Here is a 394,097-nt window from a genome sequence, read left to right as displayed (position 1 = left end):
TGCTTGGAGTCCTATACAGCGTTCACGTTTGTTATCGGTCTCTCGATAGAGGAGCCAGCAATCAATCGAACTGCTATATAGAAAGCTTTAGTTGCAGCTAAAGCCTGGGTCTCACTTTACCCTGAAGTTGGTTTTATTATCCATACAAAGCCATCAAGGTGATGCGTTACATCGGCGGTTTTGGTACGGAGTTCAGTGTGTTTTGCTGGTTCAGTGGGGCACACCTTATGGCAGGCGTTAGGCAAAAAGGATAGTTAGAATGAAAATTGAAGTATTGGAAGATCCTTATTATGAAGGGTCTATATCACATGAAACTGGGCCATTTAAAAAGTGGCTTAAAGTTAAGCACCCAGAAGTAGAATTAGTCGTACCTGAAAACAAATCTAAGTTTGACCTTCATGACTATACGCTAGTGATGCCGCTAGTTAACCTTGCAACAGACATGAGTCTAGTCAATTATCTTACGTTGGTATTGGTGTATACAAACTACTGTTTCAAAGGAAGCTTAAAATCTGACAGTAATGAAGTGTCGATCAATGTCAGATACGAAAATGAAAATACAGGTGAGAAAAAAGAGTTTAACTTTAAAGGCAGCGAGACGGCCCTTAAAGAAAGCATAAAAAAGTTTGATGTTAATAAGTTTATGGAAAACGCTTAATGTTTGGGTTGGAATTGCTAAATGGTTACGTAGCCGAAAATGATGATAAAACCATCGAAATATTAACGCTGATAGATAGTAGACGTTATGACGAAGCCTTTCGTATATCAAAGAGCTACAAACTACAAATTGAAAGTTTAAAAGATAGTTTAAGTGACAGTGACAAAAAAAATGAAGCGTACATATTAACTGCTTTTTATAATCTTCTTGGTCATGTCCCGTTGTTCTGGAGTAAGTTAGAGAAGGGTAATTATTACGACTCATGGTGGAAGCTACAAGACGCTCTCGATGCAATTAGAACTTTGAAAAAGTTCCATGAATTAGAAAATACGGTAATAAAATTCTTTGAAGAACAACTTTTAGCTATAGAGTCGCTATACCCGTATACACTTTATTCTAGCCCTGGGTTCATTGTTGAAAGGTTTGAATGCAGTATTTGCGGAAATGACATGGATGGTGATGACTGTTTGCACTTAAAGGGGGAGCTCTATTCTGGTGAAATGGCAATAGCCATAGCGAAAGACCTAAAAGACATAGATCATTTTGCCTTTGTCACTAACCCTAAAAATAAGCGGCTAGCGATTGGAAGCGATGATAACCCACAATTCGGTCTGTTTCGTGAGTTGACCGAACACTTTGATAAAAATAATTACAGCCCGTTGGGTTTCTCTAATGTTAAGAAGGTGGAATTTATGCGACCTGATGAAAGGTGGCAGAAGTTACCTCGAAATGAAAAGTGTTATTGTTCTAGTGGAAAAAAGTTTAAGCATTGCTGTATAAATAACAGAGAGATTCGGCATGTACATGTCGACTTTGTTGGAGCGCATATTTTTGCTAACAAGGCCAACAAGTGTGACACCTTACACTCGGCAGTTTTGGTTTGACGTTAAGTTGGCTTGGTGAGTTCGGTGGGGCGCATCTTATGGCTGGTGTTATGAGGGAAGGCTTTTTGTTTATTAAAACAGCGGTGCCGGATTTCAGCAATACATAGGACCTAAACGTCGTTAGGCCCTGATTAGAGATGCTAGTTAGTATTAAAAACTACTTAGCAATAAAAGGCTTCAACAGTTCCTTTTAGTGTTATCAGAAGAGGTTGTCCGCGACGGTCCAACGCTTTAGGTGATGGGATCTTTACCCAACCTTCACTGATACAATATTCTTCGACATCAAAACGCTCTTTGCCGTTAAGTCTAATACCGATGTTGTGCTCGAAACATTCAGCCACATGATGTGGGCTACGAGGATTACCTGAAAGGTGATCTGGTAAAGCTGGTTGCGATTTAGTGTCGTTCATGTTTGTGGCTTACTATAAATAAAAAGTGCGCTATTGTAGTCAATAAGGGCCTAACGCATCAAGAGATACAGGTATAAATCTTGTTGATACATATGTTAATCTGACATTCTGCTTTAAAAACAATAACTCACACCTTGCATATGATATTGGCAGTTTCGTAAATCTACTTGCTAACTAACATCTTGGGCACTGGTTTTACGGTAAACGCGTAGTAATTTTCGTGGTTATCGTTTTGAATTTGCTTGAGGCTTCTTATTGCAGGGGGTATGTATTACAAAAAGCTCTCTGTTTTCTCATTATTCAGTGGCTTGTTGCTTATTATTGGTGACTAGGGATAATGACCTTCTTTGCCATACTTATAATGTTGTCTGCAATGCGCCTTGATAAATTTGTTTGTAAAAGTACCGATCTGACGAAAAATGAAGCAATCCAGTTGATAAATGCTGGGGAATTGAGAGTTAATGGTGACGTTATTGTAAATGAAGCAACTCAGGTCCATGAAAACAACAAAATAACTATCAATGGTGAAAGGCTGAAACCTCGCAGCTTTCGCTACATTCTGATGCATAAACCAGCTGGTACCATTTGCTCAAACATTGATGAGGTTTATCCATCTTTATTCAACTATATAGACGTTGAGAAAGCCTCTGAGCTTCATATAGCAGGGCGTTTGGATGCAGACACAACTGGTTTGGTTCTGATAACTGATGATGGACGTTGGTCGTTCAATATAACTACGCCTACTAGGCAATGTGAAAAAGTTTATCGTGTTGGTTTATATCGCCCCCTTGCAGATGATGTTGCTTTCAAATTTGAAAATGGCGTTAAATTACAGGGTGAACAGAAATTGACTATGCCAGCAGTATTAGACGTTATTAGTCCAAAAGAGGTACTCTTAACTATAACTGAGGGCAAGTTTCATCAAGTTAAGCGCATGTTTACTGCTGTTGGTAATCGTGTTGTTTCGTTACATCGAGAGAATATCGGTAAAATATCTCTAGATGTTGGGGTTGGGCAATGGCGCTATTTAACTGCAGATGAAGTACAGTCATTTCTCAATTAATCTTTTTTGCAATTGTGTGTGACAAAGGTCTCGGCTTAATTGTTCGTGATTTAGCCGAGTTCGGGAAGATTGCTAATGATTGATGCCGTAGCGATTTATCCGATGCTGTTAAGTTGCTACAAGCGTAACATTTTTAGATGAAATGATTAGGCTCTTTTGGAAAGAAGGAATGCTCCGGTCTAGTCTGGTATTTACCAATAGAAATGAAGGAGGTATGTTAAACTCGGAAGCATCCGTGGTTTAGTACGTGAGTGATTATTATGGCAAAAGTTAATTTTACGCTTAAGGCGTCACTTTTATCTGTTTTGTTTTGGATAATGGAATCTTTAATTCATAAGTTGTTTTTTTTAGACAATTTTGAAATTATTCCTGTTGAAGCAAATGAGCTTTGGATGAGAGTCGTAATCGTCATATTGGTAATTTGTTTTGGTCTTTATGCTGACTTTCAAACGAAAATACTGTTGGAAAAGGAAGAAGAAAAGCGGTTAATATTTAAGGCAACGGTTTGTTCCTCGCAGCATATTGTTAACAATCTATTGAATCAAATGCAATTCTTCAGAATGAAAGCAGATGAACATAATGCATTCAATAGTGAAGTAATTGAATTATATGACCAATCTCTACAGGAAGGTGAAGATTTGATGGCGTTATTAAGCAATGTGGACGAGATTACAGAGAAAAATATCCGGATGTCTGTGTCACCTAAATGATTAAATACTGCATAAAAGTTGTATGTTTTAGTCGTGATAATAAAACATTATATGCGAAGTTTTCTATCATTTCGGGGACACTAGCTGAATAGGGTAAATTGTTAATATCAATAGGTGATTATGAAACTTACAGCTTTAGTTGATAATAAGCGGTTAGACAATAGGACGGACCTTGTGGTTGAAAGAGGATTGTCTCTGCATGTAAGTTCAATGGGGCGGCAGATATTATTTGATGCCGGCAGTAGTAAAGCTTTTTGCGATAATGCCATCTTGCTAAACATTAGAATCCAAGATGTAGATGCTGTGGTTATTTCTCATCGTCACCATGATCATTGTAACGGTGTCAGTCATTTTCTCGACAGTAACTCAAAAGCTCAGATATATTTTCGAGAATGTGAGAAAACAGATTATTGTTTTAAGGCTTTTGGCTTTAAAAGTAACGTAGGCATTGATAAAGCTCTATTAGACAAGGTTAAAGATCGGTCTAGTTTTGTCCGCCAGACGACAGAGATATTTCCTAATATTTTTGTTATTACAAATTTAAGCGGCAAGTATGAACAGCCGAAAGGTAACAAATACCTTTTTACAAACTCTGGACAAGGTTGCAAGCCTGATACATTTGATCATGAGTTACTAATGGTAATCAAAGAAAGCGATGGGCTTATAATCTTTACTGGCTGTGCTCATAGTGGTGTTCTCAATATGGTAGAGACTGCTGTTGAGCTTTTTCCAAATACCAGAATTAAGGCAGTTGTTGGTGGGTTTCATTTAGTAGGGGTACCACTGTTTAACAGTATTGGTGGCACCAAGGAAGATATTGAGGCTATCGGGCAAGCGCTACTAAGTTATCCAATCGATAAGTTATACACTGGGCATTGTACAGGTATGAAGGCATATGGGTTACTTAAAGGTGTGCTTGGTGATCGTCTTGAATACTTTCCAACAGGGCGTAGCGTAGTTATTTAGCTTCGATGCGCATACAAGGTAACGCCTTGTGACTATAAGGTGTAGTGCTCCAAATGAGTATCGTGATACTGGTCGATTTAGAGTACTATGTCGGCAATTGAGTATACTGTAGTTATCTATGACCATTGAAGTTAAAAATCTGCTAGAGCCTGAAGTTACATGTGCCAACTGCCAAGCTTGCTGTTGCCGTTTAGAAGTTATGATTATTTCTGATACAGGTGTACCAGAGGAACATATTGCAACTGATGCGTGGGGTGGGGAAGTCATGGCACGTTTAGATGATGGTTGGTGTTCAGCCTTAGACCGCGATACCTTGATGTGTACAATCTACGAAAATCGGCCATGGATTTGTCGAGAATTTGAAATGGCTTCGTATGAGTGTATCAATGAACGTAACGAAAATATGTAACAGTTTCACTTAGCGCCAATTGGCAGATGATTTCTTCTTATTTGCAGTCGTCTCAGGTGTGCTTTGCAAGTGTCGCAGAACACACCGATTTTTAATTGCCGTATGCGTTTATAGAGGTAGAGGTAAAGAGCCTCTGCATACAGAGCAAACATGCCGTCTAGTTTTCGCTGCGGCTTAGGCGTCGAATAATCTCATCATGCTGAGGATATACCTCCAGAAGGGTTTCTTGACTAAATAGCTCAAAATCTTCAAAAGTAAAACCTGGCGATACCATACATCCAACTAAAGAGAATCCCGGTTTATTCATCGCTGAACCAAATATGCACCCTTTGGGCACGAGAAATTGAGGCCGTTCTCCTGCCGCAAGATCAAGGCCTAGCTGGGCTGTCGTCAATTCACCTTGTTCTGAGATCATATAGATAGTGAGTGACTCTCCCGCGTGGAAGTACCACATCTCATCGGCAGTTAAGCGATGAAAGTGTGAAACTTCGCCAGTACGCAGCAGAAAATAAATACTGCTCCATAGCGAGCGAGTTTGGTCAAAATTGCTCTCGGAATTATATGAGGAACGATAGTATCCACCTTCGATATGCTGTTCCAGATCTAGATGTTGGATGAATTCTTCGGCTGTTTTCAAAAGTAATACCTATTTTTTAAAAAAGACCATTTGGCGAGAAGTAACATGCTGTAAATGAAGCGTTTAGACCACCATTTATTTAGGTATGTGAATGTAGCAAAGCAATGAAGCTGAAGCAATGATAGGCGACATTGGAGTGTCGCTAAAACGGCTACCTTCCTACTCATCACTTCTGCCTTTTTAGTTAATTAAATCAATTGTCTGTTTCAGCTGTCGGCGTACACTTTTAATTATAATTGCAATCATTGGGTGGTCACTGCTATGAGAAGAATTTTTCAGGTTTTATTGCTAGTGTTTGTCGTGACGGCGTGTTCAGAACAAGTAGCTAAAGAAGCGTTAGGAATACTGGAGCGTGACAGGGTCATATTGACAGCAACATCAAGTGAGATAGTTCGCCAACAGCCGATCAAAGAAGGCGAGTTGGTAAAAAAAGGTGATGTTTTGGTGCAGCTAGATACCAAACAACAGGTTGCTATCTTTACACGCGTTAAAGCCGAAGAAGCGAAAGCTGCTGCTTACCTCTTAAAATTGACCAATGGTGAGCGCCCTGAAGATATTGCGGCCGCGCAGGCCAGTGTTGAGCGTGCGGAAGCAACCCTGAGAGAGGCAGATAATACCCATCGCCGAGTCTCAAAGTTGGTCGCGCAAAAACTCGCGAGTTATTCGGAACGGGACAAAGCAAGAGCCGAACGCGATGCTGCTCAGGCGGATTACCATTCTGCAACAGAAAACCTCTCCAAGCTTACCAGCGGTGAACGTCCCGAAAATATTACCCAAGCTCAGGCTTCTCTCGAAGCTGCAAGCGCTGAAGTTGCACTCCAGCAACAAATTCTTGATGACCTGACAATCATTGCGACCAGGGATGGGGTGCTAGATAGCCTGCCATACAATGTTGGTGAGCGTGTATCAATGAGCAGCATTGTTGCAGCTATTCAGGCTGATACCGTACCCTATGCGCGAGTCTATGTTCCGGAGCCATACCGAGTAAAGCTTAAAGTAGGCGACAAGCTCACTGTACATGTCGACGGTCTAGTAGAAAGCTATATCGGTACTTTACGGTGGATTGCGACAGAACCATCGTTTACACCTTACTACGGCTTGAATGAACAGGATCGCGCTCGTTTGGTTTATCTCGCTGAAGTTGATATGCCGGAGGAAGCCATGGAGCTTCCGGCAGGCATTCCCGCCCAGGTGGAGATGCCCCATGAGTGATAATGCGATTGTGGCAAGGCAGCTTACTCGGCGCTTTGGTCGTTTTACCGCAGTTGACGGGCTTGATCTTGTTGTTCCTGCTGGCAGTATTTATGGGTTTCTGGGTCCGAATGGGTGCGGAAAATCGACAACCATACGGATGCTGACGGGGTTGTTAAGCCCAACTACGGGAACTGTGGAAGCTCTAGGTTTGGCTATTCCAAAGCAGGCTGAACAGTTACGTTTGCGTATCGGATACATGACACAAAAGTTCTCGTTGTACGAAGATTTAACCGTCAGAGAAAATCTACAGTTTATTGGCCAGATTTTTGGTATGTCGACGAAGTCATTAAAGTTGCGCATCAGTGAGCAGTTATCTACCTATGGCTTAGATCGGCTTGTTAGTCAGCGTGCCGGAAGTATGAGTGGAGGCCAGAAGCAGCGTTTAGGGCTTGCGGCGGCAACAATGCATCGACCCAGTTTGTTATTTTTAGATGAACCGACTTCGGCAGTTGATCCGGAAAATCGACGAGATTTTTGGGAGCAGTTATTTGATCTCAGTGATCAGGGTACGACGATATTGGTTACCAGTCACTATATGGATGAAGCAGAGCGCTGTCATGGGCTAGCTATCATGGAGTCGGGTGTTGTCAGAGCTGATGGCTCCCCTGAAGATCTAATGCAAAATATGGGTGTGACCGTTGTCGAGGTACAAGCCGCAAACCTTCGCCAGTTGAAAACAGAGTTATTGAAACGAAAAGAGATACGGTCTGCAGCTCAATTGGGGATCCGTCTGAGAGTGTTGGTCGATCAGCACGTCGCTGAACCTATTACATGGCTTAGAGAGCAATTTCCATATTTAGTGAAGGCAGAAATGACCGTGGCGCGCCCAAGCCTTGAAGATGTGTTCGTGACTTGTACCGGGGAGGGAAGGCAATGAACAGTCTCTTTCGCATGAGGGCGATAATGGTGAAAGAGTTTCGTCAGCTTTCACGTGACCGTATTACCTTCGGCATGGTTGTAATGATACCGCTTATACAGTTGCTGCTCTTTGGTTATGCGATCAACACGGATGTCAGAAATATTCCTGTTGCTGTTGTTGATCAAAGCCATTCGGCCGTCGGGCGACTTATTACCGAATCGGTGAAAGCAACGCAGGTTGTTGTGGTAACTGAAGCTTATTCAACGGCAGCAGAAGCAGAGCAGGCAATAACCAACGGCACGGTAAGGGCTGCTTTGGTGTTACCTTCGGATCTGGCTCAACGGATTGTACAGCGGCGTACCGTCGGTCAGTGGCTGGTGGATGGGTCGGATACGATGATTAGCTCGGCGTTGCTACAGTTACAAACGATGCCATTAAAGGAGCTGGTGAATTATCAACCGCCCGGTGAAACAACTTTCGACGTCGCTTTGTATTTTAATCCCTCAAGGCGTTCAGCAGTGAATATTGTGCCGGGTTTACTTGGCGTTATTTTGACGATGACAATGATATTGTTCACTTCGGCAGCTATTGTGCGCGAACGTGAACGGGGCAATTTGGAACTCTTGATTACAACGCCGGTTCGATCTCTTGAGCTGATGATCGCAAAAATCATTCCCTACATTTTTGTCGGGCTGATTCAGGTAGGCATCATTCTTGGCCTTGGGCATTTCATATTTTCCGTGCCGATTAATGGCGATTTGTCACAGCTGTTGTTCGGCACGTTGTTATTTATCTCGGCCAGCTTGACGCTGGGGTTAGTGATATCGACCATTGCGCAGACTCAGCTTCAGGCAATGCAGATGACCGTGTTTATATTACTTCCGTCTATTTTGCTGTCGGGTTTTATCTTTCCTTACGAAGCGATGCCTGTAGCTGCCCAGTGGATATCCGAGATACTGCCAGCGACGCATTTTATGCGGTTGATACGGGGAATTGTATTACGAGGTGCGGATCTGCTCGATTTGTGGCGAGATGCTATTTGGTTGGTAGGGTTTACTCTTCTCGGACTGCTAGTTGCGTCAATGCGATTTAAGAAAAGTCTTGATTAATAGGATGTTATAGTCACAAAGATCGGCAGTGTTCTCAGTTTGCAAGAAAGAGATGGTAGCCAGCATTCACTCAGGAGATTCACAATTGAATGGGGGTAAAATAGTGCTGCTCTTGTACTGGCTACCATCATAATCAGATTGAATTTTTGTATACGTTGAATTTTACGTTAAAATAGGAAGTGAAAAACAGAACAAATAAATCACAAAGGTTCCTCTTTTATGAGCAGTCAAAGGCTAAAAATCCAGTTTCAACGTCTCTATAGTCATTTTTCAGGTGAGGACTGCGAAACCAATCTACAGGATATTGCTGAAGTGCTGTTCTGCACCCGACGTAATGTGCGTATGGTAATCAACAAAATGGTTGATAAGGGCTGGATAGACTGGCAGCCTGCCGTAGGCCGGGGGAAGCAGTCGACACTTGTTTTTCATAGTTCTGACAGTGAATTACAGTATATGCACGCCAGAAAGCTGGTGGCAGAAGGAAAGTTGGAACCGGCACTTGAAGTCTTGGAAAATAATGCTGATAAGCTCGTACAGCTTATCCAGGAACAGCTTGGTCATACAACTGCACAAGGTAAGCAGATTGTACGTTTGCCGTATTATCGAGCCTTCAGCAACTTGAATCCGTTGTGTCCTTTACGCCGCTCGGAACAACATTTAGTCAGGCAAATTTTTAATGGACTAACCCGAATAAATGAGGAAAAAGAGGAAGTCGAAGGCGATTTGGCCCACCATTGGGAAGCACTATCCCCCCGACACTGGCGTTTTTATATCCGTCCAGCAGTCAGGTTTCATGATGGTAAGCTACTCGACAGTGAAGATATTGTTGTGACTCTTGAGCAGGTTAAAAAACAACGTTTGTTCAAGCATATACAAAGAGTCGATTCACCTTACCCCAATACCGTAGATATCTACCTCAAAAGTGATGACTGCCGATTGCCTGAGTTAATGAGCAATGTCCTTGCTGTCATTCAGAAAGCAGATGCTGAACATGATAAGGACAATGAATTATTTCCTGTCGGGACGGGTCCTTACCGTGTAATTCAGAATGACAAGCAGCGCTTTAAGCTAGAAGCTTTTGACCAGTATTTTGGGCTGAGAGCACTAATCGATGTTGTTGATATTTGGATGTTGTCAGAGGTGGCTTCTTGTTACCTACAGCCAGCAGCTGACGGCAGCCAGTTGAGTGGGGTGAGTGTTTCTACTCGTTTGAAATTAGATGAAGGGTGTAATTACCTCCTATTTAATCGCACGACAGGGTTAGCGAACAATGATGAATGGCTGAGCTATTTACGAAGCAAGTTAACTCCTCTGAATATATTACCCTTGCTCGACAAAGACGAGATCGGTGATTTCCGCCTTACTAATGCTTATGGCATTCTCCCTGGTTGGGCTCACGTTCCGCTTAGTGCCGAAAACACGTCAGTGCCCGCTAAACGAAATGTTACCCTGGCATTTCCGCATCAACATCCTGTCTATCCCCATGTTGCAGCAGCGATGCGGAAACTATTGGCAGATGATGGCCTAAAGCTGAAAGTATTGGAGCTGTCAACGATGGAAATTTTATCAGGCAAGCATGCTGAAAAAATAGATATTTGGTTGGGGGGGATGAGTCTAAGTAATTATCGAGATGATGCAATTTTGTCCTGGTTCTATAATTTTGACCATATTGCCAGAGCAATGCCTAAGAATGAGTTTGATGAACTTGAGTATGACGTTGCACAGTGGCGTGCGGATCAAGCAGTAGAATCACCTTGCCAGAACATCGGGGCGAAGCTTGTTCAAAGCGGGCAGATCTTACCGTTATTTCATAATTGGCTAGGAGTTGATAACACTGGCTCGATTCAAGGTATGCAATCTAACTCGATGGGGTGGTTTGACTTTAAATCAGTGTGGATGAAGCCGGATCACTGATACTCAGAAAGATTCTCGTCTTCATTGGGGCTGAATGGATAAAAAAGAACAGGTCTTTTGGCCTGTTCTTTTTTATATTGGACCAAAGACGTTTATATGGTTTAAGGACTTTCCGGCTCCCAATCTTGGCTGGTAAACCACTGGCCGATTGGGCGCCATACCACATCTATCATGGATTTGTACCAAGGGGCTTTGTTAGCACTTTCTGCCGCCAGAATAGGTTGTTCGGTTAGCAGTTCGTCATTGAGGTACCATTCTATTTTACCGACTTGTGCGCCTTTCTCTACAGGTGCTTCAAGCTCATTGTTGTAGAAAATCTTGTGTTCAATATTTTTCCGTTGGCGCCTAGGTACAGTGATTGTACCGCCATCGGCGACTTCAAGCGCAATTGTAGAAGGTGAGCCGTACCAGATTTTGAGAGGGGGTAATTCTTTGTCACTGAACTGCGGGGTAATATCCTGAAAGAATCGGAAGCCCCAGGTGAGTAGTTTTTTGCTTTCAGTCCTGCGTGTATTTACATTCTCAGTCCCCATCACGACGGCAATAAGCCGCTGGCCATTTTGCTCTGCTGATGAAACTAAGCTGTATCCGGCTTGTTTGGTGTAACCTGTCTTCACTCCATCGACATTCAAGGAAGTATCCCATAATAGGGCATTGCGATTTCCTTGTTTTATCTTTTGGAAAGTGAATGATTTTTCTTTAAAAAAAGGATAAATCTCAGGGAGTTCGTTGATCAGGGCACGGGTTAGTAACGCGATATCATACGCTGTTGTATATTGATCTTCAGAATCAAGGCCGTGAGGGTTGGCAAAATAGCTGTTCATCATGCCTAATTTTTCGGCTGTATTGTTCATCATATCGATAAAGGCGGGTTGATGACCGGCAACATGCTCTGCCAGTGCGACAGTGGCATCATTTCCAGACGATATAATTACCCCTCGATTAAGATCGTTGACCGAGACCTCATCACCGACATTAAGAAACATCTTGGAGGAGCCGGGGAATTTTTTTCCCCATGCATTCTCACTGATAGTTACTCTGTCATCAGCGGTGATATGACCTGCCTTCAGCTCTTTTCCGACGACATAGGTAGTCATAATTTTAGTCAGGCTTGCAGGAGCTAAGTGCGTTTGCTCATTCTCGCTGGCAATGATTTGTCCGGATTGATAGCTCATAAGCACCCAAGCCTTGGCTGCGATATCTGGGGGGCTGGGCATAGGCTCTGCTCGAATTGAAAAGGCAAAGCTGGTGGTACAGAGAACAGATACTAAAAAGAGGTGTTTGCTAATTTTCTTTAATGTCATAGCTCTAAGACCTTCAATAGCTTGCTAACAGCGCTATATTTAGCTTAGTAAAAACTTGCCAAGAGCAGGATAAATTTTACACCAGCCCTCCGCAGTAAGGCTGGTTATGTTTTTAGTGGTCAGATGATGTAATAGAATGGCTTGCTCATTGCTATAGCTGGTAGTACTTCACTGCATCTGCCAATCATTGTCGTTTGCGTTTGATGTAAAATGAATAAATAGAGAAAGTGATGAAGGCGACATAAATTTACTAATTGTTTCATTAGTTGCGTACTTGATTACTCACTTTGCTCTATAACTGGCATTTGTTAAGGGGATGTTGCTTGTTTTGGTTGGCTTATCGGGATGCTTCACGTTAATCGTTGATGGCTATGTGTAAACTTACAGGTAGGTCTTTTTTCTCAAGGAGCAGAGATACAGGATGAAAGTTCAATCGCTTGTATTTACTTTAGCTGGATTACTGGCAGCGACACCGGCAATGGCCGCGAGCTCTGGCGTTGATTTAACTCAATCTACCGTTGGATATGTGGCCTTGTTGGTTTTTGGTTTGGCGTATTGTCTGGTGATGGGGGAGGAGTATTTACAGCTTCGTAAGTCTAAGCCCGTTTTGCTTGCCGCAGGTATTATCTGGTTGATGATCGGGGTAGTCTTTAAAGAGCAAGGCCAAATCGAAGTCGCAAAGAGTGCGCTGGAACATAACTTACTAGAATATGCAGAGTTGTTACTGTTTCTGTTGGTAGCCATGACTTACATCAGCGCGATGGAAGAGCGCCGCTTATTTGATGCGTTGCAATCTTGGATGGTGAGCAAAGGTTTTAATTTTAGAACCTTGTTCTGGCTAACTGGTATTTTGTCATTTTTCATATCACCGATTGCCGACAACCTGACAACAGCATTGTTGATGTGCGCCGTGGTGATGAAAGTAGGCGGCAGTAATATTCGCTTCATCAATCTAGCCTGTATTAATATTGTTGTTGCAGCCAATGCTGGGGGCGCGTTCAGCCCATTTGGCGATATTACGACGTTAATGGTATGGCAGGCGGGTTTGGTATCGTTCATGGAATTTACCGATCTGTTTATTCCGTCTTTGGTGAATTACTTGGTTCCTGCGTTGATTATGTCGCTGTTTGTGCCGAAGGCTCAGCCAAATACTACAGGTGAATATGTTGAGCTGAAACGTGGGGCCCGTCGAATTGTCGCCTTATTTATCCTGACTATCGCTACTGCTGTTGCTTTCCATGGCTTGGTCCATTTCCCGCCGGTGATCGGCATGATGATGGGATTAGGCTATCTGCAGTTTTTTGGCTTTTATCTCAGAAAAACACTTCCTCGTTCGTTGGCTAAGAAAAAAGCAACAGCGCTGGCCAATAATGATGAGGCGGCATTGAAGCGTCTTGGTTCTGTGGTTCCGTTTGATGTTTTCAAGCGTGTATCACACGCTGAGTGGGACACCTTGCTGTTTTTTTATGGCGTTGTAATGTGTGTAGGCGGACTTAGTTTGTTGGGCTACTTAGGATTGGTTTCTGATGTTCTGTACAGCCAATGGAACCCTGTCTGGGCGAATATCATGGTGGGGGTACTTTCTGCTATTGTCGACAATATTCCAGTGATGTTTGCAGTTCTAACGATGCAACCGGATTTGACCTTGGGAAACTGGTTACTTGTTACTCTTACAGCAGGGGTCGGTGGTAGTCTATTGTCGATAGGCTCAGCTGCCGGAGTTGCATTGATGGGCGCAGCACATGGTAAGTATACATTTTTCGGTCATCTAAAATGGATGCCAGTTATTGCGTTAGGGTATGCGGCAAGTATTTTGTGTCATCTGCTGCTGAACCATCAGCTATTTTAAGTCCGATTATGATGACAATGTGAAAGTCAGGCATGCATTGTCAACGTTGAGTTTTGGCTATCGGTTTAGATAAAAAGGCGCTTTAGAGCGCCTTTTTATCTAAGCTTTAAGCTTAGTTACTCAACGGCTTTCTTTAATGCCGCAATAAATACATCGATATCATCGCGGCTGATATCTAAATGTGTCACTAAGCGCATCGGGTTACCTGCGCTTATCAATATTTCTTCCCCTTTTAGTTCCTTTACAATCTGGAGCTGATCAATAGCAGAGTCAACGTTGGCAAAGAGCATGTTGGTTGTGACATGCTCGATGTTGACATTAAAGCCCTCGATATTTGTTAGCTTCTGAGCGAGGTACTTTGCATTTGCATGATCGTGACGAAGGCGATCGACATTTTCGGTCAGTGCAATTTTACCTGCCGCGGCTAAAATGCCTGCCTGGCGCATACCGCCCCCTAATACCTTACGCCAACGACGTGCTTTTCGAATCAATGTGCTGTCACCGAGTACGAGTGAGCCAATCGGCGCCCCAAGACCTTTTGACAGACAGATAGTCATTGAATCAAAATGCTGGGTAATCTCAGTAATATCAACGTCTAATGCGACGGATGCGTTATAGACTCGAGCACCGTCAAGGTGGAGTTTGAGATCATGCTGATCCACAAATCCTCGTGCTTTTTGTAAATAGGCGAGCGGTAATACCTTGCCATTAATTGTATTTTCAATGCTCAACAGCTTGGTACGGGCAAAATGCGGATCGTCTGGTTTGATGGCTGCGGCTAGTTTTTTAAAACATAAAGTGCCATCTTTTTCATTTTCAATCGGCTGGGGCTGTATAGATCCAAGCACCGCCGCACCGCCTCCTTCGAATTGGTAATTATGGGCTTGTTGACCACAAAGATATTCATCTCCACGCTCACAATGTGACATCAGTGCAAGCAGGTTCGCCTGCGTTCCAGAACTACAAAACATCGCGGCTTCAAAGCCGTGTCGCTCTGCTGCCCATAGCTCCAACTCATTAACTGTTGGATCATCTCCGTAAACATCATCACCAACCATTGCTTCCGAGATGGCTTTGCGCATAGCTAAAGATGGCTGTGTGACGGTATCAGAGCGAAAATCTATCATTACTGCTTCCTCGGGACTTTGCTTATTATCGTATATGTATATCAATACCGTATTTTGACGAATGATTCGTCTTATTGTGACTGTTAGCTGAGATAGTGTGATCGAAATCAACCTTAATGGTGAATGATTGTGTTGTTTTTGTGAATCTTTATCGAGGTCTCGATATCTTGGCTAAAATATAATCAGGTTGGGGTCACAATGGAGGCCGAGAAAATGTTAGCTGAATATCGGCAGTTTGTTCTGCCAAGGCAGAGAGGATTACATGCTGAAATAATAATTATTCCGACTGGAGAGTTAAAGGTTAATATCAAGGAGAAAAATAATAGCCTAAAAGCTGAGTTTGATGAGCTATATTTTCATTCAGCAGGAAAGGAAACTGAATTGGTCTGTCGTGACCAATTAGGTACAGAATCAGTTCGCTGGCATTTGCATTTAGCTAACGATGATGCGAGAGAGTTGGCAATGTTGATTGAATCTGCAGAAGAAGAATTTGAAGCCTTGATGCGTGATCTGTAACAAACTGTTCTGTTTTAATTGTATTTCTAGTTTTATTGGTCAAAGCCTTGCCTATAGCAAGGCTTTGTATTTTATAACATTTATTTAAGAAGCTGATGTATTTGGTGGATGAAGTATTCATACCGTTTTGGAAGTGGACGATGCTTTTTCCTGATCAGATATAGCTTCTCATAGACAGACTTATTTAGCGAAACAATATGTATGTCTGATTGTTCGGGAAAGCTATTCACTGCTTTTTCCGGTAATACGGTATAACCTAATCCTAGAGATACTGGTAAGAGTATTTGGCTAAGCTGGTTTATATAACCAGCAACATTCAATGTTTCAATACTATTAAACTTACTATCAAAATTAGCCTGAATTACCTGGCTGACATAATGCTCGCCATCAGGATGGTTGATAAATCCAAGATGGTTAAGCTGATCCATATTCATTTCACTAGTTTTCATTCCAGCAGGAACGACTAGGCATAAAAGATCGATACCAACGGCTTCTTGCTCTAATTCTGCTGACGATACCTTTTGCGTAATTATGCCAAGTTCTATTTGGTTGGTATTGAGGCTCTCAATAATACGTTTATTCGGTGCGGCTTCAAGTTGGATAGTAAGATCGGGGTGTGCCAGTTGATGTTGTAAAAAATGTGGATATAGGTATGTGGCCAATGCTCCGGAACAGGCTAGTCGGCATTCTCCAGCGAAAGGGTCATCGTTTTGTAACTCTTGGTATAACGCTGACTCTTCGTCACGACGGCGGCAGCCATAGCGATAGAGGGTTTCGCCGGCTGGGGTGAGTTCAAACCGCTTGCCGAATCGCTGCAGTAAAGGCGTACCGGTTTGCTGTTCCAATTTCTTAATATGCTGGCTGACGCCGGGTTGAGTCATGAACAATTTTTCAGCCGTTTGGGTGAAATGTCCCACTTCGACCAACATGATGAAGGTTTGGAGCCATTGGGTGTTTATCATGATTACAGTTGATAACAAAAAATTATTAAAATAAGAATATTTGATAGTATATATTTTTCAAGGAAAAACTTGATGCTAAGCACAGTTGAGAGAGCAGTGATGAAGGCAAGAGGAATCAATTTATGTCGATGCCTTATCCTCGTACATTCTCTCATATTGGCATTTCAGCCCCGACCTTAAAGCGACCATGACTATTTATCCGGCCAGTACCATGGTGGTTCGTCGAGCATGCCCTGACCGCGAATAGTGGTTTGTCCCAGCTCTTTATCCAGTTCGACAGCATGACAGTCTGGGTGTTCGTTTAAAGCGGCTATAAGCCGACTCGCGTGGGAAACAACCCATACCTGAGAGTTTTCCGATGCGTGAATGATTAACTTGGCTAAAGCTGGCAATAGATCTGGATGTAAGCTAGTTTCAGGCTCATTTAGTACCATCAGGCTTGGAGGGCGAGGTGTAAGCAATGCGGCGATCAATAACAGGTAACGGAGTGTTCCGTCGGAGAGCTCGCCGCCAGTGAGAGGACGTAATAAACCTTCTTGATAGAATCCTAATGAGAATCGTCCATCTTCGTGTTGGACGATATTAATACGTGCACCGGGAAAAGCATCGTTAATGGCTTTGTCGAGTGCAGTTTTATCACCAATTTCGCGGATGGTCTGCAGAGCGGCGGCTAAATCTCTACCGTCATGATGGAGAACAGGAGTGCGTGTTCCCAGTTGTGGCTGTCGGGCAGGCGCTTCTTTATCAGTACGGAAGTGGTCATAAAATCGCCAGCTGCGAATTCGTTCTCGCATATGGAAGACTTCAGGCGCGGCAGCAGGATCTGCGATCTGATCAAACATACTATTGAAATGGCTGATATGCTGAGAAGCAATCTGCCAGCTTCTTTTCTCTCTAATTCTGATCAGCGGGCCTTGACGAGCCACCAATTGGCTTGCCGGGCGAAAGAATGGCCCGCTCCAGATGCTTTCCTGTTTTATTTCAGGGTCAAGTCCAAAAGCAGATTGGGAGGGCTCGGGTAGGCCGAGAGAAATAGAATAACCGAACTCTTCTGTAGAAAAACCGAGTCGAAGTCGTCTTACTTCTTGTCGCACGACACTTTGAATCGGCACATCACCGCGTCGCATTGAAGCTGAAATGTTTTCCGGTCCGGCCCAGAAAGTAGAATCAAGCCCACCTTCAGATGCCAACGAATTCACTACGCCACCTTGTGCTGTTTCTGCCAACAGCCTAAGAGCACGATACAAGTTTGATTTACCGCTTCCATTGGTGCCTGTAATAACATTAAGCGGGCCAAGTGGCATAGTCAGCTGGAGTATAGAACGATAGTTACTGATAGATAGTGTAGTGATCATTACGTGATCTGTATAAATAAACAGTGCCGGTGATATTAGCAGCAATAATAATAGGAGAGCAATATCCTTTCTGGATGTAGATAACATTTTTGTTCATGCTTGATTCATTTTCATTCAGCTAGACTACACAGCATAGAAATGAAGATGACTAGAGAGAAAGAGGCAGAATATGAAGAATTTTGTTGCTGGAGTAATCGCGCTTATTGTTGGTTTCTTTACTGTGACACTGGCAGCGATCATGGGGTTGTTCATAGGTATTGCTGCACTGATTGCCCGTCCATTTATCAAGAAGAAAGTGGCTGCTGCGTATGCAGAAGCGGTAAAACAGCAAAGCCAGAGCGGTGCTCACGAGAATAACTCGACAGTGATTGATGGCGAGTTTGATGATATTACTGACAAGCCTCAAGGCTCAAACCGCAGCCAAGCTCAAACAAGTGCTGGTCAATTTAATCAATTGCCTCAGTCGTCATAACACAAAAACACAGAGTGCCGGGGCTGTGCCCCGACACGAAAAAAACGCCAGCGAAACTTCTCGCTGGCGTTTTTGTTTTTATAGGCTGTTGTAACAGACTTGTGGCGTGTTATCAGATCCTAAATTTGCTAACTTCCGTATTCAGGTGTTGAGCGATGTCATTGAGCTCCTCAGACAGCTTCTGTGCATCTTGTGCTTCTGTTGAAAGCTGATCAGATACATCGTTGACGGCCTGGGTATTTCTGCTTATTTCATCAGTAACGGCACGTTGCTCTTCGGCGGCGCTAGAAATCTGAGTCGCCATGTCTGAAATATGCTGAATAGACTCAGTAATACGTTCGAGCGCATTGGTTGCATTATTGGCATCATCGACACTGCTTGTTGCTAGTGACTGGCTCTGCTGCATGGTATCAACGGCATTGTGAGTATTACGCTGCAGCGTCTCAATCATGCCACGAATTTCTTCAGTCGAACTATGCGTACGCTGTGACAATACGCGGACTTCATCAGCAACAACGGCAAAGCCACGTCCTTGATCACCAGCACGCGCGGCTTCAATTGCGGCATTTAGAGCAAGTAAGTTTGTTTGTTCGGCAATATCTTGAATAGTCGACAAAATGGCATTGATACCTTGAGCGTTGTTCTCTAGCTCTTTGATAATGCTTGCTGCATCTTCTACATGGTTAGCAAGGTGGGTGATTGATTCCTGATTACGGCTGATCACCTGTTTGCCTTCGTTGCAGCTATCCTGAGAAGCGACAGCGGCCCCCGCTGTTTGTTCAGCATGACTGGCAACCTCTTGAGCTGTTGCAGACATTTCATGAATTGCTGTCGCAATCTGTGAAATTTCATTTAATTGCACGCTCAAGGCTTCACTGGTCTGTAATGCCAGATCATGGCTGTCTTTAGCTTGCTGAGAAAGGTGTTCAGAAGAGCCTGAAATACCCGTTATAGAAACATGCAGTTTTTCGATGAATGCATTAACGTGTTTGCCAAGGCGACCGATTTCGTCATCTTGATCAAAGCTAATACGACGAGTTAGATCACCGTTACCTTGCGAGAGGTCTTCCATTGCCTCTGATAGCGTATCGAGTGGCTTTAACGCGCGCGAAATAAGGAACGTTGCTACGCCTAGCACCAAAATAAGTTGGACGATGACACTGATTATGGCATCGACTAATGCTTCACTGACGTGGGCATAAGCAACAGATTTGTCGAGAATTAAAGAGAAGTACCAGTCAGTTCCCGGAATTTGTCGGATACTAACTAAACTTTCAGTACCTGAAACATTAAGTGTGACAAGGTCACTTTGGGAAGCCACCTTTCTGATTAAGCTAGTATTAAATGCAGGATTCATCTCTGAGGTTGGTTTTAGTGTCAGAGATTGGTTGGGGTGAGCGATAATCGTACCGTCACCACTGAAGAGGGTTGCGAATACACCTTCTTGGTTGATTGCCAAGATGTCCTCGACGAGTGCATCAATAGAGACGTCGCCGGCAATTACACCACTATTCATTTTAGCGTTAAACGGTTTCGCTATAGTAATTACGAGCTTGCCAGAAGCTGCGTCAGTATACGGAGTGGTAACGACAAGCCCATTTGCCGCGGTTGCATCTTTATACCATGGGCGTTGACGCGGATCATAACCAGCCGGGAAAGTAACTGCTTTGCCGGTGAGCATTTCACCTTGCTGGGTACCTGCGTAAACCAAATCAAAATCACCGGAAGAGATTGCTTGTGCCAGAGAGGCTGTTGGTTCAGCTTGCTGGTTAAATCCGTCAATAGATGCTTGGACGATTTTCGTTTTACTTTCAAGCCATTGGCTAATAGTACTGATGTTTGACTGTGTGAGTGAGCTTGCTAATTGTTGGGTTGAACGATTTGCCTCGTCTGTAAGTCGTTCGCTGGTGAGCCATGTTTGCACAGCAGCGATAAGCAGGATAATTCCAGCAAATGTTAGGGAAAGCTTGTTTTTTATAGAAAGGTTCAAACTACCGTTCCTCTCGGTTTTAGGTACTTATGTACTGCATTAAAGTGTTATCCATTCATCAATAAATGGCTTTCAGTTGTTTTTAATATGTTGCAATGATGTTTGTTGTCAAATGTTTTCGTAAAGCCATTGTTCCTGATATTTTGTCACATTTTTGACTGTTATTGGGCTTTTTAAATGTGGAATTTTTACTCTATTAAGAATATTTAACTTTAAAAGTTTATTTATATGTTATTTAAGTTGTGAGAGTGATATTGAGGTTGGGTGTTGTTTTTAGCCTGTTCGGATGTGATGTGGCCGGATGCTTGATTCGGTCGCTTGTTTTGTAATGGCGCAGTAAAAAGTATGTAGTGAAAAATACGCGGTGTAAGTGGCGTTGGTGATGCTACTGGATGAGTATTGGTTTCAACTTAATGAATCAGGCAGTGTCAAAAAAATGGTGTTAATTACTTGTTGGCGCTTCTTTGGTGTTGCTTGAGGCACCTGAGAAAATCATTAAGGTCTTTGTTCTTTGCCGTGAAGTGGTAGCGCTTGTTCGAAGCTCGAAGTTCAAGGTGTCCGTTGTCTTGTTTTATTAGTTGTGTAAATACATCAAAGGCTTGTCTATCACTGGTCCCTCCGAGCATGACTAGTCGCGTAATACTGTACTTGTTACTGTTTTTACGCCAATTAGCAGTGAAAACCTCAACGGGGTGACCTGAGCGATAATAGCCGATATTTTCAAACCCTTGAGGATGGTTAATGTCGGCTTTTATCGCAATATAACGTTGCCTGTGGATGTTGTCAGTGATCATCGCTAATTGAAGATTGCTTTCAAACTGCTTTTGTTCATTCTTTTTCAGGTGATACAAATCCATGCGGCAGCTTTTTTCATTAAGTTGGGTAGTGCTGGTCGGGAGTAATTCTGCTTGTACTTGTAAAGAGAGAAGGCACAGAAAGAGAAAAGATTTAGTGGACCAACGTGTGAAAATACAACAACTCATATAACTTAACCCCAGCCGAATATTAAGATAAAGCTTAGTAATAGCTCCCGTTTGCATATGTCTCATTTTGAAAACAAATTGCAAAAATGCGAGTGTTTAGGGGTTATAGATTTTAGCTTTGACCATTCGACGGTATTGGCTAGGTGTAATACTAAATTGTTGCTGAAAACGGGTTGAGAAGTGGTAGGAGTCTTTATAGCCTACTTGCTCGGCAACATCTTGAACCGACATGCCAAAATCTCGTAAGAGCTGTTGCGCAGCCTCCATTCTTATTTTTTGTAGATACTGGTGCGGTGATTCTCCTACCTGGTCTTTAAACTTGCGGTTAAAACTTCGAAGCGGTAAACCACAATGGTCAGCAACATTTTGCGCCGTAATGGTTTTGGACAAATGTCGTTTCATCCAATCTTGAGCAAGGGCTATAGATTCATCAAACTGCAATTGGCCGCCAATTTGGTAAAAAGGTTGCTGGGTTGACTTTGATATTTCGTGGCCAAAATGCGTCTCGATAATGCCTGCTATCTTCTGACCGAAGTTTTCGGCAATCAGATAAAGGATCATTTCTGACTGGGAGTTAATGCTGCCAGTACAAAACAAACCACTGGCCCCTGTAATGGAAGCCTGTCGATTTAGGGTGATTTTAGGGTAACGGGCAGCAAATTTTTCGTAATAGTACCAGTGAGTTGTTGCTACTTGATTATTCAGTAAGCCGGTCTCTGCCAGCCAGGTGACACCAGTACCTGTTGCAACGAGTTGGGCACCTTGTTGATATTGGTGTTTAAGCCAAGGAATGATCTCTGGAGTCTGACGAACCGAGGAGAGTGGGTTTCCCCACATTGGCGGTAAAATGATAATGTCGAAAGTGTTCTTATCATCAAAGGTAGTGTCAGGCTGTAGTTTGAGCCCTGCCGATACATTAGGCGGTGTGAGTGAAGGTGCGACGATTTTGATTTCAAATGGCTTTTCGCGTTGCTGGTGGCGAGAACGTAAACTGGCGGCGCTGCTTAACATTTCTGCCGCTAGTGAGACGCCAGTGATTAGTGCTCGTGGGTATAAGACAAATCCAACATTCATTTTTGCATACCTCTGTTGTATACATTGGCTTGATCGTTGGTGATTTTGGCACATATGTGGGATGAATGAACAGTGTAAATTGGTAATCTATGGCCAACTGAATAAAAAGATATAGGCTTAGGATGACAAAGTTACCTCTAATTGTCGGGTTTGGCGGAATAAATGCTGCGGGGCGTAGCTCCGGCTTCCACAGTTACAAGCGCATGATCGCTGATGTATTATCCGATGACGAGATGCAGACCACCTGGAAGGATCTTGCTTTCCGAATGGGGCTTGCAGACAGTGAAGTGCTTGATTCTGAGCTTGTTGATGCTATTAAGGCTGGGACGTTAGTGCGTCGTATCGATTCATTCGACCCTGATAACCTGCTTTACCAATATAAAGCCTCTCTAAGCAGTGAAAGTGAGCAGATTTCATTTACCCTGCGTAAATCAAAATTACCCAATAAAATCCCTGACAACTGGGTGCTGGAAGACCTGGGTAATAAAGTAAAGATCACTGTGAACGGAGATCTGGGTGCTTTGCTTGAGGATCGTGTTTCTTTTCCGGTTAGCAGCGGCGGTAATATTCCGGCCGGCTTTGACCCGGGCAAACTCTACAATTCACGCTTTCATCCTCGAGGCTTAAAACTGACGGTTTACGGTGCATCTGATGCATTGAATTCCATGGGCGTGGATTGGGAAGAGGTACTGACTCACGTTAAACCTGATGAAGTTTCCGTTTATGCTGGAAGTGGTTTGTCACAAATTGACGATCACTCTTTGGCTGGCATGCTGGCTGCGCCACTAACGGGTGGTCGGGTGAGTACTAAAATGATGGCATTATCGTTTGCCGAAATGCCGGCAGATTTTATTAATAGCTATGTGATTAACAGTGTTGGTACTACCGGTACGAATATGGGGGCTTGTGCTACGTTCCTGTATAACCTGCGTCAGGGTATGTATGACATTCAACACGGTAAGTCTAAAGTTGTGATTGTCGGTAATGCGGAAGCACCGGTTGTTGCCGAGATCATGGAAGGCTTCCGTGTGATGGGAGCTCTGGCTGAAGATGAGCAATTAAAAACTCTTGATGACAGTGACAGCGTTGATAACTGTCGTGCATGTCGTCCGTTTTCATCGAATGCTGGTTTTACGATGGCAGAATCAGCGCAGTTTGTTGTTCTGATGGATGACGAATTGGCATTAGAGCTGGGGGCTACCATTTATGGCTCCGTTGCCGATGTGTTTATTAATGCAGACGCCAACAAAAAATCCATTTCCGCGCCAGGGGTTGGCAATTATGTCACAGTGGCAAAAGCGACGGCACTGGCAAAAGCTATTTTGGGTGAAGAGGGCGTCAAGCAAACTTTTGTCCAGGCTCACGGGACAGGTACCCCGCAAAATCGCGTGACAGAAAGCCATATCCTAAATGAAGTTGCGAAGACATTTGCGATTGACAGTTGGCCTGTTACCGCGATTAAGTCTTATGTTGGTCATTCAATGAGTGTCGCGGCAGGCGATCAGCTCATTGCCTCATTGGGTGTTTGGCGGTACGGCTGGATCCCGGGTATCTCGACTATCGACCATATTGCAGACGATGTGCATACATCGAACCTCGATATACTTACCGAACATGCCTTTGCTGGTGAACATGGCGAAGATTACAAAGCGGTGCTCCTTAATGCCAAAGGTTTTGGTGGCAACAATGCGACGGGGTTGGTACTGTCACCGGCACAAACACTGGCAATGCTTGGCAATAAGTACGGTGATAAGGCTCTGCTGGCTTATCACGAGAAAAATATACCGGTGAAGCGTATCGCTGACGAAAATGACAAGGCGGCTTGCACTGGCACTGAAACAATACGTTACCACTTTGGTGAACGTGTAATGGATGAAACATCAGTGTCAATGACGCAAGAGAGCATGAAGCTATCGGAGTTCGATCAGGAAATTGTGTTGCCTCAATTAAATCCATATGCTGATTACAGTTAGCTGAAGTATTATTAAAAGCGTGAAGTCGATAGTTATTATCGGCTTCACGCTTTTTTATTGGGCGAAGGAAATTCTTACTAATCCGTTAATTAAGCAACTATAAATAATATAATAATGATTATTCAGCTCGTGTTTGAGTTGGTTTGGGAGAATTTAATTGGCCAATATAATGCTGATCGCAAACCTTAACTGCGATCGTGTGATGCAGCTAGATAGGCCGCTGACGACGGGGGGACGCCATCACTATTTAGATGGCGGTCGACGCCTGGGCGGTGGCGGGGCGAATACCGGATTGGGTTTGGTGTGGGCCGGTCACAATGTTGCGTTAGTTAGTCAGGTAGGCAAGGATGAAACTGCAGACTGGCTATTGGCAGAAGCCAGTTTGAGTGGCTTGAACTGTGCATTGTTACATCGTAACGATGTAATGACGTCAGAGTTACTGCTAATTATGACACCTGATGGTGAGCGAACTATTATTCGCCCGCAGCGGCCTCGATTTATATTGGGTACGCCACCGGCTTTCTCTCGTTGGGATGCGCTATATATTAACTCTTCGGCTGAAGGTGCTGAGGTTTGGGCCCAAGCGGCATTAGAGCATTCACTGGTTATCGCGCAGCTCGCGAAAGATGAGCGTTTACGGCCATGCCACGTATTAATTACCTCGGAATCGGATCTGGAAGGACGGACAAATCTGCCAGTATGGCAATATGGCCAGAGCATTGCTGGCGAATTTCTGCGTTATTTCGTTATCACCGATGGTGAAAATGGAGCAAGGGCCTATACAGCAGAGGAAACCTTTTATGTGCCAGCTTTAGCTTCACAGGTGGTTGATACTACTGGGGCGGGAGATGCTTTTGCTTCTGGCTTGATCAATGGGCTTGTTAACCAGAATTCAATTATTGATGCGATGGCAGAAGGGGCAAAGTGGGCATCATTTGCTGTTGAAACCCAAAGTTCCATTCCCGGTGAAGAGTTGAAACAGTATTTATCCCAATCTACATAAGTATTTGATTACTATTGCTAGTTAAAAACGCTGATAGGTTGATACCTGTCAGCGTTTTTATTATCTAGAATCTAGACGATCGTCGTTATTTTTTCAGCTTAGTGATCTTTGACTTGTTAAGCACTGCGCGACGAAGACGAGCTCGGCGTTCTGCATCAGATTGATCCGTTGGATTGTTGGTGCGTCCACTGCGATCTTTGAATGCAGATTTAGTGTGCATTTTTTGTAGTAGGGCATCACGGTTCGCAGGCTCGTAGCCAGCAAGTTGAATTCGGCGGATACGTTGCTTGATCAGCTTTTCAACCTGGAGCAACGTCAGTTCTTCTTCACGGCTAACAAATGAGACTGCATGGCCTTCTTGTCCGGCACGGCCTGTACGGCCAATACGGTGAACGTAGTCTTCGGCCAAAAATGGCATATCGTAGTTCACCACATGCGGTAGTCCCTGAATATCCAGGCCACGGGCAGCGACTTCAGTAGCTACCATCACACGTGCTTTACCTTCCTTGAACTCGTCTAGAGCACGACGGCGTGCACTCTGTGCTTTGTCGCCATGGCAAAGAACAGCTTTAATGCCGTCAAGCTTGAGTTCTTTGACGAGCTCGTTAGCGGTTTCTTTATAGTTAACAAAAACCAAAACCTGCTTCCAGTTTTTCTTGCCGATAAGCTCAGAAAGAAGCTCGCGCTTGCGATCTTCATCGACAGGGTAAACAACGTGAGCCACTGTCTCGGCTGTCGCATTTTCCGGACTAACAGAAATACGTTTTGGTTTGCGCAGGAGCTCATTTGACAGCTTGTTCATCTGGCTAGAGAAGGTTGCCGAAAACAGCATTGTTTGAGGCTGGGTACGGATATCACTCATGATCATGCGGATATCGGAAATAAAGCCCATATCCAACATACGGTCAGCTTCGTCGAAAACTAAGAACTCAAGGTTAGCTAACGATACGTTATTGAGCTCCATATGCTCAAGCAGGCGGCCCGGAGTCGCTACAAGAATATCAAGCCCCTGCTCAAGCTTTTTCTCTTGAGAGGACATTTTGGTACCGCCATAAATAGCAGCCACATTTAGCGATACATATTTGGTGTAATCCTCGATATTTTTGGCGATCTGTGCCGCGAGTTCACGGGTAGGTGCAAGAATCAAAGCTCGAACATTAAAGCGGTTGCGCTGTTTTGGGTTGTCACAGATCTGCTGAATGATTGGCAAAGAGAAGGCAGCTGTTTTACCGGTCCCCGTTTGTGCGTTAGCAAGAATATCCTGCCCGCGACGAGCATGTGGAATCGCCTGTTGCTGTATTGGCGTTAATTTCTCGTATCCACACTCGGTAAGTGCGCGCACAATTTCCGGAGAAAAGCTTTGTGATGAAAATGACATTCTTTGTTCCTAAAGCAGACGGCTGAGCCTGACCAAAATACGGTCGCCGATTATAGATGAATTATGCTTGTCTGTGGCGACTAATTTAACGTGATTGATTGATATTTGCTCGTATTTTAACATTTGAACGGTTCATTTGCTTGGCTGGACGTTTTTATAGCCAATTGAAACGCCAGATCTTCCTTCCGCTTTGTGTAAATAATAGTTGGCTTGTTCAATATTTTGCTTTAGCAGTTGGCTAAGATGACGAACTACATCCCATTTGGGTGGGTTACCAGTGTTGGCGACGGCAGCAATGTAGGTAGCCAGAGCCTTGATAGATGACAACTTATAGTCAATGGCGATTTGCCTAATGTTACCTGCGCTCATGGCGAGTTGTTGGTAGCTATTTGATTGATAGAGTACAGGCAGCGATTCATGTTCTGTTCGCATTGAAGTAATGAAGTGCTGAATTAGTTGCATTGCTTTTCGCTCATTGCCGTTGCACTGGTGAAGTAAATCTTTATAGCTGATGAGTTCTCGCGGGGATAATTGAGAGGCAGGTTGTTTGCCTAATCTATGGTTAAATTGGCTAAGGTTATCTCGGAAGCTGGCTTCAAGTATCGGTTTGGAGAGAATTGCATCGGCGCCAGCTTTGATAAATTCGTTACGATTATCTTCAAGTACATCGGCCGTACAGGCAAAGATAACGGTACTTAGCCCCAATTGCTGACGAATGATTCTGGTTGCAGATAATCCATCCATATTCGGCATATGGTTATCCATTAATATTAAATCGAAGCTTTCTTGTCGGAGGATGCTGATTGCTTGGTATCCGTCTTTAGCTAGAGTAACGTTGTATCCCATTCGCTGACAAAAAGACTGTGCGACCAGTGCATTGATATTATTATCTTCGACAACTAATACTTTAAGCTTTTGTGGAAGTGGAGCTGATGTTGGTATATCCCGTGTTGCTGTTGCTGTTGCTGTTGCTGTTGCTGTTGCTGTTGCTTGCTCTTTGCTTGCAATATCAATGATGTCAACTTGCATGGTTAGTGTAAACGTTGTTCCTTTTCCGATGGTACTTTCAACTTTTGCGCTACCGCTCATCAGTCCTGTTAACTGTTTGACAATTGCGAGCCCCAGTCCGGTTCCACCATAACAGCGAGTTGTGCTTGATTCAGCCTGCGTGAATGGTTCAAAAATATGCTTTAACCGCTCTTTTCTGATGCCTATACCAGAGTCTGATATAGTAACGATCAGTAAAGATTCTGCGCATGTATCACAATGCTCTGTGCTTATGGTTAACGTGATCTCACCAGTTTCAGTAAACTTGACCGCATTACTCAAAATATTGTAAATCACTTGGCGAATTCTGGACTTGTCGCTTCTTAGTACCGTATTTAGCGGTAGCCTTGTATCAAGGTGAAGATCTAAGTTCTTCTTCTTACAAATAGGTCCGTAAGTTGCCTCTATCGGTTCGATGAGTTCAGAAAGTGGGAAAGTCTGTACCTCTAGTTCCAGCTTGCTTTGTTCGATTTTTGAAAAGTCGAGAATGTCATTTAGCAAAGAGAGTAAGTGTTGGCCTGATTCCAGCAAAATGCCGAGCTGTTTATGTTGTTCTGGCTGTTGCTCCGACGATGCCATTATTTGGGCCATTCCAAGCATACCATTGAGCGGTGTGCGTAATTCGTGGCTCATGACTGCAAGGAATTGAGATTTGGCTTTATTTGCAGAGGTAGCTTGTTGGGTCGCGATTTCAAGTTCTCTTGTGCGAGCTTTTACCTTGTTGTCTAACCGGTTTTGCTCTTTTTTAAGCGACTGTAACGATGCGTTCAGTTTGGATGACATCTTATTGAACGTTTTACTTAAGTGACTGATGTCGTCGCTCCCGTGTTCCGGTAACTTGTCGAAGCAGGTATCCTCACTGTCCGCAACGGTATCCATTGCCGCGATGCAGGCAGTGAGCCGATTTTGTACAATTATTCGATAGGTTATTAGAAGAGTAAATGTAATAGAGAGTAGGCCAATAAGCAGCGCTAAGATGATATGGCGGCTGATCAAGATGCCATTTGTTATCGGCTGGGTAATATCGGTCTCAACTTCTAAAATGCCACGCAAGTCACCAACTTTCCATTGGGAACCACTCGGATCTGAATTCTTATTATGGCAATCGACACAGGTTTGGTTGCTGAGAACATCGCTAACAGCAACTCGAAGATATGACTTGCCATCGGAATGAAACTCTTTGAAATAGGTACTTGTTGGATCAGAGGAAAGCGCCAGCCAGGCAGCGTGGCTGAATTCATCCAGCTCTCGATCCTTGCGGTTTGGAAACGGGTAGGGGCTATAGAGTCGTATTTGTGTTCCCTTGTCTTGGAGTTTTCGACTTATTTCCTGAACTAAAGAGGCTGGTAAAGGAACAATACCGTTGTTGTTTTGAAAATCAGAACTGACTATTAGGTCACTGTGCGCAATAACTTCTGACAACACGGCCTTCGAATAGACATCACGAAGTATCTTAAATTGGGTGACGGTGTTCTCTGAGGAGGCGATAGCCTGGCGAATTGTGTTAGCAGCAATGATCTGGGGGATATATGAATAAAGAAAGCCAAGGATCATCAGAAAAATAACAACAATGGGAAAGAGAAGTTTTTGGAAAGTGTTCACCTGTGCACCTTTCTATGAATAACGTATATATACGGCTTAATTCATATTGATAACACTATAAAGTTAGTCGAGATGTGAGGGGTTTTCCTGTATTTGTAATAAATTTGCTCAAGAATATGAATTATTTTATGAAGTGCTGAGGCATTGAGTGTCGATTGATAATGAGAGTGCTTTTCATTATCTGGCGGGCCGTTACAGTAAACTGTAAAAAGATAAAGGCCACAACAGCGGCCTTTATCTTAGTGTTGCTTGTGTTATTGAGCGATTGCTCGAGAACCAATTTTAACAAAGAAAGAATTATTACATTCAGCACATTTATATTTCTGGTACTGTCTATGAGTGACTGTTTTTTCCAGAAAATTTCTCTTTATACGATAAACGTTTGTGCCAACTTTACAGCATTCGCACATATAAAAACCTCAGCCAATTGAGTGCAGCGAGTGTACAGACTCTGTGCTACAAATGTCTGTGACATAGATCACCTATTGGCCGTGTTGAGTACAAAATATTGCATTCAACCAGTTGATTATGATTGGAGTTTCATTGGGTTTGTATGTGTTTTTTCGCGTACTGGGTTTGAAAGCGGGCCGTTTGGGTATAGTTGTTGCCGTTATCTTACTACGAATATTGAACTTCTTCTCAACAGGCGATGAAAAGAGGGTACATACTGTTATATACTATTCGTTGGACAACTTATCTGCCGATGGACAGCATTGGGCAAATGTGAAGTTGTGATAGTGTATTTTAAGGTAACAGCATGAATTTAAAGCAAGAGCTTCAGCAAATGAATAACCGTTTAGACAAGTTACGTCGTAAACTTGCTGGAGCAAAAGAGCGTGGTGATAAGGCAATTGCTGGCCAGGCAACACAAGAGATCGACACGATCACCAAAAAAATTAATAAAGTAAAATCACAGCAGAAGCGTCAGATGAGCCAACAAGGCTCCGACGTTAAGTCTCTGCCATTCAATCGTGTGCTGACCAAAGCGGAACAGGCCGACATGGGCAAGCTGAAGAAATCTGTGAAAGGTCTGGTTGTTGTTCATCCGATGACGGCACTTGGCCGTGAAATGGGTGTTAAGGAAGTGACAGGCTTTGCTCCAAAAGCGTTTTAAGCACCCCATTAGCTATTAAGATCAGTGCCCGTAGTTTTGCTATCGGCACTGATTTTTTATTATCGTATTCCCTCTATTCGTTTTAGTAAAAGGTACTGTTGAATGAAGCTTGCCGTTCTGGATCAAACATTATTTGACCATCTCTACCATGATATCCATGAATTCCGTACAACGTTTGACCTGGATATTGAAACCCCGTCGACATTAAATGAAAAAATGGACACCCTTCATACTTCATTGGCTGTCGAGGAGTTAACAGAGCTGGCAGAAGCTGATTCCTTGGTTGAGCAGGCTGATGCGATCGTTGACTCTGTATATGTACTTATGGGACGTCTTGTCCATCTTGGTGATAAGCAAGTTGATGCTAATATTGGTATTAGTTATATCATTGACTTGTTACTACAGGTTGCTGAGCGTTTGAATATTGATTTTGTATCATGCTGGAATGAAGTCCATTCAAGCAATATGAGCAAAGTCTGCCGTAATGAGCAGGAATTTACAGATACTGAATCCCATTACGCAAACCAAGGCGTGGAAATCGTTGGTAGCCAGAAAGGTGAGTACATTATTGCCAAATGTGCAAAAGATGTTGATCTAGAAGGTAAAATTATCCGCCAAGGTAAAGTACTTAAGTCAGTGTACTATCGTCCGGCTGATTTGGTGAAGATCGTTACGTTGTAATAGCTACTTTTTGGAAATAGCCGTGCTAGTGGTACACTAGACGGCTTGATTACCATTATCGTAGTGTTTCATGAGCTCTCATATTTCGACTCAATCCCAATCTGATTATCCCGATTTAGGTCGCCAACTATTTAGCATGACATGGCCGATGTTATTTGGTGTCTTGTCGCTGATGAGCTTTCAACTTGTCGATAGTGCATTTATTGGCCAGCTAGGAGTATTGCCTCTGGCTGCACAGGGCTTCACTCTACCTATGCAAATGGTCATTATCGGTTTGCAGGTTGGTTTGGGTATTGCGACAACCTCGCTGATTTCAAGGGTATTGGGTGCCGATGAGACGCTTCGGGCCAAACAGCTCGGTGGTCTGGTGGTACTTACAGGTGCTCTAAGTGTTTTTTGTATTTGTGTCTTAATTTGGTTTCTGCGTAGCCCTATTCTATCTTTGCTGAGCGCTCCCGTTGATGTTTATCCCGTTATTGATGCCTATTGGCCAGTCTGGTTAGCAAGCTCTTGGACGGGGGCGATGTTATATTTTGCGTATAGTTTATGTCGCGCAAATGGCAATACCATGTTACCGGGGATCATGATGATGGTAACCAGCATACTGAATATGGTACTGGATCCGTTGTTTATCTTCTCACTTGATATGGGCTTGGTTGGTGCTGCCTGGGCAACCATTGCGGCCTTTGGTATTGGTTTAGTCGTTGTTTATCCGCTTGTGTTAAAACGTCATTGGATGAGTCTTAATTGGCAAGGGCTGGATGTGTTCGCATCTATTAAGGAGCTGGTGAATACTATGGCACCAGCGATGTTAAGCCAGTTGTTACCGCCAATGTCTTCGATGCTGGCAACCAAGTTAGTTGCAGGTTTTGGTGCGGCCACTGTCGCTGCCTGGGCCTTGGGATCACGTTTGGAATTTTTTTCAATTGTAGTGGTTTTGGCGCTAACCATGTCGATGCCGCCGATGGTCGGCAGGATGCTTGGTGCGGGTGAGATCAACAAGATAAAAGCTTTGATTAAACTTGCTGTTAAGTTCGTCTTGATATGGCAGTTTGTGATTGCCGCTGCGTTGTTCCTTGGCTCATCTGTATTGAGTAGTTTACTGACCAGTGAGTCGACGGTGAGTGAGATACTATCTCTGCATTTAGTCTGGGTGCCGTTGAGTTTGGGGCCTCTTGGTGTGTGTATGCTGATGGTTTCTATTTGCAATGCACTTGCGCTGCCGATGCGAGCGTTACTGATTTCTGGCCTACGTTTGTTTATTTGCTTTCTGCCCGCTATTTGGCTTGGAACGAAGATTGCCGGATTGGAAGGGTTATTTATTGGCGCAATGTTGGGCAACATTGCTGCGGGGATTGTTGCCTGGGTATTCTATCAGCAAGGAATGAAGCTAGTTATTGCCAAATATGGCTAATAGTTAAACACTTCGTGATTTTTTATTTATGCGCCCGGTTGATGCTGGGCGTATTTGTATCTGCAGATCGTGTAGTTATTTCATTAACTTGGTATTATCTTGCGCGAACACTATTTGGGAAAAGGAACCGGAATTAATGAGTACGTTTACTATAGATAACAAGACCATGCACTTTCTTGATAAGGGCGAAGGTCCGGTACTCGTTTTAGGCCACAGTTATTTGTGGGATAGCGCAATGTGGGCACCTCAAGTGGATGCATTGAGCCAGCATTATCGTTGTATTGTTCCGGATTTATGGAGCCATGGTCAATCAGACTCTGCACCAGAAAAAACACGCTCATTACGTGATTACGCTGATGATGTTCTGGCATTGCTTGACCATTTAAACATTGACAAATTTTCTGTTATTGGCCTATCTGTCGGGGGAATGTGGGGCGCTGAGTTGGCACTGAAAGCACCTGCACGAATGCAGTCACTGGTGTTAATGGATACGTTTATCGGTTATGAGCCTGAAGTCTCGCATGCTAAATACTTTGCCATGTTAGATACTATTGCAGAGCTGCAGGTTGTGCCGGCTCCTATGGTCGATGTGATCGCACCAATGTTCTTTGCCCGAAATGCTGAAGAAAATAACCCGGAACTTGTCGCACAATTCCGTAGCCACCTTGCCAGCATGCAGGGGCCACAAGCTCTGGAGATTACTCGTATCGGTCGGATGATATTTGGCCGTCGTGACACCTTTGAAGATGTGGAAAAGCTGACGTTGCCGACGTTGGTTATGGTTGGTGCTGAAGACTCGCCACGCCCACCGCTTGAAGCGCAGTTAATGCATGATGCAATTGATGGCAGCAAATACGTTATCATTCCGGCTGCAGGTCATATCAGTAACCTTGAGCAGCCTGAGTTTGTTACCAAGCAGTTGGTTGAATTCTTGGCTGAAGTTATCGCGTAGCCAAGATGTTATAGAAGCCAGGATGTTATAGAAGCATAGCGGCTTCTGACAGACGAGTAGAACAAACCTCGGCTATCAAATTGATGCCGAGGTTTGTCCTTTTTTAATGGAAATATTGGTTCTAAAGAAAGAACCGCTGCTCATCCTCGGTTAGGGAGTTCGATGTTTCTGTATAAATGCAATGGAATGATGGTTAAATTCATCCGGTCGTTCAACATTGCAGACATGGCCACAGTTATCGAATTCAGTCAGGTAACTATATTTATGTCTATTAACCATCTCTTTCACCGGTTTGATGAACATATAGTCTTTTTCTCCCATTAGATACAGCGTAGGGATCGACAGCTCTTTCTCTTTGAAGTACTTCATTATCGGATTTACATCGGCCGCCAATTTGAACCAGCGTTTAAATTCTTGCTGGCAAAGTTTTTTTGCCTCATTGACAAACAGCAGGCGGGATTCTTTCTGAGTCTTTTGCGGCATCACTATGTAGGCAAATAAACCATACAGCCACATGTAAGGAATAATGTTCTTGCACAGGTTCCCGGCTTTAACCAATGCCTGCGAACGGGCGTCCAATCGAGTGACAGCACCGCCGAGTACCATGGTTTTAACTCTGTCTGGTGCCAGCTCTGCTAAATTACGAATGATGATTGTGCCGAGTGAGATCCCGACGAAATGAGCAGATTGGATCTTTAGATGGTTGAGTACCTGGAGAATATCGGTGGTTACTGCTTTGAAAGTATAAGGGTTTTTTATCATGTTCTTAAACATGGAGTTTGACTTGCCATGGCCGCGCAGATCAAGCAGTAGCAAGTTGAAATGTTGCTTGTAGGCTTTTATTTGTTTGAACCAGATAGACGAGCTGCCTCCGGCACCATGGACAAACACGACCCAGTCTTTGCTGGTAGGGTGAATAAACGTTTTATGAAATAGCAGTGTATCTGACATTATGACCTCTATATCTACACTGCAAAATTATCACAAATTGCAGCAGAAACGGAGTTTATCACGTCTTTTCAATGAATAAGACCGAAACTGTGAACAGATATGTCAGGTAGTTTGGGTATACAGAAGGAAAAAAGCCCCCAGCAGGTAGGGGGCAAAAGAAAAGGTCGTTTGGGATTAGTTATAGAATTTGCAGACGGTCGACTTCAATTTCAGGGGTGTTACCACCTTCGTACTCACCGAACAGCCTTACTTGTGTTGTCGCATCGATAGTCTGTGGTAGACGAATATCATCATCGAGCTCAACTTGAATTTCTTTGGTGCCGTCACTGAAAATGAAGGTTTCGGCATTGATCTGCTTGATTAGCTTACCTTCTACGACGGCGTTTCGTTCCGTCAGCATTCCGGTATCTTCTAGCAGCTCAGCAACGGTTACTGTGTCTACCGGCCCTGAGTATGAAATTGCGGCACCTTTGTTGTGGTCTCCAGCTAGAGCCATTGTTGGTGTCATAACAGCGATTGTAGCGATAGCGATAATGGTCTTCTTAATCATGATTCTGTCTCCTCGTCGTTGATGGTTCTATTAAACAACAAGTGATCTGAATTAGTGATGAGTTGAATATTCAGTTTCCGTTCATTTTCAACAAAGTATGGCTAGTGGGATTAACTGACAGAAGCTGCAAGCGGGTAGGTAAAGAAGATCAGGTGAATAAGATTAAACCCAAAATGTACACTTATCGCCATACTCAATCGTCCGGTCCAATAATAGGTCAGGCCATAGAGAGCACCGGCACACCCAGCAATCAAAATGAACAGTGGGCCACCAGCAAAATGAGCAAGACCAAAAAGGATGCTGGCAATCATTATTCCTATCCAATGATTGAATCGCTGAGTCAGTAATTTTTGAATATAGCCTCGAAATAACGCCTCTTCTGCCACGCAGGTAAATAGCAAATTATTAAGTGCGAATACCCAAAGCCATTCAGGCAGTGAAAGCTCAGGTCTGACAAGCGTCAGCATAGTTGCCAAAGCAGGTAGCAAAACGAACAAGCTAACTAAGACAATCAGTTTGAACAGAGTGATTTTTCGTGGTTGTTCAAGCTCTTTTGGTGTGAGCATGGTTGGTACAAGCAATAGCAAGCCAAAGATAACCATCGGCTTATCAAGATTCAGATACATCGTAAACGGAATACTATCAGGGCCGGTAATAACATTATCGAGTATCTGTAGATTGTCGAACCCAGGTATAAGGTGAAGTACAAGGGCTGTAACCCATACCAATACTGCACAATGGGCTGTTACCAACCATTTCCCGGTTAGCTTGTTTGAAAAGGCTGCTACCCCGAGGCCAATAACAATGGCTAGCACGCCAATCAGGGTTAATCTCTCTAGCAGGAAGGCAGACGTTAGAGTTATAGATAGGGCGTAAGGCCAATATTTGGGATTGATGAATATGCTGATAACACTGCATGCTAGCAGCAACCAGATGATCCCATCGGGAATTAACAATGAAACATCGAACATAAGTAACAGCCGGTTGTAAAAGTACAGTCGTTATAAAAGTACTGAAAGTTGTAATGTACTGAAATAGTAACGATTTAGCGTGTTGTTTTCATCTAACGTTTACTGAAGCAAATAAAATAAGCCTAACTTGTTTATAGAACAGCCAACCAACTAGTTATTGTTTAAGTTATCGGTAAGTTCTTGGTTGGTTAAGAGGAGTGACTCCAATAGAATGGTTACAATTGTTGATTGTTAAGTGGTTTGTAAGTGGCAGTGGTAGCAGGATTTATCGGAACAGAACTTATACTTGGTGGCGCCAGATCGGGCAAAAGTAACTTAGCAGAGACCTTGGCGATTGAATCCGGTATGGATGTGGTTTATGTTGCGACGGCAACGGCAGGTGATGCTGAAATGGCAGCCCGCATTGCCCGCCATAAAATGCAGCGACCACAGCACTGGCAACTGGTCGAAGAACCACTTGAGCTGGCTGCCGTGATTCGGTCACACAATGAACCCAATCATTGCCTGCTTATTGATTGTCTAACATTGTGGTTAACTAATTGCCTATTTGGTCCAAGTGCCACATCACAATCTTGGCTTGAGCAGAAACAGGATCTCCTTCAGGCATTGTCGGAAGCGAAAGGGCGAATCATCTTGGTTAGTAACGAAGTCGGGCAGGGTGTCGTACCGATGGGAGAGATCACTCGACAGTTTGTCGATGAAAGTGGCTGGCTGCATCAGGCCATCGCCAAACAGGCAGAGCGGGTCGTTTTTGTGACTGCAGGCATTCCTCAGGTCTTAAAAGGACCCGCATTATAAGTAAGCGTAATGGAGCGAGCTTCAATTGAATTAAACTTCAAGAGCTCCTAAATCAATGACAGGTATTTTAATGACAGAGACTTCCACGACTCGTATAGATATTCTGCGTCACGGTTTACCTGAAGGCGATGGCTGTTTACGGGGACACACTGATTTTCCAATTACAGCGGAAGGCTTGCAGCAGATGCATGCCGCGGTTAATGGGCTGCTTGATGTTGAGCAGGTTATCTCTTCCCCTTTACAGCGATGTCATGATTTTGCCAAACAGTTTGCCAGCCAGTGCTCATTGCCTATTGAACAATGTCCGGATTGGAAAGAGATGAACTTTGGCCGCTGGGATGGCCAAAGTCGTGATAGCCTTTGGCAGACAGAACGCGAGCTACTAAGCAGCTATTGGAAAAAACCGTGGCAATCCCCCCCGCATGGCGGCGAGTCATTACACGAATTTGACCGTCGTGTTCATCGTGCCTGGCAAGAGATGCTGGTCCGTTATCAGGGTAAACGTATACTACTCGTAACGCATGGTGGCGTAATGAAGCAACTGTTACGTATTTTGCTTGATATGCCTGAAACGGCCAACTATCTACAACGAATCGACCTACCATATGCGGCGCGTTACCGTGTCACCGTATATCGCGATGAACATGGTGAATATTGGCCGCAAGTTCAATGGCCAGTACAACAGCAATTTTAGTGAGAAAAGAATGCAATTAACCACTCAGGCACTTATGGTGCAGGGAACGACATCAGATGCAGGCAAAAGCGTGGTGGCTGCTGGACTTTGCCGAGTATTAGCGAGAAAAGGTATCAAGGTGGCTCCCTTTAAGTCACAGAATATGGCGCTTAATAGTGCAGTTACCAAAGATGGTGGTGAAATCGGCCGGGCGCAGGCTGTTCAGGCTCAGGCCTGCGGCATTGAGCCCAGCGTACATATGAACCCGGTGCTGTTAAAGCCGAATACGGATATCGGCGCGCAAGTCATTGTTCAGGGAAAAGCACTAGCCGATATGGATGCGGTCGGTTACCACGGTTATAAGAAAGTGGTGATGGGGCCGGTGATGGAGTCATTTTGCCTGCTGCAGTCTGAGTTTGAAACCGTGATTGTCGAAGGTGCCGGAAGCCCTGCAGAGATCAACCTGCGTGAAAATGATGTTGCAAATATGGGGTTTGCCGAAAAGGCAGATATCCCAGTGATAATCGTTGCCGATATTGACCGTGGTGGGGTATTTGCTCATTTGTATGGTACGTTGGCGTTGCTTTCTGAATCGGAGCAGGCGCGCGTGAAAGGGTTTGTGATCAACCGTTTCCGTGGTGATATCAAACTATTGGAATCAGGACTGGACTGGCTGGAAGAGAAAACGGGCAAACCGGTTTTCGGCGTCTTACCTTATCTGCATGGATTGATGCTTGAAGCTGAGGATGCGATTAATGTGCAGCAAGTTGAAGCGGCAGAGCAGCAGCTGAACGTTGTCGTTCCTGTTCTGACCCGGGTGAGCAACCATACAGACTTCGACCCACTTCGCATGCATCCTCAGGTTAATCTGCAGTTTGTCAGGAAAGGTGAGCCAATGCCTCCTGCTGATCTTGTTATTCTTCCTGGTACCAAGAGTGTCCGTAGTGATCTGGCGTTTCTGCGCGAACAGGGCTGGGATAAGAAAATTGCCCGTCATGTCCGCTTTGGCGGGAAACTGATGGGTATCTGTGGCGGTTATCAGATGCTTGGTGAACATATTGCCGACCCTGATGGTATTGAAGGAAAAGCTGGCGAAAGCCAAGCTCTGGGGTACCTACAAACCACAACAGTACTGGCACCAGAGAAGCAGCTTAAGCAAACAACTGGCCAGTTACAGCTTCCTGAGCAAGAAGCGGTTGCTGTTCGAGGGTATGAGATCCATGCCGGTGTTACGCAGGGTGTCAGGGCTGATGCCCCGTTACAGCTTGTTGATGGGCCAGATGGCCAGCTAGGTATCGACAATCAGGTGTTTGGTACCTATCTGCATGGTATTTTTGAGCAGAAAGGAGCCTGTGATGCGATTCTTCGTTGGGCCGGACTTGAGGCAACCCAGACCCCCGATTTTGATCAGATCCGTGAACAAGGGATAGACCGCGTTGCAGATACGCTTGAAGAGTATATGGATCTTGCGAAGTTGTGGCCTGAATGGGCCGAGAAGTTTGCAAAGTCCGAATAACGTATAAGCCTTTAAAAAATATAGGAAAAGCCCTTACTGAGACTGGTCGGCAAGGGCTTTTTTAATATGGAAGCCGACTAGCGCTGTTTGTGTTTTAGCGTATACGATTCCAGTTTACTAAACAGTAATGATAAGCCTAGGCAAAGGAATAGATAACCTACACCGACCAAAAGCCAAATTTCAAAAATAAGGCCAGATGAGTTAGCCATTTCGCTACCGACAAAGGTGAGCTCCTGAATTGAGATCAGAGAGATAATGGATGAGTCTTTGACCAGAGAGATAAACTGCCCGGCCAGCGGCGGAACGATACCTGATAGCGCTTGCGGAAAAATGATATCACGAAAGCGATACCAACGAGAAAGCCCGAGTGAGTCGGCGGCTTCCCACTGTCCTTTGGCGATGGCATCGATACCGGAGCGGACAATCTCTGCGATATAGGCTGCTGAGATCAACCCGACACAGAGCACCCCGGAGAACAGGTTTTCCCATAACTTGGCAGGGCCCAAGAGAAACTGTTGCAAACCGTTTATATCGCTACTTTGATGACGCAGTACCTCTTCAAGGCCAAGAGCCGGTACCAGTTGGCTGGAAACGAAGAAGTAAAAGATAAACACAAAGACGAGAGGCGGAATGTTGCGCACCAGTTGAATATAAGCCTGGGCTGGTAAGCGTAAGACCATCAAGGGTGAACGACGGGCCAAACCAAGCATAAGGCCGAGAATGCCAGCAAAAAGCATTCCCCAAAGGCTTAGTCGTATCGTGGCAATGAAGCCTTGGAAAAAGTAGGGGAGATCGCCGCTTTTTCCGCTGGAGGAAATGAGCCTGAAGGCCTTCTCCCAATTCCACTGATAGTGAATACCAGCCGAGGACCGATACCATAGCCAGCTGATAAAACCGCCGACGATAACTATTAGCAGTAGATCAAGCGTATTAAAACGAGAAAATGTCGGAAGTGATCCTCCCGACAATTTGTTTGCTTTACTCTGAGACAAGCGTTATTGCCCTTCTACAATTTGGTTCTGCCAATCAAGCGTTGTAAACCAGTAGTCATGACGCTCTTTAAGCCAACCATCTTCGGTACGAAGCAAGATCCAGTTGTTGAAGAAATTTAGCAAATCAAATTCACCGTGGCGAATTGCAAATGCCTCGGAACCTCTGCTCAGGCGATCCGTGAGTGGAATATACAGCTTTTCATTGTATTGAATGGACATTTGCTCAGGTTTTGGAGAAGACGCCAGTACGGCATGAGCATTACCGTTTAGTACTTCTTGGAATGCCTGTGCGTCATCGTCAAATTGGCGTAGTTTTGCTTTAGGAAAGTACTTCTTAGCCGTTTGAACCGTGAAGGCCCCGCGACGTACAGCGAGGGTAACGCTGCGTTTGTTGTAGTCGTTGATTGCTGTTTTGCCTGCCGCTTTTTCTTTGTGCGCAGCAAGCTGTACACCAGAATGGGCATAGGGTGAGGTGAATAGTACACTCATGTTACGGGCTGGTGTAATAGACATTCCACCGATAATAACGTCGAATTTACCGGCAAGCAGTGCCGGGATTATACCGTCCCACGCAGTCGGAATGAATTCAACTTTCAATCCGGCATCTTCAGCCAGCCGGCGGGCAACATCGACTTCGAATCCAATCAACTCTCCTTGCTTATCCCGCATTGCCCAGGGAACAAATGTAGATAAACCGACTCGCAGCGTACCGCGCTCTTTGATTTCAGTGAGGGTACTTTTATCTGCAGCGAGTGCGGATGATCCCATCAGTAATAAAAATACAGCAAGACATGCTGTGAACAGACGTTTCATGCTTCCTTTCTCCAATTGTTGTTATAAATGTTGTAGCAGTCGATAGCTGTGCAGTATTAGTGCACCGGCACATTGAGCCTGTGTTCAAGCCAGGCAGCAAACCCGGATAGTACTAGGGTGACGCATAAATATATTCCCGCAACGGAAAACCAGACTTCAAATGGCATGGCTGTATCGGCAACGATATTTCGTCCTTCCGTTGTCAGATCGAAGATCGCCATCACACTGACAATAGACGAATTCTTTACCAGCGATACGGCCTCGTTGGTCAGTGGCGGCAGGATCCTTCGGATTACCTGCGGGAGAATGACAAATCGATAGCTATCGGTACGAGACAGTCCAAGACTCTGACCTGCCTCAAACTGACCTTTGGCAATACTGTTAAGGCCCGCGCGAAAAATCTCAGCGGTATAGGCTCCCTGAAAGAGTGAGAGTGCCAGTACTGCCGTCGTAAAACGTTCAAGCCCGAGTACCGGACCAAACACAAAATACAGCAGATAGATTTGCACAAGGAGCGGGGTATTACGTATTAGCTCAATATAGCTTCTCGCCAGCCCCCGGCCGATGATTGAATCAGACATCCTCAGCAGAGCCGTTGTCAATCCGATGACCAGTGTGCATATGAGGCCGACGGCTGAGATTTGTAGTGTCACGAGCAAGCCTTCAAGCAGCTCCGCAGGAAACCACTCTCCATCCTCAACAAACCATAAATACTGGGGAATGCGGTACCACTGCCATTGATAGTTCATTGCCTCGGCGCCGCTGTTAAGCAGCCAATACAGACCAAAGCTAACAAGAGCTACCTGAAGAAGGCCGGAAATAACCGGCTTCAGGATCTTATACCTGTTGATTAATGGTGCCGTCGGGGGATTTCGTTTCAACATCAAGGATTAGTAACTCAGTATTTGTTCAAGGAATTGTTGTGTGCGCGCATGACTAGGGGTATCAAATAGCTGGGCGGGCGGAGCAACTTCAACAATCTCCCCCTCATCCATAAACACAACCCGATCCGCCACTTGTCTTGCAAAGCCCATTTCATGAGTGACACACACCATCGTCATTCCCTCATTGGCAAGCTCTTTCATAACATCAAGTACTTCTCTGATCATTTCAGGGTCAAGGGCTGAAGTCGGTTCATCAAACAGTAAAATATCGGGCTTCATACACAGCGAACGAGCAATGGCTACACGTTGCTGCTGTCCGCCTGAAAGCTGTGCCGGGTATTTGTCTGCCTGATGGCCGATATGGACACGAGCGAGGTATTCACGAGCCAGTTTGTCCGCTTCTGCTTTGGACATTTTCAGTGTTCGTCGGGGAGCGAGCGTCAGGTTGTCAAGCACGGTCATATGCGGGAAAAGGTTGAAATGCTGGAAAACCATGCCTACTTGGCCGCGAATGGTTTTTAAATGCTTATTATTAAGAGGTTGCCCTGCAACATGCAGCTGGCCTGAATTGTACTTTTCGAGCCCGTTGATACAGCGGATTAATGTGGATTTACCTGAACCAGAGGGACCGCAGATCACCAGGCGCTCACCACGTTGAATCGTCAGGTTAATATTCTTGAGGGCATGGAATTCACCATACCATTTATCGACGTTTCGAAATGAAACGACTGTATTGTCAGGCACCGGAGCGACCTCGAAAATCATTAATTTGTTGTTCTTATGTTATTGCTTTTAAGTGCTTTTTTCAAAGGGGTAGCGTTCAAAAGGTGAAATAGATAGTTTTGCTGCCATGCTTTTTTCCAAATAAATAGGAGATCTGCTCGCTGATGAAAAGTTGGATGACGAAGATTTCGCGGCATATTTGTGCTAACTAACCGCTGTCGAGCAAAAAATGTGTAATTTAATTTCAAATAGCGTTTGCACATGAGCGTTTAAGGCGATAAGTTAAAGTCAATGGAATGTGAGATTTACTGTCAACGATCTCTGTACATTTTGGTTTACATGTTGACAGGTGATAGTAATACGGGAAGTAATGAGCATGCATAAAACAGATGACGTACGCATTCGCGAGATCAAAGAACTTTTACCACCAGTTGCAGTATTAGAACGTTTTCCAGCAACTGAAAATGCCTCTGAAACTGTGTTTCAGTCACGTCAGTCAATTCACAACATCTTAAATGATGAAGATGACCGTTTGCTTGTCATCGTCGGTCCTTGTTCGATCCATGATACTGAAGCCGCCCTTGAATATGGTAAGAAGCTTAAGTCTCTTCGTGAGGAGCTTAAGGGTGAGCTGGAAGTTGTAATGCGTGTGTATTTTGAAAAACCGCGTACAACTGTCGGCTGGAAAGGCCTGATTAATGACCCGTATATGGACGGGAGTTTTCAATTAAACGATGGCCTGCGGATCGGACGTAAATTACTGCTTGATCTGACTGATATGGGGGTTCCAACAGCCGGTGAATTCCTTGATATGATCACTCCACAGTATATGGGCGATCTGATCAGCTGGGGAGCCATCGGTGCGCGTACAACCGAATCTCAGGTTCACCGTGAACTAGCATCTGGCTTGTCATGTCCGGTTGGATTCAAAAACGGTACTGACGGTAACATTAAAATTGCAACCGACGCGATTGGTTCATCAAGCGCGCCTCACCACTTCTTGTCGGTGACCAAATATGGTCACTCTGCGATTGTGTCAACGGCAGGCAACGAAGATTGTCATATTATTCTTCGTGGTGGCAAAGAGCCGAATTACAGTGCAGAGCATGTTAACGGTATTACCGCTCAGCTTGAAAAAGCAGGCCTGCGTCAGAAAGTAATGATTGATTTCAGTCACGCGAATAGCCTGAAACAGTTCCAGCGTCAGGTTGTGGTTTCTGAAGATGTCGGCAATCAGATTGCTGAAGGAAACGATGCGATTTTCGGGGTGATGATTGAAAGCCATCTGGTTGAAGGGCGACAGGATATCGTTGATGGTAAAGTTGCCACGTACGGTCAGAGTATCACTGATGCGTGCATCGGCTGGTCGGATACCGAGAAAGTGCTTCGTCAGCTGGCAAGTGATGTGAGCAAGCGTCGTCAGAAGTAATTAGCGGACGCATAGACAATGACTCTAAAGGCCTGATAGACAATCAGGCCTTTTGTTTTAAGGATAAATGAAAGGGATAAATGTCTATTGAGGCGGGTAGTTTTTAAACATCTCAAATACTTGCTCATCAATAAATTCTTCTCTTGATTTAGGTGTCATCGTTTCGGTTAGTTTGCGCTGTGATATTGAACGCCAGACGATTTTGTTGTTGTCATTATCGATCAGCTCGACAACAAGCTTGCCATACTTATATTCGCGATAACGAGACGGACTGCTGTAGGCCACGCCGACATTACGGTAACCGTAACCAAACCCGATGCTGGTCCCGTAAGACTGAAAGTCAGATTGTTGTTGGATGTAGTGCCTGACGGTGAGATCGGCCGTATTGACTTCAGAAGTAAGCCCCTTGTTATCTAGTTGGGTTGTTATTGCACTTTCTACGCGGGTGGAATCTAAACTTATAATGTTGTTATCTGGAGAAGACGCAAATTGGTAGGTTTTGAATTGGTAGTAGTTAACTTGGGCATCATAATCGGTGGCGACATCAGCGCTACAACCAGCCAGAGCGGCGCCTATCAGGATAGTACGAGATAAACAAAACATCAGAAGCACTCTTAGTTAACACTACGATACCTTGAGTATAATCAACTATAGCAGAGCCGATTTTACCAATTGTTTGTATGATTCTCGTAGAAATTTGTTGACAGAAACTCAAGGTATTACCTATTATCGTTATTCGACGATGAACGAAGGTGTGGTAAATGGCCTGTATCACTGTATTAGATGATATTGAAATCGATGAAGCGAAAGAGCTAGCTTTGGCAAGTTTAGCTAAAGCGTTATCGCATCCCGCCAGAATTCGAATTCTACGGATCCTGACGAGACAGCAGGGCTGTCTTAATAGTGATCTGGTTGGCGAGCTAGGTTTGGCCCAGTCAACAGTTTCTGAGCATCTGCGTATTTTGAAGACTGCTGGTTTGGTGATAGCGGAGCCAAAACCACCCAGAACCTGTTTTACGGTGAACCAAGAAAAGCTGGAAGAGTATCGAGGGTTATTATCATATTTGTAGTGATCTTGTTGGGTATATAAATAAAAGTTGAGGCCATTTTTGATGGCCTTTTTTCAAAAAACACCAATCGTTAATCGACGATTGACTATTATCAAGGCAAAACCATGGGAATTTTTGAACGTTTTCTAAGTATATGGGTCGGGCTGGGCATGGTGACAGGCTTGGTTTGTGGTTCTTTGTTTCCTGAGGTATTTACTTATCTGGGAGGCTTGCAGTACGCCCAGATCAATATGGTGATAGCTGTTCTTATCTGGTTAATGATCTATCCGATGATGATGCAGGTCGACTTCAAAGCCGTTCGCGATATTCATCGTAGACCCAAGGGGCTGATCATCACGATTGCCGTTAACTGGTTGATTAAGCCGTTCACAATGGCGCTGCTGGCGATGGTGTTTATGCGCTATGTCTTTGGCGACTGGATCTCGCCTTCACTGGGTGAAGAGTATATTGCCGGTATGATCTTGTTGGGGGTTGCTCCTTGTACCGCCATGGTTTTTGTCTGGAGCCAGCTAACGAAAGGGGATGCGAACTATACTGTTGCGCAAGTAGCAATTAATGATCTGATCATGGTGGTTGCTTTTGCTCCTATTGCAGCTTTCTTGCTGGGTGTAACTGATGTCACTGTGCCTTGGGATACATTGTTGTTATCCGTGAGCTTGTTTGTTGTGATCCCTCTAATAGCTGGTGCGCTTACTCGCCAGTTAGTACGCAACAAAGTGAAAATTGATAAGCTGTCAGCAACTATGAAGCCGCTTTCGATTATGGGCCTTGTTGGCACGGTGATCCTTTTGTTTGGTTTTCAGGCGCAGACTATTCTAGATAATCCTGTCGATATTGTTCTGATTGCGATTCCGCTGCTGATCCAAACCTACCTTATCTTCGCTGTTACGTATGTTTGGATGAAAAAGTGGAAACAGCCACATTGTGTTGCTGCGCCGGGAAGCATGATAGGTGCATCTAACTTTTTCGAACTGGCGGTTGCGGTTGCTATTAGTTTGTTTGGAATTCACTCAGGAGCGGCGTTGGCGACAGTTGTCGGGGTGCTTGTTGAAGTGCCAGTTATGTTATCGCTGGTTGCTTATGCAAACAGAACGAAAAGCCAGTTTGTGTCTGAAGGGGAACGACCTAAAGAAGTGAGCTGATCTATTTTCTCTGTAACCTGAAACCATCGTTAAACTCAATGGATCGTACTTCTCTGATCCGGATATCGTAAATTACTTTATGGCTATGTGGAAATTGGCAATAAATCGCGAACTCTTTATGTAATCCGTTATCAACGAAGGCATCCAAAATATCTTTAGTATCCGCGATCAGTAACTTGTCTTCCATTTACTCAGCTCAGTTGTGTTATTTAGACTTAGTTTAGGGGAGCCGAAGTAAAAAGAGCTGTATTACCTTTGAGACACTTAGTGTTATATGGAAGGAATAATTGTTTGCGAATATTAGCGGTGGATAGTTTCTCTCAACAAGGTGGCAGGATGTCATGCCACCTTGTTATATAGTTAACAATTATGCGCTTAATACTACCTTACCTACAGCCTGGCCTGACTCGAGGTGTTGATGTGCTTGCGATACTTCCCAAATAGAAAAGCAGGATTCATCGATTAGAGGCGTGATCTTTCCACTGTCGACTAGAATGGCAATTTGAGTCAGGATCTCTCCGTGTTTACAGCGATTTAGTCCGTGTACCAGCGGAATTAGCATCAGCACGCTGTGAAAACTCAGGCTTTTGAGAGCGACCTGCAATACATCATTGATTGGTAAGGTGGTTGCAACTGAGCCATTAAAGCGTGCTGCTTCAAAGCTACGTTGAATATTATCACCAGCAATCGTGTCGAAAATAGCATCAAATCCATAGCCCTCAGTGTACTGATTGACATAGCTCTGAACGTCTTGTTCGGCGGCATTTACCAAGTTGTCGGCACCGAGTGTTAATGCCGTTTCTAGGTTGTGGGGAAGTGTTGTGGCCGTGACACTTGCGCCAAGGTGCTTGGCAAGCTGAACGGCAATATGACCGACACCGCCAGTTGCGCCATGGATCAATACATTATGATTAGGCTGTACTTTTAATTTATCGACTAACGCTTCCCAGGCAGTAATCGACACCAGTGGAAGTGCTGCGGCTTCACGCATGCTGAGGGATTTGGGTTTTAATGCCATCAAGTCTGCATCGACCAGCATGAACTCCGCAAGGGCACCGTCTGTCCCCGCAATTCCGCCCGCACAGCCATAGACCTCATCTCCTACGTTGAATTTTGTTACGCCGTCACCAACACTGGTGACGATACCAGCCACATCTCCATGAAGGATTTCCGGTAAATTTGCCGACCACGGCGTTTCGGCCGATCGAAGCATTGTGTCGAGTGGGTTCACGCTAGTTGCCTTAACCGCAACAATCATGTGTCCAGTCCTGACTTGTGGCTTTTCTCGCTCAACAAGTTGAAATACGTCGCTGTTTCCGAGTGAATTAATGATCATTGCTTTCATTGTAGGTTTCTCTGTAATGCTTGTGTGAATATGCCGCCATTATAATTATTGCTCTACTAGCATCAAGATAGCGAATGGCAAGATACTTTTGCTTTTTAGACAATACTGAATTAGTGTTGTGCTAAAGCTTGAGACTTAAGGAATGTGATGATTACGCGATTGCAATATTTTAACTGTGTAGTGGAAACAGGCAGTATTTCTGAGGCCAGTCGAGTTTTTGATGTGCAGCCATCCTCGATATCACGGCAAATTGCGGCGCTCGAAAAAGATCTCGGGGTGAGGTTGCTAAACCGTACGACTCGTAACCTAGGGCTCACTGAAGCGGGTCAGCGTTACTATGCTTATTCGCAACGGATAGTTTCTGAGGTTGATGAGGCCAAGCGTGCGGTCAATGATCTACAGCAGCGTCCTAAAGGAAAGCTGAGGGTTAGCATGACGGTAGGGTTTGGTGAGTCAGTAATATTACCCCTGATCCCCGGTTTCTTTGAACAGTACCCTGATATTGATGTTGAACTGGAATTAACTGAGCGAGTTGTTGATTTAGTTGAAGAAAATATTGATGTTGCGATTCGTAGCGGACGTTTGCCAGATTCAACCATGATTGCAAAAAAACTGCTAGCCAATAATTTTTTGCTCTGTGCTAGCCCTGAATATCTGGCTAGTAAAGGTATGCCTGAATCGCCTCAGGTACTCAGCAACCATCTGTGTATTCGTTATGGCTATGCGGGTTGGCGTGAGTGGTATTTGATGGATGACGCGGTAAAACGGCTTGATATTGCAAGTGGTATTACTGTCAATACCGTGAACGGACAGAAGCAATTGTTGCTTAATCATGCCGGTCTTGCCTTAATGCCTCTATGGGCGGTTCAAAAAGAATTGCAAAGTGGTGAGTTGATTCATGTTATGCCTCAGCGTACTTTTAGCCCTTATGAAGTGATGAGCTCGACTTATGCTATTTATTTAAAACGAGAGCTTGTTTCTCCCAAGATACGAGTCTTTCTCGATTATCTGAATCGTTATATGCGAGATTATTCCGAATTCGGCATCTAGCAGTCGTTTGGGTATATGCTTACTAGCATGCCAGAGTAAACGTCATATTGATGGGTTACCGCGGCTAACAGGTAGGGGCATAGCCAGATATGAAGAGACCCAGGCTCTTTTTAGTTTTTGTATGTGCATTAATAGCATCGTGTATCAGCGATCTTTATTCAAAACCAATACCCAATGCATCTGATGATATATCGACGTTATCTGAACGGTATGTCAAAGCCACTCGGGGGGGAGTGTTGGATGTCACAGCAGTCATTCCCGGGAAGGTGTATCACCCGCGTGACGGTTATATCAGTTATGAGCGCTTTTGGTGTATCGATGAAAAAAGAGGTTCGCCAGAAGAATATCTCGCGCTAATGGCAGAAGTCTGTAAGTTAAAAGACGGGGCGTTCAAGGGGGAGTGGTGCGTCTCTCTAAATCATCATTTACCTTTATTTAGCGTGACAATTGAGCAAAATGGCACAACATGCACTGGCGGCGATCTAACTACCATTATTCATAGCATGGAACCGATATCTTCTCCTACCGTCAGCGAATGGTTAATTACCGCAGAAGCGTTCGGCTTCAGCAAAATGCCGATAAGTAACCTCGAAGCTAAATAGCCCAACGTTGTTCTAGCTTTTCACTAAGCGCATCGATTAGTGAATGAGTGTTTAGTGATAGGTTTGTACTCTCCGAGCTAATGATATGAGGGAGTGGACTGCGTTTAGTTATTTTGAAGTTAAGGAACTGACTGCCATCGGTGAAATTGAAGATCACACTTTTGGCTTTAGTTTGATTTGGAATAGAGAAATACCCTGATGGCGATACCGTAAAGGAGAGCTCGTACGGATACTGGCTCAAGACTTTCTCGGCATATGCATGGGTAAAGCGATTTTTTATACCGGTTGAATTGTAGAGATCGGCATAAGGGTGTACTGGTGATTCTGTTTGGTTCAGCAGGTTAATGAATGCATCTGATCTTGTATCAATACGCAAGTTCTGATCGAGAAAGCGTTTACTCAGAGTGTCGTCTTGTTGCTGCCGGGTATAAGCTAATTCTTGCTGATACCGATGAAGCAGAAGTGCTGATTTATTTTCATTGATGTATTTCTTTTCTCTTAGAGCCTGACGTGTCTGCGCGAGTTGGTATTTGAGGTTATCTGGAAAGTATTGTTTGTTCTTTGTTGTGTCGAAATAGCCATTGAGTCTTGTCATCGAGCGCCATATTGCAGGTGCATAACTATCAATAAGATCCGATGCACGTCCCTTTAGAAAGGAGGGAAAAGGAGACAATAGTTGATCACGATTAATGTATACACAGTTTTGGGAGATAGTTGTTAATAGCTCTGACATACCATTGTATTGCCGACATATAGCGTGAGGCTGATCATCGTAACTGAATGTGAGTTCATTAATAAGCTGGATATTAGGGGCGTGTTTATTGAGGAGTTGTTGTAAAGACTGGCGAAGTACATCGTTGATTTGATGATATTGACGGGACTGGAGTTTAATATTTAGCTCAAGCGTTCGAACTCTTTCATGATAAACATTTTCAGACGTTTGAAGAAAAAGAATTTTCGTCTCTAGCTCTGCTATTGATGTTTTGTAATCATCAAGATCTTTATCGATCTCTCGTTGCAGTCCCTTCGCTTTCAAATCAATATTATTGAGAGAGTTGATATAGTGATTCTTGGTTTGTTCTAAGGCTGCAATAAAAGAGCCGGCCTCAGGGAGGCGGGTGTTTTTGAACAATGCCTTTAGTTCAGCAAGATCGCCAAGAAAATTAGGATGCTGCAGCCAGTGTTGCCCAAGAAGCTGAGATGAAAGTGTATGAATTTGAACGTACTCTTCAGGAACAGAAAGTGGACTGCTTTGCTCTGTTATGACAAAGCCGGAAATCTCTAAATTTTGATTGTGATGATTGATACTCAATGAATCGAGATCAAGCTGACTTTCTGTTTTGCACGCGACCAAACCACATATGGTAGATAATAAACACAACTTACTGATAACATTCATATCTGTTGTAACCTAGCCAAGCTTCATTTCTTATTGGACGAGTGTACCGTGAAAACACCAATATGCAACTTGTTTATACTGTTGTTTTAAATGGATGTGTAACAAAGCAGTACTATGGTTCAATCTCGGTGATACTTGAGTAAAGTCTGATAATTCCCGCTAATGCCTTGATTGAAAATTAGCCTTTTGTTGTTTATGTGTTAAGTTTAACTGGACAGACCAGATAAGGATATTATTCATGACTTGGAATAAACTGGAAGTGACAGAAGAGCGGGGAATAGTGACGGTTGCTCTTAATCGGCCTGATAAACTGAATGCTCTGGATATGGAAATGTTTCGTGAATTGGATGCGGTCAGTAAACAGCTAAGAAAACGAAAAGACATTCGTGCGGTAATCCTAACCGGGAATGGAGGGACATTTAGCAGCGGGTTAGACATAAAAAGTGTAGCGACATCAAAAAATAAAGCCCTGCGTTTGCTGGCAAAAGTTCTGCCAGGCAATGCCAACTTAGCGCAACGAGTATCTCGTAATTGGCGATTGATCCCTGTACCTGTGATTGCCGTTATTCAAGGACGTTGTTACGGAGGCGGGTTGCAGATAGTGATGGGGGCAGATTTTAGGTTCGTGACGCCAGATAGTGAGCTTTCTATTATGGAAGTTCGCTGGGGGCTTGTTCCAGATATGGCTGGGTTATTGTCATTAAGAGAAGTTGTGACTAAAGATGTGGCGATGAAGCTAACCATGACCGGTGAGATTTTGTCGGGGGAAGAAGCGCGAAAAATATCACTGGTGACAGATGTAAGTGACGACCCGATGGCTGCGGCTAAAGCGTTCTGCCGCCAGATTTCGCAAGCTTCACCGGATGCTTTGGCTGCAATCAAACATACAACCAACCGATGCTGGACGGGCAGTGAGCGAAACTTGTTAGCCCGAGAGACGTTTAGTCAAATACGCTTGCTACTTGGCCGTAATTTTTTTATTGCCGGTAAGCGCCAGCGTTCAAAAACAGATATTGACTATCAGCATCGCCAGTCATTCTGGTAAGTCGTAAAGTAGTTTTGGTATACTGTAAAGGTGCCGGCTAGGCACCTTTACACCTATCTTGAAGCCATTCGGTTGTAGCTCTTGATCACTGTAGTGTCTGATAATTCACTGAATCAGATATAAAAACGCCTTATACTAAAATAAATGAAATAACTGAGGGCGAGCAATTGAGACAGAGCGATAAAGACGCATTGAAAGTTATTGGCTTTATTTGTTTGTTTACCTTAGTGATACATATTGCCAATGTGTTTTTCAGAGGCCAGCTTAATGATTATGGACTATTACCCCGGCATTTTAGCCATTTCACAGGTATTGTCGCTTATCCTTTTTTACATGGGTCATGGGCTCATCTCCTCAGCAATTTAGTTTCGTTCTCGGTCTTAGGCTATTTAGTCTCTAGCTCTGGCTTATCTCGCTTTATCGCCGTGTTTATGATTAGCTGGGTAGGGAGCGGCATTGGCGTTTGGGTATTTGGTCGGATGCATTACCATGTTGGGTTAAGTGGTATTATTTACGGCTTATGGGCCTATTTACTGGTCTACGCGATTATGTATCGTAGCCTCAAGTCAATTGCTATTGCGGTTATTGTGATGTTCTTATACGGCTCTATGGTGTGGGGATTTATTCCGGCGCATAGCTGGGTTAGTTATGAAAGTCATTTCTTTGGTGCCTTGGCCGGTGTGTTGGCGGGTTATTTCTTTTCTCGACGAGATAAGCAACGAGAACCAGTAACATAGGCTATATATGTTGATTAGCTGATAGGCTTTTTTGGTAGATATCCGGTGTAATAGATGGTGGAGTTGAAATGTTAGTTACTTTTAGTTGCAAGGTGAGCGGCAACATTGTCATGTTTGGTGATGTGGCAAAGCAAATGCTAAAAATGATGGGGTATTGTGAAAATATTCCTGGTGCTATTGATGCGGAGAATATCCCTATGGCGCTTTCCAACTTGAAGAAGGCAACCACGAGTATTCATCAGTTAGAAGTGGATGCGAGAGAGCAAGGGCAAACTCAAGGCGCAGATATCGATGATAGCGATGAACAGGATGTCGAGCCTGTAGTTAGCCTTAATACCCGAGCACTGCCTTTAATCGAGATGCTGAAAGCGGCAGAAAAAGAGCAGTGTTACATCATGTGGGAATGATCTTACTTCTCTCCAGCATTGCGTGAGCGACTGGACTGTTGAGTTATGAGACAACATGCAACGGCGCAAAAGGGTCATCACTGGGGTCATTAACCCAGATATACTCTGCCTCAATGGCTGTTTTACGGGCGGTTTCCTCATCGAGCAGTTGGGCGATCACTGCCAGAGATAAGTCGATACCAGCCGAAACTCCTGATGACGTGAAAATCCTGCCGTCTTTTACCCAGCGGGCAACGGGATACCAGTTAATATCGGTGCCAATACCTGTTACCCAGCGATAACGTTTTTTGTTTGTTGTAGCGGCTTTATCTTTTAATACACCGGCCTGTGCCAGCAGTGCGGCACCTGTACCGACAGAGCAGATGTAATTGGCGCTATTGCTTTGCTGCTGTAACCAATCAATTAACAAGGTGTTGGTAATAGCCTGTTCAACACCGGCACCGCCAGGAACCAGCAAAATGTCGCTCTTATGGGAGTTATAAATACTGAAATCGGCAACCAGTTTAGGGCCTTGCATGCTGGCTACGGGTCGTCCAAGCTGAGATACGAATTGGATGTTGAAGTGTTCGGGCAGTATTCCAAACATCTCTAAAGGACCTGATACCTCCAGTAAGTCGAATTGATCAAAGAGCAATGCGGTTACTGTAAATTGCTGTATTGTTGGTGCAGATTGGCTTTCTGGCATAGTTATCCATTGATAATTTAAGTTTTGGTAGTTAATAAAGCATAGAGGAAGATGAATATCATTCGAATTATTACGACTCACTCCCAACTCAAGTCAATTGGGTTGGGAGTGATTAGTTAACGCGAGGTGAGGTTAGATATAAACGTTTATCAACAAGGTAGCGGCCGCCATGGCGACGAGAATACCAAGTAACGGCATAACAAACCTAAGCCATTTGTCGAAGGTAACATTGACCATGGCAAGAGAGGCAAGCACCAGGCCGGTAGGTGTAATAAATGCCATCAATCCCATACCGAATTGATAAGAACTTACAATGTTGTCTCGTGGAATACCTATCACATCAGCTAATGGTGCCATGATAGGCATAGACAGAACAGCCAAACCAGATGAAGACGGAACAAAGAATGATACGCCTGCAAATAAGAACATCATTACAACAATAAATAGCCCTTTATCCATTCCCTCGACCATTGTTGCGCTGGCATGAAGAATAGAATCACTGATCATCCCGCCATCCATCAATACTGTCACACCACGTGCAATAGCAATAATGAGCGCAACGCCAAGAAGATCATTGGCTCCTTGGATAAATTCTCTAACAAATTCTTTTTCGGGGATCCGGTCAACCAACGCAATGACGATTGCAGAAACGAAGAACAGCGTGGTCATCTCTTCAAACCACCAGCCAAGGCTTGATACGCCGTACACCATAATAAAGAAGGTACTGGCGAACAGAGTAAGAATAATCGAATGTCTCTTTTCAAGCTTGGTTGATGAGGCGTTAGGATCGATGTTCTTTAGGAAGCGTGCTTCAATCTCTTTTTTCTGACTATAAATGAGTGATTGTGTTGGATCATTTTTAACTCGCTGCGCATAACGAATGATATACAGCATGCATACAACCGTACCGGCAATCAGCATTGCCATCCGAGAGCCTAGACCAAGCGTCCAGTTAATACCCGCAGCATTCGAGGCAATAATGGTACTGAATGGGTTAACCGTCGAACACATTGTCCCAATTGAGGAGCCTAGATAAATCGCGGCGAGGGCGACAATAGCGTCATAGCCGGCAGCAATGAAAATGGGAACCAGAATAGGATAGAAAGCAATAGTCTCTTCAGCCATACCAAAGCTTGTACCGCCAAGGGCTATCAAGGCTGTGACAATAACGATGAGCCACTTTTCCCGACCTGTCATCACCTGTGATAATCGATTGATGCCTGAGCCAAACGCACCGGAATGATTGACGATGCCAATAAAGCCACCAATCACAAGTACGAAAAACACCACATCAATTGATTGATACATACCTTGAATAGGGGCCTGGAAGAGATCCATTATCCCCTGCGGATTGGGATCAACCGTAGTATAGGAATTTGGAATACCAACTGGCTTATAGATATCGCCATTGACGAACTTTTCTAAGTCGGCCTTTATGCCTACCTTGTCTAATGTTTCTTGTGTTGCGGGAAGTGTTTCTGTACTGCCGTCAGCAAAGGTGATCATGAAACTTTCACCTTCATAGGACAGCTTATTGTAAACCCCTGCATCCACAAACCAAGTTAGCATTGCTACCAGAGCGGCAACACAAAATAGAACCGTGTATGCGGAAGGAAAGCTGAGCTTCTTTTTTGTTGGTGTGTCGACTGTAGTTCCATCGGTACTCATAACAACCCCTTTGTTAATCAGACTAGGATATTTGAATCTTCAACCTAGTTTCTTGTGTGGATTAATGGATAAATTCTGGATAGTTAAACTGCTTTATTGGTCTATGTGCGGGATTTTATTGTAATCAGATGCTTAAAAACGGCTGAATATCACAATTGGATTATTTGGCGTGCGAAGAGCTGCAAATTTGAGACTGCGAGCAAATTTTAAACACTAGGTAAGATGTTGGTTTGTTAGAAGTAATGATGGTAGTCGATAGCTTATTTCCGAGTGTGAGCAGAACGAAAAAAGCCTCCGGATTTAACGGAGGCTTTAATATATCTGTTTAGTTTACTTAAGCTTTATTCAGTGCCTTGGCAATAATGATCTCACGTTCAATTTGCGTTTTGACTGCATCATCAGTGGCATTAGTTAGTTTTTGTTCCATCTTTGCAACGAATTGTTTTAATTCATCCTTGGTTGCAAAAATTTTATCTTTTACGTTAATGGACGCAACGTTGGTATAACGACCGTCCTTACTGCTTGGAACGGTAATTTTACCTTCATTGATAAGTGCTTTCACAATGCTACGCTCGTTTTCGTAGCCTTCTAGTCCACTTAGCCCCCAGCGGCGCATCTCTTTGCCTTCGTACTTGCCGTTTTTAACTTCGGTAAGGTAGCGGATAGTCAGGTTTCGTATTGTGCCTGGATCCTCGCCGTATTCGGCTTCGGTATCGAAGAGTACTGGGAATTCGCGTCCTTCAAGAACACCGCCAGCTTTGGTGAGGTGGCCCATACGGTAGCTGTTCATACCAATACGGATTGGGGTAGTATCGGTGATCATGTTGCCATCGGCAAATTGCAATGACTTAATGCGCTGACCAGCAGGTTCTGTCAGGTCAATGGTATAGGTAACACCGGCAAAGAAGTCATTGGTAGAATATTTCGATGAACGACGTTCAGGATTAAAGCTATAGGTAACATCACCTTCTCTAACGCTGTTGAAATAACCGGCAGCCCATTCCATGTAGGTTCTAAGTTCTTTGCCTGTCATTTCATACACGGTAATTTCGCCACCGGCATACTGATAGTTGTAGGCAATATCTTTTGCTTTGATTTTACCCACATCCAGCTCGGCTTTATCATTGTCGATTTGAAGCGCAATCACATTTGCCATTGGTGCATAGTGCATGCTGGCTTCTTGGAATAGCGTGCTGATGCCTGTGTCTTGAATGTGAACTTGAGGGATGCCTTTGATCTCGTTTTCAGGCACCAGATCGATACCGGAAAGATCGGCAATAACACGGTTGGCATTTTCGCGTAGGCGCTTATGGTAAGGGGCATAAAGCTCTTCCATTTTTGAATCAGACGCCGTGCCTTTTATTTTGTAGGTATAGCTATCTTTGTTCACCAGGGTGAATTGACCGTTTTTCTCCTCGAATTGTAGATCGACACGAGATAGGGCGCGACCATACTTATCGGGTTCAGTGATGATAACGCCGTTAATTGTCGCTTTGTTTACTAAGGTATGCATATGACCGGCAACGATAGCATCAAGCTCAGGGTTGTCATTGGCAATGTCACGTACACCCGTTGCTTCAATATTATTTTCGTTGTCGATACCCATGTGCGCTACAAGTACAATGGCATCTACTTTGTCATCGATTTTCTTAATGACTTTTTTGACTTCAAGTGACGGGTTAGTAAATGTCATTCCTTGAAGGCGGTTTGTGCCTTCGGCAAACACCTGTGTCATTGGCGTATCCATACCAATTACGCCGATTTTTACACCTTGCTTCTCAATAATTTTGTAGGAAGGTAGGAACGGGTTACCGTCGGCCCGCTTGATGTTGCCACCAAGAGAAGTCCCTTTGAACTGGGTTAGTGAACGGTTTAGAACATTAAGACCGAAGTCGAACTCATGGTTACCTAATACCCAAATGTCATAGTCCATTTCGTTGAAGCCTAACATCATAGGAGAAACAGGCTCTTCCTTGAATGTTTCGACAAAGTTGCCTTGAATGGTATCGCCGGCATCAACCAAGATGACATTTTGTTGGTCGTCACGAATTGTTTTTACTTTGGTGGCAATCTGGCTCAGGCTTCCGCGCATATTGAGCTTGTCACTGGCATAATCCCATGGCATGAAATGCCCATGAATGTCTGAAGTACCAAGAATAGTGACATCAATCATATCACCATCTGCTGCAACGGCTTGGCCAGCAAGTGTAAGGCAAATCGCTGACGCTAAAATATGTTTTCTCATAATCAACTTGTTGTATTAATCAAAATTTAGAGCGACGATTCTAAATCTAATGTTGAGGTGCGTGAATGATAGAGATCTCTAAAGTTATGCAATAAATGTCGCTATTTTATAAAGTTGTGAGCACTCTCGCACATCACCTGATTGAATAGTGATTGATTTGTCATTAAGCGCTGAATCTGAAGATAGTGGTCATTGATGTATGGAAAATATTCATGAAAGGTGTGAATAGATAGAAAGGGACGGATTGCTAAAAAGACAACTCGTTTCACTAGTAAATGAGTTGTCCAGATCTTGTTCGGTTAGGCTAGTTTGGGTGTATCGTAGTTGCTTGGCTCGTCGGAATAAATGCAGACATTCCATTTTTCAGCCGCGCCGGTCTTGGCTTCGCAGTGCTGAGCAAAAAAGCCCTGAATCTCTGCACGCTGACAATGTACCTCAAAGGCTGCCATATCGGCCCAAATTTCATTGAACGCTATCGGGAATGATTCGCCGGGTGCGAAAGAACTTGGAATTTGACGTGTGACAATATACTGAACACAACCATCTTCACGAAGAGTATTGGGTTCCAGTGCTTGTAATGCACTGAAGAGTTCTTGCTCTCGTCCAGCCTTTGGTTGAAATTGCGCTATGCAATAGACTTTTTTTGACATCGTTGATTTCCTTATCACTTTATAGAAAATGGTGCTTAGGCAATAATAGACTTAAAATGGGTAACGTACTGAGAAAGCAAGCGTCTGATCATTAATGCCTTTGATTCGCCATTCAGCTCCCATGGAAAATGCGTCCCCTGTATGGAGGCGTGCATAGAGACTGAATTTTGTAATATCTTCCTCTGCGGAAATGACACCGACTTGTCCGCCAGTTTCAAGCTGAGGAAGTATCCACGCAGATAGGCCGAAGTTTAGTTCAGAGGCTATTCGCCCCATCGAACTATTATTTTCTTCATTCTTGAAAGACAATAACTTGATCTGTCCGGTTATGTCGGTGAATTGGTTGACGGATGAATTGAATCCGATCCCTGCGCCAATAATCCAGTCATTTTCAAAATGGCTTTCGGCCTCGGCCATAATATGAGCGTTTGGATGAATCTGCTGGCTCCCGGCAATACCTAATCCCCCTGGGCTTAATGGCACCCGAACCTCAAAATAATCATAGGGAAAGTTGGCGGCACTCACTGTGGTACTCAGGCTAGATGCAGCAAATAATACTGCGCTACATAGCAGTTTGGTAGGGAATAAGGCTTTCATGGATCAGTGTCGAACTCTTTCCGTATTGAGATATCTGATTATGCCAAAACAAGCAAGTACTTAGCTAATACAAATTTTCTATAACATGCTAATAATCATAATGTTGAGTATGTTTTGGATAGATAAAGTAGAGCAATATCACTTTCTTCTCAGAACCGAACAGAAAAAAGAAACAAGTTTCGACCTAAACTAATAACTCAACATCTTGCTATAGAAGGATTTTATTTTAGTCATACCATTTGGAGGCGGCCGGCCTTGTAGGTGTTGCCGGTTGCTTGAAGTTCCTATGACGATATGGCGAGTATACAGATGACTGAATCGATAGGTAAGCATGTAAACATTCAAGTAATTGGAGACCCGGTGGCGGACTTGCCTACCTGCGTTGACCGGATCGAAGAATGGAATGTGGATGCATACCCCTCCGTATTAATTAATGTCGAACCTGCACGCCAAGATGAGATGTTACTCAAGATTCGAAGTGATGAGTTACGTCACCTACAACCTGTTTTTTGTGTCGATCGAAGTAAAATGTCAGATGTGTTATCGGATGGCTACCTCAAAGAAATGAGGCAAAGAATACCGCCAATCCTTGAAAGACTTGCGCTGTTACATATTACCCCCCATCCCGAACCCCTCGATTTATTGGCATGGTACTGTTGGCCTCGTTCTCATTTTCACCTGACGCCTGTTTGGTCGGGAATTTACCAAAAAGGTTATCGCTATCCGTTATTGGATTGTTTGGTCGGTGTCGAGTCAAATTTGGCTTTGATGCGGGCTGTCGAACATCATTTGCTGGTGCCCGGTAAGCTTGTCGACAGAATTCGGTTATGCCGTAATTGTCAGAGTGGCAGGCTTAACTATGTCGATGTATGCCCTGAATGCAATAGTATCGATATTCATCTTAAGCCTGGGGTCCATTGTTTTGTTTGCGGTTACGTTGATGATCAAGATGTCTTTATACAGTCCGGTGTTATGCAGTGCCCTAAATGTTCGACCAAACTTCGCCATATCGGTGTCGATTATGATAGGCCCTTGGAACGTTACAGCTGCTATTCCTGTTATATCCGCTTTATCGAAGCCATAGTAAAAGTGCGCTGTCATGATTGCGGTGAGGTACAGACCCCTGATGATCTGATCGTGGCCCCAATAACTGAATTTCAGGTGGGTAAACTGGCCCGTCAAATTGCCCTTGAAGGCTCGCATCTGCTCCATCTTCCTCTGACCTGGGGATCTGCCATAACGGTGGACCACCTACCATGGCTGTTACAGTGGATCAGTTCTAACCAAATCCGCTACGGCGGTGACAACACAATTATGGTGATTTGGCTGTCGAACCTGTCTGAAGTAAAAATTGACCTCGGGCTACTCAAGGTCCAGGAGAGGCTCAAGGAGCTGGTTAAACGGATGCAGGGGATTTTCAGGGAGACAGATGTAGTTTGTCAGTATTCAGACGATATTCTCATTCTTTTGTTGCCGCATACCAGCGAACATGTCTGGGAGGCGATAAGAGACAGGATCTCGGTTTTAAGTGAAGTTGAAGGGCTGGATAAATTGGAGCTTGTAATACAGGTTAAGGCACTGCCTGTACCTGAGGATCAGAAAGCAGAAGACTGGATCAAGGAGTGGTTATCGTCGGTGACACATTATGAGTGAGTGGTGGTTTACTGTTCGATATATCTTGACTGATTTTGCCGGCAATATTGCGAATACACCGTTGGTGATGGCGATGTTGCTGCCGATGTTACTTGCGTTTGAGATCCCTTTGATGATCCTGACGCTAAGCGGCGTTTTGAAGTGGTTTTCAAGGCAGTATAAGGCGGAGGGAATACAGCGTACGGGGCAGTTGCCCAAAGTGTCATGCATTATTACCTGTTATTCGGAAGGTGAGGCGATTCGAGTGACGGTTGATACGTTGCGCGAGCAACTTTACCCAGGGCAGCTCGAAATTATCGCCGTTATCGATGGGGCTCAGCAAAATGCCCATACTTATCAGGTAGCTCGTGCTTGCAAGTATGATTTTATCGGATTCAAAAGTCGGCAATTGGTACTGTTGCCCAAGTGGCAGCGTGGTGGACGGGTATCGACTCTTAATTCTGGGTTGGCGGTTGCGACAGGGGAGATCATTATTAATGTCGATGGTGATACGTCATTTGATAACAATATGGTTGATGAAATTGTTCACTGTTTTGATGACCCGGATGTGCCTGCAGTCGGTGGCGCACTTCGGGTTCGCAATACTTACGATAGCCTGGTGACCAGGATGCAGTCGATTGAATATATGATATCGATGCATGGGGGGAAAACTGGGTTAAGTGAATGGAACCTAATCAATAATATCTCCGGAGCTTTTGGTGCCTTCCGTAAAGACTTCCTGCGTAATATCGGTGGTTGGGATACCCATACGGCAGAGGATTTGGACCTTACTGTTAGAATTAAGCACTACCTTCAGCGTCACCCCGGAATGAAGATTGCCTTCGCTCCTAAAGCGATTGGCCATACTGATGCTCCCAATACAGTTCGGACGCTTGGTCAACAGCGCCTTCGCTGGGATGGTGATTTACTGTTTCTGTATCTGCGCAAACACATTTATTCGTTAACACCAAGGATTCTTGGCTGGAAAACATTTATCTATACGCTGGTTTTCGGGATCGGACAGAATATTGTCTTACCTTTGCTGGTCACAATTTATATGTGGTGGTTAGTATTTGCCTATCCCTCTCAGTTTGTAGCCGCGATACTCATTGGTCTGTACCTGATCTATTGGTTGTTTTCTGTGATTAATTTTCTGGTCTTTGTTGTCGCGGTTTCCGAACGGCCGCTGAAAGACTTGAAAATAGCCCCCTGGCTTGTCCTGTTTCCTATTTATACTTTCGTTGTCAGAATGTGGGCCGCTGTTGCTCTGCTAAATGAGATTTTTCGAAGCTCACATGAAGAAAGTGGCATGGCTCCATGGTGGGTGTTGAAACGGGGGCATCGTTTTCGCTGGTGGCAGAGTGGTAAGGACAAGAGGTCTCAATGAAGGTCACGTTTAATTCCCCCAAACAGCAGGATGCATCGAAAGAAGAAGGGATAAGGGTTCCCTATGCACCCGCTAAGCGGGTGGCGTTTAATCTCCGTTGGTATTTTATCTTGGTCCTAACATTCAGCCCTGTCGCTTTTTTGCTTTGGTATGTGGGACGAGACTGGGTGATCACGACCGCCCCAGGTATTGTAACAACTGAGCCTCAGCTTGTTGTTGCCAGTGGTGAAGGGCAAGTTGATGAGGTATTTGCCGTTATTGGGGAAGAGGTCGAGCCGGGTACACCTTTGATGAGGGTGACATCACCATTGCTACGAGCTGGTATTGCCGAGCGCCGGTATCAGCTCTTGCAACTTAAGTTTGATTGGCGGCGTTACAACCAGGCAAAAATGGCCGCGCTAGATGAAGAAATTCGCATTGCCAAGGAAGGGGCAAAAAATCAGGAATCGGTGTTTCAGGAGTACGCCAAGTACAAGAAGCAAAACTTGGTATCGAGTGCAGATTTTGCTGCAGTATTGCAAATTCGCACCCAGTCTCAGCTTATCTACCAGCAGGCACTGCAACGAAAAGTGGATGAAATGAGAAAGATACAGGAGTTGGTCTCTGCTGGTTCACAATCAATGGCAATGAATGAACTGAGGCGGGATTTGGCGGAGATGGAAAGCCGGTTAACCCAGTTACAGCCTGTCGCATTCAGTGGCGGGCGAGTGGTTGATGTACTGGTAAAACCCGGTGACTGGGTGTTTGAAGAGACGCCTTTGCTTTTGCTGGCTAGTGCCTATCAGTATCAGGTAAATGCTTACGTGCTACCTAAGTACATTGAAGAAGTACAGCAGGGTGAGAAGGCGGTGATTCAGTTTTCGAGTGGGGAAGAGATCAAAGCCAGAGTCGGGCGTGAAGTTGAACTCGCCGACAAAATCCCACCTCAGCTAGCAGGGCCTTTTGAAGGCCATAAAAGCATGCTGAAGGTAAAGTTGATCCTTGAAGAGACCATTCCCGACAAACTGAAAATAGAAGGTTTGCCGGTTATGGTGAAATTCAACTAGATAGCTTTGACCATTTTCTGAAGCAGTTTGATTAACATTTTCTGCTCGTCTTCATCAAGTGAAGACAACACTGCTTCATTGACTGCAATGGGGATTGGTAGCAAGACCTCTTTTAGTGCTCTTCCCTTGTCAGTGAGATAGATCCGGAAAGAGCGGCGGCTATTTGGGTCTTCGTGTCGCTCAACGAGCTCAAGCTTTACTAGCTTGTCCAACGTGCGTGTTGTTGTTGAACTCTCTACTTTGGATTTTAGTGCAATATCACGCTGGGTTATCCCTTCCTCTTCCCATAAGCACATTAGGGTCGGCCAGAGCGCAATAGACAGTCCGTGCTTTTTTAACTCGTTATCAAAGCTTTTTCCTGCGTTATTGGCAACAACATTTACCAGCCAGCCAAAGCTTTCTTTTCGATCAAAGGTTGTACTCATGGTGATCTTTCAATTAATTCAATCGTTTTGAGTACTATAAGGGAAGTACATACGCTTTTTCAATGCGTATGTTCCTATCATCTTGATCCCTGCAGCCTATTTTCTCGCGTCATGGTCGGCAAACGGTCAGTTTGATCTGATTTACTGGCTAGTACAGATTGTCGAGCTTATTGCTGGGTTTTCCAATGAAGTATTTGTGGGGCTAAACATCCGTGACGGTATTCGTTTAGGAAAAAAGCGAGCCACTATGAGAGCAATGTAAGGCTTATCATGACAACTGCATGATCGGTGCTTTGGCTGTCCTGCTCGTAAATGGGATTTATCAGGTGCCGATCATAGGTATGGTAGCAACTAACCTCTGCCAGACTTTCTTGATACTCAGTATCAAATTCGCAAGACAGCAGAATGTAATCAAGTACTGAGCCCTTGCTGCCGAAATAGTGGCTGTAAGCGCGCTGTTTGGGAGGTATTCCGTCATTATCCTGGTTTTGAGTAGCCGCTTGATATAATGCCCAGCTGTCCTTAAGACGGTAAGGAGCTAACAGCTGGTTAATGCCTCCTTGCGAGCGGTTACGCACTGTTTGGATCAAAAGGTGCTGCAATACACCATCGTGTAAGTTGTCGTTGAAATCACCCATTAGCAATATCGGGTTGCCTGATTGTGCTCTTCGCTCGATGATGGCAGTCAGCAACAGAGCAGCTTCGGAACCTCGCTGTATTGATGATGCCCAGCCCCCCGAGATCTCTGCAGTAAAGGCTTTGATGACACTCTCATCAGTATCTGTGTTGTCCTTGTCAGCCGTCTTTGTTTCATTAACGGTTGGATCTGTTGGGCGTTTGGATTTGAAATGTACAACATAGCAATCACACAGCCCGAAATGAGGAACATCAATTGTTGCGCGAAGCGGTTGCCGACTAAATTGAAAGTTATCGTATAGCCCCATTGCTGTTGCCAGTTCAGCATTCGCTTGCACTGGTGAAGTAGCTTTAATGGGGTAACGGGAAGCAATGGCTACCACCGGGCTTTGATAAATGTAATCGTCGACTAGTTTCGCTTCGTCAATCACTGCAAAATAGGGGAATCCTTGACTCTTCACTAACTGTTGAAGTGATTCGGGGCTAAAGACTTCCTGAAAGCCGATCACATCCGGCTGATGCTCACTCAGGTAGTTGATTATCCAGTTCTGTTTTTTCTGCCATTGCTCTGCACTGTAGATATTTTCAAAGTCATAGAAAGCGTAAGGCGGCTCAAGATAATTACATAAATTGAAGGTGGCCACTTTGATGGTGTCAGGTTGTTTGACAGTCGTGCAGTTCTCTTGCGACAAAATATAACATCTCTGCTTGGTGTTAACTGGGGGTATTATAACAGAGTGAATATAACAGGCTTGTATACGTTTAACGCTGACTATAGATACAATTATGTGGCAGCTACAGAACCATAGCTGCCACATTGTAGAAATTAAGGCGCTAGAGCTATCGACTTTGAGATAAAAGGACTAAGCACTCAACGCCTGCTCAAGATCGGCCAAGATATCATCGATATGCTCGATACCCACTGAAAGCCGGATCATTTCCGGGCTAACTCCGGCCTGATGCTGTTCTTCTTCGCTTAGCTGACGGTGTGTTGTTGATGCCGGGTGGCACGCGAGTGATTTGGCATCACCGATATTGACCAAACGCTTGAAGATTTTGAGGCTGTCATAGAAGCGAACACCTGCCTCGTAACCATCTTTCAGGCCGAAAGATAAAATGGCCGATGGCTTACCAGCCATGTATTTTTCTGCGAGTGGGTAATAAGGGGAGTCTGGCAGGCCTGCATAGCTAACCCAACTCACTTGGTCGTGTTTTTTCAGGTACTCGGCGACTTTAAGCGCATTCTCAGTATGACGCTCCATGCGTAATGGCAGAGTTTCAAGGCCCTGTATGAGCATAAATGCGTTCATGGGTGATAGGGCCGAACCGGTATTGCGCAGTGGAACGGTACGTGCTCGACCGATAAAGGCGGCGTCACCAAACGCTTCGGTGTAGACCACACCATGATATGACGGCTCTGGTTGGTTAAACACAGGGAAACGGTCTTTATGCTGTGCCCATGGGAATTTACCTGAATCGACAATAACACCGCCGAGAGTTGTTCCGTGCCCCCCGACATACTTGGTGAGAGAGTGAACAACAATGTCGGCACCGAACTGGATAGGTTTGCATAAAACAGGAGTGGCTACAGTGTTGTCGACAATAACTGGAACACCCTGAGCGTGGGCGAGATCGGCAATGCGCTCAATATCGACGATGTTGCCGGCCGGGTTACCGATACTTTCGCAGTAGACCGCTTTCGTCTTTTCATCGATAAGTTCTGCCAGGCTCTCGGGACTGTCGTCTTTGGCAAAACGTACTTCAATACCTTGTTTCGGGAGCATATGGGCGAACAGGGTGTAACTGCCGCCATATAACTGTGGAGTTGAAATAATGTTATCGCCAGCCTCTGCCAAGGTCAGGATCGCATAATTGATAGCGGCACTTCCCGCGCTCACCACAAGGCCAGCAATCCCGCCTTCTAGGGCCGCCATGCGTTGCTCAAGTACATCGTTGGTCGGATTCATAATACGGGTATAGATATTACCCGGCACTTCTAGGTTAAACAGATCCGCTCCATGCTGGGCATTATCAAATTCATAGGCCACGGTTTGATAAATCGGGGTAGCCACAGATTTGGTAGTCGGATCTGTTTCGTATCCGTAGTGTATCGATAGTGTTTCGTCTTTCATTCTTCTTCCTTGATTGAAACTGGAGGAAATACCCGTCGGTATTATTATCACTAACCAGTATGTCAAAGGAAGTTATTAAAAACTATAGCGATGATTCAGCATGAGGCTGTTCAACGTAATATGCGTATTAAACTATTTTAGTTAGCACATCATTTTTAGGTTGGTCGAAATACTGGTGTTTTAGTGCCAATTTTACCTTCTTTTTTCATAAGGTTTGTGCAGACAAAGGGACATAATAATTCCGAAGCACACCCCTTGAGTGATCATTGCTGTTCCGCCGTAGCTAAAGAAAGGTAGCGGGCTGCCCATAACGGGTAATCCGCCACTGACCATTCCTACATTGATAAACGCGTAGAGGAAGAAGCTTAATGCGAGTGCACCGCTTACCAGGCGTGAAAATGGTGATTCACATTGGCTGGCTAACCAGATCACTCTGCCTGTAATAAACAAGTAGAGCCCGATTAGCAATAGGCTGCCTAAAAATCCCCATTCTTCGGCGTAGGTCGAAAAGATAAAGTCAGTGTGACTTTCAGGAATGAAGCCCAAGTGGCCTTGAGTGGCGTTTGTCCAGCCTTTCCCCTTGATCCCACCAGAGCCAATGGCAATGAGTGACTGAATAATTTGGTATCCTGCGCCGAGAGGATCAGACTCGGGATTTAAGAACTGGGTAACTCGCTTTTTCTGATAGGCCGCCATTACAAAAAACCAGAGTACCGGGATTGTAGTGGCAATGATGGCAAGAAAAGAGGAAATGATTTTCCAGCTCATACCGGCAAAATAAAGTACAAACAATGCATAGATCACTGTGAAAATAGCACCATCAAGATCGGGTTGAATGAAAATCAAACCGGCAGGGATTGCGGTGACTATCAAGCAAAGGATGATCTTTTTGAGATCTGGCCGGCCGGGATCGACAACCAGCATCCATGCAATCATCATGGGGATGGCGACTTTCACCAGTTCTGAAGGCTGGAAGCGAACAGGGCCCAGTGCAAGCCAGCGCTGTGAGCCATTAGTACTGTCGCCCATTACTATGACGCCGAACAGCAACATAATGGCCAGGCCATATAGGTAGGGGGCGGCATGCTGGTATTTTATTGGTGGAATAGTCGACATAATAACTAAAGCCGTAAGGGATATTAAGGCTCTGGTAAGGTGCCGCTCTAGCATGGGTTCACTGAAGCCACTGGCGCTCCATACGGTGAGAGAGCCAAGTAGAATTAGCAAAGAAATAGCAAGAAGTAACGGTAGATCAATACGAGGTCGAAAGTTAAGCATAGTCTGAATACTATTGAAATTGCACAAGGCGAGGCATCTGCTTTAAGTCATTTGAAAAGTGAAGAAAATCAAAGATGGCTGTGTGACGTCTGCTATGTGGACTCATCAAGAAGGTGCATAAAGTAGCGGTTTTTAGATAATAATCAATTGAAAGATAGCCTCCCGGCTCACTGATGCCTGCAAAACAACCAATCAATCGATTGTGTGAATAGAAAGGCTCATAGATCCTATACTTATGGCATTGAAATGGTGATTATGTCTGGTAGGTGATGATGTGAAGATTTTCTACTCTATTGTACTGATGTTTTCTATATTTGGTTTTACAGGATGCTCTAATAATCCTTACGGAGACTCATACGGTGTTGCTGATACACGGACAATTCAGCAGGTACGCTATGGAACCATTATGAAAACTGAGCCGGTTAGTATTGAAGGTGAAGGGCAAGTCGTCGGTGCTATAGCGGGGGCCGCTGTTGGTGGTATTCTCGGTTCGAAAATCGGCGGAGGTTCGGGATCTGATATCGCGGCAATCGGTGGTGGTGTACTTGGTGGTGTGGCAGGTAGCAAGGCGGCTGAAGGTGTCACAAGACGAGACGGTGTGAACCTGACAATCAAAATGGATAGCGGAGAAACTATAGCGATAGTACAGGAAGTGAATCCAAGCACGATTTTTCAGGTTGGACAAAGAGTTAGGGTGAACATCGACGGTCAAACCGCTCGGGTAGTGCCGGAATAGTTTGCAATGTCTGCGTTTCAAAATGGCGAGGCATAGAAAAGCCACTGTAGTTCGGTCAGTGGCTTTCTGTTTGTGTCATATTGAAACGCAGACATCCGATGAGGGTGGTAAATATGTTTGTATTCGGTGTATGGTGAAAGATCCTAACTATCAGACAGATTAAACATGATTTATTTACCGTGTGTTGAAGTAGAGCCAAGTGTTGAACCGACGGCTACTGTGATTTGGCTCCATGGCCTAGGCTCTAATGGTCATGATTTTGAGGCTATTCTGCCTGAACTGAATTTATCGCAGGATGCGCCAGTTCGCTTTATTTTCCCTCATTCACCTTCGATTGCCGTTACCATCAATGGTGGTGTAGTGATGCCTGCATGGTATGACATTCTGGAAATGGGGGCAGAGCGCAAACTCAATACCGATCAGCTTCTTGATTCGGCCAAGCAAGTTACCGATTTAATTGAACGTGAAATTGAGCGTGGTATTGATAGCCAACGTATCATTGTTGCCGGTTTTTCGCAGGGTGGTGCAGTCGCTTATCATGCCGCGCTTAGCTATCAGCACAGGCTGGCAGGGTTGCTTGCTCTTTCTACGTACTTTCCAACATCAGACATTGTTACGGTTAGTGAAATTAACAGGTCAATACCACTAGAAGTTATGCATGGCACTTATGATCCGGTTGTATTGCCAACAATGGGTGAAGATGCCGTCAGTGATTTGTTGGCTGCTGGCTGTAAACCAAACTGGCGGACTTATCCGATGGAGCATCAGGTCTGTATGCCACAGATACGGGATATTTCAGCTTGGTTAAAAGATATTTTGAAACTGTAAGCTACAAATAATCAGTATATGCATTAAGAGAAAAGCCACGTATATCGTGGCTTTAAAATTGGGCTGAGGTGTTTCTAGCAATGATGATTTAGCTAATTACCAGCAGCATATTTATAATCTACTTACCCGCAATTTTGGCCGCTAGTAGTCCTTGCATAGCGTAGACATTTGTTTTTCCATTAAATTCCAACGCGATAGGCTCAGACTGGCCAGAAATCCACAGTTTAAGCTCTGCATCCAAATCGAAATGACCTGTCGTTTCAACGGTATACATAGTGATAGATTTATAAGGTACAGAGCGGTATTCTACTTTTTTACCGGTCATACCTTGTTTATCAATCAAGATTAAGCGGCGGTCGGTCAGAACAATCATGTCTCGAATTAGCTTGTAGGCCAGTTCAATTTGTTCATCGACACCGAGTATTGTGGCGAGCTCTTCAGTGGCTTCCTCGTTACTCATTTCGCCGGCATTACCTAATAGTGCGTCGAATAGTCCCATTGTTTTTCCTTATTAATTTTTATCACATGAATGTATCTATTAGCTGGCTTGCTTCTTTAAATAAGTAGGTACCGATGCCTTGGCGGTACGTGAGAGTTTCTGCATCACCGAAAAGTTTGGCATCGTGAGCTGATAATCTGCTCTTAAATCGTCCAGCATTAATAGCCACAGATTGGCAGTCATTTCGGAATCAGCCAAGGCACGGTGGAATACACCGTCATTATCGATATCTTTGTACTTAACCAAGGAGCCAAGTTTGTGATTGGGGGCTTGTTGGTATAAACGACGGGCAATCAGCATTGAACAGGCGAACTGTCCTTGGTAATCACGGCCGATATTTTCCAGTTCGGCATCGAGAAAACGCTGATCAAACGAAGCGTTATGAGCAACAAGGTTATACCCGGCAATAAAATCGGCAAACTGATCCATAACCTCGTCACAGGCTGGGGCATTTTGCAGCATTTGGTTGGTAATACCGGTATAGCCTGCGATAAAACTGCTCACCCTGAATCCTGGGTTCATGAGTTGCTGGAAACGATCGACAACAATGCCGTTGTCAATTTTCACGGCACCTATTTCAATGGCACGATCGCCCATATTCGGTGAAAGTCCGGTTGTTTCGAAGTCGAGGACGATAACGGTGTTGGCTGCGTGAGAAGTAATCACGAAATAAACCTGTAATTAGGGCGGAAATAGTGGTGTTTATTGTAACTGCGCGGCGTAAGGATGCCAACATGGCTGCCAAACATCCTGCGTGCGGATGAATTATAGTGCTCAGTGTGAGGTCAATGGTCTCAGTCAATTGTTTGCATATACAGGTTTAATTGGTTTCTATATAAATTGTAAGTTTAGTCTTATCTGTTGTTTTATTAAAAATAATCATATGTTTCAGGTGGTTGATAATTGTATGATAATAAATTGATTGAATATGCAGATTTGAGTATTAGTGTATGGGAATAAAAAGATTGGTTAGGCTCTGGGGAACAATATTAACCATATTGTTGTTGGTGGCTTGCCAGCGTTTGCCAGAACCACATCCCTTAAAGGCCGATAGCCAATGGCTGCAAGGGCAACTGGATAATGGAATGCAGTATCATTTGCGGCCTGTTAGCGGGGAGCCTGTTTCACTCCGTCTGCTAGTCCATGCTGGCGCAGTAGATGAAACCGCTGAGCAGGCGGGGTATGCGCACTTCCTCGAGCATATGGCTTTTCTTGGTAGTTCCGGTTTCGATGCCAAGAAAGTTGAGTCCTTGTTTGCCGACGCGGGCGTTTCGTTTGGGCATGATCTGAATGCATTTACGACGCATGATATAACGAGTTATCAAATCGATCTTCCGAATAATAAACGATTGGATAGTGCGATTACCTGGTTTAGTGATATTGCCACCGGAAAGCTGACTTTGGACCCTAGCCTTATTGAGAACGAAAAAGGTGCGGTATTCGGAGAGTTTCGGGCTGCCCAACGTGGTGACAAACCTGCAGAGCTTAAAGTCTTCGAGGCATTACTGGAAAACAGTCGCTATGAAGGTAGAGATGTGCTCGGAACTCAAGAGAGCATCCATCGCCTGAACCGTGATGGTTTGATGGCATTTTATCGTGCCCATTATTTACCTCAACAAACAGAACTGATTATTACCGGAGATATTAACAGCAAGCAGTTAGAGCTAATGATTTCCCGCTATTTTGGCGAGGCAGATTTGGGTGTGACAGAAGCCTTGGTTGATCAGCCCGTTACAACAGAATCCGAAAGAGAAGGGATTGCAGGGTTAACTTCCGAGCCTTTGTTTATTTCTGGCGCAGCAGGACAACAGGCTGGAATTGGTTTGTTGTTGGAGTTTAGTGACAGTCAGGTGACAACTGATACTGAATATCAGGCTGTGCTTCTTGAGAATGCGGTATTACAGGCTATCGGACAGCGGTTGAAAGATCGGCATATAGAAGCTCAGTCGCCACTGCTTAACTCATTTAGTGGCACAAGCCTTATCATTAATCGTTATATCGGTGAGATAGTCGTTGAATTTTCAGAATCTGAACGGCTGGCGGCTCAGCAATTCTTTGCAGAAGAATTAGCCAGTTTACGTGACTATGGTATTGGTGATGCTGAATTAGCTACGATTAAAGAAACGTGGCGAAATGATATCAAAAGCTTAGATACACAGTGGTTACATAAAAAAGCAGTAGATTTTTCTGAAGATCGCCTTAATGCCCTTATGGTAGGAAAAACACAACAGCCGAAGGAAGCGGTTCGCAGCCAGTTGAAGCAGTTTGTGGCTCAATTGGATCAAGAAAGCCTGAATAAAGCGATCAAAAAGTACCTTGGTGCAGCAAACAATAAGTTGGTTTTACTGCTCACAAGGGAAGAGAATGCCGAGAAAGCCAAAGCGACGCTTGCTCTGTTCCAAAAGCAGCTATCTGCTGAGGGGAAGGAGTTGCTGATGGCTTCATCTTCAGCAACTTTCCCGTTGCCAGAAAAAGGTGGAGAGATCACTTCTTATGAGGCGATTGAGCCAACGACACATCGCTGGACATTGGAAAATGGCATCGATGTCTGGTTAAGGCAGATGCCTAAAGCTGGGGGTGATGTTCATCTGTATCTGATGTCATCCGGTGGTATGGCGGCATTGCCGCCAGAGTTATACCATGCGGCTAAAATGGTCGGGCCGGTCTTTGCTCGTAGCGGATTGGCAGGATTTACCGCGTCGGAATTTGACAAGTTGCTGCTTCGCCATAACACGTATCTTGAACCGGTTATTTGGGAAACCTCTCATGGCTTATATAGTGTAACGGGCAAGCAGGAGCTACCGTTTGCCCTCTCGGTGTTGAACCAGGCAATGACTTCAGCAACAGTGAACGAACAGCAATTCACCGCAGTACAACATGAATTAGCTATCGAGCAGGATAACTGGCTGTCATCTCCATTCGGTAGCTTTGTCAGTCAGGTTGTTGGGACGCTTTATCCTTCCGAAAGCCCGATGCAGACCGTAACTGGGGATGATTTTGAACAAGCAACACCGAAGCAGGTACAGGCTGTTATTGATACCCTGATGCGGAAAAAACGCAATTTTACTTTAGTGGTCAGTGCTGATATCGAGGTAGGAGAATTCAACAGGATGCTTAGGCGCTATGTGGCTGGTATTTCTTTTGAAGCCGAGTCTGACACTGGGGCTGAGATTACGCCAGTAATAACAGATTACCGAACGGGTCCCAAGGTATCCACTGCATCGAAAAAAGTAATGGAAGCGGTAGATAATACTGTTAATTATGAAGTTAACCTGTTTTCTCAGGGGGAGCCGAAAACAACCCGAGATCGATTTACGTCTGATTTATTCTATCGCTTATTGGATAAGAGATATCGCGATGAGCTGCGCAACGCACAGGGACTAAGTTATGACCCCTATGTCCAGCTTACCTGGTTTGATGGAAGTGGTGAGGCGCTGGTGGCTTTTGTTGTTAATGCCGCACCCGATAAGCTAAACGCTGTGCGAATAAGCACTCAACGGGTACTGGAAAAGGCAAGGATGGGCTTTACTGCGGATGAGTTTGCTGCGGCTAAGTCACAGTTGGCTGCAGATATGAAATCGAGGCTGACTAACCCGCAGGAACAAGCGTTAATGCTCAGCAGTTACCTGTTGTTTGGCGCAGATCCTCAAGCGGCAATTCATCCTGAGAAGATTATGTCGAAATTGACACTGGATGAGGTTAACGCGTTGTCGGTACGCTTGATCGGCAAGGATACTCAACAGATGGAAGCGATGCTAACCCCAAGAGAGGGGAGTTCATAAGCCTAACCGTATGCAATTGAATATTTACAAAGCCCCGAGTTAATCGGGGCTTTATTTTTTGTTGCTTTCATCACTAAAGTGAAAATTACCACTAGTACTATCGAGGTAATTGAATGTAGAAATTGACCTAAATCATATTTTGAATACGCGTTACATAATATGTTGTTACTACGTTAAGTGAAATAATGGATTGTAAAATGAAATTAAAGCAAGACCCCAAATGTTATACAGATGTATGTATTAACGGTAAGTGGTTTCATCACGATCACTGTACAACCACAGCCTATATGCTAAGAGGCGGTGCTTCTTGCAGCATAGAATTAGCAAAAATGCCAATAACGGAAAATGAACTCGTGGAATTACTTAATCAGGTTCTATGAATCCAAGAATCATAACACCATGTTTTTCAAAGAATTTGATAAACAGTTTTGGATGATTGCGAGTACGCGTGGTAGGTATCACCATGCTCGTTTTTGATAAAAGAAATTATTATTAGAGAGCTTTATAGCTCGAACAGCTTAAAACCCTCTGCGCTTCCAGAATTCGGCTTCGTCACGGGCATAAACATTGAAGGTTTTCTCGGCGATCACCTTACCGCGAATTTCGATTGTCATTCGCCAATTTCCAATCTTATTTGAGATTGGCTCCCAAATAGTATCGCCAAGATAAAAATCCCAGTCGTTGGTACGAACATGCAGTTCACCATCAAATGGATCCATGACTTCTCCGGAGTCGTCGGTAATATTCGGATGGTAGATACAGTAGCGGATCTTCTCGCCACGAGCTTTCTTGATATTGACGGTAAAGCCAAACTCAATATCAATTTCTACGGGAATATCAGTAGTAAAACTTTTGATTTTCGGAAGATGTTTTGATTCTGCATCCCAAGTCGTGTGAATACCATAGGTTTCAATACTGACAACAGGTTTTGTTTTAGCCATAGGAGTGGTTTCAATGGGTTCGTTCGATGTATACGGCATGATACCGTAGACTGGAATTTATTTTAACGTTAAACACTTAAAAAGAAGGCCGATTATATAACCGGCCAAAGTAACAGTGTAACAATTTTGAGGTGACGATAACTTATTTAACTTCAATCTTTGTACTGCTTGGCTGGGATGGTTCGACTTTAGGTACCTCCACCCTCAGCACGCCGTCAGTGAATGAAGCACTAATGGTTTCTTGTTTTAGGTTATGGCCAAGATAGAAGCTTCGCATCAATTTGCCTTCGTATCTTTCCTTTCTTATCACCTTATCGCCTTCCTTTTGCTCTTCGTCTCGCGATGTTGTCGCCTCGATTGTGAGGTTGCCACTATTTATTTGAACGGAGATGTCTTCCTTTCGGACTCCGGGTAAATCGGCTGTGATCTCAAAGCTTTCATCTTTCTCAACTATGTCAATTCTTGGAGAGAATGATTCCACATCAAATTTATGTCTTAGGGTAGGTAAAGCGTGATCAAACATTTGATTGAAATCGAACCATGAATCGCGTGGAACTAAGCTCATAATTGCCTCCTGTTAGTCATATTTAGTGTAGTCAACTCTGCAGGTTCTTCCGGTGAAAGTCCTGGCCGGATTGATATAAGTCAAACCTTGTCTTATGCAAAATATTGCGAATCAGTGAGATGAGTTGTTTTTCGACTGAAAGCGTTGCGTTGCACTACAGTTATTGGGTAGTTGGTGCATACGCAGATGGAGAAGAATAATGAGTGCGCATCTCAGTGGTACAGTGAAGCCTATAGTTGTTGCTATCGGTCTGTTGACAACTATTTCATCCTTCGCTGCTAATACATTAATTAGCTCTAAAACTGACCAACCCGTTGAGTTAGATGGTGTGGAAGAAAGTGTCTGGCTGAAGGCGGCTCCCTTGACTCTGGTTCTAGACAACACGCCTTATGAGCCGGCCCAATATGAAGGAATTCGTGAAACGAATTATTCGATTCAATCGCTTTATGATGATGAGTTCGTCTATTTCTTTGTTCAGTGGGATGATCCTACTAAAAGCCTTGATCGGTTCCCATGGGAGAAGCAGCAAGATAATACATGGAAGCGGTTAATGAACAAAGATAAGACGGGGCATGAGAATACTTACTATGAGGATAAAGCCAGTATTTATTGGAACATAAACGCCAGAGGGTTTGAGAAAAAAGGGTGTGCTATCGCCTGTCACATGGCAGATGCAGGAGGTGTCGTTGCTGATGTCCAACAGACGTCTCCGGGTAGGAAGTTTACCCCTAGGCAAGGAGAAACGATTGATATGTGGCACTGGAAAGCGGTTCGTACCGGCTTGACCGGACAGTTCGATGATCAGTTCGTTGATGCGACTATTGATCCTGTGGTCAATAAAAACTGGGGAAGAAAAAGCGATCATAAAACAGGTGGTGGATACAAGGACAATATAACGGATGATCAGCTTGCACCTGCGATGGGAACGAAGATGTGGAATGATACCGACAGTTATGCAATAGGCCCTGATGACCAAGTGCTATTTTTTGATACCTTTAAGCCCGGTCATCGTTTGGCATCGATTTTAGTTAGTCCATTTACTGGATCTCGCGGTGATATCAGTGCAAAAGCCGTATGGGAAGAGGGCAAATGGATGCTGGAGTTTAAACGTAAGCGTGTAACTACTGGTGAGAAGGCCAACGAACAAGATGTCCAGTTTTCTGATCCGTCAAAAACTTATTATTTTGGCGTGTCAGTTTTCGATAATTCACAAATAAATCACCTGTTCAGCCATCGAGTTTTAAAAATGAAGTTTGAACAGTAGGTTATTAAGCTCCGGCAGATTGCCGGAGCTTGATTGGTTGCTTTTGCAGTAACTGCACTCACATGGCTCTCGTAGTTATAGCTTGTCCGCTTCAACTGTCTTAATGGTGCTCCAGTTGGTATTGGCAGTATTGATATAACCAGGAATATCCTCTAGCCAACGCTTTTGTACACTCTTGTCCAAGTTCAGGTATAGCTTGTTGTTGACAACTTTCCATGCATTCGGGTCTGTTTCAAACTTCTTGCCCATCGCAACACCAAAAGCACAGTAGCCACCGTATTGCGGTGCATATTTTTCGGGATCAGCTTTGAAAGCATCACGGTTGCCTGCAGTACTGAAGTGGTAGATTGCATTTTTGTGGGCAGCGGAGAATGCTTGGTCGCCTTTGACCGCTTTGCTATCGGTGAAATAGGCGACAGGATCATACCCTTTAATCGCGACATCGTTGCTATCGGTACTTATGTCGATGTCGGCACTGAATGCAGCTGTGGAAAGGCTCATAACAGCCGTAACCGCGACGAGGCGCAGGAATTTGATGAACATGTTCATGGTGAATCTCCGTTTTCGAATTATTGGTTGGCAATAACTATAATCTATACCTAAGTTCCGAACTTTTGAGATACTATGGTTCAGTTTTTTATACCAATCGTACGGAGATGAGCATGGATCCGCTATCAGAGGTACTGAACAGGTTTTCAGTATCAGCCGGTGTGTTTTATTCGGGACAGCTATGTGGGGTGTCGCAGTTTGAGCAAGCTCAAGATGCTGTAGGCCATTTACACCTGCTTAAGGCTGGAAGGCTCACTGTCGTTAAAAACGGTAGTGAGAAAATTCAGTTAACTGAACCTAGCTTGCTACTGTTCCCGCAACCTATTCCTCACCGTTTGTTAGCTGATCAAGACGATCGGGCTGAAGTGGTTTGCGCAGAAATTAGCTATGGGGCAGGGAGACATAACCCGATAGCCAACACGCTGCCAGAAATGGTGCTGCTTCCATTAGCCCGTTGTCCGGGGTTAATCGAGGTTGTGAGTAGCTTGTTTGAAGAGGTACATAGCTGTAAGAACGGGAGAACATTGGTGATGGATAGATTAACCGAAGTATTGGTAGTGATGCTGGTGCGCGAGTTGGTCTCACAAGGGGTCGTTAAGCAAGGGATGTTGGCAGGAATGAGCCACCCTAAACTTGCGCCAGTGTTGTTATCAATTCACCGTAATCCCGGATTGTCAGATTCTATTACTGAACTGGCTCAGCAGGGGGCAATGTCCCGTACGACCTTCATTGAAACTTTTCGCAGGGTATTGGGGGTTCCGCCCGGAGACTATATTCTTGGATGGAAGATTAGCGTTGCACAAAGCTTGCTAAAAAAAGGGTTGCCAATTAGCCATGTTGCCGACGAGGTTGGCTATAGCAATACGTCCGGCTTTGCTCGGGCGTTTCGAAAGAAAACGGGGTTGTCCCCTAAGGAGTGGCAGGTGTCTTTTTCTGACGAAGATGCTTGATGATATGTCTGAAGTGGCCATTAGAAACTGAAGCCAGAAGTTAAAATGAGACGTTGGACAGGGGAGTCGAACTGGTTCGATTGTATCTGGTCGACTCCCGTGCTTATTGAGTGACGATGTCACGTTATTGCTCTGTGTCATTGTCTGAAGAGGAACCTCGGGCAATATTCTCCTGCTTGTTTTTGTCACGTAGTTCTTGGTCATCTGTTTGTTTCTCTACCAGATTGTCATCTGTTGTGTCTGGCTTCTGAGAAAAGATGTTTTTTAGCCAATCGAGCATAGTCCAACCTTAGTGTTGTTTGTGCAGTGTTTAACACCCTATAAGCTTAGTCGTTTACTATTTTCTTACCGTGTATTGTGCAACGACGATGACTGGTTGATTTTAAGGCGAGCTGCTCTATGATGCGGTGACAAGGATTTAGTTTGGCATAACAAGATTAAGAGCTGAGTGAAATGGACTACTTACAACGGTTAACCCCAGTGATTCGCTATTTGGAACAGCATTACGCAGAATCTGTGAATCTGCAGCAGGTTGCCGCGATAGCAAACCTTTCTCCTCATCATTTTCATCGAATCTTTAAGGCTGTAACAGGGGAGACTCTGGCAAACCATATCAAACGACTGAAATTGCAGAATGCGGCCCAGCATTTGTTTTTTAAGAAAAGCAGCGTTACAGAAGTCGCTCTTGACCATGGATTTTCTAGCTCACAAAGTCTGGCAAAAGCGTTTCGGCTTTATTTTGGTGTGACACCTACCGAGATCCGAAACTGCAGTACGCTTGAGGAATACTCGCAGTTGCTGAGAAATAGCAAGATTGGACACACTCTTCGCAAGATTAGACACGAAACATCTCACTCGGAAGATTATAGTGTTGGATATCAACCACAAAGGAGTGAGAACATGAAAACTGAATTACTAGAAGAGCGTTGGTTAGCGTATGTCCGTGTCACCGGACCTTATGGCGAGAATTATGAGCCAGCTTTAGGGAAGTTGTATCAATGGGCTGGAGCCAAAGGGGTGCAAGACGGTCTGTGTCTGCTTATTTACCATGATAATCCGGAAGCGACGCCTGCGGATAAATGCCGTACAGATATTTGCTTGACTGTGCCGGAAGGGACAGAAGGCGGACAAGGTATTGAAGTGAAGAAACTGCCGGCAGGTAGCTATGCATCAATTCGCGAAACGGTGAATGAAAAGAGTCAGTATGGTACGTTTTGGGAAAGTCTTATGGAAGAGATTGTTGCGTCTGGTCTGGAAGTGGATGACAGGGCATGCTTTGAACTGTACCACAGTTATGATCTAAACACTGGTGTTGCTGATGTCAGCTTCTGCGAGCCGATTAAAGTATAATTAGCAATACAGAACAGCAGAGAAAGCGTGAGCTTTCTCTGTTGCCATTCCTCCTTTAGTTAACTATCCATTCAAAGAGCAAATCAAGAGTACGCACTTGTTCGTATTTGTTGGAGCTGGTTGTTGTGTAATTGATGATAATTGTGAATGATAAGGCATCTTTAAATATACTATCGTCACGCATGGTTATTGGGTACGAAGTGTTCCGCCGCTTGCAGCTAGAGAATATTTAAATCCTTTTACACGCTGCTCGTGTTGTCGGGGAACAGGTTGTGGAGCTTTGTGAAGATAGCCTAATGATATGTTGCTCTTACAATAAAACTTGTTATTATCCTGCATATAGTCGGGGGGCCATAAGGCTGAGATCGCATTTTGCGAGACCCGTTGAACCTGATTCAGCTAACACTGGCGTAGGGAACTATCAGTCTTGCTATTGGTGATTTGACTTTCACTCTTCTTAAATCTTTGGCTCGATATAGTTTCTGTGCGTCAGCACTAGGAGCTTTAATGCCAAATCTTACCGCAATTGAAAATACAGAATGTATTAACACACGTATCCAACCTATTGTTACAGCCCTAGATGCAGTACGGCAGCAAAAGCCACTGGTGGTGAATATCACAAACTATGTCGTGATGAATAATACGGCCAACGCTTTGCTGGCTATTGGCGCGTCTCCAATCATGGCGCATTCGCGTGAAGAAATGATGGAAATGATGTCTTTTTCTGGTGCTTTGGTGATTAATATTGGCACTTTGGATAGCGTGTGGGCACCTCGTATGGTGTTTGCCGTAGAACAGGCGAATATCAATAACAAGTTTGTTGTGCTTGATCCGGTTGGATGCGGCGCAAGTACGTTGCGAACGGAAATTTCACGTCAAATTGCCCAAGCAGCCAATAAATTAATCATCCGAGGTAATGCTTCTGAAATTATTGCTTTAGCCGGAAAAAAAGGACAGAACAAAGGCGTTGATGCGCTTGATGATAGTGAAGCTGCAGTTAGTGCAGCGCTATATTTAGTTGAAGCTTATCAGTGCAGTGTGGTCATTTCTGGAGCTACAGACTTTGTTGTGACTTCAAAAGGACAAACCCAGTTGCGTAATGGACACTCAATGATGCCATATGTAACGGGGATGGGATGTACTTTGTCAGCCATCACAGGGGCTTTTGCCGCTGTAGGCGAAGAGACAGGGTTAGCGGCTACGGCGATTTTAGGTGTGGCTGGTGAAATCGCAGCAGAGCAGTCGAAAGGTCCCGGTAGTTTACAGCTTAACCTTTTGGATGCCTTGTACCAGTTGGATGAAGAAACTCTCATTCAACGGATGAAACTATCGTAAAGAGAGCGAATCATGACATATGCGGTTATCTTTGACATGGATGGGTTACTGATCGAATCAGAGCCTTTATGGAAGGAAGCTGAAAGGCAGGTTTTTTCATCCGTGGGGGTGCAAGTTACAGATAGTTTAGCCGAGCAGACAGCGGCTATGACGACTCGTGCGGTGACTGAGTTTTGGTTTTCGCGAAATCCATGGGTAGGGAAGAGCTTGGATGAGGTTGAAGATGCAGAGGCAAGGCGCTGTGTTTCTCATTCGGGTTTAATTGCGGCAAAGCGTGCAAACATTCAAGCTGTCGCTGTGCCTCACCCTGATGAGTATCATAATGAGAAATTTACTGTTGCTGACTTGAAGCTTAAAAGCCTTAGTGACTTTAACGATGAGCATCTAATGCAACTATTGAGATAATCCCTGATTACTAGATAGCAATAACAGCATCGTTGCCAATGATATTAGCAATCGCAGGTTTAAACGTTATTGATAATATAGCTTTGTCAGTAAAAAAGAAGCCGGAGACATAACCCCGGCTTCTATATAGATCTCGCGTAATTGCTTACTTAGTTAAGTAGGTATAGATAAACTCAGTAATACCGACCATGTCGGTGATCTTGATGTATTCTTCTGTGGTGTGAACTTTCGCCATACCTGTTGAAAGGTTAACCGTCTTAAGGCCTTTACCATTGAAGATATTGGCATCACTACCGCCACCGGTTGACTGTGTTTTCGGCTCAACCCCATTTGCTGTGAATGCTGCTTTGATAGCGGCAATATGCGGGTCATTGTCGTCAATACGGTAGGCGTTGTATGCACGTGTAGATTCGATGCTAATTTCGGCACCGTGCTTTTCGGCTGATGCGTTAAACGTGCTCACCATATGTTCAACTTGGGCTGCAAGTTTGTCATCATCCAGAGAGCGGGCTTCAGCTTCCAGGTATAGTTCAGGCATGACAATGTTCGTCGCCTGACCGCCTTTGACTACGCCAATGTTAGCTGTGGTTTCGCTGTCGATACGGGACAGTTTCATCTGACAGATAGCGTCGGCGGCAACGGTAAGTGCATTGATGCCTTCTTCCGGTGCCAAGCCAGCATGTGCAGGCTTGCCTGTGATGTTGATCTTAAGGTTTTGCTGGCCAGGCGCTACTGTAATAATGGTGCCAATAGCGCCGCCTGAATCAAGTACAATAGCCTGCTCTGATTCGACGAAAGACATGTCGAAGTTTTTCGAACCGTGCAAACCACCTTCTTCGTATACCGTAAAGGCAAGTTCGATAGTTTTGTGTGGAACGTCTTGAGCCTGAATGCAGCGAACGGCTTCCATGATGGCAGCAATACCAGACTTGTCATCACCACCAAGAATAGTGTCACCTTTCGAGCTGATCACACCGTCAACAATTACCGGCTCGATATCATTACCCGGTGTAACGGTATCCATGTGGCAGCTTAGCAATATGCTTCCATCGAGTTTTCCCGGAAGTTTTGCGTAGATGTTGAAGCCATTAGAAATATCAGCGGGCACAGGAAGTTTGCTAACCTGGAAACCGATTTGACCTAGCTGTTCTGCAAGGGTCTCGGAAATGGCTTTTTCATTTCGTGATTCACTGTTGATCTTCACAAGATCAATGAAGTGTTGGATCAATCTATCTTGGTTGATTGTTGTCATCAGAGTCTTTCCTATCGGAACGAAGAAAGACTACTTTAAACAAAATGGACAAAATTTTTGGTAGGTAGATCAATAATATTACAGATTTTCCCGTTGAGTAAGGATTTCTGTTGGAGAGAAATAGCGTCAGCGTCTATGAGGCTCGATATTTATACAGTCTTTTGTCATCGAAAGGCTCATTTGATCTAACATATCGAGTACAAGGAGAGATAAACAAGGCTTTATAGCAAATTAACAACTACGATTAGCAACAACGGTCGGTATGACGTTGAGCGATATGCGGTCATGGAGTTCTTGTTATGAAGAAAGCCAGTTTTGAAGATTTAACTCGGGCGCATGACCCTGCTGTTATTAGGAAACGCTTGCAGCAGGCGCCAAAGCCTCAAAATATATCCGATGCGGTACTCGGGGGCATTGATGGCTGCGTTACGACATTTGCTGTCGTTTCAGCTGCGGTTGGTGCCGGTTTTCCTCCGTCGGTAGCGTTGATATTGGGGTTCGCGAATCTTATTGCCGATGGTTTTAGCATGGCTGTCAGTACGTATGAGTCAAATAAAGCCAAGCAGGAATATGCCCAAAGTCTCCGTGACATGGAAGAAGAGCACATTGATATTATCCCTGAAGGAGAACGAGAAGAGATACGTCAGATCTTTGCGAACAAAGGTTTCAAAGACGATGTTCTCGAAAAAATTGTCAGCATCATTTGTGAGGATCGTAAGCTTTGGGTCGACACAATGCTGATTGAGGAGCATGGTATTCATCATCAGGCCGATCCGAATCCTTTCGGGGCCGCATGGGCAACGTTTGTTGCATTTATTCTTATTGGTACGATGCCTCTATTACCATTTTTAGCAACGTCATTGCCGATGAACCAGCAGTTTGCCATCAGTACGGTTCTGGCGGCGATTATGTTCTTTCTTATCGGTATGCTTAAAAGCCTGCTGTTTGATCAACCCTATATTTTTTCTGGCATACGTACGTTATTGAATGGGGGAACAGCCGCAGCTTTGGCTTTCTTTACCGGGTATCTGCTACGTGAGGTATTTGGTGTTGCTGGCATATAGTCTTTGTTTTTCTATCTATAACCCGAAAGATTTGATACAACACCTGCTCGTGTAAAACTAAGCAATTTAGGTTATTGATGCAATTATTTAAACAAGATGCTGTGGAATGGTTATCCACGCTGCCAGACGGAAGCGTTGACTTATTGATTACCGATCCACCGTATGAGTCGTTGGAGAAACACCGTGCCGTAGGAACAACGACGCGTTTAAAAAAGAGCAAAGGGTCAAGCAACCAATGGTTTTCAATTTTCCCCAATCAAAGGTTTGAAGCCTTTTTTGAGCAGGTATATAGAGTCCTAAAGAAAAATAGTCATTTCTATCTGTTCTGTGATCAGGAAACCATGTTTTACATCAAACCAATAGCGGAGCAGGTGGGCTTTAAGTTTTGGAAGCCAATTGTCTGGGATAAAGTCGCAATAGGGATGGGTTACCATTACAGGGCGAGATATGAGTTTATTTTGTTCTTTGAGAAGGGAAAGAGGAAGCTCAATAACCTTGGTATTCCTGATGTTTTGGAAGAAAAACGCGTATACCGAGGCTATCCGACTGAGAAGCCTGTCGCTTTGATTGAAACTTTGATTGAGCAAAGTAGTTCCGAGGGCGATATTGTCGTTGATCCATTTTTTGGTTCTGGGTCGACGATGGTAGCGGCCAGTAATTTGAACCGTGTGCCTTGTGGTAGTGATATTTCCAGCCATGCCCATGAGTACCTGATGCAGCGTATTGGCATGTCCCCTGATAGTTGTTCGCCATCTAATTATCAATCTGAAGCTCGGTTTTGATTAGATGCAGTACGGCTAAATCATGTCCTACTGCGAAGGTTAAGTTCCAGACATTAGTCAACTTTTGGACAGGTGTCGGGGCTTGATCTTCAAGCCCTATCAATACCTTCTCCGCATCAATTAACGGAAAACCGTCTATAGAGCACACATCCAGTTCTTCAGACCATGAGTTTAGTACTGCTTTTTCGTTACTGGCTTCTACCTGCGACATGTAAGTCGCACCATCGTATTCCAGAATCAGTGTGTAGACAGACATAGAGAGCCCTTGGATTATGGGCTGCAAGCCCTTAAAGGTCGGGAGTTGCAGCCACAGATTTCAATCGTCTTTAATCATTGACTGGGTGTACCAGCATGTTAAGTCCTTATCTGTGTTTACAAGGTTCACGACAATTTCGCCATGGAGTCTCCAGCCCTGTTCGAGAAGAAAGTTTATTTTATTTTCAAACTCAAACTCGTGCTTATCGCAGACTATTTTGTACTTCATACTTTTCCTCCGGCAGGTCAGACGTGAAATCAATAAGCAAGCTGAATTTGAGATGACAGCGTTGCTGGTTAGGATCTCAAGCCGATGTTCATGACAAGAATCAAACGATTGACACCTTAAATAATAGTTAGAAATAGTTTAGCTGTGTTTTCAATCCGAATGTTTACGCTGTTTGTAAGGTTAAGTTGTTCATCCAACGGCGTTGCAGGTAGCGGTGAAAGCAAAGTGCCAACTTAATGAACTCTTCGCTGAGCATTGTCAGATAAACCCAGCCAAACCCCCATTCACCGATAAATGCACCATAGGTAGTGATTGGAATACCTATCATCCACATGGCAATAAAATCCATCCTCAGACAGAACAAGTTCTCACCACCGGATCGCAAAATGCCATTAATGATGATCATATTGAGCATTTTTACCCATATGGCAAAGCTCATCACAGAGATGGCCGGTAGTGCGTATGGTCGTAAGTTCTCCGTATCCAGGCTAAGCCAATCCAGGATAATATCCCGTTGCAGAAACAGCATAAGGCCAAGTATGGCACCAAGAGCAATGACAAATTTCAGAAAGAATTTAGTCATGGTATGTGCCGTTTCAAATTCGTTGCGTCCGAGTGACTGTCCCAGCAGTACTGAGCAGGCAACCGATATACCAAAGAACATTGAATAACAGAGGGACTCAAAGGGAGCTAGCATACTGAATACCGCTAGCTCGGTGGTACCCATGTGGCCAAAGATCATCTGATAGCTCAGGGTTCCCATAGCCCAAAGCAGCGTATTTACTGAATTGGGGATAGCCAGCTTTTTGTAAGTCATCCAAAGCGTTTGGTGTTTGGGAATCGCACGGCTGGTGAATAGCCAATGCTGACGGTATCTCAAAACGGCCCATATCATCAGTACCTGGGCAAAACGTGCAATAGTCGTTGCCAGTGCAGCGCCGGCGACACCCATTGCAGGCACGCCCAGCCCGCCTTTAATCAAGATCATGTTGAGTGCAATGTTGAGTGTAATTGTGATAGCACCAAGGATCAGCGGTAACATGGCATCGCCACTCGATCGCAGGCTAGATTCTGCGGTGATAACAACATGTGTCAGGAGCAGCACAGGGAAGCTATACCAGAGGTATTCCACTCCTTGGCTAATAACCAGCATGTCATTAGTTTGCAATCGCATGATTTGTTGTGCAAATATCGTAATCACGAGTGTAACAGGTACCATAATTGCGGCACCGAATTTCAACGATTGGAGTGTGACCGTTTTGGCATGGACCCTGTCGTTGCGGCCCCAGTATTGTGATACGAGCACGCCATTTGCGGTGGCAAGTCCAGCCATAATCATAATGGCAACAAAATGCCATTTCGATGCGATGCCGACAGCGGCTGTGGCTTCCTGACCGAAACCGCTGACCATCAATACGTCAGCAAGTGCCAAAATCGCTACAAGAGCGCTTTGGACCGCTACCGGAAAAGCCAGTTTTGCCACGCGGGAAAGCAGGGTTTTAGGTAGTGATGATTGAGTTGATAAATGTGTAGTCATAAGCTTGTCCTCAAAATACGAGGCAAATATATAAGAGCATTGCAGTGAGCGACATGTTAGAAAAACCAGAAAACCTGTGCGAATCTGTCATTCCTTTACCACGACCTAAATCTACTTGGCTGGATGAGGTGTATTTGGCCGACGCTTGCAAAGAGCGTTTTTTAACCCAGTCTGATCTTCCCGAGCTGAGCGAGAATGAATTCTTCATGGCGGGTATGGCTGAATTATCCGAAGGCTATCATGTGGAACGAGTAGGGGCGTCGATACATACTCTGCTGTTTACTCTTGAAGGCCGCGGACGATTGACCACTGAAACCTCGGTCGTAGAGATAGAAGCGAATACCCTGACTATTTTGCCTGCGCATTTACCATTTCGTTTTGAGTTGGCTGATCCCAGCCAAAACTGGAAAATGGCATGGGTGTTATTGCAAAGCTCAGGGAAGTGGCAACCTTTGGTAAAAAGTGGGCAGAGAGTTGAGCCGTCGTATCTTTGCGAACAGATATGGTCAGTATTGAATTTGTATCATAGTGAGATTGGCGGCCGTTCCAGTTATCGGAAGTTATTTGCCAGTGAATTATCTAGATTGCTATTGGGTTCGGTCTCCAATGCGCCTTCAAACTCAGTACTGAGAGTGCAAAGTGTTTTCAACGAGGTTGAATCCCAGCTTCATCACCCGTGGACGGTTAAGGGGATTGCCAAGCAGAGTTATATCAGTGTCGAGCAGTTGAATCGGATTTGTAAGCAGCTCTACGGATGTTCGACGCAGCAAAAGCTTATTGCTTTTCGAATGGAAAAGGCGAAGGATTTACTTCATTACGAAACATGGTCGATAGGGATGATTGCACAGCGTTTAGGCTATCCAGATCCCTACAATTTTACCCACCGATTTCGTCAATATCATGGTTGTTCACCAAGGGAATATCGCAAGAGGGTATCGGAGAGCTAGACGGGAAACTTGGGTATAAAGGCCAGATGTGTTGATCTGACCTTCAGTATGTTATCAGTGAGTATTACTCTGCAGCTTTCACTCGAACTTTGCTTTTGGCGATTTTTGTGCCATTTAGTGCGGTAATTGCAGCAGTAGCTTCGTCAGCATCTGGCATTTCAACAAAAGCAAAACCTTTGGACTTACCTGTTTCCTGATCTAACACTAAGTTGCAAGACTCTACTACGCCGTGTGCTTCAAATAACGCTTTAAGTTCATCTTCAGTTGTTGTGCGAGCAAGGTTTCTTACTAGTAGTTTCATGGGGAGCCATTTGAAAGATTGATGAGGTTGAATTATCACAGATTAAGTTGGCTAAACCAAGAAGAGGTCGTTATGGTGTAGTTTTATGCTTATAAAATATGCGCTTTTATGAACCGCGGGAACCTCGTATGAAGTCCAAACCCTATAGTTTGCACGTTTTGAGATTTTGGATTCATTTTTAATCGAGAGTAATGGTTGAAAAACTTAAATAAAAAGCCAGTGATAAACCGACTTTTTACAAAAGTAGAGAAGAGGGCGTTATTTTCTCTTCGGCTGCTGATAGGTACGACCGGCTGCCTGATAAACGTCTTTCTGTTTGATATCGAACATATCATAGAAGAACCAAGCGACAAATTTAATCACATCATCGCCTTCATTCATGATCCATTCGGCGTACTCTTGCTCTTCGCCGTCATCGTTTTCTTGCATCGAGACATGGTAGATACGTTTTTCACCCTCGATCTCAGCAAGCTTGAACTGACCAGCTAGGGATGCTGCAACCTCGGCAATTTCTTGCTCTTCATGAGTTTTTAATGCGTCGAGTACCTGAGGTAGGTTGTCTTTTTCGCACAGTGCTTTTACTAAGGTTTCAAATTGATCTTGTTGCATTTTTCTCTGCCAATAATTTTAACTGAGTTATTGTAGCAGTGTGTGGCATGTTAGTTAAAACAGCTTTTTGATGTATTTGTTATTGAATGCGATTTCAGTGACATTGAGTTTTGTACCGAGACTCGGTTATATGGAATTTCAGCACTATGGCGATTAAATATATTAAGAACTACCGAAACTGCAGTGCCGGTAGTTCTTATGGAATCTGGTAAGCCAGTAAGTTTCTCTGCTTCTTTTGTTTATTGCGAGCACGACCCACAGCAGAAGCCGGGTTCACCGTGTTTGCCTTTCTTTTCTTTATCCTGGTTCTCTGGCTGAGCCTGTTCTGCGGTTTGTTCTTTGCCCACTTTAGTTTGCTCGTCATCTGATTTTTTGAAAAACTTCTTGAATGAAATGGTCATGCTACCGTCTCCGACTATTAATCTTTGGCTATTAAGTTGTATTTCTAATGCATGTTATTATTCCTGACTGTTTTAGTCAACTACGGAGGTGGAGATTATGATGTGATACGTCACACACTGACTGAGCAAGGTGACAGTGCCGACTTTTCAATGGTATATATTTTGACTTTGGTATGAGTTTACCTAAGGAGCGCGCTATGTCTGGGATTACCGATCTCGATGTTCTATTGCAAAATATGGAGCCTCAAATTCGTGAGGGCGAGTTTGTCTTTTGCACGGTTGAATCAAAAGACTATGAGCTTGTCGCCAGGCTGAAACCTATTGCCAGTTTCTTGGAAGACGAAGGCATGACATTGGTGTTGGATGAGCAAATTGCCAAACAGCATGGATACTCTTACGATTCCATATTTAAAGCAATAACACTGACTGTTCATTCGAGCCTTGATGCCGTTGGCCTGACTGCGGCTGTGGCGAACAAGTTAGCCGATAAGGGGATCAGTGCAAATGTGATTGCAGCGTATTATCATGACCATGTTTTTGTACAGTCGGATAAAGCAGAGCTCGCCGTTGCGGCCCTGAAAGAGTTTCATATAAGGAAAAGCAGTTAAATGGATATGCATACGATTCTACTTTTTGCCATCGCGTCATTAACACTGAATCTAATCCCCGGTCCTGATGTTATATATATCGTATCAAATACAATGAAGGGTAAGGCTTCTGCCGGTACTCAAGCGGCTTTAGGGTTGGGTGTTGGCTATATGTTCCATACCTTTGCTGCCGTGTTTGGCTTATCGGCCCTGATTTTGAGCTCGGCGTATGCATTTCTTGTGGTGAAATTCCTCGGCGCGGCTTACTTGCTGTATCTTGGGTTTTCATCGCTTAGAAACTTCGTGAAAGGGGAGTCGAAGCTGACACTGACAGAGCAGGGGAACGAACCTGCGAATGTGTTTAAGCAGGGAGTTATTGTAAGTGTATTGAACCCGAAAGTGGCAATGTTCTTTTTATCATTTTTACCCCAGTTTATTGATACGTCACTAGCTTCGTCAGCAACCTACCAGCTGTTAGTACTCGGTTTGCTATTTTGTGGTTTGGCGACCTTGTGCAATGCCTCTTATGCAATGCTCGGTACCTGGATTGTGAATAGTGCCAAAGCATCACGTTTCAGCCGTATTATTGAAGGCGTGTCAGGGCTGTTATTAATCGGACTAGCAGCCAAAATTGCATTTAGCAACAGTCGTGCGTAATGAAAAAAACTTCAGTATTTAGCTTCAAAGTTTACATTAAGTTAGTTCTTGATAATTATATTATCTAAATGTGGCGGCTATCACGGATAGCCGTTTCGCGTTTTTTTGATAGTATATATCTGATCTAGTTAACATATTGTTCATTGGTTAAATGCTAGTGAGGATAGTGAAAGTATGTTCTGGTTCTCATTTTTTTTGCTTCCTTAATTGTATTTGTGCCTATTCGGCACCCGGTATCATTATTTGTATCTACTCCCCCTTATCTACGCCGCTTAAAAGCCCTTTAGGGATGGTCTCAGGAAATTGCGATTAACTGATAATCGCAATGTACCTTATAAATATAATCAAGGAGACCATTGTGATAACAAGGAACATGAAATCTTGCCTTGCGCTGGCTGTTGCTGCGACACTTTCTGCGTGCGGTAGTTCCAGCTCTTTACCTGCGTCTGAGACATCCATTTATGCTTGTGATGCGACAACAACAGCTAAGGCTGATGATTTGCGCATTTATCAGGTGATGGTCGAGAGTTTTGTTAATGGTGATGACACCATTGGCCACGGCACAGGTTACGGTACCAGCCATCACAAAGGTGATCTGCAAGGTATTATTGACTCGTTGGACTACATTGACTCTCTGGGTGTGAATGCTATTTGGCTGACACCGATTTTTGAATCCGTTCCGATGGAAGGTCAAGATCATTGGGCCGATCGCTTGGATGCAACGGGCTATTTCACCAGTAATTATTTCGCCATTGATCCCCGTTTTGGTACGATGGAAAAAGCCCGTGAGCTCGTCAATAAAGCGCACGAAAAAGGCCTGTATGTATTCTTCGACGGTGTCTTTGGCCATCATAAAGGTAATGTTGTTCCGTCACCTGAAGGCCGATTGCCTCAGGGTGAAAACAACCCGGTGAGCTACCCGGAAAGCTTGGCCTTCTATCAAGAAGTGGCCACATATTGGATCAAAGAGTTGAAGATTGATGGCTGGCGTTTGGATCAGGCCTATCAGGTTCCTACTGATGCATGGAAAGAAATCCGTAAAAGTGTAGATAATGCTTCGAAGTCGGTGACCTACACCAATGACCAGGGTGAAACCGTTAATCCTCTGGGCTACATGGTGGCTGAAATTTGGAACAACCAAAACTATATCAATGAAACCGGCTACGGTAAGCAGGAAGATCCAGCGCTATGCTCGGCATTTGACTTCCCGGTTCGCTATCGTGTGGTTGAAACTTTCGCAGTCAATGAAAACAGTGTCGGTGGCAAAGGCGGAGAGTGGTTAGCTGAAGGTATGGATTTACACAAACTGTATCCGGATCATGCCAAGCCGAACTTGATGTTAGGCAACCATGATTTGGTCAGGTTAGGAGACTTGCTGCAACGCGGCAATATCGCTTCTCCGGAAGATGCCGAATACTGGTTGCGCCATAAAGCTGCGCTATCATTTCAGGCGGCTTATACTGGCCCAATAACCATGTATTACGGTGAAGAAATTGGCGATCAGCTTGACGGCTATGCGGACAAGAATGGTGGGGACGATTGTGCTGTCCGTGGGCTGTGCGATGACCATGTTGCCCGTACCAGTGCGAAAATTGACGGCGTGACAGTGTCACTTAGTGGGCGTCAGGCTGAGCTGCGTGACTATGTGTCTAAGCTGATGGCTATGCGAGCTAACCATCCGGCATTGTCCAGCGGTAAGAGAACGAATGTGATGGCAACTGATGCTGTTTATGTTGATCATAAGCAGGCAGAAAATGAAGCGTTGCTCTATATGGTAAGCACATCATCCAGAGCGGATATAATCCCTTTGGAAAGTGCTGATGTCGGTTCCGAAGGCGTTTTGGTGGATTTGATGTCTGGCGATCGTATCAAGATGCAAGATGGCAAATACTATATCCCCCTAACTGCTTTTGAAGCTCGTTTCCTATCTATCGAGAAACCATCTGCTGCCGGTGTGAAAGTGAAGACTGCTGCCGCAGTATCCCTTGCTGGGGAAGGATTCATGGCGCAGTGTGAGAACCCGACGGTTGAAGAAGCAGGACCGATTGGTGAAACACTGTATGTTGTTGGCGATTTTTCTGATTCAGGGTGGAAACACAAGCCGAAACGCGCTTTCCAGTACAAGGGGAGCAATGTCTATCAGGTTGTTAAGGAAGAGCAAGCTGGCGCATTTCGTATGCAGTATGCAAGTCGAGACTGGACTCCGCAGTTTACTGCTGACGGTTTAAGCCTGAAGGCTGGCGAGAAAGGCGTTCTTGCGCGTGGCGGTTACGGCAAGGATACCGCCGTTACCATTCCAGAAGCCGGGCGTTATGTATGGAGCTTAGAATTCAGTTCAGACGGTCAGCCTCAGCAAATCATGGTCTCTAAGTGTCCATAACATCACCCCGTTTATCCTGATTGGTATAAGCTGATTCATGATATTTACCCAAGGGAGCCTGATGGCTCCCTTTTTTGATAGTATTATTAGTATATTGGCTAAATATCATTGAGATAAATAGAGACAATCATGGCAAAAGAGCATGAAAACGGACATGGATACTGCATGGTGATGACTACGTTTTCTGATGAGGCTATCGGAAAGAAAATGATTCACTCGCTAATAGAGAAACGTTTGGCGGCTTGTGTGCAGGTACAGGTGATTGACAGTTACTACCACTGGAAGGGGGAAGTTAATCAAGATCAGGAAAAGCTTGTTATGATCAAGACAACCTCAACGCTTTACCCGGAGGTAGAGGCTGAGATATTGGCTAACCATGACTATGAGACGCCTGAAATAGTCCAGCTTCCTATTACGGCTGGATTGCCGGACTATTTGAACTGGATTCGATCTGAATGTAAGAGCTAGGCGTTACATGTTCGGATAATTCGGCCCGCCACCACCTTCCGGAGCCACCCAGGTAATATTTTGCGAGGGATCTTTAATGTCGCAGGTTTTGCAGTGAACACAGTTGGCTGCATTGATTTGGAATTTGGGCGTATCGCCATTGGTGACAATCTCATAAACTCCCGCAGGGCAATAACGTTGACTTGGCTCGCCATAGAGGGATTGGTGGACGGTGATTGGGAGCACCGGATCCCTGAGCTTGAGGTGGCATGGTTGGTTTTCTTCATGTTGTGTTGCCGACAAATAGACCGAAGACGGTTTATCGAAACTGAGTATGCCGTCTGGTTTGGGGTAGCTAATTGGTGGGCATTGTTCTATCGGCCGTAGGCATTCGTGATCAGCTTTCTGATCGGCGACTGTCCAGGAAACTCGATGTTTTAACCAGTTATGTTCAATAGTGGCTAGAGCACCGCCTATCAGAGTACCAAACTTATGGATTTGCGCGCCGAAGTTGCGGGATTCATACAGTTCTTTATAGAGCCATGATTCGCCAAACAAGCGTTCATAGCCCGGTATGGTTTGGTGGAAGCCTTGGTTGATTTCGCTAAAGACAGCTTCAGCTGCCAGCATTCCAGACTTCATTGCGGTATGGCTGCCCTTGATTTTGGCAAAGTTCAGTGTACCGGCATCACACCCGACTAACACCCCGCCGGGAAATTGCTGTCTAGGCAGAGAGGATAGCCCTCCCTTAGTGATAGCCCGTGCACCGTAGGCAATTCGGCTACCACCTGTTAAATAGCGGCTGAATAGCGGGTGATGCTTCATTTGCTGAAATTCATCAAACGGGCTGAGATAAGGGTTGTGATAGTTCAGGTCAACAATCAACCCAACAGCGACTTGATTGTCTTCAAGGTGATATAGGAAGCTGCCTCCGGTGGTATCTGATTGATTCAATGGCCAGCCAACGCCATGGATAACCAATCCTGGTTGGTGAAGCTCCGACGGCACCTCCCAGAGCTCTTTGATCCCCAATGCATAGTGCTGGGGCTGTTTGTTATAGTCCAGCTGGAAGTTGGCGATAAGCTGCTTGCCCAAATGGCCGCGAGCACCTTCGGCAAAAATTGTATATTTTGCTTTTAGCGCAATGCCGGGTTCGAAAGTACTTTTCTGTTCTCCGCTTTTATCTAGCCCCATGTCAGAGGTGACAATACCGGCAACGGCTCCTTGTTTGTCGTAGAGAATGTCGGCCGCAGCGAATCCCGGGAAAATCTCGACACCAGCATTTTCGGCTTGTTGTGCTAGCCAGCGACAGAAGTTGGCGAGGCTAATAACGAAGTTCCCTTCATTCAGCATCGGTTGGGGAGTGAAGTTCTCGGGTACAGTCAAATAGTTGTTTGGGTTTGTTAACAGGCAGAAATGATCTTCAGATACCGCGGTATGAAGCGGTGCATTGAGCCGCTCCCAGTCAGGGAAAAGCTCATCAAGGGCTTTGTGCTCGAAGATGGCGCCAGATAATATATGCGCACCGACTTCGGCCCCTTTCTCGACCACACAGACAGACAAAGGCTGATCTTGCTCCTGCGCCAACTGCATAATCCGACAGGCGGCAGATAGGCCAGCAGGGCCAGCACCAACGATGACAACATCGAATTCCATGCATTCTTTTTCCATGCGTACCTTCCAAACTGCCAGCTTAATCGCATTCATTACAGGTAAATATAGTCCAGTTGACGTAAACGTAAATTCAACTAGGCTCAAAGTGTACTTGGCCAAGTGCATAATTTTTGCTGACTGTTTGAAAAGGAAAGCATTGTGAAGGTACTGGTAGCAATAAAGCGAGTGATTGATCCTTACGTAAAAATCAGGGTGAAAAGTGATGGCTCCGGCGTTGAAACCAATAACGTCAAGATGTCTATGAACCCTTTTTGCGAGATTGCCGTGGAAGAGGCTGTCAGGCTTAAAGAAGCCGGAGTAGCTGATGAAGTTATCGTAGTTTCAGCCGGAGAAATAAATTGTCAGGAGCAACTCAGAACGGCACTGGCACTGGGCGCTGATCGTGCTATCCACATTGAAGCAGAAACAGGGCTTGAACCAATAACTGTTGCCAAAGCACTCCAATCAGTGATGGAGAGAGAACAACCGAGACTGGTTTTGATGGGAAAGCAATCCATCGACACGGACAATAACCAGGTCGCCCAGATGTTATCCGCGCTTACACAGCTTCCGCAAGGAACATTTGCGTCCGAAGTAATTATCAAAGGTGACGCTGTCACGGTTACCCGCGAGATAGATGGCGGTTTAGAGACGCTAAGTTTGACCTTACCGGCAATTATCAGTACAGATTTGCGCTTGAATGAACCTCGCTATGCTTCATTGCCAAATATTATGAAAGCCAAGAAAAAGCCAATGGAGCAACTGACTGTCGCAGAGCTCGGTGTTGATATTGTCCGGCATCAGGAAGTAATAGAGGTTATGCCACCGCCAGAGAGGCAGGGCGGAGTACGAGTCGCTTCGGTATCGGAGCTGGTGGACAAGCTGAAAAACGAAGCGAAGGTGATCTAATGGCTACGTTAATCATTGCAGAACATAACAACGTGTCTCTCTCGCCAGATACCCTGAAAGTGGTTAATGCAGCTATGGCACTATCACCTTCGGTGTCGGTACTGGTTGCCGGCGCCCGGTGCCGTGCCGTTGCCGATGAGGTAGGCAAGGTTACAGGCGTTGCTGAAGTATTGCTGGCTGATAATGCTGTCTATGAGCATCAACTCGCCGAGAGTCTGTCTGCCTTGATTGCCGAAGTCGCTCAGCGATATACCCATATTTTGGCACCGGCAACAACCTTCGGTAAAAATCTGCTGCCTCGCGTGGCAGCATTGCTTGATGTCGGTCAGCTATCAGATGTTATTCAGATTAAAAATGCAGATACGGTGATACGTCCAATATACGCCGGTAATGCATTGGCAGCGGTAAAGTCGAATGATCCCATCAAGGTGATCACCATCCGCTGTGCTGCATTTGAGCCGGCACAGGAACAAGATACTCAAGTAGCTTCAGTGTCTGAGCTGGATATCGTTGTTGCTAATGATATGACTCAGTTTGTTAGCAAGCAGGCTGTGGAAAGTGAGCGTCCGGAGCTGGCAGTAGCACGGGTTGTAGTATCGGGCGGGCGGGGGCTTGGAAACAGTGAAAGCTTTGCTCTGGTTGAAAAGCTGGCTGACAAGCTGGGAGGTGCTATCGGGGCATCACGTGCAGCAGTAGATGCCGGTTTTGTGTCTAATGACTTGCAAGTCGGTCAGACGGGAAAGATTGTCGCTCCAGAGCTGTATATTGCGGTGGGTATTTCCGGTGCCATACAGCACCTTGCGGGAATGAAAGACTCGAAAGTGATCGTGGCGATCAACAGTGATCCGGATGCGCCGATTTTCCAAATTGCCGATTATGGTTTAGTCGGCGACCTGTTTGAACTGCTCCCCGAGCTTATCGATTCGCTGTAATTGCTGTTTGTGGGCCCGGCTTATAGGCATGGTTTATCGGGATACTGCGTTAACCATCATTTTCGATAATTTGCCAACCGTGGTTTTTTGCCATTTCAAATAGTTGAGTTTTCTCTGCAGCCTGTTGGTTTTTTAGCCAGGTAATAAAGTGAGTGACCGCGTCACTTTGTATTTGGCTGTGGTAATAGTATTGCCACGGACCATCAATGATGGTTGCCGACTTGGGTAACTGCAGATATCCCTGTTTAAGCTCATGAACCACCAGCATGAGATCGGTGATTGTTACGCCTTGTCCAGCAAAGCAGGACGTTAACGCCATGTCCAATGTATCAAACGTCAGGCCGGAGTTGTTCATCAGGTGGGACTTTTTATTTCGTTTCAGCCATACCCGCCAGTCAGTCCGGTCAGGTGTCGGATGAAGGCGTTGATAGGTTAGCAGTGTATCAATATCTACCGGTTGGTCGGTTTTGGTCAGCAATTCTGAATAGACCGGTGCCAAGTATTCCTTTCTGAGAAAGTTCTTCTGATATGGGTTCTTTGACTCTTTCTGCATACCGTAAATCGCCACATCATAGTCATCGTCACTCAGCCTGAGCTCCTCGCTGGTATGTCCCATGGTTGATGACAGAACGATATCCAGTGTTGGGTAGTGTTCCTTAAAGGAATGTAAACGAGGGATCAACCAGCGTACCGCAAAACTCATTGCCACCTTGACTCGAAGGGGCTCGTTTTCTTTTCCTTTAAGTTGCTGAATTGAACTGTTCAGCTCACTGTATTGCCGGGTAAGCAGCAGCGCAATTTCCTTTCCTTCGTCTGTCAGGGAGAGTGCACGATGACGACGAATAAATAGTGAAAAACCAAAGTGTTCTTCTAATTGTCGTATTTGACGGCTGACAGCACTCTGAGTCACATTTAACTCAGAGGCGGCGAGTGTAAAACTAAGGTGTCTGGCTGCTGCTTCAAATACCCTTAGTCCATTTAAAGAAGGGGGAAGCAGGGTATGTCTTTTCTTCATCAGTAGGCAAGTCTTTGCATGAGTTTTATGCATGCTAAAGTGCCATAAAAGTCGCTTGAAATTCAACAGTAATATTCATAAATTACCACAATATACCCAAGCTGCAGTTTGGGTATCAAAGAAGGGGAATTTATGAAAAAACTGGTTGGGCTGGCTGTACCGCTCATCATTTCGCAGCTTGTTGCTCAATTATTGGTTTTTACCGACGTTTGGATGATGGCACAGCTCAGTATTATGGCGATAGCAGGTGGCGGTCTGGGCGCTACTGTTTATTCGATTGTGTTTATTATTGCCGGTAGTACGGTGGGCTGTGTCGCCAACTTGATTGCGATTGCATACGGCAAGCGAGTTAAGCAACCGGAAGCCGGTGATGCGGAAGTGAGTTCTTCTCTTAAAGGCGGCGTGTTGCTGGCCTTGATCCTGACCGTTGCTCTTCAGCCTGTTTTCTTCATGATGCATGATCTTTTGGTGGTGGCGAAGCAAGATCCTCAGGCCGTCGTATTGGCTATGGATTACCTTGATGCGTTGAAATGGGCAATGTTGCCTACGTTGATTTTGTTGGTTTTACGTAGCTTGGTTAGCGCCTTTGGCGATACCCGCTCGGTCATGATTATGTCTGCGGCAACTGTTGTACTTAATGTACCGCTAAGCTATTTGTTTGCTTTCCATTGGGAAATGGGGCTGGCAGGTTTGGGCTACGGCACCTCGTTGGCCGCATTTATTATCATGTTGGGTTACGGCTACTGGGTATTTAGCCATTCAAAGTACAGTCAATATAATCCGCTGCACAAACTGCATGAATACCGTCTTGGTACCATGGTGCCGTTGCTGGGGATTGGTGTGCCAATCATGATAGCCACACTGCTGGAGCATGCTTTGTTTTCTGGTGCCGCTTTGCTTGCCGGTACGTTGGGGGCGGTTTCGTTGGCCATCCATCAGATTGCGCTTCAGTGTCTTAACCTGTCATGGAACATTGCCTTTGGTTTTTCCCAGGCGGCTTCTATTTTGGTTAGCCAGCATGTTGGTAGCAAGGAGCCGGCGCTGGTTCGCCGTTATGCTATACAAGGCCTGTTCATGGTTACGGCGACCAGCGCCGTTATTGGAGTGTTGGTGAGTGTGTGGCCGGAGTTTCTGACCCAGGTGTTCAGTGTAGAGGGTGATGAGCTTGCAACAGAGCTGGTATTGGCACTGCCGAGTGTCATGATCATGGTTGCGCTGTGTTTTGTGGTAGATGCCTGGCAGTTAGCTGCGATCAGTATTTTACGCGGAATGAAAGTGGTTATTGGTCCGACGATTTCGACAGTGATTGGTTATTGGTTGATTGGTTTGCCTGCTGCCTGGTTGTTGATGAAGCAAATGGGGCTGGAAGGTGTCTGGGCCGGTTTGGGCGTCGGATTGGCTGCAACAGGGATTATGCTGGTGATTTTATTGTTCAGACATTTAACTCATTTCGAACGTCTGGTCAGGCAAGACTTGGTCAGGGAAGAGAGCAGTGAACTTGTTGCTCAGGAGAGTTCAGCGTTGTTGACTTAATGCCATCAGTAGTGACAAACAAAAAGCCGGAAATGTGATTCCGGCTTTTTGTTGTTTTCATTTTCTCTTTTCACTATTAACGCATCCGAAATACATCCGTTTGCTTGTCGTTCAATACCTCAGCAAAGCTGCGGACAAAAGGTCCTTGCTGGCGAATCTGAGGAGGCAGGCTGTCTATAATTCGTTTAGCCTCCTTCTTAGTGGCAAAGTCACCGTATATAACGGCATACCAGCGGTTACCCAGGCTGTGTTTCCAGTTAACCCAAATTGGATCCTGTCCTTTGATTTCTCGAATATAGTTTCGAATATCACGTTCTTCACTGAGGGCCAGCACCTGAATGGTAAAACGATTAGGATCCAGGTGCCCATAAGCCTCTTGTGTAGTCATAGCTCCGATACACTGGCTTTCTGTGTGGGTCGTCTGTGTCGTTGAGCAGCCTGCAATAAAGAGTAGCGCCACTAACGCAAAAATCTTATGCATCCAATGTCTCCTATAGCTTTCATATTTATTAGATATCTTTTTTAGGCGGCAAGTTTACCAATAAGGTAAATAATTGATGCATAAAACTAAACGCTGAAGTCTGTTCGCTGTTTTTTGCGTCATATAGAGTATGAAACTTCATCAATTCTCGGCACTTGCCTAAATACTGTGCATCCATACATAAAATACACACCGGAATAGTGACTATTCTATCCAGTCTCGATTAGACTGTATATAAATACAGTATTTTTGGCGAGTGAAATATGGCGGTCTTACCTGTTTTTTTAGAGTCGGTAAAATGCGGATTTCCATCCCCGGCAGACGGGCATCAGGAAGATTTGGATCTGGATGATTACTTGATCCGTAACCCGAACGCGACTTTTTTTCTCCGTGCTTCTGGTGATTCAATGATTGGTGCCGGTATTTATGATGGTGACCTGCTTGTTGTCGATCGGGCCGAGGCAGTGGTTCCCGGGCGGGTTGTTATTGCACGTATTTATGACGAATTTACCTGTAAGCGTGTAGTGCGCCATGATAATGCGTGGTGGTTGAAGGCGGAAAATGCCAGTTACAAGCCATTTCCAATGCCAGAAGATTCGGAGATCTTTGGTGTCGTTACCCGCAATATTCATAATTTGCTGGGTTAAAAGTAATGGCTAAAGGCTTTGACGGTTACCAGCATCAGATATGGGCACTGGTTGACGCAAAAAGTTTCTACTGCAGCTGTGAGCAGCTGTTTGACCCTTCGCTCGCCAATAAACCTGTTGTCGTGCTATCGAACAATGACGGCTGCTGTGTCGCCTTGTCAGAGCAGGCGAAGGCGCTGGGTATCAAGCGGGGGGCGCCTTGGTTCAAGATTGAGCGAGAGGCTCGAAAGCTGGGTGTGGAAGTCAGAAGTTCGAACTATACCTTGTATGCAGATATGAGCCGACGCTTTATCGAGGAACTCTATCTGTTCTCTCCCCATGTCGAGCAGTATTCAATTGATGAGGCCTTTGTCCGTCTGGACGGGCTTCAGCATCATGGGTTAACTGGCTACGGCCAACAGCTGCGTGACGCGATTGAGCGAAACATTGGCTTACCGGTTCGAGTCGGTATCGGAGCAACGCCAACGTTGGCCAAGTTGGGGAATGAGGCTGCCAAACAGTATGAAAGTCGTGTCGATGGCGTGATTGAGATAGATACTGACCATAAGCGCCGTTGGTTGCTAGAGCGAACCGACATTCAGTCTATCTGGGGAATTGGCGCCAAAACAGCCACACGGTTACGCACCACGGGGATTGATAATGCTTTGCAGCTGGCAGAGAAGAGCTCGGTAGATATGCGCAGGTTATGGAACGTTGGGCTGGCTCGTACGGTATTGGAATTGCAGGGAACAGCCTGTATTTCACCGGGCGATATCGATGAAAAGAGAAAGCAAATATTGTCCAGCCGAAGCTTCGGTGTCGGGATTAATAATCTCGATGAACTGAAAGCCGCCTTGGCCTTCCACTGTCAGCGAGCAGGAGAGAAGCTACGAAAGCAAGGCAGTCAAGCCGGTCTTGTCAGTATTTTCTTGCGGACGAATCGCTATAAAAACCTTCCTCAGCATAATAAGAGCTGTGTCCGAACGCTAGTATGTCCAAGCCAGGATTCTTATAAGTTTTTAGCGTCTGCGCTGGAACAGCTAGATTGCGTGTACAAGCCGGGATTTGAATACCAGAAAATAGGCGTGATCCTCGATGAGCTGACTGATGCTCAAAATGATAACTTTCAGCTCGATATGTTTGATACCAGTGCGCTGGAAGAAATGAAGCGACGAGATCTGATGGCACTTACGGATAAAGTGAATGCCCGATTCAAGAATGGCATCAAACCTGCCTCGGTGATAGGTTCCACCAATTGGCATATGCGGCAGGCTTTCCGGTCAAACCGCTGGACCACCCGATTGAATGAACTGCAAATAGCTAAATGCTAAATACAGGTATTACGAATAACACTCTTATAATAAAAATGCTCGCATTCTTGTTTGTTTATAACCGTTTTGAATTTCATAGAGATAAAGGGTATTTTTCTTTCCCCCCGAATCTTTCCGATAATATAGCAAGATAATAGTGCCTGAGTGGGAAAGGTAAGCGGATGGTTAAATGGACAGGGTTAGTCTTGGCGCTAGTGGGATTGTCGGTGATGACATCGGGGCTGGTGAGTGCCTTGATGGACTTGGCGGCATTTTTGCTTTTGTTGTTCGTTGTTGCAAGAAAAGCAATTAGAAGGAAGGCCAGCCCTGGAGAGGCAAAATTTTCGGCTGAGGCGTCAGATAATGAATCTAGAAGCAAAGATCGAATTGATATTGCACCATAAATAGTGCGATAAGTTGCGTAAAAAAAGAGCGAGTGCCAAACACTCGCTCTTCTTTTGATTTAGACCAGCTGAATATATGCCAACGAACCCATACCGATACTCAACCAGAGTAAGATCCCCAGCAATAGAGGCTGGAACCCGGAAGCGCGAAGTTTCTGGACCGTGATCCCTGAACCAATCAAGAACAGACAGACAACCAGAACTCGCTTGGAAATCGAAAATACCTGATCGTAGACCGACTGTAGATCTGGCACAAAATGCGCGAACAAAATAGCGACACAGTAAAAAATGATGAAGTAGGGAACCCCAACCTTTTTGCTATCGCCTTTAAACATCAGCGCACTGACAAAAGCAATAGGAATGATCCATAGCGCGCGGGCCAGCTTTAACGTCGTGGCCGTTTTCAGTGCCTCATCGCCATAGGCGCCGGCTGCTCCCACAACAGACGAAGTATCATGAATAGCGATTGCAGCCCAGGTACCAAAGGCATGCTGGCTCATCTCGAGTAGATGACCAAGAGCCGGAAACACAAATAATGCGACCGAATTCAGAACGAACACAGTGGCCAGTGCAAGGGAAGTTTGATCATCTCTGGCATTGATAGCCGGCGCGACGGCTGCGATAGCACTTCCGCCGCAAATAGCAGTACCTGATGCAATCAGGTGTCCGGTTTTCTGCTCAATTTTCAGTAGCTTGGTCAGTAGGTTACCAATGAACAGCGTAAAGAAAATGGAAGCGACGATAAGGCCCAGCCCTTGTTTGCTTGCTTCGATAGCCTGATCGAGATGGATGCCGAAGCCCAGCCCGATAATGGAGTATGACAGCAGTTTTTTGGTAAGGGATGCTAAGTTAAAATGTGTCGGTACCAAGCCAAGGCTGGCAAGAGTGAAGCCCAAGATCAGCGCGACGGGTGAGCTAATAAAAGGAAGAAGGCAAATCAGAGCGACAGCAAAGAAAAAGTAATCAGACGTCCGGGCGTTTTTGATGGAGTTAGAAAGCGACATCATTAGTGAGTAGTCAAAAGAGTCAAGATTAGAATGCTGCGAGTATACGCGAAAATTTAGTTAGTTAGATTTAAATATATTGAAGCTAGGGTTAAGAAATACTGAACATAATGAATTCAAGATAATTGCCGATGCTATTTTTTGATCCATCGTCCTGCTGCATTTTGGTAGTAGTTACCGGGTTTGGTTTTATCGACTGCTTTCTGGTAAGCCAGATGACCAACTTCCGAGCTGGTTAGTCCATGAGAAACGGCAATCTTTTTGTAGCGTTCTTTACGATGATTGTTAACGGAAGACACGAGCTGACGGACTTCATTGGACGCTGTTGAGGTAACAACGGCAACATAGCCTGAGTTTGCTTCACCAACCAAGCCTTGGTCTTTGGCCTGTTGTAGGTCAAGGGCATAGGCATTGGCTGATATGAAAACAGCAAAAAAAAGGATTAGAACATTCTTCATGGCAATCTCCCTGCCGTATCAGAATACATCGTCATCGCTGAACAAGTCATCAATTTCCTTATCAACTTTTATTCGGATCTCGTGTTCAATCTTTACATTGAGGTTTACTTCTATGGGTTTGTCAGATGCCGTGACCTGTACGGTGGGCGTACAGCCGGAAATACCGATCATCCCAAACATTGCAACGAGTGCAAGGATTGTGAGTATGCTGAAAAGTTTTAGCTGAATATCCATGAGCTACGACCATTCTTAGCTGTCATGTTAAACAAAAGCGCAATAATGCTACTCATCTAAACCAAGCTGCTTTAAAAATTGACCTTCCAGCTTTGATGAATTTATCGTATTCAACGTCTTTATTAGTGCTGGAATATCGTCTTCAATGTTCAAGTTTATATATACCGGCCGTCCATTTTGAAAATCAGGATTGTAGCCTTTAAACCGCGAACTAGCGTTTAATTGTCCTTCTTTAGAATAGTCTATATCAACGGCCAGCGAGTCGTATTTATAATTTTTGAGAATCTTGCTAATCACTAACAGGCTATTTTCACCGGCGGCTTCGACATTCTTGTCAATGGCAGAACCTTCCCGGTAGCGGAGTACACCTCCCGGATAGCGAGAGTGGAGCTTACCGCTCTGAATCGCAGGCAGGCCGTCTTGTATCGACATAGGGAAGCTGCCATCTAGCGTACCTGTAAGTTCAACATCATTAGGCTCAACGGCTTGCATGAGTTTTTCCAGATCCAGGCGATGGACAAGGATAGGAATGTGGGGGATGTTAGTCAGTGATGAGCTGGTTATCCCATGGGTACTGATAGAGCCGCCTAACAGATAAGCACTGGCGCGGTGAAGCGCATAGCGGTTGTTCTTGGTATCAAATTCAACCAGAGCAAAAATGTTCTCGAGTAACACTCCGGCATGTAGCAGGCCGGCATGTAGACTGATTGGATATTTTGAGCGGATCCCCCCTGGGGTGATGGCTGCCGTAAAAGAGACATTGAGATCTGCAAAATGAAATCCGTGTATATATCCGCCTAAACTGTCGGCAAAGACAGCAAATTCACCAGTTAGCTTTCCTTTGTTAAGTAGCAGATCAGCATCAAAGCTAACCTTTCCGTTGTTGAGATCGTACTTGATCGGTAGGTTCGGTAAATAGTGTTTTTTTAAACTACGTTTCGGACCAAAGTAAACCTCATTACGGTGTAATGTTATTCGAGTTTGATCTTGCTCCAAATCAGAATCCACCGAAAACTGCATCAGTCGAGCTTTTGCAGCGCTGTTTAAGGTGCCGGTGATTTTGAAGGCTTCAGGCTTTAGTACAATATCGCCTTGGCTGCTAAAAGAAGGTAATCGCTGGTTGTTCTGTTTTAGATTGAGGTTTGTTTGGTATTGAGTATTTATCTTCAACTGCCCGTTCGATTGAATAATGGTTGTGCCTTTTAAAGCAATTGTTAGTTTTGCATCGTATTTCTGCACAGGAAGTTGCTTCTTGTTACGTAGGGATCGTTTTCGTGACTGCTCGGAAGCTTGTCCGGAAATGATCTCCTCTGAAATCACTTTCTCACTATAGAAATCACTGGTAATGAGGATTTCGGTATCAGGTGCCAGTTGGAGTGTCAGTTGTGGTGATGAATCATGATTTGATACTTGTGATAGCTTGATATTTCCTACTTGCAGCAATAAACCTGTAGCCTGAGACTGAACTAGAGTGGGATCAAGCTTCGCAGCCACAGGCAATGCTGCTTGAGCAACATTGAGCTGGGTATTTTGAATTTGCATGATCAATTCTTGGGATGACCATTTAAGGTCAATATCACTGCTGGCAGCAATCTGATTCAGTTCCGTATCTGCGGAGGGAGAAAGCCTATCAATCCGGGTTTGAAAATGCATATTGCTGTTACATTGTAACGAACTTGGCGGATGGCGTTGATCTAAGTTGATGGTGCAGCGTAATCTATTAAATAATAAAGAAAAAAAACTGTCGTGCTGGGGGCTTTCCATCGTGATTTTTTCAGTGGGTTCACTGAGATCAAATGCCAGCCTGCCATATTGGTATAGGGCATCAAAGGTTAGCGTTCCATCTGTGCTGAAAGATAGTGTAGAGACGGCTGCTTTCTTATTTGGTCTATCAGAAGTGGTAGCATACATTGGGTGCCGAAACGAAAATTGATTTAGAGCTACTTTGATGTGACGGGGTAACGTAACGTTTATTTGGTAGCGGGCTTTCGTGATGTTGTCTAGGTTTCTTGAAATAGCCTCTGCGGTAGAAGCATCTGTTACAGGATCCTGATGCATAGCTTTGGAGGTGATTGTATCTTGGCTGAAGGCTGTTTGAGTCGCGCTTATAACCAGCGGCTCGCTAAGGGACGCATTAGGCATGTCATAAAACTTGAGCCTGTCAGTTAGCTCTTTGGTTTGGCGGAAATTAGCGCTGCAGTTAAGTGATGTCGGTAATGGGCTGGAAAAGTGGAGTTTGGCCATGCATTGCAGGCTGTTACCCTTCGGACCCGCGATTGTTCCTGAAAAGTGAGCATCTTGATCATTGATATGTTCAACCAACACATCAATGTCATAGGGATCGGGGCCAAGTGCCTTTCCGATCAGTTTCAACCGAGCTTTTTTATCGGGCTTGTTACTTCGTTTTTTGGGTGTTTCGAGTACCAGAAGCGACTGAATGATCAGCTCGCCGTAGCTGAAGTCATGAATTTTAAGCTTACGTAAAGGAAGCAAGGAGAGCTTGGCAATAGCTCGTCCTAGATGAAGGCCCTGATTAGTATCGTTAGGTTTTTTGATAAATTCTGGTAACTGACTCGGTTGATCAAGCCAGAGTTTATCCGCTGTTAGCTTAATACTGTTTTCAGCTTGTTTGAGATCAAGCTCAAGAGCAATGTTTTGTCCCGACTGGATGTAACTCTGTGTGACGGTGGTCCATTTGGGGGTGAGTGTGGCTATATGAACGGAAAGAGGTGTTTTATCAGCTTGCCAGCTGATAGAAAAGTTTGCGTTTTCAAAGTCAAATGGATAACGGTTTGCCGCTTTGTCTCCCGGGATCAGTAGGTTGAGGGTGCCGTATTTAATAAAGCCGCTAATGACCACGGCAGGCTGTGTTGTCAAAACAAGGTCGATATTCTTAATTTGTTGTTTGACTGCAATGTCACGTTTATCAAACAGAGAGGTTTCGACAGTGCTGGCATGGGCACTAAATACATAAGGCTCTGAAAGATCAGTGAAGTTGAAAGCCGTATCAGTCAGTATCAGATTGCCTAACCTGAAGTTTTGTTGCTTCAGGGTATTCAAGATATCTGAAGAGAGTCGGACTTCGGTGTGTTGGGAAAACAGTCGCCACGATGAATTGGAGATGGCGCTGTCCTTGTCAACAAAATGTTCCAAGGAAAGTTTTTGAAAAGTTAGCGCGTTTTTGTTGATTGTGACGGACATTTCATCGATCACGAGACCTCGGTTGAAACCTATTCCGGAGATCGCATTAATCTCAATCCCTTTGGATGCTAGCCATGGCGGGATAACAATCGCCGGAATAATAAGAGCACACAGCATAACCAATAGGCCATAAAGAAAAAGTCGCTTCCTTCGGCTTTTTATTTGTCTTTTGGGTATGGCTATCGTGGGCTGTGTATTCTCTGTTTCATTCATGAATCATCAAAACCGCCTTCGTTCGATAACTAGCTTTGGTATATAAAACCTTTTTATTAAGCATAATCCGGAAAACAGAAAAGAGTGGATAAATAATTACCCACGGATTGATAAAATCACACTGAAATGAAATGTTTTTTTTATTGTTTTTTTTGCTGTAAACACCCGACAACCAATAAGTATTACAATTGCCGGTAGATATGATCCACTGTTATGAGCATGGCTAGTAGTGATAGTTGCTGATAGCACGTAGAGGCAGGCTTGATCATTGACGTTAAAACTGCGAGAAATTGGAGGGCAACACCCAGTATTAGAACTATAAAATCATCAGGATGTGATTATGTCGGACACAGCATCAATTCAAACTTCTGCCGGAAATGGTAGTAGCATTAAGCAACTAATTCAATCTTTAGGCCCTGGGATTATGATGGCGACGGCAGCCGTAGGTGGTTCACACCTTGTCGCTTCAACGAAGGCGGGAGCCATTTATGGTTGGCAACTGGCCGCGTTAATCCTATTAGTTAACCTATTTAAATACCCGTTTTTCAGAGCCGGCGTTCAATATACGATGGGAACCGGAAACAGCTTGATCCAAGGCTACGACACAATGGGACGTAGTTATCTTTGGGTTTTTACCGGACTAAGCCTGATCTCTGGTATTGTTAACACCTCGGCACTGCTACTATTTAGCGCCAGTTTGCTTGGTTATTTTTTGCCGGTAACGTTATCTCTGCCGATATTATCTGCCGTCATTGCGATTGCCTGTCTGGTGATCTTATTTGCAGGCCATTACAAGGCGCTTGATGGCTTATCGAAAGTCATTATGGCGGTATTGGTTATTGCGACCTTATCTGCAGTGATTATTGCGGCTGGTAACGGAAGTGCGGCGCAGGCTGGCTTTGAGGCTCCTTCAGCATGGTCTATCGCTTCTATTGGCTTTATTGTGATTATGATGGGGTGGATGCCCGCACCGATAGAGATCTCTTGTCTGACATCACTTTGGCTCAAGAGTCAGCAGAAAGAGCAAAAGGTGACGGCACAATCGGCACTGTTTGACTTTAATGTTGGCTATATCGGCACGGCTATTCTGGCAATTATCTTCTTGGCACTAGGGGCGCTGGTCTTACATGGAACAGGCACCGAATTAAAAAGCTCAGGCATTGGATTTTCACATCAGTTAGTTGGGTTGTATGCTTCGACGATTGGCGAGTGGGCTCGCTATTTAATTGCGGCTATCGCCTTCTTCTGTATTTTCGGTAGCACTATTACCGTTATAGATGGTTATTCCCGAGCCTTGGCTGAATCCCAGTTATTGCTTCAGAACAAGCCACTAGACCAGCGTAGTTACCATAATACCTGGATGGTGATTGTGAGTGCTGCTGCGATGGGTATTATTGTATTCTTTAGCTCTGCATTGATGCCGCTGCTTAATTTTGCCATGGTGCTGGCTTTTATGACGACACCGGTATTTGCGTTGTTGAACTATCGGTTGGTGGCTAAAACGGCCTTGCCGAAGGCGCTGCAATGGAGCCGTACAATGAAAATGCTGTCGTGGGCAGGGTTAACTTATCTGTTTGGTTTTCTGGCTGTGTTTATTTGGTGGAAGTGGCTGATGTAGGCTGCTGATTACCTAAGAATTTCCATCTAAAAATTGATCTAACACTAGCAAAAAAGCCCTCGCACAGAGGGCTTTTTTTGTGTGCTGTTCATAAGTCGATTTAGCCTGCAAGTGCAGGATCACAGGCGACTTTGTCAATCTTATTATCAGCTTTGGAGGCAGGTACAGTAAGTTCACTGTTTATTTGATGAATAGCAGTTGATAGCGCTTCTTTGACAACAGTTTTGTCGTCATTTTCTAGTGCAAGAATGGCACGGAAGAGCTCTTTTTGAATGCTGGTTACTTGTTTGGCTGCGTGTTCTAGTTCGAGATATTCAATGGAAGCAATTTCATGAACGCGCTGCGCCGAGAGACTGGCAGGAGAGAGAGCTTGGTTGGTCATCAGCTGCGAAGAGCAATGTTTGAGATATGAAATAGTCTGTGAAAGCGATTGTGAGGGTTTATCCATAATGGTTAATCCTTAATCTTTGATTTTAAATCAATTTTAGTCTTCCCGGTCACTTGGTTGTCACTTTAGAACAAAACATTTCTGTCAATATTAATGCAGATCAATTAAATGCTTATTCTTTTATGTTTGAAGATTGAACTCATAGTTCGAAACTTCATTGGTGTGTGGTTATTTTTGCCATGCAGCGGTCAAATTAGCCACTAAAGGGTGGTGATCATCCGTTTGATTAAGTTAACTCATTGAAGTTATTGGATATAATACTTGGCACACTACCTGCTATTACCTTTACACAAGAATCATATCGTAGGTTAAAGGAATCGACATGAAGAAAGGATTTGGCTTACTTATTGTATTTATCGCGCTTTTCTCTTTAAGCAATATTGTGGTCGCAAAAGATAAGCGGACTTTTTCAGGTAGTGTTGACGTTAGTGAGCAGGGGTTGACCAAGCTGGCATTGGAAGTTCCGGTAGGGATGCTTACTGTTCAGGTGGTCGAGAGCGATGTTGTCACCTATCGAGTGGATGTTGAGGATAACTCATCAAGTTGGTTTTTCGTTGCTACAGATCTTGATGCCTTAGTCTTAACACAACAGATCACTGATCAGGTACTCCAACTGAAAATTGATGAAGACGATATTACCCAGCAATGGACGGTGAGTATACCCAAAGAGCTGGCTCTGCAAATTCAAGTCGGTGTCGGCAATGTTGAAGTGGATGGTTTCAGTCAGTCGCTAAAAGCAGATATTGGCGTCGGTTCAGCCTGGGTAGGCGTGAATAGTATGGACTATGATCATGTGAGTGCGGCCGTCGGTGTTGGTGAAATTCAAGTCCATGGATTTGAACAAGGTGACCTGCTTAAAGAGCGAGTAATCGTATCTGATCAGCTGACTTTTACCGGAGCAGGAGATCATCAAATTGACATTGAAATCGGTGTCGGCGACGTGAATCTTAGTCAACACCTTGTGAGCGAGATCTAGATCTAGCATGAAAGCTAACAAATGCAATTTATTCATGATAATGACTAAATTGTCATCGAGGTAAAAAATCCTCGGGGAATATACTTTAAGTATTGATTAAATATTCAATAATTCGAATGATTACTTTCTTCGTTAACCAGCAGTGAAGTTATAGATATATATCCCTAAGCTGTATAGCAAAGTAGATATTCTCTTTTTCATGGGAATAGAATGCGGAACTGTGATACAACCTTAAAAAAAGATGTCAGCTTCACCGTTGGGAGAAGAAGTGAATAAATTATTGTCTTTTGAAGCACTATTAGTGCTGGATGCGATAGAGCGTCGGGGGAGTTTTGCCGCTGCTTCTGAAGAGTTAGGGCGTGCGCCTTCCTCTTTGAGTTATCAGGTACAGAAGTTAGAGCAGGATCTGGATCTGGTGATTTTTGACCGTTCAGGCCATAAGGCTGCTTTTACCAAAGCGGGCCGCTTGCTATTAGAAAGAGGGCGATTACTGCTTACTGCAGCTGATGAAATGATTTCTGATGCCAGTGCATTGGCTCATGGCTGGGAGCTGGACATAACCATTGCGTATGATGGCCTGGTTAAATTAGATCATATGTTGCCGCTGGTGGATGGGCTTGCAAAGCAGAGCAAGACTCGTATCCGTTTTCAGGAAGAAATTCTTGCCGGATGCTGGGAAGCCCTTGCGCAAGACAGAGCTGACCTGTTAATCGCACCTGCACCTAGTGTTGCTCCCCCAGAAGTTAAAATTCAGCCAATAGGCAAGCTTGATACTATTTGGGTTGCTCATCCGGATCATCCTATTCATCAGCATGAAAACCCTCTAGATCCTTTGGTCAGGCAGCAATACCGTGGTATTGCCGTTGCTGATACCGCAAGAAGTTTGCCGCCTCTTACTCATAATATACTTGATGAGCAGCCGTTACTGACTGTGAGTTCGATGTACGATAAGTTTGTTGCACTCAAAGTCGGAATGGGTATCGCGACAATGTCGACTTGTTACGCCGAAGAAGCCATCAAGAATGGTGAGTTGGTAGTGATTGGTGATGATCCTGTCTATGAGTTGGATATGGTACTAGCCTGGAACCGTAGCAGGATGGGCAAAGCCAAAACATGGTGTATCCAGCACATTGAGAGTCTGTGGAAAAAGCAGTTTAAATAAGAGTTAAACGGGTTATAGGTAAAGAGATCAGAAAGAATAATGGCGCCATGCTATCGCCATTATTCTCTTCGAGGTCAGCTATTTATTAATGAGGCTACTTGAGCGGCAAGAGCATTTCCACGACTCCGTCTTCCATCTGAATATCAATTTCAAAGCCGACTTTTTGGGCCAGCATGATCATGCCGCGGTTCGATGGCATCGTCATTCCCGATATCCGCTGGAGCCCACGCTGTTTGCAATAACTAATGATCTTGTTCATCAATATACGGCCAAGTCCGACACCTTTTAAGTCAGAACGAACTAGAATCGCAAACTCTGCCTCCTCGTTTTCGGGGTCTGACAAGGCTCGAGTTACCCCAATAATCACTTCTTCTTCCTCGCCATTTTCCAGAGTGATCTGACGTGTCGCGACAAAGGCCATTTCCCGGTCGTAATCAATCTGTGTCAGGTTAGCCAGTGCTTCATGATTTAATTCACCGACATCGGAGAAAAAGCGACGGTACAAATCATCGACTGACACCTTAGAAATAAAGGACTTATGCTTTGGTTCATCTTCCGGCAAGATTGGGCGAAGCAGGATAGACGAGCCGTTTTTTAGCGTGACTTGTTCTTCATACTCTTTGGGGTAAGGACGAATGGCCAAGCGTATCTGCTTATCACCATCAAACTGTTTAATGCTCATCGAGGCGTCAATGACGGTCATTTCATCACCAGAGGCCAGCAGAGGGTGAATGTCGAAGCTAACAATCTCAGGGCAGTCAATGATTAGCTGGGAAATCTTAACCAGCAGCTTGCACAGCGCCGGTATGTCAATTCGTTCTGGCAGGCTGCGTTGCTTGATCTTGCCTGTCTTTATGGCATTAATCACCATATAGCGCGCCAGTGCCATATTAAGCGGTGGGATCGCGACTGCTGCATCTTTGTGGATATCCCATTCGGCCGCATCTTCACCCATCATGATCACCGGACCAAAGACCGAATCATTATGAACAGAGATGCGAAGTTCTTGTGCACCTGAACGTTTTGCCATCCGCTGGACTAAAAGGCCGTCAATTTGGGCGATCGGATAGTTCAGCGAGACCCGATCTAAAATAGCCTGGGCACTATTGGCGACTTCTGCCGCAGTCCGCAAATGTAGCATTACACCATGTACTTCAGATTTATGGCGGATATCGGGGGAGCGTAGTTTTACCGCAACCGGATAGCCAATCTGCTCGGCAATATGTGCGGCTTCGGCAGGATCGGTTGCTATCCAGGTTGGTAACGTGTTGAAACCGTAGCTTTCAAGTACAGGACGGACTTCATGGGTTTCTAGCTCAGAGACCCCTTGCGCCAGCAAGTGATTTAAAACGTCATGGACATGCCGAGGATTGGCTTGAATTTCACCGAAAGAAAGGGGCGTTTCCATCAGTTGCTTCTGGTTTCGGCGGTACTCGACCAAATGCATGAAGGCTGAGACGGCGCTTTCTGGGGTTCGATAGGCAGGAAAGCCTGCCTCAGTAAAAATTTGCCGAGAAACGGCCGCTTCATTTTCGCCAGCCCAGTTACTTAAGATATTGAAGCGTTTGGTACGGGGATGGGACTGAAGAACATGTGCCAAGCGCTTGGCCGTTTCATGACCGGGGGCGATAGCGGAAGGAGAGTGCATAATAAGCAGCGCATCGAAATCATCGCTGTCTAACAAAATTCGAATCGCTTTCTCATAGCGATTAATGTCTGCATCACCAATGATATCGACAGGATTGGAGTGAGACCAACAGGCAGGAAGCACTTCAGAGAGTTTTTCAGTTGTCTCTTCACTAAGTGCTGCGAGCTTTCCTCCGCGATCAGAGAGGGCGTCGACAGCCATAATGGCCGGGCCTCCGCCATTGGTGATGATAGCAAGCCGCTCTCCGCGCAGAGGGACTGAATGGGCCAGCGTTTCAACGGCCGCGAACAGTTCATGGGTATTGTGTACCCGTAACATACCTGAACGGCGAATTGCCGCATCGTAGACTGCATCGAGACCGATATCTCCGCCTGTATGCAGGTGCGCAGCAGCTGCTCCTGCTCGGGTCCGCCCGCTTTTTAGAACGAGGATCCGTCGGTTGCGGGCTGCTGCACGTGCGGCAGACATAAAACGACGCGCATCTTTGATAGAATCTACATATAAAAGAATGGCCTCGGTTTTACTGTCGCGGCAAAGTGAGTCGAGTAGTTCGGCAAAGTTAATATCGCACGCATCACCCAGAGAGAGAAAAGTGGAAAAACCGAGGCTCTTATCTTTGGCCCAGTCAAGGATCGTGGTGCAGACGGCTGCTGATTGTGAAACAAAGGCGATGTTGCCCCTGTTGGCCGCTACCGGTGAAAATGATGCATTTAGATTGAGCCAGGGTAGAATTAACCCCATACTGTTTGGACCAACAAGGCGCATACCATACTGTTTTGCAACCGCATACATGCGGGCTTCTTCAGTTTCTCCGTTACCGTCAAAATCGCTGTTCATGCCAGCGGCAAGTACGATAGCAACTTTTACGCCTTTATCACCCAGTTGACGGACTATGTCGACATTGCGATGTGCATTGGTACAGACAATCGCTAAATCAGGGATGCGAGGCAGGCTGGCAATAGTCGGGTAGGCTAGGACGCCTGCTACGGCATCATATTTTGGAGTGACAGGCATGATAGGCCCGTGGAAACTACCTGAAAGCAAATTTCTTATGACAACGTTTCCCGCCCGATTAGGGCTGTCTGATGCACCAATCACCGTGATTGATTTTGGCTTGAGTAGTTTGTCCAGTCCATCCATAACTTCACCCGACATTAATGAGAGTTATACCAGAGTCTAACGGATGATGATTGGAGTTTCTGATTAAAGTTTGTGAGCTGTGATCAATGGCGAGTTGTTTGATTCAGCGGACTTTTTAACAAAGAAATGTTGGACGCTGCGTTTGCCAATGGCCACCACAGCGCCTGGAGTTTGTTAGACTTGGTAGCGGCTCTTATCACCGATATCGTAATGAATTGGCATTCGCCATTTTGCGATCGCAGCTGTCGCTAATAAAATTGCACCGATAATGCCAAAAGCAATACTGATTTGTTCCTGTCCAAAGGCAAAACAGAACCAAAAAGCGGCAAGTGTTAGTGGCGTTAGCGTTAATATTTTGAGTCTAAAGCAGAAATACTCTTTGATTGCCAAAGCACTAAAAGTAAATAAAGCGGCACCAAGAGCAAGAGGTGGCCAGATATCAAGTGTCAGCCAAATAGAGGCAAACATCCCGCTGCCAACGATTAACCACCGAAAACGTTTATCGTAAATATGTACAGTACATGCAGCAATAAGAGCGGCCACAACCATTGCAGAAATTGCAAAACTTGACCCCCAGACCATTAACAACATGATAGCTGCCGAGGCAGTAAGTGCACCGCGATAAAGAATAACTGTTAATTTATCCAGGCTGTCCAGTTGACTTTGAATATGCGGATCGGCCATTTATAGCTCCAGAAGCAGGAAGAATGGGGTATTTTACATCGGAATCATGTGACCAATGACTGATAGTTATTGATCTATCGTAAAGTAAGGGTTGATTGGGGTAAAAAGCAACGGCAAAATGAGAGAAGAGATTTTATTTGGCAGAGTTATAATGAAGAAAATCGCCGTGTTCGCCGTAGTAACGGTACTAGCCGGGTGTGCGTCAGACAATGAAAACATGCAGATTGTAACCTCTTCATCCGAAGAAAGTTACACGGCAGAACAGATTCGCTCACTAGAGCATATGCAAAAAGTGAAAACTGAAAAAACAGTAATCGCTGTGGCAGAGGAAGCCGTTAAGCCTAAACCGGTAAGACAGGTTGTGAAAATAACGCCTCAACATCCGCAAGAAAAAATGGTTAAAAAGCAAGCGCCTAAAAAACAGAAGCCAGCTTACAAATATTCAAAGGTCGCGTCTGATGGCTATACTATTCAGGTGCTCGCATTAAGTCATAACAGAGGCTTCAGGCCTTATATGAATAAACTGCCTTCGAACCAGCCAGTTTGGATGAATAAGAAAGAGCTTCAAGGCTTGCCTTGGTATACCTTGTTATATGGTCACTATGACACTCGCGAGCAAGCGAAACAGGCATTAGCAGCACTACCAAACGATGTAAAAGACTATGGTCCATTTATCCGAAGTCTTAATGAGATTAAATCATCATCAACACCAAAGCTGACCAAGCTAAACTAGTCCACTAAAAAGAGAGCATTTTGGCTCTCTTTTTTATATCGCTCAGGTATTGGCTGCAGCTATCTTCACTATTCAGAATGACCTTTTTGGCGGATAACTGCGGATAGGGGGTGCTCCGGTGGATTTTGTGGTTAATCTTTGTCAGATTATTGAAATATTTGACTGATAGTTGCTATGTAAGGTGCACTATTTCCTTTTTTTTTATTACTATTGAGACAGAATTATAGCTTGCGCGTTAGATGCCGGTTGTGTGCATCGACGTTAAGCTGCGACAAATGATGGCTGACAAGACAATGTCTGTCAGTTTGTACTACAAGGGATGATAATGAGCTCAATCCATGTTTTATTACTGTGCGGCGGCGGAAGTGCCGAGCATGAAGTTTCTCTCGTTTCTGCTAACTTTATCGAACAGCAGCTCCAGCAGATTGATGACATTACTTACACCCGCGTCGAGATGAAAGAGAACGGTTGGTTTGATAGCGAAGGTTCGCATTGTCAGCTAAACCTTGACCGTTCACTACAAGTCGGCGACCAAAAAACTCAAATCAACTATGTGATCCCGTGTGTTCACGGCTATCCGGGTGAAACCGGTGATCTCCAATCATTTTTAGATATGGCGAAACTGCCGTACTTTGGTTGCGGTGCAGAGGCCAGTACAAACTGCTTCAATAAAATCACGACGAAACTCTGGTTTGATGCACTCAATATCCCGAATACGCCTTACGTATTCCTCAGCGAAAATAACGAAGATACCCATGCTCAGGCCGAGGTCGCACTAGAGAAGTGGGGTAAGGTTTTTATCAAGGCCGCTTGTCAGGGGTCATCCGTGGGTTGTTATCATGTTGCAAGCAAGGCAGAGCTGGCCGATGCGGTGAACAAGGCATTCTCGTATTCCGAACAAGTGTTGATCGAAAAAGCGATTAAGCCGCGTGAGCTAGAAATAGCAGCGTATCAGTATGGTGATGAGTTGGTGATTACAAAACCCGGTGAAGTATCTTGTCCGGATGATAAGTTTTACACTTACGAAGAAAAGTACAGTTCAGATAGCCACTCAACGACAACTGTTGAAGCACCTGGTTTGACTGATGTACAAGTTGAGCAGATCCGTACCTATGCACGTAAGGCTTTTGTGCAGATGAAACTGAAAGATTTGTCTCGGATTGATTTCTTTCTAAGTGAAAATGACGAGATTTTGCTAAACGAAATCAACACATTCCCCGGTATGACGCCAATATCTATGTTCCCTAAGATGTTAGAACACAACGGCCATAAATTCGGGGCATACCTAGAGCAAGCGATTAAAGCCGCAGCCATTTAATAGGTAAGTGATGGTTAGGGGGCTCGGTTCCCCTAACTGCTGCATTGGCGATTCTGTCTGGAGATGTAATACTGGGTATAGAAGTGAGAAAGGAAAACTATGCTGACAACGAAACAAAAGTGTGAGCGTTTTAAAGCTCTACGAGCCCGAAATTACAGGGCGAGCCTACAACTGGAAGGTTTCGATGTTGAGCCAGCAAAAATGGATAGTGACATAGACCGATCAACTGAATCCGTTAAAATTGCCAGATTGAAACAGCGATATGCGAGATAAATATGGTGTAAATCAGGACCCGGATTGTTATCCCGGTACATCGATCCTTAAGAATCGTTTGTCGATTAAGGATGAAGACGAGCTTGAACTCGCTGAAAGAGATTTTACCCGAGTCCGAGCTGAGCACTTTGAACCTGAGTTTGATCAGTTCAACCTCGCGTACCTGCAAAAAATTCACCAGCACCTATTCCAAGATTTGTATGCCTGGGCTGGGCAAATTCGCCAAGTTGATATTACCAAAGGACAAACACGTTTTTGCCATATGGCTAATATCCAGCGCGAAGCCGAGAGATTATTCAACGAATTGGAGCAAGAAGAGCACCTCTCTGGGTTAGCGTTTGATTGCTTTATTAAACGCATGGCGCATTATTACTGTGAACTCAATATTGTCCACCCGTTCCGTGAGGGTAATGGCAGAGTACAACGTATCTTCTTTGAAATCTTGGCTATCAATGCCGGTTATGAAGTCTGCTGGGAAGGTATCAACTTAAAAGAGTGGGTCGAAGCCAATCAGATGGGCTATTTTGGCGAGCTTAAGCCGCTACAGAATTTGTTCGAGCGAATTACTTTTCCTATCGATCTACAACGAGGCCCGCGAGAGCACTGGGCTGATAGTCCAACAGAGTAGAGGCGTTGAACCGTATGCTTTTACTCATTCTAACGCCCTATAACTTTGCATCTGTAACTAATTAATACACCATTCTTATTTTTCCCATGGTTTAGGCTTTACATATTTGGCAATTTCCTTGTCATGACGATCTGTATTACCAATATATTGAGCGGGCATTGCAGGGCTTTTCCACCGTCCTTGGTCTTGAATTTCACTAATAGAGAGTCCTGAGTCGGCTAAATCCTTGGCTGCACCAACACGTGGAGATTGGCCGGAAAAGAGGGTTGATGCAGGTAAATTTAATTCATCGCTAGCGCGCCGAAATACTCGGTAGATAGACGAGTGGTCAAGAGGTTGATCTCCAATGTTACTGTGGCGGTCAATACGGCGGAATATAAAGCCATCACAAATCATGCTAACAACAAGCCAACGTTGTAAAGCCTTTGACGATACTGAGCTTAGGGCAATTGTTCTATCGGACACCAATAGATCAACCAAGCCATTGGCATGTACCTCTATTGATTCAATACTTAAAGCTGCGAGTTCACTGCGTTTAAGCATTGCTTCAAAGGCTACCGCCCATATAGCCATATCACGGATGTCTTTAACTTTGGTTGATAGCTCAAAGCTATCGAGAAGCCGTTGCAAGTGCTCATCACGAAAGGCTGATGCATTTTGGTAATCGTCATGCTTTTCTAGTTGTTGTTTCTTCATCTCAAGCCGTATTTCTGTATGGGCACAAGGGTCGGTTAGCCGATGACAACGATGAACCAAGCTGATAGTGACTATGTAACGTTTCAGGCTTGATAGCTTTCTAGAGCGGGACATGTAATCAATATAGCGGTGAACAGTATCTGATGTTGCGGGTAAGCACGAGACTTTATTATCCAAGCAGAAAGCGACAAAGTTGTTCCAATCATTCTTGAATGCGACTAGCGTGTTTTTTGCGTATTGTTGGTGCGTGAGTTCTTTCCATGGTTCGATTGAGTCGATAAACTTTTCGAATACTTCGATACTGAGATGTTGTTGTTCTTTGTTATCGATAGGTGGAATTGTTTTAGCCATTAGTAATGATGCTCTAGTGCACTATAACTTCAAGAGTATATCAATCTTAATTTTTTACATAGTAAATACTGAAGAAAATCACACAAACAACAAATTTATACGCTTATCAAGAAGACAAATGAGCAACGAAATGCTTCAATAACAGTGGATATTATGAGTTTTTGTAACAATACTTATTACCTAATAAGACTCTTATTTGATGTTTGTTTTTTGTACAGAGATTTGACTCAACTTAGTTGAGGAGTGTGGATGAAGAAAAGAATATTCCATCGTGGACACAATATTGAAAATGCTACTGGTGACCCAGATGGCTGGAAAACCATTATTAATGGGCGTCCAGTTGCAAGTAAACTGACACTGGTTAAGAAAAGCATTGACTGGTGGTGTGATATGAAAGCATTTATGCCACCTGAAAAATTTGCTGGTGTTGATTCTCAACCCCAGCATGCAGATCAAAAAATCGAAGACTATAAAGGCTTTAAGCTGATGAATGACAGTGGAAAGCCTAATGAATGGTACGTGATGTTACGTGGACGATTATTGAAAGGATCGCCCATTGCAATTAAAAAGCACTTAGATGCTGTTATAGAAAAGCTTAAACAGCAAAAGTAGCGTAGGGTGGTAACGTTTTTTAGGCCAACTAAACGCCATATAAGGCGTTTAGTTGGTACTTAATCATCTTCGTCAAGCTTGTCAACGTCGACCAAATAATCACCACTTAGCCAGTTACGGCCGATAAGTAGTTTATAGTCAAGTTTGCTTCTATCGCGTAAATTAACAGCGACGCGTTTATGCTCGCCGTTCCAACCTAAATCCATTTTCACCGCATAACGACGCTCAACCCCTTGGGCATTTCGAATCTTGCTAACTTTGATAATTTTGCCTTTATAAGTTGCTTTATCACCGCTTTCGTTTATAGAAGTAAACTCAACAGTCTCTCCGAGGTGATCTCGCATATCATCACTGTCGCTATCTTCGCCAGTCACTTTTATATTGGTTGCGTGTATTGATGTCGTCTTAGCACCAGTATCAATCCGAGCTTTGTAGTCGAGATCTAGCTCGTGAACTTTGATTGTCTCCACTTGGCCGACAATCGACCTATCTTTGCTCTCTTTACCGTCAGCCATCGCTAAATTTGCACCAGTGACTGAAAACAGTATCAAGGCGGGTAGCAGAAGTTTTTTCACACAGGCTCCTAAGATTTATAGTAAGTTCTCAATATAGACAATAGATTGATAAGTACGTTCCAGCTTACTAAAACTACTTGCTGAACTCACTCAATCTTTCTAAAGAATACTAATTTATGTCTAAGATCTTGTTAATTAAATGAAAGCATGACGCAGAAAGCTCAAATTGCACAGTATGAAATCCTAATGCTTGAGCCGCGTTGACATTCTGCTCGTGAACATCGATGAAGAGAGTATCACTTGGCACTAAATCATATCGCTCGATGATTAATTTAAAGATCTCAGGATCTGGCTTCATCATTAATTCTTTACCCGATACAACACCTCCTTTAAACAAAGATATGAAGTTGTTGCGTTCATTAAGCGTTTCGAAAAAGGCACTGCTCATATTAGTAAGGTAGTAAATAGAATAGTGATGGTCTAACAACCGGTACAGAAGCTCCTCTGTCTCATCAATTTTCACCAAACTGTTTAGAACATGTTCAAAAAAATCTTCCATTCGAGAAACAGTCAAACCCGTTCTAGCTGCAAACTTTGGAATGACTTCAGCCATCAGCATGGTGCCGCGATCAAGTGATAGCCAGTCTGGATGGTGAAAAACATCCTCCAGCAGGAGATTTTGCTCATCGATAGAATCTGTAAATGATGCCACAATTTGGTGTGGGTCCCAGTGAAATAAGACAGCACCAAAATCAAAGATTACGTTACGAATCATAACAGTTTCCGTTTTACTACCATTTATTGATAATATTCGGTAACTGGTAATCTGCAAGATTGAACAGTGAACTTATTACCAGGCTCACAAATCCCAGAAAGTAGACGAGATTTTTTCCCAATGAATGATAACAGCCGCTTAGTATTCTCCACAGAAACAGGCCGAATCAAAGAAGAGAAAACACCACCACAGCGCCCCAAGGGTGATGGTGTTGTTCGTATTCAACGTCAAACCAAAGGAAGAAAAGGCAAAGGCGTTTGCATCGTGACTGGTCTTGATCTTGAAGATGCTCAGTTAAAGCTACTCGCTGCAGAGTTGAAGAAAGTTTGTGGCTGTGGCGGTTCAGTGAAAGATGGCAGTATCGAAATTCAGGGCGACAAGCGTGATGTCATCAAAGCTGCGCTCGAGAAAAAAGGCCACACAGTCAAATTAGCCGGCGGTTAACCGCAGAAACTTATTAACAGAAGCCCGAGAATGCTCGGGCTCGTTTTTATCTGTAAAGCGTTATGGTTACGTGCATAACAATCACAGAACCGGATCTCTTGTAATTCCAGCTAACTTTGAAACACCAGGCAAACTAACCATTTGCAGCAGTGCTTAAAAATAGGTGCTAATTACCTATTTTATGGTAAATAGTCAATACTGTTAAATTGTACAGTACTCAGAAAAGAAGGTAATGATGCAAAGATGAAAGGGAGCATGGTACACACACAATAGATGCACCCACACAGATATCGGACACCCTAGGAATTTAACATAATATACATAATGCGCACTGAGGGGTACTTATTTAACATCATTTGGGTCAGCCCGGAAACCTCCTGTTTAATCCTGCAAAAAGTCTCTGGAAACAGTTAGTTATCTTCGAACGTTGGTGTTTTTAAACCGCGTGCCAACCGTTAGTTTTTGTCCTTGATGAAAAGCTTGTTCACGTCGGCTGTGGCTAAGTTGCCGCAATTGATTGCTACCGCCAATCAACAAGCCCTTCATTAATCGGAAAAAACTTTTATTGGCTAGGATTTTTGCGAGGTACCTCATGCTCCACGAATCGTTTGTAAAACTGTTTTGGCAGAACTTCACGTCCGTTCCCGAGGCCGCGGCGTGGTTTCATGTCCAGCCCGTCACCGTCAAGCGCTGGCTGTCCGGCTGGATGGACGTCAACCCGATGGCCGAGAAGCTGCTGCTTATCCGGGCCCGCGGCTATCTGCCGGACGATACCCGCTGGACCGGGTTCAAAATCGACGAGCACCACTGCGTGATTGTCACCCCGGACGGCCGTCGGTTCAGTCCCCGCGAACTGATGTCATGGGCGCTGCGCTTCGACGAGTACCATACCCTGAAACGGATGTACGAGCTGGACTATATCCCGCGGCGCTCCAACGTGGTCACGCCGCTGCCGTTCCGCGGCGGTCGGCGCATCAAGGAGCCAAAACGTGACACCGTGACAAAGGAAAAGAAGAAGGCCTACCGCAAGGCACAGGCCAAGGCAGCCGCCAAGAAGGCAAAGCGGCTTCCCTAGCCTCCGGGCATAAAAAAGCCCGCGGTTGCGGGCTTATTTGTTGCTCATTATCTGCGCTATTCCGGCGATGCCAACACCAAAGGCACCGACCATGTATGTTAAAGCCACCGTACTGGTCAATAGCTTGGCATTTATAGTGCCCTCAGCCACTTTCACCATAATGTCAGCCCATGAATCACTATTCATGATAGTTTCGCTGATTTTTTCCGGAACTGGGAATCCGTTGATATCCAAAACTGTAACCAAGCTAACGAATGCGGTTCTTTTGTTACCGTCAGCAAAAGCATGGCCTTTCGCAATAGCTACCGCGTAATGTGCGGCTAAGCTGAAAGCGGTATCTATCTCATCGCTATACGAGTAAATGTTTTTTACCCGTCCCGCCACAGCTTCAAGCTTGTCTGAATTCATACCCTTTAGACCGGGTTCTGATTCAAGAATTGCATCATGTATTTCTTGAATATCCAGAGCATCTAGAAACAGCAGTTCACTCATCGGTCAGCTAGCTCTTTAATTGTAGAACGGTGTTTCTTCAACACATTTTTAAGAGATGCATTAATTTTACTTTTTGGTGCGTGGCTAAATTTGACGCCTTCGGCCTCACGTTGATGAATAGCATCTTTTATTTGTTGGTTAATTGTTTTGCTCATAACTACATCCTCGTGGTTTATAACTCGAATATAAACCAGTGGCCGACAAAACAAAAGCCGCCTGTTTAGGCGGCCTTTGTATTTATCTGTTTCCATACGGTTTCTAATATGGTCAAACGCTTGTCCATCCGGTAGAGAAACAGCAGCATGGCGACACTATCGGGCGATATCCCCATGCTCGCCAGCTCTTTTAGCAATTCTGTCATTGTTATCCACTCCCGAACCGTTTTTCTAGCCAGCGCTCAACCGCTACGCGTGCCATGCGCCGGAAGCCGAACGTATCAACGTAGACCATTCCCAAGCCATACCAGTAATAATCCGGGATGGTATTGAGTGCATCGAACCCGAGCGCGATATACTTTGCGTAGTCCGGGACAAACGACAAGATCAGCGGTGCCGTGGTAATGATGAGCAGGTATTCGTCTTTCCAGCCGCGCTGGGCAATGCTCATCTCGTCGAGTTTGGCGGCATTGGTGTCGCCTTGCTCGATACGCCTGATGGTCGAGACGGTTTTGGCCTCGCTGATTCGGTCCTTGCGTTCCTGCACCTTGGCTTTATTGTCCTGCCGTTGTCTGTAGAGCGTGACGCCGCCGGATATCAATGTCGAAATCAGTCCAATCATAGCCACCCCACGGAGCGAAGACCTTTGATGGCATACGCGCCGAGAACCATCCCGGCGACGCTGATTGCAATCTTGGTGGCAACTTTTTTGGTTGCGGGGCTCATGCCAGTGTTACCCCCTCCATGACTTCATTTGTGGTGTAGCGATAGCCGACTTCCATCCGGGCCATGGCCTTAATCAGTGCCGCGGCGGTGTCGTCGTTGCGAACGTCGAGCAAGTCATGCTTGCCGTAGCCCGTCCACTGGGCGACCAAGTCGGCGTAATGGTCGCTTTCGTTTTCGTTGCTCGGCGCAAAGGTATGCACGATGCTCTGAATGGTGTTGATGCCGCGGCGCTGGTAGCTGCGCAGGACGCGGGCTGCTGCCCGGAAGCCCCATTTGTCATCGTCGAAGATGCAAAAGCGGCCGTCGCTGCCGACCTGCCCGCGCCACTTGTTGCGCTTGCTGTATTCGATGTTGAGCGGGTTGTTGTTGCGAATCCCGCGCTTTTTGCCTGATGCCATAGTGTCTGTCATCCCTGTTAGCTGGTTCCATGAAAGGCCACCCGAGCGGGCGGCCTGTTTGCGGCTGTTGAGCCAAAGTAAAACGAGGGCCAACGCCAGTAGCCATTTCATCGGTAGAATCCGAGCCCGACAGGCATCGAACTGTATTGCAGCCAGAAGTTATAGCCGAAGTCGTTCATCCCGTTCAGCTTGGTGTAATCCGCCTGGCTGAACTCGATGGTGAGCGAATCCGGCTTGATGTCCGTCACCTTGGCGCTCTTGTAGTCCCGGCAGTTGATAATCAAATGCTGCCTCGGGTCGTACATGTACGGGAAATGGCGGTTGAAGCTGTACTTGACGGTATTGGGGGCCACCGTTTCAAACTTGGCGGCACCTGACAAAGGGTCGCTGTCAATAAAGTGCCCGTAGCTGTCGGGCTGACGGTGATTGATAAACCGGGTCGGGCTCTCACCGTCGACCTCGCTGTGCCAGAGCGCCGCGTCATAAATGTACGCACTGCCGCCGTTTTCCACCTTGAGGAACAGCGCGTACACGCCGGGGCCAGAGCGGGCATACTGGTATAAATCAACGCTTTGGGTCTCTACGGTGATGGGCTCGTCGATATGATGCGTTTTATCCATGACATAGGTGTTTTCGCCATATCGCCAGCTCAGGTCCATGCTGTTGTTGTAGGGGCTCAGCTTGGCAATCCCCACCGTGACCGTTGCACCTTTGACCCCGGTCAGGGTAAAGCGTCCTTTCAGTGCCTTGTGGTCCATGCCGTTCATCGGCACCGTGACCACCTGATAAAGGGTAAAGTCCCGGCACAGCACTTGGAGCGCACCGCTTTCTCTGTCTACGGTCTGCTTCCAGCTCGAAGGGCGACCGTTGGCAACCAGTGACGGATAGCTCTGGGTTTTGTCGAAAGGTACCTCCATGGCCCAGCCGTTTGTGACCAGCATCGAGCCGCGACCGTTGCCCACCGTCAGGGACAAATCCGGCTTCACGCCTGCGGTCATGTGCAGGCTGCGAACCATGTGCGCCAGCGCCCCGGACTGTGACGTCCAGCACTCATTGAACCGCGGGTTGACCAGCAGGTTTTCGGCCCCGCCCAGCCCGGCGATTTTCTCGTACAGCTCGGCAACGGTCAGTTCCATCAGTTCGGCCAGAAACTCAATCTTGTTGCGTGCGCTGCCTGCTGGCAGCCTGTCTTTTAGTGTGCTCATCGGCTCACCTCGATAATTTGAATGGTGTCGCCATCCGTCCCGGCAAAGGTCAGCTCGGCGGTGGTTTCCAGTTTCAGCGGCTCGCCCGGTGCCAGCTCCCAGTCACTGCCGAGGGTCACGGCGTGTAGATTGGTGCTCGGTGCCTTGACCAGAACGTGACAGCGTGACGTATTTTGTGCTAGTGCCGCGGCCCCGGCAGTCAGGGTCAAAACGTGGCTGGATACGGCCTCCCCGCCGACGGGCTTGGTCAGCAGCGGCTTGGTGCCGTAGACGCGAACCGCCTGCCCGGTCTCCAGTTTGACCTTGGGCAGTTCGGTAATGCCGACCTGCTGGCCCGTTGCCAGTGCTACGTCTGGCAGATGCGTCACGGCCAGTTGCTGATTGGCCGCCAGCTGGATAGCGGGCAGTTGTGACACGGTCACCTGCTGGCCGTCGGCAAGCTGGATTTTCGGCAGCTGAGAGATACCAACCTGCTGCCCCGGCGCGAACACCATCGGAGGCATATCGGTAACCGTGACCTCCTGCCCGTCCGTTGGCGGGATGTAGCGCCCGAAACCGCAGATAATCGACACGGTGCCCGCCTCGTCCAAGTTCTCGACGGTAATCCGGCCCGTCAGGCGACTGTCAATCACCTGTGCGCCGGGCTGGAGGCGGTATTCGCCGCGCTCGGTCTGGATGAGCACGGTGCCGGGACAGCTTTCGATATACAGAAACTCGCCGATAGCCTGAAACTGCTCCCGCTGGCGCGGTTGCATCACACGTTTAAACGTCATTTCTTGCCTCCGAAAATAGCCATCATGGCCAAGAAGAAGAAAACCAGCCCGACCATGACGGTCATCTGCTTGGAGGTGGCGACCTGCCCGCCGTCGGCCTTCATCGCGGCGAGGTCTTTAATCGTCGCGAGGTTCTCGGCGTTCTGTGTCGCTTGGTTGCCTGCCAATCCGGCCAGCATCTGTAGATTTTCGCCGTGGGCGGTGCTGACGTGTTCCATCGCATTGTTCGACACCTCGGCGTTGGCCCTGATGGCATCGCGGCCAAAGTCCATCGCCGAATCGACGGTATCCTTGCCCATTTTCAGCGCGGCGGTCGAGACTTGGGTGTTGCTGGTCAATGCCAGCTCGCCCAGCTCGGAGGCGCGGGCCATTGCTCCGTGGTCAGTCATGCTGACATTGATGTTAGAGCCGTTGACGCCCGAAATTGCCACGCCGAGGTTGTCGCCCTGAATGGCGTTCTGGCCGCTGGTATTGGTGGTTGTGGTGGTGTTCTTGCTTGAACTGCTGCCTCCCTTACCCATGCGCCCCCCTGATTAATTCCAGTTGATGAACGGTTTCGGCCTTGCCGTCAAACTCCCTCAGCTGCTCGGTTTGATCAAAGCCGAAGCGGCTCAGAATCCGGCGCATGCCCTTGCGGTAGGTGTGGTAGCTGATGGCGTGATAGCCGCATTGGCTTACCCGCTCGATAATGTGGCTGGCAGCCTGTACCAAACCGCGGCCAGTCATGGCGATGATGTGGTAACGGCTGTCAATCACCCGGCTGACGAACCACAGCTTGATGCCCTTGCCTGCCAGCAGATAAAAGCTACCGCGCCCTTCTTCGAGCAGCGTACGGACGAACTCAAATTCCCCCTTGGGGTCATCCGAGCCGACGAAGGCGGGCTTGAGCAAGTTCAAATGCGCGGCAAAGTCGGCGGCTGTTGGCCTGACTAATCGAAAATACATCAGACCCCCTTGCCCATCAGAAACCACATTCCTGCGAGGACAACAACGAACAGCAGCAGGTTTGAACCGCCGCCACCGCCCATATTGATGGCCCCGACACGAAAGCCCGACTTGTTGTTGGCCTTGGCGCTCGACGGTCCAGCCGAGCCGCCGCCCGCATCAATCGGCATCGTGCCGGAGTTGGTGATACCCGGAATGCCCATCATGCTTTCTTCCCCCATACGATGTTGTAGAGCCACAGCCCCATAACCACCGCGACCAATAGCTTGAGGGTTCGGCCTAGCGCCTCCCCCGTAAATAGCCCGCTGACAAAGCCCACGGTGCCAGCGAGCAACGGCCAGAATAGTAACGGCATCATTTCCCCCTTAGCATCAGGAGCATGAACAGCATCAGCACCATCATGCCGCCGAACATCATCATGCTGGTCGGCATGGTGTTCGCGGGATAAATGGGCTGCCCGGTCGGTTGCTGGGCGGGCTCCTTATGCGTGACGGTGCGGTTTTCTTCCGGCGCGGCAGACGCGACCTTGTCGGCCTCGTGGTCAAACCAAGAGTCGACCAGCTTTTCGCCGCCGCTCAGTACCGAATCGGTCAGGCCGCCCAAGGTTTCCCCAAGGCTATCAAGCAAATCCATGCCGCCCCCTTATGCCGCTTCCGGCAATGCGTTCACCTGCTCAACCGCTTCGATAATCACCGGCACACTGCCGACCTTGTTTTTGTCCAGCTCGAAGGCCAGCTGTTTGCGGGCGGCGGTATTGAGCATGCCGTCGGCACCGAAGCCGTAGCGGATGAAATCAAGGCTGAACCAGCCAACACACTGCTCTTTCTTCGACTGGGCCAAGTCAAACGCGTTGTCTTCCTTGGTGACGTTCAGCTCTTCGAGGTCGTCACGCACGACGCGAACACGCTCGATAGAACCGTCCTTGAAGTGGATGCGCTTGAGGTTCAGTGCCGGGCTGCGCTCGGAGAAATCAAACGGGGTGCGGCCAGTAGCGGCAGCATGCCATGTGATTTCATACAGGCGCGGCATGTAATAGCGCACGCTCTGTGATGGCAGTACATGGGCACGGGCTCGGATGCTCGGCGCATGGATGGCCTTGCCGTCGGCATCGGCTGCGGGCTTGCTTTTCAGGGTGATATAGACAAACCAGATTTCACCGCCCAAGGTGACAAGGTCGGTCTGACGGACGCCGATTTTTGTACGTAGCGTCGGGTCGCCAAACGACACGATATAACGCCCCGGCTCGGCGTAGTTCTTGCGGTGGGCCTGCAACTCGACCAGCGTTTCGCCGCTGATGCTGTATTTTGGCGTACCGTTGAGCGCCACTTCGACGCGCTCGATATCTGCCGGGTCGGTAATATCGGTGACCAGCTCGATACTGTGATACGTCGGGCCAGCGACCAGACGCAATGATGCACGGTTGCCCCAGCCGACACCCTCTACCGGGTCAAGCTCTTTGGGGCGTGGTGCGAAAGGAGTACTCAGTAATTCCATGACCTACCCCTTACCCGATTACATCATCGACAGCATCGACATTGTTTGACGCCCAGACAACGCCCCCGGCGACTACCAATGCAATTACAGCCGTAATCACATAGCCTTTTGTTTTTGCACTCATGTTATTTGCTCTCTGTTGTTGAACGTGATGAATTCCCCAACAGAAAAGCAGGTGATTTGGTTTTAAGGCAAGAAAAAAACAAAATGCTAAGGCTATAGAAATAAAAATCGCTTAGATTTGATTTGCATCTTACTTTTCTAATATTTTTAGTAGCTTACATCGGGAAACTGAGCGTTGAACTATGATACTTTAAGCGCAAATACGATATAAGCACAGAGGATAGAATGAAAGATTCGTTTAGAGGGTTTAGTAAACCCAATAAAGAAGAACTAACACTACTTTGGGATAATGCCATATTTGTATTTGATACCAATGTGTTTACAAATTTATATCGTTATCAATCTGACGCACGAGAAGCATTTTTTAAAATAATGGAGCAATTGCAAGCTAGGATATGGGTTCCCCATCATGTTGGTTTAGAGTATCAACGTAATCGACTTACTACTATTGAAGAACAACATCAATTATTCGATAAGACAAAAGAAACGGTTAAAAAAAACATAAGTGGACTTCAAAAAGAACTAAGCAATCTGAATTTGAAAAATCGGAATAGCCATATCAATCCTGATAAGTTAATTAGTGATATATCATCATTAGCTGACGACTTCTATACTGAGCTTGATGATTTAGAATCTAGAAGTATGAACGTAAACTCCGAGGATTTTATATTACAACGTCTCGAAACCCTTCTCGATGGAAAGGTTGGGGAGCAACCGAGTCAAGAATGTATAAATATTATTGAAGAAGAAGGGAAAGTTCGATATGAAAATCTTATCCCTCCGGGATATAAAGATGCAAAAAAATCAAAAAATGATGATGACTCATTTACGCATGGCGGAGTTTTATACCATAAGCAATATGGCGACTTAATTGTTTGGCAGCAGATTATATCTCGAGCAAAGGATGAAAACCTAAAATCCCTCATTTTTATTACAGGTGACAAGAAAGAGGACTGGTGGCACAAGGTAAAAGGTAAGACAACGGGCTTCAGGCCTGAGCTTGTTGACGAAATATATAACAAGACCGAACTTGATTACTTTTATGCTTACAACATAGAACCTTTCATTAATTACGCTCGTGACTATCTTAATACAAATGTTTCTGATGGTGTAATTGCGGAAATTCGCGAAGTTACAAACCTTCCATCACTGGGTAAAGAAGAACGGTCAAATAGTGTAATAAGTCGCATTAGAAATTTCATTGAATTGTTGAATTTTACTAGAGGGGAACTTAACCTAGAAGGTGAGCTGGCTTCTCTTGATTATTTTGATGATGACTTCCTACATCTAGGGGAAGAGGAAGAATACTATGAAAGATTAGACAAAATAGACCAAACCCTTTTGGAATTAAATCATAAAAAAGCAATGGGTTGCGAAAGAAAAATAAAAGAAAAGGCTAACAAAAAACATATGGACTTAGCTCTAGGAAAAGCTCAGTTTGAATTGTTGAAAGAAATCAAGAGAAAGCAAGTAGAGCCCAAGTGATGAAGTAAATAACAGCTAACCACATTAGTGTTAGCTGTTATTTTACCAGCTAATCACCCCCTTACTCCATTCTTTCCCATCTTGTAAGATATACTCAAGCTTCCTTAGTGGCATTATCTTTACCGCCGGAATCCCCGTTTTTTGCTGAAGGTAGCGGGCACTGTCATCGGCTTTTTGCATCATCACACAGGCATACTGGCAGTTATCTATGATGGTTTTTGATACCTCCTGACCACGCTGGAACATGTTAATAGAATGCAGGCCGTACTTGCGCCCTAGCCTCAAAATCTTGCCGTGGTACCCAGTTGCCTTCGCAGTGGTATTGCTGTGCTCGGCCACTTCTTCACAAATCACCTTGAGCGGTTTTTTGTGCTTGCCATTTCCCACGCCCCAGACCACAGAGCAGAACTTATCGAAATCGGCCTCGGTGGTTTCGTGCTTTGGCGTGTAGGCTATCTTGAAACCCTGATTGGTTTTGCGTCCGGCGATAAGCGCTACCGCAAAGTCTTTGAGCTTGTCGTAGCCGCGAACTACCCGTCCGGCGAGTTTTCCTTCGTAATCATTGAGCGGGTCGAATATTGCGACTTGGTCGGCTGCCTTGATAAACAGCTTTTTGGCTGCGGAAGTCTTCCCGCAGCCAGACATACCAACCGCATACGCATGGTGATTATCTAGCGCATTGTTCTGGTTGATAGGTTGGAGTTTCAAGCGGCCTCCTGTTGATGGTCATCGTTGGCGGCTTGCTTGGCTTTCTCTTTGGCCGCGGCGATATCGGCAGCTTTCAGCTGTTTGACCTGCATCCAACTGGAGATAGCCAACATGCCGATGGCGGCGACGGCCATGATTTCATCCATGTAGGCAGCGAGCCAAGGCGGCGGATTGCCGCCATATTTCACAATGAGCGGCGCAACTTTGTAGGCCACTGCCTCGGACTGGTCAGGGTCGAAGCCGAATTCAGGGTGAACCAAGGTTTTCATGGTTTGCTCTACGGTCATCAGGCCGATGAATACGACTCCGGCTGCCGCTTCGGTTTCGGCTTTCTTGTCGTCTTCTTTGGCTTTAACCGATGTTGGGTCAAAGTCCTGGCTGTCATCATCCAGTGTCGACAAAAATGCTTTTTCGTCTTGCTCTGAATGGGTTTCGATGGCCGGAGTGTCGCCCAGTTCGGCATCGTTTACGGCTAAGTTTTCAGTTTCCATACGTTTCCTTTGGTTTAGTTACGATAAACGGGTAATAGCGCCGCCTGTCAGGCCGCCCAGAATGACTCCGGTCAGGATTACGCGCCAAGCACTCGGCTTTTTGTCCGGTTCCGGCTCCGTGGGTGTTTCGGTTTGTTCCGGTTCAACCGTCGGCTTGTTGTCAGCGGGGACCACTTCGGGTTCGGCTAACGTCGGCTTGTCATCGGTTTGGTTTGCCTCCTCGCTGGCCGTCAGCTCGGCCATGGTGGCGAAGTACTGCTTAAATCTTTCCTGAATACGGGGGCCCGTGCGCTGGTCGGTACCGCAGTTGTCACACATTGAGTACAGGAATTTTTTACGCTTCCCTCTGGCTTGGTGAATTGTCAGTATGTCGCTGCAATTACACCGCTTTCCGCCCAGTGTCGGGTTGATGGTTTTGCGAACGGGCCAGCCGTTTGAGTCCTTAGCCATGTTTCCCTCTTTGCTCCAGTTCCATCAGTTTGGCGTTAACGCCGTTCATCCATGCCAGCACCAAGCGCAGCGGGGTCATGATTTTGCCTGCCACCATGCTGCCCTTGGCCTTGTCGACTTCCTTGCCTAGCTCTGACGTTATTTGTTCCAATCTATCCATTTCGCATCGTTCCCTTATATTGCTATCCATTGTTCGTATTCATGACGGACGCGCATATGCTTGGCGCGTTCCGCCTCGATATCGCCTTCCGGCGGTGTCAGCGGGTCACTCAATACGCTATGCCAGTAGGCCCGCCTGTCTTCAAAGCGGCGGTACTGGCTGGCGTACTCTTTCCGGGCTACGGCTTTGGCCTCGCTGACTGACTCGATGTATTCGGTGTCGTCCTCCACGGTGACGGGAGTCATCGACCAGCCGCGGGCTCCGGCGGCCCAGAGCAAAAAGTCATAGGCTTTGGTTTCGGCCTGCTCGCCATCGAATGACAGGCAGAAAATGTTCTTGGTGTGGGCGTAGACCTCCCGGCTTCTGGTCTGGTCGCGAACCGTCTTCATTTGGTGTTCAAGCCGGATAATACGGGCGGTCAGCTTGTTGACGTCCTGCTCGGGCTTTTTGGCCTTTTTCGCTATCGCTTTCGCCTTGATGGTTTGGTCTAGCTGCTTTTCAAGCCGCTTGAGGTGGCGGTTTAGCGGCCTGCGCCATTGCTCCAGCTTGTAACCGCATTCCTTGATGATGGCGGTGATGTTGTCGGCCTCGAAACTGGCAATACAGTCCCATGCCGGAGCACGGCTGCACTGGGCAATGTTGTAGCGGTTGCCTTTTATCAAGCCTTGGTCGGCGTTCTCGCCCTTGGCGGCATAACCGACTGCCTTGATGATGTAAGAGCCTGCGGCTTTAGGTTGCCGGATTCGCTCTAGGTGGGCGAAGCCGTTGCCCCATAGCTTTTCGAGCCGCTGCGACCATGCCGAGAACAGCGATTCAGGGACTGCCCAGTTAAGCAGTACGTGTACATGAGGGTTGGGCTCGCCGTCATCGTTGGCCGGGCATTCTGCCACCCAGATATAATGAAAATCTGCCGTTTCTTCCGTGGGGCCGAACTCGCTGGGTTTGCTGTGACCGGGAATACGCTTTTCGGCCTGTATGCGTGTTTTCTCGCCTGTTTCGGCATCTTTCTCGACGGTATGGCTGGCTGTCCAGCCGCGCTGGTACATTTTTTTCGCCCCGTCGAGGAAACGGGATACTTCCCGGCCAATGGTGGTTTCGGCTTCCTTGGTGATGGTGAATTCTTGTTCCGGCTTGAGGAATGTCGGGGTATACGGCCCGGCAATCTCGCCGTCTTCGTTCATGACCTTGACCGTGCCGTCATCAAAAATGTCGACGGTGGCCGCCGGGTCATCGGCCAAGGTGTCGATATAGCAATATGGCCCGGCAATGTCCTCGACATACGTTGCCATGTTGCGCCTGATGCTTACCGGGGTGTTGGTGCCGTCGGTACACCTGAGCTGCGGACGGCCCGACAGCATCGAACGCGGGCCGCGGGTTTTGCTCGCTGGCAACGGCGGCTTGGGCAAGGTGCAATACGGGGCGGCATCCCCCTCGACCATGCCGCCCATAATCCGAAAGCGCTGCTCTTGGGTGAACGTCAGGGTCAGGAAGGTACAGAAACCGCCATGACAGGTGGCGACATAGGCACCGGACTCAAAAATCTTGCTGACGGCCCGTTTGGTCAGGCTCTCGGTGAAACGGTCGCCTTCCTGTGCATCCGGTGCGCCGCTGCTCGGGGTCTGGGTGTAGAACTGGACTTTGCACTGCCCCGACCAATCACGCTGCATTAGCCTGACCATGTTCGGGGTGACTTTGGGCTCGACCACCTTGGTTTTGCCTTTCGGCGACAAGATACGGGCGCTGAATTCGTCACCCGAGAGCGCGTAGAGCGTATCGTGGCTGTAGACGGACTCGGTACTTGCCAGTACGGTATCACCGCGCTGTAGCTTGCGCTCCTGTCGCAGAATCTTGTCTAATTGGGCCTGTTGCGGGTGTGTCGGACTTTTGCGCCCTTGGACAAGCCTATTGTTCCCGGCACTCCGTGCCGCCGCTTCGCGGAGGTGTTCGGCGCTAACTTTCGGCAAAGAGCGTTCGTGCTCTTTTTGCATATCGGCAAGAAAGACGTTCTGTCTGTTGACGCGTTCCAGCTCCCAAGCGGCAGTCGTTTTCTGTGACGAAACTGCCCCTTCGGGTTGCGGGCCACAAAAATGGAATCCTAAAAAACCGCTATCATAAGCGGCTTGGTTGTTTTGGGTCTGGTCATGGGGCTGGACAGCGCCAGCCACATACAGCAAATCGTTAGTTCGGAGCATGAATAGCCCCCATAATCCAACACATCACGCCGACAATTGCCCACGCATAGACAATGGCACTGCTGAACTCTGACGGCTTAGGTGCCGTCACTTTTTCTGCTCGCCCTCCTGACCAACCGATTAAAACGGCAATAAACCAACCGAAGGCGAACCAGCCAAAACCGAAGTCTTCCATTAAAGCCCCCTTAATGCAGCCAGCTCAGCACGTGTCCGGCCTGCATCATTGAGAAACTGGATTGCCAAACGGCGCTCGCCGTTAAGGCGGAAGTTTCGCGCCAGTATCAGGCTGGCGCGGATTTCTCTTTTCAGGAGGTGGTACAGGTTATTGTTCATCACAGGCCACCCATGACATCAACAGCTCGGCGGAATGCCTGAAAAACTCGACGGTATTCAGCAGCATCATTGAGCAGAAAGGCAGCATTTTCACGGTGACCATTCAGGCGGCTTTTCTTGGCTAGCTGGACAGAATTGATGCATTCAACTTGGGCTAGCAAGGCCAAGTGCTCGGCTGTAATGGCTTTGTCTAATGGAATGGCGACTTCATGCAACGGCATAGAGGAAACCGCCGCCCCCGAAGGGGCTTTGGTCACTTGCTTTGGGATTCTCTGAATTGAATCATTAATCTGTTGAACGGGAACAAGGCACTTGCTCCAGAATTGAACCGGGATACCGTCTGCAATAAACGCCCTTGCGGAATTTGGTGTTAGTTCCAAGGCTTCTTTTTCTATATCAGGCGGCAATGGACTTTCGTCCTTTGGAACCGCGAAGATGACCTGAAGGTTTTCTCCGTCTGTCAGCAGGAGATATTTAGTGTTGAAGTCTGCAAATATCATAGTTGTCCCCCTTCAATCAAATCGAAGGCGAAAACGACGTAACCTTCCTGTTGAGCAAAATCAGTGATGTACTTGATGCGTACAGAGACATAGCGTTCAGCGTCATAAAGGTGGGCATATTCGCCGACTTTGAAGTCGCGGTCATTCTTACGAATCTCGAATGTTTTCACTCCTTTGATGATTGCTTCGAGGTATTCGGGCTGGATTTTTAGAACATGCGTCTTCATAGCGCCACCCCGCGAAACTTAGCAAGGGCTGCTGCAAGCTTTTCTGACTGAGAAAAGTCAGGTTTTCTTTTGTTCATAATTACATTATTTGCAGCCGCTTGGGCTTCAAATAAATCACTTAAGCTTACCTTCTGACTATGCTCATATCGATAGGCAACTCGGATGGCATCCAATGCAAAATCAAGCACTTTCCAGCCAGAAGTTCTACGAGTTGAACCGACGGCTCGCTCGGCCTGATAAAACAACTTATAAAGTTTTTTGTGAGCATTCATAAAGCACCCCCAATCCCAAATCCTGCGATAGAATGCTTATATTCGGCCTCTTCGGCCTGACGCTCTTCGCTGGTCTTGAGGCTGAACTTCTCCCGTAGCCGTTCAATCGCTGCGAGGGATTTGGCGGTCAGCTTCGGGTCGGGGTTGGAACAGCCTGCCATATCCGGACAGGGGCGATGTATCGGGCTGGTGACAATATGTCTCTGATTTTCCATAATCTTATCTCCCAATAAGCAAGTATTTGCATGTGCATATATAAGATTACTCAACTTTTAGTTATGCACAACCTATCGTAAGGTATGGGAAATAGCATTTTGATCGCCTATTATTTAACAACTAATGGATTTCGGCGGGCTCTTTATGACTTATACAAATGAATTATTGAACATGGTAAAAACCAAGTTCCGTCTGACCTCAGAGTATAAGCTCGCGAAGAAATTAGAAGTTAGTGAAGCTCGTTTGTATAAATGGCGAAAAGAGCTAAACTCAATGGACTGGAATATGGCGTTCAAGGTCGCCGATATTCTGGAAATGGACGATCAGAAAGTCGTCTACGGACTGCTCGAAGATAAATACGAAAACCAAAGACTTATCAATGCGTTAACGGAAGGTCGCCCGGCCTGAATTCCCGCTAAGTATTTGACCCTACTATACATAATACGCACTGGGATATGTAGCCACAAAGTTGAAATGTCTCTTTTCTGCAAAGTGAAATGTCCTGTTTTTCCTACGGTGATCAGTACCTATCTGATCTGTGTGAGATTAACAAACGATGTTGGTAACCATGAATGACAAAGAGATTTTACGCCTAAGTGCTATCCGGGATGTTTGTGAAAAACGTATTCGACGAATGGATGCAGCCCGAATACTTTCACTAAGTGTTCGGCAGATCCAACGATTAGCGACACGCTTTCGTCAACTTGGTGCTGCAGGAATAAGTCACCAGCGCCGAGGCAAGCCATCACCCAACAAAATTAATGACGATACTCGACTTAAGAGCCTTAAATTAATTCATGAGCACTATCAGGACTTCGGCCCAACACTGGCTCATGAAAAACTCACTGAGCTTCATGGCCTTCACGTTTCAGTTGAAACTCTGCGCCAATGGATGATCGCTGACGGCTTGTGGGTCATGCCAAATGTAATTCTCGTGTCTACCTGCCGCACCACCGGCGTGATTGTCTGGGCACTGATTTCAACCGCCGCTTTGCCTGATGGTGCTACATCCATTCCTCACGGATCACTCCTAGCTTTATAGAGTCGTAGTATTGCCCTTGAAAATAACGCACCTTTCTCAGCCTCGCTTCAAGCGTCATACCAATTGATTGAGCGCAGGCCACCATTCTAGGATTACCAGACCATGTAGTTAAACCAACGCGCTCTATTTCTAAAGTATCGAACAGATGTGTTATCCATGGAATTAGGGCTTTGCGACCAACCCCTTTGCTCCAATAGCGACTATCGTAAATGATAACGCCAACTTCTAGCCACCTTGTCCTTTTATCTTCCCAGTAATAAGAAACACTTCCAATAGCTTCGCCCTTATAGTCGATTACAAGCGCGTCAACGCCATCACAGAGCCGCTTGAACAAATTGGCTTCAAATTCCTTAATAGTAGGCGTGATATAAGGAAAATACGGGCCATTGAATTTTGTCCACTCTTCATCAGACGTGATCAACGAGTACAATGGTTCTTTATCCTCAGAGGTAGCAACTCTTAGTGTTATATTGTCGTTGTAGAGCATAATTCCTTCATCAATCATAGTTGACTATCAGCTGTTGCCACAGAGTGAGTGACGGCGTAACAAGCAAAGACAACATTTCTCATTTATTATCGTTATTCTATCAATTTATCAGCATTATATGTAGGTAGAAAAGTTAAACTAAATCTAAATTAATTTGTTCAGCGTATTTTTCAATACATTTATACCTATTATTAGAACACACAAACTATTAATTGAAATCTATGAAAATGTATCCAATACAGAGCAAGATTGTAATATCTACTACGTAGACAAGCAGTTGCTTTCAATGATCATACATATGTCATGTTATTGTGATTTATCAATACTGAGTTGATTCATAATAAGGAAAAGTTAATTTAAGTGACACCGTCACATATATTGTATTAATTATATTCATTACTCTTGTTGAATATCTAGCGGCAACTCCCCCTTTTTGGCCTGTTTGTAAGTAATTGAATTATTTAATCATTATGCTTTTGTTGATGACACCTGTAACACTTAATTACTTATATAAATGTTGTTAAGGAATCACCACTACTCTATCTCTAAATAACAAATAGTTATACCTATTTGCAATATTTGAGACCATATCGAATAGAATATGCAACATGTGTATGTTAGTGTGATTGTGTATAAGAAAATAAGTATAAAGATATTGTTGTACAATTAATTGAGGGAAATGGTATGGATATCAGACCACAAGATGTACATGGATTTGAAACAGATGTTATACACCTATATTTACAAGATATAGCACAAAAACCACTGTTGTCTAAAGTTGAAGAAATTCAATATAGCCGTAAGAGCTTATTAGGCGATAAATTTGCTAAGGCAACGATGATTGAAAGCAATCTTCGACTTGTTGTGAGTATTGCAAAAAAATATCGTGGTAGCGGCATGCTATTAAGTGATCTAATCGATGAAGGAAATATTGGTTTGATTACAGCTGTTGAGAAATTCGACCCTGAACGAGGTTTCCGTTTTTCAACCTATGCCACATGGTGGATAAAGCAAACTATCGAGCGCTCTATTCACAACCAAGCTAGAACGATTCGACTTCCTGTTCATGTGTCGAAAGAGATTAATACAATCCTACGAACACACAAGCAATTGATGAAGATCTCAAACCAAGAGCCAAGTCACGAAGAAATTGCCGCGAAACTTGAACGAACCGTAGATGATATTTCAGGAGTGTTAGCGCTAGACGCTCCTGTCATGTCTATAGATCAAGCAATAAACGAAGATACAAACTCACAGACAATTTCAGCATTTATTGCTGATGATTCTTCAACACAACCAGATACAGTGATTAATAAACAAGATATCAATAAACTTGCTATTTCTATGCTAGACAGTCTCAACGAGCGGGATCGAGAAATAATATGCCGTCGTTTTGGCCTATTAGGCCATGAGATACAGACATTACAGCAGGTCGCAGATGAAGTGGGTTTAACCAGGGAGCGTATCCGTCAATTACAAGTCAGTTCCCTGAGCAAGCTTAAGAACACATTAAAACGTAACAATTATGACCTTGAATTACTATTCTCAGAAATTGCTTAACGATCACATCAATAATGGGTGTTCAGCAAGGCTGGACACCCACTATTATGTTCATTCTTCTAAGCTTCAAGTAATTATGTTGTTAGTTGCTAGCTCAAACTGAGCCTCTTCTCTAAATCATCGTCTTCTAACAAACTGAATTTTCCTACTTTTCTTATACTGTTGATACCACTTTCAAACCTCTGGCATTCTAATGTTCCAAAAAATACTAAGTTCAATACTTGTCATATTCCTACTGAGTGCTTCACCTATGGTTGCCGCTAACAGCACTAAGAATGAGCAATGCGTAAAAATACGCACCAAAATTGACAAAATTCATAGCAAGATGCGGCATAAATACACCAACAAGCAAGGCGTGAAGTACCGAAAACAACTGGATAAGCTATACAAAGACGAATTTAAATACTGTTTTTAGTCATTCTCGTTACTAAAGTGGCGTTCTAGCGTTAGATTGCTGATACTTAAATGATGTTCAGACCGACATCAGAAGGTTAACAGTGAAGAAACTAGCCGTCTTACTTACCACCTTCATCTTGTCCTCCTGTGCGAGTTACAGCGTAACTGAAGGTGAAATTCAGGATTACCTGGATAACCGCGCAACTTTTGAGCGTACTGTTGGAATTAAAGGCTTAGCCTATGCCAATGTTAAGTTTAGCAATATAAAGGTAGGTATAGGAAGAGTAGCTGATGACCGTGTTAGCCTTGACGCAAAATCTCAAGCAAAGCTCATGATTTCGGGCCAACGACCGCAAGATATTGCGATAGATGTTAGTTTCAGTGCTGTGCCTTATTACAACAAAGAAGAAGGTGCTATTTTTCTGAACGATCTTGAAGTTGAATCGTTAGATTTAACACCGGACGAGCTAACTAATTTTGCAGGCAAACAACTTCTTTCATCAATTGTTGAAATGGTTGGCCAGTTTATTTTAACCCAGCCTGTATACCGTTTAGATGAACACGATGCTAAACAGTCATTGCTAAAAACAGCTAGACCGGAACTATTGATCAAAAATCATTCATTAGTAGTACAAATGTAGAGGTTAGACTCAATCCTTGAGTTCTTATACCGATCTACATAAGTATTTGGCGTTCGACTAGGGTTCCAGCTTTGATTGTTCTAGAAAATTAGTGCCTGCAGCTTCATCTATAATGTGCACAGCCCGTTCAGCCTCAAATGCTTTTTTCATTGCTTCAGCTGCATAGTTACGTACAGTTTTGCCCTGTGTACTAATCACTAAAACAATGAACAACAATACCATTAAGACACCAGAAGAGACGATGAAGATCACTTTTTTGACAATACGCTTTTCTGACTGGTGTAATTCTTCCTGAATTAATTCAAGTACATCATAGTTGGTAAGGTTCGGGCGAACCTTTCTTTTTGCTGTCATTAGTCATATCTATATATGTATGTAATGACAGGACATTAGCAGGATAGGCTTAACATTAACTTAATCGATATGAGAAGCAGAGCCTTATTACGTAAAAAGGGATAAATATGTGAATAGGCTATTCATTATATGGTTGTGAAATGTATTTTATTTAATGACAACAAAGAAGTTATAGTGCATTAGGTGATATGATACTAACAGCCTACTGGCTGCTAGTACAAATGAGATTACTAAATAAAAAGCTTATATCCACAGAAGAGTACTATCAGTAACCAAACTGGACAATTTCGATATTTCAGTAGTAAATAACCAGCTACAACTGCAACAACATCAAAGACCGACCCAACCGATGTCAACAATACAGGCTTAACAAACGCACTTGCCAGCAGCCCTACTACACTTGCATTTACTAATATAATCGATGCCTTCAATCGGCTGTGACTAACCAAGGCATTCCAAGCAGGAAGAAAGGCAAACAACAGTAGGCTTCCTGGCAAAAAAACAGCAATGGTAGCAATTAAGCTTCCTAATACAGGAGAATCAGTCAAAGATGATGCGCCGAGATAACTTGCCATAGTAAACATTGGGCCAGGAACAAGTTGAGCTGACGAATAAGCACTCAGGAAAGAATCTTGATCTAGCATACCGTCAAGCATAGGTTCCAACAAAGGAAGTACTACGTGGCCACCGCCGAATACAAAACTGCCAGCCTGATAGAAAATGTTAAACAAGCCGAAGAGTTCTGATTGACCAGCAAGCATTGGCATGACCAAAAGCAACACAGCAAAAAAGCCTAGTACCATGATATTTGGCCTTATCAAAGCATTCTCGTTAGGGCGCCTCTGGACTTGTTCATTTATCAGAGAAAGCAAGAAACCAATAAGTGCAGAACAAATTATAGGGAAAATCTGTCCGGTTAATCCTGTGCTGAAATAAACGCTGACGGCAGTCAGACATGCAACACTAAACGTTAATTTACTTGTTAAATTCTTCTTTGCCATTCCCCATAACGCATCTGCAACCACGACTACTGCCAGCAGTTTTGCTGCCTGAATGATGGTGTCTATAAGTGCAAGATCGCTGTATTGCTGATTACCAATAGCCAACAAAGTCAGAATTAGAAACGATGGAAAAGTAAAACCGACAAATGCTGCAGCAGCACCAAGGTAACTTGCCTTTTTATAGCCTATATACATACCCAGCTGACTGCTCGCAGGGCCAGGCAAAAACTGGCAGAGGGCCACTGCATGGGTGAAATCCTGATCAGTTAACCATTTTCTATTGTCGACAAATTCCCGTTGAAAATAACCAATATGCGCGGCTGGTCCGCCAAAACTATATAAACCTAAAACAAAGAATCGCCATAACACTGTAAACATACAACCTCCGAATGAGGCTCTCATCATATTCCACCTTATATAATCGATAAAATCGTTCAATTTAATATCTCACATCGATAGCGTTAATAGTCATAAGTGCGCAGATAAAGATCCTTCAAGATCAGGATAATCGACTGCGCTAGCAATATTGATGAAAGTTTATTACAGCAGTCGTCGAATCATTGTTTACAGGTGTGGACAAGATCGCAACACCTTGAATTTAAAGAGGTAAACAACTACTAACATCAGATACCTTTAGATGCTATTTATTAGGTATACCAACGAATATGCTAATGAATGAGATTTTACAGATCCGTCACCACTCTATCGGTAGATGTCGAGATCGAGTTCTTCTTGTCAGAGTTATGGGGCAAGTAGTAAAAAATGGATATGAATTTAACTGTGACATTGTCACAATGTGCAACCTTGATTATTTACCGGTTTGTAATCAATGGTATACTTTCTATGTTGTCTCTTTATGGTTCTCCCCTATGCTAGAAAATCTTCAACAAATGGTGATACTCGCTACTGTTGGCCACGAACAAAACTTTACTCGCGCTGCAGAGCGTCTTGGGATCTCAAAATCACAAGTCAGTAAACAGATACGTTTTCTTGAAGAACGTCTAGGCTGTCAGCTAGTGCAACGCAGTACGCGTGCCGTTGCCTTAACAGATATCGGTTTGCAGTATTCAGAGTATGGTCAGCAACTGCTGGATACAGTAAGCGAGGCTGAAGCCATGGTCGCTGGTTACCGAAACGAGATTAAAGGTGTGCTTCGGGTCGGAATCGCACAATCATTTGGTAATCCGCACATTACTTCCGCATTGGCTGAATTTCAAAAAGCTCACCCGGACTTAGAACTGGAAGTCAGCCTGTTTGACCACCGCCCTAACCTACTAGAGGAAGGTTTTGATTGCTGGGTTGCCATTCATGAACATCCTCCAGAAGGCATGGTTGCGCGCAAACTGGCTGACTGCAAATTTGTGGTTGTCGCATCACCTGACTACCTAGAGCTAAATGGTACGCCAACGGCGCCGAGTGAATTACGTAAACATAACTGTATTACTTACCAGAGTAGAGAAAGAAAGTATGTTAATTGGGAATTTACCCGAGACGGTGTAAGGCAATCTATCCGTGCACGAGGAAACTATCGTATAGATAACGCACCTGCTGTTCTTGATGCTGCTCTCTCTGGCTTAGGGATCGCCTATTTGGCAACGTACCTAATTACTGATGAACTAGATACTGGCAAACTTGTACAGTTGTTACCGGAATGGAAGGCTGATGTCGAGTTACCTATCTACGCAGTTTATCCACGACGCAAGTACCTTGCACCTAAAGTACGCTCCTTTATCGACTTCATGTCCGAGCGAATGGCCATACCACCATATCGTAATCCCAACCCTGCCACTAACCGATAGACGAGCCACTCGCATCTCAATTATGCAGTTGTGATTCCAGTCAGATGTTCTAAACCTAAAGTAGTGATTTATAGCTTTAGGTTTAGTAATGGCGTGTAAAAAAACTCAATGCCATACATTAATTTCATTTCTGCTGACCAGCGTTGTCTTAGCTGGTTGTGGCAATGGAAGTGACAGCGTCACGAACAGTGCAGGGCAGCAACCTACCTCCCCAGTCCCAAGCGCCAAAATTTTGCTAACGGAGCTGCCCGAAATGAGGCAGACCATCTATTTTGAAAAAGACAGCTATGAACTAGACGCAATCAATCAACTCGAGCTTGACTCCATTGCAGTAAGGCTTAGACAGCACCCCGATAGCTTTATCGTTGTTGTCGGTCACAGTGATGACAGTGGTAACGAAGAAGAAAATGTGGTTCTTTCTTACGAGCGAGCATTTAGCGTCGCAATCTATATTTCATCTGTTTTTGGTGTTGAAGAAGAAAGAATTCAAATTGTAGCGGCAGGATATAGCGAGAGAATCGCAAAAGGTAAAACAGAAGCAGAAAAACAAAAAAATCGGCGAGTTGAAGTGTTGTCTCCGAAAGCGATAGTTAGAACCTTAAGTGCCAGCCCTGATCCTAAGTATTAATTGAGACAGCAGGTACTATGCCTGCTGCCTAATCATCTTTTATTGCTTTTTAATCGCCGGGAACGCATACATTTTCTTTAAAATGTCTACAACGCCTTCCGGTAGATCAACCAGTTTTTCTGCAAACCTGGCTTTTTCAACTTCTGTTGCAGATTCATGCGTTTGATTGGCCGCAATGTAATTTGCTGGGAACAAGTGATAATTCTGAGTAATCTGTCGATCAATCTCTTCAGCTAGTTCTTCAGGTGTTTCAAACGATGATTTAATCACCTCACCAAAGCTCACATGTATGCGACGCTTTTCACCGACGATCCCTTGGATGATGCTCTCAATATCTTCAAGCTCGCCTTTCTCATAGCTACCTGAAGTTTCTTTTTCGTACAGCTCTTTGGCTTTAGCTACATCACAAGGATCGTTTTCATAAGAAATGGCAACAGGTACGATATTTAACCCCGCAATGAATGTACTGAAAGACTGTTTGCGCTTTCGCCCTTCCATAAAGAACATCTTTAAAATTGCCGGGTCAGTTCTATCATTTCCATCTTTGGCCCGCCCTTCTTTTTGCGCAATCCAAATCGAATTACCCGTTTCAAGGGAGTGGGAAATGTAGCTTGAAAGCTGGCCAAGCGTTTTCATCATCTCACGCGGCCCCTTCGACGAACGTTTAACGATAAAGCTTTTATTCAAACGCATTAATTCAGTTGCACAAGGTTTCTTAAGCAGATTATCGCCAATGGCAATGCGAACAGTTTTAAATTTACGCTCAAACAAACACCAGTTAACCATCGCCGGATCCATTGCTATATCACGATGATTTGAAATAAATAGGTAAGATTGGCTTGGATCAAGTTTATCCAACCCACTATTGGTGACACCGTCACATGAATGGTCAATGGTCGCATTCATGTACTTTGCGACTTGAAACTGAACATCTTCTACAGTCTTTACGCTAGACCATTTTTTTATCAAGAAGCGTTTAATCAGCGGGATCAACAACCAGCCCAGCACACCTGACAATTGAGGAAAACGATAATTAAGAATTGCTGTGATAAATTCCTTATCGTTTACAAGGCGTTCAATTGCGCCACTTACTTCGTCATCGTTATACGGACGTATCTCTTTATATATATCGTTATCTGTTTGCACAATCATGCTTCATATAAAATTAAAACCGCGACATTTTACGCAGATTTATCAATTTGCCCAATGACATGACGCAACAACCCGTGTGGTTGGAGGTCATACCACGTAGATATGGATGAATTTCAAACACATTACAGTAAATCCAGTGAACATGTCTGTTGTTAGCGTAGCAATTCTTACTAAAAAGCACCAAATTGCAGTATAAGGGTTCTCAATTATTGACGGTTTGCTTAAAACAGAACAATATGTGCGTGCTTTTTTGCTAGAGACTTACTATGAAACAGGCTATAGAATTTTCACACAACATTCAGAACTTCCTGCACGTCGGCTCTCGCCGTAAAAGTCATACCTCATATATGATTGTTGTTACGGATGGTTCTGCGCTTGTCCGACTTGGTAAGCAAGAGTTTTTGGTTACAAAAGGCACTGGCTTCTGGCTCCCTTTTGACTGCCTCCACGCGCTGACCGTCCTACCAGGCACTCAATATGATAAAGTTGAGTTTTCCGCACGTTTAACATCCCCTGTGTGTAAAGACGCCGGTTTTTTTTCGGTTAACGCTCTGATGAATGCACTGTTGACCGAGTTACGGCACGAGGCTAAAAAGAACTCCCCACTTAGCTTAGACGGCCCCGCAGGAAACCTCATGCGCGTTATTGGTGATCAAGTCGCAAAACTAAAGGTGAAGACGAATTCACTCTGCCCTAGTTTGCGTAATGACTACTGTACACATCTTAGCCTGCTATTGAAAGGTGACAGGGTCACTGACAAAGCTGCATTGGCGGCCATCTCAAATATCATTGGGTTTTCGACTAATGAGTTTGAGGCTTGTATCATTATGCGCGAAGCACTGAAGTTATCACGCTCCGGTCGTAAGCTCGAACAAATTGCAGACACATTGAACACATCAAAAGAGACCATCGTCGCCCTTGCAAGGCCTATATTAGGGCAAGAAATCTCCTAGAGAGTAGAGACAGAAAAGCGACGTTGTCACGTCGCTTTATTAGATATTGTTCGTTAAGACAGCAACTGAATCGTTATTGAAATGGAATCTCGATTTGAAGGGATATATCATCAAGACTTTCATCATGCCAACGATAATCCACTCTAAGCCGTGTTGAGCGGCCATCTTCACCACCAACACCAAAGCTCATTTGCAAACCATGTTTTTTAATCCACTCCTCTGCATCATTGGTGGACTGAAAGTCTGGGTCATCATATTTCGACGGTATCCAAAAACCTAAACCGTAAAACTTCGATTTTGATTTAGACGTTAGAACTGGAGAATGATTATCTCCTGACCAATCATCCCAAAAATCATTCCCTGAGCTTTTCCCCTGATCCCAAGAGTGGCGCACGTCTATTGATTGCCGAGGCTCTATTGGCGTCTCATCGCTAACAACAGCACATGACGTAGCAAAGGTCTTCTGCTCCTCAACCGTCAAGCCAGCGAGCTGACTCGGAGTAAATTGTTCACAAGGCATAGCCCAGGCTTTAAATGAACTGGCTATGAAAGTAAAGATACAAAGTTTTATCTTACAACTACTCAAAATCAAGCCTTCCGAAACCCATGATGCAATAACGAGGTTACCCTATATCGTTATTACTCATCATTGGATTCGTGAAAGCAATAACGCGCACGGTCATCAAGCATTCTAGCCACAGTTGCCGTTGTTAAGTGTGAGATGGAACGCTTATTGACAATACTATCACGTAAATTTGTACTTCGTATGTTAACGGTCTCCGGACAGGCCAGGATTTGCCATTTTTTTACAATATCCTGACAATTGTAAAACTTCGCAAAACTAAGAAAGTTATCTGGCCCTACCACAAATGTAATGTCTGCATCTGGAATTTGCTCTTCCAGCTTGCTGAGTACGGCATAGGTCGTAATCGGCTCACTGCCGACAGCCATTTCTTGCTCTAAACGCGATAACTCTAAATTAGGCAGGTTAAGATCATCAATAAAGGCTTCTACTAGCTCACAGCGTGCATCATAATCAATCATCACCTTGCCCCATGCATGAGCATAACTCGGTAGCAATAATACACGATCAAAGCGCTGTAGCCTTTCTAGCACAGATTTATGCCCCAAACTGGGCGGGTTAAATGCGCTACCAAACACGGCAATTGATGTTGTCATGACTAGAATGCCCCTTTTTTATACCGATTTATCATTAATTTGGATTTATTGTTAATTCAGGATTGATCCTACCCTAGAGTTATCGCATGATTTTGGCAAAGATTTAATGCAAACCTTTTGTTTTTTGCATTCGGTTAAGCTAAATGATTAGAAACTGGGCAATGCCCTGAGGATTCATTCACTATGGAACAGCTTATTCGCACTGAAATGCGTGTATTGCCGGCAATTGATGTCGATTTTGAAATTCAGCGCCGTGTCGGCTTTATTCAGCATAAACTGAAGCAGGCCAACTGCAAATCTCTCGTTCTTGGGATCAGCGGTGGTGTCGATTCTACACTTTGCGGCCGCTTGGCTCAGCTAGCGATCAATAGATTGAATGACGAAACAAATTCTCAAGATTATCAATTTATTGCAGTACGCCTTCCTTACGGTGAACAGCACGATGAAGACGAAGCCCAACTTGCCCTTTCTTTTATTCAGCCGACCCACTCCATAAGTGTAAATATTAAGGATGGTGTTGACGGAACTCATGCCAATACTCTGCAAGCGCTTAAAGGAACGAATCTGCTTCCTGAATGTAACGGCAAGATTGATTTTGTTAAAGGTAATGTAAAAGCACGTACCCGTATGATTGCCCAATATGAAGTGGCCGGTCTTATTGGTGGTATGGTGCTAGGCACCGATCACTCAGCTGAAAACATCACGGGTTTTTATACCAAATTTGGTGACGGAGCTTGTGACCTAGCCCCTTTATTTGGCCTGAACAAGCGACAGGTTCGTCAACTTGCAGCAACTCTGGGAGCTCCTGAATTACTGGTGAAAAAGGTGCCTACAGCCGATCTGGAAGAGCTAGCACCACAGAAACCCGATGAACATGCACTACTGGTTACTTACGATCAAATTGATGACTTCTTAGAAGGGAAACCTGTCGAGACTGAGGTTGCTGAACGTCTGGTAGAAATTTACCAAGCAACACAACACAAGCGTCAGCCAATTCCAACGATTTACGACGTAGAATAAGAGCCAATACTAAAAGCACACGACAAAAAAGGGGCCGCAACCCCTTTTTTATATCAGCACAATTGTCCCTTGAACGACTACGATGCTTCCGAGTACTTTAATAGGTTGTTCAGCTCCCACCAAATTGCTTCGCAAAGCCCTTTTCGGTACACCGCTTTTTTGAAGTTCGGGTGTTCTTGCTGATACAAACAAAAGTATTTCTCGGTACTTCGTAAACTTGATCTGACATTAGCAAGGCGATCGCATGCTTTTACGATTAAGGCAATTCTGGCCGCTTCTTCATCAATATCAAGAGAAGCCAAACGAAAATTAATTTCATCTTTCCTAGACTTCCTGTCTTCAAGCTTACCATCACTCATATAACCAACTGCATCAGCGACCAAATAACCAAAATCAGCCGCCAGTTCATCAATACTGGTTTCAGTATCTTCAACAACATCATGCAATTGGGCGACTATCATCGCATCCGTACCAAATGGACTGGCTAACCGTGAGACCGCTTCGAGATGGACATAATAAGGAACAGCACCATACATTTGATCTTTGTGTTTAGCGCGAGCAAGTGTACGTGCTTTCTGGTAACGGTTATTCATCCTGCCCCCTGTGCAAAGTCCTTACGAAAACTAACTTAATTATTCTATTTCAGCATCTGAGTGTTTGCTAAGGATAGATATGACAGTTGAGATTTATCGCACAGTTTGATGAAAAAACAGGCACCTCTCGGTGCCTGTTTTCTTAAAGACTTATAACCAACAGCGATGAGTTACTGTTCTGCTTCACTCTGTGCCGCTTGCTTTTTTGCTTCAGCTTCACGAATTTCGTTAGCAACGATCATGATTGCTTCTCCACTGCTGATACCTTGAGCCATCAGTTCGTGGATTTTATCAGCGGCCTTTTGCTGCTGTTCGTGAGTTAATGTCGGCACATTATTAAACATAACGGTTAATTCTAATCTTCTAAAGGGAGCGTTATTCTAGGGATAATCGGCTTTGTTGTCACCTATTTATCCCGGGCGACCATCCAAACGTGGTTTTGTTAGGATCGGATAATATATTACGGTGAAAATCAGAAATGCAACTGCCCACAATAGCGCCGAAATAACATAGCCACTAAGCATCATTGTCGGGAATAGCAGAACAACTACGGTACGAATAAGTGCCGAAGCCATTAAAGCTAAAAATGCCGCTACCATCATACGGTTGATCTGTAAGCTTCTCCCTGTATGGCCTAATGACACACGAGCAATCATTGCCATGATCATACAACCAATACCACCAACAGTAATAAAGTGAAGTGCTACACTGTAACCTATCGCATTAGCCTGAAAATGTATTGCAAGCAGAAGCATACCAATAATCATGAACAAATAAGCAAAGTGCAATAACCATAACAAGGGAGTCTTCAATGTCGAGAACGTTCGCCAGCGTACGAATCGGATCAAATTGAACAAGCCGGTTGCGGCTAACAGCACAGGTAATGTGAACTGGCTTAACGACTCAGGTACTGGTAATAGAACATTAGCCAATAACAGCCAGCTTGGAACCAAGGCCCCTAGTTCAATCCACTTAACCCGTGAGATCTGCTCTGTATTCGTTCCGCGCCATGTAAAGAACGGGATTACCCTACCTCCGACAACAAGGACAATTACAGAGATCACCATCAAGGACATAAAGGATACTGAACGTAGATCACCCTCACCAATACCAAGCGCAATCAGGTGGAATCGTACATTGAGATACGTAAGTAGCAGGATAAGAGGTGCAAAGAATAAGTTGTTCCATTGCTTACGAATAAAAATCGGTTTAGCCAGGAAATAGGCCGCCAATGGCATCCAAACCAAATCAATAATCATGAAGATAACACTTGGGCTACCAACTAGTAATCCTACTCGAGCTAGCAACCAAAATAAAAATATCGAAGCCAGTTTCCCCCCTCTAACCCCTGGATTACCCGTCCAGTTCTGTACCGCTGTCAACAAAAAGCCGACAATAACTGCGCCTGCAAAACCAAATAACATCTCGTGGCTATGCCACCACAATGGATTGCCATACATCAGGCCACTGAGATTAACGTTCCCACTCCAAAATAAAGCCCATAACAGCATCGCGATAACCGAAAAACCGCTAGCCGCAAGAAAAAAAGGACGAAAAGCTAACCGAAAAACTGGAATGATCTGTTGTTCTTTTTCATTATCGAGAATTTGCATCATAGGTAAACCTACACCCACATCTAAACATGCATTAATAATACACCTTAAAAGGTGTGATTAAAATACATCTTTTAAAATAGACCTTATTTATGTGGGAGTTGTTCTGCGAAAATCAGTAAATTCCATTAGTTTCACTAATAATGAATCACAAACCAGGGTAATCAACAGGCCTAGTGATAGTCTGAATATCTAATACAGAAATATCTCCTTGCCATCGACTTTCGATCAGCCCGACACTTAACCAGTAGCGACCATCAGCTACGTCTATCTTGGGCAGAGTCGTTGGCAACCTACCATCTACATCTTCAGTCCATAATGGAGTCCAAGTTGTATCATTTAAATCGTAAAGACTCATTGAGAGTACTGCTGATGGGCATGCGGGATCTGGCAGACGCCCCTGCTCGATTCGCCAATTTTTACTGTCTTTCCAGCCAATCCGCTGTTTAGCCGTTGGTTCCGTCAGCAAAACCCAATGATTAAAGGTTTCCTCACCCTCAGTATCGATCGTCAATTGATATAAGCCAGCACCAATAGGCTTTTCGAGACTGCGTGTTTCAACAAAAAAATAACCGCCATCACCAATACTCGGCGTACTGGCAACGATAGTCTGATTTGGCCATTTAGTTAGCTTTACTTCTGCAATCTTAATGCGAGTTAGCCCAGTTATCGATAACTTGAGCATCGTCTGGTTGAGGTTCTGAATTACCTCGCGCTCAATCGATAAATTAGGTATCCATGTGGGCAATGCCTTTTGTGCCAAGCTGCGCCCGCAATCTTCAGTGATCGCCAACTTGAATAACGCGTTTAAATTATCTTGCTGATCACGGTTAGGATCTTGCTGCCAAGCCTGAACCATGCTGTCAAAGCTGTCAGAGGTTTTACCCTCGAGTAGCCTCTGATGTGCAACTGTGTATGAATCTTGGCCTGTAAACCACTTGGCCACTGCACCCGGTGTCGCTAACACCGAGTGAAGCAAAAACAATGAACAGGTAAACGATAGCTTGCTCATCACTATGACGATTTCATCCGGTAACCAACACCGCGCAGCGTCTCAATTTCAATACCAGCCAGCTTCTGCCGAAGCTGCAGGATATGAGTATCAACGGTTCGAGTTGTTGGGTAATGATTATATCCCCATACCTGATCAAGAAGCTCGTCACGAGTAAATACACGTCCTGAGTTCTTAGCAAGAAACACAAGAAGCTCAAACTCGGTACGAGTAAGTATAATGACATTACTCCCCTGTCTAACCTCTCGGCTATCGAGGTCAATATCAATACCACCAACAGATATCACATTTACAACGGGTACTCCTTCAGTACTAGTACTACGTAAATGCAATCTAATTCTTGCTAGTAGCTCCTCTTCAGCAAAAGGTTTTGTCAGATAATCTTTAGCCCCCGAGTCCAGCCCGACAACTTTGTCTGAAACAGACACCATCGCCGTAAGCAAAATAACGGGAACATGCTTAATCAAGAGCCAGTCATTTAGGTAATCTAACGAGTCACCTTCCGGTAGTTGGCGATCTAGAACAACCAAATCAACATTTGGCCATAAATCTGCAACCTTTGACGCACAGTCTGCATACAGACATTCATAGCCTGCGTCTTTCAAGCTCTCGAGCAAACCATCGGCAAGGTTGTGGTCATCTTCAACCAGAAGCAGAGTTTGATTCACACGGTATCTCCAAAATAAATGTTGTAGGAGGGCCTTCAAGTTTCATCCGCCCTCCCATTCTACGAATCATCGATTCAACTATTGTAAGACCAAGCCCCAAGCCTTTTTCACTTACGAAGGGCTTCCTTAATCTTGCCCAGTCCTTAGAACCAAGCGGTCCATTGTCTTTAACCCTTACAATCAGTTTTCCGTCACGGAACGATGAAGTTAATGTAACTGGCGCGGCACCATATTTCTGAGCATTAGATAACAAATTATCGATACATGTACCCAGCCAATAAATATTAATGTTTACGGATCTATCTTCGCTTAACTGCAAGGACACACCCTCATAGGGCTCACTTAAATACTCGACCCATTCATTAAATGAATCAACTTGCTGAACGCTCAGCTCCTGCTGATTCGCTTGCAGATAGTCCTTGCTGGCTTCTGCAAGCTGACGCAATCGCCGAGAATCTTCCGTCAGTCGTCTGAACTCATCATATAGATTTTCAGGTAAAGCATCAAAGTGACGCCTAAATCCTTCAACAGTTAACGCCAAACTAGCAATTGGCGTACGAAGTTCATGGGTTAGAATTTGTAAAACCAACATCCGTTCTTGCATCGCACGCCGACGAATGCGGAGACGATAGACACCCCATCCAATCAGTAAAGCCACGTTGGCGACGAGTAACCCAACCAACAGGTAAAATGTCAGATGTGATTTATCCACTTCTTGCCAGCAAATGTTACCGCTTTTTACCAAACAGAAGTCAGTTGTATTCAATCGGCTAAAGTTAATATCATACTTATTGAGCGCAAAAGACCATGTAGGCTGATCGTAAACATGATATTCATTGCCATTTCTTATCCAGAGTTCACCATTGGATATAAATCCCTCAGCACCTGCAATATACACCTGAATCTCGCCACTACTCATTCGCTGCAGTCGGCCAAGAATTGTATTGGTTGGAGCTAGATCTCGCTCCTGAATATGCAGATAACCATCAAGAAGTTTTGCCGAATCTGGATGTTTTTCCAAATAACGAGCCGCATAACTGCCACCACCGGGATGAATATAACCTGATCGCACAAACCAACCTTTCGGCAAAACGGTATTGTTACACAGCGCTCTGGTAAAGACGACTGGGTGGGTAACCAATGGACTAACAGGCCACGGGCCTTTGCAGCTAATGGCATTACTATACAATCTTTTCAATGATTTAAGCGGATAAGCTGCGGACTGCGGCAATAAGCTAGATGGTAAAAGCAATGGATTGGGAAAACGGCTTTGTAGCTGCCGGAAGTCGTATGTCGCTAAAGGCTCACTGTTGAGCAACTCTGAGCGCACCGCGCTAAGGCGATCGGGTAAATTTTCAGCAGAAGCGAAGCTTGGCTCTGAAATCAATAGCAATACTAATAAGACATACTTTTTCATAAGCAAAGTGTATCACTCAATTCCCACCTAATGTCAGATAATTGTCATTAGTTTAAAGTGGAGAGAATTGGCACTCTTTCTGTTTTTAGAATAACTGTTTACCCTGGCAAGATATAAAAAAATGGGAGCCTATTTAGGCTCCCATTAATATCTATATCAGTACGCAATCATTAGATATGTTCAATGATCTTATTACAAGAATCTTTCGCATCACCAAATAGCATCTGAGTATTTTCTTTAAAGAACAATGGATTTTGAACACCGGCATAACCTGGGTTCATTGAACGTTTAAAGACGATAACATGTTTTGCATTCCAAACTTCCAATACAGGCATACCTGCGATTGGGCTGTTTGGATCTTCCATCGCAGCAGGGTTCACGGTGTCATTTGCACCAATAACCAGTACTACGTCAGTTTCAGACAAGTCATCGTTGATCTCATCCATTTCAAGCACAATATCGTAAGGTACTTTTGCTTCTGCAAGCAGTACGTTCATATGTCCAGGTAGACGACCAGCAACTGGGTGAATACCAAAACGAACGTTGATACCTTTCTTACGTAGCTTGTCGGTGATCTCGTGAACTGGATACTGAGCCTGGGCAACTGCCATACCGTACCCTGGAGTGATGATTACAGATTTTGCATCACTTAGCATTTCAGCGACTTCTTCAGCAGAAGCTTCACGGTGCTCACCGTAGTCTTGATCAGCAGACTCAACGACTTCAGTACCAAAACCACCGGCAATAACGCTGATAAATGAGCGGTTCATTGCCTTACACATGATGTAAGAAAGAATTGCACCAGAAGAACCAACCAACGCACCAGTTACGATAAGCAAGTCATTTGCCAGCATGAAACCTGCTGCTGCTGCTGCCCAACCAGAATATGAGTTCAGCATTGAAACAACAACTGGCATATCAGCACCGCCGATAGAGGCAACCAGATGGTAACCAAATGCAAATGCAATCAACGTTACAAGGATAAGTGCGAATGTTGAACCTTCGACACTGACGAAGTAGAACATCAGTAGAATCGAAACGACTAGCGCCGCCAAGTTTAGCTTATGACGATGAGGAAGCATTAGTGACTTAGAGTCAATAATGCCACGCAGTTTACCAAAGGCAACAATCGAGCCTGTAAAGGTAACGGCACCGATGAATACACCAAGGAACACTTCAACAAGGTGAATGTTCAATAGTGCACCAGTTAAATCACCATGGTCGATGTAGGTGTTAAAACCAACAAGAACAGCGGCTAAACCAACAAAGCTGTGAAGAATAGCAACTAGCTCTGGCATTTCAGTCATTTCAACTTTCTGTGCCAGACGGATACCAATAGCACCACCAATTACCATAGCTAGAATAATCCAGCCAGTTCCTTGTGCTTCAGGCCCGAAAATCGTTGCAATGAGCGCGATTCCCATACCCGCGATACCGTAATAGTTGCCGGCACGTGCGGTTTCTTGCTTGGATAGCCCCGCAAGAGACATAATAAATAGTACTGCAGCAACAATGTATGCTGCTTGTACGATTCCTGCAGACATGTGTTACTCCTTATTTGTCTTTACGGAACATTTCAAGCATCCGCTTGGTAACAAAGAAGCCACCGAAGATGTTAATACTTGCAATGAGTACGGCAATAAATGCCAAAAAGGTAACGATGCCGATACCCTGTCCGATCTGCAATAATGCCCCCACAATGATGATGCCGGAGATTGCATTCGTAACAGACATTAGTGGTGTATGCAGTGCGTGAGTTACGTTCCATACAACGTAGTAACCAACAACACATGCCAATACGAATACCGTAAAGTGAGAAAGGAACTCTGCTGGTGCGTAGTTTGCGATCCAACCGAACGCTGCAATACCTGCTGCCATCAGGCCGTATTTCTTGGCTGGAGAAGATGGCTCTTCTTTCACCTCTGCAGGTGTTGCAACTTCTGGAGCTGGCTGCTGGGGCTGAGCTGATACCTTGATCGGTGGCGCAGGCCAGGTAACTTCACCTTCTTTGATAACAGTTAGACCGCGCAGTACTTCGTCGTCAAAATTGATGTCGATATTGCCGTCTTTTTCTTTGCAAAGAAGCTTAAGCAAGTTAACCAGGTTTGTACCATACAATTGCGAAGATTGCGTAGGCAGACGACCAACCATGTCGGTGTAGCCAATGATCTTCACACCGTTTTCGGTAGTAATAACCTTATCAGCTTCGGTATAGGCACAGTTACCACCATTCGCCGCAGCAAGGTCAACGATCACGCTACCCGACTTCATTGAATCAACCATTTCTTTGGTGATCAATTTCGGTGCCGGACGTCCAGGGATCAGTGCGGTAGTAATGATAATATCAACATCTTTAGCTTGTTCAGCGTATAAACGCTCAGCGGCTTTGTTGAACTCATCAGACATTTCTTTCGCGTAACCATCACCAGTGCTGGTATCTTCTTTGAAATCAACTTCAAGGAATTCTGCACCCATTGACTCGACCTGCTCTTTTACTTCAGGACGAACATCGAAAGAACGTACAATCGCACCCAAGCTACCGGCAGCTCCGATAGCCGCTAGTCCAGCAACGCCAGCACCTGCAACCAGAACTTTAGCCGGTGGCACTTTACCTGCCGCAGTAATCTGCCCGGTAAAGAAACGACCAAACTGATGTGCCGATTCCACAACTGCGCGATAACCAGCGATGTTGGCCATTGAGCTTAGCGCATCAAGTGCCTGTGCTCGTGAAATACGTGGCACTGAGTCCATCGCCATTACGTTAATGTTCTTACCTGATAGTTTCTCAAGCAACTCAGGATTCTGAGCTGGCCAAATGAAACTGACAAGGCTTGCGCCTTCTTTAATCAAGTCAAATTCATCAACACCCGTTTCATCGTTTACCTGTGGCGCATTAACTTTCAGAATAAGATCTGACTGCCATACTTCCTCAACTGAAACGATAGTCGCACCCGCAGCTTCATAAACCGCATTGTCGAAACTTGCGTGAATACCAGCGTTTTGCTCAATCGCAACGCTGAACCCCATTTTTAAAAGCTGCTCAACCGTTTTAGGTGTCGCAGCCACTCGCGTTTCGTTAGCGAGTATCTCTTTTGGCACACCAATCTGCATTATTATTCCCTGAACATTGGCAAAGAAGTTACGGCTTTGTATCCAACCCACAAAGTAAGATCAAGCACTTTGTAGGAATAATACAAAACTTTTCAACATATACGTTGCTATTTACAACGAATGTTACCTTCTAACAGAAATAAAAGAACGTTTATAACACCTGGACAGAGGTCAAACCACGAATAAAATTAACAAAATACGCACTAAAAGCTGCATAAATCGCCAACTCATTCAAGCTAAACCAATTAATCATCCAAAATAGCACTCTGAATATTGAGAATACCTGTTATAACACACCAGGAGCAGACATGTCGCAACGCCAAAATTGGCATATCTGAGACCTATCTATCCCTGATGAACCTTGCGCAAAATCAACTACTTTTCAGTAGATATACCTGCCAGATAAAAGCAAAAAATACCAGCGGCAGGTACTGGTATTTATTGATCCTACTTTTGCTGAAACATACTATCGCCAGTTTGCTCAATGAACATCTTGGCTTTGTTTAACATGAACGTTTCAGCATCTTGCTTTGAGGCAAGTAAATCTGAGCGAATAAATGTATGAGTCTTCATCTCTCCATCAATTTGCTTGCAAATTCGGCCGGCAATACGAAATTGTCCGCCTTCAGCGATAGGTTCTGGATAAATCAAATAACCTTCGTACTCTACCGGCTCAGTTTCAACGACGATGCTTTCTTTATCTAATCCAAACAATCTTGAGAAAAAACCCACTTAAATTATCTCCGTGGCTCATACACATCTAGGACCATAATGCCATATTCTCATAAACAAAAATTAAACCAAGATTAAAATATGGCAAAAAAGTTCAATAGAAACAACGAATTTTACAACATCCACGCAACAAGTCAGATAAGATAAATTAAAGAATAAAAAAACGCCGGCATAAGCCGGCGTTTTTTAATGTCCTTTTGTTCAGACTATCTGCTATCGATAAAGACCGATATCCTTTTGAAGGTGCGCAGGTAGATCCGAAACATTGTATTGCTTAGGGGTTTTAGAACCGCCAAACATAATGTCCAATGCGTGTGCAATCAATCCTTTGATGTTAACCGCATAGGCTTTTCTGTCCATTGCGGTAGGGGTTGCGATGGTATCAAAATTCATTGCCTGTGCCATGATTGCCTCTCTTTCGATTTATTTTTGAACTGAGGCAATCTTAACTGCTTATTTTCCCTTCCAAAAATGACAATATTTCCATGTCAACATTAGTTTTTCTCATGTGTTAACTTTCAGTTAAGAACACAAGCTTATCCTTATCTAAAGCTGCAACATTCATGCATAAATACCCGCAAAAAAGCCCTTCCATTGCTTGTTTGGCATAAGCTTGCATTTACTGTAGTTTTTATATAACAATAATGCAACAAACCATAAGAAAATAAAATTTATGCTAAGCTTTTTATCACATAACTCATCCCTACTCCTTATATTTGCTGCAATATTTGGATTCATTTTTCCGGCAGCCTCAGCGGCTGTTTTTCCGTACCTGCCATACATTTTATTTTTCCTAATGCTTTTCACTCTACTTGGAATACAACAACGTTTACTGATCAAGCTACTCGCACAACGTTCGATCTGGCTGTATGCAGGATTCCATTCTATCTTTCTATTGCTAATTAGTAGCTCTGTCGCGACTCTTGCAGGAGCTAGCACGTCTCTAACACTTGCTATATCTGCTGTCGCTGCAACTGGCTCGCTATTTGCGACACCTGCGATAGCACGCTCCGTTGGCCTTGAGCCATTAAAGGCTATGGCGATGACGATTGCTTCAACACTATTAATGCCTATAGTACTCTACGCAACCCTGATGCTATTTCAGAACGATAGTGTTTCGCTAGATATACACAGCTACGTTCAACGCCTGGTGATATTCATTTTCGGACCAATGATCTTTTCTGCGGTTTGTTACCACGTCATCCCTCACAACCTGCTTCACCGTGTTCATGGCAAATTATCCCAAGTAACAATCCTATTAGTACTCGCCTTCCCCTTCGGCCTCATTGGCCCGTTTAGAGAGGTATTTAATCAATCATTTTCAACCGGCATTTTTTTCCTCACTATCGGGCTAGCAATTTGTGCCTTTTACTTTATTGTCGGTTATGTCGTTTATTATCGCCACGGTATCGATGAGGGTTTACTGGCTGCGATTACTTCAGCTAATCGCAATGTGCTGCTGACATTTACAGTTGCGGGCAGTTATCTCGGGCCTGACTTCATAGTATTGATGGGGGCAATACAACTACCCACCTACTGCCTGCCGATGTTGGTAAAGTGGATTAACCGTTATCTCAGCCAAGTTGCCATACACAAACCAGCCAAAAACTAAGCGATATTAACATCTAAATATATTAGAAAGCAGACCTTTAGCTGGTTACTAATCACCCATTTAACTGGCTGGTTCAAAGTTATGACCCAAAATCGACACTTTCTCTTGCATGTGCCAATTGATTTGCCTAAGATTTTTCCGAATTCTCAGGGCGGGGTGAAATTCCCCACCGGCGGTAGTTCAATCAGCATATTTGTGATTTGAAAAGCCCGCGAGCGCTTAGCTGACATTCTTAAATGAATGTCAGCTAAGGTCAGCAGATCTGGTCCAATGTTTACCTGTAAACATAAATCCAGAGCCGACGGTTATAGTCCGGATGAAAGAGAATCGGTGATGGCATTTTGCCATAGCTTTTACAATGCAACGGTTAGTGCATATTGAGCATTAGCTTTGTTATATATTTCTGTAAAGCTATTTCAGCAGTGCTGAAACGCTGACTTTCCATGCCCTGATTCTGGTATCTTTTTATTTGGAGTATCTCTTACCATGAATCAGTCTCTACTATCCCCTTTTGGTACGCCTTTCGAGCGCGTTGAAGCAGGTCTTGATGCAATCCGCCATGGTCGCGGCGTCCTTGTTGTTGATGATGAAGATCGTGAAAATGAAGGCGATATCATTTTTTCAGCTGAAACACTAACGCCAGAACAAATGGCCATTATGATCCGTGAATGCTCAGGTATTGTTTGTCTTTGCCTGACTGAAGATCGTGTTGAACAGCTTGAACTACCAATGATGGTCGAAAATAATACTAGCGCAAACCAAACAGGTTTCACTGTTACCATCGAAGCAGCAAAAGGGGTAACAACAGGGGTATCTGCCGCTGATCGCGTTACGACAATCAAAGCAGCTATCGCAGACAATGCTAAGCCCGAAGATTTAAGCCATCCTGGTCATGTCTTCCCGCTAAAAGCAAACCCTGAGGGCGTTTTAGCTCGTCGTGGCCATACAGAAGCCACCGTTGACCTTATGCGTCTTTCCGGGTTAAAACCTTATGGTGTACTTTGTGAGCTTACAAACCCTGATGGCACAATGGCCCGTCTGCCAGAAGTAATTAAGTTTGGTAAGAAGTTCAATATGCCAGTACTTACAATAGAAGATTTAGCGGCCTATCGTTTGGCAAAGGAAGTTGCTAACTCTGGGAAGCCTGAAGCAATTACAGCTTAGTGTGTTAGGCATAATATCTAAAAGCCGCGATTGTACGCGGCTTTTTACTGATCAATACAGTGAGCATATTCAGTTGAGGTATATCCAAACACAAACTAAACCCCTGCAGCGGGTATGAAATAAATCAATACTGACCAAGCTGAAATCCAACCCGTTACCATGGCTACATCCATCCAGTCTCGACTCATATCTGCTCTCCACGATTATTTAACTGACAACCAATTTATCGTCATAGATTAAATAGTCTTTAGCTCTTTTTCACAATTTTCTATTAGTAAGCCGAATTATTTTTAACTTGCTCCCAAATACATACCTCTGCGGAATAAATAAAGAAACAGACCGCCATTTATATGACGCTCAACAGGGCGTGAGTACAATGTTTTGACGGCATTTCCGTAGATAAATATGTATTCTCATCACTGAAATAGCACTAACGATTTTATCACTCTTGTTCAGAGCCACGTTAATTCACATTATTAAGCGACGACTTGAGAGCACTCACATGGAATATACGAAATCAATGTTTCTTTCGGTGCCGCTAGCACCCCCATTTCTTTTGCGTAAACTGAAAATGCATCAGCCATTGTAACATTCAGCGCTTGCGGTTCTGAAACACAATCCAGCAGTGCACAGTAACCCTCTTTACCTGTTGCGGTATAGCCAGAAGAAACCGATGTATACACCGCCTCGTCTTCTACATCGATCCAACTCCCGGATTTTAATGTCTGTAGGTTCTCGATCCGGAAGCCGGGTGACGAGCTGCAGCGATAGGTAAATCTCAAATTAGATGTATAGGGAAAGCTGCCGCTTCCAGTCCCTTCAACACCATTGTCAATGGCATTGTTGATCGCCCCTTCCAATGCTTCCCTGACACGTTTACCTTTTACCTGATAGACCATGAGCTCAATCGCAAACGGTAACAATTTGCCGGCAATATCTGCAGAGGTGACAGGTCCCGGATTAAGAGAGGCCCTTACGCCACCTGCGTTATGAATGCCAAAATCAACGTCATGACCTAACTGGCGGCCTTTCCAGACAAAGCTATCAACCACCAGCGGCGCAATCTGGCTGCCACCTTGATGATCAGGGATCCGCACATGACGCAAAGGCTCAACCGCTTCAGCGATATGCTGAGTCTGTAGCTGGCGCACTTCGGGACGGTACTCGGTATTGAGGATATTTTCGATAATCGGATCTTTGGGGCACAAACGTACATTTGTTTGTGCCTTTAAATACTGCTTAACCGCATCATGGCTATTATCATCCAGGTGTTTACTTCGAGTCGCATCAACCGTAAATTGTCGTCCGAGCAATAACTGGTTCACTCCTGATGCGCTGGCCACACTGCCATCAGGGTTGAAATCAAGTTCAAGCTGCCCCAGCGCCAATGCATTACAACCAGCTTGAACCACACAGGTTCCATTAACCATTTTGGCATAAGAATCAGTGACACCGTAACCCACGTTGGAAAAATCACCCTGCATGGTATGTGTATGACCACCGATAATGGCCCCAACTCCATCAACCTGAGATGCCAACTCTAGATCTCGCTCATAGCCCAGATGGCTAAGCAATACAATTTTGTTAATTCCTTGCCGCTTAATTGCAGCAATGGTTTTCTTGGCCACACTGACAACATTCAAAAAGTGTGTGTCTGGATCTGGGTTGGCAATACCGGCCATATTTTCAATGGCTAAACCAAATACAGCGACGGGTTCACCCTTGATGTCTTTAACAATATAACGACCATGGTCGTTACTGTTATCGAATGCATGAACATTACTCTTAACACGAAGTGGATTAGGCTTGTTCTGATTTTCATTTTCTAGATCCCAGTTTGCAACCAATAAAGGGAAACTCACCTGATCCATGAAATCTGCGACAATACCATTACCCATATCAAGCTCATGGTTACCCAAGGCCATGGCTTCGACACCAATAGCATTGAGTAACTTAGCATTCGCTAAACCTTTATATAACGAGAAAAACAATGTCCCCTGAAAGCAATCGCCAGCATGTACAAACATAAACTCGCGCCCCTTCAGATGCGCCTGCATTCTGACATCCTTAACCGCTGACGACACGCGAGAAAAACCCCCACAACTAGCGTAGACCGATGTTTTCGTCTCTAGTACTGCTTCAGGCAAATTTAATGATATTGATGAAGGCTCAAAGTGTGAGTGTGTGTCATTGATATGGGCGATAGTTATTTTCGCCGAGCGGTGCATTATCATACAGGCTTATTGCTCTCCATCGTTCAGAATGAGGCATATCATAATACATATGACTCAAATCACATAATTTCCTGATACATTATCTAGTGCAAACTCAGGCTGTGACATATAGCAAAATGAAAATTGCTTCAAACAGAAGTTTTTACTTGCTGAACTTTTCCCCACAAGACTATCGCAGTGCGGATCAGTCCAGTTCAGACGTATTATAGTTAGTAGATAATCACGACAGATTAATGACAGGGTCGTATCATGTTTAGCTACCTCCTACCTATATTCCTTGCTTGGCTAGTCGGCATTCTCGCACAGAAAACAGGACTTTGTATGGTAAGAGGCGTTCAGGAGCTACTCGCCAAGCGGCCTGGGTTTCTAGTTACAATCCTATGTTGCGGTTTTTGGTTTTGGCTCGTCACACCTGGAACTGTTGATGGCAATCTTAACCTCACCATGAATCGCCATTCTGTCAGTGCTCCGTTTGTATTCGGCGGCCTACTGTTCGGGTTCGGTGCTGCTATCAACAAAGGCTGCTCTATCTCTACAATCACGAAACTATCAAAAGGCCACTATCATATGTTGGCAACAGTTGTAGGTTGGCTTCTCGGCTGGTGCTTTCTTGCCTCATTACCCGTTAATTTTAACTATGTAGCGCTTGCCCCCATCGTAAGCCCATCGATTACCGTCACAGTAGTATTATTTGTTCTTATTGCATTAATTATGTTTCGTATCCCGCAACAAAGAAGGCCTATTTTATTGGGCATTATTTTATTCGGTGTCATTGCGAGTATTTTGACTTACCAGATACCGGAATGGTCGCCAAGCCAACTCCTAAAAGATATTTCGGCCGCCAGCATCCACGGAGAGACAGAAAAGTGGCCATCCTTTCAACGCTACTTAATTCTATTGGGCCTTGTTTTTGGTATGGGCATCAGTGCCAAAAAGCGAATTTCAGCCAACGAGTTTCAGCTTAGACCAGTTCAGATTATTACCCACTTAAGTGCCGGAATGATCATGGGCATTGGTGCTTCTTTAGCACTAGGCGGTAATGATTCACAGTTATTGATCGCCCTACCTTCTTTTTCACCGGCAGGTGCAATTGCAATACTGTGCATGATATTGGGGATCATCGGTGGGATTCTACTTAGAAAAGTTATTCATCATTTTACTGACAAAACCACTAGCATTGGCCAGTAATGTCAATTTGGATGAGTAATTGTTCAGGTAATTGCGCAGGAAAAACCAAAGACTTATGTTAATCGGTATAAATTGCCACCAGCGGTTTAAGGCTAGTGACAAGAATTCATGTATCCAATAACTACACTCAATATGAATTCAGCGTTTCAAAAAGGCAATTATTGGTAGCGACCATGACGCTGTAGGAATTCAATTTTGTAGCCATCCGGATCTTGTACAAAAAAGAATTTTGCAAGTAACTGCCCTTCACGGAAAAACTCTTTAACATCGGCAGGTTCAAACCCCAGGCCTGTCAGTTTCTCATGCTCAGCTTCCAAGTTATCGACAGCGACCGCAATATGACCATAGCCAGAACCGTGGCTATATGACTCTTCAGTACCTTCATTCCAAGTCAGCTCTAACTCCATGTCATTTTCTTCATTGCGAAGATAAACAAGGCTGAAGCCTTCAAAATCTAATCGCTCTGCTATATCAAGATCGAGCGCCTGTTTGTAAAATTCCAATGACTTATCTAGGTCCTGCACCCGAATCATTGAATGGATTATCTTAGCCATCTGACATCTCCAGTCATATAAAAATCTTTATCGCTCAGACCAAAACAATTGAAGAAAACATCAAAGGTCGGTTGAGCTTAGTTTTCCGGACTATATCAACCACTTTGAACAACAACAAGCTTTCTATAGCAATTGGCTATTGTGTGTTTAAAATCAATGAGTTCTTATTAATCTGTGACCTTGACACGCACATACTCAAGAAAGGTGCTGTACTCTAATTACTAGAGGTGAACTATGCAGCTAAAGCGAATTGAAGTTTCTGGATTCAGGGGAATTAAGCGCCTATCGCTAACCTTTGATGAGTTAACCGTCCTCATTGGTGAAAACGCATGGGGTAAGTCCTCCTTGCTTGATGCGTTAAGTATTGCGCTTTCTCCCGATACCAAGTTCTATAATTTTAAGTTTTCTGATTTTCATGTCGACTACACCGCCGGTCATAAAAAGATGACGCAGTTGCAAATCGTACTTCACTGGAAAGAGGATTACGCAGGCGAATATAAGTCACGTAAATACAAAGGCTTTGCTCCGCTATGGATTGAGGGTAATGATGGTCTCAAACACCTATATTACCAGCTCGACAGTATCGTAAAAGAAGACAAAATCATCAGTCACCGTGCTTTTTTGAACAATGATGGCCACCTGATTGATTGCCCTGACAGCGATAAGCTTGCCCGTCAATTGATGGTCTTGCACCCTATCGTAAGAATTCGCGATGCACGCCGATTACATAATGAACCACTTAACAGTAATGGCAACGGGAATGGTCATAGCGACAAAGATAAAGATAAAGACAACAGCGAAAATGCACGCATTCAGCGCAGGCTAGAAAACACTTGCGAACGCCTAATGACCCGACCAGGTCATGTTAGCTCTGAAGAAATCAAAAGCAGTATTAATGCCTTAAGAGTCTTGGTCGATCACTATTTTGCCTTCACACCGCATAGCCGTTCAGAGCACTTTAACCGTGCTCACTTCCCTGCAAAAGCACAGTATGCCGTCAACCCTTTGGAGCAACTCACTCAGCCCCAAATGACCAAACAAGGTCGACTCGTACTGATGGGCTTGCTCAATGCTTTTATCCGAGCACGTGGCCCTGTGGAATTAAGGCGCATCTCTCGTCCTATCATGATCCTAGAAGACCCTGAAGGTCGTCTTCACCCAACCATATTGCAGCAAGCATGGTCGTTTATGATGAACATGCCCATGCAAAAAATCTTAACGACCAACAGCCCGGATCTGACCTCTGTCGTGCCATTGCATACGATCAAAAAGTTAATTCGTGAGCCAGACCGAACTCATGTATATTCAGTTTTACCTAATAGATTAAGTCGAGATGAAGAAAGGCGCGTAACTTTCCATGTTAGAGTGCATCGCCCTAATGCACTTTTTGCCCGCGCATGGTTATTAGTCGAAGGTGAAACCGAGGTGTGGTTGTTTAATGAGTTTGCCCGTATCTGCGGTTATAACCTCGCAGCAGAAGGCGTACAGATCATTGAATTTGCTCAAAGCGGCTTAAAACCGCTTATTAAAGTAGCCAGAAGTTTAGGAATTGAGTGGCATCTTGTCGCTGATGGCGATATGGCGGGTAAAAAATATGCCGATACCGTGCGTCATTTATTGGGTGCAGATGCCGAGCGCCACCGCTTAACCGTGCTCCCTAATCGGGATATCGAGCACTTTCTATATCACAATGGTTATGAGCCTTTATTCCGCCACCTAGCCAATATTCCACATGATACCCCAGTGCCGCCAAAAAAAATTATTGTGAGGGCACTTAAACATCATGCAAAACCTGATGTTGCGCTGGCAATGGTCGAATATACCGATGAAGAAAATATTGAAGAAATACCATTGCTGCTTCGCTGGATTCTGAAGCGCATTGTTGCGATGTCACGAGGGGTCAGTTGAAATAACCAAGCGACTCCACGACCACAATTAATAAATATATTATGAAGGTCACATTTTCACAATAAATGTCAAAATTCTGGCACCTTAGCTTTGTCGCCTACAGGTAATTAGATAAAATTATAAAATAACTATTAAAAGCAACGCTTATAATCTAACAAGCCTGAAAGGAAGTATTTTGATAAACGAACTTCTTCATGCTCACAGAGCTTTCAACAAGATCCTGAGGATGCTCGCCTTGGGACAAAAGAAAGAGGAAATGCTGGAACAGCTAATTGACGTTACCGAGAACATTTATAATGATCGCCTAACATCAATTTTGCTACTCAACCCCCAAACAAACACATTGCACTGTGCTTGTGCGCCAAGTTTGCCTGAATTTTATAATAAGGCCCTTGAAGGAGTGCCTATTGGTCCCACTACTGGGTCATGCGGTGCCGCTGCATACCATAAACAAAAAGTCATCACGGAAAATATCAATGACCACCACAACTGGGCATCATTTAAACCTTTAACCTTGAGGGCAAACCTTGCATCCTGTTGGTCTGTTCCTATCCTATCCTCGAAGAATAAAGTGTTAGGTACTTTTGCCACTTATAGCCGAGAGCCAGCAAGACCAACCCCCTTCGAGCTGGAAATTTTAGAAATGGCCGCTTCTGTCTGTGCAGTTACTCTTGAGAAGTACGAGATCGAAGAAGAGTTAATGCAATCTGCCACCTATGATTTTCTGACTAATGCCTACAACCGCCGCGCTTTTTGTCAAAAGACACAACAAGAACTTGATGACTATAACAAGCATGATGGCTTTATTGCTTTGTTCTATATCGATATCAATGATTTTAAAGTGATTAACGACCAATATGGCCATGCTATTGGTGATCTTGTATTAATTGAAACAGCGAAGCGGTTAAATCAACTAAGCCAGAAAAACGATATTGTTGGTCGCATGGGAGGTGATGAGTTCGTTCTTCTCTCAACGTTCAACAACGAAGAAGAGTTTAGTCAGCTATACCAGCTACTACTCAACGGTATCGGAAACGAGCGTTTCATTGAGAATGTCGTCTGTTCAGCATCTATTGGATATACCTTAGTGAAACGATGTGAAGCTGATGAGCATGATATTCAATCACTTCTCAGTCATGCAGATTCTGAAATGTACAAAGTTAAGCAAAAGTTTAAACACAAACTGACGTGTTAATAATATACCCAAGCAGCCTCACTCTGAAGCCTGCTTCTTGAGGTCGCTTGAGTATAATCCGCTAATGGGGGGGACTACTTCTCATCCTGCTTTTCAAAAAACAAGGTCAATGTACCGACAGTAAAACCCCACTTTGTCATTTTTGCGATATTGAATACCCGGAGAGCATCTTGCCTGTACATCCAATCATCGAGGCTAATATCGTATGTGCTGCCATCGACCGGGACACGCAATACATATTGCCAATTAAGCGCCTTACCAACAGCCTTACCGGTCGCCAATCCTATAACATCATCTGCCCGCCCCGAGAAATTCCCATCATTATCACGAGTAATCACCCAGGTGCGCTGCTGCTTTTCACCATCGTCGAAAATAAAATCTTCGTCAAGCGTTAGCATATTGTCTTGAACACGTCCTTTAATAATCACTTCAAACCGCCGGGTCTGCTTACCGCTCCTGTCTTGCAGCATCCCCCACGCCTTTACGGTGCCATCAAAATAACCGAACAAATCAAAATTCGGCGACGATCCCTTATATTCATCAATCGAAGTAGAACATCCGGGCAACAGTAGTACAACTATCAGCGAAGCCAACCGTTTCAACATTAACAACATAGACATTACCTACTCGTTGAGTCTCGATCACTGTACCTACCGCACAGCATTAAAGAGCCATGCTTATACTTTGCCAATAAGCTGTCGTCGTATATCCGGATAAGAGGTATCAGGTGAAAGCCAAATATATAGGAATGACATCGACATCTCCTTATCTGGCAGTACCCCGATTTGCTGGTTACCCCAGTAAAAAATACCGCCGTCACGGTTTACTACAAAGATCAATCGATCGCCTTTTTGCACATCCGGCCAAATACCAGCCAAACGGTTCAGCCACTGCTGGCGCTTTACCTTAGGGATACCAAGGTGCTTCCATTGTTCATCTGTCGCCTCCAAGAGATCCTCTTTATCGATATTACGTTGATACTTAATGACCAATGCGAGGTCTTCGCTATCAGGTCGATAATCACCTGATGGCGTTCTTAACTCAGAATCATAAATAACCCAAGGCCCCCACGTCAGCCGAGCATCGCCAACAGCCGGCCAACTCTGCCACGGAGTCGCCGCATTAACGTTAACAGCAAGCAAGAGTATTGAGATTAACAACAGCATTACAGTCTTCATACACCCTCCAGATTCTGTCTGCTGCATTTGTTGAGCAGTACTAACGCCAAAGCTGAGAAACATAGCCAACAAACCAAGATACAGGCTGCAGTTATTTCAATGCCTAACGGCCACATCACGGCACCGAGTCGGTAACCGGCAAAGTAACTCATCATTCCGCCGACGCCACCAAGCAATATAATAAGATACGGTGAATTAGCCATTATAGTTTGCCGCATAATCCAGATAAACGATCCGAACCCTACCCACAGCAATGCTAACCAAAGTGGGAAAAACAGAGCGTTGAATTCATATATACCCAGCCAACTAAGCATGGCATCCATCAATACCCCAGAGACTCCAAGCATCAAACCAAATCGCCAAGCTCCTCTGTATACCCACCAGCTACAAAGAAGTAAGAGCACAAGCAACCACACGAACTGGCTTTGGCCTATCACGGCAAGGGCCCAATAAACATTAAAAATTAAACCGACAATGAGTAACTGGCGAATAGGCATAAATATCTCCAACACTTGCTGTTGCTATTCTCGCCAACCCGAACGACTGGCTACAAGTTGCACCGTGCTAATACTTCTCTCTAAAAATCCCCCTTCGCAGTAGCAAAGGTAAAAACGCCACATACGGACAAACCTGCCATCAAATCCCTGTTCGGTTAGTTTCTCTACACTGTCATTGAAATTTTGATGCCAATCTGACAGCGTTTTGGCGTAGTCCATTCCAATGTCTTTAATATCGCGGATAACAAAATCACTGTTCTCGGTCATTTGATTGGCAACTGTGGTTATCGACGGCAGAAAGCCTCCCGGAAAAATATATTTTTGAATAAAATCGACCCCCTTACTGTAGCTGTCATACCTTTGGTCATTCATTGTTATCGCCTGTATTGCAAACAAACCTTCAGGTTTAAGCAACGACTGGCACTTTTTGATATAAGTTGTCAGAAACTCTTTACCCACCGCTTCTATCATTTCCACCGAGACAATCTTGTCATACTGTCCCGTGAGTTCACGGTAATCACTTAATAGCAATGTCACACGGTCAGACAATCCTTCTTGTTCAATTCGTTCTTTGGCCCACTGGTGCTGAGCATCCGATATCGTTGTTGTCGTGACTTTACAGCCATAGTACTTGGCCGCATGAATCGCTAGCGCTCCCCAGCCTGTACCGATTTCTAACAAATGGTCTGACTCTGACAGATTCAACTTGCGACATAATCTATCCATTTTGTTGATTTGTGCCTGAAAGAGCTCTTGATGCTCCGAGTCATAAATGGCAGCCGAATAAAGCATGTTTTGGTCTAAAAAGGTACGGTAGAAATCATTTCCCAGATCATAATGAGCCAGAATATTTTGCTTGGCGGAGTCCTTACTGTTTCGTCGGGCGCGGTGCAGCCACTTATCTTTCAGAACACTTAACCAACTCATTTTCGCTTCAAGACGCTCAAGTACAGCAAGGTTTTTGGCAATTACCCTCACAACTTGAGTCATATCCGGAGAATCCCACCAACCATCAATATAGGCCTCACCTGCTGCGATGCTTCCCCCCGTCAATAACCGCTTATAAAATGCAGGGTTATTAACAATAAGCTGCGCCTGACAACTTGCATGCCGATCCCCAAACAAGTAGGTTTCGCCACGGTGCTCAACTAACGTGAGACCGGCTCCTTCTAGTTGCCCGAGAGCTTTGAACACCACTTTCCTCGCAATATTCTCTGTTCCCGTCATCACTAGCTCAGAACGACTAACTTCACTCTTAAACATCATGTAACCCTCGCTCGTTATTCCATTTATTGTTTTGACGGTAATTGTGGTTTTGTCGTCGAATGGCCGTAAAAAGGAGCCCCCTTTAGCCACAGACGCAGTGCCTGCCAATATATTCCAATAACTATTTTTACGGATTGGATCGGTGTGCTTGCGATGAGTTGCCAAAGTACTTTTGTTGTAAACGGTTTTCGCTTCATTATCATCGTGGCATCCATGACGTTCAGGTTGCCCTCTGACGAACGGATATCCAAATGAACAACTAGCTGGCTTTCTGGAGGCCTGAGCCGCCACTGATACTGCTGGCTCATCGGATTAAAGGGCGACACATGAAAAGCCTTCTGTAGCTTGCTACTTGAATGAGCAGGAACAACATAATAGTGCCTCTCATTCCAAGGCGTATTGCTAACTTCAGCGAGTACCCAACGCCAATTGTCATGCTCGTCGTAGAGGTAGTAAATATTGAGAGGACTGAAATAGAGCCCAGCATAACGAAGCTGGCATAGCAGCATCACTCTTCCTTGAACTCTCTCACCCGTCAGGCTTTCAACCTTATCAATCACTGCCGTCTTTAATGACTGAATGTCATCTTCACTACCTTGCCGATCCAAACGCCCCTCTCTCAGAAAATCAGCACAGCAGAAGCGGGCAAAATTCATAACCTGTTTACCAAACCCTCTGACGGAATCTTGCAAGTAATCAAATTCATCAAGATCAATCAACGGCATAAACATTGGATAACTAAAGCTATGTTTTACCGGTGAAAAGCGACGGTGTCTGACGGTACCAACGAAAATGCCACTATTCATAGCCTTACTCCTCACCCTGATAGGCAACACTTACCTTGGCTCTATCTTTCGCGCCGCCAATCGTTAACCGAGAAATTCCATCTACAACATCAAGCGCGCTATGAACACCGTCTTCGTGAAAGCCGTTATACCAATAAGCGCCGCAGTACCAGGTATTTTGAACGCCATTAATATCGCCTCTCGCCTGTTGTGCCAACATGCTCGAAGTCGTAAATACTGGGTGTGAATAATTAAAACGCTGAATAATTCTTTTTTCTTCGATCTGTTCTGTTTGATTAAGAGTCACGCAAAATGTTTCGGGGGCAGAAATACCCTGCAAAATATTCATGTTATAGGTCAGGCTGGCTAGCTTATTGTCACGGTGTTTACCATCCTCGACATTTGGGCCTAGATGATAATTCCAGGCCGCCCACGCAGCTCGCGATTGAGGAAGCATCTTGGTATCGGTATGCAGCACAACTTCATTATTTTGATACTCCATCGCACTTAGGATCCGTTGCTCATCTACCGAGGCATCAGCTAACATCGACAGAGCCTGATCACTATGGCTGGCAAAAATTACATGATCGTAAGTTTCACTGCTATTAGCCGTCTCGATCCGAATCTTCCCGCCTTGACGAACAACCTTGCCAACTGGTTGGTTCAATCGTATTTTGTTCTTAAACGGGACAATCAATTTCTTTACATACTCTCTCGATCCTCCCGGAATGACATACCACTGCGGTCGATTAACCACCTCGAGGAGGCCATGGTTACGGAAAAATCGGATAAAGAACGGCAACGGGAACGAGCGCATGTCTGACAATGTCGAAGACCAAATCGCAGCTCCCATCGGCAATATGTAGTTCTCCGAAAAGTAACGACTAAAATTATGACTATGAAGAAATTCGCCTAGTGTCCTGCTTGTTTCCTCAGTTAAATCGAGAGTGGTTGCCAATTTATTAAACCGAAGGATTTCATATATGAAATACAAAAACTTTGGATTAAGCGCATTTCGCTTCTGGGCAAACATTGACGACAAGCTATGTCCATTATACTCAAGACCATTTGTTTCATTGTGAATACTAAAACTCATCTCAGTTGGTTCACCGGCTATACCCACTTCAGATAACAGGCGCTCAAACCTTGGGTAGGTGCGATCATTAAAAACAATAAACCCTGTGTCGATGGCATAGTTGCCACTTGCCACAGAAACATCAACTGTCGCAGTATGCCCGCCAATATAATCATTAGCTTCGTAAACAGAGATATCATGCTCTCGATGCAGATACCATGCGCACGTTAACCCTGAAATTCCAGTACCGATAATGGCTATTTTCATCATTGCTTTCCTGTCATTCGTTTGATCACTGCCAGCTGTATTCGAAGCGGCAATAGCGCAAGCGTTTTAAGTAATAGACTGAACTTATGTGGAAAATGAATTTCTGTCTTTCCGGCAGCAACCCCCGTTCTGATAGCCGACGATGCAAATTGAGGCGTTACCAACATAGGCATAGCGAAATCATTTTTATCCGTCAGTGGTGTTTTGACAAAGCCGGGGCTGACCAGGGTCACCTTGACACCTTGATGAGCAAGATCAATCGCGAGTGTATTGGCAATATAAGCAACAGCGGCCTTTGAGGCGCCATAGGCCTCAGCCCGAGGCAATGGAATATATGATGCTGTTGAGCCAACAATCACCAAATGGGTTGCGGCACAAAAATGGTGCTGCAAAGCTTGAATACAGTTAAGTAATCCATACACATTAACATCAAAGACGCGTTTAAATAACGCAACATCAATCAGGCCATCTTCAATATATTCACAGGTGCCAGCGTTCAAGATAATAAGATCCGGAATTTGTGGCAAAGACGATATGGCTTGTGTTACGTCATCTAAATTAGTCACACTAAATTTAACAGAATGAATATTATTACTACGGTCACACAGTTTATTTAACCGCTCTTCGGACTGACCACAAGCAAATACATACCAGCCATCTTCAGCATAATCGATGGCAAGTTGCTCACCAATTCCGGAACTCGCACCAGTTATTAATACATGCCTCATAACTACAAACTCACTTTGATCCGACGGATAACAGAACCAAGAACAGGCACACCTTCATATATCATCTCACCCATGTCGAAGTAATCCCGATGAGATATCACGCAGTTTTCTTTGTATTCAAGGCGCGAACACCCTTTCACTGAACGAGGTTCACCGCTTGCAATACGAGGATGACTAAATGTCATGGTCCACTGGATATAGGCTTTATCTTTATCTGTTAATGTGTCGTGCACTTCAAAAGTACACTCATTAACCGTTCTGAATAACCGAATAAAATAGTTATGCAAATTACGCCACCCAATCACCTTGTGTGCGGGATCTTCAAATATCACATCAGCATGATATAGGTTCTCAAGTTCAGACAGATTATGCTTGGTAAGTTGAGTATATGTTTCGACAAATTTAGTTGTCAAACCCCCTGACTGCTCAGCCATATAGCACTCCTCAAGATAATAAATTTTATGTCTAACCGGTTTTGGTTACAGATTATTATTCATAAAAGATTTAGCCTGCTTGAATACGTCTATGGCCCTGAGACGTGCACTCTTATGCTCAACAATCGGTCTGGGATAATTAAGACTTTCGGCCTGATTCCATAAAAAAGGCTGATGAATATATTTATCAGGCACATCTTTTAATTCATGTACCCAAGTACGAATAAAGCTACCATCTGGATCAAAACGCTCTCCCTGGATCGTCGGATTAAACACCCTGAAATAGGGTTGCGCATCAGTTCCTGTCGATGCCGCCCATTGCCAACCTCCATTATTAGAAGCCAAATCACCATCAATTAACTGTGACATAAACCACTGCTCCCCAAACTGCCAATGAATAAGCAGGTCTTTAGTTAGAAAGCTAGCGGTTATCATCCTCAATCTATTGTGCATCCAACCCGTTTCTTTTAACTGCCGCATAGCCGCATCGACAATCGGGTAACCAGTCATTCCTTGCTGCCAAGCTTTTAGCATAGAATCTGACTGCTGCCATACCACATGACGAGTCCAGTTTTGAAAAGGCTGTTCACGGGAGAGTTTGGGCCAGGCCATAATCAAATGACGGTAAAACTCTCGCCAAATTATCTCGTTTAACCAACAAAAGGCACCGTTTTCAGGCTCATCAAAACACAGAGGGAACTCTGCCAGAAGAGCCGCCATACACTGTCGCGGTGACAACGCACCGATACTCAAATACGGCGACAAACAACTGGTACCATCGACAGCTGGTATATCCCTTTTCTGGTGATAAACCGCGACTTTTTCTTCACAAAATGTACGGAGCCGCTGCGTGATAGCTTCCTCATCGACAGGCCAGCGAACACTATCACAAGCCGGATAAGTAAACTGATTGCAAGATTTTGAAAATACAGTATCCAGTGACTCGCTTCGGTTCAATTTGGCAGGAATCGCCATTACCTTTGGCATTTCCATACGATAGATGTTTAACCACTCACGCCGAAATGGAGTGAACACCTTGAAAGGTTCTTCCTTCCTAGTGAGCACCTTACCCGGTGCAAGAATGCACTCATCGTCGAATGCACTGAATTCAATTTTATGCTTTTTAAGAAGCTGCGCTGTTAAACTATCACGCTGACGCTCATTCCACTCATATTGCTTATTACAAAATACATGTTTGATATTATGTAACCTTACCAGTTCGAGAATAGCCTGAGGCGTTTGTTCATAGTCCGCAACTTCAACAACCGTCAGTGGAATATTTAGCTTAGCCAGTTGCTGCCGGAGCACCACGAGGCGACGGTGAATCAAATCAATCTTAATCGGTGCGACATGATGCTCATGCCACTGCATGGGGGTTGAAACAAAGACGGCAAGCACACTGTTACAGTGACGGCTAGATGCTATTAAAGCGGTATTATCAACCACTCTTAAATCTGAACGAAACCACATTAAACCTACATTCTTAGGTACACCTTTGGCTTCAACAGAATCGTTCGCTGTTTCTTTACAGACGCCACCCATTGTCCATACCTCCAATTTATATATCTATAAAGAGTCATTCTGAAAAATGATTTGAATATGGTCGTTTTGAAAGCTGTAGATCTGGCTACTAACTCTCAGCTAGCAAGTCATGATGGATCGTGCTTGCACTACCAACTAACTCATAATCACAATGCGTATTCGCTATCAACAATTTCAGCTGAACCAGATTCGCGGCTGATATTCGCCTCTCTCCGAAAACAACAACCCTACTGACTTTTAGTGATGTCAATGTAGCCCCTAGAGCCGCTAACTTTCCGTCAATGGATGGCAGCACTGTGACGTTGTAACCCATATCAGTCAGTATCCACGCCTGGAGCCAAAGTCGATAGTTATCAGGTTGGTCGAAACTCAATAAATAGCATAATTTGGACGATCGCTTCTTAGCTTGAGTAATAAGAGCAATACACCTTTGCATTATCACCGATTGCCATAATGATAATTGAATGTTGACCAATGGATTTTCTGGCTTTTTTATCTCTTTCTCAACATGGTTAACAACATGCTTAACGAACACATCTAATGGGTATTCTTTCATTAGTTGGATTAACAGCTTATCCAACTTTGCACCATTACAGTCAACCAGAGCAGTTAATATTGATTCGACGGCTTTTAATTTGTCAGTCTGATCATTGGTTGCATCCTCAACATTAAGCTCACCATCAAGTAACGGTCGAACCTTCCCTATCGCAACACCTTTTCCAAGCCATGTGAGTATTTTTCTTATCCGCTCGATATCGTCGTCTGAATAAAGCCGATGACCTTTTTCAGTTCTCATGGGATTAAGCAAACCATATCTACGTTGCCAAGCCCGTAACGTTACCGAGTTAACACCTGTTATCTCTGATACATCTTTAATTGCGTAATACTTGTGTTCACAATCCATAACGTAACTTCAACTCCTCGGGATATGGATTTAAAAAGGTCTGTAACTGCAAGTACGGATCAGGATACTCTTTAAGGTAATGGTTAATTAATGCCAAAGGAGCAAGAATAGGTTGGTTACCCTCGCGATAACTCATTATTAATGCGGCTAACTCCTGCTTCTGATCTTTCGTTAGTGATCGCTTAAAGTACCCTTGTAAATGCATTAGTACATTTGTTTTGTTTTTTCGGCTCGCTCTATTTTTTATAGCATCCATAAACTGCTGTCGGTATTCGTAATAGAAAGAATCCACATCCCAATCTTTAATAGAGGCAACCATTCGCCCCATTTCTTTATAGGCTGTCGGACAGTGGGCCATCAGCACGAGTTTATATCGGGAGTGAAACTTAACAAAAGCATCGTAGCTTCTAGCTTCGCCTAGCGATTGGTAAAAGTCATTGAGAGAAAAGACCCGGAAAACAAAATTCTCACGCAGTACCGGATCTTGAAGACGCCCATCTTCCTCCACTGGTAACCATGGCATCTTCGCCATTAACTCTCGCGTATACACACCTACGCTACCGCCGGGTACCGTGTTTCCATTATCAATATGCAGCTTTACTCGCTCCATACCGCAGGTCGGTGATTTGGCGCAAACAACATAGCCCCGTAGGTCATCAAAATGCGCTATTTGCTGGTCGGCAAACTCTTTCATCTGAACGGTAAAATCTATTTCATTCTCTTTACTGTCAACTAAGCGTTCATCACCGCTGGGAAGCTGAAGTAAACGAATTGCCCGCCTTGGGATTGTCATTCCAATACCGACTTCAGGGCAAACAGGCTTAAAGTTGAAATACCGTGAGAGCTCATCGACCACAAACCGATTCTGTTTGTGACCGCCATCGAAACGTACGTTTTGCCCGAGGACACATGCACTGATACCAACAGAAATTGTCATACTCACCGACCTTGTACAATTCAATAAACTTGTACAACTAAAGTTAGCTCAAGACTCACAGTTGTACAATATTTATTTTTTGTACATGCACACTCGTTTAGTTAGTTATCTGAGATCAATGGATTAACCGCAACAAAAAAGCGACCCTAAGGTCGCTAGTTAAATGCAGCCAAAAATGAAAGTATTAACGACTATTTCATCCAACGCTGTTCGCGCCACTCTTGCTGCTGCTCTGTACCTAAAAAGGTCCATGCCACAACTCGTGTGATTTTCTGACCTTGCGCCATGTCGATGGTGCGAGTATCTGCTACTTTCACCTTATTTAAGGCTCGATAGATTTCAGGCAGATTTTCTTTCTTCGACACTAAAGTGGTAAACCACAGACATTGAGACTGCTTCTCTACGCTTTGTTGAATCATACGCTTAATGAAAGCTACCTCACCGCCCGGGCACCACAACTCCGCTTTTTGACCACCAAAGTTGAGTGCAGGTTTCTGACCTCTTACTGCCTTATCAAAACCTTCCGTTCCTTTTTTCTTAGCATTTGCACTGAGGTTACGCACTTTGCGCTCGCTTCCTGCAGCCGCTTCCGCCAAGGAGGAATGAAATGGCGGGTTGCACATTGTGAAATCAAAAATGTCATCAGCGTTGATCATTCCCGTAAAGATATAATCAGGCACCTTCTGCAAACGACATTTTATTGCTCCAGCCAGTGTCGGGTTCGACTCAACAATAAACTTCGCAGATTTTATTGAAAGTGGGTCAATATCAGCACCGACAAATCGCCACCCATACACACGGTGTCCAATAATTGGATAAGCACAGTTCGCCCCTACTCCCACGTCAAGGCCACTTATCCGCTTACCTTTAGGGATTTCGCCGTCATTGGATTCGGCTAACAGATCGGCAATATAGTGAAGGTAGTCTGCTCGACCCGGAATGGGCGGACATAGATAACCAAGAGGAATATCCCAATGCTGGACTTTGTAGAAGTGACTTAACAACGCCTTGTTTAACACCTTCACTGCTTCAGAGTTTGTAAAGTCAACAGACAGATCACCAAACTTGTTCTCGCTGACAAAGGGAGTCAACTGCGGACAACTCGCTGTCAGTGCTTTAAAATCATAACGCTGACGATGGGGATTACGAGGGTGTAACCCTTTATTGGCCACCTGAGTTTTCTTCTTTTGTGTCATTTAATTATCACTTTGTTCAACTTAATAAGCAGCTATACAATACCGCTATTAGATACAATACATATTACAGCATAAACTGTGTCGCAATAAGCCTAGTACAAGCCCTCCAGAGAATAATTTCACTACACATACACGTTATATTTTCCTCTCCAAACACCATTACGGTCAATTAACAACCAAGCCGAGACAAAATCCACCCACAAGGAAATAAATATGTATGAAAAACATTGCTCAAACCTTAAGGTAGGGTTAAATAGGATGTTTGTGCGGTGCTTAATTTAAGCATTACAAGCAAAAGGAGTTGCACTATGCGTATATTCATTTTTGTGCTTATCATCTTGCCTTTTTTTGTGTCTGCACAGGCACCGTCTTCAATCGCGTTCTATTACAATTCGATTGATTCCGTTCGGGAGCTGATGAACTATGAGCGCGTCGTAGTCTCTCCCAATTTAATAACCCCAAAACAGATTGATACACTTAAGCAAGCCAATACAGATGTTTTTGCCTATCTTAGTGTCGGTGAGTTTGATGGTCCTTCCTTGCCCAATAACTTACGCACTTCGTCACCAGCAAAAAACGAAAACTGGCAGAGTTATGCCATGGATTTAACTTCCCCGGATTGGCAGCTGTATTTAACAACACAGTCAAAATCTTATTTGGCTAAAGGCTTTGATGGACTCTTCCTCGATACCTTAGACAGCTATTACCTCTTTGCTGATAATGAAACAGAGCAACAAAAGCAGCAACAAGCACTTGTTGGCATTATTGCGAGCCTGAATCAGTTAGCCGGTGAACCCAAGCTGATTCTAAACCGTGGCTTTGAAATCATCGGACAACTAGAACAGCCTATTTCTGCCGTACTGGCCGAGTCACTCTATAACAGCTATCACCCTGTTGATAATAGCTACCACAAGGTAAAACCATCAGATTCAGAGTGGCTTGCCAACAAACTTGACCAAGTAAAAGAACGAGGCATCGAAACCATTGTTATCGACTATATTCCCTCTCGTGACCGTGAAGCGCAAAGAGCAGCAGCTCGGCGTTTGCTCAATGAAGGGTATACGCCATATGTCAGCGACGGGTTACTCTATGAGTTCGGGGTGAGTACAATTGAACCTATCGCGAAACGCGTTCTCGGATTTTTTGATGGTCGATACACCGATTTTTCGAGCTCAGAATGCCACCGAATGATCTCGATGCCTATCGAATATAAGGGCTATGTCCCCGAATGCAGAAATATCCGAACAACAAACTTCGCAAACGTAGATCTGAGCAGGTATGCAGCAATTGTTCTCTGGCTAGACGAAGTGTCATACCAAGGTAACGCTCAGTTGCTACAATGGCTGTCACGCGCTATTGACGAACGCCCCATCCTCTTCATTAAATCATTGCCTACCGATGAAACATTACGGAAAAAACTCGGTATATCTGACGTTGGTGAACTTGAAGGAGAGATAAACGTCTCAAGTGGAGCTGATTGGTTGGCTAATCGCTACCCTCCCACTTTCAGCCAATTTGAATCTTACCAGCGTTGGGTTGCGAGTAACTCCCGCATTCACGCCCTTATTAAGGTAATTGATCAGAGCGGTAATACTTCAGGACTACTGTTTAAAGCGCCGTGGGGTGGCGCAATTCTGTCCCCCTTACCAGTAAGTAACTTGGCCAATAACACCGAGGCATGGACTATTGACCCTTTTCGTTTGATCGAGGAAACCCTTGACCTACCGAAAATCCCGGCCGCCGATGCCACCACGGAATCGGGCAGACGTATACTCACCAGCCATATTGATGGCGACGGGTTTCCGTCTAAAGCCTGGTTTCTAGGCAAACCCTATACTGCCGAGGTACTGTTAAAGCACGTATTTAAAAAATATCCGCTTCCGCAAACCGTCTCGGTAATTGAAGGCGAAGTTGGCAAGCGCGGTCTGTACCCGGAACAAAGCGATGAAATGGAAGCGGTAGCACGAAAGATTTTTGCCCTGCCAAATGTCGAAATTGCATCGCACACATTCAGCCACCCGTTTTTCTGGGACTTAAGCAAGGCTGCCAAGAAAAAACAATACGGCGATCATCTTCCTATTCCTGGGTACACCCTAGATTATCGCAATGAAATCATCGGCAGTGTCGACTACATCAACAACACGCTAGCCCCCGAAGGCAAGAAGGTAAAATTGATATTATGGTCGGGAAAAGCCGATCCCAAGGAAGATGTTCTTGCCATCGCAGAAGAAGCAAAGCTGTTAAATGTCAACGGCGGCAATACCTATGTTGTAAACGGTAACAACAACTATACCCAAATCTCACCAACCATTGCCTGGTATCCATCAGCGGTTCATGTCTACACACCAGTACTTAATGAAAATCTATATACCAATCTATGGAGTGAACACCACGATGGATACGGCCGCGCAGTAGAAACATTTGAATTACTTGGCAGCCCCCGCAGACTAAAAAGTATCGCTATCTATTACCATATGTACACTGGCGCTTATCCTGCCTCGCTAAAAGCAGTGATAAACGTTTACGACTGGGCATTAGAACAAAACACAACCCCACTCTATTTAAGCGAATATGCAAAACGCGCACGAACCCTGTATGAAACAGGCATTGCGAAAACACTCGATGGCAAGTGGCAAATCACCAGTTCGGGAATAAAAAGTATTCGTTTGCCAAATTCGTTCGGTTATCCGGTTATAAAACAAAGTAACATTGCAGGCTGGAATGACGGGCCAGACGGCAAGTATCTCACCCTGTCTTCACCACGAAGCATTGTTATGCTAAGCGCCGTTCCGAAGAAGCAAAGCGCCTACCTAAAAAATGCCAATGGTCAGCTAGTAAAATGGGAAACAGTCGGTGCCGTCACTAACTGGGTTATTGAAAGCCATGTCCCACTTGTGTTTGAAATAGCTAATGGTTCAAAATGCAAACTAACCAGCGACTCAGTACTAAAGAGAACAGTTATTACTAATGGCGGAGTCCGCTACACCGCATCTAAGGCAGGTACTTTTTCTGGTTCGCTTCGCTGCAGCAGTCAAAAAAACAAAACTAAGAAGAGAACAACAGACGGCTAATAATACATGGCAGTATTTTTAAAACGCTCTTCATCAGGGAAGCACAAAAAGCCGAGGATCCGTTTGGTCAACAAGCGTTCCTTGGTAATACTGACGCTTACCTCCCTATGGGCGTTATGGCTTGTCTCACCAAGCCAGAACATGCTGATCAAGCTCATAGCCCGATCTTCATCACCTGATGTCTCGCTGGCTTTCCTACGTGAAATTAATGTAAGAGAACCCGATAACCGAGAAGTCATCAAACTGATTATCGACACCAATATTCAACTTGGTCACCTAGACGAGGCACTAGCATTATCAGAGATGATTTTGTCTAAGGAAGATACGTCCAGAGACTGGGATGCATTCGGGGTTTACCTGCAGCTTTTGATGGATATCTCCCGCCGAGCTGAGTCCAGAAGCGATGTAGACGCCAAACTCCGTCGGATTATCAATACAACTGATTATGTTCCCGAGGCAGAGTTAGCACGAAAACTAGCCGATGCCGCTATTGAGCTTTCAATGCCTGAAAAAGGCTACGCGATCTTACTTCCACACTTGCAAAGTGGCGAAACCAACCACCAAGAGCTCGTCGGACTGGCACTACAGAACTCGGATTATGATAACTCACTAAAAATACAACTAGATGCATTTCAAGAATTTGAGAACCAAGAACAAGCACAGTCATTGCTGGCGTTGTTTGTATCATCTAATAGCCCACTGTTGAGCAAACAATTCATCGACAGTTATACGGGAAAGCTCAGCCAGCAACCTGACTTCTTGCAACTGACAGTTAACCACTCAATACTCATGGGTAACACCGATACTGCGTTGACCCAGTCAAAAAAACTGCTGGCTATTGAGCCAAGTGACGAATTGACTGCCAGTACCGCTGAGCTTGCCATTGCGACCAACAACCAGCCTTTGGCAATCTCACTCCTGTTGCAACTAGTGAACAACACCAATGCGCCGGAGCATATCGCCAAATTGCATGACCTATATCGCTGGCAAGGCAATATCCCGAAGGCTTTCACTCTTAGTAAAACGTTGCTTGAACAATCACCATCGGAAACTCAGCTTCGTGCCGGGATTGAAGAATCCCGCGCACTTGGAGACATCTACCATGAGAGCATTTTTTACCAACGCCTTGCTGCGAGCAATCAGATAAAACCGAGCGAGTATTCAAGCTGGCTTAATGCACTCGAAAAAGCCGAAGGCACCTCAGCCGCCCTAGCAAGCATAAAACGACTTGCGATAAAGAGACCTCATGATTCCACTCTTGTAAGTCATAAAGTTCGACTCTATGACTATCAGAGCGATTATCTCCGAGTGATTGAACAGTGGAATCACTTACGGCGTTTACGTTCCCCAACAACGACAGAGGCTCTTTGTTTTTCGAATGCCTATATCATGACCCACCAGCCAAAGTATGCTCTGGCTGCGTTAACCACCCCTAAGGATTGGCTTGATGCCGGAGAAGATTATTTAGAAGCCGTCGTATCACTAGCTTGGGAAACCAGTAACCGCAAGGTTGCACAACTATCTCAGGACCGGCTTATCGCACTATCAAGTGACAGTGTTGATGTTTACCGCTACTTGAAAACTAGCTCGCCAATTCTCAATGAGAAAATTGACGAATTGGTAATACTGTACCGAAATACCAACAATGAACAGCCGTTGCTTGCTGCAATTAAGGCGGCAAAGGATGCCAATGACCAAAAGCAATTTAACCGCTTACTAAAACTTGCGACTAGCAGCCCATCACTTACCAACAATACGAGTATTCAGCTTTTTCAGGCTCAGCTAGCAATCGACAATCAGGACCCGGAGAAAGCGAGAACGCTGTATAACAAAATACTCGATAAAGAACCGAGTAATACAAGCGCGATCAGCGGATTAATATGGCTTGCTATCAACTCCCAAGATCAAGATGTTTTAGCCACCCTCTATAACCGCTACAAATTAGCATTCAAAGGAGAAGAAGAGCTTTGGCTCAGTTTTGCCACCTCGGCACAGATTTTAGGGCACATTAAAGAATCAGAGCTCTGGTATCAACAGCTGCTATTGAACACCGAAAAGCCCGATGTTGCCGTTTTAATCAACTTTGCTGCCATGCTGGAATTGCAAGGTCGTTATGACACGGCTTTTAAACTTCGACACTTTGTTGCGAGCCAACTTAGCGAAGAGTTACTCCGACTGGAAGACGGAGATATTACTTACCGTTCGTTAATCGCTCTGTTTATGGGGGAAAAATTTGCACACGCCCAGGTAGCTGAAGCAGCCCTGTTACATCCTAACAATCGTAAAACTGAAGAACTTTTTCAGTATTTCCTTACGCAGAACCAAGCTGATAATCTCTTGTTCTGGCACCAAAGAACCGCACTCAAACACTATCTGCTACCTGACTGGCAGCAACTGTCTATCGCGATTCAGCGAAAAGACCATAAAGAAATGGAAAGACTGCTGGCCGAATCTGTTAACTTGCCTGTTGCTGACAGGAACACGGCACTTCAGCTCACAGGGCAATACCAGAAAGCGTGGCAGCAAGGCCAAGAAAATGTTGGCCGCATGGTTGATCTGCAAGCAGAAAAACAACTTAGGCGGGTTCATGTCAATCAGCACCCAGACAAGACACACAGCCTTCGATCTCAAGTGGCCCAAAACAGCCAGTGGGATATCACTAAATTCAGCCTGGACTACTATGCTCCTCACCGCGATGGCCATTGGCGCCTGGGAAGTGACTACCAGATTGCTGATGCTCCACTTCAGTTGCAGGGAAACGATATTGACAGCGAGAGCCGACTAAGAGGGCAATACCTGCTTCGTCAGCTCGACACCTCATGGAAAGTTAACGTCGATATTGCCGACGGGCTTGGCGATCAACGTTTAGGCGCCAGCATCAGTTATCAGGCTCCCATCGATTCATATTGGACTGCATCACTGAAACTGGGCCTTAACAACGCAGTCGAAGCCAGCCAGCTACTGACGCTTGCTGGCCAGGATAATATTGCAGGTCTCACCCTGAACTATCAACCGACATCTCGCGAATCAGTCGCTATTCAATTCAACCTGCATGATCTCTCAACCCGATTCGATGATGAAATTGGCCAAGGCTGGGATCTAAACCTTCGAGTGTCGGAACAATTGTTCTTCGCCGATCCGGCATGGCAACTATACGGCGATGTTAGCATGCAGCGCGTTAACCTAAGTGACAAGCCACTCGACGGTATCAATGCATGGCGAAACGGAGCATTTCCTTTAACCAACGGTGACTTTGTCGAAGATGAATACCAGCGTGTAGCCATTGGTCAACGCGTCTGGCACGGAAATCCAGGTGTACCTGGCGCTATGGTCCCTTCCCCTCGATACTGGTTTGACAGTTCACAGGGTTACAACGTCACCAATAGTCGATTTGATATGACTTTAAGCTCGGGGCTTGGCTGGCGTGTCGTAGGAAATGACGAGCTTTACTTATCGGTTGACTGGCAAAGCCAGGACAGAAACGGGGATGAGTCGATGAAACTGTCTCTGGGGTATTTCTACAGCTTCTAAAGGATAATAACCATGAAAAAAACACTGTTACTTGCAACAACCTTGATCTTAAGTGCCTGCACAAGTTATCAGGTACCGGATAGTCCGGCATTTGCAGCTGATAGCCGTTGGGCTGTTATGCCTATGGTTAACAACTCCAATACGCCACTGGCAGCAGAAAAGGCCGAACAGATCCTCAACGCGCAATTGTACGCAAAAGGCATCAATGCAGTTATGTATCCGGCAAGCGACGTGAACGATCTTTCCAGCATTTTAGATAGCTCGGCAAAAAGAAAGAATGCCAAGGCATGGCTAGCCTCTCAGAACGTCGATTACGTTATTACCGGCTCGATTGAAGAATGGCACTATAAGAGCGGTCTTGACGGCGAGCCAGCGGTGGGAATAACCCTAGAAGTACAGTCAGCCAAAAGCAAGAACACCTACTGGCGCGCAACGGGTACACGTGGCGGCTGGGGAAGAGAGAGTGTCAGCGGCACAGGTCATATCGTGATCGAAACGCTCCTCGATGGCCTCAATATAGAACAACAGTAACGGACGAATCGTGAATGAGCAAAGACTGCCAATGAATACACTATGGAATCGCTTTATTATCGGATTCAGACAGGATGGTTTTGCCTGGCTTGAAACCATTGTGGTTTCAGTGCTTTCGATATATGTCTGGACCCAGTCAGACTCTCTGGCCGCAACATCGACTGAACATAATTTTTTCTGGCCTCTATTTGGTCCGCTGCTTATCGCATTAAGGTACGGGTTCGCCAAAGGCTTCATCTGCGCATTGCTAACCACAGCTGGATTGGCCAGTATCATGAATGCTACCGGCCTGCTGGAGTACTATCCCATCTCGCTGGCAATTGGCTTGATTTTGGTGGCGATGATTGCAGGCGAGTTTCATGATTATTGGCACACGATAAACCAAAAACATATTTTGGATCATACCTACATGACCCAAAAGCTGGACAGTTTTACTCAAAACTACCACTTACTGAAAGTCTCCCATGATCAGTTAGAGCAGCGTACAGCAGGCCAGACAGTCAGCCTCAGAGCAAGCATAAGCGCCCTTCACAAAATTGCATCAAAACACAGCTCGCACCGCCTAGAACATCTTGGTCACCCTTTTCTCAATCTTCTTGCGGAAATTGGCGGGCTCGAGGTTGCCGGTATTTACCGAGTTCATGATGGGGAGATCGACCAACAGGTGCATGCGACGCTGGGGGATCACCATCGCCTGGTGTTAAGTGATCCTATGTTGCTGGATATGTTGGCAACCCGAAAACTCCTTTCGCCAGCCAAACTCGATGAAAATGCGACCCACAAATCACGCTACCAACTATGTATCCCGCTTCTCGATACCCATAAAACGTTACAGGGTGTCGTCATAGCTGAAAGCGCCAAATTTTTTATGCTTACCCCCGCCAATGTGGCGTTGTTATCCCTTGTTTCTAACCATGCCGCCGATTTACTCAGCGACGCTATAGTCACTCCTATTCTACAAGCCCATCAGAGCGCTCTGTTTCTTAGCTACCTTGATCGTGCAGAATACAACAAGCGCCACTATGGTGCCGACAGCACCCTTGTTGTATGTATTGACACTAATGGCGCTCATAAGAAAAGCCTTGATTCAATCGTCAACTACCGCCGAGGAGCCGATGTTTACTGGTCGTGCCGCACGAAGCATCGGCAGAATGCCCTTGTTGTATTGCTACCTCTTACGACGATATACGATGCCCAACAGTACATTAAACGTCTCAAAGAACTGCTTTCTCTGACAATTACCAGTGACAGTAATGACATAGATATCCTTGGCCCACTCTCTTTAGAGCAAGATATTAAGCAGATTAAATCTCTCATGAACGAACTTGGAGCTTATGATGAAAACTTGGCTGTTTATTCAGACGATCTCATTTGAAAGCCTAAGCTTCTATATCGTCTTTAACCATGAAATGACACCTGTTGCCTGGTCATCATTTTTTGTATCGCATGCTATCGCTTGTGCAAGCTTTGCCGTGCTCAGTTGGCTATTGTTGCCCCATAAATATAAATTCCCTTTGGTTAGCTCGGCAGCCTTTTTGTTTTTATTCAATTTCTTGCTTCCGCTTTTCGGAATGATAGGTACAGCTTGCTCATTGTTAATTGCCCTCTATCTTCCAAGAAAGCAAAGCCAGATTACCTGGCAGGAGTGCGAAGAACTACCCCTGCCGCAAAACCCGGGAGACGTATTGGGCAATCAATACGGAGCCGGTGCTCTACGAGAAATTCTTATTCATAGCGATGATCCTGATCGCCGCGCCCTTGCCGTAAATGCGGTATGCCATCTCCCCCGCCAACAGGCTGTACCGCTTCTGCAGTTGGCACTAAAAGATTTATCCGATGATGTACGTCTGCTTGCTTATGCAGCCTTAGAAGGAATTGAGAGTCAGATCAATGAACTTATCTCACTGTTCAAAAAACAATACGAAAATACCGCTCAACCAGACAAGGCCTTCGATATAGCACAGCAATACTGGGAACTGTGTTATCTCGGTATTGCAGAAGGCGTACTGAAAAAACACTATCTCGAGCAGGCCGAACACTATCTCAAACTGTCTAATGAAAAAGAGCAACGTGCATCGAACAACTTGTTGCTAGGTCGCGTGCTGCTTGAACAGCAACGACCGGAGCAAGCAATCATCTACCTGACTACTGCTCTACACGGCGGTTTGCGAGTAAAACAAGTCGCCCCGTATTTGGCCGAAGCTGCGTACATCACCGGCGATTATCAAAAAGCCAAGCAGTACATTGCCTACTTTCCCGATCAAAAAGGTGAGCGCCTTAGCCAAATCAAGGAGTACTGGTCGTGAGCAAAGACGTCGACGTCGATATCTGTCTACTGCTGGAAGGCACCTACCCCTATGTTCGGGGAGGCGTTTCAAGCTGGGTACACCAAATCATAAGTGGACTGCCGGAATATACATTTCACCTGATATTTTTGGGCGGACATCCGGATTTTTATGGTGAACCCGCCTATGACTTCCCTGAAAATGTCGTGGGGTTTGAAGTCCATTATTTGCTATCGCCACCTGGGAACATCAAACCATCTTCACGCATGGGGAAAACCAAGCTTTTTCGCGCTTGGGGGCGTTTTTTGTCATATTTCGAAAAAGATAAAACGCCAATTCCGAACGATTTGCTGGGTGAGATATCAGAATTTCTCGGCCAAAAGAATAAACTTAGCCTGACAGACTTCCTATATAGCCGTGCATCTTGGGATATTCTGACCGAGCGCTATCTCGATTCTGCTGAGAATCAATCTTTTGTTGACTACTTCTGGACCTACAGAGGTATTTACCAGCCATTATTTATTCTGTCGCAAATCTCGCAAAACCTTCCTAAGGCCAAAGCTTTTCATAGTGTCTCTACGGGTTATGCTGGCTTCTTGGGCGCTCTATGCAGACAACAAACAAACTGCCCGTTCCTGATTTCAGAGCACGGCATTTATACCAAAGAACGTAAAATCGATTTAGCCCAGGCCAATTGGATTAAAGACCGCCACAGCCTGATCGATATCAGTATGCACAAAGACATGGATTTAACCCGAAAAACATGGATACGGTTCTTCGAACAACTTGGGTTAACGGCATACCACCAGGCTGATCATATTGTTGCCCTCTTCGAAGGCAACAGGCAGCGGCAACACACCGACGGTGCTCCCGAACATAAAACCCAGGTAATTGTAAACGGCATCAATACTCAACGCTTTCATGCTGCCTATGAATTGAGGCCGACGAGTCCACCTCTTGTCGTCGGTCTCGTCGGCCGAGTAGTCCCAATCAAAGACATCAAAACATTCATCCGTACCATACGCGGAGCTGTTGAAGAAATGCCTGAGCTAGAGGGGTGGATCATCGGCCCTAAAGAAGAAGACCCCAGCTATGTACATGAATGTGAACTACTGATAGAAAGCCTCGGGCTCACCAACAATGTCAAAATGCTTGGCAGCCAGAATGTTGCTGAGATCATGCCCAAGCTAGGTGTGATGATGCTGACATCAATCAGTGAGGCTCAACCACTTGTATTACTTGAAGCAATGGCATCAGGTATTCCCTGCATTGCTACTGAAGTCGGTGCATGTCGAGAAATTATTGACGGGGCGGCAGGAGAAGATGCCGAACTTGGCTCTGCTGGCGTGATTATTCCGATAGCTAGCCCAATTGATGGGGCTCAGGCAATTCTCCAGGTACTGAGTGATACTGAGGCTTGGCTAAAAGCCGGTGACATTGGTAAATCACGCGTCACCCGTTACTACGATGAGAAACGTATGTACGACGCGTACCGAAGTTTATATGAGGAGGCCATAGGTGGCAGGCATTGGCTTTGAATTAAGAAAAATACTAAAAAAGAACTCATTACTATCAATGCTGGAAGCCTATGGGCTGGCAGGGCTGATCAGCTCTGGTCCCTGGGTCATATCCATTCTTGCTTTACTGGCCATCGGTATGATCAGCATCGGAATTGTTTTTCCGACCTATGTTATTGTTCAGTTTCTGGTCATAGTGACCTATTTAATGGCCGGATCTCTCATCATTAGCGGCCTGTTTCAGTTATTGCTCACCCGGTTTATCTCTGATCTCCTCTTTGGCGGCGAGGAGCACCGAATTGTACCGAACCTGCTCGGTTCAATGTTGGTTACCAGCCTGATAGCCGCTGGTGTTGGTGGTCCGATCATGGCCTTCTCAACAGAAATAGAACCGGCAGTAAAATTGACGATTTTCACTTGCCTTGTCTTGCTCTGTAACCAGTGGTTAATCATCATTTTTCTGAGTGGAATGAAAGAATACTATCGTATTTTTTTCACGATGATGCTTAGCTATGGCCTAATGATCGTTTTAAGTATCACATTGCCGCCATTTGGCTTGTTGGGATTGGTACTGATTTTTTGTGGCTGTCAGGCTCTATTGACGTTTGCTTTTCTCTATCACGTTATACGTGACTTTCCGGCTAAGCAGCTCATCGCTTTTGAATTCCTGAACCCGAAGAAAGCATTCTATTCATTACTCGTTTGTGGTTTTTTATACAATCTCGGCGTATGGTTGGATAAATTCGTATTTTGGTTCAGGGAAGAAACATCACACCAAGTAGTCGCTCTTTTCCGGGCATCCTATATCTACGACTTGCCCATCTTTGTTGCTTATCTAGCGATTATTCCCGGCATGGCGGTGTTCATGCTTCGCATGGAAACCGACTTTGCAGATGCGTGCCTCAAGTTCTATGATGCCGTACGAGAAGGGGCTACGCTGAAGTCAATCTACCTGCTCAAGGATAAAATGATCCTTGCCTGCCAACAAAGCATCTATGAAATATTCAAGGTTCAGGGGATGACGCTCGCACTACTGCTACTATGGGCCGAAGATATACTAGTTGCATTAAATATTGACCTTGCCTACTTGCACCTTCTGTATGTCGACCTCATCGGTGTCAGCCTTCAGGTGCTGGTAATGTCGATACTCAATGTGATGTTCTATCTCGATAAGCGCTACTCAGCATTGATACTAACCGCATTGATGGCTGCTGGTAACTTTGTTCTTGCCCACTTAAGCATCGATTTAGGGCCCGTTTATTACGGTTACGGCTTTGCTATTACCATGCTCGTGACAACCATTATTGGCCTAATTATGATCGACAGACAATTTGATGATTTGGAGTATCAGACCTTCATGCTACAGCGTTCTTAATTGAGCTCTCATTCCCCCATTAAAAACGGCCAGAATTTCTTTTCAGATACAGTTTGGCTCCCTAATAGGGAGCCAAACTGTAATTCTCAACTGATGGCTCTACTCGATTTCAATAAGATCAGGCTTCACCTCAATCTTGCCTCAAGGATAATCAATCTTATGATCAGTAGCTGAAGCTTTCATGAAGCCCCCCATCTTATCGACCAAATCGATCGGCATCGGGAATACTATCGTTGTAGTACGATCGTTAGAGATTTCTGTCAACGTCTGCATATAACGTAACTGAACGGCGTTAGGCGCTTCATTTAACACCGTCGCGGCTTCTTTCAGCTTTTTAGAAGCTTCAAGCTCACCGATCGCATGAATGACTTTGGCCCGCCGAGACCGCTCGGCCTCGGCTTGTCGTGCTAATGCCCTGACCATACTTTCATCTAAATCAACATGCTTAATTTCGACATTGGCAATTTTAATCCCCCAATTGTCTGTATGTTGATCAAGGATCACTTGGAGGTCTTTGTTTAGCTCGTCTCGAGCTGACAGTAGCTCATCAAGTTCATGCTGACCTAATACAGATCGAAGAGTTGTTTGTGACAGCTGACTCGTCGCTTCAAGGTAGTTTTCAACATTATTGATTGCCATCTTGGGTTCGACAACCCGGAAGTAGACGACGGCATTTACTTTCACGGACACATTGTCTCGAGTAATCAAATCCTGTGTAGGTACATCCAATACAATGGTACGCAAATCAACCCGGACCATTTGTTGGATGATCGGTACGATAATGATAAGGCCTGGACCTTTTACTTCATAAAACCGACCCAATAAAAAAACAACGGCACGTTCGTACTCACGTAAAATTTTAAACATGCTGATGATCAATACCACCACCAACACGATTATCGTCGCAAACGTATAAGTAATCATATGTTATTCCTTATTACTTGTAGGATCACAATAGCCGTCTTCTACATCAAGGTATAAACCCGAGATTCTTCTCACAGTCACACTCTGCCCTTTTTCCAATGCTTGATCACATTTTGCCTGCCAAATTTCCCCATCGACCAACACTCGCCCATCACCGGGGAAGCCGCTGACAACCGTCGCGCTCTGACCCAGCAATATTTCGATGCCCGTTGTCACAGGCTTGCGCCGAGTCTTAAGAAGCAAGGCCAGGATCACAAAGGTAAAGAGTGCGGATACAACCGTGAGACCAACAATCAGCGGGATAGCAATTTGATAACCGGGAGTCTCTGTGTCCATCAACATAATAGACCCCAGCACAAAAGAGACGATACCGCCCAGCCCTAGTATGCCGAAGCTCGGGCTGAATGCTTCTGCGACCATAAGAGCAACACCCAGCAGTAATAACCCCAGTCCGGCATAACTAACAGGCAGCATTTGCAGTGAATACATTGCCAACAATAAACAAATACCGCCAAGTACCCCCGGTAAACCAACACCCGGGTTGTAAAACTCAAGCAAAAGGCCGTAAATGCCGATTAGCATCAAAATATAGGCGACATTCGGGTTGGTAATAACGGAGAGAAGCTTGAAGCGCCAGTCTTGCTCCCGCTCGACGAAAGCGACATTTGCCAACTCTATTTCTTTCTCAAGCCCGTTTATGGTGATGGTACGCCCATTCGACTGAGTCATCAGACTATCTAAATCTGCGGCAATAAAATCTATAACATTCTCTTTCAGAGCACTTTCGGCATCCAAACTGGCTGCTTCTGTTACCGCTTTCGCTGCCCACTTTTCGTTTCGACCATGAAGCTTGGCCAACCCTTGAATATAGGCTGTTGCATCATTGATGACTTTTTTCTCCATGGCTGTTTTTGCCCTCACACGCTCATCTTCAGGTTTGGCCTCATCTGTTCTCTCATTTGCCTCACCTGCATTTTCTTCGTCTTGGTCCTTCTTTTCCTTCTTAGCGGCAAAAGGGTTACTGCCTTCATCCTGATCTTTCCCGCCAGGGGCGGTTAAAGATACCGGTGTCGCAGCCCCCAAATTCGTACCAGGGGCCATTGCAGCAACATGGCTGGCTAGCAAAATATAGGTACCGGCACTAGCAGCTCTCGCCCCTGATGGCCCCACCCAGGTGGCCACAGGAATAGAAGATGTCGTTACCGCGCGGATAATATCTCGCATTGATGTGTCCAACCCGCCGGGGGTATCCATCTTCAACACAATAAACGATGCCTGCGCCTCTCTGGCATCTTCAATTTCCCGGGCCACATAATCGCTCGTCGCCGGGCCAATTCCACCTCTAATCTCTATCACCCAAACATTGTCAGCTGAAACTGAAAACGCTGCCATCAGCATCGCAAACATCAACGCAAAATAAGAGACAAGCCTCATCTAACTTCCTCCCCCCAAGAAAAATAGCGACTTACTCAATGCGCCTACTACTTTTCGAGATGCCATTAACTGCTATAAGCATAGTCCAACGCATTAAGCACACTGTTTCTATGACTTCTAACATTCAAAAATAAGACACCCCCATGAAGGAAAAATGACACTTATACTTAGGCTAGTAAGGGCAGCTGAGCCACTATGATGATAAAAATAAAAACATCAAAACGCCTATTCTTTCTGTTGCTACCTGTACTTTTTCTCTGTCAAAGTGCCTTTGCCGCTACGCCAGTGAAGCCAACAATTCAGGTAGGCAGCTATCATTGCCCTCCCTTTGTCATAAAACACGACGACGGTACCTATTCAGGATTAAGCATTCTGCTCTGGGAGAGAATTGCCGAACAACTAGGGTTTCAATACTCGATCAAGGATTTGGGCCTAAAAGAACTACTACAAGCCGTCTCAACACAAGAAATCAATATCGGGATATCCTGCTTATCCATTACTTCTGAGCGTGAACTCATCTTGGACTTTTCCCATTCCTTCTATGAGACTCATCTCGCCATTGCAGTAAAAAAGCAAGGCTATCTGGCATCGGTGAAAAATATTGCTACCAACAAGCATTTATTAACGGTGCTTGGGTTTGTCTTTGCTGCTGCCGCTATTGTAGGTGCTGTCTATTATCTGCTTGAGCACAAAGTAAACGAAAAGTTGTATTCGAAGTCTTCACGCAGAGTACGGCTTATAGAAGGTTTTATCCTTGGTTTGCTTTTTATTACTAAAGGTCCTTTTAATTATTTTGAGTTTAAAACCCTAACCGGCAGAGTTATCACTGTAATCCTGGCCATTGCTACAACATTATTTATTGCCAGCGTAACTGCGGTGCTGGCAAGTACATTCACCCTCGGACTATTAAGTTCCGATATCAAAGGCCCCAATGATCTCGCCAATATCCCGGTGGGAGCAAAAGAAACATCGACCTCATCTGAATTTCTAACCAACCATAGCATCGTTCACCGAACATACCGCGATACTAACCAGTTGCTTCAAGCGCTGGAGGCTAATGACGTAGAGGCGATTGTTGCCGATGATGCCGTATTAAAGTACCTGATAAAAAAATCAAAGGAAAAAGGCGAGTATGAAGATCTCATTGTACTGCCTTATCAATTCGAGAAGCAGAACTACGGCTTTGCTATTGAAGACAAAAGCCAATATGCGGAACAACTAAATCGAGCCCTGCTCAAAGTACGAAAAAGCCCGGAATGGCGGCAGGCGTTACACGAATATTTCGCTGAAAAATAAAAAGACGACCACAAGGTCGCCTACATTAATCTGTTCTAAAGCGAACTATCGCCACTTAAGCAATCGGCCCAGTTGCGAAGGATGGTATGACCAACAATGATCGAAGATACTCATCAGTTCAGGATTGCCATACTTTGACAGGTTCACGGCATGAAAACGGTTTTTATGCTCTTTCAGCTTATTGATCCTCTTCATCATTGCATCCGACTGGGATGGCGCGATAAAGTCAGACAACACAACCAGATCTGCATTCTTGTACTTTTCGCCACTCATTAGCTCAATCGACTGATCAAGTACTTGACCTAAGTCTGTACCGCCATGAAAAGAATAAGACAGAAAATTCAGCACTTCGCTCAAGCCATCTTGCTTTGTCAGCTCGTAAGTAATCTGCTGTGTAGAGAACATGATGACGTAGCAATCGCGCTCTTCTGCCAGAGCAATTTGCATCAGACCATAAGCCAGAGCCTTGGCACATTGCTCTGGGAAGCCATTCATTGAACCTGAAGCATCTATACAGACGATAAACGGCCCTTTATCTTGTTCTACCTGTTTAGTCTGGCGTTTGTATGCTTTTACTCTTCTTAGCTTACGTTGTGCGCCTTGTACACGGTAGTTCATCAGGCGTTTATCGACCAAGTGCTTGTAAAACACGACCTCAAGCTCAGGATAGGCCAAAAACATCGCCTCGTTGGGCAAGAGCCTGGACAAATCATCACTCTCATGGACGCCAACAATATCATCTGTGACACTGTCACTGCGCTCTTCGACCATTTTGAGATCTTCAGCACGAACACGCTCTTTGTTCGGATCGTCAACTTCATTAGCCATTCGCCCAAGCTTTTCAGCGATTTCCTGCAATCCATTATTTTTCTTCAAAAAGCTGGCAATCGACTTCATACTGTCGACATCACCACGCGTCAGCTTGGCCTTAGCCATATCCCACAGTCGACCCGCCTTTTTTTCATCACCAGCCTCGGTCACTTCCTGCATCTGCTGCATGGTTTCAATACGCTGATACAGATCAGCCAAAAGCTTCTCTTTATGCTGTTCAAGTTCCGTTTGCTGCGCCTCCGTCAATGACTTTGACAAAGCTTGGTACCACTGGTTACAGAAATAGTTCTGAAACATTGGGTTATGCTTTTGATGATCTCCATCGAGCAGGCTCTTGGCCTTGAAGTAAAACGATGAATGACCTTCCATCTTTTTGACAATGGCTTCTACATGTTCAGCAAAATATTCCGGATCCCATTGACTCGCTTCCTGGTAGAGCTCAATTTCACGTTGAAACCGTGTCTCGACACTGACTTTGGTGACACGCTGCTGAACCTGACCACGCCACTTCATGATCTGGTTTTTCATTGCCGATTTAATACCGGGGTTTGACTCAGCCGCGACGATCAACTGCGGTCGCATCATTAACTCATGGACTGCATTGTCGATAATGCCAGATTCAGCAAGCATCATTGCTATGTTTACACTTTCAGTAACTGGCATAATCGCTCTCCGTCTTAAGCAAAGTATTCAGACATGTGAGAAATTCGAAACACACTTTTCTCTATCACGATTTTTAGCTCAGTGACGGAGTCTGAAGCCGCTGAGATACTCTGCTCAATCACCGTCGGAAGTTCGGCATCGATAAAGTTATGTGGAAGTGCACCATGGAAACTACTACGCGATAACTTCAGGTTATGCTCAGCATCTGATATTTTTCCGGATGCTTTTTCAGCTTCAATTTTCCACCGCTGTTGTTGGGCATCAGACATACCGTTGCCGCCCGCTACCCCAACTAGTACAGAGCGGTTTGCGATATCTTTGATGATCAAACGCTGCTGAGCATCAACTTCAAACTGCAAACGGCAAAGGTGGGTATTCTTGTTTACAAAGCCATAAATATCACACTGGCCAGTTCTGATTTTCTTTTCAAACTCATCACCATCAACATAAACCCAACGGCTGTCTCCGCTTTCTTGCTCAGAGACAGACGGATTGTGCTGTAACATGACCAGCTTGATCATACGTGGATTATGATTCACGTTATAACGTCGAGCTGTGGTGAAATCGTATTTAAACCATTCTTTTCGCATCATGGTTTCGCGAGAGAAGGAAACAGACAACTCAGAAGCTATTTCATTGTGGACATCATCAATAATGACCTGCGCATCGTTGGCACTTTCTTGGGCTGTACCTTGGTTGAAGGCTTTTTGGGTTGCAAATTCATGAATAATTGAACGCACCACATTGCGCGACTCCGGACTGTGCCATAAGCAGTCTTGCAACAATAGCAAGTCGAGAGGATTGATGGCGTCACGTCCATTATAAAAAGCACTGGCTTTCAACAGTCGTACCGACTTTTTCCAGCGACGATCTGAAATATAGAGTTCGCTGTCTTCTGAGGAAAAATCTTCACCCGCTTCGGCTCTCTGTTCGATCATCGACTTCAGTTCATAAATTTTTTCAAAAATGTCTTCACTCAGTCGAATCTGATCAATGTACAGTTGCCAACTTTCGTATTCCTCATCCGTTATCGCCAAGCCAGGCTCAAGTTCTTTTATTGATGGGCCATCCCCCATCAACATTGCCTTGAAATTCTGCTTCTCCTGAATACGGTTCACAAACACTCGAACTAGCATCCGGTCAAACAGAGCTTCCAGGCCGCTGTCTTCTTCAGGTAATTCATTGGATGCCGTTACCAGAAGACGCATTGGAACCGGAAGAATATCTTGACCATTTTTAAACGTGCGTTCATTAACAACAGTAAGCAAAGTATTCAGAATAGCAGGACCTGCTTTCCAGATTTCATCAAGAAAGACCACTTGGGCCGTTGGCAAATATCCGTCCACGAGCCGTACATACTTTCCGTTATCCTTTAGCTCTTGGATAGATAGCGGGCCAAAGACTTCTTCAGGGGTAGAAAAACGCGTCATCAAGTAATCAAAAAACTTACTGTTATCAAAAGCCTGAATCAATCGCTTTGCAATCAGGCTTTTCGCTATACCTGGAGGCCCCAACAGAAAGACACTTTCACCAGCTAACGCCGCAAGCAAGCACAACTTAATTGTTTCTTCTCGTTCATATACACCATTTGACAAAGCCTTGATGAGTTTTTGGATCCTTTCCGATACCAAAGCTTTGTTCGGTTGCGCTTGTCTTGCCATTGTCAGCATAGTTCCGACCTCTCTGATTGCTATGTCCGTGTGTCTGTAGCACAACAATTCCTAGACTTCTATAGGATAGACATAAAACACATTATGTTACAATATTGTAAACTGAAATACTTTGTTACATTCCTTGTATATCAAAGAGTTCGTTCTACAGCCAGAAGTGAAACTATGATTGCATTATTGAAGTCTTGCTTCGAGAAGGCGAATCAGATATAAAAACGAGTCGCATGCAATATAAATCCATATTATTCATATAGTTAAATGACGCGATGCATTTCGTGATATTTGTAACCTCTTCAATAGAAACTGACATATTTCACACTTAGCTCTAGGTTGTCACATCAAAACGGTTGAATCCTCTTCTTCTCTCTCATTTTATTTTTGAAGCAAGGTTTTTATGTTTATATCTCAAAAATCAATCTTGGGTCACAAATAACTCAAAAAAAGCAATCCACTCGTAACTTAAAAGACCAGCGTAATGTTTCATATCTTCATACCGCAAATAACTTGTCTGATTTCTCATACTTTGACACTATATTTGCCCTAGAAATCATACAATTACTTCATCTATCAACGGTAGCAAATGAACAGTCTATCTCAACTCCCTAAGCGGCTAGCTATTGTTGTTACCGCTGGTGTCTTTTTATCTGTACTTGTTCCTTCTGGAGGAGCGCTTGACGTAATACTCTCTATTTTTTCTCTTGTACTTATTATTATTTTGTTACGAGCAGACTTTGGCCAAGAAATGCGAGGTTGGTTGTTCCTCGCTCTCGGCACCTATGGACTTGGTGTCCTTGCCGATTTGCTTGATGAAATTCCTGAATTGAGAAAGCATTGGCTACTTGACAGTACAGATGACATTTTCATGCATATAGGTGTGTTCTTGATCTGTTTCTGCTTCAATAAAATGCTTCGCCAGCGTTTTAATCTTATTAGTAAGCTCAATATTCAGATCGCTAAAGCCCGAACGTTAGAAAGCCAGCTAAGTCGTTTAGCCTTGCAGGACGATCTCACCAGATTGAATAACCGCCGTGCATTATTTCGTCGCTTCGATAATATGGCAATTCACCTTGAAAGAGGAATCCTTGCATATATAGACCTCGACAACTTCAAGCAGGTTAATGACCGCCTTGGCCACCATTACGGTGACCAACTGCTGGTTAACGTTGCTTCATTTTTGCTCAAAACGGCACCTACTGGCAGCCAAATATACCGAATTGGCGGTGATGAATTCGTAGTACTACTGCCCGATGAAGATCAGGCAAAATGTTACCAATGGATTGATACACTCTATGAGCTAACAAAAGAAACCCGGGAACACTATAGCATCGACATCAGTATTGGTTTGGCCCCCTACTACCCCGGCAACCTCAGTGAACCTGATGCCATATTGGCAAAAGCAGACAAAGCCATGTACAAAAATAAAGTTAGCAAGGAACGGGCAAAGCAATCCTATCCAAGAACTTCTTAGCAACTGGTTTTCACATAACTGTCATATGTTCGTAATAAGCTATTCGCCGATATCAATCTGGTATATTTTGGAGAAATATAATGTTGACCAGGGCTACTACCTTATGCGCCATATTCGCCAGCCTTGCATTCGGTGTACAAGCAAAAGAAACCGTAACAGTTACAGGCTCAACGTCTGTTAGCCATGTTGTTGAAGTACTTGCCGAAACCTACTCTTTAGCAAATAAAGAATACTTTATTGCTGTACAAGGTGTTGGCTCATCTGCCGGTATTATCGCAATCAAACAAGATGCAGCCGATATAGGTATGAGTTCTCGATATTTGAAGACCGCAGAAATCAATCCCGATGTCCAGACAGTGACAATAGCCCATGATGGTATTGCTCTGGTTGTTAACAAAAACAACCCTGTTTCAAACCTGACAAAAGAACAAGTCTCGAAGATTTATCATGGTGAAATCACTAACTGGAAACAAGTCGGAGGCCCGGATCTAACAATGGCTGTAGTCAGCCGTGAAAACGCGTCAGGTTCACGCTTTTCTTTCGAAGACTTCATGGGGCTGACTCAACAAATTTCTGGGCAGACTGTATCAGACATCAACCCTCAGGTGTTGATCGTGAATACCAACGGAACGGTTAAAAGTTTAGTATCACGCAATACACAAGCAATTGGCTATATCTCTCTTGGCTCAGTAGATGACTCCGTTAAGCCGTTATCATTTGAAGGTGTCCAGCCCACCCTGACCAATTTGGAATCTGGTGAGTATAAAATTTCACGTCCCTTCCTGATGCTCTACAAAGAAAAGAACATAGCGGATAACGCCAAAGAGTTTATCGATTTTGTCATTTCCAAAAACGGCCAGAACATTATTGAACAACGTGGCTACCTTGCGGTTCATCCTCAGTAATAAGCACTATAAAAACCTCAGCAACGCCCTCAAAAATGGCCAGCAATTTCTGGCCATTTTTTACCGAATACAACAATTCATTGCTTAATGACTGGATACTTGAGCACTCGCCCCCATTCCGTCCACGAGCCGTCATAGACGGTTAGTTTCTCTCTCCCTGCCAGCTCTGCCGCAAGGGCAAGAACACACGCTGTCACACCCGAGCCACAGCTGAAAATCAAATGTTGTTCGGGCTCACTCACAGCATCAAAACGCTGAGTCAGTTGCTCAACACTGATGAAATGGCCATCTTTTACCAACTGAGAAAAAGGCAGACTTTTGGCACTCGGCATATGACCACTGCGTACACCTTCTCTAGGCTCTGGCTGAGTACCATAAAAACGCGCTGCCGGACGAGCATCAAGGACAACCGTATCTAACGTATCCAGCTTCGTACTTAGTGCATCTGCGTCTATTACCCATTGAGGCTGAAACGTCGCTTTATACTCTGTCTTTTCAACTACATAGGGAGAACTGGTTTCTATTGAAAAACCAGCGTTTTCCCAGGCCGATAAGCCGCCGTCAAGTACAGCAACAGATTGATGTCCCATAGCCCTGAACATCCACCACACTCTCGGTGCTGAAAACACCCCCTGGCTGTCATAAACCACAATGCTGTCGTTCGTTTTAATCCCGAGTTCAGAATTTGCCTGAGAGAAAAAATCAGCAGAGGGCAACATATGAGGCAGCTCAGTATCAGGGGCCGCAACTTTGTTATCAAAATCAAAAAATCGTGCCCCCGGAATACGTTTGACCGACCATTCTTGTGCAGGATCACGTTCAACTCCGGGAAGAAACCAACTGGCATCAAGTACCACGATGTCAGGCCTTTCAATATGCTCTGCCAGCCACTGAGCTGACACTAGTGAGGACGGGAATATTTTTTCCGACATAATGCATTCCTTTCGCTGGGTACTTCTATCTTTATACCTAATACATCTATTTACGCTTTTAACAAAAAAAAACACAGGACTCATTGCCTTACAATTTGGCCCCGGGAAATTTGTCGATATCAGCGTGCTTTCTTCCAGTCCAAGCGGCTATTCCGCCGCTTGCAATTAATCAACGACTTCAAGTTCAGGCCAATTTATCAACCAGTTCTTTTCTCTAATACGCTATTAAAAAACATCAGATCTTGTTGGCAAGCAGAAGCTGGCTCGTCCTCGTATCAATAGTCATTACGAAACTTTCTGAATGAGCGCAGAAATACCGTCCTGAGGAAACTCGGCTTTTTCTGCCATTGCTGCAATATCGTGTGATGAGTACTTCCGGCTATCGTAGACAACGACCATACTCTTATCACCTGATTGCAAAAACGTTGTTTCACCGTACTCTGTATAGCGGGTCGCACCGATGCTGATCAGCGCCTGCTCGGGGTAATTGGCATTCGCCAAGTGGTGAGCAATGTTCTCGGTAGGACCTACATCTTGTTGATTGTTCATTCGCTCAACAATCCAATTCAACAACTTTTCGTGAAAGTAGCTGTAGCCAATTACCGGACTATCCTCACCATAGCGTTCAACTTGATTCGCTCGCTGGTGAAAGCTTGCGATGCGATAATGATCGAGCTCTCCCCCTTCAGATAAACCATCAAGGACAAACATCTGGCTGGAAACACCTTTCGTATTTGCCCCCCAGTTCTTTTTTTCACTGATTTTATTGGCATCAGGCTTACGAATTGAACAGTCATTATAAGCTGCAAATTTGACCGGCTTGAGCGCAACTACCTTATTTGCCTCATATTCGATATCGCAAAGCAAAGCGACTTCAGGCTCAATTTGTAAGTTATCTGCCTCGTTTGGCGGCATGATAGTGTCCGTCGATAACGGATAGGTAGATAAAAAACCGGCTTTTTCTGAAGGTACATAGAACGGAAAAATTGCTTTCGGCTGTACTGCTTCTTTCACTTCAACCGCCAAGAAGTCATTGGCTTCACCTGCTTGTTCAAGATGGCCAGCAAAATTACCAGCTACGCCAAAGCCTATTACATTTTTAAACGCCATAATCGTCCAATTCGTGTTAGAAAGTTATCCCGTATCATAGCGAGTGCATTAACTGTTATCACCCTACTTTGGCTAACAATTTGTACCAACTCAATTATCGGTTGGGCGCTTGCCTAGAATTAATACAGTTTTTACTTTAAGTATCCTGTTGTCTGACCATTACCATGCAACAACATACAGCACATAACGATAGTATCTATATAGACATATTATCAAGGCCTATATATAGTTGGCTCAATAAAATAGCTCGATCCAATTAAAGATAATGTTCACTAGGTGAAAGGATGTATAAGACAAGCCTAAGGGCCTCCGCAGTTCTACTCGCACTTGCTACCACACCAAGTATTGCAGCAACCCCAGTGACCAAGGCAATCAACGGCAACAATGCCTCAGCGTATGGGAGTTTACTGCTACCTTGGCAAGCAGCCATAAAACAGACACTTAGTGACTATACAGGTTGTGGTGCTGTTGTTATTGCCGAAAACTGGGTAGTTACCGCTGCTCACTGTGATGTCGCACTAATTGGTAACGTCGTTATTGCGGGTACATCATATATTCCTCAGGGCGACTTAACCAAGCTGGATGACAAATATAAATTCAACGTTACGTCTCGTCTTCCACATCCAGATTTCGACAGTGTGAACGCTAATCATGACATCGCGCTTTTCCGCGTTGATCGCTCATTGTTTGCTGTCGCCCAACCCATTAAAGTAGCAACCGTCGCAGAACAACTGGCAGTAGACCAAGAATTTGCCAACACCTGGGTTGCGGGTGCAGATTCAAAAGCAAATCTAATCGCTTCCGGGTGGGGTGACACTGTCACGAAAGGTACTACACCTTCAGATCTTCAGGTCGTAAAACTTGGCGGGATCCCTGACGATCAATGTAATAACACGATGACAGATAACAACAGTTTTCTTTGTGCCGATTCAAACATTGCAAATTTGGTCAAAGATGTGTGTGCCGGCGACTCAGGCGGACCGATCATCTGGCAGAATAAAAATTTGATCGGTGATGCCGACAAAGGGTTACGCCTTGTTGGTGTCACCAGCAACGGTGCTGACTGTAACATAAAGAATAGCAATGCAGACAATCCAGCCTATCAACTCAATGGCCAGTATTCGCAGCTATCAACGTATCGTACTTGGATTGAATCAACGATTCATGCCGCGGAAGGTAATTCATCCTTCAGTCTCTCTGGAGTAGCGACACCAGTATTTAGCCAAGACCCTTTTACCGAGGTTGAAGAGAAGCCTAAGAACTCATCCAGCAGTTCATCAGGTGGCTCATCAGGTGGTTCCTTGCCGCTTTGGGGACTAGGTCTTCTATCTTTGGTCGGTTTTTTCCGTCGCCATAGGTAAATAAGAAGGGCTCCATTCGGAGCCCTTTTGCTTTATATAATCTTTGAGATATTATGCATCTTCAAGCACAACAATTTTCGTTGAGCCTCCATGAAATTTTTCGCGCCGACGTTGAACCAAGGCAAAAAAGCCTGGTATCAGGAATGTACCCGCCAGCAAGACGCATAGCAGCCCGCCCGTCAATGAAATACCCAGGGAGTTCTGGCTTATATGGCCCGCCCCCGAGGCAAAAATGAGCGGCATAATCCCAAGAATAAACGACCATGATGTCATGTTCACCGCACGAAAACGTAGCTTACCACCACGAACTGAAGCCTGTTCGATGTCCAGCTCTTTCTCTTCCCGTTCAATTTTTGCAAACTCCACAATAAGAATCGCATTCTTCGCGGCCAACGCAATCAAGAGCACAAGGCCTATCTGAGCATACAAATTAAGCGGTGTGCCTGTTACCGCCAAGGCGAGAAATGAACCCAAAGTGGCAACCGGAACGACCAAAATTATCGCTAACGGAATACTCCAGCTCTCATACTGGGCAACCATAAACAAATAGATAAAGATCAGTGCCAGTGCAAAGGCATAAATAGCCTGGTTGCCCGCTTTAACCTCTTGATAGGCCATACCAGTCCATTCATATTGATAGCCTTGAGGTAGTACTTCAGCGGCTACACGCTCCATCGCAGCAATAGCATCACCACTTGAATAACCAGCAGCTGCACTTCCCTGGATAACGGCCGAACGATACATATTATATCGCCATGCAACATCTGGCTCGAACACTTGCTCAATCGTTGCCAGTGTACTGAGCGGGATCATTTCACCACTTGAAGAGCGAACATGAAAACGTTCAAGGGAGTCAAGATCACTTCGGTACTCGCTATCCGCCTGGACTGTCACTCGGAAGTTCTTGCCATACAACGTAAAATCATTAATGTACATCGAACCGAGGTTACCCTGTAGCGTCTGGAAAACTTCAGTCAACGGTATTCCCAATTGCTTAGCTTTAACACGGTCAACGTCAACATAGTAGTGTGGTACGTTGGCTCGGAATGTACTAAAGGTAAATTGAATTTCAGGCTGCGCATTGGCTTTCTGAATCAGTTCCCCCATTACATTCGCCAAATCAGTACGGTTTCGGCCTAGCGTATCTTCCAATACAAACTCAAAGCCTGACGCCGCACCCATCCCCGGAACTGCAGGCGGCCCCATAGCAAAAACGATCGCTTCGGGCAGTTCTGCAGCTGCACGAGCATTTATACGGTTGGTAATTGCGAAGGATGAATGATCTCCCTCCATCGCATTCCGCTCATCCCACTCTTTCAGTTTGATAAACATTGATGCGCCATTTGATGCTGCAGCACCTGTCAGGAATGCATAACCGTTGGCAACAGTTATCCCTTCAATACCCGGTTCTTGTTCGACTAGCTCCTGAAGCTTAATGGTCGTTTCTTCTGTTCGGGATAAAGAGGCCGCATCGGGTAGCTGTACGTTAACCAGCAAAATCCCTTTATCTTCCTGAGGAACAAATGCAGTCGATGTCGTTTTTGATAAGAAGCTAACCGCCAACACCGCTACGATGAAGAAGCTCACCAATAGGCCAACTTTACGTACCAAGAAGCCTGCAATTTCACCGTACTTCAAAGTAACCTTATCGAGTCCCTTGTTAAATGTCTGGAACCAGCGAGAAGTATTACCACCGCCTTGCTTAAGCACGAGTGAGCACAATGCCGGTGACAAGGTAAGTGCATTAATCGAGGAGATAACAACAGATATACAGATTGTCAGTGCGAACTGGCGGTACATGATCCCAGTTATACCCGGCAGCATTGCGACAGGCAGAAATACCGCGAGCAGAACCAGTGTCGAAGTAATAATCGGCCCCGTTACCTCTTTCATTGCAATCAAGGTTGCTTGACGAGGTGTCAGATTTGGATCGCGCTTCATATTGGTATCAACGTTTTCGATAACCAAAATGGCATCATCCACAACAATACCAATCGCCAGTATCAAGCCAAACAAGGTTACCGTGTTAATAGTAAAGCCTGTTGTAAGCATGATGGCGAATGTGCCGATCAATGAAACTGGAATAGCAACGACGGGGATCAAAGTCGAGCGTATACTACCCAAGAACATGTAGGTTACGGCAATGACCAAAATAATGGCTTCAATAAGGGTTTTCACAACCCCTTTAATTGACTCTGCAACGAACAAGGTAGTGTCATAGCTGGTTTCATACACCATATCTTCCGGCATATTGGTTTTCAGCTTGTCAAGCAGCTCCATAACTGCCTTTCCACTCTCTAGCGCATTCGCATCAGATTGTAGTGACAGCGTCACAATGGAAGCCGGCTGCCCTCTGAACATCCCGTTACCGTCATAAAACTTCTTCCCTAGCTCAACACGGGCAATGTCTTTGAGATAGACAACCGATCCATCAGGATTAGCACGTAGTACAACATTCTCAAACTCACTGACTGACTCTAGACGACCTTTGGTCACCAAATTAAACTGTACTTCCTGTGCATTATTAAATGGTGGCGCGCCAATCTTACCAGCCGCAACCTGAACATTCTGCTCAGCCAGAGCGGCATTAACATCCGAAGTGGTCAAGCCAAGATTGGCCATCTTCTCGGGGTTGAGCCACACACGCATAGCATATTCGCCACCACCGATAACGTTCACCTCACTGATACCCTGTACTCGGGCCAGCTGATCTTTAACGTTCAGGTTAATGTAGTTAATCAAAAACTGATCATCATACTTACCGTCAGGCGAATAAAAGTTCAGAACCATCAAAAGATCCGGTGAACGTTTCTTAACCGTCACACCAACCATCCGCACTTCCGCAGGCAGTTTTGACTCAATTTGAGAAACGCGATTCTGGACGTTAACCTGGGCCATATCAGGATCCGTTCCAACATCAAATGTCACGTTGAGGTTATAGGAACCGTCATTGGCGCTTTTAGAGGACATGTAAATCATGTTCTCGACACCGTTCACCGAAGCCTCTATTGGATCTGCGATGGCTTCTTCGACGACTTCAGCACTTGCACCCGAATAGTAGGCTGTAACACTGACTGATGGCGGACTGATTTTGGGGTATTCCGCGATCGGCAGGTTCATTAACGCAATAGCCCCAGCCAAAGTCAGAATAATGGATATCACCAGCGCAAATTTTGGACGCTGGATAAAAAAGCGACTTAGCATTGTTATTCCTTACGCATCCGACTGTTCAAGACGAACAGTCATACCATTACGAACACGCTGAAGACCTTTAGTTAGCACAACATCACTAGCTTCTAGTCCTTTTCGGATAATGATGCCCTGCTCTGTTTGAGCCCCTAGAACAACATTCCGACGCTCAGCCACATTGTCATCTTTCAATACCATTACAAAGTCACCTTCAAGATCACTTTGTACGGCTCGACGAGGGATCACTGTCATTTTCACCGGCGCTTTCTCGCGCAGGAACACTTGCACATGCTGGCCAGGCAACAACCTTTGTTCTGGATTTGCAAACTTTGCGCGCATCGCAATAGTGCCTGTATTCAAATCGATACGATTGCCAATAAAATCAACCTGCCCCAGGTGTTCATAGTTTTCACCATTATTTAGTGTTAGTACGACTTCAACATCGCCCTGGCCTTCACCACTCCCATCAAGACCATCAATGCCTAAATTAAGCCGTTGACGCTCACTAATATTGAAAGAGGTCTGTATCGGGTCAAGGCTAACCAAGGTTGTTAATACACCAGAGTTCGGTGTAACAAGATCACCGATACTGACTTTACTATCACTGATCCGCCCGCTAAACGGAGCTGTAATACGGGTAAAGGACAAATCAATTTCAGCTGACATTAACTGAGCTTTTGTCGATTTCAGCTGTGCTTCAGCATTTAACTTCTCAGCCGTTGCTTTATCAAAATCAGACTGACTTATACTGCCTTTTGGTAGTAGGTTTTTACCCCGTTCCCAATCAAGGTTGGCCCTTTTAAGGGTCGCTTCCGCCTGAGAAATCGAAGCCTTCGCACTGGCTACTTTTGCTTCATAGGCTGCCGGGTCAACTTGAAATAATAGCTGCCCTTTCTCAACTACCTCACCTTCATTAAAGAAACGTTCTTTAAGATAGCCAGACACCTGCGCGGTAATTGCAACATCTTCCACCGCTTCTGTTCGACCAACGAACTGCTTGCCTTGTTGATAGTCAATGATTGAAACAGGCTGCGCTGCAACCAACGGACTCATAGGTGCAGATTGTCCAGATAACTTATCGCCACAACCGACAAGCAAGCTGGCGCTTATCAGTGCTGCAATAATATGTTTTTTATTCATTTTGCCGACCATATTTAATAGGTATATATAACAAGAAATTGCGAATGCAATAACCAAATAATGGATCATTAATTCAGATATAGTAGTTGTCTGTTAAACTTAGCATCATGCCTTTAATGAAAGCTGAACAATCGAGGCTAGTGACAGGATTTTGCTAGATATGTGTATCAAAATGTTTCAAGTCATTATTTGACACCACTATCAATAACTGTCTTGGCATTTCACTTTTTAATACATAGATTTATTGAACAAAAAGAGAGTAAGGATTAACATTTATATGGACTTTTTCCCTGTTTTTTTAAGGTTAAACAATAGAAAAGTACTAGTTGTCGGAGGAGGTGATGTTGCATGTAGAAAAGTCGACCTTTTACTACGAGCCGATGCTGATATCACGTTAATATCTCCACAGCTTCATCCTTACCTTGCAACGTTAGCCAATAACAACCAGCTAACATGGATAGAGAAAGAATATCAATCAAGCGATGTTGAAGGCTTTCACCAAGTGTGGGCAACAACAGATATTAAATCGTTAAATCATCAGATTTTTAGCGACGCCGAGGCCCTTGGAATTTGGACTAATGTCGTTGATGATCCTCAGCACTGCCACTTTATTACCCCTTCAATGATTGACCGCAACCCAATCCAAGTCGCAATATCCAGCGGTGGAGCATCACCTGTCTTAGTTCGCTATATTAGAGAGAAATTAGAAACGCAGTTGCCGCAAAATCTTAGCTTGCTGGCAACTTATTCAGGAGAACAACGCCAGCGAATTAAACAATATTTCAGTACTGTTGATGAACGTCGAAAGTTCTGGGAGCGCTTTTTCCGCCTTCCGGATGTCGAAAATGCCACCTCGACTGATCAACTTGAGGCTGAATTCAGTGCACAGTTAACACAACCAGAAGAGTCAACTATTGGAAGCTTGTATGTTATTGAAACTGGAGCTGATCCCGAATTACTCAGCTTAAAAGCATTACGGTTAATGCAGCAAGCCGAGCACGTCCTTTATCCGAAGGGATGTAATGATATATTTGTTGATCTTTGCCGGCGAGATGCCGAGCGCGAAGCATACTTAGAGTCCGGTGTTAACCAACAAATAACCGAGCTGCTTTCTCAAAACTTACGTGTTTGTCTTCTGGTCCCCAAAAACACGGTACCGTGTGATCTAGAGAAACTATGTGTCGAAAACAACAGTCCGCTTATTCCTTGTTTAGGCTGAGGTGCGTTCATAGATATAAAATACAGACACAGAAATATAGATACAAAAATGCCGCGCAATTGCGCGGCATTTTTAGAAACTTTAGAATAGGTTAATCAAGCTCTGCAACAGCATACTCTTCTTTTGGCTGGCTCAACTTCTTCTGCAACCATAATCCCGATGCTTTCATGCTATAGCCAAATATTGCACCAAGAATAAGTGATGGGATCACCAACTGCCAGTCACCATTTGCAGCAAATGTTGCGCAAGAACCAATAAACGTTCCCGGAATGAAGTTTAACCAAGATTTCTTAGCTTGTACGCACATCAGAAAAGCGACGATTGCCGTTACAACATAGCCAATGATCTCAATTCCAACCATTGTAGATAGATGAATAATGACCAGAGCCCAGAACACACCACTTAAGTTTGTCGCAATACTTAAGCCCAAGCCTTTCACCCCTTCTTTGGGCGAGGCAAAATACGTAGTACAGCCTAAAAACCCTGCCCAACTTAACAGGCCGAGCGAAACAGCAACCCATCCCCATATGCCTGAAAGAATACCTGTTGTAATAGCGATGGCAACCAAAACTGACATGTGAAATCTCTTTAAATCCGCTTAAGGAAACAGTCTAGTTGACTCCATATGATTTTTTGGTGACAAAGATCACAAGTGCAATGCAATAGATGCTATCTGATTTTCAGAAACAAGATCCACATCACCTTAATATCGATTTCATCAACAAGACAGAACACATACTGTTCTTCGAGTAAATCGCACACGCACATCCTGTAAATTCACTGTTGCCCACAATAAACAATCGTGAGGCATACCCATAACCGGGCAATTCCAAAAATATGAATTCAATCTATTAATAATGTCTGTCTTAATTCGACTGTGGTAACGTATCACCGTCAATATTTTCTATGAACAGTGTCATCATTGCTCCTTGCTTTCAGACTGTTCATGGGTAACTTCGGAGTTTTCATGGGACCTTTAATGCTTGATGTATCTGGCTGTGAGCTAGATGCCGAAGAACGTGAAATTATTCAACACCCTACCGTTGGTGGTATTATTTTTTTCGCACGTAATTATCATGATAGAAAACAGCTTAGGGCTCTCACAAAAGCGATCCGAGAAACTGCCAAACGCCCGTTACTGATTGCCGTCGACCAAGAAGGCGGACGAGTACAACGCTTCCGTGATGACTTTACTTTGTTGCCACCAGCCAAAGCCTTCGCAGGTCAACAAGACGGGCTAGAGCTAGCCAAACAAGGTGGTTGGCTCATGGCCGCAGAGCTATTAGCCATGGACATTGATTTGAGTTTAGCTCCAGTTCTTGATCTGGGCTTCGACTGCAAAGCGATTGGCGACCGTGCTTTCTCTGATGATCCCCAGCAAGTTATCAAATATGCCAGCCAATTTATCCGCGGTATGAAGCAAGCCGGAATGGCAACAACTGGCAAGCATTTTCCAGGTCATGGCGGCGTGATCGCAGACTCGCACCTTGAAACACCAATAGATCCTCGTGACAACATTAAACAACACGATATGACAGTCTTTAAACAACTAATAAACGATGGCTTGCTAGACGCAATGATGCCAGCTCATGTTGTATATGATTCCTATGACAATCAACCTGCAAGCGGCTCCGAATATTGGTTAAAAAAAGTACTCCGTAATGATCTAAAGTTCGACGGTGTTGTTTTTTCTGATGATCTGAATATGAAAGGTGCAGATGTGCTTGGAAGCTATAGCGATCGTGCAATTGCAGCTCAACAGGCCGGTTGCGATATGGTCATGCTATGTAATAATCGCTCTGGCGCCATTCAGGCACTAGACGGTCTTCCACAAACTCAAGTTCCTTGCTTAGAAGTACTTTGCAAGCAACCAACAGGGGAGTATAAAGACTTGGTTAAATCGCGAATGTGGCAGGACAACCAACAGGCTATTATCAGACTCACTCAATCATGGCGAGAGCAACAGTCTTAAATAATTAGAGCGCCGGTGTTAATACACATCGGCGCATTTCTGTGATCACGGCAATCAAGCAACACATGCCAATTTGTCTTCTTGAGGCTGGGACGCCATGCTTTTGCAAAAGTAGGCGAAATCTTTAAATATCATAGGCTTGCCAAAAAAGTACCCCTGTTGCAAATAGACACCTTGCTCGGCAAGATATTGAGACTGTTCCTCTGTTTCAACACCCTCGGCAATCATTTCCATCCCCGCTTCTTTACCAAAAGCAATAATCGAATCGAGCAACGAAAGTTTAATATCTGCTGTACCAATATTTTCCACAAACATCTTATCGATCTTTAGACTTCTAATATTCAACTGCTGGATGTAACTAAAACCACCGTACCCGGTGCCAGCGTCGTCAAGCTTTACACCAATTCCCTGTATCCTTAGTTGCTCAATCACATCAGAAGCCATGGTTAGATCCGTAAACTGTTTTCTCTCGGTAACCTCAAAAGCTATTTGATCCGGGGTAATTTCAGAATGTTGTAAGAGGTTCAAAGATTTCTCCAACACGTCCAGGCTTTCAAGCTGATCTGGTACCACGTTGATGCTGATAATTTGCTTAGTCATTTGCCAGTTCAGCTTACCGATTTCATATATCGCTTTTTCAATAAGCTGTTCGGTTATTGGTAATATCTGACCACTTTTCTCGACGTACGGAATAAACTCCATTGGAGAAATGACATCTTGTCCGGGACGCTGCCAACGTGCAAGCATTTCACAACCATATAATGAATTGCTTGATACATCGACAATCGGTTGGTAATAAGGAACAAATTCTTGCTTGGCCAATCCCTGCTCAACAAGTGAATGAAGAGACATTTTTCGGCGCATGATCATACGATAAAGTGAAATGCATATGATTCCCAGTGCGCCGCCAAACATAAATAATGGTAACCATAACTCTTCTTTATATCGACTTAACAGTTCGTTTTTAACGAAAGTATTTACCCTTAACCCTTCTGAAAAATCGGAACTAAACAGAGGTTCGTTTGCAAGTAATGAAGCATCACCACGCCAGTAAGATACCGTTGGACTGTCTATAGACGAAATGGAGCTAAGAACGCAATTCTCGCAATATTTATTCCTAAGTGTCTCAGAAACCAAAGGCTCCAGATGAACAAGCAATGTTCCCTGCCCACCTTGCCACTCTGCCACTAAAAGGTTTTCTTCACTTCTCGACTCTGAAGCTACCCATAATGAAACATTAGGGGCTAGATTGTTAATTAGCGGAGCAAGCCTTGCTTCAACATCACCGCCTTTGAAGCTAGAGCATTGTTTGCCGTTCTTCGATTTTATTGTGATGCGCCGAATAACATAATCGTTATAAGCAATATGCTCAAGTTGGTGCTGATCTAGAGGGCTGCAGTCAAATTGGAAATTCTTACTCAACGAAGTGAGGACATCAGGAAAGCGCTCAACCTTCATTGAATAAGTATTCAGCAGTTCTTCCGAATCAGAGCTGATAATATAAGACAGCTGCAACTGCGAAAAAAAACCACTTAGCAATGAAAATAGAAACGATAGACTAAGAACAAACGCAATAGATGATAAGCTGTCCTTTTTGCAAACACTCCTCTTGAATACACCCGCCTCTGTATTCCGAGCTCGATTATCGAATAACATAACCTGAAAAAGAACCTTTCCCTAGTAGCTGGCCATGGTAGGCAACTGTAAGTTTCACATTATATTGAGTAACAACAATATACAACAACATTCATTAATGAGAGGATTCATAAGCAATACATTTTCATCTCTTACGACTGAGATCACGACTTGATGGGATTTAAAAAAATGTGCTACATATTTGTGATTACCACAACCTTAAGCAATAACCTAAAGGGAATGTAGAAACAGACATGAGGGTCGAGCGAAGAAGACAACTAAAAGAAAAATACACAAATAGTATTAATTAGTATTCACATTGAACACATGAATAAAACAAAAGCCCCCTTTGGCACCTTAGCTTTATAGTGAGTCTCGTGAATAGTCTATATCCTTAGTGCGTTTTTTCTCTTTAACGATAACAAATGCAGCACCGATAATGAAGGCAATGACTAGCAGAGTTTCCATAAGCAACCTTTGTAAAACTTTGATTTTAAACCATGATAACAACTCTAACAGAGCAGCATCAACATTAAGGGCTAAGCTATGGTCTAAAGATTGCCTCTAAGCAAAAGCAATTTTTAGACTTAAAATAAGATACCCTATTTGCGTGTTTTATGCACTAACCAGTTACAAAAATGTGATGAGAAATTGTGTAACTCTGTCACCACATAAAAGATTTGGCGAATCACTTAGTGACTAATTGTAGCAAACTAAAGTCGCCATCTATCATGAAATTTATATTATTTATTTGTAGCCCGCATATTTTGCGCGCATTCAACATGGAACGCCAGTTCTTTATTATTGAGAATTGTTACCTTTTAAAATTAGAAAAACTAATAGCAAAAAGCGGCCAACGCCGCTCTTTTGTACTAGTTTGAAATTGTGATAATTATAACCAACGTTCCTGCCCGGTAAAAGTAACAGATAGCCAGGTATCACCAAGATCGTCAACGAGCTCATCCCACAAAATCTGTCGAATATAATCCTGTCGTTTTGTCGTCCAGTAAGCATCATTTTTTACCAAAATATTTACTTCGAGATCGTATTGACGACCTGTTTTGGCAAAGTGGTGCGTATAATCATCAAAGTGGTATTGACGAGATAGCCTTTCAATAACCCGATCAACATGGCGCTGAACGCTATCCTGTGGAGCGACAAGCAGGACTTCACGTAGGTTACGGCGTAGTACCTTAATGGGAAGCACAGAAGCGGCAATTGCTAGAGTTGAAACCAATATCGGATCCACATACGCATTCCACTGCGAATAACCCAAGTGATCGAAAATAATCACAACGATAAATCCAACCAAAATTGCGGCACTCAAGATACCGTCAACGAGCCATTCCTGTGAATCCACTCGAACCAGCTCCGATTCCACACTGCGCGCAATATAAGTCTCAGTAAAGTAGATCGCGAAACAACACACCGTTGATACAACGGCGTAAACGATAGCATGTTCCAATACAATATCATGTCCACCATTGACAATGGTTTGCACACCACTGAGAAACGCAAACAAACACGTCATGAGGATGAGCAAGCCATTGACGACATTAATCAGAGGTTCGATATGTGCGTAACCGAACTGGAACTGCCGATCATCAGGCTTTGAAACAAGGTAGGCTGTATAAAGGCTTAAGCCTGTCATACCCATACTGAGAAACGAGAACATGCCGTCAAGTAAAATAGCATTGGATCCGACATACAATCCATAGCCAATCCCCAAGCTAGCCAACAATACGGTTCCAACCAGGGATAATTTCAGCGCTAAGCGTTCTTTACTAATTTTACGGCTAATAGCCATATAATCCTCCTCATTTACATAGTTAAAACAAATATAGCTACAATCACCATAGCACTAATTATAAGCAAATGAAAAGTAATACATTTTCAGCAAACAGTTGCACCGTGGCACTGATAACTTACCACCCAGCCATCGACACCTCTTATGAAAACAATACATCATTGAGCCAATCACCAAATTCTTTTTTCCGCAGTGCAGTATTGATAACTGATTGCTGCTTGCCCTTCTTAAACACCATGATTGTTGGCACACCCCGGATACGATATCGAGCCGCCAGTACTTTATTTTGCTGAACATTGACTCGCAAAAAGCGAAGTTGTTTTTTCCTTTCAGAGGCCATCTTCTCGAAAATAGGCTTAAAACTATTACATGGCGAGCAATTATTTCCCCAAAAAGTCACTACAACAGGTTTGGGGCTTTGAATCAGTTTATCAAAATTACTGACATTGGCTTCAACAGGCTTACCGTCTAGTATTGGCTTATTACAATACTCACACTGAACCGTGTTTGATAAAGATTGGGTGGAAATAGATACCGACTTCTGACAGTGCGGACATAAAACAGAAATTAACTTCATTGGTTTCCCGAGTGATAGAACAAATAACACTTTATGTGCCCGAGGATACCAGACTAGCCATTATTATTTCCAAGTGAGTTAAAGCTGTTGTTTCAACGAAAATCGCTTAGGTATAGAACATCAAATCACATAGATGCGTTATAGCCATCAGTCAATTTATCACAGCTCAAGTCAATTACTGCTGCGCTGAGCGTTGTAACTGTAACCTTTCTATATCGTTGAAAAAGTTTATCATTTTAGCGCGGCTTACGTTATATTCAAAGTCAGTGCCATCGCAATAACCTCGGTTGTATACCTGAACATCATGGGTTTTCAACTTAATGAATTCACAACTTGCGTGTTCTTCACATGCCTGATCACGCTCTTGCCTTAACTGAGTCCAATAAGTAGTAAAATGCCTAAGTGCATAGTCCAACTGCTCATAGTTTTCAGCCGTAAGCTCTGGTCGCAGAATTTTAAGTTCCTGCTGCCGTTCATCAATAAAATGATCAAATGTTTCAGTTAGGCTGTAGGTCGAGGGATCATAACACTCCCCTTGTATAAAAGTCGTTTTTTGTCCGGCAACATCTGTTACTGCTTCCTGCGAGGTACAAGCCGAGACAAAGAACGTAAAGAATAAACTACTGTATAACTTCATAGCGCACCACAAAGAGTCAAAAACAGCACCAAAGTCCAAACCTAAGTATGAGCGAATTATCTCGAAACACAGTGCTTATGCCCTCACAGTCTCGAAAATGAGACTAAATTTACAGTAGGCTAGTTAATCCAAGAAAATACGAAACACTAGCTTATTGTCAAAAGTCGATATTATTTTCTATTCTAAAGAAAGCCACACTTAATATATCAACACTTTTCTCTGTATTGTTTTCTTTACTGACTAAAAGCTCACTGGCGGAGGCGGTATTTTAACATTGTGCTTACACTTATAATTGTCTGGTTATACCTAGACTTATCTTGAGATAAGCCATTTAGTTAAAACGGACCACCTCTGCATCGGTATAGCCACTTGATTTGCTGTCCGCCTCTTCTGAGGCAGCAACAGAAGGAGCTTGAGATGAATGTTCAGGCCTTACCTATGCATCGATTCATTGATCATCATGGTAGTCTCGTCGATCAACTCCCCGCATGGGCCGATCAATCAGTGTTGAAAGGGTTTTACTGTGACATGGTACTAACCCGCATCTACGATAACAAAGCAATTGCGCTACAACGAACAGGTAAACTAGGAACCTACCCTTCTCACCTGGGATCCGAAGCCATCGGCATCGCAATTGGCCGAGCACTTAAAACAGATGACGTATTCATTCCTTACTATCGTGATATGCCTGCAATGTGGGCACGTGGTACAGCTATGGAGAAGAATCTGCAATACTGGGGCGGTGACGAGAGAGGCAGTGATTTCTCAGCCAATAACGAGCATTGCAATGATTTACCATTTTGTGTCCCTATCGCAACTCAATGTACGCATGCCGTGGGTGTTGCCGCTGCACTTAAAATCCAAGGTAATCATCAGGCGGCGCTTGTGACATGTGGAGACGGCGCAACCTCCAAAGGTGACTTCCTTGAATCACTTAACTGCGCCGGAGCCTGGAACATACCGCTGGTGTTTGTCATCAACAACAACCAGTGGGCAATTTCAGTACCACGATCTATTCAATGCGGAGCCGAACTGCTGTCCGATAAAGCCAAAGGGGCTGGCATCCAGGGGCTGACTGTTGATGGCAACGATGTTGTTGCTATGTACGATGCTATTTTGACCAGCCTTGATAAAGCCCGAAAAGGCAAAGGAACGACGCTTATTGAAGCGATTAGCTATCGACTCAGTGATCATACAACCGCTGATGATGCCAGTCGCTATCGCAGTGAAGATGAATTGCAACAAGCCTGGGAGTTTGAGCCCATTGCGCGTTTGAAAACGTTTTTAATCAACCAGCTCTGGTGGTCAGAAGCCGATGAAAAACAATGGCTAGAACACTGCCGCGAGGTTGTTGAAAAAGCCGTAGATAAATACAAATCCTTACCACCACAGCCTCCTGAATCTGCTTTTGATTTCCTTTATGAGTCACTTGACAGTGATCTTCATAAACAACGTGATTTGATTATCAACAAAGCAATGCGCATGCAGGGAGGTCACCGTGGCTGAACTAACACTACTAGAATCTGTCAATCTTGCCCTACACCATGAAATGACCCATGATCCCGATGTCATTGTGCTCGGTGAAGACGTCGGAGATAACGGCGGTGTTTTTCGTGCTACGGTTGGATTAAAAGAAAAGTTCGGCTGTAAACGGGTCATCGACTCGCCTTTGGCCGAAGCGCTAATTGGCGGTGTGGCTGTCGGTATGGCAAGCCAGGGCTTACGTCCAGTAGCTGAATTCCAGTTTCAGGGGTTCGTCTTCCCTGCAATGGAACACCTGGTCTGCCATGCCGCTCGAATGCGTAACCGAACACGAGGACGACTTACCTGCCCCGCTGTTTTCAGAGCACCATTTGGCGGTGGTATCCATGCACCCGAACATCATTCAGAGAGTGTCGAAGCCCTTTTTGCCCATATCCCCGGAATCAGCGTCGTTATTCCTTCATCACCACAACGGGCCTATGGATTATTACTGGCATCAATTAGAAGCAATGACCCTGTAATGTTCTTCGAGCCAAAACGTATATACAGAACGGTAAAGTCCGATGTTATAGACGATGGTAAGGCACTTCCTTTAAGTACCTGCTTCACCCTAAGAAAGGGGCGAGATGTTACGCTTGTTACTTGGGGTGCCTGTGTTGTCGAGGCCTTGCAGGCTGCTACAGAACTTTCACAGCAAGGGATTGAAGTGGAGGTTATCGATGTGGCAACAATTAAACCCATCGATATGGCCACTATCTATTCCTCTCTCGAAAAATCCGGCCGCTTACTGGTTGTCCATGAAGCATGCCAAACCTGTGGCGTTGGTGCTGAGATCCTGGCAAGAACAGCCGAACATGCGATGTGCTTACTGAAAGCTCCCCCCAAACGTGTAACGGGTATGGATACAGTCATGCCTTATTATCGCAATGAAGATTATTTTTTGATTCAGGAAGAGGACATTGTTAAGGCGGCAAAAGAGCTAACGGAGGGGTGGAAATGAAATCATTTACCTTGCCTGATCTTGGAGAAGGCCTCGCTGAATCTGAAATCATCGAATGGCATGTTGATGCTGGCGATACAGTTGAACTAGATCAGGTTGTGCTAACCGTCGAAACCGCCAAAGCAACCGTTGAGGTTCCTTCACCTTATCGCGGCACAATTATTCGCCGTTTTGGCAACGCGGGTGATGTGATCAGTATCGGTAGCTTGCTGTTAGAAATAGAGGAAAAAGTCACCACAGATCATGTGCAAAACAACACCTTAAGAACCGATACTGCCACCGTCGTCGGCACAGTCTCTCACCACGATCATGACGTCAATATTGATGAATTTTGGGTCGGTCATTCACAGCAAGTCAAGCCCACAGATACCTTAACAGCCATGCCGTCGGCCCGTTTGCTAGCACAAAAACTCGGGGTCGATTTGAATAACGTTAGTGGAAGTGGTCCTAGTGGCGTTATTCTCGATACGGATGTATACAATGCCTGCAATAAGCTCTTACCTGGCACAGAAGTACTTAAGGGAGCTCGTCGAACCATGGTTAGCACCATGGCAGAATCACACCTCAATGTTGCAGCGGTAACCATCACCGAAGAAGCCATGCTTGAAAGATGGAACCCGGATGAAGATATCACGAGTCGTTTGGTATTAGCCATTGTTGAAGCCTGCCACCAAGTACCCGCTTTGAATGCATGGTTCGATGCAGAAACCATGACTCGGTGTGTTCACAGTACTGTCAATATAGGTCTTGCTGTCGACAGCCGTCACGGCCTTTATGTTCCTGTCTTACGCCATGCTGATGAATACAGTACTCGAGGAATCCGTCAATGGGTCGATAAAACCGTCGCAGGTATTAAGGAGAGAAAAATTGGCCGAGAGCAGTTGCAGCATGCCACCATCACATTAACCAATTTTGGTGCCATCGCGGGTATTTTTGCAACCCCCGTAGTTACCCCGCCTCAAGTTGCTATCGTCGGGGCCGGCCGTATCATTGAGAAACTCATGCTCCGTGATAACAAAGCTGTACCGGTAAAAATATTGCCCCTATCAATGACCTTCGACCACCGTGCATGTACTGGCGGAGAAGCAGCACGTTTCATGAAGGCGCTGGTAAACCAGTTACAGCAAGCGAGCAATTAATTATTACGATGTACCAAATGTAAAAGTGCCAGTTCGAAGACTGGCACTTTTGATTTAATTGTTCTTGCAAAAATGAATGCTATTAATCTTCAGTTGCCGGATTTACAGGCTTCTTCTTTTTAGGAACGAATACGTTATCGCCCACTGCCATATTATCGTAATAGCGCTTATCCATCTTCTTCTTCGGTTTAGCAGAATCTGTTTTCTTCGCAACCGGCTTGTTAGCTGTTGGCTTTTTCTTGACAAACTTTTTCTTCGGAGCTGGTTTCAGGCCTTTGAATTTGCCCTCCAGACCTTCAATGGTACTGAAACTAATATTTTGCTTTAGGAAAGCTTCGACATTTTTAAAGCTCTTCCAGTCTTTCGGACCAACAAGAGAAATAGCATCACCCTTATTACCAGCACGGCCGGTACGACCGATACGGTGAACGTATTCTTCAGCATGTTTTGGCATATCAAAGTTAATTACGTGAGAAACTTTGTCGATATCCAGACCACGCGACGCAACATCAGTCGTCACAAGGATCTTGTGACAGTCACGCTCGAACTGGCTCATAATACTATTTCGCTGAGTCTGATTTAGGTTACCGCTCAGAGCGACTGCTTTCAGCTTACGCTCGTTCAGCTCTTTTGTCAGACGATCGGTATCAGCACGTGTTGCCGTAAAAATAATAACCTGATTGTAGTCTTCGGTTTCCAATACCTTATCTAGCAAAGCTTGCTTATGATCTAAGTGATCACACAAGATAAAGCGCTGGGTAATATCAGTATGCTCTTCGGCAGAATGACCGACAGAGAGGCGTTTCGGTGCATTGAGCATATCAGAGGCAATATCGACTACATCTTCATGATCCAATGTTGCCGAGAACATCAACGTCTGGCGACGACGGTGACTTGCCGCTTCATGAATGCGACGCAACTGCGCTTCAAAACCAAGATCCAGCATACGGTCCGCTTCATCAAGAATAAGCATTTCAAGCCCATCTAGGTGCGTGCTACGGTGCTCGAGGTGATCAGCTAATCGTCCTGGTGTTGCAATCACAAACATCGGATCATTACGAAGTGCTTTTACCTGATCGTTGAAATTTTCACCTCCAACAATCAATGTCCCATCATAAGGCGTACCAGCGTTCAGGGTACGTAGCTGGGCAAACACCTGCTTGGCAAGTTCACGAGTGGGAGTCAATACCAATACGCGTGGATCACGGCGAGTAAAGGGCTTGCTGCGATACATACGCTGCATCGCCGGAAGTAAAAATGCCAGTGTTTTACCGGAGCCAGTCTTTGACGAGGCCAATACATCCTTGCCTAGAATGCCAACAGGAATAGCTGTTTGTTGAATTTCAGTTGGTTTATTGAACGCCAGGTGATTCAATTTCTTAAGCAGGCGCTGGTCTAATCCAAGGTCTTTAAAATGCAAAATGGTGCTCCGGTAAAATGCTCAGTGTTGAGCAGATAATAATTACAGCTTTACCCCATGTGAGCCAACTCACACTAAGGTAGAAAATGTTAGCGAAGGATTATATCACAATTATTGATGCTGACATCTACTTAAAAGGCTGAATTATTTGTTGTCCCAGAATGAGATACTATAGAAAGTCAGGTACCTGAGAATCACCAACATAACTTGGGTGATGATACGAGAGCGCAACAAACCTGTAAGCCTGTGGCTATCGAGTGTTTCCGTTGCGCTACTAAGCTGAATAAACAGTCGCTAATTTAACTTCCTAGGATATTGTTGTTCATAGCGCGTACCGACAAATGATAATGCAATATATTCTTCAATGTCTGGACGTTTCAGGAACTCTTCAAACTGAAGGCGTGCGATTGGGCAGTCGATCAAGGCAGCATACCCTGACGATGAGTTGTAAAAACACAACGGAGAATTGTTGCGCATGTGTATGTAACCCACACTCTCTTCGCCATAAACATGATAATCAGGGAATTGTTCAAGGTATATCGTGAAGCCTGCAATCAACCGCTGTTGGTGTAATGCCGTTACACCCTCATCTAACGCTAACGTGTGCATATCTTCTCCTTGTGAAACTCATCCGTAAGGAATTAAATATTATCCCCTTCCCACCCACCAGCATAGTACTCGATTAAAGTAATCTGAAATATGCCAGTTGTATCACAGTGATGCACTGTTGACAGCGCATTACATCGCTTGTTATCAGCACCATTAAAAACGATGTAAAAATCGATGTCAAAACCAATAAAACACTGTATTATAATGTTCATCAATCACTATTTGAGTAAGAGATTCATACACGATGACTGTGAACAAGGACATGACACTTCCATTAATACTTGCCATTGTCGTCAGCTCGACAATTATATGGTCAGGAATTAACCCTGCATTTCCTGAAGTCTGGATAGCTGAAATCATTCCTATCGCTATGATTTTCGCTCCGCTACTTGTTACTTTCAAATGGTTCAAATTCTCAAATAGCGCATACCTCTTTATGTCTTGTTGGCTCATTTTGCACACTATCGGGGCGCACTACACGTTTGCAAATGTGCCCTTTGATTGGTTTAGCGAGTTAATTGGTTCAGAACGAAATCACTTTGATCGCTTTGCCCATTTTTCAATCGGCTTTTACGCCTATCCAATTGCAGAATACCTTGCACGCAAAGGTTATTGTAATCCTGTTCTTGCCGGGCTATTCGGTCTCTGTGCCATTATGGCAATTGCTGCTGGCTACGAGATTATTGAGTGGTGGTATGCCGTACTCGCTGGCGGCGAGGCCGGTATCGAATTCTTGGGTTCGCAGGGTGACATTTGGGATGCCCAGCAAGATATGCTGGCTGATACACTTGGCGCAATAACAAGCTTAGTATTTTTCTTCTACAATAAGCCTTACCGCATAAGTAACTCTGTCTAATGAACGTATGGCCGCTGAATTTCTTCAGCGGCCATACGCCTATACATACAACTACATTTATTAGCTAATACAAATTAAACGTCTGGATAACCATTTGGATTATTAGACTGCCAGCGCCACGTATCTGCGGTCATATCTTCAATAGTACGGGTAGCTTCCCAGTGAAGTTCTGCTCTCGCCTTACTTGGATCAGCCCAGCACTCGGCAATATCGCCTGCTCGCCGAGGTGCCAGTTGATAAGCCACTTCTACACCCGCAGCTTTAGAAAATGCTGCGACCATTTGTAATACACTGAAGCCATTACCTGTACCTAGATTATAGATATGTAGCCCAGCCTCTTTACCTTTGCTGTTCAACGCTGCCAAATGGCCATCAGCCAAGTCAACAACGTGAATGTAATCTCGAACACCCGTACCATCAACCGTCGAGTAATCATTGCCGAAAACAGACAAGTACTCACGGCGACCAACCGCAACTTGCGATATAAATGGCATCAAATTATTCGGAATACCCTGCGGGTCTTCTCCCATTTCTCCTGACTGGTGGGAACCAACCGGATTAAAATATCGCAGTAATGTAATGCTCATTTCTGGAAGGGCTTTTTGGATATCAGCAAGACATTCTTCAACCATCAACTTACTGCGCCCGTACGGATTCGTTGCACTGGTCGGAAAGTCTTCCGTAATCGGTACGGTCTCAGGCTCGCCATATACCGTCGCCGAAGAGCTAAATATTAAGCTGTTAATACCGGCTGCTCTCATCGCTTCGACAAGTACCAAGGTGCCATGAACATTGTTGTCATAGTATTCCAAAGGTTTTTCAACAGATTCACCGACCGCTTTTAGCCCAGCGAAATGGAGGACTGATTCCACATTAGCCTGTGCAAGAACGTTATCCAAAAAGGCACGATCACGAATATCACCTTCAAAAAAAGCTGGCCGAACACCCGTCAGTTTTTCTATTCTTGCTAAAACAGTTTCTTTACTATTATACAAGTTATCAACAATAATCGGTGTCATACCAGCTTCGATCATCTGAACACAGGTATGGCTACCTATGTAGCCCATTCCACCAGTAACTAGAACACGCATGTGTGTCTCCCTGTGAAAATCCTCATCAAACCAACTTTGCTATATCAACATAATTAATAGTATATATTTCTACCAATACATATATATACGACACGATTAATTTACATTTTATTATTGAAATACCGAAGACAAATCACCCCAATCCTACTCAATACTTCGAGACGTTAGCTTATAGTAGTCAACGTAAGGTTAAGAAGACACCATCAATGGAACGGTGTACAATAAGCTTCCCATATTAATAAGATCAATCTGACTGATGACTAGACTCCCGAAATTCAATCTTTACCGCCAGCTGTTAGTACTCTTCATTTTGCTCTTTGCTATTACCGGCTGCGAGATTGTTGGTTGGAAAGCAGAACAAGATAAACAGAGCCTTGAGGAAGCCGGCTACTCGGAGCAATACTTTCCTCTCGCCGATGGCGGTGTAATGAAATATTGGGTGGGTGGCACAGGAAAGCCCTTATTGTTGATCCACGGGTTTGGCGGTACTGCAATATCAACCTGGAAAAAGGAGATGCTGGAGCTAAATAAAGACTACATGGTGATTGCTCCCGATCTTGCTTGGTTTGGTGACTCATACAGCCACAGTACGCCAAATCTAACTACGCAGACCAACGCTATATGGCAAATTTTAGACTCACTGAAGATAGACAAAGTAAATGTTGCCGGGATCTCCTATGGCGGCTTTGTGACTTACAGCATGATGATGACACCAGAACGGATTGATAAGTCAGTCATTATTGCCAGCCCAGGTCCACTCTTCAACGATGACGATTTGGCACAACTCTGTATACGTGCAAACGTCGATAAACCTGAAGAGTTATTCGTACCACAGAATAGCCTTGGAGTGCGCCGTTTATTTGACCATGTTTTTTATGAAAAGAAACGCATGCCCGACTTTATCGCCGATCAGATTTATCAAAGTTATTTTGCCCCATGGCAGAATGAAAAAATAGCTTTGATTCAAAGCCTTGTTAACGACAGAGAGCGAATAAACCAGTATCCTGTAGCCAACTTGCCGCCGAGTATGTTGATTTGGGGCGACAATGATCAGATTTTTCCTCTTAAGAACGGCATTGAACTGAGTGAACATATTAACTCATCAATTGTTGTTATCCCTGAAACAGGACATGGCGTTACCAACGAACAGCCTGAATTAGTGACCAGGCTCTTGAAGTCATTCTTATCTTAAGATTGCTTGGATATGAGACAAAACCAAATAGCAGTGAATAACTAGGAAAACCAAGCGATTGATAACATGGATTAAAGCGAAGTTACAAACATATGCTACTATCCTCAAACGCTTGTTTACCCGTGATGATGACTTCCTATGAAAACGAAAACGCTGTGCCAATGGAAATGCTTTTCTGTCGAGCAGACGACACAAACTTTGCCCGATGGCCGACATATAGAGTTTACGACAGTCAAACATCCAGGTGCCGTAGTTATCGTCCCTGTGACCGATGGTGGTGAACTCGTGATGGTCCGTCAATACCGTCCCGCCATTCAAAAGTGGATCTTGGAGTTCCCAGCAGGAACACTCGAAAGCCAGGAAGATATTCCGGCCTGTGCAAAACGAGAGCTGGCTGAAGAAGTTCAGCTACAAGCTGAGCAATGGCAAAACCTTGGTGAATTGCTCCCTGTTCCGGGTTTTTGTGATGAAGTTCAGTACCTTTTCCTTGCCAAAGAGTTGTCAGAATGTGACGGAGAACTGGATGATGACGAGATCATAGAGGTTGTCACACTTTCCATCCAAGAATTTGAAGCGAAAGTAGCAAATGGGGAGATTCAGGACTCAAAGACGCTGTCAGCATTTTTAAAAGCACGTACGCTGAAGTTCCTTTAGTCGTGAGTCACAGATACTCCCGAAAACAAATACTCGATATTCAACCTAGGTTGTGGCACCTTGCCCACCAGCTAACTAGAGCCGCTCTAACGCCTGACATAGAATCAGGCGTTTTGCTTTCTATACCAACACGTTCTATAACAATCCTTTCGATGAAACTAGAGCTACATCCTCATGCCGCCGTCGACTTCCAGCACCCTGCCGGTGAAGTAATCATTTTCCAGAATATACTTAACAGCATCTGCGATTTCACTCGCTTCTCCCATCCGACCAACAGGGATCATTTTTTTCAGCCGGTCAATCGCTTCTGGTTTTAATTGATCCGCCATCGCAGTCTGTACAATGCCCGGCGCAATAGCCGCCGAGCGAATACCATAGCGCCCAAGTTCTTTAGCCCAGCATACCGCCATTGTTGCCACAGCTGCTTTTGAAGCTGAATAATTGGTCTGCCCAATATTCCCCGCCCGGGCTACACTTGAAATATTGATGATCACTCCCTGGCTATCGGATGTGATCATCTGCAAAGCCGCCTCACGTCCACAAAGGAATGTCCCTGTCACATTTACATCTATCACAGTATTGAACTGCTCAAGCGACATCTTACTCAGACCCCCTTCCTTTTGTTTGACCAGCAAACCATCACGTAGTACTCCAGCATTATTGATAAGACCGTTTAACTGGCCAAAATCATCAACAATCTTTACAAAACCCCTCTCAACCTCAGCTTCATTAGTCACATCAACTTTGTAGGTCAGGGCCTTCGCACTCAACATTTGGCATTGTACCTGGGTTTGCTTCAAACTACTGTCATTCACATCAATGAGTGCAAGATCGGCTCCTGCTTGTGCCAACGTTACGGCCATCATTTGGCCCAGTCCCTGTCCGGCTCCCGTAATAGCGATTACACTTTGCTTCAAATCCATATGCCCCCCAATTTATCAACGCTTATTCTTTTCGCGATAAAACTCGAACATACTGGAGAAATCCAGCAGCTCATTGCCTCTTGCATTGTGAAAGGCGTATAGATTACGAGCCAATGTCCCCATAGGGATAGCCGACTGGCTATGCAATGCTGCATCAACGCCTAAACCAAGATCTTTTAGCATCAACTTGCTCATAAAACCGGGTTGATAGGCGTTATTGGCAGGTACACTTTCCATCACTCCCGGGCAAGGGTTATACAGTTCCAATGTCCAGTTTCGTCCAGAACTTTGCAGCATAATGTCTGAAAGAACCTTTGGATCAAGACCGTTATCAATACCCAGACTCAGCGCCTCACACGTACCTGACATCAAAATCCCCAACATTAGATTGTTGCAGATTTTAGCCATTTGCCCATCCCCGGCTTTGCCAGCATGGAAAATATTTTTTCCCACATATTTTAGGATGTTCCGTGCTGCCTCAAACCCTTCATCTGTACCGCCAACAATAAAAGTAAGAGTTGCGGCTTTCGCTCCTGCAACCCCACCTGAAACAGGCGCATCAACAAAGTCCAAGCCCTTTTTGGTTGCCTCTGCTGCCACCAGACGAGCGGATGCAGGATCTATCGTTGAGGAATCAATCAAAAAGGTGTGTTCAGAAACAAGATTGAGCAGACCGACACCGCCATGATGATCACCAAGATACACTGCACGGACATGCTCGCCAGCAGGAAGCATTGTGATAACAGTATCTACGCCTTTCACAACCTCTTCTGGCGATGCTGCAACGTAAGCACCGTCACTTTCAAGCTGCTTCGCTGCATCTGCATTTAAATCAAAGACTCTAACCTTACAACCTGCTTGCAATAAATTTTTGGCCATTGGGCTACCCATGTTACCCAACCCGATAAACGCAATGGTGTTCATGGCAAATCTCCTGTATGGCTGTAATGTGGGTTCAGATCATGATTGGTGCTAGAAATCTACATATTGGATACCAAAAAGTATTCGGCACTAAATACTAGGTCCCTAATTTGGCTAATGGGTGTTCTTGCTCTGTCCACAACGACGTAAACAGCGCGTCTATCACACTCTGTTCAACATCTTCAGGTGTTCTGTACATCCAGTTAGGTTGACCGCACTTATCAATCAACCTTGCTCTGACACCTTCTTCAAACTCCCCCAGCAAGCCGCTTCTGACAGAAAGACTCAGTTCAAGCCGGAAGCAGTCTTCCAGCGACAAGTGCTGATACTGAGTGATCTGCCTAAAGCAAATGCTAGCCGAGATCGAGCTTCCTTCTCTTAGTGTTTTTTTTGCTTGTTCAAGCCACCGGCCCACACCATTTATCGCTTCAATCTGTCGATATACTTCCGCTAAACTAGAACCAATACAGGCCGCCAGGATTTGGGAGTAATAAGGGTTCATCTGACTGGCAGGATAGTGAGAGATAGCAGCTTGCTCTTGGCCTCTCAGTAGCTCGGTAATAATAGCGTGGTTCTGGGTGTGATTCTGAGTATGGATCTTAGCATCGTTTAGAGAATGATTGTCTTCACCTACCAACCAAGTGCTACCCTGTAACTTATCAAGCACAAGCTGCTTTTCAGCAGGCATCAATACATGCTCCGTTAGCTCTAAGCCGAGCGCATCGCTGGCATTGATCTGAGCGCCTGTCAGGCCGAGGAAAAGCCCGATACCGGAAGGAAGATGGTTGAGAAACCAAGTGCCGCCGACATCAGGATATAACCCGATACTGATCTCGGGCATTGCCAGACGAGAAGATGGCGTTGTTACTCGATGGCTCGCACCAATATACAGCCCCATACCGCCCCCCATGATTATCCCCTCTCCCCAGACAATCACAGGCTTGCTATAACGATGAATCAGATAGTCGCAGCCGTACTCAACAGTAAAATAGTCAGTGAGAAAATTCTTTGCTGCATCATCTGCTGGTTCTTTTAGTTCAGACGCAGCGTGCATCATTTGATACATAGTACGTACGTCACCGCCGGCACAAAACGCCTTATCACCAACACTATGCAAAAAAATGCAAACAATATGCTCATTGCTTTCCCATTGCTCCAACTTTGCCTTTAGCTGTTTGAGCATATCCAATGTCAGTGCATTGAGTGAGGCTGGATTATCTAACTCAGCGACACCAATTTTCCCTCCGAAGGTGCAATCCAACTCACTAAAATTTACTTTGCCAATCTCCACTTCGCCACCCCTCGCTTTACCAAGCATCTATTTTCAAGTTATCTCATTATCAGGTTACTTGTTCTTCCACTGAGGAGGGCGCTTTTCCAAAAACGCATTGACACCTTCCGTTTGATCTTCCGTGTCAAATAACTGAACGAACAATTCACGTTCTTTCATCAAACCATGCTCGAGAGGGGCTTGTCGGCAATTTTGGATCAGCTGCTTACACGCGCTCACTGATGAGGGAGACTGATTGGCAACAGAACCGGCGACTTTCATTGCAACCTCAAGCCCTTGTCCGGATGCAACAACTTCTTCGACCAAACCAATTTCAAGCCCTTGAGAGGCGTTCACCCTTTCCCCGCACAATATCATCCGCTTAGCCCAACCTTCCCCCACAAGCCAAGTAAGGTTCTGTGTCCCTCCAGCGCAAGGCAACAAACCGACCTTGGCTTCTGGCAGTGCCATTTCGACATGCGCCTCTGCTATTCGAATATCACAGGCCAATGCAACTTCAAGCCCGCCTCCCATGGCGAAGCCATTAATCGCAGCGATAGATACCCCACGGAAGGCCGACAAGGTTTCAAATGCCCTACCAAAACACTGAGCCATTTCGACAGCAATGGCCTTATCACCATTTGCGAACAATTTTAGATCGGCACCCGCAGAGAAAAACTTTTCCCCCTGGCCTGTGATTACCAAGGCGTAAACATTTTTATCTTTGTTCAAGATTTCGATTATCTTTCTAAGCTGTATCAGGCTTTCTGCCGTCCAGGTATTGGCTGGCGCATTATTCATGGTAAGCACGGCAACATGGCTGTCGATGTCGACCAAAATCGCATTGTCGTCAGGCATAATGGCTTCCTTTGTGATTATTGGATTAAAACCGCATCAGATTGAATTAGAGCAACTCTGTTCCCTCTGTCAGTACCCGGCGTGAAATAATGAGCCTCATGATCTCATTGGTTCCTTCCAATATCTGGTGAACACGTACGTCACGAAAATGTCGTTCCAACGGATACTCTTTGATATAACCGTATCCGCCATATAACTGAAGAGCCTCATCACAGACCTTGAACCCAATATCTGTTGCAAATCGTTTCGCCATCGCGCAGTATGCGGTTGCTTCCGGATCTCTTCGGTCAAGCTTGCTAGAGGCGTAGCGAACCAGCTGTCTGGCTGCAACCAGCTCCGTTGCCATATCAGCAAGTTTAAACTGAACAGACTGGAACTGAGACAAAGCCCGACCAAACTGCTTACGCTCAGTAACGTATTGCTTTGCTTGATCAAGTGCCTGCTGGGCAGTACCTATAGAACAGGTCGCAATATTAATCCGACCGCCATCTAGCCCCTTCATGGCAAACTTAAACCCTTCCCCTTCATCACCAAGCAGGTTAGTTGCAGGCACTTCTACATTTTCAAACGTCACGGCACGAGTCGGCTGGCTGTTCCAACCCATTTTGAGCTCTTTCCGTCCATAGCTAATTCCACCAGCCTCTGCCGGAACAATAAAGGCAGAAATACCACTTGCTCCGGTAGCCTTATTTCCCTCACCGCCAGTCCTTGCCATTACCACCAGCACGTCAGTCTCACCGGCTCCGGAAATAAACGCCTTGGCACCGTTAAGAATATAGTGGTCACCCTTTTTTACAGCACTCGTTGTTAGTGATGCAGCATCTGATCCAGCATTGGCTTCGGTCAGACAATAAGAAGCCAACCATTCACCGGTCAGTAGCTTAGGACAGTAATGTACTTTCGCCTGCTCCGTCGCAAATGAGGCAATCATCCAGCAAACCATATTATGAATAGTCATAAACGCTGTCGTCGAAGTACACCCCATTGCAAGCTGTTCAAATATAATTGATGCGTCAAGCCGGCTGAGACCAAGGCCTCCTTGTTCTTGCGGGACGTATAAGCTCAAAAAGCCCAGCTCGCCCGCTTCTCTTAACATGTCTTTAGGAAAGATTTGTTTCTCATCCCATTCAGCAGCCAACGGCGCTAATCGCTCACTGGCAAACTGATGAGCAGTTTCAGCAAAAGCCCGCTGTTCTTCATTCAACTCAAAGTCCATTAGCTTCTCCCTTCACTTTTCCTTAGCCCTTTCTTAACCTCTCTCTTAACACTTTGCTCTTAACGCAAGTGGATCGTTAAGTTTGGTCCGGTTGGAATATCATCATCAAACCAGCGAGAAGTGACAGTCTTTGTTTCGGTATAGAAACGCACCGCCTGCTTACCATACGCATGGAGATCGCCGTAAAAGCTCCCCCTCCACCCGGTGAACGAGAAAAAAGGCAATGGCACAGGAATAGGAACATTAATACCCACCTGGCCGACCTGAATATCATGTTGATACTTGCGCGCAGCAGCGCCACTAGCAGTAAAGATGGAGGTACCGTTGCCATAAGGGTTGGCATTAACAAGGGAAATAGCCTCTTCAAGGGTATCAACCTCAATACAGATCAGCACTGGCCCGAATATTTCCTCCTGATAAATCGACATATCCGTCGTCACGCCACTGAACAGTGTAGGCCCAACCCAATTCCCATCGGGATAACCCTCAACATCACAATGGCTACCGTCTAACCCACACACTGCGCCTTGCTCTTTCCCTTCCCGAATCAGACGTAATACCCGATCTTTGGCCTTCTGGCTAATCAACGGACCATAACCAGCAGCCTCATCATCCCAGGCGCCTGGATGAATTTTTGCCATAGCCTGTTTTAATTCGGGAATCCACTCTTTCGCACCGTCGACAAGCACAGCAACTGAAATCGCCATACATCGCTGGCCGGCGGCACCTACAGATGACCCCACAAGGTTATTAATCACCTGCTCTTTGTTAGCATCCGGCATCACGACCATATGATTTTTGGCGCCTGCGAATGCCTGTACACGTTTCAGGTGGTGAGTCCCGGTTTGGTAGATATGGCGTGCAACAGGAACAGAGCCGACAAAAGAAACGGTTCTGATATTAGGATGGGTAAGCAAGTAGTCTACCTGCTCTCTTTGACCATGGATTATCTGCAGTACACCTTTTGGTGCACCGGCCTGTTCAAACAGTTCTGCCAGTCGAATTGACGTAAGTGGTACTTGATCAGACGGTTTCAGCACGAAGGTGTTACCCGCAGCAATAGCCAATGGAAACATCCACAGCGGGATCATCGCCGGGAAATTAAACGGGGTGATCCCACTGCATACTCCCAACGGTTGCAAGATAGAGTATGTATCAATATCTGTTGCTACATTCTCAACAGTTTCACCCATCATTAAGCTGGCAATATTGGCTGCCTGTTCAACCACTTCAATGCCTCGCCACACATCTCCTTTTGCATCGGCAAAAATTTTACCGGTCTCGCTTGAAAGCAATGTGGCTATCTCGTCGTGATGCGTTTTTAGTAAATGCTGATAATTCAGCATTAGCCGAGCTCGCTCGGGTACTGGCACCTCTTTCCAGGACTTGAACGCCTCGTAGGCACTGGAAACAGCCTCTTCAATTTCATCCTCTGTTGCACAAGGCAACTTGGCAATCACGGTATTTTTTGCTGGGTTGGTTACATCCACCCATTGCAATGATTGTGACTGGCGAAACTTACCATCGATATACAAAGGAACATGTTGGTTCATAGTTGCTCCTCAGGGCGCTACCACCCTATATAAATAGAGGATTTATAGTGGAAAGCATTAAACAGGACTTCCAAAACCAGGAACTTCGATCGCAATCGCCGTAGCTTCTCCTCCCCCGATACATAACGAGGCAACTCCCTTCAAGGAATGAGCTTCGGTAATGTCTTTTTGCCTTTGCTTCAGTGCATGAATCAGTGTTACGAGAATTCTAGCCCCACTAGCTCCAATCGGATGACCTAGCGCACAGGCTCCACCATGGACATTAACCCTGGTAGCATCCAGCCCCAGCTCCTGAACGGCTATTTGAGTTACAACCGCAAAGGCTTCGTTGATTTCCCACAACTCAACATCTTCAACAGACCATTCAAGATCAGAGAGAAGCTGGCGGATAGCCGAAACTGGTGCAATGGTAAATTCAGCAGGATCCCGAGCATGGGTTGCGTGACCTTTTATTATGGCAAGCGGCATAAAACCCTGTTGATTTGCAAGATCCCCATCCATTATTAACAGGGCCGCCGCCCCGTCAGAAATAGAGCTTGAATTGGCCGCCGTAATAGTGCCATTTTTGGCAAAGGCCGGTTTGAGGGCGGGAATCTTATCAACGTTAATCTCGCCTGGATGCTCATCTTGGGAAAGAAGCAGAACACCTTGCTGGCATTCTTTCTTTAGAGGAGTGATTTCACTGTCAAAGGCATGTCTACGCTGCGCATCGACAGCGCGTTCAACGGACATAGCTGCCCACTGATCCATTTGTTCGCGTGTAAACCCTAGTTTATCCGCCACTTGCTGAGCATAAACCCCCATTAAATGCCCTTCATAGGCGTCCTGCAGGCCATCAAGAAACATATGGTCATAGACAGTACGGTGACCTAATCGCATCCCGCTTCGTGCTTCTTTTTGTAAGTATGGGGCATTGGTCATGCTCTCCATTCCACCCGCAATCACTGCCTGGACACTACCTGCACGAATTAAATCACTTGCGAGCATGACAGACTTCATTCCGGAACCACACACTTTGTTCACCGTGGTGCAGCCAACTGAATAAGGTAACCCAGCCCCCAAAGCTGCTTGCCGTGCCGGCGCCTGCCCACAGCCTGCCGACAACACGCAGCCCATAAAAACCTCATCAATGAGTGACGGAGCAAGATCAATATCTTCCAGCACCCCACGAATAGCACACTGACCTAATTCGGGTGCTGAATACGTGGAAAACTGCCCCTGAAAACTCCCAAGTGCGGTACGGCGCGCAGCTACAATCCAAACGTTTTTATCCATTACTTCGCCCTCTCTGAAGACAGCAATAACAGTTAAAACTGAAGCCCTTCAAAGATAATCAGAGCCGACCCAATTTCTTGACGTTTACGTAAGCATAGCACTAACATTTACGTAAACGTTAAGAAACAAAGTAGTCACACCCGTAATTGTAACGGCAAGCATACCTACAACATGATTGGCAGATGTAGCCGCAGATTGATACCAAATATCAGACGCGACAATTGATGGCTTCATCATCAAATGAGTCCACTCCTGGAGGAGATTTTAAGGTGGAGACTTTCAAAATCAGTGAGTTGGCAAAAGAGTTCGATATCACAACCCGAAGTATTCGGTTTTATGAAGATGTCGGTCTGCTACATCCATCAAGAAACGGCAACACCCGAGTTTACAGACACCGTGACAAAATAAGGCTGAAACTCATTTTAAGAGGCAAACGACTCGGCTTTGCATTGGCAGAAATTCGTGAACTGTTTGAGCTCTACGACACCAATCAAAGTCATACTCAGCTTAATGAAATGCTGAGGATAATTGATGACAAACAAGCCACCCTGCAACGCCAGCTAGATGACATTAACGTTGTACTTAATGAGTTAAAGGTTGCCAAGGCACGTTGTCACCAAGCGTTAAACAGCTCAGAGGCCCACTGACTACGGGCTATATCCTACTGGCATTACAGAAGTTCATCGCAACTTGGTCTAACCCGGAGATGTTATGAAAGATCTGTTTACTCCCCTCAATTTTGGCCTTGATGAAACACTCGGCATGCTCCGCGAACAAGTGAACAACTTTGCCTGCGAAGCTATCGCTCCTCTTGCATCACAAGCAGATCAAGACAATCAGTTTCCCAATCAGCTCTGGACACTCATGGGGGAAATGGGCCTGCTTGGTGTTACGGTTAGCGAGGAATATGGCGGTGCCAACATGGGGTACCTAGCTCATGTTATAGCCATGGAAGAGATTAGCCGGGCATCGGCTTCTGTCGGTTTGAGCTACGGTGCGCATTCCAATCTGTGCGTCAACCAAATCTATCGCAATGGGTCGCCTGAGCAAAAAGCAAAATATCTACCCCCATTAATTACAGGCAAGCATGTCGGCGCCCTCGCGATGAGTGAACCCAATGCCGGATCGGATGTTGTTAGTATGCAGCTAAAAGCTGAACGCCTAGGTGACAACTTCATCCTCAACGGTAGCAAAATGTGGATCACAAACGGACCAGATGCCCAGACGTTTGTTGTATACGCAAAAACAGAGCCAGAATCAGGATCGCACGGGATTTCAGCTTTCATCGTTGAGCGAGATTTCGTTGGTTTCAGCCATGCGCAAAAACTCGACAAACTCGGCATGCGTGGCTCCAACACCTGTGAACTGGTATTTCAAGACTGCAAGGTACCAGCCAAAAATCTACTTGGCGAACTGAACAAAGGCGTCAACGTTCTGATGAGCGGACTGGATTATGAGCGTGTCGTCCTAGCTGCCGGGCCTTTGGGGATCATGCGGGCCTGCCTTGATCTCGTCATTCCCTACATCCATGACCGAAAACAGTTCGGTCAGTCAATTGGCGAATTCCAGCTTGTTCAGGCCAAGGTTGCCGATATGTATACCCGGACCAATGCAGCTCGTGCCTATGTTTACGCTGTTGCGGCAGCTTGTGACCGAGGCGAGAGTACAAGAAAAGATGCGGCAGGCGTCATTCTTTACAGTGCTGAACTGGCAACACAATTGGCATTAGATACCATCCAGCTTCTTGGTGGTAACGGCTATATCAACGAATTTCCAGCCGGACGACTGCTCAGAGATGCCAAACTGTATGAAATTGGAGCTGGGACTTCAGAAATTCGCCGGATGCTTATCGGAAGGGAACTATTCCAAGAATCAAAGTAAGGACGATGCTTGATGGCAATTATTCAAACCCATGTTCATACCAATGAACCCCAATTCAAGCTAAACCAGCAGAACATGGCTGAGCTGGTCGACGAGCTTCATTCTCATGTTCACCACCTTCTGCAAGGTGGCGGAGAGCCCGCGACTTCACGACAGAAAGAAAAAGGGAAACTCCCCGTCAGACAAAGAATTGACGTGGTATTGGATCCCGGAAGCCCATTTCTCGAAATCGGACAGTTCGCCGCTTGGCAGGTTTACGATGAGGAGATCCCTTGCGCTGGTGTCGTTGCCGGGATTGGTCGGGTCGAAGGGATTGAGTGCATGGTGATTGCCAATGACCCAACGGTTAAAGGCGGTACATATTACCCCCTGACTGTTAAAAAGCACCTCAGAGCACAAGAAATCGCCGAGCGATGCCATTTGCCCTGCATTTACCTCGTCGATTCCGGAGGTGCCAACCTGCCTCATCAGGCCGAGGTTTTTCCCGACCGAGATCATTTTGGTAGAATTTTTTTCAATCAGGCACGAATGTCAGCCAAAGGGATCCCACAAATTGCCGTCGTTCTCGGATTATGTACGGCTGGTGGCGCATATGTCCCCGCGATGGCCGATATTTCGATTATCGTCAAACAACAAGGTACAATTTTTCTCGCAGGGCCTCCCCTTGTTAAAGCTGCAACTGGTGAAATTGTCTCGGCCGAAGAACTCGGTGGTGCGGATGTTCACTGTAAAACCTCCGGCGTCGCAGACTATCTCGCTCAAAACGAGCATCATGCACTCGAACTTACCCGGCAAGCAATTGCCAGCTGTCACCTTGACATTCAACCCGAGAGTCATGGTCGAGAGCAAGGTCAAGGTCACGTCCTGCCACCCCGCTACTCTTCCGAGGATCTCTTTGGCATTGTCGGCACCGATTTGCGAAAGCCCATAGATATCAAGGAAGTTATCGCTCGCATTGTGGATGATTCTGCATTTGATGAATTCAAGGCTTTATATGGCGATACGCTTGTCTGTGGCTTTTCCAAACTATACGGACACCCCATCGGCATCGTTGCCAACAACGGTATTTTATTTTCAGAATCTGCCCAAAAAGGAGCGCATTTCATCGAACTCTGCGCTAAACGAAAAATCCCCTTGCTGTTCCTGCAAAACATTACCGGCTTCATGGTAGGGAAAAAATATGAATCTGAGGGAATTGCCAAACACGGCGCAAAAATGGTGATGGCCGTGTCCTGTGCCGACGTACCCAAATTTACGGTGATTATCGGTGGATCATACGGAGCCGGAAATTATGGCATGTGCGGGCGAGCCTACAACCCAACAATGATGTGGATGTGGCCCAATGCCCGGATTTCCGTTATGGGTGGCGATCAGGCTGCTGGCGTTATGGCACAAGTGACCCGCGATATCAAAGCGCGCAAAGGCCTGGCCTGGACAGAAGACGAAGAAGCCGCTTTTAAACAACCTATCCGCGAAATATATGAAGAACAAGGCTCGCCCTACTATGCCAGTGCCAGACTATGGGATGACGGCATTATTGATCCCCGGCAAACACGGGATATCGTCGGTATCGCTTTATCAGCGTCACTGAGAGCACCAATACCCGAAAGTCAGTTTGGTATTTTCCGGATGTGATTATTGAAAGATCTTCCGAAGAGTTTCTGGACAGTTTTGAAATGTGTCAGGAGACATTCGTCTGACTAAGGCCATCAAAGGAGATAAACATGAGCCAGCATCAATATGGAACTAGCCAGAATAGCCAACAGACTGAAACCTTGCATATCAAGCCCGACGCTAATGTATTGTGCACAATTAGCAAAGCAGGTATTGCCAACATAACATTGAACCGAACCAGCAAACATAATGCATTTGATGCCGATATGATCAATACCTTACTTTGCTTCCTTTCCCAGCTAAAACAACGCCATATAATTAGAGGGCTTATCCTTAGCGCCAATGGCAAGCACTTTTCTGCCGGTGCCGATTTGCAATGGATGAAGTCGATGGCAAGTAAAACTGTTGATGAGAATAAATCTGATGCCCTTAAGCTGGCTGAGTTGTTATTTAAACTTGATAACTTTCCAGCTCCGACTATTGCTCACGTTCACGGAAGTGCATTTGGAGGAGCCCTGGGACTAATTTGCTGTTGCGATATAGCGATTTCGGATAGTGAAGCTCTGTTCTGCCTCAGTGAAGTTAAGCTTGGCCTGATCCCTGCTACCATAGGGCCTTATATGTGCCGAACTATCGGACAGCGGCAAGCTCGGCGCTACATGCTGACTGCAGAATGTTTTGATGCCGATACCGCACATCAACTCGGCATTATTCACAAAATGACAAACTCCCCCAAAGAAGCAAGAGAGCTTCTCTCCCAACTCACAAACCAACTACTGAACAATAGTCCGGCAGCGTTGGCACAGGCCAAGAAACTGTGCCAATTGTGTGATAGCCACAATATAGATTCAGAACTAAAAAAGAAGACCAGTGCACTGATAGCCGACATACGTGTCTCACCCGAAGGGCAAGAAGGACTTGAGGCTTTTTTTACCAAACGACCACCAGCATGGAGCATCAAGAATGAGTAAGATTACGGAAGCAAAAGTGGTCACGGCACCAGTGGACATCACCCGCCTGCTTATCGCCAACCGAGGGGAAATTGCTTGTAGGATCATAGAGACAGCCAAAAAGATGGGCATAGAAACCATTGCCATATACTCTGAAGCGGATAGACAAGCAAAGCATGTCAAAATGGCCGATTACGCTGTTCTGGTTGGCACACCACCAGTGGCGAACTCCTACCTCAATATTCCACGGATTATCGATGCAGCAAAAACACTGGCAGCCGATGCTATTCACCCGGGCTATGGGTTCCTGTCAGAAAATACGTCATTTGCCGAGGCCTGCCTTAGCAATGACTTGATATTTATCGGTCCCCCAGCTACTGCAATGAAAGCGATGAGTTCTAAATCAGATGCCAAAACGATTATGGAACGAGCCCACGTCCCGTTAATCCCCGGATACCATGGTGAAGACAATACAGTAGAAATATTATCAGCCACGGCCAACCAAATTGGCTACCCTGTTCTGCTCAAAGCGGCGCTTGGTGGTGGTGGAAAAGGGATGAGGATTGTCGAATCAGCAACTGAGATGCCCGAAGCTATAGCCAGTGCCAAACGTGAAGCTCGAGCATCATTCGGGGATGACCTGCTGCTAATTGAGAAATACCTTGTCGGCCCCAGGCACATTGAAGTTCAGGTATTTGCCGATCAGCATAACAATACAATCTATCTTTCCGATCGTGATTGCTCTATTCAACGTCGACATCAAAAGATTGTTGAAGAGGCGCCAGCTCCAAAGCTTTCGGAAACCCTTCGGCATGCTATGGGACAGGCCGCTGTAGAGGCCGCAAAAGCAATTGGCTATATCGGCGCAGGTACCGTCGAGTTTCTGCTAGATGCATCTGGTCAGTTTTATTTCATGGAAATGAACACCCGGCTGCAAGTCGAACATCCAATTACCGAACTGATTACCGGGCAAGATTTGGTTGAATGGCAAATAAATGTTGCCAAAGGCATACCACTACCGCTTAGCCAAAAACAAGTTACCCATCACGGGCACGCAATTGAAGTTAGAATCTACGCTGAAGACCCGGGCCAAGATTTTCTTCCATCATCTGGTCATATTCATTACTTAAGAGAACCACCCAAACAAAGCAAACATACAAAGGTCAGGGTTGATTCTGGCATTTTACAAGGAGACACCATCACCTCTTTTTATGATCCTATGCTGTCTAAGCTCATTGTATGGGCCACGACCAGAAGCTCTGCTATCACGACATTATCTCAAGCTCTATCCAACTATCGCTTGATTGGCCCTGCAACTAATATCGATTATTTACAACAGATTATCAGTCATCCAGCGTTTAAAACCGCAAACATCAACACCCACTTTATAGAGCAGTACCAAGCCGATCTTAACGACAACTTGTCGCCGGTTTTCGATTTCAATGCTGTCGCTACTAATGCAGACGCTCCCCAAGCACTGACCGTCCCAAAGCTTGTTTTATTCGCGGCTATTTCGGCAATCCACCTGGAAGGCTTCTTCATTCATTGGCGTTTAAACCAGTCTTCATGTCAGGAAGTATCCGTTAGTCACTCACACGGGGAAAGATACCGACTTCTTTTTCAGTTTCCTTTTGCACAACCACCGACATTAGAGAATCAACCGAATGATGCCAAGCAAATCATATTAACCCGAGTAGAAATTAACGGTCACTCTTATGACATAACCCCACTAGTGCTTCACTTGATTTCTGATCGAGTTATTGAAGGCCGCCATGACTATCAGATCGAAATTGATGGTAAAAAGAACAACTTTACTCAAATTGAGTGTCTGGGAATGAAGCACGTTTATTATCAGACTTGGCATGATTGTTTTCTTATCGGAAACGACACAGAACACCTTCATACGCAACAAGATGAAGGCAATCAGGCGATAGCACCACTTAATGGCATCGTCACAGCTCTTCTTTGTCAACCGGGTGATAACGTCGACAAAGAGCAACCACTACTCATTATTGAAGCCATGAAAATGGAGTACACAGTTAGAGCTCCTTACGAAGGTACTATTGCAGATGTGCTATTTGCCATAGGGGATCAAGTCGAGCATGGCGAAATGCTTTTACGCATCGACGCGGCAGGATCAACCACCAATGGAGGTCACTGATGGCCGTTTTACCAGCACATGTCACCATTGTAGAAGTTGGTGCCAGAGATGGCCTGCAAAATGAGGAGCGAGTGACAACAGCCGACAAAGTTAACTTTATTAATCTACTTTCAAAAACAGGCCTCAAGCATATAGAAGCCGGTGCATTCGTCTCGCCCAAATGGGTACCGCAAATGGCCGACTCACAATCTGTGATAACCCAGATCGAACGCACTTCGGGTATCATTTATTCAGCATTGACACCCAACAAGCAAGGCTTAGAACTCGCCATTCAGTCTGGCATCGATCACGTTGCAATATTTGGCTCAGCCTCGGAAGGATTTAGCCAGCACAACATCAACTGCTCTGTAAGTGAAAGCCTGAAACGGTTTGAGCCTGTGATGTTATTAGCCAAACAATACAATATTCCTGTCAGGGGGTACCTGTCTTGTGTCGTTGACTGTCCTTTCGAAGGTCCAACCCCTCCAGAAAAGGTGGCGTCGGTTGCCAGAGAAATGATTGATCTTGGCTGTTATGAAGTATCGTTGGGAGACACCATAGGAACCGGCACCCCACTCCGAATAGCTACAATGCTCGAATCAGTAAACCAAAACATACCCATCAACCAACTCGCCGTGCACTTCCATGACACCTGGGGGCAGGCACTTGCCAATATTTACCAAGCACTCAGCATGGGGGTCAGTGTCATCGACAGTAGCACAGCCGGTCTTGGGGGCTGTCCTTATGCCGATGGGGCAAGCGGAAACGTCGCAACAGAAGATGTCATCTACCTTTGCCAAGGGCTTGGAATCGAAACCGGTATTGATTTAAACCAAGTCGCCGAAGCAGGCTGGGACATATGTCAACGACTAGGCAAGTTGCCTTCGTCAAAAGTCTCACTTGCCATCAAAGCCCGGCAACAACGACTAAAAGAACAATAAAAGAACGACAGTTACTTCGATCATAGTAACCATCGTCAAAGACTAACGAGATGCCGCTATTCAATAGTAAGTAAGTACCATGTACCCAAACTATTGCTCAGATCTTAAAAATCGTTGTTCGGCTTCAAGCTCATTCACTGCACGCCATATTTTTTGCTCTCTAGATTGATGCTTCTCAAAATTATTAGTAATCCCTTCAACACTAAGCTCATCCATTGGGCCAATATATTGTTCAGCATACCCAGAAAACAGTTTTCTAAACTCTTCGATTGTAGGCAAACAGTTATTATCTTCCTCAAAATCTTCAAAAATATCATTAACCGTGAGTGATATGTCTCTCTTGATTCCATCAAAGTCCGAACTATCCATCGTATTTTTACTCCGTAAATAATCCTGTACTCCAATGTACAGATTTTTAAATCAGTTAAAGTGTAGTTGATATTTTTGACCTATGACTTTTTTGCCATTCTTTAACAATCAAACTGCAATTAAGTGTAAGGCTATGTTTTTAAATAAATTCACAGTATTCAGAGATAGTTTCAGATGAGTGATACAGGGCAGAAAAGTTATTTTTTTAGCAAAACATCTCATTTCCCAAGAGGTGCGTTTCATCACCATGTACCATCTTTCAAGTGAACTACACTTATATTATCTCTGTTTCAAAAGCTTATCAGTAATACAAAGAGGTGAGAAAGTGACAAAACCGTTTCATTATCACCAAAGAGAGAAATGTCTTCAGGCAACAAGCTCAATAACGAATTCATTTAAATACTCATCCCTCTTCTTTGGTATTTTGATCACTAATCCCATTCTGGCCGAGGAATTGCCAACAAAAGTAACCTCACAAGAACCTGTATATAAACCATTCAAAGAACCCCCAACTGAACCATTAACCGATAGCACATTTCAGTCGTGGGTCGACGATACACAACTTTCGATCTCCGATAGTATTCAAGAATATGGAGCCTCATTTGACCACTTTGTTGGGAAAAATGAAGATGAGGCCCCCATGAGCAATCGGAGCTACCTACGCATTCGGTTAAAAAACCGTTATACACATCGTGAAGATTTCGATCCCGATGCAAGTGTGTACTTAAAGTTAGATCTCCCCCACACAAAGAAAAACTGGAAGTTAATATTTGAAACAGATCCTGATGATTTTGACCGGCTAGAAGACAAAGAACGTAGTATTAGTAGTAACAGTGCTAATGGCCTGAATAGCCCTATCGGGGGAGTCCGTCTTCAGGGCAGAAAGCTGGGCGAATGGAAAACAAATATAGATCTTGGCGTTAAACTAAAATGGCCTTTGGACCCATTTGCACGTGCAGATCTCCGGCGTGTTGATCAAATTAGCTTCAACTGGACTAGCCGATTTAAGCAAGAGATTTTTTATTACCACTCCAAGGGGCCCGGAAGTTTGTCATCACTCGACCTATATTATTCACGTAGAGATGACCCTTCGACAATACTAAAGCTTAGTTCAAACTTACAATACCTTGATACCGATAATAACTGGGAATATGTACAACAAGCAGAAATTATTGATCGGGTTAATGACTATAACCTGGTCCAGTATTCAATAGGAATTAGTGCAGATTCAAGGCCAAGTTACTCCATTACCAACTCCTGGGTATCGGTAGGTTGGAAACATCGGCTATATAAGCAGTGGCTGTATCTTACCATCACGCCAGAACTCGATTTTCAAGATAAATTCAACTACAAAATCAACCCAGGAATAATGGTAGAGCTAGAGCTTTTTTTCAGCTCAGACGGTGGTATAGACAGATTAAAAAGAACAATTCCAACACCCTAAACTTATACACGAGAACTGATGACTTAGAAACGATCGCTTGATAATAAACGGCAGCAACTCTAAACTACCATTTAATTCAAAGAGATACTTACGCCAATCGTAAATGAAGACGCCGACAGTTCATCAAGGCCAACAAGCGTACTTGCTTCGGCATAACCATGCCAGTATTCATTAAATGCTCCAGAAAGCCCCAAGTGCATGCGGCCATAAACAGCATCATCAGAATTTACAATAATAGGCAATACACTACCCGAATGGTCAGCTTTTAACTGGCTAATAATTCGCTCGGATCCACTATCAATATCATAATGCACATAGCCCCTAACATACGGCTGAAAGATACCTAAACTAGAATGGAATGGATGAGAAATACTCACACCAGTGATTAGCATTGTTGATTCAAGATTATTTATATTATCAACTTTCGAGATAAGATAATTGGAGTTTCCCTTTGACAGGCGCTCTGTGTAACGATCTGTATCTGAAAGGGTATATTGGACACTACTTTCGAAAGCAATATTTAAATAATTGTAATCAACAACATACCCCCCTCCCAAAGAGAAAACCCAAATATCAGAATCCGCTTCAGTCGTATCATTAATAACACTATCACTGTAATGAGTAATACGACGCTCGATATCTGTATCCATTAGTGCATAACTAGCGGTAAAATCAACATACCAATCATCACGGAAATAACTAAAATACCCTGAGGCGACCAAACCATCGACATCACTCTCAGTATTTTGTTTCTCATTTTCATCAAACGGTAATCCAAGAGCTAAACCAAACAAATAATGGTCATTCAATAAATAATCACCACCTAATGTTAGCGAGTAACCTTCCTGTTCCTGACTTCTTGAGTTAACTAGCATTGAGCTTTCATTGCTAAGTATGTGGGAGTTTACTCGGAAGTATGCGCCTAATCGGGAGTAATTTTGCTCACCGAGATAACCCGTTTGATAAAGCGTTAACTCTGAATATTGACCATTATAGGTAGAGGGCTGTGCATTAAGTTTAGCGGCAGTACGCAAATTGTTTGCCCGCAGCCCCATTTCGCTATTATTGGTTGCAATAGGCGAATACATCAAACCTTGGCCGAGACTATATTGGCCGATATCACTTGAATCAGGTTTATCTCCTCTGATATCACTCGCCAGCGTCATTAACTCTGCAATAGCTTTATAGACTTCCGCTGATAACAGGCTTGTCATCGATTCTTGTGACTCAGTGTTCGCAGCACTGACCTCTTGATGATTCAACAATATACCTGCTACTAAGACCGGTGTAACAAGCCTTATCAGATTTGTAGACATACCCACATCCCCCAATAATATTGCCCTCCACCACAGTCGGATTCTTAAAATTATAAATCGTGATGGAGTCATAAATCAGTATAGGAAGTGCGCCTGTTTCGTCGTGTCGCAAAAATGACCATATCGGTAAATTTTCAAACAAATTTGTCCAATTACAATAATTAGTGCTAATCGTCATTATAAGCTTACGTATTTTATTGAAATACTGTCGGTTTTTACCAGTGCTGTAACTAGCTTCTATATATATTCTGTGGCAATATTTAACATTCATGTCATATGATTTTTCAGGAAATCAATACGTTGTTTCCTGTAGATTCCTTTAGCAGCTAAGCCACATTCTTTTTGAGCAATACAAGCATGCCTGATAGCTACATCCCTACACATACAGTTCAACTCGGCAAAGTCCTTCAGTTTGATTGCTCGTCTAAGCAACTGTTCAACAATCAGCAAACCATTGAGCTCAATCGTTCAGAACGCGAAGTGCTATATAGTCTCGTAATTAACTCTCCTCGTATGGTTTCGAAAGCAGAATTACTCAAAGCTGGCTGGGCGAGAAAAGAAGTCGCACCAACATCTCTATTTCAGACAATTCGAAACCTCCGCATAAAACTCAAAGAGGAAGAGAAAGGGCAAATTATCGAGTTAGTCCCCAAGTTAGGCTATAAAATCATCGTTACGCCTTATGTTGAGTCCGTTCCTCCCCAAAAAAGTGTTGATAAAAAAGAAGGAAAACCACAGCGCAGCACTAAGTGCTCTATTTTTTTTACCTTAACCGTATTCGTTGTCTTAGCTCTGTTCAGCCTTTACAACCACTACCCTGCAGAGCAGTTCTACCACCAAATCATTACTGATGATGATAACAATACCGTTGTACTGTTATCTAGGAACGAAGACAATCTTGCCTATCTTCGGGATTACAGCAATCAATACATAACCCCAAAAGATATACGGAATAAGATCTTCTTCATGGCGAAGTCTGATGAGAATTACTCAATTGCTTTCTGCAATAAGACCAAAGAGAATTTCTGTGACCCCGAATCCGCTCGTGCTGTTACTTTTAAGCATTTTGATCTTAGTGCTTTTTGGCCACTACTAACCGAAGAATCAATGGCAATAGGTGCTATGTCCGTCTATGAAAGCGATACAAAGATAAAAGCATCAGCTAAATCATATAATTTATATCTTGAGAACGGCAATATCTCTCCGAATTTGTCTCAATACTTTATTCAGAAGAAAGAACAAAACACGTGGAAATTCACAGGAATAAGCTACCGAATGAACAAAGACAAAGCGGAGTTTGTCGCCATATCTTTCAAAGGAGGCCAATTCACGTTAATAGATACATCGTTAGAGCCATTTATTGCGACAAGCAAAATAACACCTGAATACTTCTATTGGATCAATTCTAAAGAAGAGCTCTCAAAAATGGGCATCAAACTCCCTGGCGAAGTTAAAAACTATGAGAACAGCTTGTACACGAAAGCTGTTGGGTATGATAATTACATGCTTTACAGACAAAGAGGGCTCTTTCTTTGGTACTCTTCCGAGGTGGGGTTTTACTGGTTTAGTAAACAAGGTGATGAAGACTCAAACTTCAATGAGTTTTTTCAGTTCGCAAAATGCAAAGACTACCTTCAGCTTAATCGAGACCCGGAGTGTAACTAAGCATACGGTATTATACCCAGGCAACCTCAAGATACAGACGAGTTTACTTGGGTATTGAGTAATTCAGCTATACTATCCATTACATCAGGTAATCTAAACAGACCACAACGAAATGCAAATATCAAATGAATCGGTATTTTTCCCTATTGCAGCTTTTGCACTGATGAATCCCTCCAAGCTGAAGTGATGCGAATTTCCAATGAAAAATGCTCGAACCCTCTCGACCAAGTAAATAACGTCCCCGTTCCAACTAGTTAATATCAGTATTCCCGCTGAAAACTCCAATAATATGTGTTGCTATTTCAGTGGCGCTTGTTAAATTAATGTAACAGTATTTTTATTGGGGAGAATGCCGATGAGGCGTTTCAAACGAGTGTTGTTCACCACATTGCTCTGCTTACAGTCTTTCTTTCACTTGGCCTATCCGCTAATGGTTGGCTTAAGCATTCTCGGTGCCACACTAGGCATCGTCCTAATGTTAACCCCTTCGAAAGTTGAGAACTCCAGCCAACTTATATGCCTGAGCTTTGCGCTGGTTGGAGTTTACCTTGCTTTAGTAAAAAAACACTATTCACAGATTCTAGCTTGGGCTGATACACGTAAGAGCCAGGTAATTCACATTCGCAATAAAACTAACTTATTCTACAAATAGTTCACACCCAAAAACGTAATCACGCTTATTAGCCCTAACCTAGTAATACTTTACAAGCAGCGTTGGTGTTTTATTACGTTTCAGCAACTACTTAGCCTGCCTGCGAGCCAATAGCGCTTCAATATTTACCGTTAGCTGATCAATTTTGTCATCAATACGGTCTAAACGGTCATTATCAATTCCAACAACTCTCTGCACTAATTGGTGAGCACGTTCTTCAATTGAAACAGAAGTATGGATACGAGTAGTGTGAATTCGTTCCTTAAATTCTGATTCAACACTGCGGCCATCTTCAACTAATTCATTAAACATGTTTTTGCTTTTGCCGGATAGCTGATCAATTTCATCAACACTCTTGGCATATGCGCCCAACCCTGCCAACCAAATGCTGTGATAACGTTTCTTTTCTTCCCTTGATTCATCAGATGCAGCTTTAGTAATGTTCATTATCCTGTCCTCATTCATACAATATCAACTGCCATCCATGGTATGAGATGACTCCTTCGTAACAAGATAATAGTTTCAATTAGAGTCTTCTCACTAAAATTGCGTATCAATAAAAGATTGAGCAATTGATGTCAGAGTAAGTCAGCACCAATACGAGGCTCAAAGTCATACAGGGGGATGCAGGGAGAGGGATAAGGGTGAGGTTTGCCGCTCGCCCTTATCTCTATCGACTTACACCGACTTAAATATTAATGCTTGGTGGAATTTTGCTTGGCAATAAGAAGCTATATTCTTGACGAGTTTCATTCCGGATATTGATCGTTTTTTCGATATCAACTAAGGAAGCTTGGAACTGACTGAGTGGCCCGCCTTCATCAGTGATCCTATCATCCTCGAACCAATCCAAATAAGGGAAGTTATTTGTACGATATTCACCTAATTGACGGTAGTAAACGCCTCCTAGAATTTGCAGCAACGAAAGCTGCTCCAGAGATTCTCGCATAGGAGGGAAGTTTTGTAGCCAGGCAGCCTCTGTTTGGACGTTTGTTGGATCTTTTCCCCAAATAGCGCCGGTTACCGCAGGAGCAAAGCTCATCAAGGAACTTTGAGGGAAATTGACGGCAGCATGCTGTGCGCTGGAAGAGAAAATGACCATTGTAAGCACTTCTGACAACTGCTCTCGAGTTGTAATAGGTTTAAACCCTTTTATCGCTCCTTCCGCCATTAACGATTCTGTCCATGCTGTTAACTCATAATCTTCAGTTACTGCAGCATCATCGGCGTAATAAACATTAATATAGTCCGTAGTCCAACTCTGAATTGCTTCCCAAACCAAAATAGCATCGTCGCGGTACGGATAATCTGGCAAGAAATCTTTGTTATCCACGTGGCGTGTAGCTAAATCATTTGGCAGCATATAGTCATAGAAATTGAGTTCAAGCCTGTCTGTGCCCGCAGCTAGCTGTGTCGATTTAATTTTACCACCAAAAATATCATCAATAGGGCCACCGGGGGCAATCAAAGAACCTGCAGCACTATTGTTAATAAATAAGGTACCCTCGAAGTGAGGAAGCAATAGCACATTAACCGGGTGTGATTCAGCAAGACAGCGATTTGTTGCAATGGTAAAAGCTTCAATAATCAAGTGCGTACGGCCGAGATGTACAAACAATTCATGATAATTACCGTCAGCCACTTGAACCAAAGACATCGCGGCTTGCCACTGCCAATACTCTGGGGAATTATCATTATTCTCGACGGCATAGGTGATCGCAAAATCATCCTTGTTTTGACCACTCTGAATCGCAACGGGAGTCAGCGATTTATCACCTTTAGGAATTGCAAATAGTGCAATAGGTGCAAATACTTGTTTCTCTGGCCCTTGAGGATTATCTACAAGTATCTCTAATTCATAGTAATCTAAAAGATATATCCGGTTTTCAGCCAAAGCCTCGACTAACGTGTCATCTTCCCCCATCACTTTTTGGTACCCTGCTTCGCTGACCGGAAAATTATCCGGTAGGCTAGAAATACCTTTTATTAGCATTGGATTTTGCCCTGCAACCCGGTAGCGAGCGAAGACATCATTTTGTTGGAAAACGTCAGCAACTGCCGGTAACGGAATTTTTTTGAACAGATCTTTATAAGCTTCTAGACCTGCACCTTTACGGTATTCCTTTACCTCCGAACGAACCAACCTAAGATACAAATCGACTAATGATTTTAGCATTTCAGTTGTGTTAGTAATTAAAGCCCACTGCTGCCCAGGCTTCAAATTCCCTACCGCCTCTGAAACCTCATTCAAACCATCTTTGATATCTACCAGCTCAGCAGCATCTTTTACGTTGGCAACGAGATTATCTACAATAGGCACTAAAACCTTCAATACGGTGATCCCCCAAATTAAAGTAGGATCAGCTTCTTTAGGCACTTCTTTTACCATTGGAACCGGCGCTACATTAGGGTGCTCAAGATCCCAAGCATATTTTCCCTGTGTGTTTTCCAGTTGTTTAAGACGTTTTTCTTGCTGTCGTTTGCTGTCATTTTGCGGAAGTGACGGATGTTTACGTGGAAATAAGTTAAACATGATGAATCCTTTCTTATTGATATATGGATACACGAGAGCGACCATTGCATGCAAGAATTGAAAGAATGGTCATTGACATCACTCCATCGAATATCGTGTGTAGTAGCGACGAACGTCTAATCGATGATATGTGTTAAAGAAGATAGTTCAGGAATGCAAATAAACTAGCGACAAAGTAAAACCAGTTGCATATGAGATACAATAATGTGAGCCACATAACAAATTTACGCTATTTAATGGCTCAATAGATATGGCATGAGGAATTTTTCACAGAAGCAACCAATGACTAGCCACCGAATTAACTAGACACTTCAGCTTAGTATTTATAGAATTATGCGCCACTAGAAAACACTGTTTTATATACAGCTATCATGATGGGCTGATCAAGTAACACAACACTTTGAAATGGCTTGAGTATGTTGTTTGTATCTTAAAACTTTTGGCACTTTATAAAAATAAATTTCGGATTTTTCAAGAAGTAATCATAATTTCAGTTAACGGTAGAAGGTAATGTCTTCAGGTACACCTACCGTATCCCATACATCTTTCACCAAGTCTTGTTCAGCGTGTTTCGAACACATATCGGATTTCATAAATCACCTACATTGAGGCTAGGAATAGGCACAATAAAAGGATAACCAATAACCGAGTAAGAGTTGTCACATCATGAGCCCCACCCTTATTACTCAGCACGAAATAGGGCTCTGATCTAATAGTGAAAATTAAGTACGATATAATACTTTGATGACATGGTAACCAAACTTGGTTTTTACCGGGCCGATAGGTTCCAGTACCTTCCCCGTAAAGACTGCTTTGTCGAATGCAGGGACCATCGCACCTTTACGGAACTCACCGAGATCTCCGCCGCGTTTTCCCGACGGACACGTTGAGTATTTCTTGGCAAGGGTCTGGAATTTAGCCCCTTTTTTCAATTGCTTCAGAATATCATCCGCTTGTTCTTTATGTTTCACCAAAATGTGAAGTGCTGCTGCTGTAGTGGCCATGATGCAAACCTAATATAACCAATAATAAATCGCTGAAAGTGTGCGATAAATCACTATAAGTGGCAAGTGTTAATATCACTCGGACCACACTGAGGTGCAAAAAATGCCAGTCGACTTATCGGCTGGCATTGTAGTTTGTTTGTTTGCTTGATGGCTTATTGCTGAGTATTGAAAATCTGAGCGGTTTCTAAATTGGTCATCTGACGAATTTGACGCCATACAAAGTAGAAAATACCCATCATCATTACCATTGAGGGAATGGCAATCATCGGGTAGCTCATCAGCGTCAGCTTACCCAACTCTTCATTGAAAGCTTGGGAACCAGACGGACTAGTCACAATCATCGTTGCAAGTACGTAATTCATTACAGACGAAAAGACAAACGTGGCTGAAAACAAGTAATTAGATCTCACCAAGCATCGTTCAAAGTCTGGCTGCTTACCATTTTCACCCAGTTTTTCTTTGATCAATGGTAGGTTAAGAACAGTGTCGTTAAACAACATTTTGGTTACTACCGGATACTTAGTAAATGTTGAGATAAACACACCCAAGCCGATCAGACCTGGGATAAGTGCTTCTTTTACTGCCAGCCACTTGGCGTCTAGCTCCAGCAAGCCAATACCGCCAGTCAGCAATACACTGACAAAGCCTAGCAACGAAATAAAGTTAAATTTCTTGTACTTGATTAACTCATAGCCTCCGAAAACAACCGGGAATGCTAAAGCGACAACTAACGCGCCGACAGATCCTAAATGCTCCTCACCACTCAATTTCATGAGGACAACAGATGGGACAATGACGTTAAAAATCAAATCAGTAAATGGGTTCGCTTTTTTCTCTGCCATAATCTCTTTCAAACGTTACCTAAAAGTTAATACCTAGCCATTGTTCCGTGATTTGGGGCTGGTGTAAAGAGTGTTCCAGTTACAAAGCGTAAATTATCATTCTTAATGCGTATATTCTTCTGTTCAACACCCTGCGAATTTGCATAACCTCCCCCACACTCTATTAACAAATCTATGAATTACCTTATTACTGTCATGCAGGAACACCGAACAAGGAGTCAGCAATGACCAAGCCAACCTTTTTGCGATGGCACACACAAGCAATTTACCTGCCCAGACGTCGGAAAAGAGGGCCCCGGATTTACAGCCACCAAGAATGCTATGCCTGTGGCCTCTGCAACCAAGGAAGAGCCGGCGGTGGCGTTTATTCATCAACTGGCACGAGATGGCTCGTCTTGCTGGCGTTGAGTACTCCGGCTTTAAGCAAAGAGATTGATATTCTGATAAGCTGATTCGCAAAGACCAAACAAGCCCTGCTCTATTTGGCTCACACTAATAAAAGGACTTTAAGATGCTTAATTCTACTAATACCGCCCTCGTCATTGTTGATGTCCAAGGTAAACTCGCTCAGATCATGGATCAAAAGGATGTACTCTTCAGTAATCTAGAGACCATTGTCAGAGGTGCGAAAATCCTCGATTTACCTATTGTGTGGGTAGAGCAAATACCAAAAAAACTCGGCCCGACGATACCGCAAATTGCCGATCAGCTCCACGATCACCAACCAATCGCCAAAAATAGCTTCAGCTGCTATAAGTCTTCAGAGTTTGTCGAAGCACTTGCCGAAACGGGTTGCAAAAATGTCATCCTGGTGGGAATAGAAGCGCATATCTGTGTCTATCAAACAGTCCGCGAGATGATCAATGCCGGCTACCATGTTGAAGTAATCAGTGATGCTGTTTCATCGCGCAACCCACAGAACAAACAAGTTGCCTTAAACAAGCTCCAACAGGCAGGCGCAGAGCTTTCTTGTACAGAAATGGTGCTATTTGAGCTTCAGGAGATTGCTGAAGGCGAACGTTTCAAACAAATCCTGAGTATTATCAAGTAAAATATCAAAATCAAAAAAGCCGATGGTTTCCCATCGGCTTTCAAGTCATATCGTTAACTATCAACTATTTAGCTATCACAACTTACCGCTAATAGCCGACACCGGCGCAATAAGACGAGATAAAGATCAGAGCTAATGCAAACGTCATAACATGAAGAACTGGCTTACTCTTCGTTATTATCGGCATCAGCCACACGCCAACCGCAGCCAGCAATAACCCTAAGCTGAGTACATGCGCCACGAATGGTGATATTTCATTATAGGTTTCTGCTCGACTTGCAAGGTCGGCTAGCTGAGGAATACCGGTTAGAAGACAAATCACGGCAATTACAGCACCTAATAGCGGTAGATAACGGTTAACTTCTTCAACTTTATGTTCAGCCCTAACAAGTGCGGTATGGGCAAATAACGTTCCACCACACAAGGTTGTTGCAATAAAATGAGCGGCAACTAGCCACTGCTCACTTCGCTGCATCAAACCGTGACCGAAGTAAACCAAACCACTCATTAATACGACTGAAAGCATCACCTTTCTCGTCGCATCACTGCCAATCAGAGCCTTCTCAGCAAACCAATATAGCAATGCGAGTACAAAGAAAATGGTAACTATCATCGCTTCAATGCTGAAGCTGTATACCGAATGGGTCTGAGACAGCACCAAGTTAATTTCGCGCAAAGCCAACGAGGCAAACAACAACATCCATAATACTGGCATTGTCTTATGCAAACGGTCAGTTTGACCAAAGCATAACTTCCCGCTGAAAATCACTGAGCCCAAAATTAGGAATGCCCCTATTGAAAGTTGAGCAAACACACTGGATAAAATAAATGGCCAATCAAACCAAGCCATGACCTACCTCTTCTATCTGACACCTGTTTCACAAGCTCATCAGAGAATTTTCTGTAATTATGAAAGGTGCGTATTGTGCCTTAACCCGAATCGATGTGCCAGAATTGAAAAGAGCAAAATAGACAAAAAATATCGCCTAGTTGTTGACTAAAAGCCCGACAATTCGCTATCTTATTTTTAGAGAAAAAATAAGTGCGAATATATTTGGATAATACGGTTGGAAGAAATGCAGGAATGATACCTGTCCATTTACTTCTGGAGTTGAATGGAAAGATTGAACAGAGACGCCTATGTTTGCAATAACTCATGTTGATGTATTTGATGGCCATAGCATTGCCAACAACCAAGCCATACTCATTGAAGATGATACGATTGTGGCCGTCACCCCGATGAATGAAGCTTCGTTACCCGAAGTTACCTTTGACGGCAATGGGTTAACGGCCACAGCCGGGTTTATCGATATTCAACTAAATGGCTGCGGCGGTGTACTGCTAAACACCGATATCCGAAAAAATACACTGGATATCATGAACCAGACCAACCTCAAAAACGGTACGACACAATACCTTCCCACTTTCATAACAAGTGGTAATGATTCAATGCGCCAGGTTATAGACATGGTTGGTGACATTGAGGATAAAACGGCAGAAGGTATTCTTGGCCTGCACCTTGAAGGCCCTTTTATTAGTAAAGAAAAAAAAGGAGCGCACGATCCAATCCACATTCGCCACCTCGATGAAATGACCGCTTATTATTTAGCCGATCATGCCGATAAGATCAAAGTGATTACTCTCGCCCCTGAAAACACCGCTCAGTCAGTCATTGATATTCTGACCCATGCAGGAATCACGATTTCACTCGGCCATACTAATGCCACTTATAAAGAACTAGAAGAAAAACAAGGTATCACCATGGCCACCCATCTTTATAACGCTATGAGCCCGCTGGGCTCTCGTGAACCAGGAGTCGTCGGATACATTTTCGATAAAAAGCCGCATGCCGGTATTATCGTCGACGGCATTCATTCTGATTACGCATCTGTCCGTATAGCTCATCAGATCATGGGGGAAAAACTATTCATGGTGACAGATGCTGTTACGCCGGCAGGAACAGACATGACCGAATACGATATGGCTGGCATCAAAGGTTATGTCACCAACGGTAAATGCCACTATAAAGATGGCACTATTGCCGGTTCTGCCATTACGATGATTGAGGGAGTGCAGAACTTAATCCACCATGTTGGTGTTAGCCGCGAAGAGGCATTGCGAATGGCTAGCTTATATCCAGCAAAAGCCTTGAAGATCGATGACCAATATGGCGTGATAGCTGAAGGTTATAAAGCTAATATCACCCTACTCACTAAAAGCAACGAGATTCACAGTGTTTATCAAATGGGTGTGAAGCGAGTTTAATACGCCTAATCAATGATTAAGTCTTGACCCATAAAAGACACAAAAAAAGCGAGCCTTTAGCTCGCTTTTTGACTCAAGCTATAATTAAGCCGCTTTTAGCTGTAATTTGCTTGCTTTATCAGCCGCAGATGCCCGCGCCATCTGAAATTCACGTAATCTTGAGTAGAGATAAGTAACAACAATCGAAAAGAACAGATACGACAGAGCAAAAATGATTGGAGAATTAATCACGTTCGCCTCTATGCCCCACATCACGCCAGTTATAGTAACCGCCATCTTAGCCATCATGCCCATAAGCAGTAGCATTAATGCCAACTGCGGGTATCGAGTAGAACACCGAAAAGCCAACCAATAACCCGAACCAACGGCAACTGATGCAATACCAAACCCGGCCATAAACGAGTGAAAATGTTCTCCTGAAAGCACACCGCCTAAAGTAGACATTAGAAAAATCAGACCGAACTTCATAATACACTCCTCTAGTGCGAATACGAAAAAACAAACTTTCAATGCGAATCATTGCTTACAGAGGTATTTTCCCACCTTTCGCTCGATATTCATACTAGGGGCAAACTAAACCAAAGTTTCAGAAGCGCACAGCCAACATCATTTTACATTTCGTAACATGGCAACCCCCTGCTATTACTAAAGAAAACGAATCATGGTTAACAACCTGTTAAATAACAGTCGATTTGTAAGAAATAATTTCAAACGGTAACATTTGAAATGTTTCCTCTAGAAAACCCAAAGCAGGCCGGAGAAAATCAGCATGAGTTGTTATTGAAGGGCCATATCGAATTATTAAATATGGAATTTAAAATTTATTTTTTGAGCGCTTATTTTCCAAAAACATGGCAAGCTTTATGCCGGGATTTGTGCTTTAGATGGATTATTATTTAACCGTCCGTTACCTGTCACGCAAAAAAACACCCGACCAAGGCCGGGTGTCTTAATCTGACAACAAATAAACGTGCTGTTATGCTATTGCTGCTTCCACCAGTTTTTCAACCTTAACAGCTGCAACCTTGAACTCTGGGATCTTCGCATGCGGATCAGTCGCCGTGATCGTCAATCGGTTTGCTGGTGACTCAGCAAAGTGGAACGGCACAAACACAACACCAGGCTGCATACGTTTAGTCACGAAAGCCGGTGTCTCTATACTCCCCCTTCGGGTCGACACGCGCAGCATCTCACCATTACCAACCCCTAGGCGTTCTGCATCAACAACCGAAATCATGGCACGTGGTCCGGCAAGATTATCCAGCCCTTTGGTTTTACGGGTCATTGTCCCGGTATGGAACTGCTCAAGCAAACGTCCGGTAGTCAGGATCAATGGATACTCATCATCAGGCAGTTCCGCCGCATAACGGAACGGTATCGCCACCATCTCTCCTTTACCCCGAACAAATGACTCTTGGTGCATGACGCGTGTACCCGGATGCTGTGAGTCTTTACATGGCCACTGAATACCATCGCGTCCGATACGATCCCAATGAATGCCTGCATATTGTGGTGTCATCTGACAGATTTCTTCCGTTATATCCTGTACTGACTGATATGCCCAGTCGCTACCCATTGCGTTGGCAATACTTTGAATGATCCACCAATCTTCCTTGGCCTCACCCGGCGGGTTAATTGCTGGCGAAATACGCTGTACACGACGTTCGGTATTGGTGAAATGACCTGACTTCTCTGCAAATGAACATGAAGGCAACACAACATCTGCATACTGAGCTGTCTCGGTTAGGAAAATGTCCTGAACAACCAAGAAGTCGAGTTTTTCCAGCGCCTCGATTACATGCGCCTGATTCGGATCACTGAGTACCGGATTCTCACCCATAACATACAACCCTCTCACCTCTTGATGACAAGCAGCATCAATAATTTCAGTGAGGGTCAAACCAGACTCGGATGGTAAATCAGGCTTATTCCAGGCTTTAGCAAACTTGCTATGAACTTCGGGATTGTAAACCTTCTGATAGCCAGGTAGATTATTCGGCAGCGCTCCCATATCGCAGGCGCCCTGTACATTTGACTGACCACGCAGCGGATTGATGCCGCCACCTTCAATACCAATGTTACCGCACAGCAACTGAAGGTTAGCAATCGAGCGGACATTGTCATGGCCTGTCGTATGCTGGGTGATCCCCATCGAATAATACACTGCTGTACGCTCAGCGGTGCCGATCATCTCAGCCATATTAATGACATCGTTGGCACGAACGCCCGTGATCAGCTCAATCTTATCCGGCGCATATTCATCACGCATGACTTCGGCTTTAAGCGCCTCAAACCCTTCAACACGCTCAGCAATATATTGTTCGTCATGCCAGCCATTCTTAATAATCTGTTGCATGATGCCATTGATTAGCATCACATCGGTTCCCGGACGATGGGCAACATACAGCTTGGCATGCTCAGCAATATCGATTCGTTTCGGATCGGCAACAATCAAACGCGCCGTGCCTTGACGAATTGCCTGTTTAATATGCGAGGCAATGATCGGATGGGCAGAGGTAGTATCAGAACCAATTATAAATACGACATCCGAGTGCTTGATACTCGGAATATCATTAGTCATCGCCCCACTACCCAGAGAGGCCTCCAGGCCAGTAACCGTCGACGCGTGACACAATCGAGCACAATGATCGACATTATTGGTACCCAGTTCACGACGAATAAACTTCTGGAACGCGTAGTTATCTTCGTTAGTCGTCTTTGCAGACGAGAAACCCGCCAAGGCATTACCACTATGCTGCGCCTTGATACTTCCAAGCTTCTCGGCAACTAGAGTCAGTGCCTCATCCCAAGTTGCTGGCTGTAACTGGCCATCTTTGCGGATCAACGGCGCATCCAAACGTTCTTGACTCTGAATGAAATCAAAACCAAAGCGTCCTTTCACGCACAACATACCCTGGTTCACCGGCGAGTCTTTAGCACCTTGAACGTAACGGATTTTGTTGGTGACTTCATCGACAAACATCGTGACCTTACAGCCTACCCCGCAATAGGTACAAATCGAATCTACAGGCTTCAGCATTTCAACTCGACCTTGCGACTTATCACGACTATCAACCAGTGCACCGGTCGGGCAAACCTGAACGCAGGCACCACACTGGACACAGTTTGAATCACCCATGTTATAACCGTTGTCAAAACCCGGGCGGCATTCTGGTCGCTTGGCACTGCTGCCGTCAGTATTTTTCATGAAGCTCAACGCACCATGTACCGCCTGTTCATTACAGGCTTCAACACACTGACCGCAGCTGATACAACGGTTGGCGTCAAAGACAATAAATTCGGAGCTATCATCGACACTGAATTTCTGACAGCTGCCCAAATCCAGATCTTTGTTTTCAACATTATATTCGGTGGCATAATCACGAAGGCTACAATCCGTATTCGCCTGACAACCACATTCAAGGCAGCGCTCGGCTTCTCGAATAGCCTCTTCGTTCATGAAACCCGTTTCGACTTCAGCAAAACTAAGCTCTCGTTCTTCCGTACTCAACTCTGGCATGACAGAACGCATTGCTTTTTTGATCCCGGCAAATTGCTGCGGGTCAACCTGCTTCACCTTCGGTGCTTTCTGGGAGTTAAACGGTTTTACCGGGATATTCTCCATATCGCCATTAAAGAAACGGTCAATGGATTGCGCAGCAATGCGACCATCTGCAACGGCTTCGATTGCCGTTGCCGGCCCACGACGAAAATCACCGATACTGAAAATATTTTCTAAGCCGGAGTACATAGTGTCCGGATCAGACTCCTGTGTCAGCCAACGGGTAACTGGCAGCTCAATGTCATCATTTTCGAGAAAAGCCAGATCAGGCTTCTGCGACACGGCTGCGATTACAGTATCAAAAGCCTCGGTAAAGTATTCACCGGTAGCTTCTGGACGGCGACGACCGGAGGCATCAGGTTCTCCCAGTGCCATTTTTTCGAGCTTAACTTCACTAACACGCCCGTTGTCATCGGCAATATTCTCGACAGGGTTTGTCAGAAAGTGGAATTTCACCCCTTCATGCTCTGCTTCTACTATTTCATAGTCTTCCGCAGGCATTTCATCACGGGTTCGACGGTAGATCAGCGTAGTATCGGCACCATCGCGAACAGCAGTACGGGCACAGTCAATGGCGGTATTACCACCACCGATAACAGCTACTTTTTTGCCGGTCGTATACTGGTGTCCGGTCACATAGTCTTTGAGGTAGTCGACACCCAAGTAGCAGCCATCCAGTTCACTGCCCTGATAATTCATTTCTACCGCTTTTGATGCACCAACCGCAAGGCAGACTGCATCGTAATCTTTGGCAAGACCTGATAAGAGGAAGTCTTTACCTAGTACCTTGCCCGTTTCGACCTGCATACCGTTACGGCACATCAGTTCAATTTCTTTATCTAAAATCGCTTTCGGCAATCGGTATTCAGGTATACCGTAGCGCAGCCAGCCACCAGCCTGAGGCATCGATTCAAACACTGTGACACTGTAACCTTCGTTACTTAAGTAATAGCCACAGGTTAAACCGCCAGGGCCACTACCAATAATGGCAATAGATTTACCTTTGGCTGGCTTCAATTCGGGAACATATTGCTCTTGCGCAACCAAATCAACATCGGCGGCGTGACGTTTTAGCTGTCGAATTGCCAGCGGTTCATCGACAATGCCGCGTCGACATTCAGTTTCACAGAATGCAGGACACACACGGCCAATGGAAAGCGGCATTGGCAATGTACGTTTAATAACTTCAACCGCTTTTTGATGATCATTTTGAGAAATATGATAGAGATAAGACTGAATATCAACCCCTGCCGGACAAGCCGTCTGACACGGTGCCTCACAGTCTGCATAGTGATCAGATAAAATGCGGTTCAATGCTTTTTTACGAGCGGCCGATAATGCTTCGCTCTGAGTTGTAACATTCATCCCCTCACTAGGATGAATTTCACATGCGCGCTTTGTGCCTTGTCCTTCGACTTCAACTACGCATAACTCACACGGTACTTTTTCACCGTTTTTATTTAAGCCACATAGAGATGGGATATCAATTTGGCAGTGTGTAGCGGCTTCAAGCAATGTTTGCTGCTTATTAACAGCTACGGCTTGTCCGTCTATTGTGACATTTATCATATATTGCCTCTTTACTGTTGCTCGGCGCTGCATCAAGGCAATGAGTTATACGGTTAAACCTGATTATTACTCAGATAACAAGTAGTAACTAACTTCTTATTCATAGGGAAAGCCAGGTACAGCGCTCAAGGATGATCGAGAGAAATCATCATTTTTTGTTATTCCTCCAACGTATCAGGATCAGAATAAAATTCCTTGATTTGAAACACTGTAGTGAATTATTTTCCATTCAAAATAAAGTAAGCAATAATCTACATTTACAATCAAACAGACAGAAACTGAAATATATTTTCATTATTCACTTTCAACTCCCCTACCTCGAAGGTGGCACAAATATATATCTACGAGGCTTTATCGATTAAATTATCGTTAAAACTTCGAATGATATTCGAAACTGAGTCGATTCACGGCCCCATAACTGAAAAAATAAAACACAATTTGTATTTATATTAGACACATAAATATAGATAAATTCTCATTTACTCACTTGACCAATAGAAATGCGTCTGCTTGCTGTACTTGACGACCGGGGAGTGGTTCTTACCACAACTCCCCGGTCTGCAGGTGCGAAAGAATGTCGTGAGAAAGCGATAATAATCACAGAGTTGCCACTAAACCTGTTATCAAGCTATCAGGAAACGCTATATAACACGTGACTTTTGCTTAGCGAACAACATATAATTTGATGATAATGTTAATAATTTTGTGAGCTTCCGGGCAAATTATGGCCAATATTCTAGATTCTGTTGATCAGCGTACCCAGCTTGTCGGTGAAAACCGACTCGAATTACTTATCTTCCAGCTGAACTCATCACAGCTATTTGCCATCAATGTGTTTAAAGTCAAAGAGGTCGTTAAGCTACCTAAGCTTAACGTTCTTCCTGGCTCACACCCTAATATTACTGGTGTTGCCAATATCCGGGGACAATCAATCCCGGTAATCGACCTGCGCCAAGCTATTGGTATGCGCCCGGTTGATAATAGCGGTGAAAGCAATATGATCATCACCGAATACAACCGCTCGGTACAGGCATTTCTTGTCGGCCAGGTTATGAACATTGAGAACCTGACATGGCGTGATATCCAGCCACCACCAAGCCAAGTCGGGAAAAATAACTATCTGACGGCCCTTACCAAACTGCAACGTGATGGTGTTGACAGGCTGGTTAGTATTATCGATGTCGAAAAGGTACTGGCAGAAATCATTGACTATGATATTCAGATTTCTGAAGAAGTCCTCGATAACAATATCGTGAACCATTTCCATGGCCGCAAGGTTTTGATTGTCGATGATTCAGCTACGGCCCGCTCGCAGATCCGCGATACGCTTTCACAGTTGGGACTCCAGCTGATTGAAGCCAGCGACGGTCTAATGGCACTGAACCTACTTAAAGGTTGGTGCGATGAAGGTAAGAATATCAACGATGAAATCCTGATGATGTTCACTGATGCTGAAATGCCTGAAATGGATGGCTATAAGCTAACCCATGAAATCCGTAACGATCCAAGAATGAGTAATTTGTATATCGCCCTTAATACCTCGCTCAGCGGCAGCTTCAATGAGGCGATGGTGAAAAAAGTTGGCTGTGACCGCTTTATTTCCAAGTTTCAGCCAGATCTGCTGGTTGAAGTAGTCCAGGACAGATTACGTGCAGTACTGTAACAACAAGCTGATGTGGAGAACTCGCCGTCTGGCGAGTTTTTTCTATCCACATTTTGCCGCTCTCCTCACAATAACCGAGTTCTAGCAATAAACGAGGCTTAAGTGGAGTACTGACAGTTTCAGCAGCACAGTAAACCATAGTTGTTCATCCATAATCATTACTCACACTCCTTATTAGTCACGGGCTCAAGTTCGTTCCAGGCCTCCAACGTTTCACCGTGCAAAATATCAATCTTCTGGTATTTTATATCTTCTGCTTTTACCGTTAACTGCATTGTCAGCAGAACAACGATGAGAAGTGGAAGCACCCAGCTAGGTGCTCCCTTGGGTTTCATTTGGCTCATACTACATCGACCCTTTTAGTGTGTGTTGGCAGTACGAACCTGGTTCTGATTGCTACGGAGTGTCACTCGGCGGTCAAAAAAATCACCTTCAAAGTTCTGCTCTGCTTTCAGCGGTTCCTGATCGCCATAGGCCGATGCAAAAATCTGGTCACCATCAACACCACGTTGTACTAAGTACGCACGAACGGCTTCAACACGTTGTTGTGACAGGTTGTAATTTTTCAGGCTATCACCGCGACGGTCGGCATAGCCGGACAGCTCCCACTTCACCTCGGGTGCCTGCTTCATTAGCTCCGCCAGCTCCACAAGTTGTTCCTCAAAATGCGGCTCAATCCTTGCCGAACCGGTGCGAAAGTGCACATTCATCTCTAGAGCCAAATCAATCTGGCGCTGCTCAAGGGTATTGCGCTCAATGCTTTGCTCAATCATTTCCTGCTGTAGACGGGCAATCTCAATTTGTGACTGGTTGTATCGCTGACTGATACGCTCAAGTTCGGTATTCCGTGCCGCTAGCTCTACCATTTCTTCGTCTTGTGATTTGATATGCTGCTCTTGCCCCATCGCAGTACCCGCAATGCCACCGACAATTGCGCCTATCACCGCCCCTGCAGGTCCTCCGACAAGCGCCCCGAACGCTGCCCCGGAACCTAAACCGATTAACTGCTCGTCCTTGCCAACTGTGTAGGTATCCTGGTCAGGATTCATTTCAGAAGGCTGCATGTCTGAGGCTTGAACCGCTGGTGCAATAGCCGATGCCATAAGAGCGGTTGCAATAAGTGTCGAGATTAGCTGCTTTTTCATTTTTTATTCCTCATCAGTTAAAAGTGTGCTGATTGTTTGTTTTTCTTCGATGTCGTTTCGATGAGGTAATTAAACCAACTTGTTCTGGCAATCTTGAGGAGGAAAAAGGGCAATATGCTGATCAATTGTGGCAAAAAAATGGCAATCGCTTCTTGTGGCTTTTTTCGGCCTTTTTTTATTGTATAGTCAGCACATAACAACAGCTCAATACCCATGAAATCATCCGCTAAGGCCGTACATGAAGAAAATTGTGATTGTCGAAGACGAAGACGCTATTCGTGAAAACTATATCGATGTATTAAAGAAACATGGCTACAACGTGCAGGGGTATGACAACCGACCAGATGCACAAGCTGCGTTCGAGCACAATCTACCGGATCTAGCCATTATTGATATCGGCCTACAGAACGAAATCGACGGTGGCTTTTCGCTGTGTCAATCACTACGAGCTTTATCACCAACAATACCTATTATTTTCCTGACGGCTCGAGATAGTGATTTTGATACTGTCTGCGGCCTGAGAATGGGAGCTGATGATTACCTGACCAAGGACACAAGCCTGCCCCACTTGATGGCTCGCATCGCAGCTCTTTTTCGTCGCAGCGCTCTTCTTGCCACACCGACCGAGCAGGAAACCCTCATTGAACGCGGAGCGCTGACAATTGATAAGAACAAAATGCAGATCTTCTGGAACAAAGAACTGGTTGAGCTGACAGTTACTGAATTCTGGATGGTTTACGCATTGGCAAAACGACCTGGACATGTCAAAAGTCGCCATGACTTAATGGATGAGGCTCAGGTTGTCGTCGACGACAGTACTATCACGTCACATGTAAAACGGATCCGTAAAAAATTCCTGCAATATGATGACAACTTTGACTGCATTAACACGGTATATGGAATGGGCTATCGATGGGGTTCATAACTGAGGTTGAACAATACTATGCCTAAATTTCGCATCGGCCTTAGAGTAAAAGTGATTCTGATTTCTAGCTTTCTGCTAACCCTGCCTTGGGTCGGCTATAAGTATATTATTGAAATGGAAAAGCTATTGCGACAGGGGCAAGAACAAACATTGGTCGGCACAACTCGCGCTGTAGCCACGGCATTGAACGAACGCCCAAAGTTGTTTAGTACTCAAGCCAGCTTTTTGCAGTCCGTCAGGAAAGGGCATGACTTATACGCCTATGAACTCCAAAATCCAATCACCCTCAATGGCCAGCTTGCAGACTGGACAGATTATGACGACAAGATGGTGCATTACGGGCGTGAATATGTTCAATTCAGCCGCCGTCCGTATAACCAAAACAGCATTAGCTTCCGCCATCTTGTCGGTAAATACGAAGGTTACCTTTACGCCGCTTTTGAAGTGACCGATAGCAGCCCGATCCTACGTCGAAAGAATTCAGTACGTGTCGATCGCAATGACCACCTGATCATTGCCATGACGTCCCCTGACGGTGAGTTTTTCCGATACGTTGTTTCAGCCCATGCTGATGGCTGGGTTAATGCGTGGCAAATTACCAATGACATCACCGACTCTAGCGGCCTGATCCTACAGAATCAAATTCAAGGCTATTGGCGCACGACAGACAAAGGGTACAACATTGAACTCAGGCTACCGCTATCATTCCTCGGCAATAAGCTAGGGTTTGCTTTTTACAATGTCAATAACGCCCAGAATCGAGAAATTGATACTATCATCGGCACCTCCAATACCTCTCACCTCAATCGACTGGGAACAGTACTGGTCCCTTCACCTGAAATAGAAAAGATCCTGAAAGGCATGGGGCATACCAGTACCCGTATCTGGGTTATCGACCGCCACCAGCGTGTACTCGCCCAGACAGGCGATATCCAGAAGTCAAACGGAGTTTGGTCATCATCGGTTAAGTATGCGGCTAATGATGACTCGTGGTGGTCAGCCATCGAGAAAAAAATTCTCCACCCACTTTATTATCGCTACCTCATTTCCGAACCTACCGTATTTGTTGATTCTCTCAAGGATGCCGCACTGGTCAAAGGCGTTCATGTTTCGCAGGCTCTAAATGGTCGGGGTTATTCCCACTGGCGCCAGTCTGAAGATGGAAAGGCCATGATCCTCGCGGCAGCCTATCCCATCTGGCTCGGTGACAATGTCATGGGTGCAGTAATTGCCGAAGAGTCAACGGCTGGTATTCAAACGCTGAGAAATCGGGCAATGGAGCAACTCTTCAATGCTATTTTGGCCATTATCACGATAGGTACCATCACCCTGTTTCTTTTCGCTTCGAAAATTTCCTCTCGAATTCGCCGCCTGCGTGATGAAGCTGAGCTGGCCATCGACAGCCAAGGGCGCATTCAGCAGCTCATCTCCCCGACACAAGATACCGATGAAATTGGCGACCTATCCCGCAGTATGGCAGCCATGGTAGGCCGGTTGGGACAGTATAATCACTATTTGGAAAACCTCTCATCCCGTCTTTCTCACGAATTGAGAACACCTGTTGCCGTCGTTCGCTCTTCAATAGAAAACCTCTCGATGCATAATCAGGATGAAGACTCACAGCGCTATATTGCCCGAGCACAAGATGGGGTACATCGACTGAGTACTATCCTATCAAGCATGACGGAAGCAACGCGTATCGAGCAGAGTCTACAAGGAGCAGAAAAAGAACGATTTCCCCTCAACGAACTTGTAACTGGATGCATGCAGGGATACCAGATGGCTTATCCACATCAGACTTTTGATGTACAAACTGAAAAGCCGGACATTTTCATTTTCGGAGCCCCTGATTACCTTGCCCAGCTACTGGACAAACTAATCGCCAATGCGGAAGATTTCAGCAACGATAACGATGCTATTGAAGTCTCATTGAGCCAGCAAGGGTCATCGGCAATTCTAACGGTGAGTAACTACGGTCCGCTACTGCCCGATAATATGTCAGACCAACTACTCAACTCTATGGTGTCAGTTCGCAGCCAACATAAACAAACCAAGCCACACCTTGGCCTAGGGTTATTTATTGCTAGGCTAATAACTCAATACCATCATGGAGATATTACGTTGAGAAACCGTATCGATAGTCAGGGTGTTGAGGTCGTTGTTACCCTGCCCATACAAATCATAGAAAGTTAAACTAATATACCCAAACTACTTTATTAGATTTAAATAGTTTGGGTATATCAGAGCACCACATTTATCGTTTTTTCTTATGCCATCACAGCTGCTGAAAACAACCCGATAGCAATCGTTATTGCAGCTATAGCTAGCAATATTTCAAACAGCATATTTTGCATAAATCATCCAACCAGTAGCCACCAAGCACAAGTACCGAGCTACTTTGATCTATCCGAGTTATTCTACCATCAAGACACACCTCTACAGAGAGGGTATTACGAGCGTCTTGATCGCACTAACAACAGCGGAGGTAGTGAGCGGTATACATATTAGCTCCTACTGTTATGGCTTCGTTATTGATTAATTAGCTTGGCCTGATTCGAGGCATGACAATATAAACTACCAGGTTCAACCAGAACGCCTTCAATTCCCGAGGTCGATGAACTTGTTGTTCTGAACGTACGAAGTACACAAACTGCCGTATACACACTAACTAAAATAAACAACAAACTAACAATGGTATCCAATATGTCTTCCTCTGTTTAGATTACATAATTAATACTACCCTTGAAGGCTAAATCGAACCTGAACAACATTCTAGATGCAATAAAGAGATTGTAACAACCTGATGGCATTATGAGCCCGTTTCATGTCTGTACTTATTTAGGACGATAGTCTTTTTCACTTTGCGGTGACTCTGACAACCATGCCCTTCCCTCACGGCTATCAACCTGAGCCATTACCTCCTGCTCTTTCTTTTCAATAGCCTGATATTGAGATTCACAAACGCTTTTGGTCACCTTGTCCTCGCCATAGGTATGAAGACAGCGATCTATGTATTCATCGTATGTCATCAACAAGGTTTCTGAGTGTGCCGGCGCCATAACTAGAACTGCCACACCAACAATCACAAGTGCACATCGTTTCATCATCATTCACACCAAGGTAGTTTTGCCCCTTTAAGTGAAGATGATCAACAAGTACAACGCCAACTTATTAATGAGACCATCAATAAAAAAGGAGCCACCGGCTCCTTTTCATTGAATATCATTCAGTTTAACTGTTGTGACTAACCACGGTAGTAGTTCTGTGGCACAAACGGCATCTTCTCAACAGTCATAGGTAACTTCTTACCACGAACTTCTGCAAACAGTTCAGTGCCAATCTTAGCCAGATCAGTCTTCACGTACGCCATTGCAACCGGTGCACCTTTGGTTGGGCCAAATGTACCACTTGTAACAATACCCACTTCATTGTCGTCGGCATCAAACAGCTTGCTGCCTTCACGAACAGGTGCCTTTGACTGGCCAAGCAAACCGATACGCTTACGGGCTACATCCTTCGTCTGGATTTGCTCAAGGATCAATTCAGCACCCGGGAAACCACCCGGACGTTGACCGTCCGCACGGCGAGGCTTACTGATACCCCACAACAGGCTGGCCTCAACAGGCGTCGTTGTTGTATCGATATCGTTACCGTATAAACATAGGCCACACTCAAGACGCAATGAGTCACGAGCCCCCAAGCCAATCCACTCTACTTCAGTGTTTGCCAGTAGTTCACGTGCTAGTGCATCTGCTTTATCAGCCGGCACAGAGATTTCATAACCATCCTCACCGGTATAGCCAGAACGGCTTACCAGACACTCTGCGCCACCCAGATCAATAGATACAGCATCCATAAATAGCATGTCGCTCACAGCAGGATTCAAACGAGCCAATACTTCTGCGGCTTTTGGTCCTTGCAGGGCAAGCAATGCACGATCATCAATGAGTTCCATCTCAACATCGGCAGGTAAATGCGCTTTGATATGGGCAATATCTTGGTCTTTACATGCCGCATTCACCACGACAAACAGGTGATCACCAAAATTAGTCACCATCAGATCGTCTAAGATCCCGCCCTGCTCGTTGGTAAAGAATGCATAACGCTGCTTGCCTGCTGGCAGGTCAATAATATCGACAGGAACAAGTGCTTCAAGGGCTTTCGCAGCATTGGCACCATGAAGGCGAAGCTGACCCATATGTGAAACATCAAACAAACCGGCTGCTTCACGGCAGTGGATATGCTCTTTGCGAACACCTAATGCGTATTGAACAGGCATGTCATAGCCAGCAAAAGGAACCATTTTCGCGCCCATCTCAACATGAAGAGCGTGCAGAGGTGTTACCAGTAATTCTTGGGACATACGTTTATACTCCGTGAACCGCGAGTATGCGGCTATTTTCCATATCACTTGTTGCGACTATGTTAAACTAGGTTTACTATAGTAAACAAAGTTTCTTGCGGTTCAAACTGCGCCACCTCACATAATTTCACATCAGTACAAATAATCGTCCTTACACTGATGTCACGATGCCGTTACCCAAAGAATGTGCGCATCTTCATCGCTAATTGATACCAACATATGTCCCATGGTGGCATCATAATAAACCGAGTCGCCCTCGCTCAGCTTCACCGGCTCATAAAACTCAGAGAAAAAAGTGATCTCGCCAGATAACACCAGCAAGAACTCTTCGCCGTCATGGCGGATCCAGCCTGAATAGTCCTCAAACTGGCGAGCCCGTACCCGAGACTTAAACGGCATCATCTTTTTCTTGGTTAGCTGCGTTGCCAGCAGCTCATGCTCATACGTTGTCGTTGGATGCGGCTTTCCCTCATCCTGACGGGTGATATCTCTGCGGCCCGTTGCTTTTATCTGCTTTGGTGGTGCAAACAGCTGAGGAATATCGATTTCTAATCCACCAGCCAGCTTTTGCATCGCCTGGAACGTAGGAGAAATTTGCTCGTTCTCAATCTTAGACAGCGTCGAACGGGCCAGCCCGGTACGCTTACTGGCTTCTTCCAGAGTTAGCCCATGGGCCATCCGGATTTCTTTTAACCGCTTACCGAGTTTCAGTGGCTCGATTTTCTCATCTCTATCCGTACCATGTTCTTTGGCTACCGTCATCGATGGGTAGATATCTACCTGTTGTTTATCACTCATTACTTCCCTCCTTGGTACTACTGTTACTTCATTTTGGCATAGCCGATCGGAAACTTAAAAGTCATACCAATGAAAAAGTTTGACCGACGCATCATATTTGAAACAAAGTTTCCAAAAGGAAACTTTTATTTTTTTGCTGCCTTTTCCACCGCTCAAAAGCACAATAATTGCACTGCGGCACATTCCTTTCTCCCACACTACCTGATATAGGAAACTCTTACAAAACCCTTATAGCTACTGGGCTTGTTATCATTATTAACCAACTCGCAACAACACTGCACTCCGGTAAATAAACGAAGAAATTGGCCTTCAGAGAGAAATATGCATGACAAGGCGCAAACGTTTGCCTAATATAATCGATACTAAAGTGGACAATGATCCACTATTGGAAATTTCCGTTTGATCGGCTATCTATAGAAAGGTATGTTACGCAGTTGTTAGGGCCAGTTAGACATTCAACTGTCATATTTTGGTCTGATTAAGGCAACCAGCTGCAGACATTATCCATAACTACAATACAGCCAATGGCTCTGGACAATGGAACACCCACTAGGGCGCACTTGAGGATAACGTGAAATGAAAGCTTCATACCAAAACCACGATTTAGAAATGTTCTTCTCCACCAACCTTGCTCAGGTGGACGGAGCTGTTAATGCAGGCATCGAGGCAGAGCTGAACCGTCAGAACCAGCAAATCGAACTGATCGCCTCTGAAAACATCGTTTCTAAAGCGGTTATGCAAGCACAAGGTAGCTGTTTAACCAACAAATACGCCGAAGGTTATGCAGGTCGCCGCTACTACGGTGGCTGTGAACATGTCGACGAAGTAGAAAGAATCGCCATTGCTCGTGCCAAACAACTTTTCCAGTGCGAGTACGTGAACGTTCAGCCACACTCTGGCGCCCAGGCCAACGGTGCAGTGATGCTCGCACTGCTTCAGCCAGGCGACACCATCCTAGGTATGTCTCTGGATGCTGGTGGCCACTTAACTCACGGTGCTCGCCCTGCCCTTTCCGGCAAGTGGTTCAATGCGGTTCAATACGGTGTTAGCAAAGACAACTGCGAAATAGACTACGACCAGGTTCGTGAGCTTGCTATCGAAAGCCAGCCAAAAATGATCATCGCTGGTGGTTCTGCTATTCCTCGTAAAATTGATTTTGCCAAGTTCCGAGCCATTGCCGATGAAGTTGGCGCATACCTGATGGTTGATATGGCGCACATTGCCGGACTAATTGCAGCTGGCGAACACCCAAATCCGATTCCGCACGCACACATTGTTACGACAACAACGCACAAAACATTGCGTGGCCCTCGTGGCGGTATGATCCTGACTAACCACGAAGATATTAACAAGAAGATCAACTCGGCGGTTTTCCCTGGCCTTCAGGGTGGTCCGCTAATGCATGTTATTGCTGGTAAAGCCGTTGCTCTTGGTGAAGCCCTAGAACCAGAATTCAAACTGTACATTAAAAATGTGATCAACAACGCGAAAGTGTTAGCAGAAGTCCTGCAAGCTCGCGGTTGCGATATTGTTACCAATGGTACAGACACTCACCTGATGCTGGTTGACCTTCGTCCAAAGGGCCTAAAAGGCAATCAGACAGAAGAAGCCCTGGAGCGTGCAGGTATTACCTGTAATAAGAATGGCATCCCATTCGATTCTGAAAAGCCTATGGTTACATCAGGCATCCGTCTTGGTACACCGGCAGGCACAAGCCGTGGGTTTGGCTCTGACGAATTCAAGCAAATTGGTGAGTGGATTGGTGACGTACTTGACGGGCTGGTTGCCAACCCAGAAGACAACAGTGAAGTTGAGCAGCGTGTGAAACAGCAAGTACAGAAACTCTGCAGCCGTTTCCCGCTATACCAGTAGTCCTCTACGATTATTGATTGATACAAACCGAAAATCTGTGGCCCGATGACTTTTATACGGGCCTGTAAAAATAAACAAAATCTGCGGAAGCATTGCGCAAGGAGTAAAAATGGAAAATACATTGAAGTTCGCTGAAAGTCATGAGTGGGTACGCGATAACGGTGACGGCACTATCACTATGGGTATCTCTAGCCACGCTCAGGGTCTACTTGGTGACGTTGTATTCGTTGATCTTCCAGAAGTGGGTGACTCAACAGAAGCTGGTGAGACTTTCTCTCTAGTTGAATCTGTAAAAGCAGCTTCTGACATCTATGCGCCGGTAACCGGTGAAATTGTTGAAATCAACGAAGAGCTGGAAGACAGCCCTGAGCTGATTAACGAAGAACCATACGAAGGCGGCTGGATTGCTAAGATCAAAGTTGCAGATGTTGAAGAGCTAAGCAAGCTTATCGACGGCGAGAAATACCTAGCGTCTATCGACGAAGACTAAGTGAATATCGGCTTTTAAGTACCGAAAAAGATAATTTCCGCTTAAAAGCCGGTTTTCAACCTACTCTCGATGACTTCCCACTATTGCATCATGCTCAGGTGTAATAGGTAGTAACTGTTCAGGAAAGAACCATGACCGACATGACTCTTCTAAATGCATTAAGTGACGATAAGGAATTCGCAGGTCGTCATAATGGCCCGGATTCAGCACAACAAAAAATCATGCTGGAAACTATCGGCGTTGCAAGCGTTGATCAGCTGATTGAACAAACCGTCCCGGCAGCAATTCGTCTGCCAGAACCAATGAAGTTAGACCAGCCTCAAAGCGAATCAGATATGCTTGCTGCGCTTAAAGCAATCGCAAGCAAAAATATCATCAACCGCAGTTTTATCGGTCAGGGTTACTACAACACCTTAACGCCTAATGTTATTCTGCGTAACGTCCTGGAAAATCCAGGTTGGTACACAGCTTATACCCCTTACCAGCCAGAAATCTCCCAAGGTCGCCTAGAATCACTGCTTAACTACCAGCAGATGATCATGGATCTGACAGGCATGGAACTGGCCAATGCATCGCTGCTTGATGAAGCGACAGCAGCAGCCGAAGCCATGACACTGTGTCAGCGTGCAGGCAAAAACAAGAGCAAGACATTCTTTGTATCGAACGATCTGCACCCACAGACTGTAGATGTTGTTCGTACTCGTGCCGGCTACATCGGCATTGAAATCATCACAGGCTCTATCGACGAGCTGGACAACCACGATGTATTCGGCGCTCTGCTTCAGTACCCTGGCACCAGCGGCAACGTGGTAGACCTAACTGAAACTATCGAAAAAGCACACGCCAAGAAAACACTGGTCGCTGTTGCCTCTGATCTGCTGGCACTAACGCTACTGAAATCACCTGGCGAAATGGGCGCGGACGTAGTTATCGGTAGTGCCCAGCGCTTCGGTGTCCCAATGGGCTTCGGCGGCCCGCACGCGGGCTTCATGGCAACCAAAGACAAGCACAAGCGTACAATGCCTGGCCGTGTTATCGGTGTATCGAAAGATTCCAAAGATAACCAAGCGCTACGTATGGCGATGCAAACGCGTGAACAGCACATCCGTCGTGAAAAAGCGACATCGAACATCTGTACAGCTCAGGCACTACTAGCAAACATGGCTGCATTCTATGCCCTTTACCACGGTCCTGAAGGCCTGCGTAAAATCGGCCGCCGTGTCCACCACCTAACAGCAATTCTTGCTGCTGGCCTACGCAACTCTGGTATCGAACTAGCGCACGACGCCTTCTTCGACACCATTACGCTAAATACCGGCAAGAAAACTAACGAGCTCTACAAAAAGGCGCTCGATGCGGGCATCAACCTGCGTAAATATCCGGCTACTGATGACAAGAGCGGTCAGCTTGGTATCAGCGTTGACGAAACCACCAAAATTGAAGATATCGAAGAGCTACTGACTCTGTTCAGCGGTGATGAGCTAAAAGCATCAATGTTCACAGCAGATATTGCTTCCGATGAATTCGCAGCCATTCCAGAAAGCTGCCGCCGTACCAGCAAGTACCTGACTCACCCAGTATTTAGCGAGCACCACAGTGAAACGCAGATGATGCGTTACATGAAGAAGCTGGAAAACAAAGACTACTCGCTAACTCACGGTATGATCCCGCTAGGCAGCTGTACCATGAAGCTAAATGCCGCAGCAGAGATGATCCCTGTAACTTGGCCTGAATTCGGTTCCCTGCACCCATTTGCCCCAGCAGATCAGGCACAAGGCTATGCTGAACTTGCTGAGAAGTTCTCTGAAATGCTGTGCTCGGTAACAGGCTACGATGCGTTCTCGCTACAGCCAAACTCAGGTGCACAGGGTGAGTACGCTGGCCTGATTGCGATTCAGCGCTACCACGAGTCTAACGGAGAGTCACACCGTAACGTATGCTTGATCCCAAGCTCTGCGCACGGTACTAACCCAGCTTCTGCTGCCATGGTATCGATGAAAGTTGTGGTAGTTGGCTGTGACGACCTTGGTAACATCGACGTTGAAGATCTGAAATCAAAAATCGAAAAACACCGCGACAACCTGTCGTGCATCATGATCACCTACCCTTCTACCCACGGTGTATACGAAGAAGCCGTTCAGGAAGTGTGTGAGCTGGTTCATGAAGCTGGCGGTCAGGTTTACCTTGACGGTGCCAACATGAACGCGCAGGTTGGCCTAACAAGCCCTGGCTTCATCGGCTCTGACGTCTCGCACCTGAACCTGCACAAAACCTTCTGTATCCCACACGGCGGTGGTGGTCCGGGTATGGGTCCTATCGGTGTTAAATCGCACCTGGCTCCGTTCCTGCCGGGTCACACAGAAAGTTCTGAAAGCGACAAGCCTCAGTACGCTGTATCAGCAGCAGAGCTAGGTTCAGCCTCTATCCTGCCTATCTCATACGCTTATATTGCGATGATGGGCGAAGAAGGCCTGACTGAAGCAACTAAACTGGCTATCTTGGGTGCAAACTACGTAATGGAGCGTCTGCGTCCGCACTACCCAGTTCTGTATCGTGGTACACACGGCCGCATCGCTCACGAATGTATTATCGACATCCGTCCAATCAAAGAAGCTTCAGGCATCTCAGAGGAAGACGTTGCTAAACGTCTGATGGACTACGGCTTCCATGCACCAACCATGTCATTCCCTGTTGCCGGCACACTGATGATCGAGCCAACAGAATCTGAAGACCTGGCTGAACTGGATCGCTTCTGTGACGCAATGATTGCTATCCGCCATGAGATTGCCCGTGTTCAAGATGGCGAGTGGGATCTGGCAGACAACCCGCTAGTCCACGCACCGCATACTCAGGCAGACTTAATGGAAACCGAGTGGAACCGCAGCTACAGCCGCGAGCTAGGTTGCTTCCCATCAAACCAGACCAAGGACGCCAAGTACTGGCCGACGGTTAACCGGGTTGATAACGTATTCGGTGACCGTAACCTAGTATGTTCTTGCCCGGGTATTGAGAACTACATGGAAGACTAAGAGCTTGCTGATCACAGATAACCAAGTTGGAAACTGTGATAACCGAGTTGGAAACCGATAACTAAATTAGAAACTAACTTGAAAACAAAAGGCGAACCGTTTGGTTCGCCTTTTTAATTACCTTCAACATTTATCAATTCGAAAAGGGAGCGCTATAGGGTTGCTTCTATTCATATCATAGGACTCAGATTTACAAATCAAAGGCGACACACTCTGAAAGACCCTGATATTTAATAGATATTAGATATTAAACCTTTAGTTAGCCTCTAATTCTCAATAGGTATTAAGCCATACCTTCCATACTCTGGATTTTTGGTGAAATGTATATGATGAACATTGCGACTAACTTCCAAAGGTACGTCCTCATTTTCAATAACTATTACTTGGCAATCGTCTTTAATTTCTAACAGAGAAGAATAAAATTCAGTCGCCATGTCGTTAGATATGCCCTCTCCAATCGGGACATCTGGCTTTTTATAGGTAACTAGTGGCGAATCCATAACACAGAACCCTAAACCTAATTTTTGTATAAGCAATGACAACGTGAAAGAAGCATGAGTTATAGACCGATAACCTTTACCCGCCAGCTTCCTTGCTTCCCCGTTGATAACAAAATCATTATCATTTTCACTAAACACTACTCTATGCTCTGAGTTTATATCTAAATACCCCCAACGAATCAGCAATCGCTCCATTGTTTTTGCTATTGATTCTAGATTCTCAATAGTTAACTTCTCAAACTGTCTGGCTGTTTTTGAAAGAGTAACCAATTCCAGCAGCTCATCGCGTTGCTTACACAATGAGCTTACAAAAGAACGTGATACTAATTCTTCATTAATCTCCCGAAGCTTCAACTGCAACTCATCAATTTCTTCTAAGTGATCTTGAAACGACTGATTGAAATGCCTTGCAATAAGATCATTCAAATTGGTAAGTTCATTTTGAAGCGCACGGATCTCAGAACTATGTTCTTCAATCTCAGATTGGAATTGTGCTTTAGCTAAACCAACTTCATGAAGCATTGCACCTATCTTCTTCCTCTCTGCATCGGCACTAATACAGATATCTTTGTTCGTCGGTTCTTTTGGAACAAAGCTAGCTTCACACACAGGACAGTTCTGGCGTTCTATGCTCGACAAAGCCGCTCCCATTTCTAGCGTTGAGCCAAGCCTGCTTAAATCAGATATATATTGCTTCTCTATGATCGATACATTTTTGCTTAGGAACTCTTGCTCTTTGACGCTAGTTCTTAAAGAATCCATTCGTTCCAATACGGTGTGTCTCTGATCTTCATAATGAGACATGCGCTCGGTTACATTATCTGCAATTTCTCTTGATTCATAGATAGCTAACTCTAACTTTGTCTGCTGGTCTTCTAACTCTTCTATGGTTCTTTCGGAATCTGGACTATGCTCATGCTTATCAATCAGTTCTTCTAGCATCTCTAGCCTGCCAGATTTGTTTGCTATCACTTTGTCTGAAGGAGTTTCTTGTAAAGCTGAATCATCTATCCCAGTAACCAAAAATTTAATTACATTAGTTTCTTTCGTTTTATCAATATGTTGGCCTGAAAGGAATGGTGACTCTACCTTTGGAATATTTAGCTCTCCAATCAAAGAAAGCGGTCTCATTGATGAAAGACTTAACTCCGACTTTTTTGCTTTTTGATTCACTCGAATCCATTTGTTTTCTAGTCCGCATTTAGACAAAATAAAGTGTGAGAGAGTGTTTGTTTTATTTGCCGTATGCTTCCTTTTCAGTGTGACATGCTCTTGAGTCGTTTCCCAATCATCAACCGAGCACTCACCTAACAAAAAATCACCACCGTGAAGGTCGGATTTCAGGGTATAAACGTTACCTACATAATCTTCCAGCTCAAGGAACACATGCTCATAACCGTTAGATTCAGATATTCTTCTCTCCAGCTTTGACTTACCTAACATGTAGTCCAAGCATTCAAAAACAAATGTCTTACCCGTATTTGAAGGGCCTGTAATAATATTTACGCCCTTTTTGAAGTTGACTATCGCGTTAGGTTTTTCAGCCCCAGATAATCTAAGTTCAGTAATGTAAATACCAGCCATATTTAAACCAATACTCCTGTCTGGAAAACGATCTCTGCATCGCCATCTATGTTCGCTTCACAAATCAAATTACTTAACTCCGAACTACTATACTTTCCGAATTCCCTTACAGCCCACGATGCCCTTTCATCCACGTACTTCACATAAGCCTCAGCTAAGGAATCAAGAAATGGAACTCCTTCTTCAGAAATTCGATAGTAAAAGCCTTTCTCTAGGAACACTGGCATTGCCAATCCATAGTTACAAAGAAGGTTAATACCTCTTTTCATTTGTTCTCGTCGTACCAAAACTTCTGTGCTTCTGTAAGGTATGGGGGCGTGTATACTTTTTAGATATTCATTGAAGTCACCAGAGTGAACTATGATGTAATCTAGGTAAGACAACTTTTCCAAGTCGCATTCGTGTGGGTATACATGGCTTAAAATCACCAATGCACGCAGCCCGAACTCTAGTTGATTGTTGTAGGCTAAAGAAAAAGTCATTTCACTAGTCATACTCGATCCATATAAATTCATTTGCATCGGAAGGATCGTTTGCCAAGTGGTGACAAACTCCCGCTCTATCATCCCCATCACTGCATAGAGTTAGAGGATTTGAAGTAATAGCTAACTTTCGAGCTTCTTGCTCGACCTCTTTAACCTTTTGAAATCCATGCTCATGATCATCTTCAACCACATTGATTACTCCCGAAGCTATCTCGTTTTGGTATGATTCATATACACCTGCTGGAAGCTTATCTCTGGAGAAGTGCTTTAGTTGCTCAGTTTTATAAAAGCATTTCCTAGCTCTTTTAAAGTGGTTCAGATACTTTTTCTTAGATGCTATACAGTCGAGAGTTGTCAAAGTGTTGCCATCAGCATCGCTATACGCTGCAAATAATTTGGTCACATAAACCAATTCTTGGTTTGTTACTTCCTCAGGCATATCATCGCTGTAAGTTCGTTCAGGTAACCCTCCCCCAAATCTGCTTATGTGATAACGTGTATTGGAGTGCTCTTCAATTAGAGTCAAAGGCTTTACCTTGAGGAATATAGAAAAATCGAACTGATCTACATAGTCCAAAAACGCCCCAGTTAATTCGATCCCATTAGGCATCTTTTTAGTAATCTTAAACTTGCAGTATTTGTCCCAGTTATCTTTGAGTTCTTGTCGAAGTATATCTGGTTTACGCAACAGGTCAGCAAGCGACGTACCTACTCCATAGGGAGCAATAAAGTAGTAATGCCTTGGAACAGGAAAGTCACCCAAATAGGTGTAGTAACACACTTTGCCAAACTCAGTCCAAACGTCGCTTGGCCTAAGTGCATGATCGTAATGTTTACACTGAAAATTGTCCCACACATACGAGTCAGGGTTCGTCTTCGGGCAAGTAACATAACCGATGACATCTCGACCTTTATCTCCAGCTCCACCTAACCGTTCAACTTCGATATAATCTAGCTCTTTAAAGGTCAACCACTCTTCTACAAACTCTTCCCACTCTTCAGGTGAAAACAATTTGATCCGATGGATTGGAAGCACTGATGCACCAGTCAATACTTGAACTAAGTTAACATTCGACATAAATGAAGATACCAAGCAACTTTAATAACTCTTTGGAACAAAGGTAAATAATTGATGTATATAGTATCAGATACAATACAAACTAGTAGCATTAACACTAGGTGCAGTGTGGTTGTTCTCATAATTTATCGCTGACTACATGACTGAACGACTCAAGGAAAGACATGCGGTGACATTTAACCTCTACTAAGCACTTTCACTGTTTTATTAAGTTAGGACTGACAAGTGGCGAGAGTAGTGGGTCTTTACTCTTGAAAGGCAGCTACGAATTCTCAATCAGTGGTAGCAGTCTAGTGGGATTACGACTTCGGAGCGCAAACTCATCTACCCCTCTGCATGTCACTTCAAGCAATCGAATACAAGCGACTTTCGAATAGTTCGAACATCCCTAGTTATGAGCTACGCATAAGATTTGAGATTACTTTATTTAATGCTTGGTGACCTTTTTAACTTACTCACGAATCTAAACAACAAGAAGTGTCAAATTCCCCCTATAAATCAGATAAATAGAATCATTACCAACTTCATTATTACAAACTTTCGTGGCAAAAAGTGTGTATATCCAACACTTATTCCCACGAATAAGTGTAGAGGTACTACACTTATTCACGGGAAAAAGTGTAGTAATAAGAACAAACAACCGAGATAACCATTAAAAAATATTATCCGAATGCAGCTCTCGGAAATGAACGATATTAAAAGTAAGGTTCTCTAGTCATTGCAATAATGAAAAACCAGCGAAACGCATGCCACCAGCCTTATATCGATAACATTCAACATACCTCACAAGGCACCCGAAATGATCACCCATACGCATATACATACCGATCATTACTAAATAAAAAGTAACTTTTTTCACTGTTTTTGTTTGTTTGCGCACATTGTAACCAATTAATTCATAACTTATTGTTTTATTTATCAAACAAAAACAAGAAATAAATAAAATTATAATAATCAAGAAATTTAGTTTATTTATTATCAATAATAACTCGGTGATATAAATGTTTGATATTAGCTTAAATCTTAATAATAACCCCTCACCCAAAAACAATTCTACCGATTAAATTAAGTTATAATATTTCCTTTAAAATCAATAGTTAATACAAAAGGAGCACTAGACAATCTCACTCAGGACTGCTATCAATAAAATACTCAGAGTGAGATTTCATTATGAACAAACTCAAACAACCTATTATCACCAACAGAGAGATAAATAGAATTGAACGCTATCAAACCGATATTAGAATTAATGGTTACAGGCCATACATTACTGTTAAATCATCTAACAGTGTGGGGATGTGTAATATCATCTTCAGTCATAAAACCCAAAGGGGTCATCATTTATTGAGCCTAGGGGAATTGTCACTCTTTCTACATCTAGAGCACGATAAGAATGTTGTCGAAATATACGAGCAATACCCATTGCCCATTCATGAAACCCTGAACTGTGCAGAGGAACTAGATATATGGCACCCAGCTCGTTACAAAGAAAAAGATCATGCTACTAGGCTTGTTCCAGCAACGACGATGACAACAGACATCGTTGCGGTAATGAAAGACGACAGCTCTAAGGGGTATAAATTGCAACCATACAACTACAAACCCTCTGAGTCACTAAGCAACAAATACGAGTCAACGCATAAAGTTAATCGTACCAAGAAGAAATTTGAGATCGAGTGCCTATATTGGCAAAAGCAGGGCTATACGCTAGTGCAGATGACAGAACAAGACCTAAACCCAGTTCGTACATACAACCTCAAATGGCTGCGTGAGTGCTACCTGTATCCCAATCTTCTAGAAGTACCTGAGATGCTATATAGCTCTTTGTTGCTTACCCTAACTAACAACTTAATAAACAAACCCAAGGACACGTTAAGAAATCAACTTCAATTTGTATCAACGGCACATACTGTTCCATTGGAGCAAATGATGCGCCTATTTCAGTATGCCTGCTATAACTTTGATATTTCTGTGGATTTGAATACGGGAATCGAACTCTACCGCCCATTGACGATGCTAGACGAGGCCACCAATGCGCATTAATCAACGTATCGTTTCTGAACCTGAGAAAATCGACTATTTGATCGTCGATATGTGCTACGACAAGATGCTGGTAGCCGTAACGAATCTGCTAGCATCAGTGCCACTTCGTCCGTTCACTCTGGATTTAAACATTGCCTCATCTAAGGTTCAGAGTAGCACTTGGCGATTGGAAGAGAGGTCAGCCTCAGATTTGCTGTATGCAAGTGACGATGACCTTCTCGCCCATTCACAAACCAGAACAAAATGGATCGACAAACGCAATGCAGCGTACGGCGTTATCGCCCCTTTAGTCGAAGACAAAGAGAAACGTTATCAGTATCTATTTGAGGACAGCTCGGGGCTCTTAGAGGAGCTAATCCATTTATCAAAGCGTAGCCGTAAATACGTAGCGGGAGCCCTCAATCGCTACTGGTTTTATGGCTCTCATAAAAATGCACTCCTACCATTGTGGCGAAACTGTGGGAGCAATCCAACGCTCCCTGACAAACCTGAAATGAATAAACAGGGCCATATTACATTAAGTGGTAAATCAGGCCCCAAGACTAAGTATGGTAATCCCTTTAGAGGCATGACTCTGCAAGATCTGGACAACATTAAAAAGTTCAGTAGAAAAATACCTTCAGGATCGAGGGTACGCTTGAGCTATCTCTATGAAGAGTTTTGCCGAACGTACCTGTACCCCAAGGTAAAACCCAAAAACATTGATGCTCACGAGTTAACAATTCCAGCACCTAGACAAGAACTGATATCTCCAGAGGTATTCAAATACCACCTCAAAAAATACGTTGGCCCACTAGTTTTCATCCGAAAAGCCGTGGGTGAAATCGGCTATCAAAAGGACAAAAGCGGCAAGCCAGGCGTAGCCAGACACGGTCTACGTGGCCCAACAGATAGGTACGAAATTGATGCGACTATTGTCGACCAATACATACTGTATCCATATGACAAGAGCGAACAACTAGCGACAGGTCGCCCTGTCATCTATCTCGTAGCAGACACTTGGAGTGGCATGTTTGTTGGCCTCCATGTCTGTTTTCACGGGCCTAATTGGCATGGAGCTTCGCAAGCGCTGTTTAATGCTCTAACTGACAAAGTAGAATTCTGTAAACGATACGGTATCGAAATATCGGAACACGATTGGCCATGTCACCATCCGTGCTCACAGTTAGTAATGGATAGAGGTTCAGAATACACAGACAAAAATATCGAGGGTATTCTCACAGGACAAGTAGGTATTCAACTTGGAGGGTTTACTGCATATCACAGAGGAGACAGCAAAGGCACGGTAGAGCAAGGATTCCGCATTTATCAGCAAACCGCGATTAATTTTGTGCCTGGACAAGTAGTTAAAACTCCACAAAAAGAGGCTCAGCACGCTTCTCGGCATGCAGCCATGAGCTTCGAGGACTTTATGAAACGCCTTATCAAGTTGATTTTATACACAAATAACAATCGAGCGCGTGTCAGTAACCATAATTTCGAAATGACTCGTGACGACGTGGGATTAACGCCTAGAGATCTCTATGTGTATGGACTACAGGAAATGGTAATTCCTCGTACTACCGTATCGATTGAACAATTAAGGTTTGCTCTTTTGCCTGAAGCAACTGCGACTGTTCGTGCACAAGGTGTTTTTTTTAAAGGGCTCTACTACAGCTCAAACGAGGTCGTTCGTTCACAGTGGTTGGATTTCGCCAAAAACACAGGTCGATTCAAAATCCGTGTTCGCTACGATGATAACTCTACTAACCACATATGGTACAAAAATGAAAAAAGCGGTGAAATGTATCAGCTTGATCTCACTGATCGCTCAGAAGCCTACAAAAACCAAATCTGGGCCAATGCTCTACATCAAGTAGAACTAACCAAGCAAAAAATTAGCCTTCATGAAGAATGTGCTTTCTCTAACAAGTTAGATTTACTCAATGATTTCAATGAGATTGATAAAGATACTATTGCTAAAACTAAGCATCTCAAAAAATCTAACGCGAAATCGATCCAGCCAGGAATGAAACAACGCACCCATCTCGTCGCCGCACTAGAGAAACAACAACGTTCCGAGGAAATCAGAGAAGTAATGAGCAATCAAAACACATCACCACAACCAAAACGCCCTTCGCAAGATCTCACTGAACCTGATCTTTTTGACGACGGTGAATAAAATGACAGTACACTATATTCCGCACCCAAACCCTGAATTACGTGGAAACCCTCTGGTTGAAGCTCTGGGCTATCCGCTAGCACCACATGAATTCATCAAACTATGTACCAAAAAACCTATCATAGATTTTGATTTGTCATGTATTCCCGCTGAACATCACCATTACTACCTGCGTTCGGCGATAGACAACTTAGCAAGCGGTTATGTTGTCCAAGATGAAGCCCCTCGTCTGTATGACACTCTGTTTCGCATGATTGAACGCGGATATATCTATCGTAATCCACTAGCGTTTGGGGACTTTAAAAAACTTACGACCGCAAGCGACATCGACGTTAATCCAACCCAAGAGTTATCACTACAGCAAACTGCCGCTCAGAGCAGCCTTCTACTTGCAGGTCTCTCAGGCAGAGGGAAAACGGCCATGGTCGATAGCATTCTTTCTACTATTCCCCAAACTATCAAACACACTTGCTATCACGGGCAGGACTTCAGTTACGAGCAAATTGTATGGCTCAAAGTAGACGTACCAACTGCAAAGGGGCAGAGAGCACTACTGTGGCGAATCCTTGAGTCATTAGATTCCATAACAGGAGAGCATTATTACAATTCTCACCTAAAAAGTAACGTCACCACGCTAATGGTAGCCGTTCGAAAATCGCTAATTATTCATGGCGTAGGCCTTATCGTTTTGGATGAAGCTCAGAATCTATCCAAGCCTACTAAAACAGATAAAGTTGGAAACAATGAAAATGCGACTTTGCGATTTATAGAAGAGTTGTTTAACAAGATCGGCGTTCCCCTAATGCTTGTAGGTACTCTTTCCACCCTGAATCTATTCTCACAAGAAATGACCTCGGCTCGCCGCATAGGGAAAAATGGCTCACTAATCCTAGAGCAATGCGACGTTGACAGCTCATTTTGGAAGCGATTCATCAAACAACAAACACCAACGGAGTTATTGCATAACCAGCAAACAGACTTAGATACCCTTACACGCCATATTCATCACCTAAGTGCTGGTATTCCAGCTATAGCATCGAGCCTTATTCGTTCGACTATGTCTTATCTGACCTATCTTGGCCCTGAGAATCAAGATCTGAGCATTGCGGCATTAAATCGAGTATTCAATGAGCAATTTAGTGTAATAAGCGGTGCTCTCAGGGCACTAAAAAAAGGACAGTATTACCAATTTGAAGACTGCGCACCGTTAACCCTGCTCCACGAGAGTGAGGACTATTTCAATTCTGATGTGGTAACAAAAAGTTTAGCTTCAACTAAGCAACGTAAAGTACTCAGCAATAACACTTCTGAACTTACGCACCTAAGTGAAAAGCAGTTGAAAATGCTAGATGACATGTCTCCTGAATCATTGCTGCAAAAGGCCCGAGACAATGAATAACCTTTTAAAGCAGCTTCCGAATGAGCACATACGGAGCGTTCTTTTTCGAATCCATCATCAATCCCCATTTGGAACATTTTCATCTACAGCCCAACGTTTTGGGCTGAGAAGGTTCAAAGTAACGTCCATTACCGATTTACGTAAATTTGATGATGAACTGTGCTCACTCACCTCTGATAGTCCTTTTAACCAATGGCTCAGCCATGGTGGTGGAAACTATATGATGCCATTCATGACAACAGGAGAGACAAACAAGGTTCGCCGTTTCTTTCAGGGAGAAGAGCTCCAGTTTATGAGCATTCATGCACAAACTCTTCATAACAGAGTCTGGCGATACTGTCCCGTCTGTAAAGATAATGACCTCGATATCTATGGCACCTCCTACTACCACCAACCTCATCAGATAGCGGGGGTTTTCCATTGCTATAAACATGGGTGTGAATTAATTAGCTCATGCCTGAAGTGTGGTTACCAACTGTCAGATTTAGACAGAGCACCTGTTCCACCACCAGTATGCCCAGCGTGTAAACATAAGATGCAAAAAGATGAAGGGTACTTTGACGATTTCATGCAAGACATAGAATCTTTTTGCCTGTTGCTCAATCAGCAATTAGCAAAATTTACGTTAAACGACATCCAAAGGAAAAACCTAAATTATATCGGTACTTCAGAGGCGGATATAAACACATTGGCATTCAAATACAGAGTGTCAGCATGGAATCAGGAACTGTGGAATTCTCTAGGTAAAAGCAGGCTACAACGCTATTTCAAAAATACCAAAGAGCTTAAAGGGGTGACCATGTCACCGACACTCAGAACACCCCGATATTTTCTAAAGGACTCCAGCTTCAACTACAGCCCTCCACTGGTATACATCCTAGCTATGCATGCTACTGGTACTTTTCCAGAGTGATATAGCTATGTACTTCAAGGTAATCGAAGGAGAAAGCGTCTTTAGTTTAGCTGCACGGCATCATGTAGTAAGCCCATACAACTCGCTTCGCGAAAAGAACCGAGCCTTGTTTGGTCGCCCAGACATTAAGCTTAACCCGCAACTGCCCTGTTCCCTGAGCATGATCTCTCTGAAAATGAGTATACCCATTCACTACCTCTTGAATCATGGAACCATCTATCCACTAATCTCAGCCACGATACATCATGAGAAAGATAAAAACGCGCTAAGCCACGCAATGCTTTCCAATTGTGGAACGTCTGTAATGGCACTAAGTAGGCTTGTATCCTGTCGACTGAAATTAGGCAACACCCTCAAGTACTGCCCTGAGTGTCTGACTGAAGATGAATCCCAATACGGATGTGGTATCTGGCATACGAACCACCAGCTCGCAGGTGTTACGGTATGCCCCAAACACGCTACATGGTTATTGAATATATCTCTTAATGCTGATGGGCTAAACAAACGAATTGAGCCTCCACCAAGTCAGTTTGTGGGGTTTAAGCCAAGCCCAGAACCACCACCGATCACAGCAACAAAGCTATCTCTCTTCCTTTCAGAACTGAACTCTCTAGCGCAAGACGATAGCACGTTAGCGCTATCAGATCCGCATATGACCTGGTTAGACGAAGGGCGCTATCTGACATCAGAAAAACACATTAGGCTTGAAAAACTATCACGCGAGTTTAATCATTATTGGTCAGCGTTATTTAAGCTCGGCGTATTACCAAATCAACTGTCTGAAATTTCCTATGTGCGGAATCTGGTAAAGCCAGACAGGAACATGCATTACATCAAGCATGCGTTGCTCGGCATGCTCTTCACAGACTCCCCAAAGGAGTATTACTCAAAACCTGCTGCACTCGATACTACTCCAGCCCCGATTCAAAACAACGCACCGTCAACTGAAGATGCTGATGAAGTCGCTACGCTATTGAAAAAGGAGCTATCGCTTCGTTCTGTCGCCAAGGCGACAGGCCATTCTATGGGCTTTCTGGCAGCCCTAGCGCAACGAAATGGAATAACGGTTAAGCATCGATTCAAACAATTAAGTGATTCGCTGGTCGATAGAATATTAAGGCTCGCATTTCGAGGAATTCATCGACGAGATATTGCGAGATTATGTGGCGTTAGCGTTGCGACCGTAGAACAGAAAATCAACTCGATGTCAGGATTAGCCGCATGGAGAAAACAACTCTGGTTCTGCCAAAAACGCAATCAATGTCGCCAAACCCTTAAGTCAATCATTTCCCAAAAACCAACAATAACTCGCACAGAGATTAAGCATTCGAGCAGTTGCTACATGTGGCTATTTCGATATGACAAAGATTGGCTGAACCAGCACTTACCAAAACGAGTCTCTCCCACGTTTCACCCATCTATCGACTGGGATCAGGTAGACAAAAAGCTCGCTAAACAAATTAGGAAGCAGGTAAAGAGCGCTAGCTCCGTGTCGCATGTCGAGAGACAAATGGACTCACAGCATTCGTTAATTAAAAACAGAAAACGCCTGCCGCTATCAATTAGACAGGCAGAACAGATCGTTACTAATTCAAAAAATAAGGAACCGTAGAATGACGTTATTCGGTACATTCCGACCAGTTTATGAAACTCACGCAGTTAAACCTCACTTACGTGATATTTCAATGTTTGTAACTCTAAATGGTGCAAAGCTCTACCCACGAGAGCAGTTTAATAAGAATGGAGACATTCACCCCTATCTAGCGCCACGCTTAAATCTCATAAAGGTAATTAAGCGGCATAACGCAGTAAAGTGGTTTCTTACCCCCACAACCTACCAAGTATGGAACTATAAAGTGCTCCCCGAGTATAAGGAGCTTATTGATAAGCGACTTAACCACCATCTAAAGGCACTAGAGCTGTTTGAACAAAGCCATAACTATCTAACAGCTAGCCCTGAATCACTGCTCAAACAAAATGACAACGGCAAACTATTCAACATGTTCTGTGATTACATGTGCACATTTAACGAAGTTTCCATTGAGAGCAGAGAGATACCAACTACTGAGTGGGCGGCTTGGTTTGCAGAGGTGTCCCGCATTTATCAACAGACTGAAGAATACAAAGAAAAGCAAAGGCAGCATAAAGCGGCTATCGCTGATTGTAATATCATCAAAGACGATTACGACGAAGAAAATGATGTGTTCTACAATCGACATCACCAAGAGCGCGGGTGACCTGAAAAGTTGGATCTGGTGGTGCAATGAAGAGGCTCCGCCAGTATTGGTGTATAAATTCTTTGAGTCTGAAATTTGGAAGGCAACGACCAGTTTATTTCAGTAAAGAGCACTTAGAAATCAGCGACAGTAACTGTTAACCCAATAATTGACCCTGGACTTCTCCCATATGTTAATCCATATCAATATGTGAGTTACTTTGAATAGGTGAATAATTGACGTATTACTTCCGATATACAATTATGACACTAGCTGAAAAACAACTAGTTGCATTAGGTATTCTAAATAGTGGTTAACGATTTGAAAGATAAACTCCTCAAAGCCCAAAATGACAGTGTTTTGTTTGAAGTCATCCAAGACTTATTCTATGACGAGCAAAATGCTGAAGGGCAACTATCAGCAGCCTTGGTAGAACTCCATCATCAGGGTCACATTAATCTCCTAGATACTTATCTTAAGCTCCCCCAGAAAGAGAAGGAGCAAAACTACTACCCAATCATTCAAACCTTTCAAGATGCCATACCTCATCTAAAAGTAGAGGTTTTAGAGTTAGTTGAGTGTATAAATCACCTGATGAAAGAGACTGTTCAAGATGGAACAGCCCACTCGTTGCTTCTGCCTTTGAAAAAGTTTTGTAGTATTGAAATTACCAGAGCTCAAGCCCTTTTCGATTTTGTTCTGGAAAATCCTCACTTCGAATCTGATATGCTTTCTATTGCGTTAGAAGCTGGGGCTACTAGAAATGAGTCATTGTTTTTTAATCATGCAATTTGTTTATTACAGCATGACCAAGAAGAAGTCTGCCAAAGAGCAATCCAAGCCATAGGTAACATAAACTATAAAGACAAAAATCTAATCGAGTTAGCGGTAGATGCAGTAGATACCTTATTAGAAAAGCACCATTCTGATTTCATCCTAGCTTCTTCTTTAAGAACACTAGTTAGACTTAGTGCACAAACAGATAAACTCGAACATGCGCTAATTAACTTTATCGATGGTCATATCAACCACCATGGTGAACAGTATATATATGAAGCATCTGTAACCCTGTTTATAGAACACAAGCAGATCACACCATCAATCGAAAGTAGACTATTGGACATCTGTAGCTACGCGAATCCACAGAGCACTCAAACTATTAACAACATTGACCATGCTCTCAGACGAATTCTAAAGCAAGATAACCTTCAAATTTGCGTAAATTTCATAGAGAAGTTCTTTGAACATAATGATTTCAAACTTTCGGTTAAAGCATTCAGTAGCTTTGTCCGCGAGTTGCACAATCATAAAGATACATATCTAGCCACACTAATTACGCGATGGATGCTTGCTAAAAAACTGGCGTTGGGACAGTTTTGCTTTGATCTAATTCAAAGCGTTCATGGTGATTGCTCACTGACTTACGATATAAAATTAGTCCCTACTAATGTTGGTGCATGTTCTTTCCTTGCTAAAAAAGCTTGCGGATGGTTCTTCGTTCACCCCAAAACAGTCATGAGCTTAATTGAGTCTCTAATAAGCGTAGCCAATGAAACTGAACTAGCCGAAATCCAACGTATTGTATTCAACCCTTTACTGATCAGCTATCCAGGCAGCGTCAAAGACTACTTAAGTAATCTTCAGATCAAAAGCTCTCCGTATTCGCTGCCTCTGTTTTATCAGAGTTCTCTGATTATCGTTCGTCTATTGATGCAGCTTTGCAAGTGAAAGAGTTAAGGCCTAGTGAAAGTGACCAGTATATCTATTGGACTCATCACCAAAAGGTTATGGACGAATCAATGAAGCAAGCAAGACAAAAGTCTTTTTTGAGCTCTCTTTTCGGAGACAATGAATCTGTGCTGCTCTATGGTAACAAGTCGATTCACTATGTTTACCGCAGAGAAGGAAAAACTAGGCAAGAAATGCCTTTACAGCAAATCAAACATTCATTTGAACTCGCATCAATGCAAAATATAGATCCATATGGTTTAGACGATAAGCTTTGGCACTTCAGAGTGGAGGGGTGTAACTCATGAAATTAGTCATTCGACAATATTTAGCATCCTTGAAGGAACGTGGTGAACTAGATGCACTACTACCAGACTTATTAAGTCAAATGGGCTTCGAAGTGTTCTTAAAGCCTGGTGTAGGCAGTAGACAATATGGTGTAGATGTCGGAGCCGTCGGGAAGCTGTCACAAGACACTGAAAATAAAGTATTTCTGTTTTCTGTTAAGTCAGGAGACTTGGGACGAAAAGACTGGGATGGCGGGAACCCTCAAGATCTTCGCCCTTCTATAAATGAAATCATTGACGTTTTTATTCCTACTAGAATTCCATCAGAGTACAAAGGACTTCCCGTGGAGATCTGCTTGTGTTTCGGAGGTGAAATTAAGGAAGAAGTACGAGCAAATGTGAGCTCTTTTTTAGACAGAGAAAAATCCGACAAGCTGTCTTTCTCTGAGTGGAATGGAGATAGGCTATCAACTCTGATTGAGCAAAATATGCTGCGAGAAGAGTTGTTGCCTGCGAACTGTCGCGGACTACTCAGAAAATCGTTAGCCATGCTTGATGAACCTGATATTGCATTTAAACACTTTTCCCAACTAGCATTTTTACTCACTAATACCAATGAAAAAAAGCCCCGCCAGATTTTAACGGGGGTTCGCCAACTGTATCTATGCGTATGGATTTTGTACTCTTGGTGCAGAGACCAAGATAACTTGGAAAGTGCATACCTATTAGCAGAATACTCATTGCTGAATGCATGGGAAGCTTCAAAATTTGCATTTGATAAGAAAAATAAAGATGCGATTTCCACTCTTGAAACGCTAAATTCCATACATAAACTAAATGTAGATATATCAAATAGTTACTTAGAGAAAAAGATCGTCCCTCACGTAAATCGACTGTATGCGCTCTCACATGCAGTAAGACCATCATGCGATGTAGATGTTAACCTCAAGCTATTCGATGTTCTCGGTCGACTCGCCCTCGCTGGGTGCTGGAATTACTGGTACTTATCTCAAGTACAAGATGATAGCCAAGAGCTCTATCAAGCTTTATCGAAGTCCGTTCATGAATATCAAGACTCAATTAAAGCTTTGATTACAAATAACCCAATATTGTTCACTCCCTATAAAGATGAGCAAGCGATAGATATCGTCATGGCTTTATGGTTTCTCTCGCTTAGTGATCATAACAGGAAGGACATTAGGAACTGGTTGTTAGGATTAACCATCGAAATTTATCGTACGCACAACTTAAATCGCAGATATCCTACTACAATAGCAAATTATGCAGAGCTTATTGAACACCCTATCGAAAAATCTGATGAATATAGAAATAGCGTTACAAAAGGCTCAATTATGTACCCCTACCTTTCCGCTTTTTCTGCAATTTATGATGTCGAAGAGGCTTACAATACGGTCAAAAAGATAAAGAAGGAGTTTTTGCCTCACTGCAATTTTCAAGTATTTTTCTTAGACGAATCATCAGAGAAACATTTCTATCGTTTCGATGACATGCACGGTGGCACTCTCTCAAATATAGATATTATGGATGAACCTAAAGCGCTTTTAGAGCAGTTAGTGACTGAATGTAAAGAGTCCAATAAAGTGTACGAGATGAGCGCATGCAAAGCGTCTCTTTGGCCAATAATTCTAACTGGCTGTAGACACTATCGGCTACCAGTTCCAATGAATTTCGTTTTAGATCTCTACACCCAAGAGCATCATACCAAAGTTCAAGAAGACAATACCCTGAGCCAATGATGTAAAGCTATCATATCAGCTCTCTACAAGGTTTTTCCTTTCTCCTTAGAGAGTCTGAGCAACGTTATTGCAGTAGCGCCTACTGCAATAACAAAATCGTATACCCATTCGAGACTGGGTTATAGCGATACCCTTCCTTCTTTTTACTGCATGCCACACCAATAAATCACCATGCTAAATGATTAAGAGAAAAAGTGTCTGTACCAACTAACCGTAAAGGTTGGATCTAGTTTTCCGCGTCAAAATCACTTACCTCAAAATCCTTTGGGCAACTTTTTTCAAAATTCGGTGCTCATTTTCGATAGTTGTAGGCATGAGATATACGTCGTAAGTATTAACGCAAACTTTGATTGGCTCTTTTAGAATTCCATGCTTATTGGACATTTTTCCATTCTCTAGCCACTGTTGATTTTGTGGGCAAAACCTAAAGATAGGATGCTCAGAGTACTTAAAAAGTCTACCTAAACCAACCAAGCCTTCCCATACACCTAATTCCTTTGTAATTAAGTATTCCAAGGAGGATCTGAACAAAAGTTTTACTGATAAATGATTATATTTGTTCTAAGACTCTTTGGATTTGATGCTAGCGACATCCTCACAAATCTCTCTTTGACTTGAAGTACCCCATACGATTAATATGAAATTACTCACCTAATCCATAGGTAGCTATCAAACAAGCAGGGATTGCATGACCACATCATCAAATTTTAACTCTTTACTAAATAACCTTCAGATAAAAAATAAAGGGCAAATTGGAAAACGCTATAGGTGTATTACTCGCGCTTTAAACCGTGAATTTCGAAACAGTGAATCTAAAACCACCAATTCGAAACAAGTCGGATCGTATGGTCGAAAGAGCGGCATCAACGGTATTTCTGATTTGGATATGTTATATGTGATTCCTGACAGTGACAGAGAACGTTTCAAAGACAAACAGTCCTACCTTCTACAAGTGGTTCGCAACGCCATTCGCAAAGTGTATAAGAACACAGATATTCGTAGAGATGGCCAAGTGGTGGTGGTCAAGTTTAAAGATCATGTAGAGTTTGAAGTCTGCCCCGTATTTCTAGAAAATGATGGTCGTTATAAATACCCTGATTCCAATGACGGCGGCTCTTGGCGTAAATGTAATCCTGACGATGAATTACGTGCATTTAAAGAACTCAATGAAGATAGAAAGGGGAACCTTCGGCATCTATCCAAAATGGTACGAGCTTGGAAAAACAGAAACGATGTATGTATGAGTGGTTTCCTGATTGACACTTTATGCTATCGTTTTCTGCAACATAATTCTGATTATGACACGAGCAGTTTTGGGAAATTTGACCAACTTTCCCTAGATTTCTTTACTTTTCTTGAAAATGAAGGTGATCCAGATTCCTACCGTGCTTTTGGCAGCCTATCTAAAATCCCAGTAAAGGAATCTTTTCATAAAGCAGCTCGGCGTGCTCGTGAAATCTGTGAATCTGCCATAGAGGCGAAAACAGAATCAGGAGAAAGGAAAGAATGGAAAAAGCTTTATGGCCGTCCATTTCCTAGCCAGTCAACAGTCAAGAAAGCTTCATTGTCTTCAAACGGCGAGCAGTTTATTGAAGATATGTACCCTAGTACCCTCTTATATGAAATAGCTATTGAGTGTGAAGTTAAAAAAGACACTATCACTCATAAGCTATCACAATTGCTTGGTTCTACCTCTTCACTAAACAAAGGTTATGATTTGAAGTTCCGTGTAGATCATCATGATATTCCTGTGGATTTTGATTTAAAGTGGAAAGTTAAAAATGAAGGTGATCAAGCAATTAAGAACAATTGTCTTAGAGGGCATATTTTGGATGATGACGGTAGCCTGAGTCGTAGTGAATCTACTTCGTTTGAAGGTGACCATTACGTTGAATGCTATGCAATAGTGAATAATACAATCGTAGCTCGGGATCGTATTGCAGTTCCGATTATTTAGAATGTTGAGGCTATACAAGTAGCCGAACGTTAGACTCTAACAACAAATTGATAACGAGAAAATCATTGTTATGGGACAGGCCACTCAACATAACACAATGCTATTTGATCACATTCGCGAGTGTTATGGTCATGTAGTTTGGACACATAAAACGCATGAGAAGTGTGCAGACAAACTTACATAAACTATACAAAGGATCTCCAAGCACTAATGTTGAAAAAACTTACAAGGAAGCTTCCAAAGCACTATAGAAAAACGAAGAGTTAACTTTTAGTGGTGATGAGATAGATACCTTTTTCCAAAATCATTAAGAAAATCAACGAAACAAACATCAGATATAACCCAATAATATAAGAAGAAATATCATTATGACATATCTAAATGATGAGTCTTTGGAGTTCGCTCGCAAGCATATTCAATCCTATTATGACTCAGATTTTTTCCCAAAAGCTGACGAATTTGTCGCTATATGGCATTCATGGGATAACATTAAGGCAACGCTAATTCAAATGCCTCTCTCAGATTACCAGTCAACAGCGCCAAGAACGGCAGTGTCATATAAACCCAAGGGAGGATTTAGGGTAGTTCAACAGTTAGACCCTATAGATACGCTGGTATACGTAGCTCTAACCCATTTGATTGCAGAGAAGGTTGAGTCCGTAAGAGTGCCTATTGAAGAAAATATTGCCTGTGCCTACCGAATCTCACTAAATGAAGGGAGCTTCTTCTTCAAAGGAGGAGGTTACAAGACTTTTATAGAACAAACAGAGAAGCTAGCAAAGGAACATGAGTACTTACTTTCAACGGATATTACAGATTGCTATAACCAACTTTATTTACAAAAACTGATTCATACAATCACATTCGCCGACCCTAAACTAGATTCAATAGCTAAAAGCGTATATAGCTTCCTCTCTGGGCTGAACAATAATACATCTCAAGGCGTTCCTGTTGGGCCTGCACCTAGCATCATAATGGCTGAAGCAGTTTTATCCGATATTGATTTGTTTCTACAAAATAAGGGGATTGAACACACTCGGTACGTAGACGACTTTAGAGTTTTTTCTGACTCCAAAGCCGAACTATTGAATACTCTTGAATCCCTAACTTTATACTTGTATGAAACCCATCGCCTTACACTATCATCTGAAAAGACAACAATAGGCAAATCTTCAGATTTTGTGGTGGAAAAATTAAATAGTTACTATGAGTTACAGCGCACTCAAATGCTTGATTCGTTAGAAGGACTTGAACCCTATTCAGGGCAAGTAGGTGAAATCGCTATCCATGTAGAAGATCAAGCCGAAATAGCGATCTCAGATGAAGAACAATTGTTAGCCCTAGCCCAGACAATTATTGAAAGGAAGACTCTCGACCTTGGCTTGGCTAGAGCACTTCTTCGAAAAGCACGAACATTTAGAACAAAAGTTTTAGCTCCCATTCTATTCGATAATTTTGAGTTCTTTGCCCCAGCGATTAATGATGTTTGTCTATATCTAAACTCAGTCACAGACGACGCATTTGTTGCTGAGTCCAAAAGTGCATTAATTGCATTAGTCGAATCAGAGTTCATTGGCACAGGTGTAGTAAAGTACTGGTTTGAGTGGTATATCGCAAACAACCTCGCAACTTTAAAAGTAAGGCCCTTAAAAAGGTTTTTAATCGATAACGGTAGCATTATTGCTCAATCCTCAGCAGCAATAACGGCCAAAGATGTGTCTTGGGTCAGAGGAATGAAAACCAAATATAATAGCGTAGGAGGATGGGATAAAAGGGCGATACTGAGAGCCGTTGAAATTCTTCCAAAATCAGAAATCGAGCAATGGCAATCATTGGTAGGAGAAGAATCTTCAGTCCTAGAAAAAGCAACAATGGATTGGGTAAGAGCTTACAATTGATAGAAGTAAGTAACTCCTTTGAAAAACCGAAACAACTAGCTTCATAAATGATAAAGAGCGATCAAAGCCAATGAATGAGCAAAGCATAAAAAAGCAGTTAGCTAGAGAATATTATAATGTCATATACGGAGCGAAGCTTAACTTTGCTTCATTTGATCTATGCGAAAAAGTGCCAAGCCTTATTAGTTTTTTCTCATTGTCCCTTGGAATACTTGGGCTAGCTTTTACTGAGTTCGAATCACGAACCCTAGCTGCATCACTCTTAATTGTGGGGCTTATTGGGTTAATGTTAAAACCAAGAGAAGCTCTAAAAGAACAGTATTACAGTGCTGGTGTAGAGCTCACTCAGTTGAGTAAAAATCTAGAGGTTATCCATGCAGAGGTAGATGAAAGTGACCATATTTCCATCGAAAATGCTAGAAAAAAACTTGAACAGAAACAAGAGTTACATAAAGAAATACAACAACCAGCCCCAGTATTGCTCGCGACATGGTTTGCTCACTACAAGCTATTTTCTGAGCATAATAGTAAGTGGCTCTGTGAAGAGCTTGATCTAACATGGAAGGACAAGTTCCCGCTAAGTTTAAGAGTAACAATTGCTATCGCTATATTCACAACGATCATCTACTTAGCAGCTCCCAGTACATTCAATAAAGTAACCACATTTATGGAAAGCTTCTGTTGAGCAACTCAAATAGAAGACTTGTACACTGGTCGGGTACGCATATAACGATCTGGAAAACAGTAAACCATGACCACTTGATAGCAGGTACGCTTACTTTGCTTTTGCTAACTAAAGCGACATTCCCCTCAATTGGAATATTGCAATCTCCAGTTCGTAAAGTGCGGTTCGCAAAGTACGGTTCGGGTTTTACGAACTGAGTTATTACTCTAAATAAGAGGCTGTATGTGGTGGTAGTTTCCAACTTAGTTAACCAAACCTGCTGCCTTCATGAGCCATGAAGCTCTGGTGTTTCCAACTTGGTTATTTTTTAAGAGGGCTACAGATCATTGATTTAAAAAGCTGGCACGTTTCCATCTTAGTTATCTGTGATCACTTGCAGGGGTCTATTTAAAATTTAGATAAACCTAATAAGAAATGGACAAACTTCGGTTTGTCCATTTTTTTCAATATGAGTAATCCCCACTCCTGGATGATTTAAATGATTGAAACAAAAAGTTTGTTGGCTATAGTGTACGGCAAGAACATACGGTATAAGCATAAATACGAGCATGCGGCCGGATACACTGTTAGGCAAACAGTTGGAATTTAGCAGAGGTAATAACTGTAAATGATATTGAGGGGATAGTTAGGCTTCAGGAATCTTGTCATATTTCGAACGTTAACGAAGATGACAAGTCTGATAGATTCCTAAACACTGTCTTAGATGCCCAGCTACTTCGCCCGGCTATCGAACAAGAAGGAGCGGTATTTATCGCGGATTTTGTATAAAACTTAGTGCGCTTTGTAGGTTCAGCAAAGCACACATTCATCTTCGATTTATCTAAGTCTCTAACCGCTAATTTTATATGTTTTTTCTTCTCTGTATTCGGTGTTAATAATTGAATTCACACTGGCACTTTTCCTATACACCATCCAAATAAGCCTTTCATATCCAGAGCGACCAACCATTTTCAGCATCTCTAACCTTCAAGTTGAATGCCCCGATTTCAAAAATGAATTTCTCTAATCCATCGTTCTGAACGGCATAAATACCTATTCTGCCCACATCGAAAGGAATACCACTTCAGGATCGAAATCCAGTATTGAATCAACGGGATTTATCACTATGAATAACTTTAATATCTGTGGCATTGCATCAATGGTTGCTATTGCGACATAAGCAAATGCATCTGACTTTTCGCACAACCATTTAATCATTCACTGTAAGGAATCGGTGCAAAATGATACCTCCCCATATGTCATTGCCGAAAGGATAAGTGTCAATGACAGGGAGAATAATAAAGGCTCAACATGTTCAAGGTATTTAAACAAGAATACACACTACCCATCGGTATTATTGCTATTGCGTTTTTTAAACTCATCGGTAATGACTTACTAACTGGCGGAATGTCCCTAATCCCTTACATCGTCACTACCGGCATATTGTTCTACGTGGTAATGACCGCTATATTTGCCGTCGTTCGTCACTCAGATGCACTGGCAATAAAACTCGGCGATCCCTACGGTACCCTTATTCTGACTTTGTCTGTCGTCTTACTTGAAGTCATCATGGTTTCATCCGTCATGCTCACTGGTGATTCTAATCCTGTACTAGCCAGGGACACCATGTTTGCCGTTGTTATGGCCGTTCTTAATGGCTTCGTAGGTATAACTCTTCTGATTGGTGGCATGAAATATCATACCCAAACTTATAATCTTGATGGTATTAAGGCTTACCTTGTCGCCATCATCCCGCTGGCCATGTTGTGCTTAGTTCTGCCTAACTTCACCAGTATGGATGCCTTTGGCAACATGTCTGCGGGTTTGACATGGACTCTGGTTCTTATCTCTATTGCACTTTACGGTGTTTTCTTGTTTGTTCAAACCCGAAGCCATACGCATTTTTTTATTGATGCTGACAATAAAGACGATCACGAACATCATGGCCCGCTACAGAGCAATGCGTTTCACACCATTATGCTCGTTAGTTATTTAGTCGTGGTTATTTTGCTGGCTAAGAGCTTAGCCATTCCAATCGACAACGGTATTACTGAAATGGGTGCTCCTGCTGCATTAGGCGGTCTCGTTGTGGCGCTTATCATCCTTGCTCCGGAGGCTGTAGGTGCTATAAAAGCAGCCATCACTAATCAACTTCAACGCGCCATGAACTTATTCTTTGGTTCTGTGCTAGCCACCATCGCACTCACCGTTCCAGCAGTACTGCTGATTTCCGGGGTTATGAGCGAATCGATTCGCCTCGGACTAGAGCCTGCTGAGACGGTACTTCTCGCTGCGACCCTGTTGATGACCAGTGTTAGCTTCAGTAACGGAAAAACTAACTCACTCAATGGTGCTACACACCTCATTCTGTTCATTGCTTACATTATTTTGATGTTTGATTAAGCCCTTAAGTACACTTGCTCTGGTTGTGTCAAACATCCAGAGCAATAGCCTGATTCAGCCTAACCAAGGCAGAAACTAACGTTACATCACTCCCCATGCCTAATCATTGGTATCTATCACTTCTCAGCCCTTTAATAACTTTTCATGGACCCTTCTGGATTAAAACTATTTTGTCTCTCCATCCCGAGTTTGTGTCTTGTGGTGACACTGACCAAGCAGACAAGCATAAATCGATGGAATATCAGGCCATTTGGCATACTCTAAATAAGAAGAAGATAGGCGGTCTGAGAAAGCAGGGGCTCAATATGAAAGAGATTCACGATTTAGACTTAAACTTACTGAGGTTACTGCAAGCTGTTGTCGAAACGCGCAATACCCATGCCGCCGCAGAAAAACTCGGGATATCACAAACTAGCGTAAGCCGTGGTCTTACTAAGCTAAGAGAAACCTTTGGTGAACAACTCTTTATCCGTAAAGCACATGGCGTCGAGCCGTCAGAGTTGGCAGAAAAACTAGCGGAGGCTTCAGAGGAGATGCTTAATCCACTCATAAAAGTGGTTGAATCATATCAAAGCTTCGAGCCCGACAAGTTCAGTGGCGAAATCACCATTGCGATGAATATTTATTTCTTAGAACTGTATGGCGATGGAATTTTTAATGCGCTTAAAGAAGTGCTGCCTGAGGCGAGCTTTAAGCTAATCTACTGGCAAGCAGAATCACTGTCAGATATGCTCAATGGCCAAATTGACTACATGATTCACTTTGCTGCATTTCCCCTTCCACAAGAGATTTACCTGCACAAACTGCAAGAAATTAAGCTCTGTTTAGTCGCTCGTAGAGATCATCCCGTCTTATCGAAATCCAGCGACTGGGAAGACATTCATCACCTGCCTCTAGCGCGCTTGGTCATTGATGGGGTCAACTCCAAAAGAGCCCCTATTGAGGAAATATACCTATCCAAGGGCTATCAGGCAAATTGTTCACTGGTTACCCATAGCGTTCGCGTATTGCTCAATAAAGTTAAGGATTCCGACGCCATACTCTATGGCAGTAGCTTTATGACAACTCTTGAGCCTGAGGTGTCGACCTATCCGCTCCCATTGTTTCCCAAAGAAATACAGCAGGTACAAATCAATGGTGGTTACCTGCAAACCAAACGAGGCTTTCCACTTAACCAATTGCTACATCAAACAATGCAAAGTTTCTTCGATCGCATTATCCAGCCTCAATAGCAATGTGACCAATCATAGTTCTGGTGGTTGATAATAAGTTAACCACTTTGCCTCGTGGCTGATGTCTTGACAGGGTACACAATGCTATCCTTAATCTCATATTTATACTCATAGCTAAAATCTGGGAAAGGATAATTACTTGAATCATGCCAGTGCTGAACCGTTTGGGCTGCCTTCTCTTTAAGCTCCTCGTCGATAGCCGCCAGGTTACCAGCAAACTGATATTGATTGGAAAAAGCAAGCTGAGCGCCGACAGCTTCTGTTTGCTGCACAATTGAAAACAACACATCTTCCTGTACCGCCATGAACTCCTCATGATCCCGACATCGAATGTAGGCCACCACATTCACTAAGACGGCAAATTCGCCGACTCCCATAAAACGAACTCTGACTGGCTCTTCTTCCAGTTTGGGGTGTTGCAGCAAAATACGACGGGTATTAACCAGCAACAGTTTTAACTGATCTTGTGTCAGCTCAGCACGAACTCTGAATACGTGCTCCATACGGCGTTTATCACGTCGTTCCAAATTATCTATTTCCATATTGGCAAATTCAGAGTTTGGAATAGTAATCAACGACCGCTCTAGCGTACGAATGCGCGTGGAACGCAATCCGATACTCTCAATCGTACCAAGTTTGTCGCCATATTTGCATAACTCACCGATTTTGATACCACCATCAGCATACAATGTTAATCCATTAATCACGTTCTCCAATACGGGACGAATAGCCAACGCTACAGCTAAACCGCCAACACCAATACCCGCAAGAATAGGCGAAATCGAAAACCCCATGAATTCAATAATATAAACACCGAAAATGACTATTGTCAGGCCACCAAAAATACGAGCAAGTACAGTGATTAATGACGAATCAACATGCTGACCATTATGCTTATTGAAGGCGTAAATGGTGGCGAAATAATTGAATAGCGCCATGATCAACCAAGACACGAAGAAAAACTGCCCAAGTAAAAATGTTGACGATAGAAATTGATAAACCCCACCGGTTATCCATATCCCATCATCGATAACCTTTCGGGCCAGAAATAGGATCACCACTACACCAATCAAGGAAAGGATTTTACCCACTTTCCACTTAATCCCCTTCACTTCCCAACGTGCATTCCAATATTCTCCCAGGAAAAAACTCAAGCGGATAAGAAAATTACAAACAAAGAAAACCCCGACTAGCGATCCCCATTGCCACAACGGTAACGGACCATAGAGTTGCATGAGTTGAGATGGTAATGATTGAATAAACTGTTTTGGAAACAACGGCCCCGGGTTAACCAAGAATTCTTGATAGTATTCCACTCTACCTTGATCTCGATAAGGTAGAACCAGCATACTTCGATACCACCTAGGCAGTTGCTGCATTGTCCCCGGAGAAAAAAGATACTGTCCTTGCTTGTCATCTAAATCATGCCGAACAATAGCAAGATCAGTATTTGGAATACGCCAACGCTCAACAGACACAAGGCTATCACTTTCTAGTGCTGGTGCCTCCCACAGAGCATCTCCTTCCAGCCGATCTAACACTTCTCTCAGCAACAATACACGCTCCATTACAACCACGGTACGGTTTCGGTTTGGTATTTGAGAGAGGTCCATCGTTCTCATCACCTGCAGATAGGCATGCTGTGCTTGAGGGGCTTCTAACTGTTCATTACGCCAGTATTCGATCAACACATCTGATGAAGCCACAAAACTCTCTACCGTCGCCTTCGGACTCGAAGTATCAGCAAACACATAGTCGCTTGATGCCACTGCCGGTAAACTTGTAGTAAGAAAAACGCACAGCATAATCAGAATTTTGATCATGGGTAACCACGCTATTATTCAGAAAGATAAATGCGAGAAGCCTATAGCTGCGTTAAAGGCTTGTGCAGTCAATACACAAGCCTTTCATTTTGCTTTGGCAGTAGAAGCAACACACCCTTGTTTCGACCATCAATTAAGATGGATATCAAAGAACTGACCAATTTCTTTTATTGCATCCTCAGACTCCGGAATATCAGCCAACAAACCCAGCATGTAATCACCATGCGACTGGCCATCATAAACGTGCAATGCTGTTTCCACGTCGGCACCCCGTAGTAAGCGATGCATACGCACGGTGTCACTCAATAATAAATCACGAGTACCGGTTAAAAAGATGGTTGGTGGGAAACTTTCAATGTCGGCATAAACAGGAGAGATTAGAGGATTATTCAACTCCTGCCCTCCTGCATATAACTCTAATGTACTTTGAATTAGACCATCACGCTGACCAAGTGGATCTAATCCTTCCAGCACATACCAAGAATCAGAAGTCTCTTTTAAGTCGACAGCCGGAGTACCTACGTACAACGCTCCAGGTAACGGCAATCCTAGTTCTTGAAGCTTAAGCGTTGTCGCAAGCGTCAGGTTGCCACCGGCGGAAGTACCAAATATGGCTGTAGACGTGGGCTTTTGCTTTTTGATGAGTTCTTTCCACACTGCTACTGCATCCTCTAACGCGGCTGGAAAAGGGTGAAGTGGCGGCTTACGATAATCGATTGAAATGACTTGTGCACCTAGACCATTTGCCAACCAAGCAGCCTCACGCAGTGCCGATTCTCCCCCACCAAAGACAAATGCACCGCCATGGAGGTGAATCAACCACTTATCTTCATACTCAACCGCGATATTTTTGGGTGAAACAAAGAAGGTATCCACACCGGCAAATGTTTTGGCTTCATACGTCACGCCTAAACGCTCCAGTGCCCCTCGTGCAAGTTCAATCCCAGCCCGATCAAAATTATTTTGAAGCGCAATCCAAGCCTCTGTGGATTCCGGCACAGGAATGGTGAGTGGCATTTCTCTATTTTCAATCACATGAGAGAATTCTGCGGATATACCAACAGGAGTTGGTATTGAACGTTCGCTTAGGGTTGTCTTAGCAAAAGCTGTACTAGAAGCAAGTCCAACTAAAATTGCTGGAATTATATGACGTAAAGAGTTTATTTTCATAATGGTGCCTCAACTTGGATTCAAACAATGCGTCCTTGCGCTTGATGACCATTATTAAAACCTACGTAAAATATCACCATGAATTAGAGAAATTCATTTTGGGTCTATTTAAGAGCAAAAGAGAATTTCTCTAATTCATAGCAGATGGCCGTAATAGCAATAATAATTCACTCAAAGACAGCAACAATGAATTGGATAAAACACATGAAAAAACACTTACCTCTAATCGTGATTATTTCCACCTATTTGATTTTTCTCTTCTACATGGTGGTCAGGCTCACGTCTTAAATTATAAGCAGATATATCACCAATGATATCTGCATGGTATCCGTAAAAAACAGATTCAACCTTGACATTAAGAAGGATGATTTCACTAAAAGGTATGATTAGGCATAGTATTTGAGTATATTTTCCGTTTTCGACTTCAGCCCAAATCCCACGTATTCAGTATGACTGAATGCCTCTAATCATAAAAAATACACAAATAAAAATCAGTTGATTAGCTTTGTACAAAATTTAGATATCCCATTACAAGTTTGTGGTGGTCTATTTGAAATTTAGATAAACCTAATGAAAAATGGACAAACTTCAGTCTGCCCATTTTATTTCCCCCTATGACCATTAATTATTCAACTTGAACACAAGCTCCATATGAAGACTTACAAGGAGTTATAACTATAGGATCATATTTAATGGGTTCAGCTTTTTTACAAGCAGAATGTTTAGGGTAATCTTTACAAAAGTCCTCTTCTTTATAAGGTTTGTACTCAGGTATCTCTTCCCGCGTCAAGTGAAATCCTGAGCCACCACTTGTTGAGGAGGAGCTTTGAACTGGGATACTAATTGACGATGTAACAGAGTTATTTAATCCAAGCTGTTCAGCGACTGTTTGATACTCATTATTAAACACAGGTGACGTATCATCAGAAAAGGCCGCATCCATTTGAGATCTCAGATTTTGTTCATACTCACGGTTACGCTTTCTTATTTCAGCATTATGTTTCGCCAAGTCAGCTGCGCTAGGAGCCTCACGTTCCAGCCTTTCAGCACGCTCAAACACAGCCTTCTTTTGTTTATTTGTTAATCGTTCAGTAGTTAAATAGTACTTTGCCAAAAGATCATAGACTTCGTATTTCCCTCTACACTTTGCATAAAACAAAGCTGAACCATAAGCATATTTCCCACACCGATAAGAACTATCAGCGTTCACAGACGTTGGTTTATCACTGACCTCAAGCAGCAATGCTATCATGTCCAGTTGTTGAGGTTTATCTTTATCAAACATATCAATTGCAAAGTCCATTATTGCACTTTCACTAACCCACTTTAGGTTTACATCTATGTTGTCTTCTTGATGTGGCACATCACAAGAGATATATTTATTGACATTTGTCCATCCATCCTTTGTTCTTTCTAAGTTTCCTAATAAAGTTGTAAAGGATTTTGTATAACCTAATTTATACGCAAGATTAATAGGTGAATAGTAACCATAACCACATATGTTAGAATCATACCCATTATCTAACAATAGTTTTAAATATTTATTGGCTTCTTCATCACTAGAACTAAAACGCAATGGAGCATTTATCACATGCCGATATTTATATCGATAATCATCTTCCAATATATAACTTTTTCTTGTCGCACCTTTTTCTATCAACCATTCTGCCAACTCGTAATCATTTGTATATATTGCACACTCAACCAACGTTTGGCATTTGTCATTATATGCATCATGATCGGCTGCATAGGAAAAACTTGCATTCTCCCCGCCTAAATGAGCAATTTTCTCACTGGTAGGTATATTTGCGTTCTCAACTAAAAAATTTTGTTTACTAACACAACCTATAAGTTGAATTAAGGAAATAATAAAAATTAGTGTCTTGAAAATAATTCTCATATTCTTATACCTATCTCATACACGTAGTATAAGTGTATGAGATAGAAAATAGTCATCTTCTGATCTCGATCAAACCTGTACGATACTTTAACGAAAGCAACAAAACTACTCTCGTCTATTACATTACAAGCTGACGATATTTGGCACAACGATGATGGATCAATTCTTTTTTGGCCGACTGCAAGTTCTTCCTCAGCTTAAGCTGAACTATAGCAAAGATATCCAACTGTAATGCAAATGAATTGCATTTCAATGTCTTGTACCAAAAAGCCAATTTCAAATAATCAAACATTGTGTATATTCTATCGTAAAGCACCTAAGCTAACAGATAGTTAGCACTTCTCGTTTTCGCCCTTTAATCCCTACTCTAACATCAGGCATACGGCATACGGCATACGGCATACGGCATACGGCATACGGCATACGGCATCATACTTGAATTCAGGATCATTAGAACATTACAGTTACAACCATCACATAATAATAACTTGAGTAAATATTAATATATTTACTATTGCTCAGCTCTATCTAAAGGAATGCCTTACTGTAATAGTAGTAAATTTTGATTTGACAAATTTTTTTAATGCTATTTCAACTTACCATAAACTACTAAGCCTGATACTCATAACGGTGCACTAATAATTATAACAAGTACGCATGGTTTCATATCAAGAGTTTCAACTTTATAATTAATTTAAAGCTACCTTCCTATGCTGAAGTTAAATCAATATAACCACCACTCACAATTAACGCATCTAAAAATACACTTAACAATCAATAGCTTATTACTACAATCGCTAACTAAATAATTTTTAAGTTATTGATCTAAATAGCATTTACCCATGATGAGCAACGTCAATGTTTTGACTTGCCCTCTGTTAATTTGACAGTTCATTCAGTAATATAGTGCAATATCAATAAATAAGAATCTAATTCAAATGAAAACAAATCCCCACTTGCAAATACAAGTAAATGAATTGCGTACTGAATTAGCGTCTATACATGAGACAAATGAACTACTTACTAACGAACTAAATAAAAGTAGCGAACGATTTGTCATTGCAATGCGTGAGACTAACCAAGCAGTGTGGGATTGGGATCTTGAAACTGACGAAGTCTATTACTCCCCTCGATGGAAATCGATGCTGGGCTATGATGACAACGAACTTGAAGACCATTTAAGTACATGGAAATCATTAGTTCACCCTGATGATCAGAACGTAATTTTAGAAAGGGCACAGAATTACTTATTAGGTAAGTCAGACTCATTTGAAACAGAGATGCGATTACATCACAAAGATGGCTACTACGTTTATATTCGGTCTAGTGCATTTAAACTGTCAGAGACTTCCGACTGTAAGCCTCGTCGCCTGGTGGGATATCATGTCGATATATCAAAGCACAAAAGAGCAGAGATCTTTAGTAAGAAAAACACGAAGATCCTAGAAATGATCGCCAAGGGGTTTCCTACAACCGATATCTATACAGAAATAGCATTAATGTATGAAAACCATTATGTAGGAATGCGCTGCTCAATGCTTGAGTTAGAAGGAGATACACTTCTTCACGGTGGCGCTCCGAGTCTGCCCAAAGAATATTGTGATGCGGTACATGGCCTTAAAATTGGCCCTAATATAGGCTCCTGTGGTACATCCACCTATACGGGGAAAAGAGCTCTTGTTAAGGATATAGAAACAGATCCCAAATGGGCCGCTATTAAACATGTTGCCCTTCCCCATGGCATGCGTTGTTGTTGGTCTGAGCCAATTATAAGCTCTACGGGTAAAGTATTAGGTGCGTTTGGTATGTACTATAACCACCCAGCATTACCTACCGAAGAGGAGTCAGAAGCCTTAACTTCTGCAGCAATGCTTGCTGGTATTGTTATGGAGCGAGATCACAATCAAAAACGTATACGAGAACTAGCCTATATTGATGAACTTACAGGCTTCTCCAGTAGAAATCACTTCTCTATCAATCTTGAAACATTGATAGAAAGATCTTCAATAGATAACAACCAATTCAGCTTGTTTTACCTTGATCTCGATAATTTTAAAGATATCAATGATAGTCTGGGGCATGATGTTGGTGACAAGCATCTTCAGGAAATTGCAAATCGACTAACATCAGTTGGCTTGGGTGCTCATTTTTTAGCACGACTTGGTGGTGATGAGTTTTGCATCATTGTTAAAGAGGCAACAAATAAAGAGATTGCTGCAAGCATTGCAGCACGTTATCTTGACATCATATCAAAACCATCCGATGTTTCTGGCAGAAAGTTCATACAAACCTGTAGCATTGGAATCGCATTCTATCCTGAAGACGGTAAAGATCTTCAGAGCTTGTTGAAAGCAGCAGATACCGCTCTTTACACCGCAAAGGATCACGGTAAAAACCAATACGCTTTCTATAGCAAAGTACTTACTACAGAGGCTGAGTATCGTTTTAAAGTAGAGCAATACCTCAGGGAAGCAATCGAGCACAACACCTTATCGCTTGTTTATCAAACCCAGCATGATTTACATTCAGGAAAGATCGTTGGCGTTGAAGCGTTATCTCGTTGGCATCATCCTGAATTAGGACAAGTTTCTCCTGTCCAGTTTATCGCTATAGCAGAACGAATAGGCATGATAAAGCAGCTTACTGAACACGTACTCAAGACAGCATGTACGCAACTAGTTAGCTGGAAAAAGCTCGGTTTGGCAAACATACGCGTTGCTATCAATATCTCTCCTAATCATTTTCTCGATCCTGATTTTATTCCTTTAATCAAGCGAGTTATTAATGATACTGGTATAACTGCATCTGATTTGGAATTAGAAGTTACAGAAACTGTGGTGCAAACGCACCACCAAAACCTGTCAGTATTTCGAGAACTGAAAAAACTAGGAGTGCTACTGGCCATCGATGATTTTGGAACCGGATATTCATCATTCGCGTCACTCAAACACCTTACCGTTGATTGCCTGAAAATAGACAAATACTTCATTGATGACTTGCTTATCGACACTAAGACACAGCTCTTAGTTAGTTCAATGATCAAAATGGCACACAATTTAGGTTGTAAAGTAGTAGCCGAAGGAATCGAGAAACCAGAACAAGCGAATGAACTAAAAAAACTTGGATGCGATATGGCTCAAGGTTACCTATTCTGCAAACCTGCCAGCCCTACAGAAATTTCTATATTACTAAATGATGAAATGGTGCAAATATAACTTGTCTTTTTTTTGTACTAAGCATTTGTAAGTCGCTCTATTTTTCCACAATCAATACATTGATAGTTCAAATCATCATACATCAGCTGTACAGTACGAAGATAATCGGCTTTATAGGCTGATGGTCAGGAAACATTGTGATTAAAACAATTTAAAATGCCCGCTTCTACCCATAATACAACGCAACCGAAGCATCTTATGCTGTAATGAAAGAGTTGGTTGCAAAGTAGCAAAAGAGAAAGCCATATGAACTTTGATGAAAAAATAATTGATAGCCTTGACGAACTCGAGAAGTTTCTACTGTCTGTTGAAAATGGTGGGCTAGGCCTAACGAACGTAGCTGGGGTCGCTTTGGCAACCAACAATGCTGATGGTCGCCCTTTTATTGCAGTCTTAGATGATAAGCATCAATTGCTTCTAGGACGTTGGGTAACTAAAGATATTTACGAAAATGGCAAAGACCTTGTTCGTCACGGCCCGAAAAAGAACTTGCACTAAACTGAAAAATCGCGAACTAGAATAGTTCGCGCTTTTACTTCATCGATTTACTCAAGCATGCCCCAGCAAGCGAAAATTCCAGTTTTCAACATCACCGGTTTCTAACCGCTGCTCGACTTTAGCCATCCAGCTATGTGATAAACGATCTTGCTGTTTGAGCTTGAGAAGTCCCTCTTGATTCAAAGGGTCACCAAAATAGAACTCGCAAACTTCTCGCACAGTCATTGCATTATCCAATCGTTCCACCAGGACCAAAGGTTCATTCACATTCACCCTACCCGGCTGAATTACTCGGTATAGCCAGCCACAGCGGCTGATATCCTGCATATCCACTGAAAAATTTTCCACGCCCCAGCGCTTGCTAAGCTTAAAACATGGTGAACGAGGCTGGCTAACTTCTATGATGGCCTCGCCCCATTGGTAGCGATCACCAAGACAAACATTGTCTTCCGTCATACTCTCAGAGCTAAGGTTCTCACCCATACCCGGCGCTTGCCACTGATAATCAGATTGGTATTTATTATTCCAATAGACGTAATGCTCCACAGGGTAGTGATGAAGCGCACGTTCAGTACCACCATGGTGTTTTTGATCTGCACACTCATCACCCTCTAAGCCTTCTGGTGAAAGATAAATATCCTCTTGAACAGCAAACTTATCAATTGCTGTTTCCATCCCATAACGAGAAGCCACCTTACCGCGAAAAACACCGCTGAGAGAATACTGCTGTATCATACCAACCTCTTTCTATTTGTTTTCGCGATAGACTACCACAGCAATACCAGGTGCTAACAAATGAAATATCTTTCAATCAATGGCAGCATGGCCGAAGCTACCAGATAAACAGGTTTAGGCTGGCTCATATTGCCCCCCTACTGCATTAAGTATTTCGCCGTTTTGCTGGCCTTCAAGGCTAGCTTGATAATACGAGGCAACATCCCTGGCAGATATGCCTGTACTGCTATCGATGCCCCACAGCTCCATCGTTTCTTTTACCATCCCCGGGCTCACTGCGTTGATTCGCTTGCCGTCTTTTAGCTCTAGAGCTGCAGTTGTCACAAACGCATTAACGGCTGCAACCCCCATCGCAATAGCTGCAGTACCCGGCATAGGGTTATTGGCCGCCTGCCCCGAAGAAAGCGTAATAGAGCCCCCCTCATTCAGGTAATCAAGACCGAGACGAACTAAGTTTACTTGGCCCATAACTTTATTGTTTAGTACGGTGTAATAACCGGAATCAGGCATTTCATCCAGACTGCCCATTTGCCCACTACCAGCCATGCTGATAATAGCATCAACTTTTCCTACACTGTCAAGCAGGGCCTTAATGGATTCCTTGCTTTCAATATCAACGATATAGTCGCCATGGCTGTGCCCCACTGCGATGACTTCGTGATCTTGCTGAAGATGGCTAACAGTCGCCTTGCCAATAACACCGTTGGCACCAATTGCTAGAATTTTCATCACTTCTCCTGATAATTAGTATTGTGTTTGTTCTAACCAACTGATGACTTTTGCAGCCAGTTGTTGAGATTGATCTTCTTGTAAAAAATGTGAGGCGTTTTCAATCGTTATATGCGATTGTCCCTGCGCTCCGCTAAAATTAGCCTGAAACTTTTTGTCATAACCTTGCTCGGCTAAGAAAGGATCTTTATCACTGAACAATGTAAGAACGGGCTTGTGCCATTGCTTTAACTTCTCCCAATCCGCGTTTACCTGATCCAACTCAGATGCAACAATCTCTGGCATCTTCCTTGGCGCGGCATAATAGTCAGGCGTCGGGAACGGAGCGTCGTAAGCCTGCATTTCGTCAGTGCTGAGCTGCTTAGTCGTAAGCGTTTGGATAATTTGGCCTACTTCTAGATGGGCGGAATGTCTGAAATAACCAGCCCAGTTGCCGTAATTAATATTATTGGCAAATTTATTGATGCTTGGCTTACCTGCCATTGCCGCCATCAACTTAAGCACTTTGGGCACCATGAACTTTTCTAGGCCTTTCATTTCTGCAAGTGCCGTATTAGAAACCACAAGTCGATCTAACCACTCAGGCTCCTGTGCCAGCACTCTCAACCCAATCATTCCTCCCCAGTCCTGCATGAAAGCAGCAGCATTTGTGATCCCTAGTTGACGCACGAAACTGGTCATCCAGCGAACATGATTTCCGTATGAATGGACGTTACTGCTTGCAGGCTTATCTGACTTCCCAAAACCGATTAAATCAGGGGCAATCACGCGATAGCCAGCATCGACAAGCAAAGGCACCATATGTCGGTATAGATAGCTCCACGACGGTTGACCGTGAAGCAGGAATACCGTTTTTTCATTATCTTTCCCTTCATCAAGGTAGTGCATTCGCATACCATCGACTTCCAAGTAATTTGCTACAAACGGATAATCCACTAGGGCTGCAAATGCATCATCCGGTGTTCGAAGGATCTGCTGGTTCATCTCCACTTCCTCACTAGGCTGCTTTGTCATACTGTTCTATTATTCCGACCACCTTGAAAGTACCCCACTGATTATTGGACAGAGGCACTTGGGTGCGGTTGATGTGTTAACTGTATTCAATAATGATGACCGAAAAAAGCATAGCTTTTAGACTTAAACGGTCATATTATTTGACCATGATTGCATTAGAACATTTACACGTTATCAACGTGATCCACCAGGAAGGCAGCTTTCGCAAGGCCAGTGAACGGCTGTTCAAAGCACGCTCTGCCGTCTCATATTCAGTAAAACAGGTTGAAGAGTATTACCAGATTGAGATCTTTACTCGGGATACCTATCGGCCCAAGCTGACACGCAATGGAAAAGTACTTATCAACAAAATTCAGCATTTGCTCAGTGAAGCCAATGATTTTGATATATTTGCCCGCCAGATGAACAGTGAAGTTGAGACTGAGCTACGGATCAGTATTAGCGCTATATTTGCCATGGATAAAGTCACCCAATTGCTGGGGAAACTAAAACAAGAATTTCCGAAAACGATCATTCATTTGGACATTGAAACTGCATCGGGGGAACGAATGTTGCTGGATGACTTAGTCGATATTGGTATCTATGGTGGCTTTGAACAAGATGCCAGAGTACAGTACCGCTGTATAGACTACTGTAAACTCCCAGTCTTTATTTCAGACCGTTTCCCTTTAGCAAGTAAGAACAAGATCAGCCAAGTAGACCTGATCACTTACCCACAAGTCGTCGTAAAATCGTCATACAAGACAAGTCCTGATTCTGGCATCGTGAAGGACGGTATTCAGTGGTATGTATCTGATCATAATACGAAGAAGTCATTAATACGCAGCGGACTTGGCTGGGGACGATTACCCATGCACGATCTTGAACAAGAAATTAAAGAAAAGAAACTCATCCAGTTGAATACCCAAAAGACAATGGAAATACCTGTTTATGTGGCCAAGCTAAAAAGCAAAGCTTTGGGACCTGTAGGAATGACTGTCTGGAATTTCTTCGAAGATTATGAGTGAAATTCATTGACCTCCTTATAACTGATCGATTCAGCCTAGCAGAATCAACTTAATCAGGTCAGGCTCTTGGCCCACTTTAACCTGACAACGCGCACGCCGCTTAACGTTAGTTTTACCGCCTCACCTCCTCCTATCGCTATCAGGTAAACATACACTACTGGAAAGTTTAACTGCACACATGCCATAGCAAGCGGTACTGAGGTTCCCCACATACAAACAGTATCAACGAGAAAGATATATCGGGTTTCACCTCCAGACTTCAGCGTACCCATCATATTTATTGAGTTCACAGTGATCAGCGGCAGCAACAAACAAAAAAACAAGGTGAGCTTTCTCGCCATTACCCGAGTGCCAGATTCCAGATCGTACAAGCCAATTATTGGATCGATAAAGTTGGCCAAAATAACGGCGATGACAGCAGCAAAGATAACGGCGATGATATTGATTTCTTTAGCTATGCTGACAGCTTTGGCAATATTATTCCTGCCTAGCTCGTGGCCGATGATTATCCCGGTGGCACAGCTCAAGGCAATGATCCCAGTCATAGCGATTTTTTCAAGACTATTAAATATATTAACGGACACTAGGGTATCCGTCCCCATTCGGGCATAAATAGCCATCAGTGTCGTAGTGCCCAATGCCCAACAAGTATAAGAACCTATCACAGGCAACGCAGTTTTCAGATAGCGATAAATAAAGCTCTGCTCGATGTTCTTAAAGTCACTCAGCGAAACAAACACAGGGTAATTTCGGGAATGCGCTAAAAAGAATAACAACAGGCACTCGACCAGCCTGGCACAGGTTGTTGCAATAGCAGCCCCTGCAACCCCGAGTTGAGGGAAGCCAAAATGACCAAAAATGAGCACATAGTTCAGTGCAACGTTGATAACCAGAGCTAATGCACTCGCATACATGGCTTCTTTGGTATGACCAATACCGCTAAGCATTTGAGCCAAAGTAATGGTCGAAGCTGAAAAAAAGTAAGAAATAGCGACAATTCTAAGATAGTTCTCAGCTAGCAATAACACGTCGACATCTGTCGTGAACAATTGCATCAATACATCGGAGATAAAAAAAGCAGCGCAGAAAAAAGCAGCGGTGACGACCAAGGCCAGTAGGCTGCAAAATGCAATAACTTTACGAATGCTCGAGAAATCTTTAATCCCGTAGAACTGAGAAACAAAAATGACACCAGCGCTGCTTACGCCAAATAGGGAAATGATCAGTAACATCATAATCTGGTTAGCTAATCCTACTGCTGCTATAGCAGCCTCCCCAATCTGACCTATCATAAAAACATCAACGAGATTAATCGTTGATGTTATAAGCCCTTGCAGGGTGATAGGGACGGCTATCTGGAGTATTTTCTTATGTATATCTTTCACTAGATTCAGGGTTCTTTAATAATGCTGAGAAAGTCGCTAAGCAATCGCTGACGGCTTCTCTTTAGTTGTCGGGCAGCTGTAAAATCAACCGTTAAGGCCAAGTTTTACAGCTGTGGTGATAGGCAAAGAAGGGGGGCTCCAACAGACCTTATTGGTCACTCAACGTGTAAACTAACAAATGTACCTTGTCGAAGAATATATCCTGTACATAGTCGAAGGTATCAATGATTTCGAAACCTTTATTCAGGTAAATCGCAAGTGCGTCGCTGCTGGCATAGACCGTGAGTAAGATCCTGCTACAGCTGTGTGCCAGTGCATCACTTTTCAATTTGTTGAATATCTGAGTGAAGGCCCCCTGTCCTCTTGCGCTGTGTTTAATGGCTACCGTACTAATAAAGTAATCATCTTCTCTAAGATTGCTCATAACGAAATCATCATAAGCATCATCAACAGCTTTCATTTCATCTCGGTAGTAATACGGAGCTTTGATGGCATAAAACTGGCCGCTGCTCCCAGCGATGAAAAAGCCTAAAAACGAACTCATCGAGCCAGAGTCATAAACACCTTGTAGCAAAGTGATATAAGGCTCAATATTTTGCTTTTTCTGCAATTCGATCAGATTCAGTCCAAGCACATTTCCAGCTGAGCAATATTCAAGATAGCTGGTTTCAAAAATCAGCTTCGCCATTTCATGCTGATCGATATCACTGGTTTGTTTCCCCGGCACAAACCTAACGGCATTTCTTGCCCTCAGCCCGCTGGCTTTACAAGTATATGAGTCCTCCTTTACTTCAGACTCTTTGCCATACCAATATTGACCACGAGCAATGGAGTCTTGATTACATGCGATCATATAATCACTAAACAGGTTGTTGACTCGATCCAGGTTGTCGTCAGCGCTTAATACGTTGTAGTAGTGATAATGCTCAATATCGGAGCGAAGCTGTGGTGGGTAAGCCATTCTTGGCACTTCATCTAAGGAGAATACATCACTAATTTGAGCCAGCTCAAGCGAGTTGTTCAGTGTCCAGTTTGCTTTCGTCAGATTAGTGATACAGCGATCATAGCTTTGACTCTCGTCATCACTCAAAGGGAGGTGAATACCAGTGATAATATCATGTGATAAGCGCATGCCCCGGATACCACAAAGAACCGGCTCGCTCTGCTGATTGAACAGCGCGGAGTAGGTTTGAGTCAACTCATCGTGGCTTATAAAACTGCAACCAATGTGAGTTTTCCAATCGTCATAAAGTTGTTCAAAAACAAAAAGCTCGAACTCTTTGTTTTTGAACGGTATATCTTCAGGTAGGCGAAGGTAGTGACTATTCAATTTACTGAGGAGTTCGCGCAGTGAATGATTATTTTTCTTGGCGATAATCATCCCTGTTTCATCGAGGAACAGGTTCATCCAGTCGAGACGGTGCAATTGCCACTCTCCGGCATCATCCTGCACGTAGTGACTATAATCAGGGATTTCAGGCTTAGCCAGAAACAAGGTGGCAGGTTTATAGGGAATTGTGTCACTGTCCATATAAACGCCACCAAACTCGATCACAATCATAAACCTGAAATAGTCTGACAGGGTTGCATAATAGCCATTGTCGTGCAGCTTATTAACTACACCAAAGTATTCTCTGGCTTGCGCTATTGCTAACGCCTGTAGAGAGTTAACATGAGAAATATGGCCACCGAATGTATATTGACCGAGGGTATATTCACCATCTCCCCCTGTTGCAATAAAATGAGGGTCGTCTTTAAGCTGCTCCTCATTCCATACCCACAGTACACTCTGATAGGCGTTATCTTTTACCGCCTGAATAGCAAGATCCCATTGCGCAATGGCATTTTTAGTTGTCTCTGGCAGGCCACCTCCCATCCATATCCGGTGAATAAGTTTTTCGTCCTCACCCAACTGCTGGGCCGGTACCGCTAACAACGACGAGCAGCGTGTAATATCCAGTTTTTCACCATGTTTACAGACCCACCCTCTCAGCGCTTCAAGCTGTGATTGGAACTGTTTTTTTAGAAAGATAACGTCTTCTTTATTTGCCTGTATATATCCCTGGAGTTCGATAAAATCCAGTTTAAGCTTGTTTATCCTTTTTTCGTATTCTCCCAGATAAACATGTTGGTCGAGAGTCTCTATTGCAAGGTCTGTAATTATCATTATTTAACTCGTTGTCTGGTGGATGTCTAAAGAAGCTGTACCTGCTGAACTAAGAATGAGATTGAGTTCTTAACCAGTATTCATTATGGCGGGCTCAAACACTTCTGTATTAGATGGACTCTGTTCGATCACATCTGAACAATCCTGTACTGGAGGGGGCATAGAAGCTACCGGACAAACAGCATAATCTTCAATTATATTAATGTATTCAAGGCTTGAGTCTTCCAGGCCTTGCACGGAGACATTGGTTGATTTCAGCATCTCAATGTAGTGGATAATATCTTCTGTAATCTCTTCCCCCGGATACAAAATGGGAATACCTGGGGGATAAACCATAATGGATTCACCACTTTTCTTCCCGATGGCCTCATTTAATTGGCACTTGGTCTTAACGGCAAAAAAAGCGTCTCTGGGATTGTCAAGCATCCTTGGCGTAGTGCTAAGGTAATTCACTGCTGGTACGTCGCCTTTATGTGCCAAAGGAGTATATTGTGCCGAGATAGCTCTGAGTGCATGCTGTACCGTCTTGAGGTCGTCCTTGCTGTCGGCATAGCTGGTGATAAAAAGCACATTATAAAAATCTGAAAGTTCAACCTGAATGTTGTATTCGGTCGTGAGAATTTTTTCGAGCTGAAAACCTGTTAGCCCCAACGTTTTTGCACTGACGGAGATCTTTGTAGGATCAAACGCAAACACGCCTTGACGATCAAGAACTTCTTCACCGAAACAATGCATGCCAGATATGATGTTAATCTCTCCTCTTAGCCACTTAGCATTGCGTATAGCCTGTCCAATCAGGCTCTCTCCATCCAAGGCAACCTGCTTTCTAGCGACGTCTAGTGACGCCAGCAAGGGATAAGATGGCGAGGTGCTCTGTAAGATGTTGAGCACTTGTCTAACCCGGTTTCCCTGAATTAAATCCCCCTGAATGTGCAGTATGGAGCCCTGTGTTAACGCACCCGTCAATTTATGTGTGCTTTGAGTACAGGCATCAGCACCGGCTTCCATTGCAGAGATAGGGAGATCATCCGCAAACTGCAAGTGCGGACCGTGTGCTTCGTCGACAAGTAAAGGAATATCATAGCCATGCACTATGTTGACAATAGAAACGAGGTCAGTTGCTATTCCGTAATAGGTGGGGTTAATAACTAAAACAGCACTTGCATCCGGATGCTGCAAAAGGGTCTGTCTAACCGTTTCTGGTGAAACGCCATGCGCAATACCGTTAACTGGATCAATTTCTGGCTGCATATAGACAGGCGTTGCACCACCTAAAATAATCCCAGCACTGACAGATATATGGATGTTCCGTGGAACTAGGATTTTTTCACCGGGCTTTATAGCTGATAAGATCATGGCCTGAATACCACCAGAAGTGCCGTTCACGGTGAAAAAGCTTTCTTTGGCGCCAAAAGTTTCTGCGGTAAGTTCTAGGGCTTTTTTTATGTGACTTTTGGGATAATGAAGTCCATCAACCATCTCAAATATAGTGACATCTATCTTGAAGATATTAGGGCCAATAAAATCATAAAACTCTTTGTCTATCCCTCGCCCTTGCTTATGCCCAGGTACATGAAAAGGAGCAATCTTCCTTGCCGCATATTCATTCTTTAAATTGCTAAATATTGGTGTTTCGCGCTGATCAAGCTTCCCCATATCTCTACGGCTCTTAATAGTTAATAACTAAATATATTCTGTATCGGTTCAGTCTATAGAACAGCATAGTAATACCGCGAGGCTGTCGAAACATGGCGTAAAAATATTAACAAAAGAATAGTTAAAATAATTTCACGCATCATATCAACAACCATAAACAAGAGCATACAGGCGTAAATCTAAACAATAAATCAAACAATTAGCTTTTGCGATGCACTTCAAGCAACTAAGAGAAAAGTTGTTACAACAACTTTTTAAGCAAGAAATACCTCGCATAATAAAAAGTCATGGTGTTATAAAAAATCAATCTATTATTAGAGACCTATCCATTTTGCCACATATCTAACCTTGCTGAAGTAATATATGAGTACAAATAAACACACTTAAATCTATAGCGATATTAACTTTTAAACATACTAATAAAAACCATACCTATAACTCTGATAAACCCCATCAAAGAACCAATGAAAGGAAAAGAAAACAAAACGACACAAAGGCTATGTGTCGCTTTGTTACTGTGAAGCAAACTATCACCAGTTATTATCTAAGATTAGATCTAACTAAGTTATTCACCCAAAGCCCAGATCGCATTCGGCGAACAAATAAACCCGCCTTAAAGACTTCTTCCAGTGATATTCCGACAAAGGCGCCGATAAGCCCCCAATCACACCAAACCCCAAGAATGTAACTCGCAGGCGCTCCCACCACGGCGAAACTGATCAACGTGGTGTTCATTACCGACTTAGCATCTCCCCCTGCTCTCAACAACCCCGGAATCACCGAGTTTATAGAGGTAAAATAGAGAGAAAAAGCAAGAATCCAAATACACATATAAGCCAAGTCATATGTTTCAGCCTGAATTTTATACAAACTCAGCAACGGATGCGCAAAGAGAATAAGTAATACAACAGGGATCGTCATTATTGCCAATCCTGCAAAAATCGCACTGCTGGCACTTGCCTGAGCCTGACGAAACTTCCCAGCTCCCAACAGCTTGCCAATATGGATCGCGGTTGCTTGCTGCAAGCCTCCTACAGGCAGCATGAATAGCCCCTTAAACGTTCGAATAATGGCATAACCAGCATAGGCTATAGCCCCTACCGAATTCATGAGCACAGTATAAAATACGCGAGCCCCCTGCCAGTAAAAACCATCGATGGTATTGGGGTAACCTAGTTCTATAATTTGTTTTAATGAAGTCCACTCAGGGACTAATAAGTTAACAATTCGGAATTTTCGGAAGAAACAAATAAGTAAAACCAGACTTTGCCCGACACTTGCAATAAACGTCGCATAGGCCGCACCTCGTAGCCCTAATGGTGTAAATAACGGTTCCACTATACCCGGGATAGGCAACCCAAAGATAAGGATATAGTTACCTGCAAAATTAACGACATTGAAAAAAATCGATATTTTTACCGGTGTCTTAGTATTCCCCGTAGAATTAAAAACGGCAGAGATCATCTGCGAGAGCAACATACTAGGTACGGCAAGTGCAACGATTTTAATATATGTTCCGGCAATTACAGGTACTTCAGACCATTCCTCACGAGGTAGAAATACATCTGTCGTTAATATTGCTATCAATTCTTCAGCATAAGAAAAGAAGATAGAGGCTAACAACACACCACAAAGCCAGCCTGTCGTCACCATACTCTGCGCCACATGTAACAGCTTTTGTTGTTGATTCGCACCAGAATATTGAGAAATCATAATGCTTCCCCCTGTCGACAACGCGGCAAACAACAGGAAGCTAAATGATAGAAGCTGACTGGAATTACCCAGACCCGAGATCGCTCCTTCCCCCAGCTGACCAATCATCAGTGAGTCAACAAAACCCATCAAGGTAAAAAGAACACCTTGTATCATAATAGGCATCGCTAACTTTATGATCGGACGCGCCAGATTAGGCCTTACATATCGCATTCTATTTTGAATCAAGTTCATCCAACACTCTCTTGATGACTACTTGCAACACTTGACTATCCCTTTCCAAACGAGAAAGCTCCCATTCAAACCAGTCTAAATGTTTCAGGCATTCTTCTTCACTGTTAGTCAGATTGAAGAACCGAACAATATAAAGAGGTACAGCCTCTACAAAAAGATGTATTAGTAACAGCTCCTCTGCAGTTAACCCGGATGTTTTACGGTATTCGCTGACTATCATCTGCCAGTTGTCATATAAAATCTGTTCAACGATAGCTTGCGGAACATCGAAGTCTTCTGAGTTCAGTTCTTCTCTGCTATATTTTTTCCGAAGCTCACGGAAGAAAAATATCCGGCTACTCCAGTAGATATCTGTTAGGCGATGATCGTAACGAGAGAAATCAAAATCAATCACTCCGGTGTAGTTTCCGTCCTGATCATAAAAGAGATTGAAACAGTGCATGTCACCATGGATATAGCACTTTTCCAGCACAGTTAGATCAAGCGTTGATATCTCATCTTCAAGTTTGCAAGCAAGAGCAATTAGCTTAGGAAGTAAACGAGCCATCTTCACCACCGATTCTCTCGATTTATCAGCGGTTTCAATTTGTTCTTTTAGATCTTGCAACCAGCTCCGGCACGCAGCCATATCCAAAAACTGAACGCGCAGTCCCGGGTACGGCTCGTTAAAATTTCTCGATGCCTTGTGAAAATCGGCTAACGCATGCACGGTTTCGCGATGAGCTTTCGCTGGTATATCACTTTCCCAGTTATACGTCATATCCGGAACAAATTCCGTCATTACGTAATAGCTACCGTCAAACTCGAGAAAAGGGGATCCTGTTTTATCTGCTACAATTGCCGGAGTTGGACAGCCATGCAGGTTAAGGTGTTCTATCAATGCCACCTCATTACTGACCAGCTCACGAGTATTACTCTTAAAACAGTTCTTAAGGACGTATTTTCCTTCTTTCGTTGGCACAATGAATACTTCATTTGCCATTCCGAAATAACATAACGTGACATTATCATTCGGATATTTTTTGTATGCGTCTAATACAAACTGTAGACGACGTTGCACTGGTTCTGATGCCATGCTTGTTACTACTCCACTAATATATAATCAATAATGTAACTTCATTCAACACCCTACTCTTGGAGTAATAAATCTCGGAAAGAAGCTTCAGAAAGTTTTAATTGTTATGCCGATATGTGAACAACTAGCAGCATGATGAATGGAATCTAGCGACTACTGATTTGTAGGAAAAATATTTTTTATCTGCGCCAATGGAAAGTTAAACTCTAATATTGACAAAACCATCACTTATTTTCACATAACACTTTAAGTGTGCAAAAAGATAGCCTCCCGTAATGTGACCCGGGTCTCGTTTGCGATCTATAACTTGTAACTGAAGCACCAATATTTCCACAACTTTTAGCTATCAGGGATTCGCTCCAGCGTGAGTAAACTTCACCGCCTAAGCCTTTGTTAAATAAAATGAACAATTCATATCCAATTTAACTGTTCTCGTTATCTCATCTATAAACTTGAAAAGTAACTTAATTCCAACCAACCTTACTTATGTAATATTGTTTGCAGACACCGTAATACAAGCATTATGACATCGTCTAATGAGAACAACTCATCCAAGGATCCTTCAAATAAAAGGGCGCAACTACCCTCTAAATTTGGCCTCATATTCAATAAACGCTCAGACAAAGTAAGACACTTTACCCAGTGACTCCGTTGCCGTCGTACAACGCTTTGGCAGCAAGCAGTAAGCTTGTATGAATTTACTCGCACAATGCAGTCGTACCGAGCTATTTTATCAAAAGAAACCACATTGATACTGTCTACAGAAAGTGATCTATCCAAGTTTCAAAAAAGAATAAACCCACCGATAGAACCAGCAAATACAATTAAAAATAAATGTTGCAGCCTAAAAACTCGCTTTGATGAAGAGAGGTAACATTAGTTTCCTCTCTTAAGGCGATAACTACGATTTTGAGGACTTCATAGTGCCACGGTGAGACTGAAATTCATCCGCATCTATAAATTCATTATGATCCACATCGATACGATCAAACATGCCATCACTATAAACTGAATTTCTTAAGAGGCGGCCTTCAGATATACGCTGCTCCTGCCTTGCCTTCTGAAAGTTCTCAAACTCATCCTCAGATATCAATCCGTCTTGGTTTGCATCAAAATCTGAAAATACAGGCGGTTGAGACATGCTCATTCTACCATTTCCTCTTTCGATAGCATCAACTGACAGAGAAATAGTAAGACAACCTAGTAATATCGGTAAAATATAACGATTCATGGCTTTCTCCTTTGCCAATTCCCCAATCCAATTATAACCCCATTTAACCATAAGAACAGTGTGGTTTTACAAGGTTCAATAGAAAGAGTCTTCCTCGAAAATTGCAGGTTTTACAATTCAAAAGGTTGTTCTTTCACATCTATATAAAAAATCATCCCATCAGCTGTTTCTTTGTGTTTATTATTATGCATTAAATTAGAGGATTGAAATACATCATGCAGCTTAAAACCATATTTTTGATAGAAGGAGTAATTACAATCTGCGTCTGTCCAAAGAAACGCGGTAGCAATTTCATTGCTTCGACAAAAGTCCATATAGCGGTCCATTAGCTTGCGGCCTAGTCCTCTACCTTTCAACTCGGGACTTACTATGAATAAATTAATCTCACTATCAAACAACTCTGCATCTCTCTCACCTTGTTGATCATTATATTTAAAATTAGCAAGCAATTTTTCCGCTTTCCTTCGCTCGCCAAATGCACCAATGTTTAGATGTTGATTCTTCCATTTATTAATTTGTCTTTCTTTTCGTAAAAATAGAAGTTCTTTGATAATCGATGAATCCTCTTTACTGCCAAAAAGAACACCTTTTACGTTACTATTTTCATCCAGAATCACATCAAGATGTTGATTCCAATTCAAGCATGTCTTCAGATAATATTCATAGACAACACTTTCATTGGGAATGTTAATAAAATCCAAATGAAAACACCACGTGGACTTTATTAACTCCACACAACTATCAAAATGTATATTACTATATTTCTCAAACTTCAATTTATTCATCGCAAACTTTATTAACTATTAACTGTTGAAATATGCGCAAAACCATTAATTGTGACAGAGCTACTTAGGAACAGTGTGCTTCATCGCTTTTTTTGCTGCATCCGCACCGGAGCTAATTGCCGCTTCAAAGGTTGGGTATTCCATATAATCACCAGCCAAATATATGCCTTTAAAGCTATTTTTGAGCTCTTCAAGACGGCCGTAGGAACCCGGACTCATTACTGGATAAGCATGCATAAACCGTTTAATGTCAAAACCTGTTATTTTAGTATCAATGCCAGGCACAATCGTGGACAGCTCTGTTTTGATGATGCTCATTATCTGGTCATCACTATAGGTCATTAATGACTTATCGGAGACACCTTTCGGTGCCAGGTACGCACTGGCAATATACTCTTTAACGTTTTTTAGCGTAGGTTTATAATGGCGCTCTACCCAAGTAGCATCATAAAGATCTGTAACAACATCTCCATCTAGGATAGCTAAATCAAAAGCTTTATTAAATATAGGCGTATTGGAGAATAAAGCTACAGTGATGTACTGTGCATACTCGATCTGACTTAATAACTGTTTTTGACGAGTGGTAAGCACCTGTTTTGCTATCCATTCACTTACCGGTGATGGAGTTGCCAGTATAACTTTATTGGCAATAATGAAAGACTTTTTACCATTGCTATTAAAAATAACCTTATATTTACTACCGAGCCTGGTGATCTCAATCACAGCTGAGTTGTACTTAATATGATCACCTAACTCTAAGGCGATAGCATCAGTAATTGACGCGATACCCTGTACCGTTGTCCAAGAATCTGAATTATTTGAAGGTTGGAAAATATCGTCATACGACGTTACTCCCACATAATCGAATGCGGCTTCAGGTATTAAACTAAGTGCAGAAATATCACTAAAATTGGCACCAAAGAGCCCCCGAGACATAACATTGTATCTACGTTGTATAAACGGAGAAATCCCATTGTCATTTAACCATTGTTTGGCAGTAATATTGTCCAGCTTTTTCCAATCTTCTTTAGGAGCACCATTGATTGCTTGTTTTAGCATTAATAAGAAGTGTTGGAAATTTTGTTTACCTGCTTTTTCGGCAGTGAGCCGAGCAATTTTATCATCACCAATATGCATTTTCCCGTCAAAATAACTGGCATCCATTGGCATTGGTATTTCCACCATAGGTATATCCAGTTCATTAACAATATTTCGAAGTGCACCGTGCGGTTCTCCTAAGTACTCAGTACCTTATGCATAGTGAAAGCTCCCTTTACGACCATTTTCAGCAATCCCACCTGTACGATTGGTTTTCTCAAGCACCGTATAGTCTTCGTTCGATTGATGAAGTGTATACGCTGCAGAAAGGCCTGCAGCCCCTGCGCCTACTACAACATAGTCATACTCTGTTTGCTCTGCTTTGGCTACGTTACACAATGAAAGAGCTACGATACTCATTGCCGGAAGCACACATTTCAATGCTCTAGTTAAAGTCATATTGATTCCTCTGAATATTTGATTGATTACTACTATTAAGGAAACCAATCAACACTTTACGGTATAGTTCTCCTCAACAACCCTAAGCGTAACCCGAGTACAGTTATCAATCGGTTATCATTGTGTCGAAAGTTACTTTTGCTTCAACAGTATTATTTTCTGCAGCTATCTCAAACTTGTATTGTTGTGCCTTACAGATTTTTTCAACCAAATACAGTCCAATACCATATGATGATTCTACCTTATTCTCTGAAGCAGCTTCATTAGTCGGATTTTTAATAGTGACAGTATAGGAGGAGTTTTCAAATATAATACGCCCTTGATGGGTGTACTGAATGGCATTACGAATAAGATTTATTAAAACCAAATGAATAGTACCGTAATTGCCAACTATTACTGGTCCGCTATTGAGTTTGTCGAAGTTGAGCTCAATATCTTTACCCTGAGAAAGATATTTATTATCCTCCACTATTTTATAAATCATTGCCTGTACATCTATTTCTGTAACAGGCAGAGAGGTATCACTCTTTCTTGATACCCAAAGTAATGTTTGAACAAGAGTTTTCATATTATTCACAGCGTACATTATTCTATCGGTTGCACGCTGTGCTGCACCTGTCAGTGCCAGTCGTTCAAGCAATTCACCACTTGTCGAAATAATCGCTATCGGAGTGCGTAGTTCATGGCTAACTGTTCGCAAAAAAAACTCTTCTCTATCAATAAACTCTTTCTGTTTTTTTATATTACTTTTTAACTCTTCAACCAAATTGACTAGTTCAATATATCGAAGGCTTTTGGCTGACGGTGTTTTATCTTCATCCAACGTGTTCACCCAAGCAAAAAGCTATTCAACAGGATTCAATAAACGCCAATATAATATTTTTACAAATGATAAAATTGTAATAACAATCAATGTTACACCAACAAGAACATGGCGTATATTACCTTTCTGTATCGATGATTCATAGCGTATCTTTTCCTCTAATTCATCATCATAGCTAGAAATTATATATACAGATTTGTTCATTTCCTTGATCATGTATTTCAACGCATAGACATAGCGACTATTACCCAATGCATCGTATAACTGCTTTTCGGACATGGTACCATTTTCCATATCCGACCACGGGAAGCCACCTTTAATATACAATGGAATATTCTCTATTTCAGTATATACACTGAGTATCTCACTATTAACTAGAACAGGGAGAGTACCCGCTTTAGAATAAGACTTATCAAGTAAGGCTCCTTGATAAGTGAGTGTATTTTTGGTGTCTATTCTTATGCCATGCTTCACATTGAGATACATTAATGATGCAAACATAAATATCAGTAATATGACGAAGCCGCTTAATAATTTAACAACTTCCTGTTTAATACTCGGCATCACCGTTCCCCTTTAAGCACAAAACCGACTCTGGGTACGGCTTGGATTAGAGGTTTGTCGAATGGTTTATCAACTGACTGTCTAAGCTTGTGAATCTGAACTTTCAAGTTATTCGCATTCGTTTCTTCTCCCCAGACCTCTTGCTCTAGCTCCTCTTTGGTCACAACGGAAGGACTATGCTGTGCCAGTGTAAGCAAAAGCTTCCAACTTAGAGGAGATAGCTCTAACAGGATATTGTTACGAAAAGCTTGATGCTTATCCAAATCCAAAGTGAGATCGTCAATTTGCAGTTTACTGGCTACCTGCCCTTTACTTCTTTTTATTAGCGCGTTTAACCGTGCATATAACTCAGCCATGGCAAAAGGTTTGGTTATATAGTCATCAGTGCCTGCACAAAAACCCTCCAACTTATCGTTTAAACTATCACGTGCTGTCATCATCAAAATTGGCGTCGAGATCCCACGTTTTCTTAGCGTTTGGCAAACAGAAAAACCATTCAGTTTGGGAAGCATGATATCCAGTAATATCACGTCATATTGGTTTCGAGTCGCTAGATTCAGGCCAGATTCTCCATTATACGCGTAATCAATATCTATGTTGTCTAACGCCAGATAATCACTAATCGCTGATGACAATACTTTGTCATCTTCAACCATCAAAACAATCATTACATTCCTCAAATATCATATTCGATATTGCAATCTAATATCTTTAACAGAATAACAGCAGCCCAGTTATCATTTAGTTATTAACTATTAATACCCTAGGCGTACCGCATCTCGTTTGTCAGCTTACAGCCTTTCGAAAAACGTATACACAAGGGCTGTTAGTTCGTTAATTCAATAGTCCCTTTAGCATGATCCCGAGCAACCAGCATGTAAACAGACGGAATAACGAAGAGAGTAAAGAGAGTCCCAATAGCCATGCCTCCTACCAATACTAGTCCGATAGAATTACGAGCTTCGGCACCAGCACCTGTTACTAAGATCAATGGAAAGTGACCCGCAATGGTAGCCGCGCTGGTCATCAAAATAGGCCGTAGCCTGGTTAATGCCGCCTCATGTACCGCATCAAGCTTTGACAGCCCCCGCTCCTGTAGCTTGTTAGCGAATTCGACCACCAAAATACCATTCTTAGAAACCAGACCGACCAAAGTAACAAGACCAACCTGAGAATAGATGTTCATGGTAGTCGTCCAACTCTGAGTCCAGAACGGGACGTTCGGATCCGGCATTTTCAGAAATGTGAAGGTCAGTGCACCAAACATTGCCAATGGCACCGAGCCTGCGAGAATAACAAATGGATCGCGAAAACTGTTGAACTGAGCTGCAAGAACAAGAAATATCAACGTGATTGCGAGGATAAACGCCGGGATGAAGCGTTTCCCTTCTGTACGTAGCTGACGCGATTCGCCCGTGTAATCCAGTACATACCCATCAGGGACAATACTAGCAGCCTCCCCTTCCAAATAAGTTAGCGCCTCATTCAACGGGCGTATCGATACCCCGCTTATTTTAACGGCATTAAGCTGCTGAAATCGATTAAGGGATCTGGGCACGGTCGTATCTTTAATCGTCGCGATGGTCGACAATGGAACCAGGCTATCATCTGGTCCGGTAATATAGATATCCTGCAGCTGTTCAGGGTTAAGCCGTTTCACCCGCTGGATTTGGGGAATGACCTTGTAGCTACGCCCGGCAATATCGAAGCGGTTTACAAAATCGCCCGCTACCATCACTCCGAGATCAGCCCCAACCTGCTCTAGACTTAGCCCGAGATCAGCCGCTCTGTCGCGATCAATAACAAATTCTGACTGCGGTTGGTCAATTTTGACATCAATAATAGGCGGGAAGGCAAAGATACCACTTTGCATCGCCTTGAGCTGAATTTGCTCAGCAATCTCAAGGATTTGTTCTGACTCTGCTGTTGAAGCAAGAACAAACTCTACCGGAAACTGCCCGCCCCCCGGCAGTGCTGGCGGCGTCACGGGAAACATCTGGATACCTGGAATAGCCTGAAGCTTCTGCTGAATGTCAGGGAGGATCTCAAACACAGTACGCTCACGGTCATCCCAGGGGCGAGTTACCATTCCCCCAAACCCCGATGCCGGAAAAGTGATTTGAAACGTAAAATCTGTCTCTGGGACACTATGAAAGGCTTGGTTGGCTGCTGCAGCATCACGGCTGGTCTGATCAAGCGTTGCATTGGCTGAGGCTTCAATTACACCGAAGATAACCCCCTGATCTTCACTTGGGGCAAGCTCTTCCGGCGACATTCTAAACATTGGAACAGTAAGCAAGGTGATACTGCCCCATACAATATAGACAGCAGGGCGAGTATTGAGCGTAATATCAAGCATCCGACTGTAAAACAGCCGAAGGCGTTTAAAGCCACTGGCGACTTTACCCGCAAACCCATGCTCTTCAAGACCTGGCTTAAGAAGCTTGGCCGACATCATCGGCGAAAGCGTCAGAGCTACAATGCCGGAAATGGTCACTGCCCCTGCAAGAGTAAAAGCAAACTCACGAAAAAGTGCTCCTGTAAGCCCTCCCTGCAATCCGATAGGCGCATACACTGCAGCCAAAGTAACAGTCATAGCAATAATTGGCCCTACCAGCTCGCGGGCACCAAGAATGGCGGCGTCTAATGGGCTCTGCCCTTCACAAAGATGACGCTCAACATTTTCAACCACCACAATAGCATCATCTACCACTAAACCGACCGAGAGGACAATCGCCAGCAAAGTGAGTAAATTAATAGTAAAGCCGAACGCCTGCATCAGAAAGACAGCACCGATCAACGACAATGGAATTGCCATCACAGGAACAAGTACTGCACGGAAAGAGCCTAGGAAAAGAAAGATAATCACGACTACGATTAGCAGTGTTTCTCCCAATGTCTCAAGAACCTCATTGATAGCGCTATCGATATACTCAGTGGCATCGTAAGCGATACGTGCCGCCATACCACTGGGAAGCCCCTTTTGAATGGCGGCCATCTCAATCCGTACTCGCTTGATAACATCCAGAGAGTTGGCGTTTGGTAGTGACCAAATTCCCATAAACACGGCGGTTTGCCCTGAAAAGCGAACCTCAGTATCGTAATCCTCTGCGCCCAGAACCACCTCTGCAATATCTTCGATACGAACAGTAGCTCCATCTTGCTGGCGGATGACAAGGCGTTTGAACTCCTCGACGGATTTCAAATCGGTATTCGCCGTCAGGTTAACCTGGATCAGCGAGCCTTTTGTTTGTCCGAGAGCAGATAGAAAGTTATTGGATGACAGTGCCTGACGCACCTGAACCGGGCTAATATTGAAAGCGGCCATACGTTCAGGATCGAGCCAAATCCGCATAGCAAAAGTGCGGGCTCCCAGAATATCTGCTCTCTGTACTCCTTCAATAGCACTAAGGCGCGGTTGCACGACACGTACCAAGTAGTCGGTTATTTCATTCTGAAGCAAAATATCGGAGCTAAAGCTTAGATAGGCCGAGGCAAACTCACTGTCCGCCGACTCAATATTAAGAGTCGGAATTTCCGATTCGGGCGGAAGATCATTGCGCACCTGATCGACCTTCGAACTGATTTCTGCCAGTGCCTTAGTCGCATCATAATTAAGTTTTAGACGAACCTTGATGGTCGAGAGGCTATAGGCACTTTGAGACTCGATGTAGTCAATACCGTCGGCAGCTGCAATCACCCGCTCTAAAGGTGTAGTGATAAAACCACGAACCAAATGGGCACTTGCACCGATATAAACGGTACTAACAATAATCGTCGCATTCTCGCTTCGAGGATACTGACGGACATTAAGCGAGCGCACTGCCTGAAGACCGGCAATGATAATCACAAAGCTGATCACCAGTGCAAGAACCGGGCGGCGTATGAAAATATCGGTAAATTTCATCGTAAAGCCGTCACCATTACTGTCAAGAAGAGGCTCAAAATCTGCTTACACTTTTCTAAAACAATTCTTCAGCTATTAATTATTCTCTAGGTTGGGTTCTAAATTGAAATCAGGTGATAAGGTATTGTCCACCACTACAGCTTGGCCATTACGCAGCTTAAATACCCCGCGACTCACAACAATCTCGTTCTCCTCCAAGCCTGAAAGTACCGTGATGTAATCGCCCCGCTTCTCTCCGAGACGGACAAACTGCTGGCGTAGGACTTTGCCTGTACCCCCCTTTTCACCATTTTTGCTGCTCTCAACCACAAAAGCAGAATCACTGTAGGGTGCATATAAAACGGCAGTAACAGGAATAGTAAGAACATCCTCCCGAACAGAAAGGACGACGACAACATTGACATACATCCCGGGCCTCAGCATCTCATCCGGATTTGGCACTGTGGCCTGAACCCGAATATTTCGGGTTGCAGCATCCACCTCAGGATTGATTGCAGTAATAACTCCTTCGATCACCGTATTCGGATGTGTGTCGGCGGTTACCCGTACTATCGTACCGGTAGTTATCTGTGCGACTTGTCTTTGGGGAAGAAGAAAGTTTACCAAAACAGGACCAAGAGCCTGAAGGGAAACAATCCCATCCCCCTCACTCAAAATCTGGCCAAGATCAACCTGACGAATACCAAGACGACCAGCAAAAGGGGCTCGAATCGTTTTCTTGGCAATCACGGTTCTGATGCTGTCAACCTCTGCAACAACTTGGCGGAGGTTAGCCCGAGCAGTATCAAGTTCTGATTTGGAAACAGTTTTTTTCTTATAGAGATCAGCCGTTCGATTATAAGTGAGCCTAGCAAGTTCTACGCTCGCCTCCGCTCCAGCGAGCTGAGCACGCTCCGAAGTCGTATTTTGCCGTACCAAAAGTTCCCCCTTTTCTGCCTTAGTCCCAGAATCAAAAGCGACCTGAACCACTTTACCCGGAAGCTCCGCAGCAACGGTTACCCCCTGCACGGCCTCCAATGAACCGACGGCTGTCAGCAGAGATTCCCAGGATTCAGCACGCACAACGGCGGTTGTCACCGTCTCGTGCGGGACAACAAATGCGGTTTCGTTATCAATCATCCGCCGGATCTGAAGCGCCTTTATACCGGCAAGTACACTGATTACTATCATCAACCCGACAATAGTCAGTATTACTCTCTTCGCCATTGTCTTGATTTTCCATACATTCAAATATACTACCCAAAATTTGAGTATAAGCAGGATCGAGCACTTATGACGGAAAGACAAGATAGCTAAGTAAGGCTAGAGCAATACACATTATAGGCTTTGGCACCAAAACGAAGGCGAGTACTGCAGTTGCAGTACTCGCTTATAGAGGAAAGCACTCAATCAATGTTCATCATTTTCCCATTAGGCTATCAATTATCTTCCTTTTTTTCTTTCCACGCTTCATGGTCAATGTCTAGATCAGGGAATTTTGTTGAATCAAACAATGGGTGTTCAACCCCTGCTTTAAGTTGCTGCTTATAGTCATTCAAAATACGAATTAGCGTCGGGAACAACATTAGAAGGGCCAGCAGATTAACAATAGCCAGTATCCCCATCATCGGATCCGAAAAGAAAAAGACAGATGTTGCTCCTGGTGCAACGGCCCCAAGAAAAACAATCCCAATAACAAAAATACGAAGGATATGCACAGAGAGCTTATTCTGAGACATAAATGTAAGTGCGTTTTCACCCAGATAGTAGTTGTAGATGATCGAGCTAATCGAGAAAAGTAAAATAGCAATGGTCAGAAAATATTGAGACCAGGTTCCCACATGAGAAACCAGTGATTGTTGAGTCAGGACAACACCATCAATATCTTCCTTACCAGGAACATAGACATCGCCGAGCAAGATCACAAATGCCGTACAGCTACAAATAAGGATAGTATCGATAAACACCGACAACGACTGCGTGATCCCCTGGCTAACTGGATGAGAAACTTCTGCCGTAGCAGCAACATTAGGAGCAGAGCCCAAGCCCGCTTCGTTAGAGAATAGGCCTCGGCGCAAGCCTTGTGCCATTGCAGCACCCATACCGCCACCAACAGCTTCCTCCCAACCGAATGCGTTTGATACAATAGTACCTATAACTGCAGGTATCGATGTAATGTTCATTAAAATAATAAAAAGCGCCATCGCAACATAACCGATAGCCATGATAGGAACAATCACATCTGCAACTTTGGCAATACGTTTGATACCACCGTAGATAATAAAACCCGTTCCCAACGCAAGCAGAGCGCCCGTCCACATACGGTTAATTCCCATACTATCTTGGGCAGCTCCGGCCACCGTATTACCTTGAAACGCATTAAAACCAATCGCAAAAGAAGCTATCAAACATACGGCATAGAGGTAGGCAAGCCAACGGTAGTCTTCACCAAGGCCATGAATAATCGTACGTGCCGGTCCACCCCGGAATTCATCCCCTTCTTTACGCTTATAAAGCTGGGCGAGAGAACATTCTACAAGACTTGTTGCCATGCCCACCAATGCAATTGCCCACATCCAAAACACCGCACCGGGGCCACCAAGCGTAATGGCCACAGCTACACCTGCAATATTACCGCCGCCAACACGTCCGCCGACAGATAGTAGTAATGCTTCCCGGCCAGAAATCGCGTTTTTGTCGGCTGTTTGATTCTTGTTTAATAAGACATGAAACATTCGTCCAAAAAAAGTAAATTGGACAAATCCAGTCACGAGAGTAAAGAAGAGCCCCAGAACAACAAGGAACGGTATCAGTGCCCATCCCCACGTAAGATCGCCAATTACACCAAATAGACCTTCTAACAATTCCATCTCTACTCCTAATCAGCTTATTCTTTAAACCTTATATAGTCAGAGTTGATCTTCAGAATTGAGCTGAGAACTGGGCTAAGTCATTAACAATGCCCTGTATTGATAATTGTCAGAAGTATAGTCGCTCGTAAACTCTTTGGGCGAAAATCCAGCACGCGAGCACTGCAAGTGCAGCGCTCACAGCATTTTTAAGCACGATGTAGGTGATTAATGATACTAAGAAAAAGTGAACTCGCACTGTCAATCAAAGCATCGGGGAAATCATAGTCCGGATTATGCAACTCGGGATGTTCTGTACCGCTACCAATACAGAATAACGCACCGGGCCATTTAATTAGAAATTCAGAAACATCTTCAGACCACCGCATAGGTTCTTCAAGTTCTTGCACTGTTAATCCTACCTGCAGTGCTTGCCGACGAACTATCTCACAATGCTTCGGTGAATTAACAACCGCATTAAACGATTCCTGCCATTTGACATGATTTATTAAGCCCTCTTCGGAAGAGATACTCGAAATCGTATCTAACAAGTCTTTCTTCATAGCATTAAGCACAGCGCTATTATCGCTCCTCAAGGTTGCCATGATTGTGGCCAGCCCAGGAGATGTACCAAATGCCTCTTCGCCCAAAGAGGCATGAACAATCGTTACCAAGCTAAAAGCTTCACTATATTTGTCCGGCATGCGCTGTAGGTACTGAATAATATCGAGCATCGCCGTGATGGGACTAGTGCCGTTTTCAGGCCTGGCGGCATGCGAAGTTTTACCTTCCAGCTCAATAGTTATACCGGTCGATGCGCAGGCAAACGAATCAGGTTTGACGATAACAGTATGTAGCGGGTAGCCAGGAAGATTGTGATAGGCAAAAACATTATCGATATGCTGAGCCGTTAACCAGCTATCGCGTAACATACTTGCAGCTCCGGTCCCTGTCTCTTCAGCGGGTTGAAACAGTAATACCACTTTTCCGGTTGTTGGTGGATTAATGGATAACTCATGGGCGACAACCATTAAACTTGCGGTATGTCCATCATGGCCGCAAGCATGCATAACACCGTCATGTTGAGAGCAGTATGGGAAGCTATTCTTCTCCGTGATTGGAAGTGCATCGAAATCAGCCCTCAGCAGGGTAGTCTCTCCGGGCTGATGACTATCGATAGTACAGATAACGCCATTTCCCCCTACCCCAGTACTTGGAGTTAGCCCAAAAGCTTGTAATTGCGTGGCTATCAGCTTCGCAGTATTTTCCTCGCGCCGTGAGAGCTCAGGATGCTGATGAAGATGGTGACGAAAGAGGATTGAATTGAATTCAGAGGACGGTGAGGAAACATTGTTCATAAAAGCTATATCAGTAATTGTTCAAAGAAGAAGGTTACTTCTGTTCGATGAAGAGGTATGTGATATCAATCTCAGTTTAGTCAACTTTTATTAAAATACAGCGTTAGCTACATTAATGAAAACACAGATTACTAAAAACCTTAACTAGAAATTAATATAACAACACGGTGATCACTGTAAATACATTTACTATTCTTTGCTCTAATCCATCATTGATGAATTGAAATTATGAGAACATAATAACAATGAATAATATTTCACATTCTTAATTTGCGACATCATCGGTATATTTTTCGCTTGTTAAGTAATATTTTATTTTTTACTTGGTAGGCATTTCCCGCGCCAAATAATTATCTAGGGGATGTATTATGCTCATCGCAAAAGAATCAAAACGAACAATTCAATTTCCAACCGCCTTTACGATTTTATTTATTATAATGATAGTTGCTATTGGCCTTACATGGGTTGTTCCTGCGGGTTCATATTCAAAGCTATCTTACAGTTCAGGTGATAATACCTTGCAAGTTGCCAGTCCATTCGGTGATATAACAACAGTGGCAGCAACTCAGAGTGAACTAAAAAAGCTCGATATAAATATAGATATTGACCAATTCATCAATGGCACAATACGGAAGCCTATCGCAATACCAGATACTTATCAGCAACTTGAGCAATCTCCCAAAGGCTTAGGAGATATCGCGGTTAGCATGGTAGAGGGAACCATTGAAGGTGCCGATATTATTGTTTTCATCTTAATTCTTGGAGGAATGATTGGCGTTATAAACAAAACCGGCGCATTTAACGCTGGGTTAATCACTCTATCGGAAAAAACCAAAGGACGTGAATTTCTTTTTGTTGCTCTGGTTTGTATTGTAATGGCACTTGGAGGCACCACATGCGGCTTAGAAGAAGAAGCCGTTGCTTTCTATCCTATTCTTGTTCCCATTTTTCTCGCTCTTGGTTTCGACTCTATTGTTTGTGTCGGCGCTATATTTCTTGCCGCATCAATAGGCACTGCTTTCTCAACAATTAATCCCTTCTCAGTTGTTATTGCATCGAATGCAGCAGGTATTTCATTCACTGAAGGCTTAGGGATTCGCTCTTTTGGCTTAGTCGTCGGGACAATTACCGTTATAGGCTACTTGTATTGGTATTGTAAAAAAATCAAAGCCGATCCTTCATTCTCATATACCTACTCTGACAGAGAGTCTTTCAAAGAACGCTTTTTAAAGGGCAAAAGCCTAGAAGAAAAAGTGCCTTTCACCGTGCGTCGCAAGATCATTCTATTTCTATTTGCGATAGCATTTCCCATGATGGTTTGGGGCGTTTCAATGGGAGGATGGTGGTTCCCTCAAATGGCCGCATCGTTCTTAACAATTGCCATTATAATTATCTTCATTTCTGGGCTTAAAGAGAAAGAAGCGGTAGAAGCCTTTACCCAAGGAGCATCTGAATTAGTCGCAGTATCGCTGATTATTGGTATGGCTCGTGGTGTAAATATCGTACTTGAACAAGGAATGATTTCTGACACTATCCTCGCTTATGCCTCTGATTTGGTTTCAGGTATGCACGGTAGTGTATTTGCTGTTTCTCAAATGTTTGTATTCTTCCTACTTGGATTAGTCGTTCCTTCATCATCTGGGCTGGCAGTATTGTCGATGCCAATTATGGCTCCACTGGCAGATACGGTAGGCATACCTCGGGATATTGTTGTATCAGCCTATAACTGGGGGCAATATGCGATGTTGTTCCTAGCGCCAACCGGATTAGTATTGGTCACGCTACAGATGTTGGATATCCCATTTAACAAGTGGGTTAAATTTGTGCTGCCGATCGTGATATTCCTACTTGTCTTTGGTTCTATTTTATTGACGGCTCAAGTAATGATGCTCTAGTTATTATTAGAATAAACATGCTTACGGTCTCGGGCTCAACCTTATGTTGAGCCCGATATACAACATGGATCAGTACTATGGGCACTCGGCAAGTTTAATCGCATTACCCAAAACATGCAGACAAGTCAGCCGACCTACTCCTCCAGGTACTGGTGTGATTGCTGCCGCAGAGAAAATTCCGTCATGATGCTTGATGTCTCCCACCAGTTTGCCGTCAACGCGGTTGATCCCCACATCGATGATAAGCTGACCTTCAATAAACTGGGAGTTGTCCAAAATACCGTGAGCCCCCGTTGCTACCACGATAACATCATATCTATTCCAATCGACTGCAGCGAGATCAGAACAGCTGTTAAAGCTTGCTACCGTACTTTGACGATTAATTAGCTCAATAGCCAGAGGTTTACCGACGATATTGCTACGGCCAACCACGGCCACTTTCAACCCTGAAAAGTTGTACTCACCACAATGCGCAGAAATAATATCTATCGTCGCTTGTACAGTGCAAGGAAGAACGGCGTTCTGCCCTAATACCAGTTGGCCTAGAGCCTCTGAGCCGAAACCATCAACATCAACATGAGCAGGAAGATCCGGTGCAATTAGCCCGTTTGGCAACGGAAGTTGAAATAAAATAGGATGCTTGGCTTTCTGTGCAAGCACATCGAGGTCTGCTTGCTTCGTTGATTCTTCAGCAAGAATGACATGATTACATTCAAGACCTAGCTCATCAAAGAGGCGGATTTTATTGCGAACATATACTTTACTTGCCGGATCATCACCAACGGTTACGATAGTAAGCTTAACTGGTGCATGAAGAGTATCAATTTTGCTTTTTAACTCTGCAAGTTTTGATTCATAAATTGTGTTTATAACTGATTTCATTTTTCTTGGCATTTGTGACTTGTCCTTGCTTTATAACCAACTGATTTTGCTTACACATTGCGTTAGAACAAGGAAACTGTCGTTATCGAGTAATACTCACTCTTATACACCCAGTGAAATACAATAATCAAGAAATTCATAAAAACATTAGCAGACATGACAAGAATTGTTGCACCACTTGCCTAGTCGATTACTTTAGAAAAATAAAATAGCAGCAGAGGAAACCACTGCTGCTATAGATTTACCATCATGGTACAAAATGCAAGGTTACTAGCTACTTTTGTATTGAACTAAAAACCTTACTGTAGTTTAAACTTACTGACCAAGACGCTCAATTGCGTATTGGCAGCCGCCAAACTTTGTGTACTATCGACTGTAGACTGTCCGTTTTGAGTTAAGTCATGAACCATCTCACGGATATTGTTCATACTTCGGCTAACTTCTTCGGTTACCAAACTTTGCTCCTCAGAAGCCGTCGCAATCTGAGTACTAAGATCATTTATTTCCACAATCGAGCCGGTCATCGAATCCAAACTGTTTGATACACGCCCTGCATTTTCAGCGGTACGTACACAGCTTTCTTTCGTAATCTCCATTGCAGCAACGGCATTGGAAGCATCTTGACGCAATTTAAGCAGAATTTCATTAATCTCTGCAGTGCTAGTTTGGGTGCGCGCTGCAAGCGAACGAACTTCATCGGCAACCACGGCAAAACCACGCCCTTGCTCCCCAGCTCGTGCGGCTTCGATAGCCGCATTAAGCGCCAGTAAGTTTGTCTGATCAGCGATTTCACCAATGACTCCGAGTACATTAACAACCTGTAAGGTATTTTCATTCATGGTGTTAATGCTCGACGATGCCGTATCTACTTCATCCACTAAAAGTGTCATGCTATTCGATGCCTCAAGAACATCATTTTTTGCCATCAACGCCTCGTCATTGGCTTTTTGCGTATTGGCCGCCGTTTCAGTAGCACTCTGCGCCACAGTGTCTGCCGTTGAGCTCATTTCAGTAATAGCAGTTACAACTTGATCTGTTTCAGAGGCATGCTGGATCAATGCCTGGTTATTTTGCTCCGACTGCACATTTAGCTGCTTAACACCTTCAGTGATATGCGAAGAGGCTTGAGATATCTCCAGAATCATCGATTGCAGATAAACAATAAAATTATTAACAGAATTACCGATATCGCCAAGCTCATCTCGCGAAGTTATCTCAATCCGAGAGGTTAAGTCAGCTTCTCCGGTAGATAACGTATCAATACGCTCTTTAAGGATCACCAAACCTTTGACAATTTTACTGATTGAAAAGGCCGCGACGAGAAGAGCAAGAATGAGCAAGGCAGTCGCAATCGAAATGCTCATATAAACTTTATCACTAAAAATTTCTGCTGTAGCGCTTGTCAAACCTTCCTGAATACTAGTAACGTCACTATCATATGTTCCCGTCGCAATAGTCCAGCCCCATTCTGGAAAAATATTTCGAGCATAGACAAATTTTGTTTCTTGTTCTTTCGTCGTGGGATTGGTATGCACTGTTTTTGTAAATACTTCAGGCTTACCTTCGATAATATCGGCCACTTTCTTAGTTGTTGACGGAATAACAGTGCCTATTATCGATGAATCTGGATGAGCTAGAATTTTTCCGTTTCTATCTTGCACCCAGAAGTAACCATTTTGACCATACTTTGAAGAGCTAATAGTATTCAGAGCCGCTTGATATCCATCCTCTTTAAGAGCACTGATATATTCACCTGTTGCTATAACTAGGTTTAACGGTTCAAAATAAACCGATGCAGTTAGCTTTTCCTCGGATTGATTGGTTTTTGGGTTCAAGAAATGATAGCTAGTGAAGCCAACTTGATTGCTCTTTGCCGAACTAACAATATTACGGGCATAATAGTTACCATTGGTGTCCTGTTTATCAAAGGAGCTGGTACCCAGAATACTTTTGTTAGTGCCATTTGCCTTGTTAATGATTGATGTTGCATCATATGCAAAAATATATCGACCATTATCCCAACGGTATTGGTTGATAAAGGCATAAATTATGGTTTCAGCCTCAGCTGTAGAGCTACTTTCGCGATAGAACCTTTCGATTGTATTTTTAAATGTTGTTATTTCCGCGACTAACTGTGCTTCGATGTTTTCCTGCTTAGTTCTCTCATAATCATAAGATATTGAGCGAGTAACAGTATCAACCTGATTTTTCAGATTGTCATTTAATAACTTTGATACTTTTTCTTGTACGTTGTTACTTTCAGTCTCAAGGACAGACTCTTCAGTATTAAATAGACTTGTAATAAAGAAGAGACTCATGATGAGTAGCGGTACGCACAAAAGTGCATACAGTTTATTTTTTATCGTTAAACTCATTGGGTGAACCTCTAATTGTACTCTTGTGCTAAAAGTGCCATTTCTGTACTTATAGTTTTATTTGTAATTTAAACATATTCTTATAATGTAATAACTGTATTACTATGCAATCTCTTTGTCTTTTTCTACCTGAGTATTTACTGCGCTATCCATCGCTTTTAACTCAATAAGAACCTCTTCTGCCCAATTAACCCAAGCCTGTCGAATATGTACGCCACGGCGTAGGGTTAAACGGTTAAGACGTGACTGACGATCCAATTTTTTATGATCAGGAAAATAGATTTTTTCCAATTCCTCGTAGTTGTTCATTAAAGTATGAGATTCTTGAATCAGTGCTTCGAGTTGTTGCTGCATAGGCGCTGAGTGATGAAAATTACAAACAGATAATTTAGCTGAGAACTCATCGCGAACAGTTGGAGTACGAGTTGGTTTCCGGAACCATTCCAACAGGGCCTTATGTCCTAGATCTGTGATGGAATAGACCTTTCGGTCAGGCTTGCTGACTTGCTGTTCGTGTCGAAAACTAGCCCATCCCTTATCGGCCATTCTATTCAGTTCGCGATACACCTGTTGATGACTTGCCTTCCAAAAATAGCCAATACTATGGGAAAACTCTTTCGTGATATCGTAACCAGTTACATCACGGCTGCTAAGTACCGTTAAAATTACGTGTGATAATGACATCTTTTCCATCCTTTTGAAAAATATAATAATATAAGCTCTTCAGAAGCTATCGTTACCGTCTGCTTCCGTTACAGCTCAAAAGCAATCAGTTGCCATATCAATGATGCATATTTTTTGGGAACAAGTAATAAAGAATTGAGTAAAAATATGAACAGAATTACCTGTTGGGTTGTATGAACGTCAATATTGTTAGAGCGCGGATCAGTAATCGCAAAAAGGGATGCCAGATGGCATCCCTTTTCGATTTATCCGACACAGCCCCTTAGGGACTACTCTGCTGGGTATTATGAAACTCCACTTTTAACTTATCAATAGAAGGTGCATAGATAGACAACAATGCCTTGGAGAACAACTTTAATTCTTGTTCATCAGCCCCTGTCTTACAAGCTATTTCCAGTTCCTCACAGGCTTTGCTTAGTGCAATTAATCCAACGGCTCCCGCAGAGCTTTTAAGGCTATGAGCGGCCCGCTCAAGAGTTTCTGCAGAGCCGTAGACTTGAATATCTTTGACTAAGCTGGCTGAGCGCTCGTAGAACATAGCGACCATTTCGTAAACAAGCTCATTCCCTAGAGTTTGCCTATCTTGTTCTAATACCGAGTGATCAAAAAGTGTTGCTATACTCGCAGTTGGCACTGCGGTAACATTTTCACTCATCTCAACCTTGTTGAAGTGGCCATTATAAACATTCGTAATAATGGTTTGTAATTGATCAAACTGTACAGGTTTACCCAGGAACCCATCTAAGCCTGCCTCTAGATATGATTCAATTTCTTGCCTGAACACATGGGCTGAGAACGCGATAGTTGGTATCCGCCAATTCACTTTATCTCTAAGTCTATGAGTCAGCGTAACCCCATCAGTATCCGGTAGGTTAATATCCATCAATATAATATCGATATCGTGATTTTCAATAATAGCTTCGGCAGCCTCTCCCGACATGGCGACAACAACATTATGGCCAAGCCTGTTCAGAAAACCTTTAGCAACCAGCACGTTAGTTTCGTTATCTTCAACAAGCAAGATATTCAATGGCGGAACAACAAGGGGGACGGATTCGTTGGCCAATATAAGTACACCCTCCTCGGCAGTACTTAATGGTAAAGTAAAAATAAACCGGCTTCCAATGCCCGGCTCACTGTATACCGTTAATTCCCCACCCAACATCTCAGCAAACCGCTTACTGATAGACAAACCTAGTCCAGTACCGCGCTCTGATTGAGTGGCCTGTTCAAAAGGCATAAAGATAGCGGCATGCTTTTCTTTCGGGATCCCTTTTCCGGTGTCTAAAACCTCGAACCTAAGTAACAATTGTTCTTCTGCCTGTTGCTCCTCAAGCAGCACTTGGATTGTTACAAAGCCTTGGTGAGTAAATTTAATTGCGTTGCCCACTAAATTAATAAGGATTTGAATGATTTTATTGAAGTCACCAAACAAATTAATAGGGACATCATCTGCAATTACATAAGTCAGTTCAATGTTCTTTTCTCTTGCTCTCGCTTTGAACATATTTACAACATTGGCTGCAATCGTGCTGGTACGGAAGTTTGTATTATTAACATCAAAGTGCCCGGCTTCTATTTTTGAATAATCCAAAACATTATTAAGCACGCCCATCAGGATCTCGCCAGACGATATAATGGTTTTGGTATAGTGCTTTTGTTCGCTATCCAAGCATGTACTATCAAGAAGGTTCAGCGTCCCCATTATCCCATTCATGGGGGTACGGATCTCATGGCTCATATGGGCAAGGAATGTCGACTTGGCCTTGCTGGCTTGCTCGGCTTGATCTCGTGCTTTAGCATGTTTAATAACCTCACTATTCAAAGCATTATTGGCCTCTGTAAGCTGGGCAGTACGGTCATCTACTAACTTTTGCAGTTCATTTTGATGCTCTTGTAAGGCAAGCGCATTTTTCTTAAATACCGATATAGCGTCGGCGAGATGTCCAATATCTTCACCTTCCCCCCTCGGAATATCGACAGATAGATCACCTGCCGCAAGTTTTTTTATTGCCGCCGTCATACTTCCAGATGGTTCCAGAACATCTGGATTTGTCAAAGTTGATATATCATCCGCTTTCAGATGAGCTACGGATTTATCACCCGAAGCTACCTCGGGGATAGGCATTATACTGTCAGTGATATGTGCAGAGGCTTGCGATATTTCCAGAGTCATCGATTGCAAATAACTGATGAAATTGTTTACCGAGTTACCAATATCACCCAATTCATCATGTGATGTAATGTCGATTCGCGACGTTAAATCAGCTTCGCCGGTCGATAACGTATCAATACGCTCTCTGAGCATGACTAAGCCTTTAACGATCTTATTGATAGACCAAGTCGCAATTAACAAGGCTATAATAAGCAATGCTGCAGAAGTAGCTATGCTCATATATACCTTGTCATTAAAGATCTCTTCCGTTGCACTAGTCAACCCATCTTGAATGCTTGTAAGGTCGCTATCATAGGTTCCAGTCGCAATTGTCCACCCCCACTCCGGAAAAATATTTCGGGCATACACAAATTTATTTTCGGCTTTTTGAGTCGTTGGGTTTTTATGAAAAGTTTTAACAAAAGCCTCGGAGTTGCCTTTTATTCTTTCAGCTACTTTTTTGGTCGTCGCTAAAATAATCGTTCCAACAATAGACTGATCCGGATGAGCCAGGATTCTACCGTGTTCATTCTGCACCCAAAAATAGCCATTTTTGCCGTATTTAGACGAGCTAATGGTTTTAAGAGCTGCCTCAACTTCATCTTTCCTGAGCGTGCTGATGTACTCACCTGTCGCAACAACCAAATCCAAAGGTTCGAAATAAACTGAGGCCGTCAGTTTCTCCTCAACATTTCTCGTTACCGGGTTTAGAAAATGATAACTGGTAAACCCAATCGCATTGGCTTTCGCTGCACTAACAACGTTTCGCGCATAATAGTTACCATTAGTATCTTTCTTATCATAGGCACTGGTGCCTATGATGCTAACATTAATCCCATTAGCCTTATTCACTATAGACGTAGCATCATAGGCAAAAATATATCGGCCATCCCCCCACCGATATTGATTAATAAACGCCTGAATGCTAGTTTCAGCCTCGGTAGCAGAGGTACTATTACGATAAATACTATCAATCGTGTCTCGAAACGCCGAAATATCTGTTGCTAATTCTGCCTTAATATTTTCTAGTTTCGAGTTTTCATAGTAATACGAAAGCGAGCGAGTAACGGTATCAACCTGGCCTTTCAAGTTATCATTTAACAACTTAGCCACCTTAACACTCACATTTCTTTCCTCAGCCTCAAGAACTGATTTTTCTGTATTTATCAAACTAGTAATGAAAAAACCACTCATTGTCAGTAATGATGCACACATAAGAAATGAAAGCTTGGCTTTTATTGTAAAGCTCATAACATTAAACAACCTCAGGGGCAAAGAGGTAACCTTCACCATGTACCGTGATAAATATTTTTGGGTTTTTAATATTGTCTTCCATTTTATTTCTTAACCTACGTACCAAAACGTCAATCGTACGATCACTGGGCGCATCAACCCGGTGTGAGATCAAGTTCAGCAACCGGCCTCGGCTCAGTACTCGGCTTGGGTGAGTAATAAAAGCAACCAGTAATTCATATTCGGCCTTGGTAAGTTTTATTGCTTCACTGCCTTTAGATAATTGCCGCTGAGCAACATCGAATTCAAAATCCTTGAAGCAGAATCGACTATCATCCTTTTCTAATTGTGACCATGCAGCCTCTGCCTGTTGCAGAGCATCACGGGTAAGCTGAATTCTCCATAACAAGTTTTTCGCACGTACCAGTAACTCTCGAGGTTCGACAGGCTTGGTAACATAATCATCGGCTCCCATTTCTAACCCTAAAATTCGGTCTATTGGATCAATGCGACCAGTAACCATAATGATAGCGATATCAGATGTATTTCTGACCTCGCGGGTAAGCTGGATTCCATCCTCCCCTGGTAGGTTGATATCCAACAGAATCAGATCAATTTTTTCATTGCTCAGAATCTCTTTCATCACCGCACCGTTATCAGCCTCAAAAATGGCATAGCCAGCTTGAGCAAAGTGCCCCTTAATCTTCATCCTTAAAATAGGATCATCTTCAACAATCAAAATTTGGTAATTCATAGGTTCTCGTATACAGCCATGCTTTAACTATGGAGGTCAGCCCCCACTGTATTGCTTTTGCGCGCCCTTCGGCTTTTATTTATTATTCAAAGGAATAATAACACACTCAATTACCGCCTGTTGTTAGCAAACTCAAATGCTCGGCACTTATCCAAGTCAGCAATATCTGTCAGGATGTTCACTTTCAACATGGGGATACTAGCAAACATTCAGAAAGCGGATTGGTAGAGACTCGGTGTGTGCAATAGAAGGGTATAACGTGCAAGTAACTGAAAGTTATCAAAAAAGAATGGACAAGGTGTGTAATTACATATACACCCACCTTGATGACAACTTAACCGTTGCAGAGCTAAGCAAAGTGGCCAACTTCTCTAAGTACCATTTTCACCGGCAGTTTAGCCACTATATGGGAATTGGCGTATTCAAATTTATCCAACAGTTAAGGCTTAAACGTGCAGCCTATCAGCTGTTTTTCCACCAGCATACGCGCATTATCGATATTGCGCTTGATGCTAAATTTGAATATCCAGAATCTTTTGCCCGTGCATTTAAAAAGGAGTTCGCCCAGTCACCTTCTGAATTTCGTAACCAACCGAATTGGTTACATTGGAACCAACAGTATCACCATAGAGAAAAAGTATTGGAGAAGAACATGAAGGTAGATATCAACCATTTCGAAGAAACTAAAGTCGCGGTGAAAGAACACCGTGCAGCACCTGAGCTAGTCAATGAGTCAGCAAGCCAGTTTATTGAATGGCGCAAAACGAGTGGGCTTTCACCCATCACTACCAGCAAGACCTTCGGGATTATTTACGATGATCCAAAAGCCACAGCTCCAGAGGACTTTCGATTCGATATTTGTGGTGAAGTCCAACAAGCTGTAAACGGAACTACATTTGGTATTGTGAACAAAACCATCCCAGCAGGCCGTTGTGCCGTTATCAGGCATTACGGCTCTCACGACGATCTCGGAGCCAAGGTCCATTATTTATATGGTCAGTGGTTGCCAGAAAGCGGTGAAGAACTACGAGATTTTCCCTGCTTTTTCCATTACATAAACTTCTTTCCCGAAGTGGCTGAACATGAATTGATCACCGATATCTACCTGCCGCTAAAATAAGAAACAAATACCTACATATCGACAACGGGGAGCCAAAGGATGAATTTATTACCATATTCACTATATTCATCTTTTGGCTATAACTGTGATTTCTATTGAAATATTCCCATGCACTAACGCCAAGCAGACATCTCATGACAACCTAACCTTCCAAGCAATGGCTTTCAACGGTTTGCAGCAAACCTACTATACATCAACCACCTCAACACTCACCCACAGTTCGCTTACCGTTAGTACTGGCGCTACATGGCGGAGACCGAGCTGATGTGGTTTAGCAACTCTTGATACAAAGAGCCGCCACTTGCGTGACGGCTAAGGTTTATCACTACCAGTTTATGACACAATCAATTACTTGAGCTTAAATTGCTTAACGATGGCAACCAACTGTTCATTGCTGCTAGCAAGGTTATGCGTACTGTCCATGGTTTGCGCCCCGTTATCCGTTAACTGACTAACCATTTCCTGAATGGCCATCATATTACGACTAATTTCCTCTGTAACAGTGCTTTGCTGCTCGGCAGCTGTGGCAATTTGGATACCGAGATCGTTGATCTCGACAACGGAAGTCGCCATTGAATCCAGACTTTCCGTTACATTAGACGTGGTATCCGCCGTTTGTTGACAGCTGTTTTTAGTGACATCCATAGCAGAAACAACTGAGCTGGCACCATTACGTAAATTTGTCAGCATCTCGTTTATTTCAGAGGTACTCTGCTGGGTTCTGGCTGCAAGCGCCCGCACTTCGTCAGCAACTACAGCAAACCCACGACCATGTTCACCGGCACGCGCAGCCTCGATAGCAGCATTTAGAGCCAGCAAGTTTGTCTGATCGGCGATTCCACCAATCACGCCAAGCACAGAGCCTATTTTTTGAGTGTCGTCGTTCATGGCCTGGATGTTCAATGCCATCGAGTCAACCTCATCAATCAGAGCCGCAACACTGCTTACCGCACCGTCTACGACACGCTTTGACTGCTCGGCTTCCTCACTGGTTCTCTGAGTATATGAAGCGGATTGAGAAGCGCTCTGTGAGACACTCTCTGCCGTTGAGCTCATCTCATTGACCGCAGTCACTACCTGTTCGGTTTCTGAATAGTGAGCTGTTAATACATTATTATTGAGTTCTGTTTGTATTTTAAGCTGAGCTATCCCATCAGAAATATGTTCGGTCGACTGGGATACCTCCAGCATCATCGCTTGCAGATTACCAATAAAGGTATTGACTGCCTCCGCTATCTGCCCCAAGTCATCATTGGTATACACATCAAGACGTCGGGTAAGATCGCCATTCCCTTGAGAAAGCTCGACGATTGTCGACTTTAGCTCGAGGATTGGACGGTAGATGCGATTTAAGACCACCAGAATAATCACAATCGCGAAGATAATAAGTACACCTGCAGTTACCAAAGATGTGTTCACCGCCTCATCCACTTCAGCATGGGCAACAGATTTATCAATACCAACAAGAAGATGCCAACTACTATTTTCATCAAGAGGAATACTCTTAAAGTAAGCGATTTTCTCAACACCACCGAGGGTGTAATCAAAGATGCCCTCGTCATTACTCAACACCTGACGCTCAAGTTCAACCAACTCCGGAAAATCTGACAGCTTAGTTTTACCGGGTTCGTCTACTTCACCAGTAGAGGCGATGGTTGTTCCTTGATCATCATACAATCCTGTCATGGCTCCTGGAAATGGAGATTCATTAACGACATCGGCGAGCAAACCCAGCTGAATATCAGCAAGTAAAACCCCGCGGAATTTATTTTCATAGAAAAAAGGTTCTGCAATACTGACCATCAGTTTTCCAGAAGACGCTCCCTTATAGATCCCGGTAACGACGGTACTACGTTTTTGTTTAGCCGACTTATACCAGCTACGAACTCGAGGATCGTATAAAGCCAAGCTACGCATACCACTCTTGGCACCGTAGGAACGACCATCTTCAAACCCCACAACAAAATCGGAGGCCTTGGACACATTCGCAATCTGCTTTACCATTAACATGATCTGCAAATCACTTCTATCTGTAGCAAAATCAGGTGCGGTTGCGATTACACCTTCTTTGATAGTTTGGAACCAATCTGTGATCCTATCTGACGAGCTATCAATTTTTAGCATTGAATACTCATCAATATTCCTCAGGATAGAACCTGACAGTTGGCGGTAGGAAAGAAAGGTTGAGATAGCTAACGAAGCTATCAGCAGTAAGACAGCGACCGAGATTATTCGGCCTTTAAAGCTTGATAATATGTTCACGTTACATCCACTACTTCTAATACGTCAAAAAATAATTATGCAGTCTAATGATTGCACATGATTTCATTGATTAACCGAACATATATCACAGAAACCCTTACAGAACCGCAAAGAACAATCAACACCAAGAGATCTTCTTCACACCAATGATCTCTTATAACTTCAAGCAGAAGCATCAATTAAAATATCATCGCTTTACTTAACTAAACGAAGCACGGAAATATCGTACCAAAGAGGACCTAATATCCCAAAGATTAGAGTGATGAATATTTCGTTAATAATCTTACGTTCAATTGATTAAAACATGACCACAATTAACACCAGATCATTGGAATACAAGGATAATAAATTAATGTAACCGTCTATAATGAAATTATAGATAAAGTCATATGTTCGCCAACACCAAACATAGAATAAATACACTACTTTACCGAAAACAAAACATTACAATAATAATCCAACTTATTGAACCAAGATCACATTGATTTAATTATTATAAGACAAACTTAAGAATTTAGAAACACTCACAAGGCCTCAAATACGTATTAAATCTTTAATAAATCAGAAAGATAATAAGAAAAACAATAATCGTGGATATATAAACTAACGAAATTCTATTTGTAGAGTTATTAACCTAATATATCACAATTATAATCAATCATGCTTATTCGTCATTTCTCTGACGGCATAAGTTCGGTAAACAGCAAAAAAGCGTCAATTAAATTGCAACAATTGCACCTCCGTACAACATAAAAAATATAGGAAACACTTCTTTGTGGTTTTATTATTCATCGTGATTATAATAAAGAGGAACCACAATAAATAAACTCAATGGAGTTCATATCGCTTAATAGTAAGCCAATTACTCTCCTATTAGAAAATAGACTATTAAAACAAACTTTAGCTTGGTTATATTAAACCAAGCGAATACATGACGTGTATTATAAGGGATATATAAATGAAGTTATTAAAACACCTGTTATGTTTAGCAACTTTAAGTTTCGCCCTAACTGCTTGTAATAGCGGCGGCGGTAGTAGTAATGATGCAAACCAAGATGTTAGCGGAATTAGCACCCCCTCAACAGTCAGTGTCGTTAACTAAGAATAATAAAAAAGGACTTGATATGAATAAGTTATCTATAGCAGCAGCCGTCACCTGCGCCCTTTTCTCCGCCTCTGGCACAGCAAACTTCAGTGATCCTGGAACAGATTACACAAACGTAGTTGCTGACAGCTATGTCGGTGAACAGGCTGCTGAACCGCTCAATATGGCGAACATGCTGTTATGCATCATGAAGGCGACCGGAGCTGAACACTTTGCCAATGCTGATTACCGAGCACTGGTCGATTCGGCTCAATGCGAACAACGACAAGATGACTCCAGTTCACAAGCAGCGGCAAGCAAGATCGCCTATTCAGAAGTTGTGGTTAGCTCCAAGCGTGCAGACAACAATAGCCCGCAAGATGTAACAGTCTGGTTCCAGGACTCTGAAGAACAAGATGGCCAGTACATAATTAATACCACTGTGTCTGCGGCACCGGGCCCTAATAGCCCTTTCGGTGAGCTTCAGTTTACTTTTAAGCACGCGACTGGTGGTGACAAAGGTGATTTAAACATTACCGTCCAAAATGGTCAAAATGTAATCAGCCTAATCAATACCTTCCAGGAAGGAGGTAACACCATTGAGCAGGCTGCAATCGTACAGATAGATGATGCTCAGGGTAATAGCGGCCGTGGTAAGACACAAGGGATAGACTGGAGCCAAAACCCACCAGTACCACTTGAATATAAACTTGCATACAACGATAACTTCTATTTCAAACAAGTCGGCAGCAGCCCTGAAGTATGTTTAAGCCGTAACAACCCTCGGGAAAATGTACATAGTTATTCGCTGTTTAACCTTGCGACGGGTGCATTACTCGATATTAAGGCAGGGTTTAATATCAAGTATATTTCTGCACTAAACGGCCAACCCCAACACGGTTTTATCGGCGAATGGGGACTATGGACGGAGGAAGAACACCAACCTGGTTATACGCCTCCGACAACAATCACTGATGATAATGGTGTTAACTACACAGTCGTCACAGCACCTGGCAAGCTGGTTCGCCAGACAAAAGGTCAGCGCAATCTGAATGATGGCGAGTCCTTCGAATACTGGACCGGAAGCAGCTCCACAACCATTTACTGGATTGAAAGTACTGGTCAGTTCCAAGCAGATAATGGTTCAGGCAGTCCGGATGGTGTCGATGCAGGCATCACACAAAATACATATTTCTGGTCTCCTTTATTACGCCAAAACGTTAACTATTTGGGCAACAACAGCGGTAGTCACAAAGTTGCGTATACAACCAGCGAAACCGTTCGCGCGAATGATTCCATCTTCAACAGCGGTTCGATTGGTCTAACTTGTTACGGAAGCTGCCCGCAAACTAACATCAGCTTAAACGATGCTATTAACTGGACCTTTACCCAAGCCTATGAAGATCCGTCTTCAACCGGTATCAGCTATACCATCGATCCAACTGATATGACCCTAAAATTATCAGGGCAACCAGTGAAACTAAACTTCGCCCGTTCTGATTTAAGTAATGATCAGAATTTTTGGGGAACATCTAGCGGCGAGTTCGTACTGAGCTCTGATGCTAGCTCGGTAACTAGCTGGGATGATCTTAACGGTCAAACTCTTGTGACCTACCGCTGGGAAATGGGTGTTGATAGCTGGAGCCAACTAACGATGCTACAAAACCAAGCGGATCAGAGCTTCTATGAGTTAGATAAAGCCATAAACTTCATTTACACCCACCAGACAGCTAACGACAGAAACGGTGAATCCAGTAGCGATAACACCCAGGTTATGCTGGAATATCATGGTCCGGGCAACCTGCATGGTATACCGTGGGAACAAACTAACGGTCAATGGGATGCCCAATTCAGCATTGCTGATGGTACTGAAGTCTATACAGATACGAACGGCAACCGCTATGTGGTTAAAGCAACCGGCATCGATAAACGCTTTTTACCCGCAGCGGGGGGCGCAACTGACTGTACTAATTCAGGATTAAATTTGACGGGTGCGTCAGTACTGTCATTACCAACGGCAGCGAACATTCCGACAATCAGTACAACTTGGCAGGATAAAGATAGCTTGACGGTTGCCGACGAGCCTTGGGTTATCCACGGAGAGACTCAAGCTGCAGCCAATAAATAATTTAAACTTCAGCATTTAGCGACCCTGTAACTTATGGCCAAAAGTCGTGAAAACAATCTAGTTGGATTTAGCAACGTTTTAGATATTTTCATGGTTTTTGGCCTCTTTTCAAGATTGAAATAGCAAAACAGGAAGACTCCGGCTAATAATTAATCCTATGCTTAAGCAACTCAACCACCATCGTCTTGGGTTTCTTCGTAGGAGAAAAGTATGATCCATAACCTGGTTCTACTACTCATGGCCCCCGTATTCATCGCACAGGGCCGTTATGTTCGCAGGATAACGCCTAAACTAGATGAAGCTTCCGGCCCTCGCTGCGGTAGTGTTGGTCATGGGAAAATGCTCCGTATCTTACTAATTGGCGATTCTGCAGCTGCTGGCGTTGGGGCTGCGGATCAGTCTCAAGCCTTATCTGGCCACTTGGTCAATGAGTTATGTAATCATTTTAAATTAGAATGGAAACTGCACGCCAAGTCAGGCTCAACCACAAAAGAAACTCGTTTCAGCCTCGCTCATCACCCAAAGCAAGATTATGATATTGTTGTCATTTCTCTAGGTGTCAATGATGTTACCAAGCCTCTGAGCTCGATAAGGTGGATACGACAACAGCAAGCACTCGTCGCCCAAATTCGCCATCATTTTTCTACCCAGCAGATCATACTGACTAAAATTCCCCCGATGGAAAAATTTCCCGCCTTGCCCCACCCTTTACGTTGGTACCTTGGCAGCAAAGCCAAAGTATTCAACCGCCAACTTGCGCGCTGGACAGCAACACAGAGCGACTGTGAACTAATTGACATCAACTTCCGCTTAAAACCGGAACAGATGGCTGTCGACGGCTTTCACCCTGGTCCTGAAATTTATCAGTTCTGGGGGAAAACTATCGCAAAAGTGATTAAAGCACGCTGGTGCTCAGATTGACTCGAGGTACTACCGACCTATAGTTAAAAAGTAGCTTAACGCAAGAACCAAAGGAGGAAAGAAAGATGTCCTCGCACATTTCATATTCCAAGTTGGAAAAAACATATACTCCTGATTTTCGTCATAAAATCAGTACCGCTAGAAATACCAATGATGTTTACAACGCATTCTGTTACACCGTTGCGTCTATGTTCAACGAAATCACCGACACCAAAAAATTTAGAGAAAGCGATATTGATTTCTATCCAGAAAGAAACTGCCACTATGAGCTAGGCGTCAATTTGAAGTGTGAGCCTAGTGTCGTAGAGTGCTTACACACCTCTGATTTGGGCAGGATTCTCGATGATATGGCGCAAACAGCAACAAACCGTCACACACACCTTATGAAACACCCAGAGAGAACCAACTCTAAAATTATGCGTCATTAACAGTGTACCGAATCGTCGCCAGCTAAAGCGACGATTCGCCAATGATCAAAACCAGCAAAACTTCAGCAATTAATCCCGATTTTAATAGCCTTAACATTTTTTAGAGTATTCTCTCAGTTTTTTGTACAGAGTTCTTCTAGGATATGCCCTAAGTGGCACATATGGTTAGGAGTATTTAACTATGTATCAGAATAATTTTGTTGATGCTATTCAAAGTAAGAAGAAGATCCGGCTAACCTATCTTTCCAAAGAGGACGGTAAAAAACTGACCAAAACCTGCGCACCGATGGACTTTGGTCCGAGGCGACTGGCACATAATCAGTCCGATCGTTACCATCTATGGGATTTCGAAAGCGACCAAAGACACCATATTCTATCTTTGCTTCCTGAGCGTGTAGTAGATATGGAATTTTTAGCCGATGAGTTTACACCAGATGATTTTATATCTTGGCCAACCAACTGGTTTATCACAAGAGACTGGGGAAAACACAGCTAACTTCCCTATCTCCGTATACTCACGTCATAACACATAAAAGGTGAAGCCGTCGCTTCACCTTTATTACCGCTACCACCACGACAGAACTCACGAAACACTCTCCATTTAATAACAATAATATGATTTTCATTATCAAAAATAATCTTAGGTACTAATGATTACTGCATGCCGTCGATTGACGCCACGTATTGCTGGTTATCTTGTATAAACAATGACGTTCAAGGGGGTGATAAAGAATTGTGCAATAAAATAGCTATCCCCCTATCATCACAAGATCATAGAGGGATAGGCTAGCTAGCATTCAAGTGATTATTCTTTACTGACTTGTTTAAATAAAAGGCTCGACACCTCACCCTCGCCTTCTGCGGGAGCAGGGTTAGCCCACTCACCAGATGTATCAATCCAGAATGTTTTGACGGAGAAGTACTCACCATCTGATTCTACAATTGACAGATTTTCAGTGGATCCCACATAGTCTTGATGGGTGATCGACAGAAGCAAGCGGCCATCATCAATCTGCCAGTCAAAACCAAACTCCCCGTCTTCGGCATCCACGAAAGCTCCTTTGTTATTAGGATCAAAGCGTATCCGCTCTTCCTCCACATAAACGGGCGCGCCTTGTTCATCCGTACCTTCAGTGTAGAGCAGTGCCCAAGTTGATGACTTGTCATTATTGCCGACCAGCATATCTTCAGTAAACGTCAAGACTTGATCGTCAGTCCTTACCCGACAGTTATCAACGGCTTCATAATAGTCAGCAATACGATTGTAGGCGGCAGGTTGGTCGAGCTCGCTGTTCCAGGGACTATTCCCTTCATTACATTCGGTGATCTCCTTGCCTTCGTATTCACGGAAAACAATGCTCCATACATCTTTTATCCACTGCCCATCTTCTTGGTACACATCATAGATAATGAAACTACTTTGGTCGTCTGAGTACAACAGGTTGGCCAATAGCATGTACTCCGCCGGATTTGAGCTATCCCAAATAACTTTAAGATATCCCTCATCGGTGCGCTCCCAGCTTCGCGTATCATCGACACGACTTTCGCCTGCCCGATAATAATCCACTGAATTATCATTGTTAAACCGATAAGCACGGGTATCGCCGGCACCACGAACACGTACGAACTTGGTATTGACGATTTCAGCTGCATCTTCCTCTGTGACTACATAATGGCCACCGCATGATTGAATTGCATTGGTAAAGTCATCCATTGTTGCACTAGATAGATTAACCTTGCAGCTACGAACGGTAAAATCTTCTGGTCGATTAAATGTAAAACCGGATGACCAAATGTCTTTAAGATCTTGCCCTTCTTCTGTCCACTCACTATATAGCTTGAAGCTAATTCGGGTATTATCCTTACTGACATAGGCAAAATAATCTAAGGCGTTATTTCCATAATCAATAGCGACAATGCCATCTGAATTTATTTCCCAGGTAAATAGGTCATCCGGGTAACCGTTTCTAAAATACCTCCCTGTCCCGTCAGTATTAAAGACCCAGTGACGTAGTTCACCACGGCTATTCATACGGTAGAACTCGGCCCCACCAATGTCAGAAATAGCGACAGTTTCATACTGACAATTCGTGGCACTGGCAACAAAATCTTGATAACTCGGGCTACCTGCCGGCACATCATTCACCTCATCCCAGCCAGTATCGCCTTCGGTACACACAGCGTACTCCTTGACTCCGATGCCTAATTCTATCGCTCTGGCATTTGCCTGTGCCTGATCCAGATAAAACTCACCTAACCAACTGGTCCAGCTATAAGTATTTCCTTCTATTGTATTAAAAGTATCTATTTCAACCATCATCCGCCAATAAGCGTTATACCAATCCCAAGGCTTATCGGTAAACGGTACCGAAATAACAACAGATCCGCTCCCGTTGTCATTGACCAGCCAACCTTCCTTCATTCCATTATCCGTCAACGTAATGTCTAATAACTGATAACGTCCATCTTCGTTGCCCGTTATTACAGAGTTGTTAGTAATGAAGTGCCATGTTACTGGCTGTCCATTTTCATCAATACGGAATGATGATGTTAATATTTTACCGTCATAATTACTCAGGCTGGGCAATTCCGCCGATGTTATCTGAGCTAGCTCATAGTTTTGCGCTCGCAGATCCTCGACCTGACCGGCTAAATCAACTATGTTCTGACTTCCCCACTCAGCGAACCGGTGACCAAGCCATATACCATTGTCCAAACGCTGGAATATTTTATAGTCCTGCCCCATATCGTTAGCCAATACTGTAAAATTTTCGCGATCTTGACCAAAGTAACTATCATCTATCGCAAACATCGCCCAACGGGAGGTCTCAACTGTTTCGGCAGCACTGACTTCGCGGATTTCAGTTTGGTATCGACTAAATAGCATCCCATCAGGGTTCGCATCATTAGTACGTTTCCGGTGGCGACCTTCAGTTTCATCAAGCAAATAGCGTTTGCCAGACTGAACAACCGTTTTTAATCCATCCTGCCAATTAACCTGCCGATTAAGCTCATACCACTGTGGACCTAGCTCTCCGTTTTTTCCCTGAACATAGGTATACTGCGAGTACTCTTCAAAGTCAGTACCATGTGGGTTTGCCCATATTGGGCGCTGATATGCAAAGGTATAATCAAGCCCTTCATTAACGGTAAGCTGGAAACTGGCGTTCGCTGTTCCGTCAGCACTCCAGTCCCGCCACTCTTCGTAACTAGCCAGCAAACCGCTATTGTAAGTAGCTACAGTTTGATATTGATAATCGGGTAAGTATTCTTCGGCTTCAAAATCAAAACCATTCAGCGGGTATTGCTTGACGCTTTTGGTGATCGTTTCTGTGGTATCGACCATCTCACTGGTTACAGTTATGCTCTGAATGATATCAACACCCGTTAGATCCCTAGCATCAATCTGGGCTGCAAGATCAAGGTCATCAAAGTAGCGAGGAGCCTCACCATTATCGCCGCCTGGTTGGGCACTCGCCTCATCACTATAACGCCAAAAGGTTTCACCCTGCAGTGTCCGACGACCACGATCCAACGCTTTTCCCTTAAAGCTCACAAGGCCATCTTGATTGAAATCATATTCCCACACCAATGACCGAGAAAAATCTCCATTTGGATGCAGTACATCAACTTCAGCTTCTTTTCCGAAATAGCGATTGCTACCGGCCATGGTGTATGTCATTGACTCGGAAGTTCGAATATCACCATTATTGAAAGCCTCAACCACAGTGACAGTGCTTGTGTTCACTTCACGTACATCACTGAGCCAATGAATCATCACAGGGCCAGTCTTATGGGCGGTATTTGTTATGTCGGCAACCGATTTTTCAGCATTGTCCGGATAATCATCACTATTATCACCGACATTGTCATTATCTGAGTCAAACCACTCAGTGCTGTCTTCGGGGAATTTATCTGCGAAATTATCGCCATAGTTGTCACCGTCGGAATCGGCCCACTCGGTCGCATCTTCGGGGAACTTATCCGCGATATTATCGCCATAATTATCACCGTCGGTGTCGGCCCACTCGGTCGCATCTTCGGGGAACTTATCCGCGATATTATCACCATAGTTGTCACCGTCGGTATCGGCCCACTCCGTCGCATCTTCGGGGAACTTATCCGCGATATTATCGCCATAATTATCACCGTCGGTATCGGCCCACTCCGTCGCATCTTCGGGGAACTTATCTGCTAGATTATCACCATAGGTATCACCGTCAGCATCGGCCCACTCGGTACTTTCATTAGGGAATTTATCATCAGAATCAGCAACACCATCCTTATCAGAGTCAGAATCTACAACAATAGATTCACTGACAATACGCTCAAAATCATAGTCATCACTGACTTCATCTCCACGGTCACTCTTCAGTACCGTTCCAACCTCATCCCCTTTGGCCAAGACATCAGCAAGTGTATTGGCGATATTATCTTCACTTAGTACATTTTCACTGTTAGGTAAAATTCCTGCCGATACAATCGACTTCGCAGATTGCTGTACTAATTTTACTGCTACGGTATTTATCTGAGGGTTATTATCACCATAGTCTCCCGATATCAGATCAGCATCAATTCCCAGCATACTGGCCACTTCCGTCACAGCTTGCTCGGCAGGTATACCCTCGCTGCGTATCTTCATATCAACCATCGTCGTCAAAGGGCTAACGACATCACTACCTGCCGGAGCCGACATGATGAAGTCCTTATTGACAGTCACACCTGGATTATCTTCATCAATCGTTTCGCCAATAATCGCCTTTACAACAATGGGATATTGCTCTGGATTCTCAATACCACTGACATCTAACTCAGCAAAGCCTTTCTCACCACTTTTTACATTCGGCTCATTAGCATCAAGCTGATAATCCTTATCAAGATCCAGCCAGACAGTTGCTTTGTTAAGATAACCATCAATCGCTGTCACACTCATGGTTGTTTGGGGGTGTGGGGTAGGCTGAGGCGTATCAACGGCAGTATTGCTGCTGTTATCATCGTCGCAGCCAGCTAGCATCAGTAAGGTCCCCAGCCCTACTGCGATAGCAAGTGGATGTCGTTTCATCATACAGTTCCTTGTATCTCTTCTACGAAAAGCCAGTTACAAACACCAATTTTCTGTTCGTGGATACTGGATAAAGCTTACTTATTGATGGTTATAGAACTTACGTTGAATCGCAGCATCCCCCGTTAGGGGGATAAGTTGCCGGGGCAATTGGAAGGAAGAGCCAAATGATGATCTTGCTCAATATATTTAGAAGCTAAAACGTCCGCATATTAGTAAAGCTCAGATAAAAAAAGGGACCTGATTAGGTCCCTTGATTGAATTAAATTTAGTTGAGTGCGATAGCACTAGCCATTACCCAAGTCTTTGAAGATCTTAGCATCTAAAAAACTCGAGCTGCTTGTGCTGTTGTTCTGCCAATCGCGATAACTCCTCACTGGCGCTTGCACTTTGAGTAATTCCAACAACATTCATATTTACCAGTTCAGACATATTCACTACGTTCTGATTTATATTCTGGGTAACCTGAGATTGCTGCTCCGCAGCTGTTGCTACTTCCGTATTCATGTCACCAATCATATCGATTGCATCAGTAATACCGTTAAGAACTTCATTTGCCACACCGGTAAGTTCTTCTGATGTCTGCAGCATCTTCAACGACTCTTGCATACCTTCATTGGCATTAGTTGATTGAAGCTGTAAATCTTCGATAATCGCTTGGATTTCACGGGTTGAATCTTGAGTCCGTGCCGCAAGCATCCTAACCTCATCGGCGACCACGGCAAAACCGCGTCCAGATTCACCAGCCCGTGCAGCTTCAATCGCCGCATTTAAAGCCAGTAAGTTTGTTTGCTCTGAGATTGACTGGATAACTTCAATAACTTTACTGACTTCTTCGGATTTCTCACGCAAATGGGTCACAACCTGAGCCGCCTCAGCCATTTTGACCGAGGTTTCACGGTTTGCTTCTTCGCTTTGCGCAAACACACTCAGACCTTCTTTGACCATTTTGTGACTTTGCTTAGCACAATTATCGGCTTCCGATGCGTTATCGCTTACATTTTCTGCCGTACTCGACAGTTCATTGACCGCCGAGGCAACTTGTTCAATTTCACTCAATTCACTCTGAGCGTTATCTTGCGCAGATACCATTACTTCAGCTAACTCGGTGGATGCAGAAGCCACCTCCTCGCTAATGCGGTTAAGTGAGCCGATTGTTTCGTTCAATTTCATAAGAGTCAGGTTAAGGTCTCCGCTCAACTGGCTGATCTCGTTATCACCCTCTTCATTTATCCGTACCGATAAATCGCCATGGGCTACACGCTTTAATGCATCACGCACAGACATTATCGGATTAACGATAAGTCCTGATAAGTACCACGCTATCATCAAACCCACGCCCACAATAACGGCCATAATAACCATTACACCTTGCATCATCTGGCGATAATCTGACTCAACAAGTTCCAGTTCAATCTTTACATCCCCTTCGATGGCTATTGACAGCTGATCGATGGCTCCAATCAATTCACTACCAACTGCACGAAAACGAGAAGCTAGTCTTTCCTCATCTTCGGTAGTCACATTCCCTGCATTTTTTCGATTAACAAAAGGTTTCAAATCTTGTTCGAGGAAAACCTGATAACGCTTCATTTTATCTCTAATAACACGAGTAGAATTGGCGAGATAATCATTCTGACTTAACTGATCGAGTAAACGGTTATTTTCCTTGAATCCGGTTTGAACAGCACTATCCAAGTTAGCGAGAACAGATTGATCATAGAGGCTATAAATAGCACTAACTCGCACCTGGTAGGTGTTTTTCAATACGTCCAGAGCGATACTCTTTGCAGACAAGGCACTAAACGTCACCTCACTACTTAATGCGCGTTGTTGACGTGACTCCTTGGTCACTACAGCAAAAGCAACTAACATGATCAAGCAGATCAGTAATACAGGTAGCAAAACCTGTTTTCGCACAGATATGTTATTGATATTAAACAGCATGAACTAGCCTATTAAGCTTTGTTTCTATTTCAAAAAGCGTTCGAATTTAGCATGCTCGAGTGCAAAAATATTGATTTTTATCAATCTGTTATAGAGTTCAGCACCGCCAATTAAATGTCAGCAAAAATTAATTTTTGACGCCAATTTATTTTCATTAATATCAACAATTTAAGAATACCAATACATTTACCATGGTTATAATTTATATGAGCGGTTAATACCCTGATACGCTAACCATTGATCCATGTGCTGTATCTTTCAGCAAATCCAACATTGCCTTTTGCTTTATGTTACCGACAAAGGGCGCAGGCTTCGAGCTGTAGACCTGCTGTTGAGTATCTAAAAGATAGATCTGAACTTCCCCACGGCTGCCCCAATAGCTATTCACTAATTTCCTCTCCTGAGCGGTTAAATCCATTAGGCTCTCAGAGCGATAATAGTAAGTTTCTGTCCCAGAAGCTGGCAGATCTGCATGCTGATAGGATTCATTTAGCGTCAAATTAATATCAACATAATTATTGTCACTAAAAACAATTCTCAATAGTCCCATTGAGTATAAGGTTGTATCAGAGCGTCCCCTATTCGATGCAATTACCTCTACTACAAAATAACTATATTGCTGTTCAAACTGTTGTCGAAGTGCAGAAAGTTGTCGCTCAATACTTCGAATATTATTTCTTAATCTATTTTGTTGTTTCTCACTCGCCGAGATAGCATCTGACAAATCTTCTCTTACGTCGAGAAGCAGGTAACGCAGAGCCGTTGTGTTAATCTTTGGTTGATGGAGCTCATCAAATGTAAGCTGTGAATAATTCCGTGTTAATGCCAAAACTTGATCTTCATAGTATTTGGCCTCTATATCATCAATGTAACTGCCCAGGCTCCACAGCCGAAAATCACTGACTCTAAACTCAGTGAGCTTTTTAATTTTGTTTGTCGGATCGATAAACTGACTTAACTCTGAGATGTATTTATCAAGCTGCAATTGCTTGACTGAAATTAATTTAAGCTCACGAGTCGCTTTTTTAAACGCCTTTTCTAAAATTGACAGCTCAAAGCTGGGAGAGATACGTTTGTCTCCACGCCCTCCCAAATCACTGGCTTCATAAAGAAACAACGCCGGTATATAAGGCTCAAGCAACTTCAGCTCCTCCGAGTCAAGGCTGAACTGAACTCCGTCCCTTTGCTTACGCTCTATTTTTACAATCTCAATACTTACGTTAGCTTGCTCAACAACATAATACTGCCATGCCGGGACACTTAAGGCCGTTATAACACCTGACAGAGTCAGCCATACCGCTTTTGACTTAATTGCTAGCCTCTTCCACCAACTGTTAGTTAAATTAGTATCACTCATAAAATGATCAAACCTTTTAGCCTGCACGCAATTTGATTTCGATTGCACTTTATCTAAATAGAATAAGTCTTTTAGAGAGTAACTACTCGGGGGGAATTACGACATGTCACATACCTTTCTAAACCTACAAGCCCCTTTTTATTTGCTGAATTGCATATGAAAAATCCTGACTAGACACTTGCACGGTAAATTTCATCACACCTACAGGCTCACCATTGTTTAAAATCCCCTTTCCTTGATGCCAGGATGGTTGTCCAGCCATGATATTTATTAGTGCCCGCAACCATTCACCATGGCTTACCACAAGCACAGTATCGCCTTGGTGTTTATTCCCAACCTCATATAGCCAGCTCTTGAGCCGCATTTCGAACTGTAGTTCTGATTCAACTCCCGGTACGTCTGTCAAAGGGATTCGATAACGCTGATGATAGGCCCGCCAATATTCCCCACCATCCGCACTGTTTATCACAGTTTTACCTTCTAATATTCCGAAACAACGTTCTCGCAGCCGGGGATCTGTCACGATATGAGTTCCGGAGATATTGGCCACAATGCGGGCAGTTGACTGTGCCCGTCCCAGATCACTACTGTATATCACCGTGTTCTGAAGCTTATTTTTTGGCAAAGCCGAGAGCTGACGTTTGGCCTGAGGCGTTAGCGGACTATCTCGCCAACCTTGAAGTTTACGGGCCAAATTCCATTGTGTCTGACCATGACGGAGTAAAATAAGCTTCATTACCCTGTCGCTTCACCTAGGAAGATTTTTACAACCAGTGTAGGGTTTGACGGAAAATACCAATGGATATACGAGGCTATCAGATTGTTTTTCACCCATACCGGATCAGTTTTACGGCCACGTTGCGTCATAGGCTGAGTCAAAATCTGCTCTTGCGATTGAGTCGTTGAATAATGGAACGTATGTCCGCGTAATATGCCGCTTTTGTTCTTAACAACACTATCTTCATCAAGAATAATCCCTTCATCGTTTGTGATCTCTTGACTGAGGTTCAAATTGAAATCCGTTTCAACCATACCTAGTGCAGCCAGTTTTGGCTGCATCACAGAATCGGCTTCAAGTACGTTACTTAAGGTTGTCGTAATACCGTCTAATGTCGTCAAGGAACGGTTTAGATACAACATCCCACCGCACTCAGCTAAGCAGGGTTTTCCTTGTTCGACATGCTGCTGTATTTGATCTATAAGTATTTGATTTTCTACCAACGCATCAGTTGATAACTCAGGGTAGCCACCCGGTAGGTAAAGCGCATCACAATCTGGCAGACCATCTCCTAGCACTGGTGAAAAAAAGTGCACTTTTGCACCTAGTGATTTCAAGAGATCAATGTTGGCACGATAAATAAAGCTAAATGCCCTATCACGTGCGATTGCTATTGTTTTACCCGCTAATAAAGGCGAAATGGCATCTTCATACACATTCTCGAATGCCACTGGAGGGGGGAGCGAGACCGTACCAAACTCTCCAATCAGATCTGCCGCTCTGTCTAACCGGTGATCCAAATCATCCAGCTCATCAGCTTGCACCAGCCCTAAATGACGTTCTGGTAAAGTGATATCGGTATCTTTTGGCAACCAGCCGCAAAAAGCCAAATTCTCAGGCAAGCTTTCTTGTAACATTTGGGCATGATGAAGCGAGCCAACACGATTGGCGACCACGCCAAACATCTCAACGTCATCTCGATAGTTCACCAAACCATATGCCAGAGCACCAAACGTCTGTGCCATCGCTCCCGCATCAATGACGGCCAGAACCGGAATTCCAAGTCGAGCGGCTATTTCGGCACTTGAACAGTGACCATCGAACATGCCCATGACACCCTCAATAAGGATCAGATCCGCCTCTTTCGCCGCCAGGGCAATTAAAGCTTTGCAATGTTGTTCACCACACATCCAAAAGTCGAGCTGATAGACAGGTTGTTGAGATGCAAACTCCAAAAAACGCGGATCAATAAAATCCGGCCCGGTCTTAAACACCCGAACCCTCTTGCCCTGTAAGTGAAAGTGACGAGCCAATGCTGCGACTACCGTGGTTTTCCCACTGCCTGAAGAAGGGGCTGTAACCACTAATGCCGGACATTGAACTAATGTGTTTTCCATTCTTATTTCCACCTAAAATCTCAAACTCTTTCTATGCTTTTTAAGCAAGAAGAGGTGTGTTACTTATTCCAACCACGGCTTCACAGCAGCATCCAAACTATCGATGATCTGCTGTTGAGATAACCCCCATTGTTCAGCCAACACCAAGCATCCTCCTAACCCACATCCTTCAACGACATAGCCCTGCTCATATAGATGCAACGCCCGATACACGGAACGATTAAAGTCAGTAGTCGATGGCACCACCTCGTAAGCTGAAGGTAGTCTCGACAAAACAGCTTGAGCATCTTTGCCCTCTAACACCCATCGTGTTGTCGCAATTTTCAACTGGTGTCGTACGGCATCAGCTCCAAGCACCAGCAAAGGCGCAACAAACATCATTCCGCCTGCAAGCTTTAGTTCAAGTACCGTGTTGTCACTGCATCGTGTCATCAACAAAGCACAAAGCGCTCGCTGAACAGGATCAGAAGCTTGCTGGTGTTGTAAGAACGGGAGTACCTTGCAAGGAAAGTGGGCAAACTTTCCCGCCAGAAGCGCAAGAACCTGTTCTTTAATCGCCAGCTTATCCGGATCTTTTGTACTTCCGGCCAAAGAGATATTCCATTCCAGCCAATGCCTCAGCCACAAGGTGGCAAATGTTGTCCCTCCAACGCCGCACTCAGCGATAACATGTCCTTCTCCGGCATGTAACTGGCGCGCTAACTCCGGCAATAGCCGCTGTTTAATCAAGCGGGCTTCTTCGCCAAGCGGACAGTGATGACAAACGATGTCATCAAGACTGTTGCCGCTGAAATCAGGCTGTTGTTCAAGCCCTAACTGGTAGCAATGAAGACGAACTTTTAGCCCTTGATTCTGTAACGCTTTAAGCACTCCATGTACCAAAATTGCCGGACTGACAGACTGCGAACCAGCTATAGGTGACGCTGTTAACATCCCGCCCAACGTGCTGTTGGCACGCCCGCACGCAATTAACTCGGCATCCCGTGTCGGTGTTAATTGCATCAGATTTTTCCCAGCGCCGGCATCGCTGACTTTGTGCAACTCGGGAATGGGTGCTACCGCATTAAAGATAACAAAGTTAATCCACTCCACAGCCACCACCGAGCCTACCATTGGCTTTCATTATATTGCCTCACCTGAGAGTCCTTTCAGTGGCATCATTTGATTTGTGCCCTTGGTCCTTGTGTGATGGCTGATAACGCCAATTCAAGCCGTTGCCACTCGGATTCATGCTTCGGCAAACCAAATCGCAATGCGTCCCGCTCATCACACAAACGGGGCAAAATTGCATGCTGACATAGTTGATTGTGAATCAAGGGTGAATCGGGCAAAGCAACCGTCTGAAACAACTCGGTACCGCTGACTTTGACACCAAAGTAATGCGCTAACATCATTCGTAACCGTGATGAGTCCTCAGCTAGTTGTTGGCGCATCTTTTGCTGCCAATGCCTATTGAGCAACGCCTCACGTATGACCCATCGACTAGGACCAGGAATCGTCCACGGCCCCAGCTTATTTGCGATCGAGTCAAGTAAACCCTGATCACCAAAAAGGAAGCCGCCCCGTGCGCCCGCAAGTCCGAAGAACTTACCGACTGAGCGCAAAACGAAAACATTGTCATCAAGAGGATCGTTCAATAGCGATTGCGTAGGTGTGCAATCCATAAATGCCTCATCGACAATCAATATCCCTTGCCGTTGCTTTAGCTGGGTTTGCCATTGCAACAGCGTCTCCTTCGTCACCCTGTAACCAGTCGGGTTATTCGGATTGATAAATACCACAACATCTGCTCGGGACAGCAGTGATGAACTCGGGGCATCATCGTAAAATTCAATTTGCCACTTCGCCCCGTTAGCCCCAAGGTGGCTTTGCCAGGCATGCTGGTGCTCCTTGTAGCCCACCCTTGGTAAGGCAACTACACCGAGACAACCTCGCCGTTCAGCAATAGCAGCAGGCAGCACCATAATGGCAGCCTGCGAGCCTGCCACCGCCAGCAACGACTTATATTCATAATAATCGGCGGCAGCCTGCTCGAGCCCGTCATTGAGCTCAGGTAGCCTGTTCCATATCTCGGTCGGTACTGACGGACAAAGATAAGTATGTGGACTAACTCCAGTTGATAGATCTAGCCACTGTGATACTGGTATCTGGTACTGTTGAGCAAATTTTATTAAGTTACCACCATGTTCTAACATCATTTTCGGCCTGATTATCCCAATCCTAAAAGCAGTAACACCAATACCCAGATCCATGCGCCATGATTGACCAGGCGGTTGGCCTGTGGGATCACCTGATAATCGGCAAGTTCACCGCACCCCATGTAGATTTTCTCGTAACGCCTGCCATGGTAAATAGCAGGGCCGCCAATAGAGGTATTCAACGCACCGGCACCAGCACACATCACCACCCCACCATTGGGACTAGCACACTGAGGCGCTTGGTCTTTCCAGCATTTCATCGCTAATTGCAGATCTCCCTGTATGCCATAAGTCACGGCAGTTAGGCGGGCGGGTAAGTAACCAAGAAAATCGTCCAACTTGGCCGTTGCAAAACCAAAATGACGGTAGCGCTCATTCTTATAGCCCCACATCGCGTCTAGGGTATTTGCCAGCCGAAAAAGTAGTGCTCCCGGAGCACCTGCCACGACAAACCAAAATATCGCCCCGAATACGGCATCGTTGCCGTTTTCCAGTACGGATTCAACCGTCGCCGAGGTTATCTGAGTCGAATCCATTGAGGCAGTTTCACGGCTGACGATTAAACTGATTTTTTCACGCGCCAAAGCGATATCCCCTGCTTTTAACGGGCGATAGATCTCGCTAGCATGAAAAACCAAGCTATTTCCACCGATGGTCAAATAGAGCACGACCACATTGGCCGTCAACCAAAGCCACGGGGAATAATGAGACAACCATTGCAGTAACAGACAGGTCAATATGACGATGGGCAGTACCGCCAAGACCCATGCCACTATTCCTGCCTTTTGAAGTCCAGCCTTTCGAAATTGTTGAAGTGAAGCTGAAGGTGTCAAGTTACGACAAAGCGTCTCAACCCGGCTTGCCCAATGACCGAAACCAACCAGTGGATGAAAGCGGCTAGGCTCACCAAAGATGCAATCCATCAAGAGTGCCGCAGCAACCGATGCAGCTACCATTAAGAACCCGGTTTCAGCTGGCAATAGCAACCCGTCAAACCACATCCATCACCTCATGTTTTCCACGAAGCTTTGCTTCCAAGGTTGCAAGAGTCAACTGGCCGTTGGGTAAAGTATCAGCCCAATTTTGTGCCTCCTCGTTCAATGCAACGATCGTGGCCTGCTGCAAGCCTGAATGTTGGAGAAGCAAAGATTTCGCCTGAGCAATATCATCCACCAGCAGCCAGTCAATTGCCGGTAACTGAAAGCGAAAAAGCGGATATCGCCGAGACCCAAGATAGCGATATACACCATGACAGGCGGACTGACGTTCTGCACCCGCAGGGACAGATAACACGGCACAGTTATATAGTCCCGCCTCCGGAGTAACGTCGGCAACAATTCCTACTTGCTTTAACGCCTGTGCAGCTTCTGTATTCTCGGCACTAATTGGCATCGAGAAACGGCGTACATCCCATTGGTTGTCAATCAGCCCCTGCCACCACAATTTCACCGCAGCAGCATCGGCAAATAACAGCGCGGAAAACTGGCACAGCTCGCTTAACAAAGACAGGTCAACAAAGCTGTCCAACTGTGGCGAAGGCGCATTGAAAATTTCGGCTCCCGAAGATTTCAGTAGGTCAGCATTAGAATAATGGCCACATAACAACACACGCCCACCGGATAACGGTAATAAATGACGCCACTCCAGTTCATCAGCCTGTGTCACTACATCGCCCATTACGACCAGTGCAGGCTCATGATTATCAAGTGCAAGCACCTGCTCGCCAATGGTCGCTAAACTCCCCTTGGTAACGATATGACTCGCACAGGTTGCCGAAGATATATGCGCAACGGGTGTGGTCGGGCAACGCCCCTGTTCTATCAATCTTTCGGCATGCTGCGCGAGTTTCTTTGCCCCCATATAAAGCACAAGCGTCCCGCTTGACTGCCCTAATGCTGCCCAGGAAGACAGCGATGCTGAACCTTGGTGACCACTGGCAAACGTAACATCGGAAGCGATACCGGCGCTGGTCAAGGGAAAGCCCGAATATGCCGCCGCTCCCAGAGCAGCGGTTATGCCCGGAACAATTTCATAATCAATACCGTGTTCTTTCAAGGTGCGGCACTCTTCAGTTATCCGCCCGAAAATACACGGATCACCCGCTTTCAAACGCAGCACCTGCTTGCCTTCTAGGGCAAACTGAATAACATCGGGGTGCATGCCGTAATCAATATGGCAATGGCGATAGCCTCGGTAACCAACCTCAAACAGCTGGACATGATCCGGTATGCACGACAGAATCGCCGGACTGACTAGCTTGTCGTAACACACCACATCACAGTGATGCATTAAGCCAAATGCACGCCGCGTTAATAAATCAGGATCGCCCGGCCCCGCCCCGACAAGAAAAACCTTACCCTTGCTCATTAGGGTGCTCCGGTATCGCTGGTTGGTCAGCTGACACTATTTCATTATTACTTTCATTATCACATTCATCACTTACTACTGTTGCTTTGCGGCAGGCATGTGAAAAGGTCGGATCATAGAGTTTCGAATCAGCAAACTCTTCGATGGCAAACACTTTGCTGATTATGATCATTGCTGTTGAACGGATACCTGCCTGATGCATTTTCTCCGCGATATCGGCAAGAGTTCCGCGAATAATTCGCTGCTCTGGATGTGATGCTTTTTCAACGACTACAACAGGCCAAGTTACCGGGTAAACATCTTCGAGCTCTCGCACAACTTTGCGTATAAGCGTTGCACTCAGGAACAGACACAAAGTTGCTTCGTGAGCTGCCAGCGATTTTAAGTTTTCCTTCTCAGGTACCGGTGTACGGCCTGATGCACGGCTTAGGATTATCGTCTGGCACTGCTCTGGAATCGTCAGCTCCTGGCTGAGTGCAGCCGCTGCCGCCTGAAACGAAGACACACCGGGTATAACCTTCCAATCAATTCCCAAAGCTTTCAAGCGGCGGGTTTGCTCTGCAAGCGAAGAGTAGATAGACAGATCACCAGTTTGCACACGCGCAACATCCTGCCCCTGTTCAAAGGCATTCACATACACCTGAGTTATCTCATTGAGATCCATATCGGCAGAATTCAGTACTAACGCATCAGGCCGTGCCCTATCAATCACTGCCTTGGGGACTAGGCTGCCGGTATAAAGCACAACGGGACAAGACTCGACCAATTTCGCCCCTTTTACCGTGATCAAATCAGGATCACCCGGGCCTGCACCAATAAAATACACTGTCATTTTTTATTCCCGTTCTTCTCTATTTGAGGTCTCGGTTGCAAGCGCATGACCGCGCTTTTGTCCCGGCAAAGTAACACCATCGTCCAGTTGATACTTGTTACGATAACCACGAGGCGTCACAATCCAGTCGTGATACTGGAAACTGCTGCTATTACCCACAATGACCGCAGCATTCATGCCAAAATCCAGATCGGTAAACTGCGCTAGCGTTGTCAGCGCTACATGCTGATCATCACGATAAGCGGCATTAACCACAGCGACAGGCGTCGCCGGCTCACGGTATTGCAGTAAAATTCGCTGCGCACTTTCGATATGACTTTTGCGTTTCCGCGAACGGGGGTTATAAAACGTGATTGCAAAATCTGCATCCGCCGCCGCATGGATCCGTTTTTCAATCACCGGCCAAGGCGTAAGCAAATCTGATAGTGAAATCGTACAGCTATCATGGCCAAGCGGCGCCCCAACCAAAGAAGCGCAAGCATTGGCCGCAGTAATACCCGGAATGATATCAATGGCCGGTCCCTGCTCAGCATTCCACCCTTGTTCAGTCAGCAGTTCCAAGACCAACGGAGCCATCGCGTACATACCCGCATCGCCCGAGCAGACTAATACGACGTTACGTCCGGCCTTCGCCTGCTCAACGGCCGCAGCGGCTCTGTCCCACTCTCGAGTCATTCCGCTTTGTATCACATCTTGCTTATCGATTAGCTCTTGAATTAAATCGACATACGCCCGATATCCGGCAACAACATCAGCATCTATAATGGCCTGCCGAGCGCGTAGTGACATCAAATCCAAGCTACCGGGACCGAGTCCTACCAGTGTTAATTTAGCCACTGCACACCTCTGATTCAGGCGTTCGCAAACGTACAAGCCCCTCAGTAATTTGCTGTTCAACTACCGCTATCAGATCAGGGAAGTCAAGCAAACAAAACTTATCACCATTAATAGGCTCGGCTACCGATACATCAAAGTTAGGTTCCAGATTTTGCTTAATCTCAGCCAAGTCATTAACAAAATGGTTGCCCGAGACAAGCAACAGTGGGATTAAGCGCAATCGTGGCCGAACGTTATGCTCATCCATAGAAAGCTGTGTATTTTTAGCTACTTGTAGCATTTCTTGAGTTAATGAATCAGCAATCAGACGGTAAGGCCATGCCCCTTCTAATGAGCAGGTAAAATTTTTCGCCGATAGCTTCGACAGCAAACTGTCACAATAATGGATTGCCTGATGCCCGGGGTTGTCCAGTAACGGTGCGCCATGGTGGATAAAAAGATTCACATCACTGTCATTAGCAAAGCGCGCATTCAACGCCGCCAATATTGCACTGGTGTGCGAGGTGTGATGCATAATTGCCGGAGTATATTCAATGCTGGCCAACGAGAACTGGCGGAAACCTTGTACCATATTAGATAACTGCAAATGTTCATCAGTCGGAAATAGATAGCACGAAACCACTAAGATACGCTGAAATCCTTCCATATCCAGATCAGCCAAAACCTGTGGCAAACTTTGAAATTGCTCTCCCTGTTGAGCCAGTTTTTTTATCACCATTTTTGAACTGAAGGCAATCTCTACGTTACAGTTCGGATAGCGTTCTGCAATACGCTGCTGTAAAGCAATATAACGTTGCTGCTCAACTACCGAGCCAAAGCAACTTAAGACAATTGCCGTCCCTTTGTTGTGATGTCTTAATCGTTTCATTGTTGTGCTAATCCTTGTGTTCCAGAAATAATATTGTCTTCAGAGCCCGTCTCGGGATAGTCAATCGCGGCAAAGAATTCTGGATCCAAGACTGAATTCAGTGACACTCGTCCGGCCAATGCCGTAAACAGTTCTCGCCATTGGGTCATGGTTAAGTTCTCTATATTGCGTAACCAGCAGCCGTTATTTACCGGTGTTTCATGGCTAGCTAGCCGCTCATAAATCACCAACGTGGCACGATTTCGACATGCACCAGCACATAGAGTGCGGCTAATTTTGATCCGGTTATCACCGCTGGCAAGGTTCATTTCCTTGAGCATGGCGCGCAGATCGTGAGTGAGGTTTTTACTGCCTTCCTTGCTACAACGCGCCCCTTCACATAACAATAAATGATGACGGTGATAAAGCATGGGCCGGTTTAAGTCGATATGTTTGGGCTTACATTGATAGCCTTTTACTACTTCACTACCATGGGCATTGATTTTTACCTGTTGCCCTAACCAGTTTTTCCAATTGTGTTTTGAAAGGGCTTCTTCTTTCTCGATGCGACAACATGCCAGCGTCATGTTGTAACCGTCTTGCTTGAATTTCCATTTTGCAGCAAGCAACTTATTGGTCTGGCTTTTCTTCAACGCAGCCGCTTCTGCAACCGAAGCCACACCAGTGATCTTCTCGACATAAGCCGAAGGGTTCTCAATACCTTCTACAGTGCTTAACTGCTCGGCAGAATAGGTAACAAAAGGCCATTGTTGCTGTTTAGAGTACGCCAACAAACCTTCTTCATCTGCTTTAAGAGCAATACTGGCTATGGCCGTTACGCTGTCAGAAGAAAGGTTATTTTCCGTCAGAAAAGTCTCCACTCCGGCTCGTATCGTCGATAACGGCGTATTACGGTCGCACCCGATGCCAAGCACCAAAGATTTAGGACGCCACAATACAGCTTTATGTTGCCAAGACTGATAATAGTCTGGTTTATCCAAGTCACTAATCAGCACCAAGCCCTGCCACTGATCGCTATCAATGCCAACAAGTTCGCCATGGCAATAGATGTGCTTTGGCATAGTACGTTTATACGGCCACCAATTCTTCTCGCCAGCTTGCTGCACCACCAATACTGGTTGTTCATTGACAACGGCGGCAGACACCGAGGTAATTGCTGCTTCACACTGTGGATCCAACGTCCAACCAAATGTAGCCCCCATCATATCGACCGACAATGTATTCGCGACATCAGATGCAGTTGTAACCACAGGCATGGCTTTTAGTATTTGCGCGACCCGTTGAGCCATAGCATTCGCACCGCCGCGATGACCTGATAACATCGGTATTGCGAACTGACCTTGATCATCGACACAGATCACCGCGGGGTCATGACGCTTATCTTGCAGCAACGGCGCGATAATTCGGCTGACAATACCAGTTGCGAAGAGACAAATATGGCAATCATAATGATGAAAGTCAGGTGCAATGAACTGTGCCAGCGGCAAAGTCAGCAACGACGCTGACGGACATTGCTCGGCCCCGACTTCGGTAACGAATACATCAGCAAAGGGCAACTCTCGATGCAGGCGCTGCGCTTGCTTTGCACCATTGAGAGTAATGGCATGAATGGCTATTTTCATACAGCACTCACCTTTACCAATCCTCTTTCGCGATTGGGCAGGCTCCCCCTCAAAATACCGCGGCGACTACGGATAGACAGCTGGACCATTGAAAAGTAACGATGCCCGGCAGGTACATCTCGCAAATCATGATAGATCTCTTGCTTATCCATCGTGGCGTGAGAGACATAGGTAGCACATTCAAGTAACCCCATATCCTCAAGCATCGCAGTCAGTTCTGGGATTACTCGCCCAGCCTTGATCAGCATAATGGTGTCGAACTCAACCACAAGGCGCGTAAGACATTCCATGCCATACGTTGCCGGCACCACACAGAAGCGCTCCTGACCATCTGCCAACGGGATTTTAGTCTGAGACGGAATGGCCGTAATCGATGTGATACCCGGGACAATTTCAGGCTCCAGATGCGGCATAATGTCACTGAGTTCTTCTTGTATATAAGCCCAAGTGCTGAAAACAGACGGATCACCCTCTGTCACAAACACCACCCGTTTACCGGCAGCGACAAAGTTCGCAATTTTCTGCGCGGCTCTACGCCATGCAGGAACATTAACCGAGGCATCTCGAGTCATTGGAAAATGTAAAAAACAGCACTCTGCGGTTAGATCCTTTTCCGGTACCGCTCCGGTTACAATCTGCCAGGCAAAAGAGTCGGCTTTTCCTAAGGTTTTCTCCGGGATCGCAATCACATCTGCCTGTTGAAGCAAACGAACGGCTTTTAGGGTAAGGAGTTCACTGTCTCCGGTACCCACACCGACAGCAAAAAGTTCACCTGCGGAATTGTTATTCATTGTTATTACCTTGTTGAGTCGCTGACTTGTCAAAAATAAAAAGATGGATCGGATTTTCAGCTTGATATCGGGTGTAGTGTGCTAATGGCACGCCTTGTGAAACGGCTGCAAGCTGTACCTTTGGGTTGAGCAGATTTTGCTTGCTCCATTGATGGATTTCGACAACCGAATCAATAGTGACAGCTGTAACAACAAGCACACCTTGACCTACCAGCTGCTGCCAGCAATACGACAGAATATCGGCCATTGAGCCCCGGGTTCCACCGACAAATACGGCATCAGGTGCAGGCAATTCGGCCAATGCCTCGGGGGCTCTGCCTTTGACAAGAGTGACGTTGTCAGTACCATGAGCGGCTATATTGGCCTCGATGGCGGGATAACAAGCGTCATTGCATTCCGTCGTGAACACTTTTCCCTGCCAACTCTGCTTGGCAGCTTCGATTGCAATAGATCCGGATCCTGTACCGATATCCCACACTGTTGCAGCAGGACGAAGCTTCATTTCAGCCAGGGCTAGATGACGGATCGGTTGCTTGGTAATTAACCCCCGCTGCGGCATTCGCTTCTCAAACGCATCGTCATCGGCAAACTGCCCATGCTCGCCCCAGAAATTAGGCGTAGTTCGTTTGGCAATCACCACATTCAATGGATCAAAGTCTTCGCAGGTCAATTCGGCCAACTCATTTATACGATAGTGAGTAATGCGCTCCGTTGGTGCCCCAAGTTGCTCGCAGACACTTAACTGCCAAGATGTTTCGCCATAATGTAATAAATGCTGTGCAATCGCCGGTGGCGTATTGGTGCTGTCTGTCAGTAACGCGAAAAGGTCACCATGCTGTAGCTGACAAACCAACCCGGACATTCCCCGTCCATGCAATGACAGACAGCGTGCGTCCTGCCAAGGCAATGCCAAACGTGAAAACGCCAATTGCATAGAAGAAGGCGATGGAATGAAACACAACTCACGCTGATCAAGATATTTAATCAAAGTACTGCCGATGCCATAAAACAGCGGATCACCGGAGGCCAGTACCACAACGTCCCCTTCTTCGCTCTCATCAATAAGCTGGTTTAACCAAGGTCTAAACCCTTCACTCATCGACAGCAATGTCCCCTTAAACTGAGGAAACCAACGTAGTAAACGGGGATGTCCGGCAAGTACCCGAGCCTGAGCTACGGCATTCACCGCTCGGCTGGTTAGACTCGTGCAGCCATCTTCCGGTACGCCAACAATCGTTATGGCTGCTTTCATACAGACTCCGTCAGCAAGGCATGAATCGTAGAGACCACCAGAGGACTGCCTCCCTTTCGCCCAAGACTGGCGATATAAGGCACTGCACTTTGTTCAGTCAATGCCTGCTTGGACTCCTCTGCCTTAACAAACCCCACCGGAATACCTACAATCAGCGCTGGCTTGGCTTCATTGGCAGCAACCATTCTCAACACTTCGAATAGTGCTGTCGGCGCATTGCCTACACCCACTATCGCACCGTCTAACAGCCCAAGATCTCTGGCATGGCGCATGGCCCAAATTGCTCGTGTTTCGCCTACTTTTTTAGCAACCTCAATAACTTTGCTATAGCTAATAAAGCAGTGAGGCTGGTTACCATAAACGGATAGTCGCTGCTGGCTCAGACCGCTTTTGATCATGGTGACATCTGTAATAATCGGGGCACCGGCTTTTAGCGCCTCAATCCCCGCAGTTGTCGCTCCGTCACTAAATCGAAATAAGTCAGCAAACTCGAAATCGCCCGTGGTATGTATCGCTCGGCGTACTACCGTCCACTGAGCGGGGCTAAAATCATGCCCACCATGAATCTGCTCGATTTCACGGTCGATAATGTCAAAGGAACCTTCTTCTATCTGGCGGCCTTGCTGGGTCATTTGCTGCATATCTGTCATTGCGGCAGTCCTTGTTATTTGTATTCTGTTAGTTGAGCAAAATGTCTATTTATTGTTTTTTATCTATGCTGCGTTGTATCGCCATGCTGTTATTTACAAATATGTTAGCTTTCACACACCGTGGGATCTGTAATTGGATACCGAGCAAGCAGGCTGCCGTCAAAGTCGATTAAACGAAACTCAATCATGACTTTATCTGCCACATAATCAGTCGCATGCCTAGCGGCATGACAACACAGATCCTGCAAATATGAGTTAACAGGTTGAGGGGAATAACTAGAGTCGAGCTCAGAGGAACGAACAAGATTGAGCACATGGCGACCGGTATTAGCATTCGCTATCTGCTCACACAATGCCTCATCGAAACGATTCTGCGCAGCGATATCTGCCAATTGGGCAAAATTAATAGCATGGCCTGATACATGTGTCATCATATGCCCCGACACCATTTTCCCCAGCTTGCCGATCATCGCGACGACTGTCACTTTATCCACCTTATAACGTTTGGCTGCGCGCAATCCGACTCCGACGAAATCGCCCGCCTGTATAAACGCCATAGAATTCATATGGGGTAGCATTTCCATTGCCGAACGTTCTGAGCGGCTGCCAGTAGTCAATACGACATGATTAAGATGGTTAGCACTAGCAACCTTTACAGACTGACGAACCGAAGACGAAAAAGCAGAGGTTGAATAGGGCTTTACTGTCCCCCGAGTTCCGAGTATCGAAATACCACCAATCAGCCCTAAGCGTTCGCTTATTGTTTGTTTGGCACACTCCTCGCCTTCCGGTACACGAATTTCCAGCGCTAACCCTGGCTGAAGGTATTGTTCAGGCTGAGATGCCAACCATTCTGCCATGGCCATGTCGTGTATATTTTGACGCGGGACGGGATTGATTGCCGCCATCCCGACCGGGAGTTCTAACCCCGGCAAGGTCACTTTAGCGACACCCACTCCGCCATCGAGATGAATACCCGGCTTGGAATGCCACGACGCCATGCATTGAATTTCAATGCCATGGGTACAATCGGGATCGTCCCCTCCGTCTTTCAGCACACTCGCCAATACACCTAGGGGCGTTCGCTCAAGGCGGCATAGCTCAAAACTGACTTTCTCTTTGTTAGGCAATGTAATGGTCACCTGACTGATAAGATCTTCATTTAGCAGACAGTGCACCGCCGCACGAGCTGCTGCTGCTGCACATGCACCAGTTGTATAGCCAGACCGTAATTCATTACGGTGTTGAGAGCGCTTAACTTGGGTAATCACGTATATTCCCCACCTCGAATCATCGACTTATCAACGTCAGGCAATTTCATTTTCTGGGGAGTAAGCTGTACCAACTTGCCGTTTTTCAGACAATATTCTTGCTGTACAAGTTTCGAACGTAGCTGTGGGTCATGGCTAACTAAGATCAACGGCAACTGGCACTGCTGGAGGATCTCTACCAGACGATGTTGATTCTCTAGATCCAAATCATTGGAGGGTTCATCAAGAATCAACACCTCAGGGTCCATCGCCAAAACAGTCGCCAGTGCCACCAGACGCTTCTGACCGCCAGATAACTGATAGCTAACACATTCAGCCAATTCACTTATACCGAGCAGGTTCAATGTTGCCATCGCTTTCTGGTGCGCTTTACAGGCACTAAAGCCTTGGTTCAACGGACCAAAACTTACGTCGTCAATCACTGTCGGGCAAAATAGCTGATCATCAGGGTCCTGAAAAACCAAGCCAATGCGGGTTCGATGTCGTCTAAACATCTTCTCGTTTAGACAATTAGCTTTATAACAGCTCTCACCAAACAGACGAACATCACCGCCATCTGCGGGCAACAGCCCCATAATAAGTTGCAACAGCGTGCTCTTCCCGCAACCGTTACTCCCGGTTATAGCAATACGTTCACCAGCAGAGAGCGTGAAATCAAGCTGTTCGGCACAGCTTTTTCCATTGGGGCGTGAATAGTTCAGCTGGTCAAAAGCGATTAATTCAGTCATAGCCACTCCTGCACAGCTACTGTGCTTACCAACCAATTGGCAATAACATTCAAGTTAAAAACTAATGCGACAATAATGAAATAGCCCCCGATATACCGCTTATCGTGAGCAGACAACGGGACAGTTTGCGTCATAGGGAAACGACCATTGAAACCACGGCACTTCATCGCCAGCCAGATCCGATCCGCTCGCTCCATAGCTCGTACTAGCATCATGCCAAACAGATACCCGTAACTACGCCATGTATGCAAAGAATTGTCTGGACGGAAGCCGCGTGCTTTCATTGCACAACGCAAACGCGTAAATTCCTGCTGCATGACACTGATATAGCGGATACTCATTTGCATCATCAATACCAATTTATGCGGCATTTTCAGCTCAGCAAGCGCATGACTCAAGGCCACTGCATTCAGTCCTGCACACTGTGCCATTAAAGCAATGACAATAATGTTTGCCTTCACTAGAATCATTGCGGCTAAAGCAATGCCTTCATGAGTGACGGCAACACCACCAAAGCTAAACGCGACCTCGCCTGGTTCGGTAAAAGGTAGCAAGATAACGGTAAGAACAATAAAGCCATCAACGGCCGCTAGGCGTTTTAAGCCGACAACACAACCAACAGCACTGCGTTGCCATAAGTGAAGGGCCAGCAGGCCGTAACCGAATAACGGAATCCATTGCCCGTTCAATACCACGGCACAGGCCATAATCAATGCCAGCAGCACACGAAGCCTCGGTGCAATATTTACCGATTGAGTCGGTGTTGATGTAGCCGCAAGCAATGCTTCTATCATTGGCGACGTGACCGATAGAGTACAAACAGCCCGAACAGGCCAAAGATGTAACCTATTCCGCCAAGAATATCGTGAACTCTGACTTTGGCTTCGTACTGGTCAAGCTGCGCCCGTAATGGACGAATGGCTTTGGCCACCGCCTGCTCCATTTGAGCCGGAGTGATAGCAATCACCGCAGATTGCTTCTGTGGTTCAGACTCCGAAGGCTTCAGGATTAGTGCTGGTTCCGGCTCTGACAACGTTGCCGCACTAGCCGTGTCATTATATTCCGTAGCGAACTCCGCAGCGGAAATGCTGTAGGTCGCAACATGTCCTTGCCCGGCATCCGCCCGAATCTGGTAATCCCCAACTTCCAGTGCCTCGAAACGAAATTGGCCTTCGTCATCACACTGTGTAGTTGCAACAACATTCTGATCGACCAGCAACTCGACAATTGAGCCCACAGCCATTTTACCGTTAGAAAAATAAGCCTCACCTTCAATAGCTTGCCCTTCCACCCAAGAAAATGCTTTCATTCGGTGGGCATACGCATTGACAGAGCACACAGCAATCAAACCGGCAATCAAACCAATACTCAGAGCTGACAAGCCAGCAGCATGTACTACTGAGCGAATTATCTTAGAAAAACTAACCATGATGGGTTCTGTTACCTTACAGAGAAGAAGAGATTGCAACTGCAGGGCGAACCTTACATAGCAACTTGAAAGCAAACGCCGATACCACACCTTCGATGACAGCGACTGGCAAGTGCCCGAACACCACCAGCTTGGCACTGGCTATAAAGCCATCGCCAGACAAGGCAAGCGATGAGGCAACAAATAGAGCCGTCAGGAGAACAGCAGTGAAACCAGCGACAAACCCAACTACCATTGGTGACATGCTGCGCAACCAGGACTTAGCAACAAAACCCGTAATAATAGCCGGCAACGCAATATTGAGGCAGTTGACGCCAAGCACAACAATGCCGCCAAATCCAAAAAAGACGGCCTGCAAAATTAACCCAATAAGTACGACTGGAAATGCGGCCCACCCTAGCAACAAGCCAAGCAGACCATTAAAAATCAGGTGAACACTCGATGGCCCTAGTGGAATGTGAATTAATGAGGCTACGAAGAAACATGCGGCAAGCACGGCTGCCTGCGGCAACTTTTCGTCAGATATACTGCGCAAACCCAACGTAGTACCCAATACCGTCGTGATAATTCCAGCGGCAAGGACTGGCGTCGAAAGAACGCCGTCTACAATATGCATTCTTCACTCCTAATACTTGCAGTATTGAATGAAGCACGATGCTCAAGAAATAGCGTTAAACACGGAGCATGGGAAGCCACACGGAAAAAGGAGGGGCAGCTAGAAAGAACTAAAAAAAAGGTCCGTTTCATATCAAATGCACACTATACGTTATAGTAAACTTTGCACTAGATAACAGGTATGAAAAAACGGCTGATAACACAGGTGTGAGATCAACCCCTTCATCACTGAGTATTCCCGCCCAGTATCTAGAAGCATGTATTGATAGCAGGTTTCCTGACTTGCGAATAACAACGCATTACCTTCCTTCCCGAAAAATCAGTGGTTTAAGGTAACACTCATCGCTTACAGTTGCGGGTACAGCTCAGGCCTTTAACCTGATTCCCTCTTAGCCGTTCAAGGCACTATCATTAAAGCTGTGATAGTTAAGCACTTTCAGTTGAAAAGACACATGATTCAAATCAAAGTAGCAAAACATAGCTAGTGACTATTGTTAAATTTATCGAATACAACTAGCGGGGTTTTATTGCATTGGTCGTTGATTCGACAACATCATCAAAAAATGCAGTAACATCGTCTCTATTCAGCCAACTCGGCTTAAGCCTAAAGTCACTCCAATTGGAAAGCTGCTGCCAGGTGTCATCCCAGGGCGGGCTATGAAGAACAAGCGCTCCAATCAACAAAAACTGCATAGCACTTATTACTGGATTGCGGTTTGAACATAATTTGAAAGCAGAGCCAAATGACATCTTTATTTTTCGATTTGCCAAATCAACACTATAAGCCTCATCCAGAAGCAAGTGTACAAGTCCACCTCCCATCAAGAAGAGTCCTGATAGCCAGCTTGTTGTCTCGCGATATCCAAGCATATAAATAAGCGATACGCAGCCAAGTCCAGACACACAGATAAACGCCAGAGAATGACAACTGCCTCTATGGACCGTCACTTTTTCTAACAATGCTTTCAGGTTATGGCGGATAGTTAAATAGCAGAACAAAGCGTATACAATCAGCTCTAGCATAGAGACCATACGGTAGATATGACCGACAAAACTAAAGGTGATCAAGCCGCCAAAAAACCTAAACAGGGTGCTCATCGAGGTGGAGTTATCTGAATCAATATCTGGCAACAAACCACCCATAGTGCCAAGGAACATCAGCCACAAAGCAGTAATCGGGACTACATGCCCTGCTGATAATAATGCGGTAGCCGCCAAACTACTGGTTAGCGCGGCTGATCCAAGATGCATATTGAAATTAGCCACAATTATTCACACTGAACAAGGTCGTTGAATCATTATCAGTCTAATACTGTGTTCCAACAACCATTGCCTCTTTAACTGGATAAATAACCAGTATTATGTATTAATTCTTTGTGACATCAATGAAAATCAGAAACTTCAAACATTTGCATGACTAACTGATGTTTTTTTAAGCGCAATTGACACTGTGCTAACTTCCGCCTAAATCCAACGACGAACTTTATCTTTGTACAACACAAATTCGCTCCTAAAGTGAGCTTCTAAAAAACGTTCTTCTGGCTCAATTTGAAACCGATTCATATATACAACAAATCCAAGACATAGAACTAAGGAATAGACACTTTGTAAGTAGATACCAAAACCAAGAAGAAATAACAAAAAGCCCACATACATCGGATTACGAGTAATACGATATACACCAGACTTTACCAGCGTCGATGCTTCTTGTGGTGCTAGCGGGTTAACCGTTGTCTGGGCCTGACGAAAAGCCAATACACCAGAAATAGAAACCGCAGCACCGAAGATAACAATAAAAGCAGCTGCAATTGTGCTTCCAGATCCCAATATATCCGGCTTTGGTAATTGCGCAGATACTAGCCACATACTGAACATAAAAATAAAGACTAAGGCGATCGGGGGTACTTTTAGTTCTAGGCTAGTCATATTTGCTTTCCATGATGATGCATAATGTAGCTGGGTATATTCTCAGCTTAAGATTTCTATTCCTATGGCGATAGCTGAAACAATACCAAAAAACCACGCACTCATCGTCAGCTCTTCATAGGCAATCGCAATATACTTCTTTTTCTCACCAATTACTTCAGATAGGTTTTCTATCGCTTCATGGTAGGAAGCAACAATGAATTGTTCTCGGCTTTGAATGTCAAGCTCCTCTAAATAAGCTGTTATTTCGCTCCCCTTGGGAAGCTCAGGGCTCCCCTCGATTTTCAGAGCCAATAGTGAGTGTCCCCACGAGCAGACAACGGAGAACAGTGCAAGCAGTAGCGCCACCAGCTTTATCCATTCGATAGGTAATGATGGCTGAAAAAAGCTATCACTCTTAATAACGGTCACAGTGCCAAGCGCAGCGATAATCGTTGTTAAGAATGCCAGTAACATAGAACACTGACTCTCCAGATACTTAAAACGAGCCAGCTCTTCTGTATACCTGTCTTTTAGATAATCTATCGTTTCAATGACATGCCCTCCGACTTACCGAAGATACAAATGTTCCCACTTAAACATAGACTACCAAACTAACAATAATGTTCAGCACTAGCAGTATTTGTTCTACAGTTATACCCAAACTACCTCTTGCTGAAACGCCTCGATAACAATCGAGGCGTTGTTAAATTTTGCTTTAAACGGAAAGGCCTTTGTGGCTCTTGGACTTCTCACACTTATTGGTTAGCCGTCTGTTGCAAAAAATCTAACCTCTGTTGCTCTTCTTGGCTAGGCACGTAAAACGCTTTACTTAGCGTTGATAAATCAAAGGGAGCCAAAGGAATTGTCTCTTGCTCGCTGATCCCAAAGCTTGCCTTTTCTCCTGGGTAACCAGACATTCTTTCGATGACCCAATCTTTCAATAGATAAGAGCCATCAGTTCCGGTCAATACGCTCTGGTGTGCCTTTAATATCAGCTCTTCACTCCCCTCGCCTAACTTAGATTTTCCGTTTAGTGCCGCGATAATATTGCCATCGAGGCTATAGAGGTTGGCCCGTATGCGGTATATACCAGCTTGTTTTACATCCAATACAAGAGGGATCAGCATATCGGCCTCTTTTGATGACGGTATCCCGACGGCGGTTAAATGAGCAGCTGGAACGTAGAAATTAAAGTCTGCGGTTAAAATATCGCTGCCTTGTTCAAAATCGATAGTTGCCTTTATTCTTATTTCCTGAGGCCAATCTTTATTGGTTTTAACAACCAGAGACTGACTGCTTGTTTGTTCAACAGCAAGAACTTGTTTTGTCGTCGGATCATAAAACTCATACTTTATATTACTGATAGCCAGCTTAGTATTTAACGAGACTACAATCGGTTCAGGGTAAAAGAAACGGAACTTGACAAGTGATAGCGAAGCCGTGTGGACTCCATCAAGTACCGGAACCTCGACAGCACTAAAGTGATTGGGCTCAAGGTAGCTCTTATTCGATAACGAGACTGGTTTAGAGTAAGGTGGATATTGTATTTCAGCCGCATAAGCAGCTGAAATCAGTGCCAGTTGCTGAGTGATTGGCTCTAAATCAGGCCCCTTGTTTTCCTTTAAAACTGTATCTTGTTCTGAAGATAGCGGTATCGGCTCGGTAGAACGAACTTCTACTTTTTCCTCAGGTACTTTCATTGCATTCTCGAATTCTGTTTCAATACTTTCTGCTACTGGTTCGACAAACTGTCCTAACGATTGAGCCCTGTCCGTTTTCGGCGCGGCCAGCAAATAAAGGACGGAAACGACGAATATCAACGCAATAGCAATGTACTTGGTATTATTCATACAAGTCTTCGCAACCTATAGTCTGCAAATTATGCCAGCAAGAGGGCTAATCAACCCTCTTGCATCCGGAGTTTTCTAATTGAGCAAGTCAGCCACCAGCTGTGACATTGTCACTTCATCAGAACCATCAACATAACGATAATAGTTACCTGTCAGCCAATACTTTTCATCCGTCGTACTGACAGCCAAAGTCTTGCCATTGGTGAATGTCACTTGTTGATTCGCTGCCGTGACTTGCCCACTATGCGAATTACTAATCAATCCGCCATGGCTATAATCGTCACCCATAAGCAATGGATAATGATCTGGCATGAAGTCACTCACCCCTCGGGATTGACCTGCCAGCTTGCCATCATAGGCAACGCTAACCGAACAGCTATTGAAGTCTCCGGCCTGACTCGCCCCACAAGTGGAATGGCTGGCAACAACGCCATCATCATGCCCCGGCAAAAAACCTCCGGTTAAATTAAAGTAGTCTGAACCATCACCAGTAAAGCGAACCCGTGGGATTCTTCCATCAGGAATTGGTGCCAACTGACGCGCATTAGCCACTTTTAGGTCATTCAATACTCCGGTGTTAGAGCTATTGGGGATTTCACCAAGCCAAAGCTTGATTGCTGCTTGAAGGGCGCCATTTACCCACCCACTTCCTTCGGCAACATTGATAGCCAGATCTCCCAGCTCAGAGCCGCCGCCGGCACCGGCAAAATCGAAGGTAGCCAGAATATTCAATGGCTGGAGCCCTGCATTTTCTAGCCAGTTCGCCTGATTATCCAGCATATACCGGGCAACAAGATCACCTGTTGAATGGGTAACAAAAATACAGCCATTGAGGCATGTCTGGTTTTTCGATAGCTCTTGCAATTTTGGCCAAATATAGTCTGACGAAATTTTACCGGCGACCCTCTCCTGAGAAGGCCAATCAATACGATCATCAGCTTTCGCTAGCCAAAAATCACGCCAATAGTCGGCCCCTTCCTGTTCAACAGCCTGACGATCTGGTTTTGTTTGCAATTGATCAGCCTGAAAACCGTGGATCAAAATAATTGGGTGTTCGCCAATCGCCGCATGAGCTGAAAATGAGAGCGTAGCCAACGTCGCTAAGATACCCTTAGTTAATGTCTTCATTGTTATCACTTCCGTTGCATATGTAACAATGAAGAGTAGAAGCTCTAATTCAGCTCGCCAAATATGAGATCAGGCTGATATTAATTAATTGTAAGACGATCACATTATTAATATAACGGTATGCATGAATTGTGAGGCAGGTATTACCCATCAACAGGACTTGCCGGTGTGCTCAATATCAACTGATAGAAGCCTAAATCAAGCCAACGTCCAAATTTAAATCCCGCTTGATTAATCGTTCCGGAATGACTAAATCCAAGCCGCTGATGCAAATAAATACTACCTTCATTTTCTAAATCAATTGCACCAACCATCACATGGTAGTCTTGCTGTTTAGCAAGCTGAATTAATCGAAACATTAATTCTTTCGCAACGCCTCTGCCTCGAAAGTCTGGATGTAGATAAACAGAGTGCTCAATCGTGTATTTAAAAGCAGGCTGCTCACGAAATCGACCATAACTGGCAAATCCCATCAGCCGGCCATGATCATCGACAACCCCCAGCACTGGAAACTCGGCTTTTCTCTTGGTTTCAAACCATGAAACCATGTTGTCCATAGTCCTAGGCTTATAGTCATACAGTGCCGTTGAATGTAAAATTGCATCATTAAGAATGGTCAGAATCTCAGGAGCATGAGACTCAAAAGTGCAGGTAATAAACTTCATATCCTTGGCTAAAATCCCTTTGTAAAGAATACGCTCAGTACATGCAAACTATCACTCAAAATTCCATCTAGTCAACACATCAAACCTTGATCACACCATTTGGACAAATATTTGCAAAGCTCCTATTCATCATTGAATCTTATATCAATAAAGTTATTACCCGTGAGGGAAATCCATGGAACGGGTTCAGTGTTGGGTAAGGGAGTTACTGGAAGCTGGTCAATCAACCGACGACCTTAATCGTATTGTTCGCTGTATCGGTCAATACCTTGGGGCTGATATAAGCCTATTATTCCTCGGTTCCCCCCCCCATAAAGGTGAACAATGGGTTCTCCACCACGGAATTAATGAAAGCGATTTCGATTTTTACTTACGCCACTCTAAAGATGACATCTATTTACAACATTATCTCAGCCATTCGCTGACAGGTAATATGGTCCCCCTTCAGGACATGTTGCCAGTCAAACGTATCAGTAACAGCTGGTTTCTCGATGAGATGATCCCACGAATGGCTGTTCGCTACTCTATCAGCGGTTTATATCCAGTTGCTCACGGACAGGTTCTATCAATTAGCTTTCATCGTTATAGCCAGCCATTTCCCTCCAAGAGCCAAAAACTCATGCAGCAACTACTTGAGGCACTCTGCCCATGGGGGCAATATTTTATCGCCCGTCATACTCTCGAAAAAGTTCATGGCCCAGAACCAATAGCCAAAAGTATAATGAAACTACCAGATACCCTCACGCAGGCTGAGCACAATGTTGTAACTTTGCTCGCTCAAGGTTATGACGGCAGTGAAATAACGGCGATGCGTGGTGTATCGAAAGAAACGACAAAATCTCAAATTAAAAGCATTCTACATAAAACGGGTTGCCGCCATCAAAATCAGCTAATAAAACAGATTTACTGTGGACTCGAATAAACACCCAGCATTCATTTTGTCACCAATAATGGGCTAACAAGCTGAATGTAAAAGCATGTAAGTTGCAACCCTTGTATACTTACATCACTATACTCACTTATTTTGCCATAAATCGGATCTTGTGATGGAAGCAGAGCAGCTCGAAATACTTAGTTTTATCAGCCAGTTCCCTCCTTTTGATAATCTACCAGAAGAAAAACAACAACAAGTAGCACTACAAATCGAGGTATCCTATTACCGCGCTGACAGTATGATCCTCAACTTTGGTGACGAGATCCACGACCTTTACCTGATCCGTAGTGGTGCCGTCGAGATTTACCGACGTAAAGGGGAACTCTACAACCGTATTGATGAGGGAGCTCTCTTTGGTCAATTGGGACTACTGATGAATAACCGCATCCGTATGCCCGCAAAAGCCATTGAGGATACGCTGCTTTACTGTATTCCCGAAGAGATGTTCAACAGCCTCTATGAAGAGTTTGATAGCTTTGCCGATTTTGTCGAAGTCGAAGACAGCGCCCGTCTTCGCAATGTGGTTTCTACTCACACTGATGCCAATGACCTCACAACCTCCAAAGTACGAACACTTTTAACCCGAGACCCATTTCTGATTGCAAAAGACGAATCGATTCAAGTCGCAGCTCAGACAATGGCGGAAGAAAGTACCTCTTCACTATTGGTTACCGATCCCGAGGCAATAAATGATGATGAAGATGGCGATCACCTTGTAGGCATTATTACAGACAGAGATTTATGTACCCGAGTGCTTGCTTGCGGTATTGATGTGTCGGCGCCCGTTTCTGAGGTTATGACAACCGAGGTTATTTCCCTCGATCACAATGCCTACGTGTTTGAAGCGATGCTAACCATGCTGCGCTATAACGTCCACCATTTACCCGTACTGCGCAATAAGCACCCAATCGGCGTTATTGGCCTTACCGATATCGTTCGTTACGAATCACAAAATAGTCTGTTGCTGGTTAGTACGATCTTCCAGCAGCAGAGTGTCGAAGAATTACAGGTCTTATCAGAACAGGTCAAAGACTGCTTTGTCCGTATGGTCAACGAAGATGCCAACTCTCATATGGTTGGAAGCGCTATGGCTGTAATTGGCCGCAGCTTCAAACAGCGATTACTTGAACTCGCCGAGGAAATTCAAGGACCGCCACCAATTCCATATTGCTTTCTGGCTTTAGGCTCTATGGCCCGCGACGAACAGCTGATTGTAACCGATCAGGACAATGCGCTGATCCTGGACAATAGATACAATGAGAATCTGCATGGCGCATACTTTGCCAAACTCGCCAAATTTGTCTGCGACGGACTTGCGGCATGCGGCTACAGCTACTGCCAAGGTGGGATCATGGCCACCAATCCTGAATGGCGAAAAACTCGACAGGAATGGGAAGAATGTTTTGCTGATTGGATCGACAACCCCAAGCCGCAAGCTCTACTAAATAGCTCAATCTTTTTTGACTTAGATGGTGTTTGGGGCCGAGTTAAATGGGCAGAACAACTAAATAGCTTTATTATCAGGCGCGCCAGAAAGAACAATCGCTTTCTCTCTTGCCTTGCCCGTAACGCAATCAGCCGAACCCCACCGTTAGGTTTTTTCAAAGATTTTGTTATGGAAAAAGATGGTCGCCATAACAATTCAATTAACCTCAAGCGCCGAGGTACGGCACCGCTTGCTGATCTAATCCGAGTTCACGCCTTCGCTGTAGGCTCTCGATCGCAGAATTCCTTCGAGCGATTGGATGACATCATTGAGTCCGGAATTTTACCCAAAGGTCGAGGACAAGATCTCCGTGATGCCATGGAGTTTATCTACATGGTACGAATTCGACACCAGGCACTGGATATCGAAGCCGAAACCGAGGCTGATAATAGTATCGAACCGGAGAACATGTCTGACTTTGAGCGCAGAAACCTCAAAGCTGCATTCCAAATCCTAAGCAATGCACAGAACTTCATCAAGTTTCGCTATCAAGGCAACAGACGATAATGATACAAAAAAGAGCACAAAGGCCGTTGCTAACCAACACAAACACACCTGACTGGCCGACGTTTTTCACCACCCTAGCCAGTCAGGCCAAAGACTCACGGCTAAAACAATATTATTCCGCTGATATGGTTCAAGGCGACACTCCTTTGCGGGATGTTCCTTTCGTAGCACTGGATTTCGAAACAACGGGGCTTGATCCCCAGAAAGACGAAATCATCAGCATAGGACTGGTCCCATTTAGCCTTCAGCGTATTCGATGCAGAGAGTCCGCCCACTGGGTAGTTAATCCACATAGGCCTTTAGAAGAAGAGTCGGTTGTTATCCATGGAATTACTGATTCAGATGTTAGTGATGCACCAGATTTACTACGCTTTCTCGAAAAGGTGCTGGATGCCCTCGCCGGAAAAGTTGTTGTTGTTCACTACCAAAAGATTGAACGAGAGTTCATGAACAGTGCGTTAAAAGCGCGGTTGAATGAAGGTATCCACTTTCCTGTCGTCGACACGATGGCAATTGAACTCGCTATACAACAACGTCAATACGGTGGGTTCTGGAACCGACTGCAGGGAAATAAACCGGGTTCGGTAAGGCTCGGTAAGGCCCGGCGACGTTATGGCCTGCCAACCTATCAACCTCACCATGCTTTAACCGATGCTTTAGCGACAGCTGAGCTACTACAAGCTCAGATTGCCTACCACTTTGACCCCGACACCCCGATATCAGAGCTTTGGCTATAAGACAAAAAAACGCCGCTATTTCAGCGGCGTTTTTACTATTACTGTCTTCGCCTATTGGCGAAAGCCTTTACTAACGAAAACGTTCGGTACGGAAGCCCATAATCAAGCTAACGCACATCAGCAGCAGAATAATGGTAAACGGTAAGCCCGTCGAGATAGCACCAGCCTGAAGCGCTTCGATTGCTTGCGTACCACCAACATAAAGCATTACAGCAGCAATCGCACCTTCAACTGTTGCCCAGAAGATACGCTGCGGCATTGGTGAATCAAGCTTACCACCAGCGGTAATATTATCGATCACCAATGAACCGGAATCAGAGGACGTAATAAAGAATACCATCACCAATACAATAGCAATAACAGACAATACGTTGCTAAACGGTAGCGCCTCGAACATTTCATACATAGCCAAAGGCACGGAAGTTAAACCGTTCTCACCTAAGCTACCTACGCCATTCATCACCTGGTCAATCGCTTGACCGCCAAACACTGACATCCAAAGGACAGTCACCATTGTCGGCACAATCAATACTGCGGTCAGAAACTCGCGAACAGTACGTCCCTTAGAAACACGAGCGATAAACATACCTACAAATGGTGACCAAGAAATCCACCACGCCCAGTAGAAGACAGTCCAGCCATGCATCCAGGCTTCATCCTCACGACCGTGCGGATTACTTAGCGCTAAGAAGTTTTCGGCATAACCAGAGATAGTTGTTGGAATTGTCCCCATCGAAACGGCAAAACCCACCAACGCAACGAACACCAACAATGCAATGGCAACTAGCATGTTAATGTTACTTAGCAGTTTAACCCCGCCATCAATACCACGGGCAACAGAGAAGACGGCTAGCAAAGTAACGACAGCTATCACCCCAATCTGCAACGTGATATTACTCTCGATACCCAAGACATGCTCTATACCACTTGCTGCCTGTTGGGCTCCTAAGCCCAATGATGTTGCCAGACCAAACAAGGTCGCCAGAACAGCAAAAATATCAACAACGTGACCAGCCCAGCCCCATACGCGATCACCCAGCAACGGGTAGAAAATCGAACGAATAGAAAGCGGCAGGCCCTTATTATAAGCAAAGAATGCCAAAGAAAGCGCAACCACGCCATAAATAGCCCAAGGATGGAAACCCCAGTGGTACATCGTCGCACCCATCGCCAACTTCGCAGCTTCTGGAGTATTAGGTGTCACCCCTAGTGGCGTCTCATACCAACCCGTATAGTAAGCAACAGGTTCAGCCACGCTCCAGAACATCAGACCAATGCCCATACCGGCAGCGAACAACATCGATAACCAAGAGACGCGAGAATAGTCCGTCTCAGCATCCTTTCCACCTATACGAATTTTCCCATATGGGGAAAAAATCAAAGCCAGACAGAAGACAACAAAAATGTTACCTGACCAGATGAACAGAGCATCGAAATTATTAATGATGCTATTTTTAACTCCATTCAGGGCTGTCTTCGCCGTGGCCGGATCACTAATCAAAACAGCAACCAAAAACAGGGCGATCAAACCAGCGCTTGTGCCAAAAACTGGATTATGAACGTCAAAACCCCACTTTTGGATATTGTCTTGTCCAACCGTGTAATCAGTATTATCTATACTGTATTTATCATGTTTACTCATCATTAAATCCTACTTGGCACAGCTTTCACCAAGAATACTTAGTCCTATAAATAAAAATGAAGCCTTTCGATCAAATCATTTATCTGGTTGAAGTGTCAAGTTTAATTGGAAATTACTAAAAAACGATCAATAAACAACCAGACATTGTAGATAACTTAGATGATTATTAACCATAGCAACAAAAAATTATTTCGTGCTCTAACCAATTAGTCATAAATGTTGCCTTTGACATCGACTCAAACACGCTCGAGAACGAGGAACAATAAGATAAAAAATAGTACTGAAACTAAAAAACAGCCAGAGACCGCCTGTAGAGTCCAAACTCAAGATGGAAGGACACAGAGACCAAAAGGCTCAAGCAGTTGCTCTTGCTGCCAATCACAGATCATGACACCTTTTAGTTTCACTCTTCTCAGATCTAATCCCGTCAGGTCTACATGGCACAAGTTGCACTCCTCTACTATGAATTGCCCCCACTGCTCCTCTGAAAACTCACAGCGACTTAGATCAGAACCTTTTAGGGATGCCCTCATTAAATTGGCGCCATTCCATCGATTTTCGAACAAATCACATTTCTCCAGACGTTGATTTTCAAAGTTCGAATATGACAGGTTGCATCCGGTAATATATGCAGAAGAAAAATATGAGTTCTGAGTAATATAGTTGCAAAAATTTGCACATGAGAAGTTGCAGCCCTTCATATTGCACGACCTAAACTCAATACCTAAACAATGAGCACCAATAAATTGCGTCATGCTCAAATCACTGTCTTTAAAACTAGCATCTTTCAACTGTGCATATTCAAAGCTACAACCTTCAATGTCACCAGCTTCAATAAATCGGCAATTTTCGAATTTTGCATCAGTAAGATCGGTACGATTAAAATTACACCGATAAAAATTGCATTGGTTGAACACTGAGCCTGCAAGGTCTTTTCTTGAAAAATCTTCTTCAGTAAATGTTGAACCTGAAACATTCATAATTATTACTCAATCGCTAAATTTTGTAATAGCTTACTAAGATAAAAGGGTAGAAATCCAGAAGAAACAATTGTGTTTTTTTACTTTTTTAAACCCTGAAAAAACACCCTCTAAACGCCCATGAGCGACTCATACGGCAGTTATTTTAATCTCATTGCACAGCCAGAGCTAAAAATAACAATGGATGGCTTAACGTGACATGTAGGAGCCTTGAGGGCAACTCAATGTACCACAGCTTAAAAGCCAACATAATCATAACCTTTAGCCTTCGGTTATTAACAATTTCATCCAAGATGTAATCTACAAACGTCCGATTTTTTAATGGTAATTGCTTGCTCTTATATAACAAATTAACAGGCATTACTTTTGGCCGTTCGTCCTGAAGTACTTCAGTCAAAGATCCACTCATTAACGCTTCTGATAGTATTAATCTAGGTTGCAAAACAACACCGGAACCTTTTAACGCTGCTACCGTCAATGTCTTGATAGCCGTGTCAACATTGTGTATATGGCGCAGCCCAAAGACTCCTGTCAAATTATGGAACTGCTAACGCGATGGGAGCAGACAACAAATACCCCAGAATAGATCAGCCATAACATAATCAGGCCCGATGTATATACGTATCGGGCTCCTGTATTTTCAACTTATTATATTCTAGCGGCATTCAGGCCTGGCTCGGAGTCGAAATCTCTAACACAATACATTCTTGCTCGCACAAGAAAGGACCATGTATTTCACCGGGTAGACGGTTAGCGTAGTGCCCCTGCTCTAACCAAGTTCTGTTTGTCTGATCATATAGCCGTCCAGAGACAATGAAAACCTCCTCAGGATAATCATGACAACTACGGCCAAACGACGTAGTATCTGCACCAGCTTTGAACCGAGTCAAGCGTGTGTAGTCGCCATTTTTATCATCCATGCTTAATGTCACCTGCTCTATCATGCCATCGGTTCCATCAATCGCTTGCCAGCGATTTCGACTCGATTCCGACAGAACATTCCAATATTTAACTGCACGCTTAGTCACTGACTAGCCTCCCTGCTAATTAACGATTAGCCTTTTCAAGACCCTATTCAATAATGTAGAGCAAAAAATCTTTAGTCGCTTTAACTAACGTCTGGAAGGTGAACAACTTCTCACTATATAAACTATAGTGGTCCCCCCCGTTCAGCGGCCCTGCACCTTTATGAGAAAACATCGCCTCCCATAACCACCAAACTTGGACTCCCATTTGGACAATTAGCCATTGCTAACCGGCAACCAGTGCATGCCACTTTTCATGCTTGGTTATGTAGTTACTAATGAAGCCGCAGACTGGCAAAACCTGATAGCCTTCTGTTTGGATTTGAGTTAATACTGTATCCATCAGAATTTCTCCTAACCCTTGCCCTCTTAATGAAGACGGTACTTCGGAGTAATTAAGGTGGAGAACGTTACCTTGCTTACTATAAGAGACCAATGCATAGATACCTTGAGCACGATACGGTATTCATGTTTTACCGTATCGTGCTCAAGTGGGTAATCTTTTGTTGTCGTCATTTCTACTCTACCTCTTTGAGCCACCTCTCCCTCAATCACAGCTCTTTGGCTTTGTTCAACTCTGTCACCAAATTTAGTTAATAGCTTCTGTAATTTAGGGGTGATTTGGTTTCTACAAAATGGCTTATTCGGATTGGAATAATAATAGTCCTGATTCTGCCTACGTGATGACTTGAAGGCTTTAAAATCGAGTACCTGAGTAATAACGGGCTGGTCAAACTCCGCTTGCAAAGACTCAAGACAAGAACGTGCAGCCCAATATTGCTCTGGGTTGTAAACATAAACGGCCGATCGGTATCTCCCTCGCAGCACATGATTCGAGGTACAACTATGAGTATGCAAATGAATTCTAATTAAATTCAATAGATCAATGCCTTGTTCATCATATTCAACGATAACACCTTCAGAAGGCTCTTCTTGCCCTACAGCACTCAGCCAACCTTGTTCTACTTGCTCAACCCCTATCAATGAACGAAAAATAGCTTCAGTGCACCAGTAACAGCTACCGCCTAATCCGACTTTGGGCATGCTCAACACCTATTTAGCTTCCACTTCGACATATACTCAAGTGTACAATTTGTGCGTACACCGCTAGCCGTTAATAGCCGCAATAAGAGACAAATATGAAATCGCGTTCGCTTTCGGGTACGATGATCACCAACACAAAAATAAAGAATACACATAAACATGGATAAAACGCTGTTACTCAAACACATTGTAGATAAGCTAAAGGTCGTCCACCAGTCAGCGATAGATGCGGCTACTCGTGCATACGAAACAGCAACCGACGAGGAAAACGCGCCTGAGCATAAGTACGATACTTTAAGCCTTGAAGCCTCATACTTGGCCCAAGGACAGGCACTACGAGTTACTGAGTGTGAAGACGATTTGGCGCTATATGCCAAACTGGATATTAAACACTTCACAAGTGAAGATGCTATATCCCTTGGCTGCCTGATCCACCTCATTGATGATAGTGACGGAGATAAGTTTGTTTTTTTGGGCCCTGCAGCAGGCGGACTAAAGATCTCTTTTTCAGACAAAGAAATCATCATCGTGACGCCTTCGGCACCGCTCGGTCAAGCCTTAGCTGGCAGCCATATAGATGATGAAATTGAAGTCCACATAGGTGGCGAGCGTAAGCTTTTTGATATTGTAGCGATTTGCTAATATCACGAAGACACAAGGCGAGCACAATTGCTCGCTTATTTCATTCAAGCCGGTTACTAAGTTTAACTCGTACTATTGAATGAAAATTCGAAAGGAATACACCCTCCCGGTAAGGGTTGCGGTTCGCCAACCTGTTTAAAGCCCATAGCACGATAAAAATCTTGCGCATAAGTTGAAGATGATAGCTTCACTGCCCTTTTTGGGGACATCCCTCGACATTGTGATAGAGCCTCTTGCACTAGCTTTTGACCGATCCCTCTGGCCTGAAAGTCAGGGTCAACAAATAGACTAGTGAGATTCCAAAATTCTTTCACCAATACCACCCCTACAATTCTCCCCTCTAGCCGGCAAACCAAATGAACAGAACCTTGCTTGCTTCTCTTCCACAACAACATGTTATAAACACTGTGTGCAACAAGATCATTAGCCTCATCATCGGTAACATCAATACAAGTTTTTATCGTCTGTTCAATCAATACCGTTATTTCAGCAATATCATTATCCGATGCACTTTCTATCACAACCACTCCCATCTCACGGTAACGTCCTTAAAGGTTAAGCCTATTGGATATTACTCGCTTCCATACCCAGTTGATACCCGGCATTAAGCTTACCCGGATCGGTGGTTATACGTCCGACAGAAAAACTTTCAGGGGGAGCAATAACGGTAATCTTGCAATCTTTCGGTGGGTTTTCAATGAAATCAATTGCATCATTATAACTTTCAGCACGCTTGATCATCGCTTTATACAGCGCAGGAAAATCCGACAATAGTTTCCTCACCAACCACTTGTTCCGTATCGGTGTTTTTCTGTAACCAAACGGGCGGGACAGTACAACGGTAATATTCCTTGCTCCCAGTTCATAAGCTTTGATGACCGGAATAGAATCTGCAACACCACCATCCGTCATCGGTTCATTGTTAATACGAGGGAAATGTCGGTAGGCGACAGGTACAGAACAAGATGCCTTCAACAATTCATTAAGGTTATCAGGCGTGGCTTTTATGTATGCAGCCCTACCGGTATCCACTCTGGTGGTAACAACATAAAGCGGAATTGGTTGGCTTGCCATTGTTTCCGCATCGATCCTGATTTCATCTATAGTAATGTCCCATAGCCAGTCAAGGTCTAGCCAATGACCTCCTTTTAAAAAGCGGGGGAAATTAATAAACTCAGGGCGACAGGAATAGTCAGTAATCACCTTGTAACTTCTTCCTCGTTGATTAGCTAACCATGCAGCTAAATTCGTAGAACCGGCAGATACACCGATACAAAAATCAAAAGGACGGTAATTATTATCAATAAAACTATCGAGCACACCTGCAGCGAATATCCCCCGCATAGCACCACCTTCAACAACTAGCGCTGACTGTATAGTTTCTTGAATTAGTTTCTTTTCCATACTGAATCCTTTCATTTCTGAACGGTTCTGATTCTATCGCATTCACCCGAACCTTGCCTGAACCTAACCCTTAACAACCGTGATTTCTCTTTTTCTTACCCTATGAAGGATATAAACAGTAAAGCGAAATACCAAAAAAGAATGTAGTCAGCAAAAAGAAACTATCAAAACTAACTTATTCATTTAAAGCGTTAAACACATGTATCATCATTGAAATATGATTGTTATTTATAGGATGGAGAATCTGTTTATGTCTTTTCTCTCCAATTTAAGGATCGGTCAGCGTCTGGGCATTTATCCGAACAAACTCAACCTGCATTAACAGTATTCTTGAATACCATTCAAGCATTAAGCAACAAATGATGATAGGTGTACAGACAACAGTTGAGCAAGTATCGAAATTTACGCACAGCCGCTAACGCTAACGACATTCTGCTATCATAGCCCCACATTGCTGTGGGGCTAATTTGTGGATCATCAATGATTCTTTTTTAGATATTTAACATGAGCTTCCATCTCTTCACCGATCTCTTTGCGCATATTCATCAACTTTATCGCCGACTCACGAAGCATCTTATCTTCATCGGTCTTGGGGACCCACTCAGGCACAGATGTCGGCTTACCACCTTCATCAACAGCAACCATTATCACAATACAATGCGTGGTTAGTCGCCTTTCCAGGGTCTTGGGATCACTGGCCTGAACATCAATGGCAATGTGCATCGAAGAAGTACCGGTATAAATAACTTTGGCACTAACTTCAACAAGATTACCGACATGAATGGGAGCTACAAACCGTATGCCACCCGCATAAACCGTAATGCAATATTTCCCGCTCCACCCTGCCGAGCAAGCGTATGCGGCGAGATCGATCCATTTCATCACGGCTCCGCCGTGAACCTTTCCACCAAAATTCACATCACCTGGTTCAGCAAGAAACCTTAACGTGACATCACGTTGCCCACCATCCATACTCTATCTCCCGACTACTCTTGACGGTCAACACTCTCTTCGATGTCACCACACCTATAGATGTTAACCTTATTAACAACCTCCAAACATTAATCAATGCATGCATTGCAGAGCAAGTGTTTTCGGCTAGACAGGACAAAAAAAAGCGCCCTGTGAGCGAGGCGCAATAAATTAAGTGAAAGAAAATTATTCAGTATAGTTTGAAGAGTGCTCCAACTGGCGTTGTAATTCTTCTATACGTTTGTATAAGCCGTCTTTCTCGGCAATCAGCTTCGTCTGCTCTGTCGCCAAGGCATCGATCTTTGAAGCCACCTGCTCAGAGTCAGTTGTTTGCAATTTCGATTCTTGTCTCACTTCTGCAAGCTCTCGTTCTAATTGCTTATTTGTTGTCTGCAATAATGAATTATCCAACAACTGTTGATCGTATCTCTCTGTAAAATTTTCGCATTCAGCTTTTAATGCTAGAACTTGATCATTACTTAATTCAAGTTCTGCTTTTATTTTTCGCTGAGCACGTTGTGCCGCTAACTTAGCTTTTCTCACTTTATCTGATTCAGACCGCAATGACAGTAACATCTCCTCTTTCTCTGATACTTTCTGCTTCAGAGAAACATTTTGTACTTTTAGTTGCTGCTCAATCCGAGAGAATAATTTCTCCTGGTTTTCAACTTGCTCAGCCATCTTAAGCTCACCCGTTGATTTTCCTCCCATTAACATTTGCCAATTATCTAACATCGTTGTTGATAAATAATTCATAACATCAAAAGGGAATAGTAGATTAGCGCCTACCGAATTTCTTGACTTTATAATACTGCCATCCATATCTTCTAGTAAGCTAGCCGTTTGATTATAAGCCATCTCAATTGACTTCTGGGCTTGAGTTACGGCAAGTGTCTCCAATGTTTTCCCTGACGCCATAAAAAAACGTATTGATTGATAAAAAGCCTCTTGCGGCATAATTAAAAATAGTGGATAAATAAGATAACCACGCTGGTTGCACTCCATTCTCTCTCTCCCTGAGATTTGTTTGAAACATTCAAAATTCATAGACTATAAATTGACAATTCGCATGTAAATCATGAATAAAATTTCAAATAATCAAATCTCAATCACTAAATAATAGACAGTTCATTTTTATCTATTCTGAATCCGTATAATAGATAGTACTTACACTATAGACATTTTATTCAATGCTCTTTTTTATTGCGGTTGAAGCCGCCAATACAGAGACACCAGTTCCTCCAACTATGACAATAGCCGCCTCCCATATTGGGTATCCTATTGTATTAAAACTGGCAAATGGATTCGATGAGAAAAAGAGCGCTGCTAGTAATAAACCAACGGTTGATATAATAAGCGAATTGATAACTAGACAAAGTAATATTGCACTGTTATTCAAACCAATCACAATGAAAGCTTTAAACTCCGAAGCATTATTAACAACCTTATTCCTTGCGATAACCCAAGAACATAATACAAACAGTAAAACAGCCAAAAAATGTCCAATCAAAAACCATAACCTATACTCACTATCCTGTAACGAATTAGAAGTTAATATTTTATTTCGAAAAAATAACAGCAAGAACCCAAAGATGCCTACTGAAATAACTGATAATAACGTAGACTTCCACTGATATACCAAACAATTCTTCATCAACTTTAGCTGTATTACTAAATTCCCCATGGCAGAGCCTCAGCAACCTTACGACGTTGAATTGATGCAAGCGGCACATGCTCTACAACATGGCCATCCTGTAAGTGTATTATACGGTCACAGCTTGCTGCTAACTCCACATTACATGTTGCAATTAGCACCGCACTTCTAAGCTCTTTCCCTAACTTTGTTATTAGATCTATAAGGCAAAGTGCTTCACAACTGTTTAAATCAGCAACTGGCTCGTCCGCGATTACAGCCACTGGTCGATTAATAAACGCTCTAGCTACTACGACTCTACGCCTTACTTCGTCTGACAATTGATCTGGCCTATAATTTTCATATTTTTCCAACCCTAGATTGGCCATCATTTCTAACACACGACTTCTGCGTTTATCTTCAGCTACATGATTTATAATCAATGGAAATTCAATGTTTTCAAATACCGTATATGCTGTAACCAAACTAAAGCTGGGATATATCAGCCCTATTTTTTTTCGACGAATATCAATTGCGAATTCTGAGGTTTTTGTCACTGCCTCACCATCAATAATCACTCGCCCTTTATAATTATTATCAAGTAAACTACAAATATTCAGTAACGAGCTTTTCCCTGAACCAGAAGGACCACATAGAGCAACGACTTCTCCTTGATTGATAAGGCCATCGACTCCTTTAAGGACATCATGAATACAATTATCCACCAAATGGTAGTTTTTCTGTATCCTCTGAAACTCAATCACAAACATACCTTAAAAATTAATTACGTAAAGAACATTAACGTAACATTGCCCCCTGTCAGGGGGGCTCAGTTAAGTACCAACCAACATTATTTATAATTATTTCAGAGTTATAACTCACCACTAAAAGCGCTATTCCTGTAACGCTTCAGAGCTATTCATTTGAATCCTCTGTATATGCTGATAGATTATCAATCATGAACTTTTCGTAAACATCAATGCGATAAAAGGTTATTGAGTGTGATAAAAGGGAAATAACGCGATAAATGGCTATATTGATAGATTCCCTCAATAAAAACGAACACTGTACCGTCATGTATTTCAATGTTCTTACATAAACTCACATCTGTTTGAATAGTCCCTGAGCATTTCGGCTTACAGCCAACTTCACATTGTCAGTTGATAAATGTACGTACAATTTTCCTGTAAAATCACGTTTCACTCGCTCAATGGCTTCAACTCTGACAATCGTTGCTCTATGAATCTGCCAGAAAAGATCAGGATCGAGCTGTTTTATAAGCTCTTTCAGCGGAGTACGGATTAAATATTCACCATACCGAGTGTACACACTTACATACTTATCCTCTGCTTTTAGATAGTTAACATCATCAACAGGAACTAGACAAATATCTTCGCCTTTGCTGGCTTTAATCCAACGGAGGTAGTTATTGGTGGGATGCTGAATTCTCGCAACTAATCGTTCAATTGCTTTAACAGAGGTGGGATCAGTACGATCTTGCTCAGAATTAACAGCATAAATATATGATTTAATACGCTCACAGGTTTTTATCAACCGCTTCTCATTAACTGGCTTCAACAAATAGTCAAAAGCATGTTCCTCGAAGGCTTGAATCGCATATTCATCATAAGCCGTGATAAATATTATTAGCGGAATCTTATCAAGATCCTTTAATCCCCTTGCAACAGATATTCCATCAAGACCCGGCATACGAATATCTAAGAACACAACATCTGGTTTCTCTTTTTTTATACTCGCAAGGGCTGATTTACCATCAGAATCACTGGCAACAACATCTATTTGAGGAAATACTTCTGAAAGAGTCCGGTTAAGATAGTGACGTAACAAAGGTTCATCATCAGCAATTACTGCCGTAATAGTACTTGAGCTAATCATTACACCCCTCCCTTGGGAAAAATTCGACCTTGGTAATTACTCCTCCGCTTTCCGGTGCCAGAATCGAGATATATGATCTATCACCATATAAAGCTTTCAACCGTTGACGAATGTTATCCAAGCTCACCCCACTCCCTTTATGAAGTGACTTTCCTTCGAAACCAACACCGTTATCTTTAACTTCGACAAGTAACCGTTCTTCTTTAAAGTTCATACAAACAGTAATTTTTCCTCCTTCCTTGCGGGGCTCAATGCCATGGAATACTGCATTTTCTACCAATGGTTGCAGCATATAAGGAGGTATATTCCATGATAGATTTACATTCTCATCAATGATAAATCGATAAGATAACCTATCACCTAAACGCATAGACTGAATACCTAAATACGCATCGAGCAAGTCAATTTCATCTTCAAGCATTATCCATTCACGGCGACTCTTTTTTAAACTGATCCGTAAGAGCTCAGTGAGACGCTCTAACAACAATTTTGCTTTTATTGAATCGGCATCAATTAATACTTGTAAGTTGGCTAACGTATTGAAAAGAAAGTGAGGCTCAATTTGACTCTGAAGTACCTGGAGCTGGCTAGTCACAAGTGCCTTTTCATGTTCGACCTGAAGTAATCTTACCTGTTTTAATTCGGACTCATACCTCAGCGCTTTTTCTCGGTTGTGGAAGAAGTAATACATCAATGTTGAAAAGAATAAGGCTGAACCTAGCAAGCTAAAGAGTTGGCACAGCCCGCTCTCACCCGGGACCCATGCAGACCATAGCATAGCATGAAGAGTCCCAAAGATGACGGTTCCGCTGACTACAATAATAAAATGGGTATAGGAGCGCCAAGATGGCCAGTAATTTCGAAGAAGCAAACTGATTAAGTTACAAAACCCACCGTAACCAAAAACAATAATGAGTTGGCGGCTAAATTCACCTCCTCTCGCAAGGTAAGTAACAAACGCAATACCAATACACAGCAATATACTGATATAGATATCGCTTATAGGGGTGTTAAACCTCATACACACGTTTATACACTTTCTGACATAATTGACTATTAAATAGCATATGAGTCGGGTTTTATATTTAAGTGCGTAAAGATTTGCGAGCTGGTAGACAATAAATCAAAAATAATGTCGTAAAGGTGCCACCTCATAGACTATTTAACAGATTGCTTTCAATGGCTAAAATACAGTTTTGTTAGGCTATGCTGGTTGGTATAATCGCTATTATTCCCCATTTTGAGTTACAGATAATTCAGCCATGTCAGAATCAAACGACTTTTTTAACGATCTTGTTCACTC

The 394,097-nt window shown here is 44.2% G+C and carries 363 protein-coding genes, 1 pseudogene and 3 riboswitches (1 of these 367 only partly in view); of the genes and pseudogenes, 144 read left to right on the top strand and 220 right to left on the bottom strand.

Going from position 1 to position 394,097, the window contains the following annotated elements; all coding sequences use genetic code 11:
- Positions 1-259: 259 nt before the first annotated feature.
- Together EDI28_RS15180 and EDI28_RS15175 are read left to right on the top strand one after the other, a co-directional pair.
- On the top strand, positions 260-658 hold the full coding sequence (locus tag EDI28_RS15180; RefSeq protein ID WP_128784721.1) for a hypothetical protein: 399 nt from the start codon (positions 260-262) through the stop codon (positions 656-658).
- Positions 658-1,542 (top strand): SEC-C metal-binding domain-containing protein, encoded by an 885-nt coding sequence (locus EDI28_RS15175; protein ID WP_128784720.1) that lies wholly within the window; start codon positions 658-660, stop codon positions 1,540-1,542. Before EDI28_RS15180 ends, EDI28_RS15175 begins: the two co-directional genes overlap by 1 nt.
- A 161-nt stretch (positions 1,543-1,703) precedes the next feature.
- On the opposite strand, the gene EDI28_RS15170 is transcribed toward EDI28_RS15175, so the two are convergent.
- The gene (locus EDI28_RS15170) at positions 1,704-1,952 is read right to left on the bottom strand and encodes a DUF3297 family protein (protein WP_128784719.1); all 249 of its coding nucleotides are present in this window, start codon (positions 1,950-1,952) and stop codon (positions 1,704-1,706) included.
- Between the two features lie 373 nt (positions 1,953-2,325).
- On the opposite strand from EDI28_RS15170, the gene EDI28_RS15165 reads away from it, so the two are divergent.
- From EDI28_RS15165 to EDI28_RS15150, 4 genes are all read left to right on the top strand, one after another.
- Entirely contained in the window at positions 2,326-3,015 is a 690-nt protein-coding gene (locus tag EDI28_RS15165) for a pseudouridine synthase (protein ID WP_128784747.1), read from the top strand.
- 260 nt (positions 3,016-3,275) lie between these two features.
- Positions 3,276-3,725, top strand: coding sequence for a hypothetical protein (locus EDI28_RS15160; RefSeq protein WP_128784718.1), 450 nt, complete (start codon positions 3,276-3,278; stop codon positions 3,723-3,725).
- 120 nt (positions 3,726-3,845) lie between these two features.
- On the top strand, positions 3,846-4,691 hold the full coding sequence (locus tag EDI28_RS15155; RefSeq protein WP_128784717.1) for an MBL fold metallo-hydrolase: 846 nt from the start codon (positions 3,846-3,848) through the stop codon (positions 4,689-4,691).
- 118 nt (positions 4,692-4,809) lie between these two features.
- A complete protein-coding gene (locus EDI28_RS15150; RefSeq protein ID WP_128784716.1) occupies positions 4,810-5,100 on the top strand; it encodes a YkgJ family cysteine cluster protein in 291 nt (96 codons plus the stop codon).
- Positions 5,101-5,257: 157 nt separating this feature from the next.
- Here EDI28_RS15150 and EDI28_RS15145 read toward each other — a convergent pair whose 3' ends face one another.
- Complete coding sequence (locus EDI28_RS15145) at positions 5,258-5,737, bottom strand: cupin domain-containing protein (RefSeq protein ID WP_128784715.1); 480 nt, start codon at positions 5,735-5,737, stop codon at positions 5,258-5,260.
- 261 nt (positions 5,738-5,998) lie between these two features.
- Between EDI28_RS15145 and EDI28_RS15140 the strand changes: the two genes are divergently transcribed.
- The 4 genes from EDI28_RS15140 to sgrR all read left to right on the top strand — a co-directional run bounded on the left by EDI28_RS15140 (position 5,999) and on the right by sgrR (position 10,873).
- Entirely contained in the window at positions 5,999-6,949 is a 951-nt protein-coding gene (locus tag EDI28_RS15140) for an HlyD family secretion protein (RefSeq protein WP_128784714.1), read from the top strand.
- On the top strand, positions 6,942-7,868 hold the full coding sequence (locus EDI28_RS15135) for an ABC transporter ATP-binding protein (RefSeq protein ID WP_128784713.1): 927 nt from the start codon (positions 6,942-6,944) through the stop codon (positions 7,866-7,868). The genes EDI28_RS15140 and EDI28_RS15135 overlap by 8 nt, the downstream gene beginning before the upstream one ends.
- Positions 7,865-8,959, top strand: coding sequence for an ABC transporter permease (locus tag EDI28_RS15130; protein ID WP_128784712.1), 1,095 nt, complete (start codon positions 7,865-7,867; stop codon positions 8,957-8,959). The genes EDI28_RS15135 and EDI28_RS15130 overlap by 4 nt, the downstream gene beginning before the upstream one ends.
- Before the next feature lie 219 nt (positions 8,960-9,178).
- The gene (sgrR, locus tag EDI28_RS15125) at positions 9,179-10,873 is read left to right on the top strand and encodes an HTH-type transcriptional regulator SgrR (RefSeq protein WP_128784711.1); all 1,695 of its coding nucleotides are present in this window, start codon (positions 9,179-9,181) and stop codon (positions 10,871-10,873) included.
- 101 nt (positions 10,874-10,974) lie between these two features.
- Here the strand turns inward: sgrR and EDI28_RS15120 are convergent, their stop codons facing one another.
- Positions 10,975-12,177, bottom strand: coding sequence for a D-alanyl-D-alanine carboxypeptidase family protein (locus EDI28_RS15120; protein ID WP_128784710.1), 1,203 nt, complete (start codon positions 12,175-12,177; stop codon positions 10,975-10,977).
- Positions 12,178-12,598: 421 nt separating this feature from the next.
- Here EDI28_RS15120 and nhaD point away from each other — a divergent pair, with 421 nt between their 5' ends.
- Complete coding sequence (nhaD, locus tag EDI28_RS15115; protein WP_128784709.1) at positions 12,599-14,026, top strand: sodium:proton antiporter NhaD; 1,428 nt, start codon at positions 12,599-12,601, stop codon at positions 14,024-14,026.
- Positions 14,027-14,142: 116 nt separating this feature from the next.
- Here nhaD and ltaE read toward each other — a convergent pair whose 3' ends face one another.
- Positions 14,143-15,150 carry a low-specificity L-threonine aldolase gene (ltaE, locus tag EDI28_RS15110; protein WP_199287442.1) on the bottom strand — a complete coding sequence of 336 codons (1,008 nt, stop codon included), beginning with the start codon at positions 15,148-15,150 and terminating at the stop codon, positions 14,143-14,145.
- A gap of 216 nt (positions 15,151-15,366) precedes the next feature.
- Between ltaE and EDI28_RS15105 the strand changes: the two genes are divergently transcribed.
- A complete protein-coding gene (locus EDI28_RS15105) occupies positions 15,367-15,669 on the top strand; it encodes a hypothetical protein (protein WP_128784707.1) in 303 nt (100 codons plus the stop codon).
- 80 nt (positions 15,670-15,749) lie between these two features.
- Here EDI28_RS15105 and EDI28_RS15100 read toward each other — a convergent pair whose 3' ends face one another.
- Entirely contained in the window at positions 15,750-16,631 is an 882-nt protein-coding gene (locus EDI28_RS15100) for a LysR family transcriptional regulator (protein WP_128784706.1), read from the bottom strand.
- 191 nt (positions 16,632-16,822) lie between these two features.
- A complete protein-coding gene (locus tag EDI28_RS15095) occupies positions 16,823-17,986 on the bottom strand; it encodes an AAA family ATPase (RefSeq protein WP_128784705.1) in 1,164 nt (387 codons plus the stop codon).
- A 169-nt stretch (positions 17,987-18,155) separates the two neighbouring features.
- Between EDI28_RS15095 and EDI28_RS15090 the strand changes: the two genes are divergently transcribed.
- Positions 18,156-18,458 carry an FxsA family protein gene (locus tag EDI28_RS15090; protein WP_128784704.1) on the top strand — a complete coding sequence of 101 codons (303 nt, stop codon included), beginning with the start codon at positions 18,156-18,158 and terminating at the stop codon, positions 18,456-18,458.
- Between the two features lie 112 nt (positions 18,459-18,570).
- Here the strand turns inward: EDI28_RS15090 and EDI28_RS15085 are convergent, their stop codons facing one another.
- From EDI28_RS15085 to EDI28_RS15075, 3 genes are all read right to left on the bottom strand, one after another.
- Positions 18,571-20,448 (bottom strand): methyl-accepting chemotaxis protein, encoded by a 1,878-nt coding sequence (locus EDI28_RS15085; protein WP_128784703.1) that lies wholly within the window; start codon positions 20,446-20,448, stop codon positions 18,571-18,573.
- A 446-nt stretch (positions 20,449-20,894) separates the two neighbouring features.
- Entirely contained in the window at positions 20,895-21,488 is a 594-nt protein-coding gene (locus tag EDI28_RS15080) for a hypothetical protein (protein WP_233353389.1), read from the bottom strand.
- A 39-nt stretch (positions 21,489-21,527) separates the two neighbouring features.
- Positions 21,528-22,505 carry a GlxA family transcriptional regulator gene (locus EDI28_RS15075; protein WP_128784702.1) on the bottom strand — a complete coding sequence of 326 codons (978 nt, stop codon included), beginning with the start codon at positions 22,503-22,505 and terminating at the stop codon, positions 21,528-21,530.
- A gap of 122 nt (positions 22,506-22,627) precedes the next feature.
- On the opposite strand from EDI28_RS15075, the gene EDI28_RS15070 reads away from it, so the two are divergent.
- Together EDI28_RS15070 and EDI28_RS15065 are read left to right on the top strand one after the other, a co-directional pair.
- Positions 22,628-24,478, top strand: coding sequence for a beta-ketoacyl synthase (locus tag EDI28_RS15070; protein WP_128784701.1), 1,851 nt, complete (start codon positions 22,628-22,630; stop codon positions 24,476-24,478).
- 157 nt (positions 24,479-24,635) lie between these two features.
- Positions 24,636-25,481 (top strand): PfkB family carbohydrate kinase, encoded by an 846-nt coding sequence (locus EDI28_RS15065; RefSeq protein ID WP_128784700.1) that lies wholly within the window; start codon positions 24,636-24,638, stop codon positions 25,479-25,481.
- Between the two features lie 85 nt (positions 25,482-25,566).
- Here EDI28_RS15065 and EDI28_RS15060 read toward each other — a convergent pair whose 3' ends face one another.
- Both EDI28_RS15060 and EDI28_RS15055 read right to left on the bottom strand, forming a co-directional pair.
- A complete protein-coding gene (locus tag EDI28_RS15060) occupies positions 25,567-26,859 on the bottom strand; it encodes a DEAD/DEAH box helicase (RefSeq protein ID WP_128784699.1) in 1,293 nt (430 codons plus the stop codon).
- 132 nt (positions 26,860-26,991) lie between these two features.
- Complete coding sequence (locus EDI28_RS15055; protein WP_128784698.1) at positions 26,992-29,508, bottom strand: ATP-binding protein; 2,517 nt, start codon at positions 29,506-29,508, stop codon at positions 26,992-26,994.
- A 757-nt stretch (positions 29,509-30,265) separates the two neighbouring features.
- Here EDI28_RS15055 and EDI28_RS15050 point away from each other — a divergent pair.
- From EDI28_RS15050 to EDI28_RS15035, 4 genes are all read left to right on the top strand, one after another.
- Entirely contained in the window at positions 30,266-30,622 is a 357-nt protein-coding gene (locus tag EDI28_RS15050) for a YibL family ribosome-associated protein (RefSeq protein WP_128784697.1), read from the top strand.
- 102 nt (positions 30,623-30,724) lie between these two features.
- Positions 30,725-31,303 (top strand): nucleoside triphosphate pyrophosphohydrolase family protein, encoded by a 579-nt coding sequence (locus EDI28_RS15045; protein ID WP_128784696.1) that lies wholly within the window; start codon positions 30,725-30,727, stop codon positions 31,301-31,303.
- Positions 31,304-31,373: 70 nt separating this feature from the next.
- The gene (locus EDI28_RS15040) at positions 31,374-32,717 is read left to right on the top strand and encodes an MATE family efflux transporter (protein WP_233353388.1); all 1,344 of its coding nucleotides are present in this window, start codon (positions 31,374-31,376) and stop codon (positions 32,715-32,717) included.
- Between the two features lie 136 nt (positions 32,718-32,853).
- Positions 32,854-33,669, top strand: coding sequence for an alpha/beta fold hydrolase (locus EDI28_RS15035; protein WP_128784695.1), 816 nt, complete (start codon positions 32,854-32,856; stop codon positions 33,667-33,669).
- Positions 33,670-33,819: 150 nt separating this feature from the next.
- On the opposite strand, the gene EDI28_RS15030 is transcribed toward EDI28_RS15035, so the two are convergent.
- The 3 genes from EDI28_RS15030 to EDI28_RS15020 all read right to left on the bottom strand — a co-directional run bounded on the left by EDI28_RS15030 (position 33,820) and on the right by EDI28_RS15020 (position 36,141).
- Positions 33,820-34,620, bottom strand: coding sequence for an alpha/beta fold hydrolase (locus EDI28_RS15030; protein WP_128784694.1), 801 nt, complete (start codon positions 34,618-34,620; stop codon positions 33,820-33,822).
- A 178-nt stretch (positions 34,621-34,798) separates the two neighbouring features.
- Entirely contained in the window at positions 34,799-35,167 is a 369-nt protein-coding gene (locus tag EDI28_RS15025; protein WP_128784744.1) for a YgiW/YdeI family stress tolerance OB fold protein, read from the bottom strand.
- 113 nt (positions 35,168-35,280) lie between these two features.
- Positions 35,281-36,141, bottom strand: a complete 861-nt coding sequence (locus tag EDI28_RS15020; protein ID WP_128784693.1) for a CPBP family intramembrane glutamic endopeptidase — start codon at positions 36,139-36,141, stop codon at positions 35,281-35,283.
- A gap of 246 nt (positions 36,142-36,387) precedes the next feature.
- On the opposite strand from EDI28_RS15020, the gene cobU reads away from it, so the two are divergent.
- The 3 genes from cobU to EDI28_RS15005 all read left to right on the top strand — a co-directional run bounded on the left by cobU (position 36,388) and on the right by EDI28_RS15005 (position 39,128).
- A complete protein-coding gene (gene cobU, locus EDI28_RS15015; protein ID WP_128784692.1) occupies positions 36,388-36,939 on the top strand; it encodes a bifunctional adenosylcobinamide kinase/adenosylcobinamide-phosphate guanylyltransferase in 552 nt (183 codons plus the stop codon).
- A 70-nt stretch (positions 36,940-37,009) separates the two neighbouring features.
- A complete protein-coding gene (locus EDI28_RS15010) occupies positions 37,010-37,633 on the top strand; it encodes a histidine phosphatase family protein (RefSeq protein ID WP_128784691.1) in 624 nt (207 codons plus the stop codon).
- 10 nt (positions 37,634-37,643) lie between these two features.
- Positions 37,644-39,128: a cobyric acid synthase gene (locus EDI28_RS15005; protein WP_128784690.1), complete on the top strand. Its 1,485-nt coding sequence runs from the start codon at positions 37,644-37,646 to the stop codon at positions 39,126-39,128.
- Positions 39,129-39,205: 77 nt separating this feature from the next.
- Here EDI28_RS15005 and EDI28_RS15000 read toward each other — a convergent pair whose 3' ends face one another.
- The 4 genes from EDI28_RS15000 to EDI28_RS14985 are packed head-to-tail and all read right to left on the bottom strand — an operon-like array spanning position 39,206 to position 42,582.
- Positions 39,206-40,120 carry an amino acid ABC transporter permease gene (locus EDI28_RS15000; protein ID WP_128784689.1) on the bottom strand — a complete coding sequence of 305 codons (915 nt, stop codon included), beginning with the start codon at positions 40,118-40,120 and terminating at the stop codon, positions 39,206-39,208.
- A gap of 3 nt (positions 40,121-40,123) precedes the next feature.
- Entirely contained in the window at positions 40,124-40,933 is an 810-nt protein-coding gene (locus tag EDI28_RS14995; RefSeq protein ID WP_128784688.1) for a transporter substrate-binding domain-containing protein, read from the bottom strand.
- Positions 40,934-40,989: 56 nt separating this feature from the next.
- The gene (locus EDI28_RS14990) at positions 40,990-41,817 is read right to left on the bottom strand and encodes an amino acid ABC transporter permease (RefSeq protein ID WP_128784687.1); all 828 of its coding nucleotides are present in this window, start codon (positions 41,815-41,817) and stop codon (positions 40,990-40,992) included.
- Between the two features lie 6 nt (positions 41,818-41,823).
- A complete protein-coding gene (locus tag EDI28_RS14985; RefSeq protein ID WP_128784686.1) occupies positions 41,824-42,582 on the bottom strand; it encodes an amino acid ABC transporter ATP-binding protein in 759 nt (252 codons plus the stop codon).
- Positions 42,583-42,916: 334 nt separating this feature from the next.
- Here EDI28_RS14985 and aroG point away from each other — a divergent pair, with 334 nt between their 5' ends.
- A complete protein-coding gene (gene aroG, locus EDI28_RS14980; RefSeq protein ID WP_199287435.1) occupies positions 42,917-43,969 on the top strand; it encodes a 3-deoxy-7-phosphoheptulonate synthase AroG in 1,053 nt (350 codons plus the stop codon).
- Positions 43,970-44,053: 84 nt separating this feature from the next.
- On the opposite strand, the gene EDI28_RS14975 is transcribed toward aroG, so the two are convergent.
- Positions 44,054-44,572 carry a DUF4136 domain-containing protein gene (locus EDI28_RS14975; RefSeq protein WP_128784684.1) on the bottom strand — a complete coding sequence of 173 codons (519 nt, stop codon included), beginning with the start codon at positions 44,570-44,572 and terminating at the stop codon, positions 44,054-44,056.
- 158 nt (positions 44,573-44,730) lie between these two features.
- On the opposite strand from EDI28_RS14975, the gene EDI28_RS14970 reads away from it, so the two are divergent.
- A complete protein-coding gene (locus EDI28_RS14970; RefSeq protein WP_128784683.1) occupies positions 44,731-45,039 on the top strand; it encodes an ArsR/SmtB family transcription factor in 309 nt (102 codons plus the stop codon).
- 104 nt (positions 45,040-45,143) lie between these two features.
- On the top strand, positions 45,144-46,181 hold the full coding sequence (gene arsB / locus EDI28_RS14965) for an ACR3 family arsenite efflux transporter (RefSeq protein ID WP_128784682.1): 1,038 nt from the start codon (positions 45,144-45,146) through the stop codon (positions 46,179-46,181).
- A 367-nt stretch (positions 46,182-46,548) separates the two neighbouring features.
- Here the strand turns inward: arsB and EDI28_RS14955 are convergent, their stop codons facing one another.
- Positions 46,549-47,526 (bottom strand): zinc-dependent alcohol dehydrogenase family protein, encoded by a 978-nt coding sequence (locus EDI28_RS14955; RefSeq protein WP_128784680.1) that lies wholly within the window; start codon positions 47,524-47,526, stop codon positions 46,549-46,551.
- A gap of 147 nt (positions 47,527-47,673) precedes the next feature.
- On the opposite strand from EDI28_RS14955, the gene EDI28_RS14950 reads away from it, so the two are divergent.
- Both EDI28_RS14950 and EDI28_RS14945 read left to right on the top strand, forming a co-directional pair.
- On the top strand, positions 47,674-48,576 hold the full coding sequence (locus EDI28_RS14950) for a LysR family transcriptional regulator (protein ID WP_128784679.1): 903 nt from the start codon (positions 47,674-47,676) through the stop codon (positions 48,574-48,576).
- A gap of 89 nt (positions 48,577-48,665) precedes the next feature.
- Positions 48,666-49,178, top strand: a complete 513-nt coding sequence (locus EDI28_RS14945) for a hypothetical protein (RefSeq protein WP_128784678.1) — start codon at positions 48,666-48,668, stop codon at positions 49,176-49,178.
- Here the strand turns inward: EDI28_RS14945 and EDI28_RS14940 are convergent.
- Complete coding sequence (locus tag EDI28_RS14940) at positions 49,171-50,577, bottom strand: hypothetical protein (protein ID WP_128784677.1); 1,407 nt, start codon at positions 50,575-50,577, stop codon at positions 49,171-49,173. The genes EDI28_RS14945 and EDI28_RS14940 overlap by 8 nt on opposite strands.
- Before the next feature lie 238 nt (positions 50,578-50,815).
- On the opposite strand from EDI28_RS14940, the gene EDI28_RS14935 reads away from it, so the two are divergent.
- From EDI28_RS14935 to EDI28_RS14925, 3 genes are all read left to right on the top strand, one after another.
- Positions 50,816-51,622 carry a crotonase/enoyl-CoA hydratase family protein gene (locus EDI28_RS14935; RefSeq protein ID WP_128784676.1) on the top strand — a complete coding sequence of 269 codons (807 nt, stop codon included), beginning with the start codon at positions 50,816-50,818 and terminating at the stop codon, positions 51,620-51,622.
- A gap of 167 nt (positions 51,623-51,789) precedes the next feature.
- Complete coding sequence (locus EDI28_RS14930) at positions 51,790-52,359, top strand: rhomboid family intramembrane serine protease (protein ID WP_128784675.1); 570 nt, start codon at positions 51,790-51,792, stop codon at positions 52,357-52,359.
- A gap of 68 nt (positions 52,360-52,427) precedes the next feature.
- Positions 52,428-52,766: a DUF1840 domain-containing protein gene (locus EDI28_RS14925; RefSeq protein ID WP_128784674.1), complete on the top strand. Its 339-nt coding sequence runs from the start codon at positions 52,428-52,430 to the stop codon at positions 52,764-52,766.
- A 43-nt stretch (positions 52,767-52,809) separates the two neighbouring features.
- Here EDI28_RS14925 and EDI28_RS14920 read toward each other — a convergent pair whose 3' ends face one another.
- From EDI28_RS14920 to EDI28_RS14900, 5 genes are all read right to left on the bottom strand, one after another.
- Complete coding sequence (locus EDI28_RS14920) at positions 52,810-53,451, bottom strand: DJ-1/PfpI family protein (protein WP_128784673.1); 642 nt, start codon at positions 53,449-53,451, stop codon at positions 52,810-52,812.
- A gap of 132 nt (positions 53,452-53,583) precedes the next feature.
- Complete coding sequence (locus EDI28_RS14915) at positions 53,584-55,119, bottom strand: YfcC family protein (RefSeq protein WP_128784672.1); 1,536 nt, start codon at positions 55,117-55,119, stop codon at positions 53,584-53,586.
- A 334-nt stretch (positions 55,120-55,453) separates the two neighbouring features.
- Entirely contained in the window at positions 55,454-57,364 is a 1,911-nt protein-coding gene (locus EDI28_RS14910; RefSeq protein WP_128784671.1) for a bifunctional metallophosphatase/5'-nucleotidase, read from the bottom strand.
- A 299-nt stretch (positions 57,365-57,663) separates the two neighbouring features.
- The gene (locus EDI28_RS14905; RefSeq protein WP_128784670.1) at positions 57,664-58,014 is read right to left on the bottom strand and encodes a putative quinol monooxygenase; all 351 of its coding nucleotides are present in this window, start codon (positions 58,012-58,014) and stop codon (positions 57,664-57,666) included.
- A 51-nt stretch (positions 58,015-58,065) separates the two neighbouring features.
- Positions 58,066-58,611, bottom strand: a complete 546-nt coding sequence (locus tag EDI28_RS14900) for a hypothetical protein (RefSeq protein ID WP_128784669.1) — start codon at positions 58,609-58,611, stop codon at positions 58,066-58,068.
- Positions 58,612-58,920: 309 nt separating this feature from the next.
- Here EDI28_RS14900 and EDI28_RS14895 point away from each other — a divergent pair, with 309 nt between their 5' ends.
- The 3 genes from EDI28_RS14895 to EDI28_RS14885 are packed head-to-tail and all read left to right on the top strand — an operon-like array spanning position 58,921 to position 62,676.
- Positions 58,921-60,264 carry a TackOD1 domain-containing metal-binding protein gene (locus EDI28_RS14895; RefSeq protein ID WP_128784668.1) on the top strand — a complete coding sequence of 448 codons (1,344 nt, stop codon included), beginning with the start codon at positions 58,921-58,923 and terminating at the stop codon, positions 60,262-60,264.
- A complete protein-coding gene (locus EDI28_RS14890) occupies positions 60,257-61,630 on the top strand; it encodes a glycosyltransferase family 2 protein (RefSeq protein ID WP_128784667.1) in 1,374 nt (457 codons plus the stop codon). The genes EDI28_RS14895 and EDI28_RS14890 overlap by 8 nt, the downstream gene beginning before the upstream one ends.
- Positions 61,627-62,676: an HlyD family secretion protein gene (locus EDI28_RS14885; protein WP_128784666.1), complete on the top strand. Its 1,050-nt coding sequence runs from the start codon at positions 61,627-61,629 to the stop codon at positions 62,674-62,676. Before EDI28_RS14890 ends, EDI28_RS14885 begins: the two co-directional genes overlap by 4 nt.
- Here the strand turns inward: EDI28_RS14885 and EDI28_RS14880 are convergent.
- From EDI28_RS14880 to rodA, 4 genes are all read right to left on the bottom strand, one after another.
- The gene (locus EDI28_RS14880) at positions 62,673-63,101 is read right to left on the bottom strand and encodes a MarR family winged helix-turn-helix transcriptional regulator (RefSeq protein ID WP_128784665.1); all 429 of its coding nucleotides are present in this window, start codon (positions 63,099-63,101) and stop codon (positions 62,673-62,675) included. The two genes, EDI28_RS14885 and EDI28_RS14880, sit on opposite strands and share 4 nt — an antisense overlap.
- A 245-nt stretch (positions 63,102-63,346) precedes the next feature.
- Positions 63,347-64,429, bottom strand: a complete 1,083-nt coding sequence (locus EDI28_RS14870; RefSeq protein ID WP_233353387.1) for an endonuclease/exonuclease/phosphatase family protein — start codon at positions 64,427-64,429, stop codon at positions 63,347-63,349.
- 171 nt (positions 64,430-64,600) lie between these two features.
- Positions 64,601-65,869 carry an O-acetylhomoserine aminocarboxypropyltransferase/cysteine synthase family protein gene (locus tag EDI28_RS14865; RefSeq protein ID WP_128784663.1) on the bottom strand — a complete coding sequence of 423 codons (1,269 nt, stop codon included), beginning with the start codon at positions 65,867-65,869 and terminating at the stop codon, positions 64,601-64,603.
- A gap of 192 nt (positions 65,870-66,061) precedes the next feature.
- Positions 66,062-67,147, bottom strand: a complete 1,086-nt coding sequence (gene rodA / locus EDI28_RS14860; protein WP_128784662.1) for a rod shape-determining protein RodA — start codon at positions 67,145-67,147, stop codon at positions 66,062-66,064.
- Between the two features lie 301 nt (positions 67,148-67,448).
- On the opposite strand from rodA, the gene EDI28_RS14855 reads away from it, so the two are divergent.
- Positions 67,449-67,883 (top strand): outer membrane lipoprotein, encoded by a 435-nt coding sequence (locus EDI28_RS14855; protein WP_128784743.1) that lies wholly within the window; start codon positions 67,449-67,451, stop codon positions 67,881-67,883.
- 165 nt (positions 67,884-68,048) lie between these two features.
- Positions 68,049-68,711 carry an alpha/beta hydrolase gene (locus tag EDI28_RS14850; protein WP_128784661.1) on the top strand — a complete coding sequence of 221 codons (663 nt, stop codon included), beginning with the start codon at positions 68,049-68,051 and terminating at the stop codon, positions 68,709-68,711.
- A 118-nt stretch (positions 68,712-68,829) separates the two neighbouring features.
- Here the strand turns inward: EDI28_RS14850 and EDI28_RS14845 are convergent, their stop codons facing one another.
- Positions 68,830-69,210 carry a PH domain-containing protein gene (locus EDI28_RS14845; RefSeq protein WP_128784660.1) on the bottom strand — a complete coding sequence of 127 codons (381 nt, stop codon included), beginning with the start codon at positions 69,208-69,210 and terminating at the stop codon, positions 68,830-68,832.
- A 39-nt stretch (positions 69,211-69,249) separates the two neighbouring features.
- Complete coding sequence (locus tag EDI28_RS14840) at positions 69,250-69,876, bottom strand: 3'-5' exonuclease (protein ID WP_428431896.1); 627 nt, start codon at positions 69,874-69,876, stop codon at positions 69,250-69,252.
- 284 nt (positions 69,877-70,160) lie between these two features.
- Between EDI28_RS14840 and EDI28_RS14835 the strand changes: the two genes are divergently transcribed.
- Complete coding sequence (locus EDI28_RS14835) at positions 70,161-72,992, top strand: M16 family metallopeptidase (protein WP_128784659.1); 2,832 nt, start codon at positions 70,161-70,163, stop codon at positions 72,990-72,992.
- A 197-nt stretch (positions 72,993-73,189) separates the two neighbouring features.
- On the top strand, positions 73,190-73,372 hold the full coding sequence (locus EDI28_RS27355; protein WP_128784658.1) for a hypothetical protein: 183 nt from the start codon (positions 73,190-73,192) through the stop codon (positions 73,370-73,372).
- A 138-nt stretch (positions 73,373-73,510) separates the two neighbouring features.
- On the opposite strand, the gene EDI28_RS14825 is transcribed toward EDI28_RS27355, so the two are convergent.
- Both EDI28_RS14825 and EDI28_RS14820 read right to left on the bottom strand, forming a co-directional pair.
- The gene (locus EDI28_RS14825) at positions 73,511-73,933 is read right to left on the bottom strand and encodes a DUF3859 domain-containing protein (RefSeq protein ID WP_128784657.1); all 423 of its coding nucleotides are present in this window, start codon (positions 73,931-73,933) and stop codon (positions 73,511-73,513) included.
- Positions 73,934-74,075: 142 nt separating this feature from the next.
- Positions 74,076-74,498: an Hsp20/alpha crystallin family protein gene (locus EDI28_RS14820; protein WP_128784656.1), complete on the bottom strand. Its 423-nt coding sequence runs from the start codon at positions 74,496-74,498 to the stop codon at positions 74,076-74,078.
- 199 nt (positions 74,499-74,697) lie between these two features.
- Between EDI28_RS14820 and EDI28_RS14815 the strand changes: the two genes are divergently transcribed.
- Positions 74,698-75,762: an ethylbenzene dehydrogenase-related protein gene (locus EDI28_RS14815; RefSeq protein ID WP_128784655.1), complete on the top strand. Its 1,065-nt coding sequence runs from the start codon at positions 74,698-74,700 to the stop codon at positions 75,760-75,762.
- A gap of 75 nt (positions 75,763-75,837) precedes the next feature.
- On the opposite strand, the gene EDI28_RS14810 is transcribed toward EDI28_RS14815, so the two are convergent.
- Positions 75,838-76,263, bottom strand: coding sequence for a YHS domain-containing (seleno)protein (locus EDI28_RS14810; protein ID WP_438942803.1), 426 nt, complete (start codon positions 76,261-76,263; stop codon positions 75,838-75,840).
- Positions 76,264-76,424: 161 nt separating this feature from the next.
- Between EDI28_RS14810 and EDI28_RS14805 the strand changes: the two genes are divergently transcribed.
- Positions 76,425-77,261: an AraC family transcriptional regulator gene (locus EDI28_RS14805; RefSeq protein ID WP_164918569.1), complete on the top strand. Its 837-nt coding sequence runs from the start codon at positions 76,425-76,427 to the stop codon at positions 77,259-77,261.
- Between the two features lie 124 nt (positions 77,262-77,385).
- Here EDI28_RS14805 and EDI28_RS27010 read toward each other — a convergent pair whose 3' ends face one another.
- Positions 77,386-77,541: a hypothetical protein gene (locus EDI28_RS27010; RefSeq protein WP_164918568.1), complete on the bottom strand. Its 156-nt coding sequence runs from the start codon at positions 77,539-77,541 to the stop codon at positions 77,386-77,388.
- 173 nt (positions 77,542-77,714) lie between these two features.
- On the opposite strand from EDI28_RS27010, the gene EDI28_RS14800 reads away from it, so the two are divergent.
- From EDI28_RS14800 to EDI28_RS14790, 3 genes are all read left to right on the top strand, one after another.
- The gene (locus EDI28_RS14800) at positions 77,715-78,611 is read left to right on the top strand and encodes an AraC family transcriptional regulator (RefSeq protein ID WP_128784652.1); all 897 of its coding nucleotides are present in this window, start codon (positions 77,715-77,717) and stop codon (positions 78,609-78,611) included.
- 334 nt (positions 78,612-78,945) lie between these two features.
- A riboswitch (TPP riboswitch) is annotated at positions 78,946-79,045 on the top strand.
- Between the two features lie 73 nt (positions 79,046-79,118).
- Positions 79,119-79,946 carry a hydroxyethylthiazole kinase gene (gene thiM, locus EDI28_RS14795; RefSeq protein WP_128784651.1) on the top strand — a complete coding sequence of 276 codons (828 nt, stop codon included), beginning with the start codon at positions 79,119-79,121 and terminating at the stop codon, positions 79,944-79,946.
- Between the two features lie 12 nt (positions 79,947-79,958).
- Positions 79,959-80,351 (top strand): HAD family hydrolase, encoded by a 393-nt coding sequence (locus tag EDI28_RS14790; protein ID WP_128784650.1) that lies wholly within the window; start codon positions 79,959-79,961, stop codon positions 80,349-80,351.
- 145 nt (positions 80,352-80,496) lie between these two features.
- On the opposite strand, the gene EDI28_RS14785 is transcribed toward EDI28_RS14790, so the two are convergent.
- Positions 80,497-81,603, bottom strand: a complete 1,107-nt coding sequence (locus EDI28_RS14785; RefSeq protein ID WP_128784649.1) for a M20/M25/M40 family metallo-hydrolase — start codon at positions 81,601-81,603, stop codon at positions 80,497-80,499.
- A gap of 299 nt (positions 81,604-81,902) precedes the next feature.
- Here EDI28_RS14785 and EDI28_RS14780 point away from each other — a divergent pair, with 299 nt between their 5' ends.
- Together EDI28_RS14780 and EDI28_RS14775 are read left to right on the top strand one after the other, a co-directional pair.
- Entirely contained in the window at positions 81,903-82,667 is a 765-nt protein-coding gene (locus EDI28_RS14780; protein WP_128784648.1) for a VIT1/CCC1 transporter family protein, read from the top strand.
- A 77-nt stretch (positions 82,668-82,744) separates the two neighbouring features.
- On the top strand, positions 82,745-83,449 hold the full coding sequence (locus EDI28_RS14775; protein ID WP_128784647.1) for a DNA-methyltransferase: 705 nt from the start codon (positions 82,745-82,747) through the stop codon (positions 83,447-83,449).
- On the opposite strand, the gene EDI28_RS14770 is transcribed toward EDI28_RS14775, so the two are convergent.
- The 3 genes from EDI28_RS14770 to EDI28_RS14760 all read right to left on the bottom strand — a co-directional run bounded on the left by EDI28_RS14770 (position 83,421) and on the right by EDI28_RS14760 (position 85,470).
- Positions 83,421-83,705 carry a hypothetical protein gene (locus EDI28_RS14770; RefSeq protein ID WP_128784646.1) on the bottom strand — a complete coding sequence of 95 codons (285 nt, stop codon included), beginning with the start codon at positions 83,703-83,705 and terminating at the stop codon, positions 83,421-83,423. The two genes, EDI28_RS14775 and EDI28_RS14770, sit on opposite strands and share 29 nt — an antisense overlap.
- A 60-nt stretch (positions 83,706-83,765) precedes the next feature.
- A complete protein-coding gene (locus tag EDI28_RS27660; protein ID WP_128784645.1) occupies positions 83,766-83,933 on the bottom strand; it encodes a DUF1737 domain-containing protein in 168 nt (55 codons plus the stop codon).
- Between the two features lie 163 nt (positions 83,934-84,096).
- Positions 84,097-85,470, bottom strand: a complete 1,374-nt coding sequence (locus EDI28_RS14760; protein ID WP_128784644.1) for an MATE family efflux transporter — start codon at positions 85,468-85,470, stop codon at positions 84,097-84,099.
- Positions 85,471-85,523: 53 nt separating this feature from the next.
- On the opposite strand from EDI28_RS14760, the gene EDI28_RS14755 reads away from it, so the two are divergent.
- Complete coding sequence (locus tag EDI28_RS14755; RefSeq protein WP_128784741.1) at positions 85,524-86,417, top strand: AraC family transcriptional regulator; 894 nt, start codon at positions 85,524-85,526, stop codon at positions 86,415-86,417.
- A gap of 64 nt (positions 86,418-86,481) precedes the next feature.
- Here EDI28_RS14755 and EDI28_RS14750 read toward each other — a convergent pair whose 3' ends face one another.
- From EDI28_RS14750 to EDI28_RS14740, 3 genes are all read right to left on the bottom strand, one after another.
- Positions 86,482-86,718: an RNA recognition motif domain-containing protein gene (locus tag EDI28_RS14750; RefSeq protein ID WP_128784643.1), complete on the bottom strand. Its 237-nt coding sequence runs from the start codon at positions 86,716-86,718 to the stop codon at positions 86,482-86,484.
- 258 nt (positions 86,719-86,976) lie between these two features.
- Complete coding sequence (locus EDI28_RS14745) at positions 86,977-87,327, bottom strand: hypothetical protein (protein WP_128784642.1); 351 nt, start codon at positions 87,325-87,327, stop codon at positions 86,977-86,979.
- A gap of 239 nt (positions 87,328-87,566) precedes the next feature.
- Positions 87,567-87,728, bottom strand: a complete 162-nt coding sequence (locus tag EDI28_RS14740; protein WP_128784641.1) for a CCGSCS motif protein — start codon at positions 87,726-87,728, stop codon at positions 87,567-87,569.
- A 197-nt stretch (positions 87,729-87,925) separates the two neighbouring features.
- On the opposite strand from EDI28_RS14740, the gene EDI28_RS14735 reads away from it, so the two are divergent.
- From EDI28_RS14735 to cutA, 4 genes are all read left to right on the top strand, one after another.
- The gene (locus EDI28_RS14735) at positions 87,926-88,336 is read left to right on the top strand and encodes an ACT domain-containing protein (protein WP_128784640.1); all 411 of its coding nucleotides are present in this window, start codon (positions 87,926-87,928) and stop codon (positions 88,334-88,336) included.
- Positions 88,337-88,972: a LysE family translocator gene (locus EDI28_RS14730; RefSeq protein ID WP_128784639.1), complete on the top strand. Its 636-nt coding sequence runs from the start codon at positions 88,337-88,339 to the stop codon at positions 88,970-88,972. It abuts the gene before it with no gap.
- A gap of 373 nt (positions 88,973-89,345) precedes the next feature.
- Complete coding sequence (locus EDI28_RS14725; RefSeq protein WP_199287441.1) at positions 89,346-91,352, top strand: alpha-amylase family glycosyl hydrolase; 2,007 nt, start codon at positions 89,346-89,348, stop codon at positions 91,350-91,352.
- Positions 91,353-91,481: 129 nt separating this feature from the next.
- Positions 91,482-91,820, top strand: a complete 339-nt coding sequence (gene cutA, locus EDI28_RS14720; RefSeq protein ID WP_128784637.1) for a divalent-cation tolerance protein CutA — start codon at positions 91,482-91,484, stop codon at positions 91,818-91,820.
- A 3-nt stretch (positions 91,821-91,823) separates the two neighbouring features.
- Here the strand turns inward: cutA and EDI28_RS14715 are convergent, their stop codons facing one another.
- Positions 91,824-93,470, bottom strand: a complete 1,647-nt coding sequence (locus tag EDI28_RS14715; protein WP_128784636.1) for an electron transfer flavoprotein-ubiquinone oxidoreductase — start codon at positions 93,468-93,470, stop codon at positions 91,824-91,826.
- 141 nt (positions 93,471-93,611) lie between these two features.
- Between EDI28_RS14715 and EDI28_RS14710 the strand changes: the two genes are divergently transcribed.
- On the top strand, positions 93,612-94,361 hold the full coding sequence (locus EDI28_RS14710; RefSeq protein ID WP_128784635.1) for an electron transfer flavoprotein subunit beta/FixA family protein: 750 nt from the start codon (positions 93,612-93,614) through the stop codon (positions 94,359-94,361).
- Positions 94,361-95,293, top strand: coding sequence for an electron transfer flavoprotein subunit alpha/FixB family protein (locus EDI28_RS14705; protein WP_128784634.1), 933 nt, complete (start codon positions 94,361-94,363; stop codon positions 95,291-95,293). The genes EDI28_RS14710 and EDI28_RS14705 overlap by 1 nt, the downstream gene beginning before the upstream one ends.
- A 49-nt stretch (positions 95,294-95,342) precedes the next feature.
- Here the strand turns inward: EDI28_RS14705 and EDI28_RS14700 are convergent, their stop codons facing one another.
- Positions 95,343-96,308, bottom strand: a complete 966-nt coding sequence (locus EDI28_RS14700; RefSeq protein ID WP_128784633.1) for a LysR family transcriptional regulator — start codon at positions 96,306-96,308, stop codon at positions 95,343-95,345.
- Between the two features lie 132 nt (positions 96,309-96,440).
- Here EDI28_RS14700 and EDI28_RS14695 point away from each other — a divergent pair, with 132 nt between their 5' ends.
- A complete protein-coding gene (locus EDI28_RS14695; RefSeq protein ID WP_128784632.1) occupies positions 96,441-97,841 on the top strand; it encodes an MATE family efflux transporter in 1,401 nt (466 codons plus the stop codon).
- Between the two features lie 76 nt (positions 97,842-97,917).
- Here EDI28_RS14695 and EDI28_RS14690 read toward each other — a convergent pair whose 3' ends face one another.
- The gene (locus EDI28_RS14690) at positions 97,918-98,322 is read right to left on the bottom strand and encodes an SPOR domain-containing protein (protein ID WP_128784631.1); all 405 of its coding nucleotides are present in this window, start codon (positions 98,320-98,322) and stop codon (positions 97,918-97,920) included.
- A gap of 263 nt (positions 98,323-98,585) precedes the next feature.
- On the opposite strand from EDI28_RS14690, the gene EDI28_RS14685 reads away from it, so the two are divergent.
- From EDI28_RS14685 to EDI28_RS14675, 3 genes are all read left to right on the top strand, one after another.
- Positions 98,586-98,969, top strand: coding sequence for a LexA family protein (locus EDI28_RS14685; RefSeq protein ID WP_128784630.1), 384 nt, complete (start codon positions 98,586-98,588; stop codon positions 98,967-98,969).
- Between the two features lie 5 nt (positions 98,970-98,974).
- The gene (locus tag EDI28_RS14680) at positions 98,975-100,279 is read left to right on the top strand and encodes a Y-family DNA polymerase (protein ID WP_128784629.1); all 1,305 of its coding nucleotides are present in this window, start codon (positions 98,975-98,977) and stop codon (positions 100,277-100,279) included.
- Positions 100,280-100,440: 161 nt separating this feature from the next.
- Positions 100,441-100,662 (top strand): hypothetical protein, encoded by a 222-nt coding sequence (locus EDI28_RS14675; protein ID WP_128784628.1) that lies wholly within the window; start codon positions 100,441-100,443, stop codon positions 100,660-100,662.
- Positions 100,663-100,721: 59 nt separating this feature from the next.
- On the opposite strand, the gene EDI28_RS14670 is transcribed toward EDI28_RS14675, so the two are convergent.
- The 4 genes from EDI28_RS14670 to EDI28_RS14655 form a co-directional block, all read right to left on the bottom strand.
- A complete protein-coding gene (locus tag EDI28_RS14670; protein ID WP_199287440.1) occupies positions 100,722-101,666 on the bottom strand; it encodes a YeiH family protein in 945 nt (314 codons plus the stop codon).
- 134 nt (positions 101,667-101,800) lie between these two features.
- The gene (locus tag EDI28_RS14665; protein ID WP_128784626.1) at positions 101,801-102,124 is read right to left on the bottom strand and encodes a YdbL family probable chaperone protein; all 324 of its coding nucleotides are present in this window, start codon (positions 102,122-102,124) and stop codon (positions 101,801-101,803) included.
- A gap of 18 nt (positions 102,125-102,142) precedes the next feature.
- Positions 102,143-102,358, bottom strand: a complete 216-nt coding sequence (locus EDI28_RS14660) for a YnbE family lipoprotein (RefSeq protein WP_128784625.1) — start codon at positions 102,356-102,358, stop codon at positions 102,143-102,145.
- Between the two features lie 48 nt (positions 102,359-102,406).
- Positions 102,407-105,676: an intermembrane phospholipid transport protein YdbH family protein gene (locus EDI28_RS14655; protein ID WP_164918567.1), complete on the bottom strand. Its 3,270-nt coding sequence runs from the start codon at positions 105,674-105,676 to the stop codon at positions 102,407-102,409.
- 436 nt (positions 105,677-106,112) lie between these two features.
- Between EDI28_RS14655 and EDI28_RS14650 the strand changes: the two genes are divergently transcribed.
- Positions 106,113-107,390: an NRAMP family divalent metal transporter gene (locus tag EDI28_RS14650; RefSeq protein ID WP_128784623.1), complete on the top strand. Its 1,278-nt coding sequence runs from the start codon at positions 106,113-106,115 to the stop codon at positions 107,388-107,390.
- Between the two features lie 100 nt (positions 107,391-107,490).
- Here EDI28_RS14650 and EDI28_RS14645 read toward each other — a convergent pair whose 3' ends face one another.
- Entirely contained in the window at positions 107,491-107,838 is a 348-nt protein-coding gene (locus EDI28_RS14645; RefSeq protein ID WP_128784622.1) for a hypothetical protein, read from the bottom strand.
- 322 nt (positions 107,839-108,160) lie between these two features.
- Between EDI28_RS14645 and EDI28_RS14640 the strand changes: the two genes are divergently transcribed.
- Both EDI28_RS14640 and EDI28_RS14635 read left to right on the top strand, forming a co-directional pair.
- Positions 108,161-108,814 carry a hypothetical protein gene (locus EDI28_RS14640; RefSeq protein ID WP_128784621.1) on the top strand — a complete coding sequence of 218 codons (654 nt, stop codon included), beginning with the start codon at positions 108,161-108,163 and terminating at the stop codon, positions 108,812-108,814.
- Positions 108,815-109,082: 268 nt separating this feature from the next.
- Positions 109,083-109,976 (top strand): LysR family transcriptional regulator, encoded by an 894-nt coding sequence (locus EDI28_RS14635; RefSeq protein WP_128784620.1) that lies wholly within the window; start codon positions 109,083-109,085, stop codon positions 109,974-109,976.
- A 94-nt stretch (positions 109,977-110,070) separates the two neighbouring features.
- On the opposite strand, the gene EDI28_RS14630 is transcribed toward EDI28_RS14635, so the two are convergent.
- The gene (locus tag EDI28_RS14630; RefSeq protein WP_128784619.1) at positions 110,071-112,764 is read right to left on the bottom strand and encodes a bifunctional acetate--CoA ligase family protein/GNAT family N-acetyltransferase; all 2,694 of its coding nucleotides are present in this window, start codon (positions 112,762-112,764) and stop codon (positions 110,071-110,073) included.
- 174 nt (positions 112,765-112,938) lie between these two features.
- A complete protein-coding gene (locus EDI28_RS14625) occupies positions 112,939-113,448 on the bottom strand; it encodes a DUF2301 domain-containing membrane protein (protein WP_128784618.1) in 510 nt (169 codons plus the stop codon).
- Between the two features lie 118 nt (positions 113,449-113,566).
- Between EDI28_RS14625 and EDI28_RS14620 the strand changes: the two genes are divergently transcribed.
- The 4 genes from EDI28_RS14620 (at position 113,567) to EDI28_RS14605 (ending at position 116,400) form a co-directional block, all read left to right on the top strand.
- Positions 113,567-114,181, top strand: coding sequence for an SPOR domain-containing protein (locus EDI28_RS14620; RefSeq protein WP_233353385.1), 615 nt, complete (start codon positions 113,567-113,569; stop codon positions 114,179-114,181).
- Positions 114,182-114,506: 325 nt separating this feature from the next.
- Positions 114,507-115,499, top strand: coding sequence for a D-alanine--D-alanine ligase (locus EDI28_RS14615; protein WP_128784617.1), 993 nt, complete (start codon positions 114,507-114,509; stop codon positions 115,497-115,499).
- Positions 115,500-115,598: 99 nt separating this feature from the next.
- On the top strand, positions 115,599-115,772 hold the full coding sequence (locus EDI28_RS27655) for a YhfG family protein (protein ID WP_128784616.1): 174 nt from the start codon (positions 115,599-115,601) through the stop codon (positions 115,770-115,772).
- Entirely contained in the window at positions 115,762-116,400 is a 639-nt protein-coding gene (locus EDI28_RS14605) for a putative adenosine monophosphate-protein transferase Fic (RefSeq protein WP_128784615.1), read from the top strand. The genes EDI28_RS27655 and EDI28_RS14605 overlap by 11 nt, the downstream gene beginning before the upstream one ends.
- A gap of 75 nt (positions 116,401-116,475) precedes the next feature.
- On the opposite strand, the gene EDI28_RS14600 is transcribed toward EDI28_RS14605, so the two are convergent.
- Positions 116,476-117,447, bottom strand: coding sequence for a tyrosine-type recombinase/integrase (locus EDI28_RS14600; RefSeq protein ID WP_128784614.1), 972 nt, complete (start codon positions 117,445-117,447; stop codon positions 116,476-116,478).
- A 249-nt stretch (positions 117,448-117,696) separates the two neighbouring features.
- On the opposite strand from EDI28_RS14600, the gene EDI28_RS14595 reads away from it, so the two are divergent.
- Positions 117,697-118,059: a DUF3319 domain-containing protein gene (locus EDI28_RS14595; protein WP_128784613.1), complete on the top strand. Its 363-nt coding sequence runs from the start codon at positions 117,697-117,699 to the stop codon at positions 118,057-118,059.
- A 59-nt stretch (positions 118,060-118,118) separates the two neighbouring features.
- Here the strand turns inward: EDI28_RS14595 and EDI28_RS14590 are convergent, their stop codons facing one another.
- Both EDI28_RS14590 and EDI28_RS14585 read right to left on the bottom strand, forming a co-directional pair.
- A complete protein-coding gene (locus tag EDI28_RS14590) occupies positions 118,119-118,634 on the bottom strand; it encodes an ATP-dependent zinc protease family protein (protein ID WP_128784612.1) in 516 nt (171 codons plus the stop codon).
- Positions 118,635-118,743: 109 nt separating this feature from the next.
- On the bottom strand, positions 118,744-119,349 hold the full coding sequence (locus EDI28_RS14585; RefSeq protein WP_128784611.1) for an HAD family hydrolase: 606 nt from the start codon (positions 119,347-119,349) through the stop codon (positions 118,744-118,746).
- A gap of 120 nt (positions 119,350-119,469) precedes the next feature.
- Between EDI28_RS14585 and yciH the strand changes: the two genes are divergently transcribed.
- Positions 119,470-119,793, top strand: coding sequence for a stress response translation initiation inhibitor YciH (gene yciH, locus EDI28_RS14580; RefSeq protein ID WP_128784739.1), 324 nt, complete (start codon positions 119,470-119,472; stop codon positions 119,791-119,793).
- Positions 119,794-120,385: 592 nt separating this feature from the next.
- Complete coding sequence (locus tag EDI28_RS14575) at positions 120,386-120,868, top strand: phage protein (protein WP_128784610.1); 483 nt, start codon at positions 120,386-120,388, stop codon at positions 120,866-120,868.
- A 33-nt stretch (positions 120,869-120,901) separates the two neighbouring features.
- Here the strand turns inward: EDI28_RS14575 and EDI28_RS14570 are convergent, their stop codons facing one another.
- From EDI28_RS14570 to EDI28_RS14525, 13 genes are all read right to left on the bottom strand, one after another.
- Entirely contained in the window at positions 120,902-121,360 is a 459-nt protein-coding gene (locus EDI28_RS14570; protein WP_128784609.1) for a type II toxin-antitoxin system death-on-curing family toxin, read from the bottom strand.
- Positions 121,357-121,515, bottom strand: coding sequence for a hypothetical protein (locus EDI28_RS27005; protein WP_164918566.1), 159 nt, complete (start codon positions 121,513-121,515; stop codon positions 121,357-121,359). Before EDI28_RS27005 ends, EDI28_RS14570 begins: the two co-directional genes overlap by 4 nt.
- A gap of 65 nt (positions 121,516-121,580) precedes the next feature.
- Positions 121,581-121,721 carry a hypothetical protein gene (locus tag EDI28_RS27000; protein ID WP_164918565.1) on the bottom strand — a complete coding sequence of 47 codons (141 nt, stop codon included), beginning with the start codon at positions 121,719-121,721 and terminating at the stop codon, positions 121,581-121,583.
- A 2-nt stretch (positions 121,722-121,723) separates the two neighbouring features.
- Positions 121,724-122,137, bottom strand: coding sequence for a hypothetical protein (locus EDI28_RS14565; protein ID WP_128784608.1), 414 nt, complete (start codon positions 122,135-122,137; stop codon positions 121,724-121,726).
- Between the two features lie 100 nt (positions 122,138-122,237).
- A complete protein-coding gene (locus EDI28_RS14560) occupies positions 122,238-122,750 on the bottom strand; it encodes a virion protein (RefSeq protein ID WP_199287434.1) in 513 nt (170 codons plus the stop codon).
- Positions 122,747-123,844 (bottom strand): hypothetical protein, encoded by a 1,098-nt coding sequence (locus EDI28_RS14555; RefSeq protein WP_128784607.1) that lies wholly within the window; start codon positions 123,842-123,844, stop codon positions 122,747-122,749. The genes EDI28_RS14560 and EDI28_RS14555 overlap by 4 nt, the downstream gene beginning before the upstream one ends.
- Entirely contained in the window at positions 123,841-124,617 is a 777-nt protein-coding gene (locus tag EDI28_RS14550) for a hypothetical protein (protein WP_233353384.1), read from the bottom strand. Before EDI28_RS14550 ends, EDI28_RS14555 begins: the two co-directional genes overlap by 4 nt.
- On the bottom strand, positions 124,614-125,138 hold the full coding sequence (locus EDI28_RS14545; protein ID WP_128784606.1) for a chemotaxis protein: 525 nt from the start codon (positions 125,136-125,138) through the stop codon (positions 124,614-124,616). The genes EDI28_RS14550 and EDI28_RS14545 overlap by 4 nt, the downstream gene beginning before the upstream one ends.
- Positions 125,131-125,562 carry a hypothetical protein gene (locus EDI28_RS14540; RefSeq protein WP_128784605.1) on the bottom strand — a complete coding sequence of 144 codons (432 nt, stop codon included), beginning with the start codon at positions 125,560-125,562 and terminating at the stop codon, positions 125,131-125,133. The genes EDI28_RS14545 and EDI28_RS14540 overlap by 8 nt, the downstream gene beginning before the upstream one ends.
- The gene (locus EDI28_RS14535) at positions 125,562-125,768 is read right to left on the bottom strand and encodes a hypothetical protein (protein WP_128784604.1); all 207 of its coding nucleotides are present in this window, start codon (positions 125,766-125,768) and stop codon (positions 125,562-125,564) included. Before EDI28_RS14535 ends, EDI28_RS14540 begins: the two co-directional genes overlap by 1 nt.
- The gene (locus EDI28_RS26995; protein ID WP_164918564.1) at positions 125,765-125,920 is read right to left on the bottom strand and encodes a hypothetical protein; all 156 of its coding nucleotides are present in this window, start codon (positions 125,918-125,920) and stop codon (positions 125,765-125,767) included. The genes EDI28_RS14535 and EDI28_RS26995 overlap by 4 nt, the downstream gene beginning before the upstream one ends.
- Entirely contained in the window at positions 125,917-126,195 is a 279-nt protein-coding gene (locus EDI28_RS14530) for a hypothetical protein (RefSeq protein ID WP_128784603.1), read from the bottom strand. Before EDI28_RS14530 ends, EDI28_RS26995 begins: the two co-directional genes overlap by 4 nt.
- Before the next feature lie 9 nt (positions 126,196-126,204).
- Positions 126,205-127,056 carry a major capsid protein P2 gene (locus EDI28_RS14525; protein ID WP_128784602.1) on the bottom strand — a complete coding sequence of 284 codons (852 nt, stop codon included), beginning with the start codon at positions 127,054-127,056 and terminating at the stop codon, positions 126,205-126,207.
- A gap of 348 nt (positions 127,057-127,404) precedes the next feature.
- Here EDI28_RS14525 and EDI28_RS14520 point away from each other — a divergent pair, with 348 nt between their 5' ends.
- Positions 127,405-128,664, top strand: coding sequence for a PIN-like domain-containing protein (locus tag EDI28_RS14520; protein WP_128784601.1), 1,260 nt, complete (start codon positions 127,405-127,407; stop codon positions 128,662-128,664).
- 42 nt (positions 128,665-128,706) lie between these two features.
- Here the strand turns inward: EDI28_RS14520 and EDI28_RS14515 are convergent, their stop codons facing one another.
- Genes EDI28_RS14515 through EDI28_RS14475 form a run of 11 tightly spaced genes read right to left on the bottom strand, consistent with a single transcriptional unit; the run spans position 128,707 to position 134,212 of the window.
- Positions 128,707-129,309: an ATP-binding protein gene (locus EDI28_RS14515; RefSeq protein WP_128784737.1), complete on the bottom strand. Its 603-nt coding sequence runs from the start codon at positions 129,307-129,309 to the stop codon at positions 128,707-128,709.
- Between the two features lie 59 nt (positions 129,310-129,368).
- Positions 129,369-129,863 carry a hypothetical protein gene (locus tag EDI28_RS14510; protein ID WP_128784600.1) on the bottom strand — a complete coding sequence of 165 codons (495 nt, stop codon included), beginning with the start codon at positions 129,861-129,863 and terminating at the stop codon, positions 129,369-129,371.
- A gap of 18 nt (positions 129,864-129,881) precedes the next feature.
- Positions 129,882-130,313, bottom strand: a complete 432-nt coding sequence (locus tag EDI28_RS14505; protein ID WP_128784599.1) for a hypothetical protein — start codon at positions 130,311-130,313, stop codon at positions 129,882-129,884.
- Positions 130,306-130,473, bottom strand: a complete 168-nt coding sequence (locus tag EDI28_RS26990; RefSeq protein ID WP_164918563.1) for a hypothetical protein — start codon at positions 130,471-130,473, stop codon at positions 130,306-130,308. Before EDI28_RS26990 ends, EDI28_RS14505 begins: the two co-directional genes overlap by 8 nt.
- Positions 130,474-130,487: 14 nt before the next feature.
- Positions 130,488-132,665 carry a hypothetical protein gene (locus tag EDI28_RS14500; RefSeq protein WP_128784598.1) on the bottom strand — a complete coding sequence of 726 codons (2,178 nt, stop codon included), beginning with the start codon at positions 132,663-132,665 and terminating at the stop codon, positions 130,488-130,490.
- Positions 132,652-132,840, bottom strand: a complete 189-nt coding sequence (locus tag EDI28_RS14495) for a hypothetical protein (RefSeq protein ID WP_128784597.1) — start codon at positions 132,838-132,840, stop codon at positions 132,652-132,654. Before EDI28_RS14495 ends, EDI28_RS14500 begins: the two co-directional genes overlap by 14 nt.
- Positions 132,840-132,998: a hypothetical protein gene (locus tag EDI28_RS26985; protein WP_164918562.1), complete on the bottom strand. Its 159-nt coding sequence runs from the start codon at positions 132,996-132,998 to the stop codon at positions 132,840-132,842. Before EDI28_RS26985 ends, EDI28_RS14495 begins: the two co-directional genes overlap by 1 nt.
- Positions 132,998-133,498 carry a hypothetical protein gene (locus tag EDI28_RS27350; protein ID WP_233353383.1) on the bottom strand — a complete coding sequence of 167 codons (501 nt, stop codon included), beginning with the start codon at positions 133,496-133,498 and terminating at the stop codon, positions 132,998-133,000. Before EDI28_RS27350 ends, EDI28_RS26985 begins: the two co-directional genes overlap by 1 nt.
- Entirely contained in the window at positions 133,495-133,725 is a 231-nt protein-coding gene (locus EDI28_RS14485; RefSeq protein WP_128784596.1) for a DUF3850 domain-containing protein, read from the bottom strand. Before EDI28_RS14485 ends, EDI28_RS27350 begins: the two co-directional genes overlap by 4 nt.
- A complete protein-coding gene (locus tag EDI28_RS14480) occupies positions 133,722-133,997 on the bottom strand; it encodes a hypothetical protein (RefSeq protein ID WP_128784595.1) in 276 nt (91 codons plus the stop codon). The genes EDI28_RS14485 and EDI28_RS14480 overlap by 4 nt, the downstream gene beginning before the upstream one ends.
- On the bottom strand, positions 133,994-134,212 hold the full coding sequence (locus tag EDI28_RS14475) for a hypothetical protein (protein WP_128784594.1): 219 nt from the start codon (positions 134,210-134,212) through the stop codon (positions 133,994-133,996). Before EDI28_RS14475 ends, EDI28_RS14480 begins: the two co-directional genes overlap by 4 nt.
- A 145-nt stretch (positions 134,213-134,357) precedes the next feature.
- On the opposite strand from EDI28_RS14475, the gene EDI28_RS14470 reads away from it, so the two are divergent.
- Both EDI28_RS14470 and EDI28_RS14465 read left to right on the top strand, forming a co-directional pair.
- The gene (locus EDI28_RS14470; RefSeq protein ID WP_128784593.1) at positions 134,358-134,621 is read left to right on the top strand and encodes a transcriptional regulator; all 264 of its coding nucleotides are present in this window, start codon (positions 134,358-134,360) and stop codon (positions 134,619-134,621) included.
- A 160-nt stretch (positions 134,622-134,781) separates the two neighbouring features.
- Complete coding sequence (locus tag EDI28_RS14465) at positions 134,782-135,255, top strand: helix-turn-helix domain-containing protein (RefSeq protein ID WP_128784592.1); 474 nt, start codon at positions 134,782-134,784, stop codon at positions 135,253-135,255.
- On the opposite strand, the gene EDI28_RS14460 is transcribed toward EDI28_RS14465, so the two are convergent.
- A complete protein-coding gene (locus EDI28_RS14460) occupies positions 135,218-135,742 on the bottom strand; it encodes a GNAT family N-acetyltransferase (RefSeq protein ID WP_128784735.1) in 525 nt (174 codons plus the stop codon). The genes EDI28_RS14465 and EDI28_RS14460 overlap by 38 nt on opposite strands.
- Before the next feature lie 684 nt (positions 135,743-136,426).
- Here EDI28_RS14460 and rpoS point away from each other — a divergent pair.
- Positions 136,427-137,302 carry an RNA polymerase sigma factor RpoS gene (rpoS, locus tag EDI28_RS14455; protein WP_128784591.1) on the top strand — a complete coding sequence of 292 codons (876 nt, stop codon included), beginning with the start codon at positions 136,427-136,429 and terminating at the stop codon, positions 137,300-137,302.
- Between the two features lie 497 nt (positions 137,303-137,799).
- Positions 137,800-138,339, top strand: a complete 540-nt coding sequence (locus tag EDI28_RS14450; protein ID WP_128784590.1) for a YceB family lipoprotein — start codon at positions 137,800-137,802, stop codon at positions 138,337-138,339.
- 57 nt (positions 138,340-138,396) lie between these two features.
- On the opposite strand, the gene EDI28_RS14445 is transcribed toward EDI28_RS14450, so the two are convergent.
- Entirely contained in the window at positions 138,397-138,693 is a 297-nt protein-coding gene (locus tag EDI28_RS14445) for a hypothetical protein (protein WP_128784589.1), read from the bottom strand.
- A gap of 230 nt (positions 138,694-138,923) precedes the next feature.
- Positions 138,924-140,072: a chromate efflux transporter gene (gene chrA / locus EDI28_RS14440; protein WP_128784588.1), complete on the bottom strand. Its 1,149-nt coding sequence runs from the start codon at positions 140,070-140,072 to the stop codon at positions 138,924-138,926.
- Between the two features lie 491 nt (positions 140,073-140,563).
- Here chrA and EDI28_RS14435 point away from each other — a divergent pair, with 491 nt between their 5' ends.
- Together EDI28_RS14435 and EDI28_RS14430 are read left to right on the top strand one after the other, a co-directional pair.
- Complete coding sequence (locus EDI28_RS14435; protein ID WP_128784587.1) at positions 140,564-141,493, top strand: LysR family transcriptional regulator; 930 nt, start codon at positions 140,564-140,566, stop codon at positions 141,491-141,493.
- Positions 141,494-141,581: 88 nt separating this feature from the next.
- Positions 141,582-142,121 carry an OmpA family protein gene (locus tag EDI28_RS14430; protein WP_128784586.1) on the top strand — a complete coding sequence of 180 codons (540 nt, stop codon included), beginning with the start codon at positions 141,582-141,584 and terminating at the stop codon, positions 142,119-142,121.
- A 39-nt stretch (positions 142,122-142,160) separates the two neighbouring features.
- On the opposite strand, the gene EDI28_RS14425 is transcribed toward EDI28_RS14430, so the two are convergent.
- Positions 142,161-143,267 carry a 1-acyl-sn-glycerol-3-phosphate acyltransferase gene (locus EDI28_RS14425; RefSeq protein WP_128784585.1) on the bottom strand — a complete coding sequence of 369 codons (1,107 nt, stop codon included), beginning with the start codon at positions 143,265-143,267 and terminating at the stop codon, positions 142,161-142,163.
- A 272-nt stretch (positions 143,268-143,539) separates the two neighbouring features.
- On the opposite strand from EDI28_RS14425, the gene EDI28_RS14420 reads away from it, so the two are divergent.
- The gene (locus EDI28_RS14420) at positions 143,540-144,226 is read left to right on the top strand and encodes an AraC family ligand binding domain-containing protein (RefSeq protein WP_128784584.1); all 687 of its coding nucleotides are present in this window, start codon (positions 143,540-143,542) and stop codon (positions 144,224-144,226) included.
- Positions 144,227-144,299: 73 nt separating this feature from the next.
- Here EDI28_RS14420 and EDI28_RS14415 read toward each other — a convergent pair whose 3' ends face one another.
- Together EDI28_RS14415 and EDI28_RS14410 are read right to left on the bottom strand one after the other, a co-directional pair.
- A complete protein-coding gene (locus EDI28_RS14415; protein ID WP_128784583.1) occupies positions 144,300-144,812 on the bottom strand; it encodes a hypothetical protein in 513 nt (170 codons plus the stop codon).
- A 53-nt stretch (positions 144,813-144,865) separates the two neighbouring features.
- Positions 144,866-145,405: a nicotinate-nicotinamide nucleotide adenylyltransferase gene (locus EDI28_RS14410; RefSeq protein WP_128784582.1), complete on the bottom strand. Its 540-nt coding sequence runs from the start codon at positions 145,403-145,405 to the stop codon at positions 144,866-144,868.
- A gap of 183 nt (positions 145,406-145,588) precedes the next feature.
- Between EDI28_RS14410 and nadE the strand changes: the two genes are divergently transcribed.
- On the top strand, positions 145,589-146,425 hold the full coding sequence (gene nadE / locus EDI28_RS14405) for an NAD(+) synthase (RefSeq protein WP_128784581.1): 837 nt from the start codon (positions 145,589-145,591) through the stop codon (positions 146,423-146,425).
- A gap of 77 nt (positions 146,426-146,502) precedes the next feature.
- Here nadE and EDI28_RS14400 read toward each other — a convergent pair whose 3' ends face one another.
- The 11 genes from EDI28_RS14400 to EDI28_RS26980 all read right to left on the bottom strand — a co-directional run bounded on the left by EDI28_RS14400 (position 146,503) and on the right by EDI28_RS26980 (position 156,354).
- Positions 146,503-147,018, bottom strand: a complete 516-nt coding sequence (locus EDI28_RS14400) for an HD domain-containing protein (protein ID WP_128784580.1) — start codon at positions 147,016-147,018, stop codon at positions 146,503-146,505.
- 170 nt (positions 147,019-147,188) lie between these two features.
- Entirely contained in the window at positions 147,189-147,362 is a 174-nt protein-coding gene (locus EDI28_RS14395) for a YoaH family protein (RefSeq protein WP_128784579.1), read from the bottom strand.
- Between the two features lie 66 nt (positions 147,363-147,428).
- Complete coding sequence (locus EDI28_RS14390; RefSeq protein WP_199287433.1) at positions 147,429-148,634, bottom strand: NnrS family protein; 1,206 nt, start codon at positions 148,632-148,634, stop codon at positions 147,429-147,431.
- 145 nt (positions 148,635-148,779) lie between these two features.
- Positions 148,780-149,643, bottom strand: a complete 864-nt coding sequence (locus EDI28_RS14385) for a DUF2861 family protein (RefSeq protein WP_128784578.1) — start codon at positions 149,641-149,643, stop codon at positions 148,780-148,782.
- Between the two features lie 2 nt (positions 149,644-149,645).
- Entirely contained in the window at positions 149,646-150,311 is a 666-nt protein-coding gene (locus EDI28_RS14380) for a response regulator transcription factor (protein WP_128784577.1), read from the bottom strand.
- The gene (gene vxrA / locus EDI28_RS14375; protein ID WP_128784576.1) at positions 150,286-151,728 is read right to left on the bottom strand and encodes a sensor histidine kinase VxrA; all 1,443 of its coding nucleotides are present in this window, start codon (positions 151,726-151,728) and stop codon (positions 150,286-150,288) included. Before vxrA ends, EDI28_RS14380 begins: the two co-directional genes overlap by 26 nt.
- 170 nt (positions 151,729-151,898) lie before the next feature.
- The gene (pntB, locus tag EDI28_RS14370; RefSeq protein ID WP_128784575.1) at positions 151,899-153,272 is read right to left on the bottom strand and encodes a Re/Si-specific NAD(P)(+) transhydrogenase subunit beta; all 1,374 of its coding nucleotides are present in this window, start codon (positions 153,270-153,272) and stop codon (positions 151,899-151,901) included.
- A gap of 10 nt (positions 153,273-153,282) precedes the next feature.
- Positions 153,283-154,839, bottom strand: coding sequence for a Re/Si-specific NAD(P)(+) transhydrogenase subunit alpha (gene pntA / locus EDI28_RS14365; protein WP_128784574.1), 1,557 nt, complete (start codon positions 154,837-154,839; stop codon positions 153,283-153,285).
- Between the two features lie 447 nt (positions 154,840-155,286).
- Positions 155,287-155,571: an HlyU family transcriptional regulator gene (locus EDI28_RS14360; protein WP_128784573.1), complete on the bottom strand. Its 285-nt coding sequence runs from the start codon at positions 155,569-155,571 to the stop codon at positions 155,287-155,289.
- Between the two features lie 213 nt (positions 155,572-155,784).
- Positions 155,785-155,976, bottom strand: coding sequence for a hypothetical protein (locus EDI28_RS14355; protein ID WP_128784572.1), 192 nt, complete (start codon positions 155,974-155,976; stop codon positions 155,785-155,787).
- A gap of 156 nt (positions 155,977-156,132) precedes the next feature.
- Positions 156,133-156,354 carry a hypothetical protein gene (locus EDI28_RS26980; RefSeq protein WP_164918548.1) on the bottom strand — a complete coding sequence of 74 codons (222 nt, stop codon included), beginning with the start codon at positions 156,352-156,354 and terminating at the stop codon, positions 156,133-156,135.
- Between the two features lie 13 nt (positions 156,355-156,367).
- Between EDI28_RS26980 and EDI28_RS14350 the strand changes: the two genes are divergently transcribed.
- Together EDI28_RS14350 and ribB are read left to right on the top strand one after the other, a co-directional pair.
- Positions 156,368-157,183, top strand: a complete 816-nt coding sequence (locus EDI28_RS14350; RefSeq protein ID WP_233353382.1) for a hypothetical protein — start codon at positions 156,368-156,370, stop codon at positions 157,181-157,183.
- 138 nt (positions 157,184-157,321) lie between these two features.
- Positions 157,322-157,515: riboswitch (FMN riboswitch) on the top strand.
- A gap of 154 nt (positions 157,516-157,669) precedes the next feature.
- Entirely contained in the window at positions 157,670-158,347 is a 678-nt protein-coding gene (gene ribB, locus EDI28_RS14345) for a 3,4-dihydroxy-2-butanone-4-phosphate synthase (protein ID WP_128784570.1), read from the top strand.
- A gap of 476 nt (positions 158,348-158,823) precedes the next feature.
- Here ribB and EDI28_RS14340 read toward each other — a convergent pair whose 3' ends face one another.
- On the bottom strand, positions 158,824-160,581 hold the full coding sequence (locus tag EDI28_RS14340) for a bifunctional metallophosphatase/5'-nucleotidase (RefSeq protein ID WP_128784569.1): 1,758 nt from the start codon (positions 160,579-160,581) through the stop codon (positions 158,824-158,826).
- Positions 160,582-160,830: 249 nt separating this feature from the next.
- On the opposite strand from EDI28_RS14340, the gene EDI28_RS14335 reads away from it, so the two are divergent.
- Positions 160,831-161,769 carry a YeeE/YedE thiosulfate transporter family protein gene (locus tag EDI28_RS14335; RefSeq protein WP_233353381.1) on the top strand — a complete coding sequence of 313 codons (939 nt, stop codon included), beginning with the start codon at positions 160,831-160,833 and terminating at the stop codon, positions 161,767-161,769.
- A gap of 158 nt (positions 161,770-161,927) precedes the next feature.
- On the opposite strand, the gene EDI28_RS14330 is transcribed toward EDI28_RS14335, so the two are convergent.
- Positions 161,928-162,323: a VOC family protein gene (locus tag EDI28_RS14330; RefSeq protein WP_128784568.1), complete on the bottom strand. Its 396-nt coding sequence runs from the start codon at positions 162,321-162,323 to the stop codon at positions 161,928-161,930.
- A gap of 234 nt (positions 162,324-162,557) precedes the next feature.
- Between EDI28_RS14330 and EDI28_RS14325 the strand changes: the two genes are divergently transcribed.
- Positions 162,558-164,231 (top strand): ATP-dependent endonuclease, encoded by a 1,674-nt coding sequence (locus tag EDI28_RS14325; RefSeq protein ID WP_128784567.1) that lies wholly within the window; start codon positions 162,558-162,560, stop codon positions 164,229-164,231.
- 175 nt (positions 164,232-164,406) lie between these two features.
- On the top strand, positions 164,407-165,426 hold the full coding sequence (locus EDI28_RS14320) for a sensor domain-containing diguanylate cyclase (protein WP_128784566.1): 1,020 nt from the start codon (positions 164,407-164,409) through the stop codon (positions 165,424-165,426).
- Between the two features lie 74 nt (positions 165,427-165,500).
- On the opposite strand, the gene EDI28_RS14315 is transcribed toward EDI28_RS14320, so the two are convergent.
- From EDI28_RS14315 to rlmF, 12 genes are all read right to left on the bottom strand, one after another.
- Entirely contained in the window at positions 165,501-166,046 is a 546-nt protein-coding gene (locus tag EDI28_RS14315; RefSeq protein WP_128784565.1) for a DUF3833 domain-containing protein, read from the bottom strand.
- A 57-nt stretch (positions 166,047-166,103) separates the two neighbouring features.
- Positions 166,104-166,604, bottom strand: coding sequence for a hypothetical protein (locus EDI28_RS14310; protein WP_233353380.1), 501 nt, complete (start codon positions 166,602-166,604; stop codon positions 166,104-166,106).
- Positions 166,601-167,101, bottom strand: a complete 501-nt coding sequence (locus EDI28_RS14305; RefSeq protein ID WP_128784563.1) for a DUF2878 domain-containing protein — start codon at positions 167,099-167,101, stop codon at positions 166,601-166,603. Before EDI28_RS14305 ends, EDI28_RS14310 begins: the two co-directional genes overlap by 4 nt.
- A gap of 24 nt (positions 167,102-167,125) precedes the next feature.
- A complete protein-coding gene (locus tag EDI28_RS14300) occupies positions 167,126-168,364 on the bottom strand; it encodes an SAM-dependent methyltransferase (protein ID WP_128784732.1) in 1,239 nt (412 codons plus the stop codon).
- Between the two features lie 26 nt (positions 168,365-168,390).
- Positions 168,391-169,173 carry a DUF1365 domain-containing protein gene (locus EDI28_RS14295; RefSeq protein WP_128784562.1) on the bottom strand — a complete coding sequence of 261 codons (783 nt, stop codon included), beginning with the start codon at positions 169,171-169,173 and terminating at the stop codon, positions 168,391-168,393.
- A gap of 4 nt (positions 169,174-169,177) precedes the next feature.
- Complete coding sequence (locus EDI28_RS14290) at positions 169,178-170,494, bottom strand: NAD(P)/FAD-dependent oxidoreductase (protein ID WP_128784731.1); 1,317 nt, start codon at positions 170,492-170,494, stop codon at positions 169,178-169,180.
- On the bottom strand, positions 170,494-171,222 hold the full coding sequence (locus EDI28_RS14285) for an SDR family NAD(P)-dependent oxidoreductase (protein ID WP_128784561.1): 729 nt from the start codon (positions 171,220-171,222) through the stop codon (positions 170,494-170,496). Before EDI28_RS14285 ends, EDI28_RS14290 begins: the two co-directional genes overlap by 1 nt.
- 2 nt (positions 171,223-171,224) lie before the next feature.
- Positions 171,225-171,656 carry a nuclear transport factor 2 family protein gene (locus EDI28_RS14280; protein ID WP_128784560.1) on the bottom strand — a complete coding sequence of 144 codons (432 nt, stop codon included), beginning with the start codon at positions 171,654-171,656 and terminating at the stop codon, positions 171,225-171,227.
- Between the two features lie 45 nt (positions 171,657-171,701).
- On the bottom strand, positions 171,702-173,126 hold the full coding sequence (phrB, locus tag EDI28_RS14275) for a deoxyribodipyrimidine photo-lyase (RefSeq protein WP_233353391.1): 1,425 nt from the start codon (positions 173,124-173,126) through the stop codon (positions 171,702-171,704).
- A gap of 160 nt (positions 173,127-173,286) precedes the next feature.
- On the bottom strand, positions 173,287-174,102 hold the full coding sequence (locus EDI28_RS14270) for a MerR family transcriptional regulator (RefSeq protein WP_128784558.1): 816 nt from the start codon (positions 174,100-174,102) through the stop codon (positions 173,287-173,289).
- Positions 174,092-175,039 (bottom strand): YbgA family protein, encoded by a 948-nt coding sequence (locus EDI28_RS14265; protein ID WP_128784557.1) that lies wholly within the window; start codon positions 175,037-175,039, stop codon positions 174,092-174,094. The genes EDI28_RS14270 and EDI28_RS14265 overlap by 11 nt, the downstream gene beginning before the upstream one ends.
- 191 nt (positions 175,040-175,230) lie before the next feature.
- Complete coding sequence (rlmF, locus tag EDI28_RS14260; protein WP_128784556.1) at positions 175,231-176,235, bottom strand: 23S rRNA (adenine(1618)-N(6))-methyltransferase RlmF; 1,005 nt, start codon at positions 176,233-176,235, stop codon at positions 175,231-175,233.
- 308 nt (positions 176,236-176,543) lie between these two features.
- Here rlmF and EDI28_RS14255 point away from each other — a divergent pair, with 308 nt between their 5' ends.
- The 7 genes from EDI28_RS14255 to pelG are packed head-to-tail and all read left to right on the top strand — an operon-like array spanning position 176,544 to position 188,545.
- Positions 176,544-179,306, top strand: coding sequence for an endo alpha-1,4 polygalactosaminidase (locus tag EDI28_RS14255; RefSeq protein WP_128784555.1), 2,763 nt, complete (start codon positions 176,544-176,546; stop codon positions 179,304-179,306).
- Positions 179,307-179,312: 6 nt separating this feature from the next.
- Positions 179,313-182,837: a tetratricopeptide repeat protein gene (locus tag EDI28_RS14250; protein WP_128784554.1), complete on the top strand. Its 3,525-nt coding sequence runs from the start codon at positions 179,313-179,315 to the stop codon at positions 182,835-182,837.
- Positions 182,838-182,849: 12 nt separating this feature from the next.
- Positions 182,850-183,368, top strand: a complete 519-nt coding sequence (locus tag EDI28_RS14245; RefSeq protein WP_128784553.1) for a hypothetical protein — start codon at positions 182,850-182,852, stop codon at positions 183,366-183,368.
- 31 nt (positions 183,369-183,399) lie between these two features.
- Entirely contained in the window at positions 183,400-184,743 is a 1,344-nt protein-coding gene (locus tag EDI28_RS14240) for a PelD GGDEF domain-containing protein (RefSeq protein ID WP_128784552.1), read from the top strand.
- Positions 184,706-185,674, top strand: a complete 969-nt coding sequence (locus EDI28_RS14235) for a HEAT repeat domain-containing protein (RefSeq protein WP_128784551.1) — start codon at positions 184,706-184,708, stop codon at positions 185,672-185,674. The genes EDI28_RS14240 and EDI28_RS14235 overlap by 38 nt, the downstream gene beginning before the upstream one ends.
- Positions 185,671-187,191, top strand: coding sequence for a GT4 family glycosyltransferase PelF (pelF, locus tag EDI28_RS14230; protein ID WP_128784550.1), 1,521 nt, complete (start codon positions 185,671-185,673; stop codon positions 187,189-187,191). Before EDI28_RS14235 ends, pelF begins: the two co-directional genes overlap by 4 nt.
- Complete coding sequence (pelG, locus tag EDI28_RS14225) at positions 187,172-188,545, top strand: exopolysaccharide Pel transporter PelG (protein WP_128784549.1); 1,374 nt, start codon at positions 187,172-187,174, stop codon at positions 188,543-188,545. The genes pelF and pelG overlap by 20 nt, the downstream gene beginning before the upstream one ends.
- Positions 188,546-188,686: 141 nt before the next feature.
- Here pelG and EDI28_RS14220 read toward each other — a convergent pair whose 3' ends face one another.
- Positions 188,687-189,469, bottom strand: a complete 783-nt coding sequence (locus EDI28_RS14220) for a slipin family protein (RefSeq protein WP_128784548.1) — start codon at positions 189,467-189,469, stop codon at positions 188,687-188,689.
- A 3-nt stretch (positions 189,470-189,472) separates the two neighbouring features.
- Positions 189,473-190,903: an NfeD family protein gene (locus EDI28_RS14215; protein WP_128784547.1), complete on the bottom strand. Its 1,431-nt coding sequence runs from the start codon at positions 190,901-190,903 to the stop codon at positions 189,473-189,475.
- Positions 190,904-191,101: 198 nt separating this feature from the next.
- Here EDI28_RS14215 and EDI28_RS14210 point away from each other — a divergent pair, with 198 nt between their 5' ends.
- Entirely contained in the window at positions 191,102-192,199 is a 1,098-nt protein-coding gene (locus EDI28_RS14210) for a substrate-binding periplasmic protein (protein WP_199287438.1), read from the top strand.
- A 45-nt stretch (positions 192,200-192,244) separates the two neighbouring features.
- On the opposite strand, the gene viaA is transcribed toward EDI28_RS14210, so the two are convergent.
- Together viaA and EDI28_RS14200 are read right to left on the bottom strand one after the other, a co-directional pair.
- A complete protein-coding gene (gene viaA, locus EDI28_RS14205; RefSeq protein WP_128784545.1) occupies positions 192,245-193,693 on the bottom strand; it encodes an ATPase RavA stimulator ViaA in 1,449 nt (482 codons plus the stop codon).
- A 14-nt stretch (positions 193,694-193,707) separates the two neighbouring features.
- Positions 193,708-195,363 carry an ATPase RavA domain-containing protein gene (locus tag EDI28_RS14200; RefSeq protein WP_128784544.1) on the bottom strand — a complete coding sequence of 552 codons (1,656 nt, stop codon included), beginning with the start codon at positions 195,361-195,363 and terminating at the stop codon, positions 193,708-193,710.
- 580 nt (positions 195,364-195,943) lie between these two features.
- Here EDI28_RS14200 and EDI28_RS14195 point away from each other — a divergent pair.
- Both EDI28_RS14195 and EDI28_RS14190 read left to right on the top strand, forming a co-directional pair.
- Positions 195,944-196,831, top strand: coding sequence for a GGDEF domain-containing protein (locus EDI28_RS14195; RefSeq protein WP_128784543.1), 888 nt, complete (start codon positions 195,944-195,946; stop codon positions 196,829-196,831).
- Between the two features lie 80 nt (positions 196,832-196,911).
- Positions 196,912-197,736, top strand: a complete 825-nt coding sequence (locus tag EDI28_RS14190) for a phosphate ABC transporter substrate-binding protein (protein ID WP_128784542.1) — start codon at positions 196,912-196,914, stop codon at positions 197,734-197,736.
- Positions 197,737-197,813: 77 nt separating this feature from the next.
- Here EDI28_RS14190 and EDI28_RS14185 read toward each other — a convergent pair whose 3' ends face one another.
- Both EDI28_RS14185 and EDI28_RS14180 read right to left on the bottom strand, forming a co-directional pair.
- Positions 197,814-198,668 (bottom strand): sulfurtransferase, encoded by an 855-nt coding sequence (locus tag EDI28_RS14185; protein WP_128784541.1) that lies wholly within the window; start codon positions 198,666-198,668, stop codon positions 197,814-197,816.
- A gap of 285 nt (positions 198,669-198,953) precedes the next feature.
- A complete protein-coding gene (locus tag EDI28_RS14180) occupies positions 198,954-199,778 on the bottom strand; it encodes a DUF5718 family protein (protein ID WP_128784540.1) in 825 nt (274 codons plus the stop codon).
- A 284-nt stretch (positions 199,779-200,062) separates the two neighbouring features.
- Between EDI28_RS14180 and EDI28_RS14175 the strand changes: the two genes are divergently transcribed.
- The gene (locus EDI28_RS14175; protein ID WP_128784539.1) at positions 200,063-201,139 is read left to right on the top strand and encodes a S1 family peptidase; all 1,077 of its coding nucleotides are present in this window, start codon (positions 200,063-200,065) and stop codon (positions 201,137-201,139) included.
- Between the two features lie 51 nt (positions 201,140-201,190).
- Here the strand turns inward: EDI28_RS14175 and EDI28_RS14170 are convergent, their stop codons facing one another.
- Both EDI28_RS14170 and EDI28_RS14165 read right to left on the bottom strand, forming a co-directional pair.
- Positions 201,191-204,343, bottom strand: coding sequence for an efflux RND transporter permease subunit (locus EDI28_RS14170; protein ID WP_128784538.1), 3,153 nt, complete (start codon positions 204,341-204,343; stop codon positions 201,191-201,193).
- 9 nt (positions 204,344-204,352) lie between these two features.
- Complete coding sequence (locus EDI28_RS14165; RefSeq protein ID WP_128784537.1) at positions 204,353-205,468, bottom strand: efflux RND transporter periplasmic adaptor subunit; 1,116 nt, start codon at positions 205,466-205,468, stop codon at positions 204,353-204,355.
- 277 nt (positions 205,469-205,745) lie between these two features.
- On the opposite strand from EDI28_RS14165, the gene EDI28_RS14160 reads away from it, so the two are divergent.
- Positions 205,746-206,687, top strand: coding sequence for an NAD(P)-dependent oxidoreductase (locus tag EDI28_RS14160; protein WP_128784536.1), 942 nt, complete (start codon positions 205,746-205,748; stop codon positions 206,685-206,687).
- A 91-nt stretch (positions 206,688-206,778) separates the two neighbouring features.
- Here EDI28_RS14160 and EDI28_RS14155 read toward each other — a convergent pair whose 3' ends face one another.
- On the bottom strand, positions 206,779-207,264 hold the full coding sequence (locus EDI28_RS14155; RefSeq protein ID WP_128784535.1) for a DUF1097 domain-containing protein: 486 nt from the start codon (positions 207,262-207,264) through the stop codon (positions 206,779-206,781).
- 390 nt (positions 207,265-207,654) lie between these two features.
- Here EDI28_RS14155 and nagZ point away from each other — a divergent pair, with 390 nt between their 5' ends.
- Positions 207,655-208,659 carry a beta-N-acetylhexosaminidase gene (gene nagZ / locus EDI28_RS14150; RefSeq protein ID WP_128784534.1) on the top strand — a complete coding sequence of 335 codons (1,005 nt, stop codon included), beginning with the start codon at positions 207,655-207,657 and terminating at the stop codon, positions 208,657-208,659.
- A 54-nt stretch (positions 208,660-208,713) separates the two neighbouring features.
- On the opposite strand, the gene EDI28_RS14145 is transcribed toward nagZ, so the two are convergent.
- From EDI28_RS14145 to EDI28_RS14130, 4 genes are all read right to left on the bottom strand, one after another.
- A complete protein-coding gene (locus EDI28_RS14145) occupies positions 208,714-210,315 on the bottom strand; it encodes an EAL domain-containing protein (RefSeq protein WP_128784533.1) in 1,602 nt (533 codons plus the stop codon).
- A gap of 871 nt (positions 210,316-211,186) precedes the next feature.
- A complete protein-coding gene (locus tag EDI28_RS14140) occupies positions 211,187-212,101 on the bottom strand; it encodes a cation diffusion facilitator family transporter (protein ID WP_128784532.1) in 915 nt (304 codons plus the stop codon).
- A 142-nt stretch (positions 212,102-212,243) separates the two neighbouring features.
- The gene (trxC, locus tag EDI28_RS14135; protein ID WP_128784531.1) at positions 212,244-212,678 is read right to left on the bottom strand and encodes a thioredoxin TrxC; all 435 of its coding nucleotides are present in this window, start codon (positions 212,676-212,678) and stop codon (positions 212,244-212,246) included.
- Between the two features lie 175 nt (positions 212,679-212,853).
- Complete coding sequence (locus EDI28_RS14130) at positions 212,854-213,315, bottom strand: hypothetical protein (protein ID WP_128784530.1); 462 nt, start codon at positions 213,313-213,315, stop codon at positions 212,854-212,856.
- Positions 213,316-213,732: 417 nt separating this feature from the next.
- Between EDI28_RS14130 and pdhA the strand changes: the two genes are divergently transcribed.
- From pdhA to EDI28_RS14115, 3 genes are read left to right on the top strand one after another with little or no spacing between them, the layout of a single operon-like run.
- Positions 213,733-214,821: a pyruvate dehydrogenase (acetyl-transferring) E1 component subunit alpha gene (pdhA, locus tag EDI28_RS14125; RefSeq protein WP_128784529.1), complete on the top strand. Its 1,089-nt coding sequence runs from the start codon at positions 213,733-213,735 to the stop codon at positions 214,819-214,821.
- A complete protein-coding gene (locus EDI28_RS14120) occupies positions 214,814-215,797 on the top strand; it encodes an alpha-ketoacid dehydrogenase subunit beta (protein ID WP_128784528.1) in 984 nt (327 codons plus the stop codon). Before pdhA ends, EDI28_RS14120 begins: the two co-directional genes overlap by 8 nt.
- Positions 215,794-216,936, top strand: coding sequence for a dihydrolipoamide acetyltransferase family protein (locus tag EDI28_RS14115; protein WP_128784527.1), 1,143 nt, complete (start codon positions 215,794-215,796; stop codon positions 216,934-216,936). Before EDI28_RS14120 ends, EDI28_RS14115 begins: the two co-directional genes overlap by 4 nt.
- A gap of 82 nt (positions 216,937-217,018) precedes the next feature.
- On the opposite strand, the gene EDI28_RS14110 is transcribed toward EDI28_RS14115, so the two are convergent.
- Both EDI28_RS14110 and EDI28_RS14105 read right to left on the bottom strand, forming a co-directional pair.
- Positions 217,019-218,356: a DEAD/DEAH box helicase gene (locus EDI28_RS14110; protein ID WP_128784526.1), complete on the bottom strand. Its 1,338-nt coding sequence runs from the start codon at positions 218,354-218,356 to the stop codon at positions 217,019-217,021.
- Between the two features lie 294 nt (positions 218,357-218,650).
- On the bottom strand, positions 218,651-218,965 hold the full coding sequence (locus EDI28_RS14105) for a hypothetical protein (RefSeq protein ID WP_128784525.1): 315 nt from the start codon (positions 218,963-218,965) through the stop codon (positions 218,651-218,653).
- A 244-nt stretch (positions 218,966-219,209) separates the two neighbouring features.
- Between EDI28_RS14105 and EDI28_RS14100 the strand changes: the two genes are divergently transcribed.
- Positions 219,210-219,821: a DUF2238 domain-containing protein gene (locus EDI28_RS14100; RefSeq protein ID WP_128784524.1), complete on the top strand. Its 612-nt coding sequence runs from the start codon at positions 219,210-219,212 to the stop codon at positions 219,819-219,821.
- A gap of 74 nt (positions 219,822-219,895) precedes the next feature.
- Here EDI28_RS14100 and galE read toward each other — a convergent pair whose 3' ends face one another.
- Positions 219,896-220,912 carry a UDP-glucose 4-epimerase GalE gene (galE, locus tag EDI28_RS14095; RefSeq protein ID WP_128784523.1) on the bottom strand — a complete coding sequence of 339 codons (1,017 nt, stop codon included), beginning with the start codon at positions 220,910-220,912 and terminating at the stop codon, positions 219,896-219,898.
- 256 nt (positions 220,913-221,168) lie between these two features.
- On the opposite strand from galE, the gene EDI28_RS14090 reads away from it, so the two are divergent.
- Together EDI28_RS14090 and EDI28_RS14085 are read left to right on the top strand one after the other, a co-directional pair.
- Complete coding sequence (locus tag EDI28_RS14090; RefSeq protein ID WP_128784522.1) at positions 221,169-222,104, top strand: alpha/beta fold hydrolase; 936 nt, start codon at positions 221,169-221,171, stop codon at positions 222,102-222,104.
- Positions 222,105-222,242: 138 nt separating this feature from the next.
- The gene (locus EDI28_RS14085; protein WP_128784521.1) at positions 222,243-222,758 is read left to right on the top strand and encodes an NUDIX hydrolase; all 516 of its coding nucleotides are present in this window, start codon (positions 222,243-222,245) and stop codon (positions 222,756-222,758) included.
- Positions 222,759-222,922: 164 nt separating this feature from the next.
- Here EDI28_RS14085 and EDI28_RS14080 read toward each other — a convergent pair whose 3' ends face one another.
- The 7 genes from EDI28_RS14080 to EDI28_RS14050 form a co-directional block, all read right to left on the bottom strand.
- On the bottom strand, positions 222,923-223,681 hold the full coding sequence (locus tag EDI28_RS14080; protein ID WP_128784520.1) for an SDR family oxidoreductase: 759 nt from the start codon (positions 223,679-223,681) through the stop codon (positions 222,923-222,925).
- Positions 223,682-223,696: 15 nt separating this feature from the next.
- On the bottom strand, positions 223,697-224,605 hold the full coding sequence (gene mmsB, locus EDI28_RS14075; protein WP_128784519.1) for a 3-hydroxyisobutyrate dehydrogenase: 909 nt from the start codon (positions 224,603-224,605) through the stop codon (positions 223,697-223,699).
- A gap of 94 nt (positions 224,606-224,699) precedes the next feature.
- On the bottom strand, positions 224,700-225,893 hold the full coding sequence (locus tag EDI28_RS14070) for an enoyl-CoA hydratase/isomerase family protein (RefSeq protein WP_233353379.1): 1,194 nt from the start codon (positions 225,891-225,893) through the stop codon (positions 224,700-224,702).
- A gap of 54 nt (positions 225,894-225,947) precedes the next feature.
- Complete coding sequence (locus EDI28_RS14065) at positions 225,948-226,730, bottom strand: enoyl-CoA hydratase (RefSeq protein ID WP_128784517.1); 783 nt, start codon at positions 226,728-226,730, stop codon at positions 225,948-225,950.
- Between the two features lie 46 nt (positions 226,731-226,776).
- The gene (locus EDI28_RS14060) at positions 226,777-227,946 is read right to left on the bottom strand and encodes an acyl-CoA dehydrogenase family protein (RefSeq protein ID WP_128784516.1); all 1,170 of its coding nucleotides are present in this window, start codon (positions 227,944-227,946) and stop codon (positions 226,777-226,779) included.
- A 59-nt stretch (positions 227,947-228,005) separates the two neighbouring features.
- Positions 228,006-229,499 carry a CoA-acylating methylmalonate-semialdehyde dehydrogenase gene (locus EDI28_RS14055; RefSeq protein WP_128784515.1) on the bottom strand — a complete coding sequence of 498 codons (1,494 nt, stop codon included), beginning with the start codon at positions 229,497-229,499 and terminating at the stop codon, positions 228,006-228,008.
- Between the two features lie 57 nt (positions 229,500-229,556).
- Positions 229,557-230,774, bottom strand: coding sequence for a thiolase family protein (locus EDI28_RS14050; RefSeq protein ID WP_128784514.1), 1,218 nt, complete (start codon positions 230,772-230,774; stop codon positions 229,557-229,559).
- A 269-nt stretch (positions 230,775-231,043) separates the two neighbouring features.
- On the opposite strand from EDI28_RS14050, the gene EDI28_RS14045 reads away from it, so the two are divergent.
- From EDI28_RS14045 to EDI28_RS14020, 6 genes are all read left to right on the top strand, one after another.
- Positions 231,044-231,421 (top strand): MerR family transcriptional regulator, encoded by a 378-nt coding sequence (locus tag EDI28_RS14045; protein ID WP_128784513.1) that lies wholly within the window; start codon positions 231,044-231,046, stop codon positions 231,419-231,421.
- A 64-nt stretch (positions 231,422-231,485) separates the two neighbouring features.
- Positions 231,486-232,655 (top strand): isovaleryl-CoA dehydrogenase, encoded by a 1,170-nt coding sequence (locus tag EDI28_RS14040; protein WP_128784512.1) that lies wholly within the window; start codon positions 231,486-231,488, stop codon positions 232,653-232,655.
- A 12-nt stretch (positions 232,656-232,667) separates the two neighbouring features.
- Positions 232,668-234,290: a carboxyl transferase domain-containing protein gene (locus tag EDI28_RS14035; RefSeq protein ID WP_128784511.1), complete on the top strand. Its 1,623-nt coding sequence runs from the start codon at positions 232,668-232,670 to the stop codon at positions 234,288-234,290.
- Positions 234,291-234,379: 89 nt separating this feature from the next.
- Positions 234,380-235,240 (top strand): enoyl-CoA hydratase-related protein, encoded by an 861-nt coding sequence (locus tag EDI28_RS14030; protein WP_128784510.1) that lies wholly within the window; start codon positions 234,380-234,382, stop codon positions 235,238-235,240.
- On the top strand, positions 235,233-237,380 hold the full coding sequence (locus EDI28_RS14025) for an acetyl/propionyl/methylcrotonyl-CoA carboxylase subunit alpha (RefSeq protein ID WP_128784509.1): 2,148 nt from the start codon (positions 235,233-235,235) through the stop codon (positions 237,378-237,380). The genes EDI28_RS14030 and EDI28_RS14025 overlap by 8 nt, the downstream gene beginning before the upstream one ends.
- The gene (locus EDI28_RS14020) at positions 237,380-238,300 is read left to right on the top strand and encodes a hydroxymethylglutaryl-CoA lyase (protein ID WP_128784508.1); all 921 of its coding nucleotides are present in this window, start codon (positions 237,380-237,382) and stop codon (positions 238,298-238,300) included. The genes EDI28_RS14025 and EDI28_RS14020 overlap by 1 nt, the downstream gene beginning before the upstream one ends.
- A 90-nt stretch (positions 238,301-238,390) precedes the next feature.
- Here EDI28_RS14020 and EDI28_RS14015 read toward each other — a convergent pair whose 3' ends face one another.
- The gene (locus EDI28_RS14015; protein WP_128784507.1) at positions 238,391-238,669 is read right to left on the bottom strand and encodes a hypothetical protein; all 279 of its coding nucleotides are present in this window, start codon (positions 238,667-238,669) and stop codon (positions 238,391-238,393) included.
- A 325-nt stretch (positions 238,670-238,994) separates the two neighbouring features.
- On the opposite strand from EDI28_RS14015, the gene EDI28_RS14010 reads away from it, so the two are divergent.
- Positions 238,995-240,113, top strand: coding sequence for a hypothetical protein (locus EDI28_RS14010; RefSeq protein ID WP_199287431.1), 1,119 nt, complete (start codon positions 238,995-238,997; stop codon positions 240,111-240,113).
- A 71-nt stretch (positions 240,114-240,184) separates the two neighbouring features.
- Here the strand turns inward: EDI28_RS14010 and EDI28_RS14005 are convergent, their stop codons facing one another.
- Positions 240,185-241,429, bottom strand: coding sequence for an autotransporter outer membrane beta-barrel domain-containing protein (locus EDI28_RS14005; protein ID WP_128784506.1), 1,245 nt, complete (start codon positions 241,427-241,429; stop codon positions 240,185-240,187).
- Positions 241,430-241,786: 357 nt separating this feature from the next.
- Between EDI28_RS14005 and EDI28_RS14000 the strand changes: the two genes are divergently transcribed.
- Complete coding sequence (locus tag EDI28_RS14000; RefSeq protein ID WP_128784505.1) at positions 241,787-243,094, top strand: winged helix-turn-helix domain-containing protein; 1,308 nt, start codon at positions 241,787-241,789, stop codon at positions 243,092-243,094.
- A 739-nt stretch (positions 243,095-243,833) separates the two neighbouring features.
- On the opposite strand, the gene EDI28_RS13995 is transcribed toward EDI28_RS14000, so the two are convergent.
- The 4 genes from EDI28_RS13995 to EDI28_RS13980 form a co-directional block, all read right to left on the bottom strand.
- Positions 243,834-244,193, bottom strand: coding sequence for a phasin-related domain-containing protein (locus EDI28_RS13995; protein ID WP_128784504.1), 360 nt, complete (start codon positions 244,191-244,193; stop codon positions 243,834-243,836).
- Positions 244,194-244,434: 241 nt separating this feature from the next.
- Positions 244,435-246,279 carry a lipoxygenase family protein gene (locus EDI28_RS13990; RefSeq protein WP_128784503.1) on the bottom strand — a complete coding sequence of 615 codons (1,845 nt, stop codon included), beginning with the start codon at positions 246,277-246,279 and terminating at the stop codon, positions 244,435-244,437.
- A gap of 722 nt (positions 246,280-247,001) precedes the next feature.
- Positions 247,002-247,283, bottom strand: a complete 282-nt coding sequence (gene ppiC, locus EDI28_RS13985; protein WP_128784502.1) for a peptidylprolyl isomerase PpiC — start codon at positions 247,281-247,283, stop codon at positions 247,002-247,004.
- Positions 247,284-247,438: 155 nt separating this feature from the next.
- Entirely contained in the window at positions 247,439-248,128 is a 690-nt protein-coding gene (locus tag EDI28_RS13980; RefSeq protein ID WP_128784501.1) for a VC0807 family protein, read from the bottom strand.
- A 237-nt stretch (positions 248,129-248,365) separates the two neighbouring features.
- Between EDI28_RS13980 and EDI28_RS27345 the strand changes: the two are divergent.
- Both EDI28_RS27345 and EDI28_RS13970 read left to right on the top strand, forming a co-directional pair.
- A pseudogene (locus EDI28_RS27345) lies at positions 248,366-248,524 on the top strand (glutamate synthase-related protein); the annotation flags it as partial.
- A 115-nt stretch (positions 248,525-248,639) separates the two neighbouring features.
- Positions 248,640-249,179: a hydrolase gene (locus EDI28_RS13970; RefSeq protein WP_128784500.1), complete on the top strand. Its 540-nt coding sequence runs from the start codon at positions 248,640-248,642 to the stop codon at positions 249,177-249,179.
- 88 nt (positions 249,180-249,267) lie between these two features.
- On the opposite strand, the gene EDI28_RS13965 is transcribed toward EDI28_RS13970, so the two are convergent.
- Complete coding sequence (locus tag EDI28_RS13965; protein ID WP_128784499.1) at positions 249,268-250,029, bottom strand: DmsC/YnfH family molybdoenzyme membrane anchor subunit; 762 nt, start codon at positions 250,027-250,029, stop codon at positions 249,268-249,270.
- A gap of 290 nt (positions 250,030-250,319) precedes the next feature.
- Between EDI28_RS13965 and nagA the strand changes: the two genes are divergently transcribed.
- Positions 250,320-251,444: an N-acetylglucosamine-6-phosphate deacetylase gene (gene nagA, locus EDI28_RS13960; protein ID WP_128784498.1), complete on the top strand. Its 1,125-nt coding sequence runs from the start codon at positions 250,320-250,322 to the stop codon at positions 251,442-251,444.
- Positions 251,445-251,528: 84 nt separating this feature from the next.
- Here nagA and EDI28_RS13955 read toward each other — a convergent pair whose 3' ends face one another.
- Both EDI28_RS13955 and fdhF read right to left on the bottom strand, forming a co-directional pair.
- Positions 251,529-251,912 carry an NADH:ubiquinone oxidoreductase gene (locus EDI28_RS13955; RefSeq protein WP_128784497.1) on the bottom strand — a complete coding sequence of 128 codons (384 nt, stop codon included), beginning with the start codon at positions 251,910-251,912 and terminating at the stop codon, positions 251,529-251,531.
- A 508-nt stretch (positions 251,913-252,420) separates the two neighbouring features.
- Positions 252,421-256,575: a formate dehydrogenase subunit alpha gene (fdhF, locus tag EDI28_RS13950; protein ID WP_128784496.1), complete on the bottom strand. Its 4,155-nt coding sequence runs from the start codon at positions 256,573-256,575 to the stop codon at positions 252,421-252,423.
- Positions 256,576-257,299: 724 nt separating this feature from the next.
- Between fdhF and EDI28_RS13945 the strand changes: the two genes are divergently transcribed.
- Positions 257,300-258,238, top strand: coding sequence for a chemotaxis protein CheV (locus EDI28_RS13945; RefSeq protein ID WP_128784495.1), 939 nt, complete (start codon positions 257,300-257,302; stop codon positions 258,236-258,238).
- Between the two features lie 158 nt (positions 258,239-258,396).
- Here the strand turns inward: EDI28_RS13945 and EDI28_RS13940 are convergent, their stop codons facing one another.
- Genes EDI28_RS13940 through EDI28_RS26975 form a run of 3 tightly spaced genes read right to left on the bottom strand, consistent with a single transcriptional unit; the run spans position 258,397 to position 259,598 of the window.
- On the bottom strand, positions 258,397-258,582 hold the full coding sequence (locus EDI28_RS13940; protein WP_128784494.1) for a hypothetical protein: 186 nt from the start codon (positions 258,580-258,582) through the stop codon (positions 258,397-258,399).
- Between the two features lie 15 nt (positions 258,583-258,597).
- The gene (gene pdsO, locus EDI28_RS13935) at positions 258,598-259,383 is read right to left on the bottom strand and encodes a sortase-associated OmpA-like protein PdsO (RefSeq protein ID WP_128784493.1); all 786 of its coding nucleotides are present in this window, start codon (positions 259,381-259,383) and stop codon (positions 258,598-258,600) included.
- Between the two features lie 17 nt (positions 259,384-259,400).
- Positions 259,401-259,598 (bottom strand): hypothetical protein, encoded by a 198-nt coding sequence (locus EDI28_RS26975; protein ID WP_164918560.1) that lies wholly within the window; start codon positions 259,596-259,598, stop codon positions 259,401-259,403.
- 23 nt (positions 259,599-259,621) lie between these two features.
- Between EDI28_RS26975 and pdsR the strand changes: the two genes are divergently transcribed.
- Positions 259,622-260,308, top strand: coding sequence for a proteobacterial dedicated sortase system response regulator (gene pdsR / locus EDI28_RS13930; protein ID WP_128784492.1), 687 nt, complete (start codon positions 259,622-259,624; stop codon positions 260,306-260,308).
- A gap of 18 nt (positions 260,309-260,326) precedes the next feature.
- The gene (gene pdsS / locus EDI28_RS13925) at positions 260,327-262,501 is read left to right on the top strand and encodes a proteobacterial dedicated sortase system histidine kinase (protein WP_128784491.1); all 2,175 of its coding nucleotides are present in this window, start codon (positions 260,327-260,329) and stop codon (positions 262,499-262,501) included.
- A gap of 641 nt (positions 262,502-263,142) precedes the next feature.
- Here pdsS and EDI28_RS13920 read toward each other — a convergent pair.
- From EDI28_RS13920 to EDI28_RS13910, 3 genes are all read right to left on the bottom strand, one after another.
- Positions 263,143-263,415 (bottom strand): hypothetical protein, encoded by a 273-nt coding sequence (locus EDI28_RS13920; protein WP_233353378.1) that lies wholly within the window; start codon positions 263,413-263,415, stop codon positions 263,143-263,145.
- A 137-nt stretch (positions 263,416-263,552) separates the two neighbouring features.
- Entirely contained in the window at positions 263,553-264,671 is a 1,119-nt protein-coding gene (gene gcvT, locus EDI28_RS13915) for a glycine cleavage system aminomethyltransferase GcvT (RefSeq protein WP_128784490.1), read from the bottom strand.
- 162 nt (positions 264,672-264,833) lie between these two features.
- A complete protein-coding gene (locus tag EDI28_RS13910; protein WP_128784489.1) occupies positions 264,834-265,469 on the bottom strand; it encodes a helix-turn-helix domain-containing protein in 636 nt (211 codons plus the stop codon).
- Between the two features lie 576 nt (positions 265,470-266,045).
- On the opposite strand from EDI28_RS13910, the gene EDI28_RS13905 reads away from it, so the two are divergent.
- The 3 genes from EDI28_RS13905 to gcvP all read left to right on the top strand — a co-directional run bounded on the left by EDI28_RS13905 (position 266,046) and on the right by gcvP (position 270,860).
- Positions 266,046-267,341, top strand: a complete 1,296-nt coding sequence (locus tag EDI28_RS13905) for a serine hydroxymethyltransferase (RefSeq protein WP_128784488.1) — start codon at positions 266,046-266,048, stop codon at positions 267,339-267,341.
- A gap of 109 nt (positions 267,342-267,450) precedes the next feature.
- Complete coding sequence (gene gcvH / locus EDI28_RS13900) at positions 267,451-267,831, top strand: glycine cleavage system protein GcvH (RefSeq protein ID WP_128784487.1); 381 nt, start codon at positions 267,451-267,453, stop codon at positions 267,829-267,831.
- A gap of 131 nt (positions 267,832-267,962) precedes the next feature.
- The gene (gene gcvP / locus EDI28_RS13895; RefSeq protein WP_128784486.1) at positions 267,963-270,860 is read left to right on the top strand and encodes an aminomethyl-transferring glycine dehydrogenase; all 2,898 of its coding nucleotides are present in this window, start codon (positions 267,963-267,965) and stop codon (positions 270,858-270,860) included.
- A 266-nt stretch (positions 270,861-271,126) separates the two neighbouring features.
- Here gcvP and EDI28_RS13890 read toward each other — a convergent pair whose 3' ends face one another.
- Genes EDI28_RS13890 through EDI28_RS13880 form a run of 3 tightly spaced genes read right to left on the bottom strand, consistent with a single transcriptional unit; the run spans position 271,127 to position 274,507 of the window.
- Positions 271,127-272,944 (bottom strand): AAA family ATPase, encoded by a 1,818-nt coding sequence (locus EDI28_RS13890; protein ID WP_128784485.1) that lies wholly within the window; start codon positions 272,942-272,944, stop codon positions 271,127-271,129.
- Positions 272,945-272,946: 2 nt separating this feature from the next.
- Positions 272,947-273,438, bottom strand: a complete 492-nt coding sequence (locus EDI28_RS13885; protein WP_128784484.1) for an ABC-three component system middle component 2 — start codon at positions 273,436-273,438, stop codon at positions 272,947-272,949.
- The gene (locus EDI28_RS13880; RefSeq protein WP_128784483.1) at positions 273,431-274,507 is read right to left on the bottom strand and encodes an ABC-three component system protein; all 1,077 of its coding nucleotides are present in this window, start codon (positions 274,505-274,507) and stop codon (positions 273,431-273,433) included. Before EDI28_RS13880 ends, EDI28_RS13885 begins: the two co-directional genes overlap by 8 nt.
- 1,344 nt (positions 274,508-275,851) lie before the next feature.
- Between EDI28_RS13880 and EDI28_RS13875 the strand changes: the two genes are divergently transcribed.
- The 15 genes from EDI28_RS13875 (at position 275,852) to EDI28_RS13810 (ending at position 295,165) form a co-directional block, all read left to right on the top strand.
- Entirely contained in the window at positions 275,852-276,550 is a 699-nt protein-coding gene (locus tag EDI28_RS13875; protein WP_233353377.1) for a TnsA endonuclease N-terminal domain-containing protein, read from the top strand.
- Positions 276,540-278,711 (top strand): TnsB C-terminal domain-containing protein, encoded by a 2,172-nt coding sequence (locus EDI28_RS13870; RefSeq protein ID WP_128784481.1) that lies wholly within the window; start codon positions 276,540-276,542, stop codon positions 278,709-278,711. Before EDI28_RS13875 ends, EDI28_RS13870 begins: the two co-directional genes overlap by 11 nt.
- A 1-nt stretch (position 278,712) precedes the next feature.
- A complete protein-coding gene (locus EDI28_RS13865; RefSeq protein ID WP_128784480.1) occupies positions 278,713-280,110 on the top strand; it encodes an ATP-binding protein in 1,398 nt (465 codons plus the stop codon).
- Positions 280,103-281,023: a TniQ family protein gene (locus tag EDI28_RS13860; RefSeq protein ID WP_128784479.1), complete on the top strand. Its 921-nt coding sequence runs from the start codon at positions 280,103-280,105 to the stop codon at positions 281,021-281,023. Before EDI28_RS13865 ends, EDI28_RS13860 begins: the two co-directional genes overlap by 8 nt.
- Positions 280,998-282,635, top strand: coding sequence for a TnsD family Tn7-like transposition protein (locus EDI28_RS13855; RefSeq protein ID WP_233353376.1), 1,638 nt, complete (start codon positions 280,998-281,000; stop codon positions 282,633-282,635). The genes EDI28_RS13860 and EDI28_RS13855 overlap by 26 nt, the downstream gene beginning before the upstream one ends.
- A 1-nt stretch (position 282,636) precedes the next feature.
- A complete protein-coding gene (locus EDI28_RS13850) occupies positions 282,637-283,260 on the top strand; it encodes a hypothetical protein (RefSeq protein ID WP_128784477.1) in 624 nt (207 codons plus the stop codon).
- Between the two features lie 300 nt (positions 283,261-283,560).
- A complete protein-coding gene (locus tag EDI28_RS13845) occupies positions 283,561-284,967 on the top strand; it encodes a PIN domain-containing protein (protein ID WP_128784476.1) in 1,407 nt (468 codons plus the stop codon).
- Positions 284,968-285,038: 71 nt separating this feature from the next.
- Positions 285,039-285,275 carry a hypothetical protein gene (locus tag EDI28_RS13840; protein ID WP_128784475.1) on the top strand — a complete coding sequence of 79 codons (237 nt, stop codon included), beginning with the start codon at positions 285,039-285,041 and terminating at the stop codon, positions 285,273-285,275.
- On the top strand, positions 285,272-287,011 hold the full coding sequence (locus EDI28_RS13835; protein ID WP_128784474.1) for a hypothetical protein: 1,740 nt from the start codon (positions 285,272-285,274) through the stop codon (positions 287,009-287,011). Before EDI28_RS13840 ends, EDI28_RS13835 begins: the two co-directional genes overlap by 4 nt.
- 688 nt (positions 287,012-287,699) lie before the next feature.
- Complete coding sequence (locus tag EDI28_RS13830; protein WP_128784473.1) at positions 287,700-288,968, top strand: SMODS domain-containing nucleotidyltransferase; 1,269 nt, start codon at positions 287,700-287,702, stop codon at positions 288,966-288,968.
- A gap of 70 nt (positions 288,969-289,038) precedes the next feature.
- Positions 289,039-289,152: a hypothetical protein gene (locus EDI28_RS27650; protein ID WP_369122692.1), complete on the top strand. Its 114-nt coding sequence runs from the start codon at positions 289,039-289,041 to the stop codon at positions 289,150-289,152.
- A 184-nt stretch (positions 289,153-289,336) separates the two neighbouring features.
- Positions 289,337-290,866, top strand: a complete 1,530-nt coding sequence (locus EDI28_RS13825; RefSeq protein ID WP_128784472.1) for an RNA-directed DNA polymerase — start codon at positions 289,337-289,339, stop codon at positions 290,864-290,866.
- 70 nt (positions 290,867-290,936) lie between these two features.
- Positions 290,937-291,551 carry an SLATT domain-containing protein gene (locus EDI28_RS13820; protein ID WP_128784471.1) on the top strand — a complete coding sequence of 205 codons (615 nt, stop codon included), beginning with the start codon at positions 290,937-290,939 and terminating at the stop codon, positions 291,549-291,551.
- Positions 291,552-292,841: 1,290 nt separating this feature from the next.
- The gene (locus EDI28_RS13815) at positions 292,842-293,933 is read left to right on the top strand and encodes a calcium:cation antiporter (protein ID WP_128784470.1); all 1,092 of its coding nucleotides are present in this window, start codon (positions 292,842-292,844) and stop codon (positions 293,931-293,933) included.
- 305 nt (positions 293,934-294,238) lie between these two features.
- The gene (locus EDI28_RS13810) at positions 294,239-295,165 is read left to right on the top strand and encodes a LysR family transcriptional regulator (protein ID WP_128784469.1); all 927 of its coding nucleotides are present in this window, start codon (positions 294,239-294,241) and stop codon (positions 295,163-295,165) included.
- 38 nt (positions 295,166-295,203) lie between these two features.
- Here the strand turns inward: EDI28_RS13810 and EDI28_RS13805 are convergent, their stop codons facing one another.
- The 3 genes from EDI28_RS13805 to EDI28_RS13795 all read right to left on the bottom strand — a co-directional run bounded on the left by EDI28_RS13805 (position 295,204) and on the right by EDI28_RS13795 (position 300,058).
- A complete protein-coding gene (locus tag EDI28_RS13805; protein ID WP_128784468.1) occupies positions 295,204-296,988 on the bottom strand; it encodes a mechanosensitive ion channel family protein in 1,785 nt (594 codons plus the stop codon).
- 129 nt (positions 296,989-297,117) lie between these two features.
- On the bottom strand, positions 297,118-298,158 hold the full coding sequence (locus EDI28_RS13800; protein WP_128784467.1) for an alpha/beta hydrolase: 1,041 nt from the start codon (positions 298,156-298,158) through the stop codon (positions 297,118-297,120).
- A gap of 625 nt (positions 298,159-298,783) precedes the next feature.
- On the bottom strand, positions 298,784-300,058 hold the full coding sequence (locus tag EDI28_RS13795; RefSeq protein WP_128784466.1) for an ankyrin repeat domain-containing protein: 1,275 nt from the start codon (positions 300,056-300,058) through the stop codon (positions 298,784-298,786).
- Between the two features lie 938 nt (positions 300,059-300,996).
- Here EDI28_RS13795 and EDI28_RS13790 point away from each other — a divergent pair.
- Entirely contained in the window at positions 300,997-303,273 is a 2,277-nt protein-coding gene (locus tag EDI28_RS13790; protein ID WP_128784465.1) for a bifunctional diguanylate cyclase/phosphodiesterase, read from the top strand.
- 246 nt (positions 303,274-303,519) lie between these two features.
- Positions 303,520-303,771 (top strand): hypothetical protein, encoded by a 252-nt coding sequence (locus EDI28_RS13785; RefSeq protein ID WP_128784464.1) that lies wholly within the window; start codon positions 303,520-303,522, stop codon positions 303,769-303,771.
- A gap of 51 nt (positions 303,772-303,822) precedes the next feature.
- Here the strand turns inward: EDI28_RS13785 and EDI28_RS13780 are convergent, their stop codons facing one another.
- The 3 genes from EDI28_RS13780 to EDI28_RS13770 form a co-directional block, all read right to left on the bottom strand.
- Positions 303,823-304,506 carry an MOSC domain-containing protein gene (locus EDI28_RS13780; protein WP_128784463.1) on the bottom strand — a complete coding sequence of 228 codons (684 nt, stop codon included), beginning with the start codon at positions 304,504-304,506 and terminating at the stop codon, positions 303,823-303,825.
- Positions 304,507-304,620: 114 nt separating this feature from the next.
- Positions 304,621-305,235: a short chain dehydrogenase gene (locus EDI28_RS13775; RefSeq protein WP_128784462.1), complete on the bottom strand. Its 615-nt coding sequence runs from the start codon at positions 305,233-305,235 to the stop codon at positions 304,621-304,623.
- A gap of 15 nt (positions 305,236-305,250) precedes the next feature.
- Positions 305,251-306,249, bottom strand: coding sequence for a haloalkane dehalogenase (locus EDI28_RS13770; protein WP_128784461.1), 999 nt, complete (start codon positions 306,247-306,249; stop codon positions 305,251-305,253).
- A 146-nt stretch (positions 306,250-306,395) separates the two neighbouring features.
- Here EDI28_RS13770 and EDI28_RS13765 point away from each other — a divergent pair, with 146 nt between their 5' ends.
- On the top strand, positions 306,396-307,256 hold the full coding sequence (locus EDI28_RS13765) for a LysR family transcriptional regulator (RefSeq protein WP_128784460.1): 861 nt from the start codon (positions 306,396-306,398) through the stop codon (positions 307,254-307,256).
- Between the two features lie 53 nt (positions 307,257-307,309).
- On the opposite strand, the gene EDI28_RS13760 is transcribed toward EDI28_RS13765, so the two are convergent.
- From EDI28_RS13760 to EDI28_RS13690, 16 genes are all read right to left on the bottom strand, one after another.
- Positions 307,310-308,641, bottom strand: a complete 1,332-nt coding sequence (locus EDI28_RS13760; protein ID WP_164918559.1) for an MATE family efflux transporter — start codon at positions 308,639-308,641, stop codon at positions 307,310-307,312.
- Between the two features lie 148 nt (positions 308,642-308,789).
- Positions 308,790-310,808 carry a glycosyltransferase gene (locus tag EDI28_RS13755; protein ID WP_128784458.1) on the bottom strand — a complete coding sequence of 673 codons (2,019 nt, stop codon included), beginning with the start codon at positions 310,806-310,808 and terminating at the stop codon, positions 308,790-308,792.
- Positions 310,809-310,877: 69 nt separating this feature from the next.
- The gene (locus tag EDI28_RS13750) at positions 310,878-312,464 is read right to left on the bottom strand and encodes an aminotransferase class I/II-fold pyridoxal phosphate-dependent enzyme (RefSeq protein WP_128784457.1); all 1,587 of its coding nucleotides are present in this window, start codon (positions 312,462-312,464) and stop codon (positions 310,878-310,880) included.
- A 540-nt stretch (positions 312,465-313,004) separates the two neighbouring features.
- Positions 313,005-314,411, bottom strand: a complete 1,407-nt coding sequence (locus EDI28_RS13745) for an MATE family efflux transporter (protein ID WP_233353375.1) — start codon at positions 314,409-314,411, stop codon at positions 313,005-313,007.
- Entirely contained in the window at positions 314,392-315,486 is a 1,095-nt protein-coding gene (locus EDI28_RS13740) for a phosphotransferase enzyme family protein (protein WP_128784456.1), read from the bottom strand. Before EDI28_RS13740 ends, EDI28_RS13745 begins: the two co-directional genes overlap by 20 nt.
- A gap of 901 nt (positions 315,487-316,387) precedes the next feature.
- Complete coding sequence (locus EDI28_RS13735; RefSeq protein ID WP_164918558.1) at positions 316,388-316,717, bottom strand: EF-hand domain-containing protein; 330 nt, start codon at positions 316,715-316,717, stop codon at positions 316,388-316,390.
- Positions 316,718-316,827: 110 nt separating this feature from the next.
- A complete protein-coding gene (locus tag EDI28_RS13730; RefSeq protein ID WP_164918557.1) occupies positions 316,828-317,418 on the bottom strand; it encodes a GNAT family N-acetyltransferase in 591 nt (196 codons plus the stop codon).
- A 144-nt stretch (positions 317,419-317,562) separates the two neighbouring features.
- Entirely contained in the window at positions 317,563-318,687 is a 1,125-nt protein-coding gene (locus EDI28_RS13725; RefSeq protein ID WP_233353374.1) for a flavin monoamine oxidase family protein, read from the bottom strand.
- A gap of 66 nt (positions 318,688-318,753) precedes the next feature.
- Entirely contained in the window at positions 318,754-318,999 is a 246-nt protein-coding gene (locus tag EDI28_RS27340; protein WP_233353373.1) for an NAD(P)-binding protein, read from the bottom strand.
- A gap of 106 nt (positions 319,000-319,105) precedes the next feature.
- Positions 319,106-319,822 carry a sensor histidine kinase gene (locus EDI28_RS13720; protein ID WP_164918556.1) on the bottom strand — a complete coding sequence of 239 codons (717 nt, stop codon included), beginning with the start codon at positions 319,820-319,822 and terminating at the stop codon, positions 319,106-319,108.
- A 21-nt stretch (positions 319,823-319,843) separates the two neighbouring features.
- Positions 319,844-320,386, bottom strand: coding sequence for a PIN domain-containing protein (locus tag EDI28_RS13715; protein ID WP_128784452.1), 543 nt, complete (start codon positions 320,384-320,386; stop codon positions 319,844-319,846).
- Positions 320,386-321,054, bottom strand: a complete 669-nt coding sequence (locus EDI28_RS13710) for a response regulator transcription factor (protein WP_128784451.1) — start codon at positions 321,052-321,054, stop codon at positions 320,386-320,388. The genes EDI28_RS13715 and EDI28_RS13710 overlap by 1 nt, the downstream gene beginning before the upstream one ends.
- Before the next feature lie 158 nt (positions 321,055-321,212).
- Positions 321,213-324,293, bottom strand: a complete 3,081-nt coding sequence (locus EDI28_RS13705) for an efflux RND transporter permease subunit (protein WP_128784450.1) — start codon at positions 324,291-324,293, stop codon at positions 321,213-321,215.
- 75 nt (positions 324,294-324,368) lie between these two features.
- On the bottom strand, positions 324,369-325,499 hold the full coding sequence (locus EDI28_RS13700) for an efflux RND transporter periplasmic adaptor subunit (protein WP_128784449.1): 1,131 nt from the start codon (positions 325,497-325,499) through the stop codon (positions 324,369-324,371).
- 212 nt (positions 325,500-325,711) lie between these two features.
- Positions 325,712-327,142, bottom strand: a complete 1,431-nt coding sequence (locus EDI28_RS13695) for an alanine/glycine:cation symporter family protein (protein WP_128784448.1) — start codon at positions 327,140-327,142, stop codon at positions 325,712-325,714.
- Between the two features lie 188 nt (positions 327,143-327,330).
- Positions 327,331-328,479: an amidohydrolase gene (locus EDI28_RS13690; protein WP_128784447.1), complete on the bottom strand. Its 1,149-nt coding sequence runs from the start codon at positions 328,477-328,479 to the stop codon at positions 327,331-327,333.
- A 368-nt stretch (positions 328,480-328,847) separates the two neighbouring features.
- On the opposite strand from EDI28_RS13690, the gene EDI28_RS13685 reads away from it, so the two are divergent.
- On the top strand, positions 328,848-330,374 hold the full coding sequence (locus EDI28_RS13685; protein WP_128784446.1) for a YfcC family protein: 1,527 nt from the start codon (positions 328,848-328,850) through the stop codon (positions 330,372-330,374).
- A gap of 75 nt (positions 330,375-330,449) precedes the next feature.
- Here EDI28_RS13685 and EDI28_RS13680 read toward each other — a convergent pair whose 3' ends face one another.
- From EDI28_RS13680 to torR, 5 genes are all read right to left on the bottom strand, one after another.
- Positions 330,450-331,268 carry a bifunctional 5,10-methylenetetrahydrofolate dehydrogenase/5,10-methenyltetrahydrofolate cyclohydrolase gene (locus EDI28_RS13680; RefSeq protein ID WP_233353372.1) on the bottom strand — a complete coding sequence of 273 codons (819 nt, stop codon included), beginning with the start codon at positions 331,266-331,268 and terminating at the stop codon, positions 330,450-330,452.
- Between the two features lie 287 nt (positions 331,269-331,555).
- A complete protein-coding gene (locus EDI28_RS13675; RefSeq protein ID WP_128784445.1) occupies positions 331,556-333,631 on the bottom strand; it encodes a methyl-accepting chemotaxis protein in 2,076 nt (691 codons plus the stop codon).
- Positions 333,632-333,733: 102 nt separating this feature from the next.
- Positions 333,734-334,315: a PadR family transcriptional regulator gene (locus EDI28_RS13670; protein ID WP_128784444.1), complete on the bottom strand. Its 582-nt coding sequence runs from the start codon at positions 334,313-334,315 to the stop codon at positions 333,734-333,736.
- A gap of 262 nt (positions 334,316-334,577) precedes the next feature.
- On the bottom strand, positions 334,578-337,721 hold the full coding sequence (locus tag EDI28_RS13665; RefSeq protein WP_128784443.1) for a cache domain-containing protein: 3,144 nt from the start codon (positions 337,719-337,721) through the stop codon (positions 334,578-334,580).
- Positions 337,722-337,725: 4 nt separating this feature from the next.
- On the bottom strand, positions 337,726-338,457 hold the full coding sequence (gene torR / locus EDI28_RS13660) for a two-component system response regulator TorR (RefSeq protein ID WP_128784442.1): 732 nt from the start codon (positions 338,455-338,457) through the stop codon (positions 337,726-337,728).
- A gap of 259 nt (positions 338,458-338,716) precedes the next feature.
- On the opposite strand from torR, the gene EDI28_RS13655 reads away from it, so the two are divergent.
- On the top strand, positions 338,717-339,577 hold the full coding sequence (locus EDI28_RS13655) for an AraC family transcriptional regulator (RefSeq protein WP_233353371.1): 861 nt from the start codon (positions 338,717-338,719) through the stop codon (positions 339,575-339,577).
- A gap of 348 nt (positions 339,578-339,925) precedes the next feature.
- Here the strand turns inward: EDI28_RS13655 and EDI28_RS13650 are convergent, their stop codons facing one another.
- Positions 339,926-341,839, bottom strand: a complete 1,914-nt coding sequence (locus EDI28_RS13650; RefSeq protein WP_128784441.1) for a methyl-accepting chemotaxis protein — start codon at positions 341,837-341,839, stop codon at positions 339,926-339,928.
- Between the two features lie 1,124 nt (positions 341,840-342,963).
- On the opposite strand from EDI28_RS13650, the gene EDI28_RS13645 reads away from it, so the two are divergent.
- The 4 genes from EDI28_RS13645 to EDI28_RS13630 all read left to right on the top strand — a co-directional run bounded on the left by EDI28_RS13645 (position 342,964) and on the right by EDI28_RS13630 (position 346,896).
- Complete coding sequence (locus EDI28_RS13645) at positions 342,964-345,051, top strand: hypothetical protein (RefSeq protein WP_128784440.1); 2,088 nt, start codon at positions 342,964-342,966, stop codon at positions 345,049-345,051.
- A gap of 210 nt (positions 345,052-345,261) precedes the next feature.
- Positions 345,262-345,972: an SGNH/GDSL hydrolase family protein gene (locus EDI28_RS13640; RefSeq protein WP_128784439.1), complete on the top strand. Its 711-nt coding sequence runs from the start codon at positions 345,262-345,264 to the stop codon at positions 345,970-345,972.
- A 65-nt stretch (positions 345,973-346,037) separates the two neighbouring features.
- Positions 346,038-346,400, top strand: coding sequence for a hypothetical protein (locus EDI28_RS13635; RefSeq protein ID WP_128784438.1), 363 nt, complete (start codon positions 346,038-346,040; stop codon positions 346,398-346,400).
- A 181-nt stretch (positions 346,401-346,581) separates the two neighbouring features.
- Complete coding sequence (locus EDI28_RS13630; protein WP_128784437.1) at positions 346,582-346,896, top strand: hypothetical protein; 315 nt, start codon at positions 346,582-346,584, stop codon at positions 346,894-346,896.
- Between the two features lie 309 nt (positions 346,897-347,205).
- On the opposite strand, the gene EDI28_RS13625 is transcribed toward EDI28_RS13630, so the two are convergent.
- The 27 genes from EDI28_RS13625 to EDI28_RS13495 form a co-directional block, all read right to left on the bottom strand.
- The gene (locus EDI28_RS13625; RefSeq protein WP_128784436.1) at positions 347,206-351,465 is read right to left on the bottom strand and encodes a hypothetical protein; all 4,260 of its coding nucleotides are present in this window, start codon (positions 351,463-351,465) and stop codon (positions 347,206-347,208) included.
- Between the two features lie 312 nt (positions 351,466-351,777).
- On the bottom strand, positions 351,778-353,409 hold the full coding sequence (locus EDI28_RS13620; RefSeq protein ID WP_128784435.1) for a methyl-accepting chemotaxis protein: 1,632 nt from the start codon (positions 353,407-353,409) through the stop codon (positions 351,778-351,780).
- 214 nt (positions 353,410-353,623) lie between these two features.
- Positions 353,624-354,766, bottom strand: coding sequence for a hypothetical protein (locus tag EDI28_RS13615; protein ID WP_128784434.1), 1,143 nt, complete (start codon positions 354,764-354,766; stop codon positions 353,624-353,626).
- Positions 354,767-354,890: 124 nt separating this feature from the next.
- Positions 354,891-355,502 (bottom strand): histidine phosphatase family protein, encoded by a 612-nt coding sequence (locus EDI28_RS13610; RefSeq protein WP_128784433.1) that lies wholly within the window; start codon positions 355,500-355,502, stop codon positions 354,891-354,893.
- Positions 355,502-356,881, bottom strand: a complete 1,380-nt coding sequence (locus tag EDI28_RS13605) for a cobyrinic acid a,c-diamide synthase CobB (protein WP_128784432.1) — start codon at positions 356,879-356,881, stop codon at positions 355,502-355,504. The genes EDI28_RS13610 and EDI28_RS13605 overlap by 1 nt, the downstream gene beginning before the upstream one ends.
- 63 nt (positions 356,882-356,944) lie before the next feature.
- Positions 356,945-357,994, bottom strand: a complete 1,050-nt coding sequence (locus tag EDI28_RS13600; RefSeq protein WP_128784431.1) for a nicotinate-nucleotide--dimethylbenzimidazole phosphoribosyltransferase family protein — start codon at positions 357,992-357,994, stop codon at positions 356,945-356,947.
- A gap of 44 nt (positions 357,995-358,038) precedes the next feature.
- Positions 358,039-359,079, bottom strand: a complete 1,041-nt coding sequence (gene cobD / locus EDI28_RS13595; RefSeq protein ID WP_164918555.1) for a threonine-phosphate decarboxylase CobD — start codon at positions 359,077-359,079, stop codon at positions 358,039-358,041.
- Positions 359,080-359,090: 11 nt separating this feature from the next.
- Positions 359,091-360,080 (bottom strand): adenosylcobinamide-phosphate synthase CbiB, encoded by a 990-nt coding sequence (gene cbiB, locus EDI28_RS13590; protein ID WP_128784429.1) that lies wholly within the window; start codon positions 360,078-360,080, stop codon positions 359,091-359,093.
- Positions 360,070-361,446: a uroporphyrinogen-III C-methyltransferase gene (gene cobA / locus EDI28_RS13585; protein WP_128784428.1), complete on the bottom strand. Its 1,377-nt coding sequence runs from the start codon at positions 361,444-361,446 to the stop codon at positions 360,070-360,072. The genes cbiB and cobA overlap by 11 nt, the downstream gene beginning before the upstream one ends.
- Positions 361,433-362,278 carry a precorrin-4 C(11)-methyltransferase gene (cobM, locus tag EDI28_RS13580; protein ID WP_128784427.1) on the bottom strand — a complete coding sequence of 282 codons (846 nt, stop codon included), beginning with the start codon at positions 362,276-362,278 and terminating at the stop codon, positions 361,433-361,435. The genes cobA and cobM overlap by 14 nt, the downstream gene beginning before the upstream one ends.
- Before the next feature lie 3 nt (positions 362,279-362,281).
- A complete protein-coding gene (gene cobJ, locus EDI28_RS13575; protein ID WP_128784426.1) occupies positions 362,282-363,115 on the bottom strand; it encodes a precorrin-3B C(17)-methyltransferase in 834 nt (277 codons plus the stop codon).
- Positions 363,108-363,983, bottom strand: coding sequence for a sirohydrochlorin cobaltochelatase (locus tag EDI28_RS13570; protein ID WP_128784425.1), 876 nt, complete (start codon positions 363,981-363,983; stop codon positions 363,108-363,110). The genes cobJ and EDI28_RS13570 overlap by 8 nt, the downstream gene beginning before the upstream one ends.
- Positions 363,980-365,605 (bottom strand): cobalamin biosynthesis protein, encoded by a 1,626-nt coding sequence (locus EDI28_RS13565; protein ID WP_128784424.1) that lies wholly within the window; start codon positions 365,603-365,605, stop codon positions 363,980-363,982. The genes EDI28_RS13570 and EDI28_RS13565 overlap by 4 nt, the downstream gene beginning before the upstream one ends.
- The gene (gene cobI / locus EDI28_RS13560; RefSeq protein WP_128784423.1) at positions 365,602-366,396 is read right to left on the bottom strand and encodes a precorrin-2 C(20)-methyltransferase; all 795 of its coding nucleotides are present in this window, start codon (positions 366,394-366,396) and stop codon (positions 365,602-365,604) included. The genes EDI28_RS13565 and cobI overlap by 4 nt, the downstream gene beginning before the upstream one ends.
- Entirely contained in the window at positions 366,389-367,648 is a 1,260-nt protein-coding gene (cbiE, locus tag EDI28_RS13555) for a precorrin-6y C5,15-methyltransferase (decarboxylating) subunit CbiE (RefSeq protein WP_128784422.1), read from the bottom strand. Before cbiE ends, cobI begins: the two co-directional genes overlap by 8 nt.
- Positions 367,645-368,298 carry a precorrin-8X methylmutase gene (locus tag EDI28_RS13550; protein WP_128784421.1) on the bottom strand — a complete coding sequence of 218 codons (654 nt, stop codon included), beginning with the start codon at positions 368,296-368,298 and terminating at the stop codon, positions 367,645-367,647. Before EDI28_RS13550 ends, cbiE begins: the two co-directional genes overlap by 4 nt.
- 104 nt (positions 368,299-368,402) lie before the next feature.
- Positions 368,403-369,569 carry a cobalt-precorrin-5B (C(1))-methyltransferase gene (locus EDI28_RS13545; RefSeq protein WP_128784420.1) on the bottom strand — a complete coding sequence of 389 codons (1,167 nt, stop codon included), beginning with the start codon at positions 369,567-369,569 and terminating at the stop codon, positions 368,403-368,405.
- A complete protein-coding gene (locus tag EDI28_RS13540; protein WP_128784419.1) occupies positions 369,566-370,297 on the bottom strand; it encodes an energy-coupling factor ABC transporter ATP-binding protein in 732 nt (243 codons plus the stop codon). The genes EDI28_RS13545 and EDI28_RS13540 overlap by 4 nt, the downstream gene beginning before the upstream one ends.
- Positions 370,294-371,091 carry a cobalt ECF transporter T component CbiQ gene (gene cbiQ, locus EDI28_RS13535; RefSeq protein WP_128784418.1) on the bottom strand — a complete coding sequence of 266 codons (798 nt, stop codon included), beginning with the start codon at positions 371,089-371,091 and terminating at the stop codon, positions 370,294-370,296. Before cbiQ ends, EDI28_RS13540 begins: the two co-directional genes overlap by 4 nt.
- Positions 371,088-371,726 carry a NikL family nickel/cobalt ECF transporter subunit gene (locus EDI28_RS13530; protein WP_199287430.1) on the bottom strand — a complete coding sequence of 213 codons (639 nt, stop codon included), beginning with the start codon at positions 371,724-371,726 and terminating at the stop codon, positions 371,088-371,090. The genes cbiQ and EDI28_RS13530 overlap by 4 nt, the downstream gene beginning before the upstream one ends.
- A gap of 16 nt (positions 371,727-371,742) precedes the next feature.
- A complete protein-coding gene (gene cbiM, locus EDI28_RS13525) occupies positions 371,743-372,342 on the bottom strand; it encodes a cobalt transporter CbiM (protein WP_128784417.1) in 600 nt (199 codons plus the stop codon).
- A 249-nt stretch (positions 372,343-372,591) separates the two neighbouring features.
- A riboswitch (cobalamin riboswitch) is annotated at positions 372,592-372,766 on the bottom strand.
- Positions 372,767-372,854: 88 nt separating this feature from the next.
- Complete coding sequence (locus tag EDI28_RS13520) at positions 372,855-373,607, bottom strand: metal-dependent hydrolase (protein WP_128784416.1); 753 nt, start codon at positions 373,605-373,607, stop codon at positions 372,855-372,857.
- A 198-nt stretch (positions 373,608-373,805) separates the two neighbouring features.
- Entirely contained in the window at positions 373,806-374,267 is a 462-nt protein-coding gene (locus EDI28_RS13515; protein ID WP_128784415.1) for a methyltransferase family protein, read from the bottom strand.
- A 42-nt stretch (positions 374,268-374,309) separates the two neighbouring features.
- Positions 374,310-374,723, bottom strand: coding sequence for a hypothetical protein (locus EDI28_RS13510; protein ID WP_128784414.1), 414 nt, complete (start codon positions 374,721-374,723; stop codon positions 374,310-374,312).
- Between the two features lie 281 nt (positions 374,724-375,004).
- Positions 375,005-376,099 (bottom strand): hypothetical protein, encoded by a 1,095-nt coding sequence (locus EDI28_RS13505; protein ID WP_128784413.1) that lies wholly within the window; start codon positions 376,097-376,099, stop codon positions 375,005-375,007.
- 75 nt (positions 376,100-376,174) lie between these two features.
- Positions 376,175-377,227, bottom strand: coding sequence for a hypothetical protein (locus tag EDI28_RS13500; RefSeq protein ID WP_128784412.1), 1,053 nt, complete (start codon positions 377,225-377,227; stop codon positions 376,175-376,177).
- A gap of 143 nt (positions 377,228-377,370) precedes the next feature.
- A complete protein-coding gene (locus EDI28_RS13495) occupies positions 377,371-377,892 on the bottom strand; it encodes a GNAT family N-acetyltransferase (RefSeq protein ID WP_128784411.1) in 522 nt (173 codons plus the stop codon).
- Between the two features lie 175 nt (positions 377,893-378,067).
- On the opposite strand from EDI28_RS13495, the gene EDI28_RS13490 reads away from it, so the two are divergent.
- From EDI28_RS13490 to EDI28_RS13480, 3 genes are all read left to right on the top strand, one after another.
- On the top strand, positions 378,068-378,814 hold the full coding sequence (locus EDI28_RS13490) for a helix-turn-helix transcriptional regulator (RefSeq protein ID WP_128784410.1): 747 nt from the start codon (positions 378,068-378,070) through the stop codon (positions 378,812-378,814).
- A gap of 124 nt (positions 378,815-378,938) precedes the next feature.
- The gene (locus EDI28_RS13485) at positions 378,939-380,819 is read left to right on the top strand and encodes a DUF294 nucleotidyltransferase-like domain-containing protein (protein ID WP_128784409.1); all 1,881 of its coding nucleotides are present in this window, start codon (positions 378,939-378,941) and stop codon (positions 380,817-380,819) included.
- A complete protein-coding gene (locus tag EDI28_RS13480; RefSeq protein WP_128784408.1) occupies positions 380,819-381,556 on the top strand; it encodes a 3'-5' exonuclease in 738 nt (245 codons plus the stop codon). Before EDI28_RS13485 ends, EDI28_RS13480 begins: the two co-directional genes overlap by 1 nt.
- 70 nt (positions 381,557-381,626) lie before the next feature.
- On the opposite strand, the gene EDI28_RS13475 is transcribed toward EDI28_RS13480, so the two are convergent.
- The 5 genes from EDI28_RS13475 to EDI28_RS13450 form a co-directional block, all read right to left on the bottom strand.
- Positions 381,627-383,201, bottom strand: a complete 1,575-nt coding sequence (locus EDI28_RS13475) for a BCCT family transporter (RefSeq protein WP_128784407.1) — start codon at positions 383,199-383,201, stop codon at positions 381,627-381,629.
- A 320-nt stretch (positions 383,202-383,521) separates the two neighbouring features.
- The gene (locus tag EDI28_RS13470) at positions 383,522-384,178 is read right to left on the bottom strand and encodes a Qnr family pentapeptide repeat protein (RefSeq protein ID WP_128784406.1); all 657 of its coding nucleotides are present in this window, start codon (positions 384,176-384,178) and stop codon (positions 383,522-383,524) included.
- Between the two features lie 665 nt (positions 384,179-384,843).
- Positions 384,844-385,206 carry a cupin domain-containing protein gene (locus tag EDI28_RS13460; protein WP_128784404.1) on the bottom strand — a complete coding sequence of 121 codons (363 nt, stop codon included), beginning with the start codon at positions 385,204-385,206 and terminating at the stop codon, positions 384,844-384,846.
- Positions 385,207-385,429: 223 nt separating this feature from the next.
- Positions 385,430-385,639: a GNAT family N-acetyltransferase gene (locus EDI28_RS13455; RefSeq protein WP_164918554.1), complete on the bottom strand. Its 210-nt coding sequence runs from the start codon at positions 385,637-385,639 to the stop codon at positions 385,430-385,432.
- Entirely contained in the window at positions 385,573-386,247 is a 675-nt protein-coding gene (locus EDI28_RS13450) for a peptide-methionine (S)-S-oxide reductase (protein ID WP_128784402.1), read from the bottom strand. Before EDI28_RS13450 ends, EDI28_RS13455 begins: the two co-directional genes overlap by 67 nt.
- Positions 386,248-386,406: 159 nt before the next feature.
- Here EDI28_RS13450 and EDI28_RS13445 point away from each other — a divergent pair, with 159 nt between their 5' ends.
- Entirely contained in the window at positions 386,407-386,889 is a 483-nt protein-coding gene (locus EDI28_RS13445) for a GreA/GreB family elongation factor (RefSeq protein ID WP_128784401.1), read from the top strand.
- Positions 386,890-386,951: 62 nt separating this feature from the next.
- Here the strand turns inward: EDI28_RS13445 and EDI28_RS13440 are convergent, their stop codons facing one another.
- From EDI28_RS13440 to EDI28_RS13405, 8 genes are all read right to left on the bottom strand, one after another.
- Positions 386,952-387,410 carry a GNAT family N-acetyltransferase gene (locus EDI28_RS13440; RefSeq protein ID WP_164918553.1) on the bottom strand — a complete coding sequence of 153 codons (459 nt, stop codon included), beginning with the start codon at positions 387,408-387,410 and terminating at the stop codon, positions 386,952-386,954.
- Positions 387,411-387,450: 40 nt separating this feature from the next.
- Positions 387,451-388,293, bottom strand: coding sequence for a patatin-like phospholipase family protein (locus EDI28_RS13435; protein WP_128784399.1), 843 nt, complete (start codon positions 388,291-388,293; stop codon positions 387,451-387,453).
- 477 nt (positions 388,294-388,770) lie between these two features.
- The gene (locus EDI28_RS13430; protein WP_128784398.1) at positions 388,771-389,265 is read right to left on the bottom strand and encodes an acyl-CoA thioesterase; all 495 of its coding nucleotides are present in this window, start codon (positions 389,263-389,265) and stop codon (positions 388,771-388,773) included.
- A 186-nt stretch (positions 389,266-389,451) separates the two neighbouring features.
- Positions 389,452-390,270 carry a hypothetical protein gene (locus EDI28_RS13425; protein WP_128784397.1) on the bottom strand — a complete coding sequence of 273 codons (819 nt, stop codon included), beginning with the start codon at positions 390,268-390,270 and terminating at the stop codon, positions 389,452-389,454.
- Between the two features lie 178 nt (positions 390,271-390,448).
- Entirely contained in the window at positions 390,449-390,949 is a 501-nt protein-coding gene (locus EDI28_RS13420; RefSeq protein WP_128784396.1) for a hypothetical protein, read from the bottom strand.
- Positions 390,937-391,662, bottom strand: a complete 726-nt coding sequence (locus tag EDI28_RS13415; protein WP_164918552.1) for an ABC transporter ATP-binding protein — start codon at positions 391,660-391,662, stop codon at positions 390,937-390,939. The genes EDI28_RS13420 and EDI28_RS13415 overlap by 13 nt, the downstream gene beginning before the upstream one ends.
- Positions 391,663-391,999: 337 nt before the next feature.
- Positions 392,000-392,794 carry a LytR/AlgR family response regulator transcription factor gene (locus EDI28_RS13410; protein WP_199287429.1) on the bottom strand — a complete coding sequence of 265 codons (795 nt, stop codon included), beginning with the start codon at positions 392,792-392,794 and terminating at the stop codon, positions 392,000-392,002.
- On the bottom strand, positions 392,787-393,815 hold the full coding sequence (locus EDI28_RS13405) for a sensor histidine kinase (protein WP_128784394.1): 1,029 nt from the start codon (positions 393,813-393,815) through the stop codon (positions 392,787-392,789). The genes EDI28_RS13410 and EDI28_RS13405 overlap by 8 nt, the downstream gene beginning before the upstream one ends.
- Before the next feature lie 241 nt (positions 393,816-394,056).
- Between EDI28_RS13405 and EDI28_RS13400 the strand changes: the two genes are divergently transcribed.
- Positions 394,057-394,097: the beginning of a nitroreductase family protein gene (locus EDI28_RS13400; protein WP_128784393.1), read on the top strand. It continues 688 nt past the right edge of the window; the window shows 41 of its 729 coding nt (coding positions 1-41); its start codon is at positions 394,057-394,059; its stop codon lies off the right edge, out of view.

The sequence above is a fragment of the Photobacterium chitinilyticum genome (assembly GCF_004104355.1).
Taxonomy (GTDB): domain Bacteria; phylum Pseudomonadota; class Gammaproteobacteria; order Enterobacterales; family Vibrionaceae; genus Photobacterium; species Photobacterium chitinilyticum.
This window is presented reverse-complemented; position numbering and strand designations above follow the sequence as displayed.

Excerpts from the sequence above, each read along its gene's own strand:
- EDI28_RS13505 (WP_128784413.1), bottom strand. The coding sequence starts at position 376,099 with ATGAATAATACCAAGTACATTGCTATTGCGTTGATATTCGTCGTTTCC.
- EDI28_RS13530 (WP_199287430.1), bottom strand. The coding sequence starts at position 371,726 with ATGGTTAGTTTTTCTAAGATAATTCGCTCAGTAGTACATGCTGCTGGC.
- EDI28_RS14505 (WP_128784599.1), bottom strand. The coding sequence starts at position 130,313 with ATGGCTAAGGACTCAAACGGCTGGCCCGTTCGCAAAACCATCAACCCG.
- EDI28_RS13605 (WP_128784432.1), bottom strand. The coding sequence starts at position 356,881 with ATGGAAAACACATTAGTTCAATGTCCGGCATTAGTGGTTACAGCCCCT.
- EDI28_RS14675 (WP_128784628.1), top strand. The coding sequence starts at position 100,441 with ATGGTTAAATGGACAGGGTTAGTCTTGGCGCTAGTGGGATTGTCGGTG.
- EDI28_RS13820 (WP_128784471.1), top strand. The coding sequence starts at position 290,937 with ATGAATGAGCAAAGCATAAAAAAGCAGTTAGCTAGAGAATATTATAAT.
- EDI28_RS14005 (WP_128784506.1), bottom strand. The coding sequence starts at position 241,429 with ATGTCTACAAATCTGATAAGGCTTGTTACACCGGTCTTAGTAGCAGGT.
- EDI28_RS13430 (WP_128784398.1), bottom strand. The coding sequence starts at position 389,265 with ATGGATGGTGGGCAACGTGATGTCACGTTAAGGTTTCTTGCTGAACCA.
- EDI28_RS13830 (WP_128784473.1), top strand. The coding sequence starts at position 287,700 with ATGACCACATCATCAAATTTTAACTCTTTACTAAATAACCTTCAGATA.
- EDI28_RS13965 (WP_128784499.1), bottom strand. The coding sequence starts at position 250,029 with ATGGCTTGGTTTGATTGGCCATTTATTTTATCCAGTGTGTTTGCTCAA.
- EDI28_RS14085 (WP_128784521.1), top strand. The coding sequence starts at position 222,243 with ATGAAAACGAAAACGCTGTGCCAATGGAAATGCTTTTCTGTCGAGCAG.
- cobD (WP_164918555.1), bottom strand. The coding sequence starts at position 359,079 with ATGATGTTAGAACATGGTGGTAACTTAATAAAATTTGCTCAACAGTAC.
- EDI28_RS13670 (WP_128784444.1), bottom strand. The coding sequence starts at position 334,315 with ATGTCATTATCACACGTAATTTTAACGGTACTTAGCAGCCGTGATGTA.
- EDI28_RS14025 (WP_128784509.1), top strand. The coding sequence starts at position 235,233 with ATGAGTAAGATTACGGAAGCAAAAGTGGTCACGGCACCAGTGGACATC.
- EDI28_RS14520 (WP_128784601.1), top strand. The coding sequence starts at position 127,405 with ATGAAAGATTCGTTTAGAGGGTTTAGTAAACCCAATAAAGAAGAACTA.
- EDI28_RS13405 (WP_128784394.1), bottom strand. The coding sequence starts at position 393,815 with ATGAGGTTTAACACCCCTATAAGCGATATCTATATCAGTATATTGCTG.
- EDI28_RS14550 (WP_233353384.1), bottom strand. The coding sequence starts at position 124,617 with ATGACGTTTAAACGTGTGATGCAACCGCGCCAGCGGGAGCAGTTTCAG.
- EDI28_RS14910 (WP_128784671.1), bottom strand. The coding sequence starts at position 57,364 with ATGAGAAAACATATTTTAGCGTCAGCGATTTGCCTTACACTTGCTGGC.
- EDI28_RS13850 (WP_128784477.1), top strand. The coding sequence starts at position 282,637 with ATGACGTTATTCGGTACATTCCGACCAGTTTATGAAACTCACGCAGTT.
- EDI28_RS14130 (WP_128784530.1), bottom strand. The coding sequence starts at position 213,315 with ATGAAGTTATACAGTAGTTTATTCTTTACGTTCTTTGTCTCGGCTTGT.
- EDI28_RS27660 (WP_128784645.1), bottom strand. The coding sequence starts at position 83,933 with ATGAAGTACAAAATAGTCTGCGATAAGCACGAGTTTGAGTTTGAAAAT.
- EDI28_RS15095 (WP_128784705.1), bottom strand. The coding sequence starts at position 17,986 with ATGATCACTACACTATCTATCAGTAACTATCGTTCTATACTCCAGCTG.
- EDI28_RS14725 (WP_199287441.1), top strand. The coding sequence starts at position 89,346 with ATGAAATCTTGCCTTGCGCTGGCTGTTGCTGCGACACTTTCTGCGTGC.
- EDI28_RS13480 (WP_128784408.1), top strand. The coding sequence starts at position 380,819 with ATGATACAAAAAAGAGCACAAAGGCCGTTGCTAACCAACACAAACACA.
- EDI28_RS13610 (WP_128784433.1), bottom strand. The coding sequence starts at position 355,502 with ATGAAGCTTATTTTACTCCGTCATGGTCAGACACAATGGAATTTGGCC.
- EDI28_RS14390 (WP_199287433.1), bottom strand. The coding sequence starts at position 148,634 with ATGATGCAAATTCTCGATAATGAAAAAGAACAACAGATCATTCCAGTT.
- pdsO (WP_128784493.1), bottom strand. The coding sequence starts at position 259,383 with ATGAAAAAGCAGCTAATCTCGACACTTATTGCAACCGCTCTTATGGCA.
- EDI28_RS14700 (WP_128784633.1), bottom strand. The coding sequence starts at position 96,308 with ATGAAGAAAAGACATACCCTGCTTCCCCCTTCTTTAAATGGACTAAGG.
- EDI28_RS14485 (WP_128784596.1), bottom strand. The coding sequence starts at position 133,725 with ATGAAGACGCATGTTCTAAAAATCCAGCCCGAATACCTCGAAGCAATC.
- EDI28_RS14140 (WP_128784532.1), bottom strand. The coding sequence starts at position 212,101 with ATGGCTATTAGCCGTAAAATTAGTAAAGAACGCTTAGCGCTGAAATTA.
- EDI28_RS13665 (WP_128784443.1), bottom strand. The coding sequence starts at position 337,721 with ATGAGCTTTACAATAAAAGCCAAGCTTTCATTTCTTATGTGTGCATCA.
- EDI28_RS14105 (WP_128784525.1), bottom strand. The coding sequence starts at position 218,965 with ATGCACACGTTAGCGTTAGATGAGGGTGTAACGGCATTACACCAACAG.
- EDI28_RS14780 (WP_128784648.1), top strand. The coding sequence starts at position 81,903 with ATGAAGAAAGCCAGTTTTGAAGATTTAACTCGGGCGCATGACCCTGCT.
- EDI28_RS13910 (WP_128784489.1), bottom strand. The coding sequence starts at position 265,469 with ATGAGTGATAAACAACAGGTAGATATCTACCCATCGATGACGGTAGCC.
- EDI28_RS14255 (WP_128784555.1), top strand. The coding sequence starts at position 176,544 with ATGCGTATATTCATTTTTGTGCTTATCATCTTGCCTTTTTTTGTGTCT.
- EDI28_RS26990 (WP_164918563.1), bottom strand. The coding sequence starts at position 130,473 with ATGGATAGATTGGAACAAATAACGTCAGAGCTAGGCAAGGAAGTCGAC.
- EDI28_RS14545 (WP_128784606.1), bottom strand. The coding sequence starts at position 125,138 with ATGGGTAAGGGAGGCAGCAGTTCAAGCAAGAACACCACCACAACCACC.
- EDI28_RS14555 (WP_128784607.1), bottom strand. The coding sequence starts at position 123,844 with ATGAGCACACTAAAAGACAGGCTGCCAGCAGGCAGCGCACGCAACAAG.
- EDI28_RS13990 (WP_128784503.1), bottom strand. The coding sequence starts at position 246,279 with ATGTTTAACTTATTTCCACGTAAACATCCGTCACTTCCGCAAAATGAC.
- cbiB (WP_128784429.1), bottom strand. The coding sequence starts at position 360,080 with ATGTGGTTTGACGGGTTGCTATTGCCAGCTGAAACCGGGTTCTTAATG.
- EDI28_RS13495 (WP_128784411.1), bottom strand. The coding sequence starts at position 377,892 with ATGAAGTTTATTACCTGCACTTTTGAGTCTCATGCTCCTGAGATTCTG.
- EDI28_RS13425 (WP_128784397.1), bottom strand. The coding sequence starts at position 390,270 with ATGGAGTGCAACCAGCGTGGTTATCTTATTTATCCACTATTTTTAATT.
- EDI28_RS14335 (WP_233353381.1), top strand. The coding sequence starts at position 160,831 with ATGTTTAGCTACCTCCTACCTATATTCCTTGCTTGGCTAGTCGGCATT.
- EDI28_RS14690 (WP_128784631.1), bottom strand. The coding sequence starts at position 98,322 with ATGCATAAGATTTTTGCGTTAGTGGCGCTACTCTTTATTGCAGGCTGC.
- EDI28_RS14315 (WP_128784565.1), bottom strand. The coding sequence starts at position 166,046 with ATGTCTATGTTGTTAATGTTGAAACGGTTGGCTTCGCTGATAGTTGTA.
- EDI28_RS14880 (WP_128784665.1), bottom strand. The coding sequence starts at position 63,101 with ATGAGTACAACCTTTGATCGAAAAGAAAGCTTTGGCTGGCTGGTAAAT.
- EDI28_RS14975 (WP_128784684.1), bottom strand. The coding sequence starts at position 44,572 with ATGTTTTGTTTATCTCGTACTATCCTGATAGGCGCCGCTCTGGCTGGT.
- pdhA (WP_128784529.1), top strand. The coding sequence starts at position 213,733 with ATGAATGTTCAGGCCTTACCTATGCATCGATTCATTGATCATCATGGT.
- EDI28_RS13625 (WP_128784436.1), bottom strand. The coding sequence starts at position 351,465 with ATGATGAAACGACATCCACTTGCTATCGCAGTAGGGCTGGGGACCTTA.
- EDI28_RS14200 (WP_128784544.1), bottom strand. The coding sequence starts at position 195,363 with ATGCTGACAATGGCAAGACAAGCGCAACCGAACAAAGCTTTGGTATCG.
- EDI28_RS14525 (WP_128784602.1), bottom strand. The coding sequence starts at position 127,056 with ATGGAATTACTGAGTACTCCTTTCGCACCACGCCCCAAAGAGCTTGAC.
- EDI28_RS14825 (WP_128784657.1), bottom strand. The coding sequence starts at position 73,933 with ATGGCTAAAACAAAACCTGTTGTCAGTATTGAAACCTATGGTATTCAC.
- gcvT (WP_128784490.1), bottom strand. The coding sequence starts at position 264,671 with ATGTCCCAAGAATTACTGGTAACACCTCTGCACGCTCTTCATGTTGAG.
- EDI28_RS15105 (WP_128784707.1), top strand. The coding sequence starts at position 15,367 with ATGTTAGCTGAATATCGGCAGTTTGTTCTGCCAAGGCAGAGAGGATTA.
- nagZ (WP_128784534.1), top strand. The coding sequence starts at position 207,655 with ATGGGACCTTTAATGCTTGATGTATCTGGCTGTGAGCTAGATGCCGAA.
- EDI28_RS13540 (WP_128784419.1), bottom strand. The coding sequence starts at position 370,297 with ATGACTGAATTAATCGCTTTTGACCAGCTGAACTATTCACGCCCCAAT.
- EDI28_RS13885 (WP_128784484.1), bottom strand. The coding sequence starts at position 273,438 with ATGACTAGTGAAATGACTTTTTCTTTAGCCTACAACAATCAACTAGAG.
- EDI28_RS14445 (WP_128784589.1), bottom strand. The coding sequence starts at position 138,693 with ATGACAGCAAAAAGAAAGGTTCGCCCGAACCTTACCAACTATGATGTA.
- EDI28_RS14180 (WP_128784540.1), bottom strand. The coding sequence starts at position 199,778 with ATGGCGTTTAAAAATGTAATAGGCTTTGGCGTAGCTGGTAATTTTGCT.
- EDI28_RS14905 (WP_128784670.1), bottom strand. The coding sequence starts at position 58,014 with ATGTCAAAAAAAGTCTATTGCATAGCGCAATTTCAACCAAAGGCTGGA.
- EDI28_RS14995 (WP_128784688.1), bottom strand. The coding sequence starts at position 40,933 with ATGAAACGTCTGTTCACAGCATGTCTTGCTGTATTTTTATTACTGATG.
- EDI28_RS13410 (WP_199287429.1), bottom strand. The coding sequence starts at position 392,794 with ATGATTAGCTCAAGTACTATTACGGCAGTAATTGCTGATGATGAACCT.
- EDI28_RS15140 (WP_128784714.1), top strand. The coding sequence starts at position 5,999 with ATGAGAAGAATTTTTCAGGTTTTATTGCTAGTGTTTGTCGTGACGGCG.
- EDI28_RS13445 (WP_128784401.1), top strand. The coding sequence starts at position 386,407 with ATGGATAAAACGCTGTTACTCAAACACATTGTAGATAAGCTAAAGGTC.
- EDI28_RS14090 (WP_128784522.1), top strand. The coding sequence starts at position 221,169 with ATGACTAGACTCCCGAAATTCAATCTTTACCGCCAGCTGTTAGTACTC.
- EDI28_RS27655 (WP_128784616.1), top strand. The coding sequence starts at position 115,599 with ATGCTGACAACGAAACAAAAGTGTGAGCGTTTTAAAGCTCTACGAGCC.
- EDI28_RS14530 (WP_128784603.1), bottom strand. The coding sequence starts at position 126,195 with ATGGATTTGCTTGATAGCCTTGGGGAAACCTTGGGCGGCCTGACCGAT.
- EDI28_RS14890 (WP_128784667.1), top strand. The coding sequence starts at position 60,257 with ATGAGTGAGTGGTGGTTTACTGTTCGATATATCTTGACTGATTTTGCC.
- EDI28_RS13810 (WP_128784469.1), top strand. The coding sequence starts at position 294,239 with ATGAAAGAGATTCACGATTTAGACTTAAACTTACTGAGGTTACTGCAA.
- EDI28_RS14865 (WP_128784663.1), bottom strand. The coding sequence starts at position 65,869 with ATGAAAGACGAAACACTATCGATACACTACGGATACGAAACAGATCCG.
- EDI28_RS14265 (WP_128784557.1), bottom strand. The coding sequence starts at position 175,039 with ATGACAATTTCTGTTGGTATCAGTGCATGTGTCCTCGGGCAAAACGTA.
- EDI28_RS13785 (WP_128784464.1), top strand. The coding sequence starts at position 303,520 with ATGAACTTTGATGAAAAAATAATTGATAGCCTTGACGAACTCGAGAAG.
- EDI28_RS13475 (WP_128784407.1), bottom strand. The coding sequence starts at position 383,201 with ATGATGAGTAAACATGATAAATACAGTATAGATAATACTGATTACACG.
- EDI28_RS15035 (WP_128784695.1), top strand. The coding sequence starts at position 32,854 with ATGAGTACGTTTACTATAGATAACAAGACCATGCACTTTCTTGATAAG.
- EDI28_RS14730 (WP_128784639.1), top strand. The coding sequence starts at position 88,337 with ATGGATATGCATACGATTCTACTTTTTGCCATCGCGTCATTAACACTG.
- EDI28_RS15135 (WP_128784713.1), top strand. The coding sequence starts at position 6,942 with ATGAGTGATAATGCGATTGTGGCAAGGCAGCTTACTCGGCGCTTTGGT.
- EDI28_RS13745 (WP_233353375.1), bottom strand. The coding sequence starts at position 314,411 with ATGAACTTGATTCAAAATAGAATGCGATATGTAAGGCCTAATCTGGCG.
- cobM (WP_128784427.1), bottom strand. The coding sequence starts at position 362,278 with ATGACAGTGTATTTTATTGGTGCAGGCCCGGGTGATCCTGATTTGATC.
- EDI28_RS15160 (WP_128784718.1), top strand. The coding sequence starts at position 3,276 with ATGGCAAAAGTTAATTTTACGCTTAAGGCGTCACTTTTATCTGTTTTG.
- EDI28_RS13725 (WP_233353374.1), bottom strand. The coding sequence starts at position 318,687 with ATGGTGGAAATACCAATGCCAATGGATGCCAGTTATTTTGACGGGAAA.
- EDI28_RS14625 (WP_128784618.1), bottom strand. The coding sequence starts at position 113,448 with ATGGCCGATCCGCATATTCAAAGTCAACTGGACAGCCTGGATAAATTA.
- aroG (WP_199287435.1), top strand. The coding sequence starts at position 42,917 with ATGCATAAAACAGATGACGTACGCATTCGCGAGATCAAAGAACTTTTA.
- EDI28_RS14020 (WP_128784508.1), top strand. The coding sequence starts at position 237,380 with ATGGCCGTTTTACCAGCACATGTCACCATTGTAGAAGTTGGTGCCAGA.
- cbiE (WP_128784422.1), bottom strand. The coding sequence starts at position 367,648 with ATGAAAGCAGCCATAACGATTGTTGGCGTACCGGAAGATGGCTGCACG.
- EDI28_RS15100 (WP_128784706.1), bottom strand. The coding sequence starts at position 16,631 with ATGATAAACACCCAATGGCTCCAAACCTTCATCATGTTGGTCGAAGTG.
- cutA (WP_128784637.1), top strand. The coding sequence starts at position 91,482 with ATGGCAAAAGAGCATGAAAACGGACATGGATACTGCATGGTGATGACT.
- EDI28_RS14250 (WP_128784554.1), top strand. The coding sequence starts at position 179,313 with ATGGCAGTATTTTTAAAACGCTCTTCATCAGGGAAGCACAAAAAGCCG.
- EDI28_RS15010 (WP_128784691.1), top strand. The coding sequence starts at position 37,010 with ATGACAGAGACTTCCACGACTCGTATAGATATTCTGCGTCACGGTTTA.
- EDI28_RS14575 (WP_128784610.1), top strand. The coding sequence starts at position 120,386 with ATGCTCCACGAATCGTTTGTAAAACTGTTTTGGCAGAACTTCACGTCC.
- EDI28_RS14435 (WP_128784587.1), top strand. The coding sequence starts at position 140,564 with ATGCTAGAAAATCTTCAACAAATGGTGATACTCGCTACTGTTGGCCAC.
- thiM (WP_128784651.1), top strand. The coding sequence starts at position 79,119 with ATGCCAAATCTTACCGCAATTGAAAATACAGAATGTATTAACACACGT.
- EDI28_RS27650 (WP_369122692.1), top strand. The coding sequence starts at position 289,039 with ATGGGACAGGCCACTCAACATAACACAATGCTATTTGATCACATTCGC.
- EDI28_RS14770 (WP_128784646.1), bottom strand. The coding sequence starts at position 83,705 with ATGTCTGTCTACACACTGATTCTGGAATACGATGGTGCGACTTACATG.
- EDI28_RS14760 (WP_128784644.1), bottom strand. The coding sequence starts at position 85,470 with ATGACTACACATTTATCAACTCAATCATCACTACCTAAAACCCTGCTT.
- EDI28_RS13600 (WP_128784431.1), bottom strand. The coding sequence starts at position 357,994 with ATGGTAGGCTCGGTGGTGGCTGTGGAGTGGATTAACTTTGTTATCTTT.
- EDI28_RS13865 (WP_128784480.1), top strand. The coding sequence starts at position 278,713 with ATGACAGTACACTATATTCCGCACCCAAACCCTGAATTACGTGGAAAC.
- EDI28_RS27355 (WP_128784658.1), top strand. The coding sequence starts at position 73,190 with ATGAAATTAAAGCAAGACCCCAAATGTTATACAGATGTATGTATTAAC.
- phrB (WP_233353391.1), bottom strand. The coding sequence starts at position 173,126 with ATGTGGTTTCGTTCAGATTTAAGAGTGGTTGATAATACCGCTTTAATA.
- EDI28_RS14585 (WP_128784611.1), bottom strand. The coding sequence starts at position 119,349 with ATGATTCGTAACGTAATCTTTGATTTTGGTGCTGTCTTATTTCACTGG.
- EDI28_RS14280 (WP_128784560.1), bottom strand. The coding sequence starts at position 171,656 with ATGGCTGAGCAGTCAGGGGGTTTGACAACTAAATTTGTCGAAACATAT.
- EDI28_RS14460 (WP_128784735.1), bottom strand. The coding sequence starts at position 135,742 with ATGCTCTACAACGACAATATAACACTAAGAGTTGCTACCTCTGAGGAT.
- EDI28_RS14670 (WP_199287440.1), bottom strand. The coding sequence starts at position 101,666 with ATGTCGCTTTCTAACTCCATCAAAAACGCCCGGACGTCTGATTACTTT.
- EDI28_RS14015 (WP_128784507.1), bottom strand. The coding sequence starts at position 238,669 with ATGGATAGTTCGGACTTTGATGGAATCAAGAGAGACATATCACTCACG.
- cobI (WP_128784423.1), bottom strand. The coding sequence starts at position 366,396 with ATGAATAACAATTCCGCAGGTGAACTTTTTGCTGTCGGTGTGGGTACC.
- EDI28_RS13860 (WP_128784479.1), top strand. The coding sequence starts at position 280,103 with ATGAATAACCTTTTAAAGCAGCTTCCGAATGAGCACATACGGAGCGTT.
- EDI28_RS13815 (WP_128784470.1), top strand. The coding sequence starts at position 292,842 with ATGTTCAAGGTATTTAAACAAGAATACACACTACCCATCGGTATTATT.
- ppiC (WP_128784502.1), bottom strand. The coding sequence starts at position 247,283 with ATGGCCACTACAGCAGCAGCACTTCACATTTTGGTGAAACATAAAGAA.
- EDI28_RS13685 (WP_128784446.1), top strand. The coding sequence starts at position 328,848 with ATGCTCATCGCAAAAGAATCAAAACGAACAATTCAATTTCCAACCGCC.
- EDI28_RS14465 (WP_128784592.1), top strand. The coding sequence starts at position 134,782 with ATGAATGACAAAGAGATTTTACGCCTAAGTGCTATCCGGGATGTTTGT.
- EDI28_RS15060 (WP_128784699.1), bottom strand. The coding sequence starts at position 26,859 with ATGTCATTTTCATCACAAAGCTTTTCTCCGGAAATTGTGCGCGCACTT.
- EDI28_RS14235 (WP_128784551.1), top strand. The coding sequence starts at position 184,706 with ATGAAAACTTGGCTGTTTATTCAGACGATCTCATTTGAAAGCCTAAGC.
- EDI28_RS13735 (WP_164918558.1), bottom strand. The coding sequence starts at position 316,717 with ATGAATCGTTATATTTTACCGATATTACTAGGTTGTCTTACTATTTCT.
- EDI28_RS14945 (WP_128784678.1), top strand. The coding sequence starts at position 48,666 with ATGAAGAGACCCAGGCTCTTTTTAGTTTTTGTATGTGCATTAATAGCA.
- EDI28_RS14385 (WP_128784578.1), bottom strand. The coding sequence starts at position 149,643 with ATGAGCAAGCTATCGTTTACCTGTTCATTGTTTTTGCTTCACTCGGTG.
- EDI28_RS15040 (WP_233353388.1), top strand. The coding sequence starts at position 31,374 with ATGAGCTCTCATATTTCGACTCAATCCCAATCTGATTATCCCGATTTA.
- EDI28_RS14810 (WP_438942803.1), bottom strand. The coding sequence starts at position 76,263 with ATGAGCCTTTCCACAGCTGCATTCAGTGCCGACATCGACATAAGTACC.
- EDI28_RS14645 (WP_128784622.1), bottom strand. The coding sequence starts at position 107,838 with ATGGATAAACCCTCACAATCGCTTTCACAGACTATTTCATATCTCAAA.
- EDI28_RS14185 (WP_128784541.1), bottom strand. The coding sequence starts at position 198,668 with ATGTCGGAAAAAATATTCCCGTCCTCACTAGTGTCAGCTCAGTGGCTG.
- EDI28_RS14115 (WP_128784527.1), top strand. The coding sequence starts at position 215,794 with ATGAAATCATTTACCTTGCCTGATCTTGGAGAAGGCCTCGCTGAATCT.
- gcvH (WP_128784487.1), top strand. The coding sequence starts at position 267,451 with ATGGAAAATACATTGAAGTTCGCTGAAAGTCATGAGTGGGTACGCGAT.
- EDI28_RS14165 (WP_128784537.1), bottom strand. The coding sequence starts at position 205,468 with ATGAATAAAAAACATATTATTGCAGCACTGATAAGCGCCAGCTTGCTT.
- EDI28_RS13715 (WP_128784452.1), bottom strand. The coding sequence starts at position 320,386 with ATGCCGAGTATTAAACAGGAAGTTGTTAAATTATTAAGCGGCTTCGTC.
- EDI28_RS13955 (WP_128784497.1), bottom strand. The coding sequence starts at position 251,912 with ATGAAGTTCGGTCTGATTTTTCTAATGTCTACTTTAGGCGGTGTGCTT.
- EDI28_RS14800 (WP_128784652.1), top strand. The coding sequence starts at position 77,715 with ATGGACTACTTACAACGGTTAACCCCAGTGATTCGCTATTTGGAACAG.
- EDI28_RS13940 (WP_128784494.1), bottom strand. The coding sequence starts at position 258,582 with ATGAGCCAAATGAAACCCAAGGGAGCACCTAGCTGGGTGCTTCCACTT.
- EDI28_RS14430 (WP_128784586.1), top strand. The coding sequence starts at position 141,582 with ATGGCGTGTAAAAAAACTCAATGCCATACATTAATTTCATTTCTGCTG.
- rodA (WP_128784662.1), bottom strand. The coding sequence starts at position 67,147 with ATGCTTAACTTTCGACCTCGTATTGATCTACCGTTACTTCTTGCTATT.
- EDI28_RS13515 (WP_128784415.1), bottom strand. The coding sequence starts at position 374,267 with ATGACTAGCCTAGAACTAAAAGTACCCCCGATCGCCTTAGTCTTTATT.
- EDI28_RS14955 (WP_128784680.1), bottom strand. The coding sequence starts at position 47,526 with ATGAAAGCAATGATCATTAATTCACTCGGAAACAGCGACGTATTTCAA.
- EDI28_RS14055 (WP_128784515.1), bottom strand. The coding sequence starts at position 229,499 with ATGAACCAACATGTTCCTTTGTATATCGATGGTAAGTTTCGCCAGTCA.
- EDI28_RS13690 (WP_128784447.1), bottom strand. The coding sequence starts at position 328,479 with ATGAACAATGTTTCCTCACCGTCCTCTGAATTCAATTCAATCCTCTTT.
- EDI28_RS13640 (WP_128784439.1), top strand. The coding sequence starts at position 345,262 with ATGATCCATAACCTGGTTCTACTACTCATGGCCCCCGTATTCATCGCA.
- EDI28_RS13620 (WP_128784435.1), bottom strand. The coding sequence starts at position 353,409 with ATGCTGTTTAATATCAATAACATATCTGTGCGAAAACAGGTTTTGCTA.
- EDI28_RS13970 (WP_128784500.1), top strand. The coding sequence starts at position 248,640 with ATGCTTAATTCTACTAATACCGCCCTCGTCATTGTTGATGTCCAAGGT.
- EDI28_RS14630 (WP_128784619.1), bottom strand. The coding sequence starts at position 112,764 with ATGGATGGACTGGACAAACTACTCAAGCCAAAATCAATCACGGTGATT.
- EDI28_RS14885 (WP_128784666.1), top strand. The coding sequence starts at position 61,627 with ATGAAGGTCACGTTTAATTCCCCCAAACAGCAGGATGCATCGAAAGAA.
- EDI28_RS13470 (WP_128784406.1), bottom strand. The coding sequence starts at position 384,178 with ATGAATGTTTCAGGTTCAACATTTACTGAAGAAGATTTTTCAAGAAAA.
- EDI28_RS27000 (WP_164918565.1), bottom strand. The coding sequence starts at position 121,721 with ATGACAGAATTGCTAAAAGAGCTGGCGAGCATGGGGATATCGCCCGAT.
- EDI28_RS27010 (WP_164918568.1), bottom strand. The coding sequence starts at position 77,541 with ATGCTCGATTGGCTAAAAAACATCTTTTCTCAGAAGCCAGACACAACA.
- EDI28_RS13780 (WP_128784463.1), bottom strand. The coding sequence starts at position 304,506 with ATGATACAGCAGTATTCTCTCAGCGGTGTTTTTCGCGGTAAGGTGGCT.
- nadE (WP_128784581.1), top strand. The coding sequence starts at position 145,589 with ATGGAACAGCTTATTCGCACTGAAATGCGTGTATTGCCGGCAATTGAT.
- EDI28_RS27340 (WP_233353373.1), bottom strand. The coding sequence starts at position 318,999 with ATGACTTTAACTAGAGCATTGAAATGTGTGCTTCCGGCAATGAGTATC.
- cbiQ (WP_128784418.1), bottom strand. The coding sequence starts at position 371,091 with ATGATAGAAGCATTGCTTGCGGCTACATCAACACCGACTCAATCGGTA.
- EDI28_RS13795 (WP_128784466.1), bottom strand. The coding sequence starts at position 300,058 with ATGAGAATTATTTTCAAGACACTAATTTTTATTATTTCCTTAATTCAA.
- EDI28_RS14560 (WP_199287434.1), bottom strand. The coding sequence starts at position 122,750 with ATGAAATGGCTACTGGCGTTGGCCCTCGTTTTACTTTGGCTCAACAGC.
- EDI28_RS13905 (WP_128784488.1), top strand. The coding sequence starts at position 266,046 with ATGAAAGCTTCATACCAAAACCACGATTTAGAAATGTTCTTCTCCACC.
- EDI28_RS13920 (WP_233353378.1), bottom strand. The coding sequence starts at position 263,415 with ATGATGAAACGATGTGCACTTGTGATTGTTGGTGTGGCAGTTCTAGTT.
- EDI28_RS13740 (WP_128784456.1), bottom strand. The coding sequence starts at position 315,486 with ATGGCATCAGAACCAGTGCAACGTCGTCTACAGTTTGTATTAGACGCA.
- EDI28_RS14350 (WP_233353382.1), top strand. The coding sequence starts at position 156,368 with ATGCTTTTCACTCTACTTGGAATACAACAACGTTTACTGATCAAGCTA.
- EDI28_RS14820 (WP_128784656.1), bottom strand. The coding sequence starts at position 74,498 with ATGAGCTTAGTTCCACGCGATTCATGGTTCGATTTCAATCAAATGTTT.
- EDI28_RS13510 (WP_128784414.1), bottom strand. The coding sequence starts at position 374,723 with ATGTTACTGGCATTCTTAACAACGATTATCGCTGCGCTTGGCACTGTG.
- EDI28_RS14195 (WP_128784543.1), top strand. The coding sequence starts at position 195,944 with ATGAACAGTCTATCTCAACTCCCTAAGCGGCTAGCTATTGTTGTTACC.
- EDI28_RS14100 (WP_128784524.1), top strand. The coding sequence starts at position 219,210 with ATGACTGTGAACAAGGACATGACACTTCCATTAATACTTGCCATTGTC.
- EDI28_RS14640 (WP_128784621.1), top strand. The coding sequence starts at position 108,161 with ATGAAGAAAGGATTTGGCTTACTTATTGTATTTATCGCGCTTTTCTCT.
- EDI28_RS14410 (WP_128784582.1), bottom strand. The coding sequence starts at position 145,405 with ATGACAACATCAATTGCCGTGTTTGGTAGCGCATTTAACCCGCCCAGT.
- galE (WP_128784523.1), bottom strand. The coding sequence starts at position 220,912 with ATGCGTGTTCTAGTTACTGGTGGAATGGGCTACATAGGTAGCCATACC.
- EDI28_RS13695 (WP_128784448.1), bottom strand. The coding sequence starts at position 327,142 with ATGGAATTGTTAGAAGGTCTATTTGGTGTAATTGGCGATCTTACGTGG.
- cobA (WP_128784428.1), bottom strand. The coding sequence starts at position 361,446 with ATGAGCAAGGGTAAGGTTTTTCTTGTCGGGGCGGGGCCGGGCGATCCT.
- EDI28_RS15070 (WP_128784701.1), top strand. The coding sequence starts at position 22,628 with ATGACAAAGTTACCTCTAATTGTCGGGTTTGGCGGAATAAATGCTGCG.
- EDI28_RS14740 (WP_128784641.1), bottom strand. The coding sequence starts at position 87,728 with ATGACCATTTCATTCAAGAAGTTTTTCAAAAAATCAGATGACGAGCAA.
- EDI28_RS14355 (WP_128784572.1), bottom strand. The coding sequence starts at position 155,976 with ATGGCACAGGCAATGAATTTTGATACCATCGCAACCCCTACCGCAATG.
- EDI28_RS14030 (WP_128784510.1), top strand. The coding sequence starts at position 234,380 with ATGAGCCAGCATCAATATGGAACTAGCCAGAATAGCCAACAGACTGAA.
- EDI28_RS13805 (WP_128784468.1), bottom strand. The coding sequence starts at position 296,988 with ATGATCAAAATTCTGATTATGCTGTGCGTTTTTCTTACTACAAGTTTA.
- EDI28_RS14685 (WP_128784630.1), top strand. The coding sequence starts at position 98,586 with ATGGCGGTCTTACCTGTTTTTTTAGAGTCGGTAAAATGCGGATTTCCA.
- EDI28_RS14160 (WP_128784536.1), top strand. The coding sequence starts at position 205,746 with ATGGACTTTTTCCCTGTTTTTTTAAGGTTAAACAATAGAAAAGTACTA.
- EDI28_RS13450 (WP_128784402.1), bottom strand. The coding sequence starts at position 386,247 with ATGCCCAAAGTCGGATTAGGCGGTAGCTGTTACTGGTGCACTGAAGCT.
- EDI28_RS26975 (WP_164918560.1), bottom strand. The coding sequence starts at position 259,598 with ATGGGTATTGAGCTGTTGTTATGTGCTGACTATACAATAAAAAAAGGC.
- EDI28_RS14735 (WP_128784640.1), top strand. The coding sequence starts at position 87,926 with ATGTCTGGGATTACCGATCTCGATGTTCTATTGCAAAATATGGAGCCT.
- yciH (WP_128784739.1), top strand. The coding sequence starts at position 119,470 with ATGAATGATAACAGCCGCTTAGTATTCTCCACAGAAACAGGCCGAATC.
- EDI28_RS14895 (WP_128784668.1), top strand. The coding sequence starts at position 58,921 with ATGACTGAATCGATAGGTAAGCATGTAAACATTCAAGTAATTGGAGAC.
- EDI28_RS14925 (WP_128784674.1), top strand. The coding sequence starts at position 52,428 with ATGTTAGTTACTTTTAGTTGCAAGGTGAGCGGCAACATTGTCATGTTT.
- EDI28_RS14215 (WP_128784547.1), bottom strand. The coding sequence starts at position 190,903 with ATGAGGCTTGTCTCTTATTTTGCGTTGATGTTTGCGATGCTGATGGCA.
- EDI28_RS14305 (WP_128784563.1), bottom strand. The coding sequence starts at position 167,101 with ATGCCTATTCGCCAGTTACTCATTGTCGGTTTAATTTTTAATGTTTAT.
- EDI28_RS14935 (WP_128784676.1), top strand. The coding sequence starts at position 50,816 with ATGACTTGGAATAAACTGGAAGTGACAGAAGAGCGGGGAATAGTGACG.
- viaA (WP_128784545.1), bottom strand. The coding sequence starts at position 193,693 with ATGCCAGTTACTGAAAGTGTAAACATAGCAATGATGCTTGCTGAATCT.
- EDI28_RS15005 (WP_128784690.1), top strand. The coding sequence starts at position 37,644 with ATGCAATTAACCACTCAGGCACTTATGGTGCAGGGAACGACATCAGAT.
- EDI28_RS14815 (WP_128784655.1), top strand. The coding sequence starts at position 74,698 with ATGAGTGCGCATCTCAGTGGTACAGTGAAGCCTATAGTTGTTGCTATC.
- EDI28_RS14620 (WP_233353385.1), top strand. The coding sequence starts at position 113,567 with ATGAGAGAAGAGATTTTATTTGGCAGAGTTATAATGAAGAAAATCGCC.
- EDI28_RS14970 (WP_128784683.1), top strand. The coding sequence starts at position 44,731 with ATGGCCTGTATCACTGTATTAGATGATATTGAAATCGATGAAGCGAAA.
- EDI28_RS14510 (WP_128784600.1), bottom strand. The coding sequence starts at position 129,863 with ATGGAAACTGAAAACTTAGCCGTAAACGATGCCGAACTGGGCGACACT.
- EDI28_RS15090 (WP_128784704.1), top strand. The coding sequence starts at position 18,156 with ATGAAGAATTTTGTTGCTGGAGTAATCGCGCTTATTGTTGGTTTCTTT.
- EDI28_RS13755 (WP_128784458.1), bottom strand. The coding sequence starts at position 310,808 with ATGATAATTACAGACCTTGCAATAGAGACTCTCGACCAACATGTTTAT.
- EDI28_RS14950 (WP_128784679.1), top strand. The coding sequence starts at position 47,674 with ATGATTACGCGATTGCAATATTTTAACTGTGTAGTGGAAACAGGCAGT.
- EDI28_RS13705 (WP_128784450.1), bottom strand. The coding sequence starts at position 324,293 with ATGAAATTTACCGATATTTTCATACGCCGCCCGGTTCTTGCACTGGTG.
- EDI28_RS15075 (WP_128784702.1), bottom strand. The coding sequence starts at position 22,505 with ATGAATGTTGGATTTGTCTTATACCCACGAGCACTAATCACTGGCGTC.
- EDI28_RS27350 (WP_233353383.1), bottom strand. The coding sequence starts at position 133,498 with ATGATATTTGCAGACTTCAACACTAAATATCTCCTGCTGACAGACGGA.
- EDI28_RS13870 (WP_128784481.1), top strand. The coding sequence starts at position 276,540 with ATGCGCATTAATCAACGTATCGTTTCTGAACCTGAGAAAATCGACTAT.
- EDI28_RS13880 (WP_128784483.1), bottom strand. The coding sequence starts at position 274,507 with ATGTCGAATGTTAACTTAGTTCAAGTATTGACTGGTGCATCAGTGCTT.
- EDI28_RS13825 (WP_128784472.1), top strand. The coding sequence starts at position 289,337 with ATGACATATCTAAATGATGAGTCTTTGGAGTTCGCTCGCAAGCATATT.
- EDI28_RS13680 (WP_233353372.1), bottom strand. The coding sequence starts at position 331,268 with ATGCCAAGAAAAATGAAATCAGTTATAAACACAATTTATGAATCAAAA.
- EDI28_RS13675 (WP_128784445.1), bottom strand. The coding sequence starts at position 333,631 with ATGAGTTTAACGATAAAAAATAAACTGTATGCACTTTTGTGCGTACCG.
- EDI28_RS14985 (WP_128784686.1), bottom strand. The coding sequence starts at position 42,582 with ATGATTTTCGAGGTCGCTCCGGTGCCTGACAATACAGTCGTTTCATTT.
- EDI28_RS14300 (WP_128784732.1), bottom strand. The coding sequence starts at position 168,364 with ATGTTTAAGAGTGAAGTTAGTCGTTCTGAGCTAGTGATGACGGGAACA.
- EDI28_RS14330 (WP_128784568.1), bottom strand. The coding sequence starts at position 162,323 with ATGGCTAAGATAATCCATTCAATGATTCGGGTGCAGGACCTAGATAAG.
- EDI28_RS14040 (WP_128784512.1), top strand. The coding sequence starts at position 231,486 with ATGAAAGATCTGTTTACTCCCCTCAATTTTGGCCTTGATGAAACACTC.
- EDI28_RS14605 (WP_128784615.1), top strand. The coding sequence starts at position 115,762 with ATGCGAGATAAATATGGTGTAAATCAGGACCCGGATTGTTATCCCGGT.
- EDI28_RS14470 (WP_128784593.1), top strand. The coding sequence starts at position 134,358 with ATGACTTATACAAATGAATTATTGAACATGGTAAAAACCAAGTTCCGT.
- EDI28_RS14655 (WP_164918567.1), bottom strand. The coding sequence starts at position 105,676 with ATGCTGTGTGCTCTTATTATTCCGGCGATTGTTATCCCGCCATGGCTA.
- EDI28_RS14745 (WP_128784642.1), bottom strand. The coding sequence starts at position 87,327 with ATGCAACAAGATCAATTTGAAACCTTAGTAAAAGCACTGTGCGAAAAA.
- EDI28_RS14775 (WP_128784647.1), top strand. The coding sequence starts at position 82,745 with ATGCAATTATTTAAACAAGATGCTGTGGAATGGTTATCCACGCTGCCA.
- EDI28_RS14695 (WP_128784632.1), top strand. The coding sequence starts at position 96,441 with ATGAAAAAACTGGTTGGGCTGGCTGTACCGCTCATCATTTCGCAGCTT.
- torR (WP_128784442.1), bottom strand. The coding sequence starts at position 338,457 with ATGAATTACCAAATTTTGATTGTTGAAGATGATCCTATTTTAAGGATG.
- cbiM (WP_128784417.1), bottom strand. The coding sequence starts at position 372,342 with ATGCATATTGTAGACGGCGTTCTTTCGACGCCAGTCCTTGCCGCTGGA.
- pntB (WP_128784575.1), bottom strand. The coding sequence starts at position 153,272 with ATGTCTGCAGGAATCGTACAAGCAGCATACATTGTTGCTGCAGTACTA.
- EDI28_RS13635 (WP_128784438.1), top strand. The coding sequence starts at position 346,038 with ATGTCCTCGCACATTTCATATTCCAAGTTGGAAAAAACATATACTCCT.
- EDI28_RS26985 (WP_164918562.1), bottom strand. The coding sequence starts at position 132,998 with ATGAACAATAACCTGTACCACCTCCTGAAAAGAGAAATCCGCGCCAGC.
- pntA (WP_128784574.1), bottom strand. The coding sequence starts at position 154,839 with ATGCAGATTGGTGTGCCAAAAGAGATACTCGCTAACGAAACGCGAGTG.
- EDI28_RS14595 (WP_128784613.1), top strand. The coding sequence starts at position 117,697 with ATGAAGAAAAGAATATTCCATCGTGGACACAATATTGAAAATGCTACT.
- rlmF (WP_128784556.1), bottom strand. The coding sequence starts at position 176,235 with ATGACACAAAAGAAGAAAACTCAGGTGGCCAATAAAGGGTTACACCCT.
- fdhF (WP_128784496.1), bottom strand. The coding sequence starts at position 256,575 with ATGATAAATGTCACAATAGACGGACAAGCCGTAGCTGTTAATAAGCAG.
- EDI28_RS14340 (WP_128784569.1), bottom strand. The coding sequence starts at position 160,581 with ATGATAATGCACCGCTCGGCGAAAATAACTATCGCCCATATCAATGAC.
- EDI28_RS15175 (WP_128784720.1), top strand. The coding sequence starts at position 658 with ATGTTTGGGTTGGAATTGCTAAATGGTTACGTAGCCGAAAATGATGAT.
- EDI28_RS15045 (WP_128784696.1), top strand. The coding sequence starts at position 30,725 with ATGAAGCTTGCCGTTCTGGATCAAACATTATTTGACCATCTCTACCAT.
- EDI28_RS13490 (WP_128784410.1), top strand. The coding sequence starts at position 378,068 with ATGGAACGGGTTCAGTGTTGGGTAAGGGAGTTACTGGAAGCTGGTCAA.
- EDI28_RS14755 (WP_128784741.1), top strand. The coding sequence starts at position 85,524 with ATGTTAGAAAAACCAGAAAACCTGTGCGAATCTGTCATTCCTTTACCA.
- EDI28_RS14940 (WP_128784677.1), bottom strand. The coding sequence starts at position 50,577 with ATGAATGTTATCAGTAAGTTGTGTTTATTATCTACCATATGTGGTTTG.
- sgrR (WP_128784711.1), top strand. The coding sequence starts at position 9,179 with ATGAGCAGTCAAAGGCTAAAAATCCAGTTTCAACGTCTCTATAGTCAT.
- EDI28_RS14420 (WP_128784584.1), top strand. The coding sequence starts at position 143,540 with ATGAAACAGGCTATAGAATTTTCACACAACATTCAGAACTTCCTGCAC.
- EDI28_RS14540 (WP_128784605.1), bottom strand. The coding sequence starts at position 125,562 with ATGTATTTTCGATTAGTCAGGCCAACAGCCGCCGACTTTGCCGCGCAT.
- EDI28_RS13750 (WP_128784457.1), bottom strand. The coding sequence starts at position 312,464 with ATGGGGAAGCTTGATCAGCGCGAAACACCAATATTTAGCAATTTAAAG.
- pdsR (WP_128784492.1), top strand. The coding sequence starts at position 259,622 with ATGAAGAAAATTGTGATTGTCGAAGACGAAGACGCTATTCGTGAAAAC.
- EDI28_RS13995 (WP_128784504.1), bottom strand. The coding sequence starts at position 244,193 with ATGAACATTACTAAAGCTGCATCTGATGAATCAAGGGAAGAAAAGAAA.
- EDI28_RS15130 (WP_128784712.1), top strand. The coding sequence starts at position 7,865 with ATGAACAGTCTCTTTCGCATGAGGGCGATAATGGTGAAAGAGTTTCGT.
- EDI28_RS14480 (WP_128784595.1), bottom strand. The coding sequence starts at position 133,997 with ATGAATGCTCACAAAAAACTTTATAAGTTGTTTTATCAGGCCGAGCGA.
- EDI28_RS13855 (WP_233353376.1), top strand. The coding sequence starts at position 280,998 with ATGCTACTGGTACTTTTCCAGAGTGATATAGCTATGTACTTCAAGGTA.
- EDI28_RS14285 (WP_128784561.1), bottom strand. The coding sequence starts at position 171,222 with ATGAGGCATGTATTAATAACTGGTGCGAGTTCCGGAATTGGTGAGCAA.
- EDI28_RS15030 (WP_128784694.1), bottom strand. The coding sequence starts at position 34,620 with ATGTCAGATACACTGCTATTTCATAAAACGTTTATTCACCCTACCAGC.
- EDI28_RS14145 (WP_128784533.1), bottom strand. The coding sequence starts at position 210,315 with ATGTTATTCGATAATCGAGCTCGGAATACAGAGGCGGGTGTATTCAAG.
- EDI28_RS13500 (WP_128784412.1), bottom strand. The coding sequence starts at position 377,227 with ATGAAGACATTAACTAAGGGTATCTTAGCGACGTTGGCTACGCTCTCA.
- EDI28_RS13565 (WP_128784424.1), bottom strand. The coding sequence starts at position 365,605 with ATGAAAATAGCCATTCATGCCATTACTCTCAATGGTGCAAAGCAAGCG.
- EDI28_RS14600 (WP_128784614.1), bottom strand. The coding sequence starts at position 117,447 with ATGGCTAAAACAATTCCACCTATCGATAACAAAGAACAACAACATCTC.
- EDI28_RS15080 (WP_233353389.1), bottom strand. The coding sequence starts at position 21,488 with ATGCAAACGGGAGCTATTACTAAGCTTTATCTTAATATTCGGCTGGGG.
- EDI28_RS14515 (WP_128784737.1), bottom strand. The coding sequence starts at position 129,309 with ATGTCTGGCTGCGGGAAGACTTCCGCAGCCAAAAAGCTGTTTATCAAG.
- EDI28_RS14785 (WP_128784649.1), bottom strand. The coding sequence starts at position 81,603 with ATGACAACAATCAACCAAGATAGATTGATCCAACACTTCATTGATCTT.
- EDI28_RS14715 (WP_128784636.1), bottom strand. The coding sequence starts at position 93,470 with ATGGAAAAAGAATGCATGGAATTCGATGTTGTCATCGTTGGTGCTGGC.
- EDI28_RS14805 (WP_164918569.1), top strand. The coding sequence starts at position 76,425 with ATGGATCCGCTATCAGAGGTACTGAACAGGTTTTCAGTATCAGCCGGT.
- EDI28_RS14705 (WP_128784634.1), top strand. The coding sequence starts at position 94,361 with ATGGCTACGTTAATCATTGCAGAACATAACAACGTGTCTCTCTCGCCA.
- EDI28_RS13420 (WP_128784396.1), bottom strand. The coding sequence starts at position 390,949 with ATGGGGAATTTAGTAATACAGCTAAAGTTGATGAAGAATTGTTTGGTA.
- EDI28_RS14065 (WP_128784517.1), bottom strand. The coding sequence starts at position 226,730 with ATGCCTGACGACAATGCGATTTTGGTCGACATCGACAGCCATGTTGCC.
- EDI28_RS13615 (WP_128784434.1), bottom strand. The coding sequence starts at position 354,766 with ATGAGTGATACTAATTTAACTAACAGTTGGTGGAAGAGGCTAGCAATT.
- chrA (WP_128784588.1), bottom strand. The coding sequence starts at position 140,072 with ATGTTTACAGTGTTATGGCGATTCTTTGTTTTAGGTTTATATAGTTTT.
- EDI28_RS14565 (WP_128784608.1), bottom strand. The coding sequence starts at position 122,137 with ATGATTGGACTGATTTCGACATTGATATCCGGCGGCGTCACGCTCTAC.
- EDI28_RS13485 (WP_128784409.1), top strand. The coding sequence starts at position 378,939 with ATGGAAGCAGAGCAGCTCGAAATACTTAGTTTTATCAGCCAGTTCCCT.
- EDI28_RS14615 (WP_128784617.1), top strand. The coding sequence starts at position 114,507 with ATGAGCTCAATCCATGTTTTATTACTGTGCGGCGGCGGAAGTGCCGAG.
- EDI28_RS13710 (WP_128784451.1), bottom strand. The coding sequence starts at position 321,054 with ATGATTGTTTTGATGGTTGAAGATGACAAAGTATTGTCATCAGCGATT.
- EDI28_RS15020 (WP_128784693.1), bottom strand. The coding sequence starts at position 36,141 with ATGTTCGATGTTTCATTGTTAATTCCCGATGGGATCATCTGGTTGCTG.
- EDI28_RS14495 (WP_128784597.1), bottom strand. The coding sequence starts at position 132,840 with ATGGAAGACTTCGGTTTTGGCTGGTTCGCCTTCGGTTGGTTTATTGCC.
- EDI28_RS15050 (WP_128784697.1), top strand. The coding sequence starts at position 30,266 with ATGAATTTAAAGCAAGAGCTTCAGCAAATGAATAACCGTTTAGACAAG.
- gcvP (WP_128784486.1), top strand. The coding sequence starts at position 267,963 with ATGACCGACATGACTCTTCTAAATGCATTAAGTGACGATAAGGAATTC.
- EDI28_RS14990 (WP_128784687.1), bottom strand. The coding sequence starts at position 41,817 with ATGTTGAAACGAAATCCCCCGACGGCACCATTAATCAACAGGTATAAG.
- EDI28_RS14220 (WP_128784548.1), bottom strand. The coding sequence starts at position 189,469 with ATGATTACTTATACGTTTGCGACGATAATCGTGTTGGTGGTGGTATTG.
- EDI28_RS13570 (WP_128784425.1), bottom strand. The coding sequence starts at position 363,983 with ATGAAACGATTAAGACATCACAACAAAGGGACGGCAATTGTCTTAAGT.
- EDI28_RS14210 (WP_199287438.1), top strand. The coding sequence starts at position 191,102 with ATGATAAAAATAAAAACATCAAAACGCCTATTCTTTCTGTTGCTACCT.
- EDI28_RS14295 (WP_128784562.1), bottom strand. The coding sequence starts at position 169,173 with ATGAATAGTGGCATTTTCGTTGGTACCGTCAGACACCGTCGCTTTTCA.
- EDI28_RS15180 (WP_128784721.1), top strand. The coding sequence starts at position 260 with ATGAAAATTGAAGTATTGGAAGATCCTTATTATGAAGGGTCTATATCA.
- EDI28_RS15120 (WP_128784710.1), bottom strand. The coding sequence starts at position 12,177 with ATGACATTAAAGAAAATTAGCAAACACCTCTTTTTAGTATCTGTTCTC.
- mmsB (WP_128784519.1), bottom strand. The coding sequence starts at position 224,605 with ATGAACACCATTGCGTTTATCGGGTTGGGTAACATGGGTAGCCCAATG.
- EDI28_RS15170 (WP_128784719.1), bottom strand. The coding sequence starts at position 1,952 with ATGAACGACACTAAATCGCAACCAGCTTTACCAGATCACCTTTCAGGT.
- EDI28_RS14000 (WP_128784505.1), top strand. The coding sequence starts at position 241,787 with ATGCCTGATAGCTACATCCCTACACATACAGTTCAACTCGGCAAAGTC.
- EDI28_RS14155 (WP_128784535.1), bottom strand. The coding sequence starts at position 207,264 with ATGTCAGTTTTGGTTGCCATCGCTATTACAACAGGTATTCTTTCAGGC.
- EDI28_RS13790 (WP_128784465.1), top strand. The coding sequence starts at position 300,997 with ATGAAAACAAATCCCCACTTGCAAATACAAGTAAATGAATTGCGTACT.
- EDI28_RS14080 (WP_128784520.1), bottom strand. The coding sequence starts at position 223,681 with ATGGATTTGAAGCAAAGTGTAATCGCTATTACGGGAGCCGGACAGGGA.
- EDI28_RS14535 (WP_128784604.1), bottom strand. The coding sequence starts at position 125,768 with ATGATGGGCATTCCGGGTATCACCAACTCCGGCACGATGCCGATTGAT.
- EDI28_RS14900 (WP_128784669.1), bottom strand. The coding sequence starts at position 58,611 with ATGAAAGCCTTATTCCCTACCAAACTGCTATGTAGCGCAGTATTATTT.
- EDI28_RS14035 (WP_128784511.1), top strand. The coding sequence starts at position 232,668 with ATGGCAATTATTCAAACCCATGTTCATACCAATGAACCCCAATTCAAG.
- EDI28_RS14750 (WP_128784643.1), bottom strand. The coding sequence starts at position 86,718 with ATGAAACTACTAGTAAGAAACCTTGCTCGCACAACAACTGAAGATGAA.
- EDI28_RS14500 (WP_128784598.1), bottom strand. The coding sequence starts at position 132,665 with ATGCTCCGAACTAACGATTTGCTGTATGTGGCTGGCGCTGTCCAGCCC.
- EDI28_RS14475 (WP_128784594.1), bottom strand. The coding sequence starts at position 134,212 with ATGGAAAATCAGAGACATATTGTCACCAGCCCGATACATCGCCCCTGT.
- nhaD (WP_128784709.1), top strand. The coding sequence starts at position 12,599 with ATGAAAGTTCAATCGCTTGTATTTACTTTAGCTGGATTACTGGCAGCG.
- EDI28_RS13775 (WP_128784462.1), bottom strand. The coding sequence starts at position 305,235 with ATGAAAATTCTAGCAATTGGTGCCAACGGTGTTATTGGCAAGGCGACT.
- EDI28_RS14660 (WP_128784625.1), bottom strand. The coding sequence starts at position 102,358 with ATGGATATTCAGCTAAAACTTTTCAGCATACTCACAATCCTTGCACTC.
- EDI28_RS14400 (WP_128784580.1), bottom strand. The coding sequence starts at position 147,018 with ATGAATAACCGTTACCAGAAAGCACGTACACTTGCTCGCGCTAAACAC.
- ribB (WP_128784570.1), top strand. The coding sequence starts at position 157,670 with ATGAATCAGTCTCTACTATCCCCTTTTGGTACGCCTTTCGAGCGCGTT.
- EDI28_RS14850 (WP_128784661.1), top strand. The coding sequence starts at position 68,049 with ATGATTTATTTACCGTGTGTTGAAGTAGAGCCAAGTGTTGAACCGACG.
- EDI28_RS14240 (WP_128784552.1), top strand. The coding sequence starts at position 183,400 with ATGAATACACTATGGAATCGCTTTATTATCGGATTCAGACAGGATGGT.
- EDI28_RS14920 (WP_128784673.1), bottom strand. The coding sequence starts at position 53,451 with ATGCCAGAAAGCCAATCTGCACCAACAATACAGCAATTTACAGTAACC.
- EDI28_RS15165 (WP_128784747.1), top strand. The coding sequence starts at position 2,326 with ATGCGCCTTGATAAATTTGTTTGTAAAAGTACCGATCTGACGAAAAAT.
- EDI28_RS14855 (WP_128784743.1), top strand. The coding sequence starts at position 67,449 with ATGTTTTCTATATTTGGTTTTACAGGATGCTCTAATAATCCTTACGGA.
- EDI28_RS13980 (WP_128784501.1), bottom strand. The coding sequence starts at position 248,128 with ATGGCAGAGAAAAAAGCGAACCCATTTACTGATTTGATTTTTAACGTC.
- EDI28_RS14665 (WP_128784626.1), bottom strand. The coding sequence starts at position 102,124 with ATGAAGAATGTTCTAATCCTTTTTTTTGCTGTTTTCATATCAGCCAAT.
- EDI28_RS14245 (WP_128784553.1), top strand. The coding sequence starts at position 182,850 with ATGAAAAAAACACTGTTACTTGCAACAACCTTGATCTTAAGTGCCTGC.
- EDI28_RS26980 (WP_164918548.1), bottom strand. The coding sequence starts at position 156,354 with ATGTATGGCAGGTACGGAAAAACAGCCGCTGAGGCTGCCGGAAAAATG.
- EDI28_RS14310 (WP_233353380.1), bottom strand. The coding sequence starts at position 166,604 with ATGAAGACTGTAATGCTGTTGTTAATCTCAATACTCTTGCTTGCTGTT.
- EDI28_RS15150 (WP_128784716.1), top strand. The coding sequence starts at position 4,810 with ATGACCATTGAAGTTAAAAATCTGCTAGAGCCTGAAGTTACATGTGCC.
- EDI28_RS13835 (WP_128784474.1), top strand. The coding sequence starts at position 285,272 with ATGAAATTAGTCATTCGACAATATTTAGCATCCTTGAAGGAACGTGGT.
- EDI28_RS15155 (WP_128784717.1), top strand. The coding sequence starts at position 3,846 with ATGAAACTTACAGCTTTAGTTGATAATAAGCGGTTAGACAATAGGACG.
- EDI28_RS14270 (WP_128784558.1), bottom strand. The coding sequence starts at position 174,102 with ATGGATTGTGAACACAAGTATTACGCAATTAAAGATGTATCAGAGATA.
- EDI28_RS13630 (WP_128784437.1), top strand. The coding sequence starts at position 346,582 with ATGTATCAGAATAATTTTGTTGATGCTATTCAAAGTAAGAAGAAGATC.
- EDI28_RS14650 (WP_128784623.1), top strand. The coding sequence starts at position 106,113 with ATGTCGGACACAGCATCAATTCAAACTTCTGCCGGAAATGGTAGTAGC.
- EDI28_RS14050 (WP_128784514.1), bottom strand. The coding sequence starts at position 230,774 with ATGGATAAAAACGTTTGGATTGTAGCTGCGCGCCGTACCGCACTTGGG.
- nagA (WP_128784498.1), top strand. The coding sequence starts at position 250,320 with ATGTTTGCAATAACTCATGTTGATGTATTTGATGGCCATAGCATTGCC.
- EDI28_RS14325 (WP_128784567.1), top strand. The coding sequence starts at position 162,558 with ATGCAGCTAAAGCGAATTGAAGTTTCTGGATTCAGGGGAATTAAGCGC.
- EDI28_RS13645 (WP_128784440.1), top strand. The coding sequence starts at position 342,964 with ATGAATAAGTTATCTATAGCAGCAGCCGTCACCTGCGCCCTTTTCTCC.
- EDI28_RS13550 (WP_128784421.1), bottom strand. The coding sequence starts at position 368,298 with ATGACAGATATGCAGCAAATGACCCAGCAAGGCCGCCAGATAGAAGAA.
- trxC (WP_128784531.1), bottom strand. The coding sequence starts at position 212,678 with ATGAAGTTAATTTCTGTTTTATGTCCGCACTGTCAGAAGTCGGTATCT.
- EDI28_RS14845 (WP_128784660.1), bottom strand. The coding sequence starts at position 69,210 with ATGGGACTATTCGACGCACTATTAGGTAATGCCGGCGAAATGAGTAAC.
- EDI28_RS14790 (WP_128784650.1), top strand. The coding sequence starts at position 79,959 with ATGACATATGCGGTTATCTTTGACATGGATGGGTTACTGATCGAATCA.
- EDI28_RS14060 (WP_128784516.1), bottom strand. The coding sequence starts at position 227,946 with ATGGACTTTGAGTTGAATGAAGAACAGCGGGCTTTTGCTGAAACTGCT.
- EDI28_RS13765 (WP_128784460.1), top strand. The coding sequence starts at position 306,396 with ATGATTGCATTAGAACATTTACACGTTATCAACGTGATCCACCAGGAA.
- EDI28_RS14190 (WP_128784542.1), top strand. The coding sequence starts at position 196,912 with ATGTTGACCAGGGCTACTACCTTATGCGCCATATTCGCCAGCCTTGCA.
- EDI28_RS14290 (WP_128784731.1), bottom strand. The coding sequence starts at position 170,494 with ATGAAAATAGCCATTATCGGTACTGGAATTTCAGGGTTAACGTGCGCA.
- EDI28_RS13770 (WP_128784461.1), bottom strand. The coding sequence starts at position 306,249 with ATGACAAAGCAGCCTAGTGAGGAAGTGGAGATGAACCAGCAGATCCTT.
- EDI28_RS14175 (WP_128784539.1), top strand. The coding sequence starts at position 200,063 with ATGTATAAGACAAGCCTAAGGGCCTCCGCAGTTCTACTCGCACTTGCT.
- EDI28_RS13840 (WP_128784475.1), top strand. The coding sequence starts at position 285,039 with ATGAAGCAAGCAAGACAAAAGTCTTTTTTGAGCTCTCTTTTCGGAGAC.
- pdsS (WP_128784491.1), top strand. The coding sequence starts at position 260,327 with ATGCCTAAATTTCGCATCGGCCTTAGAGTAAAAGTGATTCTGATTTCT.
- EDI28_RS13945 (WP_128784495.1), top strand. The coding sequence starts at position 257,300 with ATGGCCAATATTCTAGATTCTGTTGATCAGCGTACCCAGCTTGTCGGT.
- EDI28_RS14395 (WP_128784579.1), bottom strand. The coding sequence starts at position 147,362 with ATGTTTAATAATGTGCCGACATTAACTCACGAACAGCAGCAAAAGGCC.
- vxrA (WP_128784576.1), bottom strand. The coding sequence starts at position 151,728 with ATGAAAAAGTATGTCTTATTAGTATTGCTATTGATTTCAGAGCCAAGC.
- EDI28_RS13890 (WP_128784485.1), bottom strand. The coding sequence starts at position 272,944 with ATGGCTGGTATTTACATTACTGAACTTAGATTATCTGGGGCTGAAAAA.
- EDI28_RS26995 (WP_164918564.1), bottom strand. The coding sequence starts at position 125,920 with ATGATGCCGTTACTATTCTGGCCGTTGCTCGCTGGCACCGTGGGCTTT.
- EDI28_RS27005 (WP_164918566.1), bottom strand. The coding sequence starts at position 121,515 with ATGAGCAAAACAATTAACCAACAAATAAAAGATGCTATTCATCAACGT.
- EDI28_RS13700 (WP_128784449.1), bottom strand. The coding sequence starts at position 325,499 with ATGGCGAAGAGAGTAATACTGACTATTGTCGGGTTGATGATAGTAATC.
- EDI28_RS13435 (WP_128784399.1), bottom strand. The coding sequence starts at position 388,293 with ATGGAAAAGAAACTAATTCAAGAAACTATACAGTCAGCGCTAGTTGTT.
- arsB (WP_128784682.1), top strand. The coding sequence starts at position 45,144 with ATGGGAATTTTTGAACGTTTTCTAAGTATATGGGTCGGGCTGGGCATG.
- EDI28_RS14570 (WP_128784609.1), bottom strand. The coding sequence starts at position 121,360 with ATGAGTGAACTGCTGTTTCTAGATGCTCTGGATATTCAAGAAATACAT.
- EDI28_RS14170 (WP_128784538.1), bottom strand. The coding sequence starts at position 204,343 with ATGCTAAGTCGCTTTTTTATCCAGCGTCCAAAATTTGCGCTGGTGATA.
- rpoS (WP_128784591.1), top strand. The coding sequence starts at position 136,427 with ATGGATATCAGACCACAAGATGTACATGGATTTGAAACAGATGTTATA.
- EDI28_RS14835 (WP_128784659.1), top strand. The coding sequence starts at position 70,161 with ATGGGAATAAAAAGATTGGTTAGGCTCTGGGGAACAATATTAACCATA.
- EDI28_RS14680 (WP_128784629.1), top strand. The coding sequence starts at position 98,975 with ATGGCTAAAGGCTTTGACGGTTACCAGCATCAGATATGGGCACTGGTT.
- EDI28_RS13800 (WP_128784467.1), bottom strand. The coding sequence starts at position 298,158 with ATGAAAATAAACTCTTTACGTCATATAATTCCAGCAATTTTAGTTGGA.
- EDI28_RS14915 (WP_128784672.1), bottom strand. The coding sequence starts at position 55,119 with ATGAGTACCGATGGAACTACAGTCGACACACCAACAAAAAAGAAGCTC.